The organism is Nocardia sp. FBN12, from assembly GCF_050320175.1.
GTDB lineage: Bacteria > Actinomycetota > Actinomycetes > Mycobacteriales > Mycobacteriaceae > Nocardia.
The window spans coordinates 2,838,491-3,295,171 of sequence record NZ_CP190048.1 but is presented as its reverse complement, the minus strand read 5'-3'; the positions used below and the strand labels follow the sequence as shown (position 1 = coordinate 3,295,171).

Below are 456,681 nucleotides of genomic sequence, written 5' to 3'. Positions count from 1 at the left end.
GTGCCGACGATCAGCGCGGTCGTGCCGGCGACCCGTTCGGACTCCCGGTGCTGCCACTCGTGTCGCAGCTGCAACCGGATCGAGCCGGGCAGATCCTTGGCGAACGAGATGATCTGTCCGAGAACGTATTCGGCGATGGCGGAGTCGAAGACGTTGCGGGTGTTGGTGACCACGACATCGGAGGCCCGCAGCTCGGGGAACATCACCGCATCCACGCCGACGCCGCCCATGTGCAGCCAGCGCAAGCGATCGGCGCTGTGCCACGCACCGGGCACCGCGCGGGTCTGGAAGTCGTACACGAACAGCACTTCGGCGCCGCGTAGCGCGGCGGCGAGCCCGTCGGCCTCGGTATAGCGCACCTCGGCGCGCTCGGCTACGGGGGCCATGAGGTCCGATTCGGGCACACTGTCACGATGTAAGACGGTGACAATCGGCCCGTTTTCCACATTGACACCGTAAATTCAGATCGTATGATTGTCAACAATCCGATCGTGTTCGGAGGTCTGCCCGGCTGAGCGCGAGAGGGGCCGCAGTGGAGTTCAGCTTCCCGGACATCGACGGGCCGGTAGCCCAACGAGGCATCGGCGTGATCGCGCCGTTCGACCTCGCCCTCGAACGGGAACTGTGGCGGTGGGCGCCCCTCGAGGTGAGTTTGCACCTGGCCCGCACCCCCTATGAACCGGTGCCGGTATCCCTGGCCATGGCCGAACTGGTGTCCAACCCGCTGCATCTCACGGCGGCCACCCACGACGTGCTCCATGTGGAACCGGAAGTCGTTGCCTACCTGTGTACTTCGGGCAGCTTCATCAACGGGCTGGCCTACGAACGGTCGCTGCGGGAAACGATCTGCCTGGCCGGTGCGCCGGACGCGGTGACCACCTCCGGTGCCCTGGTGGAGGCGATCAAGCATCTCAACATCACCCGCATGTCGGTGATCACCCCCTACGACGAGATCCTCACCGGCAAACTGCACGACTTCCTCGACGAAGCGGGCTGCGCCACGATCAAGTCCGATCATCTCGGGCTGGGTGGCGGCATCTGGAAGGTCAACTACCGCACCATCGCCGAACGGATACTCGGCGCCGACGATCCCCGGTCGGAAGCGATCTTCGTCAGCTGTACGAACCTGCCGACCTACGACGTGATCGAGCCGCTCGAACAGGCACTCGGCAAACCCGTCCTCACCGCCAACCAGCTGACCATGTGGGCCTGCCTCGGCCGAATGAAGCTGCCCATGATGGGCCCAGGGAAATGGCTCGTCAATGTCTTCTGAACGAATGTGGACGCGACATTCTGCCCAGGGAAATGGCTCGTCAATGTCTTCTGACGCGACAACTTCTTCTGAACGGAGCGAGATGCACATGCCGACAATCGGATTCATCTACCCCGACCATGCCGCCGAGGACGACTACCCACGCGCGGCCGCCCTGCTGAATGCCGCGTTGCCGGTTGCCCATATCTACGGCACCGACCTGCACGCGATCGCCGAACTGCTCGACCTGGGCAGCCCGGAGAAGCTGAGCCACGGTGCGTCGCTGTTGGCACCCGAGAAGCCCGACGTAGTGGTGTGGGCATGCACCTCGGGCAGTTTCGTCTATGGCCCCGAGGGCGCTCGCGGCCAGGTCGAGAGCCTCGCCGAGGCGGCCGGTGTGCCCGCCTCCAGCACGAGCTTCGCGTTCGTCGAAGCGGCGCGGGCACTCGGTGTGCGGCGGGTGGCCGTGGTCGCGAGCTATCCCGAGGAGGTGGCGCGATTGTTCGTCGACTTCCTCGCTGACGCGGGCATCGACGTGGTGTCGATGTCGAGCGCGGGCATCGACACCGCCGCCGAGGTCGGCACCCTCACACCCGAGCAGGTCCTGACCCTGGCCGTCGCCAACGACCACCCCGACGCTCAGGCGCTGCTCATCCCCGATACCGCCATGCATACTCTCGAGGTGCTCCCGAAACTCGAGGCCGCGCTCGGCAAGCCGGTGCTCACGGCGAACCAGGTGACCATCTGGGAAGGTCTGCGGTTGGCCGGGGTGACCGCGGTCGCGCCGGAACTCGGCGCGTTGTTCGCGGAAGGGGGTCGCCATGTCGATCATTGATTTCGAACCCGTCAACCAGCAGTCGACCGCGGAGATGATCGCCGACCGGCTGCGCGAGGCGATCATGCGCGGTGCGCTCGCACCCGGTGCCCAACTCGGTGAAGCCGATCTGGCAACCAGTTTCGGTGTCTCCCGCGGACCCGTGCGCGAGGCCATGCAACGCCTGGTCCAGGAGGGCCTGCTGTTCAGCATCCGCAACCGCGGCATCTTCGTCATCGAACTCACCACCGACGACGTCATCGACATCTACCGCGCCCGCGCCGCCCTGGAAGGCGGCGCGCTCGACCTGATCCTCGACGGCCGCCGCGAGATCGCCTACGCCGCCCTGCAACCCAGCGTCACCGCCCTGCGAATCACCGCCGAAGCGGGCGACGCCCCCGGTGTCTCCGACGCCGACCAGGCCTTCCACGAGGCCCTGGTCACCGCCGCCGACAGCCCCCGCCTCGTCCGCGCCGCCCGCACCCTCCTCATCGAAACCCGCATGTGCCTCGGCGCGCTGCAGACCACCTACCCGGACTTGCGCGAACAAGCCCGCGAACATGTCGAACTCCACGAAGCGATCGGCACCGGCTCCCCGGAACGTGCGCGTGCCCTGCTCAGGGAACACATGGACGACGCGGTGCGGCGCCTGCGCGACCGCTAGCCGCCGTCGATCACGTCAACGGCACCGTCTTCCACCAGTCGAGCAACTGGGCCATGGACGGATCGTTGGTCGCGCCGAGGCCGTAGGAGTACATGATGAATTTGTCGCGGCGAGGGTCGTTCGGGAAGACCGTCGCGATGCGGGGGGCGTCGGTGGGCGTCGAACCCCATTTGTAATTCGTGTAGGCCGTGTCGCCGTTGATGTCGACGTCTCTGGCCGCGCCCGCGAAGGTGTCGGTTACCTGCTTCGCCTCGGCGGCGGATGCGTAGCGGAAGATTCTGACGTCGGGCCACCGGGTGAGACTCGCGGGAATCATGTAGCTGTTGGCGTACCCGCATTCCCACATCGCGGTGGGCTTGCCGAGCTGCGGGTCCGGTTGGGAACCGACAAAGAACCAGTGGATCGTGCTCCTTTCGTTGAAAACGTCGCCACTGCAGGTTGCTTCGCCGAATCCTGGTCCCGAACCCCATGTCTGCCCGGCCGGTATCTCGGTGGTGGGGAGCATGTGCGCGAATGCCTGGCGCGCCTCGTCCAGATCGCGCTGCGGCGGAGTGCGATTCGTGGTCAGGACCCAGACGCCGATACTCGCGGCCACCACCACGACGAGGCCGACGCAGAGCCCGATGATCCAGCCCGCGTTCGAGCGGCGTCGCGGTGCGGGGCGGTAAGGGTACGCGCCGTGCGGTGCCGGCGAATACGGACGGGGCGCGGGCGAGTTGTGCTGTACCGGAGCGGGATACGGCTGCGCGGGGCTCGGCGGCGGGGCCGCGGCTGGTCGCTGTCGCGGGGCGATCCCGCTCAGCGCGAGCCGTGCCGCGTCAGCGAAGTCCGCGCAGGACGCGAATCGGTCGGCCGGTCGTTTCGCCATCGCGCGGGCCAGGACCGCGTCCAGTGCGGCGGGCAGGCCGGGGCGAGCGACAGACACCGCGGGCGGCTGTTGTTGCAGGTGGCCCTGGATCACGGCCGCCGGATGGACCGATTCGAACGGCGCTGTCCCCGCGAGCAAGAGGTACAGGGTGCAGGCCAGTGAGTACTGGTCGGCGCGGCCGTCCATCTGCGCCCCCGTCAACTGCTCGGGCGAGGCGTAGGCGAGGGTCGCGGTGAAGGTCCCCGTTCGGGTGAGGCGATTCGCCGCGTCGTCGACGACCCGCGCGATGCCGAAATCGGTGAGATACACCCGTTGCTGGCCGTCGGACGCCTTCGCCAGCAGGATGTTGGCCGGTTTCACGTCGCGATGCAGGACGCCTTTGTGATGGGCGAAGTCGAGGGCTTTGGCGGTCTCACCGACGATGTAGACGGCCCGTTCGGGCGGCAACGTCAGCGGGTCGACGGTGGCCGCGTCCACCCCATCGATGTACTGCATGGAAATCCAGAGTCGGCCCTCATCGGCACCACGGTCGAACACGGTGACGATATTGGGATGCTCCAACTGCGCGACCAGATCGGCTTCCCGCTCGAACCGGGCACGTAACTCGTTGTCGGAGAACAACTCCTCGTTCAGCAATTTCAGCGCGAGCAACCGGGGCAGTCGCGGATGTTTGGCCAGGTACACCGCACCCATGCCGCCATGACCCACCCGCCGCTCGATCGTGTATCCGGCGAAAACCGCACCGTCGCGCACCCGCTGCCCCTCCCTCACATCCGATCGCCAGCGTTTCGATGCTAGTTCAGACCCGCGGCCGGGTCATCGGCGAAGTCCGGTGGGGACCGGCAGGGCAGAATGGGCCGGGTAAGGACACCCCGACTCCCCGCAGGAGCTCTCGTGGACAGCGCCCAGCGAGTACGCGCACAGGCATTCGTCGATCTGCACCGCGAAGGGTGCTTCCTGCTGCCGAATGCCTGGGACGCGGGGAGCGCGCGGATTCTGGAGTCGGTGGGATTTCCGGCGATCGCGACCACCAGCGCCGGGGTCGCCTTCTCCTTCGGCCGCCCCGATCACGACTTCTTCACCGAGCACGGTGCGCACGGTCGGGTGGATCGGCCGACGATGATGCGGCGGATCCACGAGATCACCGGCGCCGTGCGGGTGCCGGTCAGCGCCGACCTCGAGGAGGGGTACGGACCGGACGCCCAGGAGGTGGCGACCACCATCTCGCTGGCGCTCGAGGCCGGTGCCGCGGGCGGCAATATCGAGGACTTCACCGGCGATCGGAGCACCCCGCTGTTCGACGAGGTGCATGCCGTGGATCGGGTACGGGCGGCGCGCGCGGCGGTGGCTGCCAGCGGTGAGCCGTTCGTCCTCGTCGGCCGAACCGACGCGTTGCTGGTCGACGCGGGACTCGACGCGGCGATTCGCCGCGGCAACTCCTACCTCGCCGCCGGTGCGGACTGCGTCTTCGTCCCCGGCGCTGCCGACGCCAGCACGATCGCCACCCTGGTCGACGCCCTGGACGGACCACTCAATGTCGTCATGGGACTGACCGGCGCGTTGTCGATGGCCGAACTCGCCGACCTCGGCGTCCGCCGGGTCACGGTGGGCGGCAGTATCGCCCGCTCGCTCTATCGCCACCTCCTTGACGCGGCTCACGAGCTCGCCGAGCACGGCACCTTCACCTACGGCGACACCCAACTCAGCCAATCGGCCCTCAACGACCACTTCACCGACCGCACCTGATAGGCGCAGGCGCGCTGGACAATTGATCACCAGGGATGTCCCGCGAGCCGATCCACGTGAGTGCCTGTTGATCTCGGTCAGGACGTAGGTCTGGCGCCTCGGAGGTCGAGGAGCATGCCCAGGTAGCCCAGTTCCTGGCTTTGTGATTGGGCCATCGCGCGGGCGGCCTGTTTGACGGGTCCCGAGGTGAGGAGGGTGTCGGCGGCGCGGGCCATCGTGATTCCGCCCGCGTGATGGCGATACATCAGTTGCAGGAAAAGGGTTTCGGCGTCGGACCCGCGAGCCGAGGCGAGGGTGTCGAGGTCGGCGGTGGTGGCCATGCCCGGCATCGTGGTCGGTGCGGTGGTCGAGTGGTGGTGGGTGCCCGCCATCCAGGTCATCGGGACGGTCGCGGTGGGGGCGGCGCCGGCCAATTGGGTCCAGCCGAGCAGGGTGCCGATCTCGACCCGCTGGGTGTCGGCGATCTGGTCGGCCAGTCTGCGCACGGTGGGGTCGGCGGCCGGGTCGAGGCGCTCGGTGAGGATCAGCGCCTGCTGATGGTGGGCGGTCATGTCCTGGACGAATCCGAGCTCTGTCGCCGTGAGAATTGTTGGGGGAGAGGATGTTTCAGTGATGAACAGCGGTCGCAGTGCCGCGCCGAGCGCGAGGAGGAACACGGCGGCAGCACCCGCGAAAGCCAGGCGGATCACCCGGTTCATGCTCACGACCCGACCGTGGACTGCTGATTCGCGGGCGGTGTGTACACCTCGTTGTCGAGCTGCAGCACCATGAACCCGTTGTCGGAGCAGGTGACATACAGCTGGTCGCCACGCCACTCCGGTGGCGACAGGCACCAGTCCGTGGACAGGTCACCGAACGCGACATCGCCTGCCCGGGAGGTCAGCACCTGTGCCGGATCGAACAGCCCTTCGGCCATCGACCGCAGTGCCGCCGGTGCGCTCATCACCGGAATGCCGATGATCGAGGCAAGGGCGTGTGGCGAGTTCCAGATCTCGAGGTTGTGGCCAGTGCGGGCGGGCGGGTTGAAATAGGCGATCTCGCGGATGTCGCCGGGGTCGCGGACGTCGAACACCCGGATACCGGAGGAGATCCACCCGCAGGCCAGTGCGGTCGGATTGTCGGGACGGTCGGCAGTGCAGTAGTGCGATTCGTAGGAGAACGCCGAACCGCCCATGGCGGAACCGACACCGGCGTCGATGTTCTGGGGCAGGTTGATCTCGAGTTTGATCTTCGCGGTGATCCGGGGCGCGCTGTCGTCGGACACGTCGATGAGTTTCACCCCACCGGAACCGCCCTCGTCGACGGTGAACAGGTGCGGCACACCGTCATAGGTCACGGGCACGCTGTGCTGGGTGGCCCAGCCGTCGGTCCAGAACGTCCGGCCCAGGTGCGGCACGTGCGGATTCGGGTCGCGCCGTTGCACCGCGCTCACGTCGAGCACGGTGAATCCGCCCAGTGCGGAGATGTAGAGCCGGTTTCCGTCCGGACTCACCCCGAGCCCGTGCGCCTCGATCCCCGTCAACCCCTGCCAGATCACCCGGGGATTCGCCGGATCGGTGAGATCGACCGCGCTGAGAAAGCCGGGCACCAGGCCCGATGCCCAATACGTGCGACCGTCGGGGGAGAAGCCACCCTCGTGCGTGGTGATCGGCAGTGGCATCAGCAGATTCGAGCCGGTACCCGGATTGAGCAGGCGCGGATGCGCGCAATCGGAGATGTCGTACACCGACAGGTAGCCGGCGCCGATGCCCACCGGCACGCCCGTCCCGACGAGCAGTTTGCGAGTCGTGTTGACCTTCAATGTCTCCCAGGTCCCGGCCAGCATGGCGGGCTCGGCGAGCGTCGCGGTGAGCCGCGGATTCGCCGGATCGGAGACATCGAGGACCTGCACGCCCTGGTGCTCGCTGAGCATGTTCCCGGGGAAGAAGGTGCCCATATAGGCGCAGTGCTCGAAACTGGTGGAGGTGATGCCTGCCCCGCGCCCGGCATAACCGCCGATCATCGACATATTGCAGCGATAGCCCTGGGTACTGCGTCCGCTGTCTCGGTCACCCGCGGGCACATCGCCCTGCAATCCGGATTCCGGCAGCGATCCGGGCCCACAATCGGCGCGCGGCACCGCCGTTCGGCCCACGTCGAGGAATTCCTGCACCGTGCCGGTCAGGTCGGCGCCGAAATCCGCGGACGCACCCGACGGCAGGCCGATCGCCACCAACGCGGTGATCGCGGCCAGCGCCACGTACCGGACAAGCGAATGTCGTCGGGGTGGTGTGCTGGCTATTTCCCCTGGCCGGACCGTGGGTGCGGCAGTCGACGGTGTACCGGTGTGCGGACGTGATGGCATTTGTTGCCCCCCGATCAATGATGCGGAGAACCCAACTGGCTCAGACAGTTGTGTCCTGTCACGAATACTAAGCCGCACGAATGGTTGCCGTGGGGCGTTTCGGGGAACAGGGTGTTGGGCGGTGCTCGCGCTTACGGCGGGTCACCGTCCATACGCTGTACGGTTGCTCTGCACGACAAGCGCGTCTGTAAAGGCGGGGAGTTTCCGCGATCGGAGAGGACTCGGATCCATGTCGAACGATGTCGTAGGAAGTTCCGGCACCGCACCGCCGCCCGGCGGAGTGGTAGCCGGTGGGTCGCCGGGTAGACCCCGGCTGGATCTACTCATCTTCTGCGCCACCGCGATCGGTGCACTCGCCTTCGTCGCCTGGGGTGTGCTCGACGACGAGGGCCTTGCCTCCGCGGCGAGCACGGCTCAGAAATGGGTCATCACCAACACCGGCTGGCTGTTCGTGCTCACCGCGACAGCGTTCGTGGTGTTCGTGATCTGGCTGGCGATCAGCCGCTACGGCCGGATCCCGCTGGGCGCCGACGACGAGAAACCCGAATTCCGCACCGTGTCGTGGATCGCGATGATGTTCAGCGCGGGCATGGGCATCGGCCTGATGTTCTGGGGTGTGGCGGAACCGTTGTCGCACTTCGTGAACCCGCCGCCGCACACCGCCGAACCCGGCTCACCGGCCGCGGGTGAGATCGCCATGGCCACCACCTTGTTCCACTGGACCCTGCACCCGTGGGCGATCTACGCCGTCGCGGGCCTGGCCATCGCTTACGGCACGTTCCGAAAAGGCCGCTCACAGTTGATCTCCGCGGTGTTCCGGCCGCTGCTCGGCCACCACGCCGACGGCATCGGCGGTCGGGTCATCGACATGATGGCGATCTTCGCGACCCTGTTCGGCTCGGCCGCCTCCCTCGGCCTCGGTGCCCTGCAGATCGGCGCGGGCATGGAGTTCAACGGGTGGATCGACAGCATCGGCAAGGTCGGTCTGGTCGCGATCATCTCGGGGCTGTGCGTGGCCTTCGTGCTGTCGGCGGTCTCCGGCGTCGCGCGTGGCATCCAGTGGCTGTCCAACATCAATATGGTGCTGGCCCTTGCCATCGCGGCGTTCGTGTTCATCGCGGGCCCGACGCTGTTCATCCTGAACATGCTGCCGACCTCGCTCGGCGACTACATCGAGAACCTGCCCACCATGGCCTCGCGCACCGGCGCCGGTGACGAGGCGATGAAGGCGTGGCTGTCGAGCTGGACGATCTTCTACTGGGCCTGGTGGATCTCGTGGACGCCGTTCGTCGGCATGTTCATCGCGCGGATCAGCCGTGGCCGCACCATCCGCCAGTTCGTCACCGGCGTGTTGCTGGTGCCGAGCGTGGTGAGCCTGCTGTGGTTCGCGATCTTCGGCGGCGCGGGCATCTTCGAGCAGACCAAGGACGGTGACCTCACCGAAGCCGACGGCACGGTCGACTCCAACTTCGCGCTGTTCCACCTGCTCGACCAGTACCCGATCACCTCGGTTACCACGGTGGTCGTGATGATCCTCGTCGCCATCTTCTTCGTCTCCGGTGCCGACGCGGCCTCCATCGTGATGGGCACGCTGTCCGAGCGTGGCAGCATCGAACCGTCGAAATGGGTTGTCATCTTCTGGGGTGCGGCCACCGGCGCCGTCGCCGCGATCATGCTGGCGATCGCCGATTCCGACAATCTCGGCGGTGCGCTGACCGGCCTGCAAGCCTTGACCACCGTCGTGTCGCTCCCGTTCCTGGTGGTGATGGTGGCCATGTGTGTGTCGTTGTACAAGGACCTGAGCGACGACCCGCTGATCGTGCGAATGGACCGCGGCGTCGAACTGGTCGAGATCGCCGTCGACAAGGGCACCGAACTGCACGACGGTGATTTCGCCCTCGTCACCGAGGCGTCGGTGGAGGAGCCGGAAGGTCTGACTCTCGACAAGGACGAGCCCCGAGCGACGGATCGGAGCTAGCCGATAGCGTCGAATCCGGCCTGCGCCGAGGACAACTCGGCGCAGGCCAGCCGCAGGCGAGCGCGCAGTGCGTCAGCGGATTCGGCGATGGCTGCCTGGGCGCGAACGTAATCGGCTCGGCCGGTGGGGGTTTCGATGCGGACCGGTTCGTAGCCGAAATCGGACAGGTCGTAGGGACTGGCTCGCATATCGAGTTCGCGTGCGGTGCAGGCGAGTTCGAAGCAGTCGAGGAGTAGATCCGAGGAGATCAGTGGGGCGAGTTTGAATCCCCACTTGTACAAATCCATGTTGGCATGCAGGCAACCCGGCTGTTCGCGCTCCACTTGGTCTGCGCGGGCGAGCGGTTCGGCGTTGCGGCCCACCGCCTCCGGCGTGAAGAAGCGGAACGCATCGAAGTGCGTGCAGCGCAACGACATCGACTCCACGACCGCGTCGGTGCCCGCGTGGCCCAGACGCAGCGGAACCTGCTGGTGCCGCACCTCGTCGGTGCGATAGACCATCGCCCACTCGTGCAGTCCGAAACACGACAACTGCGCCGGACGCCGCGCGGTGGCGGTGAGCAGCCGGGAGACGAACGCGATCGTGTCGCGTCGCTTCGACAGATACGCCGGGTCGGCGGTGAACACGCCCCGCTCCCGAGCAAGCTCGTAGTACCCGCGCGCACCGCGGTATTCGCCCGCGTCGCGCAATCCGATCCCGAAGCCCGGATGCCAGCGGCGCAACTGCGAAGGCTTGTTGCCGTAGTAGGTGAACAAGAAATCCACGACCGGATGGGTGGTCCCCGCCGCCCGCCGCTCCAGATACGGCCCGACCAGGCGGTCGAGCCGCTGCCGGTGTGCCTGCGCACGAGCCTGCCACTCGAGCACTGGTAACACCGGTGGGTCGAGGGGCGGGGTCAGGTCGTCGTGCACGTTCACCTGGCCATTCTCCCGCACCGGTCCACGGCGACGGATCCGCCCCGAACCCGCCCTCGGGTCGACACGTGGCCCGCTGTGGGGCTACTCGAGTGAACCGGCGCTGTCCGGATCGGCATCGGATGCAGGACGACAGTGGCTGTGTACAGGCATCGCAAGCGCGCGAGGAGAAGGCTGCCGGTTGACCCCGCCGGATTTCTAGAACACGTTATAGTTTGACTGGAACATGTGACAGTCGGGCGGCGATGTGGTCGGCCTTTGCTCGAGAGGTGGAACAAGTGCGGACCTGGGACGATGCAGCCGATGTCGTGGTCGTCGGATACGGCGGCGCGGGGGTGGCCGCGGCGCTGGCCGCGCGGGAATCCGGCGCCGAGGTCTTGGCCGTCGACCGGTATCTGGGTGGCGGTGCCACGGCGCTGTCGGGTGGCATCGTGTACGCGGGCGGCGGCACGTGGGTGCAACGTGCGGCCGGCATCGACGACGATGTCGACAACATGCTCGCGTATCTGCAGGCCGAGGTCGGTGACGCCGTGAGCGCCTCGACGCTGCGCCGATTCTGCGAAGGATCCGCGGCGATGATCGACTGGCTGACCGAGCACGGCGTGCCCTTCCAGGCGTCGGTGTGTCCGTACAAGACGTCGTACCCCACCGACGACTACTACTTGTACTTCTCGGGCAGCGAAATGTCGGGCCGCTATCGGGAACTCGCGAAGCCACGCCAGCGTGGCCACCGCGTCCACGGTCCCGGCGTCTCCGGCAAGGCACTGTTCGGGCCGCTGGCCGAGTCGGCGGCCCGGCGTGGCGTTCGCGTCCGCACCGGTACCAGGGTGACGCGGCTCGTTGTCGAGGACGGGCGGGTGACCGGCGTCGAGGCGGTCACGATCGACAACGCGCCCGTGGCGGTGCGCCGCCGATTCGCCGCGCTCGCTCGCCTCTCGGCGAAACCCGGTGTGTATCACCCTGGTCTGCGCCGGGCGATGGAAACGCTGCTGGCCCGGATCGAGCACAAACACGGACTGCCGGTCCGGATCCAGGCCAGATCCGGAGTCGTGCTCACCACGGGTGGGTTCATCGCGAACGGGGAGATGGTCGCTCGGCACGCCCCCGCCTATCCGTGGTCGCAAGGACTGCCACTGGGGAGCGCTGGTGACGACGGCAGCGGCATCACCATGGCCCTCGACATCGGTGCGGCCAGCGGCAACATGGACGCGATGTCGACGTGGCGCTTCATCGCCCCGCCCAGCGCCCTGTTCGGAGCGATCGCGGTGAATGCCTCGGGCCGGCGCATGATCGACGAGTCCCGCTACGGCGCGGCGCTGGGCGCGGCCATCGCGGCCAGCCCAGGCCACCGCGCATGGCTGCTCGTGGACGCGGAGCTCGAGGCCGAAGCCCGTCGGCAGATCGGCACCCAGTCGGTGTGGTTCCAGCGAATGCAGACCGAGCGCCTGCTGCGGATCGGGCGAGTGGGCGGCGACACCGTCGAAGAGGTCGCCGCGCGCGCCGGGATCGACGGGTCCGCGCTGCGGGAAACCGTGGACGCGCACAACCGAGCTGTCGAACACAACCGTCCCGATCCGCTGGGTAAACCCGACGACATCCGTCGACCTCTTCGCACCGGACCCTTCGCCCTGCTCGACATCTCGTTCAAGGCGCGGCTCACCTATCCCATGCCGATGCTCACCCTCGGTGGTCTGCTGGTGGACGAGGACACCGGCGCTGTGCGCGCCGAGAACGGGGGAGTCGTGGCGGGACTCTTCGCCGCCGGGCGTGCGGCGGTCGGCGTCTGCGCGAATTCCTACGTCAGCGGGCTGTCGCTGGCCGACTGCGTCTTCTCCGGACGGCGAGCGGGCACGCACAGCGCGCAGCCGCTGCTGCGCAGGTGAGCACCCCGTCGACATCCTGATCCACGGCCTCGGGACCCTTGATCGCTTACCCGGCGAACAGTAGTCGAGCCCCGCGGCGGCACATCGTGGATCCAGCTCAGCTCTCGCGCCCGAATTCCTCGCGGTAGTGCTCGGACAAGGCAGGGTAGTAGTCGTCGAAGCTCACGGTGGCTGGGTCGCGGTCGTCTTCGGCGGCGACCAGACGGTCGAGGTAGTAGTCCCAGCCCGGTCCGACGTTCTCCGCCATGGTGGGGTCGGGCACGTTCTGGGCGAACGTCAGCGTGGTGATGCCGCCTTCCTCGGTGAGGTCGAGGCGCAGCTGCCAGTGTTCGGGGTTCTCCCCGTCGTAGGGCATGGAGGTGGTGACCCGCAGCCGGTACGGGGCGTCGCATTCGTCGATCCGGAATCGCTCGGCGGGCATCTCATCCTCGAAGAGCATCTGGAACTTCACCTCGCCGGACGACGGGTCACCGGTCCAGGTGCCGAGCCAGCGCGCGAGTCGCTGCGGGTCGGTGACGGCGGCCCAGACGTCGGAGATCGGTGCGCGAAAGGTTCGGGTCCATTCGCAGTAGATGCCGTCGGTGCGGTCGCGGCGGTGTCCGCTCGCGGTGGGGGTGCTCATGCGGTCTGCTCCTTGTCGCTGTTTGTGCTCGGCGTGGCTCGGCGTTCCCGGGTGGTGCGGCGGACCTCGAGGTCGAGACCGTCGAGCGCGTGCTCCGGAATCGGCAGCCGGGTCGGCTGCAGCTGTTCCAGATAGTCGTGCAACGGTGCCAGGCCCGCGCGGGCCAGGCGATAGTGGCGTTCGCGGCCGTGCGATTCGGCGCGGACAAGGCCGGCGTCGGTGAGTATCCGGAGATGCTTGCTGATCGCCGGCCTGCTGATGGGGTATTCCGCGGCGAGATCGACGACCCTGGCTGGTGCGTCGGCAAGGCGGCAGAGCAGGTCGCGGCGCACGGGGTCGGCCAATGCCTCGAATACGTCCACTCCTTAATTGGTAAGCTATCGGTTACCAATCGTCAAGGGTGAATCGCCGGGGACGGCCTACGCGATATTCAGGACAGCAGAGGCAGGACGATGTCGTCGACGATCTCGGTGATCGTCGTGTCGGGCAGGGGAGTGCCCTCGGTCAGGAACCGGAACATGACCAGTTCGGGTCCGAGGGTCGCGGCAGGCGAGTGCACGGCGTCGGCGCGGATCTCGCCTGCGGCGGCCGCGGCGCGCAGCAGTGCGCGCATGTCGACCGCGCGCGGGTCGAAGATCGATTCGTGCAGTGCCGTCATCAGCGCGGGTCGGCGGTGGGTCTCGCTGAGGACGGCACGGAGGATGCCACCGAACGGGCCTGCGAGCCCGGCCGCCATGCCGCGCAGGAGCGCCAACAGATCGTCGCGGAGGTTTCCGGTATATGTCGGCCCCGCGCGCAGCGGAAACCCGTGGCGCACAGCGTCGAGCACCATGTCGTCCTTGGTTTTCCAGCGTCGGTACAGGGGTGCTTTGCCGCAACCGGCTCTGGCTGCCACGCTCTCCATCGTCAGGTTGCCGTAGCTCACGTCGGCGAGCTCACCGAGCACGGCGGAATGAATGGCACGCAGCAGATCCTCACCCCGGCGCCGGGTGCGTACTGGCTGTGCGGAATCCATTCCGACCAGCGTAGCGGTGCTGGGTGCTGTCAGGCGTCGACCACCAGCAACGGTCCTCGGGACCGAGATACGCACGGGTGGAAGATGTCCGCGCAGTCCTCGGCGACGTCTGTGCGGTGGTCGGGATGCCCGGCTTCGACTCGCAGCACACAACTGCCACACAGCCCGTTCTCGCACGACCCCGGCGCGGTGGGCAGAGCTGTTCGAAGGGCTTCGAGGGCGCTGACCTCGGCGGGAACGCGGACGACGCGGTGGGCTCGCGCCAGGTACAGGTCGAAGGCCGCGTTGGGTGCGTCGTCTCGTGGGGCGGGTGCGAAACGTTCGAAATGTAGTGTGGGACCGGCATATTCCGACATGGCGCGGATCAGGGTGTCGGGCCCGCAGCAGTAGACGGCGGTTCCGCCGGGTTGCTCGGCGAGCAGGGCGGGTAGGTCGGGACGTGGTGTGGTCGCCGAGGGCAGCACCGTGACCCGCTCGCCATAGGCGCGCTCGAGGTCGGCGGCGAACGGCATATCGTCGCGCGATCGGCCGCGGTAGATCAACCGCCACGGTCGGCCGTCGGCGGCCAGGCGCGCGATCATCGGGAGGAACGGCGTGATCCCGATGCCGCCGGCGACGAACACGTACGCGGGCGCTTCGACCAGCGGGAAGTTGTTGCGCGGGCGGCTGATTCGCACGGTGTCACCGACTGTCAGTGCGTGGATCTCTCGCGAGGCGCCGCGTCCGCCGTCTTCGCGCAGCACGGCGATGTCGTAGCCGGTCCGGTCGGTGGGGTCGCCGCACAGTGAGTACTGCCTGGTCTTTCCGGAGGGCAGGGTGAGGTCGAGGTGTGCGCCCGGTTCCCATGGGTTCGCGTCACCGGCGATGCGCAATGCCGCGACGGCAGGGGTGAGCATGATGACCCGTTCGATCGTGCCTGTCGAGGTGTGTTCGTCGCGGAGGCGAGGCGTGGTCGTCTTCCGCGCTCGCCACAACCGGCTGACGAGCGCGATGACCAGCGTCGACAACGACACCACCGGCGTCGGATCACCCACCGCGACACCGAAACCCAGATCGACCAGCGGCGCGAGGACACCGAGCGCGTACAGCCAGGTCGGTGCCGCCACCGGACGTGTGCGAGCCCGTTCACCCCACGGCGTCCGTCCCCACGGCTTGGCGACCGACAGCCACACCTGAAAGGCCAGCACCGCGGCCATCACGCCACCGGTGATCCCCAGCGCGACCGCGGAACCGTCGACGCCCTTTTCGGCCGCCGCCACGGACTCGTGCATCGCCGAGGACAGAATGAAAATGCCGACATACAGCTGTCCGATGGTGAGAACGAATTTCACGCACACCCACCAGTGGTGGAAGTACCCCCACGCGGTGACCGCAGCCAGGATCAGGCCGGTGAAAGCAGCCGTATTGGCCGAATACACCAGCACGGTCTGATCGAGCAGTTCCGCCGCGGCCGCAGTGCCCGTTTTTCGCTCGCCCGGTGCCGAAATGGCACTGACCAGCAGGAGTACGGACAAGGCGGCCGCTTGGCTGAGCCAGCTGACCGCCGAGATCACATGCAGCCACACGAGCAGATGGCGAAGACCTCGCGACATGAACTCCCCTTAAGATACGGAATCGTATCTTAAGTATCGGATGGCGGGCGGCCGTTCACATCCGGGCAAACCCTGATTCGGCGTGGTTTCGTTCGGCCGACGCAGAGGGGCCGGCCTCAGCGGCGGGGAAGTGGAAGCGGGCCAGCACGTTTGATCCACTCGGCGACGACCTCGGTGTGCGCCCGATTCACCCCGGGTAGCGCCCCGATGCCGTCGGCGAGGTAGTTGTGCAGGGCCTCGGCGTCAGTGAGTTCGAGGATGGCCAGCACGGTGCTCGTGCCACTCGTGGTGGCGGCGAAGGCCACCTCGGCATGTGTACCGAGGGCGTCGGCGACGTACCGAAGGGACTCGGGACGAACATCGAGCCGGCAGATGACGTCGATGCTGCGGCCGTACAGTTTCGGATCGACTTCGACTTCGAACATCAGGACGCCGTGCGCGGTGAGCTCGGTGATCCGGCGGCGCACAGTCGATTCGGCGATCCCTGACGCTCTGGCGAGCCGCGCGACGCTCATCCGGCCGTCGGTGGCCAGCAGTGTCAGCAGGCGCTTGTCCTCGGCGGTGTGCGACGGGACGGGCCGAGGCTGCGCGAGGTCGGGATGATCGTGCTGGAGCAGAGCGCGCTGTTCCTCGGGGGTGAGGGCTTGGAGCCGGCCGGGCCACCCGCCGACACCTGCGACGGGTGCGAGCAGCCGCTGGGCGGTGACATCCCCGACCTGCGGCATCTGCCGGAGCTGGGCAAGCGCGTGGCAGTCGGCGGCTGTCGTCCGCAGAATGCAGAAAAGTCCGCCGGTACCGGCCAGCGAGGCGATCCAGGATGTGTCCGCGCGGGCGGCCAGCGCGCGGGCAACCGTGCCGGCCGAGCCCGGCGACGGGGTGAGGTCGATGATCCAGTCCGCCTGGTCCGGCCCGTCGTGGCGGGTGATACCCACGATGCGCAGGATCAGCTGAGAACGCAGGCGGTGATAGCGGCGGGACACACTGCGCTCCGACATGCCGAGTACCGCGCCGATCCGGGCGAACGAGGCGCGAGATTCGAGCTGCAGCGCATGCAGCACGCGCCGGTCATCGGCGTCCAAGCTGACTGGTTCCACCACAATCCGCCACTCTAGTGTCAGTATCCGCCGGGACGTGGTCGTGTGAACGACGATCTTCCGCACGCGAAGCACAGTGAGTTCGTGGCCCGCCGACGGGTCGCCCGGCTCGCCGGACCGCATGATTTCCGAGGAGAAGATTCCGTGCTGACAGTTCTGCCCATCCGATACGTTGCCGACGTGGCGGCCTCGCGCCGCTTCTACGAAGGTCTGGGACTCACCTATCGCGCCGACGGTGGCGTCGCGGTCTGGGCACAGCTCGACGCGCCTGCCGGGGCGGTCGGTGTCCACGACGCCGCTGTGTCGAAGGGGCGCGCGCCCGGGGCGGTCGAGCTCGGCTTCTCCACCGACGAGCCGCTCGAGGACGTAGCCGCCCGCCTTGCGGCGGGCGGCTACGACTACACGCTCGTCGCGGAGGACTTCGGCCGCAGCATCCGGGTGACCGATCCCGACGGTGTTGTCGTCCAGATCCAGGAGATCGATCCCGAGACGGTTCGCCGCTCGCAGGCTCGACTCTGAACCGGACCGCCTGCGGCCGGGGTCCGGTGTGGAGCGAGGAATTCAGTCGGCGATGCGGTGGGTCCCGTCTCGGACGGTGCCGACGAACTCTTCGATGAGGTCCTCCAGGGCGACCACGCCGACGGTGTTGCCTCGGCTGTCGACGACGCGGCCCAGGTGGCTGCTGGTGCGGCGGAGACGAGCCAGTGCCTCGTAGAGCGGAGTTCCGGTGCTCACGGTGGGCAAGGGGCGGATGTCGGTGCGGGGGATGACGGTGTCGGGACCCGCGTTGTCGTCGGCTACCTCGTCGAGGACGTCCTTGATGTGCAGGTAACCGACCAGGGAGCCGTCCGACGCGGCCACCGGGTAGCGGGAGAAGCCCGTTTCGGAGACCGCCGCTTCGACCTCGCCGAGGGTGGTGCCGTTGCCGATCAGCGGTACCGATCTGGCTTTGGCCAACGGGACCATGACGTCGCCGACGACCTGGTCGGAGGTGCCGAGGGCCTGGGTGAGCCTGCGGTGTTCCTCTTCGTCGAGGAGGCCCTCGGAGCGGGATTCGCCGATCATCTCGGCCAGTTCCACGGTCGACACGGTGGCGTCGAGTTCGTCCTTCGGCTCGATCCGCATCATCCGCAGTGTCATGTTCGCGGCGAGGTTGTACAGCGCGATCAGCGGCCGGGCGATCCGCAACCACAGCAGGTGGATCGGCACCAGCAGCAGCGCCGAGCGTTCCGGACCCGCGAGCGCGATGTTCTTCGGCACCATCTCGCCGAGCAGGATATGCAGGATCACCACGATGGTGAGCGCGAGCGCGAAACCGACGGGATGCAGGAGCTGATCCGGCAGGCCGAGCAGTTCGAACGGACGCTCGATCAGGTGCGCGATCGCGGGCTCGCCGACGCGGCCGAGCAGGATCGAGCAGATGGTGATGCCGAGCTGGGCCGCGGCCAGCATGATCGACAGGTTCTCGCCCGCCTCGATCACTGTTTGCGCCTTCTTCTTCCCTTGTGCGACAAGGGCTTCGAGGCGGTCGCGGCGGGCGGAGATGAGCGCGAACTCGGCGGCGACGAAGAACGCGTTGCCTGCCAGGAGCGCGACGGTCAGGAAGAGTCCGAACAGGTCACCCATGGTTGTGCTCCCGTTCCGCCAGGTTCGCCGCGTCGACCGGGATCAGCCGCACCCGGTCGATGCGCCGTCCGTCCATTCGTTCCACCCGGGCGATCCAGCCGCCACCGGAACCGCGGGATTCGGGCAGCACCACGTCGTCGGCGGTCACCGGGATGCGGCCGAGCTGGGCCAGTACCAGCCCGCCGAGGGTTTCGTATTCACCTTCCGGCGCGTCGTAGCCGGTCGCGCGCGACACCTCGTCGATGCGCATCAGACCCGAGCAGTCCCAGCCGTCGGAGACCCGGCGGACATCGCGTTCCTCCTCGTCGTGCTCGTCGCGCACGTCGCCGAGGATCTCCTCGATCAGGTCTTCCATGGTCACCATGCCCGCGGTGCCGCCGTATTCGTCGACGACCAGCGCCACCTGCATGCCGTCGGCGCGCACCCGCTCCAGGACTTCGTCGCCGTCCAGGCTGGCGGGCACGATCGGCACCGCGACGGCCAGCTCGCTCAACCGGATCTGCTTGCGCAGCTCGCCCGGATGGGTGAACGCCTGCTTGACGTGCACCACGCCGAGCGTGTTGTCGAGGTCGCCGTCGACCACCGGGAACCGGGAGTAGCCGGTGCGGGCGGCGGCGGCGATGAGGTCGGCGATGGTGTCGTGGCGGTCGAGCGATTCGACCTTCACGCGCGGGGTCATCAGGTCCTCGGCGCTGCGCTCACCGAATTCGAGCGAGCGGTCCATCACCTGCGCGGTGCGTTGATCCATCGCGCCACGCTGGGCGGAGGTGCGCACGAGCGAACCGAGCTCCTGGGGCGAGCGGGCCGAACGCAATTCCTCGGCGGGCTCGATGCCGAACCTGCGGACCACCTGGTTGGCGGAGCCGTTGAGGAAGCGGATGAGCCACTTGAACAGGGCGGAGAACCCGATCATCGGACCAGCGGTGAGCCGGGCGACCTTCATCGGCTCGGCGATCGCGATGTTCTTCGGCACCAGTTCGCCGTAGATCATCGACAGCGAGGTCGCGATGATCAAGGCCAGTGCCAATGCCACAGCGTGCGAAGCTGTTTCGCTCAAGCCGAGGCCGCTCAGCAGCGGATCGAGCAATCTGGCCAGGACGGGTTCGGCGATGTAGCCGGTGATCAGTGTGGTGATCGTGATGCCGAGCTGGGCGCCGGAGAGCTGGAACGACAGGGTGTGATGGGCCTGTTTCACCAGCCGTGACCGGGTGTCACCTTCGCGGGCGGCCGCTTCGACGGTGCTGCGTTCCAGTGCGGTGAGGGAGAACTCGGCGGCGACGAACAGCGCCGTTCCGAGGGTGAGTGCGACGAAGCCGAGCAGGCTGAGCACGGTCAGAACGATGGACATTCTCAGCACCGCCCGAGCGGTGCCGGCGGGAAAGGTCGAACGGACGCTGCGAAAAGGAGGACGCCGGGTTTGTCACCCGGCTCCGTAGAGGAGCCCTCCTGTGTGGCGCCCTTGGACGCGGGTGACAACTGGATCCTTTCGAGGCGGGAGTCGAGCAGGTGCCGTGATCGGCAACTCCATAGTAATCGGTGCCCACCCATGATGTGTCAGCGGCGCGGGGCCGGACACGACAACGGCGGTCGATCGAAGGTTCGATCGACCGCCGTGTGCGCGGTTCACCAGCCGCTGGGCAGCGGCCTTCCCTCGGCGAAGCCCGCGGCGGACTGCACGCCGAGCACGGCCTTGTCGTGGAATTCCGGCAGCGAGCGGGCCCCGGCGTAGGTGCAGGAGCTGCGCACGCCGGAGCAGATGTGGTCGATGAGGTCCTCGACGCCGGGACGCTCGGGGTCCAGACGCATCCGCGAGCTGGAGATGCCCTCTTCGAACAGTGCCTTGCGGGCGCGGTCGAAGCTGCTGTCGGCGGCGGTGCGGGCGGCGACGGCGCGCTTGGAGGCCATGCCGAAGCTTTCCTTGTACTTGTTGCCGTCGCGGTCGATGCGCAGGTCGCCCGGGGATTCGTAGGTGCCCGCGAACCAGGAACCGATCATCACGTTCGACGCACCGGCGGCCAGCGCGAGGGCGACGTCGCGGGGGTGCCGAACGCCACCGTCAGCCCACACGTGCACGCCGAGTTCCTTTGCCGCGGCGGCACATTCGGCCACGGCGGAGAACTGCGGGCGACCGACACCGGTCATCATGCGGGTGGTGCACATGGCGCCGGGGCCGACACCGACCTTGATGATGGTCGCGCCGGCTTCGGCCAGATCGCGAGTGCCTTCGGTGGAGACCACGTTGCCCGCGACCAGGGGCAGGCCGAGGCCCAGATCGGCGACGGTGCGCAAGGATTCGAGCATTTTGGTCTGGTGGCCGTGCGCGGTGTCGAGGACGAGCACGTCGGCGCCCGCCTCGGCGAGTGCCTTCGCCTTGGCGGCCACGTCACCGTTGATGCCGACGGCGGCCGCGACGCGCAGCTTGTTGTTCGCGTCGACGGCGGGGGTGTAGATGCCCGCGCGGACGGTGCCGGTGCGGGTCATCACGCCGGCCAGGGTGCCGTCGGAGTTGGTGAGCACCGCGAGCTGGGCGTGCGCCTCGGCGAGGCGGTCGAAGATGTCGCGCGGGGACGCCTCGACAGGCACCTGGACGAAATCGGTGAACGCGACCTCGCGCAGGCGCGCGAACCGGTCGACATCGGCGCAGGCGGCCTCGGTGACCACCCCGACGGGCTTGCCGCCCTCGACGACCACGACGGCACCGTGCGCGCGCTTGTGCATCAGCGCCATCGCGTCGGACACCGAACGATCGGGGTCGAGGGTGACGGGGGTGTCGGCGGTGAGCGAGCGGCTCTTGACGAACGCGATGGTGTCGGCGGCCGCCGGGATCGGCAGGTCCTGGGGGAGCACCACGAGGCCGCCGCGCCGGGCGACGGTCTCGGCCATCCGCTTGCCCGCGACAGCGGTCATGTTCGCGACCACGAGGGGGATGGTGGTGCCGGACCCATCGACGCTGGCCAGGTCCACATCGAACCGGGACGCTACCTCGGTCCGGTTCGGGACCAGGAACAGGTCGTCGTAGGTCAGGTCATACGGCGGCTGGGGTCCCGGAAGAAATCGCACTTGATTGATAGTAGCCCTGTGAGCACCGCGGTGTGCAATCCTCGCGACGTTTCAGCGCGCGGGTTCGTCGGCGACCGCTCTGGTGCGGCACAGCGCGACCGTCGCCGCGCACATCACCACCACGCAGGCGCCGACCACGATCAAGCCGACGCCGTCGGTGCGTAGGTGCTCGTCGAGGGCGGTGAGGCCGAGGAACGCGGCGGCCAGTGGTTCGGCGATGGTCGCGGCGGGCAGCGAGGCCGACAACGGTCCGGCCTGGAACGCGCGCTGTTGCAGGTACACGCCGAGCAGTCCCGCGGCCAGCAGCGTCCAGGTCTGCCACCCGCCGAGCACCGCGCCGATCCCGTCGCCGAACAGGGTGACCACGCGATCGGTAAGTGCCGCGGCCGTTCCGAACAGGGCGCCACCGGCGAGGCCGAGGGCGAGCGCCTGCCCCGATCGGCTGGCGATCAGCAGTCCGGTGACGGTCGCGGCCACGACGACGGCGAGCAGAATCGCCAAGGGCATCAACCACTCTCGGAACGGCGCCGTGTCCTCACCCGCGGTCGGATCACCCACGATCAGGAACAGCGCGAGCGCCCCGACGAGAATCAGCGCGATCGTGGCGGCGCGGGCGGTGATCCGCTGCCCGTTGAGTCGCGCGGACAGCGGGAGCGCGAAGACCAAGGCGCTCACCAGAATCGGTTGCACCACCAGTACCGCGCCGAAGGCCAGCGCGACGACCTGCATCGCGTAACCACCGGCGTCGCCGACGACGCCGGACCACCAGCGTGGGCTGCGGAGCAGGCCGCCCAGCAGCGACTTGCCTTCCGGTACCGCCGCGGCCGCCCGTTGCTGCGCTACGGCGCCCAGCGCGATCAACATGGCCGCGATGAGCGCGAAAACGACGGTGGCGATCTCATGGTTCGTCACGGGCTCAGTGTGCGGGATCCGGCCCTTGCCTGCGCTGATCTACGAGCGGAAAGTCGCCGTGTTCCAACTCTGGGAAACAGACGCGTGGCCGAACCGTAATCGGTTCGGCCACGCGATAATTCAGTTTGCCGTGCGGTTGCGGTGCGCGGCGGGAGCGGCCGGACGCGCGGCGCGACGACGAGAATTCGTCGGCGTGTCGCCCGTGCGGGCGTGTCCACCGGAGCGCGTGCGCGGCTCGTGTGCCGGACGCTCGCGGCGCGGTGCGCCACCGCGGCCCGCCTCGGCGGCAGGCGCGCCACCGGTGCGTGGACGACGGGTCCGCCCGCCGCCGTTCGCCGACCTGGTCGGCTGCGCGGGGGCGACCGGCGCGGCCAGTGCGATCCCACTGGGCTTGCGGGCGCCGGTGATCTCCACCAGGTTCCGGTCGCCGGGGCGCACGTCGACACCGTCGGTCCGCACGCCCGCCTTGCGGGTCATCGCGGCGACGTCCTTGCGCTCCTCGTCGGTGACGAGGGTGACCACGACACCGTCCTCCCCGGCGCGCGCGGTGCGGCCCGCACGGTGCAGGTAGGCCTTGTGCTCGGCGGGCGGGTCGAAGTGCACGACCAGCGAGACACCGTCGATGTGGATGCCACGCGCGGCGACGTCGGTGGTGACCAGCACCGGCACCGACCCGTCGGCGAAGGCCGCCAGGGTACGGACCCGGTTGTTCTGGGCCTTGCCGCCGTGCAGCGAGCCCGCGTCGACACCGGCGCCGCGCAGCTGCTTGGCCAGGCGGTCGGCGCCGTGCTTGGTGCGCACGAACATGATGGTCAGGCCCTCACGCGCCGCGATCTCGGTGGCCACGGTGCGCTTGATGTTCTTGTCGCGCACGTAGAGCAGGTGGTGGGTCATGGTGCTGACCGAAGCCTCGGCGGGCGCGGTCGAGTGGGTCACCGGGTTGTGCATGTAGCGCTTGACCAGCTTGTCGACATCACCGTCGAGGGTGGCCGAGAACAGCAGGCGCTGACCCTGCTTCGGGGTGCGGTCGAGCAGGCGGGTGACCTGGGGCAGGAAGCCCATGTCGGCCATGTGGTCGGCCTCGTCGAGCGCGGTGATCGTCACATCCGACAGGTCGGCGTTGCGCTGCTTGATCAGGTCGTCGAGGCGGCCAGGGGTCGCGATGAGCAGGTCGACACCGCGTGCGAGGCGATCTGCCTGGCGCTTGATCGGCGCACCGCCGACGACGGAGGCGACGCGCAGGCCCAGCGAGCGGGCGGCCTCTTCGAGGGCCTTCTCGATCTGGGTGGCGAGTTCGCGGGTCGGTACCAGCACGAGGCCGCGCGGGCGGCCCGGCTTGGACTGCGAACCCTGGGCCAGGCGGGTCAGCATCGGCAGGCCGAAGGCCAGGGTCTTGCCCGAGCCGGTCGGGCCGCGACCGAGCACGTCACGCCCGGAGAGGGCGTCGCCGATGGTGGCGGCCTGGATGGGGAAGGGCTTGTCGATACCCGCGTTGCGCAGGGTCTGCACCAGTTCGACGGGTAGGCCGAGTTCGGCGAAGGTCGGTTCGGTGGGCAGGGCAGAGTTGGTCAAGGTGGCCTTTCGTTGGGCTGCGAATCGCGCCGAACGATGATCGGCGCCGATTACCCGAATACGCGCTTCGGCGTGAGCGGGGTGCGGCCCAGCAGGAAGGACCGGTCTCCCAGGATAGGCGTGTTCGGCCTCGGTTGGGTAAACAGGCTGGTCAGGTAAGTGGTTGTGGCAAGGTCTGTTCCGCCGCGAAACAGGGAGCGGCGCGAGCGCCGCCGCGCTGGGAACGCTCGCGGCGTACGGCGGGGGATCGCCAGGTCAGCCGTGGAAGAGCCGGCTGAGTTCCTGCAGCCATGGCACCGCGACAGCGAGCGTCGGTACGACCAGAATCGCGGCCGAGCCGAGGTAGGCGGCGGTGGCGACTCTCACGTCTCCGGTGCGGCCTGCGAGCCGTTGGATCCGGATCAGCGTGCTCGGACCGCCCGCGGCGAGCGCGCCCTGCGGTGCGGTGGACTTGGCGCAGGCGATCAGGGCGCGGGCGAGCGGTTTGGGCCCGGTGACCTTCACCGCGGAGTCGTCGGCGAGCAGTTCGATCAGCAGTTTCACCTGGCCGAGCGCGGCCTTGCTGCGGACCACCCGGGGAAAGGCCTCGTGCACGGCGGTGAAGGCCTCGAGGACCAGGTCGTGGCGGGCGCGCAGGTGCGAGCGCTCGTGGCTCACGATGGCGGTGACCTCGGAGTCGTCGAGGCTGGTCAGGGTGCCTTCGCTGATCACGACCCGCTGACGAAGGCCGGGCAGGCAGTAGGCGATGGGTTCGGTGGCGGCCAGCACGCGGATATCGGCGGCGCGACGTACCGGGCCACTCTGATCGAGCAGGTCGACCAGCATGCGATGGCGGGAGCGGCGGCGCCGGGTGTGGACACCGACGCGCACGATCGAGAACATCAGGCGGGCGCCGACCATCAAGGTGAGCGCGAAGACCAGCACATACAGCGTCCACAGCGGCAGACCGAGCGCGTCGATCTCCTTGGTGGGCGAGGTGGTCGGCCTACCGTCGGGGCCGGGGACCAGCAGCAGACTGGCGATGGCCAGTCCGGATCCGAAGGCGCTGAGCACGGCGGCCAGGGCGATCGCCTGCCACAACACCAGCGCCGCGCGCGGGCTGCGGTGCACCCAGGTAGCGCGACTGAGCAGCGCTGGTACCGGCCCTGCGAGAAGCAAGGCGAGACCAGCAAAGACTGCCGCGGTTGCGTTCATCGACTCTGCTCACTGCGTTGTGGGGCCAGGGGCGCTCACCCCATTGTGAGAGCCGCCAGGGAGTCTAGCCGCTGTTTTCGTCGGATTCGAGCTTGGCGAGCGCCTCGCGCAGGGCATCCGCCTCGTCCTTGCCGACCTGTTCGACGAAGTGCACCAGCGCCGCGGCGCGACTACCTGCGGCGTCGGCCTGTTGCAAGGCGTCGACCATCAGGCTCGCGACCAATTCGTCGCGGCTGTGCACCGGTGCGTATCGATGCGCGCGATCGTCGCGTCGCTGGACCACCAGATCCTTTTTCGCCAGTCGCTGGAGCACCGTCATCACCGTGGTGTACGCGAGCTCGCGCCGCGCGGCCAGTGCTTCGTGGACCTGCCGCACCGTGAGTGGCTCATCGGCCGACCACAACTGGTCCATGACCGCTTTTTCGAGTTCGCCGAGACCTGCCATCCCACCGATTTTACGGCCTCAACGACAAACATGCGTACTACAGTTTGTCGTAACGGGGTGTTTGCTGTGTGTCATTCGTCATAGTCGGCCGCGCCGTGCACGTGTCTGGTCCCGATCGGGACGATCATCGGCCGTCCCGAGACCGGATCGGTGAGCACGGTGGCTTCGAGACCGAACACCTGCGCGAGCAGTTTCGCGGTGACGATGTCGGCCGGTTTACCGCGCGCGACGATCTTGCCGTCGCGCATGACGACGAGCTCGTCGCTGTAGCGGATCGCGAGATTGAGATCGTGCAGCACCATCACCACCGTGCGCCCGAACTCGGCGTGCAGGCGGTCGACAAGGTCGAGCACTTCGAGGGAATGCGCGAGGTCGAGGTAGGTGGTCGGCTCGTCGAGGAGCAGGATGTCGGTGCCCTGGGCCAGGGCCATGGAGATCCAGGCCCGCTGTCGTTGGCCGCCGGAGAGTTCGTCGAGGGTGCGGTCGGCCAGGTCGGCGATGCCGGTCTGGGCCAGCGCGGCGGCGACCTCGGTCTCGTCGTCGGTCGACCACTGCCGCAACCAGGACTGATGCGGATGGCGTCCGCGCGCGACCAGGTCGGCGACGGTGAGCCCCTCGGGGGCGACGGGTGTCTGCGGCAGCATGCCGATCACCCTGGCTACGTCCTTGGTCTTCATCGATGAGATGGCCTTGCCGTCGAGGACGACCTGTCCCTCGCGCGGGCGAAGCAGCCTGCCCAGTGACTTCAGCAGCGTCGACTTACCACAGCCGTTGGGGCCGATGACCGTGGTGACCACGCCGGGAGAGATGTCGAGTGTGAGCTCGTCGACGATCACCCGGTCGCCGTAGCCGAGGGAAACGGTATCGGCGGCGAGGCGGTGGACGGGGCTGGTCATGAGAGCGTGGCCTTCCGATTCATGCGGACGAGCAGGTAGAGCAGGAACGGTCCACCGAGCGCCGCGGTGACGATACCGACCGGCAGATCGACGGGCAGCAGCGTGCGCGAGATGATGTCGGCGCCCGCGACCAGGGCGGCACCGGTCAGGGTCGAGGCGATCAGAGGTTCGCCGGGCGTGCGCAGTGCCATCCGCGCGATCTGCGGCGCGGCCAGTGCGACGAACCCGACCGGCCCGACGGCCGAGGTCGCCACCGACGCCGCCACCACGGACGCCCCGATGAGCAGCGCCTGCTGGGACTGGATCCGCACGCCGAGCACCCGGGTCGATTCCTCGCCGAGGCGCAAGGTGGCCAGCGTCCGCGCGGACACCAGCGACACGACGGTCACCACCGACAGGGCGATCACGGCGGGCACGACCCGGGACATGTCGGCCGCGTTGAGCGATCCGTTCAGCCAGACCTGGGCGCGCGCGGCGTCGGTGAGGCTGGCGCGGGTGAGCAGCCAGCTGATCACCGACATCAGCACCGCGTTCACGCCGATGCCGATGAGAACGAGCCGGAACCCGGTCACACCGCGTTCGCCGCCGCGCCCGCGTCCCCAGGCCAGGAGATAGATGACAACAGCGGTGAGCAGGCCGCCGGTCAGCGCGGCGAGAGGTGCTCCGACGGTCGCGATCAGCCCGGTCGTCGCGCCACCGCTGCCGACCAGCACCGCGACCGCGCCCACACTCGCGCCGGTGGTGATGCCGAGAACGTCCGGCCCGGCGAGGGGGTTGTGCAGGATCGACTGCATCAGCGCACCGGAAAGTCCGAGCGCGGCGCCGACGACCACCGCTGTGAGCGCGCGAGGCAATCGCGATTCGATGATGATGAAGCGTTGTGAGCGGGAACCGCCGCCGCCGAGCACATCGAGCACGCGCCCGAGCGGGATATGGGTGTCGCCGACGGCGATATCGAGGCAGAACAGCAGAAACACCGCGACTGCCAGGGCCAGGACGACGCCGAGCATCACCGGACGCAGCACCAGCGACACCGGCCCGACCCGCAGCGCGGGACGCACCTTCCGCAGCGCGGCGTCTGCTTGCTCAGCGCCCACGGAATCGGCGTCCAGGACAGCCTTGTTCGTGTCGGCCGAATGATGGTCGAGCCGATCGCTGCCCACCGGAGGGGTACCTGCTTCCCCGGCGCCCGCCCGAACTGTGTGGTCGGCGTCCGCTCGATTCGCACCTGCCTGCTCGGAGCCTGCCGATTCGGCCGGTGTGTTCGGCTGAATCTTGCTCACAGCGACACCAACTTCTTGCGACGCACCAGCGCGATGAAGAACGGCGCACCGACGGCGGCCAGCATCACGCCGACCTGCAGTTCTCCCGGTGGCGCGATCACCCGCCCGGCGACATCGGCCACCAGCAGCAGTAACCCACCCAGCAACGCCGAGTAGGGGATCAGCCACCGATTGTCCGGCCCGGTGATCACCCGCGCGATATGCGGCACCACCAGCCCGAGGAACGCGATCGGCCCGACCGCCGCGGTGGCGGCACCGCTGAGCAGCACTACCGCGACCAACCCGAACGCGCGCGCCCGCCCGACGTCGACACCGAGGCCGCGCGCCACATCGTCACCGAGGCTCAGCAGATTCAGCCCCGGCGCCGCCGCGACCGCCATCGCCATCCCGAGCACGAGGAATGGCAGCACCTGCCAGAACACCCCGGCTTCGCGACCGTTCACGGTGCCGACCACCCAGAACCGGTAGGTGTCGAGCGCCGCGTTGTCGAGCACGATGACCGCGTTCGTCATCGCCTGCAGAAACGCGGTGACGGCCGCGCCGGCCAGGACCAGGCTCAACGGGCTCGCCTTACCTCCGCCGATCGAGGACACCCCGAACACGATCATCCCCGCGATCGCGGACCCGGCGAAGGCGAACCAGATGTACTGCGCGGGCGCGGTGAACCCGAACGCGAAGATGCTCAGCGCTGCCAGAAACCCCGCGCCGGCATTGAGTCCTAACAATCCGGCATCAGCGAGCGGATTCCGGGTATACCCCTGGATGAGCGCGCCCGCGACGCCCAACGCCATCCCGGCGACCAGGGCCAATGCGGTGCGCGGCAGACGAAGCTCACGCACGATTTCCTCGGCGGTGGAGCGGGCCGGGCATCGGAACGGGCCGCCGTCGCAGCCGAGGGCGTGTGTGACGGCGTCGAACACCGTGGTGGGTGCGAGCGAGCGGGTGCCGACGGCAATGCTGGCCACCACCGCCACGGTGAGCAGGACAACGAGCAGAAGAAGCCCGGTCAGACGACGACGTCTGACGGTGCCAGGGTGGATCACGGCGACGAACTTCTCCTGCCTCGAAACCGGACACGACTTGTGAAGTCTGGTAAGCCTAACCTATGTTCCGAGACATCATCGTCACGGGAACCAACCGTTCGAGGAGGTTCGATGTCCGAGCCCGTCACCACCGCCATGTCCCGCACCACCGCCGCGTTCGATCGCGCCTGTGCCCGGTTGCAATCGCTGCAACCCGAGCATCCGCGCGTGTATGCCGTCGCGGCGATGAGCGGACAGGGCAAACGGCGATGGTGGCATGTCCCGAACGGGCTCTCCGAGGGTCGCGTCGAGCTGATGTACCGGCGCCACGCCGCGGAGATGATCAACGACGAGATCGCCGCCGAAGTGGTCGCCACCGCGCTCATCCACGCCGTCGCGGGCCGGGTCACCGCGCTGTTCGTCATGGATGCCCAGGCCTGGGATCCCGGTCGCGACAACCTGTGGATCCACCACGACAACGACGGCGGTATCGACTGGGCGGGGCTGTCGGACACCACGATTCGGGTCGTCGACTGTGATCCCGAACCCGGCGCGGTCGCCTTCCCCTGCGAAGCCGCCATGGCGGTCTGGCTCGCTCAACGCTGCGCCTCCTCGCTGATCCCGTTGCAGTCGGTGCTCACCCGCTGCTCCGGCCTGCCCGCCCGCCGGTTCTGGACCCTCGTCGGCGAATCCATCATCGGCGCGGCGACTTACGTCCCCGACCTGGCCCGTGCGGATGTGTCCGCGGGCGCCCGCCGCGGCCAGCTCCTGCTCGGCGCCTTCGAGGAACGCGGCCTTCCGGTGCGCCGCAGCAGCTGCTTGCAGCGCTAGTGGGGGGCGTGCAGGGCGGCGGCGAGCTCGTGGAACGACGCGAGGATCAGCTTGTCGTAATGCTCGGGGTCGGGCATCATCTCCGCGTTCGTGGTGATCGCGATGACGATCTCGTCACCCTGCGAGGTGATCAGGTGGCGTAGGCCGTCGCCGTCCAGAATGGGGAGCGCGCCGACCGCTCGCGTGACCGGGCGCCCGCAGAATTCGAGGGCGTCGGTCACCGGCGGGACATTGCTGATCGTGGTGTTGCACAGCGGGACCGTCGGGGACGCGTCGAAGCGGCGCTGCGCCCTTGCCCACCCCGCGGCGCGCAGGAGCAGCGCGGGCGCGGTTTCCACGCGCAGCTCGGTGCGCTGCACGACCGGGTCCCGCGTTCGTTTCTTGGCCGCGCCCGCGGAGTCCTGGATGGCGTGCAAACGGGCGATCGGGTCGGCGATGTCGGTGTGCAGGTCGACGACCATCTGGGTGAGCTTGTTCGCCGAGTCCCAGTCGGCGATGCCGCGCATCGACATCGGCACCATCGCGGCCAGCGAGCCGTCGGGCGTCTCGTCGTGCTCGGCGAGGTAGGTGGCCAGCGCGCCCGCGATCGTCGTCAACATCAGGTCGTTGATCGTGACCCGGTGCGGTGCGGCGTTCTTGGCCGCCAGTACTTCCCGCATCGGAATGGGTGTGAGGTGAAAGGTCAACGCCGAGTTGATGTCTCGGTTGAAACGGGTCGCCGGACGCTCGGGGAGTGGTTCGCGCACCGCACCGGTCTCGACGAGTGCCCGCAGTTGCTCCCGCGCGACCCGGAAGCGGCGCAGTCCGGCTACGAACCGCATCGGGCGATATCCGAGCGCGGCGATCGTGCGCACGGCGGTCGAGAGCGGCCGGGCCGGCTCGAGCCGCACCGGCGGTGCGGGTTCGGTGCCGAACAGCAGCCGTTCCAGCTCTCGGGTCGCGATACCGTCGCCGACACTGTGGTGGAACTTGACCACCACCAGCGTCGTTTCGCCGGGCATCGCGGGCACACCGTCCACGCGATCGAGGATGTGGATCTCCCACGGCGGTCGCGTGAGATCCATACGCGCGGAAGCGAGTTCGGCTATCCGGGTGCGAGCGTCATCCCAGTTGCCCGGCCGCTCGAAGCTCACGTGCGCGTCGACCGACAGCGTCGGGTCGGGTACCCAGTACGGCAGATCCGCGTCCAGCCGCACCCTTCGCAGCCGTCGATGGAACAGCGCCGCGTGCCCGATCCGGCTGTGTGCCCACGCCAGCGTCTGTTCCGCGTCGAGCGGTGCGGCCCGCGTCGAGTCGGCGAAGTACACCGCCACGATATGGGACAGGTGCCGGTCGGTCTCGTCGTAGACGAAGACCGCGTCCCGGGGACTCAGCTGCCGGGTGCCCACCCGGAGTTCGGTGCTCATATGCCCAGGGCTGTCGCCATCATCGGCCATGAGGCGTGCAGGTCGTCTTCCCAGTAGCCCCAGGAGTGGGTGCCGGTCGGGCGGATGTTGTAGGTGATATTCGTCCGGCCGAGTTCCCTGGTGCGCTGCGCCAAATTCGCCGTGCAGTACGCCGTCGCCGCTTCGATGCCACCGCCGACGAGCATTTGATTCGTGAGAATCGACGTCGGATTCTTGCCATTGATGTGCACGCGCGGATTCGACAGAGTGTCGTGCGGTCCCGGCAATCCGGTGCCCGCGGAAATGTAGATGGGAATATTCGGCAAACGATGGGCTTGCACATACGGATCGTGCTCGCGCCAGGCGGCGTCGCTCTCGGGACCCCACATGTTCTCGGTGTTCCCGCCGCCCATCCGCACGACCAGGGAGACGAAGGCGCGGCCGATCGGATCGCTGGTCATCGCGCAGCCGCTGTACGCCGAGACGCTGCGGTACAGGTCAGGCGCCTGGATCGCGAGATCGAGCACCGACGTCCCCGCCATCGAGATGCCGGCCAGGGCGTTGACGCCGTTCGTGTCGAAGGCCGCGTCGATCACCGGCGGCAGCTCCTGGGTGAGGAACGTCGTCCACTTGTTGTTGCCGTTGTTCTCGAGGTTCTTCGCCAGGCCCGGGTCCGGTCGCTGCCAGTCGGTGTAGTAGCTGAACGCGCCTTCCATCGGGATGACGACGTTGACATGCTTGTCGCCGAAGAATCCACCCGCATCGGTCTGACCTGGCCAGTTGGCCGAATCCTCGCCGCCGCCCGCGCCGTTCAGCAGATACAGCGTCGGTGCCGGGGTCGAGGTGTCGACCGGCCGGAGCACCCGCAGCGCGATCGTGCGATCCATGGCGGGGGAGTACACGCTGATGTCGGCGACCTGGCCGGCGTGCGTCTGACTCACCAGCCGTGCGCCGGGCGCGGCCGATGCCTGCGCGCCGTCGACGAAGACCGGCGTCGAGGCCACGGCGAGGGCGCAGACGGCCGACATGATGGCGCGGAGCATTTGGTTGTTCATGGTGTCGCGAGCCTGCTGACTTCTCGGGCGGAAACGGGGGCCTGCCACCTGTGGCCGACCCCCGAACCGCGCTGAACTACGTTCGCTGGGATTACTTACCCGGGGTGGGCGTGCCACCGCTGGCGCTGATCAGCGCCTGGACGAAGGGCAGGGCCGCGTTGCTCAGGCTGCCCGCGCCGGTCTGCATCAGTTCGTAAAGGGAACCCATGTGAAACTCCTGGTAGTGAGGTGGATCGGATTACGGGAAGAAGGCTTCTACCGAACCCAGGAAGGCGGCGAGCAGGCCGTCGCCTTCGGCCGCGGAACCCAGTCCGGCGATCGCGGCCATCATGATCTCGGTCAGTGAACCCATGTGTGAATCTCCTTGCTTGGTGGTGGAACAAACTGCGTGCTGGCGGCTAGCCGGTGTAGGGTCCGCCGCTCGCGCTGATCAGTGCGTCGACGAAGGGCAGCGCGCCATTGCCGAGACTGGCCATGCCGGTCGAGAACAATTCGTAAAAGGATCCCACGTGTAACTCCTGAAGATGAGGTGATCGGGCTACGAGAAGAACGCTTCCAGCGAGCCCAGGAAAGTCCCGAGCAGGAGGTCGCCCGAGTTCGCGGACGCCATTCCTTCCAGGACGCCCAGCAGCAGCTCATCGAATGAGCCCATGATGTCTCTCCTTGCGCTGTTGTCTAGCCCCCGGAACTGGGGTGGCCCCCACGGTCCGGGTGGTCATCACGATCGGTAGCTGATGTGATGCCGGTAACGTAGCGCCGCTGCAGATGTGTGGCAAGCCGATGTTTCACTCACGGTGAATCGTTCATTTTTTTCTTTCCCGATGGAAGCTGTTCGGCGATTGCCGCAGCGCGTCCGGGGACTACGTGTGACCTGTAGTTACTGCGACTGTCTGGCACAGTAAGCGACCGTTTCGCTGCGAACGCGCACGTTCATCGTGAGTGCGTCAAGGGGGATTGATATCGGCGATGAGTAGGCTGATCTGCGGTGAATTCGAAGAGTGGGTGAGGAGACCGGCATCGCCGGCCCGGCGATCCCCTGGCGGAGAAGGTGTCGATGGCTGTGGCTGAAGTGGGTCCTGCCGTTGCGGATGCCTGTTGCCGGACCGTTTGCCGGGACCTGAGATTCCCGGTGAGTGAGACGATATCGGCATTCCTCTTTTTTCCGGCTCGCGATTGTGTCCTATTATGCATAGACGCTATCAAAATGCGGCGTTGACACCACTCGGCCAGGTCGGTAGGAATGGATCGGGGGTGGACCGTGAACGGCCCACCCCCGACGGCATTGCCGCGTATTACTTACCCGGCGTCGGCGTACCGCCGCTGACCGAGATCAGTGCCTGAATGAAAGGCAGGACGGCTTCGCTCAGGCTGCCTGCGCCGGTCTGCATCAATTCGTAGAGTGATCCCATTGTGCGTTCTCCTCGGGTGCTGAAATGAATAGCGAACTCGTCCTCGAGTTCAGCAGTGTTCGTCGGGTGACGCGGTTTACGGGAAGAAGGCTTCGACCGAGCCGAGGAATACGGCGAGAAGGCCGTCGCCCTCGACCATGGAACCCAGTCCCGCAATTGCGGCCATCATTATCTCCGTCAGCGAACCCATGGTGAATCTCCTTGCATGATCGGTAAGCATCCCGCCGGAAAATGGGGATATCGTCGGCCGGGATGTGGATCACAATCAGATCTCTGTTGTGATGTGGGTAACGTAGCTCCGCGAATTTTCTCCGGCAAGGAAATCGCCCGATTCGCGTAATTCGGCTCAGGATCCTTCCCGGTGGAAATGGTCGTCGGTATTGGTACCTGTCACGAAGGATCGCGCCGTGACCTGTACAGATGTCCAGTCACGTCAGATCGGCGGTGAACGGTGGCGTTCACCGCCGTTTCTGTCAATCCCCCTGGAGCGGGCCGCGCCAGATCCGGGCCGGAATTCCGCTGACCAGATCCTGGCGCCGCAACACCTGGATGCGCCACGGATCGAGGCGAAGTACCTGGAAGGCGGGGTCTTGCGGCCCCTGCCAGAACTGCCGGGGGTCATAGCCCGCGCCGGGCGGACTGCCGTGCCGGTACAGGTCCCACACGTGTGCCCGCTCGCCGGGGTCGTCGGTCCATTCGGCCACCGTGTCGACGGCGACGGTGTTCTGCGCCGGGCTCCAATAGGAAAATGTCACGTGCGGATTTCCCGCGATATGGGCGGCTTTCACCGGCGTGCGATAGGTGCCGAGCCAGCCGACCGGGCGGTCGGGCTCGGTTTCCCAGACCGGAATCAAGACGCGCGACCGCGGTCGGCCCTCGGCGTCGACCGTGGTCATGGTCGCGTAGTTGACGGTGCCGACGATGGCGTCGAAGTCGGCTTTGATATCGGCGAAAGTGTGGACCTGGGCGCGGCCGCGGGTACTCATTTCCGCTCCTCGACGCGTTCGAGCACGACGACCGGAATCGGCTGCGCGGCCAGTCGTGCGTAGTGGCGGTAGACGGGTGCTTGCGCGAGCATCGACTGCCAGAGCCGTTGATACTCCTGGCCTTCGGCGACGCGCGCTCGCACCCGGAACCGATCTGCTCTGACCTGGACCTCCGCCTCTGGTGTGGCAAGCAGATTCCGGTACCACTGCGGGAGCTCGGCACGGCCCGGCACCGAACCGGAGGCCACCAGGACGAGGCGGTCGCCGTCGTCGCCGAAGAACAGTCCGGTGCGCCTGCGCACGCCGGTGCGGCGGCCGACGGTGGTGAGAACGAGGTTGGTGGTGCCGCCTTCGAGGAAGCCGTCACGCCCGTCGGTGGCGAGGTAACGGCGGACGTGGTCGGTCACCGAGGGATCGGGGCTGTCGGTCACGGTGGGAGTCATGGATTCACCCTGCGCCTGCGGCCTTCGGGTGAACTCAGGGTCGACTCGAGGTATCCGGCGCGGGTGCGGCGACCGGCGCATGCCGGCCGCACTCGTGAGTCGGCTCGGTGCGGTGGTGCGGCTCTGTGTTGCCCGCTGGACTCAGGGTCGACTCGGAGTTCGGGCGGAGTGCAGAGTGTGGGGGTCGGTGGCCCGGCCGGTGTCGAGTTCGGTGGCGAATTGGCCGGCGCCGATATCGGCGATGATGCGCGCCCCGATGCGGTTGACGTCGCCGCGCTCGGCGTCGGGCAGCGGGGCGCCGGTGGACCGGCGGAGTGCGTCGGCGGCGCCGAGCAGCTGGGCCGCGTGCGTGGAATGCCCGGCGAGCGAACGGGCTCCGGCCAGGCCTTCCAGCGCGAGCGCGTGGGCGCGGGGATCGCCGGTGCGCAGCGCGGAGTCCAGCCCGCGCAGGTGCTGTTGTTCGGCGTCGTCGGCGTCAGCCGCCAGCTCCGCGGTGAACCCGAGTTCGGCGAGGATCAGGGCGGCGCCGAAATGCGATCCGGCCCGCAGGTGCCAGTCCAGCCAGGCGCTGAGATGTTCGCGGGCCGCGCGAAGGTGGCCGCGGCGCCGCGCGACCAACCCGAGCCCGAGCACCGCGGACTCCTCGCCCACGAGGTGACCCTGCTCGACCGCGACCCGACGGGCTCGTTCGTGCAGGTCGGCGCTGCGTTCGAGTTCGCCGCGCAGCAACGCGATCCGGCCGAGGGAAGTGAGCCGCTCACCGACCTCGGTCCACAGTCCGAGTTCCTCGGCGGTCGCCAGCGCGGTCCGGTGGTGGTCACGGGCCGCGTCGAGGTCGCCGGTCACCTCGGCGTGGCTGCCGAGCAGGAATCCCGCGATACCCTGCCCCCAGCGATCGCCCACCCGCGTGAACAGGTCCATGCTGCGCCCCGCGTGTTCACCCAACCCGGCCAGATCGCCGCGGGAGAACGCCTCGCGGGCCAGCGATACCGAGGCCGCCGCGACGCCCCAGTCGTCGCCGGCGAAGGCGGTTCGCAGGTCGGCCGCGCTGTCCATCCCCCGCTGCGCGGCGAATCCGGTGTGCACGTGCGCGAGATACCACCGGGCGCGCAACTCCGCCGGTAGGCGGTGTTCGACAGCCTGCGATCGGTCGGCCGTGCCCACTGACCCGGTGTGTTCGGCGGTGGTATCGCCCCCGTTCCCCGGCGCCGACTGGTCGCTGGCCGGTGTGTCGTTGGTGCGGCCCGCGCCGAGCTCGAGGGCGCGCCGCCACAGCAGGGCGACCCGGCGTTCGGCGGGATCGGTCCCGCCCGGCACGGCCAGTGCGATGCCGAGGGATCGAATGCCCTCGGCCAACCGGCCGCGCATCACCCAGTACCAGGCGAGCGCGTTGACCAAGCGCAGCGCTTCGCCGGATCGTTCTGTCGCGCAGGCGGTTTCGAGTGCCCGGCGCAGGTCCGCCGACTCGGCGTCGAGCCTGGCCAGCCAGCGTCGCTGGTCAGCGGTGCGCAGGTGCTGGTCGGCGCGTTCGGCGAAGGCGACGTAGTAGTCGAGATGCCGCCGCCGAGTGGCGGATTCCTCGCCGCTCTCCCGCAACCGGTCGATACCGTAGGCGGCGACCGATTTCAGCAGGCGGTAGCGCGGTCGGGAATCGGCGCCGGGCGTGATGACGAGGGAACGGTCGACCAAGCGGGCCAGCACCTCCGCCACATCGACACCCTCGACGTCACCGCCCGCGCACACCGCCTTGGCCGACTCCAGGGTGCCGCCGTCGGCCTGCGCCGAAAGACGCCGCAGTACCGAACGTTCGGCCTCGTCGAGGAGCTCCCAGCTCCAATCGATCACCGCGCGCAGGGTGCGCTGACGGTCCGGCGCATCGCGATACCCCGACGACAGCAGGGTGAAACGGTCCTCGATCCGCTCGGCGACCGCATGGACACCGAGTGCGCGCACCCGCGTCGCCGCCAGCTCGAGGGCCAGCGGCAGGCCGTCGAGATGGGTGACGATAGCGGCGACGGCGTCGGCATTGTCATCGGTGACCGCGAAGCCGGGCGCGCTCGAGCGGGCGCGCTCGACGAAAAGCTGTGCGGCAGGCGAGGTCTCCACGTCACTCGACCGGGCAGTGCCGTCATGCGGATGTTCCTGCGCCCGCGTAGCCGTCGCGGAGCGGATCTCGGGCCCGCCACGCTGCGCCGCGTTACTGTCGGACGCCTCGGCGACCCGTGAGGTTCGCGTGGTGGGCAGGGGCAACGGGGCCACCGGCCAGATGTGTTCGCCCGCGATGTTCAGCGGTACCTGGCTGGTGACCAGCACGCGCAGTTCCGGCGCGGCGGCCAGCAGTCGCGACACGATCGCGGCGGCCGCGTCGACGACGTGCTCACCGTTGTCCAGCACGAGCAGCACCTGTTTGGCGCGCACCGCGTCGGCGAGACGGTTGAGCTGAGTGCCGTTGCCGCGCACCGGGAACGGGCTCGAACCCGCGGAATCGTCGCGGATATCGAAGGCTGCCGCCACCACCTCGGTGAGTGTCGTCAGCGCGCTGTCCGGTTCGGCGTCGAGGCACAGGCCGGCGAGCTCGACGAACAAGACGCCGTCGCGCGCCGAGTCGGCCGCGGCGGTGGCCAAGGCGAGACGGGTCTTGCCGACCCCACCGGGTCCGGTGAGGGTCACCAGTCGTTCGGCCCGGATCAGCGCGTCGATCGCGGCGAGATCGTCGTCGCGCCCGATCAGCGAGGTCACCGGCACTGGCAGCGTGGGGCGCGGGGTCACGGAGGCGCTGGGCGCGGTCCGAACCGGCGCGCCCAGCGCCGGATCCTGTTCCAGCACAGCACGATGCAGGCCGGCGAGCTCGGGACTCGGGTCGAGGCCGAGCTCCTCGGCCAGGTGCTCGCGCAGTCGCCGATAGGAATCCAGGGCCTCCCCGTGTCGTCCCGATCGGTACAGCGCCAGCATGTGGGCGGCCCGCAGACGTTCACGCAGTGGGTGGAGTTCGGTGAGCTCACCGAGCTCGTCGGCGACCCGGTCGTGTTCGCCGAGGGCGATCCGGGCCTGCGCGAGTTCCTCGACCGCGGTGAGCCGCTGTTCCGCGAGCCGAAGTACCGGGATCCGCGCGAAGTCGTGATCGGTGAGATCGGCCAAGACCTCGCCGCGCCACAATGCGAGCGCTTCCGCGAGAAGTGTTGCGCGCGTGGCGGTGTCGTCGGTGGCGCGCGCCCGCTGGAGCAACAGCTGGAACACCTGGGAGTCGACGGCACCCGCGGCGACGTCGAGGAGATAGCCGGGGGAGCGCGATACCAGCAACTCCCGCCCGCCCGCTTCGGCGTCGCCGAGGACCCGCCGCAATTGCGAGGCCCTGGTCTGCAAGGAGCCGGCCGGGTTGGCGGGCAACGCCGTGCCCCACAGGTCCTCGACCAGTCGATCGGCGGGCACGATCCGGCCGGGTTCCACCAACAGCGCGCCGAGCAGTACCCGCACCTTGAGCTCTGGAACCCGGACGGGCTGACCGTCGTCGGTCCAGACCGCCAGCGGACCGAGCACTCCGAAACGCATGTCACCCACCCTAAACGGGGGTCGACGATGCGAGGTGGCCCGCACCGCGGTGCGCGGCTCGAGGTCGTCTGGAGTCGACCCGAAGGGTTCCCGAAGTGCGGCTCGGCACTGTTGCTCGCAAGTTCGAACCTGAGAAGGGAAACTCCTGATGTCCGAGTTCACCGATACCCCCGAGCGGGCTGGCACCCGCCAATGGCTGGGTCTGGCGGTCCTGCTGCTGCCGACGGTCCTGCTGTTCCTGACCATGACCGTGCTGTTCCTCGCCACCCCCTATATCGCGGCCGACCTGTCGCCCAGCAGCGGCCAGCTGTTGTGGATCAACGACATCTACGGATTCGTGATGGCCGGGTTCCTCGTCACCATGGGCACCCTCGGTGACCGGCTCGGCCGCCGCAGGCTGTTGCTGGCGGGTGCGGTGCTGTTCGGCATCGCCTCGATCGTCGCCGCGTTCGCACCGGGCCCCGAACTGCTGATCGCGGCTCGCGCGGTGATGGGCCTCGGTGCGTCGGCCGTCATGCCCGCCACGCTGTCGCTGATCACGACCATGTTCCGCGACGACCGGCAGCGCGCCACCGCCATCGGACTCTGGGCCGCGTCGGTCTCGGCGGGTGTGGCGCTCGGGCCGCTGCTCGGCGGTCTGATGCTCGCGTCGCTGTGGTGGGGTGCGTCGATGCTCATCGGTGTGCCGGTCATGGTGCTGGTCGTGCTCGCGGTGCCGGTGCTGATCCCCGAATACCGTGCACCGCTCGCGGGTCGGCTCGATCCGATCAGCGTCGCGCTGTCGCTGGCCGCGCTGCTGCCGTTCGTCTACGGCGTGAAGAAGCTGGCCGAGTCCGGGATCGCCGCCGAATCGGTGCTCACATTGCTCGCCGGTGTGCTGTTCGCGGTGGTCTTCGTCCGCAGGCAGCTGCGCCTGGCGGATCCGCTGCTCGATGTGCGACTGTTCGCCAACCGGACGTTCAGCGGTTCGCTCGGTGTGTACATGCTCGCCGCCATCGCCCTCGGCGGGGTGTATCTGCTGTTCACCCAGTACCTGCAGTTGGTCGCGGCCCAGTCGCCGCTGGCGGCCGGGCTGTGGATCCTGCCCGCCGCCCTCGGTCTGGTCATCGTCTCCACCGTCACCCCCGCCCTCGCTCGCCGCATTCGCCCCGCCTACCTCATCGCGGCCGGTCTGACCGTCTCCGCAATCGGCTATCTGGTCCTCACCCAGGTCGCAAGCGAAGCCGGGCTGCCCCTGCTGATCGTCGGTTTCTACATCCTCTACCCGGGCATCGCCCCGGCGATGGCACTGATCCCGGGTCTGGTCATCGGGGCCGCACCGGCGGAGAAGGCGGGCGCGGCCTCGGCCGTGAACAGCACCGCCAGCGACCTCGGCGTGGCATCGGGAGTCGCCCTGCTCGGCAGCGTGGGCGCCGCGATCTACCGCGCCGACATGTCCGACGCCGAGGGTGCCGCCGCGGAAACCCTGCCGGGAGCACTGAGTTCGGCGCAATCGCTGCCCGCCGATCTCGCCGACTCGGTCATCGCCGCCGCTCGTGAAGCCTTCACCAACGGCCTGAACGCCGCCGCGTTGACCGCTGCTGTGCTCTCGGCCGCGGGTGCGGTGCTGGCGGTGGCATTGCTGCGACGAATTCCGGCCGGTGCGACTTCCGTGCCGGAAATCGATGAGGCAAAGGAGGTTTCGGCGGCGGATGGTGGCGCCGGGCGAACCACCGTCGCCGTCTGATCGCCGCGGGATCCCCGTCGAACACTGCGATCCGTGGCACCTCACCGGTGCTACGGATCGCTGTACTGCGTTGTCGGTCGGCGGCGATGACCGCAGCGTGCCGACGGAGTCAGTCGCTGTTCCCGTCGGCTCGCTCGGCGGGGGAGCGGCGACCGGTCACGATCATCAGTAGTGCCGCCGCGGTGCCGGTGATCGGCGTGCCGTTGCCCGCGGCCCACGCGGTGTCGGTGGCAGTGAGCGCGTATCCCACCAGCCGATCTTGGGCGTGGAAGGGCGCGCCCATCGTCCACACGCGGTCCAGTGCGAGTCGCGCCGGCGTCGAGGGCATGACCCGGTCGATACCGAGTGGAACGGCAATGTCCTGGCCGTGGACCAACAGGTCCATCAGGCGGTCGATCGGTGTGGTGCCCACCGGGATGGCTCTGGAGTCGATGGTGGCGCGGAGCTCGGCGAGCAACGCGGCGGTCGGGGTGCGGTCGGCGTGCCGAACCGCGGTGTCGTGGATGAGCCGGTCGGTATTGCCGCGAGCGCGGATCAGATTCACCAGCAGCGAGACGATCGTGACGCGGGTGGCCAGCACCAGGTGTGCCGCCACATCCCTGACCCGCCACCCCTCGCACAGCGACGCGGTGTCCCACGCCGATTCGGGCAGCTCGCGCAGTAATTCGACCAGCGTGGAGCGCTCCTCGGCTACCGCCTCCCAGATCGTGTCGTTCATCGTGTCCAGTTCGGCCATCGTTGGAACCTCCGTCGCGTGGGTGTCCTCGGTACCGTAGGAGTTCCACCGAGGTGGAGGTGCCAGCGAAAGTGACTCACATCACCTACTTGACGATCGGCGAGCTCGCTGCCCGGACCGGCGTCGCGGTGCGCACGGTCCGGTTCTACTGCGATGCGGGCCTTCTCGACGCTGCCCGCACGCCTACCGGCCACCGGGTGTTCGAACCCGGCGCGGTCGATCGACTCCTGCTGCTGCGCCGGTTGCGTTCCTTCGGCATCGGGCTGCCCGCGATCGAGGACGTACTGGACGGCACCCGGTCGATCGCCGAGGTGATCGCCGCCGAACGGATCGCCCTCGACGACGAGCTCGACGCACTGCACCGGCGCCGGGCACTCCTGCGAGCGGTCGAATCAGCCGCCCCCGACGCACACGCCGAACAGCTGGATCTGCTTGCCGCCGTGGTCGATCCGCGAGCTGCCCGCGACGTGCTCGTAACTTTCTGGCGCCGCCAACTCGCCCCACTGCCGACCTCGGCCATCGACGGCTTCCTCAGCATGAACGTCCCCGAGCTCACGGCCGACGCCCGCCCAGAACACCTCATCGCCTACGCGGAACTGATCGGCGCGGTGTCGAACCCGGATATCGCCACCGCCATGTACGACACCATTCGCCACCGCAGCACCCCCGGCATCCGCGACGAACGCCGTCTCCTGTTCGACGTGGCCGACGCCTGCGTAGCGGTAGCACCCCTCGTGGCCGCGAACACCGCACCCCGACCCGGCGTGGAACTCGACCACTACGTCGACGTCCACGCCACCGCCCGAGCCCGTCGTGACACTGCGACCTTCCGCCGCCAACTCCTCACCGACGCCGCGGGCGCGGACCACCGGGTCCGCCGATACTGGCACCTCACAACAACTCTCACCGGCGAACGCGCGACCTCCGGCGCCACCCAGCTCTGGCTCTTCGACGCCCTGTCCTCCTCGGTTCGGCCAGGCGTCGGCGGTGGGGTGCGGAAGTAGGGCCGGAACACGGAAAGGGAGGCCGTTCGTGGCCTCCCTTTCCGGTGTTCAGAACTCAGGGAACAACTTCGACGATGTCGCCCGGTTCCAGCCATTCGTAGTGCGCCTTGGCGCCTTCCGGGGTCAACCGGATGCACCCGTGGGACTGCTCCTCGGTGGGTCCGATGTGGTACGCGATATCACCGTTGAAGAAGATCGCGTATTCCATGGGGGCGTTGTGCAGAGTGCTCCAGTGGAACGGCTTCTTGAACGCCACCTTGAAGACCCCGGGCGGCGTTTCGTAGCCGGGCCGGCCGTGTGACATGGGGCTCGGCCCGAAAGTGACCTTCCCGCCGTCCATCAACCACGCGTTATTGGTCGACAACTGCAGGCACGCACGAGCTTTCTCGCTGCACGGGGCCACCACGGGCTCCGGCGGCGGGGCGGGAATGATGGCGGGCACGCCGGGCACATCGGGCCCGCCTGGCCACAGTGGTTCGGCCTGTACGGGCGCTGCGACCGCGGACCCGACCACCGCCGCGCACATCGCCGCCTGCACAGCCCATCGGGGGATACGACTACTACTCACGAAATCTTGCCTCTCTCGCCGCGCCCACCCCTGGTCGTCGTACGCCCAGAACATGAGCTATCACCATCGACACAAGCCTCGGAACATAGAGGTATCAGCGATCATGGAGTATTGCGATCGTGTTGAGCAAGCCCGGGGGCGCACTATCGGCGCGTCACGCCGCGGAGCGCCCGCTTGACTACTTAGGTAAGCCTGACCTACTCTGAACTCGGCGTACGGATGAGCCGGTGGTCCCGAGGGCTGCGGTCGACTCCGCCATCCTGCCGCGGCGGGCTCCGTTTTCGAGACGGAGTCCGCCGCTACGTCTTACCGGCTGCGGCGCAGCGTTTCGGATGGTGTAAACCGGACGGTATGAGCAACCCGTCGTTCTCGCTGGTCGATCTCACTCCCGAGTTGATGAACAAGGCCAGCGTCGGTACCTTCACCGATTTCATCGGCCTTCGCTACACCGAGGTCACCCCCGATCGGGTGCGCGGCGAATGGGACGTCCACCCCCAGTTGTTCCAGCCCGCAGGCATCCAGAACGGCGGCGTGTTCTGCACCGTCATCGAAACGCTGGCCAGCGTCGGTGGCGGTGTCTGGTTCGGTGACCGCGGCCAGGTCGTCGGCGTCAACAACAACACCGACTTCCTCCGCGCGGTCCGCGATGGACTCCTCACCGCCGAGGCCACCCCCATCCACCGCGGCCGCAGCCAGCAACTCTGGGTCGTCGTCATCACCGACGCGGAAGGTCGCACCGTCGCCCGCGGCCAGGTCCGCCTGCAGAACCTCGCCGCCTGACACCGTCGATCAGCGCGGGCCGCGGCCCGCGGCGACGCTGCCTGCCACATGGCGCACCTCGCGGTGCGAGATCAGCCATTCGCCCTCGTGCCGCTCGAACTCGTCCTCGACCAGGCCGATCACGGTCCAGTCGGCGGGTTTACCCACATCGGTGGTCGAAAACCAGTGCCAGACAGTGGCATACGCGGTGAGCAGTGGGCGGTCGCCGGTCCATTCGATCGTGGCCTGCCCGATCACGTGGGCCACCAGGGCGCGCTGGGATTTCGGCACCCGGCTCATGTGGTTCGTGAACGATTCGCGGCCGTGGAAGAGCACTGGCGGACCGGGCATGATGCGGTATTCGATCAGTGCGTCGGGGGTGAAGCACTCGGAGAAGCGTTCGCTCTCCTGGGTGTCGGCGATCCGGAAGAACTTGTAGAAGGTCTTGAAGATCGCGCGCTCGGCTTCGATCGTGGCGAGCAGGGTGTCGAGTGATCCGGTCACAGCGGGTCCTTTGTGCGTGCGGGTCAGGGGATTTCGTAGGCGCGCAGGAAAGTGTCGACAGCGGTGGCGGCGACGGTGCGCATCTCGGCGGTGGAGACCTTGCGGGTGCCGAGTCGGGTGCGGCCCTCCATCGGCCCGGTGATCAGGACCAGGAACTGTTCCGCCGCGGTTGCCGGGTCCGACATGCGCAGGCGTCAATCGACGGTGGTGACCCGCCAGCCGCCACGGCCGAGCACGTCGACGACCAGCGCGCCGATGTTCCACGCGTCGTCCTCACCTCGGTGGTGGGTGCCTTCCAGGGGGATATCGGCGAGCTGAAGCGCCCGGTCCATGCCCAACCGTCGCCGCAGGTCGTAGGACTCGGCGAACACCTGTTTGGCATTGGTGTGCTCGGGCCCGAACGGATACTCCACGCCGGTTGCCGCGCACTGCGTACGGAACTGCTTGCGGTCGTAGTCGCCCCAACTCGCCCATGGCCGCTCGCCCGCCGCGAACTCGCGCACCAGCAGGCGGCACGCTTCGCCGAACTCGACGCCCTCGTCGTCGACCTGCGCCTGCGTGAGTGTGGTGAGCTCGGTGCAGAACTCACTGATCGTCGACCGCTCCGGCCGCACGATGATCCCGTGCTTGCTCACCCTGGTCCGGGCGGCGAGGTCGACAACAGTGATGCCGATCTCGATGATCTCGCTGGTCTGCCCGGCAGGCGGATCACCGGCCCAGCAGGTGGCTTCCACATCGACCACGTTGAGCAGGCCGGTCCATTCGTTCATGGGTCTGACGGTACGGGTCGGGTGACAGTGGAGCGCTCGTTAACATCTCGTTAATCGCTGCGGAGTCGTCCCCGGTCGTGCTTTCTGGCGGTCTCCGCGCGGACGTGGGACGTGCCAGAATGTCGCTCACCGAACACGACCCGCCGAGGAGAGAACCAATGCGCCTGTCGCCGCACGAGCAGGAACGGTTGCTGCTGAGTTATGCGGCCGAGCTGGCGCGCCGGAGGCAGGCGCGGGGGTTGAAGCTGAACCATCCCGAGTCGATCGCGGTGATCACCGATCATGTGCTCGAGGGTGCGCGGGACGGGCGGACCGTGGCGGAGCTGATGTCGTCGGGACGGTCGGTGCTCACCCGCGACGATGTGATGGACGGGGTGCCGGAGATGATCCACGACGTGCAGGTCGAGGCGACGTTTCCCGATGGGACCAAGCTCGTCACCGTGCACCACCCGATCGGATAGGCGAGACCCATGATTCCCGGCGAATATCTCTGTGCCGAGGGCACGATCGAACTGAACGCCGGCGCGGTGCGCGTCGAGCTGGATGTCGTCAACACCGGTGACCGCCCGGTTCAGGTGGGCAGCCATGTGCATTTCCCGCAGTCCAACGCCGCGCTGGAGTTCGACCGTGATGCCGCCCACGGGCACCGGCTCGATATCCCGGCCGGCACCGCGGTTCGTTTCGAACCCGGTCTGCCGCAGCGGATTTCGCTGGTCCCGCTCGGTGGCACCCGTGAGGTCCACGGCATCAGCATGCACCCGCCGGGGCAGCTGGATACCGGCAATTCACCGCGACGTCCGGGAGAGAATCGATGACCGAACTGAGCCGCGCCCGCTACGCCGAACTGTTCGGGCCGACCACCGGCGACCGCATTCGCCTGGCCGACACCGACCTGCTGATCGAGATCACCGAAGACCGCAGCGGCGGACCGGGACTCGCCGGTGAGGAAGCGGTGTTCGGCGGCGGCAAGGTGCTGCGCGAGTCGATGGGGCAGTCGCGCGCCACCCGCGCCGACGGCGCCCCCGACACCGTCATCACCGGTGTGGTCATCATCGACCACTGGGGCATCATCAAGGCCGACGTCGGTATCCGCGACGGCCGCATCTGCGGCATCGGCAAGGCAGGCAACCCCGACACGATGTCGGGGGTGCACCGGGACCTGGTGGTCGGCCCGTCGACCGAGATCATCGCGGGCAACGGCCGCATTCTCACCGCGGGCGCGATCGACTGCCACGTCCACTTCATCTGCCCGCAGCTGATGGACGAGGCGCTCGGCGGCGGCATCACCACCCTCATCGGCGGCGGCACCGGCCCCGCCGAGGGGTCCAAGGCCACCACCGTCACACCGGGCTCCTGGCATCTGGCGCGGATGCTGGAATCCCTCGACCACTGGCCGATGAACATCGTGCTGCTCGGCAAGGGCAACACGGTCAGCCAGGAATCGATGTGGGAGCAATTGCGCGGCGGCGCATCGGGTTTCAAGCTGCACGAGGACTGGGGCTCCACCCCGGCCGCGATCGATGCCTGTCTCACCGTCGCCGACGCGGCGGGCGTGCAGGTGGCCCTGCATTCGGACACACTGAACGAGGCCGGTTTCGTCGAGGACACCCTCGCCGCCATCGCGGGTCGCGGCATCCACGCGTATCACACCGAGGGTGCGGGCGGCGGCCACGCGCCCGACATCATCACTGTCGCTTCCCATCTCAACGTCTTGCCCAGTTCCACCAACCCCACCCGGCCGCACACCGTCAACACCCTCGACGAGCACCTCGACATGCTGATGGTGTGCCACCACCTGAGCCCGTCGATCCCCGAGGACCTCGCCTTCGCCGAATCGCGGATCCGACCCTCCACCATCGCGGCCGAAGATCTGCTGCACGACCTCGGCGCGATCTCCATGATCGGCTCGGACTCCCAGGCGATGGGCCGCATCGGTGAAGTGGTGATGCGCACCTGGCAGACCGCCCACGTGATGAAACGCCGCCGCGGTGCCCTGCCCGGCGACGGCGCGGCCGACAACGCCCGCGTGCAGCGCTACATCGCCAAATACACGATCTGCCCGGCGGTTTCGCACGGACTCGACGACGAGATCGGTTCGATCGAAGTCGGCAAACTCGCCGACCTGGTGCTGTGGGAGCCGGCGTTCTTCGGCGTCCGCCCGCACGCGGTTCTCAAGGGCGGCATGATCGCCTGGGCCGCGATGGGCGACGCCAACGCCTCCATCCCCACGCCGCAGCCCGTGCTCCCGCGCCCCATGTTCGGCGCCGCGGCTCCCGCCGCCGCCGCCACCTCCTTGCACTTCGTCTCCGAACAGGCCATCGACGACGGTCTCGCGAACCGCTTGAACGTGCGCCGAAAGCTGGTGCCGGTCAAGAACGCTCGCCGCGTCACCAAGGCCGACATGCCCCACAACGACGCCATGCCCCGCATCGAAGTGGACCCCGACACCTTCACCGTCCGCATCGACGGCGAGGTCTGGGCGGAAGAACCGGCGACCGAACTCCCGATGGCACAGCGCTACTTCCTGTTCTGACCCGCCGCACCCGGCGGTGTGGGAGGCCATGATGCACGCCGCCGGGTGAGCAAGGGGTAGCCGCGCGTTCGCTGCGACCGTGCGCGGGCTGATGAACGCCGTCGCGTCCGCCTCGATTAGGCTCGTCGCGATCCGAGCGGGGCGGGTTCCGGCACGCCTTCCGCCGCAGCGCGCCGGGTACCCGGCGGGAGGGGAACACAGCATGGACGACCTGAACAACGCCGCCGCGGAGCTCTCGCGCTGGGCGGCGGACCTGGAGCAGAAAGCGCAGCGCTACCAGGAGCTGCACACCAACATGGCCGCGGTGAGCGTCACCGCCACCTCGGCCGACGGCCGGATCAGCGTCACGGTGGACGCGAACGGCTCGACCACCGCGATCACCCTGACCGCCGCGGTGCGCGGCATGGATCCCACTGTCGTGGCGACCGAGCTCATGGCCTGCACGCACCGGGCCAAGGCGCGCTTGCGTGACCAGGTCACCGGCTTGGTCCATGACACGGTCGGCACCGACGACGCCGGGGAAGCCATCGTCGACCAGTACCGCGACCGGTTCCCCGACCTCGTCCCGCCCGCGTCGGCACCCGTCCCGCCGCCGGCGCGGCTCGCCGCCCCCGCGACACCGTGGCAGGCCGAACCCGGCGTTCCCGCGACCCGCAAACCCGACCGTGACCGGGTTGTCGCTCCCGCGGAGCCGTCCGACGAAGACATGTTCTACCAGCGCAAATCCTGGTTGCAGTAGTCACCGCACCAACCCGGCACACATTCGAGGGAACCGAACGGGGCCGGGGCGCGTCCAACTAGATCGAGAGCTGCGGACTCGACCGAGTTCGCCGGAGGAGGGATTTCGGGTGACCAGTCTGGTGAATGTGGATCTGGATGCGATCAGGTCGCAGGCCTGCTCGGTGGATGTCGTGTCCAGCGGGGTGGGGAAGGCGCTCGAAGCGGCGAACTACCTCGCGCACGCCGACGACGGGTACGGCCTGCTCATCAAGCCGTACGCGGTGAGCACCCTCAACTCGCTCCACGACGAGATCACCGCGACACTGGCCCAGCTCGACACCCTGGCCGCGGCGATGCCGGGCAAGCTGCGCACCGCCGCCGACACTTTCGAATTGTGTGACACCACCCGTGCGGGCGATCTCACAGGCAAGGCCGCCGAGATCGAAAGGAACGTCTGATCATGGCCGACGGACCCAACGCGGCGGGCGAGTTCCTCAACGAGCACACGGTCTTCCCCGGCGCGGTGAGCACTTTCGACGACGCCGAAGCGCCGCAGAACGACCTGCTCCAGGACGGCGTCGACTACCGGGACACCTACTACCAGGAAAGCAATTTCCTGTTCAGCAATGTGGGCGTCCCGAAGGGTGGGGACGAGCCCGACGCCGGAATCATGAAAGGCACCCTCCAGGGCGACACCTGGGAGAACGGCCTCGGCCTCTACAACGCGATGACCGGCGACGGATCGATCATGACCAAGGTCGGTGCCATCTCCACAGCGGCTGGTACCGCGGGTGATTGGGCGTCGGCGGGGTCGATGTTCGCCAAGGCGATCAAGGGCACCTCGACGCTGGCGAAGTTCGATCCGTTCAACTTCATCGGTGCGCAGCTGATGAGCTGGATGCTCGAACACGTCGAACCGGTGCGCAAATCGCTGGAATCGATCACCGGAAGCCCGGATATGGTTCAGGCGTACTCGGATTCGTGGACGGAGATCGCCGAGCATCTGACGGAGACGGCGCAACAGTGGGCAGCCGCACTCGACAGCGGCATCGGTGAATGGGCAGGCGCCGCCGCCGAGGCCTACGTGGCCACCGCGACAGATCTGACGGGCAAGATCGCGGAAAAGGCCGCCGTCGCCGAAGTGCTGGCGGAGTGCAACACGTCGATGAAGGGCATCGTGGAGACGGTGCGCGAGATCGTTGTCGAGATCCTCAGCAACCTCGCGGGCATGCTCGCCGAGATGACCGCCCTGCTGATCGTCTCCGCGGGTACGGCCACTCCGGCGCTCATCGCCCGGGCGCTGTTCGACATCTCGCTGGCCACGATGACGGTCTCGCAGATGCTGGTGAAACTGTCGCAGGCGTTGATCGACACGAAGGCACTGGCCCAGAGCGCGGTGAAGATCATCCAGGGCGTCACCGAGGTCGAGACCGCGAAGTAGCGGCTCGGCTCGACGCGCGAGCCGGTGCTCGGTGGCAGACTGCGACTATGACGACCAACGATTGGGCCGATGTCGACAATTACCTCGTCACCACCCTCGTGGGCGAGGAAGGGGTGCCCGCACTCACCGCCAACGCCGACGCGGGGCTGCCCGCCATCGACGTCTCCCCGCCGCAGGGCAAACTGCTGAACCTGCTGGCCCGCACCGCGAAAGCGCGCCGGGTACTCGAGATCGGCACTCTCGGTGGCTACAGCACCGAGTGGCTGGCGCGCGCGGTCGGCGACGGCGGCCTCGTCGTCACCCTCGAATTCGAAGCCCGTCACGCCAGGGTCGCCCGGGAGAATCTGGACCGTGCGGGGGTGGGGGAGCGGGTCGAGATCCTCGTCGGCGCGGCCCTTGACACCCTGCCCGGTGTCGCCGAGGACCTGACCGAACCGTTCGACCTGGTCTTCATCGACGCCGACAAGGTGAACAACTCCAACTACGTACAGTGGGCGCTGCGCCTGACCCACCCCGGTTCGGTGATCATCGTCGACAATGTGGTGCGCGCGGGCGCGGTGGCCGACGAGCAGACCGAGGACCCGAACGCTAGAGCCAGCCGCGACCTGATCGAACTGCTCGCCGCCGAACCGAGCCTCGACGCCACCGTCATCCAGACCGTCGGCGCCAAAGGCTGGGACGGATTCGCCTACGCGGTGGTGAACGGTCCGAATTCCTGATCTTCACCGCCCGGCAACGCGGATGGCGGTTGCCGGGCGCCGGGGATTCATCCCGGGGCTATTCGCTGCGGCTAGCGTGGGAGTGTTCGACTTCAGGGAGCCGCCATCATGGAATTCCGCCATCTCGTCTCGTTCGTCACGCTCGCCGAGGAGCTGCATTTCGGACGCGCGGCACAGCGCCTGCACCTGACCCAGCCGAGCCTGAGTGCCCAGTTGCAGAAGCTGGAGAAGTCCCTCGACGTGCAGCTGGTCGCGCGTAACTCGCACGAGGTGCGCCTGACACCGGCGGGCCGGGAGTTCGAACTCCAGGCCCGCCAGATCATCGCCCAGCTGGACCGGGCGGCGGAGGCTGCGAAGGCGACCGCCGCCGGTCGCGCGGGCAGCCTGAACATCGGCTACAACCTGCCCGCCAGCAAGCACATCCTGCCCGACGCGCTGGCCCAGCTGACCGACCGCCACCCCGGCATCTCGGTGTCACTGTGGGAGAAGCGCACCGGGCCGCAGCTGGCCGCCTTGGCCGACGGATCCCTCGACCTGGCCATGGTCTACGGCCACCCCAGTACCGCCGATTTCCGGTATCGCCGTCTGCTGCACCGGATTCCGCTGGTCGCGGTGGTCGGCAGGCAGCACCGCTGGGCCCACCGTTCGCACGTGCCGTTCGCCGAACTGCGCGATCAGGACTGCGTGCTGTTCGCCCGCGATCAGTGCCCGGCGATGTACGACACGATCCTGCGCTCGGCCGCGCAGACACGAATCTCGTTGAACATCACCCAGATCGCCGACGACCCGGGCGCCACCGCCCACATTGTCTCGATGCGCCCACTGGTCGGGTTCGCCTCGCTACCGCGGGCGGTGTCGGCGGGGATGGGGTCCTCCGACACCGACCCGGTGGCAGTGAAGCTGGTCGATCCGGTCCCGACCCTGGATCTGCACGTGGTGTGGCGGGCCGACGAACAGAATCCGGCGGTGGCGATGTTTCTCGATTGCCTCGCGTCCTCGGCACCTGCCCTGGCCGACGACCCGCTGTTGACGGCCTGAAGTCGTCGTTCATTTCAGTCCCGACCGCACGAACGCGTTGACGATGTGGCGCTGCAGCACCAGGTACAGCAGCAGCACCGGCAAGCAGGCCAGCCCGGCCAGCGCCATCATCGGCCCCCACTGATCGCCCTCGGTGCCCATGAAACTGCGCAGCCCGAGCTGGAGAACCGCATTGGACTGGCGCAGAACCACTGCGGGCCAGAAGTACTCGTTCCACGCGTTGATGAACAGCAGGATGCCGAGCGCGGCAAGGGCGGGCCGCAGGTTCGGCACCACCACGGTCCACAGGATCGACCACGACGAGCGTCCGTCGATCTTCGCGGCCGCGATGAGCTCTTTGGGGAACGCCGACATGTGCTGGCGCAACAGCAGCACCGCCAGCGCCGAGCACAGCGTGGGCAGCACGACGCCGATCAGGGTGTTGATCAGGCCGAGCTCGTTGAGCAGGATGTAATTGGGCAGCATCGTCACCTGGAACGGCACCAGCCACACCCCGACGAACGCCAGATACAGCAGCCGCTGCAGCGGGAAGGTGTAGATGGCGAACGCGTAGGAGGCCAGCAACGCGATGAGTAGCTGCCCGGCCGCCGAGAGCACCGCGACGAAGAACGTATTCGCGATCAGACCAGCGATGTCGACCTTCTGCGCCGCGTCGAGGTAATTGGCCGTCGACAGCGGCCACGGGATCGGCGAGAGCGAGGTGACGTCCTCGGGTCTGCGCAACGACGTCGCGAACAGCCAGTAGATCGGGAACACGCACACCAGCGCCGTGGCCGCGAGCAGCAGATGGCTGCCCACCCCACGCAGTCGTTCAATCATCATGGACGGCAACCTTTTCCGAGATCCAGACCAGCAGCGCGGCCACCAGGCCGAAGCCGACGAACAGCAGCACGCCCGCCGCGGCGCTCAGACCGGCGTCGAAACTGTGGAAGGCGTAGTCCCAGAGCAGGTAGTAGATATTGGTGGTCGCCTGCGCGGGACCGCCCTGGGTCATCGAGTCGATGAGCGGGAAAGTCAGGGTGGGACTGAGCAATACGGTCGTGAGGACCAGGAACAACACCGTGGGCGAGAGCAGTGGCAGCGTGATCCAGCGCCGGATCTGACCGGCGGAAGCACCGTCGACCCTGGCCGCTTCGTCGTAATCGCCGCTGATTCCGGCCAGGCCAGCCCACACCACGAGGACCGCGAAGCCGATCAGGTGCCAGGCGGTGATCGCGATGATCACCGCCTGCGCGGTCTCGGTCTCGTACACCCAGTTGCGGTCGGAGCCGCTCACCTGGGCGAGGAAACCGGTGCCCGGATGCAGCAGCCAGCGCCACACCGCGGCTGCCGCGACCGGCGCGACGAGGAACGGCGCGAACACCAGCGCCTGATAGATCGTGCGCGCCCGCCCGGTGACCCGCCTGCTCGCCATCGCGATCGCGACCGGCAGCACCACCGTGAACGGCAACAGGCCGAGAATCAGTGTCCCGGTGCGACCGAGCGCGCCCCAGAACGCCGGAAGATCGACCAGCCGTTCGTAATTCGCGGTGCCGACCGGTGTCATCGGCGCGGTCGGCAGCAGGTTCCACGAGTACGTCGACAGCTGCAAGGCCTGCACCAGCGGTTGATAGGTCCACACGACCAGCAGGAATAGGGCCGGACTCAGGTAGAGGTACGGCGCGACGAACCGCGCCACCCGGCGGCGGGTGAAGCGCAGGCGCACCGGCTTCGCCGCGACTGGCGGTATCGGCGCGGCCGGTGCATCGATGACGAACATCTACTTCACCGCCGCCCGGGCGGCGACGATCGCGGCGATCTGCTCGAGCATCTCCGACTCCGGCCGGTCGTAGACGGGGTGAGCCGGTGCGGCGTCGATCGCGGTGGCCAGCACCGTCGACTCGAGCACGTCGATGCGGCTGTAGCCGAAGCCGGCGAACCCGCGGTGCCTGCCCGCCGGCGCCATCGCGTCCACCCGGTAGGCCATCGCGGGCCCGATCCACACCGGAATCCCGGCCAGGGCCGCCGCGCCGGTGAGGTGGTTGTGCCCGCAGAGGATCATCCGGACATCGGTGCCCGCCACGACCTCGGCCAGCTGTTCGGCGTCCTTCAACCTGAGGAAGTCGAGGGTGGCGAGTGGGGAACGCAGCGGCGGGTGGTGCACCACCAGCAGGGTGCCGCGCGGGGCGGGGGTGCGCAGTTCCTCGGCCAGCCAGGCCAGTTGCTCCGGCTCGAGCCTGCCGTCGTGCTGGTGCGGAGTCGTGCTGTCCAGCACGATGATGCGCAACCCCGCGACATCGACACGGTGGTCGTGCGGCAGATCCGGGTCCACCGTGTCGCGGCCGAGCAGTTCGATGCCGAAGGCCGTGCGTTCGTCGTGATTGCCCATCGCGTAGACGATTTCGGCGCCGAGGTCGGCCGCGACGGGCTCGACGGCGGCCCGCAAGCGCCGGTACGCCTCGGGTGAACCGTTGTCGCTGAGGTCACCGGAGAAGATCAGCACGTCGACGCGCTGCCCGAATTCCCGCAGTCGTTCGAGCACCGCGGTCAGATTGGCGGCGGTGTCGACGCCGTGGAGCAATTCGCCCTCCGGCCGCAGGTGGGTGTCGGTGATCTGGACGATCGTCAGTTCGCTCATGATTTCGGCATCAGTTCGGTGCCCGCGGCGCGGGCGGCGGTGAGCGTGGACTGCGGGTCGGCGCCTTGGAACACGACGGCTTCGACGGCGTCCATCATGCCGTCACGCATCTGCAGATAGTTGTTGCCCGGCATGGACACCCACGGCTCCATGTTCGCCAGCTGCGCGACATTCGGGCGCAGCAGCGGGTTCTGGTCGGCCCAGTCCTTCAGGCCGCCCGCTTCCTCGAGCAGGCCGGTCCGCAGCGGCAGGTAGCCGATGTTCTGCGCGATCTTCTTGTAGGAGTCCTCGCTGGTGAGGTGCTTGATCAGTTCCCAGGCGGCGCGCTGCTTGGCGGGATCGTTGGACAGGATGTGCAGGCCCGCACCGGAATTCGTCGGGATGGCCGGCTTGCTGCCGAAGCCGGGCATCGGCGCCGACCGCAGGTCCCACTTGCCCTTGGAGCCGGTGGTGAAAACGCTTTGCAGCGCACTGGTTTCGAGCATCATGCCGATCTCGCCACGGCCGAACGCCTCGTAGCCCTGCTTCTGGTTGAGCTTGGGCATGCTGCCGTTGGTCACCAGGTTCTGCGCCATCTTGGTGACCTCGACGGCGGGCGCGTCGGCGTAGGTGAGGGAGTTGCGGTCTTCGGAGATCACGCGGCCGCCGTTGGAGCGCACCAGAGACTGGAAGCACCAGTCCTTGGCGGTCTTGGTCAGGCAGTCGATGTAGACGCCGCCCTTGCCGGTGCGGTCGGCGATCGTCTTCGCGGCGGTGGTGACCTCGTCCCAGGTGGTCGGCGGCTTGGCGGGATCGAGTCCGGCCTCGGTGAACAGCGAGGCGTTCAGATACAGGACGGGCGTGGAGAAGACGAACGGAACGCCGTAGGTGTGCCCGTCCCAGTCGTCGAGGGTGCGGGCGCGCGGGGCGTAGGCGTGCCGGGCGCCGTCGAAGTTCTGCTGCACCGCCGGTGCGCCGACCAGCTGATCGAGGGGCTTGGCCTTGAGCTGATGGATGGTGAAGTCCAGGTCGGAGAAACCGAGCTGGGCGACATCGGGCGGGGAACCCGCCACCATCTGATTCTGGATGCTGGAGACGGTGTCGGTGGCCGGGTTGGGGCTGTTGCCCTGCGGCTTCTGCGCGGTGACCTTGATATTGGGGTGCTTGGCGCTGAAGTCGGCGATCAGGGCGTTGAAGGTGTCGGTCCAGGCGCCTGCCACGCCGTAGCTGTAGGACTCGAAGACGATCGAAACCTGTTGGTCGGCAGTGAGTTCGGGGATCTGCGCCGTAGTCGTGCTGTCGGTGGACCCGGTGGTGCCGAGGCCGCAGCCGGTGAGCGCCATGGCGGTGGTGAGCGCCACGCCCAGTGCGGGCAGTGTGCGTTTCATGGTGGTTCTCCTCATCGGGGTGTGCCGAAATCAGGGGACGGAAACCGCGGCCGCATCAACGACGGGGGCCGAATTTCGCTGGGGTGCTTGCCAGGTCAGGCGCAGACCCGTGTCGGGGTCGAACAGGTGGATGTCGGCGGGGTCGACGCGGCAGGCGATGTCCTCGCCCACCGCGACACCGGCGGGTCGGGCCGCGCGCACACAGAGACCGGACTCGAGGTGCACGAGTTCTTCGCTGCCGAGGTTCTCGACCATCCGCACCCGGCCGCGGACATCGGTCGAGGTGTCGTCGATGCGCAGGCGTTCGGGGCGGATTCCGGCGACGACAGCGGTGGCGTCGCCGGAATCCTCGGCGATGTCCAGCGCGGCGTCGATGCCGTCGGCCATCACCTTCAGGTGGCCGTCGCCCGAGGTGACGACGGCGGGAAACAGGTTCATCGGAGGCGAGCCGAGAAAGCCGGCGACGAAGGTCGAGTGCGGGCGGTCGTAGAGTTCCTCCGGGGTCCCGCACTGTTCGACGCGGCCCTCGTTGAGCAGCGCGATGCGGGTGGCCATCGTCATCGCCTCGACCTGATCGTGGGTGACGTAGAGGAACGTCGCGCCGAGCCGCTGGTGCAGCGAGATCAGTTCCGCGCGGGTCGCACTGCGCAGTTTCGCGTCGAGGTTCGACAGTGGTTCGTCCATCAGGAACGCGCCGGGATCGCGAACCATGGCCCGCGCCAACGCGACTCGCTGGCGCTGCCCGCCGGACAGCGCGACCGGTCGCCGCTGCAGCAGTGCCGAGATCTCCAGGGTCGCCGACACCTCGGCCACTCGCTGCGCGATCTCCGCCCGCGGCCGACGCCGGGCCCGCAACGGAAACCCGATGTTCTTGGCCACCGACAGATGCGGATACAGCGCGTAGCTCTGGAACACCATCGCCAGATCCCGCCGCTGCGGCGCCGCATCCGTCACATCGACGCCGCCCACCAGAATCCGTCCCGCACTCGGCTCCTCCAACCCGGCGATCATGCGCAGCAGCGTGGACTTGCCACACCCGCTCGGCCCGAGCAACACCATGAACTCACCATCGGCGATGTCGAGACTCACCTCGCGCACCGCGTACTCGGCATCGAACTTCTTCGACACCGCTTCGATCTGCAGTCGTGCCATGCCCCCAGTGTCGAGCCGGCCACGGCCTATCCGCCGTTGCGATAGTGAACGTCGATCGGTCCAATCATCTCGGCCCTACTGGGCCGCACATGCACCGTCGGCAGTGGCTGATCGAACCGCCGCAGGCGTTGTTCGCAGGCTGTCGGGCCCTGCGGCGTGCGCCGACTGAGGCTCGGCCGACCCGCCGGGCGCCGATCTCCTTCGGGTGTAGGTCAGCGTGCTCCCCGTCGTCGCGGAGTTACGTGACTCAGCCGACGTACTCGGCCGATTCGAGGAAACCGTGCAGGAGGGCGGTGACGACCTGTGGCTGTTCGAGGGAACTCGTGTGGCCGCACGCCGGGATCGTGTGGAGCTGGGCGTGGGGGATGAGCGAGGCGAGGTGGCGAGCGTGCGGGAGCGGGGTGGCCGCGTCGTCGGCGCCGACGACGACCTGAGTGGGCACGGTGACCGACCGCAGTTCGTCGTCGACCGCCGCACGTCCGGTGACACCGTGGACGGCGTCGCGCATGCCGACGCGATCGACCCGCGCCAGGCGACGCGACCACTCGCGGACCGTCTCCGCCCCGGTATCGGAAGCCAGGAACGCCGGGCCGAACAGGTGCGTGGCCACCCGGCCCGCGATGGGGCGAATGCCGAACCAGCGCAGCGCCCACGCGAGACGGTGGTACTCGCCGATCTTGGTGGGATCTTCGGCTCGCGCACTGGTGTCGAGCAGGGTGAGCGACCGCAGCAGGTCGCCGTGCCTGGCACCGAGTCGTTGACCGACGAACCCGCCCATGGACAGGCCGACCCAGTGCACGGGGCCGACATCGAGAGCGCGGATCACCCCGACCGCGTCGGCGGTGAGGGTGTCCATGTCGTAGCCGCCGGCGGTGGGCGGGGTATCGCCCTGACCGCGCCAGTCGAGGGTGACGCAGCGGTAATCGCGTTGCAGGGATTCGAGCTGGGCCCGAAACATCCAGCCGCCGAACAACAATCCGTGACCGAAGACCACAGTGGCCGCATCGGGTTTGCCCGCGGGGGTGCCGGTGTCGGTGCAGGCGATCGGAACGCCGTCTACATGGATGATCGGCATGGCTTGTTCCCGGGGGTCAGGATGCCGAGAGGCGAACATTGCGCATCGTCACCAGTGCTGTGGCGCACAGGGTTTCGTCGTCGTCCTCCACCGAGAACACGTCGGCGGCGGCGATCGTGAGCAGCGAACCGGGCTTGATCACCCGGCCGCGGGCGACCACCGTCGCGCCCTTGGCGGGGGCCAGGATCTTGACGGTGTAATCGATGGTCATGTTCACCCAGCCCGGGGGCAGCAGCGTGCCCGCGGCCGAACCGGCGGCGAAATCGGCGAGCGAGCCGAGGACTCCGCCCTGGAAATAGCCGTCGTGCTGGGTGAGTTCGCGGCGGTGCGGTTGCACGATCTCGACATCGCCGGGCTCGACCCGAGTGAAATGGAACCCCAGGTGGGCGGCGGCGGGCATGGACAGCACCGCCGCGGGAACCAGTTGGGCGAAGTCGGGATTGGGGGCCTGTGCGGTCATCGGCTCAGTCCTCTGCTCGGCAGCGGTGGAGGCGTCGCTGCTCCTCCTGCGGCGAATCCTGCCCGCCGGCGCCGCGCGTGACTACCCCGAACGCGGAAATTTCGCTTGCTGTTCGGGGTCTGGAAAGAAGCTGGGCTGGGCGCCGCGAGGTGCCGACGCCCGGCCGGGAGCTCAGCGGGTTCCGGCGTGCAGGACCACTTTGCCGTTGCGGCCGGGAGTTTCGGACACCACAGCGGCCTCGGCGGCCTGCGCCAGCGGCAGATCGGCCTGGACGTCGAGTCGAACGGTGCCGGCGGCGGCGAGGGTGACCAGTTCGGTGATCAATCGGAGGTAATCGGCGCGGTCGATCTCGGAACTGCGCTGCTGGCCCCAGAACCCCTTCACCACAGCCTGTTTGAAGATCACGGCGCCCGTGTCGATGATCAGCGGTTTGCCCGACAGCGCGCCGAAGGAGATCAGTTCACCGCGCGGGGCGAGCAAGGCCATCAGCTCGCCCGCCGCGGGCCCGCTGACCTGGTCGACGGCGCGCACGATCGGCTCGCCGCCGGTGCTGTCGGCGCCCTGGGCGAGCCAGCCCACCGATTCGGTGTCGAGGACGGGACCGTACCCGAGTTCTTCGAGCGCCCGCACCGAGGACTGGCCGCGGACCAGGCTGAGTACCCGCACACCGCGTTCCTTCGCGAACAGGTTGAGCAGGCGACCGACCGCGCCGTTGGCGGCATTCACCACGATCCACTGACCCGCGTGCACCCGCATATCGTCGAGCAGCATCAGGGCGCTCAGCGGCATGGCGAGCAACTGGCACGCGGTCTCGTCGGAGACGGAATCCGGCATCGGTACCGCTTGCTCGGCTCGGGCGACGAAGGAGTCCGCCCAGGCCCCGCGCACGCCGGCGATCGCCACCCGCTGTCCGACCTGGAGTGCGTCGACACCGGGACCGACCGCGTCGACGACACCGGCGGCCTCGGTCCCCGGGATCGCGGGCAGCGGCGGCCGATAGCCGTACACACCGCGGATGATCGCCAGATCGTGGTTGTGGATCGGCGACAGCGACGTCGCGATTCGTACCTCACCGGGCCCCGGTTCGGGGGTGGGCACCTGCTGCGCGGTGAGCACGTCCTTCGGCTCGCCGAATTCGTCGATGACAACTGCCTGCATGTCCGCCTCCGTGGTGGTTGCGAGTGACTGCCGAGCGTGATCGTGCTCCATTGTGGCACCGTGGCGGTCACCGGTCGCTCAGGTGGCCGCTCGCCCGTCGACGGCCCACGGTGCGGCGTGCGTGTCAATACGCCGCAGGAGTGACTGAGGGTAGCTCCGTCGGGGCGCAGGAAGTAGCTCCCACGAGGGACGAATGTGACTGTCGGCGTGCGTACGCTCAGTACATGGCAGACGCACTCGGAACACGTTCGGCCGCAGTGCGATCCGGATCGCGAATCGCCGAGGTCGATATCCTGCGCGGGTTCGCCCTGTTCGGGATTCTGATCACCAATGTGATCGTGGCGACCTCGCTGTGGTCGGTCGTCGGCACGCGCGATCACCCGGTGCTGCGCTTCGACGGCACCGTCGACCTGGTGGTGCGTGCCACGGTCGACGCGTTGTTCACCGGGCGCTTCTACCTGCTGTTCGCGTTCCTGTTCGGGTACTCGTTCACCCTGCAGATCGCGGCGGCGCAGCGAGCCGGGGTGTCGCCGACGCGACGACTGCTGCGACGGTGTGCCGCGCTGATGGCAATCGGGCTCGTGCACGTCTACCTGCTGTGGATCGGCGACATCCTCACCCTCTACGCGTTCCTGTGCCTGATTCTCATCGCCCTGCGCAAGCTGCGGCCGCGTACCGCGGTGATCACCGCGATCGTGCTGTACACGATCTGGTCGGCGTGGAGTTTCCTGCCGGGCTACAGCGGGGTCCTCGTCTTCGGGGAGTTCGTCGATCTGCCCGCCGTGTCGGCCGACTACACCGGCGGTTTCGCCTCGACATTCGCCGCCCAGACCGCCCTCGCGCCGGTCTTCCTCCTGCTGATCTGGTTCGCCCAGGGGGTACCGAGCCTGGCCATGTTCCTGATCGGGATGGCGGCGGGCAAACGAAACCTGTTCGCCGACCCAGATCTTCTGCGCCGCTGGTCATCGCGTGCGCTGGTGCTCGGCTTCGGTCTCGGACTACCGATCTCGGCAATGACCTTCGCCGAGTCGATGAAGTGGTGGCATGCGCCCTCGGTGGTCCACGGTCTGCAGACTCTGGTGAACCCGGCCATGACGTTCGCCTACGTCGCCGCGATCCTGCTGGCCGCGCAATCCGTCCGCCTCGGCCGCGCCACCGCCTTGCTCGCCCCCGCGGGCCGCATGGCCGCCACCAACTACATCGGCCAGTCGATCGTTCTGATGCTCGTCTACTCCGGCTACGGCCTCGCTCTCGCCGATACCGTCCCGCCGCTCGCCGTCATCGCGATCGCCCTGCTCACCTTCGCCGCCCAACTCGCGCTCAGCGCCTGGTGGTTGCGTGGTCACCGCTACGGCCCGGTGGAGTGGTTGCTCCGCGCGGCGACGTACCTGACCATCCCGGCCTGGCGGCGGCCGGCCGAAGAGCGCAGGCCGTCCGGCGCATAACGTGCCGATTCCGCGTGGTGCCGGAGCGTTCCGGCCTGGTGCTAGCCGGCCTGTCGGTCCGGCGGGCGGTGGAATTCGGCTCGCCAGCGGTGCAGCCCGGAAGAGTCGGGGCGGGGAAGGACTTCTACGCGGATCTGGGTCAGGTCGGGGGTGGTGAAGGAGTCGATATCGGCGCGGGTGAGGGGCCAGGGTGGGCCGGTGGTGGCGGGGGTTCGGCTGATGTCGGCGATGACGAGCAGGGTTGCGTCGGGGGCCAGGAGATTTCGGATATTGGTGATGGCGGCGGTGCGGACGTCCGGGGGGAGGGATTGGACGGTGATCGACTCGATGACCACGTCGAAGGCCCCGAGCCAGGACGATGGCGGATTCAGGAGATCGGCGACCTTGTAGGTGACGGGCGACTGCGGAAAACGGGCACGGGCGCCGCGGATCGCGGTGGGCGATACATCGAAGGCGGTGGTCCGGATACCTTGGGAGGCGACGAATTCGGCGTCCGTGCCGTAGCCGCAACCGATCACCATGCCCCGCGTTCCCTGGGGTAGGGAGGCCGATCGGAGCCAGTCCACCAGCAGGGGATTGGGAACATCGCGATCCCAGGGAACCACCGAGGTCCCCGCTGCGGCCTCGGCATAGAGCGGTTCGAACCACCCGGTCGGATCGTTCGCGGCCAGTGCCTGAGCGGCGAGGCGACGATCGGCGGGCGGCTGCGCGTCGGTCATGAGCCCAGTCTTCACCACCGACCCGCGCCGTGTCGCCCGATATTGGGCGACTCGCCCAGCCGTCAGGAATCTGGTCGATTGATCACCAGGCGCTGAGGGCGGAGTCAGCCCGCGAATGTCGACCATCAGGGCCTGATGATCTCGAGCGAACTAGGCGACCAGCACGACTTTGCCTGTGGTGGCACGGGATTCGAGGGCACGGGTGGGCGGTGGCGGCTTCGGCGACCGCGAGTTCGGCATAGCCACCCGGCGCGGTGCCGAGGTCAACGCCGATTCGGTGGAGCCTGGTCGAAACAGTAGGTGGACCCCGGGGCCTATCGCTTGGTCGCCGTCGGTCGAGGTGCGGAATCCACGGTTCGGCGGGCGGCCCGCGCGGCGAATCCGTCGCACAGTGCCTCGAGGCCGAGGAACAGGAGATCCTCGGAGGTGAGGTCGCTGACGCCCGCGCCTTCGAGGTCGGCCAGCGCCGGGGGGACGGGGAAGGAGGGCTTGCCCTCGAGGAGATCGCGCAGCCCGTTCGTGTCGTCGGTGGCGGTGCGCTTCTCGGCCAGCAACGCACCGCCGACCACCGGCAAGCTGGCGCCGGAGATGTAGTTCCAGACCGAGAAACCCATCGTGGTGGCCTCGCGGGCCGTCACGCCGAGTTCGCGCAGACCCTCGACCAGCCAGGCCAGGCTCGTCAGACCCTGCGGGCCGAAGCTGTAGCGGGGAACCGCGAAGGTGAGCAGCACCCAGGGATGCTGCTGGTAGAGCTGCCAATCGATCTCCGCGGCGATGCGCACCCGGTCGCGCCAGGTCCACCCCTGACCGGCTGGATCGGGGTAGGGGTGCCGGGCGGCGATCTCGTCGGTCATGATCGCGATGAGCTCGTCCTTGTTCGCCACGTGCCGATACAGCGACATGGTGCCCACATCGAGGCGGTCGGCGATGCGACGCATCGACACCGCGTCGAGTCCGTCGGCGTCCGCGAGGGTGATCGCGGCGTCGACGATCGCGGTGCGGGTGAGCTTCGTCTCGGTCATCCCATGACTCGCTTTCGTAACACAACCTTCATGCGTACACTGTACCCAGTCTCTGCGTACGGTGTACGCGAACCTCGGAAGGATGTCGGAATGACGAAGCTGGAACCGGCGGTGCCCACCGCAGTCGCCGGTGGACGCCGCGCATGGCTCGGACTGGGCGTGCTGCTGCTGCCGGTGCTCTTGGTGTCGATGGACATCTCAGTGCTCTTCCTTGCCATGCCGACGCTGACGGCCGACCTGGATCCCACTGCCTCGCAACAACTCTGGATCCTCGATATCTACGGGTTCATGCTGGCGGGCCTGCTCATCACCATGGGCAATCTCGGCGACCGGATCGGTCGACGCAACATCCTGCTCGTCGGCGCCGCCATCTTCGGCATCGCGTCGGTGCTCGCCGCGTTCGCGCCCAGCGCGCCGATCCTCATCGCGGCCCGCGTCCTGATGGGCATCGGCGGCGCGACGCTGCTGCCGTCGAGCCTGGCGCTGATCTCGACCCTGTTCCCCGACGCCCGGCAGCGGGCCACTGCGATCGGCATCTGGACCGCGTTCTTCGCCGGTGGTTCGGCAGTCGGGCCGATCATCGGCGGCTTCCTGCTGCACCACTTCTGGTGGGGCTCGGTGTTCCTGATCAATATCCCGGTGCTGGCGATTCTGCTGATCTTCGGGCCGATGCTGCTGCCCGAACATCGCTCCGCTGCCCTCGGCCCGATCGATCTGCCCAGCGTCGCGCTCTCGATCGGCGGCATCCTGCCGTTGATCTACGGCATCAAACACATCGCGGCCGAAGGGCTGGACGCGGTGTCGCTGGTGATCGCCATGATCGGCGTCGTGCTGCTCGTGCTGTTCGTGCGCAGGCAACGTCATCTGACGGAACCGCTGCTCGACCTGTCGCTGTTCACCCGGCCGCTGTTCCGGGTGGCGATCGGGGCGAGCATGGCCGGGATGATGTCGCTTGCCGCGCTGAGCTACCTGACCAGCATCTACCTGCAATCGGTCACCGGCCGTGACCCGCTGGCCGCCGCGCTGCTCGGCATTCCGATGGCGGTCGCGGTGTTCGTCTGCTCGATGAGCGGCGCGCGACTCGGGCTGCGATTGGGTGTGCGGGCGACGTTCACGCTCGCGCTGATGCTGTCGGCCATCGGCAATCTGATGCTGCTCGGTGTGGGTGTCGACGGCGGCCTCGGCTGGTACGTGGCCGGCTCGGTGATCGCCGGTGTCGGGTACGGCTTCTCGTTCACCCTGGTGTCCGACGTCGCGGTGTCGGCGGTGCCCGTCGAGCGGGCGGGCTCGGCGGTCGGGATCTCCGAAACCAGTTTCGAACTCGGCAACGCGCTCGGCCTCGCCCTGCTCGGCTCGGTGGCCGCGCTGGTGTTCCGCTCCGGCGGCAACTTCGGCGAGACCCTTGGCGACACCCTGCTGCAGTCCGCAGGCGACGACGCCTTGATCCATGCGGCCCGCGAGTCCTTCGTCAGCGGTATGCATCTCGCGACCACGGTCGGCGCGCTGCTGCTGATCGCGATGGCGGCCCTGGCTTGGCGTTCGGCTCGCACCAGCCCCTGAGCGACGTCCGCCGGGTGTGCGCTACGCCACCCGGCGGGCTGGCCGCGGATCGACGCCGACTGGAGCTGATCGAGAACGCCCTGCCCACGGTGGCTTGCGGACCGTCGGCCGTGTGCGACCGTCCGGCGACGTGATGGCCGCCACGGTCTGCGATGGTGGTCGCCCTCACCGGGCGGACGTCCAGGTCGGTTGCATAGGATCGTCGGATGCGAAACGAGGGTGCGACGGGACTGGCGACATTGCTCGCCCTGGCCGACTCGCGCCTGCCCATCGGTGGGCACGTGCATTCCGGTGGCGTCGAGGAAGCGGTGTCGTCGGGATTGCTGCGCGACAACGCCAGCGTCGAGGTGTATCTGCGGCGCCGGGTCGCCACCTCAGGACTGGTGACCGCGTCCCTCGCCGCCGCGGTGTGCGGCGCGACGCTGACTCCCGAACGCGCCGAACTCGAAACCGATGCCAGGACACCGTCACCCGCGGCGCGGACGGCTTCGCGTGCGCAAGGCCGTGGTCTGCTGCGGCTGGCCAAACAGCTGTGGCCGCACCATGATTGGGCTCCGGCGGGGGCGCGTCCCCATCTGTCTACGGTGTTCGGCATGGTCGGTGCCGCCAGTGGCGTGAGCACGGAACAGCTGGCGGGTGTCGTCGTCTATACGACACTCACCGGCGCCGCCACCGCCGCGCAGCGACTGCTCGCCCTCGATCCCGCCGCCATCGCCGCGAGCACCATGCGCCTCGCGCCGCTGTGCGATCGGATCGCCGCCGAGGCCGCTACCGGATTTGCCGCGTTGTCCGATCCGCTGCAGGACGCGCTCGCCGAACGTCACCTCCACCGCGACATGCCGTTGTTCGCGTCCTGACCCGAAGATCCTGAGAAGAAGGAGCCCCCATGCCGCCCCATCTGATCGATGGCGAACCGCACGACCACAGCCACGACCGGCCCAAGCGCGACCGCGCCGCGGGCGAGGCGCTGCGCATCGGCATCGGTGGTCCAGTCGGCTCCGGCAAGACCGCGCTGGTCGCCGCCCTGTGCAGGCAACTGCGCGACGAGCTGTCCCTCGCGGTGCTGACCAACGACATCTACACCACCGAGGACGCGGACTTCCTGCGCCGCCACGCGGTCCTGCCCGACGAGCGGATCACCGCCGTGCAGACCGGTGGTTGCCCGCACACCGCCATCCGCGACGACATCACCGCCAACCTCGACGCCATCGATGACCTCGTCGCGGCCAACCCGCCGCTGGATCTGATCCTGGTGGAATCCGGGGGCGACAACCTCACGGCCACGTTCTCCTCGGGCCTGATCGACGTGCAGATCTTCGTCGTCGACGTGGCAGGCGGCGACAAGGTGCCGCGCAAGGGCGGCCCCGGCGTCACGTTCTCCGACCTGCTCGTGGTGAACAAGACCGACCTGGCCCCGCTGGTCGGCGCCGATCTGGGCGTGATGGAGCGCGACGCCGCCAAGGTCCGCGACGGCCGTCCCACCGCACTGGTCTCGCTGACCGACGACCCGGCGGCCACCCCGGTCCTGGCCTGGGTGCGCGAGCAGCTGCGGGTCGTCGCCGAACAGGACGCGGCCACCGGCGTTGCGCACTGAACTGAGCATCGTCGCCGCACCGGGCAGACTGCCCCGCATCGACGCGGTCGGCGGCCTGGCCGGGCGCCACACCGGCATCGATACCGTGCACCTGATCGGCACCGCGGCGACCCCGCTCGGTGGGGACGAACTCGATATCACCATCGTCGTCCACCCCGGCGCGCGGCTGGTGGTGCGTTCGGTGGCGGCCACGATCGCCCTGCCGGGTGCGGCCACGCTGTTGTCGAACGCGCACTGGCGCTTCGAGATCGGCGAAGGTGGCGAACTGGATTTCGATCCGGAACCCACGATCGTGGCGGGTGGCGCACACCATCACACCGTGACCACGGTGCGGGTGGCACCAGATGCGCGGCTGCGGTTGCGTGAGCGGGTGCAACTCGGACGAAGCGGCGAGGACGGTGGCGGGTGGCGTGGTGACCTGCTCGCCGACCTCGGCGAGGTTCCACTGCTCCGGCACCGGCTGCAGCTCGGAGCGGATTCGCCGACCGACGATCGGCTCACGACTCCGCGTGCGCTCGACAGCGAACTGGTCTATCCGGACGACCGTCCGGCCTGGTCGGGCAGCGTCGACGAGGTTCGGCTGCCGCTGGCCGCGGGTGGCTCGCTCGCCACCCGAACGAGTAGCCGACTCCGCGCGCTCGCGATTGCCCACGGATAACTGAGGAAATGGCGGTGGGAGCCGGGCGAGGAAAGCCCGACTCCCACCGCGGGGAATTCGATCAAGCGTTGACGAGCTCGGCTGCCGGATCAGCGGCCTCGGGCACCATCCCACGAGGCGGCGCGAGGAAAGCATCCGCCGCGCCGACCGCCGCGCCGATCCCGGCGCCGACGACCGTGATGGGGATCGACACAGCCATGTACGCGGCCATGCCACCCAGGATCGGGCCCGCGACCAAGCCGATCGGCACGAACGGGATACCGGCGACGAGCCCGGCCACGGCACCGCCCGTGCTGGCCATCATGGCGAACGGGATCGCCACGGTGGAACCGACCGCGGCGCCTCTGGCCGCCGAACCGAGTGTCTCGGAGGCGATCCGGTCCGAACGGCTGCGCTCGAGCCCGACCGAGTCGAGGAACGTCGCCAGGTTGGCCTCGGTAGTGGCCGCGGCGTCGTTGATCTGGATCGAGGTGTCGACCGGCACGAAGTCCGGCACCGGAACCTGCTGGTCACCGAAGCGGAACTGCCCCGGCGGGGGCAGGATCGGCGGCACCGGCGCGACCGCGGTCGGCGCGTGCAGCGGTCCCACCGGAGACAGGTAATCCGTTTCCGGCCCCGTCCGCGACCACTGCAGCGAGCTGCGGGTGTTCGCGGGCATCGGCTGGCCCACATACGGAGTGGCGTTGGGCGCCACCGCGTCGAACTCCGGTCCGGTCTGGTGTTCGGGCTGGGTCACCGCCGCCTGCGCGGGATCGGCATTCGCGGTGCCCGTGCCGATCAGGGCCATGACCAGGGGGACCGCTCCGGCTGCGACGACCGAACCTACCTTCTGTCGCTGCAGGTTCGGCGCCCTGTGTTTCCCCGTCGCCATAGATCACCTTTCATCCTGGGGATTGGTCACACATATGACCTCCGACATTCGGACCGGTGCGCGACTCGGATGGGTCCGAAACGACGGCAACCCGCAATACCGGTGTGCGGAAAGGTGATCGGAACGACGAAGGCCGGGTGGTTCGACGGAACCACCCGGCCTCACGTGTCTGTGTCAGCCGATCTTGCGCTGCCCCGCGGTGCCCGCCGGCGCGCCCACGTCGGCCGCGAGTTCCCTGGCTTCGGCCTGATCGGCGTTGACCTCCTCGATCGCGAGCCGCGCGAAGATCCACTGCTCGGTCGCCGCCATCTGACCGCGATTACGGCCGAGGAAGGACACGAACCAGCCGATCACCGTCACGATGCGGCTGCGGTAACCGACGAGGTAGTACAGGTGCAGTGCCAGCCAGGCGAGCCAGGCCAGGAACCCGCTGAACTCGAGCTTGCCGATCTGGCACACCGCGTCGAACCGCGAGATCGTGGCCATCGAGCCCTTGTTGAAGTATTTGAACGGCGCGCGCTGGTCGGGGGTCTGACCGCGCAGCCCGGCCTTGATCGCCTTGGCCGCGTAGGTCGAACCCTGGATGGCGCCCTGGGCCTGACCCGGCACACCCGGCACCGACATCAGGTCGCCGACCACGAACACATTCGGATGACCCTTGACGGTCAGGTCGGGCTCCACGATCACGCGCCCCGCCCGATCGACCTCGGTGCCCTCGGACCGCTCGGCGATCATCTTGCCCAGTGGGCTGGCCTGCACGCCCGCCGACCACACCTTGCACACGGCTTCGATCCGGCGGGTGGTGCCGTCGGCGTCCTTGACGATGACGCCGTGCGCGTCGACATCGGTCACCATCGCGTTGAGCTGGATCTCCACGCCCATCTTCTCCAGCCGCTTGGCCGCCTTGGCACCCAGTTTGGGTCCCATCGGGCCGAGTACCGCGCCCGCGCCTTCCAGCAGGATGACGCGCGCGTCGCGGGGATCGATGGTGCGGAAGGTGCCATCCAGGGTGCGGTCGGCGAGTTCGGCGATCTGACCGGCCAGCTCCACCCCGGTCGGGCCGGCGCCGACGACGATGAACGTCATGAGCCGGTCGCGCTCTTCCTGGGTGGTCGCCAGCTCCGCCTGTTCGAAGGAGCCGAGGATGCGCGCGCGCAATTCGAGGGCGTCGTCGATGGTCTTCATGCCGGGCGCGTAGGTGGCGAAGTGGTCGTTGCCGAAATAGGACTGCTGGGCGCCGGTGGCGACGATCAGGCTGTCGTAGTCGGTCTCGGTGTCGCGGTTGAGTAGTCGCGAGGTGACCTTCTTGTTCGCCAGGTCTACATCGACCACGTCGCCGAGCAGCACCTGCGCGTTCTTCTGCTTCCGCAGCACCAGGCGCGTGGCCGGGGCGATCTCGCCGGTCGAGAGGATGCCCGTGGCGACTTGGTAGAGCAGCGGCTGGAACAGGTGGGTCGACGTCTTGGAGATGAGCGTGACGTCGACATCGGCTCTGCGCAGATGCCGGGTACCGAACAAACCGCCGAACCCGGAACCGATCACCACTACGTGGTGCCGCTTCCCGACAGACTCAGTGCTCATCGTCGCGCTCCTCGACAGACTGGGGTGGGCCCCGCGGTGGTGGTGGTGACAGGGTTAACCGTAGTCGGCTCCGGTGGTGACGTCGCAACAAGAACCCGATCGCGGCGTGTGATGCGGTGTCTCATCGAACGACAAGATCGACAATACGCCGCAGCGCAGGCTCAGCGACCTGCGAGAAGTAGCTGGGCGACCCGGGTGTCGGTTTCGGCACCTTCGGTGTAGCCGCCCGCGCCGCCGAGCGCGTTCATGATCGACAGCGTGTACCGCTCGTCGGCCCCCGCGACGCCGACCGAGTTCACCACCCAGCCGTCTGCTTCGGCCGACCAGCCGTTTTTCAGACCCGGCCGCATCGACGAACCCGCGCCCCACACACCCCAGTGCTGGTTGGAGTCGACCGAGCGCATCCGGTCGAGCAGGTAGCCGAGATCGTCGGGGTGCATGGTGTCGAGGATGGTGTTCATCAGCCGGTCCAGATCGGCGGCGGTGCATTTCTGGAACGACCAGTCCGGGAACAGCGCGCTCGTGGTGGGCTGCGGGATCAGACTGACCATGCCGTAGGCGCGGAACGCGTTGTTGTAGGCCATCCGGTCGAAGCCGATGTACTTGTGCCACAGCACGTCGGTGGCGTGATCATTGGAGGTGGCCAGCATCGCTTCGATATTGAAGCGGTCGTCGGGGGACAGCGCGATGGCGCCGACGCGGGCCCGGTTGAGCAGGTCGGCGGCGATGGCCAGCTTGATCGTGGACGCGGTCCAGACCTGGTTCTCGGCGTGCTCGTTGGCATAGATGCCGCCGGTCTTGCGATCACGCACCACGTAGCCGAGGACACCGGGGCGGCCGGCGAGATAGGCGTCGACCTTGGCGATCCGGGAGCTCATGTCGGCGTCGAAACCGGGCACCGAGACCTGGGTCAACGCGGGCGGCGCGGCATGGGCCGGACCGTTGAGAACAGGGACGCCCGGAGTGAGGGCGGCCGCGGCGGCGAGCAGGCAGGCAGTAGCTGCGACTCGGGAAACGACACGGGTGGAGGGGGAACGGTCACGCACGATGGACCACATTCGCACACCGAACGCCGCAATGCACTAATTCGCCGTAAATCCGGCACCGCGCGACAGCGCTGTGTGACGCCGGATTGTTCTCGCGCAGGGTTGTTGCGGCGCAGCCGAATTGCGCTCAGTGATGCGCGGCGTGCGGGGTGGCGATGGTGCAGCCGTTGAGACGATGGCAGTGCTCGAACGCTTCGCCGTGCCGGTCCAGCGGCCACGAATGCAGCACCTGATCAGGCCCGTAGCGCCGGGAATTGATCAGCTCCCAGCGCGCGCCTGCTCGGCGGACGACGAAGCCGCCACCGGGAACCAGGGGAAACACCTGCGCGATCATGAAACGAAACCAGCCTTTCGCCCGCGGCCGTACTGTCCCACCCGAATCGCAACGATCCCACGCCCGGCGTCGAGGGTGCCGCAGGCGTGGCCGGGACGCGTTGCGGTGTGGCGTATTTCACTAGCCCGGTCCAGTGGTGACGGCGGGGCCGCGCGATTGCGGGTCGGTCGCTGAGCGTATAAACAACGGATGCCGTTGCACCTCCATCGCGCCGAACGCGCCGACGCGCTGGCCGACGGACTCGGGCGTTTGCTGGGGCACATACCCGCCGATCCGTTCGTCACGGAAGTGGTCGCGGTTCCGGCCAAAGGGGTGGAGCGCTGGTTGGCGCAGCGGTTGTCCGGCGTGCTGGGGGTCGTGGGCGCCGGGGCCGGGGTGGCCGAGGATCTAGGCGACGACAGTGCCGCACCTTCTCGTTCCGGCGTGGCGGGGATCGGTCGTGGGCCGGTCGGCGACGGGGTAGCCGCGAATATCGCGTTCCCGGCGCCCGCCGCGCTGGTGGCCGACGTGTTGGCCGGTGCGAGCGGGGTCGCGCCCGCTGACGATCCGTGGACCGGTCAACGACTGGTGTGGACGCTGCTGCGGGTGATCGACGAGATCGCCGACCAGCCGTGGGCAGCCGTCCTGGCGCGGCATCTCGGTCTCCCCGGCACGGACCACCGCCTCGGCAGGCGCTACTCCACGGCCGCCCACCTCGCCGCGCTCTTCGACTCCTACGCCGCGCAACGTCCGCGAGTACTGCTCGATTGGGCAGCGGGTGCGGACACCGACGGTGCCGGTGGACCGGTGCCCGACGACCTCGCGTGGCAACCGCGGTTGTGGCGCGCGCTGCGCACCGCCGTGGATGCCCCGAGTCCCGCCGAACGACTCGCCGACGCCTGCGCCCACCTCCGCGCCGAACCCGCCTCGATAGACCTGCCCGACCGGCTCTCCCTGTTCGGCCTCACCCGCCTGCCCGCCGACCAGTTGGCCGTCATCACCGCTCTCGCCGCGCACCGCGACGTCCACCTCTGGTTGGCGCACCCGAGCCCGGCGATGTGGGCCGTGCTCGGTGATGCTCTGGTGGCCGCCGACGTCGAGGCGACCAGCGACGCGTCGGCACTCGCCGGCACGAAGCGGAGCGACGCCGTCAGTGCCGATGGCCAGGCGAACGAAGCGGCCGTTCGTCCACGCGCGGACGATCACACCGCGGATCAGGTTTCGCACCCGCTGCTCTCGGGGCTCGCCCGCGATGTGCGGGAGTTGGAACTGCGCCTGAACCCGGTGTTGGACAGCGACATTCACCTCGCCGGCGAGCCCGCCGCGAACACCCTGCTCGGCGCACTACAGGCCGCCGTCCGTGCGGACCGTGTCCCCGAGATCGGTGCGGCGCCGGACGGAACTGTCGAAGTGCACGCGTGTCACGGCCCGGCGCGGCAGGTGGAGGTACTGCGGGATCTGCTGTTGACCACGTTCGCGGCGGATCCCACGCTCGAGCCGCGCGACGTGCTGATCATGTGCCCGGACGTGGAGGCGTTCGCGCCGCTGGTGCGGGCGGCGTTCGGCCAGCGCGGGTCGGGGGTGGATCTGCCGACCGAGGGCGAACACCCGGCGCATCAGTTGCGGGTGCGGCTCGCCGATCGCGGGCGGGCGGTGACCAACCCGATGCTCGCGGTGGTGATCGAGCTACTCGAACTGGCCGACGGTCGCGTCACGGTGACGCAGGTGCTCGACCTGGCGGCGAGCGAAACAGTGCGCCGCCGTTGCGGTTTCGACGACGACGACATCGAACGACTGCGCGAGTGGGCGGCCGAGTCCGGCGCGCGATGGGGGATCGGGCAGCGGCAACGTGAGGCGTTCGGGCTCGCCGATTTCGCGCAGAACACCCTCAACGCCGCGGTGGACCGCATCCTGCTCGGCGTCACCGCCGACGAATCGGGCGACGACTGGCTCGATCTGGCGTTACCCCTCGACGATGTCGACTCCAACGACGTCGACCTCGCGGGCCGCTTCGCCGAGTTCATCGACCGGCTCGCGGTCTGCCTGCGCGACCTGCGTGGCCCGCGACCCGCCGCCGACTGGACCACCGTGCTGCTGCGGGCCGTCGACCTGCTCACCGACGTGCCCGCCGCGCAGTCGTGGATCCGCACCGAAGCGCGCCGCGAGATCGTCGCCGCCACCGAGCACGCGGGTGCGACCCCGTTGCGGCTGGCCGACGTGTCGGTCCTGCTGACCAGTCGGCTGGCGGGCGGCCCCGGCCGCGCGAACTTCCGCACCGGCGAGCTCACCGTGTGCACCCTCGTGCCGATGCGTTCGGTGCCCCACCGTGTGGTGGTGCTGCTAGGCCTCGACGACGACGTCTTCCCCCGTCCCGGCAGCGTCGACGGCGACGATCTGCTGGCTCGCCACCCGCTGGTCGGCGAACGCGATGCGCGCAGCGAGGATCGTCAACTCCTGCTCGATGCCGTCATGGCGGCCGGTGACCGGCTGCTGGTCCTGCACACCGGCGCCGACCCGGTCACCGGCGCCGCCCGCCCGCCCGCCGTCCCGGTCGCCGAGCTGCTCGACGTGCTCGCCACCCATGTCGGACCCGCCGCCATGGCCGCCGTCCATCTGCGTCACCCGCTGCAGGCCTTCGACCGCCGCAACTTCGCCCCCGAGAACCCACGCAGCTTCGACACGGTCGCCCTGGCCGGTGCGCGCGCCGCCGCCCGCCCGTCCCGGCCGCGCCCCCCGCTGCTCTGCGCGCCGCTGCCGCCCGTTCCTGTCGCGGATATCGCACTGGCCGAACTGATCTCGTTCGCCGAACACCCGGTGCGCGCGTTCCTGTGGCAGCGACTCGGCCTGCGGGTACCGGAGGAATCCGAGGACATCGCCGATCAGCTCCCGATCGAACTCGACGGTCTGGCGAAGTGGGATCTCGGCGAGCGAATGCTGAGCGCCCGTCTCACCGGCGCCGACCCCGCGGGCTTGCGCGCCGCCGAGTGGCGTCGAGGCACGTTGCCCCCCTTCGGTTTCGGGACCAAGGTGCTCGACGAGGTGGAAGGCACGGTCGACACCCTGGTCCGCACCGCGCTACCCGACTACGAGGCGCCCCCGCGCGCCGTCGACATCGCCGTCGACCTCGGCAACGGCCGCACCCTCGCGGGCACCGTGCCCGAGGTTCGTGGTGAGACGCTGGTGCGCACGACATATTCCCGGCTCGCGCCCAAACACCGTCTCGCGTCCTGGGTCTCGCTGCTCGCCCTCGCCGCCACCGAAGACCGCTCGTGGCAGGCGATCAGTACCGGACGCGGTCAGTTCCGCAGCCGGCCGGTGGCCAGATCGGTGATCACGGCACCCGAAGCGCCCGCCGCACTGGCGATCCTGCGTGACCTGGTCCGGCTGCGCGACGAAGGGCTGTGCGAACCACTGCCCTGCGCGCCCGCCGCCACCGCCGCCTACGCCGAGCGGCGCTTCCGCGGTGACAGCGTCGCCGACGCGCTGCTCGCCGCCGAACACGCCTTCGACGGCGGCCCCAACGGCCCCGACAAGTTCGGCGACCACACCGACCGCTACCTGCGCTATGTGTGGGGTCGCGCCCCCCGATTCGACTGCCTCGCAGGCGAATCGAACCGACCGGGCGAGCCGGAGACCACCCACTTCGGTGCCCTCGCCCGCCGCTGGTGGGCGCCGCTACTCGCCGCCGAAAGCCAGGGACAGCCGTGACCGGGACCGTCTCGGCGCCGACCGCCTTCGATGCCACCGGCCCGCTGCCGCAGGGCACCACGGTGCTCGAGGCCAGCGCGGGCACCGGCAAAACGCACGCGATCGTCGGGCTCGCGGTGCGCTACGTCGCCGAGGCGGGCATCGCGATCACCGAATTGCTGCTGGTCACCTTCAGCCGCGCCGCCACCCAGGAACTGCGCGAGCGCACCAGGGACCGTTTCGTCACGGTGGCGACCGCGCTCGCCGAGCCCGATGCCGCGCGCCACCATCAGGACGAACTCGTCCGGGCGATGGCCGACACCGATCCCGCGACCGTGCGCCTGCGCAGGGGCCGATTGCTCACCGCCCTGGCTGATTTCGACGCGGGGACCATCGCCACCACCCACTCGTTCTGTCAGCGGATGCTCGACGAACTCGGGTTGGCCGGCGAACACGATCCGGGCGCCCGGCTGGTCGAATCGGTGGACGAGCTCGTCGCCACCGTCGCCGACGATCTGTATCTGGCCCGCTACGCCCGCGATCGCGCCCCGTTCACCGTGCGCGATGCGCACACCCTGGCGCTGGCGGCGGTCCACGACCGGCACGCCGAGCTCGCGCCGCGCACCGAGGGCGCCGCGGGCGAGCGAGTCGCTTTCGCGAGCGCCGTGCGCGCGGAGACCGAACGTCGTAAGCGCCGTGCGGGACTGCGTGATTTCGACGATCTGCTGGTTCTGCTGCACGACGTGCTGGCCGACCCGGAACACGGACCGAGGGCCTGCGCCCGGATCCGGCAGCGATACCGGGTCGCGCTGGTCGACGAGTTCCAGGACACCGATCCGCTGCAGTGGGACATCCTGCGCCGGGCGTTCCATCAGCACGCCACCCTCGTGCTGGTCGGTGACCCGAAACAGGCCATCTACGCCTTCCGCGGTGCCGAAGTGCTCAGTTATCTCGATGCCGTGGCTCTGGCGGATCGACGCAGCGAGCTTACCCGCAACTGGCGCAGCGACGCCGGGTTGCTGCGCGCCGTCGACCACCTCTGTGGCGGTGCGGAATTGGGTCACCCCGAGATCAGCGTCTACCCGGTCACGCCGACGCGGCCCGCGACCAGTCTGCACGGCGACCCGGACGTGATCAGTCCGCTGCGCCTGCGGGTGCTGCCGCGGACGGGGGCCGGTCCGCGCAATCGGTCGGGGTTCCCGTCGGTGGGCAGACAGCGGGCCAAGGTGGCCGACGACCTGGCCGCCGATATCGTCACCCTGCTCGAATCCGGCACCAGCATCGACGCCAAACCCCTACGTGGCGGGGATCATTCGCTGCGCGAGGTCGGCGACGGCCGGGCGCGCAGGCCGATCGGACCCGGCGACATCGCGGTGCTGGTGCGCACTCGCTCCCAGATCGATGTGGTGCGAACGGCTTTGGACCGCGTCGGGGTCGCCTCCGTGCTGGCCGGTGGTACCAGCGTCTTCGCGACCGTCGCCGCCACCGACTGGCTGTGGGTGTTGCGGGCACTGGAACAACCGCATCGTGGAGACCGGGTGCGGCTGGCCGCGTGCACACCGATCCTGGGCGTGAGCGCTGCCGAGATCGACTCCGGTGGCGCGGATCTCGTCGGCCGGGTCTCCACCCAGTTGCGCGACGCCGCGCGGTTGTTCGCGCGCGCCGGATTCGCCGCCGTGTTCGACAAGCTCGCCACCGAGACCGACCTCGCACCGCGCCTGCTCGCGGTGGACAACGGCGAACGCGAACTCACCGACCTGCGCCACATCGCGCAGCTGCTCGACGAAGTCGCGCTCGCCGAGGGTTTGGGTCTGACCGCGCTCACCCGCTGGCTCGCCGACCGTGTGCGCGAGCCAGAGGCGGGCAGCGTCAGCGGACGAAGCCGCAGGCTCGACCGGGACGCGGCGGCGGTGCAGATCGCCACCGTGCACGCCAGCAAGGGCCTCGAATTCCCGATCGTCTACCTGCCTTTCACCTGGGACAGCGCCAAGAATCCGTATCCCGCGACGCTGCTGTTCCACGACGACAACGGCACCAGGGTCCTCGATATCGGCGGCAAGGAGGCCCCCGGTTACGGTGAGCGCCAATTGCGGTGTGAGGCCGAGGAATCGGGGGAGGAGCTGCGTCTGCTCTACGTGGCGCTGACCCGGGCGATGTGCCAGGCCGTCGTGTGGTGGGCGCCCGCGGTGACGACCGGTGCCGCGCCGCTGCACCGGATGATGCTGGGCAGGCGGCCGGGTTCGGCGCAGGTACCGCGCCGCGCGGAGATTCCCGCTGATACCGCTGCGGCACAACGGATCGCCGAATGGGCGGCCGCCGCTGCGGAGGTGATCTCGGTGACGATGGTCGACCGTCCCGAGGACGTGGCGCCCCGGCGGGTGCGCACCGAGTTGCCGACCGGCGAGCTGGCGGCCGCGGGGTTCAGCCGCGCGCTCGACCAGCTGTGGCGGCGCACGTCCTACTCGGCGCTCACCGCGGGCGCGCACGACGCCCCCGGAGTGAGTGACTCCGAACCCGAGGACGGCCCGGGCCCGGACGACGAGCCGACCGAGGCGCCGCTCGACGCGCTGACCGGCAGCACTGCCGCGCCGTCATTGATGAATGACCTACCCTATGGCGCCGAGTTCGGCACGCTGGTCCACGGCGTGCTCGAAACGGTCGACACCTCGGTGCCCGACCTGGCAGCCGAGGTCCATCAACGGTGTGTCGAAGCGGTCGAGCACACGATGGCCGAGCTCGATGTCGACGTGCTCGCCACCGCCCTGCTCGAAGTGCTGCGCACCCCCGCCGATTTCGGCTCCCTGGCTGCTGTCGCGACGCGTGACCGGCTCAACGAACTGGAATTCGAGCTGCCGCTCGGCGGTGGTGACACCCCCGGTCCGCGCGCGGCCGGGATGCACGCCGTCGCCGCGCTGCTGCGCACCTACCTGCCCGCCGACGACGATCTGGCCGGATACGCCGATCATGTTGCCGCACTGCCCGATACGGTGCTGCGCGGGTATCTCACCGGCAGCATCGACGCGGTCCTGCGGGTAGCCGACGAGACGGGCGAGCTCCGCTATCTGATCGTCGACTACAAGACCAACCGGCTCGGCACCGGCGACCTCACCGTCGAGCACTACCGTCGCGAACACATGGTCGCGGAGATGATCCGCTCGCACTATCCGTTGCAAGCGCTGCTGTATGCCGTTGCGCTGCACCGTTATCTGCGCTGGCGGCTGCCCGGCTACGACCCGGCTCGCCATCTCGGTGGTGCCCGGTACCTGTTCGTCCGAGGCATGATCGGGGCGTCGACACCACCGGGCCACGGCGTGTTCGATTGGCACCCGTCCGCGGAACTCGTTGTCGCGCTGTCCGACCTGCTCGCGGGGCAGCGATGAAGGCCGGAGCAGGTGATCGCCGGGCGGCGCCCCGGCGACCGGTGTCGACCGTCGAGAGGCACCGATCATGACGTCCATTCAGGTGGCGCAGCGGGGGACCGGGCTGCTGCGGGTGTTCAACGAGGCGGGCGTGCTGTCGGCGGCGGATGTGCATGTCGCGGTGCGGCTGGGTCGGATGGGGCGCGAGGACAGCGAGGAGGTGCTGTTCGCGGCGGCACTGGCGGTGCGCGCGGTGCGCTCGGGATCGGTGTGTCTCGAGCTGGCCCGAATGCGCGAGATCGGCATCGATGCCGACGAAACTCGTGACAGCGCACTGGGAATCGACCCGGCGACGCTGCCGTGGCCGGACACCGATCGGGTGCTGATCGGACTGCGTCGAAGCCCGCTGATCTGTGGTGGGCAGTCCGGTCCGCTGCGCCCGTTGCGGATCGTCGAAGCCGATGCCGAGGGCGGCGCGCTGCTCTACCTCGACCGGTACTACCAGCAGGAACAGATCCTGCGGCGGGTACTCACCGAACGCAGTACCGACCATCCCGTCATCGATACCGACCTTGTTCGCGTGCAGCTGGATCGGCTCTTCGCCGACCCGCTCGGTGACGGCCCCGACCGGCAACGCCTGGCCGCCGCGCTCGCCGCGACGCACTGGACGACCGTTGTCGCGGGTGGACCCGGCACGGGCAAAACCCACACCATTGCCCGCATCCTGGCCCTGCTCACCGCCCACCGCAGCGCCTCGCCGAAGCTGCCCGCCCTGCGGATCGCCCTCGCCGCGCCCACCGGCAAAGCGGCCGCGCGCCTGCAGGAAGCTGTGCGCGAACAAGCCGCCGTGCTGGGCCTCCCCGAACTCGCTGCCTCGACCCTGCACCGCCTTCTCGGCTGGCAACGTGGCCGCACCACCCGATTCCGGCACCACGAACACAACCGGCTGCCCTACGACGTCGTCGTGGTCGACGAGACCTCGATGGTGTCGCTGACGATGATGAGCCACCTCTTCTCCGCCCTGCGCCCCGACACCCGCCTGGTCCTCGTCGGCGACCCCGACCAGCTCGCCTCGGTCGACGCCGGTGCGGTGCTCGCCGACCTCGTCGCAGGCCCGGTGAGCGGCGCGCCCAATCCCGCACTTCGCGAGGTGCTCGATCTCGATGGGTTGCGGGCGAGCCTGTCGCACGCTCCGGGCGCTGAGATACCGGGCGACAACGGTGGCGCCGGCGAATCGGGCGGTGGCCCCCGGGACATTCCCGGCGGCGACTCGCTGGGCTCGGTACCCGGCGTAGCTGCGATTCCAGGGACGTCGGAAGGATCGCCGGTGAATCCGGGAGCGGCGCAGGCACTCACGGCTCTCGAGCAGCGGCGGTTGCAGGGCGGGATCGTCCGTTTGACCAGGGGGCGGCGATTCGGCGGACACATCGCCGACCTGGCGGTCGCCGTTCGCGCGGGCGATGCCGATGCGGCGCTGGCGATTCTGCGCGCGGGCGGCGACGACGTGTCGTTGTGCGGACCCGACGACATCCGTGCTGTGCGGGCGGACGTGACCACCGCCGCTCTCGCCGTCACCGCCGCCGCTGAGGGCGGTGACGCCATCGGCGCACTGACCGCCTTGGAATCACACCGCCTGCTGTGCGCCCACCGCCAGGGTCCCTTCGGTGTCGAGCGCTGGGACCGGATGGCAGCCGAGTGGGCCGCGGCCGGTGGCGCGGGACCCGAAGGGCCGCAATCGGTCTGGTACCCCGGCCAGCCGCTGCTGGTCACCGCCAACGACCACGAAGCCCGTATCTACAACGGTGACACCGGTGTCATCATCCGCCGCCCCGACGGCTCACTGCGCGCCGCACTCCAGCGCGGCAGCGAGCCCTACCTGGTCCACCCCACCCAATTCCCCGCTGTGGTCACGGTTTTCGCCATGACCATCCACCGTAGTCAGGGCAGCCAGTACGACACCGTCTCGGTCGTGCTCCCCGAACCCGAATCCACCCTGCTCACCAGGGAACTCCTCTACACCGCCATCACCCGAGCTCGCACTCACGTTCGCATCATCGGCACGGAGGACTCCATCCGCGCCGCCATCGGACGCCGCGTCCTGCGGGCCAGCGGATTGTCCAGAACCGTTGCGCCACAGGAGTAGTGAGGTGTGCCGCAGTTGTTCGGGATCATCGAGAAGAGCGATCACCGGATCTTCGGCGGTCGAGCGAGCCGCGCTGACGCGGTCGCCCGTGGTGAGCGACCGCGTTCGCGAGGTCAGCGAGCTGAGCTGCGTGACCAGTTCCAGGACCACCAGTGGTCCTCGTCCAAGTCGGTGCGGACGGCGTCTTCGATCTCAGCGCGGAGGTACGAATCACCCAGGCCGTCGAGGGCGGGCAGGATGTCGGGGGAGAGGCTGCTCAGGTAGCCGGCGTCGAGGCGCTTGCTGGCGTGCCAACGGTCGATATTGCGTTCGGCGACAAGGTGTTCCGGGTTGATCACGGCGAGGGCGATGAGGGTGGCTAGAGCCGTTCCGATCGCGGCACGCGGCACCCAGGTCCACCGTAGTCGTGCGATGGCGATCAGCACGAGGACGTAGACGAGGCCGACCCAGAGCTCACACATCGTCACCAGCAGTCGCAGCACCGTGAACCCGTAAGCCTGCTGGTAGGTCCACATCCGGCCGAGCGCCGAACACACGATCACCAGCGCCAGCACGCTCACCGCGCTGAGCAGGATGCGCAGCGACTGGCGATCGGCCGCGGTTTCTTGCACTGACCAGTGCAGTACCGCCAGGATCACGGCCAGTGTCAGAATGCTCACCGCGGACAACTGCCAGAACCCGCTGCGCGCGTACTCGGCATAGGTCAGACCCGCGGTGCGCTGCACGTAATCGTCGCCACCGAACAGTGCGACGAACTGCGCGCCGACGAACACCGCGAACAGCACGGTCAACGCCGCGACCGGCAACATCCACTCACTGCGCGACCACAGCCGCACCGGCCGAACCGAATCCGCCGCACGGGAAGGCGGCCCCGCGAGCAGATACAGCGCCCCCAGCACACCCGCCGTGACGATCACGAACAAGAAGGTCCACTGCCACGCCGCCGGGCCGTCGACGGTCGGAACAAGCCCGTTCAACAGCCCCGCGAAGGTCGCGTCCGCCCCGCCGAGCAGCGGCACGAACACCACCAGCAACGCCGCCGTCGCCGCGACCGAAACCCCGTAGCGCCGCACACTGGAAGTCCCCGCCGACCGCGACTCCCGCAACCCCGAGAACGCCCACGGCACCGCCCCGAACGACGCGAACGGTACCGCGAACATGTCGTGCGCGATGCCACGCACGCTCCGCCGCCCCAGCACCGCCAACGAACCCGCGACACACGCCGCGATCACACACAGTACGAACAGCCAGCCCGCCGCTCGAACCGTCCCGACCCCGAGCAGCAACATCGCCGCTGCCGCCCACCAGACCCGGTCACGGATCGAAACAGCGGGGGAGGCAACCTCCTTCGGCGGCGTTGCGAGGATGTCGGCCGATGCGCGGGCGGGTGGGGTGGTAGCACCGGATATCGCGGAGCGTTCGGACGTACGCTCACCGGACACCGAATCATCAGCCGCTTCGACATCGAGTGGTTGTCCCGCCGCTCCCGAACGGGCATCGGCGGAGCCGGCCTCGGTCGCTGTCGCTGCGTTCGAAGACGCGTTCTCGCGGGCTGGTTCGGTGTCAGCCGTGCGGCCCGCCTCGGAACTGCCGGTGACGGCCTCGTCGGCGTTCGGCGCTGCGAGCTTGTCAGGCACCGAATGTGACAGTGGTTCAGCGGATTTCGCGTCGGAGGAGGTCGGCGCTGTTGTGGGCCGAGCGGTCGCGGGTGCGGTTCCGGTCGTCGGCGCGGATTCTGGTGCGCCCTGCTCACGCGTGCTGAGGGACCGGGCGCGGTAGTCGACCACGCAGAGGGCGCCGGTGATGGCGGTGCCCGCGAGGAGCCAGCCGATACCGGGACGGTCGATCGGGATCACCGTGGCGCCGACGATGCCGGCCAGGGCGGCGGCGGGGAGCACGCCGGGTGGGCGAGCTACGTGCTGCCAGCGCTTGGGTACCGGCGGCAGGGGAGGTGGCATCACAGGTAATGGCATGGAACGCCCGGACAGCGGGGAACCCGCCGACGGCGCCGTCGGCCATGCCGCCGCCTGCCAGCCCGCCGTCCCCGGCCGAACAGCGCTGCTCTCACGACTCGCGGCGAGCAATGTCGCGAACGGCACCGAGCCATCGGAGTTCGGTGCGGCGGGTGGGGTTTCCGGGCCCTCGGCTGACTCCGAGGTCTTCGTGAGTACTGCCGTCGAGGCACCGCCGCCCACCTTGGGGTCACTCGCGGCGCCGGAGTCGGGCGCGATGTTCGCGGCCGCCTCGCTCGCCGGGCCGGAAGCCGCGGTCTCGCCACTCGTGACAGGATCGCCCGTGGCGGCACCCGGCGAAGCGGTCGCGGTCGTGTCGGCACTGGGCGAAGCGGTCGCGGTTGTGTCGCCACTGGGCCCGGCGGCGGTTTTCTCAGTCTGATCAGCGCCGTGATCAGCCGCTGGTGCCTCGGGTATCGGCTTGTCGGACATGGGGTTTCCCCTCCTGGAGATGTGCGAATGCGTCCCGGCACCGAAGCGCCGGGCGGGTGAACGGGATGTAGGTGTCAGTCCGTGGGGAGGACGACGCGGATGCGGGAGCCGGGGTCGGCGACGGCGATGGTGCCGCCGTGCAGGTCGATCACCCAGCGGGCGATGGCCAGGCCGAGGCCGGTGCCGCCGCCGTCGGTGCGACCGCCGCGGGTGAAGCGGTCGAAGACGGTGGCGCGCTCGGCTTCCGGGATGCCGGGGCCGTCGTCCTGGATCTCGAGCACGGTGCCCTCGGGGCGGGTCGAGGCCGAGACCCGGACCTCGCCGCCGGACGGACCGTGCCTGGCGGCATTGTCGAGGAGGTTGAACAGCACCTGATGCAGGCGGGCCCGGTCGGCGAACACGATCGCGTCGGCGGGTTCGATGGCGGTCGTGAACCGGACGCCACGGCCGAGCGCGGCGGTCATCACCTCGGCTTCGGCGATCACCGCCGCCAAAAGCGGTGCCAGCGGCAGGCTTTCGCGATCCAGGGTGAACGCGCCCGCTTCGATGCTGGACAGATCAAGGAGTTCGGAGACGAGCAGGCCGAGGCGCTCGGTCTGGGCCAGCGCGGTGCGCAGCGTCGCCGGGTCGGGTTCGCTCACGCCGTCGACCAGGTTCTCCAGGACGGCGTGCAGCGCGGTCACCGGCGTGCGCAGCTCATGGGAGACATTGGCGATGAGGTCGCGACGTTGCCGATCGGCGGCGGCCAGGTCGGCGGCCATCTGGTTGAACGCGGTCGCCAGCTGACCCACTTCGTCACGCGAGGAGGCCCGTACCCGAAAGCGGTAGTCGCCCTGAGCCATTCGCCGGGCGGCCGAGGTCATCTCGCGTAGTGGCCGGGTGATGCCGTGTGCGAGGAACTGCGAGGTGAGCAGCGCGATCCCGATCGCGGCCACGGTGGTGCGCGGCGGCAGCCAGCCGATTTTCAGCCGGAAGTACCCGAACGCGACTCCGCCCGAACACAACATCAACACGGCCAGCTTGAGCTTGATCGAGCGCAGCCGATCCAGCGGCCGCGGCAGCACCTCCGCGATCCGGTCCATCAACGCGGCGGCGCGCTCAGGCGCCGTCATCGCGCGTCCAAGGCATACCCGACACCGTGTACGGTGCGGATGAGATCGGCACCGAGCTTGCGCCGCAACGCTTTCACATGCGAATCCACCGCGCGCGTCCCGGCCGCATCGGACCAGTCCCAGATGTCCTCCAGGAGCCGCTCCCTGGCCAGCACCGCTCGCGGACGCTGCGCGAACCGGGTCAGCAAGTCGAATTCCAGCGGGGTCAGGCGTGCTTCGGTGTCACCGCGCCACACCCGCCGCTCGGCGAGATCTATCCGCAGATCGCCGACGACGATGCTGTTGTCGCCGCGCTCGGTGGCCCGATCCACCCGCCGCAACAGGGCGTGCACCCTGGCGGCCAGCACCCGCATCGAGAACGGTTTGGTGAGATAGTCGTCGGCGCCGACCCCGAGACCGACGAGCTGGTCGGTCTCGTCGGTGCGCGCGGTGAGCATGAGGACGGGCACCGGACGCTCGGCTTGAATCCGGCGGCACACCTCCAGGCCGTCGAACCCCGGCAACATCACGTCGAGAACCACCAGATCGGGTTCTCCCGCCAGAGCCGCCGCCACCGCCGCGGGGCCGTCGTGTGCCAGGTCGACGGTGAACCCCTCGGCCCGCAACCTGGCGGCCACGGACTCCGCGATCGTCACCTCGTCATCGACCACCAGGATCCGGCGTGCCGCCGGTCCTGTCCCGCCCCCACTGTTTTCCATGGTGCGACCCTAGCGAGCGGGTGTGGAGGGTTGCGTCGCCAAATGTGGAGATTCTGTGTGGAGTACACTCGCGCCGTGCACAAGTGCTTCCGTTCCACGCCGCCCCCCGCCTCCTGAGCGAGGTGCCCCGCCGCGCTTGAACCGCGCGCGTACCGGCCGAACAGGCCGCTCGTCGACTTGTGTCCACTCCAGCACCTCGCTTCTCGCGACCCCCTCACCTTCTGTCGCAGGAGCGCACACCCATGTCTGTTTCGCTGTCGGCCCGCGCGGGCACAGCTGATCTCGTCATCGCCGGAATCCTCTGGGGGACCGGCGGCATACTCGGCACCCTCGTCCAACGATCGACCCACCTGTCCCCGGTGGCAGTCGCCGCCGTACGCCTGGCCGTCGGCGGGTTGCTGCTGGTGGGACTGTGTGTTCTCACCCGAAGGGCGATCCCGCGGGGCGCACCCGCGTGGCACCGCATCGGCGTGGTCGCCGTGCTGGCGCCGGTGTTCCAAGGCTGCTATTTCGGCGCGGTCGCCCTGTCCTCGGTGAGCCTGGCGACGCTGATCACCATCGGCATGTCCCCGGTCGTCGTCGCGGTGATCGAACACCTCACCGGCCGGCGAACACTCGATCGCACCCGCGCCCGCGGCATCGCCTTCGCGCTGACCGGGCTCGCGCTGCTCGTCGGTACACCGGGCGCGAGCGGGTCGGCGGTTCTGCTCGGCGCAGCCATGGCACTGGGCGCGGCGACCGCCTTCGCCGTGCTCACGGTGATCGTCGCGGTCCCGGTCCCCGGTCTCGATCCCGTCACCAGCACCGGTCTCGGTTTCACCGCGGGCGCGATTCTGCTCGCCGTCCCGGCAGCCCTCACCACCACCGCGATCCACACCACCGCGAACGGTGTGCTGGGCGTTCTCGCCCTCGGGCTGTTCCCCACGGCGATCGCCTACACGCTCTATTTCCGTGGTCTCACCGAGGCGGGCGCGGGCACCGGAGCACTGCTGGCCCTGCTCGAACCGCTCACCGGCACCCTGCTGGCAGTGCTGTTCCTGGACGAGCGACTCGGCGTCGCGGGCTCGGCCGGTGCGGTGCTGCTCTCGATCGCGCTGCTCACGGCAGGTCGGACCGCCGCCGAACCCGAGGAGCTACGGGTCGGGGAACAGGCCGGGTAGTTCCATCGCGTAGGCGAGATCGTCGCGAGTGCCGAGGGTGACGAGCAGGACGCGAATCATGGTCACCCTGGCCTCCGACGCCAGCGCCGGATCGGGATCGCTGCCCGGCTCGCTGTCGGCGGTGAGCCGGTAGACGACGTACTCGCACACGTGCAGCGCCGCGTCCAGATCGAGGGGCGCGGGCACCGGGCGCCCGAGTTCGCCGAACGTCTTGCGCACCAGATCGCGGATGTCGTCGAGCGCGCGTTCGCGGTAGGCCGAGACAACCGAGCGGGGATCGTGCAGTTCGGCGAACAGCGGCCGCAGCATCGGACCGTGCCCGCGCGCCCAGTCGACATACGCGTCGATCAGCCGGATGCCCAGCTGGACCGGTTCCTCGGTGCCCATGAGCGCGTCGCGGATCCCGCCGACCAGGCCGTCGTTCGACGCGTCGAGCACCGCGTGCAGCGGCTCGGACGCATTGCCGAAATAGCGGTAGAAAGTGGGTCTGGCCAGCCCGGCCTCTTCGATGATCTGGGCCACGCTCATCCCGCGCGATCCGTTGCGCGCGAATACCGCGGCGGTCGCCAAGACGATCCGGGCGCGGACCTCCTCGGCCTGCTCCTGGGTCTGCGGCGGGCGCCCACGACGCACCGCGGCGGAATCCTCGGTCATCGCACCTCCCTCACCGTCACTGTTCGCGCACTGAAAGCTTGACACGAACCAGGGCGCTGGCATTAATCTAACACTAGTGTTCAGTAAATAACCTGAACGTGCGCGACCAGATCCGCGTGACCCATCTGTTGAGGAGAAGGGCCGACAATGACGACAGCCCCCGAGCTGACCGCCGAACCCACCGCGCTGCCCACCGCGCTGGTCAAGCCCCTGTTCGAACGCGGTGTCGCCGGTGGCGCGCCGTCGGTCGAGGTCTTCGCCCCGGCCACCGGGCACAAGATCGGCGACCTGCCGCAGTCCTCGGTCGACGACATCGAGCGCGCGTTCGCCGTGGCCCGGCACGCGCAGCGCGACTGGGCCAAGGTGCCGGTGAAGCAGCGCGCCGAGATCGTGCGCCGCTTCCACGACATCGTGCTCGCCGAGCAGGACACCATCCTCGACATCGTGCAGACCGAGACCGGCAAGTCCCGGCCGCACGCCTTCGACGAGATCGCCGACGTCGCGCTGAACGCGCGCTACTACGCCACCGTCGCGCCCAAACTGCTCGCCGACCGGAAGCCGCGCGGCGTGCTGCCGGTGCTCACCTCGGTCGAGGTGCACCACCGGCCCAAGGGCGTCGTCGCGGTCATCTCGCCGTGGAACTACCCCCTCGCGCTGGCCGCCTCCGACGCGCTGCCCGCCCTGATCGCGGGCAACGCGGTCATCGCGCGCCCGGACAACCAGACCGCGCTCACCGCACTGTGGGCCATCGACGCCGCCGAGCGGGCCGGGCTGCCGCGCGGTCTGTGGCAGGCGGTGCTCGGCCGCGGTCGCGAAATCGGTGGTGACGTGATCGCGCGCGCCGACTACGTCGACTACACCGGTTCCAGCGCGACCGGCCGGACCATCGCCCAGCAGGCCGGTGAGCGCCTGATCGGGTACTCGCTCGAGCTCGGCGGCAAGAACCCGCTGCTCGTACTGGCCGACGCCGATGTCTCCAAGGCCGCCAAACTGGCTGTGCGCGCGTGCTTCTCGTCGGCCGGTCAGCTGTGCGAGTCGATGGAACGAATCTACGTCGACGCCTCGGTCTACGACCAGTTCGTCGCGGAGTTCGTCGGCAATGTCAAGAACATGTCGCTCGGCGGCGAGCTCGACTACAGCCGCGACATGGGTTCGCTGACCTTCCCGCGCCAGCTCGAGACCGTCTCCGCGCACGTCGACGATGCCGTCGCCAAGGGGGCCAAGGTGCTCGCCGGTGGCCGCGCCCGTCCCGATCTCGGCCCGTACTTCTACGAGCCCACCGTGCTCGCGGATGTGGCGCCCGGCATGACGGTCTACCGCGAGGAGACCTTCGGCCCGGTCGTCTCGGTGTACAAGGTCGACTCCGACGACGCCGCCGTCGAGGCCGCAAACGACACCGCCTACGGCCTCAACGCCAGCGTGTGGAGCCGGGATGTGAACCGCGGCAAGGAGATCGCCGCCCGGATCAACGCCGGTTCAGTCAACGTGAACGAGGGCTTCAGTGCTGCCTGGGGCAGCGTCGACGCGCCGTCGGGTGGTCTCGGCATCTCCGGGCAGGGCCGTCGCCACGGTCCCGAAGGGCTGCTGAAGTACATCGACACCCAGACCATCGCGGTCCAGCGGTTGCTGCCGATCGCGCCGCTGCCCGGCATGTCCGAGCAGATGTGGGCCAAGACGATGACGCTGGTTTTCGGTGTCATGAAGACGCTGCGCCAGAAATAGACGCGCCAGAAATAGACGCGCCAGAAGTAGCGGAACACGAGCAGGGGTAGGTAGCGCACATGAAGTTGGAAACGGTCGCTGGCAAGCGGGTGCTGATCACTGGCGCCGCTATGGGTCTGGGCAAGCTGTTCGCGGAGAAGGCTGTCGCCGAGGGCGCCGACGCGGTGGTGCTGTGGGACATCAACGAGCTGGCGCTGCGCGAGACCGCCGCGCAGCTGACCGCCGCGGGCGGCAAGGTGCATCACTACGTGGTGGACGTGTCGTCGCAGGATTCGATCCGCGAGGCGGGCGAGGCGGTGCGCAAGGAGGTCGGCGGCATCGACATCCTCGTCAACAACGCGGGCATCGTGCGCGGCAACACCTACTTCTGGGAAACCGAGAACCGCGCCGACATCGACAAGACGATGGCGATCAACTCGCTGGCGCCGATGTACGTCACCCTGGAGTTCCTGCCCGGCATGGTCGCCGGTGCCGGCCAGGCGCGTGTGCTCAACATCGCGTCCTCGGCCGGTCTGGTCGCCAACCCGCGCATGGCCGTGTACGCGGGGTCGAAGTGGGCGGCGCTCGGCTGGTCGGACTCGGTGCGCCTCGAGCTCGAGCAGGCGGGCCACGACCACGTGAAGGTCACCACGGTCTGCCCGACCTACATCAACACCGGCATGTTCGACGGCGCGAAGGGCATTCTGTTCACCCCGATGCTCGAGCAGCACGATGTCGTCGACACCTCGTGGTCGGAGATGAAGCAGGGCGGCGCGCTGGTGGTGATGCCGTGGACCTCGCGGATGAACCGCGCACTGACCGGCCTGCTGCCGATCAAGGTTCGCGACCTGTACCTGAACGCGGTGGGCGTGTACCACTCGATGGATCAGTTCACCGGACGCAAGTAGGCCCGGCCTGCACCCGCGAGGACGACGTCGTCGCGGGTGCACGACATTCGGCGGCTCCGCCGCGCATTCAGGGTGACTCGATTGCCCTGGTTCCGAGGACGACGGTGGCATAGCGCTCCTCGGAATGCTCCACCCGCGCAGTGAGCCCGAACTCGGCGAGCACCGCGCACGCGGTGCCGACCTGGCCGGTCCCGGTCTCCACCAGGACCGTGCCGCCCGGCGACAGCCATTCGGCCGCGCCCTCGGCCACCCGGCGGAACACGTCGAGACCGTCCGCGCCACCGTCGACGGCGACGAGGGGTTCGTGTTCGCGTGCTTCGCGCGGTAGATCCGCGACTCGGGCGCTCGGCACATAGGGGGTGTTCGCGAGCAGCACGTCGATGCGCCCGCGTAGGTCGAGGGGGAGCGCGCCGAACAGATCGCCGCTGAAGACCGGTGCGTTCAGCGCGGCTAGGTTCTCCCGCGCGCACTCGACCGCGATAGGGTCGATATCGGCGGCGACCAGTTCGACATCGCACCCGAGGACGCGCAGTTCGGTCGTCGCCGTGAGCCCGAGCGCCCCACTGCCGCAACACAGGTCGACCACGCACGCCCGTACCGTCCCGGGAGCGACGCCGGCCACCGCCTGTTCCACCAGAAACGCGGTCCGTTGTCGCGGGACGAACACCCCGGGCCGCACCCCCACCCGGACACCGCGGAACTCGACCCAGCCGAGCAGGTATTCCAGCGGCGTCCCCGAAACCCGCTGCGCGACCAGCTCGCTGAGGCGGTCGGCGTCCTCAGCAGCGGCCTCGAGCAGCAGCGCTGCCTCGTCCTCGGCGAACACGCAGCCCGCGCGTCGCAACGTGGTGACCACCGCAGCGGTTTCGGTAACGCTCATGGGCCGATTGTGCCCGGCCGGGCAACCGAATTATCTCGCCGCGTCCACCCTGGCGGGGTCACCTGCGACCACGTCAGCGCGAAGTATCGAGCTCGAACGTCCGGGTCGCGTCGAGGTAGATCCCGCGCTGGGCACTGCGCGCGGGTGGGGGCAACTGCGAAACCAGCTGTTCGAGCGAGGTCATCGCCCCGACCACTGCGGTGCCCGCCACGATGAAGTCGGCGACCGCGCGCCGGATGTGGTTCGGCGAGGTCACCACCACCGCGCTGGTCGCACCGAGATCGCGGAGCAGTCGCGTGCTGAACAGCGCGTTCTGCACCGTCGAGCCTGCCCGATCCTCGACATGGATCCGATCGCCCGGCAGCCCTCGCGCGACCAGCCAGCGCCGCATCGCCTCGGCCTCGGAGATCCCGTTCTGCGGATTGCCGCCGGTCACGATCACCGGGGAGAAGGGTGCGGCGATCGCCTGCAACCACGCCGCGGTGAGACGATTCTCCAGCTCGGGGCGCAGCGCGCCGTCGGGCAACAGGCCGTAGCCGAGGACCACGATGCCGGTCTGCGGACCGACCAGCGCGGGCAGTGGGTTGGGCAGGGTGGCGGCGGCCGCGGTCACCGCGTGCAGCACGTGGTTGGTGCCGGCCGCTTTGCCGGGGTCGATCCCGCCGAGCCGGGTCAGGGCGTCGCCGACCGCAGCCGGGTCGCCCGCGTAGTGCGACCAGATCGCCTGCAGCGCGAGCGCATCGGCGTCGTGCGGGTCGGCGGCGATGAGGGCCCGCAGGTCGGCCCGTCCCGCGGCGTCGTCACCGTCGGTGAAATGCCGCTGCGCCGAGTTGTAGAGCGCCGCCACATCCGCTTCGGCGGCGGCTGGGCCGACGGTGGTGCCGGTCAGCGCGGCGGTCGCCAGGACGGCGGCGGCCAGGTGTTTCCAGTGCCTCGAGATCTTCACGACAGTCGCAACCCTTCCCGCGAACGGTTCGGTACGTGCTGGCAGAGCAGAGCTGCCGACACCCTACGACCGCGTATTCGGGCCGCGGTGGACCTCGACCACCTTGCGCGCGTCGCGGCCCGGCGACAGGCCGTCGGGCCCGCGGCGGATAAGGTGACTCACCGTGGATACCGCTTCGCTGACCGGCAAGGAACTCGCCGCCGCCATCAACGCCGACTCGAAACAGCGCGCGGCCGCGCTCACCGCCGCGGGCACCGCGCCGACGCTGGCGCTGATCGTCGCCAACGACGACCCGGCCAGCGCCTGGTACGTGAACTCGCTGCGCAAGGCCGCCGAACGACTCGGAATCGCCTGCGAGCGCATCGATCTCGGTGCCGACGCGAGCGCCGAGACGATCCGCGCCGAACTGAGCGCGCGCAGCGCCGACGCGGCCACCGACGCGATCATGCTGCAGACTCCGCTGCCCGCGGGCGTGAACCTCGACGACGTGAGTTCCGCGATCGCCGCGACCAAGGACGTCGACGGCGTCAGCCCGCTCTCGCTCGGTTTGCTCGCCTCCGGCCTTGACGGTTTCGTTCCCGCCACTTCCGAAGCCGTCGTCGAGTTGCTCAAGCATCACGGCATCGCGCTGCAGGGCCGCCTCGTCACGGTGGTCGGGCGCTCCAATGTCGTCGGCAAGCCACTCGCCCAGCTGCTGCTCGCCGAGAACGCGACCGTCACCGTGGCGCACTCGCGCACCGCGGACCTGGCCGCGGTCACGACCCCGGCCGATATCGTGGTCGCCGCGGCGGGCCGGATCGGTCTGGTCACCGGCAAGCACATCGGTGACGGCGCCGTGGTGATCGACGTCGGTACCAATGAGGCCGCGGACGGTGGGATCGTGGGCGATGTGGACGCGGCATCGGTCATCGGCAAGGCGGCGGCGCTGAGCCCCGTCCCCGGCGGTGTCGGCCCGGTGACTACCGCGTTGCTCATGCGCCACGTGGTCGTCGCGGCCGAAAAAGCCCGCGCCTGAGCGCGTTTCGCGATCTGACACCCTCGTTCGGGTCTAGCGCGGCGCCGCCCCGAACGAGGTGATCAGCGTCTTGTTGCCGATCTGCGCCGTCCCCACCAGCTGCGGTGTGTAGGTGCTCGGCGCCGAATCCGGCCGGAACGCGGTGATTTTGACCAGGTACTGACCGGCGAAGGCGCCCGGCGTGATCTCCACGCAGTGTGTGGTTCCCACCGGCGTGGAGTCGATCCCGGCCTGGATGGCGGCCGCGGAGGGCGCGGCGGCGTCGGACGCCACGAGGGTCCGTGCCTGATCACCGGATCGCGCAACGTAATACGCGTGCTGGAAGGCCAGGATCGCCGCGATGCCGGACTCGGTGCCGCCTGCCCCGTTGCCCCGCGCCATGGTGCCGATCTGTTCGGTCGGGCACGCGGCCGTCACCGGACTCGCCGAACTCGGCACGAGCGGAGTGCTCGCGGACGTGGATGCCGGGTCGGGCCCGCGCAATTGGACATAGGTGCCGCCGAGCAGGACGGCACCGGCCACCGAGGCGACCAGCGGTGCGACCCACCGGGGCACACGCCGTCGCTTCGAACGGTCGATCATCCGCGCGAAGACTTCGTCGTCACCGTTGTAGTCGGGTGCGGGGCGCGAAGGTTCGCTCTCCGCATCGCGCGCGTCAGGTGTGGAGTGTGCCGAAAAGGCGTCCGCGGAACGATGATCGGGCGCGGGGCGCGGCGGGAAGGTGTCTGCGCCGCGGAAGTCCGGCGTGGGGCGCGATGACGAGGTGTCCGCACCACGGTCCTCGGGTGCGGGCCGCGAACGCTGGGTGTCGAAGCTGGGCCGGGGGTGCTCGAGAGTCGCCCAGGTGGGGGGTGGGGAGGTGATGATCGGCAGTTGATCGGTGTCGGGCCCGTTGTCCTCGATCGAGAACGCGGTGTCCGGAACGCGGTGGCGCGCACCGGGATCGAATTTCCCGCCGACCACGGGCAGTCGATCGGTGGCGTAGGGATCGGCCGCCTCCGCCCGCTCGGCCGCACGAATTACGGCTGCCGAAACGACCGGAATACCGGCGGGCGTCGTCGGTCCGCCTTCGATGCGATGCCGGGCGCCGCTGTCCGGCTGCTCGTTCAGCCGTCGTGGCCGTGGCGCGGCGAGGTCGCGGGACCGCCGAATCGGGGTGACAGCCGCGAGCGGAGCACCGGCCGATCCCGGGTCGTGCTGTCGAGCCCCGATCGGTCTGTGCGCTTCCGGTCGATCCATCGCCCCACCTTCATCAGGCTCGTCGCCGTCAGGGTATGTCCCGCAACGATTTCGTTACGGGCACGATACTGCCCTGACGGCGCGTTCGCCGAATGCCACGAGGGAAAATGTTTACCAGTGGACGTAGACCTGATCGCCGATGCCGACATTCTCGTAGTACCAGGCGGCGTCGTCGGGTGCGAGGTTGATGCAGCCGTGGCTGACATTGGCGTTGCCCTGCGAGTCCACCGACCACGGTGCCGAGTGCACCATCACGCCACCCCAGGTCAGGCGCACGGCGTATTCACCGTCGATGATGTAGCCCTCCGGATCCTCGAGCGGGATGCCGATGGTCCGCGAATCGAACACCACCGAGCGATCCTTCTCCAGGACGCTGAAGGTGCCGGTGGGCGTTTCGAAACCGGGCTTGCCCATCGAGGCGGGCATCACGCGCGTCTGTCCGTTCGCGGTCACCGTGAACGTGTGGTTCGACAGGTCCGCGTCGGCGTAGGTGCCGCCGCCGTACTGGGTGCGCTGGTCGCCGATCAGGTCGGCGGACGCGGCTCCCGACCAGGACGCGGCCAGTAATGCCGCCATGATCGCGACGAACAGGAAACGAAATGCGCTTCTCATAAACGCCACCCCTTCACTCACTCGTAGGCGGAAACCAAGTCTAGGCCGCCATGATCAACTCGACCTATCGAAGTGGTAACGGCCGACGGGTCAGACGGTGTGTCGGCTTGCGTTCGCGCAGGTGAGGCCCGGATGAAACGTTCTCAGTTCGAGACCGGCGCCACCGCGCGACCCGGCTGCGGCAGCGGGGAGATCGTGCTCACCGCGGACCGCTGACTCAGCTGCGAACGGCGTGCAGCACGTCGCCGTGCAGGGCGTCGGCGCGGGCCGCGATGGTGTCAACGCGGAGCAGCGCGGCCGCGAACGGGTCGCCCAGTTCGGCGGGCAGCGAGCCCACGTTGATCTCGATATTGAGCTGCGAGCTCATCGCCGCGGCCCTGGCGGCATCGGCGGCGGCGCCGATGTCGGTGACCACGTTCGGATTGCCGATCGGCAGCAGTTCGGCGGCCAGCGAGAGGATTTCGTCGGCCTCGTCGACCACGGCGGCGGGCACGCGGGCGGCCTCGACCAGTGCCGCGTTGATCGCCGCGGTGCGGGCGGCGATCTCGGCGTCGGTGTCCTTCGGCAGCTTGTAGGCCGCACCCACGGCGGTGAACGCGGCCGCGTCGGCGTCGGCGAGGTCGAGTGCCCTGGCCAGCGCGGCGTCGGCGGCCACGATGATCTGATCGATCACCGGGCGGTTCTGCGCGTCCTTGGCGCGCGTGGTGTAGCGCGCCACCATCGCCACCAGCGCGGCGGCCTGCGCGGCGTGCAGCGCGGCGACGGCGCCACCACCGGGTGCGGGCACCTTCGCGGCCAGCTCCGACAGATAGTGCTCCAAGGTCACCGAACCGAAGGAGGGGGCGATCTGCTGCGGCGAAACGGTGGGCTGCGACACGACGGGGAGGCCTTTCGATGTGGCGAGAAGTGCGTGGAATCTTCCCCTCAACGCTACCGCGTGCCCGGCCGCGCACCCCGCGCGACCAGCACCTGTGCCGACGGACCGACCGGTCGGGGTGTGCGCTGTGCCCGAGGCTATGTTGAGAGCATGCGGATCGGATTGAGCATCAACTACACGGACGGTTTCAAGGAGACGGCGGCCGAGGTCGCCGACCTGGAACGCGCCGGCCTCGACATCGTCTTCGTGCCGGAGGCGTACTCGTTCGACGCGGTGAGCGCGCTGGGCTTCCTGGCCGCCCGCACCGAGCGGGTGCAGCTGGCCTCGGGCATCCTGCAGCTCTACACCCGGACCCCCAGCCTCACCGCGATGACCGCCGCCGGCCTGGACTACGTCTCCGACGGCCGCTTCATCCTCGGCATCGGCGCCTCGGGCCCGCAGGTGATCGAGGGCTTCCACGGCGTCCCCTACGACGCCCCGATCGGTCGCACCCGCGAACTCCTCGAGATCTGCCGCAAGGTGTGGCGCCGCGAGAAGCTCAACTACCAGGGCAAGTACTACCAGATCCCGCTGCCCGCCGAGCGCGGCACGGGTCTCGGCAAAGAACTCAAGCTGATCAATCATCCTGTCCGCGAACACATTCCGGTGCTCCTGGCCGCCCTCGGCCCGAAGAACGTCGAGCTGGCCGCCGAGGTCGCCAACGGCTGGCAGCCGATCTTCTTCCTGCCCGAGAAGGCCAACGATGTGTGGGGCGACGCGCTCGCCGCGGGCAAGGCCAAGCGCGACCCGGCGCTGGGCGAGCTCGACATCTTCGCCGGTCCGGCGCTCGCGATCGGCGAGAACGTCACCGGGCTGCTCGAGTTCGTGAAGCCGCACCTGGCGCTCTACATCGGCGGCATGGGTGCCAAGGGCAAGAACTTCTATCACACCCTCGCCACCAAGTACGGCTACGGCGAGGCCGCCGACCGGATCCAGGAGCTCTACCTGGCCGGTGAGAAGCAGGCCGCGGCCAAGGCCGTGCCCGACGAGCTGGTGCGCGACGTCTCGCTGATCGGCCCGGAGAGCTTCGTCAAGGAGCGGCTCGTCGCGATGGCCGAGGCGGGTGTCACCACGCTCAACGTCACGCCGATCGCGGAGAACGCCGCCGGTCGCGTGAAGCTGATCGAGCAGCTGCGCTCGCTCTGCTGACACCCACCGACGACAAACGCGCCGCCTGCCGGAGTTTCCCGGTCGGCGGCGCGTTCTGCTATGTCAGGACGCGAACGACGCCAACGCGGCGTCGAGGGTGGTGTGCATGGCGAACACCTGGTCCAGGCTCGTCATCTTCAGCTGACGACTGGTGGCGGGTCCGTCGGCGACGACCGCGATCGAGGTGGTCTCGCCTGCCCGCTGATGCGCGGCGACGAGCGTCGCCATGCCCGCCGACGCCAGGAACCCGACCGCGGTCAGGTCGATCACCAGCGCCGCCGGTTTCTCGGCCAGGATCGTCTCGATGGTGGCATCGAGCGCGGGTGCGGTCGCCAGGTCGACCTCGCCGGTCACCGTCAGCACCGTGACGCCGTCGTGCACCGCCGTCGTGGTGGTCATCGTGTCCGTGAGTGGATACGCGTCTCCGGAAGAGTTGGTCACTGTTCAACAACACACAACTTTGCCCGAATACGCAAGCCACAGCGGTGCTCGCCACCGGATCGCCATGGTAGGCGTCGGTGGCGAAGGTCCTAGATCTGCTCGCCGCCGAGGCCGGACAGGCGACCGTGGCGTGCTTCGGAGGCGGCGTTGAGCCCGATGATCTCCACCGTCTTGCCCTTGCTCGCGTACTCGGTGGTGATGGCGTCGAGCGCGGCGACGGTGGAGGCGTCCCAGATGTGGCTGTCGGACAGGTCGATCACGATGTTCGCCGGATCGTCGACGTAGTCGAACCGAGGTGATCATGTGAGGTCGGTGTTTCGGCTGGTATGGCCGGGTGCGCAGGGTAGGGGCTGGTGTTATTCCGATCTGGTCGTACTGTGAGGGCGTGAACATCGATGTGACGCCTTTACCGGGAATCGGCGTGTGCAAGGACTTTCCGCTGGCGGAGGCGCGCCGCCGGATCGGCGTGATCGAACACCGCGACGGCTCCGTCGAGCTGGTCGTCTCGCGAGCGGGCGACTACGACTCGACCACCTCGATTCCCTTGTCCGACACCGAGATCGGTGTGCTGGCCGGATTACTCGGGGCGCCGCAGGTGGTGCAGAAGACGCGCGAGACCCACAGTGCGGGCGAGCTGTCGACCAGGCAGTTCGCGATCGACCGCGGCAGCCCCTTCGACGGCCGCCCGTTGCGCGACACCGAGATGCGCACGCGCACCAAGGCCTCGGTCGTCGCGGTGGTCCGCGCGGGTGAGGTAACGCCTTCGCCGGGAACGGATTTCACCTTCATTCCCGGTGACCTGGTTGTCGTGGTCGGCACCGACGAGGGGCTGGACGCGGCCGGACGGCTGCTCGACGCGGGCTGACAAATCCATGCGGTTGGTAAAGGGCAGGTAAGGTATCCCTAGCTGAGGTTAGGTGATCCCATGAATGTAGAAGTGACATCCCTGCCGGGAATCGGTGTCCGCAAAGAGTTTTCACTGTCGAAGGTGGACCGCCGGATCGGCATCGTCGACCACCGCGACGGCGAGACCGACCTGATCTTCACCAAGGTCGGCGACCCGGATTCGACCGTCCAGATTCCCCTGTCCGCGGTCGAGGCCCGCACGCTGGCGAGCCTGCTCGGCGCACCGCAGTTGGTCGCGCAACTGCGCGAGGAACACCGCGAACTCGATGGGGTGAGCACGCGGTCGATGCTGGTACCGCCGAACTCGCCGTACGCGTCACGCCGCCTGGGTGACACCGAGCTGCGGACCAAGACCCGCGCCTCGATCGTGGCGGTGCTGCGTGCGGGTCAAGTCCTGGCCTCACCGGGACCGGAGTTCGTGTTCGCCGGCGGCGACATGGTCGTCGTGGTCGGCACGAATGCCGGACTCGACGCCGCCGCTTCGATCCTCACCGACGGCTGAGCCGGTGCAGATCAGTGGAACCGCGCTGGCATTGATCCAGCTGGGGGCTGTGTTCTTCGGGTTGGGTGTGCTCGGGCGGATCGCGGCCCGCATCGGCCTCTCGCCCATCCCGCTCTACCTGCTCGGGGGGTTGGTCTTCGGCACGGGCGGGCTGATCGAGCTGCACGAGGTCGAGGACTTCATCCACATCGCCAGCGAGATCGGCGTCGTGCTGCTGCTGTTGCTGCTCGGTTTGGAGTACACCGCCGGTGAATTGGTCACCGGTATGCGCAAATCGTGGCCCGCGGGTCTGCTCGACCTGGTGCTCAACGCGACGCCCGGCGTCATCGTGGCGCTCATGCTCGGACTCGGGCCGACGGGCGCGATCGCGATGGCGGGCGTCACCTACATCTCGTCCTCCGGCATCGTCGCCAAGGTGCTCAACGACCTGGGCCGGCTCGGTAACCGGGAGACGCCGACGATCCTGTCGATCCTGGTGTTCGAGGACCTGGCGATGGCGGTGTATCTGCCGGTGCTCACCGCGGTGCTGGCCGGTGTCGGTTTCGTGGCGGGGATGACCACGGTCGGGATCGCGCTGGTCGCGGTGACCCTGGTGCTCGTCGTCGCCCTGCGCTACGGCAAATACGTCTCGGCGATCGTGGCGAGCGAGGATCGCGAGATCTTTCTGCTCAAACTGCTCGGGTCGGCCCTGCTGGTGGCCGGTATCGCCTCGGCGGTGCAGGTGTCGGCGGCGGTCGGGGCGTTCCTGCTCGGCATCGCGATCTCCGACTCCACCGCCCACGACGCCACCAAGATCCTCGAACCGCTGCGCGATCTGTTCGCGGCGATGTTCTTCGTGCTGTTCGGGTTGAGTACCGATCCGACGACCATCCCGCCGGTCCTCGGCTGGGCGGTCCTGCTGGCCGTGGTCACCACCCTCACCAAGATCGCCACGGGCTGGTGGGCGGCCAAACGCGCGGGCGCGTCCCAACTGGGCCGGGCCCGCGCCGGTACGGCCCTGATCGCGCGCGGTGAGTTCTCGATCGTCATCGCGGGCCTCGCGGTGGCCGCGGGTGCGGTGCCCGACGAATTCGCCGCCCTCGCCACCACGTACGTGCTCCTGATGGCGATCATCGGCCCGATCGGCGCCCGCATCGTGGAACCGGTCATGCGCCTGGTGGTCGGTCGCAAGCAGCGTGTGCAGGTCGATCCGCACGCTGAATGACACCCCGCGCCGAATGCCCCTGCTCGAAGCGGGGGCATTCGGGGGTTCTCACGGCTCGATCAATCCGGCGCGAATGGCGTATCTGGTCAGGTCGAGCCGATCGCGCAGACCGAGTTTCTGCAGGATATTGGCGCGATGCCGGTCGACGGTCTTCGCGCTGATCACCAGCTCGGCGGCGATCTCGCGCGCCGAATACCCCTCCGCGATCAGTTTGAGCACCTCCTCCTCGCGCGGGGTGAGGATCGTTTCCGGCAGTGCGGAGCCCTGCCGGGCGAGCTGCAGGTAGTCGCGTACGAGCGCGGTGACCGCGCCCGGGTAGAGGAAGGATTCACCGCGCATCGTGGCCCGGCACGCCTCGATGAGGTCGCGATCAGCCACCGACTTCAGCACGTAGCCCGAAGCGCCCGCCTTCAGCGACTCGAAGAAGTACTGCTCGTTGTCGTACATCGACAGCATCAGGATGCGGACCGGATGGTTGTTCCTGGTGATCTCGCGGGCGGCCTGGATGCCGGTCATCCGGGGCATGGCGATGTCGAGGATCACCAGGTCGATGCTGTCGTCGGCGAGGGCGGTGACCGCGTCGAGTCCGTTGGCCGCTTCGGCGACCACGAGCAGGTCAGGTTCGTTGTCCAGGATCATCCGCAACCCGCTGCGTACCAGGGCGTGGTCGTCGGCCAGCAGGATCCGGGTCGGGGCGCTCATGCGATGTCCGTTCGGCACGGTCGGAGGGTGGATGTGATCGGGCGCTCGCTCATGCCGGTACCTCCGCGCGCGTACGTACCGGGATGATCAGCTCGACCGCGGTGCCGCCCGACCGCGGTGAGGTGATCGTCAGCGCGGCGTCGATCAGGGTGGCTCGCTCGCGCATCCCGCGAATGCCTGCGCCGTCTTCGACCACGCCGCCGCACCCGTTGTCGGTGACGCGCAGGATGACGGTGTCCGCGCGGGGGGTGATCTGCAGGGTCACCTCGTCGGCGCGCGCGTGCCGTAAGACGTTGGTCAGGCTCTCCTGGGCGACTCGATAACAGACGAGTTCGATGTCGGGGTCGAGCCGGCTGATCGCGGGATCGACCTCTCGGCGCACGGAAATGCCTGCGGTACGGGCGAACTCGTGGCACAGCGCGTTGATCGCACTGTGCAGGCCGAGCTCCTCGAGGACATCGGGCCGCAGCCGCGCGGCAATCCCGCGGACCTCGTCGAGGCAGCCGCGCACGGTCTCCTGCGCCGCTTCGACTTCTTCGCGCAGGTCGGTGGGCGCCCGGTCGACGACCCGTTTGAGCCGCAACAGCGCCACGGTCAGACTCTGCCCGATCTCGTCGTGCAGTTCACGGGCGATGCGCCGCCGCTCACCCTCCTGGGCGGCCAGCGCGGTCCCACCGGCGACCGAACGCTCGGCCTCCAGGCGGTCGAGCATCGCGTTGAAGGTCTCGATCAGGTGATGGAAGTCCCCGCTCGCACCGCGCTCGAGCCGGACCGCGCGCCGGGGCGGGTCGACGCGGCGCATGGAGGCGACCAGCTCGTCGAGCGGAGCCAGCGAGGTACGCAGCGCCACCGCGTTCGCCGTCAGGATCACCGCGAGCCCGATCACCAGCACCGGCACCTCGGTCAGGCGCAACCGCGCCGACACCGTGGCCGGCGAGAGGGCCAGGATCAGCGTGCCGAGGGTGAAGATCACGCCATTGAGCAAGCAGATCCGCCAGAACAACGCCGTCACCGGCGTCCGGATTCGCTGCGCACGTCCTGCTCGCAGCGCTGCGAGACGGTTCATGACACCAGCATGCTGACGGCCGCGCGTTCTGTCCATGGGGTCGCGCACCCATCCCGCACCCGCTGACCGCAGCGAACCGGCGACCGAAATGGGTGTCACGGCCGATAGTGCCCGCCACCTGCGCGAACCAGACTCGGATCAGACGCTTTCGACGATCCAGGAAGGACCGCCGGCCATGGATATCGACCGGACGACGATCCCGGGAGCCGGTGTGCTGCACAGCTTCCACACCAACCACGGCATCCGATTCGCCCTGCTGACGGCATCGACGGGCGAGCGACGCCTGCTCGCCTACGCGGGGGGCAGCGACGAACCCACGGTCGACATCGAACTGGAGCCCGACGAAGCCGACCAGGTCGCCGAGCTGATGCATTCGCGGCCGTTCGGCGACCGGCTCGCCCGCCTCGAACAACGCCTGGACCTGCTGACCGGACGGAAGGCACATCCATGAGCACCGTCGAATCCCCCCGGAGCCAAGCCATGCGTGCACGCGATATCGCGATGAACCTGCCGACCGTCCGCACCAGCGACCCTGTCGCCCGCGCGGTCCGGCTGATGGTCGTGAACCGGTTGCCCGGTCTGATCGTCGTCGACGAGCTGGACCGGCCGGTGGCGGTCCTGCCGGGCACCCAGGTGCTGCGCCTGGCGATTCCCGCCTCCTACCACGACGACCCGACGCTGGTCCGCACGATCGACGAGGTGCACGCCGACCTGTTCTGGCAGGAACCCGGCAGTCTGACCGTCGGCGACTGTCTGCCCGACGGCGCGAGCAAGCCGGTCACCGTCGCCCCCGACGCGACCCTGCTCGAAATCGCGATCCTGATGGCGCGCAAGCACAGTCCGCTCATCGCCGTGGTCGACCGCTCGCGCACGTTGCGCGGCGCGATCACCCTGGAACGGTTGCTGACGAGCCTCGCTGTCGTCGGCCCCGGCGACTGAACCGCACGCCGCGCATGGCCGCAGCGCTTGCCGTCATCATCTTCGTTGTCGCCTTCTTCTTCATCGCCACGGAGAAAGCCGACAAGGTCAAAACCGTCCTGATCGCCGCGGGGGCGATGGCCGTGCTCGGCTTGATTCCCGGCGACGAAGTGTTCTATTCCGCCCACGAGGGCATCGACTGGAACGTCATCTTCCTGCTGCTCGGGATGATGATCATCGTCGGTGTCATCAAGCAGACCGGCCTGTTCGACTATCTGGCGATCTGGTCGGCCAAGCGCTCGCGGGGCAATCCGTATCGCCTGATGGTGATGCTGATGTTGATCACCGCGGTCGCGTCACCGTTTCTCGACAACGTCACGATCATCATGCTGGTCGCCCCGGTGACACTGGTGGTGTGCCGGCGCCTCGGCATCGCCGCGCAACCGTTCCTGATCGCCGAGGTGCTGGCGTCCAATATCGGTGGTGCGGCGACACTGATCGGTGATCCGCCCAACATCATCATCGCCAGCCGGGCGGGGTTGAGCTTCAACGACTTCCTCGTGCACATGGCGCCGATCGTGGTGATCACCTTCGTGCTGTTCGTCGCGCTGACCCGGGTGCTGTTCCGCTCGGCGCTGCGCACCGATCCCACCTCGGTCGACGCGGTGATGGCGCTGCAGGAACGGCGCGCGATCCGCGATCCGCGACTGCTCGTGCGCTCGATGGTGGTGCTGACCGGGGTGGTCGCCGGCTTCTGCCTGCACAGCGTGCTGCATGTCGCGCCGTCGGTGATCGCGCTGGTCGGCGCGGGCGTCATGGTGCTGGTCTCCGGCCTCGACATCGGCGACGTTCTGCAGGAGGTGGAGTGGCCGACACTGGTGTTCTTCATGGGCCTGTTCGTGATGGTCGCGGGCCTGGTGCACACCGGGGTGATCGCCGCGATCGGCGACGCGGCGATCGGCTGGGTGGGCGACAACTACTTCCTGGCCGCGACCGCGCTGGTGTTCGGTTCGGCGATCCTCGGCGCGTTCGTCGACAACATCCCCTACACCGCGACCATGGCGCCGGTGGTCGAGGACATCGTCGCGGGCGCCCCCGATCCGGCTACCGGGCAATCACTGTGGTGGGCATTCGCCCTGGGCGCCGACTTCGGTGGCAACGGTACGGCGGTGGCGGCCAGCGCCAATGTGGTCGCCCTCGGGATCGCCGCCCGCGCGGGGCAGCGGATCACCTTCTGGCAGTTCACCAAGTACGGCATGCTGGTCACGATGCTCAGCAGCTTCATCGCCTGGATCTATGTCTGGATCCGCTACTTCTGAGTCCGCGACGATTCGCACCCGACGTGCCGGGTGACGATCCGGTGGAGCAGCCGGGCGGCGGTGCGGGCGGTGCGGTTGTCGATGTCGAGCCGCGGATTCAGTTCGGCGACATCGACAACCGCGAGTGTGCCGCTTGCGGTGACCCGGTCGCAGACGGACTGGATCGTGGACAGCGGAACACCGTATGCCGCAGGGGCACTCACACCGGGGGCCACCGACGCGGGCAGGACGTCGAGGTCGATGGTCAGATACAGCAGGTCGATGCCGGACAGGAAGTCGTCGATGAACGTGGCGACCCGGGTCGGCTCGCAGTCGTCGTCGAGCAGGTAGCGCACGCCGAATCGGTCCGCGGTGTCGAACAGGATGCGGGTGTTGCTGGGCTGGCTGATCCCGATCACCGCGTACCGGACGTCGCCATCGGTCTCGAGGATCTGCCGGAACGGGGTGCCGGAACTGGGCACGGGATCGGGACGTAGGTCGAAATGCGCGTCGAGATTGAGGATTCCGATGATGCTGCCCTTGGTGCGGCGGGCGGAACCGGCCAGCCCGAGGTAGGTGCCGTAGGCGATTTCGTGGCCGCCGCCGAGAACCACCGGGAAAGCGCCGTCGTCCAGTAATGCGGTGACCGTCTCGCCCAGTCGCCGCTGACCGTCCTCCAGCCGGTCGTCGGTGACGGCGATCGTGCCCGCGTCGAAGGCGCGCAGTGGCGTGGCGAGCGCCATCGGTGCGAGCGCGCCACGCAGCGCGTCCGGTCCTGCCGCCGCTCCTGGACGGCCCTTGTTCCGGCGCACTCCTTCCTCACAGGCGAAACCGACGAAAACACATGCTCCGGGGTCGTTGCCCGGTGCGTAGGGCGTGACGGCCTGATGCCAGCGCAGATGCTCAGGCGTGGTGCCGTCGACACGACCGGTCCAGGCGGATTCGGAAGTCACCGCACCACACCTCGATTCGGAACGACCAGCACTCCTTCGCGCCACACCTGGCTGACCAGGGCAACGCCGGGCCGATAGGCGAGATGCAGGTGCGAGGGGGCGTCCAGTGCGATGACATCTGCCCGGGAACCAGGGGAGAGGGTGCCGATATCGGTGCGCCGCAATGCCTTCGCGCCGCCCGCGGTCGCCGCCCAGACCGCTTCGTCGGGCGTCATGTGCATCTCCCGGACGGCCAGGGCGATACAGAACGGCAAGCTCGTCGTGTAGCTGGTGCCCGGATTGCAGTCCGCGCCGAGCGCGACCGTGACGCCCGCGTCGAGCAGCGCTCTGGCCTCGGGATAGCTGTTGCGCGTACAGAAGTCGGCGCCCGGCAGCAGCGTGGCCACCGTGTCGCTGCCCGCGAGCGCGTCGATATCGGCGCGATTCACGTGCGAGACATGATCGACCGACGCGGCCCCGAGCTCGACGGCGAGCTGAACTCCCGGTCCCTGATGTAGCTGATTGCCGTGCACCCGCGGCACCAGCCCGTGCGCGATTCCGGCCCGCAGCACCGCATGCGCCTGATCGCGGTCGAACGCACCCTGCTCGCAGAACACATCGATCCACCGGGCATACGGCGCACACCGCGGAATCATCTCCTCGCAGACCATCGTGACGTATTCGTCTGCGCGCCCGGCATATTCGGGTGGCGGTACGTGTGCGGCGAGCAGTGTGACCTCGTCGGTGAAGCGTGCGGCGATCTGGACGCTGCGCAGTTCGTCCGCCACGGTCTGCCCGTAGCCGCTCTTGCATTCGACGGTGGTACTGCCCGCGCGCAGCGACTCGTTCAGCAGCCCTTGCACATTCGCCGCGAGCCGCTCGTCGCTCGCCGCGCGTGTCGCCTCGATGGTGGTACGGATGCCACCCGCCGCGTAGGGCCGCCCCGCCATCCTGGCCGCGAACTCCTCGGCGCGATCGCCCGCGAAGACCAGGTGGGAATGCGACTCGACGAATCCCGGCAGCACCGCGCGCCCGCCGAGGTCGAAGCCGGTGTCGGCAGCGGGTGCGTCGGCGCTGTCGCCGACCCACGCCACTCGCCCGTCATCGAGGACGAGCGAGGCCGCGTGCCGGAGCCCCAACGGGCCGTCGCCCAGCGCCGGGTCGTTGGTGACGAGGGTGCCGATATTGCTCAGCACGGTGGTGGGCACGGGGGAGTCCTCCTAGCTGCGGGTGTCGAGCATGGTGGTGTGCGCTGGATAGATCATCTGTGCAGGCGGATTGCTGATGCGTCGCGCGACCGGGAAATAGATCGCGCCGGTGAACACGATGCCCACGATCCACGAGATATCCGCGCCGCCGAGCAGACCCGTGATCGGACCGGTGTAGAGCTTCTGCGCGAGGAACGGCACCTGGGCTATCACGCCGAGCCCGTAGCAGAGCAGCGCCGCCACGTTCCACGCACCGTAGCGGCCGTGCGGATCGTAGAGCGCGGGCAGGTCGACGCGTTCCTTCGAGACCAGGTAGTAGTCGATCAGATTGATCGCGCTCCACGGCGTGAACACCATGAGCAACACCAGCACGAAGTTCTTGAAGTTGTTCAGGAAGTCCGCGCTCGCCGCGAGCGCGATCACCATCGAGACCCCGACGAAGCCGACGATGTAGAGCGAGCGGGCCCGCGTGGAGATCTGCGAGCGCCCGTCGAACGCGGTGACGGTGGTCAGGATGGACATGAATCCGCCGTAGGCATTGAGGCAGTTGACGGTCAGCTTGCCGACCACGATCACCAGATAGACCCCGAACGCGAGTGCCGCGGGCCCGGCGAGCTTGCCGAGAAATCCGACCTGGTCGGCGAGGAACGCCTTGCCCGCGACGGCCGCCACCAGCGCGCCGAGCGTCATCGACCATTGCGAACCGAGCACGCTGCCGAGGAACGTCGACCAGAAGGTGGTGCGCTCACTGGTGCTGCGGGGCAGATAGCGGGAGTAGTCGGCGACATAGGGACCGAAGGTGAGCTGCCAGCCCGCGCTGAGCGAGATCGCCAGCAGGAAGGTCACCGCGTCGAAACCCTTCACGCCGATGAAGTCGCCGACCGGGTACTGGGTGAACAACCGGACCGTCAGATACGTGAAGCCGACGATGCCGACCACCGTCGCCACCCGGCCGACCACATGGATCAGGCGATAGCCCGTGATCGCGACGAACGCGGTGAGCGCCCCGAACACCACGATCCCGATCACCGGATTGTCGACATGGAGCATGTTGTTCACCGCCTGCCCGGCGAGCACGGTGCCGGTAGCAGCGAACCCGAGATACATCAGGATCACCAGCACCAGCGGGATCACCGCTCCCTTGACGCCGAACTGCGCGCGGCTCGAGATCATCTGCGGCAATCCCATCCGCGGTCCCTGCGCGGAATGCAGTGCCATCACCGTGCCGCCGAAGACGTTGCCGAGCAGCAGGCCGATGATGGCCCACATCGCGTCGGCGCCGAACACCACCGCCAGTGCGCCGTCGACCACTGCCGTGATCTGCATATTCGCCCCGAACCACAGGGTGAACTGGCTCCTGGGTGTGCCGTGGCGTTCGTCGTCGGGGACGACGTCGATGGTTCGGCGTTCGGGGGAGAGGAGATCGTCTGGTGTGCCGGTGCGTGTCAATTGCGGCCTGTCTTTCTGCGGTGACGCCGTAGAGCGCGGACCCGGCGGATGTGCGCCAGGTCACGTACGATAGGTATAGACCTGTATAGACAAGAACGTCAAGAGTGGACCGCAGTGAAGGGAGAAGCATCGTGAGCATCGACTCGGATCGGTCCGGACCGGTCGTCGTCGGCACGGGTTCGGTCTCGCCGCAGGATGTGGTGCGGGTGGCCAGGGACGGTGCCGGCGTCGTGGTGTCGGACGAGGCGGTCGCCGCCATCGGGGCCAGCCGTGCGCGGATCGAGGCGCTGGCCGCGGACCCGAGGCCGGTGTACGGCGTGTCGACCGGTTTCGGTGCGCTGGCCGTCCGTCACATCCCACTGGAGTCGCGTAAGCAGTTGCAGTGGAGTCTGATTCGTTCGCACGCGGCCGGGTCCGGCGCCGAAGTGGAGCGCGAGGTGGTGCGCGCGCTGATGTTGCTTCGCCTGTCCACCCTGGCCACCGGCCGGACCGGGGTGCGCCCGGTGGTCGCGCAGACCTATGCCGCGCTGCTGTCGGCGGGAATCACCCCCGTGGTCTACGAGTACGGCAGCCTCGGCTGTTCCGGTGATCTCGCGCCACTGGCGCACGTCGCGCTGGCGGTGATCGGTGAGGGGATGGTGCGAAATACGCACGGCGACTTCATGTCTGCGGCCGAGGCCATGGCCGCCGCCGGCATCGCCCCGGTCGAGCTCGCGGAGAAGGAAGGCCTCGCGCTGATCAACGGTACCGACGGCATGCTCGGCATGCTGGTGCTCGCCTGCCACGACCTGCGCGCCCTGCTGCGCCTGGCCGATGTGACCGCGTCGATGAGCGTGGAGGGTCTGCTCGGCACCGACAAGGTGTTCGCCGCCGACCTACAGGCGCTGCGCCCGCAACCGGGCCAGGCGATCGCGGCCGCGAATATGATTCGCGTGCTCGCGGATTCGCCGATCGTCGCCAGCCACGCGACCCCGGACTGCACCGTCGTCCAGGACGCCTACTCGTTGCGCTGCGCACCCCAGGTCGCCGGCGCCGCCCGCGACACCCTCGACCACGCCGAACGCATCGCGGGCTACGAATTGGCCAGTGCCGTGGACAATCCCGTCGTCACCGTCGACGGTCGCGTCGAATCCAACGGCAACTTCCACGGCGCCCCCGTCGCCTATGTCCTCGACTTCCTCGCCGTCGTGATCGCCGACGTCGCCTCGATGAGCGAACGCCGCACCGACCGCTTCCTCGACAAGGCCCGCAACCACGGCCTGCCGCCGTTCCTGGCCGACGATCCCGGTGTCGACAGCGGCCACATGATCGCCCAGTACACCCAGGCCGCCATCGTCTCCGACCTCAAACGCCTGGCCGCGCCCGCCTCGGTCGACTCGATCCCGTCCTCGGCGATGCAGGAGGACCACGTCTCGATGGGCTGGTCCGCCGCCCGCAAACTCCGCCGCGCCCTCGACGGCCTGACCCGAGTCCTGGCCATCGAGGCGCTCACGGCTGCCCGCGGCCTCGACCTGCGTGCACCGCTGACCCCGGCGCCCGCCACCGCGGCCGTCGTCGCGGCCCTGCGTACCGAGATCCCCGGCCCTGGCCCCGACCGCCACCTCGCTCCGGAAATCGAAGCAGCGGTCCGGCTGGCGGCAACCGGCGCCCTGCTGGCCGCCGCCGAGTCGGCGACCGGCCCGCTCGGCTGATCTGCGCGCCGCGGCGGCTACGCCCGCAACTGCTGTGCGGGTTCGTCCGCGGTGAGCCCACGCAGCGATTCCGGTAGCGGGGTCTGATGCAGGACGCCGAGGCGCTGGGTGGCGCGGGTGAGGGCGACGTAGAGTTCGGCGGCACCGCGCGGTCCGTCGGCCAGAATTCGCTGCGGATCCACGACGAGCACCGCGTCGAACTCGAGGCCCTTCGTCTCCGACGCGGGCACCGTGCCGGCGACGCCCGGCGGCCCGATCACGATGCTCGTCCCCGCGCGGCCCGCCTCGTCCCGGACGAATTCCTCGATCGCGCAGGGCAATTCGTCGGCAGCGACTCGGCGCGACCAGGGCGCGACACCGCAGGAGCGGACCGAATCCGGCGGACGTACGTCGGGCGCGAACTCGGCGAGCACGTCGGCGGCCACAGCCATGATCTCCGCCGGGGTCCGGTAGTTCACGGTCAGGGAACGGTAGATCCAGCGGCTCTGGACATAGGGCTCCATCATCGTGGCCCACGAGGTCGCGCCTGCTGCCGACCGGCGTTGCGCCAGATCGCCGACGATCGTGAAGGAGCGGCTCGGGCAGCGGCGCATCAGCACGCGCCAATCCATCTCCGACAGTTCCTGGGCCTCGTCGACCACCACGTGACCGTAGGTCCAGTCCCGGTCTGCCGCAGCACGTTCGGCGAGTTCGCGGGTGTCGCGCTCGAGGAAGCGTTCGGCCAGGTCCTCGCCGTAGAGCATGTCCTGGGCGAGGAGGTGGTCCTCGTCGTCCATCAGGTCTTCGCGGCTGATCAGCGTGTCGAGCACACCGGCCGCGTACTCGGCCTCGGCTTTGCGTTCGCGCTCGGCGGAGTCGTCGGCGGCCTTGTCACGGCCGAGCAGGTCGACCAGTTCGTCGAGCAGCGGCACGTCCGACACCGTCCACGCGCCACCGTCGGCCCGCCACAGCGCCGCGTCCGCGCCCGCCGCCCGCAACCGATCGTGCGACGAATACAGCTGGGACAGCACGGTTTCCGGTTGCAGGATCGGCCAGCACTGATCGAGCGCCGCGGTGAACTCGGCAGTGTCGGCGAGCTCGCGGACCAGGTCGGCGCGCAGTTGCTCCCAGGCCTCGGTGTCGTCGCGAGTCAGCCAGCCCTCACCGATCCGGGCGATCGCGCGTTCGGTGAGCACGTAGGTGACGATCTCGGCGAACACCGCGCGCGCCTCGTTGTGCGGCCGCCCGCTCTCGCGCGCTTCCTGCCTGGCCCACTCCGCGGTCGCGGCGTCGATGCGCACCGTCACATCGGTCAGCGCGATGGTCAGCGGCACCTCGGGCAGGCGCTGACGGTCCGCGATCGTCGCGGCGAGGACGTCCAGAATTCGCAGCGAACCCTTCAGCCGGGCCGCCTCCGGTGCGTCCTGCGCGATCGCGCGCAGACCGGGCACGAGGTCGGCGGTGGTGGCGAACACGACGTTCGTCTCGCCGAGCGAGGGCAGCACATGGGCGATGTGGTTCAGGAAGGCCGGGTTGGGCCCGACCACCAGCACGCCCTGGCGCTCCATCCGCCGGCGCTGGGTGTAGAGCAGGTACGCCACGCGGTGCAGCGCCACCACGGTCTTGCCGGTGCCGGGGCCGCCCTCGATCACGGTCACGCCGGGGTGCTCGAGACGGATGATCTCGTCCTGTTCGGCCTGGATCGTCGCGACGATATCGCGCATCCCGTCCCCGCGCGGCGCGTCGACGGCGGCGAGCAGCGCGGCGTCCGCCCCACCCTCGCTCCCATCGGGGCGGCCGAGCACCTCATCGGTGAAATCGACCACCTGCCGTCCCCTGGTGTGGAACTGGCGCCGCCTGCGCATGCCCTCCGGGTTCGCCGCGGTGGCGACATAGAATGCGCGCGCCGCGGGCGCCCGCCAGTCCAGGAGCAGCTGTTCCAGGTCGTTCGACTCGTCGAACAGCCCGATCCGGCCGATGTAGGACCGCTCACCCGAGGCGGAGTCGAGGCGGCCGAAACACAGCCCGTTGTCGGCCACGTCGAGGCGCTGCACTTGTTTGCCCAGCGCCCGCACCTCGTTGTCGCGCTCCATCGGGGAGTCGCCCTTGGACCGCAGGGCGGCGCCGTAGCGGCCCTTCACCCGTGCCCGCTCGGCATCGAGGCGCGAGTACAACCCGGCGACATAGCTTTGCTCGGACCGGCGTTCCTCTTCGTACCCGTGCGCTGACATAGGCCCCTAACTGTACTTTTTCCGGTGCGACCGGATGATTGTGCAGCAACCCCTGGGCCTTGCCGCAAGTCCCCACCTGCGCTATATATTGAAAGTGAAGAGAGGTGTTGTCAGCCTTCTCGCATCGGGATACGCACGCCGCGCTCGCGCGCCACCTCGGCCGCACGCTCGTAACCCGCGTCGACATGCCGCATCACCCCGGTGCCCGGATCATTGGTCAGCACCCGCTCCAGCTTCTGCGCGGCCAGCGCGGTCCCGTCGGCGATACACACCTGACCCGCGTGGATCGAACGACCCATCCCGACCCCGCCACCGTGATGGATCGACACCCAGCTCGCCCCGGACGCGGTGTTGAGCAGTGCGTTGAGCAGCGGCCAATCGGCGATCGCGTCGGAACCGTCGGCCATCGCCTCGGTTTCCCGGTAGGGCGAGGCCACCGAGCCGGAGTCGAGGTGGTCGCGGCCGATGGCCAGGGGAGCCGACAGCTCGCCCGAGGCGACCATCTCGTTGAACTTCAGGCCCGCACGGTGACGTTCGCCGTAACCGAGCCAGCAGATCCGCGCGGGCAGCCCTTCGAATTTCACCTTCTCGCCCGCCATGGTGATCCAGCGGCGCAGGTGGTCGTTGTCCGGGAACAGCTCCAGGATCGCGCGGTCGGTCGCGGCGATGTCGGCCGGATCGCCCGAGAGCGCGGCCCAGCGGAACGGGCCGAGGCCCTCTTCGAAGAGCGGGCGGATGTAGGCGGGCACGAAGCCGGGAAACGCGAAAGCCCGGTCGTAGCCGCCCTTTCGGGCCTCGTCGCGGATCGAGTTCCCGTAGTCGAACACCTCGGCGCCCGCATCCATGAATCCGACCATCGCCTCGACATGCGCGGCCATCGACGCCTGTGCCTCGGTGGTGAACCAGACCGGGTCCTTCTCGGCGAGGCTGTGCCAGTCCTCGAGCGCGACCCCGATCGGCAAGTAGGACAGCGGATCATGGGCCGAGGTCTGGTCGGTGACGATATCCATCGGCGCGCCCATGGCCAGCAGTTCGGGGAACACCTCGGCCGCGTTGCCGACAAGGCCGATCGAGAGCGGCCTGCGCTCGTCCCGCGCGGCGATGGCGAGATCCAGTGCCTGCCGCAAGGTTTCGGCTTTCGTATCGAGGTATCCGTGGGCGATCCGCCGATCGATGCGTGCCGGGTCGCAGTCCACACACAGCGCGACGCCGTCGTTCATCGTCACCGCGAGAGGTTGCGCGCCACCCATCCCGCCGACCCCCGCGGTGAGCGTGATGGTGCCCGCGAGGGTGCCACCGAAACGCTTGCGCGCCACCGCGCCGAAGGTTTCATAGGTGCCCTGCAGAATGCCCTGGCTGCCGATGTAGATCCACGACCCGGCCGTCATCTGCCCGTACATCATCAGCCCCAACTGCTCGAGCTTGCGGAACTCGGCCCAGTTGGCCCAGTCGCCGACGAGATTCGAATTCGCCAGCAACACCCGCGGCGCCCACTCGTTGGTGCGGAACACCCCCACCGGCTTGCCCGACTGCACCAGCAGCGTCTCGTCCGAGGCGAGGGTCTCCAGCGTGCGCACGATCGCGTCGAACGCCGCCCAGCTGCGCACCGCGCGCCCGGTTCCGCCGTAGACGACCAGGTCATCGGGGCGTTCGGCGACCTCGGGATCGAGATTGTTCATCAGCATCCGCAGCGCGCCCTCCTGTTGCCAACCGAGGGTGTGCAGCTCGGTGCCGCGCGGAGCGGACACAGGACGAGGGCCGGAGGCAGGCGGTGTCGCGTCGTTCATGCGACCAGTATAGTCCTGTATATACAAGTGACGTGGACGTTCGGGCGCAACGTATTCTCTGGGCGAGGCGAGGAGATATTCGGTGGTGGCGATCGAGATAATCGATGCGGAGCTGGCCGCGCTGTACGGCGAGCTGGGCAGCGAGTTCGCGGCGTACGAGCGGGTCAAGCAGCTGATCATGGCGCAGATCAAGGCCGGACGGTGGACCGTGGGGGAGCAGATACCGTCCGAGAACCAGTTCGTCGCCGCGCTCGGCCTGTCCCGGATGACGATCAACCGCGCGCTGCGTGATCTCACCGCCGACGGCGCGCTCACCCGGGTGATGGGTGTCGGCACGTTCGTCGCGGCGAGCAAGGCCACCTCGCCGCTGTTCGAGGTCCGCAACATCGCCGACGAGATCACCGGCCGTGGGCACCGTCATCGCACCGAGGTGGTGTTCGTGCGGTCCGAGGTACCGGGCGATCAGGAACTCGCGAATGCGATGGGCCCCAAGGTGTTCCACTCGCTGCTGGTGCACTTCGAGGACGGTGTGCCGATCCAGCTCGAGGACCGCTATGTCAACCCGGCGCAGGCCCCCGACTATCTTGCCCAGGACTTCACCGCCGTCACCCCGAACATCTACCTCAGTGAGGTCGCCCCGTTGCTGCGCGGCGAGCATGTCGTCGAGGCGGTGCGGGCGGCGCGCGAAGAGTGCGTGTTGCTCGGCATCGACGCCGACGAGCCGTGCCTGCTGATCCGGCGCCGCACCTGGTCGTCGGGCGGGCTGGTCAGCGTGGCACGGCTCGTGCATCCCGGTTCGCGAAATCGCTTGGAGGGCAGCTTCGGTAGTGAACCGAGCTGATGCGTGGTGACATCTGATCAGGGAGATAGCCGGATATTTCGTCGACGAGAAACCCGCGTTTTTCGAGTATGTTCCCGATGGGTTCCGGCTCTCTCGGTCAGTGCGTGAGCGACGTCTGCAATCGTTATCCGATCTGAATAAAAAGGATAAGCAGCAAATTGTTAGCTAACCGAAAAACATGTGGTGAGCTGGGCATATAGATAAAAGCCGAGTTCGGTTCAATTGTGAGTTATCACTTTTTCGTGACGAAGTGCGCAGGAGGCCGGACCGGGGCTGTACGTTTGGACTCGAGGGTTTCGCTGGGTTCCATTCAGGTAACGGAGAGGGCGGAAATGGCTACAGTCACGCAGCCGTCGGGGCCGCACACAATCGTCTCTCGGCGAGAATTCTCCGCAGCGAAAACAGCGATGACGCCGCCGACCCTGGTGACGCTCGGACTGATCCTGCTGATTCCCGTGCTGATCACCGCGGGGCCGATCCTCGCCTCGGCGCTGATCGCTCGATCGCAGGGTGTCGGCTGGTCCGCCGCGATCGTTTTCGGGGTGATCGGAATCCTCGTCGGCATGTCCGTCACGGCCTCGGCGTGGGCATTCCGCCTGGCCTGGCGTCGCGGTAGCGCCACCGCGCAGGACCCGTTCGGTTCTTCTCTCGTGCGGTAGGAGGTCGACAATGCAGACGTACCGACCGGCGGCGAAACCGCCCATCGAACCACCCCCGGCCGCTGTCGACGAATGTCGTCGCCTGCGCATCGTCGCCAGTATCGAGGCGCCGCACCTGTGGGACTCGACCGCGGCCCGGCTGCTCGCCTGCGCGCGCCGACGCTGGCAGGACCGTCCTGATATCGCCGACCACCCGGCCTTGCGTCGCTGGTCACAGATCCAGGATTCCCAGCTGCGTCCCGAACAGCCTTGCCTGCGTACACTTTTCGCTGCCTTCGCCTCGGGCTCGTTGATCGGCGGTGATCCCTGCGCCGACCTGGCTGCCGCGATCATGCTCCTGTCGAGCTGCCCCGCCGAAGCGGTGCTGCAGGCCGATCCGCGCAACGACCAGCACACCGTGCGCTTCACGGTGTACGCCTACCGTGAGGACGACCTCCCCCTGGCCGAGGACTTGATCACGACCGCCGTTCACTCGTGCGGCACCCTGCTGGCGCGCCGCTGCACGACTATCGCCCCGGCGGTCCGTTCCACTCCGCTCGTCGACCACCCCGTGCCGGATCTGCTGGTTCTCGGCAGTACCGCCGCCCGCTGACCTCGCTCGTCACCGCTGTCGCGGGACGACCCGTCAGAACGAATTCTGCCGCGAGCTGACCGTCGGCGGACGTGAGGAGGCGCGCAGCGGGTTCGCGGTGGGGAAGGTGATCGAGGGCAGCGTCACCCACATGCGAACCCGGGTGCCGTTCTCGTCGTGGTCGAAGGTGAGGTCCTCGGTGAGCACCCGCATCATCTCGACACCGCGACCGCGATAGCCGGGATCGGTCGGGGTGGGGATCCAGTGGCCGTTGTCGGCGATCTCGAGGACCACCCGGTCGCCGTCGCAGCGGGCCGTGAGGCTGACGCGGCCCGCTTCGGCGTCGCGGTAGGCGTGTTCGACGCTGTTGCTGCAGGCCTCGTTGGCCGCGGCGACGAGGTCGGCGGCCAGGTCGTGCGGGACCGCGGCGGTGGCGAACCAGCGGTACAGGCCGCGACGTACGCCGGCCAATTCCGCTGCGGCAGCGGGGAAGTCGAGACACAACGGCTCGGGAGGCTGACGGTAGACGACCATGGCGACGTCGTCGTCATAACCCGCGGGTGGGCACAGTCGCGACAGCACCGCGTCGGCCACATCGCGGGGGAGTGCGGCGCCGGTTTCGCTCAGTACTTCGGCGATCTTGACGAAGCCCTCGGCGATGTCGTACCCGCGCTGCTCGACGAGCCCGTCGGTGAACAGCACCAGGGTCGCGCCCGGCGGCACCGCCGTGGTGGCCTCGGGCCTGCGCGGCGTGTCGAAGGTGGCGAGCGGGACCGCGCGGCCGCCCTCGAGAATCCGGCCCGGACCGCCGGGCGGTGCGAGGACCGGCGGCATGTGGCCGGCATTGGAGTACCGCACCATCCCGCGCTCGGGATCGAGCACGGCCGCGCACACCGTCGTACACATGGCGCCCGGGATCCGCGAGGCCACGGCGTCGAGTTCGGCGAGCAACTGCGCCGGTCCGGCCCCACGTAGCAGCAAAGCCCTTGCCGCGGTCCGCAATTGGCCCATCACCACCGCCGCGGACAGGCCGCGCCCGACGCAGTCGCCGACGACGACGCCGATGGTGCCGTCGCGCAACGGCACCACGTCGTACCAGTCGCCGCCGATCTCGAGCGGTGGCAAGGCGGGTTCGTAGTGCACCGAGAACCGCGGCGGCAGTTCGATCGGTCCGAGCATCGCCCGCTGCAGAGTCAGCGAAGTGGCGCGTGCCTGATCGAAGTTGCGTGCGCGCTGCAGTGCGACGCTGAGATGGCCGACGAGCAACGAGTACAGCGCCCAATCGGCCGCACTGACCGCGCGCGGTGCGCCGAAGCGCACCCACAGCGCCGCGTCACCGGTCTCGCCGAGCGGCGCCACGACCGCGTCGACGCCGCCTTCGTCGCCGGTGATTGCCGAGAGCCCGCGGGCGGTCTGCCTGCGCGAGCGGTCGAGCAGCGCCTGGGTGTCGTCGTCGAGCACGACCGGGCCGTCGGCGCGTGGCCCGCTCTGGCGCATCGGCGCGGCGGTGAATTGTGGTGCGGTGCCGGTGGTTTCGGGCTCCTGTTCGGTACTCGACGGCGTCGCGCCGCAGGAGTAGACGTCGGGTCGCCCGGTCCGGCTCGGCCAGATCGCGACCAGGGCGGTCGCGGCACCCATCGTCCGGCGCAGTTCGTCGAGTCCGACCGCGAGGACTTCCACCATGCTCGTCGCCGCGCCGACGGCGGTCGCCAGGCGCGAGGCGGCCTGGTCGCGGGCCTGTGCGTCGTGTTCGGCGGTCACATCGCGCACGGTGCCGACGAAGATCCGTTCGTCGTTCTCCTGCTTCACCAGCGAGCTCGCGCTCACCGCCAGCCAGCGTTCCCGGCCGTCACGATGACGTACCGGCATCACGAATCGCGCTGCCTCCGTGCCGATCTGGGGGTACCCGGAGCGATCGGACAGTGCCCACGGATGCGGTAGCCGAAACGGCACCTCGGTGGCGCCGTAGCCGGTGAGTACCCCGAACGCCGAGTTCACCTCGACGATGGTGCCGTGGTCGTCGGCGACGAAGAAACCGTCCTGCAACGATTCCACCAGCGCGGTACGAAAGGCGTCGCGACCTTCGAGATCCTCTGCGCGGGAACGCTGTTGCTCGTACCGGCGGGTGCCGTCGAGATAACCACGGGTGGCGATATCGAGGGCCGCCATCGTCTGTAGCAGGAATTCCAGGGCGATTTCGGCGCGGCGTGGGTCGTCCCGGATCTCGGGGTCCTCGGCGACGGCCCGGAAGTGGTTCTCGGTGAGGTCGAGCAGGCTGATGTCCTCGACGAGGGCCCGCCGACCGAGGTCGTAGCCCTCGGAGAGCCCGGCCTGGCCTGGCGCGGCGACATGGCGGCGCATAGCCGCCGAATAGTCGTCCAGAAATGCGACCAGGACAGCGCTCATCGGCAACCTCTCATCGGCCAGGTCTGGGGGAACGGGCCGCGGTGTCGCGGCCTCATGGGCAGGGCCCACGGAAACGCGCCGCGAGTACCAGTGCGTCGTCGGTGTCCTTCGCGTCGCGTGCGAGCAGGTCGCCCGCGATCGCGGTGGCGGGTTTGGCCAGGTCGAGCGATTCGGGGCCGACCGCGACGATGCCGTCGGTCGCCATCAGCAGCAGATCGCCGGGGCGGATCGGCAGCGTCTGCGGCTGCAGGTGCGAGGGCAGCCGGTAGCCGACGATGCCGCCGGTGAGCAGCATCGTGGCCCGCAGTTCCGGACCGGCCGGGCCGAGGGTGAGCAGTCGCGAATCGACATTGCCCACGCCGAGCCATTGCAACGTCTCGCCCGGCTCGATCAAGGCCAAAGACACTGCGGCGCCGCGAGTTTCGACCATCGCGCGATGACAGAGCACCATCAGCACATCCAGCGGTTCGCCACAGTTCTCGGTGAGGATGGTCGTGGCGCGATCGGCCGCCTCGGCCGCGGGCGCACCGTGGCCGAGCCCGTCGAGCACCGCGAACAGCACGCCGGCGCCGGTGTCGAGCACGAGCGCGCGGTCACCGGAGACGTTCTGGCCGGGCAGTGCCCGGCCGGCCGTCGACCACTCCATGCGCCCGATGATCCCGTCCTCATGCAACGTCGGGTACCCACTTCCACATCTCGATCAACGTCCCGCGGCCCGGGGCCGAATCGATGGTGAGGCGGTCCATCAGTCTGCGTGCGCCGGGCAGGCCGAGTCCGAGTCCGCGGCCGGTGGAATAGCCGTCTTCCAGCGCGCGGGGAATGTCGCGGATGCCGGGGCCCTGGTCCTCGGCTTGGATGACGAGCGCGCGGCGACCCTCGCGCAAGTCGATGAGCAGCCTGATCTCGCCGCTGCCCGCGTAGCTGGTGATGTTGCGGGCGATTTCGGAGATGGCGGTGGAGATCATGGTGCGATCGGTGAGGGTGAAACCGAGATCACCGGCCAATTCGCTGCCGGCTTGCCGGGCGGTGACGATGTCCTCGGACACCTTGACCGCGATCGCCACCTGCTCAGCGGCCACTGTCGCGACCGTCTCGTCGCCGCGGGTGCCGATTCAGCCAGGAGAGGCCTTCCTCGAGATCCAGCGCGGTGTGCATGTCTTCGAATGTCAGGCCCAGTTGCACCATGGCGAAGGCGACTTCGGGTTGCAGCCCGACGATGACGGTTTCCGCGCCGCGCAACTGGGTCATGTGCGCGATGGTGCGCAACGAGCGCGCGGCGAAGGAATCCATGACGTCGATGGCGGTGACGTCGACGATGATGCCGGTCGCGCGATAGCGACTGACCTGCTTCATCAGGTCGTCCTGCAACCGCTCGGTGTCGGCGTCGGTCAGGGCCGACTGTACCGAGGCGATCAGGTACGTGCCCTGCTTGAGAATAGGTACCGGCATGGTGGCTTGGTCAGCGCCCGTCCCGCTCGCTCAAGCGCTCGGTCACTCGGGAGACCTCGTACCCGAGTAGGCGCTCAGCTTCTTCGATGCCGCCCTGCAGGTCGCCGACCGCGTTCATCTTGGACAGGTCAAGGCCGATGGTCACCAGGGTCAGCGCGATCTCCGAGGACAGGCCGGTGATGATCACGCTGGCGCCCATCAGACCGGACGCGTCGACGGTCTGCACGAGGTGGTTGGCCACCACGGAGTCGATCGCGGGCACACCGGTGATGTCGATGACGACCACCTTGGCGCGATTGGCGCGGATGGCGCGCAGCAGCTGCTCGGTGAGCTGGCGGGCGCGCTGGGAGTCGAGCACACCGATGATCGGCAGGATGAGCAGCTGCTCGCGGACCTGCAGCACCGGGGTGGACAGCTCGCGGATGGCCTCTTGCTGGCGGCTGATGACGCGCTCGCGCTCCTGCACGAACGACACGGCCACGGTGTTGGCGATGCGGTTGGCGGCCGGTTCGTAGGCGTCGAGCACGCGGTTGAGCAGCTCGAAGTTGGACTGGTATTTCTCGAAGAGGCTGCGGGCGAGCACGTCGCGCAGCAGCAGCACGATGCCGATGACCTCGTCTGTCTCGACGCCTCGCGGAATGATGCGCTCGGACAGGTCGCGGGCGTAGGCCTGCAGTGCTTCGACGCTACCGGTGACCAGCACCTCGACGTAGTTGTCGTACATCGACGTCGCCTCGGAGAAGATTTCCTCCGGGGTCATGGCGGTCAGCAGCTCGGCCTCGGTGATACGCCGTGCCCACTCTTCCCGCAGCCCGGTGCGGTTCTGCCGCAGGTGCTCGACCAGCTGCGGGAGCAGATTGTCGAGCGGCTGCGCTGGCAGCGAATCCGCCGAAAGACTCGTGGACACCTCGGACATGGAAACCCCTGCCCCTTTCGACGACGGATGTTCTCGGTGCGCACAGTGCGCGTTGAGCCTGAGAATACTCATACCCCCTTTGCCGTGCTGCCCAAACGTGGCGCTGTCGGCTATTCCGGAGCGAACCCGCGCTCCAGTGCCCGTAGTGCCTGGTCCAGATAGACGGTCAGATCGGTGTCACCGCGCTCGAGCCAGGCGTCGAACGCGGCGCGCGCGGCGGCCAGGGTGGTGCGTCCGATGGCCAGCGGAACGAGGTCGCCCGCGCTCGCGCCGAGGCGGCTCGCGGCGAACTCACCGACGGCGTGTTCCCACGCGTCGTAGTGCGCTCCCGCGCCCGCCGAGAGTGCGGGAACGCCGGAGACCAGTCGCATTCTGGTGCGCAATTCCGGAATGTCCTCGGCGCGATATCTGTTGGCCGCCACCACGATTCGGCGAACTGCCGCCATCATCGGCTCGTCGGCGGGAACCGCGGCGAACGCGGCGCGCAGGTCGTCGACCTCGTTGTCGAACTGGTGCCACAGCACCTCGGCCTTGGTGGGGAAGTAGCGGAAGAAGGTCCGCTCGCTGACGCCGGCTTCGGCGGCGATGCGCTCCACGGTGACGTCGTCGAACCCGTGCTCGGCGAACAGTTTCATCGCGATCACCTCGAGTTGGCGACGCGTGGTGCGCGGCGGACGCCCGCGGTGCCCCGGTTGCTTCGGAGTCGACATCGGTGCGCGCGAAGGCGGGGCGGACATGGATACAGGATAGAGAGGGGCGCTCGACCTGCACGAGCTATTGATTATGTCAGTGACTGACGTTAATGTTGGCGCCATGTTCGTGGCGCACCTCACATCGCCCGAGGCAGGTGTGCGCGCCGCCGCGGGAGTGATCCTGGTCATCCCGCTCGGCGCGACCGAGCAGCACGGCCCGCATCTGCCGCTGTCGACCGACAGCGACATCGCGTCGGCGGTCTGCCTGCGGGCCGCGGCCGAGCGCTCCGACGTGCTCATCGCGCCTGCCGTTCCCTACGGGGCCAGCGGCGAGCACGCGGGGTTCGCGGGCACCTTGTCGATCGGCCAGGCCGCGCTGGAGTTCCTCGTCGTCGAACTGTGCCGCTCCGCCACGGACACCTTCTCGCGGATCGTGCTGGTGAACGGGCACGGCGGCAATATGGAAGCGCTGCGCCGCGCGGTGGCGTTGCTGCGGTCGGAGTCGCGTGATGTGCGGCTGTTCTCGCCCGGCTACGGCGGCGACCCGCACGCCGGGCGCACCGAAACCTCGATCCAGCTCGCGCTGAGCCCCGACCTGGTGCGCACCGAACTGGCCGAACCAGGGGATCGGCGCCCGCTCACCGAACTGCTGCCGCTGCTGCGCGCGGGCGGTGTGCGGGCCGCGAGCCCCAACGGAATCCTCGGCGATCCCACCGGATCGAACGCCGACGAAGGCGCCGATCTGCTCGGGATCGCCACGATCGCATTACTGGAAGACCTGCGCCGATGGTGGCCGCAGGATCATGAGGAAGGACCCCGATGAATCCCTGGTTCGAGACCGTTGCCGAGGCGCAGCGGCGCGCCCGCAAGCGCCTGCCGAAGTCGGTGTACGGCGCGCTGATCGCCGGTTCGGAACGCGGACAGACCATCGAAGACAACCAGGCCGCGTTCACCGAACTCGGTTTCGCCCCGCACTGCGCGGGCCCGATCGGCGAGCGCGACCAGTCGACCACGGTGCTCGGTCGGCAGGTCTCCATGCCGGTGCTGATCTCGCCGACCGGCGTGCAGGCGGTGCACCCCGACGGTGAGGTCGCCGTCGCTCGCGCCGCGGCGGCGCGCGGAATCGCCATGGGGCTCAGCTCTTTCGCGAGCAAGCCCGTCGAGGATGTCCTCGCCGCCAACCCGGCGACCCTGTTCCAGCTGTACTGGTGCGGCAACAAGGACCAGATCCTCGAGCGGATGGCCAGGGCGAAGAAGGCCGGGGCGGTGGGCCTGATCCTCACGCTGGACTGGTCGTTCTCGCACGGTCGCGACTGGGGTAGCCCGGTGATCCCGGAATCGCTGAACCTGCGCACGATGATGAAGTTCGCGCCGCAGACCCTCGCGCGCCCGCGCTGGCTCGCGACCTACCTGCGCTCGGGCAGCATTCCCGACCTCACCGCGCCCAATATGGCGGTCGGCGGCGGCGCGGCGCCCGGGTTCTTCGGCGCCTACGGCGAATGGATGCAGACCCCCGCACCGGACTGGGACGATGTCGCCTGGATCTGCGCGCAGTGGGACGGCCCGGTGCTGCTCAAGGGTGTGATGCGCGTCGACGACGCTCTGCGCGCCGTCGACGCGGGCGTTGCCGGCATCTCGGTGTCCAACCACGGCGGCAACAATCTCGACGGCACTCCCGCCGCCATCCGCGCACTGCCGGTGCTCGCCGACGCGGTCGGTGACCAGATCGAGGTGCTCCTCGACGGTGGCATCCGGCGCGGCAGTGATGTCGTGAAGGCCGTGGCGCTCGGTGCGCGTGCAGTGCTGATCGGGCGCGCCTCCCTGTGGGGTCTGGCGGCCAACGGTCAGGCCGGTGTCGAGAATGTTCTCGACATCCTGCGCGGCGGCATCGATTCCGCGCTACTGGGTCTGCGCAAGACCTCGATCACCGACCTGACCCGCGACGACATCATCGTTCCGGCCGGCTTCGAACGCGCGCTGGGCGTCGATTCGGTCCAAAAGAATTCCGGCAACCGGGATTTCGCGACCAACGGAACAGTCGCCAGCGGCGCCGCGGCTGGATAGTATCGGCGGTTGATCGTCACCGTCCGAGGGGGAATTTCGTGAGTGCGGTTTCGGATATCGAAGGTTCGCGTAGCCGAATCATGATGTCGCGCAGTGTGTCCTATACGTTGCCTGCCGTGGTGGCGGTGGCACTGGTCTCGGCCGGGTGTGGCACCGCCACCCCGAAACCGGCACCGCGCGCGGCGTCGACCACCCTGACGACCACCTCGAAGCCCCCGACGACGACATCGCGGGCGACCACGACCACCTCGGCCGCCGCGAAGCCGGCGTCGGTCGCTGTCTGCGTGGACAAGACCACCGACGTTCGCGTGGCCGACGACCGGTGCGACACTTCCGATTCCAGGTATTCGCGCTTCTGGTACCAGCACACCGACACGTTCGTGTACCCGGCGATCGGTGTCGCCGTGGCCCTCGCCGCGGGCAGTTTCCTGCGCCCGACCAGCGGCGATGTCTTCGATCGCGGCGCTCCGGACAAGGGTGGCACGGTCAGCCGCGGCGGGCTGGGCAAGGCGCGCCCGGATTCCTCCGGTGGCAGTTCGGGTTCATAGGACGAGCCCGCCCGGCACATCCGCGCCGGGCGGGCCCGCACCTCGCACCTGGTCGAGCCGGCGATGCCGCTGTGGAACTGACGAACTCGGCGAAAGCCGAAGTTTCGGCAACCTTCAACCGAATGCGCACGCCGACCGGCCCAGCACGAACGGCCGAAGTTCTATTCGCTTGCGGCACTGCGGTGATGGTCGACGAGGGTGTCGTAGATCTCCGCGAGCGCGGCGAGCTGGTCGCGATCGAGGACATCGATCATGTGCCTGCGCACACTGCGCACATGCGCGGGTGCGGCCGTGGTGAGCAGTTGGCCGCCGGTCGTGGTCAGCCTGGCCACGGTGCGGCGCTGGTCGTGCGGCATCGTCTCGCGCGAGACGAGGCCGCGTTTCTGCATGCGGGTGATCTGGTGCGAGAGCCTGCTCTGCGACCATTCGAGCGCACCGGCCAGATCGGCGAAGGTGAGCCGCTGACCTGGTGCGTCGGCCAGGTGGACCAGGACGGAATATTCGATATAGCTCAGGTTGGCTGCCCGGCCGGCATCGCGCCCGATCGCCGCGGCGATCAGGTCGCGGGTCCGGACATAGCCCAGCCAGGCACGCATTTCGACATCATCGAGCCACTGTGGATCGGTCACGATCGAGCTCCAGATTCTGAAGGTGCAGGCTTCGGATTGAACGGTGCATCCCCGCCACCGCCCGGAGAATGGGTAGCACCGTTTGTGTTGAACGTGCAACCTCGACAATCCTTGAGCTAGCTGTTTCCTGGCACTACCGGGAAGGTAGGGTTGCCTAACAAGAGGCTCAGTGTGCAGGAGTCGTAGGCTGCGGATTGCTTTGTGACCAGCCCTGCCTGGTGCTCCGCAGTGTTGCGGTGCCCGCCCTGCCCGAAGGAGTGCGATCCGTGACCGCGCCGGAGTTCCGCTATTCCGATCTGCTGCCGATCGGCGCCGACGAGACGCCCTACCGCCTGCTCACCAGCGAGGGGGTCAGCACCTTCGAGCACAACGGGCGCACCTTCTTGCAGGTCGATCCCGAGGCGCTGCGGCTGCTGACCGAGACGGCGATCCACGACATCAGCCACTATCTGCGCCCCGCGCACCTGCGGCAGTTGCGCAAGATCATCGACGACCCCGAGTCCTCGGGCAACGACCGCTTCGTCGCGCTCGACCTGCTCAAGAACCTCAACATCTCCGCGGGCGGTGTCCTGCCGATGTGCCAGGACACCGGCACCGCGATCGTGATGGGCAAGAAGAGCGAGGGCGTGCTCACCGGTGTCGACGACGCCGAATGGCTCAGCCGTGGCATCTTCGACGCCTACACCAAGCTGAACCTGCGCTACTCCCAGCTCGCCCCGATCACCATGTGGGACGAGAAGAACACCGGCACCAACCTGCCCGCCCAGATCGAGCTGTACTCGACCGAGGGCGACGCCGACAACCCGGTGTACAAGTTCCTGTTCATGGCCAAGGGCGGCGGTTCGGCCAACAAGTCGTTCCTGTACCAGGAGACCAAGGCCGTCCTGAACCCCGAGCGCATGCTCGAGTTCCTCGACGAGAAGATCCGCTCGCTGGGCACCGCGGCCTGCCCGCCGTACCACCTCGCGGTGGTCATCGGTGGCACCAGCGCCGAATTCGCCTTGAAGACAGCGAAATACGCCTCGGCGCACTACCTGGACAACCTGCCCACCGAGGGCTCGATCACCGGCCACGCGTTCCGTGACGTCGAGCTCGAAGAAGAGGTCTTCCAGCTCACCCGTGAGTTCGGCATCGGCGCGCAGTTCGGCGGCAAGTACTTCTGCCACGACGTGCGCGTGGTCCGCCTGCCCCGGCACGGCGCGTCCTGCCCCGTCGCGATCGCCGTCTCCTGCTCGGCCGACCGCCAGGCACTGGCCAAGATCACCAAGGACGGCATCTTCCTGGAGCAGCTGGAAACCGAACCGGCCCAGTACCTTCCGGAGCAGACCGCCGACATCCTCGGTGGCGATGTCGTCAAGATCGATCTCAATCGCCCGATGGACGAGATCCGCGCCGAACTGTCGAAATACCCGGTGAAGACCCGTCTTTCGCTGACCGGCCCGTTGGTCGTGGCCCGCGACATCGCCCACGCCAAGATCAAGGAACGCCTCGACGCGGGCGAACCCATGCCGCAATACCTGCGCGATATGGCCGTCTACTACGCCGGTCCGGCGAAGACCCCCGAGGGTTACGCCTCGGGCTCGTTCGGCCCCACCACCGCCGGTCGCATGGACTCCTATGTCGACCAGTTCCAAGCCGCGGGCGGCTCGATGGTCATGCTCGCCAAGGGCAACCGCTCGGCCCAGGTCACCAAGGCCTGCGACGAACACGGCGGCTTCTACCTCGGCTCCATCGGCGGCCCCGCGGCGCGCCTGGCGCTGGACTGCATCAAGAACGTCGAGGTCCTCGAATACCCCGAACTCGGGATGGAAGCCGTCTGGAAGATCGACGTCGAAGACTTCCCCGCCTTCATCGTCGTCGACGACAAGGGCAACGACTTCTTCGCCGAAACCTCCAAGCCGATCGCCTTGCGCGTGCGCACCCGTTCCAAGGAACGCGTGTAGTCATCCGCTCCGATACCCCGGTGTCCGCGTCGGCGGGTGCCGGGGTTTTCGGCTGTTTCGCCGGCCCGGCGGCGACTGCCACCCCGGTGTAATGTGACGCACGACATACGGCGTACAGGGCCTGGCAGGGGTGCGGATTGGCGAGCGGTGGAGTTCCCAGAGGGCGGGCGACGCGCAGCGCGAAGCTGGGGCAGTTCGCTGCCGGTCAGGCTATGCGGGAAGTCGGGCGGCGGCTGTCGATGATAGGGCGCACCGACGAGGCGCGAGAGGTTCTCGCCGAGCGGTCGGCGATGATGAAGGCACAGCAGATCGTCGCGGTGCTGGGAAGTATGAAGGGCTCGGCGATGAAGCTCGGGCAGATGGGATCGGTGCTCGATCTCGACTTCGTTCCCGAAGCGCATCGAGAGCAGTTCCGTGCCCAGCTCGCGGCCCTGCAGGACCGGGCGCCCGCGATGCCGTTCTCGATGATGCGGCAGGTGATCGAGGACGACCTCGGTCCCTTGTCGCGGACCTTCGCCGAGTTCGGCGAGACATCGATCGCGGCGGCGTCGATCGGCCAGGTACACCGGGCACGACTGCACGACGGGCGCGTCGTCGCGGTCAAGGTGAAGTATCCCGGGGTGGATCGTGCCGTCCACGCCGATATCAGCAATCTCGAGTTCCTCGGCAAGATGGCGAGCACGGTGTTGCCGAGCATGGCCGATACGAGCGTGCTGGAGGAAGTCGCCAGCAATCTGCGCAGCGAACTCGACTACGAGCGCGAGGCTCAGACCCAGCATCGGGTCGCGCAGCGCTATCGCGGCCATCCCTTCATCATCGTGCCCGACAGCATCGAGGAATTCTGCACCCACAATGTGCTGGTCACCGAATTCGTTGCGGGGAAACCCTTTTCGCATATCCAGACGCTGCCCGCTGCCGAGCGTGACCGGCTCGGCGAGCTGATCTACCGCTTCTATATCGCGGGCCTGTTCGCCGACAACGAGTTCTGCGGTGACCCGCATCCGGGCAATGTGCTGCTGGCCGACGACGGCAAACTCGCCTTCGTCGACTTCGGTCTCTACAAGGAGATGGACCCGGCGCACGTCGAATTCGAACGTGACGTCCTGCGCGCAGCCGCGGAGGGGCGGGGTGAGGATCTGTTCGCGGCGTGGGTGGGGCGCGGGATCATCGACCCCGATTCCGCGGTCACCGTGGAGGAGAGTCTGGCCTACGTCTGGGCTGCCACAGGCTGGCATCTGCTCGACGAGGAAGTCACCATCACCCCCCAATTGGCCACCGGCGCACTACTTCTCGCCGTCGACCCGCGCGCGTCCGACTTCCAGGGCATGCACAAACAGCTGCTGCCGCCCGAGCACGTGTTCTCCCGCCGCGCCGACCTTTTCACCTTCGCGACCCTCGGTCAGCTGCGCGTTACCGCCAACTGGCATCAACTCGCCCGCGAATGGCTCTACGGCGAACCCCCGCAGACCGAAACCGGCCGGGTGATCGAGCAGTGGCGCCGCGGTCTGGGTGATCAGACCGGTCGATAGAATCCGCCTATGAATACTGTGCTCGGCCGCGTGGCCGACCGGATCCTGGTGACGATGGCCGCCGCCGCGACCGCGACCACCCTCGGCATCGGAACCGCTCACCCCGACCCGCGCGAACAGTTCCAATCGGCCGCGGGCACCGAAGGCCTCGACCCAGCCCTCGCCGCCGCCTACACCCTCGCCGAGCAACAGGCCCACGCCGAGGATGTGCCGTTGTCCGTCACATCCGGTCACCGCACGTACGAGCAGCAGGAATGGCTCTGGCAAGACGGCCTCGCCACCTACGGCAGCCCCGACGAAGCCCGCCGCTGGGTCCTCCCGCCCGAAGAATCCACCCACGTCTCGGGCCACGCCGTCGACGTCGGCCCGCAGGAGGGCGCGCAGTGGCTCGAGGCCAACGGCAATCGGTGGGGGCTCTGCCGGACCTTCGACAATGAGTGGTGGCACTTCGAGCTGGTCACCGCACCCGGCGCGCCGTGTCCGCCCCGGGTGCCGGACGCGAGTCAGCGCTAGCGCTGAATCCGGTCTCGGGGTCGCCAGTGCCGTGGCAGTGCACCCGCGTGCACTGCCACGCGCAAGTTCAGCGCAGCTCGGCGAAGAATGTCCGGATGTCGGCGACGTGTGCGGCCGGTTCCTCCATGGCGACGAAATGGTTGCCCGGGTTTTCCGACGGCCAGTGGGTGATCTTGTTGCCGTGATCGGCGATCTTGCGCATGAGTGGTGACCCGCCACCGTAGACGCCGGTCGGCACCAGGTTCTGGTCGGTGGGCCAGCCGAAACCGCCGCCCGCGCGCAGTCCGTCGTACATCGGCCAGGACGAGGTGCCGGTGGTCTGGGTGAACCAGTACAGGGCGATATTGGTCAGCAGATGGTCGCGGTCGATCACGTCCTCGGCGCGATCGGCCATGTAGGCGAACTCCTGGAACTTCTGCATCATCCACGCCAGCAGTGCCACCGGTGAATCGTTCCAGCCGAGCGCGAAGGTCTGCGGCGCCGCCCGCAACAGGGCGTGGTGGTCGACGCCGCCGGTCATCCACTGCTGCATTTCCGCCCACTGCGCGCGGTCCTCGGCCGACATCGCGGGGACGTCAGCCTCGGTCGGCATACCGATCCCGCCGTCGAGATGCACCCCGATCACGTGTTCCGGTGCGGCCAGCGCCATCTCCGGCGCGACGTAGGCGCCGAGGTCGCCACCCTGGGTGCCGTAGCGGTCATACCCGAGACGATCCATGAGGGTGGTCCACATCCGCGCGACTCGTGCCGTGGTCATGCCGGTTTCGGCGGGTGCTGCCGAGAAGGTGAATCCGGGGACGGACGGGATCACCACGTCGAAGGCGAGGGCGGGGTCGAGCCCGTGGGCGCGTGGGTCGGTGAGCGGGCCGATGGTGCGGGTGAATTCGACGAACGAGTTGGGCCAGCCGTGGGTGAGCAGCAGCGGCACCGCGTCGGGCTCGGGGGAGCGGACGTGCACGAAATGCACATCGAGGCCGTCGATCTCGGTGATGAACTGGGGGAATTCGTTGAGCTCCGATTCCCTTGCGCGCCAATCGAAATCGTTCGCCCAGTACTGCGCCAGCTCGCGCAGATACGCGGTGGGGACACCGCGTTCCCAACCCTCGCCCGGGAGTGGGGCCGCCCAGCGCACCCTGGTCAGGCGGTCGTGCAGGTCGTCGAGGTCGGCCTGGGGGATGTCGATGCGGAACGGGCGAATGGTGGTCATCGGGACTCCTCGTTGTCGGTGTGATTCCGACGCTATCTCCCATCTAGGACAGTTCCGGTCCTACATGTCCGGGAGAATCGAGAACATGACCGATACCGCCGCCCGACTGCTCCGTTTGCTCTCGCTGCTGCAGATGCCACGTGAGTGGCCGGGTAGCGAACTGGCCGACCGGCTCGGCGTCACCGACCGAACCGTGCGACGCGACATCGACCGGCTGCGTGACCTGGGTTATCCGGTGGTCGCCGCGATGGGTGCGGCCGGCGGCTACCGGCTCACCGCAGGCTCGGCGCTACCACCACTGATCCTCGACGCGGACGAGGCGGTAGCCGTCGCGGTCGGGCTGAGAGTCGCCGCGGGACAGGCAGTTGCGGGCATCGAGGACGCCTCGGTGCGGGCCATGACCAAACTCGAGCAAGTCCTCCCCGCGACACTGCGCAGACGGGTGCGCGTGGTCGGTTCGGCGCTCACAGTCCGCGCAGGTGACGGCCCCACCGTCGACCCGGAGGTCCTCACCACCCTCGCCGCCGCCGTCACCAACCGAGAACGCCTCCGCTTCACCTACCGCGACGCCACCGGCACCGAATCCCGACGCCACACCGAACCCGCAGGCGTCGCGGCCGCAGGCCGCCGCTGGTACCTCGTCGCCTACGACCTCGACCGCGACGCCTGGCGCACCTACCGCGCCGACCGCATCGAAACCCCCCACCCCACCGGCGCCCGCATCATCGCCCGCGATCTCCCCGCCGCCGACCCGGCCGACTACGTCGCAGGCCGCCGAACCGACTGGGCCACACCTGAATACCACGTCGACGTCACCATCGAAGCACCGCACGGCCGCATCGCAGGCCGCCTCGGCGAAGAACCGGATACCCTGCGCCCCGACACCGACACCACCTGCCGCCTGACCGCCACCCGCGACGACGACCCCACCTGGCTCGCCGTACAACTGACGGGACTGGGTGTGGCTTTCCGCGTCCACGATTCGCCGGAATTGACCGCACAGCTCCGCGTCCTCGCGGCCCGCCTCCAGCACGCATCGGCCGATTGACCAGCCACGATCGCACTCCTCCTGAACGAGCCGTTCGGTGGGCGCGGCCGAGCACACGATCGCTGCTCGGCTCGAGATCCGCTGGAGCTGCTCGCCGAGACCTGCGGGATCCCCGAGCAAGCTCGATCCGGCACCTCGTAGGCGGACCGTGCGCCTACGAGGCGGTTCCCGACCGGAACGACCTGCGTCCGATCGCGCGAGTCATTCCGCTACGGCGTTAAGACGCAAGCGTGCTGGTCAGGGGTGGGCGGCGACGGCTTCGACCTCGAACAGCACATCGGGGGTGGCCAGGCTCGCGACGCCGACGAGAGTCTGGGTAGGTGGTGTCGTACCCCAATTCGCCTGTACCGCACCGGCGATCGGGCCGAGCTTGCTGACATCGTGGTTCACCACGTAGGTCCTGAGCTGGACGACATGGGCGAGGGTGAGGCCGTGGGCGGCGAGGGCGGTGGCGATGTTGCGGAAGGTTTGGTTCACCTGCTCGGTGAAGTCGGGGGAGACGACCGCGCCGTCCGGGCGCGAGCCGTACTGTCCTGAGACCAGCACCAATTCCGTACCTGCGGGGACGACGGCGGTGTGGCTGTAGCCCAAGGGGGTCGGGTCGTGCAGCCCGTCGGGATTGACGAGGGTGTGGGGCGCGTGATCGGTGTTTGTCATACCGATGAACCTGCCAGGAATACACGACATCTTGTGTCGTGTATTCCTGGCATAGTTTTCGTATGCGAGCTGACCGGCTGGTCTCACTGGTGCTGCTGTTGCGGCGGCACGGGCAGCTGTCCGCGGATACCCTCGCGCGCGAGCTGGAGGTGTCGACCCGGACCGTGCTGCGCGACATCGAGGCGCTGTCCACGGCGGGCGTTCCCGTGTACGCCGAACGCGGTAGGCACGGTGGGTTCGCGTTGTTGCCGGGGTTCCGGACCGAGCTCACCGGGCTGAATCACGATGAGGCGCTGGCGCTGTTGATCGCCGGATCACGGCGTGGCGCACAGGCATTCGGGCTCGGATCGGCCCTAGCGTCGGCCATGCTCAAGGTGGTGGACGCGCTGCCCGAAAGTTATCGGGAAACCGCGAGCGACGCGGCCGCGCGATTGCTCATCGATCCCGCGACCGATCTGCTGTCGCGTCGCCTGGACGCCGAGGAATTGTCCGACACGATCGTTGCCGAGGTCCGGCGCGCGGTGCTCGCCGGGCACAAGCTGCGCATCCACTACGCGGCCGTCGACCAGCGCCCTGAATGGCGCACGGTGGACCCGATCGGTCTGGTCACCGTCCGCGGCCAGGGCTACTTGCTCGCCACGCGATCCGGCGCGGACCGAACCTACCGACTGTCGCGGGTCGTGGCCGCCGAGGAGCTCTCCGAGCCTGCCCAGCGACCCGACCGGGTCGACCTGGACCAGGCCTGGCAGGAACGCAGCGCCCGGTTTCGGGCAGGCGGCGACCTGGTCACCGTGCAGGTTCTGGTCGACCCGGCGCGACGGGAGATGTTGGTCGGCACCGCGCTGGCTGTCCACAGCGAAGAATCGGACGCCGGCCGACTGCGGCTGGAGGTCACCTTCCAGGATCCGAGACACGCCGAATGGGCGATATGGCAGCTCGCCACCGACGCGGAGGTGCTGGACCCGCCGTGGTTGCGGACCTCCCTGCGCAACCGCGCCGCCGCGCTCGTTACCTGCTATGACCCCTCGTCTGCCAGGTGACTGTCGACCGGTCGTGCGACGGGTCACCCGCAGACCGGAGGGTCAGCCCACCGGTGCCGGTTCGCCGGGCATGCCCTCCAGCGTCAATCCGCCCTCGATGGTGTTGGGAACGCGGCGGCGGTTGGGGGAACTCAGCGCTGTCGTGAGGTCGCCGCCGTCGTGTTCGGCGAGGAGTTCGCCGCTGTCCCAGACGAGAAGTGTTGCGCTGACGGTGTTCTCGGCGGTGGAGTGGGCCAGGTCGTAGTGGGCGCAGCCGGGCACGTGGGGGTAGGTGATCCAGAGGTCGTAGCCGGTCATGAACAGGTCGAGGTCGAATTGCACACTCAGGCTGAGCAATTCGCTGCGGCCGTTGTCGTCGACGCCGGCAAAGGCTTCGTCGAGAGCGAGTAGGCGTGGCGCCTGAGGATCGGCGGAGTCGAGCATCACGTGGGCGGCGGCGAAGAGGGGCAGGTGCAGGGAGACGGATTGTTCGCCGCCGGAGAGGGCGCTGTGCCGGGCGACGGTGAGTTTGTCCTCGGTGCCGTCGCCCGAGATGAGGGTGAAGGAGAAGACCCGCCACGTGCGGTAATCGAGGGTGGCGGCGAGGATTTCGGGGTAGGACCGCTCCGGGTGGGCGGTGCGGGCGGCGCGGATCTCGGCCGCGAAGTGGGCGCGCACCGAGCCGAGGTCTTCCGGGCTCAGTGCGGTGGTGTCGCGGTCGAGCAGCTTGCACATCGAGCGGGCGGACTCCGACAGGCCGTCGGCGAGGATCCAGTGCACGCCGATGGTGTTGCCCGACGACATCCGCCGCTGCTTCATCTCCGCGCCCATGCGGGAGATGAGTTCGCGAGCGTCGGTGGTGCGTTCGTGGATCTGCTGCGCCAGGCCGGTCAGCAAGGCGTCTTCGAGGATGCGGCGTTCGGCGTCGGTGAGCAGCAGCTCCTGGTCGCGACGGGCGGCGTCGATGCGGGCGGCGAAGTCAGCGAGGGCTGCCTGGCCGTTCTCGTCGTGGACGGCGACGACGGTGAGACCGTCGGCGGCGTCCCAGTTCAGGCGATAGTCGCGGCCCGAGGCGGTGAGAGCGGCGTCGAACTCCTGCAGTGCGCTGGTGACCGCGGACCGCGTGGATTTGCGGCCCGCCTCGGTGGCACGCACCTGGCTGGTGGCGGTGTCGAGGTCGGCGAACAGGGCGCCCACCTCGTCGGGCAGCACCACCGGATCGGTTTCCGGGCCCGCGGCGACGATGCGGTATTGCAGTTGCTCCGGGGTGGACCACGCGGCATCGCTACTGGGCCACCGGTGTTCGATCGAGGCGCCGAGCAAACTCAGCAGGTCGGGCCGGGCGTAGGGGGCCAGCGAACGGACCTCGGCGAGTACCTCGGTGAGCGCGGTGGCGAGGGCTTCGTTGGCGGTGCGATAGGCGGCCTCGGCATCGCCGACCGCTTCGATCGCGGCATTGGCGGCCTTGCGGGCAGCCCGCTGTTCGGCCTTGGCCGCCTCGATGGCGCCGCGAGCCAGGTCCAGGTCACGGTCGATGTCGGCGGCACTGGCGCCCAACGCTTCTCGTAGCGTTTCGAGTTTGCGCTGCTGTTCGGTGAAGCCAAGCCGGGCAGCCTCGGCCTCTTCGGCGAACGCCTCGGCGAGTGCGCGCGCTTCGTCGTGCCGGTCCGCGCCCTCGCGCTCACGTTCGCGCTCCCGCTCGTGTTCGGCGCGCAGGCGCAACAGGCCTGTACCGGTGTTCTCGAAATGCCGGATCGCGGCGGCCAGCGCGTCGAGTTCGCGCGCCTCGCGGGGGGTTCGGTGTGCCTGGGCTGCGGCGCGAACCTTCTTGTCCAGTGCGGCGACCTCGGCGACGGCCTGGTCCAGTTCGCGTTCGGCCTGGGACGCCGCTTCCACCCGCGAGCGCATCAGGCCCGCGGTCTCGGCCACGGCACGCAAGGCGGAGACCACCGCCGACGGGCGCGGTAGCGCCTTGGCGGCGGCCGACAATGCGGCCAATTCCGCGGTGGCGGAAGCATCTTCGGCCCGCGCGGTCTCGTGCTCGGCAGTGGCGGCCTCGATCGAGGCTTCGATCTCGGCGAGCCGGGACTCGCGCCTACGGGCTCGCGCGGTGGTCCCGATGAACTCGGCTTCGGACTTGTGATGGTGGCCGACGAGGACGCCCTGCCGGAAGCATCCGGCGAGGCCGACGACGACCCGTGGCGCGTCGGTGGTGGTGAGGGCGGTGAGCGTGGCGCCGGAGAATGACCGCGCCGCGCCGAGAGCTGCCGCCTCGGCGTCGAGTCCTGTGGGCCGCGGCTGTGCGGAGACATCGTGCAGGGCGATAGAGGCGAGCACGGCGCTCACGGTCTCGGTGGGCACCGTGAGGTCGGTCGAATCCTCCTCGACGACAAGGACATCGGCGAGAGTAGGGCCGGGCGGGCGCTGGTCTACCGGTAAGGGCAGCAGGAAGTGGTCGGAGTCGATGTCGGCGGGCAGGGTCGGGCCGCAGATCCAGCTGTCGAGTAGACCGCTGGACTGGAGTGCCGCTTCGATACCGGCCGCGTCCCGTGGGGACACCGCGTCGGCGAAGCGCACCAGCTGCCACAGTGGCGCACCCGGAAGTCCCTCGCGGACACCGGTTCTGGCGGGATGCGCGGGGGGAGCATCGTCGCGCTGGGCGGCGATCTGCTGACGCTCGGCGACCAGGGCGTCGCGGCGCGCGGCAGCGGCAGTGGTGCGGGAGCGCGCCTCTTGGCGGCGGGTGCGGATCTGCTCCTGCAGCGGCTCGCACCGCTCGGCCAAGACCTCGGAGGCGGACGGAATGTCTTCCACACCCGCACCGGCCATCGCGGCGTCGAGCGCCGCGAACAAGCCGACGGCGGTGCCCACCGGCTCGGCGACCGCGGCGAAAACCTCGGTGTTCGCGGTCCACCAGGTGCGCAGGGCGGCGGCGGATTCACTGCGGGCCAAGGCGACCGCGGCTTCGGCGTGCGCGACTTCCGCGGCGGCCGAGTCACGCAGTTCGATCGCGCGCTCGGCGAGGCGTTCGGAGCGGGTGCGTTCAGCGGCGGCGGTTTCCCACTTGCCCAGTGCTTTTCGGACGGCTCGGACGTCGGCGTCCCGTTCCTCCGCGTGGCCGCGGACCGCCGCGGTGAACTGGTCGCCGCGGCCCTCGGCGCTCGGCTGGGTCCATTCGATGCCCGCTTCTTCGGCGGCGGCGCGCACGGCGTCTTCGCCGCGAAGGAGGCCGGCGGCAGCGGTGCGCACCGCTTCGGTGGCGCGGGTGGCTTCTTCGGCGCGGCGCTGCAGCGTGTGCGCTGCTTCGGCGGCCTTGTCGCGGTGGGCGGCGGCGGAGGTTTCGAGGCGGCGCACGGCGTCGGCGAGGTCGTCGAGTTGCTGTTTGCCCTCGTAGGCGCTGGAGCGCTGGAGGTTCTCGCGGTCGGCGATGGCCTGTTCGTAGGCGTGGTCGGCGTTTTCGGCCCTGGTCTCGGCCTCGGTGCGGTCGGTGTCGCGGCGGGTGCGCAGGGCGGTCGCGGCGAAGAGCGCGGTCGAGGCGTTGGTGACGGCGTCGAGGCGGGTGCGAAGTTGGTCGACGTCGGTTTTCGCTTGTACCGCAAGGTATTTGCGGTAGACGTCGACGAACCGCCGGGTGGCGGTGTCGGCCTGGATGAGACCGTCGAGGGTCCGCCCGACCTCCTCCATATCGCTGAACGAGCGGGCCGCGTCGAGGATCAACTGCTCGTCGAGGGGGCGCAGGCCGTCGGTGAGTGCCTGCGAAAGTCCGCGCGGATCGAGGTTTTTGGCGAGCTGGGGTCGGCGCAGGGTGAGGATCAGGTTGATCAGCTGGTCGTAGCGTTGCACGCCGAGCCCGAACATGCGCGCGTCGATCGCGGCGCGGTACTCGACGGGGCGGTCGACGATCGCGTCGCTGCCGATCTGCTCGGCCAGTTGCTTGCGGGTGAGCGGGCGATCATCGGGTCCGATCAGGGAGAAGTCGACCCCGGCGCGGCCGTCGGCGACGAAGTACCACCGGGTCACCTTGTCCGAGGAGCGGGTGGCGCGCATACCGATACCGACGGTGACGGTCACGGGATCGTCCCAGTCCCCGCGCGCGAACTCCATCCACACATACGAGTAGGCCGATTCCTGCTTGCGGTACAGCAGATTCGACTTCATCGTGCGTTCTTCACCGGCGAACGGATTCAGCCTGCGCGGTTCGATCCGCCCGTCCAGGACGAACGGGAACAGCACCTCCAGCGCCTTGGTCTTGCCGGAACCGTTGGGTCCGCGCAGCACCAGGCGACCGTCGGCGAAACTGAACTCCTGGTCGCGGTAGTCCCACAGGTTGACGATGCCCGCACGGGTCGGGACGAACCGCACTCCGCCGTGAATGAGCGCCATGCTCAGACCCCTGCCTCTCCGGTGCTGCCGTCGGTATCGGCGGCGGTGACGAACAATTCCTCGGTCTTGCGCACACGCACGGTGACCACCGCGCCCCGATACCTGGCCAGCGCGGGCAAGACCAGCACGCCGTCCTCGACCGGGCGGATCAGTCGCAGCTTGGTGAGCAGCGCGAGCACCTCGGTGGTGAGCCCGCCGACATCGGCCTGCCATTGCGCGGCGAAGGTCGCGCCGTAGCGGTCGGTGAGCGCGGTGACGGTCGTGCGCACCCAGGCGTCGTCGAGAAACGGGTAGCTGACCGGCTCGGCGTCCGCGCTGTCGTCGGTGAAATCGGGTGCTGGAGTATCGGTGTCGATGTCCTCGGCGAGTGGGGCGAAAACGCCCGCCGTGGGGATGGACGCATCGAGATGCTCGAGCAGTGTGTGATCGGGGGCGAGCGCACCGGGTCGCTGCGGGATCGGGTTGTCGATGTCGAGCACCGCATCGGCGATCTCGCCGATCAGCAGCAGGGCCACCTGGGCCAGCGTTCCGGTGCCGGGGAAGCGGGTGTCGGACAGCCGACCCGAGCTGTCGATCAGCGCCACCCCTTCGGCCCGGCGTTCGGCGCGCAAGCCGGTGCAGTATTCGACCTCGCCGACCAGACGGTCCTGGCCGAGCAGCGCACCCTCGGCTGCCGACAGTTCGTCGAGGTAGACGACCGGGCGCTCGACCAGTGCCCGGCGGACCCGGCGGGCCTGATCGGCCGATGCCTGGTCGGTGTCCTCGGCCAGCAACCCGCGCACGCTGTGCAGATGCTGCAGTGCCCGCGGGGGCCGGAACAGGGCGAACACCACCGGCCGGTCGATGTCGTAGAGCGCCTCGCCCGCCTCCGGGTCGCTGGCCCAGCCGCCCGCGTCACCGTCGGCCAACGTCAGCGCACCCCGCGCACCCAGCCAGCCGATGGCATCCACGAAGGCGTCGCGATCGGCGGCCCGCTCGGTCGACAGGTCCAGGCCCTCGATCCGGCTCGCGTAATCGGCGACGTGCTCGGCCAATTCGGACAGGGTGATCTGGTCGCCGGCCCGGCCGAGCGCGGCGAGCGCCAGCGACAGATAGGCGTAGCGGCGGCGGTCGAAGACCCGATCGTTGACACTGCGGGCGGGCCGCGCGTCATCGAGCCGGTCGTGCACCGGGTAGAGCCGGGCCGTGGTCTCGGTGACTTCGAGCCGGTAGCCGAACAGTTCGGCCAGGTCCTCGCGCAATTCCGTCGCCCACCGGCGGATCAGCGGCAACGCGATCCGGTCGGGGTAGACGCGGGTGACCAGGTGATTGGCCAGCATCACCCGCGCCGCCCGCTGGTAGCTGTCGAGCGCCAGCGCATCGATCCGTTGTCGCTTCACAGGTTCGTCCCTCGCGTCGCGCGGTGGGTGCGGGCATCGAGCGAGTCGATGCGCGGGCAAGCCCGGCGTGACCGCCGCGGTGTCATCGCACGACCCCCCGTCGAGCCGATTCGCGCACTTCGAGGCGGCGGTTGTTCAGGTGGAGGAGGCCCGCGGCGGTCCGGATCACTGTCGACCCGTCGCACGGACGTACCGTCAAGGTCACGCCGTTGTCGGAACCTGTTGTGCCGTCGACCTTTCCGCTCACCGGAACCCAGGCGGTCGAGGCCGCGTCGAGCAGGCGCAGCAACACCTCGGTCTCGCGCTGGTCCAGCTCCCGCTCGTGCACATTGCCCTTCGACAACGACGCGGCGGCCGCGGCGCGTTCGCGCTGCGCCGCCAGTTGGGCCTCGCGCAGCCGCCGCACGCCCGCGTCGTTGCGCGAGATCCGGGCGGGGGCGCCCGCGGTGGGTGCGCGCCCGGTCTCGGCGAGTGTGCGGGAAATTTCCAAAGGTGTTGCGTCCCACCAGGATCGGCTGGCCGGGATCAGCTCCGCATCGGGATGTTCGAGCGACAGATGGCGCGGCTTGCCCAGTCCGAACACCGCATCGTAGAGCGCGTGCGCGCTGCCCGCGGTGGGCGTGGCGACGAACCATTCGGCCAGGTGCCGCAACGCCGATTCCCGGCTGACACCACCGCGACGGGTCTCGGTGACCCGCCGCAACAGCGACAGCACCGCCGCGATCGCGCTCATCGTCGCCTCGCGCAGTCGATCGGCCTCACACGTTTCCGGCGATTCGCTGCCCGCCGCGACGAACCAGGTGCGCAACCCGGCCCAGCGCGCACGCCAATCCGCTTCGCGTTCAGCGAAACTCAGCAACACCCGCTCGTCGCACCCGGCCGCGCGGCCGATCAACTGTTCGACCCCGGTCTCCTCGACCTCGCCGATCGCCGCGGCCAGCCGCGGCGCGAATCGGGCCAGATCCATGCTGAACTCCCGCATGTGCGCGAGCAACGCGTCCTTGTGCGCGAGAAACGATTCCGGCGTGATCTCGGTGGTGCGCACCAGATCGCCCAGCGACAGGTAGAAATGCGCGGCCCGCGCGGCCATGTCGGTGAGCGCGGCGTCGAGCCTGCGCAAGGTGGTGTAGACCCGTTCGGCGTCGCCGTCGCGGTTGGCGGCGGAGAGGGTGCGCAGGTCGGCGAGCAGTTCGGGCAGCACCAGCCGCGACAGGGACGCGTCCTCCATCCGGGCCGCGAGCACCCCGGCCACCGCCCGGTAGGCCTGGAAGCCCGCCTGCGCGAACTGGTAGACGTAGTGCCGATTGCGGTACTCGGCCAGGGTGGCCGCCCGGGTGCCGTCGTAACTGCGTTCCAGCACACCCCAGCGATGCAGCTGTTCGAGCAGCGGACCGATCTCGACCGCGGGCAGTGGAACACCCGCGGCCGCCTCGATCCGGCCGCCCGACTCGGCTTTCGAAATCCACTCCGCGACGTCGTCGGCGTGCAACAACACCACGTAGGCGGCGCGAGCGCTGTCGAAGGCGCGCAGCACCCGCAGGTAGTCGGCGCGCTTCTCGGCGGTCGCGAAGGAGAACAACCGCAGACGCTCGTCCCACAGGGCGGGGACGGCGCTGGGCAGCCCGTCGGCGGAGTCGGTCACCGTAGACAGGTTAGTGGTGGCCTCCGGGTGCGACGCCGGACCCGTCCCCGATCGGCGTGGCACCGCCGCGCGAGCTCACCCCACATTGAGCGATCGCAGCTGCTCGAGGAACGATTGGGTGCGCTGATCTCCTGGGTACCGTTCGATGATCTCCCTGGCCGCCTCGCCCGCGATCCACGCCAGTGACGGCAACGACTTGCGGCCCGCCGAGAACGCCGCGACACCCTCCTCGACCGCGCGCTCGAGATCGCGATCGCGCACGGCGACGACGGCCAGGGTCAGCCGCGCCTCCGAGACCCGCATGGGATTGCGGACCGAACCGTCCGGTCGGGTCGAATCGCTGATCACCTGCTGGGCGTAGCGCTCGGCCAGTCGATCCTGGCCCGCCACCCGGCAGCAGTCCATCGCGTAGAAGTCGAATTTCGTGGCATCGACGACGAAGTGGTTGTCCAGATCGGCCGGATGACCCATCCGCGACAGGATCGCCCTGCCCTCGTCGAGCGCGGTCTGCACATTGCGGCGATCACCCAGCCGGGCCCAGCCCTTGGCGCGCTGCGCCGCCAACTGCACCCCCACACTCGACGACGTGGTACCCGCCATCGCCTTCTCCGAGACATCGATCGCGCCACGGAAGTTGCCCTGGGTCAACGCGAACCACGCCGACATCTCCGCGGCCCACCCGACGATCTCGGCATTGCCCGCCTCGCGGCCCAGCGAATCGGCGGCTCGGCGGGTGGCCTCGGCGCCACCGCGGCGGCCCAGATCGTAGTCGACGCAACCGACCAGCAACGCGACCCAGCCTGCCAGAACGAGGATTTCGCGATGCTGGCTCAGCGTCAGTCTGCCGTCGAGCAGAGAGGTGATCCGGCGCAGCCACGCGGTCCCCTCGGTGTGCAGTGCGTAGGGGTCGGCGTAGGCGTATTCGCAGCACAGCCTTTCGGCGGTGATCCGCACCGCGTCCAGGGTGGCGCTGTTGACGTCGGACATTCTGAGTCGTCCGATGAACTCCAGAGTGTCCATACCGGTTGCCGATAACAGCTCGTCATCCCGGTTGGGACGGGACTTCGGGAAGAACGCGGCGGGGACGGTGTCGAACGCGGCCGCGATGATCGGCGCGTAGAACTCGTCAGGTCGCGATTCCCCGGATTCCCAGCGGCGCCAGTTGCGCAGCAAGGTACTGTCCGTCGGCAGGTTGTGGGAGGACTTGGCACGCATCGCGCGAACGGCATCGCTTTGCGACCACCCCCTCGCGTCACGTTCCGAGCGCATCCGAACAGCCCAGACGGGTCGATCATCAGTTGCGGTCACGGCGGTAGTATTCCACCAGTTAACGTTCGGCGTCCCGGATAGGGCATGTAGATGTCATCGGATTGACATCTGCTGCCGGGGGCCACGAATGTTCATGATGTAAGCAGGTACTCGGCTCGATAACCGGATGCCGGCTTTGCAGGAGAGCTTGCAGGGCAACGCAGTACCCCCGCGTGGCGCACCGCGTGACGCGGGGGGATCGGTACACGACAGGTCCGACAACAGAACAGCGATCCCAATCCAACGGAGGTTCGGGTGGAAGCGTTGATCTATGGATACTTGCGGGACGATCTGGCCGATGGCCAGAGCGACCAATTGGAGGATGCGCTACGCAGCCTCGCACGGACCGCGGGCATGTGTTTCGCCGCGACGTTCCACGAAGCACCCGCGGGTGACGGTGCGGCGTTCGCCGAACTCACCCAGGAATTGAAGCGCGCCGACGCCCACCACGTGGTGGTGCCGTCGCTCGATCACCTTGCCGGCCAAACGATTCCGCGTGACCTGCTGATCGCGAAGCTGGCGCACGAGGCGGCCGCCCAGGTGCTGACCCTGGAGCGTTGACCATGGGATCCGATGCAGGCACCGATCCGCCATCTCGGTAGCGGCCGCCCCAGCGGCCGGACAGGCCATCGGCGCGAGCGTGCTGGTCGCCGAATGCCCAGCTATGACAAGGCCTTTCAGCTCACGCCAGCAGCACGGCGCTGACGATCAGCCGCTGCCAGACTGCCGTCGCCTTCGCTCCGGCCCCGCCGTGAACGAAGTACCAACAGGCCAGCGGTGACAACGCGCGTACCCGCGCGGGATCTTCGGTCTAGAGGCCGAAGCTGCCCGGTCCGCGCCTGCGCAGATACTTCTCGAACTCCGCCGCGATGGCGTCGCCGTCGATCTTGGACATGGTCTCGTTGAGGTCGATCGCCGCGTCGCCGCGCTCTTCCAGGGAGCGCACGTACTCGCTGATCTCCTCGTCGCCGAGGGTCATCTCGTTGACCGCGGCCTCCCACTCCTCGGCCTGCTTCGGCAGCTCACCGAGCGGAACCTCGATGTCGAGGACGTCTTCGACCCGGTGCAACAGCGCGATCGTCGCCTTGGGGTTCGGCGGCTGCGACACGTAGTGCGGGACGGCGGCCCAGAACGACACCGCGGGCACACCAGCCTTGACGCACTGGTCCTGCAGCACGCCGGTGATCCCGGTCGGGCCCTCGTACCTGGTCTGTTCCAGGTTGAACCGCTCGGCCGCCTCGGGACTGTAGGCCGAACCGGTCACCGGCACCGGACGGGTGTGCGGGGTATCGGCCAGCAGCGCGCCGAGGATCACGACCGTCTCCACGCCGAGTTGCTCGATGAATTCGAGCAGGTCGTCGCAGAAGCTGCGCCATTTCATATTCGGTTCGATGCCACGAAGCAGCACCACATCGCGGTCGCTGCCGGGCGGGGAACACACCGACAGCATCGTCGAGGGCCACTGGATTTCCCTGGTCACCCCGTCGACCTGACGGACGGTCGGCCGGTTCACCTGGTAGTCGTAGTATTCCTCGGAATCGAGTTCGGCCAGCGGCTCGGCATCCCAGATCAACTCCAGATGTTCGATGGCGCCACTGGCGGCATCGCCGGCGTCGTTCCAGCCCTCGAAGGCGGCAACCATGACGGGATTGCGCAACGTCGGCAGTTCCGTCTCGGGGGTCTCACTGGCATCCACCCGGTCAGCCTAGTGTCTTGTGCGAATTGTTTTGCGGTGACCGACGGTGTTGCGTGTTTCGCCCGCGGACAGTGGTCCACGCCACTTGATTCACCCACAGTGGTCTTGTTCGTCGGAGGCGCCCTCTAGTCTTGAATCATGTCTGCGTCCTTGCCCACCGGGTTCGATACCACGCTCCTCGACACGCTCCGGCGGCGTGTCGTCATCGGCGACGGCGCGATGGGCACGATGTTGCAGGCCGCGGATCTGTCGCTCGACGACTTCCGCGGCCTCGAGGGTTGCAACGAGATCCTCAACGACACCCGCCCTGATGTGCTGGCCGAGATCCACCGCGCCTACTTCGCCGCGGGCGCGGATGCGGTGGAGACCAACACCTTCGGCTGCAACCTGCCCAACCTCGCCGACTACGACATCCAGGACCGCATCCGCGATCTGTCCGAGCGTGGCACCCGCATCGCCCGCGATGTCGCCGACGAGATGGGTCCCTCGGCGGATGGCACCCCGCGCTATGTGCTGGGCTCGATGGGCCCCGGAACCAAGCTGCCGACCCTGGGCCACGCCCCGTTCGTCTCGCTGCGTGATGCCTACACCGAAGCCGCGCTCGGCATGCTCGACGGTGGTGCCGATGCCATTCTCATCGAGACCTGCCAGGACCTGCTGCAGGTCAAGGCCGCGATCACCGGTAGCCGCCGGGCGATGATCGCCGCCGGTCGCCGGATCCCGATCATCACCCACGTGACCGTGGAGACCACCGGCACGATGCTGGTCGGCAGTGAGATCGGTGCGGCGCTGACCGCGCTGGAACCGCTCGGCATCGACATGATCGGGCTGAACTGCGCGACCGGTCCGGCGGAGATGAGCGAGCACCTGCGGCACCTGTCGCGGCACGCGAACATCCCGGTGTCGGTGATGCCGAACGCGGGTCTGCCGGTGCTCGGTGCCAACGGCGCGGAGTACCCGCTCACCCCCGAAGAGCTCGCTGTCGCGATGAGCGGGTTCGTCTCCGAGTTCGGGCTCTCGCTGGTCGGTGGCTGCTGTGGCACCACCCCGGAGCACATTCGGCAGGTCGCCGAGGCGGTGCGCGAGGTCGAGAAGACCCTGCCCGCGATCGCCGATCGTCGTCATCCCGAGCACGAACCTGCTGTGTCGAGCATGTACACCGCTGTCCCGTTCGAGCAGGACGCGTCGATCATGATGATCGGTGAGCGCACGAATGCCAACGGCTCCAAGGCTTTCCGTGACGCGATGCTGGCCGCGGACTGGCAGCGCTGCCTCGAGATCGCCAAGGACCAGACCCGCGACGGCGCGCACATGCTCGACCTGTGTGTCGACTACGTGGGCCGCGACGGTGCCGAGGACATGAACGAGCTGGCCTCGCGGCTGGCGACCGCCTCGACGTTGCCGATCATGCTCGACTCCACCGAGGTGCCGGTGTTGCAGGCAGGTCTGCAGCATCTGGGTGGCCGGTGCGCGGTGAACTCGGTGAACTACGAGGACGGCGCGGGCCCGGATTCGCGGTTCCAGCAGATCATGCGGCTGGTCTCCGAGCACGGTGCCGCGGTCGTCGCGTTGACCATCGACGAGGAAGGCCAGGCGCGCACGGCCGATCACAAGGTCGCGATCGCCGAGCGCCTGATCGACGACATCACCGGCAACTGGGGCCTGGCGGAGTCCGACATCATCATCGACACCCTGACCTTCACCCTGGGCACCGGGCAGGAGGAGTCGCGCAAGGACGGCGAGGAGACGATCAAGGCCATCCGCGAGCTCAAGCGCCGCCGCCCGCAGGTGCAGACCACTCTTGGGTTGTCGAATATCTCTTTCGGTCTGAATCCGGCCGCCCGGCAGGTGCTGAACTCGGTGTTCATGCACGAATGTGTCCAGGCGGGGTTGGATTCGGCGATCGTGCACGCGTCGAAGATCCTGCCGATGAGCCGGATCCCCGACGAACACCAGCAGGTCGCCCTCGATCTGATCTATGACCGCCGCACCGAGGACTACGACCCGCTGCAGAAGCTGATGGCGTTGTTCGAGGGTGTCTCGACGGCGTCGTCGAAGGCCTCACGCGCGGAGGAAATGGCGCTGCTGCCGTTGTTCGAACGCCTGGAACGGCGCATCGTCGACGGTGAGCGCAACGGTCTCGGCGACGATCTCGACGAGGCGATGCAGACGGTGCCGCCGCTGCAGATCATCAACGAGACCCTGCTCTCGGGCATGAAGACCGTCGGTGAGCTGTTCGGTTCGGGGCAGATGCAGCTGCCGTTCGTGTTGCAGTCGGCCGAGGTGATGAAAACCGCTGTCGCGCACCTGGAACCGCACATGGAGGCCACCGACGACGCGGGCAAGGGGCGGATCGTGCTGGCCACGGTGAAGGGCGATGTACACGACATCGGCAAGAACCTGGTCGACATCATCTTGTCCAACAACGGCTACGAGGTGGTCAACCTCGGCATCAAGCAGCCGATCGCGACCATCCTCGACGCCGCGCAGGACAAGAAGGCCGACGTGATCGGCATGTCCGGGCTGTTGGTGAAGTCGACGGTGGTGATGAAGGAGAACCTCGGCGAACTCAACACCAAGGGTGTGGCCGAGCAGTTCCCGGTGCTGCTCGGTGGCGCCGCGCTGACTCGTTCCTACGTGGAGAACGACCTGACCGAGGTCTACGACGGCGAGGTCTATTACGCCCGCGACGCGTTCGAGGGCCTGCGGTTGATGGACGAGATCATGACCGTCAAGCGTGGCGGTGGCCTCGACCCGGACAGCCCGGAGGCGATCGCGGCGAAGGAGAAGGCCGCCGAGCGTAAGGCGCGCCATGAGCGGTCCAAGCGGATCGCGGCCGAGCGCAAGGCCACCGAGGCGCCGATCGTGGTGCCCGAGCGCTCCGATGTCGCCGCGGATCTGCCGGTGCCGACGCCGCCGTTCTGGGGCACGCGGGTGATCAAGGGTCTGCCTTTGGCGGAGTACTCGGGGCTGCTCGACGAGCGGGCGCTGTTCCTCGGCCAGTGGGGTCTGCGCGGGCAGCGCAAGGGTGAAGGCCCGACCTATGAGGATCTGGTGGAGACCGAGGGCAGGCCGCGGTTGCGGGCCTGGCTCGATCGCCTGGCCACCGAGGGTGTGCTCCAGCACGCGGCGCTGGTCTACGGGTACTTCCCCGCCGTGTCGGAAGGTGACGAGGTCATCGTGTTGACCGAGCCGAATCCTGATGCACCGCAGCGGTATCGGTTCACGTTCCCGCGTCAGCAGCGTGATCGGTTCCTGTGCATCTCGGACTTCATTCGTTCGCGTGAGCGGGCTCGCGAGACCGGGCAGGTCGATGTGTTGCCGTTCCAGTTGGTGACGATGGGACAGCCGATCGCCGACTTCGCGAACGCGTTGTTCGCCGCCGACAACTATCGCGATTACCTCGAGGTGCACGGTATCGGTGTGCAGCTCACCGAGGCGCTGGCCGAGTACTGGCATCGCCGGGTGCGTGAAGAACTGACCGTCGACGGCAAGTCCGTCGCCGCCGAGGATCCCGCTGATGTGCAGGATTACTTCAAGCTCGGTTACCGGGGTGCGCGGTATTCCTTCGGTTACGGGGCCTGCCCGGATCTGGAAGATCGCGCCAAGTTGGTCGACCTGCTCGACGCGGGCCGGGTCGGGGTGACGTTGTCGGAGGAACTGCAGTTGCACCCGGAGCAGTCCACGGACGCGTTCGTGCTGCTGCATCCGGAGGCGAAATACTTCAACGCCTGACAAACTGAGCACTGCAACGCACGCGTCGGCAGATCGGATCGGTCCCGCGGACCGGTCCGATCGTCGTTGTGGTGTCTGTGAGTCTGGTCACGATGCGGTGCGGCGGCCTGGGCCGCGCTGTCCCGCAACAAGATCGAAGTAGTTCAGCACGTAGGATTTTCGAAAGTTTCATCCCGCTGTGGCGCGGAGGGCGAGACGACTCAGCGGTAAGCAGGAGGGGCACAAAAATATGACATCGGATCGGTTGATCGCAGGACGCTATCGACTCACCGACCCGATCGGCACGGGCGCGATGGGAGTCGTGTGGCGTGCCACCGACGTCCGGCTGCGACGCACCGTCGCCGTGAAACAGGTGCTGCTCGCGCCGGGACTCACGGGAACGCAAGCGCTCGAAGGCAAGCTACGCGCCATGCGGGAAGGCCGGATCGCCGCGCGCCTGCACCATCCCAACGCCATCACCGTCTTCGACGTCGCCGAAGAGGACGGCCAGCCCTGGCTGGTCATGGAATACATGAACGCGCCGAGCCTGGCGGTGAAGCTGGCGGGCGGGGTGACCCTGCCGCCGCTCGATGTGGCCGGGATCGGCGCACAGGCCGCCGCCGCGTTGTCGGCCGCCCACGACGCCGGGATCATGCACCGCGACGTGAAACCGGCCAACTTGCTCGTCGGCGACGACGGCACGGTCAAACTCACCGACTTCGGCATCTCGCACGCGACCGGCGACGTCACCGTCACCGCCACCGGGTTCCTGGCGGGCACCCCCGCGTACCTGGCGCCCGAGATCGCGCGCGGCGACAACCCGAAACCCGCGGCCGACGTGTTCGCCCTCGGCTCCACGCTCTACGCCGCCTCCGAAGGCGCGCCGCCCTTCGGTGAGGGCGACAACCCGCTCGCGGTGCTGCACGCTGTCGCGCGTGGTGTGGTGCCCGAACCGAAGAACGCGGGCCCGCTCGCCCCGGTGCTGATGTGGCTGCTGACCGCGTCCGCCGATGACCGGCCGACGATGGCGCAGGCGCGCGTCGCGCTGGAAGATGTCGCGGCGGGCCGGGTTCCGGCGCTGCCCGCCACGGCGACGAAGATGCTGCCGATCGGCGAAGCGGACACGACCATGATCGCCCGGCCCGAGTCGGCCTCGAACGGGGGAGCGGCGGCGAAATCCGGCGCGGCCGCACTGTTCGGCAGTGGCTGGGCCATGGCGAAGGCCGCCCGATCGGTGATCTCGGGTCGAAACTCGACAGGCGAGACCACGGGCACATCGCCGGCCTCTGGCGCGCAGACAGCATCCGCCGAGGCCGGTCAGGCGGCTTCCGGCGGTCGCGGTCAGGCGGCTTCGGGCGGGGTCGGACAGGCAGCCTCGGGCGATGCCACGTCGGCGTCTTCCGGTGGGCACGGCTCGAAGCCTCCCCGCGGTGTCGGCCCGGCGGCGGGCGTCGGTCCGGGGGCGTCGGCCGGGACCGGGCATGCGGCGAGTGGTGCGGTCGGCCAAGCAGCGGCGGGCGATCCCGGACTTGTGCGGCCGCGTGATGCCGCCGGATCGAACTCGGCCGGTGTCGAACGTGCCGGTGCCGAGGCGGACGCCCGCGCCCGCGCCGCGGTTGCTCCGGCGCCGGGATCTGGCCTGCATCCCGCGTTCGCTGCCTCGCCGTCACGTACCGACCGGCTGAACAACAACCGCGCGGTGCTACTCCTCGCGGCCGCGGTCGCTGCCTTCACCGTGATGCTCGTGGTGCTGGTCGTGACCCGCGACCGGGGCGGCGAGGCCGATCAGCAAGCCCAGATCCCCGCCTCGCCGGTCACCGTCACGACCATGGTCGACGGCAAGGTGAGCACCGTCGTGATCGTGCCCGAACAGGAGACGATCACCGTGCCTGCCCCGCCCGCGGCCGTCCCCGGCGGCGCGACCACCACCGGCGCGACGCCGACCAGCACCTCGGCCGTGCCCACCCCCACTACCGCGAAACCGACCGGCACGACCGTCACCACCACGCCGGTCGGCCCGCCGACCCCGGACCGGATCAATCAGTTCATCGCCGGGTACTACGGCATGCTGCCCGGCAACATCGGCGGTGCGTGGGCCCAGCTCGCGCCCGGCTACCAGGCGCAGACCGGCGGATTCGGGCAGTACTCGTCGTTCTGGTCGTCGGTGCGGGCGGTGACTGTCGGCTCGATCACCCCCAGCGGCCAGAACCGCGCGGTCGTCACCCTCACCTACCAGCTCACGAATGGCACCGTGACCTCGGAGAATCGCTGGATCCAGGTCTCCGGCGACGCGGGCAACCTGCAGATCGCCGGCTCGGGCGTCTGAGGCGCACCCGCTACCCTGAACGGGTCCGGCGACCGCCGGTCACCGACGCGATATGTGACGAGAACGAGGCGAGTAACAGGTGAGCGCGCGACCGGCCGCGGTGCTGTGGGACATGGACGGCACGCTCCTGGACTCGGAGAAGCTGTGGGACATAGCGGTTCGTGAACTGGCCCGCGAACACGGCCGCGAGCTGACCGACGAGGTCCGCCACGCCCTGATCGGCGCCTCCGGCCCGAACGCCCTGCGCATGCTCTTCGACGGCATCGGCGTGGTGCCGACGCCGGAGACGATCGCCGAGGCGGGGGAGTTCCTCGAACGCCGGGTCACCGAGTTGATGCTCGGCCCGATCCCGTGGCGACCCGGCGCCAAGGACGCCCTCGCGATGGTGCGCGAGGCGGGCCTGCGGTGCGCGCTGGTGACCAACACCAAGCGCTCGCTCACCGAATACGGCCTCGACACCCTGGGCCGCGACTTCTTCGACACGTCCGTCTGCGGTGACGAAGTGCCGCACGGCAAGCCCGATCCGGCCATCTACCGCCGCGCCGCCGAACTGCTCGGGGTCGACCCGAGTGCGTGTGTCGCGATCGAGGATTCGCCGACCGGCTCCCTCGCCGCGCAGGGTGCGGGCTGCGGTCTGATTGTGATCCCGTGCGAGATCGCGGTTCCCGAGGCGCCTGGGCGGGTATTCCGGGAGTCGTTGATCGGATTGTCGATCGACGATCTGCGGGCCGCACTCGACGCGCGCATCTGAATCTTTCGGCGGCCGTGCGTGATAGGGCGCAATAGCCTACCGTGATTGTATCGAAACACAGGTTGAATCTACGAAAACTGTTGCCACACAGTTGATTTCGCACGATTGTGATCTGCCCGGGATATGCCCGATTTGTCGAAACCACGAGCGCGCGCCCGAATATTCCCGCAAACTGGGTACATGACGGGCACGCGGGGGCTTGACGAAATCGTCGATATCGCACGGTATCCACTCACCGATCTCGGTGGTTCCGGCAGGCAGGCGGCGATCGAGGCCGCCCGCGCCGAACTGGCCGAGGACGGCTGCACGGTCCTGCGCGAGTTCATCCGGCCGCAGCTGCTGGAGACGCTGCGCGTGGAGGGTGAGGCGATCGCGCCGCACGCCCACTACGAGGTGGAGCGGGTCAACGCCTACAACATCCCCCTTGATGCCGACCTGCCCGCCGGCCATCCGGCTCGGATCGTGCTCGACCGCGGCAACGCTTTCGTGGCCCGCGACCGCATCCCCGCCGAGGCGCTGATCCACCGCCTCTACACCGACCCGGTGTTCCAGCGTTTCGTCGCCGACTGCTTCGAACTCGACGATCTGCACGAATTCGCCGACCCGCTGGCGGGTTTGTGCCTGAACGTGGTCGAGCCGGGGATGTCGCACCCGTGGCACTTCGACACCAACGAGTTCACTGTGAGCATGCTCACCCGCAAGCCCGAAGCCGGCGGCGTGTTCGAGTACTGCCCCAATATCCGCGACCCACACGCCGAGCACCTCGACGATGTGCGCGACGTGCTCACCGGTGACGGCACCCGGTTCATCCGCGCGCTGGAACTGCGCCCCGGCGATCTGCAGCTGTTCAAGGGCCGCTTCTCCCTGCATCGCGTCACCGAGGTAGCCGGTGCGGGACAACGACATTCGGCGATTTTCGCCTACACGGACCGTCCAGGGGTGATCGGCACGGTCGAACGCACCAGGCAGTTGTTCGGCCGTGTCCTGCCCGACCACGTGGCCGCCTCGGCCGACGCCGTCCGAGGTGACCGACTGCTCGACTGAGAGGAACCGCCCATGTCCGTTCCGTTGCACACCACCGGCAAAGCATCCTTCGACGACATCTACGAAAGTCCGGATCCACGCGCGTATTTCGAGCGGATGAACGATCTGGACTACCGGATCCCGGAACTGGCAAAGCCGCACTTCGCCGAGCAGCTGCGTCAGCTGCGGGCCGCACGGCCGGGCCGGATTCCTACGGTTCTCGACCTCGGCTGCTCCTACGGGGTGAACGCGGCCCTGCTGCGCAGCGACACCACCGTCGACGAATTGGCCCGGCACTACCGCGATCACGGCGACACCGACAAGGTCGGGCTGATCGCCGCGGACCGGGAGCGGTTGCGCGGCGACCTCATGCCCGACGTACGCTTCATCGGGATGGACGCCGCACGCCCGGCGCTGACCTACGCCCACGCCGCCGGATTCCTGCACGACTACGTGCACGCCGACCTCGAGGCCACCGAGCCCACCGAGGCGCAGCGCCGTGTGCTCGCCTCCGCCGATCTGGTGATCTCCACCGGATGCGTCGGCTACATCACCGAGAAAACCCTGTCCAGGGTCGCCCAGGCAGACCCGCGCAAGCGACCGTGGATGGCGCATTTCGTGTTACGGATGTTCGATTTCGGTCCCATCGCCGAGGAACTGGCCGCGCTCGGCTATCGCAGCGAGCAGCGTCCCGGTATGTTCCAGCAGCGGAGGTTCGCCTCGGCGCAGGAACGCGAACAGGTGCTGGATGCGTTGGCGGCCAAGGGAATCGACACCACCGACCACGAAGCAGAAGGCTGGCTCTACGCCAACCTGTTCCTGTCCCGCCCGCATCCCATCGAGACCTGAGGACTTGGATTGAACCAACCCACGTTCGCCGCCGAAGACACGCTGCCCCGGGTACCGCTGCCGAGTCTGGACGACAGCTGCGCGCGGTTCCTGCAATGGTGTCAGCCACTGCTCGGCGCCGAGGACTACGCCACCACCGAGGGCGCGGTAGCCGAGCTGCTGCGCCCCGGTGGGGCGGGGCGCGCCCTGCACGCCGCGCTCGCCGAGTACGACGCCACCCCCGGCGTCGGCAGCTGGCTCGACGAATTCTGGCCGTCGCGGTATCTGGGCCGTCGGGACCGGATCGCGTTGAACGCCAACTTCGTGTTCCTGTTCCGTGACGACACCCCGCTCGCCGCGTCGACGCCGGCCGGGCAGGCCGAGCGGGCCGCCGCGATCATCGAGGCGGCAGTCGATTACAAGCTGGCACTGGACGCGGAGAAGATCCCGCCGGTGACCCAGCGCGGGCAGGCACTGTCGATGTGGCAGAACGAGTACCTGTTCTCCGAGACCCGGATTCCGGGCGAGATCCAGGACAGCGTCCGCAAGCCCTACAGCCCGGAATGGCCGGGGCCCTCGGATGCCCGCCACATCGCGGTCTTCTACCGCGGCAACATCTTCCGGATGGATGTCATCGGACCCGACGGCGCGCCGTACGCGTTCGACGACGTGGTCGACGGGCTGCGCGCGGTGATCAAGGGCGGCACCAAGCCCGCCGCGACCGACACCTCGGTGGGGCATCTCACCACGAAAGCCCGTGCGGCCTGGGCTCGCAGCCGCGAGGTACTGCGCACCGAGCCCGCCAATGTCGTGGCCTTCGACGCGGTGGAGACGGCACTGTTCTCGGTGTGTCTCGAGGACTTCGCGCCCCGCGACGAACTGCACGCCTGCGATCAGCTGCTCCACGGTGACAGCGGCAACCGCTACTTCGACAAGTCGGTGTCGTTCATCGTCTTCGCCGACGGTCAGGCAGGCATCAATATCGAGCACTGTGGGCTCGACGGCACCACCGTGCTGTCGTTCGTCGACGCGCTGCTCGAGCGGACCGCCCAGGACCACGCGGCAACCAACGGGGCGCAATCGCAGGGGTTGCCCTCGGTGGAGCCGATCGAGTTCGTGCTCGATTCGGCCGCCCGCGCCGACATCGCCGCGGCGGGCGCCGACTTCGCCCGCTTCGCCGCCGATACGGCCACCTCGCTGGTGTCGTTCGACGACTTCGGCACCGGCGAGGCCAAGAAGCTGGGCATCTCACCCGATGCCTTCGCGCAGCTCAGCTACCAGCTCGCCCACCGGCGCAGCAAGGGGCTGACCGGCGCGACCTACGAATCCATCGCCACCCGGCAGTACCGCAACGGCCGCACCGAGGCCATGCGGGTGGTGACCCCGGAGATGGTGGCGTTCGTCGACGCGATGCTCTCGCCGGATGCCGATCAGGCGACCAAACTGGCCGCCGCGCGCACCGCGGCGTCCGCCCATGTCGCCCGGGCGAAGGAATGCCAGGCCGGGCAGGCGCCCGAGCAGCACCTGTGGGAGCTGGAGTGGATCCAGCGTCGGCGCGGCGTTCAGCTCGGCGTCGCTGATGAGCGGATCGCGCTGTTCGACAGCCCCGGCTGGACGGTCATGCGCGACGACTACCTGTCGACCAGCTCGGCCCCGTCGAAGTACATCCGCTACTTCGGTTTCGGCTCGACCAGCCCGCGCTGCATCGGCATCGCCTACGTGCTGCTCCCGGATCGCTGGAACATCTACCTGGCCACCCCGAAATCGGTGTCCGACCAGATGTACGCCTTCGCCGACCACCTGCGCACAGCCGTAGCCGACCTGCGCGAACTGCTCACCGAACCGGCATGATCGTTTCCCGGCGTGCCGCATCGCGCGGTACGCCGGGAAAACCGCTGGGTCGGGTGTGAAACAATCTCTACTCGTGAAGAACTTCGAATCCCTGTTCGCCGAGCTGACCGAGCGTGCCCAGACCCGCCCCGAGGGCTCTGGCACCGTGGCCGCGCTGGACGCAGGCGTTCATTTCCAGGGCAAGAAGGTCCTGGAGGAGGCAGGCGAGATCTGGCTGGCCGCCGAGCACGAGAGCGATGAAGCGCTCGCCGAGGAGATCTCCCAGCTGCTGTACTGGGTCCAGGTGATGATGCTGGGTCGTGGGCTGAAGCTCGAGGACGTGTACCGACATCTGTGACGGCTGATCCGTCCCGATCGACACGTTCCACTTCCCCCGAAAGGACCCCAATCCCATGTTGCGCGTCGCAGTTCCCAACAAGGGCTCGCTGTCGGAAGCCGCCGTCTCGTTCCTGAGCGAAGCCGGTTACCGCAAACGCACCGACTCCCGCGAGCTGACCGTCCTCGACCTCGCGAATCAGGTCGAGTTCTTCTTCTTGCGTCCCAAGGACATCGCCATCTACGTCGGCTCCGGTGAGCTCGACCTCGGCATCACCGGCCGCGACCTGGCCCTCGATTCCGGTTCCCCGGTCAGCGAGCGCCTCTCACTCGGCTTCGGCCGCTCCAGCTTCCGCTACGCGGCCCCCGCCGGCGAGGACTGGAAGGTCGAGGATCTGGCGGGCAAGCGCATCGCCACCTCCTACCCGAACCTGGTCCGCGCCGACCTCGCCCGCTTCGGCATCGAAGCCGAGGTGATCCGCCTCGACGGCGCGGTCGAGATCTCGATCCAGCTCGGTGTCGCCGACGCGATCGCCGACGTGGTCGGCTCCGGCCGGACCCTGCGCCAGCACAACCTGATCGCGTTCGGCGAGTCCCTGTGCGACTCCGAAGGCGTGCTCATCGAACGCACCGGTTCCGATCGCGACGACCGCGCCCGCAACCAGCTCATCAACCGCATCCAGGGCGTCGTCTTCGCCCAGCAGTACCTGATGCTCGACTACGACTGCCCCAAGTCGCTCTTCGACCAAGCCGTCGCCATCACCCCCGGCCTCGAGTCGCCGACCGTGTCGCCCCTCACCGACCCCGATTGGGTCGCCGTGCGTGCGCTCGTCCCGCGCAAGCAGGGCAACGAACTGATGGACCAACTGGCCGACCTCGGCGCCAAGGCCATCCTCGCCACCGACATCCGCTCCTGCCGAGCCTTCTGAGCCGTTCCGTTCGAAGCCCCTCACCTTGTCTTCCGGGTGGGGGCGTAACGATCCGCGCCCTAGCCTCGGTCTGTTCTGATCAATGTCCCCGTCGGCGAGCCGGCGAATGCTTCGCGTTTGGTGGCGGGGATCGGAACTTCCCGCAATATTCCATCGAACATCATCCAGAGGCCGAAGCAATCGTCGTCCTCGTCGTGGATCAGAACTTGCACCGAGGATGGGTCCGGCCATTCGATCTGTTCGAGATGCGCAAGCAGGCCTGACCAATTGTGTCGATAGAATTGAATCACCCACATATAGCATTCCTCCGAGCCGGCGCCTTCGCCGGAGAACTTCGAATCGTCGATCGGAGTGAAGCGTTGGTGCCATTCGCGATTCGGGTCCGGCTCGGTCAGTGGCCGCATGACCTCCTCGGCGTCGCGTGCGAGCACGATAACTTCCGCAAACCTACTCACCGGGTGTCCTCCATGTTCAGCGCTGCGAGATCTGGTCCGGAACGGTTCATCGTCATTGCCAGCCCGGACCACTGTCAAATCCGGTGGCGGGGTTGATTACTCGTACCCTCGGTTCGTCAGCCACTGCTTCCGCGACCAGGCGTGCTTGCTCATCGTTCTTGGCTACGAATATAGCTCGTTCGGTTTGATATTTACGCCCCTCGGCGAGCTTGTTCATAAGAGTTCGCCGAATATTGTCGGCATTCATTCCCGACGATTCGGTGGCATCTATCGAACGGACCTCGGTAATGTGTCCATTGCGCCAAGTTACCTCGACCATATCAGCGGTAGTGCCCGTCACGGTGCCGTTGATATGTCCTTTCTCCATCAAGCGATTGAGGTCGTCTTGGAAAAAGACCTGCGATCCATTTCCGGTGCGAGGGTCGTAGGCTCGGCCCGTGCGAGCCAGCTCGTCGTTCAAGAAATCCCGCGCGGCCGCGGATGCGGCGTTGTCGGGAGTGTCGGACAGCACATGTGGCACTCCGTTCTGGTCCATGATCGTTCGACGCCCGTCGATGATTTCGTCCTGTAGTGGCTCTCGAAGTCCTTCTGGCGACTCGTCACCCGTCCCCGTTCGGCCGGCGCCCGACGAGGTGTTGGGATCGGGGACCGTTTCCGGGGCAACGGGGAGTTGGCCGGTATCGACGGTCGGCTGCGCCGGTGTGGGGTCGGGCGGGGTGACGGAGTGCGGGTCGGGGGTGCGGTCGCCGTCGGGATCGGGCGTTGGGTCTTTGCACTCGTCCGGGATCAGGCCGAGGGGGTCGCGCCAGGTTCGGGGGTTGTGGGGGTAGGTGTGGGGGTTGGGTGCGGGGGTGAGGCCGAGCGGGTCCCGGGTGAGGTAGCGGGCGGTGTGGGGGTTGTAGACGCGGTGGAGGTTGTCGTGCAGGTCGGATTCGGGGTCGTGGAATTGGCCGGGGAAGCGCAGCGGGGTGCTGGTCGTGCCGTGCCAGGTGGTGTGGCCCCAGAGGGTTGTGGTGGCGGTCGCGGTGGGTTCGGCGGTGGTGGGGTCGATGAGTTCGGTGGGTGTGCCGACGAGGTCGGTGATGATCGCGCAGAACTCGGCGGAGGTCGGTCGGTCGATCGACTGGGTGAGAGGGGTATGGGTGCCGGGTTGGTAGTCCCAGCGGGTTGTTGTTGTCGCCGTGGTGCTTTCGATCAGGCGGGTGTCGTCCCAGGTGAAGTCGATGCGTTCGAGGACGGTGCCGTCGTCGGTCAGGTGTTGTTTGGTGGTGCGGCGGCCGAGGGCGTCGTAGGTGTAGTGCCACCACTGGCGGTCGGGGGTGTAGACGTCGATGAGCTGGTCGAAGCTGTTGTAGCGGTAATGCCAGGTGTGTTCGCCTGCGGTCTTGCGGATGAGGCGGCCCGCGCGGTCGTAGTCGTAGCGGCTGCGGGTGTCGTGGATCAGCAGGTTGTCGCGATACGTACGGAGGGTGGGCGGGGCCGCGGATTGCGCTCCCGCGGTGATGTTGCCGAGCGGGTCGTAGCTGTAGCGCTCGGCCGGATGGTCGTTGTGCGCGACGGTTGTGATCCGGCCTCTGGTATCGAGTGCGTAGTCGCGGTGCAGGGCGGGGGCATTCGGGCGGGCGGTGGTGTGCGAAGTGAGGTATCCGTCTGCGCGGTACAGGAATTCGTCGCGGCGCACCCGGCGTGGGGCCGGGCGCGCGGGTCGGTCGAGGTCGAGCGACACGAGGCGGGCGGGGAACGCGGTCACCTCCTGTCCGAGGAGCTGTCCGAGCGCGGTGACCTGGCGGTTGACCGCGATCTCGCCGGTGCGCCAGCACGTGAGGTGACCGGCGAGGTCGTATTCGAAGGTGACGTCGTGAGTGCCGATGCCGATGCGGTCGACCCGGCCCGCCAGGTCGTGATGCCAGCTGGTTTCCGCACCGGTCGGGCTGGTGCGGCCGATGCGGCGGCCGTGCTGGTCGTAGGTGAACCGCATCGGCGGCCGGGCATCGACCTGCTCGGACTCGAGCAGGCCGGTGGGGCCGTAGGTGTATTCGACGGTGTGGCCCCGCGCCGCACCGTTTCCGGTGCGTGCGGTGCGGATTCGACCCGCCTGGTCGTAGGTGTATCGGATCAGGTCACCGTCGTCGGTGACCATCTCGGTGCGCCTGCCCAGAATGTCGTACCGGTGCCTGCGGGTGACCCCGGTCGCCGGGGTGACGGTGGCGATCCGTCCTGCCGAGTCCCAGGTGTAGGTGGTAGTCGCTGCGCCGTAATCGGTTTCGGCGATCAGGCGTCCCGCCGTGTCGTACGCGTAGGTCCAGGTCTGGCCGAGCGGATTGCGGACGGCGGTGAGGCGCCGTTCGGTGTCCCATCCGTAGCGGGTGATCGATCCGTCCGAGTCGGTGCGTGATTCGAGCAGATCGAACGCGCCGTAGGAGTATTCGGTGACCCCACCCGCGGGATCGGTGTGGGCGACGAGGTTGCCTTCGCCGTCATAGGCCCACGATTCGTGGCGACCGTCGGGTTCTGTTCTGCGAAGCAGGTTTCCGGCCGGTGACCATTGGTACAGGGTGACCGCACCGGCGGGATCGACCGTGCGCACGGGACGCCCCGCGGCATCGCGTTCGATGCGCGTGGTCGCGCCGAGCGGATCGACCAGGGCGATCGGCAACCCGGCGGCGTCGACGTCGACGGTGGTTCGTACGCCCTCGGCCAGGACGCTTGCCAGCGCCCCGGATCGGTGAAAAGTGAACTCGGTGCGAGATCCGGAGGGGTCGATGGCGGCGGTCAGGTCGCCGTTGTCGGACCATTCACGCCGGTGCACCGCACCGTCTGCCGTGGTGATCGTGGTCGGCCGGTTCCGCCAGGTGTACTCGTAGTCGATCGAGACACCGTCGGGCCGAGTGATTTCCACCGGATCACCCGCGCCGTTGTAGCGGTAGGTGGTGATGGTGGCCGGGTCGGGGCCGGTGACGGTCAGAGGTTTGCGTTCGGCGTTGTAGTCGGTATGGAAATGGCCACCATCGGGGGTCACGAGGTCGCGCAACTGCAGATCGCGATCGAAACCGTGGCTCGTGACCGCGCCGATGGAGTCGGTGACGGCGGTCAGCCTGCCCGCGCCGCCGGGAAACTCCACATAGTCGAAGTCGCAGTTGAGTATTCCCGCACTGCCGCGCTGGTGGATCACGCGACCGGACTCGTCGTAGGTGTTCACCATCCGATTGCCGTTCGAGTCGGTCCACGAGGTCATCCGGTGCTCGGCGTCGTAGGTGTAGCATGTCGTCGCCGTGACGGCGTTGGTCACCGCCATCAATTGACCGGCGGCATAGTCGAATTCGCGCAGCGGGATCGTCGTTTCGCCGAGCTCGGGATCATCGCTGATCAGGGCGAGACCAGTGATCCGGCCGTGTGCGGTTTCGACCCGGACCCGGTAACCGCCGGAGTGTGAGACCTCGACCGGAACGCCGTCGGCGTCGTAGTGGAACCGAATGCGGTTGTGGTGCCGGTCGGTGATCGCCGACACCGCGTAGTTTCCGAGCATGACCTCGAGGCCATCGAGAACCGGTTCGGGTGCGAAATGCCAGATCAGTTCCCGCCGTTGATCCCACACGCGGTAGCCGCCGGCATCGGTGCGGGTCAACGACCAGCCCTGGCCGTCGGTCAGCGGCCGGACCGGCTCTCCTGCCTCGGCGTGCGGGTAGGCCAGCATGATGCCGTCTTCGCCGATGAAGGTGACACCTTCGTCCGAGGCGACAACCCGGGCATCCAGCGTTCCCGACCACGAAGGGCCGAACCACCGGCCGAAGCGGTAATTCGAATGATGGGACCGCCGCAGCACCAGCGGTAGAACCCCGGCCAGCTCCACATCGGTTTCGGGGAGCAGGAATTCCCCGGTGCTGATGTCGACCGGGTCGGTGGAGCAGGTCTTCTGGTCCGGCGTCCGATCGTGTTCGGCGCCGGATTTACGTGCCTCGTCGTGTGCGTCGCGGTCGCCGTCGGCGCGGTCTTGCGCGGTGGGGGTATCGCGATCGTTGTCGGTGTCTCGGTCGCGCTCGGTGGGGGAGTCGTGATCGGGGTCGGTGTCGCGGTGTGGCGTTCGGTCGGTGGGAGTGTTCGAATCCCGGTTCGGTGTGCGGTCGGTGGGTGTGGCCGGATCGCGTTCGGGCGTGCGATCTTTCGGCGCTGGTTCATGGTCTGGGGAGCGTCTGTCGGTGCGATCGCGGGGTTTGTCCGGGTCGTGGTCCGGTCCTCGGCCGTGGGAATCGGGGTGTGGGCGGGCAGGGGCTTCGGCATCCGCGCGGGCCGGCGTGTGTCCTGGCGTCGACCTGGTCGGCGAGTCCGGGTGGGGTCCGGCGGTAAGTGGCGAGTGTCCGTTCGCGCGCACGGCCGGGTCGGGCGCCGCGCCGGCGCGTGGCGAGTCCGGGGATTTCCGCGGTCCTGTGCCTGGATCGTGGTGTGGCCGTTGTGGTATCGAATCGCCGCGGGGTGATTGCGGCGGGTGGGACGGCGTGGCCCCGGGATGGGTCCGCGCTGGCTGTGCGTCGGGGGTCGGTCGGTGTGCGGGGCTGTTGTCGGGATTGGTGCTGTGACCGGGTTGCCAGCCTGCGACAGGTGTGGTGGGGCTCGAGGTCTGTGGCGTCGGATCCGGGTGCCCGGTCGGTCGGGTGTCGACGTCGGCCGGGGCGTCGTTCGTGTGCGGCGTTCGGTCCCCGGTGAGGTTCAGCCGGGTTTCCGGCGCCGAGCTGTCCTCGCGCGGTGTGCGGTCGGGATCGCGGTGTTGCGTCGGGTCAGTGTCCTGATCCGTGTGCGGCGTGGTGTCGGAATCCGCCTGCGAGCGGGGCGAGTCCCCGTGCGGAGTCGCTGGTGAATCCGGGTTCGTCTGGTGCGTCGACGCCGGATCGGTGCGTTGGGTTGGTGTGTGGTCGGTCTGCTGGGCTGGCGTCGGGTCGGTGCGTTGGGTTGGTGTGTGATCGGTCTGCTGGGTGGGCGTTGGGTCGGTCTGCTGGGTGGGCGTTGGGTCGGTGCGTTGGGTTGGGGTGCGATCGGTTTGCTGGTCGAGGGTCGGGTCGGTGCGTTGGGTCGGTGTGTGGTCGGTCTGCTGAGCCGGTGTTTGATCTGCGCGTTGGTTGGGCGTCGAGTCAGTGGTTGATGTGGCTGCCGCTTCCGGACGCGGTTCCGGCCGGCTCGTTGGTGGGTCGGCATCGGGGGTGCGGTCCGGTGTCGGCGTGGGCTCGGACTGTCGGGTGGGTTCGGGATCGGGTGTGCTGCTGGGGGTTTCGGTGGGGGTCGACGGCTCGTCGCGCTCCGTGCGCGCCGGCGGCTCGGAGTGCCGCGGCTCAGTGTGGTCCGATGTCGGCGAGTATGCGTCGCCGGTGTCCTCGGTTCGCTGGGTCGGTGCTTCTCGTTGCGGTGCACCCTCGATCGGGCGTCCTTCCGGGGCGGGCCCTCGATCGGAATCCGGAAGGCCGGCGCCTTGTCGTTCGCCGGTCTGCCCCGTCGGGTCGTTATGCCTGGTCGGGGCGCCTTCGCCGGTTGGGTTCTGACGGTGCGAGCTCGGGTTGTGCGGGCTCGGACCGGAACCGCCGTCGGGAAGTCTTCTGCCCGCGTCGGTGACCTTCTTCAATGCACTGATGGCGACTTTCGCGCTACCCCCACCACCGGTGGCGGCGGTGAGCAGCGCATCGCCGGTGAGCGCACCGACGAACTCGAACGGGTTTGCCCTGGCATCCTTCAGGATCGCGTCGACGGTCGCGCCGGGATCCGCCACGGCGACAACGAGTCCGGTACCGAGATTGGACAGCCCTTCGACGTAATCAGCCGGGTGGGTGATGTTGTAGATATCGGTCGGATTCACCTGGCGCACGAACTGCACGAGCCCGGTCAGGCTGGTCAGCAACCCGGCGGAGAAATTCAGCGCTCCGTGCTCGAGTACGCCACCGAGATCGGAGATATTGGCGATCCACCGTTCGCTGAAAGGGGGTTCCTTCGGCGCCTTCTCGGTAGCCGCGGCCAGCGCACCGTCGGCGATCGACGCCCCGTTGTCACGTTGAATCCGGGCGCCCCGCAGGATCTCTCGCGCTTCGTTGCGCAGGGATGTCCAGGTGTCGACCAGCGGATTCTGTGCTTGCTGCTCGCCGGTCAGCGAGTTCCACCAGTTCTTCTGCCGGACTTCCTCGGCGTGGGCGGCCTTCCATCGTTCGATGGCAGTGCCCGCCTTGTCCTGTGCGGTCTTGACCTCGTTCTGCCACGCCTCCAGGGCGCCCGCCGCCGCCGTCATGGCATCGCCGCCGTCGAACCAGAGTTTCGGCTGTTTGTCATAGACCTCGTTGAACGCGTCCGCGCCCTTGCCGGTCCATGCGGCCGCGTCGATCTTCTGCAACGCCTGACCGGTCGACTCGATCGCCGCGGCCATCTTCTTCAATGTCTCGGCGGTGGAACCGATTTCGGACGGCTCACCCAGGATCAGCTCCTTGGGGTCCTCGGTCTGGCCGAGTTCTTCCTCTTCGACATCGCCGCCGGTCGCGGCGGCGATATTGTCGCCCAGGTCGTCGAGTGCGTCGTCGACACTGTCCAGCCCGACATACCCGGCCGCGTCACCGACCATGTCCAGGCCGTCATCGATGACCTGCCCGGCACCCTCGACGAGATCCTCGACACCGTCCTCGATCGCGCTTCCGACTTTGTCGATGAAGTCGCCGATTCCCACGGACTACTGCCCCCCTTGCCCCTGTTTCATGATCTCGCCCGCCCGCTGGGCGGCACCGGTGTTCCAACCCGGCGTTTCACCGCTGACGAGACCGCTCACCGGGCTCACATTCGCCAGCGCTTGCGGACCGACCGCCTCGACGACCTTCATATTGGTCTGAATGGTCTGGTTGGCGTCCTGAAACGACTTCATGCTGTAGTCCGCGTTGCGGATGTGATTGAAGGAGTTGTCGGCGAAGGTATCGCCCCAGGAACGCTGGGTGATCTCCTCGTCGGACAGATGCGGATTGCCGGCCATGTGCGTCCACATCTTCTTGAGCGTGCCGTTGGCCTTGGCATCCATTTCGTCATAACGACCTGCGGCCAAACCGAGAGTCCGCGCGATCGAGTTTCCTCCTTGGACCAGCGCGCGCACGCCCCAGGACCACCGTTCGGTGAACTCCTCGAAAGTCTTCTGCACCGTGTGTTTGCCGGCCTCCAGGGTCGAGAGTGTGAGCAGCGCGAAGCCCCGGCCCATATTGCCTGTCTCGCCGATTCCCAACTCCGACAGTTGACCGATGGTGTCCTCGATGCCCTTCGCGGCTTGCTGCAGGACCGACGGATCGACCTCGAGTTTCGTCATCGCGCTCCCCTCCCGAAATCAGTTGAATTACCCGGCGACGTCCGGTGGAAACGCCATCGGTGCCGAACCCACGATGTCGATCGTGATTCCGGCGGGTTCGGCGCGGGACTCGACGTATTCCTGCAGTCGCCAGCCGAACAGCCAGTGGTGGCGGTACTCGCGGTTCGCGTCAACGCCGCCGTCCTGTAGCTGACCGCGAGTCGCCATGAATCGGGCGTACTCCTCGATGCTGGTGAAGGTGCACAACCAGTCGACGCCACCCACCTGCGAGAAGAAGACATGATCATCGGCTGTCAACGGAACGAGGAGCGCGGCCTGCCGGAACGCGGCACGCAAGGCCGTCGGCTGCCCGAATCCCGCATAGAACGCAGCGATCTCAGCGCGGAGGCGCTCGCGGCCGTCGCCGTCGGACATCGAATCAGCCTCCCCGCTGTGCCGCACTCGCTTTCACCCTCGCCCGGCATTCTACTGGCACGTTTCCGCACTCGGAAAGCAGAGGAAGTCGGGGCAGATGTGTTTACGCCGCGGAGAGACTTTCGAGCGCCTCACGCACGAAGCACAGGGGGCAGTGCGGGTCGAACGGTGCCGTCGGCATGCCGACGATGATGGGCTGGGCGCCGGTCGGCGCTGTCGCCGAGGCGACGGCCGGACAGATTCCCATCGCGAGCGCGATACCGGCGGCGGCGACGGTCCTGGACAGGCTGCGGTTCATCATGTCTCCTCGCCGTGCGGATTAGCTGGTGGTACTCGACCCGCATACTACGGAGGATGCGGTGCTCCAGGGAGACCCGGAACATCGGGGGCCTGCGCCGTCACCGTGCGTGCCGGGTCGACACCGGCGCTCGGCCTTGCGCCGCGAGTAGGCTGGACGGCAGATTTCTCCGGACAATCCATGATCGGGGCGAACATGTCGAACAAGGACGAGCACGAGGAAAAGATCGAGAAGGAGCAGGTCGAGCGCGAAGAGGAGCGGCGCCGGCTGGAAGCGGAAGAGGAACGCCGCCTGCGGTAGTTCCCGCGCGGCACCCCGGCCGCGACCGCGACGATTGATTCAGGGTGAGTGCAATCGGTGTACTCGCGCGGTCCCGTTGCTACCTTGCGTTTCCCGAGAGGAACGCAAGGAGTCGTCGTGTCGCAGATACAGCCCGAGCCGCGGCCGGGTAGCGCATTCAGCTGGAACGAAGACTGGCTGGCCACTGTCGTCGGGCTCGTCCTGATCGGACTGGTTCTGGTCGGGGCGATTCCCGATTGGCTGGTGCCGTGATGGCCGAATCGAAAACCACGACGGAAACCGCGGCGCTGCAGGCGAATTCGCGGCCGACGGCGACCGACATCGTGGCGGGCATTCTGGTCGTGCTCGCGCTCGGGGCACTGACGCGGTTCTTCGACACCCAGGTGCCGCAGTGGGTAGCCGGCACTCCGTTGAAACGGGTGGCGAAGTCGGTCGAGTACCCGGTATATGCCATCGCGATCGGGCTCGCCGGCAATGTGGTGTTGGGCAGACTCGGTCTGCGGGAACGACTTTCGGCCGGGTTTCGGACCGAGTTCTTCATCAAGACCGGGGTGGTGCTGCTCGGTGCTTCGATCAATCTGAAGATCTTGGTGACGGCCGCCGCGCCGTCGATCGTGCAGGCGCTGGCGTTGATCACCATCGTTTTCGGGTTCACCTGGTGGTTCGGTGGGGTGCTCGGGCTCGATGACAAGCTGCGGGCGCTGCTGTCGTCGGCGGTGTCGATCTGTGGGGTGAGCGCGGCTATCGCGGCGGCGGGGGCGGTGCAGGCGCGGCGGGAACAGATCGCCTATGTCGCGTCGCTGGTGATCATCTTCGCGTTGCCGTCGATCTTCCTGTTGCCTTGGCTCGCTGATGTTTTCGGGCTCTCCGATGCGGTGGCCGGCGCGTGGATCGGGGGCAATATCGACACCACCGCCGCGGTGGCGGCCGCGGGTGCGCTGGCGGGGGAGGAGTCGCTGCAGATCGCCACGATCGTCAAGACCACGCAGAACGCGCTGATCGGGCTCGTCGCGATCGCGCTCACCGCGTGGTTCGCGTTCCGGGTGGATCGGACCGAGGGCGCCGCGCGGCCGAGCATCGGCGAATTCTGGTCCAGGTTCCCGAAATTCGTCCTCGGTTTCATCGTGGCGTCGATCATCGGCACGCTCTATCTGCAGTCGGTGGACAAGAAGACCGGCGCCGCGCACATCGCGGTCATCAACGACTTGCGCACCTGGTTCCTGATCCTGGCCTTCGTCTCCATCGGTCTGGAGTTCTCGCTGCGTGGCCTGCGGGAAGCGGGGTGGCGGCCGATCGTGGTCTTCGGTTCGGCGGTAGTCGTCAATCTGGCTGTCGGCCTCGGTCTCTCGGTACTGCTGTTCCGCGACTTCGCGGTCTGAGTGCCCGCCGCGAGCAGCCTCAGGAATCGGCCCGGCTGCTCGCGGTCGCCTCAGCCTTGATCCGGTCGAACTGCTCGCCCATCCGCGCGGCCAGGGCCGTCGCGGCCGACAGCGGGCGGACCATCACCATCAATTCGTCGATCTTTCCGTCCTCGTCGAGGTGGACGAAATCGCACCCGGTGAGGTGCTTGCCGTCCACGGTGGCCTCGAACACGAGGGCGTGATCGCGTCCCTCGCCGATCTCACGCACGTAGTGGAAGTCCTCGAACACGCGGAGTACCGCACGCAAGATGGCCGCGGTGATGGCCTTGCCGGGATAGGGCTGGAAGGCGACCGGGCTGGTGAAGACCACATTCTCGGCCAGCAGTGCCTCGATGGCCACAACGTCGCGTGCTTCGACCGCCGCGCGGAAAGGATGCATCTGTCAGCTCACCTCATATTCAACGAGTTGCATAGGGTGTTCGCAGCTTAACCGGACTCCCTCGAATCGATGTGCCGATGCGAGCAGTTCAGCGGTCACACGTCTTCGGGGAGGCGTTCTGTCACCAGATCGGCAGGGACTGGGGCTTGCACGGGCCAGCCCGGGTAGGGCGGTGGCGTGCCGCCGTATTCGGGGCACAGGGGTTTGAAATCGCAGAATTTGCACATCGAGTTGCGGGTCGGCGGGAAGTCACCGGTTCTGCCCGCGTCGGTGATGGCTTGCCAGAGTGCGGTGAGAATGCGCTGGAAGCGGTCCAATTCCTCGCGGTCGGGGGTGTAGGTGAGGATGTTCTTGTCGGCCAGATAGATCAGGCGCAGCTGGGCCGGGACGATGTCGCGGGTCCGCAGGATCATCAGGGCATAGAACTTGAGCTGGAACAGGGCGCGCGCTTCGTGCAGGGGGCCCGGCGAGCGACCGGTCTTGTAGTCGACAACGCGCAGTAAGCCGTTGGGCGCCAAATCGATTCGGTCGACGAAACCGCGCAGCGGAATATCACCGTCGAGGTCGACCTCGACCCGTTCCTCCAGCGCGTGTGGCTCGAACCGCCGCGGGTCCTCGAGCTCGTAGTAGCTCGCGACCAGCTTTCGCACCTCGTCGAACAGTGCCTGCGGCCCGTCGGCGGCGACGAGTTCGTCCACCCCGTCGCGCTCGGCCCGCACCCGCTCCCACGCTGCGGGCACCAACTCCGCCGCGCGCTCGGGCTGACGCTCGGCCGCGGGCAACACGAACAGGTCTTCCAGCACCGCGTGCACCACGGTCCCACGCACCGCGGCCCGCGACGGCGGTTCCGGCACCCGATCGATCGCCCGCAACCGGTACTTCAACGGGCACTGCTTGAAATCGCTTGCCCGCGAGGGCGACAACGCCGGACGCGACCGATGTACCGGCGCGTCGGCGGTGTCATCGGGCAGAGGCACGGACAAGGGCGCTGACATATTTCGCAGGTTAACCGCAACCACCGACACGATAGCGCGAGACGGGACCGGTCACGGTGGCCGCGCTCGCTGACCGAGCCAGACCGGGCGTTGGCTGCGGTGAAACAGCTGACCCGTCGAGCGCGGGAATCGCCGCGCCTGGCAGGCTGATGGGTCCACTCGAAGAAGGAGATTCATGACGGCCAGACGAACCGGTCCATTCGCTATCGGGGACCGCGTGCAGCTGACCGACGGTAAGGGACGCCTGTTCACGGTGGTGCTGGAAGAGGGTAAGGAATTCCATACCCATCGCGGCGGCATCAAGCACGACGACCTCATCGGCAAGGACGAGGGCACCGTGGCGAAGTCGGTCAACGGCACCCCGTATCTGGCCCTTCGGCCGTTGCTCACCGACTACGTGCTGTCGATGCCACGCGGTGCGGCTGTCATCTATCCCAAGGACGCCGCCCAGATCGTGCACGAGGGCGATGTGTTCCCTGGTGCGCGCGTGCTGGAAGCCGGCGCCGGATCGGGCGCGCTGACCTGCTCGCTGCTGCGTGCCGTCGGGCCCGAGGGCGAAGTGATCTCGTACGAGATCCGCGACGACCACGCCGAGCACGCCGTCCGCAATGTGGAGACGTTCTTCGGTGAACGTCCGCCGAACTGGTCGATCACGATCGCCGATGTGGCCGCCTACGAGGGCGAGCCGGTCGACCGTGTGGTGCTCGACATGCTCGCGCCGTGGGACGCGTTGCCCGCGGTGTCGAAGGCCTTGGTTCCGGGTGGTGTGCTGGTGGTTTACGTCGCCACCGTCACCCAGCTGTCCAAGGTGGTCGAGGCGCTGCGCGAGCAGGAATGCTGGACCGAACCGCGTTCGTGGGAGTCGATGGTGCGTGGCTGGCACGTCGTCGGTCTTGCGGTGCGGCCTGAGCACCGGATGCAGGGCCACACCGCGTTCCTGGTGAGCGCGCGGCGCCTGGCCGAGGGCACCGTCACGCCCAAGCCGCAGCGGCGTCCGTCCAAGGGCTGACGTTACGCGCGGGTGAGCAGGCGGGCGGCGAGCAACGCTGCCGCGCCGCCTGCGAACCACGCCCGACCGTCCGGGGTGAGTCCCCAGCGGGTGGCTTGCAGGATCGCGAGCCCGGCCGCGATCACGGCGAGTACGACGGCGGCCGACCTGACCCCGCGCACCGCGGCCACCGGGCCGTCCCACCAGCGCAGCGGAGTGTTCTCCAGGCCGCGCAACGTCAGGAACAGCACACCGGTCAGCGCGGCGGTGGCGGCGAGCTGCACCGCGGTGAGCAGCCAGAATCCAGGCTCGGCGGGTGTCGTGCGGTCGAGTCCGGCCAGATGGCTGAGCACGAGCACGGTGAGCAGCGCGGGCATGTGCCACAGGTACAGCGTCATGGCGCCGGTGTTGCCGATGACCGTCAACCACCAGACCCGCGGGCGGGTGGCGAGCCTGCGCAGCCGGGGCGCCACGGCGACGGCCGCGCAGCACAGCATCACCGCGTGCCCGGCCAGCAGCAGCGACGGCGGCGCCAGATTCGACAGTCGCTGACCAGGCACGGTGACCAGGCTCGCCTCGTACGGTCCGACCAGCACGAGCGCCACATCGATGACCAGCACCGCGCAGGCGAGTACCGCGGCGGTTCGCCGGGACAGCAGTTCGCGCAGATAGCCGATTCCGAGCGCCGCGGGCACCAGCCAGCCGATGAAATTCAGATAGCCGAGCTCAGCGGGGCCGCCTGTGAGCCGCACCGCGTCGACGACCGCGATGACGCTCACGATCACCGCCACCACGACGAACAGCCGGCGACCACTGGTGACGAGCGCCGCCAGCACCGGCACACACGCCAGCACCGCCAGATACATCCCGAGAAACCACAGCAGCTGCACACTCGTCACCGCGAGCGGACGATGCCAGCCCGGCGCGAGCACGAGATCGGCCACCACCAGCAGCACCGCCGAGGCCGCCACGAAGTAGCCGAGCGGTCGCACCAGCCGCTGGGTACGCCGGAAAAGCCAAGCGCCCCATGACGTCCCGGGCCTGACGCCGCGCGCCCCGGCGGCCACCCCGGCGAAGAAGAACAGTGGAAGCACCTGCAGCACCCAGGTGAGCGGCTGCAATATCGGCAGGTCAGCGAGCACATTGCCGAAATGCACCTCGGTGCCGGACGCTGTCACGGTCAGCATCAGGCAGTGCCCCGCGACGACGATCACCAGCGACGCGATACGCAGCAGATCCAGGAACCGGTCACGATCGGCCGGAGTGCTCGCGGACACCACCGCGACGCTGGGAACAACACTCATGGCACAGACGATCGCAGAATTCGCCGCACACTCCCAGCGCGGAACTACCCGGTCGCCGGGGGGGACTACTCGAGTGTGCGGATGCGATCGGGAGTGCCGAATCGACCACCGCCCGCGGCGCAACGGTGGTCGAGGAGGTACAGCGGTGATCTTGGTGGGCTCCGTGCCCCGCAGAGCGGCTCTCCGGCTCCGGCGGTACTCGCGGACCGTTCAGACGAGGCCGATCCGTCAGGCGGGCGTGCAGGGAGCTTGCGCGAAGCCGAGCAACAGGCAGCCGCTCGTGTTCGACATCTTCCAGCTGCCACCATCCTGCTCCCAGGTCATCGGGAACGACGGGGCCGTGCCGTGCGGGGAGGTGATCGTCACATCGGCGGTGGCGGTGTTACCGCTGGTGGCGACGTTGTCGACCGCGAAAGTCAGGGTGTAGCCGGCGAGCATGCCGTTCATCTGGTCGATGTTGGACTTGTGCGCGTCGCCGCCGACGATCAGTTTCGCCTTGTCGTCGGTGGATACGCCGGGATCGGCGAACTCGATCAGCGTCGCCTTCAGGGAATCGGCGGTGGGGGCCGCGGTGTTGTCACCGGAAGGAGTCGGAGTTCCCGAAACGCTGGACGGAGCGGCCGAGATGCTGGTACTGCTCGTGGTGGCATTCGTCGAGGAATCGTCGGAACCGCAACCGGTCAGTCCGACGGTGACGGCGAGCGCCGCGGCGGCGGTGGCGACGGTGACACGGATCGTGCGGGGAGGAAGGTGCATGCTCAGCAAACCTTTCGACTCGGTGGGCGAGTGCCCCGTACGGGGTGTTAGGGGAGCCTAACAGGTGTGATTATGTGGTTGATGTCGTACCGACCGTACAAGATGTGATCACGACGAAACCATGTCGGAAAGCGAGAACGGACCGCGCCCGGTAGCGTTGATAGACCGGGACTGGGAGGAGCAGCATCATGAGCCCCAACGAGAATTCGGATTCGGCGGCCTGGCGAGAGCTCGAGGCGGTACGCGCCGAGTCGGCTGCTCTTCGCAGGCAACTCGCCGATTCGCCGGATCGCGCACGCGAATTGGAAGCCAGGATCGATTCGCTGACCATCCGCAACGGCAAGTTGATGGACACGCTCAAAGAAGCGCGCCAGCAGCTGATCGCGTTGCGCGAGGAAGTCGATCGCCTCGGCCAGCCGCCGAGCGGCTACGGCATCGTCATCCACGCCTACGAGGATCAGACGGTCGACGTCTTCACCTCCGGTCGCAAGATGCGCCTCACCTGCTCGCCCAATATCGACGCCGACGCACTGGAATACGGCCAGACCGTTCGCCTCAACGAGGCACTCACCGTCGTCGAGGCCGGAAATTTCGACGCCATCGGCGAAATCGGCACGCTGCGTGAGATTCTCGACGACGGCAGGCGCGCGCTCGTGGTCGGCCACGCCGACGAAGAGCGCGTGGTGTGGCTGTCCGGCCCGCTGTCCAAGATCGCCGAATACGACGATATGGCAGACCCCGATCAGCCGATTCGCAAACTGCGCCCCGGTGATTCGCTGCTGGTGGACTCCAAAGCGGGCTTCGCGTTCGAGCGGGTCCCCAAGGCCGAGGTCGAAGACCTTGTGCTGGAAGAGGTTCCCGACGTCGACTACACCGACATCGGTGGTCTCGGCCGACAGATCGAGCAGATCCGCGACGCCGTGGAACTGCCGTTCCTGCACAAGGATCTGTTCCGCGAGTACGCGCTTCGCCCGCCCAAGGGTGTGCTGCTCTACGGTCCGCCCGGGTGCGGTAAGACGCTGATCGCCAAGGCGGTGGCCAACTCCCTCGCCAAGAAGATCGCCGAATCCCGTGGTCAGGATGCCAAGGAAGCCAAGTCGTTCTTCCTCAACATCAAGGGCCCCGAGCTGCTCAACAAGTTCGTCGGCGAGACCGAGCGCCACATCCGGATCATCTTCCAGCGGGCGCGTGAGAAGGCCTCCGAGGGCACGCCGGTGATCGTGTTCTTCGACGAGATGGACTCGATCTTCCGCACCCGTGGCTCCGGTGTCTCCTCCGATGTGGAGACCACCGTTGTGCCGCAGCTGCTTTCGGAGATCGACGGTGTGGAAGGGCTCGAGAACGTCATCGTGATCGGTGCGTCCAATCGCGAGGACATGATCGATCCCGCGATCCTGCGGCCCGGTCGTCTCGATGTGAAGATCAAGATCGAGCGGCCCGACGCGGAGTCGGCGCAGGACATCTTCTCGAAGTACCTCACCGAGACGCTGCCGCTGCACGAGAGCGATCTGCGCGAGTTCGACGGCGACAAGCAGGCGTGCGTCGAGGCGATGATCGAGAAGGTCGTCGAGCGGATGTACGCCGAGAGCGACGACAACCGTTTCCTCGAGGTCACCTACGCCAACGGTGACAAGGAAGTCCTGTACTTCAAGGACTTCAACTCCGGCGCGATGATCCAGAACATCGTCGACCGGGCGAAGAAGTACGCGATCAAGTCGGTGCTCGACACGGGTAACCCGGGTCTGCGGATCCAGCACCTGTTCGACTCGATCGTCGACGAGTTCGCCGAGAACGAGGACCTGCCCAACACCACCAATCCCGATGACTGGGCCAGGATCTCGGGCAAGAAGGGCGAGCGGATCGTCTACATCCGTACGCTCGTCACTGGCAAGAACGCCTCGGCCAGCCGGGCGATCGACACCGAGTCCAACACCGGTCAGTACCTGTAGTCGCCAGTTGCGGAGGCCGCGTCCCGATGGGGCGCGGCCTTCGTGCTTCTGTTCACTTTTTCACCGAAAACGCTGCGCGGAACCAAGTGAATAGGGCACGCTTCACTTGTTCGTTTCACCTGATGAGGACCAACGAGGAGCGTTGACATGGCCGGTTCCGCCGCGGAATTGCTGACCGAGATCATCCTGCAGACCATCCAGAACCTGTTCAGCTCGATCAGCGCAGGCTGACCCCCAGTCGTACGACGAGGGCCGCGTCTCCCAGCCGGGAGACGCGGCCCTCGGTCGTTGATCAGCCATGTGCGGTGGTCACAGCGTTGAAGACGACGTCCGCTACGGGGGTGCCGTCGGCGCCGCCGCCTGCCACGCCCGCGTTCGCGACGTTGGTCAGCGCGTCCATGCCCTCGGTGATGGTGCCGAAGGGGGTGTAGTTCGGGGGCAGCTGGGTGTCGCGGTAGACCAGGAAGAACTGGCTGCCGTTGGTGCCGGGGCCCGCGTTGGCCATCGCGACCGTGCCCGCCGGGTAGACCGCGCCCGCGAGGTTCTCGTCGCTGAACTTGTAGCCGGGGCCGCCCATCCCGGTGGCGGTCGGGTCGCCGCACTGGAGTACGAAGATGCCCTGCGTGGTGAGCCGGTGGCAGCGGGTGTGGTCGAAGTAGCCCTCGCCTGCCAGGAACGCGAACGAGTTCACCGTGCGCGGGGCCGCCGCGGCGTCGAGCGCGATCGAGACTGTGCCGCAGGTCGTTTCGAGGGTGGCGGTGTGGCTCGCGGAGGTGTCGATGGTGAGCGCGGGCTCGGTGGGCCACTGCTTGCCGTTGGGCTGACCCGCCACGGCCGGTGCACAGCCGGGGATCACGGCCTGGTGCTTCGGCGCGGTCTGCGCGGCGGGTGCCAGCGCGACCAGGGCGGCCGCGGCGATGCCGACGCCGACGAGCGCGCGAATGAAGGGACGGTCCTGCGAAATGCTGGTCACCTTGGCGGGATCTCCTCGAAAACGGGTGCTACCGGACGATGTACCGCGCATCCTGCCAGCCGCACCCGTCCTCGTGGGGAGAGACCACCGGATCCGGTCGGCTGGTCGTGTGATCGACACAGAACCACGGCCGTTCGAGCCGGTCTGCGGCGGGAGAACGGTGGCGTGATCGGACGCGTCTAGGGCAGGCGAAGCCGCCAGAGTGTGGTGGTCTCCGCCGTACGGGCAGCCGCGAGTGGGTCGTCACGGTCGGTGGCGCGTGGGTGGCGCGGGCGAGTGGTGAGGGTGTCGACAACCCGTAGTCCCGCCTTGTCCACGAGGTTCGGGATGTGGTCGGCAGGGCGCATGCCGAGCAGTTCGGCCAGGTCTGAGAGGACCAGCCAACCCTCGCCGCCGGGGGTGAGGTGGGCGCCGAGGTCGCGAATGAACTCGGTGAGCATCGACTGATCCTGGTCGTAGACACCACGTTCCAGATCCGAGGTGGGGACGCCTGGCAGCCAGGGTGGGTTGCACACCACGAGATCGGCGCGGCCCGGCGGGTAGAGCGTCGGCCCTGCCACGGTGATCACCTTCGCGTAACCGAGGCGCCGGGCATTGTCCGCGGCGCAGCGCAGTGCTCGCGGGTTGATGTCGGTGGCGACGACTTCAGCGACACCGCGCTTGGCGAGCAGCGCGGCCAGCACGCCGGTGCCGGTGCCGAGATCGAAGGCCGAACGCACCTCGGGACCAAGGGGCGCCTCGGCGACGAGATCCACGTATTCGCTTCGGGTGGGCGAGAATACGCCGTACGTCGGATAGACCCGGGCGCCGAGCGCGGGCACCTCGACGCCCTGTTCCTGCCAGCGGTAGGCGCTCAGGACGCCGAGCAGTTCGGTGAACGCGACCACCCGTGGCCTGTCCGCCGGCCCATAGGCCGCCTCGCAGGCCGCCCGGACATCGGGTGCGCGACGCAGATCGAGGTCGTTGTTCGCGTCGAGTTCGACCAGCACACTGCCGAGAATGCCTGCGCGCGTGCGCCTCTTCGTCCGCTCGTATTCATAGAGAGCGCCGAGACCACGGGCCGCGCGTGGCTGCGCGGTCCGCACCCGGTCGGCTCGGCGGCCCAGCGCGGACAGCAGTTGACGGCCGTTGTTGTAGTCGCCCCGCCACAGCAGCGCTTCGCCTGCCTTGATCCGGCGGAAGGCGTGATCGGCCGAGAGGCTGTCGTCGGCGGTGGTGAGCCTCGCCGGTGCGGGCGCGCCGTTCTCCGAATGCCAGACCGCGGATCGCGCGGTGGTGTCTTCGGTCCAGGCGATGGTGGACACGGCTGCTCCCGGTGGTCGGCGGTGCTGATGGCGGTCGCTACGGCGAGACGGCGGTGTCGCCGCTGCCTGTCCGAGAGGGGTGAGCTTCGATTCTGCCGCATCGGCCGAGGTCGGCGTCGTCCGGGTCGTCGCAGCTCGGCACAGTCGTGCAGCCCGGATCGGGAGGTGCCGCGTGGCCCGGATCGGGAGGTGCTGTGCAGCCCGGATCGGCAGGCGCCGTGCGGCCCGGATCGGGAGGTGCTGTGTGGCCCGGATCGGGAGGTGCTGTGTGGCCCGGATCGGGAGGTGCTGTGTGGCCGGGATCGGCAGGCGCCGTGCGGCCCGGACTGTCGGGGGCGGGTGTCAGGTCCGGCGAATGCGTCGGTAGGTGGGGGTGGCGGTCGTGGCGGCGGCGAGTTCCGCGGCGAGCCAAGGCAGGTCCGTGGTGGCGTCGAGCGCGCCCAGGGTGAGGCGTAGGTGGTCGCGGGGTGGGTTCGGGCTCACCTCGAACGGTCCGCCCGGAGCGGCCTTGATGCCCGCGGCGGCGAGGCTGATCATGGCGGCGTTCTCGTCGTCGACGGGCAGCCACAGGTTGATGCCGTCGCCGGTGGCGAGGGTGACCCCGTGGACCGCGAGCGCGCGGCGCAACGCCATGGCGCGGCGACGGTATTCCAGGCGCGCACCCGCGACGGTGGCGCACGCGTCGCCGTCGCGCAGCATGGTCAGCAGGACCCGCTGCAACAGCCGACTCGACCAGCCGGGGCCGAGCATGCGGCGTTCGACCACCGGGTCGAGCAACGACGCCGGACCACCCGCGACGGCCAATCGCAGGTCGGCGCCGTGGGACTTGGAGTAGGAGCGGATGTAGACGCCGCGGTCGGGGAAGCGGGCAGCGAGGGATCGCAGCGGGGTGGTGGCGATGCCGGCGGAATGGTCGTCCTCGACGATCAGCGCGGGATGCGCGTCGAGCACGGCGGCCAGCTCGCGGACCCTGGTCGCGGTGAGCGAGGCACCGGTCGGGTTGTTCGCGCGCGGCTGCAGGATGACCGCCCGGGGCGCGGGCCCGTCGAATGCCCGTGCGAATTCCGCTGGGCGGAAACCGGATTCGTCAAGGGATACTGGTATCGCGCGGGCGCCGAGCCGCGCCAGCAGGTCGAGGAACGGCGGAAAACAAGGGTCCTCGACGATCACTGGGTCGCCGAACCGCACATGCGCGGCGAGCAGTCGATCGACCGCGTCCAGCGCGCCGTCGAGGACCGTGAGTCGCTCACTCGGCCAAGGCCAGTCGGCCCGCAGGATGTCGGCGAGCGCGGGCAGCACCGCCTCGCCGAGGTAGTGCGCCGACAGGTCGCCCGGCGCGGTGTCGCGGGAGAGTGCGTGCAGCGCGGCGGCCAGATCGGGAAGCAGTGAGGGATCCGGGGTGCCGCGGGACAGATCGATGCGAAAAGCGTTGTCGGAGTGGGAGTGCAGGCGCTGGTATCGGCCGACCGGCGCTTCCGGCAACGCACCGACGAAGGTGCCGGCCCGCCCGCGCGCGGTGATCGCACCCGTCGCGGCCAGCGCCCGCCATGCCTGGCTGACGGTCGCGGGGGAGACCCGGAGTTCGCGGGCCACCTCACGCACGGTGGGCAGCCGGGTGCCGGGAGCCAGTGCGCCCGAGCGGATTCGACGTCCGATGGCGGCGGCGATGCCGGCTGCGGTTCGTTCGTCGAGGTCCCCGGCGAAGTCCGCGGGCAGTGCGGTCGGCGAGGCTTCGGTCATGGACCCATTCTGCGGGGTTGTCCGCGGCCGATCCGGGGGGCGCCGCCAAGGTTTACGGCACCGAAACTGTTTCCGCACTCTTGTAACACAACGGAATCAGTTGTAGGTGCAGTATAACAAAGCATGGGAATCGTTAGAGCGGCGCTCGTTCAGACCACCTGGACCGGCGACAAAGAATCAATGATCAAGGTTCACGAGGACTACGCACGGGAGGCGGCGGCGCAGGGCGCGCAGGTGATCTGCTTCCAGGAGTTGTTCTACGGCCCGTATTTCTGCCAGCTACAGGACACCAAGTTCTACGAGTACGCCGAATCGGTGCCGGGCCCGACGACCGAGCGGTTCGCCGCGCTGGCCGCCGAGCTGAACATGGTGATCGTGTTGCCGGTGTACGAGCGTGAGATGGACGGCCTGCTCTACAACACGGCGGCGGTGATCGACGCCGATGGCTCCTACCTGGGTAAATACCGCAAACACCATATCCCGCAGGTGGCCGGATTCTGGGAAAAGTTCTACTTCCGGCCGGGCAATCTGGGCTGGCCGGTATTCGACACCGCGGTCGGCAAGGTGGGTATCTACATCTGTTACGACCGCCATTTCCCGGAGGGCTGGCGGGCGCTCGGATTGGCCGGTGCGGAAATCGTGTTCAATCCCTCGGCGACGTCGAGGGGGCTTTCCAGTTATCTGTGGAAACTCGAGCAGCCGGCCTCGGCGGTGGCCAACGAGTATTACGTCGGCGCGATCAACCGGGTCGGCATCGAAAGCGAATACGGCGACGACGACTTCTACGGCACGAGCTATTTCGTCGACCCCGAGGGGAAATTCGTCGGGGAGGTCGCGTCCGATACGTCGCCGGAATTGGTTGTTCGTGATCTTGATATGGAGCTGATCAAGATCGTTCGTGAGCGGTGGGCGTTCTATCGCGACCGTCGTCCGGACGCCTACGGATCGTTGGTGAACCCCTGATGCGCACCTTCATCCACGGCGGGACGGTGGTGAGCGCCACCGGGTCCCAGCTGCTCGACGTGTTGATCTCCGACGAGACGATTGTCGCTGTGCTGCAACCGGGTTCGACCGCACTCGGCACCGATCTGGCCGCCGACGCCGACCGGGTGATCGACGCGACCGGCAAGTACGTGATCCCCGGCGGTGTCGACGGGCACACGCACATGCAGTTGCCGTTCGGCGGCACCGAGGCCAGTGACACCTTCGAAACCGGCACCAGGGCCGCGGCCTGGGGCGGCACCACCACGATCGTCGACTTCGCCGTGCAGAAACCGGGCCAGCGGGTGCAGGACACCCTCGCCGAATGGCACGGCAAGGCGGCCGGGCAGTGCGCGATCGACTACGGATTCCACCAGATCATCGGCGACGTCAACGACGAATCGCTGAAGGGGATGAGCGAACTCGTCAGTGAAGGCGTTACGAGCTTCAAACTGTTCATGGCCTACCCGGGCGTCTTCTACTCCGATGACGGCCAGATCCTGCGCGCGATGCAGTCCGCGGGTGACCTGGGCGCGCTGATGATGATGCACGCGGAGAACGGCATCGCGATCGACGTCCTCGTCGAACAGGCCATCGCACGCGGCGACACCTCGCCCTATTTCCACGGCACCAGCCGTCCGTGGCAGATGGAGGAGGAGGCCACCCATCGCGCGATCATGTTGGCGCAGTTGACCGGTGCGCCGCTGTATGTGGTGCACGTATCGGCCAAGCAGGCGATGGAACAGATCGCGACGGCGCGGGGCAACGGGCAGAACGTCTTCGCCGAGACCTGCCCGCAGTACCTGTACCTCTCGCTCGAAGAACAGTTGGGCGCACCGGGTTTCGAAGGTGCCAAGTGGGTCTGCTCCACGCCGTTGCGTTCGCGCGCCGAGGGCCATCAGGACGAGCTGTGGCGTTTCATCCGCACCCGTGATGTCACCGCGGTGAGCACCGACCACTGCCCGTTCTGCATGAAGGACCAGAAGGAGCTGGGCATCGGCGATTTCAGCAAGATCCCCAACGGGATCGGCGGTGTCGAGCACCGGATGGATCTGCTGTTCCAGGGCGTCAAGGACGGGCGGATCTCCCTCGAACGCTGGGTGGAGGTGTGCTGCACCACCCCGGCGCGGATGTTCGGCATGTATCCGCGCAAGGGCGTGATCAGCCCAGGTGCCGATGCCGATGTCGTGATCTACGACCCCAACGGGCACACCAGCATCGGGCTCGGTAAGGCCCACCACATGAACATGGATCACTCCGCGTGGGAGGGCTTCGAGATCGACGGTCACGTCGACACGGTGCTGTCGCGCGGCACGGTGATCGTCGACGACGGCGCTTATCACGGTCGCGCCGGGCACGGCCGGTTCATTCGGCGCGGCCTCTCGCAGAACCTTCTGTAGAACCCCGATTCTCGAACGGAGAGTGCCCATGGACATCGGTGTGGTCCTGCAGTGCACACCACCCGCCTCGCGGGTGATCGAACTGGCCAGAGTGGCCGAGACCCATGGGTTCTCGCATGTATGGACCTTCGACTCGCACCTGCTCTGGCAGGAGCCCTATGTGATCTACAGCCAGATCCTGGCTGCCACCCGCAAGGTGATCGTCGGGCCCATGGTCACCAACCCGGCCACCCGGGACCAGACGGTGACCGCGTCCACCTTCGCCACGCTCAACGAGATGTTCGGCAACCGCACGGTGTGCGGCATCGGCCGCGGCGACTCGGCGATCCGCACCCTCGGCGGCAAGCCGACCACCCTGGCCACCCTGCGCGAATCGGTCGAGGTGATCAGGGAACTCGGCAACGGCCGTAGCGCCCTCGTCGGTGACACCGAGGTGCGTTTCCCCTGGGCCGCGGACTCGCGGCTCGAGGTGTGGGTGGCCGGGTACGGGCCGAAGGCGCTCGAGCTCACCGGGCAGGTCGCCGACGGGTTCATCCTGCAGCTCGCCGACCCCGACATCACCGCGTGGACCATCGCGAAGGTGCGTGCGGCGGCCGCGGCGGCGGGGCGTGATCCGCTGTCGGTGCAGATCTGTGTCGCCGCGCCCGCCTACGTCACCGATGGATCGGCCGACGCGCTGGAACACGCCCGCGATCAGTGTCGGTGGTTCGGCGGCATGGTCGGTAACCACGTGGCCGACATCGTCGCGAAATATGGTGCGGGCGGCGATGTTCCGGCGGCTCTCACCGACTACATCGCGGGCAGGCAGGGCTACGACTACAACCAGCACGGGCGCGCGGGCAATACGCACGCCGATTTCGTGCCCGATGAGATCGTCGACCGGTTCTGCCTGATCGGGACACCCGACGAACACCTCGCCCGCCTGTGGGAGCTCGAAGAACTCGGCGTCGACCAGTTCGCGGTGTATCTGCAGCACGATGCCAAGACGGCCACCCTCGAGGCGTACGGCGAGCAGATCCTGCCGCGATTGCATCAGCCGGTCACCGCTACCCAGGAAGTAGATCACTCGTGACCACGGCGACCATCGATCCGGCCACTGCGGTGGTCCCACCGAAGCTTCGAGCGGCCACCGCGGCCCGCACCCGGGTGTTGCGGGCGGCCTACGCGGTGGGCGCGTTCGTGCTCGTCGCGGTGATCTGGGAGCTGGTGAAGGTACTGGTGCCCGCCGACGGTGTCAGCATCGGCGGCACCCGGGTTCTCCCGCGAACCAGCGATGGCGCGCTCCCGCATGTCTGGGCGGTGTTCACCGTGCTCGGTGAGCCGGACGGCAAGGGCACTGTCGGTGAAACACTCTTGCGCACCGGGATGTTCACGCTCGGCCTGTCGTTGCTCGCGCTGGTACTCGGCGCCGTGGTCGGTGTGGCGCTGGCGGTGGCGATGCAGCGGTTCGGCTGGCTGGAACGCGGGCTGCTGCCGTACGTGGTGCTCTCGCAAACGGTGCCGCTGATCGCGCTCGCACCGCTGGTGGCGGCGTGGGGCGGCAAGCTGTCCATCGGCGGTGAGCCGTGGCGGCCGTGGATGAGCATCGTCGTGATCGCGGCCTACCTCGCCTTCTTTCCCATCGCCATCGGGATGTTGCGCGGCCTGCAGGCACCGTCGGCGGCCTCGGTCGAATTGATGCGCAGCTGTTCGGCCGGTTGGTGGGCGACGGTGACGCGCTTGCGTTTTCCCGCTTCGGTCCCGTCGCTGATCCCCGCGCTGCGCTTGGCTGCCGCCGCCGCGGTGATCGGCGCGGTCGTCGCCGAGATCTCCACCGGCACCGCGGGCGGGATCGGACGACAGATCATCGTGTTCTCCCAGCAGGCCACCGGCGACGCGGCCCGGCTCTACGCCGCCGTCCTGGCCGCCGCGCTACTCGGCCTCGTCCTCACCGCGCTGGTCGGCCTGGTGGAGCTGGCGCTACGCCGGTACAGCCACCCGCCGGGCACCGGCGCGTCGAGCGAGGGCTGATGACCGCCGCCGAAACACTCTCCATCACAACGTTTCAGGAAGAAGTACCCATGACCACCACAGTCACCGAACCCGGCAGTCCGGTGTCGCCGGCCGCGGTCGAGCTGAGCCACCTCGGCAAGATCTTCGCCGCCGGTGCGGTGACGGCGCTCTCCGACGTCTCCCTCACCGTCGCGGCCGGCGAATTCGTCTCCCTCATCGGGCCTTCCGGTTGCGGTAAGTCGACCCTGCTGCGGATCATCGCCGACCTCGAGACGCCGAGCAGCGGTTCCGTCACCGTGCACGGCAAGCCCGCGCGGCAGGCCAGGATCGATCAGGACTACGGCATCGCGTTCCAGCAAGCCGGTCTGCTCGAATGGCGCACTGTCGCAGCCAATGTCGAACTGCCGCTCGAACTGCACAAGGTGCCGAGAGCACAGCGCGCAGCGCGCAGCGCCGAACTGCTCGCGATGGCCGGGCTCAGCGAATTCGCCGACCGGTACCCGGCCGAACTGTCCGGCGGCATGCAACAACGCGTCGCCATCGCCCGCGCGCTGGCCCGCCGACCGTCGCTGCTGCTGATGGACGAACCGTTCGGTGCGCTCGACGAGATGACCAGGGAACGCATGCAGGGCGAGTTGCTGCGGATCGCGGGGGAGACCGGCGCGGCCGTCGTGTTCGTCACCCACTCGATTCCCGAAGCGGTGTACCTGTCGGACCGGGTGGTGGTGCTCTCCGCGCGACCCGGCCGGATCAGCGGCATCGTGCCGACCGGCGGCTGGGATCGCACGACGGGCACCGATGTCCGGGCCTCCGCCGAGTTCTTCGCCGCGGTCGCCGCGGTCCGCGCGGCGCTGCGCGGCGAGCACGACGACGCCGCGGTAGCCGGACGGGATCTGCGATGAGGACCTGGTTGCCACCCTTACTGGTCGGTGTCGTCGTGCTCGCGCTGTGGCAGGTACTCACCGTGGTCGCCGGCGTGCCCTCGTTCCTGTTACCCGCGCCCAGTGCGATCGCCGCCCAGTTCGGCGAGAACGCGGGCCGGATCCTGGACGCCTCCCTCGCCACCGGCGCGAACGCGCTGATCGGGTTCGTCGCCGGGACAGTGCTCGGCCTGGCCGCCGCCGTGCTGGCGGTGCGTTTCGGGCTGATCGACGGGCTGCTCACCCCGCTGGCCGCGGCGGCCGCGGCGGTGCCGATCGTGGCGCTGGCACCGCTGCTGAACTCGATGTACTCGACCACCACGGAGACACCGCGACGGCTCGTCGTCACCATCGTCGTGTTCTTCCCGGTCTTCGTGAGCACCGCGCGCGGGTTGCGTCAGGTGCCCAAGGTGCAGGCCGACCTGATGACGTCCTATGCCGCGTCGGGCTGGCAGATCACCCGCACCGTCCGCCTGCCCGCCGCGCTGCCGCACCTGTTCACCGGCCTGCGGATCGCGGCACCCGGCGCGGTCATCGCCGCCATCATCGCCGAGTACTTCGGCGGCCTGCAGAACGGACTGGGCAGCCGGATCACCTCCGCCGCGGCCAATACCGCCTATCCGCGGGCCTGGGCTTACGTCGTCGGCGCGATGTGCGTCGGCCTCGTGTTCCTGGCCGCCGTGCTGCTCCTCGAACAACTCACCCGCCGACCCCGAACCCCACTGCTGTCCACGATCCGATGAGGGAGATCCATCCATGAGCAAGACCGCACTCCGGTTGGGTAGCGCGGTGGCTGCGGCCGCCGTGGCCGCCGCCGCGCTGACCGGCTGTAGTACCACCGAATCCGAGACGACCGCCGACGGCCTCACCAAGGTGACCTTGCAACTGCAATGGTTCAAGCAGGGGCAATTCGCGGGCTATCTGGCCGCCGTGGACCAGGGCTTCTACAAAGAACAGGGCTTGTCGGTCGAGATCCTCGACGGCGGCACCGACATCGTGCCGCAGACGGTGCTCGCCCAGGGACAGGCCGACTACGCGGTCGCCTGGGTGCCCAAGGCCCTCGCCTCGCGCGAGGCGGGCGCCGGGATCACCGAGATCGCGCAGATCTTCCAGAAATCGGGTACCAAGCAGGTCTCGTTCAAAGCCGACAATATCGCCGGTCCCGCCGCGCTGCGCGGCAAGACCGTCGGAAACTGGGGCTACGGCAACGAATTCGAGCTCTTCGCCGGCATGACCAAGGCGGGCATCGATCCGGCCAAGGACGTGACACTGGTCCAGCAGCAGTTCGACATGAACGCCTTCCTGGCCAAGGACATCGCCGCCGCCCAGGCCATGTCCTACAACGAGTACGCCCAGCTGCTCGAAACCAAGAACCCGGCCACCGGAAAGCTGTACACCGCAGATGATTTCAGCACTATCGACTGGAACGACGAAGGTGTGGCCATGCTCCAGGACGCGCTGTGGGCCAACACCGAGAAGCTGAAGGACAGCGAGTATCAGGACCAGACGGTCAAGTTCCTCGTCGCCTCGCTGCAGGGTTGGGCGTTCTGCCGGGACAATCTCGACAAATGCCGCGACATCACCGTCGCCGCGGGCGCCACTCTCGGTGCGGGACACCAGCAGTGGCAGATCAACGAAGTGAACAAGCTGATCTGGCCCGCACCCGCGGGCATCGGCACCATCGACAAGACCGCATGGGATCGCACGGTCTCGATCGCCAGGAACACCAAGAACGCCGAGGGCGCGACGGTTCTCACCAAGGACCCCGGCTCCGACGCCTATACCACCGAGTACGTGACCAAGGCTCTCGACCAGCTGAAGGCCGCGGGCGTGGACGTGACGGGCGCGAGCTACCAGCCCGCGCAGGTCACCCCGACCGAGGGCGGTAAGTAGCAGGTCCCAGCCACGGCGGCCTATCGGAGTTGCTGATGGGCCGCCGCGGGAGTGCTCAACGCGGGGTGAGTCCGATGACCACACCGCCCTGCTGCCACGTCTGGTAGATGTCGGCCTTGGACGGCTCGCCGTCGGGGAGGTAGCCGATGCCGTTGAACTTCGCGTTCTGCTTGTTGTCGCGTGCGATCACCGCGAACAGCTCGATGACGTCTTTTTCCTCCGTGTACACGGTCGCGGCGAAGGTTTCGGGGGCGCCACCGCGCGAGATGCTGAGCTCCGCACCGCCCTGCAGGTTCTTCACCCACGGTCGCAGCGCGGTGCCGATCAGCAAGGTGTCCTCGTACACGGTGTAGGCCACCGGAACGTCGTAGACGGCGCCGGATTTGCGGCCGACGACGTGCAGCGTGGCCAGGCGTTTGCCGACGATACCGGACAGGACCGGCACCTTCAGCAGACCGCGGATGAGGGTGTTGAGCTTGTCCTGGAACGGGCGGATCGGCTCGGGGCCGGTGGTCGTCGGTGTGCCGTAAGGGTTTTCCTGGGATGCGGTATCGCTCATGGGTCAAGTATCGCGACGGGCTACTCGGCCCCGCAGCGCACGTGATTTACGCTGCGAAGATGACATCTGGGCAGACCGAGATCTGGCACAACCCGCGCTGCACGAAAAGCCGCAATGCCACCGCACACCTCGATGCGGCCGGGGTGGAGTACACCGTGCGTCGTTACCTCGACGATCCGCCGACCGTCGAGGAACTGCGGGCGGTGCTGATGCGGTTGGGGGCGCAGCCGTGGGACATCACCCGCACCGGCGAGCAGATCGCCAAGGACCTCGGCATGGCGGAATGGGGCCGCACCGACGCTGATCGGGAGCGGTGGCTGAGTGCTTTGGCCGAGAATCCGAAGCTGATCCAGCGGCCGATCGTGCTCACCGCCGACGGCGGCGCGGTGGTGGCCCGCGACGAGGAGTCGCTGCGCGCGCTCGACTGATCTTCGCGATGGCAACGCTGATTCAGCGGGAGCGCTCGCCGTCGCCGGCGAGCAGGCCGTCGAGGACGGCCCGTGTGTCGGGAACGAAGGGCCACGCCGGATCACGCAGGCGCGCACGCAGTTCGGCATCGGTCCACCACCAGCCGTCCGCGATCTCGGACGGCTGGTGGACGATCGGACCGTCGCAGCGGTACTCGTACCCGAACAGGTGACAGCGCAGCGCGCGGCCCGCCCAGTCGCCGTCCCAGGATGCGGTGGCGCGCAACGGAAGTACGGTGCCGACGGGGACGGTGATGCCGAGTTCCTCCCGGAGTTCGCGGATCGCGGTGTCGGACGGGTTCTCGCCCGCGTCGACCACACCGCCCGCGAGGCAGTCGTGCATGCCGGCGAAAACGAGTTTGGTGTCGGTACGCCGATGGACGTAGACGCGGGTTCCGTCCGTCGATCGCACGAGGACGCCCGCGCTCGCGTGCCACAGGCCCTCGCGGTAGACGGTGCCCCGATCGGCCTCGCCGATCACCAGCCCCTCGGCGTTGTAGACGGCGAGCAGTTCGTCCTCCGGATTCGCTGACACCGCCCGAGGGTAACCGCCGCGAGAGGTGAAAGGTGGCGGTGACCGGCCGCGAGTGCGCACAAGGCCGGCCAGGCCGGAGTCCGCCGGCCGATCATCGCTTGCGGCGCTGTGGTTTCACCCCCGGTCGCGGTGCGGTGGCGCGGGCCGCGGTCGTGACCAACGCCTTTTCCGCGGCGGTTTCGGCGTCGATGGTGCGGCGGATCAGGTACTGCTGGCCGCAGGTCCAGAGCGCATTGGTGGCGAAGTACGTGAGCACGACAACGGGCAGGATCGCACCGCCGATCAGCGCGCCCGCCGGGAACACCCACAGCGACAGGTTTCGCATGATCGTGGCGGTGCTGTTGTCGCCGGCCGGCGGGGTGAGCCGAGCTGTGACGTGCGTGGCGATGGCGGCGATCAGCACGAGCGGGACGGCGAGGACGGCAACCGCGACGAACACCTCGCCCGCGCCGGACAGCGTCGCCGACAGTGGCGCGCCGAACAATCTGGCGTCGAGGAACGCGCGGACCTCGGGTGCGCCGAACAGGTAGTTCGCGGTGGCGCTGTTCACCTCGACCGGCAGTGGGCTGTCCGTCGAGGCGAACGGACCGACCGCGTAGGTGCCGGTTCGATCGAACGAGCGCAGCACGTGGAACAGGCCGAGGAAGACCAGCCCCTGTGCGATCAGCGGAACGAAACCGGCGAACATGCTGACGCCGTGCTCGCGATGCAGCAGCCGGATCTTCTCGGCCTGGGCGCGCGGATCGTCGCGATGGGTGCGACGGATGGTATCCATCTGCGGTTGCAGTGCACGCAGGACTTTCTGGGATCTGGCTTGTCGCAGAGCGGTGCGCACGAGCAGCGCGCGGACGGTGACGACCAGCGCGATGACGGCGAGTAGCCATGCGAGACCGCTGGCCGGGCCGAGTGGAACGGCGAAGAGTTGGTGCCAGCACCACAGCACCGCGGACACGGGGTAATAGATGACATCGAGCATGGCGGGACGACCTGTCCGTGCAGCGCGCGCGAACGCGCGAAAGGGGGAGTGGGATCACGAAATCCGACAGGCGGCGCCGACGGGGCGGCAGCTGTCAGTGGTGATCGATCCCCGGAGCTCGTGGACGTGGTCGACCGGCGGCATTCGGATTGCTCTGTCGCAGAAAGGAACCGCGCAATCGGCGCTGCGCCGACCGGGGTGGACCGGCACACGCGACCCGAACGGGCAGCTGGCCGCGGCCGGTGACCGCGACCAGCGCACACACCATCGCGGCGGCGACAGCGCCGAACGCGAGCATGCGCGTGGCCTCGCTACCTGGCATGGCGATGAGCACGAAGGCGGGCAGCACGCACGCGAGAACCGCGTACGCCATCACCATCGCCCGTGCCTGCATGTCACCGAGCATACCGGTGCTCGCCGCCGTACCTGCGTGTCGAAGGAACGGATCGGGTAGTATGCGAACATCCCAGGGGGCACACCGCGCACTAAGTGTTACCGCAAGTAACACTTATGTTGATGGAACGCGGTGTCACGGTCAATTCTGACGCGCGTATCGTTGGCGCTGTGACTGCACCATCCGCGCATGCCGATCAGACCGCAGGTGACGGCCGCGCCACCCGCTGGCACGGCCACAAAGAGCGCCGTCGTGCGGAGATGATCGATGCCGCCATCGAGGTGATCGAGGAACACGGTCTCGAGATCTCGGTGCAGCTGATCGCCGAACATCTGGCCCTGCCGCGACCGGTGGTCTACCGCCATGTCGGTGGCCGGGCTGAACTCGACGCACTGGCGCGTCAGCGGATCCTGGAACTGCTGCTCGCGGAGTTGCTGCCCGCGTTGCAGCCTGACGGCACGCTCAAGGACGCCGTGCGCGGCGCCATCGGTACCTACCTCGGCTGGATCGAGCGTCACCCGAACCTGCACCGTTTCCTCGGTGACGCCGCACCCCAGGGCGCACCGAGCCTGAGCGGCGCCGGACGCGCGGTCAGTGGCCAGCTGGCCGACATCTTCGCGGCCAGCTTGGCCCGCTTCGGCATCGAACCCGCGCGAGGCAGGCCGATGGCCTTCGGCATCGTCGGTCTCGTCGATGGTGTGGTGGCGAGTTGGCGTGCGGAGCCGGAGTCGGTGCTCACCACCGAGCAGGTGCAGGGCATTCTGACCGAGTCGGTGCTGTCGCTGTTCGAGGGCAATGCCCGCAGTCTCGGTGTTCCGCTGCAACGGGATTCGCTCATCGCCGACCTGCTCATCGCGCCGGATGCGGCCCCACCGCCCGGCGAGCGGCTGCGCTGATCCTCAGCCCGTCGGGGCCAGCAGGCGGTAGGTGCGCTGCCACAGCCATTCCACCGGCCCGCGCTCGAAGCGGCGCAGCCACAGGTGGGCGAACCCGACGATCAGGGCGACGACCAAGAGGTAGATCCCGATCGTGAACGGCACCCGCGCGGTGTCGGGCACCCGCGCCGCCCACCCGAATCCCCAGCCGTAGCACAGGATTCCGGCGATCAGGTTCTGCAGGATGTAGCAGCTGAGCGCGGTCCGCCCGACCTCGCTCAGGCGCGCGCCCGCGAATCCCACCGTCGGCCTGCGCAGGTAGAACTGCGCGACCACGGCCAGAATGCCGAGCGCGACGAACGGCGCGGTGCCGTAGCGGGTGAACAGCACCAGATCGCCGCCGCCGAACACCCCGACCGTGAAGTCCAGCGGCGCGGCCACACCGAAGCCGATCACCATGAGCCGTCGGCGAATTCGCGCGCCCTCTGCCCGGAACACACCCGCCCGGTACAGGTGGGCGCCCACCAGGAACAGTGCCACCGACATCGGGAAGACGAAGATCGCCTCGACGCGGAACGCGATGGCGTTGTCGATCCGGAACAGCACCAGATCCCAGAACGATCCGTCCGCATAGGGATTCGGGTCGAGGTCGGTGGTGGTGGCACGCCCACCCTCGGGCTCGTAGGCCAGCGCGGCGGCGATGAGAGTCAGGAGAGTCACGTGCACGGCCGTCGCCGCGATCACCCAACGGCGTTGTGCGCGTTCGCTGGTCGCGAGCAGATACGCGACGACCAGTCCGGTGCACGCGTAGCCCATCAGCACATCGAACTCGGCCACGAGCAGGAAGTTCACCAGCCCGTCCAGGACCAGCAAGCCGGCCCGGATCGGATACTTGCCCGGCCAGCGCCTGCCACCGCGGCGAGCCGAATCCTGCTGGATGGCCAGGCCGATCCCGAACATCACGGTGAGCAAACCGAGGAACTTGCCCTGCGCGAGCTGCTGGAGCACCCGCTCGGTCCACTCCCAGCCGGTCCCGGCCGAGGCACTGAGATTATCGAGGTACCCGATCAGCCCGGCCGGGTCGGTGAAGATCCAGACATTGGTGCCCAGCGTGCCCAGAATCGCGATGCCGCGCAGTACATCCAGCGCGATCAGCCGACCGTGGCGGTTCGCGACGTCGCTGGCGATCTGCTGAGTGGATTCGCTCATGATCCGAGTATCGCGATCAGCCCGGCCGAGCGGATCGCCCGCGAGGACCACTCCGAGGTCCGTCCGAAGGGGGACCTCGGGGGCCGACGGCGCTCAGCCGCGGTGTGCCAGCACCTCTTCCGCCAGGGTGAGCGCCTCCGGCAGGTCGATGTGGTCGTCGGCGAAGGCGCCGAGGTGCCCGCCGCTCGGCAGCACGACGGCGCGGGCGCCGAGACCGCGGACCAGGAGCTCGACATGCTCCATCGGGCCGGCGGCGTTGACCGGGTCGTCGATCGCCGACAGCAGCCGGAACTCGCCCGCGGCGGCGCGGATGCGTGACCAGTCGAAGGGGCCGTCGAAGAACTCGGCGAGGATGTCGTAGCCGACCTCGTGCGCCGACGCCGACACCAGTACCGCACCGGCGAAGGGCGTGCCCTCGTACTGCTCGTGCATGCGCAGCACGTTGCGCTACCGAAACGCTCCGTAGCGTTTGAATTGACGATAGCAGCGAACTAGAGTGGTCGAAAAGTCGACGCGGAGGTGACATGGGTAACACCGCGGGTGCGCGGACCGGTGGACGGGTACGAAGCGACGCGGCGCGCGCCGATGTGCTGCGGGCCAGCGCCGAGATCCTGGAAGAGCACGGCTACGGCCGGATGACGATCGAGGGCGTCGCGGCGCGCTCGGGCGTCGCCAAGAGCACCATCTACCGCTGGTGGCGGTCGCGCGCCGAACTGGCCATGGACGCCTACGGCGACGCGGTCGCCCGGCGGATGCCCGAGCCCGACACCGGCGCGGTCGAGGCCGACCTGGTCGAATTCGTCACCGAGCTCTATCGCGTCACCGAATTCCCTGTTCGCGCACAGGCTTTGCGCGGAATGATGGCCGAGGCACAGCTCGATCCGGAGTTCGCGCGGCATTTCCGGGAATGGATCGAATCCCGGCGGGCTGTGGTCGTGGCCATGCTCGCGCGCGGGATCGAACGCGGTGAGCTCGCCCCGGACATCGACCTGGCTCGGGCGGCGGACCACCTGTTCGGCCTGTTCTGGTACCGGCTGTTGATGGAACACACTGCGGTGCGGCCTGATCAGGCCGGCGGCGACATCACACAGCTGCTGACCGGTCTGCGCCCGCGCGCCTGAACTGAGCCCGCTGGGCCGAGATGCCGGTATGTGTCCGGCGCGTCGCCTAGGCTCGACAGCATGCAGCGCATCATCGGAATCGAGGTCGAATACGGCATCTCGACCCCCACGGAGCCGACGGCCAACCCGATCCTCACCTCCACGCAGGCCGTTCTCGCCTACGCCGCCGCCGCGGGATTGCCGCGGGCCAAGCGGACCAGGTGGGACTACGAGGTGGAATCCCCGCTGCGTGACGCGCGTGGTTTCGACCTGAGCCGGATGAGCGGGCCCGCCCCGGTGATCGACGCCGACGAGGTCGGCGCGGCCAATATGATCCTCACCAACGGCGCCCGGCTCTACGTCGACCACGCCCACCCCGAGTACTCCGCGCCCGAGGTCGTCGACCCGCTCGACGCGGTCATCTGGGACAAAGCGGGCGAACGGGTGATGGAGGCTGCCGCCCGGCACGCATCGAGCGTGCCCGGCGCGCCCCGGCTACAGCTGTACAAGAACAATGTCGACGGCAAGGGCGCCTCCTACGGCACCCACGAGAACTATCTGATGAGCCGTGACACCCCGTTCAGCCACATCATCGCGGGGCTCACCCCGTTCTTCGTCTCGCGGCAGGTGATCTGTGGCGCGGGCCGGGTGGGCATCGGTCAGTCGGGTGATCATGCAGGCTTCCAGCTGTCCCAGCGTGCCGACTACATCGAGGTCGAGGTCGGCCTCGAGACCACACTCAAGCGCGGCATCATCAACACCCGCGACGAGCCGCACGCCGACGCCGACAAGTACCGGCGACTGCACGTGATCATCGGCGACGCCAACCTCGCCGAGATGTCGACCTACCTCAAGGTCGGCACCACCGCGCTCGTGCTCGACATGATCGAGGGCGGCGAGGACCTCTCGGAGTTCCAGCTCGCCCGGCCGGTCACCGCCGTGCACCAGATCAGCCACGACCCCACGCTGCGCGCCACTGTCGCACTCGTGGACGGTCGCGAGCTGACCGGGCTTGCGCTGCAACGGCTTTACCACGAGCGGGCCGCCAAGTTCGTCCACCGCCAAGGCAACGACGACCCGCGCGTGCTCGACATCCTCGACAACTGGGCGATGGTTCTCGACCTGCTGGAGCGCGACCCGATGGACGCCGCGCACCTGCTCGACTGGCCCGCCAAACTGCGCCTGCTCGAGGGCATGCGCAGCCGTGAGGGCCTGGGCTGGGCCGCGCCCAAACTGCACCTGATGGATCTGCAGTACTCCGATGTGCGCCTGGACAAGGGCCTCTACAACCGCCTGGTGGCGCGTGGGTCGATGAAGCGGCTCGTCACCGAGCAGCAGGTGCTCGACGCGATGACCAACCCGCCCACCGACACCCGCGCCTACTTCCGCGGCGAATGCCTGCGCCGCTTCGGCGCCGATATCGCCGCCGCCAGTTGGGATTCGGTGATCTTCGATCTCGGTGGCGATTCACTGGTCCGGATCCCGACGCTGGAACCGCGCCGGGGCACGAAAGCGCACGTCGGCAAGCTGCTCGACGCCTCGCGCACGGCCGCGGAACTGGTCGAACAGCTCACCCACTGAGGCGAGGGGAGGGGTCGACTGCGCGACAATCCGATCGCTATCGACCACCTTGTCGGATCCGCTCGGTAGGGTTGTGGGACACACACGATCATCGTGATGAGGAAGAGGAGGTCGGCTGCCATGGCACAAGAGCAGACCAAGCGCGCCGGGGGTGGCGACGAGGACGATGGCCCCGAGGGCGTAGACGCGGCAGGGCAGGAACGCCGCGAGAAGCTCGCGGAGGAAACCGACGACTTGCTCGATGAGATCGATGACGTGCTCGAAGAGAACGCCGAAGACTTCGTGCGGGCATATGTGCAGAAGGGCGGCCAGTGACCTCAGGTGACCCCTTGCGCCTCCATGCGGGGCGGGCTCTCTCCTCGTTCACCGAACATCTGCGCATGCACGCACCGGACCTGTTGCCGGGCAACAGGTCCGGTGCCTCGGAGCTGACCGTGGCAGCGGACTTCGCGCCGCACGGCACGACCATCGTCGCGGTCAGCTACCGCGGCGGCGTGCTGATCGCGGGCGACCGGCGCGCCACCCAGGGCAATCTCGTAGCGTCCCGGGACATGGAGAAGGTGTACATCACCGATTCCTTCTCCGCGGCGGGCATCGCGGGCACCGCCGGGCTGGCGGTCGAGATGGTGCGACTGTTCGCAGTGGAACTGGAGTACTACGAGAAGATCGAAGGCGTATCGCTGACCTTCGACGGCAAGGCCAACAAGTTGTCGAAGATGGTGCGCGACAACCTGCCGGCGGCGATGCAGGGACTCGCTGTCATCCCGCTGCTCGTCGGTTTCGACGACCAGGTCACCGATCCCGACAAAGCCGGCCGGATCGTGTCCTACGACGTCGTCGGCTCCCGCAGTGAGGAACGGTTCGGCTACACCTCGGTCGGTTCCGGCTCGACCTTCGCCAAATCCTCGCTCAAGAAGCTCTACCGTCACGGCCTCGACCGGGACCGGGCCCTGCGGATCGCGGTCGAATCGCTGGTGGACGCCGCCGACGACGACACCGCCACCGGCGGGCCCGACGCACTGCGCGGGATCTTCCCGACGGTGGTGCTGATCGACGCCGACGGTGCGGTGGAGGTGTCCGAGGAGCAGCTCGGTTCGATCACCGCGGCGATCGCCGCCGACCGCGAGGCCGCACAGAACGGGGGTGCAGGCGCATGACCTTGCCTTACTACGCGTCCGCCGAGCAGATCATGCGCGACAAGACCGAGCTCGCCCGCAAGGGCATCGGTCGAGGTCGCAGCGTGGTGGTCCTGGTGTACGACAAAGGTGTGCTGTTCGTCGCCGAGAACCCCTCGGCGACCCTGCACAAGATCAGCGAGCTCTACGACCGCATCGGGTTCGCCGCGGTCGGCAAGTACAACGAGTTCGAGGCACTGCGCCGTGGTGGCATTCTGCAGGCCGACCTCAAGGGTTACCAGTACGACCGGCGCGATGTCACCGGCCGGGGGCTGGCCAACCTGTACGCGCAGAGTCTGGGTTCGATCTTCACCGATCAGCTCAAGCCCTACGAGGTGGAACTGTGTGTCGCCGAAGTGGGCTATCCGGAACAGTCGCCGACCTCGGTGCTGTACCGGATCACCTTCGACGGGTCCATCGTCGACGAACGTGAGTACGTCGTCATGGGCGGCACCACCGAGCCGATCCTGACCCAGCTCAAGGCCGCCTACAAGCCGGGTCTGTCCCTGGACGACGCGCTGAAGGTGGCGATCGGCGCACTGCTGGCCGGTCAGCCCGAGGCCGACAAGGACAAGCGTTCGCTCGGTGAGTCCTCGCTCGAGGTGGCCACGCTCGAGCAGGAGCGCCCGCGCCGGGCGTTCCGCAGGCTGCAGGGCCCCGCCCTGGAGTCGGCGCTCGCCGCGTCGACGCCGAAGCCGGTGAAAGAGGCGAAGCTGCCCGAACCCGACGACGACGCGGGGAAATAACCCACCGTCACGATCATGATCGGGCCTGCGAATCACACCGGTTCGCAGGCCCGATCTCGTCGTGTGCGCGGCGGTCGTTCGCTGTCCGAATCGTTGTGAACACGTATGCGAATGGGATGTCAGGAGCGCCGCGCGGGCACTGGTCATGGCTGTAGTGTCGATAGTGTGCAGCGACGAATCATGGGGATCGAGACCGAGTTCGGTGTGACATGCACCTTCCACGGTCACCGTCGGCTGTCCCCCGACGAGGTAGCCCGGTACTTGTTCCGCCGGGTCGTGTCCTGGGGCCGTAGCTCCAATGTCTTCCTTCGCAACGGTGCCAGGTTGTACCTCGACGTCGGATCGCATCCCGAGTACGCCACCGCCGAATGCGACAGCCTGGTGCAGTTGGTCACCCACGACCGGGCCGGCGAGCGGGTACTGGAAGACCTGCTCATAGACGCCGAACAGCGCCTCGCCGAAGAAGGTATCGGCGGCGACATCTACCTGTTCAAGAACAACACCGACTCCGCGGGCAACTCCTACGGCTGCCACGAGAACTTCCTCGTGGTCCGGGCGGGCGAGTTCTCCCGGATCTCGGATGTGCTGCTCCCGTTCCTGGTCACCCGCCAGCTCATCTGTGGCGCGGGCAAGGTCCTGCAGACACCGAAGGCGGCCACGTTCTGCCTGTCGCAGCGCGCCGAGCACATCTGGGAGGGCGTCTCCTCGGCGACCACCCGGTCGCGCCCGATCATCAACACCCGCGACGAGCCGCATGCCGACGCCGAGAAGTACCGGCGCCTGCACGTGATCGTCGGCGACTCCAACATGGCCGAACCGACCACCATGCTCAAGGTCGGTACCGCGTCGCTGGTGCTGGAGATGATCGAGGCGGGGGTGTCGTTCCGCGATTTCGCGCTCGACAATCCGATACGGGCCATTCGCGAGGTCAGCCACGATCTCACCGGTCGTCGTCCGGTGCGCCTTGCCGGCGGACGACAGGCCAGCGCCCTGGAGATCCAGCGCGAGTACTACGCCCGCGCGGTCGAGCACCTGCGCAACCGCGACCGCGATCCGCAGGTCGACGCGGTGGTGGACCTGTGGGGTCGCACGCTCGACGCGGTCGAGGCGCAGGACTTCGCCAAGGTCGACACTGAGATCGACTGGGTGATCAAGCGCAAGCTGTTCCAGCGCTACCAGGATCGCTACAGCATGGAGATGTCGGATCCCAAGATCGCCCAGCTGGATCTGGCCTACCACGACATCAAGCGCGGTCGCGGCGTCTTCGATCTGCTGCAGCGCAAGGGTCTGGCCAAGCGGATCACCGAGGACGACGCTGTCGACGCCGCGGTGGACACTCCGCCGCAGACGACGCGCGCCAAGCTGCGGGGTGATTTCATCACCGCAGCGCAGGAGGCCGGCCGTGATTTCACCGTCGACTGGGTGCATCTCAAGCTCAACGATCAGGCGCAGCGAACCGTGCTGTGCAAGGATCCGTTCCGGTCGGTTGACGAACGCGTCGATCGGTTGATCGCCTCGATGTAGGCGAACCCCTCAGACGGGGGGACCAACGACGGAACCGGTGGCGCATGGGAGCGATTGCGTAGGCGCCACCGGTTCCGTCGTGTGTAGGGCGGCTCAGTCCGCGGTGACGACCGTCGCGTAGGTGGCGGTCAGTCCGGCGATGAACGACGTGAGCGCCAATTCGAAGCTGTCGTCGTCGATTTCGTCGGCGATCGCGCGGAGTAGGTGTGCCTGGTTCAGGTGCGGGTAGCGGTCCCGGTAGACCTGGACATCGTCGGCGAAGCCGCCGGCGAAGGAGCCCACTGTCGAACCCATGACCAGATAGCGGGTGGCGGCGCCGATCATGGTGGCGTAGCGCGGTGGCCAGCCTGCGCCGACCAGACCGCCGTGGACGGCGTCGGCGGCGCGCAGGTTCTCGGCTCGGCGGCCGGGGCCTGTTGCCAGGTACGGCACGAAATTCGGGTGGGTGGCCAGTGCGGTGCGATAGCTGCGTGCCCAGGCCGCGAGGCCGAGGTCCCAGCTCATGGTGTCGAAGGCCGAGGTGTCGACCAGGCGCATGATGCCGGTGGCGATGTCGTCGAACAACTCGTCCTTGTTCGGGTAGTGGCCGTAGAGCGAGGCGGCCTGTACGCCCAGTTCAGCGCCCAGTTTGCGCATGGAGACCTCGGCGAGCCCGTCGCGGTCGATCAGGACCAGCGCGGCATCGCGAATGCGTTCGCGGCTCAACAGCGGTACGCGCGGCCTGGCCATGCGGTCCTCCATCTCTCATCGGGAATCGAACGGTATCACCGATGCCGAAAATGACCCTTGATTAACCAAACGGCGTTAGGATACGGTGCGGAAGTAAACCTAACAGCGTTCGGTTCAGGAGTGTTCTCGTGGATTTCCAGCTCACCCCCGCGCAGTCCGACCTGCGCGAACTCGCCCGCACGTGGGTGGAAAAGGAAGTCGTGCCGTATGCCGCGCAGTGGGATCGCGACGAATCGGTGGATCCCGCGATCGTCGGCAAACTCGGCGCGCTCGGCTTCCTCGGCATCGGGATCGCCGAGGAATACGGCGGGTCCGGCGGCGACACGATGGACTACTGCCTGCTCCTGGAAGAGCTCGGTCGCGGCGACAGCGCGGTGCGCGGCATCGTGTCGGTCTCGCTCGGCCTGTTCGGCAAGTCGATCGCCGCGTACGGCACCGAGGAGCAGAAGCTGCGGTTCCTGCCGGGGATCTGCGCGGGGGAGCGGCTCGGGTGTTTCGCGCTGACCGAGCCGGGCACCGGTTCCGACGCCGCCAACCTGGACACCCGCGCGACCCGCGACGGGGCGGACTGGGTCGTCTCCGGCACCAAGATCTTCATCACCAACGGCACCTGGGCCGATACCGCGCTGGTGTTCGCGCGGACCGGAGGGCCGGGGCCGAAGGGTGTCACCGCGTTCCTGGTGCCAACGGACACACCGGGTTTCGCGCGCACCGAGGTCAAGGGCAAGCTCGGTTTGCGCGGCCAGGCCACCGCCGAGCTCGTCCTCGACGGTGTTCGGGTGCCCGACTCGTCGCGGCTGGGCGAAGAGGGTCAGGGGTTCCGGATCGCGATGTCGGCGTTGGACAAAGGTCGCATCGGTGTCGCGGCCGGGTGCGTCGGCGTCGCCCGCGCCTGCCTCGAGGCCGCGGTGCGCTACGCCGGTGAACGCGAACAGTTCGGCAAGCCGATCGCCGGCTACCAGCTGGTCCAGGAGCTGCTGTCCGATATCGCAGTCGAGACCGAGGCCGCCCGCCTGCTCGCGTGGCGCGCGGCCGATCTCGCCGATCGAGGGGAAGCCTTCGGCACGGCCGCGTCGATGGCGAAGCTGTTCGCCTCCGAGGCCGCGGTGAAGGCCGCCAACAACGCGATCCAGGTGTTCGGCGGCTACGGCTACATCGACGAATATCCCGTCGCCAAGTACCTGCGCGATGCCCGCGTGCTGACCCTCTACGAGGGCACCACCCAGATCCAGAAACTGCTCATCGGGCGCGCCCTCACCGGCGTGAACGCCATTGTCTGACACAGGAGTACGACCCATGATCCACAGAACAGCCTTCGTCACCGGGGCTGCCCGCGGTATCGGCGCGGCGACCGCGGCCCGCCTGGCCGACGACGGATTCGCCGTGGCCGTCGTCGACCTCGACGCCGACGCCGCGGTGCTGGCCGCCGGGAAGATCAACGCGGCAGGCGGCACCGCGATCGGCCTCGGTTGCGATGTCGCTGACGAATCGCAGGTCGCCGATGCGGTAGCGCGCACCGTGGCCGCCTTCGGCTCCCTGGACGTGCTCGTGAACAACGCGGGCGTGCTGCGCGACAACCTGCTGTTCAAGATGTCGGTCGAGGACTGGGACACCGTGATGGCGGTGCACCTGCGCGGTGCGTTCCTGTGTTGCAAGGCGGCGCAGAAGCACATGGTGGACAACGGCGGCGGCGCCATCGTCAACACGTCGAGCGTCTCGGCGCTCGGCAATCGTGGCCAGGCCAACTACGCGGCGGCCAAGGCAGGCATCCAGGGCCTGACCCGCACCCTCGCGATGGAACTCGGCCCGTTCGGGATTCGCGTCAACGCCGTCGCGCCCGGCTTCATCGCCACCGAGATGACCGCGGCCACCGCGGCGCGCATGGGGGTGAGCGCCGAGGAGTTGCAGGCCAAGACCGCGCAGATCACCCCGCTGCGACGCGTCGGCGTGCCTGCCGATATCGCGAACGTGGTCGCGTTCCTGGCTTCCGGCAACGCCGGATTCGTCACCGGACAGACCGTGTACGTCGACGGCGGACGCCGTCTCTAGCTTTCGGAGAACATCATGCAGAGAACAGTTTTCAACGACGAGCACGAAGCCTTCCGCAAAACCGCGCGCGCGTTCATCGAATCACAGGTCTCGCCGGTCTATGACCAGTGGTACGAGGCGGGCATCGTGCCGCGCGAGTTCTACCGCAAGCTGGCCGATCTGGGCGTGTTCGGGATCGAGGTGCCAGAGGAATACGGTGGCGCCGGCATCGAATCGTTCAAGTTCCAGGCGATCCTGCTCGAGGAAACCACCCGTGCCGGTGTGTCTTTCGGCGGTTCGGGCGTACACGTCGGCCTGTGTCTGCCGTATCTGAAGAACCTCGCGACCGACGAGCAGAAGCAGCGGTGGCTGCCGGGGTTCGTCTCGGGCGAGATCATGTTCGCGATCGCGATGACCGAGCCGGGCACGGGTTCCGATCTGGCCGGAATGCGCACCACCGCACAGCTGTCCGAGGACGGCACGCACTACGTGCTCAACGGCTCGAAGACCTTCATCACCGGTGGTGTGCACGCCGATCGGGTGATCGTCTGCGCGCGGACCGCCCCGCCGTCGGAAACCGATCGCAGACACGGGATCTCGTTGCTCGTCGTCGACACGAAGTCGCCGGGATACTCGGTGGGCCGTAAGTTGGACAAGCTCGGTCTCAAGGTGTCCGACACCGCCGAACTGTCGTTCACCGATGTGCGTGTTCCGGTGTCGGACCTGCTGGGCGAGGCGAACAAGGGCTTCAGCTACCTCGGCCAGAATCTTCCGCAGGAACGGCTCTCGATCGCGCTCGGCGCCTACGCGCAGGCCAAGGCGGCGATCCGGTTCACCCTCGAATACACCAGGGGCCGTAACGTTTTCGGTCAGCCGGTCGCGCAGTTCCAGAACACCAAGTTCGAACTGGCCGCGTGCCAGGCCGAGGTCGACGCCGCCGAGGCGGTCGTCGACCGGGCGCTGGAGGCCCTCGATCGCGAGGAGCTCACCGCGGCCGACGCGGCCTCGGCCAAACTGTTCTGCTCCGAGGTGGCCTCGCGGGTGATCGACCGCTGTCTGCAGTTGCACGGCGGCTACGGCTACATCAACGAGTACCCGGTGGCCCGCCTGTACGCCGACAACCGGGTGAACCGGATCTACGGCGGCACCAGCGAGGTAATGAAGATGATCATCGCGAAGGACATGGGCTTGTGAACGCCACACTCTCGCTGGCGAGCATTCTCGCCGAACCCGCCCGCCGCAGGCCGAACCACCTCGCGCTGATCGAAGGTGACACGCGCATCACCTTCGCCGATCTGTGGCGCCAGGCCCGCGAGCAAGCGGGCGCGCTGATCGCGCGTGGGGTGAAACCCGGTGACCGGGTGGGGCTGCTGTGCCCGAACACCGCGGACTTCCCCCGCGCGTACTTCGCCGTTCTGGCCGCCGGCGCGACGGTGGTGCCCGTGCATCTGCTGCTCACCGCGCCGGAAATGGAGTACGTGCTGCGCGACAGTGGCGCCTCGCTGCTGATCTGTCATCCGATGGTCGCGGCGGCGGGCACCGAAGCCGCGACGAGTGCGGGCATCGAGGTGGTGACGCCCGAAGAGCTTGTCGGCGAGGCGATCTCGAACTTCGTCTCCCGTAGTCCGCTCGATACCGCGGTCGTCTTCTATACCAGCGGCACCACCGGTACACCCAAGGGCGCCGAGCTCAGCCATCTCAATATGGTGATGTGCGCGACGGTGAACACGTTCGACGCCAACGAGATCCACCGCGACGACATCGCGCTCGGCGCGCTGCCGCTGTTCCATGTGTTCGGGCAGACGGTGTCGATGAACTCGCACTGGCGGGTCGGCGGCACGCTGGTGCTGATGCCGAGATTCGACGCGGCCGCGGCTGTTTCACTGATGGCGGCCGAGCGGGTCAACCTGTTCCACGGGGTGCCGACCATGTATCTGTCGCTGATCGAGGCGGCGGCAGCGGCACCGGAACTGCCCGAGTTGAAGCTGTGCATCAGCGGTGGTGCCGCGTTGCCCGTCGCCGTGCTCGAGGAGTTCGAGCGGATTTTCCATGCGCCGGTGCTCGAGGGGTACGGACTCTCGGAGACCTCGCCGACCGCAGCCGTGAACCAGCCGGTCTTCGGCACCGAGGCGGGCACCGTCGGCCACCCGGTGTGGGGTGTCGACGTGGAGATCGCCGATCCCGCGATCGCCGACCGCATCGAACTGCTGCCGATCGGCGAGGTCGGAGAGGTGGTGGTGCGCGGACACAATGTGTTCAGCGGCTACACCGGCAGGCCGGAGGCGACCGCCGCCGCCGTGATCGACGGCTGGTTCCGGACCGGCGACCTCGGCACCCGCGACGAAACCGGTCGGGTGCGTATCGTCGACCGGATCAAGGAGATGATCCTGCGCGGCGGATTCAATGTGTATCCCACCGAGGTCGAAGCGGCCCTGATCCGGCACCCGCGGATCGCGCAGGTCGCGGTGATCGGCGTGCCCGACCCGCATTACGGTGAGGAGATCGTGGCGGTCGTCGTGCCGGAGGGCGCGGTGACCGAGCAGGAAGTGATCGACTTCGCCAAGCAGCAGGTCGCGAAGTACAAGTACCCGCGCCGGGTCGAATTCGTCACCGAGCTACCCCTTGGCCCCACCCACAAAGTGCTCAAGCGCGAACTGCGCCAACGTTTCAGAGGAGCGGCATGACCACGGACTTCGCTGATTTCGATGCCCTGCGTGCCGCGGTCGGCACCGAACTCGCCCCCAGCGACTGGGTCACCATCGACCAACGCCGTATCGACCTGTTCGCCGAAGCCACCGGCGACCACCAGTGGATCCACGTCGACGCCGACCGCGCCGCCGCGGGTCCTTACGGCACCACCATCGCCCACGGCTTCCTCACCCTGTCCCTGATCGTGCCCATGACCCAGCAGATCATGAGCGTGAGCGCGGCGAAGGCAGGCATCAACTACGGCCTCGACCGAGTCCGCTTCCTCACCCCCGTCCCGGTCGACAGCCGCATCCGCGCCCACCTCACCCTCACCGAGGTCACCGAAGTCCCCGGCGGCGTCCAGATCCACCGCCATGTCATCGTCGAACTCGAGAACGCGCCCCGCCCCGCCTGTGTAGCCGACTCCATCGCCCGCTGCCTGCTGTGAGGTCCCGCTGTGGCGAGCGCGTCGTGTGCTCGCCACAATCGGGACCCGTGGCCTAGCGGAGTTCGCCGCTGAGGACCCAGATGTGGCCGAACGGGTCGACGACCCTGCCTTGCCGCTTGCCGTAGGGACGGTTGTCGACAGGGATCACGAGCTCGGCACCGTGCTGCACCATCCGGTGTGCTGTCGCGTCGGGGTCGGCCACGGTGAGCACGAGCAGGACAGGCGAACCGCCGACCGACCCAGGATCGGTCCACCCCCACTCCTCGACACTCTGAGCCACGGCGAAGACGACGGAGCCGAGCGTGAGTTCGGCGTGGTTCACCACTCCGGCGTCATCGGCGACTCGAAGACTCACCTCGGCTTCGAGCGTTCGGGTGTAGAAGGACATCGCGGCGTCCGCATCGGCGACCAGCAGCTTGGGGACCAGTTGGCTGTTCATCCACCCATGGTCGCGCGGCCGGTGGCTCTCACCCTTGTAGTTTTCGGCCCTCTTCACCGAGCCACGCGGTCGGCGTGGTGTTCATGAGGTCGCGGAACTCGTGCACGAGATGGCTCTGGTCGTGATAGCCCGACTCGGCGGCCACCTGGGTCCAGGAGGCCACGCCCGCGCCCGCACGCCCCACCGCGGCCGCCAAGCGGGCCACGCGGGAGGCGAACTTCGGCGTGATCCCCAACGATCCCCGCATCACCGCGCGCAATCGCCGCGGGCTCAGGTGCACCGCCTGTGCCAGATCGTCGACCGACACCAGCCCGTCACCGGCTCTGATCAGCTCCAGCGCGGCGAGGGCGTCGCCGGCCATCCGGTCGCGATCGGCCCGGTGCAGCTGGTCGAGCAACCGGATTCGCAGGACCTCCGCGCGGTCATCGGCAGGACGGTTCGCCAGCTCCTCGCGCAGCGAGTTCACCCACGGCAGGATGGCGTCAGCGGCGACCCCGCCCGCGTCCACCTCGCTCAGCGGCACCCCGGTCAGCCGGTGCCACGCCGATGGCGACAACTCGGCGTACACGGTCGGCTGCCGCGGCAGCAGCGTCGTTGCCGGAGTAGCGATTCCGGGCCGCATGAACCCGGCCACCATCGCGGGGGCGGTCCGGGTGTGTCCGTGGTAGCCGACCTCGAGCGGCGCCCCGAGGCTGACGATCAGCCGAGCGGACAGCGTGGGAACCGCACGATGGAGGCGAGCTGGTCCCCGATGCTCGCTGACCGCCACCACACCGATGCCCGCGGCACGACTTGCCTGGTGTAGTTCCACCTTCGCATTCTCACATCCCTCGGGCCTGGTGCAACTGTGCGCCGACGCGCGGCGCAGTGGACGCGACCATTACCCTCTATCGGGTGGCGATATCCAAGGTCGAGCGGCTGATGAATCTGGTCATCGCGCTGCTGTCGACCAGGCAGTTCCTGAGTGCGGAACGCATTCGCACCAGTGTGGCCGGTTACGAGGACTCCGTGACCGACGACGCGTTCAGCCGGATGTTCGAGCGCGACAAGAACGAATTGCGCGATCTGGGCATCCCTCTCGAAGTCGGTCCGGTGGGGCGGTTCTCGACACTCGAGGGGTACCGGATCAACCGCGACGCCTACGAGTTGCCCGATATCGACCTGTCGAGCGAGGAGGCCGCGGCGGTCGCGGTCGCGGTCCAGATGTGGGCCTCACCGGAGCTGGCGGGCGCGGCCGAGGGCGCGCTGTTGAAACTGCGCGCGGCCGGGGTCACCGTCGAGACCGACAACGTCGGGGTGTCGGTGCCCGCCGTGCCCGCCCGAACCCGCGGATCGGAGCCGGTACTGCGGGAACTGCTGGCCGCGATCGACGCGGGGCAGGCGGTGCGGTTCGGCCATCACAGTGCCGTCACCGATCCGTTCGTGACCCGCGACGTCGAACCGTGGGGTGTGGTGACCAGGCATGGGCGCTGGTACCTCGTCGGGCACGACCGCGAACGCGACGCCGTTCGCACGTTCCGGCTGTCGCGGATCGGTGGTCAGGTGCGGCCGTACGGTCCGGTCGACGCGGTCCACAAGCCCGCGCACACCGACCTGCGCGCGATCGTCGACCGGGTCACCGGCGACGCTCCGGTCACCGGGTCGGCCACCGTGTGGGTGGCGAAGGGGCGCGGTCGCGAATTGCGCCGCATCGGCACCGAAGTCGACACCCGCGACCTGGGCGGACGCCCCGGCTCGGTGCTCGAGGTGCCGGTCCGATCCAAGGACTGGGTAGCCCGGCTGATCACCGGTCTCGGCCCCGATGTCCTCGTCCTGGAACCACCGGAACTGCGCGCCGACGTGATGAACCGGCTACGGTCGGTACTCGACCACACGGAGGTCACGTCGTGAGTTCGCGTCTGTCCCTACGCCTTTCGCGCCTGCTGAACATGGTGCCGTACCTACTTGCGCATCCGGGCATCAGCGCGGCCGAGGCCGCCGCCGAACTTGGTGTCACCACCAAACAGCTGATGAGCGACCTCAACCAGCTGTGGATGTGCGGATTACCCGGTTACGGTCCCGGCGATCTGATCGACCTGTCGTTCTCCGAGGAGAGCATCGAGGTCACCTTCTCGGCCGGGATCGAACGGCCGCTGCGGCTGACCTCCACCGAGGCCACCGCCCTGCTGGTCGCCCTGCGCTCGATCGTGGAGATGCCGGGCATGGTCGACCCCACCGCCGCGCACGCCGCCATCGCCAAGATCGAATCGGCGATCGCCAGCACCGACGCCGCCGTCACCGGCAAACCGGTCGAGGTTCCGGTCGAGAAGCCGGTGGTCGCGACCGTGCGCGCCGCGCTCGCCGACGCGCGGGCGCTGCGCCTGGTCTATTACTCGGCCAGCCGCGACGAGGTGTCCGAACGCATCGTCGACCCGATTCGCGTGGTGCTGGTCGACAACAACAGCTACCTGCAGGCCTGGTGCAGGCAGGCCGAAGGCGTTCGCCTGTTCCGGTTCGACCGGATCGAGGACGCCACCGAACTCGACGAACCGGCCCACCCACCGAGCCACGCCGCCAACGACGCGGCCGCGCTCGACCTGTTCCAGGACGACCCCGACGTACCGCTGGCCCGGCTGCGGATCCGCGCCGACTACGCGTGGGTGCTCGACCAGTACCCGATGCACCGCATCGAATCGCGCGCTGACGGCAGCATCGAGGCGGGCATGCGCTTCGCCTCGCCGGACTGGATGGCCCGGCTGCTGCTCGGCTTCGGCACCGGTGTCACCGTGCTCGGACCACCGGAATTGGTGTCGGCGGTGCGCATCCGCGCCGACGCCGCCCTGGCCGCCTACGCGGCGGCCGGACTGGTGGGGGAGACCGAACCCGCGTGAGTCAGCGAGTACTGGTCCTCGGCGCGGGCAGCGTCGGGGTCTTCATCGGCGGTCATCTGGCCGCGGCGGGCATGGAAGTGATCTTCGTCGGCCGTCAGCGGATCCTCGACGACATCGCCGAACACGGCCTGCGCCTGACCGATCTGGACGGCGGTTCGACCGAGGTCCCACCCGACCGGTTCGGCCTCGCGCTCGAACCCGACGAACCCGAACTGGCCGACCTGGTCCTGGTGACCGTGAAATCGGCCGACACCGCCGCCGCGGTCCGCGCCGTTGCCGGTCGATTACGCCCCGGCACGCCGGTCGTGAGCCTGCAGAACGGCATCGGCAACGCGAGCCTGATCCGCGAGATCCTGCCGACCAGCATCGCGCTGGCCGGGATGGTGATGTTCAACGTGGTGCATCGCGGTCGCGGGTGTTTCCACCGTGCCAGCGACGGCGTGCTCGCGATCCAGGACGATCAGGTCGTCGACCGCTTCGCCGACCACTTTCGCGCGGCGGGCCTGCCACTGCGCCGCCATCGTGACCTGCGTCCGGTGCAGTGGGCCAAACTGCTGCTCAACCTGAACAACCCGATCAACGCACTGTCCGGCAGGCCGCTGCGCGAAGAACTCGCCGAGCGCGACTATCGCCGTTGCCTCGCGTTGGCTCAGTCCGAAGCCCTCGCCGTGATGAACACTGCGCGAATTCGGCCCGCCCAGCTCACCCCCGTTCCACCCGAGTTGATGGTGCATTTGCTGCGCGTTCCCGACGCGGTCTTCCGGCGGGTGTTCGGCCGGGTGCTCGCCATCGATCCGATCGCCCGTTCGTCGATGGCCGACGATCTCGCGCTCGGCCGTCGCACCGAAATCGCGTGGTTGTGTGGGGAAATCGTGCGCCTCGGCGAGATGGTGGGGCACCCGGCACCGGTCAACCGGCGGCTGACGGAGCTGATCAGGATCGCCGAATCCGGCGACACCGCGCGGTTCACCGGAAGCCGGTTGCTCGCCGAGCTGAGCGGGGCGGCGGCCGCTGTCGCGGATTGAACGCGTGGCGAACACCGCGGCGGCTGAGCGTTCACCGCGGTCCGAACCCGGGTAGCATCGGTAATCACCACAGTCTTTGGAGGTATCTGATAATGGGCACGTTCAGCTGGACGCACCTGCTGATCATCGCGTTGCTGTTCGTTCTGCTCTTCGGCGCGAAGCGGCTTCCCGACGCGGCACGCGGTCTCGGCCGCTCGCTGCGCATCTTCAAGAGCGAGGTCGGACAGATGCAGGCGGAGTCGTCGGCATCCGACGCACCGGCGGCCACCCCGGCCACCCCCGCACCGCAGCAGCAGTTGTCCGCGTCGGCGACGCAGGCGCAGACCCCGGTCGTCGAACCGCAGCAGGGCCACAAAACCCTCTGACCTCGGCCATCACCCCGGGGCGGTAGCGACCGCTCCGGGGCGAAGTGCTGTCTCGTCAAAAGTTGTCGCCGAGCATCCGCCGAACCGAGGGTTAGAGGCCACCACCCACCATGCGCATCCCGTTCGATCCCCGGCGCGCCAAGCGCAGGACGAATCCCGACGGCACCATGTCGTTGGTCGAGCACCTGCAGGAACTGCGCACCCGGCTGCTGCTGGCGCTGGCCGCGATCGCGGTCACCACGCTGATCGGCTTCTTCTGGTACGCGCATACGCTCTTCGGTCTCGAGAGCCTCGGTGAGCTCTTGCGTGGCCCCTACTGCGCGCTGCCCGAATCGGCGCGGGCCAGCCTGAGCCCCGACGGCGCCTGCCGGTTGCTCGCGACCGGGCCTTTCGACCAGTTCATGCTCCGGTTGAAGGTCGGTCTCACCGCTGGAGTCGTGATCGCGACGCCGTTCTGGCTCTATCAGCTGTGGGCGTTCATCACCCCGGGGCTGTACGCGAAGGAACGCAAGCTCGCGGTCGGCTTCGTGGTGACGGGCTCGGTGCTCTTCGTGACCGGCGCCGTCCTGGCCTATGTGGTGGTCTCGCACGCGTTGTCGTTCCTGATGACCATCGGCGACAACGTTCAGATCACCGCCCTCAGCGGTAATCAGTACTTCGGTTTCATCATCCAGTTGCTGATCATCTTCGGCGTCAGTTTCGAGACCCCGTTGATCATCATCGGGCTGAACCTGGTCGGCGTGCTGCCCTACACCAAGCTCAAGGCGTGGCGGCGCGGGATGATCTTCGGCCTGTTCGTCTTCGCCGCGATCGTCACCCCGCAGGACCCGTTCTCGATGCTGGCGCTGGCGATCGCGCTGACTGTGCTGTTCGAGTTCGCGGTGCAGTTCGCGCGGTTCAGCGACGCGCGCAAGGCTCGCCGGGAGGCGAAGGAGGGCTGGGGCGCCCTCGACGACGAAGAAGCCTCACCGCTGGAGAATCCGGCGCCGGTGACGCCCACCGATCCGGTGGCCGAGCCGGAGAAAACCGCGCGCCCGGTGTCGGACTACTCCGATACCCTCTGAAGGGTGACCGACACCCCGGGGCTGCCCAGCGAACTCGCGAAATTCGCCGGCGAGATCTCCTTCGATCTCGACCCCTTCCAGAGCACCGCGTGCGCGGCGTTGGAAGACGGGCACAGTGTGCTCGTGTGCGCCCCCACCGGCGCGGGCAAGACGATCGTCGGCGAGTTCGCCGTGCACATGGCGTTGGCCTCGGGCGGAAAGTGCTTCTACACCACGCCGATCAAGGCGCTGTCGAACCAGAAGTTCGCCGATCTCACCGCCCGCTACGGCCGCGACAGCGTCGGCCTGCTCACCGGTGACCAGTCGATCAATCCCGGCGCGCCGGTGGTCGTGATGACCACCGAGGTACTGCGCAACATGCTCTACGCGTCCTCGGATTCGCTGCACGGGCTGTCCTATGTCGTGATGGACGAGGTGCACTACCTGGCCGACCGGTTCCGCGGCGCGGTGTGGGAGGAAGTGATCCTGCACCTGTCGCCGGATGTGCGGCTGGTCAGCCTGTCGGCGACGGTGTCCAATGCCGAGGAATTCGGCGCCTGGATGGAAACCGTGCGCGGCGACACCGCGGTGGTGGTCGACGAGACCAGGCCGGTGCCGCTGTGGCAGCACGTGATGGTCGGCAGGCGGATGTTCGATCTGTTCGACACCAAGTCCAGTGATCGCAAGGTCGTCGTCGACGAGGACCTTGTCCGGTTCATCCGGCAGCGCGAGAGTGCCGACCGGATGCACGGCTACGGCGGTCCGCGCGGACGCGGTGGTCGCGGCGGCAACTTCCGTCCGCTCCCGCGGCCGGACGTCCTCGCGCGCCTCGACGAGGAAAACCTGCTCCCCGCGATCACGTTCATCTTCAGCCGTGCCGGCTGTGACGGCGCGCTGGCGCAGTGCCGGCGTGCCCGGCTCGATCTGAGTCGTCCCGGCGAGGCCGAGCAGATCGACGAGATCATCGAGAAGCACACCGGTGACCTGCCCAAGGGCGACCTCGAGGTGCTCGGCTACTGGGAATGGCGCGAGGCGTTGCAGCGGGGGCTGGCCTCCCATCACGCCGGCATGCTGCCCGCGTTCCGCCACACCGTCGAGGAACTGTTCGTCAAGGGGCTGGTGCGCGCGGTGTTCGCCACCGAAACCCTGGCGCTCGGGATCAACATGCCCGCCCGCACGGTGGTGCTGGAGCGGCTGGTGAAGTTCAACGGGGAAACCCACGCCGAGCTCACCCCTGGCGAATACACCCAGCTCACCGGCCGTGCGGGCAGGCGCGGGATCGACGTCGAAGGTCACGCGGTGGTGCTGTGGCAGCCCGAGGTCGACACCAGCGCGGTGGCGGGCCTCGCCTCCACCCGCACCTATCCGCTGCGCAGTTCGTTCCGGCCCGGCTACAACATGTCGATCAACCTGATCGACCGGATGGGTGCCCAGGAAGCCAGGACGCTGCTCGAGCGGTCGTTCGCCCAGTTCCAGGCCGACCGGTCGGTCGTGGGGCTCGTGCGTGGCATCGAACGCAACGAGGGCGCGCTGCGCAAGCTGGAGAGTCAGCTCGGCGGCGTCGACGGCGATTTCATGGAGTACCTGTCGCTGCGAGACCGAATCAAGCAGCGCGAGCGCGATATTCAGCAGCAGGGCCGGGCCGACCGGCGGGGCGCCGCGGTGAAGGCGCTGATCGGGTTGCGTCGTGGCGACGTGGTGTCCATCCCCGTGGGCAAACGTTCCGGGCTCGCGGTGATCCTCGAACCCGACCAGACGCCCGGCGATCCGCGTCCACTGGTCTTGACCGAAGACCACTGGGCCGGCCGGGTGTCCGCGGCCGATTTCCCGGAACCCGCCGAAGCGCTCGGGCGGATGGATCTGCCGCGCCGGGTCGATCACCGGGCCGCGCGCATCCGGCGCGACCTGGCCTCGGCGTTGCGCGGCACCGGAATCTCGGCTCCGCGCCGGGGTAAGCGCAACGACCGTGTTCGCGGTGGTGAGGATCGGCAACTCTCGACATTGCGGCGCAGTCTGCGGTCCCATCCCGCGCACGATCGTCCCGATCGGGAGCAACTGAGCCGCACCGGCGAGCGGTACGCGCGGCTAGCCCGCGAGACCGAGACGATGCGCCAGAAGGTTGCCGCGACCACGAATTCGCTGGCACGCACCTTCGATCGGATCGTCGGACTGCTCGAGGAACGCGGATTCGTCGCCAACGGCGAGGTCACCGCCGACGGCAGGCGCCTGGCCCGGATCTATGCCGAGAGCGACCTCGTGGTCGCCGAGGCGCTGCGTCAGGGTCTGTGGCGCGGACTCGGCCCGGCCGAGCTCGCCGCGGTGGTATCGACGCTGGTCTACGAGTCGCGGCAGGAAGCCGGCCTGCTGACACCGGCGGGGCCGACCGATCCGATCCGCCGGGCGATCGCGGCCACCATCGACGTGTGGTCGCAACTGCGCTCCGACGAGTCGCGGCACAAACTCCCGCCCACCCGCGAACCCGATCTGGGGTTCGTCACCGGGGCGTACAAATGGGCGCGCGGTGACGCGTTGGCCGAGGCGTTGCTGGCCAGTGGCGACCAGGGCACGACGATGTCGGCGGGCGATTTCGTGCGGTGGTGCAGGCAGGTGATCGACCTGCTCGATCAGATCCACAACACCGCCGACGACCCCGAGATCGCCTCGACGGCGGCCAAGGCGGTACGGGCGGTGCGGCGGGGTGTCGTCGCAGTGGACGCCGCGTAGTCGAGGCGTCTGTGATTTGATTTCTTCGCGTACCGACCGTGAGGCGGATGTCGTGCGAATGCGGCAGGCCCGGCGCGGGGGGCTACCGTATGGACTAATGATGCGAGTGGAGGCGAGTGGATGAGCGGCCCTTACGGACCGAACAACCCCGGGGAGGGGAACAACGATCCCACCCAGCACTGGGGGGGCCAGCAAGGGGCCGGTGGCGCCGGTCCCACCCAGCACTGGGGTGGCGCGCAGCAGCCGCCACAACAGGGCGCCCAGCCCACCCAGCAGTGGAATGATCCGAACGCGCAGCAGCCGCAGTGGGGACAACAGCCGCAGCAGCCGCAGCAGCCGTGGGGTCAGCAGCCGCAGCAGGGTGGTGTGCCGCCCCAGCAGCCGACCGGCCCGCAGCAGCAGTGGGGTCAGACCCAGCCGCCGCCGCAGGACTGGAACAACCAGGCCGCCAACGCGCAGCAGCAGTGGGGCCAGCAGCCCGCACCGCAACAGCAGTGGGGTCAGCAGCCCGCACCGCAGCAGCAGTGGGGTCAGCAGCCGCAGCAGTCCTCCGGTGGCAAGAGCAAGGGTCTGATGATCGGGCTCATCGCCGCGGGCGTGCTCGTGATCGCCGCGGTCATCGGACTTGCCGTTGTCCTGTTGTCCTCGGACGAACTCGACAACGCGGCTGTGCAGGACGGTGTCTCGCGCGTGCTGAAGGACTCCTACGGGATCGCCGACGTCTCCGATGTCAGCTGCCCCTCCGGTCAGGCCGTCGAGGTCGAGGCGACCTTCACGTGCGACCTGAAGGTCAGCGGTGAGGCGAAGAAGGTCACCGTCAAGATCACCAAGGACGATGGCACCTACGAGGTCGGCCGCCCCAACTAGGCGCGCGCACTACGTTTTCCGGGCCGTCCGCGAAGTATGCGGGCGGCCCGGTGTCGTTCCTGTCCTAGGCCGCACGCCGACCCGGGTGCGGTCGACGGCACGCGTCCCGGCGGTTTCAGCTTCGCGCACACCGATATCCGGCATCGCGAGAACGGGACGGCGCCGACGGGCGTTCGGCCCTGTCAGCCGCTGTGGGCGGCGGTCAGTGCGGTGACCAGGCGGGTGATCGGACTTTCGGCGTTGTAGGCAGTGGCCAGCGCGAGCAGCCGGTCGGGATCGGCTGGGGTGGCGGGCAGGATGTCCGGGCGGGACAGGATCACCTCGGCGTCGCGGACCACTCGCACCACCGGCGCGGCGACCTTCAGATAGTCCTGCGCGGCATCGAGTTTCGCGCGCACACCCTTGGCGATATCGGAACCCGGATCGGCGACGGCGGCCATGAGCGCGTCGAGCGAACCGAACTTCGTGATCAGCTGGGCGGCGGACTTGTCGCCGATGCCCGCCACCCCGGGCAGCCCGTCGGAGGCATCGCCGCGCAGCGTCGCCATGTCGGCGTAGGCCGGGCCCGCGTTCTGTTCTGGCACACCGTATTTCGCCGAGAGCTCCGCGGGGCCGAACAGTTCGGCCTTGGCGAGGCCGCGTCCGACGTAGAGCACACGGACCGGTGGGGCGGGCTCGTCGCGCACCAGTTGCAGCAGGTCGCGGTCGCCGCTGACGACGACCACCGGGTCGGTGCGTTCCCGGCTCGCGAGGGTGCCGAGCACATCGTCGGCCTCGAGGCCCGCCGCGCCGCCGGTGGCGATGCCCGCCGCCGCCAGGACCTCGAGGATCATCTCGACCTGCGGGGTGAGCGTGTCGGGTACCTCCTCGGCCCCTGGCGCCGCGCTGGTGCTGGTGTCGAGCCGGTGCGCCTTGTACGAGGGGACGAGAGCCACCCGGAACGGGGGCCGCCAATCGAGATCGAGCCCGACGACGAGTCTGCTCGGGCGATGTTTGGTGACCAGCGAGGCCACCATGTCGGTGAATCCGCGCAGCGCGTTCACCGAGCGGCCGTCCGCGCCCCTGAGTTTGTCGGGGATGGCGTAATAGGCGCGGAACCAGAGGCTGGCGCCGTCGAGGATCAACAGGGGCCCACGGGTGCTCTCGTCAGCGGTCACCCGGTGATTGTGCCCCGAAGCACCGACACCGCGCCCGCGGCCGTGCCGGTCGGCCCCCGGTGGGCCGGTTCTCGCGAGCGGTCCTGCTGGGGCCACCGATCCGGCGGGGGGCGGCGTGGGGCGGGTAACGTCGGACGCTATGAGCGCGCACACGAATGCCAGGTTTGCGGCGACGGTCTACGGTCAGCGGCTGGAGCGGGCGGTCGAGTCGATGCGCGCGGCGCATCTCGACGCCCTGCTGATCACGCCGGGCCCCGATCTGCGCTACCTGATCGGTTCGGCTGCCGCCTCCTTCGAACGGCTCACCTGCTTGGTGATTCCGGCCGACGGAGCGACACCGTCGGTGGTCATTCCGAAACTCGAGTTGGCCGCCCTCGATGACTCCGCGGCGGGTGAACTGGGCCTGCAGGTGCTCGACTGGGTAGACGGCATCGATCCGTACCAATTGGTCCGCTCGATACTCCACGCCGGATCCCGCATCGCGGTCGCCGACGACATGCCCGCACTACACCTGGTCCCGCTCGCTGAATCGACGACCGGTCTGCCCGCCTCGGCGACACCGGTGCTGCGAAAGTCGCGAATGATCAAGGACGAGGCCGAGATCGATGCGCTTCGCCGCGCGGGAGCGGCGATCGACCGCGTGCACGCGCGGATGGGTGAATTCCTGCGCGCGGGCCGCACGGAGGCCGAGGTGGCCGCCGAGATCACCGCCGCGATCATCGAGGAGGGCCATACCGAGGCGGCGTTCGTCATCGTCGGCAGTGGTCCCAACGGTGCCATTCCGCACCACGAGATGTCCGATCGCGTCGTCGAACAGGGCGACGTGGTCGTCATCGATATCGGTGGGCCGGTCGAGCCCGGTTACTACTCCGACTCGACCCGCACCTACGTGCTCGGCACCCCGAGTCCGGAGATCGTCGAACAGATGGCAGTCCTCGAGGCCGCCCAGGCCGCGGCGGTCGCGGCGGTGCGGCCAGGGGTGACGGCGGAGTCCATCGACGCCGCCGCGCGCACCGTGCTCGCCGACTCGGGTCTCGGCGACGCGTTCATCCACCGCACCGGTCACGGCATCGGCCTGTCGGTGCACGAGGAGCCCTACATCGTGGGCGGCAACGACCTGGTCCTCGAAGCGGGCATGGCGTTCAGCATCGAACCGGGAATCTACTTCCGCGGCGAATGGGGCGCGCGGATCGAGGACATCGTGGTCGTCACCGAGAACGGTGTGGAGTCGATGAATAACCGGCCGCACGGCCTGACGGTGCTGTAATCGGTTCGCGCGCGGGCGATTCCAGGATCGCCGGGCAGCGCGTCCACTTCGGATCGGTTGTCGAAGGTTCGGGCGCGGGCTATTTCAAGGTGCGGGACGACAGCACCCGGCTCACCTGGATCGCGACGACGACACGTGTCGGGTTCTCACGAGGCACCCGGTAGCGCTCGGTGTAGCGGCGCACCGCCTCGGCCACGTCGGCGCTGTCGGCGAGGACCGTCGCCGGTCCTTCGAGCGTGAGCCAGCGCGCCCCGTCGACCTGGCTCACCGCCGCGTGGCCACCGCGTCCGGCATTGCGCGCCTTCACCGACGCGCCATCGGTGATCACGCGCGCGATTCCGCTCTCGGGATCCCAGGTGAAGCCCACCGCGACCACGTGCGGGGTGCCGTCGGCGCGCAGCGTGGTGAGCGTGGCCAGGTGCCGCTCGGTGACGAACTCGAGAGCGGCGTGGGACAGCTGTGCGGTGGCGGTCGGCATTCCGCAAACGCTAGTCGGGTCGGTGGGCGGCCGAGTCCGCGGGTTTCCGGTGACGGGCCGCTCTCGGCCGAAAAGACGCCGGGAATGCGGTAGCGGCCGGAACCGGGCCCATCGGCGGGATGACAGACTGACGCTATGGGAAAGCAGCAGAACGACGGGCCGGTGCTGGTCCTGGGTGGGCGCAGTGAGATCGGCCTGGAGGTGGCGCGCAGGCTGGCACCCGGACGGGTGGTGATCCTGGCCGCCCGCCGGGCCGACGCGTTGGCCGCCGAGATCGAGCAGGTACGCGCGGCAGGCGCGATCGCGGTGCACACGGTGGAATTCGACGCCGACGAGACCGCCACCCACGCGCCCCTGCTGGACAAGCTCGCCGCCGAGCACGGTGGCATCGGCACCGCGGTGCTCGCCTTCGGTGTTCTCGGCGATCAGGATCGCGCCGAACACGATCCGGCGCACGCGGTCGCCGTTGTGCACACCGACTATGTCGCCCAGGTCAGTGTCCTCACGACGCTGGCCACCTTGATGCGCGCGCAGGAGTCCGGCCAGATCGTCGTGTTCAGCTCCATCGCGGGCGTGCGCGTGCGCCGGGCCAACTATGTCTACGGTTCGGCCAAAGCGGGCCTCGACGGCTTCGCCAGCGGCCTCGGCGACGCCTTGCACGGCACCGGTGTCCAGTTGCTGCTGGTGCGATCGGGCTTCGTGATCGGCCGCATGACCACCGGCATGGACCCGGCCCCCATGTCCAGCACCCCCGACCAGGTCGCCGACGCGGTGGCCCGCGCCCTTGCCAAGGGCGCCACCCGAGTCGCCATTCCCGGCCGTCTGGCCCTGGCCTTCTTCGTGATGCGCCTGCTCCCGCAATCTGTCTGGCGCCGGATGCCACGGTGATCGAACCAGGCGACGGGGTGCCCACCGAAGGCGTCCGGGCGTCGGATCCGGCTGTGACCGGTGATGTCGCTGGACCGGACCGGGCGACGGGATCTGCCGCGAGCGGTGATGCCGCTGGACAAGGCCGAGTCGCGGGGGTGGCCGTGACGGGAGGCCCGGTGATCGGCGCAGCGGACTGGGCAGGCCATCCGATCGTGGTGGCCGGAATCGGGGCCGACGGTTGGTCCGGGCTGGGCGAGAACGTCCGCCGAGCCCTCGGTGACTGTGCCGTGGTGTTCGGATCCTCCCGCCAACTGGCGCTGCTCCCGCCGAGCGAGATCGAACGCGTGCCGTGGCCGACACCGCTGCTGCCCGCGCTGCCGGAGTTGTTCGCGCGCAACGCCGATCGGCGGATCGGCGTGCTCGCCAGCGGCGACCCCATGTTCTACGGCATCGGCGTTACGCTGGCCCGCCGGTTCGGCCCGGCGGCGCTGCGGGTGTTCCCGCAGCCCTCGTCGGCATCGCTGGCGTGCGCCCGGCTCGGCTGGCCGCTGGCCGAAACTCCGGTGGTGAGCGTGGTTGCCCGGCCATTGCCCACTGTCCTGCCCGAATTGTCGGAAGGTCGTCGTCTGCTCGTCCTCAGCGAAGACGAGAAGACGCCCACCCGGATCGCGGAATTGCTGCGCGACAACGGGTTCAGCGCCTCGACACTGACCGTACTCGAACAACTCGGCGGCCCCGCCGAGCAGCGGCACACCGGCCTCGCCGCCACCTGGGACCACTCGCCCGGCGACCCGCTCAACATCGTCGCCATCGACTGTCGCGCCGACCCGGGCACCCGCCGCGACACCCGCCTGCCCGGCCTGGACGACGCGGCCTTCGCCGGCGACGGACAGCTCACCAAATCCGAGGTTCGCGCCCTCACCGTCACCGCTCTCGCCCCGGCACCGGGGGAAATGCTGTGGGATATCGGCGGCGGCTCGGGAAGTATCGCCATCGAATGGTGCCGCACCCATCCACTGTGCCGCGCCGTTACGTTCGAACGGCTGCCCGCCCGCCGCGAACAAATCGCGACCAATATCAATGCACTTGGCGTGCCGGGAATAACGATCCGTGGCGAAGTAAGCTCAGAGTTAGCCGAGGAAACGATCCCGGCACCCGATGCCGTATTCCTCGGCGGCGGCCTCACGCAGGACGGCATGTTCGAGCGATGCTGGCAGCGTCTGCGGCCCGGCGGTCGCCTCGTCGCCAACGCGGTCACCGTGGAATCGGAAGCGCTGCTGCTCGACTGGTCTGCCGAGTTCGGTGGAACCCTCCGGAAATTCCAGATCTATCGAGGTGAACCCCTCGGCGGGTTCACGGCCTGGCGGCCGCACCTGCCGATCGCCCAGTGGATTGTCCGAAAACCCGCTGGTCGGCAGAGCTCGGACCCGTAGTTTCGATCACGAGCAGATCACGCGCAGATCACGGTGAATCCGTTCCCGCAGGGCATGCGCACCGAAAAAATTTCGGACCGAACGTGTAGAACCATCGACTCGGGGGTAGGGTCGTTGCCGTTCCGGGTAATCCCCCCGGTTCGATTTCCACGATGGGGAGCTGCATGAAGTACTCGAAGTTCGATGCCGGTGCCGATGATTTCGGAGGGCTGTCCTGAGAGTTTTGATCCTCGGTGGCACCGGTGAAGCCAGGGAGTTGGCGCGCAGGGCGTCCGGCGAGCGTGGACTCGACATCGTGTCCTCCCTTGCCGGTCGGGTCGCCAATCCGCGGTTGCCGGTCGGTGCGGTCCGCGTGGGTGGGTTCGGTGGCGTCGAGGGCCTCCGAACCTGGCTCCGTGAGAACGCGATCGACGCTGTCGTGGATGCGACCCACCCGTTCGCCGCGCAGGTGAGCGCGCACGCGGCCACGGCCGCGGCCGACCTGGACATCCCCGCGCTGCATCTGCGCCGTCCGGAGTGGGTGCAGCGGCGCGGTGACCTGTGGACCCGGGTGCCCGATCTCGCCGCGGCCGCCGCGGCGCTGAGCGCGCGCGACAAACAAGTGTTGCTGACCATCGGCCGACAAGGGGTCGGCGCGTTCATCGGCTGCACCGGGCACTGTTTTGTCATCCGCTCGATCGACGCGCCCGAGGTTCCGCTGCCGCCGCGCTCCAAACTGTTGCTGGCGCGTGGGCCCTTCACCTTCGATGAGGAGCTGGTGCTGATGTCGCGGCATCGCATCGATGTGCTGGTCACCAAGAACAGTGGCGGCGAGCAGACCGAGGCGAAGATCTTCGCGGCCCGCACGGCGGGCCTGCCGGTGATCATGATCGACCGGCCGCCGCTGCCCGCGGGCGCGGTGACCGTCGCCGAGGTCGGCGACGCTGTCGAGTGGCTGCACGAGTCCGCGTCGCACCGGGTGCGCTGAGCCCGGTCGGTGTCAGTCGGGCCGTGGGCGGCCGAAGTCCGCGGGTGGGGGGTTCGTCGGCGTGAAGATCGTCGGCAGCTGATCGAACCAGTGCAGGACCGCGCGCTCGTAGGCGATACCGAATTCGAGGGTGGCGCGCTGGTTCGGCGCCAGGGCGGTCTCGTCTTCGTCGAGGTAGCGATCGAGCCGATCCTGATGAATGTTCTTGTTGGCGGCGATGATCCGATCACGGTGTGCCGGATCCAGGTGCTCGCCGAAAGACAGGGTGAGCAGCAGCGGCACCCGGATGGTCTCGGCGCCCGGGTCGCGCCCGATCCACTCGGCGAAGGCCTCGCGTCCGATCTCGGTGATCCGGTACGGCGTGCGCTCCCTGGCGCCGCGTTCGCCCTTGGTGACCAGGCCCGCGGCGTCCATCGTGGACAGTTCGCGATAGACCTGGCTCTGCGTGATCGTCCAGAAGTCGCCGATGCGTTGCTGGGCCTGTGTGGCGAGATCCCAGCCCGACTTCGGGCCCTCGTGCAGGAACCCGAGTAGCGAGGCCGCGGTGGAGTTCAGCGGGCGGCGTCGAGTCGCGGTGTCGGTCAACGGTCAACTCCCTTCGAACTACATTCCTAAGTGGAATGTTACGCCTGGGTGCCCGGTCCACCAAGGTGCTGCCTGTCGCGGCGTGTTCGCCGGACCGGGTGCGGCGGTGGTGTTCGCGCGCTGAGCACCACCGCCGCGGTGTTCGACCCGTCGGATTCAGGCCATCGCGAGGTTCACGATGGCGCCGTCGGTGAGTTCGTAGGACGCCAGCGTCCGGGAGTCCTCGAGCTTGACCTCGCTCTCGGTGATGAGCTGCTGCTCAGCCGCCGGAACGCCGGTCTGCTCCTGGATGAGGATCTTCAGATCCTCGACCGTGGCCGTGGCGTCGATGCTGATCGGGATGGGTTCGCTGTCCAAGCCGTTGACCATCACCGTGATGCTGGTGGCGTTCTCGGCGAGGGGTGCGCCCGGCAGGCCTGGTAGGCCGGGCAAGCCGGGTGCCGCAGGTGCTGCCGGTGCGGCGGGTGCCGCGGGTGCGCCTTCCAGCACAGGCGCGCCCGGTGCCTCCGGTGCCGCGGGCGCCGGGGGCGGGGGTGGGGCCGGTTGGGCCGACGCGGTGACCGGCATGATCCCGGCGACGGGAACCGTCATGGCGGCGGCGATCAGACCGACCGTCACGCCGCGCCGTAATCGGGTGCCGAGAGTGTGCCGTGCGTGGTGCTGAACTCTCATCGTGGTGAATCCTTTCATCGTCCTCGTGGGACGCGTTGGGGAATCGAACCAGGAAACGAGCTGTCACGCTGTGGTGCTTGCGGGCATGCCCGCGGAACCAGTGTGCCACTGCCCGCGAGCATCGCCGGGGTTGCCGACCGCGCGGGTCGTGCCGCGGGCCTGCTCGCGGGGGGTCACGCCAGGTTTCCGGCTCGACCGGCACCGGACACGCCGGTCGAACGCCGCCGTGGTTCGACCGCGCCGGGCCCGCCGGCCGACCGCCTCGGACCTACGACGTTCCGTACCGGCGAGAGGTGAAGACTCGGGTGCCGTCGGGGGTGTCGAAGGCGGTGGTGGTCGAGGAGCCGATGATCAGTAGGGTGCGCATGTCGACCTCGTCCGGATCGAGCTCGCCCAGGGTGATCACCCGGACCGTTTCGGTCGGGCCGCCGACATCGCGGCCGAGCACCACCGGCGTCTGCGGCGGACGGTGCTCGAGCAGTACGTCGCGCATGGCGCCGACCTGCCAGCGGCGTTGAGACGAGGCCGGGTTGTAGATCGCGATGGCCATATCGGCCGCCGCGACCGCCGAAAGGCGTTGTGCGACAACATCCCACGGCTTGAGCCGGTCCGACAGCGAGATCATCGCGTAGTCGTGTCCCAGCGGCGCGCCGACCCGGCTCGCCACCGCGTTGGCCGCGGTCAGACCCGGCAGCACCCGCACCGGAACATCCTTGAACTGCGGTTCGGCCGACACTTCGAGAACGGCCGCGGCCATGGCGAATACGCCCGGATCGCCGGAGGAGATCACGGCGACGCGAGCGCCCCGCTTGGCCAGATCCAGCGCCATCGCGGCTCGCTCGGATTCGACCTTGTTGTCGCTGGCGTGCCGTCGCTGGCCCGCCCGCTCGGGGACACGGTTGATGTAGGTGGTGTAGCCGACGAGATCGGTCGCCTCGGCGAGTGCGGCGGTGACCTGCGGTGTGGTCCAGTCGGTGTCCCCGGGGCCGAGCCCGACAACCACGACTTCGCCTGTGGCGTCCGGTAGTTCGGCATCGGCGACCGGTACGCGGCGGCCATCGGTCGCCGGAGCGGACTGATCGCGGTCGGCCGTGCGGCGAGCGGGGATCGGTGTGGTCGGCGTCGGTCCCGGGACCAGGGTGATCGAGAAGTACGGCACGTCCGCCTCGTCGACATCGGCGGCGGCGAGTACCCGCTGACGGGTGCTGCTCGCCCGTTCGACGTAGTAGGCGTCGCCCAGTCGACCGGAGTCCGACAGTGCCTGGCGCACACCGGGGAACGTGCGCCCCAGCTTCATGATCGCGGCCGCGTCGGTCTCGCGTAGTCGCGCGGTCAGTTCGTCGACGGGCATGGTGCCCGGCAGCACGGTCAGCACCTGCTCACCCTCGACGAGCGGAGTCCCCAGCGCCGCCGACGCCGCACTGACCGAGGTGATGCCGGGCACGATCTCGGCGTCGAATCGATCGGCCAGCCGCCGGTGCATGTGCATATAGGAGGAGTAGAACAGCGGATCACCGGCGGCGAGCAGCGCGACGGTGCGCCCCGCGGCCAGGTGTGTCGCCAGCCGTGCGGCGGCCTGCTCGTAGAACTCGTCGATCGCGCCCTGATACCCACCGGGATGATCGGTGGTCTCGACGGTCACCGGGTAGACGAGGTGCTCCTCGATCTGCCCCGCGCGCAGGTACGGCTCGGCGATGGCGCGCGAGATGCTGCGCCCGTGCTTGGCGCTGTGGAACGCGACCACATCGGCCTCGGCGATGAGCCGCGCGGCCTTCACCGTCACCAGTTCCGGGTCGCCGGGACCCAGGCCGATACCCCACAGTTTGCCGGTGCTGATCTCACTCACTCCTGTTCGCTCGCAATCGCATTCAGTGCCGAGGCGGTGATCGCGCTGCCGCCGCGCCTGCCGCGGACGGTCAAATACTCGATGCCGCCGAAGTCGGCCAGCGCCTGCTTGGATTCCGCGGCGCCGATGAATCCGACCGGGATGCCGATGATCGCGGCGGGTCGCGGCGCACCGGCGTCGAGCATGTCGAGCAGGTGGAACAGCGCGGTCGGCGCGTTGCCGATGGCCACCACCGCACCGTCGAGTTGGTCGCGCAGCAGTTCCAGCGCCGCCACCGAGCGGGTGTTGCCCAGTCGCGCGGCGAGTTCGGGCACGCGCGGGTCGGTGAGGTTGCACAGCACCGCGTTGTCGGCCGGCAGGCGCTTGCGGGTTACGCCGGAGGCGACCATGTTGGCATCGCAGATGATCGGCTTGCCCGCGTGCAGCGCGGCGCGCGCGGCGGTGACCACGCCGGGGGAGTAGGCGATGTCGGGGGCCAGGTCGACCTGGCCGCAGCCGTGGATCATGCGGACCGCCACCCGCTCGACATCGGCGGGGAAACCGGCGAGGTCGGCTTCGGCGCGGATCGTCGCGAACGAGCGCCGATAGATCTCGGCCCCGTCGGTGAGGTAGCTGGCACGCACGTCGGACATGCGGACAACCCTAGAACCTGGGTCTGACGTGGTGTCGCGCGGCTCAGGTGCGGGGGCGTTCGAGAATGCGCGACATCACCAGCGAACTGCGGGTGCGCCCGACGCGCGCGTTCTCCCTGATCCGTTCGACCGTCACCTCGATCTCGGCCATATCGGTGGCCATCACGTGCACCAGCGCGTCGGCCTCGCCCGCGATCGTCCACACGCCGACGACCTGTGGAATCGGTTCGAGCGTGCGGCGTAGCTCGGCCGGGGAGATGTTGTCGCGGTAGTAGACCTCGACATAGGCCTCGGTCGTCCAGCCCAGCGCGGCCGGGTTGACCTGCGCGGTGAACCCGGTGATCTGCCCGCTCGCGACCATCTTGTCCACGCGTCGTTTCACGGCGGGCGCGGACAGGCCGACCACCGAACCGATCTCCTGGAACGAGGCGCGGGCATGGACGAGCAGCTCCGCGAGAATGCGCCGATCGATGGTGTCCACGTCGTTCCCCTTCCCTCTTACGCAATGAACCTCCATTCTGGCACCAAAATGCACAACGAATCGGTGTTCCCCGTGCAATGGAACGGCAATTACGGTCGTGGAAACCGTCCGCGCCGCCACCAGGAGTCCTGATGACCGCCGCCAGCCCGCTTCGCACCTCCGCGCCCGTGCCGCGTGTATCAGCGCCCGCGCCTCATGGACCAGCGCCCGCGCGGACCGCCTCACCGCGCCGCTACGTGCTGTGCCGTCCCGACCATTTCGAGGTCACCTACGCGATCAACCCGTGGATGGATCCGGCCGCCCCGGTCGACCGGGCCCGCGCGCTGGCGCAGTGGGAGACCCTGCGCGCGACACTGGAAGCGCACGGGCACACTGTGGAAACGGTGCCCGGCGAGCCAGGTCTGCCGGACATGGTCTTCGCCGCCAACAGCGGCATCGTGATCGGCGGACACGCGCTCTCGGCCCGCTTCGCCCACCCCGAACGCGCCGCGGAGGGCCCGGCCTTCCATCAGTGGTTCGCGGCCAGGGAACTGCGCGAACTGGCGGCCGCGTGCGAAACCAACGAGGGGGAGGGCGATTTCGCGTTCGCCGGGCAGCGGATCCTGGCGGGTGTCGGATTCCGCTGTTCGCTGGCCGCGCACGCGGAGGTCGAGCGGTATTTCGAGGTGCCGGTGGTGTCGCTCGAACTGGTCGACCCGCGCTTCTATCACCTCGATACCGCGCTGATGGTCCTCGACGACACCGCCATCGCCTACTACCCGGCCGCGTTCAGCCCCGCCGCCCGCGACATCCTGACCGCGCTCTACCCGGACGCGATCCTCGCCGACGACAACGACGCGCTCTGCTTCGGCTTGAACGGGCTCAGCGACGGCGCGCACGTCTTCCTCGACCCCGGCGCCACCGAGCTCATCGGGCGCCTGCGCGAGCGCGGATTCGTCCCGGTTCCGGTCGACCTGTCCGAACTGCGCACGGGCGGCGGCGGCGTGAAGTGCTGTGTGCTCGAGCTGCACACCCGTCGCGACACGACCGCGAGCTAGCCGAACCGGATCGCCACCGCCCACATACTGGGCCGATGGCACACCCGGTCAGTGGTGCGATCGCGACCGTCGCAGGCGGGTTGGGCCTGGTCGCCGCCCACCCGTCGGGTTATCTGCCTGCCGGGCTCGGCTGGGTGCTCGGTGGTGGTGCCGCCGCGTTCTTCCTGGTGTGTGGGCTCGGCGGGGTGCGCGGCGAGGGGGCGCGTTGGTTGTTGCGGTGGCCGCTACCGTGCCTGGTTGTCGCGCTCGGGCTCGGCTGGGCGGCACCGCATATCGGCCGGGTGTGGTTGGTGCTCGGGGTGATGGTCACCCTCGCGGCGGCGGTGGTCGCGGAGACAACGCGCCCGCCGCGACCCGCCGCGTGAATCACTCGTACTCGGTGCCGCCGTCGCGCAGCAGGTACGCGTCGGAGACGATCTTGCCGATGGCACGACCACCGAGGACCGGCGAGTGTCGTTCGGCGGCCGCGCGCACGACGAGGCCCTCCCGGATATTGGTGCCTGCGCCGGTGACGGTTTCGGTGCCTTCGGCCAGCTTCAGCAGCAACTCCGCGTCGTAGGGGCCCTCGTAGAGCACCGGCACCCGGGGCACCGCGATGCCGAGTTCGGCGAACAGTGCACCGATCTCGTGATGGTCGAGCCAGCGAACCGCTTCGCCGGTCCGCTCGATCGCGACATCGAACAGGCCGAAGCCGAGCGACTCGTCGTGCGCGGCCGACGCGCCGTAGTGCAGGTCCTGCACGCCGGCGCCGTACACCTCACCGAACATGCCGACCCGGTCCGCGTGAAGCGCGGTGGCGAGCGTGCGAGCGGCCTCGTCGAGCCCGTTGGCGCGAATGGCACGCCAGTACAGGTTTCCGTCGGTCGCGGTCAAAGCCAGCGACCGACCACCAACACCTTTGGACGACACCAGGATTCGGTCATCGGCACGCACGTGGGTGAGCAGGCAGGCGGTGCCGTGGATCTTCTCCGTGGCCACCACCGGCTCCCCGTCGACGAAGATGCCGGGAAATCGCTTGATGTTCTCGACATCGACCCACCGCAGCAGCTCCGGCGCCGACTCGACCTGCCCCGACATCGAAACCGGCACCGGCGGAACCCATTTCACGACCCCGAGCGACTCGGCGAAGTCGGTACGCTCGACCGCGGCCACCGCGAGATCCACCCCGCCCAGCGCGGCCGGAGTGCACACGATGCCCTGCGACACCTCGCCGCGCAGTCGCACCGCCTTCACCCGATTACGCAGCGAGCCCGCCAGTTTCCCGGTCAGCCCCAGCTCGGCGATCAGCTCCTCGGGCAGCACCGACTGTTCCGGAATGTAGACCGCGTGATCCCCGGTCGTGAACTGACCTTTGGCGACCACCGCTCGATACAGCCCGACCTGGGCCAGCTCGAGCCGATCGGCATTCGGATGCGCGACAACGACGAGCCGCTCGGCCGTCACCTGCAGTGTGGACATGGGAACCCCCTCGTGATGAGAAGGCAAGGGTACGAAACGAACCCGGAATCGTCGATCGAGTTTCGCCCGGCCGCCCGCGGTCAGGGCGTGATCGTCGCGTGGTCGGTCTCGACGCGATAGCCGTGATCGGTGGCGACGACATCGGCCACAGGTCCGCGCGGGCGACCGCAGCGGCGATCGCACCCCGACCAGTGCTGGCGACCCGCCACGGTGACGGCGTCGGCCGCGACGAGTTCGACCTCCGCGGGCACCTGAGGTGCGAAGGCCTCGGTCACGGTGGCGTTCTCGGGATCGGCTGGTGGCGTGGCGTTCTCGGTCGGCTGCTTGAGCTCTCCCGCGGCGCCGGTCGCCGCGGGAAGAACGCGATCGGATTCGATGGCGGCAGCCAGGTCGGCGCGGACGTCGGTGTGCGATTTCGCGCAGCCAGGGCGGCCGGCGCAGGCGCTGACCTGCAGCCACGGGGAACTCACGTCGAAGATCAGACCCATCGGCGCGAGCACGCGCACCACGGTTTCGGCGGGTCCCTCGGCGAGATCGGTGATCACCAGGCTGCGCCACGGGGTGACGAAGACGGGCCGCTCGACTGCGGCCAGGAATTCGGCCGTCCTGGCCGACAGGGTGCCCAGCGGCACGCCGGCGCCGAGCGTGACGAGTCCGTTCTCCTGGTCGAGCCAGCCGATCGGAACAGCGTGTGTCGCACCGAGTTCGAGAGGTTCGCCGGCCGGCGAGCGGTCCAGTGTCTCGACCACCGATTCGACCCCGCCGGGGATCTCGTGCAGCCGCCACTGCCCCGACTCGCCGGTTCCCCGCAGATCGAGAAAGCCGCGCGCCGCGTCGAGCATCACGTCGACCGCTTCGCTCGCGGTGACCCGAATCCCGGTGTCGGCGCCCGCGAGCAGGAGCGCGAACTCGTCGCCGCCCACCGCGTGAATGCCGATGTCACCGTGCAGGGTGCTCACATCGCCGCGTCCGTCGTCGAGGGTGAACAGCACACGTCCCGGCAGATCCGCCAGCAGCGGATCGTCGCGCAATCCGGCATCGAGGTCCACCGCGAGCCCGTGCACGTCGGCGAACCCGCCGACCCGCCCGGACAGCGGCGAGGCCACGATATTGCGGACCCGTTCATGGGTCTCGCTGGGCAACAGCCCGGCCGCACCCAATCGCAGCGCGAGTTCGGAGGCGTCACGTATCTGCCTGAGCTGTATATTTCCGCGCGAGGTCAGTTCGAGGTTGCCGTTGCCCAGATCACGCGCCGCATCGGCCAGCGTCTGCAACTGTGCCGACTCCAGCCGCCCGCCGGGCACGCGAATCCGTGCCAACGGCCCATCAGCAGCCTGATGCAGCCGCAGCACCCCTGGGCAAGAATCGGGAGCACTCCTGGTCATGATGCTCCAGCCTACGACCCACCCGCACCGCCCCGAACCGCAGCGTGATCGGCCGGTCCGCCGCGCGCAGTGGCGAGTGCGGTGTTCGGTGCTCGTCCACCGTGCTCGGTCGATCAGCCGCGAGGCCCGGCCGATGTGACGAGGCCGACTCGCGTGACGGGGCGGTTCGCGGGTAGTCGCTTAGGGTGAGTGGCGGTTCCTTCGCCAGCCGAGTACTGACAGGAGAGTCGCCGCATGTTGCGTGAATTCGTGGACAAGCGTGTTGTTCCCGCACTCGACAGGGTCGCGCAGGCGCAGGCGCCGGTGGTGAATCGCTACGTCGACTGGTTGGGCCGCAGGCACCCGGAGGACGCGCCGGTGGAGATCGTGCAGCGGCTCTCGCGCCAGTACCTGGTGGTTGTCACCGCCAGCGGCGTCACGGTGGGGCTCACCGCCGCGGTGCCGGGGGTGGGCACGCTGATCGGGCTGGCCGCGACCGGGGTGGACACCCTCGTGTTCCTCGAGGCGTCGTCGGTGCTGTCCGTCGGTGCCGCCGCGGCGTACGGTCTCGAGCCCGACGATTCCCGGCAAGCGCATCTGGTGTCGAAGGTCGTGCTCGGCGATGCGGGCACGAAGGTGCTCGACGAGACCGCGGGCCACAAGACGGGCCAGTGGCTCTCGGTCGTCACCGACCGCATCCCCGGTCTGGCGAGCATGCCCGACTCCCCGGCCAAGCGCTTCATTGTGAACTACCTGGTCAAACGCGGTCTGCTGCTGTTCGGCACCCTCATCCCCGCGGGGATCGGCGCGGTGATCGGTGGCGTCGGCAACAACGCCCTCGGCCAACTGGTGATCGCCAACGTGTACCGCAATCTCGGCACCGGTTCCCCGGAGATGGTCGCGGCGGGCACCGAGCGATCGACGACTTGACCTTCGACCAGCTCGAACCCCGATGATGAACCGGTGCCCGACACCGAGCTGATCACCATCGGAGCGTTCGCCCGCGCCTGCGGCCTGAGCGCCAGCGCCCTGCGCTTCTACGCCGACGCGGGCGTCCTGACCCCGGCCCTCATCGACGAGGACACCGGCTACCGCTACTACGCCCCCGAACAATCCACCCCGGCCCGCCTGCTGCGCCACCTGCGCGCCGTCGGCATGCCGCTGCCCGCGGTTGCCACCGTCCTCGCCGAACCCGACCCCACCCGCGCGATCACCCTGCTCGACCACCACCTCGCCGACCTCGACCGCCATCAGGAGGAGGTTCGCGCCGCCGCCGCGGCCGCACGCGCGGTTCTCGCCACGCACGGACCGCAGGAGACGCCGGCCGCGTTACCCGGCGAATTGTGGGTCAGCGGCCCGGCGCTCGCGGCTGCCGTCGACCAGATCGCGACCGCTACCGTCGCCCATCCCGAACTACGGGTGCTCGATACCGTCCTGTTCGAGGTCGACGGGCAGCAGCTGATCCTCACCGCGACGGACCGCTACCGGCTGGCCACCCGCACGGTGCGCCCGATGCTCACCTGCATCGCGGACTGGGTTGCCACGGTCGACGCCGACGACCTCCGCTCGGCGGTGTCCTGGCTGCGCCGCCGATATTCGGTGGCCCTCCGACCGGCACCATCGGGCATCGAGTTCACCACGGCCACTGCGGGTTCCGGTGTCGACGGGCCGACCGCCGCGAACGGTGAATCCGTCTTCTGCCGACGTTCGGCCGATGACTTCCCCGATTACCGGGCAATGCTGGCGGCGCTACCCGCGGTTCGCACCAGAGTCGTCCTCGCCCGGGCCACCCTGCTCGACGCGGTGGAAACCCTCGGTTCGGCGACGGTGACGCTGCACGCGAACCCCGATGACACGGTGTCCGTCACCGCGTCCGACGGACGCGCCACGACGATCCCGGCACGCATCACCGGTCCGGCCGTCACGATCCATTTCGCCGTCACCACGCTCTACCCCGCCATCGCCACTGCCGTCGGTCCCGACGTGATGCTCGATCTCATCGCCCCCGATCAGCCCGCCCTGATCCGCTCCGCCGACGACGGCGACCTGTCGACCCTGGCAATGCCGTGCAAACCCGACCCCACCGAGGAGACCGTCCGATGACCACCGCCGATCCGATCATGACCCGAATCACCCAGGGCGTCACCGACTTCCGCACCGGCGACCCCGATCGCGCCCGCAGCGCCCTGCTCGAGGTCTGGCGCGACATCGGCCCCGCCGGTGACCCGCTACACCGCTGCGCCCTTGCCCACTACGTGGCCGACACCTGCGACGACCCCGCCGAGGCCCTCGTCTGGGACGTCCGCGCTCTCGATGCCGCCGACGCCCTCACCGACACCCGTTTGCACGATTACCACGCGGGCATCCAGGTAGCCGGCTTCTACCCCTCCCTGCACCTGAACCTCGCTGACAACTTCCGCCGCCTCGGCGCGTTCCCGGCCGCCACCCGCCACCTCGATGCCGCCCGGGAATGCCTCCACACCCTCGGCGACGACGACTACGGCGACACCATCCGCCGCGCCCTCACCGAAGTCGCCACCGCCGTCACGACCGAGGACACCACCGCGCGACCCACCCATTGACGACAGCAGCTGTTCACATCGAGCCGCCCGATCGCTGAGCACCGCGGCGCAGATCAAGATCACCAGGCAACGCTGCAGGACGGCCCCTCGGACCAGGCCCGCACCGTTGTCTGCTGATCAATTGTCCAGCGTCGGGCACGGGCTGGAAAGTTGCGGGCCGGACGGGCCCAGTAGCATCGTCTTGCTCGGCGGGCGTCGAGGAAACCGGTGGAAATCCGGTGCGGTCGCGCCACTGTGAACAGCCAGACCCTCTCCGGCGAGCACCGCAACCCCCGATGGGCGCGTAACCCGAGGAAGGTCTCACCCTGTGATCCTGCTGCTGTCCACCTCCGACACCGATCTCCTGAGCGCCCGCGCGAGCGGCGCCGAGTACCGCTGGGGCAATCCCGCGCGGCTGCTCGTGGAGGATCTGCCGGGCCTGCTCGACGGCGCTGATCTGGTGATCGTGCGGATCCTCGGCGGCAAGCGCGCCTGGGAGGAGGGCCTCGACGCCATTCGGGCGAGCGGGGTGCCGATGGTGGCGCTGGGTGGCGAGATCGCGCCCGACGCCGAGCTGATGGAGTGCTCGACGGTGCCGGTCGGTGTCGCGGCCGACGCGCACAACTACCTCGCCGCCGGCGGCGCGGAGAACCTGCTGCAGCTGCACAACTTCCTGTCCGACACGGTGTTGCTGACCGGTCACGGTTTCGAACCGCCCGCCCAGCTGCCGACCTGGGGCGAGCTCGATCGGTCTCCGCGAATCCTGGAGCCGCACGCTCCGACCGTCGCGGTCGTCTACTACCGCGCCCAGCACCTCGCGGGCAACACCGCCTACATCGAGGCGCTGTGCAAGGCGATCGAGGCCAAGGGCGCGCGACCGCTTCCGGTCTACGCGGCCTCGCTGCGCACCGCCGAACCCGAACTTCTCACCCTGCTCGGCCGCGCCGACGCCCTCGTGGTGACCGTGCTGGCGGCCGGCGGCAGCAAGCCCGCCACCGCCTCGGCCGGTGGTGACGACGAAGCCTGGGACGTGGCCGCGCTCGCCGCGCTGGACGTGCCGATCCTGCAGGGACTGTGCCTGACCAGCGGTCGCGCGCAGTGGGAGGCCAACGACGACGGCCTGTCACCCCTTGATGTCGCGACACAGGTCGCGGTGCCCGAGTTCGACGGTCGCATCATCACGGTGCCGTTCTCCTTCAAGGAGTTCGACGCCGACGGCCTGTCCGCGTATGTCCCCGATTCCGAACGCTGTGCCCGCGTGGCGGGGATCGCCGTGCGACACGCCCGCCTGCGCCACATTCCGGCTGGGGACAAGCGGATCGCGATCATGCTCTCGGCGTATCCGACCAAGCACGCCCGCATCGGCAACGCCGTCGGCCTCGACACCCCCGCCAGCGCGATCCGCCTGCTCACCGAATTGCGCGCCGCCGGTTACGATCTCGGCGACATCGACGAGATCCCCGGCCTGGTGGAACGCGACGGTGACGCGCTGATCCACGCGCTGATCGCCGCGGGCGGTCAGGATCCGGAGTGGTTGAGCGCGGAACAGCTGGAGGGCAACCCGATTCGGATCGGCGCCACCACCTACACCCGCTGGTTCGAGTCCTTGCCCGCGGACCTGCGCGAGGCCGTCGTGGAGTCGTGGGGTCCGCCGCCGGGCGAACTGTATGTCGACCGGTCGGCCGACCCCAAGGGTGAAATCGTCATCGCGGCACTGCGTTTCGGCAATGTGGTGCTGATGGTGCAGCCGCCTCGCGGGTTCGGCGAGAACCCCGTCGCGATCTACCACGATCCGGATCTGCCGCCGAGTCACCACTACCTCGCCGCGTACCGCTGGTTGTCCTCGCCGGACGGTTTCGGTGCCGACGCGATGGTGCACCTGGGTAAGCACGGCAACCTCGAATGGCTGCCCGGCAAGACCCTCGGCATGTCCGCGTCCTGCGGTACCGACGCGGCACTGGGCGATCTGCCGCTGATCTACCCGTTCCTGGTCAACGATCCCGGCGAGGGCACCCAGGCCAAACGCCGCGCCCACGCCACCCTGGTCGATCACCTGATCCCGCCGATGGCGCGCGCCGAAACCTACGGCGACATCTCCCGTTTGGAGCAGTTGCTCGACGAGCATGCCAACATCTCCGCCTTGGACCCGGCCAAACTACCCGCCATCCGCCAGCAGATCTGGACCCTGATGCGCGCGGCCAAGATGGACCACGACCTCGGTCTCGCCGAACGCCCCGAAGAGGACGTCTTCGACGACATGCTCCTGCACGTCGACGGCTGGCTGTGCGAGATCAAGGACGTCCAGATCCGCGACGGTCTGCACATCCTCGGCCAGGCACCCGAGGGCGACACCGAACTCGACCTGGTGCTGGCCATGCTGCGCGCCCGCCAGCTGTGGGGCGGCGAACAGAACGTGGTGGGCCTGCGAGAAGCATTGGGGCTCAGCGAGGCCGGCGACGAATCCCGCGAACGTGTGGACGTGGTGGAAAGCCGTGCCCGCGAACTGCTCGGCGCCTTGCAGGCGACGGACTGGTCGGTGGCGGCGGTCGACGCGCTGGTCGACGACTACGCCACCGCGATTCTCGCTGGGGGAGTGGATGATTCGTCCACGCCCGGGATCGCGGAGGTGCCGGACGCCGCCGCGGCGCCCAGGGCCGCCACGTCCGCGGCGGGCAGTGTCGCGGTGAGTGGGCGTCTGGAAGCGGTGCGGACCGTCTTGCGGTTCGCCGCCACCGAAGTCGTGCCGCGCCTGCGCGAAACCAGCATCGAGATCGCCCGCGTCCTGCACGCCCTCAACGGTGGCTTCATCCCCGCCGGTCCCAGCGGCTCACCCCTGCGCGGCCTGATCAACGTGCTGCCCACCGGCCGTAACTTCTACTCCGTCGACCCCAAGGCCGTGCCCTCGCGACTGGCCTGGGAGACCGGCCAGGCGATGGCGGAATCGCTGCTCGCCCGCTACCTGGCCGACCACGGCGCGTACCCGAAGTCGGTCGGCCTTTCGGTGTGGGGCACCTCGGCCATGCGTACCTCCGGCGACGACATCGCGGAAGTCTTCGCCCTGCTGGGTGTTCGGCCGGTCTGGGACGAAGCGAGCCGCCGCGTCACCGACCTCGAGGTGATCTCCCTCGACGAACTCGCCCGGCCGCGCATCGACGTCACGGTCCGCATCTCGGGCTTCTTCCGCGACGCCTTCCCGCACGTGCTGGCACTCCTGGACGACGCGGTCCGGCTCGTCGCCGACCTCGACGAACCCGCCGAATCGAATTACGTTCGCGCACACGCACAGTCGGATCTCGCCGACCACGGCGACACCCGCCGCGCCACCACCCGCATCTTCGGTTCCAAGCCCGGCACCTACGGCGCGGGCTTGCTGCAGCTCATCGACTCCAAGAGCTGGCGCACCGACGACGACCTCGCGCAGGTCTACACCACCTGGGGTGGCTACGCCTACGGCCGTGACCTCGACGGCGCCCCCGCCGCCGACGACATGCGCACCGCCTACAAACGCATCGCGGTCGCCGCCAAGAACACCGACACCCGCGAACACGACATCGCCGACTCCGACGACTACTTCCAGTACCACGGCGGCATGGTGGCCACCGTCCGCGCGCTGACCGGCAAGAACCCCGAGGCCTACATCGGCGACTCCACCCGTCCCGATGCTGTGCGCACCCGCACGCTCTCGGAGGAGACCGCCCGCGTCTTCCGTGCCAGGGTGGTGAACCCGCGCTGGCTCGAGGCGATGCGCCGCCACGGGTACAAGGGCGCCTTCGAGATGGCCGCCACCGTCGACTACCTGTTCGGCTACGACGCCACCACCAATGTCGTCGCGGACTGGATGTACGAAAAGCTCTCCGAGAGCTACGTTTTCGACGATGTGAACCGCAAGTTCATGGAGCAGTCCAACCCGTGGGCGCTGCACGGCATCGCCGAACGCCTCCTGGAAGCCGCCGAGCGCAAGCTGTGGGAGCACCCCGAGCAGGAAACGCTGGACAAGCTGCGCCAGGTCTATCTGGAAACCGAGGGTGAGCTGGAATGACCCCGCTTGCCGCAAAACTGCAACACGTTCTAGTCTGAGGCATAGTGTGCCGCGGCGATCCCGCCCGGCGCGCGCAGCGGAAAGGGTCACGATGAGCACCTCCCCTGGCTATTTCACGCACGCGGACGGCGTCTACACGCCGACGCGGTACTCGCAGAGCCTGTGGTCGCCCAACACGCTGTCCGGTCCGCCGGTATGTGGATTAATGGCGCGCGAGGTGCAGGCGAGCTACTGCACGGACGGGTTCGCCCCGGCGCGATTGACCGTCGACCTGCACCGGTCCGTGCCCGCCGTGCCGCTGACGATCGCCAGCGAACTGGTGCGCGACGGCAACCGGGTGCGGTCGGTGGCGATCGTCGTGCGTGCCGACGGTGAGATCGTCGCCCGGGGCAGCGCGCTGCTGCTGAAGCGCTCGACCCAGCCCCCGGGCGAGGTGTGGCGCCTCGACCGGGACCGCCCGCTGCCGCCCCCGAGCGTGCTGGCCACCATCGACGAGACGATGCATCTGTTCAGCAGTGACGGGCAGGGGTGGTCGATGAATATGACCGAACACCAGAACGACGCCCGCAAACGCAAGTGGGTACGCAATATCCCGGTCGTCGCGGGGGAGGAGTCGTCCCCGTTCTGCTACGCCGCGATGACCGGCGAGCAGACCAGCCTGGTCACCAACTGGGGCACCGAGGGCATCGGTTTCATCAACACCGATGTGTCGATCACGTTCTCGCGCATGCCCGTCGGCGTCGAGATGGGTCTCGAGGCGGAAAGCCATCTCAGCGACGACGGGATCGCGGCGGGCGCCGCGGTGCTCTACGACGAGCAGGGCGCGTTCGGCATCTGCACGACCACCGCGCTGGCCAACGAACGCAGGCAGATCCGCGGCGACGTCATCGACGAACTGTCGGAGTCGTTCGTGGTCAGGCAGCCGCAAACCCGGTGAATGCCATCGCGACTCCTGGTGTGCCGGATGAGCAGGGAACGAGTCGTTATGTGGAGATCAGGGTCACGATGAGTTCGTCCGCGATCGACTCCGCCTTCACCATGCCCGTGCCCAGGTAGAGGGTTGCCGCGCGGGGGCGGCCGTCGGCCAGCGGCACCACCGAGACCGCGTCGACGCGGCGGCCCGCGAGCTCGTCGTAGGGCGCCTCGTCGGTGACGTCGAAGGCGGTGTACTTGCCGGAGTTGGCGACGTATTCGATGTTCACGGGGTCGACCAGCGGTTCGAAGGGATCACGCCACGGCGATCCGCCGATGCGCAGTTCCGCGCCGTCGACACCGGCGTCGAAAAGCAGGGTCGAACCATCGCGGAAGGTGAATTCGATCGGGCCCTCGGTGCGGTCGATCTCGTCGCCGAGGACATAGAACATCCGGCGGACGGCGACGATGGTCCCGTCGACCGCGGCATTGAGCGCGGTGCGGCTGTGCTCATCGGTGTCGGACATAGGTTTTCCTCTGCAGCGGTCGATGCCGGGCGGATGAAACATCATGTCGTCGCGGGCCCACCGCACGCAACTCCGCCCGGCGTGTTCGTCCCGCGCGCACCCCGGCGCCTGCCGCTCGTAGAGTGGAGCCCATGGTGGACGACGACACCACCGACGCGGTGGCACGCGCGGCCGAGCTGTTGAGCGGGCGCCGCACGGTGGTGATCTCCGGCGCGGGACTGAGCACCGACAGTGGCATTCCCGACTATCGTGGTCCCGATTCGCCGTCACGCACGCCGATGACCTACCAGCAATTCGTCGGCGACCCGGTGTTCCGGCAGCGGTATTGGGCACGCAATCACATCGGCTGGCGGCGAATGGATGCCGCTCGGCCCAACCCCGGTCATCGCGCCGTCGCGCGGCTAGAGCGAGCGGGGGTGGTGTCGGGAGTGATCACCCAGAATGTGGATCTGCTGCACATGAAGGCGGGTGCGCGCCGGGTGATCGATCTGCACGGAACTTACGCGCGCGTGCGGTGTCTGCACTGCGCGAATCTCATCTCCCGAATGACACTCGCCCACCATCTCGAAGCCGCCAATCCCGGGTTCGCGGAAAGTCTCTCAGCGAGCGCCACCGGTATCGAAGTGGCGCCGGACGCGGACGCGGTGGTGACCGATACCGACCGATTCCGGATGGTCGACTGCATGGCGTGCGGCGGAATGCTCAAACCCGACATCGTGTATTTCGGCGAGAATGTGCCGCCCGACCGGGTCGAAGCCGCTTTCGACCTGGTCGACAATGCGCAGGCGCTGCTGGTGGCGGGTTCCTCGGTGACGGTGATGTCGGGCCTGCGCTTCGTGCGCAGAGCCGCGAAAAACGGTGTGCCAGTGGTGATCGTGAATCGCGGACGCACCCGCGGCGACGAACTCGCCACGCTCCGAATCGAGGCGGGCTGCTCGGAAACTCTGTGCGCGCTGGCCGAACTCGCCAGCTGAATTCACCGCTGCCGAACTGACAGTTCCGAGTGCCGCCGCCTATCGTTTCCCAATGAAATGATCGGTAACTTGATCCCTCGATGACGGGGGCGAATCCGACGTGGGTAAGCTCTGCGCTCAGTGCATGAAGAGTTCCACCCGCGGCGCAAAGTTTTCCTCGCAGCGGGGTTGTCGGCCCTCGTGTGGGCCGAATGATCGACCCCCACTTGCCAGCCGATCAGAACCAGGGCTTTTCCATGACCGATACCGTCGCTGCCGAATCACGCCTCACGCACCGCCAGACACTCACCATCCTGTCCGGCCTGCTACTCGGGGTGTTCCTCGCCGCGCTCGACCAGAACATCGTCAGCGTCGCGATCGTCCGGATCGCGAACAGTCTCGACGGCTTCGACGAACAGGCATGGGCGACAACGGCATACCTGATCACCGCCACCGTCACCACGCCGCTGTACGGCAAACTCGCCGACATCTACGGGCGCAAGCCGTTCTATCTGCTGGCGATCGCCCTGTTCGTGATCGGCTCGGCGGCCTGCTGCTTCGCGACCACCATGTACCAGCTGGCCGGGTTCCGCGCGTTCCAGGGTTTGGGCGCGGGTGGGTTGATGTCGCTGGCGTTCACCATCGTCGGTGACATCGTGCCCGCGCGCGAACGGGTCCGCTACCAGGGGTATTTCCTCATGGTGTTCGGCATCGCGACGGTGCTCGGGCCGGTGGTCGGCGGTTTCCTGTCCGATTACGAGAGCCTCGGCGGCATCGAGGGCTGGCGCTGGGTGTTCCTGGTGAACGTGCCGGTGGGCATCCTGGCGTTCCTGGTGGTCGCGAAGGTGCTGAACGTGGCGCACACGCGTCAACGCAGCCGGATCGACTGGTTCGGCGCGGTCACGCTGATCGTCGGTGTGGTGCCGCTGCTGATCGTGGCCGAGCAGGGGCGGATCTGGGGCTGGACCGAACCGAAATCGCTGCTCTGCTACGGGATCGGCGCGGGTGGTCTGCTGCTGTTCGTGCTGGTCGAGTTCCTGATGAAGGACTCGGCGCTGATCCCGCTGCGGCTGTTCCGCAGCTCCACCTTCAGCATCGCGATCCTCGGCGGGTTCCTTGTCGGTGTCGCGATGTTCGGGGCGATCACGATGGTGCCGCAGTATCTGCAGGTCGTGCGTGGTTTCTCGCCGACCGAGGCGGGGCTGCTGATGTTGCCGCTCGTCCTCGGGATCATGGTGGGCGCGCAGATCTCCGGGCTGATCACGAAAGCCACCGGACGCTACAAAGTGCTACCGGTGCTCGGTGCGCTGATCCTCGCGATCGGGTGCGCGCTGTTCGCGCGGATCAGCTACAACGGTCCGCTCTGGCAGCCGCTGGCCTACAGCGCGATCATGGGATTCGGCCTCGGTGGCTGCATGCAGACCCTGATCATCGCCGCGCAGAACGCGGTCGGGCGCACCGAGATGGGGGTGTCGACCGCGGCGGCGACGTTCTTCCGTCAGCTCGGCGGGACGCTCGGTGTCGCGGTGTTCCTCACCGTGCTGTTCGACCGGCTGCCCGGTTCGATTCTGCAAGCCTTCGGTGGAAGCCTGCCGCCCGGTTTCGACGGCGCGCGACTCGAGGGCATGCTGAGCGATACCAGCGGCATCGCCACCCTGCCCGACGAGTTGCGGATCCCGATCCTCGAGGGCTTCACCGACTCGATGCACACCGTGTTCCTGCTCGCCGCCGACCTCGCCGTGGTGGCCTGCCTGGTGCTGGTGTTCATGAAAGAGGTTCCGCTGCAGGAGGATCCGGCCCCCGAGGAATCCGAGGATGCCACGCTGCTGCGCGATGTGAGCCTGCACGACGCGCACGAGATGGCGGGCAAGTTGCGGCCCGCCGCGACCGGGCGGGTGATCGCGGGGCTGTTGCGACGCGACGACGAGCGTCCGGTGCCCGCCGCCACGCTGACCCTGATCGACCAGCACGGGCATCAGGTGGCCCGCGGCAACGGCGATGCCGACGGCGCGTATGTGATCGAGGCGCCGCGGCCCGGCAACTATGTGCTCATCGCCGCCGCGGCCGGCCATCAGCCCGAGGCGGTGAGCGTGTCGATCGGCGAGCGCGCCCAGCACGTCGACCTGATGCTGACCGGCGCGGGCGAACTCACCGGCATCGTGCGCTCGGCGCGGCGCGGCGAACCGCTGTGGGGTGCCACCGTCACGCTGACCGATCCCGAGGGCGAGGTGGTGGGCGCGGCGATCACCGGCGAGGACGGCACGTATGTGTGTCGCGATGTCGTGAGCGGTACCTACACGCTGGTCGCGGTGGCCGACCACATGCGCCCGTCGGCGGTCACGCTGACCGTGCCGGAGACGGGCTCGCTGAATCGCGATCTCGACCTCGAACCGATGGCTATTCTCCTCGGCTCGGCCTGGGTGGACGGCGACCGTCCCGTCGCCGACGTGCAGATCACCGTCCTGGACTCGGGCGGCGATCCGGCGGCGACGGCACGCACCGACGAGCAGGGCAAATACCTGGTTCCCGACCTGCCGGAAGGGGAGTACACGGTGGTCGCGCGTGGCTATCCGCCTGTCGCGAGTCAGGTTTCGGTGACTCGCGGCGAGATCACCCACGATGTCACACTGGGATACGAGAACGAGGAGTCGATGAACCGTCGCTGACCCCGCCGCCCCGCAGTACAGTGAGTAGGCGGCCGAGCCGCTTCGCGGGGGTGCCACGCTGGAAGGCCCGCCACGGGAATATCGACGGAAGGGCCCGTCATGACCACCGTTGTAATGACCGGCGGCAGTTCGGGATTCGGTGCGATCGCCGCCCGGCGACTAGCCGGACGGGACAGTACGCGGCTGCTCATCGGCACCCGCGCAGCTGCTGCTGACACGCTCGCGCTCGACCTCGGTCGACTGGATTCGGTGCGCGATTTCGCCACAACTGTGCGCGAATCCCTCGGGGATCAGCGAATCGACGCCCTCGTGCTGAACGCCGGCGTGATCCGGCCCGATGCCGACGGTCGCACCACCGACGGCTACGAGACGACCTTCGCGGTGAATCATCTCGCGCACTATCTGTTGATCCGGCTGCTGCTGCCCGCGCTGGCCGACGGCGCGCGGGTCGTGCTCACCACCAGTGGCACCTACGACCCGGCGACCGGTGCCGGGCTGGCGACACCCCGACATGCCGATGCCGACCTGCTCGCCCACCCGGACCGCGATCCCGGTCGCGAGTCGAATCCGGCACGGGCGGGTCAGCACGCGTACACGGCGTCGAAGTTGTGTGCCGTCTCGACGGCATGCGCGTTGCGCGAGCTGGTGGTCGCGCGCGAACGCGGCATCATCGCCATCGCCTACGACCCGGGACAGGTGTTCGGTACCGGCTTGGCACGCGAGCTGGCCGCACCGTTGCGGCTGGCCTGGTCGGTCTTCGGGACACCGGCCGGTGCCCCGCTGCGCTGGTTCCAGCCGACGATGAACACACCGGACGCCGCGGGAACTGCCCTGGCGCGCTTGGCCTGTGACGCCGCGGCACCCGGCGGGGGAGCCGCGGCACCCGTTCTCGTCGCACTGCGCCGCGGCCGCCTCACCGATCCAGAGCTGTCGGAACTCGCCCGGCGAGACGACCTCCGGTGGCGACTCTGGAACGACAGCGCACGGCTGGTCGGCCTGGACGGTGCGACGGCGGACGACATCGGGCGGTGAGGACGGTGGACGAACAGATCGCGCTGGTGATCGGCGCGGGCGATCAGGCGGACTCGGCGACCTGCTCGTCGCGGTAGGTCTCGGCCAGCTCGGCCAGGGGGATCGCGAGGGCCTCGGCGAGGCCGACGACCGTGCCGAAGGCCGGTGAGGGCAGCCGGCCCGACTCGATCTTGCGCAGCGTCTCGGGGGAGATGCCTGCGCGCAGGGCGACCTCGGTGAGGTCGCGATCGCCGCGTGCCGTGCGCAGGCGGCGGCCGAGGCGGCGGCCTGCTTCGACCTGCGCGGGACTGAGCGGGAGACGGACCATGCGACCGATGGTATGCCGTCGCGAACCTGTTGGCCAAGGTGCGGCGCCGTCAAGCTGAGATCGGATCTCCGTTTTCGCCGCACCGGGGCGATGGCGGTGGTAGGTGTCAGGGGAAGAACATCGAGGTTCGAAAGGTATGGGTATGACACGACGGTTCGAGGGCAAGGTTGTTTTCGTCACGGGAGCGGCGCGCGGGCAGGGCAGGGCGGAGGCGGTGCGTTTCGCCGAAGAGGGCGCGAACGTGATCGCGATCGACGCCTGCGCGGAGTTCGCCAGCACGAGCTACGCGGGTGCGACGGAGGCGGATCTGGCCGAGACCGTGCAGCTGGTCGAGGCGGCGGGCGGCAAGATCGTCGCGAGCAAGGCCGACGTGCGCGATTTCGAGGCGCTCTCGGCGGCGCTGGCAGCGGGGATCGAACAGCTCGGCAGGCTCGATGTGGTCGTGGCCAACGCGGGAATCTGTTCGGCGGCGATGTCGTGGGAGATCACCGCCGAGCAGTGGCGCGAGACCATCGACGTGAATCTCACCGGTGTGTGGCACACCGCGAAAGCCGCTGTGCCGCATCTGATCGCGCAGGGTGACGGCGGTGCGATGGTGTTCACCAGTTCGGTGGCGGGGCTCAAGGGTATTCCGTTCACCGGCCACTATGTCGCGACCAAACACGCGATCACGGGCCTGGCCAAGACGATGGCCAACGAGCTCGGCGCCCACCGGATCAGGGTGAACACCGTCCATCCGGCGGGCGTGGCGACCGGCATGCAGATCAACGAGATGGGTCCGCTGTTCGAGGAGTACGGGGCCACCCTCGCGCCCATCTTCATGAACGCGCTGCCCAGCCACATCTGCCAGCCGGAGGAGATCGCGGCGACCGTGGCGTGGCTGTGCTCGGACGAGGCGGGCCAGATCACCGGCGCGCAGATCCCCGTGGACATGGGCAACCTGAACCGCTGACATTGGTATTTTTATACCGGCGCGGCTAGTGTCGGTATGAAAATACCAATTGGAGGCGTGATGGTGGAGTTGAAATCACCCGCGGAGATCGAGCGCATGCGGGTGACCGGCCGGTTCGTCGCCGACGTGCTGGCCGGGGTGCGCGACCGCGCGGCGGTCGGGGTGAACCTGCTCAAGCTGGAAGCGTATGTGCGGGAACGGATTCGCGAGCGTGGCGCGGTGTCGTGTTATTGGGACTACTCGCCGTCGTTCGGGCGCGGCCCGTTCCGCAATACGGTGTGTTTGGCGGTGAACGATGCTGTGCTGCACGGGCTTCCGCATGACTATGTGCTGTGTGATGGGGATCTGCTGACGGCGGACCTGGCCGTGTCGATCGACGGCTGGGTCGCCGACTCGGCGATCTCGTTCGTCGTCGGCACCGCGGCGCCCGCGGATGCGCGACTGGTGCGGGCCACCGAGGAGGCGCTGGCCGCCGGGATCGCGGCCGCGCAGCCGGACAACCGCATCGGTGACATCTCCGCGGCGATCGCGAATGTCGCACGCGGATACGGGTATCCGGTCAATACCGAGTTCGGTGGGCACGGGCTCGGGCGGACCATGCACGAGGATCCGCACATCGCCAACGACGGCCGTGCCGGTCGCGGGTTCCGGTTGCGGCCCGGTCTCACGGTGGCGATCGAACCCTGGTTCGCGGCGACCACCGCGAAGGTCTACACCGATGCCGACGGCTGGACCATCCGCTCCGCCGACGGCTCCCGCTGCGCGCACAGCGAGCACACGATCGCGATTACCGCGGACGGACCGAGCATCCTCACCTCGCGAGACTGATCGGTACTTTGCGGTGCTTGCGAATTCTGTGTTGCCGCACGCCGATTCGTATTCCGCCGATCGTGGGTAATGTGACATAGCCATGCCGCATCATGGGAGGTACGGGCTGATTTCGGGGTAGGTCGGATCAGCAAGTCGGAGGGACAACCCATGATGTTCAAGCAGTTGCTGGCTGCCTGCGTGCTCACTGTCGCGGCGACCGGCATCACCGCCGCCACCGCCAACGGCGCCCCGCTCACCGGGCCCTCGGTGGCGGGTGTCGACGGCGCCGTGGCTTATACGGCCGCGGTCGCGCGCGACGGTTCGCAGGCGTCCGTCGAACTCACGGCGGGCATGTTCGAGCTCACGCCCGAGGAGGGCGTCGCCGTTCTCGCACCCAACGGTCAGCGCATCGGCCTCATCCCGACAACCGTGCAGACGGTAGCCGGCCCCGCCATCACCGTGGTCCCGCGACTGGACGCCGCGGCCACCACCCTCACTCTCACTCCCGTCGGCGCCCCGATCGCGAACCCCGCGGCGTTGCAGCACATCGACCAGACGGGCAATATCGTCGCCGGCATCGCCATCGGTTGTGTGATCGGCGCCCTCATCGGCCTGATCTTCCTGTTCGTCAGCGCCATCCCCGGTTGTGTCATCGGGGCGGTGATCGGCGGCATCATCGGCTCGAACCAGTAGTCCGATCCGTGGTGGTCGGCGCTGAAAAGCGCCCACCACCACGGTGGCTTCCGGTTCTCGCGTTATCCGGGCCGGCGATCGGCGAACGCGCCGTTGGCAAGGACCGGCACGGTGGAATCCGAATCGAGTTCGATCGCGATGGCCACATCCTCGGCGAAACCGATCGCGGCGAGTTCACGCCCGGACGCGCAGTCCGCGACCAGCGCTCCCACGTCGGCTGTTCCATCGAACGCTGTTGCCGCAATTGCTGCTTCGGGCGACGGCGTAGCGAGACCGCGATCGATCAGCGCGGCGGCGAGCGCACCGGCACCGAGCCAGTCCTCGAGCGCCGGCCGCACGATATCGGTGCCCGGCCAGTGCTCGCCCGCGGCAATGATCGCGATCGGGCGATCGGGAGTGCCCCAGCGCTGGGCGAGAAGCCAATCGGCAACGGCGCTGACATTGCGCAGACAGGCAGCGACAACCGGCGTTCCCTCGACAGCTGCCGCGATCGTGGATCCGTTGGGTGATGGCAGCACGAGGCGTTCGGTGAACGGCGCGCGCCGGATCGCCGCCGGCGACAACGACCACGGCCCGCCCTCGCGTCGTCCGACAGCCAACTCGGCGGCCTTCGCCGCGGCGAAGGCCCGCGCCGAATCATCCCGCCACCGATACGGAAACACCGCGGTACCCGCAGCGGTAGCCACCGACACTGACGTCGTGAACGACAACACATCGATCACCACCAGACATCCAGCGCCAGGCCCGAGCGCCGCCGCCCCGGCTCGCCCCCACTCCACCCGGATCCCGAACCCGTCCTGCCGCGCCCACTGCGGTCTCGATCGCACACCGACCTCCCCAATAGCCGAATCCGTCAGTCCACCACAGGGATCCACCGCACGCCACCTCTCCGGTCGCCTCCAGCAGGTGCACCAGTCGTCCCCGCCGAGCCGGTTCCGAGGGGGCGGCAACCGTGAGTGCTGTTGCCAGGCAACGGGTCAGGCGCCGTCGGGTGGTGCGTTCGGGCATGGCCGGGGCCTGGCGGCCGAGAGGTTGCGTGGCCGATTCAGTCGGTCGTGGTGAGCAGGGCGGTGAGTTGGTCGGAGGCGTCGGCGGCGAGCGCTGTGCGCTCCTCGGGGGTCAGTTCGACGGTGGCGAGTTCGGATTTCCAGTGGGCGAGGCGGTCGGGGTTCTCGGCGGCGAGGGCGAGTTCGGCGAGGGCGGCGTAGGCGCGGGCTCGGTCGAGAGTGGTCGCGGTGGCGCCGAAGCGGTGCAGCCCGGCTTCCAGGGCGCGGGTCGCCGCGCGGTCGTCGTTCTTGAAATCACGCAGGATGCGAGCGTTGTCGAGGACGCGGGCCAGGCCTTCCAGTTCGCGGGAGCCGCCGTACTCGAGTTCCATCGGCTCGTCGCGCTGGATCACGAGGACGGTGTTGCCGACCGGATCGACGAGCGAGAAACGGGACTGGCCGGGGCGGAATCGGGTGATCCGTGGACGGCCCTTGCTCGGAATCTTGCCGTAGTGGGCGCGCAGGGCGGCGGTGTACTCGGCGTGGCGTGCGGCGACGTCGTCGACCATCACCAGCGCGCCCGCGTGTTCCGCCGGAAGTTCGACGCCCGGCGGCGCGGGTGCGAAATGCAGCGCACAGCCATGGTGCTCGATCGCGCCGTACACGTAGGGGCGGGTTTGCTCATGGGTGACGGTGTAGCCGAGCGCTCGGTAGAACTCGAGCGTGCTCGGCAGGTCGCCGCTCCACAGCAGGGGCACCGCGGTATCGGTCACAGTCGGCCTTTCGTCGGAGAGTCGATTCGCCTCGAGGTTACGAAGAGTTTCGAGAAAGCGCCCATACCTCTTTCGGCCACTCGGCCAAGGTTCGCCGCGCCCACTAGGCTGTGCGCATGACGAACCGCCTCGGCGAACTGGCGACCGCGAATTACGTACTGCTCACCACATTCCGCAAGGACGGCACTCCCGTGGGTACGCCCGTCTGGGCGGTGGCGCGCGAGGACAAGCTGTTCGTCTGGACGGTCACCGACAGCTGGAAGGTCAAGCGGGTCCGGCGCAACCCCGAGGTGACGGTGCAACCCTGCACCGTGCGCGGGGATGCACACGGTGCCATCGTGACCGGCACCGCACGGCTGCTCGACGCGGCCGAGACCGACGAACTCCGGTCGGCGCTGCGCAAGAAGTACTGGCTGACCGGGCCACTTGTGATCCTCGGCAGCAATCTGCGCCGGGGCAAGGCCGGCACGATCGGTATCGAGATCACGCCTGCCTGATGTGTGCCGATCCGATATGCAGAACCGCTGGTATCGGATACTGTGAGTCTTCGGCAGCACTTCCGAAGGGACTCACATGGCCGTGAAACGCAACCGAGCCGTCGTCGTCGCGGGCGCACGGACACCGTTCGTGCGCGCGTTCACCGACTTCACCCGCCTCGACAGCATCGCCCTGGCCGGCGCGGCCGTCCGCGGGCTGATCGAGCGGACCGGGATCGCACCCGGCGAGATCCAGTCCATTGTCTGGGGCGGGGTGGTCCTGCCGAGTCACGCGCCCAATATCGCGCGGGAGATCGCCCTCGATCTGAACCTGGACTTCGGGTGCGAGGGGTACACCGTCACCCGCGCGTGCGCGTCCGGTCTGCAGGCGGTGACCTCGGCGGCCGCGGCGATCGAACGCGGCGAGTACGACATCATGATCGCCGGTGGCAGCGATTCCACCAGCAATGCCGAGATCAAGCTGCCGCAGAAGGTCGTGCACGCGGTCGCGCCGGTCGCCCTCGGCAAGCCGAAGGCGATGGACTACCTCGACGTCGTCCGCCAGCTCGCGCCGTTCACCGACATCTTGCCGCGCCAGCCCAAGATCGCCGAGCGCACCACCGGCGAGGTGATGGGGGAGTCCGCGGAGAAGATGGCGCGGATCAACGGCATCTCCCGCGCTGATCAGGATGCTTTCGCCGCCCGCTCGCATCAGCGCGCCGCGGCCGCGATCGCCTCGGGACGCTTCGACGACGAGGTCGTGCCGGTCACGACGCCGTCGGGCAAGCTGATCGACGTCGACGGGCTCGTCCGGGCGAACACGAGCATCGAGAAACTCGCCACCCTGAAGCCGGTGTTCGAGAAGAACGGCACCGTCACCGCGGGCAATGCCAGCCCGCTCACCGACGGCGCGTCGGCGGTGTTGCTGATGAGCGAGGAGAAGGCGCGCGCCCTCGGATTCACCCCGCAGGCTGCCTTCCGCTCGTGGAGTTTCGTCAGCGTCGACCCCGCCGACCAGGTCCTCATCGGCCCGGCGATCTCGATGCCGCGCGCCCTCGACAAGGCGGGCATGACGCTGGCCGACATCGACCTCGTCGATATCCACGAAGCCTTCGCCGCCCAGACTCTCTCGGTGCTGCGGATGCTGGAGAGTACCGACTGGGCCAAGGCGCGCCTCGACCGCGACGAGCCGGTCGGCACCGTCGACATCGACAAGCTGAACGTGCACGGCGGCTCGATCTCGCTGGGCCACCCGTTCGGCGCCACCGGTGCCCGCATGGTCACCACCATGGCCGCTGAACTGGCCCGTACCGGGAAAGAGACGGCGCTGCTGGGGATCTGCGCGGCAGGCGGTATCGGCGCGTCTGCGGTACTCGAACGCGTCTAGCACAGCTCAGCCGGGCGCACCGCGGCGGGGACGGTGCGCCCGGAGGTCCACGGGGCGTCCGTCGGGGTCGACGGCCGTCATCGTCCACTGCGTGGGCAGGGTCTCGATCGGGCCGACCGGCAAGCCCGCGTCCGCGAGGTGCTCGCGAACCGCACGCAGTTGCTCCAGCGTGCCGACGCGCAGACCCCATCCCGCGCGTGCGAGGGGATCGCGATCGGTGAGCGGCGGGGTGGTGGTCTCCACGAGCATCAGGTGATCGGCGCCGCCGACGTCGACAACCGCGATCCGTGGATCGGCTGGGGTGGCAGCCCGCTCGAAAGCCAGTGTCGCGCCGAGGAATTCGGTGTAATACCGCACGAGCTGATCGAGATCTGTGGTGCTCAACGTCAGGTGGTTGATTCCGAGAAGGTCTGGCATGGTCGTTCCAGCCTAGCGGTGTAGCGCGGCGGAATATCGGCTCAGCGCTGCGGCGGCGTCGAGCATCGCGCGGCCCTGGGTGGTGATTCTCGCCTGCCAGTCGGCGAGGGCGCGCGCCAGCGCCTCGGTGCTGCCTGCGGCGCGGATCTGGCCGATGACGGTGGCGATGTGGTCGAGACGGTAGTGGCCTCGGCGCAGGATGTGGGTCAGTTCGGCGTCGCGGAGGTCGGCGGGGCCGTAGTGGCGGTAGCCGGTGGCGGGGTCGCGGGTGGGGGTGAGGATGCCCGCTGCTTCCCAGGCACGCAAGGTGGCGGGGGTGACTCGGAGGTGGTGGGCGAGCTCGCCGATGGTTCTGGTCTCCGCTGAAAAGGTGGTGTCAGAAGGTGATTCGGTGATCAGGTGGTCGACGGCCCGGCGCACCGAGGTCAGGGTTTCACGGTCTCGCAGGAGTTGGCTGTGCCCACGGTCGATGATCGTGAGGGCCTTGTCGAGATCGTCCTCGTGGAGGGCGCGCATGATCTGACCCGCGGTGGCGTGGCCGTAGGCGGTGATCAGGGTGAGGTAGGTGCGCAGCGCGCTCGCGTGCAGGTCGGTGTAGATCCGGTAGCCGGTGGGAGTGCGCTCGGCCGGTGGCAGGCAGCCGTCCTGTTCGTAGTTGCGGACTGCCTGGGTCGAGATCGCGTGCTCGCGGGCCAGGTCCGATGGTCGAAGGGTTCTCACTGGTTTGAGACTTTACGACACTTTCAGCCGAATAGCTCCTGATCAAGTCTCCACCGTTCTGTCAACGATACGATTGATAGACATGAGTCAGAAAATCAGCGACTTCGTCCCTTCGTCCTGTGAGCTGCTTGCGCTCGGGGAGCCGACGCACAAAGAACCCGGTTTCGCGTCGATCCGCAATGAACTGTTCGTCGAGTTGGTGGCGAGTGGGTTCCGGTCGATCGCTCTCGAAACGGATCGAGTGGCCGCGCTCGCCGTGGACGAGTTCGTTCGAGGCGGCAACGGCGACCTCGACGAGGTGCTGCGGACAGGCTTCTCCCACGATTTCGGCGAACTCACCGGCAACCGGGAACTGGTCGCGTGGCTGCGCGACCACAACGCAGGTCGGGCGACCGAGGATCAGGTCGGCTTCTACGGATTCGACGCCGCGATGGAAACGATGAGCGCTCCCAGCCCGCGCACCTACCTCGAATTCGCCCGCGACTACCTGGAACTCGACTTCGACATCGCCGGTCCGGCCGGCGGCGACGAGCGATGGAGCCGCAGCGAAGCAGTCCTGGACGCGAAGGTGTCGCCCGGTGCCACCGCCGAGGCCGAGCAGTTGCGGGTGATGGCCGACGACATGCTCACCCTCCTCTATACCCGCGCGCCGGAGCGGATCGCGGCCACCTCACTCGCCGAGTGGCGAAGGACGGCAATCCATCTCACTGCCGGCATCGGCCTGCTGCGCTATCACCGGCAGGCCGCGGCTCCGACCGAGGACGGCGTGCGATGGAACAGCCTGGCCGCCGCCCGTGACGCGCTCATGGCCCAGAACCTCCTTGATATCCGGTCGGTCGAGGCGCGCCGTGGGCCGACGCTGGTGTACTCGCACAACCTGCATCTGCGCCGCAACACCAGCATCATGCAGATGGGGCCGATGGAACTCGTCTGGTCCGGCGCGGGAGCGATCGTGGGATCGCTGCTGGGGGAGCAGTACGGGGTGATCCTCGGCAGTTTGGGCCGCAGCGACGGCCTCGAACTCGCCGAACCCCAGCCGGGCACCTACGAGCACACGCTGCACAAGCGCATCGACACGTGGGGTTTGATCCCGGCGGCAGAACTCGGACCAGGACATACCCGCACCGATGTGACCCAGGAACAGGGGTACTTCCCGCTGGATGCGGACACCGTGGCCACGGCGGACACGATCCTGCACCTCGACGTTGGTCGCGCGCGGGCATCGGTCAGGTAGCCGAGTCGCGCTGTGCCGAGCGCACCAATTCCTCCAGGTAGGCAGCCACACCGTCCTCGTCGTTGGTCGGTAGGACCTGGTCGGCGAGGGCGATGACCTCGGGGACCGCGTTGGCAGGCACCAGCGCGGTACCCGCCCACGTCAGCATCGCGACATCGTTGAGCGCGTCCCCCGCGGCCGCGACCTCCGACAGGTCGATGCCGTCGAGCGCGCACAACCGTTCCAGCGCACTGGCTTTCGACACACCTTCGGCGGCCATCTCCATATAGGCCGCACCGGAATGCGTCAGCTCCACCCCGGTGATCCCGACCGCCACCGCCGTCCGGTACAGCTCCGCGCCGGGCAACTCGGGATGACGGGCAACGATCTTCACCATCGCTTCGAGTCCGGTCGGCAAGGTCTCCGACAACGCCATCTCATGTGGATGGCGATGATGATCGCTGAACTTGCACAGCGCGGCATAGGCAGGCTCGGCGACGAACCGGGTAGCGCCGACATTGGCGAACACAACGCCGGGAATCAGCGCGCGGATCTGTGACATCACCACACCCGCCGCATCCTCGTCGATCGACACGGTGTCGATGATCTCAGGCGTCCCGTCGGCGAGGTCGAGCAGCACAGCACCATTGGCGCACACCGCCTTACCCCGGAAACCGCACGACTGCGCCAACTCGTGCACCGAATGCCGAGCACGCGCCGTCGCCCACACCACCTCGATCCCCGCCGCCTGCGCGCCGGCCATGGCTTCGGCGGTCCGCGGCGAGACGGTGCGATCGGAACGCAGCAAGGTGCCGTCGAGGTCGGTGGCGAACATCCGGATTCGAGTCACCCGATCATGCTGTCACGCGCCACGTCGACGACCACGTCGGGATGAGGCGGGCCGACGGGACTAATCGGCGTCTACCCAGACGGTCGACCGTTGTGGGCCAACCCCCGCTAGGTCGCCTGGCTGACCGAGGACATGTGGAAATCCGGGATGCGGAGTGGGGGCATGGCGGTGCGGGTGAACCAGTCCTTCCATTCGCGGGGCAGGGTGATCTCGGTGGCTCCCGCTTCCGATACTCGGCGTAGCAGGTCGAGGGGGCTTTCGTTGAAGCGGAAGTTGTTGACCGCGCCGGTGACCTGGCCGTTTTCGACGAGGTAGACGCCGTCGCGGGTGAGGCCGGTGAGCAGGAGGGTGGCGGGGTCGACCTCGCGGATGTACCAGAGGCAGGTGAGGAGCAGGCCGCGTTCGGTGCGGGCGATCATGTCGTCGAGGGTGGCGTCGCCGCCGCCGGTGAGTAGCAGGTTCTCGCCGGGAATGGTGGCGGGTGCGCAGAATTCGGCGGCCGTCGCGCGCGGGTAGACCAGCGATTCGATGACGCCGTTGCCGATCCAGTCGACGCGTCGCGCGGACAAGCCGTTGTCGAACACCGACAGTGATTCCGATGACGACGCAGTCGCGACGAACGGCCGGTATTCGAGACCGCTCGCGTTCGGGTCGGAGTACAGGGTGAGCGGAATGTCGCTGAGCCGCTCACCGATTCGCGTGCCACCGGCGCGGGAGAAGGCGGTGTGGCCTTCGTGGGCGCCACGGCCTTCCATGCTCCAGGCCAGGTAGATCATCAGATCGGCGACCGACGACGGCGGCAGGAGGGTTTCGTAGCGGCCCGCGGGGAGATCGACGCGGCGCTTGGACCAGTCGAGGCGCCGTGACAGCTCGGCGAGCAGGCCCGGGGTGTCGACGTCGGTGAAGTCGGCGGTGCCGACCCCCACCCACGCGCTGGCCAGATCCTTGCCCTCGCCGCGTTTACCGTTGATTTCCACCGAACCGGTCGGCTGGCTGAACCGGCGACGGATACCGGTCGAGGTGCCGAGCCAGGTGGTGTGCACCTGGTGGTGGGCGAATCCGTAGAGGCGGTCGGTGCCGTCGAAGCCGGTCGAGAGGTCACGCGCCAATCCGGCGAAGACCTCGATCTCGGTGGCACCGGGCGCCTGGTCCCAGGTGGCGGTGTCGTCGTCGGTGGGCTCCAGGAGCGGCATCGCGTCGCGCGCCGGGGCGGCCGTGCGAGCGGCTTCCTCGCTGGCCCGCACCACGGCATCGATCTCGGTGGGGTCCACACTGGTGGAGCTGATGGAGCCCACCCGTGCGGTGGTGGGGCCGTCGCGGAACACCGAGATCACCGCCCACTCCCGCGAAACAGACGAACCATTGGTGGTCATCGAATTACCGGCCCACCGCAGCGACGCGTCGTGCGCGTCGGTGACGATCACGATCGCCTCGTCGGCTTTCGACGCCGCCAGCGCACGCTCGACCACCGCGCCCGCCGGGAACAGACCCTCGCTCACTGACCGCCCTCCGTCCGGGTATTGAGAATGTTGACCCCGCGCACCAGGACCGACGGGCAGCCGTGGCTCACCGCCGCCACCTGACCGGGCTGCGCTTTGCCGCAGTTGAACGCGCCGCCGAGCTGCCAGGTGCTCGGTCCGCCGACCGCTTCCATCGACCCCCAGAAATCGGTGGTCGTGGCCTGGTAGGCGACGTCGCGCAGTTGCCCGTCCAGCTCGCCGTCGCGAATTCGGAAGAACCGCTGTCCGGTGAACTGGAAGTTGTAGCGCTGCATGTCGATCGACCAGGACTTGTCGCCGACGATGTAGATGCCGTCCTGCACCCGGGAGATCAGGTCGGCGGTGCTGGTGTCTCGTTCAGGGTCGGGCTGCAACGACACGTTCGCCATCCGCTGGATCGGAACGTGGTGTGGCGAATCGGCATACGAGCAACCGTTGGAGCGGTCGAGCCCGAGACGTGGGGCGAACACGCGGTCGAGCTGGTAGCCGACGAGCACGCCGTCGCGCACCAGATCCCACTGCTGGCCCGCCACACCCTCGTCGTCGTAACCGACGGTGCTCAAGCCGTTGACCTGGGTGCGGTCACCGGTGACGTGCATGATCGGCGTGCCGTACCGCAAGGTCCCGAGCTGATCGGGCGTCGCGAACGAGGTACCGGCGTAAGCGGATTCGTAGCCGATCGCCCGGTCGTATTCGGTGGCGTGACCGATGGATTCGTGGATCGTGAGCCACAGGTTCGTCGGGTCGATCACCAGGTCGGTGGGGCCGGCGACGACGCTGGGCGCCTTCACCTTCTCGGCCAGCCAGCCGGGGATTCGCGCGAGTTCGCCGGTCCAGTCCCATGTTCCGTCGGCACCGGTGACGTACTCCCAGCCCCGGCCCGCGGGTGCGGCGAGGGTGCGCATCGTCTCGAAGACGCCCGACGCGGAGTCGACGGTGACGGCCTCCAACTGGGGATGCAGACGCACCCGCTGCTGGGTGATCGACGAACCCGCGGTGTCGGCGTAGAAGGACTGTTCCTTGACCTGCAAGACCGAGGCGGTCACGTGGTCGACACCATCGGCCGCCGTAAGGCGTTCCGAATAGTCCTGCAGCAGCGCCACTTTGTCGGCGGTCGGCACCGCGAACGGGTCGAGATCGTAGGCCGAGACCCACGAGACGTTGTCGTAGCGTGGCTCATCGGCGAGTTCGACGCGCTCCCGATTCAGCGAGCGCAATGCGCGGGCCACCTTCACCGCGCGCCGCGCCACCTCGGCGGCGGTCGCGGGCGTGAGCGCGGCGTGCGAGGCGAAACCCCAGGTGCCGTCGACGATCACCCGCACCGCCAGCCCCAGCTCGGTCGCATCGGTGACCGCTTCGACGCGCCCGTCGCGCAACCGGATCGACTGGGTCACCAGACGTTGCACGCGCAGATCGGCATGGTCGGCGCCGGCCGCGCGGGCCGCCGACAGCGCGGCCTCGGCCAGTGCGCCGAGCCCGAGCCCGCGGAACTCCTCGTCCACATCTCTGGAAGTCGTGGTATCCCTCACCGGACCTACGCTAACCGGTGCCACCGACACCTGTGCGCCGGAACCGCATCGACCGGCGTCATGTCGGATCGATGCACCGGCTGCCGACCTGCAGCTCGTGTCATGACACCGGGTGCGATCGCGCGCGAAAAGCCGGTTGCGACAGTCGTTACCGTGACGCGCGGACTCCGCCTCCTCCCGCGAGCGGTGCCGGAAATGCCGTAGGGTGCCCGCCGTGCCGCCATCTGCCCTGCGCGATCGAAAAAGGGAACGAACCCGACGTGCGATCCTCGTGGCCGCCGTCGAATTGTTCGAGGCCAGAGGGTACGAGGAAACGACCGTTGCCGACATCGCGGCCGCGGCCGAGGTCGGCACCCGGACCTTCTTCAACTACTTCGCGAGCAAAGAGGAACTGCTCTTCCCCGAGCCCGACGAACGGGTGCGCGCGGCCGTCGCCGCCATCGCCACGCGTCGGCCCGGCGAGCGCCCGGTGGAGGTGTTGCTGCGCGCCTTACGCGCCGCGGGTGACAACCCCGGCGAACGCCTCGTCGACGATGTGGGCTCGCGGGTGGCGGCATTGCGGGCGCGGGTCTCGCGGACGGTCCCCTCGGTGAGCGGTCGCGCCGCGCACGCGCAATTGGTCGCGCAGCGCGAGATCGCGCACCAGTTGCACATCGCGTTCCCGCACGAACTCGACGAGGTCGGCGCCGCCGCGCTGGTCGGTGCCGTGGTCGGCGCGGTATCGGGCGCGCTGACGGTGCTGTTCCAGCAGCCCCAGCACGGCATCGACGACGGTGAGCGCCTGCATCGCAAGATCCACGAGACCACCTCGCGGGTCCTGCAGCCGTGGCTCGCCGCCTCCGCGCCCGCCGAACCGGTGCGCTAACCGAACTGCTGCCAGCCCAACCGGATCACCATCACGACCACCACGACCAGCAACACGATCCGCACGAAACCGGCGCCCTTGGCCAGCGCCATCCGTGAACCGACCAGTGCGCCGAGCACATTGGCCACCGCCATGCCGGCGCCGAGGCCCCACAGGATGTGACCGGTCGAGCCGAGAAACAGCAACGCGCCCACATTCGAGCCGCAGTTGATCACCTTCGCCATCGCCGCCGCCCGGACGAACTCGGTCCCGAGCAGCGTCGCGAAGGTGATGATCAGGAAGGTACCGGTGCCCGGGCCGAGCAGTCCGTCGTAGAGGCCGATCAGGCCGGAGGCGAGGCCGATCACCAGGATCACCTTGCGTCGCGTCGGGGGATGGGTGGCCATCGTGAGGCCGACCGAGGGCCGCAAGGTCACGAACACCGCCACCCCGACAAGCACCACCATGACCAGAGGAATGAACAGGTCGCGGTCGATCAGCGAGACCGCTGCCGCACCGCAGGCGGCCGTGATCGCGGCGATCACCGCACCGGGCAGCAGCACCTTCCACTGCATCGGCACCCTGCGCGCGAAGGTCGCCACCGCGGTCGCGGTGCCTGCCAGCGCGGCGAGTTTGTTGGTACCGAGGGCGGTCTGCGGCGCGATGCCGGGGACGACGAGGAACAGCGTCGGCAGAATGATCAGTCCGCCGCCGCCGACCACGGCGTCGACCCAGCCCGCTGCCGCCGCGGCCACCAGCAGGACCGTCCAGTCTCCGATTTGCACACGACCAGGCAATCAAGATCACGGCCGGAAAGCCAGCCGGGGCTACGCTGGGCCGGTGCGCCGGTTCAGCCTGTGGCTACGCGGACGACCCATCGTCGCCGACTCGATTCTCGCGGGATTGCTCCTGTTCCTCGATGCCCTCGGCGTGGGCGACGAGCGCAACAAGGTCGTGTACCTGATCTTCTCGGTGATTCTGCCGTTGCCGCTGATCCTGCGGCGGGTGTACCCGCGGACGGTGGCGGCGGCGCTGCTGGTGTTGTCCTTGCTGAACACCCTGATCGGCTACCTGGTCGACGATCTGACGGCCGACCACGTCGCGCTGATCGGGCTCGGGGTGATGCTCTACACGCTTGTCGCCTATGTCGGCCGACGTGAGGGGCTCATCTTCCTGGCCTTCCTCGCGGTCGACATGGCGGCGTCGGTCGTGCTGCTCGACCTGCCGCGGGGCGGCGACCTGGCGATGGCGGGACTCATCTACGCGCTGTGCTGGACGCTGGCCGAGTTCAACGGTGCCAGGCATGCCTACGACTCCGAGGTCGCGGCCCGGCTCGCGGTCGCCGACTACGACAAGGAACGCCGCGCGCACGACGCGGTCGCCGCCGAACGCACCCGCATCGCCCGCGAACTCCACGACGTGGTCGCACATGCGGTGAGCGTCATCATCGTGCAGGCCGACGGGGCCAAATACGCCCTGCGCGAGGACCCGGAAACCGCTGAACGCGCGCTCGCCACCATCGCCGGGACCGGGCGCGACGCCCTGCGTGAACTGCGCCGCACCGTCGCCCTGCTGCGCACCGAGCACGCACCGGAACTGCTGCCGCAACACGGGAGCGCGGGTATCGCGAAGCTGGCTCAGATGATGCGTGAGGCCGGTCTGGCCGTTGATCTCGAGTTGACCGGTGAGCTCGACGACATCGCCCCCGAGGTGAGCCTCGGCGTGCATCGCATCGTGCAGGAGTCGCTCACCAATACCCTGCGCCACGCGGGGGCGGAGCCGAAGGCGGTGGTCCGGGTGCACCGGCGCGAGGAAGACATCCTCGTCGAAGTCACCGACAGCGGTGGCGTTCCGGCCAAGGTGAGCGCGGGTGCCGAGATCCCCGGCACGGGAATGGGCCTGGTCGGGATGCGCGAACGGGTCGCGGTTCTCGGCGGCACACTGCACGCGGGCAGGCTCGACGACGGGCGCTGGCAGGTGCGGGCCGACCTTCCGCTGCGCACCGAAACGGATTGATCCGCCCACTATGGTGGGGCAATGCCGATCAGCGTGCTCGTGGTGGACGATCAGGAACTCATGCGAATGGGCCTGAAGATGGTGCTCGGCGCGCACCCCGACATCGATGTGATCGGCGAAGCGGGCAACGGTGACGAGGCGGTGCGGCGCGCGAGTGAACTGCGTCCCGATGTGGTGCTGATGGACGTGCGGATGCCGGTCGTCGACGGGGTCACCGCCACCTCGCGGATCGTCGCCGCGGGCGAGGGCGTGCGGGTGCTCGTGATGACCACCTTCGACCTCGACGAGCACGCCCTCGGTGCGCTGCGTGCCGGTGCGAGCGGATTCCTGCTCAAGGACACCCCGCCCGAGGATCTCATCTCGGCCATCCGCAGCGTGGCCGCCGGTGACGCGGTGGTCTCGCCCAAGGTCACCAAGCGCCTGCTCGACCGGCTCGTCGCCGAGGACCCGACCAGCCTGCGCGACCCGAAGATTCTCGATGTCCTCACCGCGCGCGAACGCGAAGTGCTCGAACAGATCGCGGTCGGTCGCTCCAACGCCGAGATCGCCACGGCGCTGTTCCTGTCGGAGGCGACCGTGAAAACACACGTCGGCCGGGTACTCACCAAACTCGGCTTGCGCGACCGGGTACAGGCGGTGGTGCTGGCCTACGAAACCGGGCTCGTGCGGCCCGGTGCCTGAACCTGCCTGCCCGCTCGGGAGAAAAATCGGGCGCTCGTGCGTTGAGGGGATAGATCGTCCGAAAGGATCGCCATGACCGCCCTGCTGTTCGTCCTCTACCTCGTCGTCGAGATCGCCGCCCTCGTCGGTCTCGCTCAGTTGATCGGCGTCGGCTGGGCGCTGCTCGTGCTCGTCGCGGTGTCGGGCGTGGGATTGGTGCTGCTCGGACGGCAGGGCAGGCGGGTGTTCGACCGATTCCGGCGGGCCTCGCGCGGTGAGGTGACCGCCGAGAGCGCGGTCGCCGACGGGGTGATCGTGGCCACCGGATCGGTGCTGCTGTTCGTGCCCGGCCTGGTGACCGGAGTCGTCGGCCTGCTCGCGCTGTTCCCGCCGACCAGGGCGTTGCTGCGACCGGCGCTGGAGAAGCTGGGCACCCGGCGGTTCGGTCCGCTGCCCTCGTTCGCGCCCTCGCCGTATCGCGGGATGGTCGTCGACGCCGACGGTGACGTGGTCGACGGCACCGTGGTCGGTCAGTGGTACGACGACGGTCACACCAGCGGTCCGCGCGCACTCGGCCCCGCCTGATTCGAGACGGCCTGAACCGACACGCCCCCCGTTCGGCGGGGAGGGTCTACAGTACCCGCATGGCCACCGAGCAGATCACCATTACGGTGAGCGAGGAACTGGCCGACGCGGTGCGCAGAGCGAGCGCCGCTGCCGGACAGTCGATGTCGGACTTCACCACCGCCGCATGGCGATTGGAATTGATCGCCGTGGAGGCGGGCGGGCATTGCCCCGCCGGGTTCGGCGACGCCGAAGTGCGCGCCGCGCTGTGCCTGCCGACCTGACACCCTCGCGGCCGAGCTGACGCGAGCTCATCGGCCTCCCGCGCGGTGCCGGCGGCCGGATCCGCGTCGTCACCGCCGAGCTGACACTGTCCCTGCCGAGGTGACGATCCGTCGATACGGCAGACTGGGACACCGTGAGTACCCAGTTGCTGATCGGTGGCCGTTTCTACAGTTCCAGCTCCCCGGACGCGACCGCGATGGCGGTCACCGACGGCACCGTGGTGTGGCTGGGTGCCGAGGCGCCCGGGCGCGCGATGCATCCCGACGCGGAGATCATCGACCTCGACGGCGCGTTCGTAGCGCCCGCGTTCGTCGACCCACACGTGCACGTCACCGCGCTGGGACTCCAACTGACCGGGCTCGACGTGAGCGGTGCCGGATCCCTGTCCGACCTGCTCGCCACCGTGCGCGCGCACGCCGCGAACCAGCCGGACGGGGTGATCATCGGCGAGGGCTGGGACGACACCGCCTGGCCCGAACAGCGGCCGCCGACGGTCGCCGAACTCGACGAGGCCGCCGGTGCGGGCAGGCTCGTCTACCTGGCGCGCGTCGACGCGCATTCGGCCGTCGCCTCCTCGGCGCTGCTCGACGTGGCCGGTGAACTCGGGGACGGATATCGGCGTGGCGAACTGTTGCGCGCCGACGCCCATCACCGGGTGCGCACGGTCGCGCTCGCGGAACTCACTCGCGCCCAACGTGATTCGGCCCGCGCGGCCGCACTGGACGCGGCGGCCGCACACGGCATCGTCGCCGTGCACGAATGTGCCGGTCCCGATATCTCCGGTCGCGACGACATCCGCGAACTACTCGCTTTCGAACACGGCGTTGCCGTGCGCGCGTACTGGGGTCAGGCTGTGCGCACCGCTGACGAAGCGCGCGCGCTGATCGACGAGCTCGGCGTCCATGCGCTCGGTGGCGATCTGTTCGTCGACGGCTCACTCGGCTCGCACACCGCGCTGCTGCGCGAGCCCTACGCCGACGCGGCGGGCTGCGGCAAGAGCTTCCTCGACGAAGACACCGTCACCGCGCACATCCGCGCCTGCACCGAGGCGGGGATCCAGGCGGGCTTCCACGCCATCGGCGACGCCGCGATGGATACCGTGGTCGCCGGATTCGCCCGTGTCGCAAGCGAACTCGGTGGACCGGCGATCGCCGCACGCGGGCACCGGGTCGAACACGCGGAGATGACCGACGCCGCCGCGATCGCGCAGCTCGCCGCGCTCGGCGTGATCGTGTCCGTGCAGCCCGGCTTCGACGCCGCCTGGGGCGGGCCCGACGGGATGTACGCGACCCGACTCGGCGCCGAGCGCGCCGCGGGCCTCAACCCGTTCGCGGCGATGGCGGCGGCGGGCATCTCGCTCGCCATCGGCTCCGACGCGCCGGTGACCGTCATGAACCCGTGGGAACAGGTGCGCGCGGCCGTGCATCACCGCACTCCCGGCCACGGCCTGTCCCCGCGCGCCGCGTTCGCCGCCGCCACCCGGGGCGCCTGGCGCGCGGGCGGGGTCCGTGACGGGATGGCGGGCACACTGGTCCCCGGCGCCCCCGCTTCCTACGCCGTCTGGGACGCGGGCGATCTCGTCGTCGCCGCGGCCGCCGACACCGTGCAGCGCTGGTCCACCGACCCCCGCTCGCGGGTCCCCGGCCTCCCGCGCCTCGACCCTGGAGCGACCCTCCCGACCTGTCTGCGCACCGTGCACAACGGCACCACGATCTACACCGCCTGACCTCACCGGCCGCACCGCGCAAGCAACGAATCACGGAGCAACACACCATGATCGACCCCGCGACGGGCGACCGTCCCGACTCCGCAGCCGCCGACGCGGACGACCCGGCACCTGCCGCCGGTGCGCCTGCACTCGCCGCCGGATCACGTCCGGTGCCCGCCGATCCGGACTCCATCGGGACCAAGCTGATGATGCTGCGGATGCTCGCCGCTACCGCGGGTGGGCTACTGCTCTTCGGCAGCTTCCCGCCGCGCCCGTTCTGGTTCCTCGCGCCGGTGGCTGTCGCGCTGCTCACCGTCGCGGTGCGCGGACCGGGCAAGCCGCGCGGTGGGTTCGGGTACGGAATGCTCGGCGGGCTGGCGTTTTTCGTGCCGCTGCTGCCGTGGACGGGGATCTATGTGGGACCGGTGCCGTGGCTGGCGCTCTCGACGGTCTGCGCGGTGTACTTCGGGCTCTGGGGTGTGCTCGCTCGATGGTTGAGCGCGCTGCCGGGTTGGCCGGTGTGGCTCGCGCTGGCGTGGACCGCCACCGAATGGCTCAGATCGAGCTTCCCGTTCGGTGGATTCCCTTGGGGGCGTGTCGCTTTCGGTCAGGCCGATGGCTGGTACCTGCCGCTGGCGGCCTATGGTGGGGCGCCGCTGGTCGGTTTCGCGGTAGCCCTCACCGGCACCGGTCTCGCCGCGCTCGCACTGCGCGTCGTCGCCTGGGCGCGCACCCCAGCGCCGCGCGCGAACACCCGCGCCGTGCGCACCGGATTTGCCACCGCCGTAGTGGCCGTGGCTATCATGCTACTGGCCGGAGTGATCCTGCGGCCGACGCTGCCCGCCCCGGATGCAGGCACCCGGACGATCACGGTGGCCGCCATCCAGGGCAGTGTGCCGCGGCTCGGGCTCGACTTCAACGCCCAGCGCCGCGCCGTGCTGGACAACCACGTCCGGCGCACCGAGGAGTTGGCCGACGCCGTCACCCGCGGCCAGGCCGCGCGGCCCGACATCGTGATCTGGCCCGAGAACTCCTCCGATATCGACCCACTGCGCAATGCCGACGCCGCCGCCGAGATCACCGAAGCCTCGGTGAAGATCGGCGCCCCGATCCTGGTCGGCGCAGTCCTGGTGAACGGTGACCGCACGACCACCAACTCGGTGATCGTGTGGAACGGCGCAGCGGGCCCGGGGGAGCGACATGACAAGAAGATCATCCAGCCGTTCGGCGAATACCTGCCGATGCGCGGTTTCTTCCGCCTGTTCTCTTCCTATGCCGACCGCGCGGGGTATTTCGTGCCGGGAAATGGTGACGGAACGGTCACGGCCGCCGGCGTGCCGATCGGTGTGGCGACCTGTTACGAGGTCGCTTTCGATCGGGCATTTCGGGACTCTCTCGCCGCCGGCGCCCAATTGCTGACGGTGCCGACCAACAACGCCACGTTCGGCGAGAGCGAGATGACATATCAGCAACTCGCTATGTCGCGGGTGCGGGCGGTCGAGCACGGGCGCGCGCTGGTGGTCGCAGCAACCACGGGCGTCAGCGGGATCATCACCGCAGACGGCGTGCTCAGACAGAGTACCGAGCAGGTTGTCCCCGCCGCGTTGGTGGCCCAGCTACCGTTGCGCGACACGACGACAATCGCAACTCGAATCGGTGGGTGGCCCGAACTCGCGTCCGTTATCCTGACCGCGATCGGTGTCGGATTGCTATTACTTCGACGCCGCCGCGCGAATCCGACGCAGCCGGTGCGAAGTTCGGACAATTCTGAATAAGCGGTTTGTTTCAACCGGGGGGAAGCGGCACGAAGTTGCTGCTTCAGGGGTGTAATTCGTTGAGCTCGAAATAAATTCACATCGGTAGCCATCCGGCCGCCGTAGTACTCCGAATCATGGGCGTGGAAAAGCCACGCCCTGGGCCGTCGTGTGCCCGGGCGCTGCTCGGGGAGTTGTGACACAAGGCAGAAACGGAGTGCTTGATGAGTTCTTTGGCCACCGACCACGTCAGCTCTAGCGTCACCGACGAGGATCCGGGCCAACCGTTCGCCCTCTCGCCCGGTCAGACAGCACTGTGGTACGCGCAACGGATTCGGCCCGACATTCCACTCACCATCGCTCATTACGTCGAACTGCACGGCGATCTCGACGTCGGCCGGTTGCTCTACGCGGTGGAGCGGTACGGCGCGGAATCCCAGGTGGGACACGTCCGCCTACTCGAGATCGACGGCGTCCCCCACCAGCGGGTCGACCCCACCTGGCGGCCCGGCTGGGCCCGGATCGACCTCCGCGGCGAAGCCGACCCGCGGGCCGCCGCGCTGGCCTGGATGAACACGCACGCCAGCACTCCGATCGACATGGAGCACGAGCCGCTCACCATCAACGTCGTGTTGCGGATCGGTGACCTGGAATGGTTCTGGTACGAACGCGGACACCACATCGTTATCGACGGTTACGGTGCGATGAACGCCCTCGCCCGCACCGCCGAGATCTACACCGCCGTCGGCGAGCAGCGCGAACCGTCCGTCTCCCGGGCCGCCGCGCTCGTCGACCTCTACGCCGACGAGTCCCGCTACCGTGAGTCCAGCCGGTTCCGCGCCGACCGCGAGTACTGGACGGAACAGCTCGCCGGAGTGGGCGAACCGATGACCCTGTCGTCGGTCACCGCCGCGGGCGACAGCCACGACGCGGGCCGCCACCGCGCCACCGCGGTGCTCGACACCGACCTCGACACCCTGCTCACCGACGCGATCGCCACGCACGGCTCGGCCAATTCCGCGCTGATCGTCGCCGCGCTCGCCGCCTACGTCCGTTCGGTCACCGGCGACCCGGATGTCGTACTGAGCCTGCCGGTTTCGGCCCGTACCACCGTCGCGCTGCGCCGGTCGGCGGGCGTGGTGTCGAACGTCGTGCCGCTGCGCGTCCGTTTCGACGAGCACACCACCGTCGCCGACGTCGTGCGCCAGACCGAACTGCAGATCACCGGCGCCCTGCGGCACCAGCGCTACCGCTCCGACGACATCCGTCGCGACTGCGGGTACTCCCGTGACGCGCGCGGCTTCTTCGGGCCGATGGTCAACATCATGCTGTTCCACGACGAGCTGAAGTTCGACGACATCGCCGGTCAGCTGCACGTTCTCGCCACCGGACCCGTCGAAGACCTCTCGATCAACATCTACAACAGCGACGGCGGCCGCATCCAGCTCGACTTCGAAGCCAACCCGAAGCTCTACGGCGAGACCGAGAACGCCGCCCATCACTCCCGCTACCTCGACTTCCTCGCGCGCTTCCTGGCCGCCGAGCCGACCACCCCCACCTACGCGCTCACCGCGATCACCGAGGCCGAGAACGAGCGGGTGTTGCGGGAGTGGAACGCCACCGAGATGCCGATGCAGGCCGCGACACTGGTCTCGCTGTTCGAGGATCAGGTGCACCGCAGCCCGCACGCCATCGGTCTCGAATTCGGTGACCACACACTCGGTTACACCGAACTCGGTGACCGGGTGAACCAGCTCGCGCGCGAGCTCATCGCGCGCGGCGCGGGCCCGGAGACCACCGTCGGCGTGTGCCTGCACCGCAGCATCGACCTGGTCGTCGGGATCTACGCGGTGCTCGCGACCGGTGCCGCCTACCTGCCGATCGACCCCGAACACCCCGTCGACCGCATGGAAGCGGTAGTGACACAGGCACATCCGGTGTGTGTGCTCACCGCGGACCGCGACGGCGTCCGGCTGCCCGTGGGCACGGCCCGGATCGATCTGGACACCCTCGACGTCAGCGGGAACGACGTCGCGCCGATCACCGATGCCGACCGGCGCGCGCCGCTGCGGCCCGATCACCTCGCCTACGTCATCTTCACCTCCGGCTCCACCGGTAAGCCCAAGGGCGTCGGCGTCACCCATGCCGCGATCGTGAACCGGCTGCGCTGGATGCAGGCCGAATACCCCCTTGACCACACCGACGCGGTCCTGCAGAAGACCCCGGCCACCTTCGACGTGTCGGTGTGGGAGTTCTTCTGGGCGTTGCAGGTCGGTGCGCGCCTGGTGGTCGCCGCTCCCGAAGGGCATCGTGACCCGGCGTACCTTGCCCGGATCATCACCGAAAGGGCTATCACCGCAGCGCATTTCGTGCCCTCGATGCTGTCGCTGTTCGTCACCGACCCGCGGGTGCGCGGCGGGGCGGGACTGCGCCGGGTGTTCTGCAGTGGTGAGGCGCTGCCCGGCGCCACCGTCGCCGATTTCCATGCCGCGCTGCACGGGCCCGACGGCGGACCGGAACTGCACAATTTGTACGGGCCCACCGAGGCCGCGGTCGACGTCACCTACTGGCCGTGCCCGGCCGACGCCACCACGGTGCCGATCGGTTCGCCGGTGTGGAACACCCAGACCTACGTGCTCGACCCGCATCTGCGACCGGTGCCGCCCGGCGTCGTCGGCGAGCTGTACCTGGCAGGCGCCCAGCTGGCCCGCGGCTACCTGGGTCGCCCCGACCTGAGCGCCGACCGGTTCGTCGCCAGCCCCTTCACCCCGGGGCAGCGGATGTACCGCACCGGCGACCTGGCGCGCTGGCAGATCGCCGGTGGTGTGCTGGAGTACCTGGGCCGCACCGACTTCCAGGTCAAGATCCGCGGGCTGCGCATCGAGCTGGGCGAGATCGAATCCGCGCTGCTCGCCCAGGACGACATCGCGCGCGCGGTCTGTGTGGCCCGCACCGGCCGCACCGGCGACGACGAACTCGTCGCCTACGTGGTCGCCGCGCCGGGCACCTCGGCCCCCGACCCCGCCGCCCTGCTCGCGGCGCTACGCCGCGGCCTGCCGTCCTACATGGTGCCCTCGGCGCTGGTCGTGCTCGACGAACTGCCGTTGAGCGCCAACGGCAAGGTCGACCGTAAAGCGCTGCCCGCGCCGGAGGTGGGCGTGCGGGTCACCACCGGCGCCGCCGCGCCGCAGACCGAACTGGAATGCGCGCTCGCGGAGATCTTCACCGAGGTGCTCGCCCTGGACGGCACCGCGATCGGTGTCGAGGACAGCTTCTTCGACCTCGGGGGCAACTCCCTGATCGCCGCGCGCGCGGTGGCACGGATCAACACCACCCTCGACGCGAACGTGACCATCAGGGAGATGTTCGAGTCGCCCACGATCGCCGCGCTGGCCGGATACATCAGCACCCACCGGTCCGAAACGTCGACGCCGAAACTGGTTCCCGCGCGCAGGCCCGAACGGGTGCCGTTGTCGCTGGCCCAGCAGCGGCTGTGGATCCTCAACCGGTTCGCCGAACACGCCGCGGCCTACAACATGCCCCTGGCCCTGCGGCTCACCGGGCACCTCGACCTCGACGCGCTGCGCGCGGGCCTGCGCGACGTCCTCGAGCGCCACGAGAGCCTGCGCACCAGTTTCCCGGAAGGCCCCGACGGCCCGTACCAGCTCATCCACCCGGCGGCCGGGATCGAACCCGAACTCGCGCCGATCGACGTGGCCGCCGCCGAGATCACCGCGCTGGCCGCGCAGGTGGCGGGGCGCGGTTTCGATCTGAGGACCGAGACACCACTGCGGGTCGCGCTGTACCGGGTCGGCGCCGACGAGCACCTGCTGCTCGTGGTGCTGCACCACATCAGCGGTGACGGCTGGTCGGTCGCCCCGCTGGCCAGGGACCTGATGGTCGCGGTGTCGGCGCGCGCGGGCGGTGCCGCACCGCAGTGGGCGGCCCTGCCGGTGCAGTACGCCGATTTCGCGATGTGGCAGCGAGAACTGCTCGGTGAGGAAACCGACCCCGAGGCGCCCATCGCGCGCCAGCTCGGGCACTGGCGCGGCACTCTGGCCGGGCTACCCGATCAGCTCGACCTGCCGCTCGACCGACCACGGCCATCGCAGCGTGGCACCGGTGGGGACACCGTCGAATTCGTCATCGACGCCGAAACCCGGCGTGCGGCAGCCGAACTCGCGACCGGTCGCGGGGTGAGCATGTTCATGGTGCTGCACGCGGCGCTGGCCACCCTGCTGGCCCGGGTGTGCGCGAGTACCGACGTCACCATCGGCACGCCCATCGCGGGCCGCTCCGATCCGGCCCTCGACGAGCTGGTCGGCATGTTCGTCAACACCCTGGTGTTGCGCACCGACGTCGACCTCGCCGCCGGGTTCGACCGCATGCTCGATCTGGTGCGGGAGACCGACCTCGACGCTTTCGCCAACCCCGATGTGCCGTTCGAACGGCTCGTGGAACTGGTCAACCCCGATCGCTCGACCAGTCGGCACCCGCTGTTCCAGGTGATGCTGTCCTACGACCGCACTCCCGAACTGCGCGTCGAATTGCCCGGTGTCACCGCCGAACTGGTGCCGATCGAGATCGGCGTCGCCAAGTTCGACCTGCAGCTCGAGGTCCGCGACAACCACGACGACGGACCGTTGCACGCCGAATTCGGTTTCGCCACCGACGTTTTCGATCGCGCCACGGTGGAGGCCATGGCCCGGCGGTTCACCACCCTGCTGGCCGCCGCCGTCGCCGCACCCGCCACCGCGATCGGCGACCTCGAGGTGCTCGACAGGCGCGAGATCGCCCGGCTGGTACCCGTGGCCGGTGCGCCGGCCGAACCGGCGGGCACCCTGGCCCGGCTGCTCAGCGACACCGCGCAGCACCTGCCCGACTCGGTGGCGGTGCGCTACCTCGGCTTCGACACCACCTACCGGGAACTCGACGAACGCTCGAACCGGTTGGCGCGCAGCCTCATCGCGCACGGTGCCGCGCCCGAAACGGTCGTCGCGGTCGCGCTGCCGCGCAGTCTCGAGTCGATCATCGCCATCTGGGCGGTCGCCAAGACCGGCGCCGCGTACGTGCCCATCGACCCCGCCTACCCGGCCGAGCGCATCGCGCACATGATCGGTGACTCCCGCGCCATGCTCGGGCTCACCCTGCCCGAACACCTCGCCGCGCTGCCCACTGCCACCGGGAAGCACCGGTCGGCACCGGAGTGGATGGTCTTCGGCACGGCCGATTTCGAAGCCGACTGCGCGATCCGGTCGGCCACTCCGCTCTCCGACGCCGACCGGCGCAATCCCATGCGAGCCGGTCAGCCCGCGTATCTCATCTACACCTCCGGCTCGACCGGCACTCCCAAGGCCGTCGTGGTGACCCATGCGGGCATCGCCTCGCTGGCCAGCGAACAGACCCAGCTGTTCAAGGTGACCGACCACGCGCGCACCATGCACTTCTCCTCGCCCAGCTTCGACGCCTCGGTGCTCGAACTGCTGCTCGGGTTCGCCGCGGGCGCCACGATCGTCGTCGCCCCTGCCGATCTCTACGGCGGTGCGGAGCTGGCCGGTTTCCTGCGCTCGGAACGCATCACCCACGCGTTCATCACCCCGGCCGCGCTGGCCACGGTGCCCGCGGGTGACTTCCCGGTGCTCAACACGGTCATCGTCGGGGGCGAGGCGTGCTCGGACGAACTGGTCGACGCCTGGGCCACCAGATACCGGATGCACAACATGTACGGGCCGTCGGAGGCCACCGTCGCGGTCACCGCGAGCGCGGCCATGGTGCCGGGGGCGCCGGTGCCGCTCGGCGGGCCCGTGCGCGGCATGCGGCTGTTCGTCCTCGACGGCCGGATGAACCCGGTGCCGCCGGGGACACCGGGCGAGCTGTACGTCTCGGGGCCTGGTCTGGCCCGCGGGTACCTCGGCAAGCTGGCCCTCACCGCGCAGCGGTTCGTCGCCAACCCGCACGGCCGGGTGGGCGAAAGGATGTACCGCACAGGCGATCTCGTGGTCGCCGAGATGACGGGCCGCCTGCGTTTCCTCGGCCGCGCCGACGACCAGATCAAGATCCGTGGTTTCCGCATCGAACTGCGCGAAATCGATCATGTGCTGCGCGAGCACCCGGGCGTGCGGTCCGCGCTGACTGTCGTCCATGTCGACGAGCAGGGGCAGCAGCGGCTCGCCTCCTATGTCACCGCCGACGCCCCGATCGACCCGGCCGCCGTGCTCGACACCGCCCGCGCCACGCTGCCCGGCTACATGGTGCCCGCCGCGCTTGCGGTGCTCGACGCGATGCCGGTCACCCCGGCGGGCAAACTGGACCGAAAGGCCCTGCCCGCACCGGAATTCGTGGTCACCGGCGGTTCGCGCGCGCCGCGCACGCACCTCGAGATGCGGGTGGCCGCGGTGTTCACCGAGATCCTCGGCCGCCCGATTCCGGGGGCGGAGGACAGCTTCTTCGACATCGGCGGCAACTCGCTGCTGGCCACCCGGCTCGCCGCCGCGCTGCACGCGGACTTCGAGGTGGACCTGCCCGTCCGGCAGATCTTCGAGGCGCCGACCGTGGCGGGCATCGCCCGGCTGATCACGGAAGCGCCCCGGACGCAACGGGTGGCGCTGGCGGTACACACCCCGCGCCCGGGACGCATACCACTGTCGTTGCCGCAGCAACGGCTGTGGTTCCTGAACCGATTGTCTCCCGAATCGAGCGCCTACAACATCGCATTCGTCTTGCGAATCGGCGGAGATCTGGACATCGCCGCGCTGCGCGGCGCGCTCGCCGACCTGGTGGAGCGTCACGAGGTCCTGCGCACGGTCTTCCCCGAAGATCTCTCCGGCGCCCAGCAGGTGATCCTGCCACTCGCGCAGGCGATGCCGGCGATCGAGGTCGTCGACACCGCACCGGACCGGGCACACGCGACACTGACCGCACTGGCCCGCACGGGATTCGACCTCACCCGGCAGACGCCGTTGCGAGTGTCGTTGCTGCGCACCGCATCCGGCGAACACCTGCTCGGTGTCGTGGTGCACCACATCGCCGCCGACGGCTGGTCGCTCGGGCCACTGACGCGTGACCTGGCACTGGCGTACGTCGCCCGGACCGGCGGCGTGGCAGCCGAACGCGCGCCGTTGCCGGTGCAGTACGCCGACTTCAGCCTGTGGCAGCGGGCGGTCCTCGGCACCGAGGACGATCCGGACAGCATCACCGCCACCCAGCTCGCGTTCTGGCGCGAAACCCTGTCCGAACTGCCCGATGAGCTGCCGCTGCCGTTCGACCGGCCCCGCCCCGTCGAACCCACCGGCACAGCGGGCACCGTGACCTGCCAGGTCTCGGCACCGCTGCAGCAGGCGCTGGACGAGCTCGCGAGCGCCACCGGTGTCAGCCTGTTCATGGTCGTGCGCTCGGCGCTGTCGGTGCTGCTGCGCAGCGTGACCGGCGGACGCGATATCCCGATCGGGACCCCGGTCGCCGGACGCACCGACATCCAGCTCGACGATCTCGTCGGCATGTTCGTCAACACCCTGGTCCTGCGCTCCGATGTCGACCCAGGTCGCAGCTTCACCGAATTGCTGCACGCCGACCGCGACGCCGAGCTGGCGGCTCTCGCCCACGCCGATGTGCCGTTCGAGCGGGTTGTCGACGCGCTCGGCCGGGAGAGCAGGGCGAGCAACCGGCACCCGCTGTTCCAGGTCGCGCTCAGCATGCAGGACGAGCGCACACCCGAACTGGAACTGCCCGGGCTGCGGCTGTCCGCCGAAGAGCTCGATATCGAGCTGGCCAAATTCGATCTGGAACTGCGGGTGGCGCCCGCCGACGAGAACGGGCTGCGGTTCGACTTCGTCTACGCCACCGAGCTGTTCGACGCCGCCACCATCGACACGCTCGCCTACCGGTTCGTGCAGATTCTCAGCCAGGTGACCGCCGACCCACAGCGACTGGTGTGCGATATCGATCCGCTCACGGTGTTCGAACATCGCGACCGGGTGCCCGCACAGGGGCCTGCCGCGGTCACGCCGGTCATCCTGGCCGACATCCTCGAGGGTGCCGCGGCGCAGTATCCGCACCGACCGGCGCTGCGCTGGTTCGCCGACGGCAGCGTCGCCGGTGCGGTGGGCGAGCTCGACTACGCCGAGGTCGCCACCCGGGCGCACCGGCTCGGCCGGGCACTGATCGCCCGTGGCATCGGGACCGGTGACCGGGTGGCCGTCGGCCTTACCCGTTCCCTGGACTGCGCCCTCGCCATCTTCGGCGTCGCGGCGAGCGGTGCCGCGTTCGTGCCGGTCGACCCGCGCTATCCGGCCGACCGGGTGCGGCATATGCTCACCGACTCCGGCGCCCGCGCGGTCCTCACCGCCCGCGCGGACGCAGACGCTTTGCGCGAAGCCGCGGGGCCGATCGACACCCAGTGGTTGCTGATGGACGGCGACGAGCTGAACGTCGAGCTGGCAGACTACGAGGGCTCGCGGATCACCGACGCCGAGCGCATCCGTCCGGTGCGCACCGCCGACCTGGCCTATCAGATCTACACGTCCGGCTCCACCGGTCTGCCCAAGGGTGTGACGGTCACGCACGGCGGTCTCACCAGCCTCGCGCTCGACCTGCGCGAACGCATGGGTCTCGACCGGTTCTCCCGGACGTTCTTCTTCTCCACGCCCAGTTTCGACGTCTCCGTCCTCGACATGCTCCTGGCCGTCTACTCGGGCGCCGAGATGGTGATCGGCCCGATCGACATCTACGGCGGCGACGAACTCGGCGCGCTGCTGGAACACGAGCAGATCACCCACACCTTCCTGACGCCCGCGGTGCTCGGCTCGATCGACGCCACTCGCTGGCCGCTGCCGATGCTGCGTGGTCTGATGGCCGGTGGTGAGGCGGTGCCACCGGACCTGGTGGCGAACTGGGCGCCGGGCCGGCGGTTCGTGAACGCCTACGGGCCCACCGAGTTCACCGTCATCGCCGCGATGTCGGAGCTGCGCGTGGGTGCCCCGGTGGCCATCGGAACGCCGGTTCGCGGTTCACGGGCGCTGGTGCTCGACGAGCGGCTGCGGCCGGTCGTCACCGGCGTACCGGGCGAGCTCTACATCGGTGGCGCGGGCATCGCGCAGGGCTATCACGAGCGCTACGGTCTGACCGCGGGACGATTCATCGCCGACCCGTTCGGCCCCGCGGGCAGCCGGATGTATCGCACCGGCGACGTCGTGCGCTGGACCGCTGGCGGGGAGATCGACTACCTCGGCCGCAGCGACCACCAGGTCAAGGTGCGCGGGTTCCGGATCGAACTCGGCGAGATCAGCGCCGTCCTCGGCAGTCATCCCGAGGTTCGCTTCGCCCACACCGAGGTCCGGCGGATCGCGGGTGACGATCGGATCGTCGCCTGGATCCAGCTCGACGAGGGCACCGACCCGGCGGAGGTCGCGGCGGTGAAACGGCACGCGATGGCCCGGCTGGCCGGGCACATGGTGCCCGCGTCGCTGAACGTGATCGATCGAGTGCCACTCACGCCGGTCGGCAAGCTCGACCGCACCGCGTTGCCGGAACCGGAATTCACCGCCACCGCGGGCCGGGCGCCGGAGACCGAAGCCGAGCGGACCGTCGCGCGGGTGTTCGAGGATCTGGTCGGGGCGAGCGAGGTCTGCGCCACCGACAGCTTCTTCGACATCGGCGGCAACTCGCTGCTGGCCACCCAGTTGGTGGCCCGCCTGGCCGCGGCCAGCAATGTGCGCCTCGAGGTGCGCACGGTCTTCGCGACACCGACGGTCGCCGAACTCGCCGCGCTCATCGAATCCGGACCGTCCGGCGACGAGGACCGGCCGGATCTGGTGCCCCAGCGGCGACCGGAGCGGATCCCGTTGTCCGCGGCGCAGCGCCGGCTGTGGTTCCTCAACCGGTTCAACGCGGGCGCCGACGGCGACGGTCAGTCGGCGGGGGCCTACAACATCCCCGTCGTGTTGCGACTGCACGGCACCATCGATCTCGATGCGCTCATCGCGGCTTTGCATACGGTGCAACGTCGACACGAGACGCTGCGGACGGTGTTCCCGGAAACCGCGGGGGAGCCCGAGCAGATGGTGCTCGACCCGGCGATCGCCGCCGTGACGCTGTTCCACGCGACGGCCGCCGCACACGAGGTCGACACCGCCGTAACCCGTTTCGCCACCCCGGGGTTCGACCTGTCGGCCGCGGTGCCGATGCGGGCGGCGCTGATCAGCGTCGACCAGACCGGGCAGTCGGCACCGGCCAAGGCCAAGTTCGCCGTCGCGCGGTCGACCGAGCATGTGCTGGTGCTGGTCGTGCACCACATCGCGATGGACGGCTGGTCGCTCGAGCCGCTCGCCGCCGAAGTGGCCGCCGCCTACCGTGGCATCCAGACCGGTGAGCCGTTCGGCGAACAGATCCCGGCGGTCCAGTACGCCGACTACACCCTGTGGCAGCAGGAACTGCTCGGCACCGAGGACGATCCGGACTCGCTGATCAGCAAGCAGCTCGAGCACTGGCAGTCCGCGCTCGACGGGCTGCCCGAATTGCTCACTGTGCCCGCCGACCGGGCGCGTCCGCCGGTGCCCTCCTATCAGGGCGGCACCGTCGACTGCGCGGTCGACGCGGCCACCCACCGGGCGCTGCGCGGCATCGCCACCGCGAACAACGTCAGCATGTTCATGGTGCTGCACGCGGCGCTCGCGGTGCTGCTGCACCGGGTCACCGGGACCGGGGACATCGCCGTGGGCACGGCCAGTGCGGGCCGCGGACATCCGGCGCTCGACGCGATGATCGGCATGTTCGTCAACACCCTGGTGCTGCGCACCGAAGTAGCCGACGAGCGCGCGTTCATCGACCTGCTGCGGACCGTCCGCGACAGCGACCTCGACGCCTTCGCCAATGCCGACCTGCCCTTCGAACGGCTCGTCGAGGTGGTCAACCCGGCGCGCTCCCAGTCCCATCACCCGCTGTTCCAGGTGATGCTGTCGGTCCGCAACACCCCGGTGCGGATGCTGGAACTGCCCGGCCTGCGGATCGAGGCCGTCGACGCCGACGCCGGAATCGCCAAGTTCGACCTGCAGTTCACCTTCACCGAAACCCAGACCGCCGACCGGGTCGGCGACGGTATCAGTCTGTCGGTGAACTACGCGGCCGACCTGTTCGACGAGGTCACCGCGCGCAGGCTCGGCGATCGCCTGGTTCGGCTGCTCACCGCTGTGGCCGCCGACCCGAATACCGCGGTGGGCGACCTGGCGCTGCTCGACGCGGTCGAGTGGACGGCGCTGGCGCCGGTGCACGGCACCCGCGCCGAACCGCCGGTCACCTTGGCCGCGGTGTTCGGCGCCGCCGTCGCCCGCTCCCGTGACGGGGTCGCGTTGTGCGCCGGGGACACAGTGGTCACCTACGACGCCCTCGATCGCTGGACGAACCGCCTCGCTCGCGTCCTCATCGGTCAGGGCATCGGGCCCGAAAGTCTGGTGGCCCTCGGTGTTCCGCGCTCGGTGGAATCGGTGGCGACCATGCTGGCCGTCGCCAAGGCCGGTGCCGCGTTCGTGCCCGTCGACCCGAACTACCCGCCGCAGCGGATCAGTCACATGCTCACCGACTCCGCCGCGGCACTGGGTCTGACGCTGCTCGAGCACCGCGATCGGCTGCCCGCCGACACCCGCTGGCTGGTCCTGGACGACCCGCAGACCAGGGCCACCGTGCTCGGCACCGACGATTCGCCGATCACCGACGCGGACCGGATCCGCCCACTGCGCCTGCACAATCCGGCGTACGTGATCTACACGTCGGGCTCCACCGGCACCCCGAAGGGCGTCGTCGTCACCCATGGTGGCCTGTCGAACTTCGCCGGCGAGACCGCCGACCGCTTCGACGTGCGGCCGGGTAGCCGGGTGCTGCACTTCGCGACCCCGAGCTTCGACGCCGCCATGCTCGACATCCTCTTCGCGCTCGGTGGCGCGGCGACGCTGGTGATCGCTCCGGCCGGCGTGGTCGGCGGCGAGGACCTGCGACAGCTGTTCATCCGGGAACGGATCACCCACGCGTTCATCACCACCGCCGCGCTCGGCACCGTCGACCCGACCGGTGTGCACTCCCTCGCCCACGTGCTCACCGGCGGTGAAGCGCTACCGCCGGAACTGCTCGCCCGCTGGGCGCCGGGCCGCAATTTCTACAACGTGTACGGCCCCACCGAGACGACCATTGTCACGCTGATGCCACAGCCGATGAGCCCGCAGGGCACGATCACCATCGGCGGGCCGATCCGTGGAGTCGCGGCCAGCGTGCTCGACCGGCGACTGCATCCGACACCCATCGGTGTCACCGGTGAACTGCAGCTGGCAGGCTCGGCGCTGGCCCGCGGCTACCTCAACCGGCCGGGGCTCACCGCCCAGCGGTTCGTGGCCGATCCCTACGGCGCGCCGGGCGAACGGATGTATCGCACGGGCGACCTGGTGCGCTGGCGGGACGGCGCGAAGTCGGCGCTGGACGTGGAGTACGTCGGCCGTACCGACCATCAGGTGAAGGTCCGCGGTTTCCGGATCGAACTCGGCGAGATCGACGTCGCGTTCGCCCGGCACGCCGAGGTCGAGCTCGCGCTCACCATCGGCCACACCACGCAGGCCGGCGTCACCGCCCTGGTCTCGTACGTGAAGGCGCGCAACGGAACCGCGCCGAGCGTGCCCGAACTGCTCGAGCACGTCGCCGGGCACGTGCCGAATTACATGGTCCCGCAGGCGATCATGCTGCTCGACGAGGTCCCGCTGAGTCCGGTCGGCAAGCTCGATCGGGCCCGGCTGCCCGAGCCGGTGTTCACCGCGTCCGGTGGCTACCGCGCGCCGGTGACCGCCGCCGAGATGGCGCTGTGCGCGGTGTTCACCGAGGTGCTCGGGGTCGAACGGGTCGGCGTGGACGACGGGTTCTTCGAACTCGGCGGCAACTCCCTGCTGGCCACCAAAGTCGTTGCGGCACTGCGCGAGCAGGGCTACGACATGCCCGTGCAGATGATGTTCGGCGATGCCACGCCCGCGGCCATCGCGGCCAAGCTCGACGACATCGACCCGGACGCGGTGATCGAGGCGGCCACCAGCCCGGTGCTGGCCATCCGCCCGTCCACCAGCCCGCACGACACCCCGCTGTTCTGCGTGCACCCGGCGATCGGTCTGGCCTGGTGCTACGCGGGACTGCTCGCGCACCTGGCCCCCCAGCGACCGGTGTACGGCCTGCAGGCGCCGCACGTGTCCGGCGACGACGGCTTCACCTCGATCCCCGAAGCCGCCGGACACTATGTGGCCCATATCAAGTCGATCCAGCCGCACGGCCCCTATCACCTGCTCGGCTGGTCGCTCGGCGGCCTGATCGCCCAGGAGATCGCGGTCCAGCTGCAGGACGCGGGCGAAGATGTCGCGTTACTCGCGATGATGGACAGCTATCAGCTCGGCGACCGCTGGCTCGACACCTCGATGCCCAGCGTCGCCGACATCCTCGGCGAGTTCGGCGCCGACCTGGTCGACGGCGCACCGTTGCCCGCCGACCTCGACCTGAACGAAGCGGCGGATCTGCTGCGGGCCAAGGCGGGCCCGTTCGCCGCGCTGTCGGTGGACCACCTGCAACGCCTCTACACCGGCTACGCCGACGGCACCGTCATGGCCAACCGGTTCCGGCCGCGCTCCTTCGACGGCGATCTCGTGTTCTTCACCGCCGCGGCGGACGAGATCAATGCCGCCGATCCGAACCGGTCTGCCGAAGCCTGGCAGCCGTTCGTCACCGGCAACATCCACAACCACGACCTGCCCTGCAGGCACGCGGCGATGACCACCCCGGAATCGCTGGCGGCGATCGGCCCTGTGCTGCATCGCCACCTCGATGCCGTCCCGGAGATCACCGTGTGCGGCAGCGGCCAGAAGGAGATGCGTCCGTGAGTCTCGCGGTAGAAGTGCGCGGCCTTGCCAAGAGTTACGGCAAGGTACGCGTGCTGAAAGAGATCGACCTGGAGATACCGGCAGGCACCGTGCTCGGCCTGCTCGGGCCCAACGGCGCGGGCAAGACCACGACCGTGCGGATCGTCACCACGCTGTTGCGGCCCGACGCGGGCTCGGTGCGGGTCGCCGGCATCGATGTGCTGGCCGACCCGGCCACCGCGCGCACCAGGATCGGGTTGTCCGGTCAGTACGCAGCGGTCGACGCGAACCTGACCGGCTACGAGAACCTGCGCATGGTGGCGCGCCTGTACGGCATGGGCCGCAAGCAGTCGGTGGCGCGCGTGGAGGAACTGCTCACCGCGTTCGGCCTCGACCACGCGGCGGGCAGGCGGGCGGGCACCTACTCCGGTGGCATGGCACGTCGCCTCGACCTGGCCGGTGCGCTGGTGGCGCGACCGCCGGTGGTGGTGCTCGACGAGCCGACCACGGGCCTCGACCCGCGCGGGCGCCTCGACATGTGGGGGGTGATCGGTGATCTCGTCGACGACGGCACCACCGTCCTGCTCACCACCCAGTACCTCGAAGAGGCCGACCTGCTCGCCGACCGGATCACCGTCATCGACAAGGGCACGGTCATCGCCCGTGGTTCGGCCGACGAACTCAAGACCTCCATCGGCGGTGACCGGCTCACCGTCACCCTCGCCGCCGGGCAGAGCCCGATGTCCGCGGTCTCGGTCCTGCAGCAGGTCGGCGTCGGCGAACCGATCCACGAGCCGGGCAGCGACGAAGTGTCGGTGGTGGTCGGCAACGGGTCGCGCACGATGGTCGAAGCGCTGCGCCGCCTCGACGACGCCGGAGTCTGCGTCCTGGACGCGAACGTCGTGCGCCCGACCCTCGACGACGTGTTCCTGTCCCTCACCGGCACCCCGGCCGAGCCGATGCCCGAACCCGAAACCGACGATGTGCAAGAGGAGATCCTGTCGTGAGTGCCCCCGACGTCGCGAGGGACGAGTACGAAACCCGCGACCTGCCCATCCAGCCGGCAACCCCGCGGCCATCGGCCCCCGAGGATTCGGCACCGAAGGCCCGATTCGTGCGCGACAGCGCGATCGTCGCCTATCGCAACCTGCTGACCATCCTGCGGGTGCCGACGCTGCTGGTCACGGCCACCATCCAGCCGCTGATGTTCGTGTTCCTGTTCGCCTACATCTTCGGTGCCTCACTCGGCGGCGATCAGTACCGGGAGTTCCTCCTCGCCGGCATCTTCACCCAGACCGTGGCGTTCAACGCCGCGTTCACCACCGTCGGCCTGGCCGGTGACCTGCAGAAGGGCATCATCGACCGAATGCGCACGCTGCCGATGTCGAGGCTGGCGGTGCTGATGGGGCGCACGCTCTCGGACCTGGTCGTCAATATCGTGAGCCTGGGCGTGATGTCGATCTGCGGATACATCGTCGGCTGGCGCATCCACGGCAGCTTCGGCGACGCCGTGATCGCCTTCGCCATCATCTTGCTGTTCGCGTTCGCGATGTCGTGGGTCGGCGCCCTGACCGGTCTGGTCTCCCCGACGGTGGAAGTGGCGCAGAGCGCGGGCCTGATCTGGCTGTTCCCGCTGACGTTCATCTCCTCGGCGTTCATCTCCGCCGAAACCCTGCCAGGGCCCCTGCGCGCCATCGCCGAATGGAATCCGATCACCGCTGTCTCGGCAGCGGGCCGCAAGCTCTTCGAGAACGACTCACCGCCCAGCTTCGTCCCCGCGACGGGCTGGGCCGCGGAGAACTGCATCCTCTACGCGATCATCTGCTCGCTGGTCATCCTCGCCATCGCGATGCCGGCGGCCCTCCTGCAGTACCGCAAGGTCGCCAGCCACTGAATTGTCGGCGGCTGGTGCCGCGGTTCTCGGCGCTGAACTCCGCCTCTTCCCTCCCTACGGGTACTCCTTCGTCGCACCCTCCGGTCAGTCCATCGGCGGAGGCGCGCCGAGAACAACGAGAACGCCGAAGGCCGCCTTCCCGAATCGGGTAGGCGGCCTTCGGCGTCGTGCGTTCACATTCCCTATCCGCGGCGGCGGGTCTTCAGGAGGTCGAGTCGCTCCTTGAGCAGCTCTTCGAGCTCCTCCTTGCTGCGACGTTCCAGCAGCATGTCCCAGTGGGTGCGCGGCGGCTTGACCTTCTTGGTCTCCACGGAGGTGCCCTCCATGAGCTGCCCCTCCTGGCCGTTACGGCACAACCAGGTGGGCGGGATCTCCGCGTCATCGGCGAACGGGACGTCGAATTCCTCACCGTTGTCGGTGCGGTAGCGGGCGATCCGGCGCGGGGCCAGGTCGTGGTCGCGATCGGTCTCGTAGCTCACCGCTCCGAGCCGGCTGCCCCGGAGTACGCGATCTGCCATGTGTGCTCCTGTAATTTCGGCGGCTGGTGCCGCAACTCGTACTACCTCAACGCACGGGAAGTCTGAACTGTTCCATTGTAGTCGCCCGGCCACATCAGCCGAGCGACCCCCGAATCGGCGCCGTCAGTAGCTCGGTATCGAGAGGATGCCCGCTCAGCGAGACCTGAACCGGCGAATTGTTTCGCGGGCCGATAGGGTTTCGGATCATGTCGCGCAGTCGCCTGCTGTCCTGCCTGTGGTGCGGGCGGGAGATCGTGGATTCGGAGTCGGGGCGGCGTCGCCGTTATTGCCGACAGTCGTGCCGTCAACGTGCCTATGAGCACCGCAGCAGTCTCAAGGGGACCGGGATTCCCGAGGACGCTGTCGTGCTGACCGCGCAGGAGGCCGCCGATCTTGCCGATCGGTGGTTCGCGGCGCGGTGTGCGGCCGAGGACGTGGCGACAGCGGTGGGCGAGGGTGCCTCACCAGGGGAGCTCGCGGAGTTGAGTGCCACCTTGGTGCAGTTGGCCAGGGAAGCCGAACGTCTTCGCTGAACGCGGGAGTCGACGCTAAATCGCCGCGGACTCTCTGGCCCGCAGGTACACGGCCGCCACACCCCCGGCGACGAATACCGCCAGCGCGGTCGCGGCACCGGCGGTCGCGAGGTCGGGGTCGGTCAGTGCCTGGCCGCGGAGGGCCTGCCAGACCACGAGGGTGAGTAGGCCGAAGTAGCCTGCGGCAGCGACCACGAGCAGGGCTGTGCGGATGGTTTCGGTCCGCAGCCAGGAGTAACGCCGCGCGAGGGCGACCAGGGCGACGGTGAGCAGCAGCAGCACCTGGATACCGTGCAGGCCGACGAAATGGGGGATGCGCAAGTCGCCACCGGTGGTGCTCCAGTGGGTGATCGGCATGCCCGCGGCACTGTCACGTGCTGTATCACCGGGCCGCACCGTGTGCCCGGCGACCAGCCCCACCACGGTGCCGTCGGACTGGCGGACGAGTTGCGGCCCGGTGAACCCCATCAGATAGCCGAGCGCCATCCCGGTCACCGCCAGCCACAGGCCGGCCTTCAACGCGATCCTGGTCGGCCGGTCCGCCAGCTTCTGCCACGAAATGATCACCGCCAGTACGAGATTCGCGATGAACAAACCGGGCACGCCGGAGGTGAACACCAGCTGCCCGATCTCGTTGACCGGGTCGGGGGAGTCGTTGAAATGGCTGAACGTCCCGCGTGCCGCCTGTAGCGCGATGAACCCGACATCGGCGACACCGGTGACCGCGAAGACGGTGCCGAGCCACCAGGTGGCTCGCCGCCCGCGATGGGGCAGCCGCAGAATCCAGGCCAGGGTCACGCCGTAGAGGGCGAAGGCGAGGCCGAACTTGGCCGGCTTGAGCCACACGGACTCGCCGAGCAGCAGCCGATCGTCGACCACCATCCCGACCATAGACACCAGGACCAGTGCGGCCATGAGCGCCGAATTCAGCAGCAGTGGGCCGTGCCAGGGGGTGCGGTCGGTGGCATCGTTCGCGGTGCGGAACCCGATCCGGGACAGGGTGTGGGTGAGGTCGATCGTCGCCATGGATCGAAGGTAGAAATCCGGTGCGCCACATCACGTCCCGCTGCGGAACGGTTCGTCTCCGATACCGGGGTACGGGTCGGCCTACCCTGGTTCTAGGGGTTTTCTCAGATCCCCATCCGCCAGATCGCGGCATCGACCGCACGGGGCGAGACGAGCGCGAGTGCCTGCAGCACCCGGGTGTAGGTCGGGTACAACTCGACCGGGCGGGTCCGGATCGCGGTGATGATCCAGTCGGCGGCACCCTCGGACGACAGCGCGGGCGCGTCGTCGTATTTGCCGGTGGGCGCGATCATCTCGGTGCGCACCAGCGGGTACCCGACGGTGGTGACGTGCACGCCGCGCCGCCTGGTCTCCGCGCCGAGACTGCGACCGAACGCGCCGAGCGCCGCCTTCGACGCGTGATAGGCGGTGAACAGCGGCATCGACCCGGCGGCCACACCCCACGTCGCGACATTCACGATGTGTCCGGTACCGGCGTCGAGCATCGATGGCAGCAGGCCCATCGTGAGCCGCGTCGCCCCGAAGTAGTTCAGCGCCATGGTTCGCTCGTAATCGTGGAACCGATCGGTGGCGTCGGCAGCACCCCGGCGGATCGACCGGCCCGCGTTGTTCACCAGCACGTCGATGGTCCCGAACTGCTCGAGCAGGGCCTTCGACAGTGCGTCGTTCTGCTCGGCGTCGGCCAGGTCGCAGGTGATCATCTCGGCGTCCCCGCCTTCGGCGCGCACCGCGTCACGCACCGCGGCCAGCGGCTCGGCATTCCTGGCCACGAGAACCACCCGTGCGCCTTCCCGGGCGAGTGCGTGCGCCGCGGCCTTGCCGACTCCCGACGAGGCGCCCGTCAACACCACGGTCTTTCCCGCGATCTCGTGCTGTTCGTCACGAACCAATCGCGCGAGCAAGCGGGGCAGCGTGGGCGGGTTGAGCAGCACCGATTGTGCGACCTGGGCGAACACGGGGACTCCTGTCGAGTCGAACAGCGGGGACGAGCACTAATTTACTCAATAGTAAATTACAAAATAGTCAATTGGGTGTCAACGGGCACGGGGGTCGATGGTTGGATGGACCGGTGAGCACAGCCGGTACCAAGGGCGTCCCGCGTCCCGAGCGCGAACAGCAGATCCTCGACGCGGCCGTCGCCGAGATCGGCCGCGTCGGTTACGCGGGGCTCTCGCTCGCCGATGTCGCGCACCGCGCGGGGGTGTCCAAGCCGCTGGTCTACACCTACTTCCAGTCCAAAGACGGGCTCTACATCGCCTGCGTGGACCGCGCGGCCGCCCTGCTCTTCGACGCGATCGAATCCGCCATCGCCGGCGCGGATGGTCTCGGCAAGGCAGCACGCACCCTCGACGCGATCTTCGCCGCCCTGGAACCTCGCCCCCACGACTGGACCGTGCTGTTCGACCGCTCCCACCCCGACGACGGCCCCGCCGCCGACGCTGTCCGGGCGGCCCGCCGCCGCATCGCCGCGCAAGCCGCCCGCGGTGTCGCCGACGCCATCAGCGCCGTCGAACTCACCGACCCGACGGATGTCTCCGCGCTGACCGATGTCTGGATGGGCGCGGTGACCTCCCTGGTGCTGTGGTGGTTGCGTCACCCCGACCAGAGCGGCGCTCAGATGACTGCCCGCACCCACCGCCTCGTCGGCGCTCTCCTGGCCGCCCCACGCTGACCGAGACCCGCACCCCGACTGCTGTCGAGGTGCGGATTCGCCTGTCCGGCAATAGCTTACGAGACTGGTTCGGTGGTCGAGCCGACAGCCGGCAGCAATTGCGCGAGCAGTGGGGCCCACTCGTGGCGGCGTTCGGGGAAGCAGCGGTCCAGCAGGTCTCGCATGATCGACGGTGCGATGGACGCGCCGGGGGAGGCGCCGAGCAGGCCGGCGATGGTGCCCTCGGCGCCGGTCACCAATTCGGTGCCGAATTCGAGTACGCCACCGCGCTGGGGGTCGGGTTTGACCAGTTGGGCGCGTTGTCCGGCTTGGATCAGGGTCCAGTCGGCGGGGTCGGCGGTGGGGTAGAAGCGTTGGAGTTGGGCGAACTTGCGGCGCGGGGAGGCCAGGAGTTCGGTGATCAGGTAGCGGACCAAGCCGAGATTCTGGAGGCCGACCGCAACCAGCGGGATGATGTTGTGCGGGCGCAGGGTGGTGAACAGGTCGGTGAGTTTGCCGTGGCGCAGCAGGCGGGTGCTGAAGGTGGCGTAGGGGCCGAACAGCAGGGCGCCCGTGCCGTCGACCTCGCGCCGATCCAGATGGGGGACCGACATCGGTGGGGCGCCGAGGGCGGCTTGGCTGTAGACCTTGGCGTGGTGCTCGGCGACGACATCGGGGTTGTCGGTGCGCAGGAATTGCGCGCCCAGTGGGAACACCGCGTACCCGCGCACTTCGGGCAGGCCTGCCCGCTGGAGCAGCCGCAGCGCGTAGCCGCCCGCGCCGACGAACACGAACCGCGTGCGCACGACGAATCGCCGCCCGCTGTCGAGATCGCGTCCGCGCACGGTCCAGAGCCCGTCCTTGCCACGCGCGAGCCCGGTGATCTCGCGATGCATCCGCACCGCGTTGCCCGCGCCCCGCATCGTCGACAGCAATGACCTGGTCAGCGCGCCGAAGTCGACATCGGTGCCCGCGGTGTGCCGGGTGGCCGCCATCGCCTCGCTGTCGGCCCGGCCGCGCACGAGCAGCGGCGCCCACTGTGCGATCACCGCACGGTCCTCGGTGTATTCCATCTCGGCGAAGGCAGGCAGTTCCCGCAGCGTCGCGTACCGCTGCCGCAGGTAGGCGATATCGTGCTCGCCGAACACCACGGTGACGTGCGGTGCCGGGGTGAGGAAGTCAGCGGGCTCCAGTTCGCCACGATGTGCGAGCGCGGACCAGAACCCGCGCGAGAGCGCGAACTGATCGGCGATACCCGCGGCCTTGGTGCCGTCGCCGGGGTCGGGCATGTAGTTGAGCTCGCACATTCCCGAGTGCCCGGTGCCCGCGTTGTTCCAGGGATGGCTGCTCTCGGCCGCCGGTTCGCCGAGCCGCTCGAACAGCGCGATCGACCAGTCCGGCGCGAGCGTGCTCAGCAGCGCGCCGAGGGTGGCGGACATGATGCCGCCGCCGATCAGCACCGCGTCGAGAATGTCTTCGCCACTGCCGGTTTCGGGCCTGGTGGGTGTGGTGTCGTTCATGTCGAACCTCCCGTGAGCTGTGTACCGCTATCGTCCCGCCGGGAGCAGTCATCCGTCCAACACGGAATCGCCGAAGATATGATCCGGATATGGATGATTCCGCCGACGTGGGAGCGCAGGCGGTCGCTCCGCTGCTGGCAGCCTTCGTCACGGCCGCCGAAGAAGGTCACGTCACGCGGGCGGCGGAGCGGCTCGGGGTGCCGCAGTCCTCGCTCAGCCGCCGCATCAAGACGATGGAGCACCTACTCGGGGTGGTCCTGTTCCAGCCGGTCGGACGCGGGGTCGCCCTCACCCCGCAGGGTCGCGATCTCTACGCGCGCACGCGCGAGCTGGTGCGCGGCCTCGACGACGCCATCGCGCGGGTTCGCGCCGACGCCGATCCGGAGAGCGGGCTGGTCCGTTTCGGGTTCCCGCTCACGCTGGGCCCGGTCAGCATCCCCACGCTGCTCGCGCAGTTCCACACCCGCGCGCCACGGATCCGGCTGCACCTGGTGCAGGCACATGGCGAGGCGCTGGCCGAACAGGTACGCGACGGCCGGCTCGACCTGGCGGTGATGATTCCGCCGCCCGGCGACCTGCCCGCGGTGGACCTCGGCCGACAGCGCATCGATCTGCACGTCGCGAAAACCCACCGGCTGGCCGGACGCACCCGCATCGACCTCGCCGACCTCGCCGGCGAGGCGTTCATCGCGAACCCGCCCGCCTACCAGCTCCGCACACTGCTCGATACCTGGTGTGCCGCAGCGGGTTTCACCCCCCGGGTGGTCTTCGAGATCACCGAGTTCGAAACCTTGCGAGCACTGGTCGCGCTGGGACAGGGCGTCGCGCTGCTGCCCGCCGCCGAAGTCGCGAACCCCGATCTGGTGGTGATACCCATCGATGGCGAACGCGACCGCGAGGTCGGCCTGGTCTCGGGAGACCATGACTCGACGCTCGCGGTCGCGCGGCTTCGGGAATTTCTGATCGCGCGCCGGGCGGCGATCAGTGGGTGAGCGGGGGTATCAGTCCTGGGCGACGCCGGCATCGACGCCACGCGCGGCGAGCCACGGGTGCGGGTCGATCGGGGCGCCGTACAGCGAGCCGTCCGGTACGTGCACCTCGTAGTGCAGGTGGGGGCCGGTGGAGTTGCCACGGTTACCGACGGTGGCGATGGTGTCACCGGCGTTCACGTGCTGGCCGGGGGCGACCAGAATGTCGTTGACGTGGCCGAACACGCCGATGGTGCCGTCATCCTGCTGGACGCGGACCCACAGACCGAAGCCGGAGGCCGGCCCGGTCTCGATCACGGTACCGTCGGTGACGGCGAAAACGGGCGCGCCGATCGGGTCGCCGAAGTCGATGCCGTTGTGCGCGGTGCCCCAGCGGGCGCCGTAGTAGGAGGTCAGTCGGCCGTTGACCGGTCGGACGGTCTGCGGGCGCGGCGGCGGCGGGGGAGCGATGAACGGCAGCTGCGGCAGTTCCAGCGCCACCGCTTCGCGGTGCTCCTCCCACGGGATCGGGGCGGACACGGGGGCCTGGCCCTGCGGGCCCTGGGCCTCGGCGGGAGTGTACGCGGTGAAGCGGTACGGCGACTGGCCGCTGTTGATGGCCTCGGTGGCGTCCGCGGCGATCGTGGAAGTGGGAACAGGGCTCTCGGGCGCACTGAAAGTGGCGACGGAGGTACCCACGAGTGCGGACAAAGCCACCGCACCCGCGACAACGCCTCCCCAACGGCCTGCGAAGGCGTCGGAGACTCGAGCAGATAACGGGTTGGTCACGAACATGGTTATGAACGTAGCTAAACCGTAACCTTCGGCGCGAATGATGTGGTTGCGATCACGAACCGCTATAACGCCAGTTGATCTATAACAATACCCTAACGAATATCAGCATCCGGGGACTCACCGGGTGAAATGTCGCCGTGCAAGATCGTTGCCGAAACTCCGCTTCCCGGGGACACTGATTCAGTGGACGCTAACGGAGTCCGAGCTATCACAGCGTTATCCGACCCCACCCGGCGCGCGATCTTCGAATCGTTGCCGCAGGGTCCACGCTCGGTAGCCGACCTCGCCGCCGCCACCGGTATCACCAGCTCAGCCGCGTCGCAGCACCTGCGCGTCCTGCGGGAAGCCCATCTCGTGCGCATGCGCCGCGACGGGAACAGGCACCTCTACTCCCTCGACCCCCGCGGCCTCAACGACGCCCGCGACTACCTCGACAAATACTGGCCCAGCGCCCTGGCCGCCCATGCCGCCGCCCTGCGGGAGGCGACCGATGCCGACCCGGCTCAACCCACCCGGCGATAGCGCGAGCGACCCGACTCGGCCCAGGCCTGCTTGTCCAGCTGCATGTCCACCGCCGCGATCACCTCGGGTACCCCGATCCGCAGCAGGCCGGGGTCGGTCGACAGCCCGTCCGGATCGCCGACCTGTCCTGCCCACAGCACCGCGTGCCTGCCGAGCAGGTGCGCGGGCGGCCCGCCACGGCGCGGTGGGGTCGGGCCGAAGAGCAGCACCGTGCGGGTGCCGAACGCCGTAGCCAGATGCGCGACACCGGTATCGCCGCTGATCACGAGCGCGGCCTCGGCGACCGTGGCCGCGAGATCGGTGAGGTTCTGCCGACCCGCGAGGACCCGGTCGTCGGGCAGGCCCGCCTGTGCGGCCACCTGCCGGGCGATGTCGTGTTCGAACGGGTCGCCGGTGAGCACCACGTCGCGGCCGAGCACCAGCAGGTGCCGCACCACCGCGGCGAACCGTTCCGGCGGCCACCGGCGCGCGGGCGCGCCCGCACCGATGTGGACGACGACGCAATCGCGGCGGCTGATCGAGGCCACCGGCGGCACCAACCCGAGGTTGCGCCGATCCGCGTCGATGCCCTCACCTTCGAGCAGCCGGCACCACCGGTCGACCACATGCGCTTCGGGATCCCAGCGCGGACCGGCGAGCTTGGGCAGGGCGGGCGTGCGATGACCGATGATCCGCGCGGCCCCGGTATCGGCCAGTGCCCGCGCGCTGGCGCCGTCGGGGCCGTGCAGGTTCACCGCCAATTCGGGCGCGGGTCCATCCCAGATCAAGGCGGCCGGATCGGCGATGGCGACGAGTTCGTCGACCGAGGAGATCAGGTCGACGATCTGCTCCAGCCGATGTGGCGCCGCCAGGACGATCCGGCTCTGCGGTTCGGCCCGGCGCAGGGCACGCAGAGCCGGGACCGCGGAGAGAAGCTCACCGAGGCCCCGAGCTTGCAGCACGAGTACAACCGACACATTCTTCATCTACCCGGGACTGTCGCCGACCAAACTTTCGCGAGGGCAACGATGTGACGAGCCGCATTCGTGCCCGCCGACCGCGCGCGCCTCGGGCGCGACACGATGACGGGCCCAGCTAATGCCCGGAAAACCAGAGCGAGCGGGCATAACATCTCGTCATGACGACAAATACCGTGCTAGGGAGCCCGTTTACGGCTCTTGCCAAGAAAACCTGGCAAACAGTTCTGGTCACCGGCCTGCTCGCGGTGGTCCTCGGCATCATCGTGCTCGTGTGGCCCGGTCCGTCACTGTTCGTGGCGGGCATTCTGTTCGGCATCTACATGGTTGTCAGCGGCATCTTCCAGCTGATCGCCGCCTTCACCCATCTGCCGAGCACCAGCTTCCGGGTGCTGTCCTTCATCAGTGGTGTGCTGTCGCTCATCATCGGTGTGTTCTGCTTCCGCGACGACCTCGCCTCGATTGTGTTGCTGGGGTTGTGGATCGGTATCAGCTGGCTGTTCCGTGGCATCGCGGTGCTGTTCGCCGCGATCGCGGAGCCGAGCGTGCCCGGCCGCGGCTGGCAGATCTTCTACGGCGTCATCAGCGCGCTGGCCGGTGTCATCCTGATCGTGTGGCCGATCAGCTCCATCGCCACGCTGGTCTTGGTGGTCGGCATCTTCCTGATCATCATCGGCGTCATGGAGATCATCACCGCCTTCGGCATCCGCAAGGACTCGCACCTACTGGACGAGCAGCTGGGCTGAATCCTCCCCACGGAAAGTTCGTCTGATCCGGCCGGTGCCTTCGGGCACCGGCCGCTGTCGTCTGAACTACGCTTCGAACCCATGGAATTCGTTTACGACCTGGTGGTCGTCACCCACCTGCTCGGCATGGCCGCGGTGGTCGGTGGCTATGTCGCGTCGCGTCCGGTGGTGTCGGAGCTGATGGTGTGGGGCGCTCGCGCGCAGCTGATCACCGGGGTGATCCTGGCCGGGCTGGCCTCGGGAGTCGACTCGCTCGACAAGGATCCGGATACGACGAAACTGGCGGTGAAGCTGGTCATCTCGGTCGCGGTGGCCGCGTTCGCCGAAATGGGCAGAGGCGATGCCAAGCGGGGCAAGCAGATCGACTGGATGACCGACGCCGCGGGCGGACTCGCGATCGTGAACGTCGGAGTCGCGGTCCTGTGGACGTGACCGGCGTGCGATTTCTGGGCATCCACCACGCCGCGATCATCGCCACCGACTACGCCCGCTCGAAGCGTTTCTATACCGAAACCCTCGGCGGCACCGTGCTCGACGAGAACTACCGTGCCGATCGCGATTCGTGGAAGCTCGACATCGCGCTGGCCGACGGGATCCGGATCGAGCTGTTCTCGTTCCCCGACCCGCCCGCACGCCCGAGCAGGCCGGAGGCGGCAGGCTTGCGGCACTTGGCGCTGGCCGTCACCGATGTGGCTGCCACGCTCGCGCAACTGCGAGCACGGGGTGTCCGGACCGAGGAACTGCGCACCGATGAGCACACCGGCAAGCAGATGGCCTTCTTCTTCGATCCGGACGACCTGCCGCTCGAGCTGTACGAGGCGTGATCAGTGCGTCGCGCGCGCCCGCCGCGCGAGTTCGACTGTCGCCGCGCGCAATTCGCTGATCTCCTGCAGCGGTGCGGCGTAACCGACTCGGGTGAGTGCCACGCCGCGCGGTGATTCCACCCGCAGATCGAGGCCGTAGCGGTCGGCCTTCTCGCAGGTGGCGGCGATGGCGTCGGGAAAGCCGCCCAGCTGCTGGGCCATCGCCAGCAGTGCTTCGGCGTGGTCGGCGTTGAGGTGCGCGACACCGGGTGCTGCGTGCGCGACGATCGGGTCCGGCTGTGCGGCAAGGTATTCGGCGGCCGAGGCCGAATCCATCCGGCCGTAGCCGCCGACCCAGCGCACCCGTTCGATCCGCAGCACCCACAGGGTGAAGTCGCTGTAGTCGATGTAGTACTTGGCCGCCGGGATCGCGGTGAGGTGTGCCGCGCGGGCCGCTTCGGCCTCGGCGCCGGTCGGCTGCTCCACGTGTCCGGCGAGGGTGATCCGGGTGCCGGCGAGCGGATCGGCCGGAATGTCGGGCGTGACGATCGCGATGCTGGCGCGTGGATCGGCGGCCAGGTTGCGGCCGTGTTCGGCCAGGCGCGACACGCTCAGCACCGGTGCGCCGTCGAGCAATCCGTAGGTGATGAACGATGCCCACGGTGCGCCGTCGGCGGTGAGGCTGGCCAGGGTGCCGGTATTGGTGCCCGCCGCAATCGTTCTGGCTTCTTCGGCCGGCGAGGGGCGGGCCTCGTTGGCCAGAGGAGCGGTCGGCAGCGGAATGGCAGGTGCGTCGCCCGGGTCGCCGTGGTCGAGAGTCATGGCCACAGCGTATCCACCGGACGCGAACGGCGGGGCATGCTCGCCAACCAGCTGTGCAGCGCCTCGTAGACCGCGTCGTGATTGAGCAGGCTGAAATGGTTCGCCGCGGGGATGTGCAAGCCGTTGACCGCGTCGAAGTCGAGACGTCTGGTGCGTCCGCGACCCGAGCCGCTGCCCGCGAGGACCATGCCGTCGCCGATGATCACGCCGAGTGGATGCTTCGGGCTGTGGGTGATGGTCGTGGTGACGAAGTAGTGATCGACGCCGGGGAGCAGCGGTACTTCCTTGATCGCCCGCGCGCGCAGGGTGTCCACGTCGAGGTCGCGCCAGTCGTCGTCGACCAGCGACCCTTGACGCAGGTCCCTGATGCCCGCGCTGCGCCTGCGCAACAGGGTGCTCAGCGGCCGGGTCTCGGGCAGCAGCTCGAGTGCGGCCGACGCGTAGTGCACGAACTGCTCGAGCGGTGCACCCAGGTGCGGGGAGCCCAGGCACACCACCTGCCGCACCGCGCGCACCCACGCCTGGCCCGACTCCTCGGCCTGATGACAGGCGCTGCGCATGACCAGCCCGCCCATCGAATGCCCGATCAGGCAGATCTCGTGGACCGGCATCGGCCAGCTCTCGACCAGGCGCGTGAGCAAGGCGTTGAGCTGGGCGGCGTTCTCGGAGATGTGCAGGCCGGAATTGAAGCGGACGTAGATCGGGGTGTAGCCGAGATCGTCTTCCAGGCGCTCGCCGTAGGTGGGGCGCCCGCCGAGGCGCCAGGCGTGTTCGGTCTCCACGAGTCCGTGCAGGAGCACGACCAGCCGGGTGGTCGGTACCGGGACGTGGGCGGCGAACTCCTCGGGTGGGACGGGGACGCCGTCGACGCGAAAAGTCATGGGGGAGGACAGGATCGGCTTCTCGTCTGCCAGCGTGTCACCGATCAGACCCTGGATCGCGGCCAAGATGCCCGCGCCCCACACGGTGCGCGAGGGCGCGGTGACGCCGGGCAGCTGGACCGCGCTCGCCACTTCGCCGACCACGAATCCGGTGCCGCTGACGGCCGCGTACACGCCATCGGTGATGGCGTCGTGCACGGTCTTCACCGGAGCGGCGGCGGGTCCGACGCCCAGCCGAATCGCCGCGAACACCCGGTCGGAGATGGCGCGGTGCATCGCTGCGATCCCCTCGACCGCGCCGGCGAACTCGTCACCGGCCAGGCGTGTGAGTGCCTGTACTTCGGCCTGGGGTTGGGGGAGCTGCTCCGTCACGTGGTTGAGAGTACAACTGTGCACCGAATGTCGCTGTGTCCGGGGCGCGTTCTGTGACCAGCGACGATGCCCGGCCTTTCGGGCTGTGGTGCACACGAATCGCATCGAGATACAGAGATATGCGCATCAAAATATGTGTTTGCCACGACTATGCGGAAAGACCGGCTACGCCGGCCTGGCAGGGGAGGGGCCGGTCGGGTTCGGGACGGCGGTCGCGTGCACCGCCGTCCCGGTGATCACGGCCGGTGCATGATCGCGTACCAGAGCGCACCCATCGTGCCGAGGACGAAAAGCGGGGAGAGAAACCAGGTTTCGACCCGATTGCCGGTGCGTTCGATCAGCGGAACCCGCGTGCGCAACGGGAACGGCCACAACAGCCGGCAGCCCCGATCGGTGAGGCAGTCGCCCAGCAGATGCGCCAGACACCCCAGCCCGACGCAGATCGGCAGCCACACCGGTCGATCGACGATCCAATGATCGACGGCGAAAGTTCCCGCCGATGCCAGCACAACCACCGTGCCGTACGTCCGCACGCTCTTCCCCGGTGGGCACAGGTGCAGCGACCGCACCGCCAGCGCGAGCAGGAAGAACACCAGGCTCAAGGTGAACGGCCGCCCAAGGTAGTGCTCGCCCGCCCAGGTGGCCGCGATCGCCGCGACGACGAACAGCAGCGAATGTGTTCCGTGCCGGTGCCCGCCCGACACCCAGGAGATCAAGCGGCACAGGTGATGTGACACCGGCCCGAGCACGTGGGAAATGGTGCCGCTCGGATGATCGGCGTCCGGCAACAGCGCCGCGCCCGCGGTGAGGAACGTACCGATGATGAGTTCGGCGATGCCGAATTTCGTTGTCTCGCTGTCGAACAGAGGGAAAGCGGCAACCGTGAGTGGTAACGCTGCGGCAGTACCGGCCCAGGCCAGCGCCCCACTCGTCGCATGTGAATGTCCTAGCACCCCGCAACGTTAGAGTAAGTCACTACTTTGGCGCATATGCCGTGGACAGCGCTGGAATGCGGGGCGCGCCTGGATCGTTGGGCCAGGGGGAGCTACCAACGAGAGGACCACGATGAACGCTTTCAACGACCAGGTGATCGCCGAGTTCCGTGCCAACGGAGGTCGCGTCGGCGGCATGTTCGAAGGCAACGACGCCATGGTGATCATCACCACGACCGGCGCGAAGTCCGGGCGCGCGATTACCAATCCGCTGGTGTATCTGCCCGACGGCGATCGGATCGTGCTGATCGCCTCCAACGGCGGCGCCGACAAGCATCCCGCCTGGTATTTCAACTTGGTCGCCGACCCGGAGCTCACCCTCGAGGTGGGATCCGAAACCTACCGGGGCAAGGCGGAACTCGTCGCCGATCCCGAGCGGACCGCCCTCTACGACCGGATGGTCGAGCGACTGCCGGGCTTCGCCGAGTATCGCGACAACACCAGTCGCGAGATCCCCGTGTTCGCGGTGTACCGCACGAATTAGGCGTACCTCCGGCCCTGCGCGGCGACGCAACACTGCGTGTCCGCGTCTATTTCTCGCTGCCTCGAGCGGAATGGTTGCCGAGGCGGGTGAGCTGCTGGTTCGATCGGCCGGTGACCGAAACCATCGACGTGCCACGCATCGTCCACGCCTCCCGCGAGATCGCGGCGAGCCCCGCCGTGATCTTCGACCTGATCGCCGATCCCGCGCAGCAGCCGCGCTGGGACGGTAACGACAATCTCGCGCAGGCGAACACGGGCCAGCGGGTGCGCGCGGTCGGCGACGTGTTCACCACGACGCTGACCAACGGTGCCGACCGCGACAACCACATCGTCGAGTTCGAGGAGGGCCGTCGCATCGCGTGGAATCCGTCCGAGCGTGACAAGACCCCGCCCGGCCACCTGTGGCGCTGGGAGCTGGAGCCGATCGACGACACCCACACTCGGGTGACCCATACCTACGACTGGACCGCACTGCACGACGAGCTGCGTCAGGTGCGGGCCAGGGCGACGACCGCCGACAAGCTGCAGGCGTCGGTGGACCGGCTGGCCGAGCTCGCCGAGTCCTGATCGACAGCGAAACACCCTGCGGCTCATGGTGCGCCGCAGGGTGTTTCGTGGTGAGGATCAGACCAGGTCGAAGCGGTCCAGGTTGCTCACCTTGGTCCACGCGGCGACGAAGTCGTGCACGAACTTCTCCTTCGCGTCGTCGGTGGCGTAGACCTCGGCGACGGCCCGCAGCTGCGAGTTGGAGCCGAACACGAGGTCGACCCGGCTACCGGTCCAGGTCACCGCGCCGGAGGCGCGATCGCGGCCCTCGTAGACCCCGTCGTCGGTCGCCGACGGAGTCCACTCGGTACCCATGTCGAGGAGGTTGACGAAGAAGTCGTTCGTCAGCGCACCCGGGGTCTCGGTGAACACACCGAGCGGCGCGGACTGGTAGTTCGCGCCGAGCACCCGCAGACCACCGATCAGCACGGTCATCTCCGGTGCGCTGAGCGTGAGCAGGTTCGCCTTGTCGATGAGCAGGAATTCCGCGGGGATCTGCGCGTCCTTGGACACGTAGTTGCGGAAGCCGTCGGCCGCGGTCTCGAGCGCGTCGAACGACTCGATGTCGGTCTGCTCCTGGGTCGCGTCGGTGCGGCCCGGCGTGAACGGCACCGTCACCGGGAAACCGGCGGCCTGAGCGGCCTGTTCGACACCGACCGCGCCGCCGAGGACGACCAGGTCGGCGAACGACACCTGCGCACCGCCCGCGGCGTTGAAGGTGTCCTGGATGCCTTCGTAGACGCGCACCACCTGGGCGAGCTCGTCGGGCTGGTTGACCGCCCAGCCCGCTTGCGGCTGCAGCCGGATCCGGCCACCGTTGGCGCCGCCGCGCTTGTCGCTGCCGCGGAACGACGAGGCCGCCGCCCACGCCGTCGACACCAGCTGGGCGATGGTCAGCCCCGAGGCCTGGATCTGGCCCTTGAGCGTGGCGATCTCGCCTTCCCCGATGACCGGCCCGGTCTGGGCGGGAACCGGGTCCTGCCACAGCAGTTCCTCGGACGGGACCAGCGGGCCGAGGTAGCGGACGACCGGTCCCATATCGCGGTGGGTGAGCTTGTACCAGGCGCGGGCGAACGCGTCGGCGAACTCCGCGGGGTTGTCCAGCCAGCGGCGGGTGATCGGCCCGTAGATCGGGTCGAACCGCAGCGACAGGTCGGTGGTGAGCATGGTCGGCGCGACCTTCTTGCCCTCGATGAACGCGTCGGGCACGGTGTCGGCGCCCGCGCCGTCCTTCGGGATCCACTGGTGCGCGCCCGCCGGGCTCTTGCTGAGCTCCCATTCGTACCCGTAGAGGGTTTCGAGGAAGTTGTTGTCCCAGGTGATGGGGGTGCTGTTCCAGATGCCTTCCAGGCCACTGGTGATGGCGTGCTCGCCGACGCCGGTGCCGAAGCTGCTCTTCCAGCCCAGCCCTTGCTGCTCCAGTGGCGCCGCTTCCGGTTCGACACCGACCAGCTCGGCGTCGCCCGCGCCGTGGGTCTTGCCGAAGGTGTGGCCGCCCGCGATGAGCGCGGCGGTCTCCTCGTCGTTCATCGCCATCCGCGCGAAGGTCTCGCGGATGTCGGTGGCGGCGGCGATCGGGTCCGGATTGCCGTTGGGGCCTTCGGGATTGACGTAGATCAGGCCCATCTGCACCGCGGCCAGCGGCCGGTCGAGGTTGCGTTCACCGGTGTAGCGTTCGTCGCCGAGCCAGGTGCGCTCCGGGCCCCAGTACACGTCCTCCTCTGGCTCCCACTGGTCGACGCGGCCGCCACCGAAGCCGAAGGTCTCGAAGCCCATCGACTCGAGCGCGACATTGCCGGTGTAGACGATGAGGTCGGCCCACGACAGCTTGCGGCCGTACTTCTTCTTCACCGGCCACAGCAGACGGCGCGCCTTGTCGAGGCTGGCGTTGTCGGGCCAGCTGTTGAGCGGCGCGAACCGCTGCATCCCAGCGCCTGCGCCGCCGCGGCCGTCGCCGACGCGGTAGGTGCCCGCGGAATGCCAGGCCATCCGGATGAAGAACGGGCCGTAGTGGCCGAAGTCGGCGGGCCACCAGGGCTGCGAGGTCGTCATGACCTGCTCGATATCGGCCTTCACCGCGGCCAGGTCGAGGGTGGCGAATTCGGCCGCGTAGTCGAAATCCTCGCCCATCGGGTTCGCGACGGCCGGATTCTTCTGCAGCAGTGTGAGATCGAGCTGATTGGGCCACCAGTCACGGTTGCTGCCACGCGCGTCGGTGGACGCGAGGGGGCGGTGCATGACGGGGCAGCCACTGTCACCGGGTTCCGTGTTGGCTTCCGCGATAGGTGGGTGTTCCTCGGGCACGGTGAATCCTTTCAGGAGAGTGAAGGTGCTGACGTGCAGTCGGGGCAGCGGCCCCAGTAGATGACCTCGGCCTCGTCGACGACGAAACCGCGATCGTCCAGGGGAGTCAGACAGGGCGCGTCGCCGACAGCGCATTCGACATCGACGATCACCCCACAGGATCGGCACACCAGGTGATGATGGTTGTCACCGACGCGGGTCTCATAACGCGCGACGGTGCCCATCGGCTGGATTCGCCGGAGCAGTCCGGCGCTGGTGAGGGCCCGCAGTACGTCGTAGACGGCCTGCTGGCTGACGGCCCCGAGGGTGGCTCTGACTCGGCTCAGGATGGTGTCCGTGTCGGCGTGCGGATGCTGGTGCACTGCGGTGAGCACCGCCAGGCGTGGCGCGGTGACGCGCAGTGAGGCTGCGCGCAGCATCTGTTCGTAGGCCGGTTGGGTGGACACATTCCAGATTATGACTCATTCCAGATAACTGGGGAAGGGTTTTCGCGAAGTTTTCGTGGTGACATATCGGGCGAATCACGCGATACTGGCGGGGAAGACCGGCTCGGGGAGCTCGGTCCATGAACTCGGGGTGGGAACGATGTCGAATCGTCAGTGGTATGCCGTGTCCGCGATCGCGGCGGCCCTTCTGGTCGGGGGCTGCGAGTCGGGGCAGTCGGTCGAATCCGCGCCGACGAGCAGCGCGGCGACGACGAGCACGACGGTGCGCGCCACCACGCCGCCGGCCCCGCTGCTGAACCGGCGTGGTGACAACGGTGCGGTGGTCCAGCAGGACGGGCTGGTCGGCGCGGGCAAGCTCGATATCGTCAACGGCAACAGCGACGACTTCGCGGTGGTGGTGACCAATGGCGATCCCAAGAAACCGCAGGCCACGATCTACGTGCAGGGCAACTCCAACGCCACGCTCAACGGGATCGACGGCACCTACTACGTCTATCTGAAGACCGGAAAGGACTGGGACGAGGCGACGCTGGCCTTCACCCGCGAGCGTGAATTCCAGAAGTTCGACGACCCGTTCGACGGTGACTCCGACTGGGAGATCACGCTGCAGCCCTCGATCGGTGGCAACGCCAGCACCAGCGACGTACCCTCCTTCTGACCGCGGCGAAAGGCCACAGAACTGTGAACTGTGCCAAGGAATGCCCGGTCCGCCTGCGCGTCGACTAGCCTGCCGGGTGTCCGTTCCCCGAACGAAGGTGATTCATAGTGACTTCCGTAGTCGATGACCTTGCTGTCGATGCCCCCGATACAGCGTCGAAGGTAGGGCACTACTACCGGGTCGAGGGCGTCTACGAGGTCGGCCGCGAGAAGATCCGCGAGTACGCGCGCGCCGTGCAGGACTTCCATCCCGCGCACTGGGAGGACGAGGCCGCCGCCGCGCTCGGCTACTCGGGCCTGGTCGCGCCTCTGACGTTCGTCTCGATTCCGGCTATGGCTGCCAACAAGCTGCTGTTCGAATCGGTCGTCGTCGGCTACGACATGTTCGTGCAGACCGAGCAGGTCTTCGAACAGCACAAGCCGATCGTGGCCGGTGACCGTCTCGTGGTCGACGTCGAGCTGTCCTCGGTGCGCACGATCGCGGGCAAGGACCTGATCACCGTCACCAACACGTTCGTCGACGAGCTCGGCGAGACCGTGCACATCATGCACACCACGGTCGTCGGCATCACCGGCGACGACGGCGTCTCGCCCGAGATCACCGCCGCGGTGGAGAACATCATGCTCCACGGGGTCAGCATCTTCAGCGCCGAGAAGAGCGCGGCCGTGGAGACGACCCTGCGTCCCGAGGGCGAGGTGCCGCTGTCTGTCGAGGGCGCCGCGCGTGTCCCGAACACCGCGCTGTCGTTCGACGAGCTGACCGTCGGCGCCGAACTGCCGCTGCGCGATGCCCGCGTCTCGCGCGGCGACCTCGTCAACTACGCCGGTGTGTCCGGCGACAACAACCCCATCCACTGGGACGAGAAGATCGCCGAGCTGGCCGGTCTGCCCGACATCATCGCCCACGGCATGCTCACGATGGGCCTTGGCGCGGGCTTCGTGTCCACCTGGTCCGGCGACCCCGGCGCCGTCACCCGCTACGGCGTGCGCCTGTCGAGCCCCACGATCGTCAGCCGGGAGGGCGGCGAGGTCGAGTTCACCGGCCGCGTGAAGTCCCTCGATCCCGAGACCCGTTCGGCGGTGATCGCGATCACCGCCAAGTCCGGCGGCCGCAAGATCTTCGGCCTCGCCACCGCGAACCTGCGCTTCCGCTGAACCCGGCGCGGTGGACCCGAACCAGTGATCGGGTTCACCGCGGCGCGGCGGCGACCTCGGATGGCGTTGTGGCGTGCGGGGTTTCGGCCTCGACCGGGCTCACCCGCACCCACGTGTTGTTGACCGCCGAGGTGCCGGAGAGCGGGTCGGTGCGGGCCGGGTCGTGCAGCAGGTTGACATTGGCGCCCGGTAGCGCCGCCGCGACGGACCAGCCGACTCCGGGTTCGCGATGCCCCCAGCCGTGCGGGATCGCCACCACCCCGGCACGGATATCGCCGCTGATCTCCACCGGAACCACGATCGAACCGACGGGGGATTCGACCGTCGCCGGATCACCGTCGGTGAGACCGCGGGCGGCGGCGTCGTCGGGGTGGATGAGCACGGTGCAGCGGTCGCGGCCCTTCACCATCGACGGGATGTTGTGCAGCCAGGAGTTGTTGCTGCGCAGGTGACGCCGGCCGATCAGCTGCAGGTCGTAGCCGGGCTCGGCCGCCGCGGTCGCGTCGTCGAGAACCGTGCGTACCGCCGCCAGGAAATCCGGGGGAGCCAAGTGTGTCCTGCGGTCGCTGGTGCCGATCAGTTCGGGCAGCCGTGGCCGCAACGGGCCGAGGTCGACACCGCCCGCCGCGTCCCGAATCTTTTTCAGCGTCAACCCGTTTCGTCCGCGACGCAGGACTCCGTAGGGGCCTGTCGCGACGGCGGCCGCGGTGAGCCGCAGGGGGCTGAACTGTTCGAACGCGGCGTTGAGCGCGCGTCCGGTGACCCGTCGTACCGGCAGCGGGACCATCTCGGTCACCAGCTTTGCCAGGATCTGCCAGTCCTCCAGCCCGTCGGCCGGTGGATCGAATACCTTGGCGTCGTAGCGGGCGTTGTTGCGCACGCTGAAGATCGGGAACAGCAGGCTCAGTTCCTCGCGTTCCAGTGCCGAGACCGGCGGCAGGATGAAGTCGGCGTGCCGCGTCGTCTCGGTGACGTACATGTCGACGGCCACGTAGAAATCCAGGGATTCCAGCGCGGCATCGAGCTTGTCGGCCTGCGGGGTCGAGAGCACCGGATTGCCCGCGTAGGTGATCATCGCTTTGATCTGGCCCGGTCCTTCGGTGCGGATCTCCTCGGCGAGGACCGCGACCGGCAGTTCGCTGCGGAACGACTTGTGCGCGCCGGAGCGGTCGGTCCACGCGCCGTGTCCCATCGGCAGGTATTTCGCGTACCGGGCGGCGTCGACGACGGGGGTCGCGAACATCTGGCCGCCCGCGCGATCGAGGTTTCCGGTGACCGCGTTGATCGTGTTGACCAGCCAGTGGGTTAGTGTGCCTGTCACCTGCTGGCACACCCCGATTCGCGCGTAGATCACCGCCGACGGCGCCGCCGCGTGGTCACGCGCCAGCCGCCGGATGGTCTCGGCGTCGACCCCTGCCAGTGACGCCATGCGTTCGGCGGTGGTGTCGGCGACCAGTACGGCGAGCTCGTCCCAACCGGTGCACAGTGCGCGCACCGCCTGTTCGTCGCACAGTTCTTCGGTGACAAGCACATGCAGCATTCCGAGCAGCAGGTAGACATCGCCGCCGGGACGTACCGCCACGTGTTCGTCTGCCAGCCGGGCCGTTTCGGTGCGGCGCGGGTCGATCACGACGACGGTGCCGCCCCGGGCACGGACGTCTTTGATGCGCGTTTTCGCGCCGGGCATGGTGGTGATCGATCCGTTGGACACCGCGGGGTTGGCGCCGAGCACCACCAGCCGGTCGGTGCGGTCGATGTCGGTGATCGGCATCAGCACATTCGAACCGAACATCCGCCACGCGACGAATTCCTGCGGGAACTGATCGATCGAGGACGCGGAGAAGAAATTGCGGGTCAGCAGGACGGCCCGTAACAGGCCGCCGTACATCACCGAGGAGCTGTGCGCGGCCGGGTTGCCGATGTACATCCCGATGGCGCTGGGACCGTGCGCGGCTCGCACCGCGCGCAGACGCTGCCCGATCTCGCGGAACGCCTCGTCCCAGCCGACCGGCTGGAAGGTGTCGCCGACGCGGCGCATCGGTGTCCGCAGCCGGTCCGGATCGTGGTGCAGACCGCCCATGGCTGTCGCCTTGGGGCAGATGTAGCCCTTCGACAGCACGTCATCCGCATTTCCTTCGATGCGGGTGACCCGCGAATCCTCGACCGTGACCAGAATTCCGCAGTGTGCCTCGCACAGGGTGCACTGCCGGGCAATTGTCGTGCTGTCCACAGCTTTTCCTACTCTCCGCTGAAACCGCTCATGCCACGGTAACGCGACCGGGGCCTCGGCAGATCCGTCTACGGTCGGATTTCGGCGGCGTCTGGTGTCCGGGCGTAATATCGTTCGCGATACGAAGGGCCTTCATTTTCCGCTCAGATGAGGAGCAGATTTCGATGCGTTCCACAGTTCGTCTCGGCCTTGCGGCCGCCGCGGTGACGGTCGCCGGGATCGCGGGGCAGGCCACCGCCGTCGCTCAGCCCACCTACTACGACCCGATCATCACCCCGTGCAGCCACCTGTTCCGCACCGCGCTCGAGCCGCAACGCCCCGGCACCGATGTGTACTGGAGCCCGTTCGGCACGTCGAACATCGTCTGCTACGACGACGGCACCGGGATGGAGAACTATTACCAGCGAGACCCGTGGGGTCGCTGGCACGACATGAACGAACTGACCCCTGGTCACTTCTTCTACGTGATCTTCGATTCGCCGGTCCCGGATCAGGCGACCTGGGGCTGAGCGGACGGTTCGGGTGGGCTCAGCCGCGTAGACCCCTGAGGGCGGTCTCGACCACGCGATCGGCGAATTCGGTGGTCAGCGTGCCCGTGCGCAGTAGCCATCGGTCCAGCAGCGGGCCCCAGATCATCGCGATGGCCACGTCGAGGTCGATGTCGTCGGCGAGCTGGCCCGCGGCCTGCGCGGCTTGCAGTCTGCGGCGTTTGAGCGCGTCCATCGGCGCCTGGAGGCGTTCGGCGTAGGTGGCGGCCAGGGTGGTGTCGTTCAAGATCGCGCTGGTCAGGCCGCGTAAGGGGAGATCGAAGCGGGGGTCGGCGAGTTCGGCGACGGTGGCGCGGAGAACGAGTTTCAGGTCGGCTTCCAGATCGCCGGTATCAGGTAGGCCGGGTGCCTCGCCGGCACCGGACTCACTGAGCATCAGAAAGGCATCGAGCAGGACCGCGCCCTTGGAGGGCCACCATCGGTAGACCGTCTGCTTGCCGACGCCTGCTCTGGCGGCGATCGCCTCGATGGTCAGCTTGTCGAAGCCGACCTCGCCCGCCAGCTCGAAAGCGGCGGACAGGATCGCGCGCCGGGATCCTTCGTTGCGGCGGGTCGCGTCCGCCGACGGTCTCGGCGCGGGATTCACCTGCTGGCTCATGCCGACATGATAGCAATCAAAAGAGACGAGACGTTGCGTCTTGACACCGCCGTGAGCCGGTGGCATCCTCGATTCATCAGGCGAGACGCAACGTCTTGTCTAGCGAAGGAGGAACTCCATGACCACCGCCGGTACCACCGCATCCCGTGTCTGGTTCATCACCGGAGCGAGCCGCGGTCTCGGCCGTGCCTTCGCCGAAGCCGCACTGGCGGTAGGGGATCGGGTCGCCGTCGCGGCCCGCACCCGATCCGCGCTCGACGAACTCGCCGCGGCCCACCCGGGCAAGGTGCTGCCACTGACCCTCGACGTCACCGATCGTGGCGCGGTGCAGGAGGCAGTCGATGCCGCCGTCGCCCACTTCGGCCGCCTCGACATCGTGATCAACAACGCGGGCACCCTCTCGATGGGCATGATCGAGGAATTCACCGAGGCCGAGGCCCGTGCCCAGATGGAGGTCAACTTCTTCGGCGCGCTGTGGGTGAGCCAGGCGGTACTCCCGCACCTGCGCGTCCAACGGTCCGGGCACATCGTGCAGGTGTCGAGCATCGGCGGACTCGCCGGGTTCCCGCTGTCGGGGATGTACGCGGCGAGCAAGTTCGCGCTGGAGGGAATGAGTGAGGCACTGGCACTGGAAGCCGGGGAATTCGGTGTCTCGGTGAGCATTCTGCAGCCGGGCGGTTACTGGACCGACCTGTACTCGGCCATGGCGAACACCACGCCGATCGAGGCCTACGCCCCGCTGCGCGCCCAGCTAGAGGCGCAGTGGGCCGAGGGATCGGTCGACAGCGAACCCGCCCTCGCGGCCGAGGCACTGCTCACGCTCGTCAACTCCGACGAGCCGCCGCTGCGGCTGCTGCTCGGAAACATGGTGTACGACTTGGCCTTCCACCTCACCCGCGCCAAGACAGCGACCTGGTCGGCCTGGGAGAAGACCAGCCGAGCCGCGGAACGGGCAATCCCCGCTCCGGGCTCGGTGTAGTCGCTCAGGTCGTGACGGGGGTCCGTGCGGCGCGATCGATCAGGTACTCGACCAGGTGGGTGAGTACCGCCTTGGCCGAGGGCCGGTCGCGTGCGTCGCACAGGATCACCGGCGTGTTCGGATCCAGATCCAGCGCGTCACGCACCTCGTCGACGGTGTAGCGCGGCGCACCGTCGAAGCAGTTCACCGCGATCAGGAACGGCAAGCCGCGCCGCTCGAAGAAGTCCACTGCCGCAAAGGAATTGCTCAACCGCCGGGTGTCGGCCAGCACGATCGCGCCGAGCGCGCCACGGCACAGCTCGTCCCACAGGAACCAGAAGCGGTCCTGGCCAGGGGTGCCGAACAGGTACAGCACCAGATCCCGGTCGATGGTGATGCGGCCGAAATCCAGCGCGACGGTGGTCGTGTGCTTCTGCTCGACCCCCGACAGATCGTCGACACCGGTACTGACCTCGGTGATCAGCTCTTCGGTCCGCAGCGGCGCGATCTCACTGATCGCGCCGACCATGGTGGTCTTGCCGACGCCGAAGCCGCCGGCGATGAGAATCTTGACCGAGGCGGCGAGGTGCTGGCCGCCTGCGGCTGTCGGGTCATAGTTTTCGGATGCCATCCAGAACCGCTCGCAATATGTTGAGGTCACCGGCACCGGCCTCGGCCGCTACCGGAGCCCGGAAGATGAGGTGGCCCTCGGCGATGAGATCACCGACGAGGATTTTGGTCACCGCCAGAGGCAGTTTGAGCACGGCCGAGACCTCGGCCACCGACTGCGGACGCTTGCACAGTTGTGCGATCGTCGTGTACTCGGGTTCCGGCTTACGCAGGGTGGGGGCGGGATGAACCGCCACCACCACCGTGAGCATGTCCAGATCGTGCGCCGCGCCCATGGTGCGTCCGCGGGTCACCGCGTACGGCCGGACGAGAGGTCCGGCCGCGTCGTCGAACCACGGATCGCCGAGTCGAGTCATTGTCGAAACTTTCTATAGCTGCGCATGCCCGTGCCGCGGCTCCGTCGACAGATAGCTGCCGACCCGCTGCACGGTGAGATTCATTTCGTAGGCGACCATGCCGAGATTGGCCGACTCGTTGGCTTGCAGTGCCAGGCAGGCATTGTCGCCTGCCGAGGTGACGAAGAGCACCGCTCGATCGAGTTCGATCACCGCCTGGCGCACGCCGCCGCCGTCGAACCGGCTGCCCGCGCTGCGCGCGAGACCGTAGAGGGTCGAGGACATGGCGGCGAAGTGTTCGGCGTCTTCACGCTTCATCTGCGAGGAGCGTCCGAGCAGCAGTCCGTCGGTGGACAGCACGACCGCGTAGCGGACCCCTGCCAGCCGGTCGACGAGATCGTCGAGTAGCCAGTTGAGATCACCGGGGGAAGAGTTCACCTCAGCCTTCCTGTTCGTCCTGATTCGAAGGGGTCTGTTGTTTGCGACCCTGGCGGGTGCCGTTCTCGATCGCGGACATGATGTCGCGCGCCTGTTCGGGGGAGCGGGGACGCTCCGGTGCGCTCGGCGTCTCGGCGGCGGGCTCGGCGAGCTCGGGCGCCAGATTCGTCTGCCTGCTGCGCCGCGGCAGCGCGGGGCGTTCGTCGGAAGCGGTGTCGTAGCGCGGGGGTGCCACGGCGGGCATTTCCGGTGCCGGTGCCATCGGACGCGGTGTCGGCGGATCGGCGACCAGTGTCGCGACCGGTGCCGGTGCCGATTCGAGGGCGGCGATCGGTCCGGATTCCTGCGGCGCGGGCAGGCCACGGCGCAGCGGGCCCGTCATCGTGGGTGGCGTGCCCGCCAGGTCGGCCTCGCCCGCCAGCAACTGCTGCGGGATCAGCACGATCGCCCGGATACCGCCGTAATCGGATTCGCTCAGCCGCACCGACACACCGTGCGCGAGGGCCAGCCGGGCCACCACGAACAGGCCGAGGCGCGAGTCCGAGGACAGCGTGCCGACACCGAAGTCCGGCGGATCGGCCAGCATGGTGTTGTAGCGGTCCAGGTCGTCGGCGCTCATGCCCATGCCCTGGTCGGTGATCTCGACGACCACACCCTTGCCGACGACATTGCCGCCCGCCTCGACCCGTGACTGCGGTGGGGAGAACGCGGTGGCGTTGTCGACCAGTTCGGCGAGCAGGTGCACGAGGTCGGCCACGACGGTGCCGACGACACTGACCTCGGGCAGTTTGGTGACCCGCACGCGGGCGTAGTCGAGTGTTTCACCGATGGCGCTGCGCACCACGTCCATCACCGGCACCGGCTGCCGCCACTGCCGCCCCGGGCGACCGCCGCCGAGAATGATCAGGTTCTCGGCGTTGCGGCGTTCGCGGGTGGCCAGGTGGTCGAGCCGGAACAGGGTCTCGAGCAGCGCCGGATCCTCTTGGCGCCGTTCGGCTTCGTCGAGGATCTCGAGCTGGCGGTGCACCACGATCTGGCTGCGGTGGGCGATGTTGAGGAACACCGCGCGCACACCTTCGCGCGTGCGGGCCTCGTCGACCGCGGCACCGATCGCCGCGGCCGCGGCGTGCTCGAAGGCCTTGGCGACCTGACCGATCTCGTCGCGCCCGAAGTCGAGGGTCGGCGTGGTCTCGGCAGGGTCGACCTCGCCACCGTCGCGCAGGGTGCGCATGGTGGCGGGCAGCTGCTCGTCGGCGAGTTGCAGTGTCGCGGTACGCAGGCGGCGCAGCCGGCGGATGATCCGATTGGCCAGGACCACCGCGACGAGGAAGACGAGCACACTCAGCGCGAGCACGCCGCCACCGGCCAGCGCGGCGTTCGTCTCGGCCTTGCGCGCGGAGTCCTCGGCGAGCTTCTGCACGTGGTCGTTGTAGGTGGTGTAGGAGTCGAGCAGGCTCCGGTTGACCTCGGCCGCGGCGTTCTGCCATTCGGGAATCGCCATCGGCAGTGCGGCGGGGGTGGGGGTCTTGCTGGTCGAGGTGCTCGCCTGGGCGGCCGCCGACACCGCGAAACGCTGCACGAGAGCCGATTCCATGGCGCTGAGCTGTTGCCAGTGCCCGGTGGCCGTCAAAGCGACGACGGCACTGCGCTCGGGTTCGTCGAGGCCGGCGGCCAGGTTGGCGATTTCGCCGTGGTAGAGGCCGGTCTGGTTGGTGAACTCGTCGAGCGGGATGGTCGAGGCGCCGTCGGAGGCCACCATCGCGGCGGCGACCGCGTTGCTGCGTGACATCGCCTCGGCGGCACCGAGCAAGCGCAGTCCCTCGGACACACCGGAAGCGACGATCGCGTCGGGCGCCGCGCGCTCGGCGACCTTGGTGCCCTGGATGATCACGTTGAGCAGCGAGTTGTAGAACAGGTAGGCGTCCGCGATCGGCAGCATCCGGGCATCGGAGCCCTTGCGGACGCCGTCCAGATGCGTGCCGAGCGTGGCGAAGCCGGCCTTGTCGTCGCCGATATTGGAGTCATCGATCGCGCGCAGGTTCTCACCCGCGGCGATCAGCCCGCGAAAGGCGCCGTCCATGCGCGTGCGCGCGGCGGCGAGCGCGAGCGAGGCGGTCTCGTCGCCTGCGATGTGGGCCAGGGTGAGGTGGCGCTCGGATTGGACCGCCTCGATCAGCTCACGGGCCGGTACGGCGGCATCCTGCAACTGCACGGCCCACGACTTGGCCTTGTTGCTCTGCTCGACCAGGTAGCCCGCCGTACCGACGCCGACCACCACCAGAGTCAAACTCGGGATGAGAGCAATCGCCAGAATCCGGGTGCGCACACCGAGTCTCGCTAAGAACATCGCCATAACGTAACGGAATCGTTGCACTGTTGTCGTGTCTGTCTCGCTGAGCGAGACGCGATTTGGTTTGCGCGGGAACACATTTGCTATATGGGGCGGACACGAAAAAACGGCGAGCTCACCCCGCCGGCTGAGCCTCGATGGCCCAGTCGGCGGGGGCTCGCCGCGACCTGGCAGCGCCGGGAAAGATGCTGCCAGGTCAGGTTTTCGGCGGCGCCGCTACAGCGTGCGGTCGGCGCCCGTTCGTGGTGGCGGTGCGGCCGCCAGTGCCGCGTTCTCCGCCTCGGTCAGCTGTCTGGCGCGCAAGACGAAGCGCTGGCCGTGACCGGCTTCGAGGGAGTCCTCGGCGGCCTCGCCGCGCGCCACATCGACGGTGAAGTGGGTATCCTTCCAGCATTCGAATTGCTCGGCGCTGATCCAGAATTCGGTGTGCCAGCTCAGGCGCCCGAGCAGGACGTCGGCTTTCTCGATCGGGAACTGCTTGGTCGACAGGCACACCGGCGCGCTGTCGTCGTCACAGCAGTCGCCCGTCTGGCGGAACAGCACCGGTCCGTTGTCTTCGATGACGCGGCGTAGCAGGTTCTGGGCGCGCTCGGTGATCTCGACACGGTGGATTCGATTCTGCATCAGAACATCCCGAGTTTCGTCGTCGAATAACTGACCAGCAGGTTCTTGGTCTGCTGGTAGTGCCCGAGCATCATCGCGTGGTTCTCCCGGCCGAATCCGGACTTCTTGTAGCCGCCGAACGCGGCGTGGGCGGGGTAGGCGTGGTAGCAGTTGGTCCAGACCCGGCCCGCCTTGATGCCGCGGCCCAGTCGGTGGGCGGTGAACATGTCGCGGGTCCACACGCCCGCACCGAGACCGTAGAGGGTGTCGTTGGCGATGCGGATCGCTTCGTCGACGGTATCGAAGCGGGTGACCGCGACGACCGGGCCGAAGATCTCCTCCTGGAAGATCCGCATCGTATTCTCACCTGCGAAGACAGTGGGTTCGATGTAGTACCCACCCGGTAGACCGTCGACCTTGCGTGCTTCCCCTCCAGTGAGCACGCGGGCGCCTTCGGCTCTGCCGATGTCGAAATAGGACAGAATCTTCTCGTACTGGTCGTTGCCGGCCTGCGCGCCGATCATCGTCTCGGTGTCGAGTGGATGACCGGACACGATGGCCTCGGTGCGGGCGATGGCGCGGGCGAGGAATTCGTCGTAGATCGACGAGTGGATCAGCGCCCGCGACGGGCACGTACACACCTCGCCCTGGTTCAGGGCGAACATGACGAACCCCTCGACGCACTTGTCGAGGTAGTCGTCGTCGGCGGCCAACACATCGGGCATGAAGATGTTGGGGCTCTTGCCGCCGAGTTCGAGGGTGACCGGGATGATGTTGTCGCTGGCGTACTGCATGATCAGCCGCCCCGTGGTGGTCTCGCCGGTGAAGGCGATCTTGGCCACGCGCGGGCTCTGCGCCAGCGGCTTGCCCGCCTCGACGCCGAATCCGTTGACCACGTTGAGAACTCCGTCGGGCAGCAGGTCCGCGATGAGTTCGACGACGAGCAGCAGCGAGGCCGGCGTCTGCTCGGCCGGTTTGATGACCACACAGTTGCCCGCCGCCAGCGCGGGCGCGAGTTTCCACGCGGCCATCAGGATCGGGAAGTTCCACGGAATGATCTGCCCGACCACCCCGAGCGGTTCGTGGAAGTGGTAGGCGACGGTGTCGGCGTCGATCTGCGAGAGCGAACCTTCTTGGGCGCGCAGCACTCCCGCGAAGTAGCGGAAGTGGTCGATGGCCAGTGGCAGGTCCGCCGCCAGGGTTTCGCGGACCGGTTTGCCGTTGTCCCAGGTCTCGGCCACGGCCAGTGGTTCGAGGCTGTTCTCGATCCGGTCGGCGATCTTGAGCAGGATGTCGGAGCGCTCGGCGACCGAGGTCGCGGCCCAGCGTTCGGTGGCGCGGTGCGCGGCCTCCAGGGCCATGTCGATATCGGCGGCGGTGGAGCGGGCCACGGCGCAGAAGGTCTCACCGTCGACCGGTGAGGTGTTGTCGAAATAACGGCCTTCGACAGGGGGCGCCCAGTCACCTCCGATGAAGTTGTCGTATCGGGCGGCATAGCTGACTATGCCGGTATCCGATCCGGGTTTGCCGTAGATCATTCGCCTCGCTCCTCGCGACCTGTGCGTCGTGCTGCACACTATTGTCGGCGAAGGTTGGTACGAGGTTGGTGACGGCGTTTGTGCAGGTCAGCCCTGGCGCGCGGTGAAAAGCCGGGCGGTAACGACAGCGCGGCGAACATCGTCGCGCGGCAGTAGCCGCAGGGCGTGCTCGTGCACGGCGACATCGCCGGGGCACCGCTGCCCGAACGCCACCGCGTGTTCGGGCCGATCGCTGCCGAGCACCGCGTTGCGGATACCGACGTCGAGGTGAGCGCGCCATTGTTCGACGCCGGGCAGATCCGAACCGGGCAGCAGCGGCCCGCGATACAGCCACAGCGCCGAGGTGAGGTCGCCGCCCTCGATGGCGGCCAGCAAATCCACCGCATCGCAGGACACCGCACCGGTGAGCATGTAGCGCCGGTTCGCGATCTCGCCGCGGGTGGCTCGGCGCAGGTGGGACACATCGGCTTTGAGTGTGTTCAGCGAGACCGACCGCTCGCCGTAGACCGCGGCGTGCAGCTGTTCGGGGGTGTAGCCGTCGGGTTCGAGCGCGAGCAGTGCCAGGATCTCGAGTTGCCGTGGCGGCAGTGGCACCGGGCGGCCGTCGCGCAAAAGCCTTGCCGCGCCGAGGCATTCGAGCCGAACACCCGGTGCCGGGGTCGGTGCCTCGGCGCGCAGCATCGTCTCCACGGCGGTGACCAGCGCGCGCACCGAGGTCATCACCATCGGATGCGAGCGTTCCCAGGTGGAGGAAAGGTCGAGCACGCCGACCGTCCGGCCGTCGGGTCCGTGGATGGGCGCGGAGTAGCAGACCCAGCCGTGCAGCGCGGCGACGAGATGCTCGGCGGAGAACACGGTGACGGCCCTGTCGTCGTGCAGGGCCAGCGATAAACCGTTGGTGCCCATGTGGCTTTCGTCCCAGACACCGCCGGGAGCGAAGTTCACCGCTTCCCCCTGGCGGCGCAGCGTGCGATCGCCCGCGGTCCACAGGATGGTGCCCGATTCGTCACTGACGACAGCGAGATAGCCCGATTCCTCGGCCATTCCGCGCAGCTGGCCCGCGAGTTCGGTGACAGGTCTGCGCAGCGGGGATTCCGTCCAGCGGTCGCTGATGTCGTTGAAGCCGGGAGCGACTTCGGTGGCGGGGTCGACGGTGTGCAGAGAGCGCTGCCAGGATTGGGCGACGTCGTCGCGCACGGCCCCGGTATCGCGGGGCAGGGTCAGAGGGCGCGACGGTGCGGCGAGGCGGTTCCACTGCTTCTCGAGCTCGACCCGGTAGTCCGAGAGGTGTTCGGGCCGGTGCGGTCCGGCGATCAGGTCGTCCTGGGCGCCTGGTCGAGCACGTCCGAGTCCTTCGCGCGGACGAGCCCTCCTTGGTTCCTCGTCCACGTTCACTCCCTGCTTGTCGGTGACGCACCGTTCCGGCGACGAGAACGGGTGTGGCGCTTACTGTTTATCAGTTTCGCCACCGCCATGGGAACGTTTACGGCGAGGACTGCCAGGTCACCGGTCTCGCGACTGTCGCGTCGCCTTGACGCCCACGATTACTTGTTCAGGAAGATCCCGGCGATGTCGGCGTTCTTGATCGGGGTGTCGACATTGCGCTGGGTCGCGCACAGCAGGTCGACCTGCACGATCATCGAGTCGACCACGGTGCCCATCGGCTCGTTGTCGTTGCCGGTCTGCTGCTTGATCGCCTTGGTGATGGTGATCCGCTTGGTGTTCGCGTCCTGGTTGACGTAGTCGCGGCAGGTCGTGTCGCCGCCCTGGTTGAGTGCCCGCTCGACCTCGGTGCACCCGGTGGCCAGTGCCGCCAGCACCGCGACGCCCACCGCGACGGCGCCGGTTCGGGTGTTGGCAGCCATGTTTCCTCCTGGAATGGTCCGTGTACGCGCAGCCGCGCGTCGGTGCCAGCTTATGTGGTGGCGCTCAAGCGCGATGGATCCGCAGGGGAACCCGCAGTTCGGCGGGGGTGAGGGAGCCGTGGTGGCCGATCATCAGCGATTGCAGCGGTTCGGCGCCGGACCGGATGACACCGCCGTCGCCGCTCGCGATCACGACCAGGTCGCCGATGCGTGCGGCGGCGTCGCGGGTGACGGCAGGCCCGAACCAGCCTGCTTCGATCGCCTCCTCGCGGGTGCGCACCAGGAACCCGTCCCCGAGAACGCCGCGCCAGGTGTCGGCGACGGCGGCACTGTCGTCGGTGTAGACGTGACGGGCGCGTGGTTCGCCACCGAGTGCGACGACATTGTCGGACAGATACGGGTGGGTGTCGAAATCGATGCGCTCGACGAGTTCGACCATGCCGTGATCGGCGGTGACGACGAGCGCCGAGCGGGCGGGCAGCCGCGCCGCGATCTCGGCGGCGATCCGGTCGACGTTGGCCAGCTCGAACCGCCACGACCGGCTGGCGGGCCCACGGGCGTGGCCGGTGGTGTCGAGTTCCGAATGATAGGTGTAGACAAGGGTTTTCGGGGCCGAGGTGAGAGCGGTCAACACGCCGTCGACCAGATCGCCCACCGAATAGGCCGTGCGGAATCCGCCGCCCCGCCAGCCGGCCAGGGTCAGGCCGGAGCCGTCCTGGTAGCTCGGCGCGACCTGCACCGCCGCGATGCCCGCGTCGGTGGCGCGTTCGAAGATGGTGCGGTGCGGCTGGATTCGGTCGGGTGGGAGCGCGGTGCGCGCGTCGACCTTCGGGCCGTCACCCATGAGTTGCCACCTGAGCGAATTGAACAGGCGTTCTTCGCCGGGCAGGCGCATGCAGTAGCCGACGATGCCGTGCTCGCCCGAGGGCAGGCCGGTGCCGAGGGTGGTCAGGCTCGTCGCCGTGGTGCTCGGGAAACCGGCGTCGATGCTCACCTCCGGCAGGCTCGTCAGGAACGGCGCCACAGCGGATTCGGCCGCCAGGGCTTGCGCACCGAGTCCGTCCACGAGCAGCACGCAGACCCGGTCGACGTCGAGGTCGAGACCGAGTCGGTCGGTGTCGCCCGGTACGCCGAGGCAGGTCAGGATCGAGGGAAGTAGATCGGCGAGTGATGCTGTGCCGTAACGCGGGGTGAGCAGAAGATCGTCGGTCACGCCTGTCCTGTTTCGAATCGGCTGATCAGCCCGTCGCGCAGGACGAACCGCCAGGTGGTACGCATCGAACCCCACCGGCTGTTGGTGTAGTCGGCGGTGATTTCGAGGCCGTCGTCGGCGTCGACCGTGTCGACGACGAGATGCCCGTTGCTACTGAAGATCTCGGCCTCGGTCCACTGCGTGAGATTGCGTTCGACACCATCATCGGACATGGTCGCGTCCTCGGTGAGCACACCGTAGAACTGGTCGGTGTCCTGCGCGTTGAGCGCGTCGACGAACGCCTCGACCACGGGATCGAGTTTCGCGGTGCCAGACATCGGGCCTCCTGCTCGAAACGGCTACGCAACGGCTAACACGGTGGTACCCACTGTAGGTGAGTGCACCCGCCGCGTCGTCGGAATATCCGGCGGCGCGTCAGGTGGTCGATGCCCCCGGCGTGATCAGCGTGGTGAATGTGCGCATGATCGTGTCGACGAGCTCGGGCGCGTGGGTGCCCATCTGCTCGCTGCGTTTCTCGAGATGGCCGTCGAGCCACAGCGATGCCAGCCCGTGCGCCAGCCCCCACCAGGCGACGGCGAGGGTTTCGGCGCCCTCGGCGGGCAGGGCACCCTCGGCGACACATTGGGCGAGCGTGTCGACCAAGACGTTGAAGGCGGCGTCGCCTGCGGCGCTGGCATCAGGATGTTTGTCGGGTTGGGACAGCTCGGGCCGGAACATGAGCCGGAACTGGGCCGGGTGCTCGCGGGAGAACCGCACGTAGGCATCGCCGAGTTCGGTCAGTGCCGCGAGGGGGTCGGTCGTTGTCGCTCTGGCGGTGACCATGTAGGTGGCCAGCTGCTGGAAGCCGTCGATCGACAGCGCCGAGAGCAGTGCGGCCCGGTCGGCGAAATGGTGGTAGGGCGCGCCGCTGCTGACTCCGGCCTCCCTGGCGACGCGGCGCAGGCTCACCGCGGCCAGACCCTCGCTCTCGATCAGGCGCAGGCAGGCGTCCATCAGCGTGGCGCGCAGGTCGCCGTGGTGGTAACTGGTGCGCTTCACCCTGAAGAGCGTAGGCGAGACCCGTGCCGAAATTGGCACTGGACAGCAAATCTATGCAGTGTTTAGATTAATTGAGCACCGCTTAGATAGGAGACACCATGACCACTCGGGTCCTCGTCACCGGCGCGACAGGTTTCGTCGCCGGCCACTGCATCGCCGAACTCCTCGACCACGGTTACGCCGTCCGCGCCACGGTGCGCGACCTCGCCGCGCACACCACACGCGCCCACCTCACCGAACTCGCCCGCCGCACCGGTGGTGAGCTGGAATTCGTCGCGGCATCCCTCGACGACGACGCGGGCTGGGCGGCGGCGGTCGCCGACTGCGACACCGTGCTGCACGTCGCGTCACCGTTTCCCGCCACGCCGCCCGAGCACGAGCGAGAGCTCATCGAACCCGCGGTCGGCGGCACCCTGCGCGTCCTGCGCGCCGCCGCGGCCGCCGGTGTGCGCCGGGTCGTGCTCACCTCCTCGGTCGCCGCCGTCGCCTACGGCCATGACGTGGACGCGGTGCGCACCGAGGACGACTGGTCGGTGGTCGACCGCATCCCCGCGTATCAGAAGAGCAAGACCCTCGCCGAACGGGCAGCCTGGGATTTCATCGAGAACTCGCCCACCACAACCGAACTCGTGGTGGTCAACCCCGGCATGATCCTCGGCCCGCTGCTCGAAGCCCGGACCAGCACCTCCCACGAACCGGTCCGCCGCCTGCTGGCCCGCGACGTGCCCGGTTCGGTGAACACCGGCTGGACTCCTGTCGACGTGCGCGACCTCGCCGTCGCGCATCGGCTGGCGATGGAAGTGCCCGCGGCCGCGGGCAATCGGTACATCTGCGCCGCCGAGCCGCTCTGGATGGGCGAGCTCGCCCAGCGACTCGCGCGCGACTACAACCCGCAGGGCTTCCGTGTCCCGACCCGCGTCCTGCCGAACCTGCTGATCCGCCTCGTCGCCGTCTTCGACAAAGGTGTGCGGCTGACCGTGCCGGTCCTCGGCCGCACCGAACACGTCAGCGCCGACAAGGCCCGCCGCGAACTCGGCTGGACCATGCGCCCGATCGAGGACACCATCCGCGACACCGCCGACAGCCTGATCGCGTTCGGCATCGTCACCGCTCCCGGCCGCCGCGCGACGTCATCGCGCGCCGCTGTCGGAACGCGCTGAGCGGGCGGGGAATACGATGTTGATCACCGCGCTCGTTCTCACTCTCATCGGCGTCGTCCGCCGGAAACTGCGTGGTACCGCCGCTGCTGAGACCACCGGGCGTGCCGTGCCCGGGCTCCGGCTCGAGCGGTTCAGCGACGCGGTGCGGCGGGCGGCGACCCGGCTGATCCGCGAACCGCTTCCGGCGCTGTCGGCAGCGGTCGCCGTACTCGGGCTCGCCGTTGTCGGCACGCACCTCGCGTGTTCGGGCCAGGTCTGACGTCAACGCCATTCTTGGCGTTGCAGATCCAGGATCACCGGGTGCATCAACGTCGACACCTCGGGGTCGACTGCCCGGCGGTCGGGTGGGAAGACGGTGGCCGCGGCGAGGGTGTTCTCGTCCAGGGACCGCAGGGGACCAGGGCCGTGCAGGGACGGGTTCGGGGACGTGGTGGCCGACGCCAGCACGAAGCCCCAGTCACCGAAACTGGGGACGTCCACGTGGTACGGGGTGGTGTGCAGGCCCGCGGAACGCAGGGTGGCGTCGATGGTCCAGAAGGAGCGCGGAGCGAAGAAGGGTGAGCCCGATTGGACGACCATGCGAGCCCCGGGGGCAAGGACATTCGCGGTCATCGCGTAGAACTCCTGCGAGTACAGCTTGGCCACCGAGGTCTGGTCGGGGTCGGGCAGGTCGACGATCACCGCATCGAAAAGGCCTGGCGCGCTGCGTAACCAGGTGAACGCGTCGGCGTTGACCACGGTGACCCTCGGGTCGTCGAAGGCGTGCTGGTTGAGGTCGGTCAGGCGGTCGTCGGTGCGGGCGAGGTCGACCATCGCCGGGTCGAGTTCGACCAACGTCACGCTGGCGATATCGGGATAGCGCAGGATCTCGCGCAGCGCGAGGCCGTCACCGCCGCCGAGCACCAGCACCTCACGGTGCGGGCCGGACAGGACCGGATGCACCAGCGCCTCGTGGTACCGGTACTCATCGACCGAGGAGAACTGGAGTCCGCCGTTGAGATACAGCCGGGTATCGGTCGTGCCGAACGGGGAGAACGATTCGGTGAGCACGATCTGCTGATAGGGCGTGCGGGTCTGCCACACGATCGGGTGGGCGAACAGGGCCTGCTGCGCGGTCGCCTCGAAACGATCGGCGTAGAGGTAACTGCCGGTGAGGCCACCGGCCACCGCGACGGTGGCGGCGATCAGGGTGTGGCGGGCACCGCGGGTCATCCTGTCGCGAAAGAAGAAGAACGCCAACGCGAGTCCGGCGATCGCGTTCACGACCCCGACCACGAGGCTGCCGCGGATCTGCCCGAACACCGGCAGCAGCAGGAACGGAAACGCCAAGCCGCCCAGCAGCGCGCCCACGTAGTCGGCCGCGAACAGATCGGCGACCGCGCTGCTGGCTTCCTGCTCGCGGATGTCCTGGAGCAACTCCATCAGCAACGGAATCTCCGCGCCGACGAGCATCCCGATCACCGCCGCCGCCAGCACCAGCGTGCCCGTATAGATGTTGAGCCACGCGTAACTGGCGTACAGCGCCGCCACCGAGAGCCCGCCCACCACGGCCAAAGCCAACTCCACCGCCACGAAAGCGGCAGCGGCATGGGGTCGCAACGGTTTCGCCACCAGCGCGCCGACACCCATCGAACACACCATCACACTCAGCGTGATCGAGGCCTGGGCGGCGGTGTCACCGATCAGATAGCTGCCGAGGGTGACCAGCGACAGCTCGTACACCAAACCGCATGCCGCGCAGACGAACACGGTCGCCAGCAGCGCCGCCCTGGCCAGGCGGTGCCGGGGCATCAGGTCAGGCCCGCGGCCACCACCAGCGCGACCGCCACATGCGCCGACGCCGTGACCCACACCGCCGGATGCGGTTCGGCGTCGGCGACGACGGCCCTGAAGTCACCGGGGGTGAGCGCGTCGAGCAGCACGAACGCCACCGCCATCGCGGCCAGCCCGATCACCCCGTAGATCGCGCTGGACAGCAGTGCCTCGGCGATCTTGCCCTCGGAGGTCCAGATGGCCACGGCCACGATGATCCCGACCCCGAACAGGTTCGAGGCCAACAGGATGGCGGCGTTGCGGTTGCGTTCGATCCAGATCTGGGCGCGCAGGTCGCCCGGGGTGAGCAGGTCGACGACGCCGAAACCGACGGCCATCAACACGATTCCCACCGCGGAATAGGCGAGCGCGGCGCCCGCGTCCGCCGCCAGGTCGGCGAGCATGAGTGTCCTCCTGTGCTGTGCGGGCGAGACGCCCGAATGAACTACTTGCCGCCGTTGTCGCTGCCGCCGCCGCGGTAGTCGCCCGCCGCCGAGCCGCTGGTCCAGCCGTAACCGCTGATGTGCGCGTGATGGCGGCGGTTGCCGTTCGAATAGCTGTCGAGCAGGACCATCGAGCCGCCCGCGTGGGGGGTCACCGCGATGAAATCCCTGGTGGGGAACCGCAGGTAGTGGTTGTCGCCGGTGTTGCGGCGGTCCTTGGGGTCGGTCGCCTTCGCGATCGCCGCGGCGACGACCGCCGGTGCGCCTGCCGCGAGGTAGGCGACGCCGTCGTTGGCCTGATCGAGTTGTTTCGCCCGCTGGTAGTTCTCGGAGACGAATTCCCGCGGATCGTCGTCGCGCGTGACAACGACAACGACCAGCACCGCCACGATCACCGCGACCACCGCGACCACGCCCGCGATGATCCACCTGGTGCGATTCATCGACTCGACCCCCCGAACCCGGTGCGCCACACAACTGTCCGTGATGCGTTGATGTCTGACCCTCCCCATCGAAAAATCCCGCCGGACTGTATCACTCCGGTCGGCGCACCCCCACATCGATTCGGACAATACGGATCAGTCCTGGGGCGGTGATCAGTCGCGGGCCGGTGCGCTGACCCTCAGCGGGGTCGATGCCAGCGCAGGGTGTATCGCCACATCAAGCGGCGCCGGATCTCCGCGCCGGGGAGGTGTTCGGCCGCTGCCGTCCGGATTTCGGTCATCGTCTCCTGTGGATCCCGAAGGGCCACGGCCGGGCCGCCGAAGGACCGCCGCCGCCACTGGTCGATTCCCCAGATCGCGGGCAGGAGCGGGAGGTAGTGAAAGTCGCTGACCGGGTGCATCTTCCAGAGGCCGACCACCGCGAGGGTGCCGCCGGGGGCGACGAGGTGACGCAGGGCGGTGATGCCGTCACGAACGGGCACATGGTGCAGCGTGGCGACCGCAGTGACCACGTCGAAGGTTTGATCGAGCTCGCGGAAGTCGGCGTGCTCGAGGTGGACGTTGGGTGCGGCGGGCGCGCCGGCGATCACCCGCTCGTCGATGTCGACGCCGAGCACCGCATCGCACCTGGTCGCCAGTTTGCGGGCGAGTAACCCGTCACCGCAGCCGATATCCAATGCCGTACGGGCAGTGTCGGGTACCTGATCGAGTACCCAGGGGTGGTAGTGCACGTTGTGGTTCCAGTAGGGGTCGGTCGGCATGACCCGTCAACGTGCCGGGGCACTGATGGGTTCCGGACTGGCCTTCCCGGTCGACCACAGGTCGCCGGCGAGCCTGTCGCCGACCGCTTCCGGCCCTGGCGATCGTTGTCCGAACCTGCCTCGAACTGCGCTGATTCACGTGGAACCCCCGCTGCACTCGATGCCGAAAACGGTTGGGGGAATGCGGTGCGGCGAGGCACAGTGTGCGTCATGGCATTTCGGGCCTACCGGTCGGTAATCGGAAAATCGGCAGGTCACGCCTCCAGTGAAAGCTGTTGAGCCACCGCGCCACCCGGCAAACGGCAGCGGACGCATCGGTGCAGAGACTGCCATTCGGGGGTGCGAACTCACCGCGGGCGCGGGCGGGAGCCTGGCCACGCCCGCGGGATCAGCTGCTGGCGGCCGCGGTGAACGGCGCGACCGTTGGCACCGCCACCGGTCGTGACGGATGGGCCCACACGCCCTTGCGCTCCAGAATCGGCAACACACCCTCGCCGAACCAGTACGCCTCCTCCAGGTGCGGATACCCGGAGAGGATGAAGTGATCGATCCCGATCGCGGCGTATTCGAGCAGTCGATCGGCGACCTCGGCGTGTGAACCCACCAGCGCCGTCCCGGCGCCACCACGGACCAGTCCGACGCCCGCCCACAGATTCGGGGCGATCTCGAGACCGTCGGTCCGGCCGTTGTGCAGTCGGGCCATCCGGCGCTGCCCCTCGGAATCGCTCTTGGCCAGGTTCGCCTGCACCCGTTCGATCTCACCGGGGGAGATGCCGTCGAGGAGCCGGTCGGCCTCGGTCCAGGCCTCGGCGGCGGTATCGCGGCTGATCACGTGGATGCGCAGACCGAAGGACACGGTGCGGCCCTCGATCGCGGCCAGTCCGCGGATCCAGTCCAGCTTCTTCGCGACGGCGTCCACCGGTTCACCCCAGGTGAGGTACGTGTCGGCATAGCGGGCGGCGATCGGCCCGGCCGGACCCGACGATCCACCGAAGAACACCGGCGGAATCGGGTCGGGCCGGGCGCTGAGGACGGCGTCTTTCACCCGCAGGTGCTCGCCGGTGAAGCTGAACGGTTCGGTCCGCGACCACAGCTCGCGCACGATGTGCAGGAACTCACCGGTGCGCGCGTAGCGCTCGGTCTTGTCGAGGAAGTCGCCGTAGGCCTCCTGCTCGCGCTGCTCGCCGCCGGTGACGACATTGAGCAGCAGGCGCCCGGCGGAATGGCGCTGGAAGGTCGCCGCCATCTGCGCGGCCAGGGTGGGGCTGGTCAGGCCGGGACGCAACGCGACCAGGAACTTCAGCGTCTCGCTGGTCTGCACCAGCATCGCGGTGGTCAGCCACGCGTCCTCGCACCAGGCGCCGGTCGGCGTCAGTACGCCCTCGAAGCCGATGTCCTCGGCGGCGGCCGTGAGCTGGTTGAGGTAGCGCAGCGTCGCCGGACGATCACCGGACATGAAGCTGCCGTGTCCGCCCGCCATCAGCCCGCGTGAATCGCCGTAGGTGGGCAGGAACCAGTGAAACGACAGGCGCTGATCGGTCATCCCTCGATGCTGACCGGTGCGCTCGCCCTCGTCACGGATTCCGATCACCGTGCGCGCAACTCCCGACACGCCACGGCGCCCAGCGCCTAACTAGACGTAACTACGCGAAACACGTAACCTCGATGGAGGCTCGGGCGACGATGCCCGGGTCGGCGACCCTACGAAACGAGTTTCCTCAATGACGCGGCATGTCGACGTACTGATCATCGGCGCTGGCCTGTCCGGAATCGGCACGGCCTGTCACCTCACTCGCGAGCAGACCGGACGCACCTACGCGATCCTCGAGCGCCGCGAGAACATCGGCGGTACCTGGGACCTGTTCAAGTACCCCGGCATCCGCTCGGACTCGGACATGCTCACCTTCGGTTTCGGCTTCCGTCCCTGGATCGGCACCAAGGTGCTCGCCGACGGTGCCAGCATCCGTCAGTACGTCGAGGACACCGCCAAGGAATACGGCGTCACCGACCACATCACCTTCGGCCGTAAGGTCGTCACCGCCGATTTCGATCGTGGCGCCGCACTGTGGACGGTGACGGCCGAAATCGAGGCCACCGGCGAGACCGAGACCTGGACCGCGAACTTCGTCGTCGGCGCCAGCGGCTACTACAACTACGACAAGGGCTACCAGCCCGAATTCCCCGGTCAGGACGATTTCAAGGGCCAGATCGTGCACCCGCAGCACTGGCCCGAGGATCTGGACTACGCAGGCAAGAAGGTCGTCGTCATCGGTTCCGGTGCCACCGCGATCACGCTGATCCCGTCGATGGCCGACACCGCGGCGCACGTCACCATGCTGCAGCGTTCGCCCACCTGGATCCAGGCACTGCCGTCCGACGACCCGGTCGCGATCGGTTTCAAGAAGTCCCGCGTGCCCGACGCCATCGCCTACAAGATCGGCCGTGCCCGCAACATCGCCCTGCAGCGCGCCAGCTTCCAGCTCTCGCGCACCAACCCCGAGCTGGCCAAGAAGCTGATGCTGGCGCAGGTGCGCCTGCAGCTCGGCAAGAAGGTGGACCTGCGCCACTTCACCCCCAGCTACAACCCGTGGGATCAGCGCCTGTGCGTGGTCCCCAACGGTGACCTGTTCAAGGTGCTCAAGAGCGGCAAGGCCGACATCGTCACCGACCGGATCGCGAAGTTCACCGAGAAGGGCATCCTGACCGAGTCGGGTCAGGAGCTCGAGGCCGACATCATCGTCACCGCCACCGGCCTGAACGTGCAGATGCTCGGCGGCATCACGATGACCATCGACGGCGCCCCGGTGAAGTTCAACGAGACGGTCGCCTACAAGAGCGTGCTGTACTCCGATATCCCGAACTTCCTGATGATCATCGGCTACACCAACGCCTCCTGGACCCTCAAGGCCGACCTCGCCGCCGCGTACCTGTGCCGCGTACTCAACATCATGCGCGACCGCGGCTACACCACCTTCGAGGTGCACGCCAATCCCGAGGACATCGCCGACGAGTCGCTGATGGGTGGTGCCCTCACCTCGGGCTACATCCAGCGCGGCAACGACGCCATGCCCCGCCAGGGCGCCCGTGGCGCCTGGAAACTGGTCAACAACTACTACCGGGACCGCACCCTGATGCACAAGGCCCCGATCGAGGACGGCGTGCTGCAGTTCAGCAAGACCGGCACCGCCGTCGAACCCGGCGCGAAGGTCGTCGGCGCGTAGTCACCGAACCCCGTCGAGGCCCGTCACAGTGAACTGTGGCGGGCCTCGTCCGCTGTCGGTGCGAAGCCGGTTTCCTTCACCTGGGCGAACTTTCAGCTCCTGACGTACTATCGCGATCGAAGACACCGCCCGGGGAGATGAAGGAGGACGGTGTGGGATCTCGCCTACCGGCGACCATCCGTGACGCGGGGACGTGGCTGCGGCGATTCGCCGCGACGACACCAGGCGCGATCGGGGTGGTCCTCATCGTGACCACGGTGGCCTGTGTGGTCGCCGGACTGACTGCGGGACAACAGCTCGACGCCAAGATCGTGCGCACCGAACAGGTCCTCGACCGGACCGAGCCCCTGGCATTCGCGGCGCAGAGTCTGTACGTGTCACTCTCGGCCGCCGACGCGGGCGCGGCGACCGCCTTCCTGTCCGGCGGCATCGAATCACCGCAGGTACGAGACAGTTACGAGCAGGCGCTCGCCGAAGCCGCCGCCGCGCTCGCGGAAGCGACCGCCGGTGCCGCCGACGCGCAGACCAGGGCGATCGTGGCCCGCATCGCCGCCGACCTGCCGACCTACACGGGCTTGGTCGAGACCGCGCGCGCCAACAATCGGCAGGGCTTCCCGGTCGGTTCGGCGTATTTGCGGCAAGCCTCGGATCTGATGCAGACCTCCCTGCTGCCCAATGCCGAACAGCTGAGCAAGGCCCGCTTCACCGCCGTGCGCGAAGACCAGCAGCGCATCGGCGCGCTGCCGTGGACGAGCATCGTGGCGCTGCTGCTGGTCCTGGTCGCGTGTTCGATCGGCTCGGTGGTACTGCTGCGGCGGACCAACCGCCTGGTGAACACCGGCATGGCCTTCGCGTTCGGTGCCGCCCTGGTGGCCCTGCTGTGGACCGTGGGCGCCACCATGACCGCCGCGCAACTGCTCGACACCGGTCGCTCCGGTGCCGGGGCGCGGGTGGAGAACCTGGCAGGCGCCCGCATCCTCGCCCAGCAGGCCCGCACCGACGAAACCCTGGCCCTGATCACCCGCGGCGACATCACCGCCACGGAGAAGTCCTTCCAGACGCACAGCGACGACCTGGGTGGGCGCCTCACCGCCGCCGGTGGCGGTGACTCCGATGCCGAACGCGCGCTGACGAATTGGCGCGCGGGCCACAACGCCCAGCGCACCGCCTACGAGAAGGCCGACTATCCCGGCGCGGTCACCCAGGCGATCGGCACCGGCCCCGAGAGCTCGGCCACCAGCTTCGCCCGCCTCGATCAGGAACTGCGCGACGACCTCGCCCAGGCCCGCGACGATCTCCGTGACGGCGTCGCGGCCGCCGGAAACTCGTTGATCCTGAGCCCCTTCGGCACACTGATCCTGCTGCTGGCCGCGGCCGGCGCGGTGATCAGCGGACTCTGGCCACGCATGAAGGAGTTCTTGTGAGACGCCCCCTGCTCCTGGTGCTCGCCGCGGCCGTCCTGGTGGTCGCCGGCTGCGGTGACGCACCCGAACCGTCGACCATTCCCGCCACGGCCGTCGCCCCGCCGCTGCCCGGCGCGGAAGCGATCACCTCGGCACCGACCGCCGAAGGCACCGGATCCTGCGATACCGAAGCGACACTGGCGCCGACGACCCAGCCGCGACCGGGTGCGATGCCGGCCGGATCGGCGATGGCCGCGATCGTCGCCAACGGCAGGCTGCGGGTGGGTGTCGACCAGAACACCTACATGTTCGGGTTCCGCAATCCGACGACAGGCAGGCTCGAAGGTTTCGATATCGACCTCGCGAGGGAGATCGCGCGCGACCTGTTCGGTGACCCGGACAAGATCGAACTGCGTTCTGTCACCGCCGCCGACCGGATCCCGCTGCTGCAGGACAAGAAGGTCGACATGATCGTGCGGACCTTCTCGGCGACCTGCGAACGTCGGCGCGAAGTCGACTTCTCCAGCGTGTATTACCGCGCCGCGCAACGCATCGCGGCACCACACGGCTCGGGCATCAGCAGCGGGGCCGGGCTCGCGGGCAAGCGGGTGTGCGTGGCGAAGGGCACGACCGCGGCCGCACCACTGTTCTCCTTGCCGACGCCCCCGACCGTGCTCGGCGTGACCAACTGGACCGACTGCCTGGTCGCACTCCAGCAGGGCACCGTCGACGCGATCAGCGGTGACGAGCCCATCCTGGCGGGTCTGGTCGCCCAGGACCACAACCTCGAGGTCGTGGGCGACCCGATCGGCGCGGGCGCGTACGCGGTCGGCGTGCCGCGCGGCAGCGACGAACTGGTGCGTTTCGTCAACGGCGTACTCGACCGCGCCCGCACCGACGGCACCTGGCAGCGGATCTACGGCCGGCATCTGTCGACCCTCGGCGCTTCACCGGGTCCGCCGGTACCCCGGTACGTCGGATGACCTGGCCGATGCTCGGCGTGCTCGAGATCGATCGTGAACTGGCCAGCCGCACAGCCGAATTGGCCAAAGTGACCACGACACTGCTGGAACTCGACCGCCACCCCGGCCTCGCGCTGGTCCGCCGCTATCCGCCGACGGGAGAGACCGCGCGTCGCTGGGTGCCGGTGGAGAAGGCGCTGGGCGAACTCTGGGAGGACCTGGGGCGGGTGCGGGCGATCCTCGGCGAAGCCGAGACGGTGCGGGCCGGGCGCGGCAAGGTCGACGAGCGCGCCCGCGGGCGGCTCACCGAGCTGCTGCGTGGCCGCCCGCACGAGGTGGCGAGGATCCCGATCCCCTTGGCGCAGCGCGGCCTGACCGGCCCGAGCGAGACCGTCGTGACCGTCGGTATCGCCGATTGCCTGGACCGGATGCGGGCCGCGTTCGCCTTCGTCGCCCCGTTCGCCGACGAGGTCGCGGCGGTCGACGCGCGGGTGCTCGGCGCGCTCGCCCCGCTGCAACAACGCGTCGAACAGGCACGGGGCGCGCTGGACGCGGCCGCCGAACCACTGGCCACCCTCCTGCGTCGTGCGGGTACCGACCCGCTCGGTTTCGGACCGGGCGAGATCGACACCACCCTCGCCTCGCTCACCGCGCTGGTCGACACCGAATCCGCCCGCCACAGTGACCACCTCGCCGTTGCCGCCGACCTACCCGGCGCCGTCGCCACCTTGCGCGCGCAGCTGACCACGCTCGGCGAACTCCAACAGCACGCCGACGACACCGCCACCCAGGCCGAGCACAAGGTCGCGACCGGCGAGCTCCCCGACGGCGGCGAACCGGCCACCAGGCTGCGCGCCGAACTCGAGACCCTCGGTGATTCTCCCGGCCGCGCGACCGTCGAACACCTCCTGGCATTGCGGGTGCGCACTGCCGAGGCGACCGAAAAGGCCACGCGGCGAGACGAATTGGCGCGCGGGCTGCTCGATCGTCGCGCCGAACTACGCGGCAGACTCACGGCCTACCGCGCCAAGGCCTCTCGGCTCGGGGTGAGCGAGGACCGCGACGTGCTCGCCGCCGACCGGATCGCGGCCGGTCTGCTCACCCGCACACCATGCGATCTGGCCGCGGTCACCCGGGCGGTCGCGGACTATCGTTCGATCATCGGGGAGAAAGCGGGGCGGACAGCATGACATGTAATGAACCGGGGTGCGGCGGCACGATCGAAGATGGTTACTGCGCGCTGTGCGGTACCGCCCCCGTCGCGAGCGCGCCACCGGCACCGGCCCGCCCCGCGGGTAACGGCCGGTCCGGGCGCACGACAGCGCAACCACGCGGCGGAAACCGTCAGGCCCCACCGGCGCCACTGCCGGTTCCGGGTGCCTGTGGCGAACCCGATTGCGGCGGTACGATCGTTGACGGTTACTGCGATACCTGCGGTACCGCTCCGGCCTCGGTGACGGGCCCGACGCACAGTCCGTCCGCGTCGACGGTCAGCGCCAGCGGACGCACCTCGAGCCGTTCGGTGCGAACCCGGTCGGGCTCGGCACGTTCGGCCGCGCGCGGCAGGCTCGGCGCCGGACTCGTCGAGGTGCCACCGGTCCCGCGCGTCGACCCGGCCACCGCGGTGCTCACCGATCCGCAGGTCCCCGAATCCGATCGTTTCTGCGGCAAGTGCGACAAGCCCGTCGGCCGCGGGCAAGCGGGCGTTCCCGGCCGCACCTCGGGGTTCTGCCCGCACTGTGGCACCCGCTATTCGTTCGTGCCCCGCTTGCGGGCGGGCGATCTCGTCGGCGGCCAATACGAGGTGGCGGGCGCCCTGGCCCACGGTGGTCTCGGCTGGATCTACCTGGCTACCGACCGCGCCGTCAACAAGCGCTGGGTGGTGCTCAAGGGCCTCATCGACACCGGCGACGCCGACGCGTTGGCCGCGGCGTTGGCCGAGCGCCGGTTCCTGGCCGAGGTCGACCACCCGAACATCGTCAAGATCCACAACTTCACCGAACACGCCGACGCCGACGGTGAGCCCGTGGGCTACATCGTCATGGCCTACGTCGGCGGCACCTCGCTCAAGCAGATCCTGCGCGCCTACCGCGCCGAAACCCAGCGCTATCTGCCGCCTGCCCAGGCGATCGCGTACGTGCTGGAAATGCTGCCCGCCCTCGGCTATCTGCACGCGCGTGGCTGGGCCTACTGCGATTTCAAGCCCGACAATGTGATGCAGACCGAGGAACGCCTCGAGCTGATCGACCTCGGTGCCGTCATCGCGATGGACGACCGCACCAGTCCCATCTACGGCACGCTCGGCTACCAGGCACCCGAGATCGCCGAAACCGGTCCCACCGTGGCCACCGAGATCTACACCGCGGGCCGCACGCTCGCCGTGCTGATGATGCGCGTGCCCTCGGTCGACGGCAAACTCGGCCCGATACCCGGTCCCGACACCGAACCGCTACTGGCCGAACACGATTCGCTGTACCGATTCCTGCAGCGGTCCACCGACCCCGACCCACTGGCTCGCTTCGCCTCGATGAGCGAGATGGCCGACCAGCTCACCGGCGTCCTGCGCGAGGTGCTCGCCACCGGCGACGGCATTCCACGCCCCGGCATGTCGAGCCAGTTCGGCCCCGCCCGCGCGGTCTTCGGGATCGACAGCGCCACACCGGAACCCGCCGCCCTCATCACGGGCCTGCCCGCGCCGCTGGTCGACCCGGGCGACAGCGGCGCGGCGCTGCTGGCCACCACCGACGCCGCGACCCCCGCCGAGCTCGAGCAGGCGCTCACCGCGGGCTTGCGTGCGGTGGTCACCGGATCGGGCGAGTCGGTCGAGATCCCGCTGCGGCTGGTCCGCGCCGAACTCGAAGCGGGCGATGCACCGGCGGCACTGAACCGTCTCGCGGCCTTGGACGCCGAACTCGAATTCGATTGGCGCCCCGTCTGGTATCGCGCCCAGGCCGCCCTGCTGACCGGTGACTATGCGTCGGCCGCCGCGGATTTCGAGTCCGTCTACGCCGCGCTGCCCGGTGAACCCGCCCCCAAACTCGCGCTGGCGGCCGCACTGGAACTCGGTGCCGAGGCCGCCCGCGCGGAGAACCCCGACACCGGTGCCCGCCAACTCGGCCGCGCGCCTGCCCTCTACGAAGTGGTGTGGCGCACCGACCACACCTACCTGTCCGCCGCCTTCGGCGCCGCGCGCCTGCGCCGCACCACCGGCGACCGCACGGGCGCGGTGACGATTCTCGACCAAGTCGACCGCACCTCCTCGATGTTCACCGAGGCGCGGGTCTCCGCCGTCGAAACCCTACTGGCGCACCGTGATCCGGCCGATCTGGACGAAGCACTGCTGAGACAGACCGGCGAGCGCGTCGACCAACTGCGCCTCGACTCGCGCAAACGCACCGCGCAGGTGCGCATGTTCGTGCTCGAGGCGGCGCTGAACTGGATCCGGGCGGGACAGCGGCCGAGCGCACCAGGCAAGCTGTTGGACGTGGAATTCACCGAGCAGGGCGTGCGGACAGGATTGGAACGATGCTTGCGGACACTGGCGCGCGAGGCCGACGACATGTGGACCCGATTCGTCCTGGTGGACCAGGCGAACTCCGTGCGACCGAGGACCACCCTGTGACCGCGCCGGGCTGTGCCGACTGCGCGGGCTCGGCACGATCGGGACACCGCTTCTGCGAAGGCTGCGGTCGCGAACTCGGGGTGCGCAAAGTCGCACTGCCCGTGCACGATCCGGTCTCGGTGCCGCAGTGCTCGACCTGCGGCGAACGGCGTTACGAGGGCGGCTTCTGCGTCAAGTGTGGCAGCCCGAAGCCCGTCCCTGACCGGTTCGAGGAAGACCTCGGCGCCGTCTACGTCCTCACCGATCGCGGCATCAGCCACTCGCGCAACGAGGACGCGGTCGCGGCGGCGGTGCGCGAGGGCGACGGGATCCGGGTGATCGTGGTCAGCGACGGTGTCTCCACCTCCCAGGATCCCCAGGCCGCCTCCGGCAATGCCGCCCGCACCGGGGTCGATGCCGCACTGGCCGCGCTGGCCGAGGGCCGAGCGGACTCCGACGCCGCGATGGCGGGCCTGGCAGCGGCGACCGCGGCGGTGCGCGGCATGTCGCGCACTCCCGAATACGCGCCGTCGTGCACCTACGTCTCCGCGATCGTGCGTGAGTCGACTCTCGGCACCGACATCACCGTCGCCAATGTCGGTGACAGCAGGGCCTTCTGGCTCGCGGCGGGCGATCCCACCAAGTCACGCCGGCTCAGCATCGACGACTCGTGGGCCCAGGCCCTCGTCGACGCGGGCGCCCTCGACGAGACCGCCGCCATGAACGACCCCCGTGCGCACACCCTGCTGCGCTGGCTCGGCGCCGACGGTGGCGAAGCCCCGTGGTCGGCCAACTGCCTGCAACGCATGCTCGTCACCGAACCTGGCACCCTGCTGCTGTGCACCGACGGCCTGTGGAACTACCTGCCGGAGGCGATCGCGCTCGCCGGTTTCACCGTCGAGACCTCACCGCAGGCCGCCGCTCGCGCGCTCGCCGACTTCGCCCTGAACAGCGGGGGCAGTGACAACATCACGGTCGCACTGGCTCCGGTGCCCGTCGCCGTATCGCCAGAACCAGGAGTGTCATGAGTTCCCCTGAGACAGCCGGTATCTCGATCGCCGTCGACCAGAACGAGTTCCTCGCCGAAGGCGCGAGCGTGGTGGACGCGGTGCTGACCGTGACCACCGGCCCCGAACTCGCCGTCGTCGCGACACCACCGCCGCGGCTCGAGATCCTGATCATCGACTGCTCCGGTTCGATGGGCAACAAGCGCAAATTCGAGAACGCGCGCAACGCCACCCGCACCGCACTGGACGAGATCCCCGACGGCACCGCGTTCGCCATCATCGAGGGCACCGAATCGGCCCGGATGATCTACCCGACCGACAACGTCATGTCCGCGCCCGCCGACCGCGCGCACCGCAGCTCGGCCCGCCGGGCCCTGGACCGCCTGCGGCCCGACGGCGGCACCGCGATGGGGTCGTGGCTGGCGCTGGCCCGCCAGGTCGCCGCCGCGCACCCCGGCGCGCAGGCGCACGCGATCCTGCTCACCGATGGCAAGAACGAACACGAGACCCCGCAGGAGCTCGCGACCGAACTCGACCGCGCCGAAGGGCTTTTCGTCTGCGACTGCCGTGGTGTCGGCGACGACTGGGTCGCCGAGGAGCTGCGCAAGATCGCCTCGAAACTGTCCGGTGACGCGAACATCGTCGCCGATCCGAAGGACTTGGCAGCCGACTTCGCCGCGATGATGCGCTCGTCGGCCGCCCGCGTGATCCCGGAACTGACCCTGAAGGTCTGGACCCCCGCCGGTGCGCGGGTGCGGATGGTCAAGCAGGTCTCACCGGTGCTCGAGGACCTGACCGCGCGCCGGACCGACGCGGGCGCGCAGGTGGGGGAGTACCCGCTGTCGTCGTGGGCCGCCGAGGAACGCGAATACCACGTGCAGATCGAACTGGAACCGGCTGCGCCGGGCCGCGAGAAGCTGGCCGCGCGACTGAGTGTGCTGGCCGGTGAGGAGGTCCTCGGCCAAGGGCTCGTGCGTGCGGTCTGGACCACCGATTCGACGCTGTCGACCCGCATCAGCACCCGCGTCGCCCACTACACCGGCCAGGTCGAACTGGCACAGGCCGTCCAGGAAGGTCTGGCGGCCCGCCGCAACGGCGACGTCACCACCGCGACCGCGAAACTGCGGCGCGCGGTGGAGCTGGCCGCCGCCTCCGGCCACGAATCCACCGCCAAACTGCTGCGCGGTGTGGTCGAGGTCGAGCACGACGGCACCGTGAAGCTGCGTGGCCAGGTCGCCGCGGCCGACGAACTCGCCCTCGACATCCGCTCGACCAAGACCGCCAGGGTGCGGCCGGAGGGCGGCTGACATGCCGATGTGCGCGGACGGACACCAGTCGCAGTCGACGGACTACTGCGATGTGTGCGGCTCGGCACTCGGCGGTGCACCGGTGCCCGACCAGGCGGCCCTGCGACTGTGCCCCCACTGCCAAGCCCCGACCAGTGGGCGCTTCTGCGAGGGCTGCGGCCACGATTCGGCCCTACCGCCGCCCACCGCCGCGTCGCGAGTCGGCGACCGGTCCGACTCGGCCGCGTCCGGTGCCGGTGCGTGGCCGGACCCGGCCGATCCGACGAGCGCCGGTGCGTCGCCTGACCTGTCGCAGGGCGGTGCGCGACGCGACCCGTCCTCGTCGGGTGCGCGGCCCGACCTGTCGCAGCGGGGCCCGCGACCGGATCCAGCTGATCCGTCGCTCACGGGCGCGCGGCCCGGCGGCACGTTCGATCCGACCGTGATCGCGGCGGGCGCGATCCCGGACAGTGGCCGGACCAGGACGTGGGTCGCGCGGATCTTCGCCGACCGCGACTTCTACGTTCGCGTGCAAGCGCGCAAGGGACCCGACGCCGAACGCGTCGAATTCCCGGACTTCTATCCCGAACGCCGAATCATCTTGCGCGGCAATCAGTTCCTGATCGGAAAAAGATCGGCCTCGCAGGGGATCGTGCCCGAGATCGACCTCGGCATCGCCCCCGTGGACATCGGTGTCTCGCGCGCCCATGCGATGATCCAGGTCGATCAGGGTGGCGCACTCACCATCACCGACCTCGGTTCCACCAACGGAACCAGCCTGGACGGCGCCGAGAAGCCGATCCCTCCGCAGCAGGCGGTCGCGCTGCGCGAAGGCAGCCGCATCCACGTCGGCGGCTGGACCACCATCGCGATCACCACGGAACCGTAGACGCAGCTGTTCACCAAACGTAGGGTCGGGACCATGACGAAGTTCGACGGGAAGACCTGCCTGATCACCGGCGCCGCCAGCGGCCTCGGCCGCGCCACCGCCTTCGCGGCCGCCGCCAAAGGAGCGTCGCTCGTCCTGACCGACATCACCGCCGACGCCCTCGCCACCACCGCCGAGGAATTGCGCGCGGCAGGCGCCACGGTGCATCTCGCGCACGCGGCCGACGTCAGCGACCATTCCGCGGTGGTCGGCCTCGCCGCCCACACCTTCGAAGCCGTCAGCAACGTCGACATCGTCATGAACGTGGCGGGCATCGCCACCTGGGGCACCGTCGACAAGCTCACCCACCAGCAGTGGCGCCGCACGGTCGACATCAACCTGATGGGCCCGATCCACGTCATCGAGGAGTTCATCACCCCGATGATCGCCGCGGGCCGCGGCGGCCACCTGGTGAACGTGTCCTCGGCGGCCGGCATCTTCGGCCTGCCGTGGCACGCCCCCTACAGCGCCACCAAGTTCGGCCTGCGCGGCGTCTCCGAGGTGCTGCGCTTCGACCTACGCCGCCACAAGATCGGCGTCAGCCTGGTCTGCCCCGGCGCCATGGCCACCCCGATGGCCGACACCATCGACATCGCGGGCGTCGACCGCGACAACGCCGCCCTCCAGAAGGCCATCGGCCTGTTCATGCGCCACGCCGTCACCCCCGACCAGGCCGCCACGGCCGTGATCAAGGGCGTCGAACGCAACCGCTACTGGGTCTACACCTCCCGCGACATCCAGTTCGCCCACTGGGGCCAGCGCTACTTCCCCTACGCCTACACGCTGGCCATGCGCGGCCTGAACTCCGCGATGACCAACTACGCCACCAAGAACGAGCTGGTCCGCTGACGAGTGCGTCCACGATTCCGGGATCGCGGTGTGCCGCCGGTGATGGCGGGTCTCATCTAGACTTGGCGAGACCGGCCAACGCCGATTCGCAGGTCGGCCCCCGAGCGGAAGGAGCGCTTCAGTGAGCACCGCGATTCCGCAGTGGATGTACCCGCCGCGCGACAGCGGCTGGGAAGCTGATGACCTCGATCTGTTGCCGCCCGATGCCCCTCGCCACACCGAGCTGCTCGATGGAGCGCTGATCTTCAACATGTCCCCTCAGCGGAGTTGGCACGACCGGGTAATCCGCAGGCTCACTGCCGCGTTGGAGCTAGTTGTGCCCGCCGAGCGGACTGTTGAAGCGCAGATGACCATCAAGTTGAACAACCGGAGCCGACCGGAGCCGGACATCATCGCCGCCCGCGTCCCGTACTCCCCAGACCGCACACGCTTCCTGCCCGAGGAAGTCGATCTGGTGGTCGAGATCGTCTCGGCAGAGTCCGAAGACCGGGATCGGCGCTACAAGCCCCGCCTCTACGCCGAAGCAGGTTTACGGCATTTTTGGCGCATCGAGGACGAATCGGGCCTGCCAGTCGTGCACACCTACGAACTCGATGACACAACCGGTGTCTATGTGGCTACGGGAGTGCACCGCGACCGGCTGACTACCACGGTCCCGGTCACTCTCGACATCCAACTGGCCGACCTCACACGCTGAGCCGTGTGACGTTGTTGGACGGCATTCCATCGGTGGCTTCAGATCGAGCTCGATAACCGCATCCGACAACGCCTTTACGGCGGGCTTACGGGAGATTCGAGTGGTGACCTTGCGGATGAGGCGGCCGGCAGGGTCGTAGTTGTCATGGTGGTGACGAGCCTCATCCAGCCCCCGCGAGCCGGGGGGAGGGGTGGAGGTTGAGGGTGGTGACGGCTTCTCGGACGTCGGCGGGCCACAGCCACAGGCGGTAGATCGGGTCGATGGTGAAATAGTCTTCCGGGCCGACTAGTTCGCGGGTGCGCATATCGACGCAATAGCGTTCGCGCCAGCCCCGGGGATCGGCCACGGGGCGGTTGTCGACGATGATCGACTTGGCGATGCTGTGCAGGCGCTCCACGCTGCGGTATTCGTAGGCGGGCATGGTGTGTGGGTCGGCCCAGATGCCGCGGCCCGCCGCGACCGCATCGGCGGCGGCGTGCAGCAGCATGGGCAGGTCGGTTTCGCCGGGGATCGAGGGGAAGAGCACGAACGGTGCGGCCCAGCCCGCGCGGATCATGTCCAGGTTGAAGGTGGAGCGTTGTTCCGGGGGCAGGGTGGCCAGCTCGGTCCGTGTCAGGGAGGGCGCGATATAGGCGAGTAGGCGTGCGTTGCCGTCGAACGGCGTGTCGGCGATTCGCACGAACAGGCTGCGTTGTCTGCCGTTGGGCAGTGTCAGCCGCTGGGCCGCATTGTCTTTCGCGAAATCGGCGGCAGCGGTGCCCTGGGTGAACTGCAGGGTGCCCGCGTTGCCCGCGGCGAGTCGGGGAAGCAGGAACGCGGCCAGGTCGGGGGAGATCGGCACCTGCGCAGGCCGGTCGGTGATCCATTCGGCCAGCTCCAGGAATTTCGCGTCGATGCGGGCGGCGCCCTCGGCGGAACCGGCGGTGATCTCGGGAGTATCGATCGACAGCATGCGCACCGGCATGCGGATGCTGGGTGTGTCGCCGTCGTGGATGTCGATCAGGCGCTTGGTGTCCAGGGCCGCCAGGGAAGTTCCTCGCGGGGTCCAGAAGATCTCTACGGGGTCGATCATCGTCGTGCCTTTCTCGCGGGCTCGACTGCACCGTAGGGGCGCCGACGTGGCGCGTACGCGAGTAGTGGGCTACGCGATTCGCACCCGGATGCGCCGGGTGCGCGGGTCGCGTAGTCCGTTACTCGCGCCTGCCGCCCGGACCCGGCGCGACCATCGGGACACCCGCTCGGCCCGGAACACCGGTTCGCCGACGGGCTTTCGTCCCCTCGACCCGACCGGAAGGTGCACGACCATGACCAGCGCAGACATCCCCACACCACCGCTCACCCTGGACGAACTCGCCACCCGCCTCGACGAACCCGCCACGGCGGCGCCGAGTGACGAGGCGGTCGCCGCCGCGTCGGCGGAGAGCGTCACCATCGCCGCCACCGAGCTCGACCTCACCACCCTGGTCGAACCGGTCGACGGCGGACTGCGGTTGCGGCTGCCACCCGGCATCCACACCGGCCTGCCCGGCCGCACCGCATACCAGGTCACCGACGCCGACGATGTCGGGACGGCAGGCGGCCCGCGATCCACCGACGGATACCGGCCCGCCACCAGCGCCCTGGTGTACCAGCCGAAGACGACCATGGAATTCGCTCCGCGCCAGCGCATCCGGCGGGTCGACGGGAGCGAGGTGCAGCCCTTCTACGGCGTCTTCCCGCCCGAGGACCGCCAGACCTACTATCCCAGCACCTATCCGTGGGGCTGTGTCGGGAAGATCTTCACCAAGACCGATTTCGCGTCGCCGAGCTGGTCGTGGCGGGGATCGGGCGTGCTGGTCGGGCCCCGGCACGTACTCACCGCGGGCCATGTGTGCCCGTGGGACACGGCCACCCAGTGGGGCATGCTGTTCGTCCCGTCCTACTGGGACGGTGCACCGCTGGCCGGCGCTGCCATGACCTCCTGGGTCTCCGACTTCCGCGGGTGGAACCCGGGGGTCGCGGCCAGGGACATGTGCGTGCTGCGGCTCTACGAACCGCTGGGGAACACGCTCGGCTGGATGGGTTCGAAGGTGTACAGCCCGGCCTGGCAGGGTGGCGCCTACTGGACGCTCACCGGCTATCCGGGGGCCATCGCGAGTGGGGAGCGGCCGGCCTACCAGAACTCGATCGCCGTCATCGACGACGATCCCGACGGCGACGCCGCCGAAGTGGAGCATCTGGGCGACGCGTCACCGGGTGAGTCCGGCGGCCCGCTGTTCGGCTGGTGGGACAACATCCCCTACACCATCGGCACACTCAGCGGCGGCAACATCATCACCGCGCCCAACGGCACCGTCCTCGAGGACAACAACATCAACGCCGGCGGCGCCGCGATGGTGAACCTCATCGACTGGGCCCGCACGAATTGGCCCTGAATCCGGTTCCGGCCTGCGCGTCCACGGTCGCGCAGGCCGGAACACCCCGCGGTGTTCGGGTAGCCCGGTACTCGCGCCCGGCGAACACCGCGCTGAAAACCTGGTGATCCACCAGTGCATCCCACTCCTGAGAGGTGACATCATGCCCAGACCATTCGCCGGTGAGGAATTCTCCTTCACCGAACCCGATGGCGCCGAGATCCGGCTCCGCGGCTGGGGCAACCAGTTCGAGGCCGTGTTCGAAACCCCCGATGGGTACACCGTCGTCGAAGACCCCGCCACGGGCTACCAGCACTACGCGACGCTGTCCGAGGACGGCACCGACCTGGTCGCGACCGAGGCAAGGCCGGGCGAGCAGGACCCGCGATCCCTCGGTCTCACACCGCATCTGCGCAGACCCGCCGAGACCGCGAAACAGGCGGCGCGCGACGCCTACTCCGATGGTGGGGTGCCGCCCCGCTGGGTGGAACGACGTGCGCTGGCCCAGGCACGCCGGGCGGCCGAGGGCGAAGCGGCACCCGAGCTCGCGCCCGCGACGGGCGACTGTCTCGGGCTGTGCGTGCTCGTCGAATTCCCCGACGTCCCTGGCACGATCAGCCGCGGCGAGGTCGACGACTTCTGTAACAAGCCGGGCTACACCGGGTTCGGGAACAACGGTTCGGTGTCCGACTACTTCCGGTCGGTATCGGATGGGCGACTGCGCTACCGCAACACGGTGACTGCCTACTACCGGACCCAGCACCCCCGCGCCTACTACACCGATCCGTCCGTGCCGTTCGGCACCCGCGCCCAGCAGCTCATCCACGAGGCGCTGAACTCGCTCGCCGCCGGCGGCTTCGACTTCTCGGCGCTGACCGCCGACAGTGCGGGAAACATCCTCGCGCTCAACGTGTTCTACGCCGGGAACCGGGTCAACCAGTGGTCCAAGGGACTGTGGCCCCACCAGTGGACGCTGCAGACGACCTTCCCGGCGGGCCCGGGCAGGCGGTTCGCCGACTACCAGATCACCGATATCGGCGACGAACTCACCCTCGGCACGTTCTGCCACGAGAACGGGCACATGGTCTGCGATTTCCCGGATCTCTACGACTACGGCAACGAGGGCAACGGGATCGGGCACTACTGCCTGATGTGCTTCGGCGGGCCGGACAAGAACCCCACCCAGGTGGGCGCCTACCTGAAGAATGTCGCGGGCTGGGCCTCCGCGCTGAGCAACGCGACCCCGGGCACGTCCGTCGCGCTGAAGGCCGGGCGCAACGAATTCCTCGTCCACCGGAGGAACCCTACGGAGTACTTCATCGTGGAGAACCGGGCCCGCGCAGGCCACGACGCGGGACTGCCGGACGAGGGTGTCGCGATCTGGCACGTCGACGAACTCGGTAACAACAGCAACGAGCAGATGACCCCGGCCCTGCACTACGAGTGCTCACTCGAGCAGGCCGACAACCGGTTCGACCTGGAGAATCGGGTCAACGGCGGCGACACCGGCGATCTCTACGCCGGGCCCGGCGCGGAATTCGGCACCGCGACCGCGCCGGGCAGCCGGTGGTGGGACGGCAGCTCCTCCGGCTTCGAGGTCACCGTGACCTCACCGGTCGGCGCGAGCATGACCGTCACGGTGAACGGGCAGACTGATCCATCGATCCGGGCCGCGGAACAGGCGTCACCACAGGATGTCTCGATCGGATGACCGGTGCGCGGGTGACGGTGCGGGCCGGGGAAGCCCGCACCGTCACCCCAGCACGATCGCGAGAAACCCCGAGACATAGGCGAGCGCGAACAGCGGGGGAATCCACTGCTCGATGTCCGAGAGCGGCAGGTAGCGGGAACGATCGACGCCCTCGCCGAGCGCCCACCACTCCGCACGCCAGAACGGTGACGCGGGCAGCCGCTCCTCCAAAGCGCCGACCACCCGGTACTTGGCGCAGTTGAGCAGCCGATAGCTGCGCACCAGCCAGAACCACGCGCCGCACTGCAACAGCACCGCCACCAGCGGGATCACCAGCCACCAGGTACCTTCGGCCGAGGACCTGGTGGCCAGCGCGCCCGCGAGGGCGAAGATCGCGGTGTTCAGCGTGAGGAAGAACGAATTGGCCAGGCCGCGACGGGCACTGACCCGGTCGGCCATCTCGACACAGAGCCGGTACTGCTCGAGGACCGCGCTGTCGTAGGTCGTGGTCGCGGCGCGGGCCGGATCGGGATCGTTCCAGAGCCGCTCGCGCAGTGGCGACCGGTCGCCGGTGGGATGCATGGTCGTTCTCCTATCCACCGGGGCCGGGCAGATCCCGGCACAGCCGGATGTAGCCGATATCGGGGGACACCCAGTCGGACCACTCGGCCTCGGTCATGTTCTCGCCGAGCTTCGAGCACAAGGTGCCGGTCCACGCCGCGGGCCCCGGCCACACCCAGATGCCGCTGTCCGTGCCGTCGCGGCTCGCCCAGTCCGCCCGGATCTCGCGACTATCGGGACCGATCTGGAACCTCAGGATCATTCCGTCCGGTCCCGGCATCGGTTCGCCGACCGGGTCACCGGTCACGGCATCCCAGAGGTGGACGGTGCCATCGAGGCCGCCCGCGACGATATAGCGGCCGTCGGGGGTGAACGCGAGCGCGTCGAACATCAGCGTCTTACCACCCGGCTTGGCCATCGGCGCACCGATCACCGTGCCGGACACCGTGTCCCAGCGTTGCAGGGTGAGGCCGGTCGCCGTGACGAAGGAGCGTTCGTCCGGGCTCACGGCGAAGGCGTTGACCACGCCGGAGAGGTTGGTGTGATGGATCCCGCGACCGGTCGCGGGATCCCAGCCACGGACACCGTCGACGCTCACCGACAGCAGCCGCTGTTCACCGGTGAAGATCAGCCGGGTGACATCGTAGGCGTGGCCCGCGATCGGTCCGGCGACAGTGGTTCCGGCATCGACATCCCAGAGCCACAGCGCATGGGTGTCGTCGGCTGCTGCCAGGTGACGGCCGTCCCGATCCAGTGCCAGGGTGGTGATCGCCGCGGCCGGTCCGCTCCGCGGCGGTCCCAGCATCCGGCCGGTGTCGACCTCACGAACGACGACGGTCCGGTCTTCGCCGCCGGCGGCGATCCGGCGGCCGTCCTCGCTGAACACCAGATCGGTGACCGCGCTGCCGAAGCCGGTGTGCGACTCGCCGACGGGGTGCCCCGAAGCCGTGTCCCAGATCCTGACCGAGCCGTCCTGCCGCCCGAACGCGGCCCGGTGACCATCGGGGCTGAATGCGTAGGCGGTGATCGCTCGGTCCTGTGCCAGTCTGAGCGGGCCGGTGCGCGAACCGGATTCGAGGTCGACGATCCACGGTTCCAGCTCCCCGGATGCCGGGTCGGCCAGCACCTGCACGGTGCGGTTGCCGATCGGCTCCGAGAGCACGTGCCCCGCGGGGGTGGCGGCGGCCGGTGGCAGCCAGCGGTGCCCGGGGGAGTTGCCCGCGTCGGCATTCCAGACGCGCAGGGTGCCGTCTGCCGCGCTCGATGCGATGCGTGGCCGGGCCGGATCCGGGCTGAAGGCGGCATCGGTGAGGTATCCGGTGTGGCCGATCAGCGGTTGCCCCGCGGGCGCGCCGGTCGCGGCATCCCACACCCGGATGGAATCGTTACCGGCGGTGAGGAACCGCTGGGAGTCGGGGGCGAAATCGACCGCCGCGACGTAGCCTTCGTGCGCGGTCATCGGATCACCCACGGGCAGGCCGGTATTCGCGTCCCACAGCACGATCGGCGCGTTCAGGTCGGGTCCGCCGCCCGATGCGATGCGCAGTCCGTCGGGGCTGTACGCGACGCTGCGTACGGGCGCGGTGTGGCGGCGCAGGGGCTCCCCGACCGTGTCGCCGGCCCGGACATCCCACCGCCGGACCGTGGCGTCGGCGCCGCCGGAGACCAGGCGGCCGTCGGGGCCGAAAGCCAGGGCGTGGACCTCGCCCTCGTGCCCGGTCAGCACCATCGGAGACGTACGGGACCCGGTGTCCCACACGCGGATCGAGCCGTCGTGCCCGGCACCTGCCACCCAGCGGCCGTCGCGGCTGATGGCCGTCACGCCGAGCGGCTCCGTGACGCCGGGAAACGGTTCGCCGACGGGCGCGCCGGTTTCGGCGTCGAGGAAGCGCAGGTCGGCTCCGGAGACCAGGACGCGGCGCCCGTCCGGGTCGTAGGCGACGGTCATGCTGCCGGCGACGAGCGGTGCCGTGGCAACCGGTCTACCCGTATCGCCGTCCCAGGTGCGCAGTTCGGCACCCGCGGTGATGATGCGTCGGCCGTCCGGGTGCACGGCCAACGCCATGACCGGCCGGGACCTTTCGGTTTCCTGCCGCAGCGCCTCAGCGGTGATTTCGGCGGGCATGGCCCAGGGCAGCCCGGTCCGGATGATCTTCTCGGTGGCGCTCAGATCGTTGAGCGCGCGGATCTCGGCAGCCGGATCACGCGACGGTGACAGCTGCCGGGACGCCAGCGCCTGGTTGATCGCCCGGAGATCGTCGCGCGGCCGGGCCCCGGCGAACATGGCGTCGGCATCCGAACCCAGACGCAGGCCGATCGCCTGATTACGCTGGTGGATGGCCTCATTGCGCTGCTGCACGGCGTCGCGTCGCTGGAGCACCGCCACCCCCGCCGCGGCGAGTGCCAGGATCGTGAGTACGACCAGCGCCGCGACGGCGCCGCGCCGCAGCCGGCGGAACCGGCGCAGCTCGCGCGCGTCCTCGCTCGCCAGTTCGTATTTCGGCTTCCCGTGGATGGGCGCGGCCAGATCGGTGACCTTCTCCCGGAACAGCGGCGCCGCGGGATCCCACGGCGCGTCGCCGCCGACATCGACACCGAACGGTTCGGTGGGCAGCGCACCGCGCACGGTGAGCGCGGGCAGCGCCACCTCGGCGCAGGCGGGATCGATGCGCCCGCCGTGTTCGTCCCAGCCGAGTCGGCCACCGGTGACCACGAGCATCAGATTGCGGGGACCCCGGGTCGCCAGCCAGTAAGCGACCTCCCGGTCGACCCACTTCGAGGTGACCGATCGCGTCGAGAGCACCACGATCAGGTACCGGGACCGGTCCATCGCGTCGGTGACCATGCCCCACAGGTCCGGGCTCGCGGTCAGGTCGGTGGCGTCACGGAAGACCCGCAGTGCCGCCAACCGCCCGATCCGCCGCCCGATCCGGTGCAGGCCCTTCTGGATGCCGGCCGCGATCGCGCGATCGGCATGCGAATAGGAGAGGAAGGCGTCGTAGTCGAAGGTTTGGGCGCCCATGGTGAGTCACCTCGTTCTCGCCGCTGTCGCCGTGAGTCTTCCTGGACCGGCACGGCTGGTCACGCGTAGTCGGCTACGCGCATCCGGGGCCACCGCGCCGCCTATCCTCGAGATATGGACGAGCCGTCGCGCTGGGTCCGGGGATTCGTCGTCTTCCCCCCGGATGCCCCGCGTCGTCCGGCGCGGCTGCGGATCGAACTGCGCGATGTCACCTTCGCCGACGGACCGGCACCGCTGCTCGCCGAGCTGAGTACCGATGTGCCGATCGGGCCGGGTGCGCGATACCCGTTCGAACTGCACGCCCCGGCCGGACCCGCGCGGTCGGCGCAGGCGCTGGCCTGCCATGTCGATCTGACCGGGGACGGGATCCTGCGCGCCGGTGACCTGGTCTCGACCATGGCGATTCCCGTGCCGCCGCAGGGCACAGTGGCGAATCTGATCATCCCGGTCACCGTCGTGCCGGAGCCACTGAACACGTAGTCGGCTACCCGTGTCCGGCTGGGCCGCCCGGCCCACACTGAGGTGGACGCGACCGGCCCACGGTCGCCCCGGCACAGAAGGTGCGGCTGATGATCATCCACAACCCCGTCCCGGCGGCACACACCGCCGTCGAGGACACCGGCGAATTCCGGTCCGGCTTCGAAGCGGGCACCGCCGCCGTGCCCAGCGTCACCCACGGCACGCGGTACCTGCGCTACGCCGCGGTCGACGGCATGGCCGTCTTCGAAGGCGACATCGTCCTTGGCACCCTCGCGGCGATCCAGGCGCCGCACCGGGCGGAGGGCGTGGTCATCACCGGCGCGGAATTCCGCTGGCCCGATGGCGTGGTGCCGTTCGAGGTCGACCCGGCACTGCCCGACCCGCAACGGGTGGCCGCCGCGGTCGCCCACTGGAACGGGCGCACCCACCTGCGGTTCGTGCCGCGCACCGCCGGGGATACCGACTTCCTCCGGTTCATCCCGAGTACCGCGAGCCGGTCGCCGGTGGGCAGGCACGGCGGCATGCAGACCATCGAACTCACCGCCACCGCGCCCATCGGGACCGTGGTGCACGAGATAGGACACGCGATCGGGCTGTGGCACGAGCAGAGCCGCGAGGACCGCGGCGATTTCATCGACGTGCGACTGGTCAACGTCGACCCCGCGACCCGGCACAACTTCGCCCAGCACATCACCGACGGCGACGACATCGGCGACTACGACTTCGGCTCGATCATGCATTACCCCGCGACGGCCTTCAGTATCAACGGACAGGCCACCATCGTCCCGAGGGTCGTGCTGCCGCCCGGGGTCAGCATGGGACAGCGCGTCGAGCTCTCGGCGGGCGACATCGCCGCCGCCCACGCCATCTACCCCGACCCGGCCGGCGGCTGAATGGCGCGGCCGAAGACGAGTAATCGACTACTCGTGTCCGTCCCACGGGCCGCGGCGCACGCTGAGATCCCAGCGACCCCGACCCGGACAGGTGATCGACATGACCAGCGAGACGAGCACTGCCGCATGGCGGGAACAGGTGTCGGCCGCCGCCCAGCGCTACGCCGACAGCGCCGCCCAGCGCTGCCGCATCGAGCAGCGGCGCCGAACGGCCGAGTCCGATGTCGTGGACAGCGAGGAACAGATCGTCGCCCGCGCGGATCGATTGTTCGCCAACGGCGAGGTGCCCCCGGAGGTAGTGACCGACCTCGCTGCCGGCGAACCCGTCGGCCGGATCACGGCGCTCGAACGGGTGATCGGTCAGGTCAACGATCTCCAGGCGGCGAACTTCCTCGGCCGCGGCGGCCGCGCGGCGGCCACGGTCGCGCGGATCTCCCTGGCCGACAACGGCCGGGAGGTCCCGATCGGGACCGGCTCACTGGTCTCCCCACAGCTGCTGCTCACCAATCACCACGTCCTGCCGACCGCGCAGAGCGCCGCGCGGGTGATCGTCGAGTTCCGCGCCGAGACCGATCTCGACAGCACACCGACCCCGCCGGTCCGGGTGCGCCCGGTTCCGCAGGACTTCTTCGTCACCCACGAGAAACTCGACTACACGCTCGTGCGGCTCGGTCCCGTACCCGGCGACGGTGCGCCCGGCGTGACCTTCGGCTGGAATCCGCTGATCGCCGAGCAGGGCAAGATCGTCATCGGGGAAGCCATGAACGTCATCGGCCACCCGATGGGCAGGCTCAAGGAGATCTCGATCCGCGACAACCGGCTCGACCTCCAGCTCGACGACTTCCTGAACTACTCCTCCGACACCGAACCGGGCAGTTCGGGCTCCCCGGTGTTCAACGACCAGTGGGAAATCGTCGCCCTGCACCACTGCGGCGTGTCCGCGCAGGACACCGAGGGCAACACCCTGCGCCTCGACGGCAGGCGCTGGCAGCCCGGCGACGGCGACGACGCCGTGCAGTGGATCGCCAACGAAGGGGTGCGGGTGAGCGCGATCCTGCGCGACCTGCGCTCGCGTCGCTACGATCCCGCGCAGAAGGCCCTGCTAGACGAACTCGGCGAACAGGCCGGATTGGATGTGGTCGGACCACAGCAGGACATCGGGGTCGTTTCGCAGCCGGAGCCGATCGTCGGGCGGCCGGAACCGGTTGTTGGGCAGGCGGATCCGGTTGTCGTGCCACCGGAACCGGCTGTCGTGCGGCCCGAACCGGCTGTCGTGCGGCCGGAACCTGTCGTGCCACCGCAACCGGCTGTCGCGCAGGAGGAATCGGTCCCGCGCCTGCGCGGTCTGCGCGGTAACACGACGGCGTTCGGCGGACGCCGGAGCCTGCTGTTCCTGCACGGCCGCGGCCAGCAGGGCCGCGACCCCGGCGACCTGCGCCGCGTGTGGACCGCCGGTTTGAACAAGGGCCTCACCCTGGCGGACCTGGCGGCCATCGATGCCGCCGACGCGTACTTCCCCTACTACGGCGACCGGCTCGCCACGAGCCTCGAGCACCGGGAGTCCACGGGGGCAACGGATTCCGCGCTCTACGAGAGTCTGGTGACCGAGGCCGCCGAAGCAGCGGGTATGCCGTCCGCAGGGGCCGAGACCGACGCCGTCCCCGAGGAAGGGCTGCGCGGTATCGGGTCCGGCCTGCTCGGCCGGGTGCACGACCAGCTCGGCTGGCTGGCCGCGCGCAGCGGTCTGGACACCTTCCTCATCAGCGCCATCTTCAGTGACGTCGCGGCCTATCTCGGCAACGACGAGGTCCGCAAAGGCGTCCTCGAGACAGTCCTGGCCGATACGCCGGCCACCGGTGAACTGATCCTGGTCGCACACAGTCTCGGGACGGTGGTGGCACTGGATCTGCTGACCGAGCTGCCGCGCGAACTCGATGTGCGACTGCTGGTGACAGCGGGCAGCCCGCTGGGACTGGACGCCGTCTACCGCAAGCTGCTCACCGGCGGCGCGACCCGCCCCGAACGAGTCGGCAACTGGCTCAACACCTTCTACGCGGGCGATCCCGTCGCTATCGGCTGCCCCCTGCGGCCGGTGTGGGGCGCCGGTGTGCACGACGCCGCGGTCGAGAACTCGAAGGAACACGCGCACGACATCGACGAGTACCTCGCCCACCCGGTGGTCGCCGCCACCATCGGCCGCGCGGTGCGCGCCTGAGCGCATCGTTCGCGCCGTCCACGGGCCGGTTCCGGATTCGCGTAGCGCCCTACGCGTTCGGAACCGGCCGTCGCGAGGGATCCTGAACAGGAAGGATTTCGGCGAAAGGTACAACGATGTACGACGCGGATCCGGAGGACGCGGTCCTGGCCGCGAGCTCCGACACCAGAGAAGAAATGGACGAGCCGCCGGCGGTACACCGGCACGGCGGCCACGGTCACCGGGCCTACGCATCGGCCCGGCGCACACAGAAGATCCTCTGCACCCACGGCACCGGCGCCTGGGTGTTCGGTTTCCCCGGCCCAACGGTGCGCGCGGGGACCAGGATTTCGGTGCGCCTGGCCGAGATCGGCCCTGACGGTGTTCCCCTGCCCGACAGCGACACGGTGCGTGTACTCGCGGTGGTCCCGCACAGCGACGGCACCACCACAGTGCGGTATCACGTTGGCGCGGAACACAATCTGCGCGTGCTGTTCGACTTCGCCATCGTCACCTGAGCGGTGCCGCCCCGGCGGCACCGGCGGCGCCCCGCGGCACCGGTAGCCGTCGCAGGCCAGCTGTGCGCGCAGCATGTGCGAGGTCCGGTCGGTGCTGTCGCCGGGCGGAGACCGCGGTTTCGCAGCGCGTCGAGGCACCGCTGCTGCATGTCCTGTTCGACTTCCTCATCGTCACGTGCGCGGCACCGGCGGCGCCGTCAGCCGTCGCCGGCCAGCAGTGCGCGCAAAATATGCGAGGTCCGGTCGGTGACGGTCGCCGTGGGCAGATCGCGATCCCGCAGCGCGTCGAGGCACCGCTGCTGCAACTCCTGCGCCCGGCTGCACAGCGCCCAGGTCGGCTCGCCGGACACCGGCACGACACGCGCCGCGACCTCGAGCAGATCGCAGCCCGCACCGGTCCAGCGTTCGGCGGTGACCTCGGTACCGGCGAGCCGGATCCCGGTCCAGCGAGTACTCACCACGGGCCCCACCGCCCGCAGGTGGTCCACCGCCACACCGGGCGGGGTGCAGCTCACCAGGAACTGACGCTGAGCGGGGGAGAGAATCTCGGTGACATCGCCGCCCGCGTCGACCGCGGCCCGGATCGCACCGGCCGGACGGTGGCTGACCGCGGAGGCGGCGAGCTCACGGCGCATCCCGCGCCAGGCGCCCTCGATCCGGAATTCCAGGTCACCGTCGACGAACGGCGCCGCCCACCGCCCGGCCAGCCGGGGCGGCGAGCAGGGCAGCAGGTCGACCGCGAGATCGTCACCGGGACCGCTGCGCAGCCGGATGGTGATCCCGCTCGACATCAACGCCATCGGGTCCGGCGCGCCCGGGGCGGGGGCGGCGAACCAGAGTTCGTGTGCCGTCGCGGCGGCGGTCGTGCCGGTGAGCAGGGTCAGCGCGGTGCCGGGATCGCCACCGATACCGAACCCGATCTCGATCGGAGTAGTCATCCTTGCCCCTTCCGCGCCTATGCCACCACCGCTGGACGGCACTCGCATACAGCTTGGCTCGAGCGTCCAGGAACGGGCACGCGTAATTCGCTACTCGATCGCCGGACCTGCCGTCGCCCACACCTGCTCCCGGCGGCCCGCGCGGGCGAGCCGAGTAGTGCACTACTCGCGACAGCGCCGGTGCCGTGGCCGACACTGGCCAGTGGTCCGATTCCTGCCGCCACCAGGAGGTTCCCGATGGTCACGCCCCGGCAGAAGCGCCTGGTCCCGTTCGCGGCCCACCCGGTCCGCTTGCTCGCTCACCTCGCCGAGGTGGTCGACCGGCGGCTCGGCTGGTCACGGTTGCCGACCCCGCTCGGCCTGGTGGTGCTGATAGGCCTGCGCAGTCGGCTGCGGGCGCACAACCTCATCGACACCGGCGGCCACCCCGACCGGCCACTGCCCCCGGACACCGACGGCACCCACCGCGCGGCCCGCACCGTCGACGGCACCTACAACGACCTCGACGTGCCGCGCACCGGCTCGGTCGGCTGCCGGTTCGGCCGCAACGCCCCGATCGCGGCGACCTTCCCCGAGACCGGGGACAAGCTCATGGAACCCAACCCCCGCCTGGTCAGCGCCACCCTGCTGCGCCGCGACCGGTTCCGGCCCGCGAGCACCCTGAACCTGCTGGCCGCCGCCTGGATCCAGTTCGAGGTGCACGACTGGTTCAGCCACGCCCGCGACGACACCGCCCCGTTCACCGTCACCCTCGGCGATCACGACGACTGGCCGGAACCGCCCATGACCATACCGAGCACCCCGACGGTGCCCGCCCCGGAACCCGGCGACCCGCCGACCTTCACGACCACCAGCTCTCACTGGTGGGATGCCTCCCAGATCTACGGCAGCACAGTCGAATTCGCGAAAGCGCTGCGATCGGGCAAGGACGGCGAACTCCTCGTCGACGAACTCGGCCTGCCTCCGCTCGACGCGGCCCGGCTGCTCGCGCTCGACGACACCGCCGTCAACGCCTGGGTCGGCCTTGCCCTGCTGCACTCGCTGTTCCTGCGCGAACACAACGCCATCTGCCGCCGCCTGGCCCAGCGCTACCCCGACCTGACCGACCAGCAGCTCTACGACACCGCCCGGCTGGTCAACTCGGCACTGGTCGCCAAGATCCACACCATCGACTGGACCCCCGCGATCATCGCCCACCCGACCACGGTCGCGGCCATGCGCGCCAACTGGTTCGGTGTACTCGGTGAACGCCTCACCCGCCGCTTCGGGCGGCTGTCGGGCAGCGAAGTCCTGTGCGGCATACCGGGTTCCGCGGTCGACGACCTCGGCGTGCCCTACTCGCTGACCGAGGAGTTCGTCGCCGTCTACCGCATGCACCCGCTGATCCCCGACGACCTGACCGTGCGCGACCTGGCTGACGACCGGGTACTGGCCACCCACCCCTTCCCGGATCTCGGGGTGGAGTCCATCCGCGACCGGCTGACCGAAACCCCGATGGACACCCTGTTCTACTCCTTCGGCCGTGCCCATCCCGGCGCACTGACCCTGCACAACTACCCAGAGCACCTGCGCCATCTGACGCGCCCCGGCCGCCCGATGCTCGATCTCGCCACCGTCGACATCCTGCGGGTGCGCGAGCGGGGCGTCCCGCGCTACAACGAGTTCCGCAGGCAACTGCGGCTACCACCGGTGACCTCCTTCGACCGGATGACCGACGATCCGGCCTGGGCGCGGGAACTGGCGCAGGTGTACGGCGATGTCGACAACGTCGACCTGATGGTCGGGCTCTACGCCGAGCCGAAGCTGCCCGGATTCGGGTTCAGCGACACCGCGTTCCGCGTCTTCGTGCTGATGGCCTCACGGCGGTTGTCCGCGGATCGCTTCTTCACCACCGACTTCCGGCCCGAGATCTACACCGAGGCGGGCATGGCGTGGGTGGCCGACAACTCGATGCGCAGCGTCCTGCTGCGGCATTTCCCCACGCTCGCACCGGCTCTGGACGGAGTCGGTAACCCGTTCGCACCGTGGCGCTCAACGCGGCACACCGAGGAAAGGGCAGCACGATGACCGACGTGGCCGCGCCGCGCACCAACCCGGACTATCTGCGCTACCGACCGGACGTGGAGCACCCGCGCCCCGACGAGGACGCCGACATCGACCGGATCATCGCCGTGCTGCGCAGCAACAACCAGCGCGCCTACCGCCGCAACAAGCGCGGCATGCGCGACGCGCACGCCAAGAGCCACGGCATCCTGCGCGGCGAGCTGACCGTGCACGCGGATCTGCCTGCGGAACTGGCACAGGGCATGTTCGCCACACCGCGCAGCTACCCGGTCATCGCCCGCCTGTCGAGCACCTCGGGGGCCATTCGCAGCGACCAGTTGCGCGGCGTGCGCGGTCTCGGCATCAAAGTGCTCGGCGTCCAGGGGCCGCGGGCCATGCCCGGCGACACCGCCACCACCCAGGACTTCATCATGGTCACCCACCGGGAGTTCCTGTTCGCCGACGCCCACGCCTACCTCACCCGCGGCATGCCGACCGCCTGGACCCTGGCCCGGCTCCCCGACCATGTCCTGCGCGCGGGCAGCGACCTGCTCGCCGGGGTGGACCGGCACCTGCTGCGGCGGATCGGGCTGCGGGTCCCACCGAACCTCGGCGTCTTCATCGCACCCAACACCCACATCCTCGGCGAGACCTTCTACACCTCCGCGCCGCTGCGCTACGGCGATTACATCGCCAAACTGCTGTTCACCCCGGTCTCCCCGGAGGCCGTCGCCCTGCACGGACAACCGGTCGGCGACGGCATCAACGTCCACCGCGAATCGGTGATCGACTTCTTCGCCGAGCACAGCGCCACCTACGAACTGCGTGCCCAGCTGTGCACGAACACACAGACCATGCCGATCGAGGACGCCACCGTCGCCTGGCCCGAGCGCGAGTCCCCCCACTGCACCGTGGCCACCCTGCGATTCGGCACCCAGGACCCGTACACGCCCGCACGCCGCGCATACGGCGACGAGGTCCTGTCGTTCAACTCCTGGCGCGGACTGGCGGCGCACCGGCCACTGGGTTCGATCAACCGGCTCAAGTTGCGGGTCTATGAGGCGTCGAGCAACTACCGCCATCACGTCGACAACGCACCACGGATCGAGCCACGAGACGCAGCAGAGTTACCGCCGTGACCAGCTCATATGCCACACAGGCACCTGCTAACGATCGTTGTGGGGTCGCGGGCCGGGAACTAGACTTCACCGGTATGGGCGGTATGTGGCAGCTACTCGATCGCCCCACCGAACACGAGGCCGTGCGGTCGGCGCTGACCGACGGACACGGCGGTGCGGTGCTGGTCGGCGCGGCCGGTGTCGGCAAGACCACCCTGGCCCGGGCTGTCACCGCGACCCTCGCCGAGCCCGTGCGCTGGGTCGCCTGTACCGAGTCCTCCCAGGCGATCCCGCTGGGCGCCTTCGCACCGTGGATCGCGCCCTCGGCCTCACGCGACCCGCTGGCGCTGCTGCATTCGGCGAGAGAGAATCTCCTGGCCCAGCCGGGCACGATCGTCGGCGTCGACGACGCCCACCTGCTCGACCGGCTCTCGGCCACCCTGCTGCACCAGATCGCGCTCGACCGGGGCGCACGCATCATGGCCACCGTGCGCTGCGGGGAAGTGGTGCCGGACGCGGTCACCTCACTGTGGAAGGACGGCTTCCTCGACCGGATCGAGTTGTCGCCGTTCACGAAACAGCAGTGCACCACGCTCGTGGAGAGCGTCCTCGGCGGCACCCTGGAAGGGCTCAGCGCCGACGTGCTGTGGGAGTCCTCCGGCGGCAACCCGCTGTTCCTGCGGAACATGGTCGAGGGCGCTGTCGAGGCGGGCACGCTCACCGACGTCAACGGGGTCTGGCAGCTGCGCGGCCCGACCGCGGTCCCCGCGGGCCTGGCCGACCTGCTCGACGAACGCCTCACCCGTGCCCGGCGCGACGTGCTCGACGCGCTCGAGACCCTGGCCGTGTACGAGCCTCTCGATATCGACATCCTCACCGAGTTGGCCGGCGCCGAAGCGGTGGACGCCGCCGAACACACCGGCCTGATCCGGGTGTGCCGCGACGGCGGCGCCGTCGCGGTGCGATTCAGTCACCCGCTGCTGGGCGATGTGGTGCGCCGCCGGATCGGGACCGCCGGGGCACGGGTGCGGCGGGCCCGGCTCGTCGACGTCCTGCGCGAGCGCGACCTCAGCACCCCCGCGCACCGGATCCGGCTGGCCCGGCTGTGCGTCGACAGCGATCAGCCGATCGACACCGGGCTGCTGATCAGCGCCGCCAAAGACGCTGTCTCACTGTCGAATCTGCCGCTGGGTGAACGGCTCGCGCGCGCGGCCCGCGAGCGGGGCGGGGGACTGCGCGCGGCGGAACTGCAATCGCGGGCGCTGCTGTGGCAGGGCAGGCCGCAGGACGCCGACGAGATCCTGGCCCGGTTCGACCCCGACCGGCTCGACCAGCTCCAGCTCGTCCAGTGGGGAGTGCTGCGCGCGAGCCTGCGGTTCTGGCTGCTTGGCGACGTCGACCGGAGCCGCGAGCTGATCGACCTGCTCACCGCGCGCGTGGATCACCCCGCCCTGCGGGTCACCGTCGACGCGGTGGGAGCGGCGATGGCCGTGCACGAGAACCGCATCGCCGAGGGAGTCGCCGTCGCCGAGCAGGTGCTCGCCGACCCCGTGGCGCCGAGGCAGGCGGTCGACTTCGCCGCGTTCGCACTCGGGCTTGCCCTGCCGGTCGCCGGTCGCGGCGCGGACTTCGCCCCCATCGCCGCGCTCATCCGCTCCGAGCAGAAGTCCACCGACGGCATCATCCGGGTCATGGTCCGCTACGGGGATGTGCTGGCGCTGACCATGATCGGCGATCTCGACCAGGCCGACCGGCGCGCCGACGAATACCGCGACTTCTCCTCGGCCGGCCAGTTCGTCGGCTGGGCGATCGCCCGCATCGCGGCCGGCGTCGTGGCCACCTACCGGGGCCGGTTCCGGGACGCGATCGCGGCATTCGACCAGGCACTCGCCGCCCTCGACGCCGAGAACTCCCTGCCGTGGAAACTGCCGGCGCGATTACTGCTGGCCCGCTGCTGTGCCGCGATGGGGGAGGTCGAGCACGCCGAGCGGGTACTCGGTGAGGCCGAGGAACACCACGGGCCGCACACGCTGCTGCACGAGCCCCAGCGCCTGATCGCCCAGGCCTGGCTCGCCGCCGCCCAGCACCGGGTCCACTGCGCGATCGACCTGGCCCGCCGGGCCGCCGATCTGGCCCACCGGTCCGGCCAGTTCGCACTGGAAGCCGAAGCGCTGCACCACGCCGCGCGATTCGGCGACCGGCGCGTGGCCACCCGGCTCGCCGCCCTGGCCGGTCATGTCCAGGGCCCGGTGGCCGGCCTCTACGCGCGCCACGCGGCCGCGGTGGCCGCCGCGGACCCGGCCGGCCTGAGCGCGGTCAGCGCCGAATTCGAGACCGCGGGCCTGCTCCTGTCGGCCGCCGATGCCGCCGCCCAGGCCGTGCCCGTCCACGATCGCGCGAGCAACCGCAGGCAGGGCGCCGCCGCCGCGGCCCAGGCCCTCGCCCTCGCCGCCCGCTGCGACAACGCGACCACCCCCGCCATCCTCGGCGCCGCCCGCCCCCTGCCGATCACCGAACGCGAACGCGAGATCGCCGCCCTCATCGCCCGCGGCCTGTCCAATCGCGCCATCGCCGAACGCCTCTGCGTCTCGGTCCGCACCGTCGAGGGCCACATCTACCGCGCCTGCATCAAACTCGACGCCGGCGACCGAGAACAGCTCGCGAAACTGATCTGAGGTCGCGGGGGAGTCGCAGTCCCTCCCCGCGGTGCCGCGCGCGAGGCATCGCGGTGCTCAACCAGTGACTCAGGCCCTCGTGAGGGCGCGCCGATCGCCCGCTCTCACCACTGCGAGACAGAACCTAGACGAGATCGCTCGGGTCCGTATTGGCCCCGCACAGGATCACGCACACCCGTTCGCCGGGTTCGGGGCGGTAGACAGGGCCCGAGCCGGTGTCGAGCAGTGCCGCCAGCGCGGTGGCGGCGCCGTTCTCGACGACGATCCGGTGCCGGTCCCATAGCTGTTGCCTGGCCGCCCGGATCGCCTCGTCGGGCACGAGCAGCGACCGCACACTCGGATGCTGGGCGGCGGCCAACGCCATCGCGGACACATTCGGCGCACCGAGGGAATCGGCGGCGATCGAGTCGACGGTGACATCCACCGGGCGGCCTGCTTCCAGCGCGGCGTTCAGCGATCGACAGCCCTGTGGTTCGACGGCTACGGTGCGAATCCCGAAATTCTGTGCGGCGACCGCGGTTCCGGTGAACAAACCACCGCCGCCGACGGCGACGAGCACCGTGTCGAGATCGGGCAGCTGCGCCTGGATCTCGCGCATGAGCGTGCCTGCGCCCGCGGCGACGAGCGTATTGTCATAGGCATGGGCGGCCAGCGCACCACTGGTCTCGGCGAATTCCCGGCAGGCGGCCAACGCCTGCTTATATTCCGGACCGATCAGTCGCACCTGCGCGCCGTATTCACGAAGTCGACCAATTTTGACCGCAGGCGCGGTCTCGGGCAGAAACACCGTCGCGGGCACCCCCGCCTCCCGTGCCGCCCACGCGCACGCCAACCCGGCATTGCCGCCCGAGGCGATCGTCACACCCGCGTCCGGCAACGTTTCCGCGGCCGCGTGCGCACGCACGAAATTCTGCGCACCTCGCGCCTTGAAAGTACCGGTGAACTGCAAGAACTCCAGTGCGAACCACAGCGGGTCCGGCCCAGCTCCGGCCGGTGCGAGGGTGATCGGGCGAACCAGTCCGTCGATCCGCGCCGCGGCGGCTTCGATGTCAGCGAAAGTCGGGGTCACCCCTCGACTATGCCACCGGTCAGGTCCCGTCGATCCGCCTGTTGAGCGGGCGAATTGTTACGACGGGTTTACGCCCGCACCAGTCTGGGTACATAACAGATCGGTAACAAGCTCGAAGGCGGGTAGTCGTGTCGGTCTGGGGACGCGAAAACCCCCAGTGCACCGGCGCACGCCCGGCGTGTCAGCAAAGGATGTGCACACACATGAGCGCGAACCTGATGATCGTGGACGACGATGTCCAGATGCGGGGGAACCTGCGTCGTGCGATGGAGGACGAAGGGTATGCCGTCGCCGAGGCGGGCGTCCCTTCCGACGCCCTCGATCGGCTGCGTAACGACGGGCCACCCGATCTGATGATCGTCGACCTGATGCGCGGCGAAGCCGACGGCTTCGACTGCATCAGGGAGATCCGTCGTGACCACGACGTGCCGATCATCGTGATCAGCACCCGTTACGACACCCACGACGTGGTCGCGGCCCTGGAGGCGGGGGCCGACGACTTCGTGAGCAAGCCGTTCGAAATCAAAGAGATCACCGCCCGGATGCGCGCGCTCCGCCGTCGCGCCCGCATCACCGCCGATCGCGACACCACCCCCGAGGCGGTGCTCGACGCCGATCCACACACTCCGCTGGTGCTCGCGGCCGACGCGGGCGCGGTGCGACGAGGCGCCGAGGAGATCCATCTCACGGTCACCGAATTCCGGTTGCTGTGTGAGCTGGCCGAGACGCCTGGCCGGGTGCTGAGCCGTTCCGTACTGCTCGAAAGGGTATGGGACCAGGGCTTTTTCGGCGACGAGCGAATCGTCGACGTCCACGTGCGCCGACTGCGCACCAAGATCGAACGCGACCCTTCCGACCCGCGCATCGTGGTTACCGTGCGTGGTCTCGGGTATCGCCTCGATGTGCAGTCGTAGTAAACGATTCGTCATACAACCGCAAAGAGCTCGACACAAAGACCGCAAAGTCTGCTGGGCACGTTAGATATATGACAACGTCCACCATGTCCAACGAGCCGGCCGCCACGGCGGCCACTGGTTCGGAACCGAGATTGCGTCATCCACGGCTGGGCGACGGTGCTCAGCTGTGGCGGATCGCCCGCGACTCGCAGGTACTCGACGTCAATTCCAGCTACGCGTACCTGCTGTGGTGTCGCGATTTCACCGCGACCTCGCTGGTTGCCGAGCTCGACGGTGAGCCCGTCGGATTCGTCATCGGATATGTGCGCCCGGAAGCTCCGGACACGCTGTTCGTCTGGCAGATCGCCGTCGACGCGCAATGCCGTGGGCGCGGCCTGGCCGCCAGGATCCTGCACGCACTGCTCGATTCCGTAGCACCCGCGGGCATCACCACGTTGGAAACCACGATCTCACCCGGAAACACCGCCTCACACGCGCTGTTCTCCGCGGTGGCCCGGGAACGCGGTGCCGATTTGCGCACCGAGGACCTGTTCGAAGAAAACGATTTCCCCGATTCACACGAGGCAGAGCTGCTGTATGTGATTTCACCGGCTCAGCGCCAGGAGGAACGACGATGATCACGACCACCGACACCAGCATTTTCGAGGCCATGGAATCGAATGTGCGCGGATACTGCCGTGACTGGCCGGCCATCTTCAACACCGCCGAAGGCGCATGGTTGCGCGACGAGCAGGGCCGCGAATACCTCGATTTCTTCGCAGGCGCCGGCGCGCTGAACTACGGACACAACAACCCGATTCTGAAGAAGGCGCTGCTGGACTACATCGGCAGCAACGGCATCACCCACGGTCTGGACATGTCGACCGTGGCCAAACGCGAGCTACTCGAGACCATCCGCGACAATCTGCTCTCGCCGCGTGGCCTCGACTACAAGGTGCAGTTCCCTGGGCCGACCGGCGCGAACGCCGTCGAAGCCGCGCTCAAGCTGGCCCGCAAGGTCACCGGGCGCAAGACCATCCTGAGCTTCACCAACGCCTTCCACGGCATGACCCTGGGCGCGCTGTCGGTCACCGGCAACGCCGCCAAGCGGGCAGGTGCCGGCGTGCCGCTCGAGCACTCCACCCCGATGCCCTACGACGGCTACTTCGACAACACCATCGAGGACTTCGGCTGGATGCAGCGCGTCCTCGACGACAGTTCCTCGGGTTTCGATCGCCCCGCCGCGGTGATCGTGGAGACCGTGCAGGGTGAGGGCGGCGTCAACCTGGCCCGCGCCGAATGGCTGCGCCACCTGGCCGGACTGTGCGCCGCGCGTGACATCCTGCTCATCGTCGACGACGTGCAGATGGGTTGCGGCCGCACCGGGCCGTTCTTCTCCTTCGAGATCGCCGGCATCACCCCCGATATCGTCACGCTGTCCAAGTCGATCGGTGGCTACGGCCTGCCGATGGCGCTGGTGCTGCTCAAGCCCGAGCACGACCAGTGGGCGCCCGGCGAGCACAACGGCACTTTCCGTGGCAACAACCCCGCCTTCGTCACCGCCACCGCCGCCCTGCGCGAGTACTGGTCCGACGACAAGCTCGCCCAGCGCACCGCCGAGAACGGCGCCTACGTGGGCCGCACGCTGAGCGCTGTCGCCGAACGCCACGCCGGAGTGTCCACCCGTGGTCGCGGCATGGTGCACGGCATCGTCTTCGACGACCCGTCGCAGGCGGGCAAGGTCTGCCGCACCGCGTTCGAGCAGGGTCTGCTGGTGGAGACCTCGGGTTCGATGGACGAGGTCGTGAAGCTGTTGCCGCCGTTGACCCTCGGTAGCGACGAGCTCGATCAGGGCCTGTCGGTGCTGGTCTCCTCGATCGACACCGTGTGTGGCGGTGCCGCATGATCGTGCGCACCACCGCGGAGATCACCGGCACCGAACGCGATGTGGCAGGGCCGGGTTGGCGCAGCAAGCGCATCGTGCTCGGCGGTGACAAGGTCGGGTTCTCCTTCCACGAGACCACGATCGAGGCGGGCACCGTCCACGAGTTCCACTACCAGAATCACGTCGAGGCGGTGTGGCTGGTCGCGGGCGAGGGCAGCCTGCTCGATCTCGACAACAAGACGACATACGAGTTGGGTCCCGGCTCGATGTACCTGCTCGACGGCCATGAACGTCATCAGGTCACCGCGCGCACCCAGCTGCGGATGTTGTGTGTTTTCAATCCGCCGGTCACCGGCCGCGAGGTACACGATGAGAACGGGGTGTATCCGCTGATTATCGAGGAGGATGGCGCCAGTGTCTGATCAGCTCGACCGCTACCCGACCCGGCTCGCCGAGCCGGCCCCACATCTGGAACGCACCGATCCGACGGTGTGGGGGCAGGTCACCTCGCCGGAGTTGTCAGGGTTCGACGCGAACGGTTTCGCGACGATTCCCGACCTGCTCACCCCGGACGAGGTGGCCGCGTTCGGCGCCGAGATCGGGCACTTGGCGGCCGACCCTGTGCTCTACGGCGACGAGCGGGTGATCGTGGAACCGGTTGCGGGGCAGGTGCGCTCGGTGTTCCAGGTGCATCAGCTCAGCAAGCCGATCGCCGAGTTGGTTGCGGAATCGCGGATCGTCGGGCTCGCCGAGCAGATCCTCGGGTCGCCGGTGTATCTGCATCAGACCCGGGTGAACTACATGCCCGGTTTCGGTGGTAGTGGTTTCGGCTGGCATTCCGATTTCGAGACATGGCACGCCGAGGACGGCATGCCCGCTCCGCGCGCGGTGAGTCTGTCGATCGCGTTGACCGACAACTACCCGTTCAACGGCAGTCTGATGGTGATGCCCGGCTCGCACCGCACCTTCGTGCCGTGCCTGGGCGAAACGCCCACCGGGCACTATCGGGAGTCGTTGCGCGAGCAGCGCATCGGGATTCCGACGGCGGATGACATCACGTTCCTCGCCGCCCGCTACGGCATCACGCAGTTCACCGGGCAGGCCGGTTCGGCGTTGCTGTTCGACTCCAACCTGATGCACGGATCGTCGAACAACATCACCCCGTTCCCCCGCTCGAACATCTTCCTGGTGTTCAACAGCGTGGACAACGCCTTGGTCGAGCCTTTCTCGGCCCCCCAGCGCCGTCCGCAACACATCGCCGCCCGCGATTTCACCCCACTGCGGGAAGCTGTGCCGGAAACCGTCGGCGCGCTGGCGGAGCAGGCGCCCTAGGGTAGTTCGGACAATGCGGTGAGAGAGGCCGCCGCTCGCGGATCGTCGCGGGCGGCGGCCTTCCACCACTGCTCGGCGGCGGCCCGCTCGCCCTGCTGTAGGAGGAGGGCGCCGAGGTCGTAGGCGGCGCCGCTGTGGCCTGCCTCGGCGGCCTGGGTCCAGAGGGCGCGCGCCGAATCGTGTTCGCCGCGTTCGTGCATGGCGGTGCCGAGATCGTGCAGGGCGCCGCCGACACCTTGGCTGGCCGACCGTGGGGGAGGCGGTGCGATCGAGACCTCGGGCGGGGGATCGGCGGGCGCGGGTGGGCCGACCGGCCTGATCGGAACCGTGGAGATGATCGGTCTGAGGGGACGCGTCGGTTCGGCCGGGCCCGTCGTCAGCTCGACGACCAGCTCGTTGAAATCGGGCGTACCGGGGCCGGTGCTGCACCACAGGGTCGACGCCCCATCGGGGAGCAGGTCGACGACCATCCCGTAATTGCCGGTCCAGGACTGATGTGTGCCCGACCCGGCCACCCAGACGGGCGTGAGGGTGAACAGCGCGTCTGGCGCGTCCGCGGTCACCGAGATGTCGATGCCCTCGGCCAGCGCCTCGTACCAGATGTCAACGCCCGCCAGCGATCTCCCGTTCAGATTCACGTGCCCGTCGTGAACGGACAGCCCTAGCCCCAGGCCCGTCACGTCCGCTGGTGCCATCACCGACAGCGCGCGCAGATGTACCGCCGTGGTCCCGGTGGGCAATGCCTCGGTGTACATCGGATACACCGCCGCACCACACCATTCGATCGGCTCGGCGCCGTGGTAGCGCTGATCGAGCGGCACCGGTTCGCCAGGGCGTTGCGCGCCGGGATCATTCATCGGTGGCACCCACACTTTCCGCTGTCGAACCCCCTCGCGGCGCCAGACGGTCCGCGGTTGCGCGCTACACCGTACTCGCGTCTACGCGGTGCCGTGGCCGATTTACGACAAGACCGACAGCCGAATGCGGCAACGCCCCGGCGAATTCGCCGACCTGGCCGGATCGGTGTGTCCGGATGTCAGGCAACGGGATTCGCCGGGGCGTAACCCGACCGATCGGGCGTGGCATCAGCGATCAGACAGCGACCGACTCGCCGAGCTCCTCTTCGACGGCGGCGGGCGCGACCGGTGTCGGAGCGTGGCGTGCTTCGTACCGACCCGCCACCACGACGAGCACCAGACCGACCGCCAACCAGGCGAACAGGCCGAGCAGGCGGGAGCCGAAGCCGGCGCCACCGTCGAAGTAGAGCAGGTCCCGCAGTCCTTCGACGAAATCGGCGCCGTTCCAGAACGAGTGCAGCGCGCCGAAGAAGCCGTTCTGGAGTTCCGGTCCGTAGACGCCGCCGGAGGTGGTGAAGTTCAGCATCACGAACAGGGTGATCAGCGCCAGGGTGGTCCAGCGCTTCAGGAAGGTGTGCAGTCCGATGCCGATCAGGATGATGCCGCAGGTGTAGAGCCAGGCGATACCGAACACACTCGCGAAGTCGCTGTCGATGACGCCGAACACCGGGCCCGCCACGGCAACGCCGATGAGGCTCACGATCAGCGCGGTCACCACCCCGATCGCTGCCCGTACCCGCATCCGCAACATCGCGCCCGCCGCGCCGATCACCGCGACGCTGCCGTACGCGCCGACGCTCAACGCGACCAGCAGGAAGAAGATGCCCTGGCCCGTCGGGTCGCCACCGGCCTTGGTCGTCACATCCGTGACCACCAGCGGCACCCCCTGATGATCCGACACCGACCGGAATGCCACCTCCGCGGCCATCGCGCTCGTATCGGAGTTCGCCGTGGCGACGAGCAGTTCCGGTTCAGCGGTGTCGGGCACGTAGGCGCCGATGAGCGCGCGGTTCTGTAGCGCGGTGATGGCCGCTTCGCGGTCGGGCACGGTGATCATGTCGAGGCCCGCGCCGCCCTTGTCCTTCATCGTCTGCGCCAGGACCATCGACTGCGGGGAGTCGCCGACGACGGCGAGCGTCAGATTGTTCGGCTCCGGCTGGTGGAACGCGCCGAGATAGGCGAAGGCCATCCCGAGACACATCAGCAGTGGAGTCAGCAGATGTCCGGCGATGTGCCGGAACTGTGCGCGAGTCATCGAGGGAAATCTCCAAACAGTTGGTAAATGCAACTATGTATGGTTGTATAGTACAACTATGAACGCGCGCGACACAAGAACCCTGGCTGTGGACACCATCCAGCGGGAACTCACCGCCTTCGCCCGTCGCGCCAGGGGCCGCGCCGCCGAACTGCACCCCGAGCTGAGCCTGGTCGCCTACAGCATTCTCGACCTGATCCTCGAGCGCGAGGGGTGCCTGGCCACCGACCTCGCCGAACAGTTCCTGCTCGACAAGTCGACCGTCAGCAGGCAGGTCGGTGCGCTGGAAAAGCTCGGCTATCTCGAACGCGCGGTCGACCCCGGCAATCGGCGCAATCACGTCCTGCACGCGACCTCCGCGGGCCGAACTGTCGCCCGCGAGGCCGAACGTCGCCGCAGGGACGCCTTCCAGGCCCGTTTCGCCGACTGGACCGACGAGGACGTCGCGGCGATGGCCGGTTACCTGACCCGCTACAACCGGGGCGACTGATCAGCATCCACCTGGCTATTGCGCGCGTCACTCCCGCCGGTGGGCGGTGCCCCGACGAGGCACGCGAGTCGGTATAGTCGCCGCGGATGAGTAGTGACACCACCCACCCCGAGCAAGAGCGTTCCCCACGCCCGATCAATCGAGCATGGTGGCTGGTGCCGGTGTTGCTCACCGTTGTTTCGGTCGTCTGCGTCAGGACGCCGATCTGGCCCTTCGAACGCTATTCCGGCGGGTTCATCGATCTGCAGGTCTATCGCCTCGGGATCGAGGCCATGCGCGACGGCGCCGACATGTACGGCCAGCTGCCCAAGACCTCGATCGGCATCGGCCTGCCGTTCATCTACCCGCCGTTCGCGGCCATCGCGCTGGCACCGTTCGCGCTGCTGCCGTGGGGTACGGCGAAGATCCTCTACGTCGTGGTCTCGATCGCCGCGGTCGCCTGGACCCTTTACCTGGTCGCGCGTCGCTACCATCCGGACCGAAAGCAGGCTGCCCTGCTGGTCACCGCCTGCGCGATCCCGCTCGCGATGCTGCTGGAACCGGTCCGCGCGACCATCGACTTCGGCCAGGTCAACCTCCTGTTGATGGTGCTGGTCGCCACCGACTGCCTGCTCCCGAAAACCCGCTACCCCCGCGGCATGCTGATCGGTCTGGCCGCCGCCATCAAGCTCACGCCCGCCGCGTTCGTGCTGTACTTCCTGGTCCGCAAGGACTACAAGGCCGCCGCGACCGCCGCGGCCACCGGCGCGATCGCGACCGTGGCCTCGTTCGCGATCCTGCCCAAGGAGTCGACCAACTACTGGTTCGGCGGGCTGGGAAATGTCTCGGGTCTGAGCGGCTCGGCTTTCCACACCAACCAGTCGATCCAAGCCGTCATGGCACGCCTGCACATCACCGGCCTGCCCTTCGACGCGCTGTGGCTCGTACTGGGCGCGCTGCTGCTGGTCCTCGTCGTCGCCGCGATGCGCAAGGCCGCCGACGCTCCCGCGATCGCCCTGTCTCTCAACGCGGTCTTCACGCTGTTGCTGTCACCGATCTCGTGGTCGCACCACTGGGTCTGGATCGCCCCCGCGTTGCTCGCGATGGTCTGCCACGCCCGCACCCTGCCCCTCAGCAGTGCCAGGGGCTGGTACGCCACGGCCGTCGTTGTCGCCGCGGTCTTCGTGATCGCGCCGCACAGTTTCCTGCCCGATGGTGAACATCGCGAGACCTCATGGACTTGGGATCAGCACATCATCGGCGACACGTATGTGTGGTTGGCCGTCGCGCTCGTGGTGCTGTTCCTGGTGACCGGTCGACGGTCCGCACCGGCAGCGGAGGCGCCCGCGGCGGTCGAGGAGCACGCGCGCGTCGCTTGAGCGCTCTGCGCGACGACAGCGGCCCCGATCCGAGGATCGGGGCCGCTGTCGGTTTCGGTCAGACGGTGACGGATGCTTCGCGTTGGAGTTCCAACGCGATGTCGATGAGCTGGTCTTCCTGGCCGCCGACAAGCTTGCGTTTGCCTGCGCGGACGAGCATCTCGGCGGCGGAGACGTTGTAGCGTTCGGCTTGGCGTTCGGCGTGCTTGAGGAAGCTGGAGTACACGCCCGCGTAGCCCATCATCAGTGATTGGCGGTCGAGCAGGCATTCCTGCGGCATGGCCGGGCGGACGACGTCTTCGGCCGCGTCAGCGATCGCGAAGAAGTCGACGCCGGTTTTGATGGCGAGTTTGTCGGCGACCCCGACGAATGCCTCGACCGGGGTGTTGCCCGCACCGGCACCGAAGCGGCGGGTGGACCCGTCGATCTGAGTGGCGCCCGCACGGACGGCGTAGACGGAGTTCGCGACGGCGAGGCCGAGGTTCTCGTGGCCGTGGAACCCGACTTGGGCGTCGGTGCCGAGTTCGGCGACGACGGCGGCGACCCGATCGGAAACCTGTTCCAGGACAAGCGCGCCCGCCGAGTCGACGATGTAGACGCATTGGCAACCGGCGTCGGCCATGATCCGTGCCTGCTTGGCGAGTGCCTCGGGGGGCTGGGTGTGCGACATCATCAGGAACCCGACGGTTTCGAGGCCGAGGTCGCGGGCGTAGCCGAAGTGCTGGATCGAGACGTCGGCTTCGGTGCAGTGGGTGGCGATGCGGCAGATCGAGGCGCCGTTGTCCTGGGAGATCTTGATGTCTTCTTTGACGCCGACGCCGGGCAGCATCAGGAAGGCGATCTTGGCGTTGCGCGCTGTCTGGGCGGCGATCGTGATCAGTTCCTGTTCCGGGGTTTTGGAGAATCCGTAGTTGAACGAGGAACCACCGAGACCGTCACCGTGGGTGACTTCGATGACGGGGACGCCGGCACCGTCGAGGGCGGCGACGATGTCGCGGACTTCGGTGGCGCTGAATTGGTGGCGTTTGTGGTGGGAGCCGTCACGCAGGGAGGTGTCGGTGATCCGGATGTCGAGTTCAGCAGAGAATGGCATGGTCGAGTCTCCTTACGCCCGGCTCGGCTGCGGCGGACGCAGGGCCTCGGGGGTGATGGTGTCGAGGGCTGATGAATCGGTCATGATCACACCCGCGTCGACAGGATCTGATCGGCCATGACCTCACCGACACGGGTCGCCGCGGCGGTCATGATGTCGAGGTTGCCCGCGTAGGGCGGCAGGAAATCGCCCGCGCCTTCGACCTCGACGAAGATCGACACCTTCGCCAAGCCGCCGGATACCAGCGACGGTTCGTCGAACTGCGGATCGTTGAGCAGCCGGTAGCCGGGCACGTACTCCTGAATGGACTTCTCCATCCGGAAGATGCTCTCGGAGATGGCGTCTCGATCAGCGTCCTCGGGGATGGCGCAGAAGATGGTGTCGCGCATGATCATCGGCGGCTCGGCCGGGTTGAGGATGATGATGGCCTTGCCCCGCTGCGCGCCGCCGATGGTCTCGACACCCTTGGAGGTAGTCTTGGTGAACTCGTCGATGTTCGCGCGGGTACCCGGGCCGGCCGACACGGAGGACACCGAGGCCACGATCTCGGCGTAAGACACCGGGACAACCCGCGAGACCGCGTTGACCATCGGAATCGTGGCCTGACCACCGCAGGTGATCATGTTGACGTTCGCCGCGTCCCGCAGCGAATCCAGGTTAACCGCGGGGATCACGGCCGGGCCGACCGCGGCCGGGGTGAGGTCGACGGCGCGGATGCCGGCGGCCTCGTATTTCGGCGCGTACGCGCGGTGCACGTAGGCGGAGGTGGCCTCGAACAGCAGATCCGGCTTCTCGTCGAGGGCGAGCAGCCAGTCCGCGCCCTCGGCGGAGGTTTCCAAGCCGAGCCCGCGGGCACGCTTCAACCCTTCGCTGTCGGGGTCGATGCCGATCATCCAGCGGGGCTCGATGGATTCCGAGCGCAGGAGTTTGTAGAGCAGGTCGGTGCTGATGTTGCCGGATCCGACGATCGCGGCGGTGACGGAACCGTTGGACACGGTTGGCCTCCTTGGGGGATGGCGGCCGGGCAGGCCGGGGTGAGATCGGCTCAGGTGAACGACAGGCGGACGGAGCCGAGTCCGGTGAAATCGGCCAGGAACTCGTCGCCCGCCCTGGCGTCGATGGCGCGGGTGCAGGAACCGGGCAACACGATGTCGCCCGCCTTCAACCGCACGCCGAAGCTCGCGACTTTGCGAGCCAGCCAGGCGACGGCGATCACCGGATCGCCGAGGACCGCGTCGCTGCGGCCTTCGGCGATGACCTCACCGTTGCGGGTGAGCACGGCGTCGATCGCGGTGATGTCGATGTCGCCCGGGGCGACACGCTCCTTGCCGAGCACGAAACCGGCCGACGAAGCGTTGTCGGAGATGGTGTCGGCCAGTCCGATCTTCCACTCGGTGATCCGCGAATCGATCAGTTCGATCGACGGTGCGTAGGCGACAGTCGCGGCGAGTACGTCGGCCTCGGTGCAGTCCGCACCGGGCAGATCGGCGCCGAGGATGAACCCGACCTCGACCTCCACCCGGGGAAGGAGGAACTTCGAGGTGTCGACGGGGACGTCTTCGAAGACCTCCATGTCGGCGAGCAGGTGACCGTAGTCGGGCTCATCGACTCCCATCATCTGCTGCATCGCCTTCGACGACAGCCCCACTTTGTGCCCGACGACCTTCCCGCCGTCGTCCAGCCTGCGCCGGATATTGAGTAGCTGGACCTCGTACGCGTCCACCACATCGATGCCCGGATACCGGTCGGCGATGGGGGACACGGCCACCCGATCCAGTTCCGCTCGCGCCAGTTCGGCCGCGAGCGCGGTGCGCATGCCCGTTGTCAGCATCCTGGCTCCCTGTTCTCGTCTGGTCTTTGCCACTTCATGCTGGTGGTCGGCACCGCGCACCGGGCAGGCACCTCCCGCTGGATGGACAGGAAATTCTTCAGGTCCGGCGGGGCATCGCCGCGCACGCGGCCACCAGCACGACCGTCATGACCGCGATGGAGACGAAGACGAGATGCACTGCGGCCGAGAGTGATTGCGGTGTCGGCGCACCCACCCCATCGAGGCGCGCATTGACGATCGCGCCGAACACGGCCACCCCCACCGCGCTGCCGAGCGACCGCGCGAACATGGTGGCCGAGGTGACGACACCGCGTTCGGCCCACCGCGCGCTCGTCTGGGCCGCGATGAGCGTCGGTGTCGCCACCAGGCCCATGCCCGCACCCACCACGAAACACGACGCGGCGACTTGCCACAGCGGCGAGTTCTCGTCGAGGAGCAGCGTGGTCGCCGCGCCGATCGCCGCGACGCTACTGCCGAGCACGGCACACGTGCGAAAGCCGAAGCGCAAGTACACCTTTCCCGCTCTGGCGGCGGCCAGCGGCCAGCCGAGTGTGAGCGCACCGGTGACCAGCCCCGCGACCAGCGCGCTTGACCCGAGCACACCCTGATTGAACATCGGCACATACGTGGTGAACCCGAACAGCAGCGCCCCGCCCAGCATGGCGGCGACACTGCTGGCGATCACCACCCGCCGGGTGAACACCCACAGCGGCAGAATCGGTTGCGTTGCCCGCGCTTCGACGACCACGAACAGCATCAGAGACAGCGCGGCACCGCCGAAGAGCGCGACGCCGGTCGGCGACCCCCACGCCCAGGCCCGGCCGCCCTCGAGCAGCCCGAGCACCAGCGCACCCGCGCCGAGCGTGAGCAGCACCGACCCGGCGTAGTCGACACTGCGGTGGCGCCGGGACACCGACTCGTGGAAATTGCGCACCAGCATCCACGCGGCGAGCGCGGCCAGCGGCAGGTTGACCAGGAAGATCCACCGCCAGCCGAGGTAGTCGGCACAGATGCCGCCGAGCAGCGGGCCGGTCACCGACGCCACCGCCCAGACACCGGCCAGATAACCCTGGATGGTGGCACGCTCGGCCAGCGTGTACAGGTCACTCGCGATCACCATGGTCGTCGGCTGGATGGCGCCTGCGCCGATGCCCTGGATCGCGCGGAACACGATCAGGGCGAGCATGCTGCTCGCCAGCCCACACAGCAGCGAGCCGAGCGCGAACACCGCGATCCCGAACAGCATCACCGGCTTGCGGCCGAACGTGTCGGCTAGCGCGCCGTAGATCGGCACGGTGACAGCCTGCGCGAGCAGATAGCTCGTGAACAGCCACGGGAACAACATGAAATCGCCGAGGCTGTCGGTGATCGACAGCACCGCGGTCGCCAGGATCGTCGAATCGAGCGCGACGAGTCCGGTGGCCAGCATCAGCGAGGCGAGCACCGGCCCACGGTCCGAGCCGAAGCCGACGTCGGATCGTGCGGTATCGGTTGCCACAGAACACCTCTCGTTCAGAAGCGGATACGAACCTGATCGGTGCGCGGACGGGCCTGGCAGGCCAGGGTGTAACCGGCGTCGATGTCGTCCTGATCGAGGATCGCCGAGTTGATCATGGTGACCTCGCCGTCGACGACGGTGCACGCGCACGAGCCGCATTCGCCTTCGCGGCAGGAGTACGGGACGTCGAGTCCGTCGGCGAGCATGACGTCGACGAGGGTGCGCGAGCGCGGCCAGCTCAGCGCGTGCACGGTCCCGTCGAGTTCCACCTCCACCTGCGCCGCGTCCTCGGTATCGGCGGGGTCGAGCGGCTCGGGCTCGGCGAAGGGGTCACCGGACAGCGAGACGAACACCTCGGTGGTGACGCGCTCGCGCGGCCAGCCCGCGCCGGCCAGCGCCCCGGTCACCGCCGACATGAACGGTCCCGGCCCGCACACGAACGACTCGAAGGACGGATACGGTGCGGCGAACTCGGCCAGCTGGGCCGCGGTGGGCAGGCCCTGGAGCGATTCGAGCCAGTGCGCCACGGTGATCCGGCCCGGATACCGCGCGACGAGATCGCGGAGGGCATCGGCGAAGATGACCGACTGCTGATCGCGATTGGCGTAGAACAGCACCACCCGGCCCGTGCCGTGTGCCAGGGCGGAACGCAGGATCGACATCACCGGTGTGATGCCGCTGCCCGCCGCCCACAACAGCAGATCGGTGTCGAGGGAAGCCGGGGTGAAAGTGCCCTGCGGCGGCAGTACGTCGACGGTGTCACCGACGGCGATGTTGTCGCACAACCAGTTCGAGCCGTAGCCGCCCGCGGTGCGCTTGACCGTGACCTGCGGCGGTTCACCCGTGAACGGCGAACTCGCCAGCGAATAGCAGCGGGCCACCGGTTGGGCCCGCTCGCTCGGGATACGCAGCGTGAGGAACTGGCCCGGCCGGTAGGCGAAGCGGTCGGCGAGCTCTTCGGGCACGTCGAACACCAGCGACCGCGCGTCGGCCGTCTCCTCGATCACCGCCGATACGCGCAGCGTCACCACCCGCGAGCCACGCGGAACGTCGACAGTCGCCCTCGTCACTGGTGTCCTCCTCGATCACAGAACTGGTCTTGCGGAGCAACCGTCGCAGGCGCGGCGACGCTGCGCAGCCATGGTTCCCGGTGGTCGGGACATCGCCGTGCACTGCCCACTGACCGGGAAGACCAGGGCAGACGCGGTGGGCGATGACCCTAGCGTCGGGCCGATGAACCGCATGCAACACACCGTCGCGCTGGTGACCGGTGCGGCCGGGGGAATGGGCCGCGCCCATTGCCGTCGGCTGGCCGAGGAAGGCGCCGACATCATCGCACTCGACATCGAGGCAGCCGCGGCCGAATTGGCCGAGACGGCAAAGGAAGTCGAATCAACAGGTCGTCAGTGCGTCACCGGCTTCGCCGACGTGCGCGATCAGGCGTCCCTGGACGTGGCGGTCGCCGACGGCGTCGCCGCGTTCGGCCGCCTCGACGTGATCGTGGCCAACGCCGGCATCTACACCGACCTCGGTCTGTCCTGGGAACTGACCGACCAGGCGTGGCAACGCACCATCGACATCAACCTCACCGGCATGTGGCATACCGTGCGCGCGGCTGTTCCGGCGCTGAGCGACGGCGGCTCGGTCGTGATCGTGAGCTCCACCAACGGCATCATCGGCGCGGCCGCCGCCGCGCACTACTCGGCGAGCAAGCACGCCGTGGTCGGACTCGCCCGCACTCTGGCCAACGAACTCGGCCCGCGGGGGATCCGGGTGAACACGGTGCATCCCGGCTCGGTCGCCACGCCGATGATCTTCAACGACGCGGTGTACGCGAAACTGCGTCCCGACCTGCCGAATCCGACTCGGGAGGACGCGGCGGAGGTGCTGGCTCGCCGCACCATTCTCCCGGTTCCGTGGGTGGATCCGGTCGACGTCAGCAACGCCGTGCTCTTCCTCGCATCCGACGAGTCCCGTTTCGTGACGGGAATCCAACTCGTGGTGGATGCCGGACTTACTCAGAAGGTGTGACATGGGACGGGTTTCGGGCAAGATCGCGCTGATCACCGGCGCGGCGCGTGGTATCGGGCGCGCACAGGCCATCCGGCTGGCCGAGGAAGGCGCCGACATCGTCGCCGTCGATATCTGCGGACCGGTCGAGACGGTGGTGTCGCCGGGTGCGACGCCGCAGGACCTCGCCGAGACCGTGCGCGCGGTCGAGGCGACCGGCGCGCGGATCGTCGCCGCCACCGTCGACGTTCGCGACGGTGGCGCACTGCGGGCCGCGGTCGACGCGGGCGTCGCGGAGCTGGGCGGGCTCGACATCGTGTGCGCCACCGCCGGAATCAGTTCCAGCGGTGCGGCATTGGAACTGACCGAACAGCAGTGGCAGACGATGATCGACGTCAACCTCACGGGCGTGTGGCAGACGTGCAAAGCCGCCACCCCGCACCTGATCGCGCGCGGGGGCGGCGCGATGATCCTGACCAGCTCGATCGCGGGACTGCGCGGTCTGGTCGGCGTCGCGCACTACACCGCCGCCAAGCACGGGGTGGTCGGCCTGATGCGATCGCTGGCGAAAGAGCTTGCCCCGCATCATGTCCGGGTGAACTCGGTGCATCCGACCAATGTCGACACTCCGATGATCCAGAACGACATGGTGCGCAAGGTGTTCCGGCCCGACCGGGAGAATCCCACCCGCGAGGAGTTCGCCGAAGCCGCCGTGTCGATGAACATGCTGCCGATCCCGTGGGTCGATCCGGTCGACATCGCCAATGCCGCCCTGTTCCTCGGCTCGGACGAGGGCCGCTTCATCACCGCGGTGACGTTGCCCATCGACGCGGGCAGTACTCAGCGCTAGCCGCGGAAAACAGAAAATGCGCGGGCCGCCGGATGGCAGCCCGCGCACTTTCTTGTCTCAGCTCGCGGCGTCCTTGCGGGTGAGGAAGGCCAGTACCGCCGACTCGAATTCGTTCTTGCGTTCGATCATCGCCCAGTGCCCGCAGTTCGGGAACACGTGCAGTTCGGCGCGCGGAATCGTGCGCATCGGGATCAGTGCCATATCGAGGGGGCTCACCCGATCGTCACGTCCCCAGGTGATCAGCGTTGGCGCGGCCACCTTGTGCAGCATCGCCCACGGCGGCGGCGCGTCGGAGGCCTCCATCGCCTTGATCATCATCGCGAACGCGGCCTTGCTGTACATCCGGCGGGCACTGTCGAGGGTCGCGGGATCGGTGGCCTGGGTCCAGCGCTCCTCGATCAGTTCCTCGGTGACCATCGCCGGGTCGTACACCATCGAGTGCAGCCACTGGATCAGCCGCTCACGGGTGGGTTCCTCGGTGAACTCCTGCAGCAGCTTGATGCCCTCGCCGGGGCCGGGGCTGAACAGGTTGCGGCCGATGCCGCCGATCGTCACCAGCTTGCCGACCCGCTCCGGGTGGGCGATGGCGTAGTTGAGCGCCACCCCGCCACCCATCGAGTTGCCGATGATATCGACGCTGTCCAGGCCGAGCGCGTCGACGAAACGGACCACCGAATCCAGCGCGGTGATCATCGGATGTCCGCCGAAGTCGTCACTCACCCCGAAACCGGGGAACTCCAGGACAAGACAGCGGAATCGTTCCGCGAACACGGCGAGGTTGCCGCGGAAGTTGCGCCACCCGGTGACGCCGGGCCCCGATCCGTGCAGGAGCAGCAGCGGCGGTCCCTCGCCTGCCTCGTGGTAACGCAGAACGCCTGCGTCGGTGGTGATCTCGCGCAGCGTGCCCTCGTAGCTCAGGTCGGTCATGCGTGCGTCCCACCGTCGATGCGGATCTCGGTGCCGGTGATGAACGCACCGTCCTCGGAGACGAGCATGGCGATCACGCCCGCCACCGCGGCCGGGTCGCCCATGCCCGCGCCGCCGGATTCGAGGTCGGTCGGCAGGATCGGCGACAGCTTGCCGAACAGCGCCCAGTTGGCGTCGGAGGGCACGTATCCACCGGTGGCTTCGGTGATTCCGGACTTGATGCTGCCGGGCGCGACGCAGACCGCGCGCAGACCCTGGCCGCCGTACTCGAGCGCGATGGCGTGGGTGAAGGACTGGATGCCGCCCTTGCTCGCCGCGTAGGCCGCCATGTACGGGTGCGCGAACGCGGCCGAGGTGGAGCTGAAGTTCACCACGGTCGCGCGCGGGTTGGCCAGCAGCGTGGGCAGCGCCTCGCGAACCACCAGGAAGGTGCCGGTGAGGTTCACCCGGATGATCAGGTCCCACAGGTCGAGTGGGGTCTGATCGGTGTGCGAGGCACGCAGGATGCCTGCCGCGTTCACCAGTGAATCCAGGCCGCCGAGGGTCTCGATCGAGGATCGGACGCCTTGGATCACCGACTGTTCGTCGCCGATATCGATGGTGAGGGTGGTGAGCCGATCGGCGGTGCCGCGCTCGGCGGCCTGCGCGCTGGTCGCGGCGAGGCCCTCGGCCGACACGTCGGCGGCGACCACGCGGGCACCCTCGTCGAGCAGTCGCAGGGCGGTGGCCTGGCCGATGCCCGAGGCAGCGCCGGTGACCAGCGTCCGGTGGTTGTCGAGTCTGTTCATGGTTGTACTCCTGGTCTCGAGTGTCAGCCGAGCCGGCCGGGAACCGGTTCGTGGCGGAGCTGATCGGTCGCCAATACGCCCGCGCGGACTGCGTTCTCGACGGAATCACGCAGGGCGGGGCAGGTGGGGATCCAGTTGCTGTGCTCACCGAGTGCCGCGCGCCGAGCGAACTCGGGGCACGCGGACTCGGCGTTGTCGAGCCACTGGATGCTGGTGTGGCTCGGACTGAACTTCTCGGCGAGCACCTTGTTGCCGCAGGTGGCGCATTCGACGGGTTGCACGGCCGTTACCGCTCGCCTGCGGCGTGGCGCGCGCCGATGTACCCGAACACCATGGCCGGACCGATCGTCGCGCCGGCGCCGGCGTAGTCGTTGCCCATCACCGCGGCGGAGGTGTTGCCCGCGGCGTAGAGGCCGGGGATGGCGGAACCGTCCGCGCGCAGCACCTGGGCGTCGGCGTTGTAGACCAAGCCGCCCTTGGTGCCGAGGTCGCCGATCCGTACCCGCAGCGCGTAGTACGGGCCCTTGTCCAGCACATCGAGCGCGGGGGTGGCCAGGGTCGGATCGCCGTAGTAGTTGTCGTAGGCGCTGACGCCGCGACCGAAGTCCGCGTCGTGGCCGTCGCGGGCGAAACCGTTGAAGCGTCCGACGGTGTCGCGCAGCGCGTCGACGGGCACGCCGATCGCGGTGGCGAGTCCCTCGATGTCGGGCGCGGTCTGCATCAGGCCGGTCGTCAGCCAGGACGCCGGGAACTTCTGGCCGGGCACGATGCCACCGATGGGGTAGCGGCTCTTGGCCTTCGCGTCGAAGACCAGCCAGGCCGGATCGTGGCTGCCCTCGAGCTGGGCATGCACGAAGGTCACATACGGCGACGCCTCGTTGGTGAAGCGATTGCCGGTGCTGTCGACGATGATCGAGCGCGGGATCGACCGCTCCGACACCAGCACCTGGTTGATGCCTTCGGGGCGCTGGAACGACGGCATCCACCACGCGTCGTCCATGAGATCGACTGCCGCGCCGATCTTCTCACCCGCGATGATGCCGTCGCCGGTGTTGTCCGTCGACGCGGCGCTGAAGTTGTCGCGCCCACCCTCGGGCAGGTAGTCCTTGCGCATGGCCTGGTTGTATTCGAAACCACCGGTGGCCAGCAGCACACCGTCGCGCGCCTTGATCAGGATCTCGCGGCCGTCGCGTTCGGCGAGCACGCCGAGCACCGCGCCCGAGTCGTCGGTGATCAGCGAACGCAGCGGGGTGTCGAGCCACAGCGGCACCCCGGCATCGCGCACGGCCAGTCGCAGCCGGGCGATCAGTGCGCGGCCGAGGGTGTCCATGTGCCTGCGCATCATGATCGCCTTGACCGCCCGCAGGCCGGTCAGCAGCGCGGTCCAGCGTGCCTTCCAGGTGCGGGTCACCATGTTGAGCTGGACGAAGTCCTTCGAGGTGATGAACAGTCCGGGCGGTGTCGCCAGCGCGGCGGGACGCAGCAGATCCTCGTCCGGGCCGAGCTGTTTGAGATCGACCGGCAGCGGCTCGATGGACCGGCCCGCGGGCCGGCCGCCGGGCGCTTCGGGGTGGTAGTCGGAGTAGCCGGTGCACCACTGGAAACGCAGGTGCGGGCTGGTCTCGAGGAAGGCGAGCATCTTCGGGCCCTCGTCGATGAACGCGTCGAGGTTCGCCGACGGCACGCGGTCGCCGACGACCGCGTCGAGGTAGGCGCGCACATCGGCGCGGGAATCGCCGAGTCCCGCACGGAGCAACGTCGGATTGTTGGGCACCCAGACGCCGCCGCCCGAGAGCGCGGTGCTGCCGCCGTAGACGGAGGCCTTCTCGATGATCAGGGTGTCGAGGCCGCGGTCGGCGGCGGCGAGCGCGGCGGTCAACCCGCCCGCGCCGGTGCCGACCACGAGGAAGCCGACTTCGTGATCCCAGTGTTGTTCGGTCGCAGTCATTTTCGCCTCGCTCAGCCGACGACCATGTCGTCCTGGGACCAGAACGCGCGCATGCTCACGATGCGGGCGTCCTCGTCGAAGGTCATGACATCGATCGGATCGAGGGTGAAGGTCTGCTCACCGAACTTGGTGACCACCCGGAAGCTGAACGCGGCGCTGTCGCCCGAGACGCGGACCGAGAACAGTTCGGTCGAACGCTCCAGCGGCTCGATGTTGTCGTAGAACTTCTTGATCGCGGCGTGGCCGACGTGCGGTTCGCTGCCGACCGGGTCCTCCACCGTCGCGTCCTCGCGGTAGAGGGCGACGACGTCGGCGGCCGTACCGGTGCCGACGGCCTCCACATATTTGCGCACCGTCGCGCGAATGTCGTCCGCTGAAGCCATCGTGTCGCTCCTGAAAAAGTTGAAGGGGGTGAATATGTGAACAGAACCACATTCGGTGGCCCGAGTGACCGGCCCCTCCCGTCCAGCGGGAGGGACCGGGGTGGTCATTCGCCGAGGATGTGCCGCACGGCGAGGTGGCTGAACAGCATCGACGCGCCGATCGGGTTGCCGCCGCCGGGGTAGACCTCGCCGCTCACGGCGGCCATGGTGTTGCCCGCGGCGTAGAGGCCGGGGATCGGTTCGCCGTCGCGGCCGAGCACACGCGCGGCGCTGTCGGTGCGCAGGCCGCCCTTGGTGCCCAGGTCGGAGATGCCGAACGCCGCCGCGTGGTACGGGCCCTTCTCGATGGTCACCAGCGGCGGTTCGCCGTTGGAGAAGGCCCGGTCGTAGGCCTCGTCGCCACGTCCGAAATCGGAGTCGACGCCGGTGGCGACCATCCCGTTGAACCGCTCGACGGTGGCCTCCAGGTTCGCCGCGGGCACGCCGATCTTCTCGGCCAGCTCGGCGAGGGTGTCGGCGGTGTGCCACAGACCCGCGTCGACGTATTTCTCGGTCTCGACCATGGAGACGTTGGTGGCCTTGATCGGCGGCACCTCGCCTTCGGAGTCGTCGTAGATCATCCAGAACGGCAGGGTGAGCCCGCGGTCGTTCATCTGCCGGATCACGTCGCGGCCGAGCCGGTCGTAGGGGGCTGACTCGTTGACGAAGCGCTTGCCCTCCTGGTCGACGAAGATGCCGCCGGTGAACCAGAGCGCGAACGCCGAACGCCCGTCGGGATGGGTCAGTCCCGGCGACCACCACGCCTGATCCATCAGATCGGTGTCGGCGCCCGCCGCGATGCCCGCCTCGTGCGCCTTGCCCTGATTTCCCCAGGGCCCCATCGTGTCTCGCGCCTCGCCCGGCACGCCGTAGTGCTTGCGCAGCGCGTCGTTCTGCTCGAATCCACCCGCCGCGAGGATCACCCCGCGCCGCGCGCGGATCGCGACCCTGGCGCCGTCGCGTTCGACGATCGCGCCGGTCACCACGCCGTCCTCGACCACCAGTTGCACCAGCGGCGAGTTCAGGTGCAGCTGCGCGTGCGGATAGCTCGAGATCGCGCGCAGCATCCGGCCGATCAGCGCCTGCCCGCCGATCAGCAGGTCCTGCGGGGGAGCGCCGAGCCGGTCGGTGTCGAGCGTTCCGCGCAGTGATTCGCGCAGCGGGCCCATCTCGGCCGCCGGGAGCGGCGTCGGCATGATGTGGCGCTGACCGTCGAGCCGGGCCTTGGGCGCCTTACCGAAGTAGTCCGGCCACGGCAGCACCATGAACGCGAAATGATCGTCGGCTTCGAGGTATTCGATGAGATCGCGACCCCGTCGGACATAGGTCTGCTGCAGCTCGTCCGGGGTGCGGTCACCGACCACGGCCCTGTAGTAGGTGAGCGCGTCGTCGATCGTGTCGTCGGTGCCCTCGCGCTCCAGCACCGGGTTGCAGGGGAACCACACCCCGCCGCCGCCCGAATAGGCCGTCGTGCCGCCGAACTTGTCGGTCGCCTCGACCACCGCGACGCTGAGGCCCTCGCGGGCAGCGGTGTAGGCGCCGGCCAAGCCGCCACCCGATCCCGCGACCAGCACATCGACCTCTTCGTTCCAGTCCACCACTGTTTCCTCCTGATACCACCTCGAATTGCGCTCGACGGTAGGCCCGGCGCCGATGCCTGTGAGGTGGGTCTCCCGATCACCGGGAGGGCGAATGTGCCGGTCAGCGGGAAGGGGGCCTGCTCGAACGCGGTGCGTGTCCTTAGCGTCGCCCGCTGAGAAACCGGTCTCCATCGAAAGGTAGGCACTGTGAACCCCGAGACCCCATCGGCACCAGCGAAAGGCCCGGCCGACGTCGACGTGGTCGTCGTCGGTGCGGGCATCGCCGGCCTCTACGCGCTGCACCGCTTCCGCGGCAGCGGTCTCAGCGTGCGGGTGTTCGAAGCCGGCGACGGTGTGGGCGGCGTCTGGTACTGGAACCGCTACCCGGGCGCGCGCTGCGATGTCGAGAGCGTCGACTACTCGTACTCCTTCGACGACGCGCTGCAACAGGAGTGGAACTGGAGCGAGAAGTACGCCACCCAGCCCGAGATCCTGGCCTACCTCGAGCACGTCGCCGATCGCTACGACCTGCGCCGCGACATCGAATTCGACACGCGCGTCACCGACATCGTGCTCGACGAGCAGACCCTGCGCTGGCAGGTCGACACCTACACCGGCCGCGCGGTCTCGGCGAGGTTCGTCGTGCTGGCCACCGGGCCGCTGTCGAACGCGAACACCCCGGCCATCGACGGACTCGATACCTTCGCGGGGCAGATCCTGCACACCTCGCACTGGCCGCACGAGGGGGTCGATCTCGCCGGTCAGCGAGTCGGCGTGATCGGTACCGGATCCTCCGGCATCCAGACGATCCCGTGTGTGGCCGAACAGGCCGAGCGGTTGCACGTATTCCAGCGCACCGCCAATTACAGTGTGCCCGCGGGCAATACACCGCTGACCGAGCAGGACCGGGCGGCGCAGAAGGCGAACTATCCCGAGCGCAGGCGGCTGTCGATGGCCAGCGGCGGCGGTTCGCCCCACCAGGCGCATCCGGAATCGGCGGTCGAGGTGAGCGAGCAGGAGAGGCGCGAGGCCTACGAGAAGCGCTGGGCGCTGGGCGGTGTGCTGTTCAGCAAGACCTTCCCCGACCAGCTCACCACGCTCGCCGCCAACGACACCGCCCGGGAATTCTGGGAGGAGAAGGTGCGCTCCGTCATCGAGGACCCTGCCGTCGCCGATCTGCTCGTCCCGCACGATCACCCCATCGGCACCAAGCGGATCTGCACCGACACGAACTACTACCAGACCTTCAACCGCGACAATGTGAACCTGGTCGACCTCAAGTCGACTCCGATCACCCGGATCGACGCCGCGGGCGTGCACACCACCGACACGCACTACCCCCTCGACACCCTCGTGCTCGCCACCGGATTCGACGCGATGACCGGATCGGTGTCGCGGATGAACATCGTCGGCCGCGGCGGCGAGACACTCAACCAGGCGTGGCGCGAAGGGCCGAAAACCTATCTGGGACTGGGGATGGCGGGCTTCCCGAACCTGTTCAACCTCACCGGTCCCGGCAGTCCGTCGGTGCTGGCCAACATGGTTTTGCACTCGGAACTGCACGTCGACTGGGTGGCCGAGGCCATCGGCTTCCTCGACAGCAGGGGAGCGGTGGCGATCGAAGCGCGCCAGGACGCGGTGGCGGAGTGGGTGCGCGAGTGCGTCGACCGGGCCGCGGGAACGCTGATGACACAGGCGAATTCGTGGTATCTGGGCGCGAACATCGAGGGCAGGCCACGGGTGTTCATGCCCTTCGTCGGCGGCTTCGGTGTCTACGGCCAGATCATCGCCGAGGTCGCGGCCGCCGGGTACAAGGGCTTCGACGTCATCGAGGCGTGACAGACGACGACGGGGTGGTCCACAATGGACCACCCCGTCGTTCGTGTCAGGCCGCGAAGCCGCCGAACCCGCCCTTGTAGAACAGCAGCGGCTGGGCGCCCTCGGTCGCCCGCAGGTCACCGATGCGGGCGAGCACCACGGTGTGGTCGCCCGCATCGTGCTCTAGCTCCACCGTCACCTCGATCTGGGCCAGCGCCCCGGCCAGCGCCGGTGCGCCGTTGCCCGCCCTTTCCCACTCGATACCGGCGAACTTGTCGGCCCCGCTCACCGCGAACTGACGGCACAGCGCGCTCTGCTCCTGGGCCAGGATGTTGATGCACAGGGAACCCGCCTCGCGCAGCAGCGGCCAGCTGGTCGAACTCTTGGCCGGGCAGAACGACACGTACGGCGGGTCGAGTGACACCGACACCACCGACTGACAGGTGAAGCCGAGCGGTCGCGTCCCATCGTGGGCGGCGATCACCGCGACGCCGGTCGCGAAGTGCCCGAGCACTCTGCGCAGGTCGGCGGGAGCCGGGATACCTGCGTCGACGACGACGTTGTCCGCGTTCATAGTTGTCCTTCCGAACGGAATCCGATGCTTCCCAGAATCCGGGAAGATCGGGGAGCGGCTCAAGACCGCCTCCCGGTCAGTGGTTGCCGAAGGGGGAATTCCGTTAAGGCCGGTTGCTAGCATTCAGCCATGGCTAACCCTGACCCCGACTCCGGCGTGCCCAACCTGCCGCCGACCAGCTGGGCGGTGCTCGCCATGCTCTCGTACGAGGAGGAGATCTCCGGCTACGACCTGAAGAAGTGGGCGGACTGGAGCCTGCGCTACGTCTACTGGACGCCCTCCTACAGCCAGATTTACGCCGAGCTGAAGAAGCTCGAGCAGCACGGCTTCGCGAGCTCGCGGCTCGATCCGGACAACACCATGCGCGCCCGGCGGCTTTACCAGATCACCGCCGAGGGCCGGGCTGCGGTGACGACGTGGTGGAACAAGGCCCCCGTGGATCCGTCGGTGCTCAAACACCATGTGCTGCTGCGGGTCATGTTCGGCCACCTCGGTTCCCCGGATCGGCTCAAGCAGATCCTGCACGACCACATCGCCGACGTCGACAAGCTCGCGCAACGCGCCGCCATAGATGCCGAAGCCGCGAAATCCGAACCGGGCTGGGCCTACTCGCAGCTCGTGCTGCAATGGGCGCAGCGCCACTACGCGACCGAACGCGACCTCGCCCAGCAGCTGATCGACGACATCGACAACGCGGCCACCGTGCTGGCCGGTGCCGAACACGACGACCGCTCCGACTACCCCCATCCGACGCCGGGGCGCTGGCGCGAGATCGAACAGCGGGTGCGCGAGGAGGAAGCGGGTCCGCCGGACTAGTTCTGCCGGTGTGCGTGAATCTGCGCGTGCGCCTCTTCGAGGGAGGATCCCGCCAGGAGCGCGGTGACTCCGCTCGTGAAGTGGGGGCATTCGACGATGTCGGTATGCGGGCAGACCATGCCATGGGCGATGGCGTCGCGTGCTGCCGATGCCTGAGCGATCCGCTCATCCAACTCGGCGAGCTTGCGCTGGTACAGATCTCGCCACCCGGCCTCAGCCAGCGCACGAGAGGCGAAGAACGCCTTGATCTCTCGCAACGTGAAGCCGACGTTCTGTAGCGCCAGGACCACACCGACCAGGCCGACCGTCGGGGGCGGATACCGCCGCTGGCCCGCGACCCGGGCCGGTGGCGCGAGCAGGCCCAGCTCCTCCCAATAACGCAGCGCGGAAGTGGCGACACCGGTGCGGCTCGCCAGCTCGCCGATCGTCAGCTGGTCACTCATTTGACTTCGAGCGTACTTGAAGCCGTTGACTGGCGAGCATGGAAACAACAGCTGTCAAGCAGCACGCGATCACCTACTTGGTGCGTCAAGCCCGTCGTCCTCGGGGCGTGGTCGGCTGGATGGCCGGGTGGGTGTTCGATCTTCGCCCCTCCAATCGGCAGCGCAACAAATGGGCAGTGTCACTGCTGGATGTGCGGCCCACCGACCGGGTACTCGAGCTCGGGTTCGGTCCCGGCGTCGCGATCGCCGAGTTCGCCGAGCGGGCCACCCACGGCCAGGTCTTCGGCATCGACCATTCCCGGGCCATGGTCCGGCATGCCGCCCGCCGCAACGCCGTCGCGATCCGGGCCGGCCGCGTGCATCTCACGCAGGCGTCGGTGGCGCAGTTGCCGAGTTTCGGCGCTCCGCTCGATGCCGTACTCGCCGTCAACTCCGTGGGGTTCTGGCCCGACCCCGTGGAGCGGCTTCGCGAGCTGCGCCGCGTGCTCCGCCCCGAAGGACGCATCGCGCTCGTCAGCCAGCCCCGCACCCCCGGCGCCACCCGTGACACGACGGTCCGCGCGGCCCGAGAGCTCGAGGACCTGCTCACCCGAGCCGGTTTCACGGGTCTGCGAGTCGAAACACTCGACTTCGAACCGCCCGTCGCTTGTGTGCTCGCCATCAATCCGGGCGGCACGACCGCGTAGCTGCCCCGACCGCGACGGGTGCGTGGCTGAAGCCGTGGGGCACCGAATGACGCTTGCATTGCGCTGGTATCAGCCTGCTCAGCTACCGGCCGGAGCGGACGTTCTACGCCGGATCGAGCACGTCGCGCACCATCGCCCAGATGTGGGTACGCGCGGTGGTGGTGGCGGACAGGGACGGGATGCTGAGGAATCCGTGGAACAGTCCGTTGTAGCGGCGATGCCGGACCTCGACACCGTCACCCGCCAGGCGCTGGGCGTAGGCATCCCCGGCCGAACACGGCGGGTCCAGTTCGGCGGTGATCACCACCGCGGGCGGTAGACCGGCGAGCGAGGCCGCTCTGGTCGGCACCAGACGCGGATCGTCGGTGCCGTGCGGGGCGTAGTTCTGCCAGTACCACCGCATGGCGCTGGTCGTGTTGTAGTGGCCGGTCCCGAATTTCCGGTAGGACTCGGTGTCGAAGTCGTCGTCGATCACCGGATAGATCAGGATCTGTGCGGCGACTTCCGGACCACCGGCATCCCTCGCCGCGATGGCCACGGTGGCCGCGAGATTGCCGCCCGCGCTGTCGCCGGCCAGCGCGATCCTCGACACGTCGCCGCCATAGGCGCCTGCGTTCTCCGCGGCCCACCGCAGCGCCGCGAACATGTCGTCATGGGCCGCGGGCCCGGCGTGCTCGGGCGCGAGCCGATAGTCGACCGACACCACCACCGCACCGACACCCGCCGCCATCGAACGGCAGAACTCGTCGTGGCTGTCGAGGTCGCAGAAGACGAAACCACCACCGTGCGCGAACACGATCACCGGCAGTGACTCGCCGTCGTGGTGCGGGCGGAACACGCGCAGCGGCAGCGGGCCGCCCGGCCCGTCGATGGTGATGTCGCGCGCCTGTCGCATCTCGGGAAGTCGTTGCAGCGGGGCGCGTCTGGCGCGGATCGCGGCACGCACGTCGGCCGCCGCCATCGTGGCGACATCGGGGAATCCGGCATCGAGCGTAGCGAGCATCGCCGCGACTTCCGGATCAGGAACCGCACCCGGCCCGGTGGTCGGGAAAGTTCGCACAGTCACTGGTCCTCCTGATTGTCGGCGACGGAATCAGACGTCGTCGGCCTCACCGTAGGGCCGGTGTCCCACGATCGGCACCGCGTTCTCCCACTGGGCGGAAACACCAGGTCGATGCCCGCCGGTGAGCCCAAGGTCGGTGGATGACCACCCCGGACGAGCGGACTACGGGTGGCCCGCGCGCGGGCCGCCCTGCCTCGAACCACTGTGGGTACCCGACTCACCCGGTCGGGTCGGTTGACCGGCTGTCGTTCAATGCGGTTGCGTTACATGTTGTTCGGATCCGCGGTTCCCGGTCGTGGCGATGTGATGGGCGGCGAGATAGGCGAAGACGATGGCGGGTCCGATGGTGGCGCCGGGCCCGGCATAGGTGTGGCCCATGACAGGCGTAGCGGTGTTGCCGGCAGCGTAGAGGCCTTCGACGACGGTGTGGTCGGCACGCAGGACTCGGCTGTGCGTGTCGGTGACCAGGCCGCCTTTCGTGCCGAGGTCGCCGGGCACAATGCGGGCGGCGTAGTAGGGACCTGTGGCCAAGGCTCCGAGATTGGGATTGGGGTGTTGACGGGGGTCACCGTAGTAGCGGTCGTAGGCGCTCTCGCCTCGACCGAAGTCCTCGTCGACGCCGGTGCGTGCGAAGGTGTTGAACCGGGTCACCGTTGCAGTGAATTGCTCGGTAGGGACGCCGATCTTGTCGGCGAGTTCGCTGATGGTGGCGGCGCGGGTGAGCACGCCGGCGTCGAACCACCGCCGGGGCAGGGGCTGGCGTGGCGGGAGGCCGCCGAACAGGTAGCGGTTGCGGTAGCGCTGGTCGAAGACCAGCCACGCGGGCAGGTTCTCCGCAGGACCGTCGCCCTGTCCGTTTTCGCCGCCGTACATGCGGTGTACGGCATCGACATAGGGCAATGATTCGTTCATGAACCGCTCGCCGCGGTCGTTGACGATGAGGCTGCCGGGCAGATTTCGTTCGGCCAGACAGAACCACGGTTGACGAGGTAGCGGGATCGATGGCCCCCACCAGGCGTCATTCATGAAACCGGTCGCCGCGCCCACCGCGGCACCGGCCGCGATTCCATCCCCGGTGTTGGCGGCGGCGCCGACAGTCCAGTCCGAGCCGATGGGTGCGCGCTGATGCTGTTGACGGACAGCGGGATTGCGTTCGAAGCCGCCGCACGCCAGGATCACCCCGGCTCGCGCGGTGATGCGGTGTTCGTCGCCGCCACGGCGCACGATCGCGCCGGTGACTCGGTCACCGGTACGGATCAACTCGAGGAGCGGGGTGTCGAGCAGTAGCGGGACCCCGGCATCGAGCATCCCTTTGCGCAACATGGCACTCAACGCCTGCCCGCGAGCGAGCAGATGGCGGCCCCGGATACGGGCGGTGAGCCAACGGGTGGCGATTCGGATCGCGGACCAGGGCGCACGAGCATTGCGCACACCGAGGTGGATCTGACGGAATTCGGCCTGGGTCAGCACGAAGTTGCGGGGGGCCTTGGAGTAATCGGGTTCGAGAGTGGCCAACTCCGCACCCAGCACTGTGGCGTCGAAGGGGACAGGTTCGACGGAGCGGCCGTGGCCGCGCCCACCTTCGGTCTCGGGGTAGTAGTCGCTGTATCCGGGCACCCACCGCATCCTCAACGGGCTGTGGGCAGTGAGGAAGTCGAACACCGCCGGCCCGTTGTCGATGTAGGTGTCGATCTTGTCCTGGTCGACCACCGGGCCGATGATGGTGGTGAGGTAGGTGCGCGCGGCCTCGAGGTCGTCATCGGGCGCGTCCCGGCGCAGCACGGAATTGCCTGGAATCCAGACTCCGCCTCCGGACCGGGCGGTCGACCCGCCCCAGCGGGTGGCCTTTTCGGCCACGAGCACCGAAAGCCCGTGGTGGGCAGCGGCGATCGCGGCGGTCATCCCGGCGGCGCCGGAACCGATTACCAGCACGTCCACGGTGTCGGTATCGCTATGTTCTTGTTGCATCGCTGGTGAATTCCTGTCTGTGAAACATGATGGGAGGCAGGGCGATCACGCTTGCGCGCGACGCCATCGGCGGTCCTGGACCGCGGCGAGAGCGGCTTCCATGCACACCGGCAGCGAGGCCGCCGGGTCTTGGGCACGTAGCCATCGCAGGAGGCCGAATTCCGCGGCCGCGAGCATCAGATGCACCAACAGCCCCGGCGTGGGATCGGTCTCGGGATCGCGCGACATCCGGTGGGCGACAAGCTCGACCAGGCGGACCCGATGATCGGGCGGGACCAAAGCGACCCGCTCCAGCAGATGCGGTGCGGTCATGAACGCCGCCCGCCACTGCTCGAGCTCCTCGACCGCCAACGACGTCGAGCGCGCCAGGATCGCCCCCGCCAACGCGACATCGGCCGGCTCGGTTCCTGGGCGGGTTTCCAGCAAACCGGCGATACCGCTCCCGCCCTCCCGCACCGGTTCCAGGAGCAGATCCTCCTTGTTCCGCACATGCCGGAAATATGTACTCGGCGAAACCCCGGCCGCCGTCGCGATCTGCTCGGTGGTCACCACCTCGAATCCCGATCGTGCGAACAACGCGTAGGCCGCCCGCTGAATCTCGTCGCGAACCCGACGACGCTGCCGATCACGCAGTGACACTGCGCACCACCCTTCGAGAACTGTGCGGCGAACGATCCGCCGCGTCCATGGTGAAAGTATCACCCGATATGACAGAGACTATCAAGATGGCTGTGAATGTCATATAGTTGGCGACGATCGTGAAACCGCGTTCTCCCACTGGGCGGAAACACCAGGTCGATGCCCGGTCGGCGGCTACCTACGGTCGGTGGATGGAAGCCACGAAGGTCTACGTGATCGACACCGTAGTGACGAAGCCAGGGCGAGCCAGGGAATTCGTCGACGCCTATCTGCGCGACTACGCGCCGGGCGCGCGCGAACGCGGCATGACCCTCGAAAGGATCGTGGTGAGTCCGCCCGTGTGGTTTCCGGACGAGTCGAACACGGTCATCGCCAGTTGGGTGCTCGACGGCGCGCCGGGGTGGTGGGCGATGACCTGGAAGGGGCGTCCTGACGAGTCGGTGCGGCAGTGGTGGGCTTCGGCGGCGGAGCTGATCGTGGAACGGACTCGCTCGACCGGTGCGCTCGCTGCCGATATCGAAAGGCTCGGCAATGTTTGACGTGACTCGGCTGGTTCATCTCTCACCCGACACCGATGACACGGCGCGCGACCGGTTGATGGCCCGGCTGCGTGGAATCGCCGCCCCGGCAGCGCGTCGCGTGCTGGTCGAGCCGACCTTGCCGGGCGTGCGCAACGGTGGTGACGTCCTGGTGCACTTGCGTTTCGACCGTTCCGCCGACTGGACGGGGCCAGTGGCCGAGATCGACGCGCTGCTGAGCGAGAACCCGGTCGCCCATGTCGACGGCGCCGAATACCAGGGCGGCACAGCCGGTATCGCCGAGCCGGACGCTACCGGGTCGGTGTACCGGGTACTGCTGCTACGAGTCGCGCCGGACACACCGCGCGCGACGGTCGAGCGCTTCGAAGCCGACCTGCTGCGGATGCCCGACTACCTGCCTGGCATCCGGTCCTGGCAGTTGAGCCGGGTCACGCGCGGCACCGGACTCTCGCCATGGACGCACGTCTGGGAACAGGAGTTCACCGACCTCGACGCGCTCACCGGCCCCTATCTGATGCATCCCGTGCACTGGGCGCACGTCGACCGCTGGTTCGATCCCGAATGCCCTGACGTGATCGTCCGCGACCGCGTCTGTCACAGCTTCTGCGTGAACAGTCCGGTCTGATCGCACTGATCGTCCGCGAACCGCTGAACCGGACGGTCTGAGACCTCGCGCCGGTCGCCGCCCGCGTTCGGACGGCGACCGGGCGACGCGTGATCACGCCGTACGCGGCCCACGCTGGTCCGCGTACGGACGCGAAGCCCCGAGCGGACGCGGATGCTGCTGCAACGTCGGATGCACCCGCACCCGCCCGTCGTCGACGTGGCGCCAGATATTGAGCGCGGTGGTGCGGATCGGCGCGCTGAGACGGTGATCGAACAGCATCCGATCCACCGGCCCGCACACCGATACCGCCGCCACCGCGGCCTCGCCGAGATCGCCGATGGGCGCGGCGATGCAGCCGAAGCCGGGCAGCGATTCCTCGCGTTCGACGGCGATCCCGTGCGCGCGCACCTTGTCCAGTTCGGTGTCGAGCTGGGCCTTGCTGGTGATCGAGTAGCGGGTCCGCGCACCGGCCTGGCCTGCGAGGGCCTCGGCGACGCGGCGCTCGTCGGAGTAGGCCAGGATCGCCTTGCCGACCGCGGTACAGGCCGCCGGCCGCCTGCCACCGACGCGGGTGGGCACCACGGCCGACAGTTCACCGCCGACCTTGTCGAGGTAGACGACGTCGGGCCCGTCCAGCACCGCCAGGTGCACGACGAACCCGGTGACCCGGTGCAGCTCGTGCAGGAACGGCATCGCCGCGCGGTGCAGCCGGTCCTGATGCACCGCCAGCGAGCCGAGTTCCATCAGGCGGATGCCCAGCTCGTAGTCGCGCCCCTCGCGACGTAGCCAGCGCAATTGCACCAGCCGGTCCAGCATGCGATGCGCCGAGGACCGGGGTAGGCCGGTGCGCCGGACGATCTGGGCGAGGGTGAGCCTGCCCGGGCCGTCGAAGGCGTCGAGCAGCAGGGACGCGCGATCGAGGATCGCGCTCGGGGTGGTGGCCTCGGCCTGGATGACCATGAGCTCTCCATTCGGATCTACGAGCTGATGCCCACTCGCATATTTCGATTAGGCATATACCTATTCATACCATCCGTTGTGGTCGTTGTCACATGATTCGTCGGTTTCGTCTGAAAACGACGACAGCCCCCGGTCCGAGCGGGGTGCTCGGACCGGGGGCCGTCGTGGGCTGTGGGCGGACTACATCGCCGCGAGCGGCTCGCTACCGGACCAGTCGTGGCCCCAGTAGCTGTCGGCGGTGATCTCCTCGGCGCTGTAGTAGGTCTCGTCGACCCGCATGCCTTCGGTGCCGAACTCGATGTCCCAGCCGCCGGGCGCGCGGACGTAGAACGACACCATCTTGTCGTTGGTGTGCCTGCCCAGCGTCGAGGACACCGAGAAGCCGTCCTTGGTCACCCGGTCCAGGGCCTGACCGACCGCGTCGAGCGAGTCGACCTCCACCATGATGTGCACCAGGCCGGGCGCGCCGCCGTGCGGAGCCGGGCACAGTGCCAGGCTGTGGTGGCGCTCGTTGACACCGAGGAACCGCACCCGCATCGGGCCGAACTCCGGCGGCGCCGGAATGCGGAAGGCGCCGCGCGGCAGGAATCCGAGCACGTCGGTGTAGAAGCCGAACGCGCCGTTGGGGTCCATGGTCGGCAGCACGACATGGCCGAGGCCCTGTGCGCCCGTGACGAACTTCGCGCCGAACGGGGTCACCACGGGACTGTGATCGAGGACCGCGCCGTGGAAGATCTCGAGGGTGGCGCCGGTCGGATCCTGGAAGGTGATGACCTCCTCGACCCGGCGCGCGTCGGCCTCTTCGACCGACAGCGGTTTCACCGCGATCCCGGCGGCCGTGACGGCTTCCTGCACGCGGACGAGCGCCGCGTGGTCGCGAACTTCCCAGCCGATCGTCACGATGGCGTCGCTGTCACCCGGCACGATCGTGATTCGCGCCGCGCGCTCGTCCATCCGCAGGTACAGCGCGTCCTCGTCGGGCCCGCTGCCCTGGGCGAAGCCGAGCACCTCGAACGCGAACTTGCGCCAGCGGTCCATGTCGGCGGTCTGGATCTTGACGTAGCCGAGGCCTTTGATGTCTGTCATTTCCGTTGTCCTTCTTGGTATTCGGGTCAGATCATCGAGCGCAGAGTGGCCGCGGGCTCGAGACCGAGGGAGCTGACGGCCGAGGCGTGGTACACCGTGCTCGGCACATGGATGGCGTGCGCGAGGCCGACGTGCGCGTCGCGCCAGTAGCGCTGCAGCGGCTTGTCGAGCCGCATGGCATTGCCGCCGGAGCGGGCGAAGATCTCGTCCACGGCCGAGACCGCGCGCCAGGCGGCGCGGACCTGGGTGCGCCGGACCGCGGCCCGCTCGGCGAAGCTGATCTCCTTGCCCGCGTCGACGGCGTCGAAGATCTTGTCGGCGTTGGCGAGCAGTTCCTGGCGCGCGGCGTTGATGTCGGCGGCGGCCTCGCCGATGGCGAACAGCACGTACGGATCGTCCTTGACCGCGGTGCCCTGCGCGCCGACCCGATCGCGCTGGTAGTCCAGGTGCGCGGCCAGCGCGCCCTCGGCGATGCCGACCACCGCGGAGCTGATGCCCAGCGGGAACATCGTCGACCACGGCATCTTGTACAGCGTCTCGGTGACCCCGTATTCCTTCTGCGCGGTGCCGTCGATGACGTGGTCGCCGTTCATCACCCGGTAGTCGGGCACGAACGCGTCCTTGACGATGATGTCCTTGGACCCGGTGCCCTTGAGACCGACCACATTCCAGGAGTCCTCGACGATCTGGTAGTCCTGGCGCGGCAGGATCATGTGCAGCATCGTCGGCGGCATGGCTATCTTGCCCTCGGTATCACTGAGCATGGCGCCGAGGAAGATCCAGTCACAGTGGTCGGTGCCGGAGCTGAACTGCCAGCGGCCGTTGAAGATGTAGCCGCCGTCGACCGGACGGGCGATGCCGGTCGGCGCGTAGGGCGAGGCCATCCAGGTGTCGTGGTCGTCGGCCCACACCTCGTCCTGCACCTTCGGATCGGCGAAGGCCAGCTGCCACGGGTGCACGCCGACGATGCCGGCGATCCAGCCGCTGGCCGGGTCGAGCGCGGCGGTGGCCATCACTGTCTCGGCGAACTCGCGCGGGTGCGCCTCGTAGCCGCTGTACTTCTTCGGCTGCAGCAGGCGGATCGGGCCCGCCGTCTTGAGCAGCTGCGCCGTGGCGTCGGGGAGCTGCCCGAGACGCTCGGCCTCGGTGGCCTGATCGCGCAGCTTGTCCGCGATCGCGGCGATGTTGTCGAGAACTCTGGTCATCTTCGGTGATGCTTTCTGTTCGGAGTGGTCGGGGGTCAGGACATGGTGTTGATGACGGCGCCGCGGGCGATGTTGTCGGCCACCTCGGCCTCCCAGCTCGTCACCGCGCGTTCGGTATCGATCTCGAACTCGAACCGCTTGGTCATGTCCTCGGTGACGTCATCGACGTCGACATAGAACTGCTTGTACCAACGGCGCAGCTGGTACACCGGGCCGTCCTCCTCCGACAACAACGGATTGTCGATGGGCGCCTTGTTCTTCCAGATCTCGACGTCCTGCTCGAAGCCGTACTCGACGCCCTGCGCGAACTGCGCCGCCATCGCGTTGGCGTCCTCGTCGGACATGCCCTGCGGCTTCTTGACCATCGCGCCGTACTGCAGCACGAACGAGTTCTCGTCGACCGGGTAGTGGCAGTTGACGAGCACGGTCTCGATTGTCATCCCGTTGGATTCGCTCCACAGCCAATCGAGCATGTACGACGGACCGAAATACGACGCGTCCGAGCGCAAGGCGGAATCCGGGTCGTCGTAGCTGGTGCCGACGGTGACATCGTGGCGCGGGGTCGACCGCATGTACTGGGTGGCGACGTGGCCCTCGAAGACGTTCTTGAAGTACCGCGGGAAGGAGAAGTGCACGTAGAAGAAGTGCGCCATGTCGACGACATTGTCGACGATCTCACGGCAGTGCGAGCCCTCGATCAGAATCGAATTCCAGGTCAGGTCGGTCCATTCCGGGGTGCCGTAGCCCTCGATCTCGGGAATGGTCACCTCGTCGGTGGGCTTGGAGCCCTGCGGATCGTGCCAGACATAGAGCTGGCCGTTGCGCTCGAGCGTCGGCCAGGTGCGGGTCTTGGCGAGCGGGGGCACCCGGCGCGCGTACGGAATGGCCGTGCACTTGCCGTTACCGCCCCAGCGCCAGTCGTGGAACGGGCAGGCGATCGAATCGCCCTTGATGGTGCCGCGGGCGAGATTGCCGCCCATATGACGGCAGTAGCCGTCGAGCACGTGTAGCGCGCCGTCGGATTCGGACTGGAACACCACGAGCATGGTGCCGAAAGCCTTCACCTCGTGCGGTTGGCCGTCGCGGAACGACGAGAGCAGGCCGAGGCAGTGCCAGCCGCGGGCGAACCGAGTCGGCGCCGCGGCGGCCTCGATCTGCCGGTAGTCGGCGGTGGTGTCCTGCGATCGGCCGTTCGGCGAGTTCTCCGGCATCGAAACCTCCATGTTCGGACGGAGTGGGGATGAGCTGCGCCGATGGTCGCGCCGCGCGGGGGTCCTCGGGGCGTGGTGTTCCCGGTCAGCGGACATGTTTTCGTGGCGGTCGGCCGGTGTCCCGATGACCGGGAGAGGAACCGATCACAACCCGCGGGCCGTCCTACCGTGACGGCATCGGTTTTCGACGAGCAGGAGTGAATCATGGGTAACGTCGCGGTGGTACTGGACACCGATGCCATCCGGCTGTTCGCGCAAGCGGCCCGCTCCGACAATCCGGCCTACCGGCTCGCCGACCGGCCCGTCGTGCCCCCGACCTTCCTGCCCGCCGACGGATCCGGAGTGGGGGAGCGGGTCGAGACCGATCACCGGTTCTTCGGTCCGCCGCCGCGCGCCGGTGACCAGCTGACCGCGATCCGCGCGGGCGCCCCCGGCCAGCCCGCTGTCGCCGCCGCGGAATCGCTGACCCGCTACTTCGACCGCACCGGCGGCCTCGTCGCCGAGTCGTGGGCGGCGGCGGAAACCCTTGCGGGCGATCAGGTTTCGCCACAGGCCGCGGCCCTGCTGGCGACCTACGCGACCGACTGGCTCGGCGCCGAGTCGATCCGCCGTTTCCGCACCAGGTCGGTGCGGCCGCTGCCACCCGGCGACGTCATGTCCTGCTCGGGCCAGATCATCCAGAGTTATGTGCAGGACGGCGAATCGCGCGTCGATGTCACCCTGGCCGGCGCCGACGCGTCGGGCAACGTGGTCGTCCGCGCGTGGGCTACCTTCACCGTGACTGTCGACTGATCCAGGAGGTCACCGCCAGATGCGGGGAATCAACCACATCGTGCTGTTCGTCGCGGACCTGGCACGCAGTGTCGCGTTCTACGAGGAGGTGCTCGGGTTCGAGCGGCTGTCCGAGGGTTTCCCCGGCGGCGCGTTCCTCCGGCACCCCGGTTCCGTCAACGATCACGACCTCGGCCTGTTCCAGGCCAGGATGCCGGCGGCGCCCGCCGGGGCGGTCGGCATGTACCACGTCGCGTGGGAAGTCGAAACGCTGTCCGAACTGGCCGCCGTACGCGACCGCTTGACGGAATCCAAGGCACTGACCGGCGCCAACGACCACGGCTCGACCAAGGCCCTCTACGCCCGCGACCCCGACGGCCTCGAGTTCGAGGTGTGCTGGCTCGTCCCCGATGCCCACGTCGAAGACGCCCTCGCCCCCGGCACCGCCATGACCGCACCCCTCGACCTCCCCGCCGAGATCGCCCGCTACGGCGCGTCCACTCCCGGCGGCCCCCGTACCGACCCGCGACTGTGGGCCCGCGTCGCGGCACGCCGTGCCGCGGACAGCTGACCGGGTCCGTCCTACGTCGCCGACTTCGCGCCGATGATCGGTGGGACCGCCCGGTTCTCGGACTGCAGGAGCTGCCCGGCGATGAGGTCGGTGAGATGTTCTCTGGTGGTGTCGAACTCGCCGCGCATCCAGGCGGCGACCAGTTCCAGGACCCCGCTGACCACGCTGTAGGCGATCATGTCGGCGTCGAGTGGGGCGGCGGGTTCGGCAACGAGTTCGCGGCCGACCGCCGACATGGCGCGGGCGATCGCGTGCTGGGTGGTCAGGCGCGCGCCCTGGAGTGCCTCGGTGCTGTGGGCGTTGAGGAGCAGGGCAGGGCGGCGGGGGTCGGCGAGCAGGAAGCCGAGTGACGCGTCGGCCGCCGCGCGCACCTGACTGTGCAGATCCGGGTCGGCGTTGTGGGTGGCGGTGACCACCGCGGCGATGCCGAGGGCGGTGTGCTCCTCGACCAGCGCGGTGAGCAGGGCGTCGCGGTCGGTGAACTGTTCGTAGAAGTAGCGGTCGTTGAGCCGGGCCCGCACGCAGACAGCCCGTTTGGTGACGGCGGGCGCCCCACCCTCGGCGAGCAGCTCGAGCGCGGCGTCGAACAGCGCGCCACGGCGGCGGGATCGGCGTTCGTCCGCCGCCACGCCACCGTAGACGCGCGAGGGCGCCGCGTCATCGGAGTCGTCGTGCATGGCCGCCCTTCCCCTTCGTCGCGAGTCAGCGTAGTCCACCGGCACTCTTGACCAGCCGTCAGTTCTGGTGCACTCTGACACCAGACTAGTTTGTGGTGCCGTCCTGCACCAGAACCAGTGGCTGAACAAAGGAGTTCACCGATGACCTGTCCTGTGCCACACCAGGAATTCCGCTCGGTCGACGTCACCTCGGCGTCCTCGGGCGAAGCCCCGGCCGCATCGCTCACTCGCGCGTCACGCGATCGCGAATCGCGCCGCGCCGTCGCACGATTCGAGAGCGTCGGCGGCTCGGTCCTGTTCGGTTTGTTCGGCGTCGCCCTGTTCGACCAGCCGATGCTGCCCCCGGTCTCGGCCGCGCTAGAGGCCACCGGACGTTCGCGGTATCAACCGTGGGCGCGGGCCGTGCGCACGGCGGCGGCGGATCAGCTGATCTACCACGGCGAAGACGCTGACCGGGACGCCGAGTCGCAGCGCCTGATGCTCCTGCACCGCGACGTCAAAGGCGTCGGCCCAGACGGCGAACGCTATTCGGCGCTCAACCCCCACGCCTGGAACTGGATCCTCTACTCCACCTTCTTCGTCCAGCGCGGCGCCTACCTGGCACTGACCGGCGACACCCCGTCACCGGCCACCGACCAGGCCATCTGGGATCACTATCGCGGCAAGACCCGCGGCCTGCACCTGCCCGGCAACTCGCAACCGATCGCGAACTACGCGGAACTGACCGCCCACTACGACCGCATGATCACCGAACTGCGCGCCACCCCGGCACTGGAAGCGGCCACCACCGCCGTCCGGCGCGCCCCGCGCCCGGACTTCCTGCCCGCTGTCGCCGCCCCACTCTGGTGGCTGAGCGCGCCCGCCCTCGGCCAGGTCGCGATGATCCTCGGCTGCGGCATCATGCACCCCGACGTGCGCGCCAAGATGCCGATCACCTGGACCGCGCGCCACGACCGCCGATTCCGAGTCCTCACCACCGTCTTCCGCGTCGCTTACACCCGGCTCCCCGCCGCGGTCACCGACTCACCGATGGCCCGCAACCGACGCAAATACGAACGCCTGGTCGGCCGATACCGCGAGGTCGGCCTCACCTCGTTCGCACCGGAGCCCACAGCGGCTCGATCCCGGCGGCGCGTGCGCGCCTGACGAGCGGCGGATTCACCCGTTCCGGGTGAGGCTGTCGCCGGCGTTCGCTGGTTACCTCAAACTCGCCGACCGCCCGGACGAGCGGTCCGACGCGAGGAGCGTGCGTGAACTCGTATCCGCCGATCGACGAGCACGGCATCGTCGGCGACCTGCAGACAGCGGCGCTGGTGTCGGCCGAGGGCACGATCGACTGGTGGTGCGCGCCCCGCTTCGACGCGCCGAGCGTGTTCGCCTCGCTGCTCGACAGCGAGAAGGGCGGACACTGTTCGCTCGCCGTCGAACCCACCACCAGCGCGGTGACCATCCGGCAGCTGTACCTGCCGGATACCGCCATCCTGCTGACGCGCTTCTCCGGGCCCGACGGTGTCGGCGAGGTCGCCGACTTCATGGAACCGATCCGCGGCACCGAACCCGCCGACCGGCACCGGCTGGTGCGGGTCGCGCGGGTGGTGCGCGGAAGTTTGACGTTCACCCTCGCGTGCCGCCCCCGGTTCGACTACGCCCGTGCCACGCACACCCTCGATCTGTTCGACGAACGAACCGCCGTCTTCCGTTCTCCCACCGCCGATCTGCACCTGCAGTCCACCGACGCGATCGAGCTGATCGGCGACGGTGTGGACATCACCGCGCGATTCACGTTGTCCGCCGGTGAACGAGCCGCCGTCGTACTGACCACCGCGCCCGCCGACGCGGCTGTCTCGCCGCCGCCCGCGTGGGAATCGATCGCCCACGAATTCGACCGGTGCCGCTTGTTCTGGCAGACCTGGTTGCGCTCGTCCACCTATCGCGGACGCTGGCGCGACATGGTCAACCGCTCCGCGATCACCCTCAAGCTGCTCACCTACGCCCCGAGTGGCGCCCCGATCGCCGCGGCCACCATGGGTCTGCCCGAACAGATCGGTGGCGAACGCAACTGGGACTATCGCTACACCTGGATCCGCGATGCGTCGCTGTCGGTGCGGGCGCTCACCGATCTGGGTTTCACCGAGGAGGCCTATGCCTTCCGGGTCTGGTTGCGCGACCGGGTCGACGCGGGCGCCACCGCCTCCGGCGAGCCCTTGCAGATCATGTACCGGGTCGACGGTGACCCCGAGCTGGCGGAAGTGACCCTGACTCATCTCGAGGGTTACCGGGGTTCGGCGCCGGTGCGGCTCGGCAACGGAGCCGCCGACCAGATCCAGCTCGACATCTACGGCGAGGCCGCCGACGCATTGGCGCAGGCATCCGGAACGGCCGCCATCGCGGGCTGGCGGACGTTCACCGGCCTCATCGATTGGCTCGCCGACAACTGGGACCGCCCCGACGAGGGCATCTGGGAAACCCGCGGCGGTCGTCAGGAATTCACCTACAGCCGATTGATGACCTGGGTGGCCTTCGACCGCAGCATCCGGATGGCGACCGAGCACGCCAGGCCCGCCGACCTGGCCCGCTGGACCGCCGAACGCGACGCGGTCTTCCGTCAGATCATCGACCGGGGCTGGAGCGAGAAGCGCCGAGCGTTCGTCCAGCACTACGCCACCGAGGTCCTCGACGCCTCGCTGCTGCTCATGCCGCGGATGGGATTCCTGTCCCCGCACGACCCGATGTGGCTGAGCACCCTCGACGCGATGGACAAGGAACTGGTCAGCGACAGCCTGGTATATCGATACGACCCCGAAGCCTCACCTGACGGCCTGCGCGGCACCGAGGGCACCTTCAACCTGTGCAGCTTCCACTACGTCGAAGCATTGGCCCGAACGGGCCGTGTCCAACAGGCCCGCTACGCCTTCGACAAGATGCTCACCTACGCCAACCACGTCGGGTTGTTCGCCGAGGAAATAGGCCCCTCCGGCGAACAGCTGGGCAACTTCCCCCAAGCCTTCACCCACCTGGCCCTGATCGCCGCGGCCATCGCCCTCGACGAAGAACTCGACCGCGCCGAATCCCAACCCCCACCGCACTGATCCACTACGCCCCGCCCACGGCTAAGAACCGTAGAGTTATAGTTGCATCATGCAACACCAGGCGGGTGGATGGTCGCCCGAGCTCGTCGCGGTCCACGATGCGCTCACCCAGATCGTCCGGGAGATCATCGCGGGGCGCCCCGTAGCGGAAGGGATTCCTTCGTTCGCGCAGCGGTCGGCGTTGTCGTACATCGAGCGGAATCCGGGCTGTCGTGCCACGGAGCTCGCCGATGCGTTCGGTGTGCATCGCTCGACGGTGTCGCGGCAGTTGCGGACCTGTATCGACGCAGGCTGGGTGCAGCCGGGTGCGGGTTCCCTGCGTGCCGGGTATCCACTGACCTTGACCGCTGCGGGCCGCCGGGCGCACGCGGCCGCGATCGAGCAGGACCTCACCCTGCTCGCTGAGCGCACGAACGACTGGACCGCCCGCGATGTCGCCGAGTTCGCGGATGCGCTGCGGCGATTCCAGCACCCCGACCAGACTCTTGGAGGCGAGCATGCGTGAGTTCACCGCGCCTGCCACATTCACCATTGCCGAGGACGAGACCATCGTCGGCTCGGTCTACGCCCAGGCCGACCAGTTCCCGGAGCGGGTGCTGTTCTCCCGTCCTGCTGGGCAACAGTGGCTCGACGTCACCGCCGAGCAGTTCGCGCACCTGGTGTCCGGGGTCGCGAAAGGCCTGATCGCCAACGGGATTCAGCCCGGCGACCGGGTCGTGCTGCTGTCGGCGACCCGATTCGAGTGGACGTTGCTCGACTTCGCGATCTGGGCCGCGGGCGCGGTCACCGTCCCGGTCTACGATTCGTCCTCGGCCGAGCAGCTGCGCTGGATCCTCGAGGATTCCGGTGCGGCGCTCGCGATCGTGGAGACGGCTCGGCACAAGGACCTGCTCGCGGGTGCACCGGACACGCTGCGACGGACGGTGGTCATCGATGACGATGCCGAAGCCACGCTGATCGCCGACGGCGCTGACCTTCCCGCCGACCGCCTGCGAGAACGGCTCGACGGCCTGCGCGCGGACGCCCTCGCCTCGCTGGTGTACACCTCCGGCACCACCGGCCGTCCCAAAGGCTGCATGCTCACCCACCGCAACTTCCTCTCCGAAGTGCGGGGCATCCTGACCGCCAGCATCGGCGAAGTGGCCCATCCCGGGCAGCGGATGCTGACCTTCCTTCCGCTCGCGCATGTGCTGGCCAGAGCGGTGTCGCTGGCTGCCTTCGAGTCCGGGATGACGCAGGCGCACTGGGCGGACTTCACGACGATCACCGGCCAGTTCACGCGATTCCGCCCGCACACGATCCTCGGCGTACCGCGCGTGTTCGAGAAGGTGCGTGACGGTGCGGAGAAGAAGGCGCGCGAGAGCGGCAAGATCACCGCAGCGGTCTTCCGGTTCGCCGAACAGACCGCGGTCCGGTGGAGTGAGATGCTCGATCACACCGGCGGATTCGCGCAGCGGCCGTCACTGCTCCTGCGCGCGCGGTACGCGCTGTGTGACCGGCTCGTGTACACCCCGCTGCGCGCAGCGCTCGGCGGTGACTGCGAGTTCGTCATCTCCGGCGGCGGAGCGCTGACGCCGCGGCTCGGGCACTTCTTCCGTGGCGTCGGCGTCCCGGTCTACGAAGGCTACGGCCTGACCGAATCCACCGCGGCGCACTGCGTCAACGTGCCGGGGTCGGTGAAAATCGGTTCGGTCGGACAACCGTTGGGCGGCAACGCCGTTCGCATCGCCGACGACGGCGAGATCGAACTGGCCGGCGGTGTGGTGTTCGCCGGGTACTGGCGTAGTGCGAACGCTACCGCCGGTGCGATGCGCGACGGGTGGTTGCGCACGGGCGACCTCGGCGAACTCGACCAGGACGGCTTCCTGTCGATCACCGGCCGCAAGAAGGACCTCCTCGTCACCGCGGGCGGCAAGAACGTCTCACCCGGCCCGATGGAAGATCGCATCCGATCGCACGCGCTGATCTCGCAAGCCGTCGTCGTCGGCGACGGACGCCCGTTCATCACCGCGCTGATCACCGTCGATCCGGCGACCTTCGCGGCATGGAAGACGGCGATCAGCCGCCCGGCCGACACCACGATCGCCGACCTGCGCACGGATCCGGCCCTGCTGGCCGAGGTGCAGCAGGCGATCGACGACGCCAACAGCACCGTCTCCCATGCCGAATCCATCAAGAAGTTCACCATCCTCGACCGCGACCTCACCGAGGAGTCCGGTGAGCTCACCGCCACCCTCAAGGTGAAGCGGCACGTGGTCGCCGAGCGATTCGCCGACGAAATCGACACGATGTACCGACGCTGATCGCCCCCAGGGATTTCGGCCTGCGCGACGACGAGCGCGGGCGTGCGGCCGAAAGCGCGGTCAGCTCCGGAAATCCTCGAAGTCGAAGCCCGGCGCGACTACGCAGCTGACCAGCACCTCCGCGCCACCGCACGGACGGGCGGCCTGCCAGACGCCCGCCGGGACGAGTTGCTGCACGCGGTGGCCCGATTCGATGGCGGGGCCGAGGATCACGGTCTCGGTCGTCGCGGGTGTGTCGCCGTCGCCGCCCAGCGCGAGTTCCAGCGGTCCGCCTCGATGCCACATCCAGAGCTCGTCGGAGCGCACCACATGCCAGATCGACTGTTCGTGCTCGGGCAGAAGGAACAGGATGCCGGTCGCGGCGGCGCGGGTGCCCGGGTAGTCGGTGGGGACGAAAGTATGGGAACTGCGCCAGGTTTCACGAAACCAGCCCCCTTCGGGATGCGGGAGCAGGTCGAGGGTTTCCGCGGTCGTCGGCCGGTGCAGAAGCTCGGTATGGTGGCCCGCCGGGCCGCGCCTGGCCCACCGGACCTCGCCGACGGGAAGGTGCCCGGACGCCGCCCGCGGGGTGAGGACGAGAATCTGTGCGGTGTCGGGCAGCGCATCGGCGACCAGGAGCGCGGACTCGTCATCGGCCGCCCAGGTGGTCCGGTCGTCGTCGACGGGCAACTGACCACCTGCCGACTGCCAGGCGTCGAGTGTGGTGACCAGTCGGGGCTCGGTGTCGATCGCTTCGGGGGCAAGAGGTTCCATGACATCGAGTGTTCACGAAGATCGCGGAATCCACCCGGCCCCCGTCGACCTCAGAGTTGCGATTGCACCTGCGCGGCGATGAGTTCCAGGTGATCGAGATCGGCGAGATCGAGGATCTGCAGGTAGATCCGGCTCGCGCCGATCTCGCGGTAGCGAGCGATCTTGTCGACGACCTCGGCGGGCGATCCGGCCAGACCGTTGTCCTTCAGTTCGTCGACCTCGCGGCCGATCGCGGCGGCCCGGCGCGCCACCTCGGCGTCGGTGCGCCCGACACAGGCGACCAGCGCGTTGGAGTACACCATTTCGTCGGTGCGCCCGGCCGCGCGTACCGCGGCGCGTACCCGGTCGAACTGGGCGGCGCTGTCGGCGATCGAGGCGAACGGCATGTTGAACTCGGTGGCGTAGCGGGCCGCCAGGCGCGGCGTGCGGACCTTGCCGGTGCCGCCGATGATCACCGGCACCGGATCCTGCACCGGCTTGGGCAGGGCGGGGGAGTCGGTGAGCTGATAGTGGGCGCCGTCGAAGCTGAACGTCGCCCCCGGCTTGGTCTCCCACAGCCCGGTGACGATGGCCAGTTGCTCCTCGAGCAGGCTGAACTTGTTGTCCGGGAACGGGATTCCGTAGGCGGCGTGTTCGGCGGCGAACCAGCCGCTGCCCAGACCGAGTTCGACCCGCCCGTTCGACATCTGATCCACCTGGGCGACCTGGATGGCCAGGGGCCCCGGCAGCCGAAAGGTCGCGGCGGTGACCAGGGTGCCGAGGCGGAGGCGGGAGGTGTCCCTGGCCAGCCCGGCCAGGGTGATCCAGGCGTCGGTCGGGCCGGGCAGTCCCGAGGCATCGCCCATGGCCAGGTAGTGGTCGGAACGGAAGAACGCGTCGAAGTCGAGTTCCTCGGCGGCGCGCGCCACCGACAGCAACGTGTCGTAGTCGGCGCCCTGCTGGGGCTCGGTGAAGATGCGGAGGTCCATGCACTTCATCGTGCCCCATGCGAACCAGGCGCGCCGGTCTCCGGCTGTCAGCCGCCCGTGCGACAACTCACCGATGCCCATCGCGGCGTCGCCGTGTGGGACGAGTACGACGACGCGTCCCATCACCGAACCGCCCCAGCTCATCGGCACGCTGACACATCGAGCAATCGAATCAGGCTATCGCACACACAGTTTCGCGCGTCCCATCCAGACGATCCGGGGCGGCGGTGTCACCGCGCGTTCATGGTGCGGGGAATCGGGCTGTCGCCCCAGCGTCTTCCCCCGTGCGCAGGTGGCGTGGCAGGACCGAGGTGGTCCGCACAACAGTTTCGGGCGCGAAGGTCGACTCGACATGACGGATGAGATCGTCCGGGGCGGCGGGCGAGGCGGCGTAGCCGAGGTAGCCGTCGGGGCGGACGATGTAGGCCGCGCCTGCGGCGCAGTGATATCGCCGGGCGAAGTCGCCGTCGCCGTCGCGGATGACCGGCAGGACCGTCGGGTCGACGGTGGCCCCCGGGCTCGCGACGAGGTAGGCGTCGAGGTGGTCGTAGGTCAGTTTCCGAAGCAGGTCGACGTGGCGTTCGATCCCGGCGAGAGCGGCTGCGTCGCCGGTGTTGCCGACGTACCAGAGCAGCGTGTGATCAGGGCCGGCGAGCAGCGGGAAGAGCCGGAAAGGCGACGTCACACCGTCGCGGCTCAGCCCGATCGCGTCCGGGGCGCGGCTGCCCGCGGTGGGAGACGGTGCGCCGGTGGGGGATTCGGTGACGATGGGGCTGTCGCGATAGTCGATCAGGAGCTGCGCCTCCCGGAGCAGAAGGCGTTCGGGGTCCGGTTCGTCGGCGCCGATCCCCTCGCGAGCGTCGCGGACGGTGCGGCTGACCACCTCCTCGCCGATCGGCCTGCGTTCGGCGTCGTAACTGGCCAGCAACGACGGCGCGGCCACCCCCGCGACGGCCAGCGCGAGCTTCCACGCGAGATTCCAGGCGTCCTGGATGCCGGTGTTCATGCCCTGCGCGCCCGTGGGCGGGTGGATGTGGGCGGCGTCGCCCGCGACGAAAACCCTTCCCCGACTGTAGGAATCGACGATGCGATGGCTGATCCGGAAGACCGAGGACCAGCGCAGACGAGAGGCCGTCACGGGTTCGGGCGCCAGCCGGTCGAGCACCGCCTGGATATCGGCCAACCGCGGGCCGGGCCCGGTGCCGAGTCCGTGCTCGACCTTGTCGCCGCCGTCGGCGGGGTCGGTCTGGAGTTGTGGGGGAAGCCGCATCGACACCCGGTAGCGGTGGTGACCGGGCAGCGGGACGCACACCAGCACGTCGTCGGCGCCGCCGTTCGTCTGGTGCGTCGACCGCACGGTGTAGCCGTGCGGCTGTGACCAGTCCAGTTCGACGTCGCCGAGCATGTACTGCTCGGTGAAGGCCGCGCCCTCGAACGTCAGGCCCAGCGCCTTGCGGACAGTGCTGTGCGCGCCGTCGCAGCCGACCAGATACCGTGCCCGCACCGTGCGCTCACCCTCGGGTCCGGCGAGCACGGCATCGACGCCGTCCTCGTCCTGGGTGAACCCGACGAGCCGGACCCCGCGTTCGACACGCGTGCCCAGCGACGCCAGGTGCCTGCGCAGGATCCGCTCGGTCTCGTACTGGGGGAGTCCGAGAAACCCGAACGGAATCTCCGGTGGCAACGCCAGATCCATTCGGCCTGCCTCGGCACCGTTGACGTACCCGAGCTGACCGCGCAACCGGATCCCGGCGTCGAGTACCTCGCGCAGGATGCCCATCGCCTCGAACAGTTCCAGCGTGCGGGGCTGGATGCCGACCGCTTTCGCGTACTGCGGCGGATCGGATTGCGCGTCGATGATCCGGCACCGCACACCGCGCCGGACCACCTCGACAGCGGCCGCCGAGCCCACCGGACCTGCGCCGACGATCAGAACATCGGTATCGAACATGCGACATCACCTCACACTGGAAGCCCCCGCCTCATGTTGTCCGCTGATCGTACGCCTGACGCCGACCAGCGGAATCCCCCGAATCAACGGGTCGAGGGGCATGGGTAGGTGGCGAAGCCCCGGATCGGCGATAGCTGTGACGCGCGGATGGTCAGCCGACGGCGGTCACGCGGCGGGCGAGCGGAAGGTCGATCGTTCGAACTCGCGGTGGCGCACCGCGTGGACGAACGCGGTGTATTCGAGGTGGTCGAAGAACAGCCTGGCGGTGCCGACCGAGGCTCTGCATTCCGGCGTGGCGCTGAATTCGTAGAGGCCGTCGGATCTTTGCTGGATTGTCAGCGCGCCGCGCAGGCGCGCACCTGCTCGTATCGCGTCTTGGACGGCCTCGAACTGGTAGTGGTCGAGGGTCAGGCATTGGTCGGGCGGGACGGGTTGTGCCGCGGTGTCGACCGGGCCGGCGAGTTTGTCGTCCCAGAGCAGGGTGCGGTGGTTGTCGCGGTAGACCATCACGCACGCCTGCTGTGGGGAACTGGCCGCCGCTTTACGGAAATGGGCAGCGGTCGGTGTCGGCGACGACATGGCGGATCCTTTCGAACAGCGCTGTCGGCGGGTGCCGGCAGCGCTGTCACACGCTAGGGGAGACTGCCGATAGCGGCGAAATTGCAGGGGCGGGCGTAGTCGTCGTGGTCGATCGGCTCGTCCAGGCGCCAATCGGTGGCGTAGGTGATGCCGGGGTCGGTGATGGTCCACCCGTCGAAGAAGGTCTGGAACTGCGCACGGGTACGCAGGGTGACCGGTGTGCTGGCATCGGTGAACACCGCGGCACCGGCGGCGACCTGTGCTTTTATCTCCGGCCCCGCGTCCTCGAGGGACACATGCGTCATCGCGATGTGGCTACCGGGTGCGAGAGCATCGCGCAGTTGCGCGAGGATCTTGCCGGGTTCGCTGGCGTCGGTGATCCATGGCAGCACCGAAACCAGCAGCAGCCCAACGGGTTCGGTGAAGTCGATCAGGCGTCGGGTGTCGGGGTGGGCGAGGATGCGCGCGGGCTCGCGCAGATCGGCGTCGACCATCGTGGCGCTGTCGGTGACGCCTTGTTCGCGCAGCAGATCGCGGGCGCGGTTGATCGCTTCTTCGTCGTTGTCGACATACACGACGCGGGAGTCGGGCGCCACCTCGTGCGTGTTGCCGCCGGTCGGCAGGCCGGATCCGATATCGAGGAACTGGCGAATTCCGGTGTCGGCCATGTAGCGAACGGCGCGGCCGAGAAACCGGCGATTGTGCTGGGCCCACCTCGGATAGAAGGGGATATCGGCGTAGAGCCGCTGAATGAACGGCAGATCCGATTCGAAGATCACCTCGCCGGTGATCATGTGGTGATAGATGCGGGCGGAGCTGGGTTTGTTGGTGTCGATCGGACGGGGCTCGAAGTCACTGTCGGACATCGTGTTTCCTCTACGGTTGAGGTGGGGGTCTATTGCTGGATGGTCGGTCGGCTGCGGAGGCCGCGGACGAGGTGTTCCATGAACTTGCGGGAGTCGTGTGGGCTCAACGCGGTCATCGTCAGGCGGTTGAAGATCTTGTCGCGGATCCCGACCGCGGGTTTGTCGTCGATGTAGCGGATCTCACCCTGGGTTTCGACGACGGCCATCTCGAGATCGCCCGCGGCTCCAGGGGAGGGCACGCGAACCAGGATGTAGCGGTCCTCCATGCCCGCGCCGGGGGCTTGGTGGGTGAAGGGCATGACCTGGATCTGGATGTTGGGGCGGGTGGACAGCTCGAGCAGATGGGTGAGCTGGGCGAGCATCACCGCGTCTCCGCCGTAGGTGCGGCGCAGGCAGGACTCGGACAGGATCGCGTGGAACTCGGGTGCTCCCCGCGCGAGCAGGATTCGCTGACGTGCGATTCGGGCTCGGACGTAGTCGTCGACGGTGACCGCGTCGGGATCGTCGGGGTCGGGTTCGAGGGGTTCGTGTAGCGCGCGGATGTAGCTCTCGTGCTGGAGCAGACCGGGAACGATCTCGGCGGCGGTCTCGCGGAGTCGATCCGCGACCGCCTCGAGGTCGACGAGCAGGCGTAGCTCCTCGATGTAGGCGCGGCGGTAGCTGGAGTTCCAGAATCCGCGGCGGTGGCTGTCCTCGCGGAGATCGAGCAGGATCGCGATGTAGTCCTCGTCGGCGACGCCGAGCTGTCTGACCAGCTCGTCGAGTGCCTGGGCGCTCAGATTGCCGGTGCCGCCGATCACCGCCGCGATGCGCGACTGGCTGACCCCGATCAGCTTTCCCGCGTCGGCCTGGGTAGTGCGAGACCGGCGCAGCAGCGCATCGATCTCTCGACCTAGCAGCACTTTTCGTGCGGTTCGTGCCATGGATCCCACCGTATCGGGCTGCGGGGCGGCGGATGCTGCCTGTTTCGCAATCCTGATTATCAGGTTAGATTATCAACCACGATTATTTGGCGAACAAGTCGGAGGGTGTGTCCGAACTGCGACATACCTTGCGGCGCAAGAAGAGTGGGGCCCACTCATGGACGTCACCGACTCCGACGCCCTGCGCGGCCTTCCCGATGCCGGGGCCGCGAACAGCTGGGGACAGCGACTTCGGACCTATCGCCGCGCTCGATTAGGGCTCAGCCGTGGAGATTTCGCCGAGTTGATCAACGATCGAGCTCGCCGGGACCGCGTCAACGTCGCGTGTTCGGAACGCCACATCGCACGCTGGGAACTCGGTGAGGTCCGCAGGCCGAGCAAGTCCTACCGTGCCTTGCTGGCCGCGCTCGGCGCACCGGTGCCTGAGATCGAATCGGCCCCTGACCTGAAGGCCGGGTTCGCCGGCGACGTGGTGTCACGCTCTCCAGGGTTCCCCACTGCCGGTACCCGTCGCGGCGCGGATGCGACCCTGCTGGAGGCGCTGGCGACCGCGGTCGTCGGTTCCGCCGACATCCTGACGCCGTGGTTGCCATCCCTGGACGTTTCCGGGATAGCCTGCGACACAGGGCAACTCGATCTCGAGGCGGTGCGAAGCACAACTGCGGGATTACGTCAACGCGATCAGCGACACGGTGGCGGCTCGATCGCCCGCACGGCCGTCGACCTCCTGAGATCGACCACCGCGCTGCTGGCCGGATACCGCGGACACACGACGCTCGCGCACGCACTTCTGGTCGCCACCGCCGACCTGGCCCGGCTGATCGGCTGGGCCTACCACGACATCGGTGATCAGCATCGCGCCCGCCAATACGCGACGATGGCCTTGGTTTCCGCGCGGCGAGCGGGCGCGGACAGTCTGGTCGCGTCGACGCTCTACGTCCTGGGGCGGATCAGCTTGATCGAACGCGACCCACGCGCCGCGCTGCGCATGTTCCAACTCGGGCAGCTACCGGCCCAAGACGCAACCGGCAGTGGGGAATCCGCGCGCCTGTACGCCAATGAGGCCTGGGCGCACGCCATGATGGGCGACGAGGGCCGGATGCGGACCGCGCTCGCCCGCGCCGAAGACGAGACCACCAGGGTCGCCGACACCGTCGACCCGTGGACCCGGGTGTTCTTCACCCCCGGCGAGTTCACCGGAATGCAATCGGTGATCTACAACGAGTACGCCCTGACCACCCGCGGACAGACCGCCGAGCACTACACGGCCCGCGCCGTCGACGCCGCTCGCGCTTCGCTGGCCGCGTCGACACCCCGGCGACCGGCCCGCAGCGTGCTGTTCGACAACATCACGATCGCCACCGGCGCTTTCCGGCTCGGTCAGATCGACGACGCGGTCTCGTTTGCGACGGCTTCCCTGGAAATGACCGGCCAGGTCGACAGCGGACGAGTAGGCGACCGGCTGGGACAGCTGGTGCACGCCGCGACCCTCGCGTCCTCGCGATCCGACGTTCGCGACATCTGCCAGGGAATCCGGAGTGCGGTCCGTACCGCACGCAACACTGCGCGTCCGATGACCGAACACCGCCTCGCGACCGCGTAGCAACAGCGAACGCGACCTGACGATGTCGTTCCCGCACCGCGATATTTATGACATGCCCTGTCGAATGTCATTGTCGCGGAGATTGTTCGGCGCTGTAATCGGTGCATGACTACGACGATGCCGAGACGTGGCCATCGGGCAATGGGCGGACGCCCGTGAGCAAGGTATGTGTAGCAGTGACGCACGCAGGCGGCTTCGCCGCGAAGGCTGACAGCCGCGCTGTGGAGGACACGCGCGTACGGACGGTGGAGGGATTGCTGGAGGCCCGTCAGTTACTGCTCGCCGTTGCCGGGAATCTGCAGGGTGGTTCCCCGTTGATCGGATGGGCACGCGAGCTGGCGGATCTGCACGCGACCCTGTTCACCGCATCGGTGTCGACCACCCGTCGACCCGCCGACTTCGACGCCACCGCCACCGCTGGCCGGATCCACGCGCTCATCGGCCTGATCGACGAGTGGTCGGCCTGCCACCTTCCTCGCCCCACCTCGGGCCGCCGCCACACCCATTCCCTCGGCGAGGTGATCAGCCACGTGGCAGACACCTACACCCACGTGCAGTGGACGCTGCGCCACACCAAGGGCGCCGAACACCAGCACCACGCCGCGCTGCGCTTCGCGCAAGTCCAGGAAGGCTATGCCGATCTGGTCGAGGAGATTCGAGCCTTGCGCGTCGCACTACCGCTGGGCCGGGGCAACCAGCTCGCCCCATAACGCGACGCTTTCAGGCGCGCGTTGTTCCAGCGGCGCTGCTACGGGCAGTGAGGTATTCGCGGACGGCGTCGACGGCGCGGACCGCGCTCTCGGCGGCGGCCTCCATCGTCGAGGGCATGCCGGTGTCGGTCACGTCGTCCCCGTTTCTCGACGAGGGTCACCCGGTGACCGGCTTCGGCGAGCCAGACCGCCGTGGCCAAGCCGGCCAGGCCTGCGCCCGCGACCAGGATGTGCGCGGATTCCTGCTGCCCCAACGGGACCTCCGGACATTCCGCCCCGCGGGCCACGATCACGGCCTCGTCAGCGCGGCGTATCGGGCGAGGTGGTAGTCGGTGGATCCGAATTCGTGCTCGATCGCGGTGAGTCGCTTGAAATAGTGGCCGATAGCGAGTTCCTCGGTCATTCCCATGGCGCCGTGCAGTTGTACCGAGCTCTGGCCGATGAATCGAGCGGCACGGCTGACGGTGACCTTGGCCGCCGATATCGCCCGCGCCCGGTCGGCCGGTGCCGCGTTCACCGAGCGAATCGCCAAATACACTGCGGCGATTGACTGTTCGAGCTCCATGTACATATCGACCATGCGGTGCTGCAACACTTGGAAGCTTCCGATCGGCTGCCCGAATTGCCGACGTTGCTTGGCGTATTCGACGGTATCCGCCAAGACCTTTCGCATACACCCGACCGCTTCCGCGGCGATGGCCGCGATAGCGTCAGCCACGGTCGCCTCGATCGACGGCCATGCGTTGCCCGCCGTGCCGAGCAATGCGGCGGCGGGCAATCGGAATGCGGTGAAGGTGATATCGGAACCGACCCGATCGTCGATCGTCCGGTAGGAGTTGATTTCCACTCCGGCGGGCGGATTCTTCGCATCGAATTCGGTGAGGAACAACGAGATACCGGATTCGTCGCGCCGATCTCCCGAAGTGCGCGCGCTGATTATCAGGTGAGTCGCCAACGGCGCGCTGGTCACGACGGTTTTGCTGCCGTCGATCACCCACGAATCACCCTCGCGGCGCGCGGTCGTCGAAAGATCGTGCAGGGTGTGACCCGATGTCGGCTCCACGGCGGCGAATGCGGTGCGCGCCGTACCGGCCACGATCTGCCGTAGCAGTGCCTCGGCCGCCGCGCCACCGGCGCGTTTGAGCAGGCCGGCCCCGACGATGACGGTGTCGACATACGGTTCGACAACGAGCGAGTGCCCGAGTTCCTCGGCGATGATCATCATCTCGATCGGTCCACCGCCCATACCGCCGACATCCTCGGGCAAGGTCGCACCGAGAATCCCCAACTCCTCGGCGAAACCGCGCCACACAGCGGGCTGCCACCCCGCCTCGGACTTGACCGCACGACGACTCTTCTCCAGGTCGTAACGGGCACCGAGGAATCCGGCCACCGCCTCGCGGAGGAGTTCCTGTTCTGTGGTGAAGGTGAAGTCCATCAGAGCCCCAATGCTGCCTTGGCAAGAATATTTCGCTGAATCTCGTTGCTGCCCGCGTAGATCGAGCCCGCCCGGTCATTGAAGTAGCGCAGTGGTGCGACGGCCTGCCATTCCTCGCCGCTGCGGTAACCATCAGCCGGTGGGTGGAATTCGGCGATCGGCCCGCCAGGTTTCGTAGCATGCGGTTGATAGACCCGACCGCGCGGACCTGCTGCCTCGAGCGCCAATTCGGTGATCTTCTGACTCAATTCGGTGGCCAGGATCTTGAGCATCGAAGAGGCGGGTCCGGGGTTCTTGCCCTGCGCCAGCACCGAAAGTGTTCGGTACTCGAGGATCTCGAGTACTTCGGTGCGAATACGCGCCTCGGCCAGCTTCGCCGCGAAGGCGGCGTCCTCGATCAGCGGATTGCCGTCCGGGCCGGTCTGCCCGGCTGCCGCGGTAGCGACTTGCTGGGCCATGACCTGCAACATCGGCGACAGTGCGCCACCTCGTTCGTGGACGAGCAGATATTTCGCCACGGTCCAGCCGTCGTCGATCTGGCCGAGCACATTACTTTTCGGCACCCGGACGTTGTCGAAGAAGACCTGGTTCTGTACCTGCTCGCCGGAGGTCATCACCAGTGGGCGGATCTCGATCCCCGGCGACGTCATATCGATGAGCAGGAAAGTGATGCCCTGCTGCTTCTTACCGGCGCGCGAGGTACGGACCAAGCAGAAGATCCAATTCGCCGCCGTCGCATGGGTGGTCCAGATCTTGCTGCCGGTGCACACGAAATCGTCACCGTCGTCGACGGCCGCCATAGTCAGCGATGCCAGATCCGACCCGGCTTCAGGCTCCGAATATCCCTGGCAGAAGAACACCTCACCGGTGAGGATCCGCGGCAGGTAGTACGCCTGCTGTTCAGCCGTCCCGAACGCGGTGATCGCGGGCGCGACCATTCTGATGCCCATCGGCGACAGCGCGGGCGCACCGGCCTGCGTCAACTCCCGGCCGAAGATGTAATGCTGGGTCAGACTCCAGTCGCAGCCGCCGTGGGCGACCGGCCACTCTGGTGCCGCCCAGCCGCGCTCGTGCAGAATGCGCTGCCACTTCATGCTGGCATCGTGATCCGGATACACGCTTGTCGCCAAGTGCCCGGCGCGCCGGAGTTCGGGTGTCAGCTTCTCGTCGAGGAAAGCGCGAACCTCGTCTCTGAAGGCTAGATCGGCCGCTGACCAGTCGTAATCCATCAGCCCTCCCGGAGGGATGTGCGTCGATGCATCCGCGGGAACCTACGGGCGCTTGAGACACAAGGTACTTCTGTCTCAGCAGGGGATCAACAGGCAGTACATGGAATCGCGGGTAACATATGTGGCCGAGGGTGAGGGTGTGCTGCCGCGGAACGTTGCTCCTTCGACGGCGATGGGATGTCGGGCGGGCGATCAACCCCGCTCGGTGGTGGTACCGCAGGGTGGTAAGCCGAACTCTGGTCGAACTGTCACATTCGGGGTGTCATCAGCCGTGAATACGGTGTCGTGGCACCGATGAGTCGTAGAGTTCACGAACCTGAACCGTATAGCGGCAGCCCGAGTCGACCACCCGCGCGATTGTTCTGCGGGCGACGTGGATTCGCTTGTATCGCTGGACCACGGTTCGACAATGATTGACAGCCACCGGTGGATAGTCGGTCCAACCGCAGGGGAACACATGACGTCGAGCAGTCCACCGCCCAATGATCCCGCCGCGGGCACCGAGCGCGGTCAACATCGCGGCGCCGATGCCGTGTCGCCGCGCGGCGGGCTCGGATTCGGTGGGGCAGTGGGCGCGTTGATCCTGGTGTGGCTGTCGCTGACGCCCTCACTGTTGCCCCGCGGGCCGCTGTTCCAAGGCGTCGTCACCGGCGCGGCCGCGGCCATCGGCTACGGACTCGGTCTCGCGGCCGCCGCACTGCTCGGGTGGGTGCTGCAACGGCGGCTGGGCCCCGCACCGGCGATTCTGCGCTGGGGGTTGGTAGTTGTCGCCGCTGTCGGCTCGGTCGCGGTGCTGGCCTGGTACGCCGAGTGGCAGAGCGAACTGCGCACGCTCATGGGGGTGGGCGGTCTGCCGTGGCACGCCTACCCGATCATCGTGGCCATCGCCGCGGTGGTCTTCCTGGTATTGCTCGTGCTGGCGCGGCTGTGCGCGGCGATGTCGCGTGGCGTCGGTGGTCTGCTCGGGCGTGTGCTGCCGCGCCGGGTCGCGGCCTTGCTCGGCGGTGTCGTCGTGGCCGTTGTCGCGATCGCCGCACTCAACGGAGTGGTGGCCGAGGTGGCCATGTCGGTACTCAACACGACATTCGAAGCCGTCAACGACGAGAACTCCGCCGATACACCAGAACCCGTCGTCCCAGAGCGATCCGGTGGTCCCGGATCGTTGGTGAGCTGGGACTCCCACGGCAGACAGGGCCGGATCTTTGTTGCCAACGGTCCCACCGCCGCCGATCTGACCGCGTTCAACGGCACACCGGCGCGTGAGCCGATCCGCGTGTACACCGGTCTGAACTCCGCCGAGGACATCCGGGCCGAGGCCGATCTCGCGGTGGCCGAGCTGCGGCGAGCCGGCGGCTTCGACCGCGCGGTTCTCGGCGTGGCAACCACCACCGGCACCGGATGGATCAACGAGTCAACCGCAGGCGCACTGGAATATCTGGCCAACGGCGACAGCGCGCTGGTGAGCATGCAGTACTCGTTTCTGCCGAGTTGGTTGTCCTTCGTCGTCGACCAGGAACGCGCCCGCCAGGCCGGTCAAGCGCTGTTCGAAGCGGTGCACGCCGCATGGGACACCCTGCCCGCCGATCAACGGCCGAAGCTGGTCGTCTTCGGTGAGAGCCTCGGCTCCTTCGGCGGTGAGGCCGCGTTCTCCAGCGTTCAGGACATGGCGGCCCGCACCGACGGCGCCCTGTTCGTCGGTCCCACCGCCACCAATCCGGTGTGGCGCGACGCCACCGCGCGCCGCGACCCCGGGTCGCCGCAATGGCTGCCGATCTACCGCGACGGACACACGGTCCGATTCATCGCGGACGCTCCCGATCTGGCTCGGCCCGGCACACCGTGGACCGGCTCGCGAGTGGTCTACCTACAGCACGCGTCCGATCCGATCACCTGGTGGACACCACAACTGCTCTTCCAGAAACCGGACTGGCTCGACGAGCAGCGCGGGCCCGACGTGCTGAGCAGCACCCGCTGGATCCCGGTCGTGACCTTCCTCCAGGTTTCGGCCGACATGGCCGTATCGATCGATGTTCCAGACGGACACGGACATGCCTTCCGCGCCGACATCGCCGACGCCTGGGCGGCCATCCTGTCGCCGGCCGACTGGACCGGGTCCGATACGGAGCGCCTGCGCGCCGTTCTGCGGGGCGAGTAGCCGTACTCTGTTGAGTGCCTGCATATTTGGCGACCGTAGCCCGTAGGATGGAGCCTGATGGACCACACGGACCCTTTCCCCCGCCCTATTCCAGTCACGGTGCCGAAGGTGCTAGTGGGCTTAGGTTCGGCGTTGGTTGTCGCCGCCGCGATCGCATCCTTCACCTTCACCGCCACCCTCGCGCGGGTGGCCGGAGTTCCTGAGCATCTGACCTGGTTGTGGCCGGTGGTGGTCGGTCTCACGGTCGCGCTGGTCGCCTGCACCTTCATCACGTTGGTGGGTATACGCGACGAGAAGGCCACCTCCCTGGTGCGGGTCTACGAGTTGTTGCTGGTCGCCGCCGTGCTGTCCAGTATCTGTGGAAACCTGTTGTCCATCTCCCGCGATCCGATCGAGATGGGAACGCTCGGTACCGCGATCGTGGTGTCGGTTCCCCCGGTCTGTCTGATGATCTGCGTGGGGAACTACCTGCTGCTCACGGCGGTCGTTCCCGTCCGAATCGTGGCCGCGATCCGCGAGGACGACTGGCGACTGAGAGTCCTCGGCATACCCAACGCGCCGTTGCCGCCGAAATATTCGAACCTCCCCGACCAGGACAGTGCCTCCTGGTGGGACCAGCACCGAAGTGAGGCAAGGACTCCACCGGCGACACCGAGGACCCGGACATAGGAAACCGGTTGACACAACAGCGAATTCGGCTTTAGCCGGTGCCGACACGACTGCGGCGCCGGCATCAACCCAGCTGTTCGCGGACGAATGCCGCTGCTCGGTCACGGTTGTCGTTGACGAAGTACGCGAAGTGACCGTAGCTCGCCGCGTTCGCGAACCCGGCGGCCGGATCGCCGCCTTGGCAGACACGGTCACCGGCATTGCAGTAGTCGTGCAGGCGGTCGGCGAATTCGGTGAGCGCGCCGAGGCGAAGTGGACCTGTGCCGGACAGGGCGGGATCGAAGCTGCCCCGGTTGTAGGGTTCTGCGCCGTTGAACAACGGGCTGCCGAACAGGACGATGGCGTCGATTCGCGCGGCCGCCCGCGCTGTCAACGCGTCTCGCGCGTCGAGGGAGTTGCCGATAACGCGCGCACCTTGCGAGTAGCCGAGCAGGACGAGCCGCTGGTCGGGGCACGTGGCGGCGATCTCGTTCAGCAACGTGGTGAGATTCGCTACCCCGCGCACCGCACTGTCCGGGTTCATCGAGGCCGGATACTCGAGCTCGGTCACCGTGGTGCGGCGCCCGGATTCCTGGGCGATCCGCCCGCCGAGCGGGGTGAGCAGCAGGCTGCCTGACTGCGGTTCGAGGGTGCCTCGGACAGTGACGACCCGGACCTCCGCGCAGCCGCCGGGGACCGAGTCGGCGGACGCGGCGGGGAGGGCGGGTAGTGCCAGTGCCGCAGCGGCTATTGCGGTCGAATGCACCAGGATTCGAAATCGTCCACGCATTCGGCCACTGTATTGCACCCGGGGGTGGCGAGGACGATGTTGCCGCTGTCGGGTAGCGGCGCCGAGGCCTGAGCGACAGGCCCCTGGTCCCCTCATCGTTCGTCGTGCAGGCGGCGGAAGCGGCTGTCGTGAAAGACCAGGGGCCCGGCCTCGGTTCCGACCGCGACGCGAGTGAGGTGAACGAGCACTACCAGGTGATCCCCGGCGGGGACGCTGGCCGACGGTGTCGCTTCCAGCCATGCGCAGGCCCCGCCGACCAGGAGGGCACCGTCGGTCCCCGCCACCATCGTCAGGTCTCGGAAGCGGTCGCCGTGTTTGGTTCCCAGAGATCGGGCGGCGCTCGTCTGGTCGACGCTGAGCAGGCTCAACCCCAGGCTGGTCGCCCTGCTCAGCGGCGGCCAGGTGCGCGAGGTTCGTTGGACGCAGAAGGAGACGATGGGCGGCGTCAAGGAGACGGGGACAAAGGTGCTGACCGCCATCCCGTGTGCCGTGCCGCCCACCTCTGCGCATATCGCGACGACGGGGCTGGGGAAGGTGGCGAATGCCTGTCGTAGCGAGGGCGGTTCGGTCGGGATCTCGGTGAAACCGTGCGCAGCGGCGGAAAGGGTCATGCCCGATCAGCTCCGGGCAGCGATCGCGTCATGGTGCGGGTCGATGGCGGTGGCGCGGGCGAGGGTGGCCTGCGCCATCTTGATGTGCGCGGCGTCGACGAGGACCCCGTCGACGCCGACGGCACCGCGTCCGTTGGCTTCGGCTTCGCGGTACGCGGCGATATTGCGTTGCGCGAGTGCGATTTCCTCGGGGGTGGGGGAGTAGACAGTGTTGGCGATCGGCACCTGGTTCGGGTGGATCGCCCACTTGCCGGTGTAGCCGAGCAGCGAGGAGCGTCGCGCGTCGCGTTCGTAGCCGGCGAGGTTGCCGTAGTCGGGGAAGGGGGCGTCGATGGCGTCGACGCCGGCGATGCGAGCCGCGACGAGCACCTTGTTGCGGGCGTAGTGCCAGAAGTCACCGGGATAGTCACCGAGCGGTTCGAAGTTGGTGTCCACCCTGGCCCCCTGGGACAGCGAGAAGTCGCCGACACCGAAGATGAGCGCGTCGACCCGCGAGCTGGCGACGGCGATCGCTTCGGCGTTGGCCAGTCCCTCCACTTCCTCGATCAGCACTTCGAGGCGAATACGGTGGGTCAGGCCGAGTTTCGCCTCGAGCTGGGTCAGCAGCACATCGACCCACCACACATCCCGCGCGGTGCAGGCCTTGGGGACCACGATCGTGTGCAGATGTGAACCGGCGCGCGAGACCACCTCGATGATGTCGTCGTGGCACCAGCGGGTGTCGAGACCGTTGATCCGGATCGCGGGCACGGTATCGCCCCAGTCCATCGTGGTCAGCGCGGTGATCGCCTTCTCCCGCGCCTGCTCTTTGAGTGCTTCGGGGGTCGCGTCCTCGAGATCGAGGAACACCAGATCTGCGCCGCTGGCAAGGGCTTTGGCGAACATGTGGTCGTTGCAGGCGGGCAGCGCGAGCTCGGAGCGCCGGATCAGCAGGGTCATCGTCGAATCCTTCGGTGTCGGAAGTTCACAGCACGCCGCGGCTGTGCAGGTCATCGATGTCGTTGTCGCTCAGGCCGAGCAGTTGTCCGTAGACCTCCGCGTTGTGCTCGCCGAGGCGGGGGCCGAGGTGGGACACGCGGCCCTGCGCCTGGGAGAAACGCGGTACCGGTGCTTGCACCGTCATCGTGCCCAGTTCGTCGTCGGCGACCGGGACGAACACCTCGCGGTGGCGCAGCTGCTCGTCCTCGAGCAGGTCGGTGATGTCGTAGACGGGGGCCGCGGCGACCTGCTCGGCGTCGAACACCGCCATCGCCTCCGCGAGGGTCTGTTTCGACACCCACGCCGCGACAACGTCGTCGACCTCGGCAGCCCGCGCCAGCCGACGTTGCGGATCGGAGAACTCGGTATCGGAGATCAGGTCGTCGCGTCCGATCGCGCGGAAGACGCGCAGCGCCAGCGCGGGGGAGCTGCCCGACATGGCCAGCCACTTGCCGTCGGCGGTGCGATAGGTGTTGCGGGGCGCGGAGATGTCCCAGCGGTTGCCCGCTCGCTGCGCGACGATGCCGAGCTGGTCGTAGCTGAGCAGCGTCTGTTCCAGCAGTCGCGTGAGCGGATCGACCAGGTTGATATCGATCAACTGTCCCGGGCCGCCGTGCACATCGCGGTGGTAGAGCGCCATCAGCACGGCGTAGGCGGCATTGAGGGAAGCGACACCGTCGGCCAGCATGAACGGCGGCAGCGTCGGGGGACCGTGCGCCTCACCGGTGATGTGGGCGAATCCGCTCATCGCCTCACCCAGCGTGCCGAAACCGGGGCGCTCGCTCTTGGGGCCGGTCAGCCCGAAGCCGGTGATGTGCAACATCACCAGCTGCTCGTTGACCGCGCGCAGGCGCGGGTAGTCGAGGCCCCATTTCCGTAGCGTCTGTGGCCTGGTGTTGGTCACCACGACATCCGCTGTCGCCGCGAGCCGGCGCAGTAGCTCCTGGCCCTCGGTGACGCGCAGATCCAGGGTGACGGAACGCTTGTTGCGCGACACCGACTTCCACATCAGGCCCACCTCGTCGCGCTGCGCGCCCCAGGTGCGGATCGGATCACCACCGTTGGGCTGCTCGATCTTGATCACCTCGGCGCCGAACTCGCCGAGATAGGTGGCCGCCAGCGGCGCCGCCGCGAGCGTGGCGAAATCGAGCACCCGCACACCGTCGAGCATGGCTCGGCTCATGTCACACCACGGTGCCTGTGTGCGCGGTGCCGCGGACCGGAGACGGCCGGGACAAACCCAGGTGCTCGCGCAGGGTCGTGCCCTCGTAGGCGGTGCGGAACAGTCCGCGCTGCTGCAGCCGCGGCACCACCATCCGGACGACGTCCTCGAAGGAGCCGGGCATGTGGGTGGCGGCGAGAACGAATCCGTCGCAGGCGTCGCCGTGGAACCATTCGGCCATCTGGTCGGCGACCTGGTCGCCGGTGCCGACGAACCGTGGACCCTGCAGCAGGGTGGCTCGGTGGCCCGCCAGGTCCCGTACTGTGACGTTTCCGCCGATGTGGGTACGCAGGTTCTGGACCAGACCGCGGATGCCCGACACCGAGGCGATCAGCTCGTCGGTGACCGGATCGTCGAGATCGTGCTGTGCGAAGTCGTAGTTCATCAATTCCGAGAGCAACGTCAGCGAGGCCATCGGATGCACCAGGTCCTCGAGCAGCATCGCCTCCCGCTCCTTGGCGTGCTGCTCGGATTCCCCGACGACCGCGTAGGCCATCGGGCAGATGCGGACCGAGGCGGGATCGCGGCCCGCGTCGGAGATGCGGGCCTTCTGGTCGGCGTAGTGATTGCGGGCCACTTCCAGGCCGGGGTCGCCGGTGAAGATCAATTCCGCCCAGCGCGAGGCGAATTCGCGGCCACGGCCGGAGGAGCCCGCCTGAATGATCACCGGTCTGCCCTGTGGTGTCCGCGGTACCGTCAGCGGTCCGCGGGCGGAGAAGAAGCGACCCGAGTGGCGCAGTTCGTGCACCTTGTCGGGATCGGCGAAGATGCCTGCGGCGCGGTCGTGCAGGATGGCGTCGTCGTCCCAGGTGTCCCAGAGGCCGCTGACCACATCGAGGAATTCGTCGGCTCGGTCGTAGCGTTCGTCGTGGCCGAGGTGGGCGTCCATCCCGAAGTTCTGCGCCTCGCTGTCGTTGACCGAGGTCACCACATTCCAGGCGGCCCGGCCTGCGGACAGGTGATCGAGGGTGGCGAACGTGCGCGCGACGTGGAACGGCGCGTAGTACGTCGTGGAGTAGGTCGCGCCGAGGCCGATGCGTGAGGTGCTCTGCGCGAGGACGCCGAGGACCACCCCCAAGTCCAGCTTCACCGGGCGTGCGCCATGGCGCACCGCCTCGGCGACGGAGCCGCCGTAGATGCCGGGCATCGCCAGACGGTCGTCGAAGAACATCAGGTCGAAGCAGCCCTCCTCCAGTTGCCGCCCGACTTTCGCGTAGTACGACGCGTCGAGATACCCGTGCTCGGTGGCCGGGTGCCGCCAGGAACCCGAGTAGACCGAGGTGTTGCCCGCCTGCATGAATGCGACCAACGTCATTCGGTCGCCGTTCCTCATCGCCATAATTGGAATCTAGCATCTGACATATCAGATTTCAAACCTGGTACCTCTAGCCTGCTAAACTGCGCCGATGGCAACCAACTCGGTCGACGTCGCAGGCACTGTTCGCGAACGGGCGGCACGTGAACTGCGCGATCGCATCCTGACTGGGGCGTTGCCCGCGGGTGCGCGCATCGATCTGGACGCGATCACCGACGAGTTCGCCACCAGCCGCACGCCCGTGCGTGAGGCATTGCTCGAGCTCTCCTACGAAGGCTTGGTCCGGGTCGCGCCACGCAGTGGGATCACGGTGATCGGGATCAGCCCCGCCGACATCATGGACAGCTTCACCATCCTCGGGGTCCTCACCGGGCAGGCTGCCGCCTGGGCCGCGCAGCGGGCCAGCACGCCTGAGCTGCAGCGGCTGCGCGAGCTCGCCGCCGAGGTCGCCTCGCGATCCGGTGACGACTCCATCGGTGAGGCCAACTGGCGGTTGCATCAGGAAGTCCACCGGGCCGCGCACTCACCACGGCTGCTGACCCAGATCAAACAGGCGGTCCGGGTGGTTCCGTCGAATTTCCTGCGGCTGTTTCCCGACCACGAGCAGCACTCGCTCGACGATCACGACCAGCTGATCGACGCACTGGCCGAGCGTGACGCGCCGCGGGCCCGCGAGATCGCCGAGCGGCACGTGCTCGACGCGGGCCGCTCGCTCACCCAGTGGCTGGAACGCAACGCGACCCCGCGGCTACCGCCTGCGTGACAGGTTCACCTCGCGCCCGGCTGCCGCCAGCGACCTGGCGTTGCAGCGGAAACCTTCGGTCAGCGGGACGGGTCGGGGTGTGGCGTCGGTCGCGGCCAGCGCGCGTGCCTTGAACGCGTGCGCCGCGGCGCTGAGGCGATGGTCCATGCCCTCGACCCGGCACTCGAACTCCGTGGGCAGCGGGTCACCCCACACCACGACTTCGATCAGATCGTTCTCGAGGCAGTTGAGGACGCCGTCACGGACTCGGCTGTCGGACAGCAGGAGATCGGGTGCGACCGCCAGGGCGTCGGGCCAGGTGTGGTGGACAGGGACCGCGAGCGGGCCTTCGAGTTCGAGCACGGTCGCGCCGAGGATGTGCAGGGGCGCCAGACCGGTGACGTCGGTGAGGACGACATTCACGTCCCATCCGGCCATGGAGCGGTCGAACAACCAGCCGCCCGCGTGCTCGACGACCTCGCGTGCGTTGGTCGCCAGGACTGCCAGCCGGTACCGCAACGGGTGTTGATGTGCGTAGGTCCACCAGTTGGTGACCAGACCAGCGTCCTGGGCAACATTCACGAGGTGTCCATTCCGAGAGATCGAAGCGCTATCCGCAGTCCTACTACAACTGCGTCTGATGCGCGGCGAAGTTGCCGAAGCTTTGCGACCAGGGGGCGGCGGCGAGACACCGGCCTGATCAGGGCCGATTTCTGTTCTCGCATGCGAGAATTAGATTACCGCAAATTAGAATGAAACTCTTGACCGCTGGTCCGGTCCGGTGCTAAGCAGGTCGAGCACTGGTAGGCACGAAGGCCTCGACGCTTGAAGGGGATGCGCGATGACGCTGCAAACTATTCTGGACGAAATCCGTGAACGACCCGGAAAAGGCGAGGTCATACCGATCATCGATCCCGTGACCGAAGAGCAGATCACCGAGTTCACCGACTGCGGACCCGAGGCTGTCGACGAGGCGGTTGCCCGGGCGAGGGCCGCGTTCGATTCGGGTGTCTGGCAGGGTCTGCCCGGGCGCGAACGGGCCAAGATCATGTGGCGGATCGCCGACCTCATGGACGCGCACACGGATGAACTCGCCGAGCTGGACTCGCTCAATACGGGAATGCCACTCGCGCAGGCGAAGATGATCATTCCGACCTGCGCCGAGTTCTTCCGCTACTACGCGGGGTGGTGTACCAAACTCAACGGCTCGGCGTACGAGGTGCAGATGACCGGCGGCGTCTCCGGCGCCTACGCCGACCTGCACGCCTACACGCTCAAGGAGCCGTATGGCGTGGTCGGCCTGATCTTCCCGTGGAACGGGCCGGTGTTCAACGCCTGCGCCAAGCTGGCCCCGGCACTCGCGGCCGGGTGCAGCAGTGTGGTCAAGCCCGCCGAGGAGACACCGCTGTCGGCGGTGCTGCTGGCGCGGCTGATCGCCGAGGCGGGCGTGCCGGAGGGCGTGGTGAACTTGCTGACCGGCTACGGACACACCGCGGGCGCCGCGATCACCGCGCACCCGGACGTGGACAAGGTGGCGTTCACCGGTTCCACCGAGGTCGGCAAGCAGATCGTGGCCGCGTCGGCGGGCAACCTCAAGAAGGTGATGCTCGAACTGGGCGGCAAGTCACCGGTGCTGATCTTCGACGACGCCGACCTCGATATGGCGGTGATGATGGCGTCGATGGGGATCTTCATTCACTCCGGGCAGGGCTGCGTCTGCGGCTCCCGGATCTTCGTGCAGCGGGGGGTGTACGAGCGGGTCGTGGAAGGTATCGCGACCGTGGCGAACAACCTGAAGCTGGGTGGGCCGAAGGAAGAGGGCACCATGATCGGCCCGCTGATCAGTGCCAAACAGCTGACCCGGGTGATGGGCTACCTCGACGAGGGCCGGTCCGACGGTGCCGAGGTCGTCACCGGCGGGCACCGCCTCGACCGCAGTGGCTACTTCGTCCACCCGACGGTGCTCACCAATGTGGACCCCGCGACCAGCAGGCTCTACCGGGAGGAGATCTTCGGCCCGGTCGTGACCGTCCTGCCGTTCGACGACGAGGACGAGGCGATCGCGCTGGCCAATGACACCTCCTACGGCCTGGCCGCCACCGTGTGGACGACCAACCTCAGCCGCGGGCACCGGCTCGCGAAGCGGTTGCAGGCCGGGACGGTGTCGCTGAACTGCCAGTTGGTGTTCGACCACGGGGTGCCCTTCGGCGGCTACAAGCAGTCCGGCTGGGGCCACGAGTTCGGGCGCGAAGGCGTCGAGGCGTACATGAAGTCGAAGTCGGTCTGGGCTCAGCTCTGAGTCATCCGGGATCAGCGGCGGACGGGTTGGTCATCCGGTCCGCCGCTGTCTGTCGGGCGAGGTGTACTCGCGACGAGCGGTGGCAGGGAGCTCAGCGAACCGCGAGATCGGTTCCCCGCGCCGCGGCGGTCAGGTCGTCGCGGGTGGTGAATTTGACCCGCGGGCGACCGGTGGAATCGCCGACCGCCTGCTCGGCGGTGTCGATGGCCTTCCAGCCGTCCCGGTCCACCATCTGCGGCTGCCGCGACAGGACCAACTCGCGCAGCGCTTCTCGGTCCGCGTGCGGCGTGGCCAGTTCGCCCTGCAGGAAGTCGGCGATCAGATGTTGCACTGTCTGTTCCGCATCCACTCGATTCGACCCGATCACCCCGCGTGCGCCGCGCTTGATCCAGCCGCTGACGTAGACCCCGGTCAACGGCGCGCCGGCGCTATCGATCACCCGCCCTTCGTGGTTCGGGACGACTCCTCGGCGTTCGTCGAACGGCAGTTCCGGGATCGGCGCACCCCGGTAGCCGACCGACCGCAGTACCAGGCCCGCGGCGATTTCGCCCGTGCGCTCGGTAGCCTCCGCGCTGACCCGACCCGCTGAGTCGGTGAGTACGTTGTGCGCGAATCGCAGGCCGGTGACGCGCCGCTCCCCGAGTACCTGGGTCGGCGAGACGAGGTACCGGAAGACGATCCGTTTGTTGCCCGGTCGCCGTGGTGCCGTGGCGTATTCCTGCGCGAGCGTGTATTTCAGCCGAACCGACGGCTCGAGGGCCGGATCCGCGAGTACGGCGCTGCCGATCTGGTCGAGTTCGATGTCCGCGGACTCCACGACCACGTCCACGCCGTCGAGGTGCGCGAGGGCGAGGAACTCCGGTGAGGTGTACGCCGCCTGGAGCGGCCCGCGCCGGCCCAGTACCACTACTTCGCGAATCCTGCTGTCGCGCAGGGCATTCAGCGCGTGTTCGGCGATATCGGTGCGGGCCAGTTCGGCCGGATCCATCGTGAGCACGCGAGCGACGTCGAGTGCCACGTTGCCGTTGCCGACGATGACGGCGCGCTCGCCGGACAGATCGAAGTCCCGGTCGGCGAAATCGGGGTGCCCGTTGTACCAGGCCACGAACTCCGTCGCCGAATGACTGCCCGGCAGATCCTCGCCGGGAAGGTCCATGCGCCGGTCGGTCGAGGCGCCCGCCGCGTAGATCACCGCGTGGTGATGGCGCAGGAGTTCGTCGTGGGTGAGGTGGTTGCCGATCTCGACATTGAGGTAGTACTGCAGAGTGTCGCGGCGGAACGCGGTCTCGAACATCGATGTCACCGACTTGGTCCCCGCGTGATCCGGTGCCACGCCCGCACGCACCAGACCCCACGGCGTCGGCAGCCGGTCGAACAGTTCTACCTGGGTGTCACCGCGGCGCAGTAACGCGTCCGCCGCGTAGCACGCCGCCGGACCCGCGCCGACGATCGCCACCCGCAAGGTGCCGAGTTCCTTCGGGATGCGCGGCGTCACGACCGGCGGGGTGAACTCCGGCTCGAGCGGATGGCGCACGAAATAGTCGGCGTTGATCTCGCTGTAGCGCTGCAGCGAGGCGCTGAGATCCTCGATGGAGAACACCGCGCCCACCGGGCAGGCGTCGACGCACGCGCCGCAGTCGATGCAGGTCTCGGGATCGATGTGCAGCATCTCGGCGGTCGCGAACTCCGGCTGACCGGGTGTCGGCCGGATGCAGTCGACCGGGCATTCGGCGATGCAGCTGGCGTCGTTGCAGCATCGCTGCGTGATGACGTAGGCCATGGCGGGCAGTCCTTGTCGCGGAGGGTGAGTGGGGCAGGGGGCGGGTCAGTCCAGGAAGAGGTCACGGGTCGGGTTGTCGCCACCGCCGTACCGGGAGAGGTCGTCGATCCCGGCGAACCTCGAGACGGCGTCGGCGTCGAGGAAGCAGTTGCCGGTCACCGTGCGGGCCGGCTGGGCCGTGATCGCGACCGCCGCGTCGGCCATGATCCGGGGGCTGCGCGCGGTCGCGAGCTGGTTGTCGCCGTCGAGCAGGGCCGCGACGGCGGAGGTGGCGATGTAGGTCTGCGGCCACAGACAGTTGAATCCGATTCCGGCGCCGGCGAATTCGGCCGCCCAGCCCTGACTGAGCAAGGTCATCCCGTATTTGGACTGGGTGTAGGCCGGATGGGCGCCGAGCCAGCGGAAGTCGAGGTTGATCGGTGGCGAGATGGTGAGCACCTGCGGGTTGGGGGAGTCGCGCAGGTGCGGCACGCACGCCGCGGTGAGCAGGAAGGTGCCGCGAATGTTGATGTCCTGCATCAGGTCGAAGCGTTTGGCACCGAGTTTCTCGGTGGGGTCGGTGGCGATGGCGCCTGCGTTGTTGACGCACACATCGATCCCGCCGAACCGCTCGATCGCGATCGCCACGGCCCGCGCGACGTCGTCCTCCTCGCGTACGTCGCCGACGGCCGCGGCGGCCCGGCCACCTGCGGCCTCGACCGCGGCGGCGACGGTATGCACCGTGCCGGGGAGCCGCGGATGTGGTGCGGACGTCTTGGCCAGCAGGACGACATTGGCGCCCTGCTCGGCGGCGGCTACGGCGATCGCCGCGCCGATACCCCGGCTGGCTCCGGAAATGAGGACGGTGCGATCGCGCAGCGAGTGGTCGTGGTCGGGCATGGTGCTCCTCGCGTGCCGCCGGGCGGCAATCAGTCATTCTCTTCAGATGGTATTGGTGTTCTCATTCTACGCAAGTAGCATATCCGCATCCGACTTCGAACTACTTGGAGGAACCGTGCGCATCGGCGTGATGATCGGCCCGGAGAAGGGCGACTCGGGGCGCAAGCTCGAACGGATGCTGCGCGATATCGCGTGGGCGGAGTCGGCAGGGCTCGACACGGCCTGGATTCCGCAGGTGCCCAACGACTTCGACGCCCTGATCACCGTCACGGCGATGGGACTGGCCACCACCCGGATCGAACTGGGTACCGCCGTGGTCCCGCTGCAGGCTCAGCACCCGATCGCGCTGGCGCGACAGGCGCTGTCGGCGCACGCGGCGGCAGGGGGCAGGCTCGCCCTCGGCGTCGGGCCGTCGCACCACTGGATCATCCGCGACATGCTCGGTCTGCCGTACGAGAAGCCGGCGGCCTACACGCGCGACTATCTCGAGGTGCTGGCCGCCGGACTCGCGGGCACCGGCTCGGTGGACGTGGAGAACGGCACCTTCACGGTGCACAATCCGCTCGATCTCGGTCCGGTAGCGCCGGTTCCGGTCCTGGTCGCCGCGCTGGGTCCGGTGATGCTGCGCATCGCCGGGGAGCGGGCCGACGGCACCGTGCTCTGGATGGCGGACGAACGCGCCGTCGCCGAGCATGTGGTGCCGAAGATCAACAAGGCCGCCGCCGACGCGGGCAGAGCCGCGCCGCGCGTGGTCGTCGGGTTGCCGGTGTGTCTGTGCACGGCCGGGCAGGTGGACGAGGCGCGAGCGCGGGCGAACCGAATTCTCGGCGAGGCGGAGGTCTCGCCCAACTATCAGCGGCTGCTCGATCAAGGCGACGCGCGCACCATCGGCGATCTGTGTATCGCGGGAAACGAGGAGGCCATCGCGGCCGGACTCCGCCGGTATGCCGATGCCGGTGCCACCGACATCTCGGTGCGTTTGCTTCCGATCGGCGACGATCGGGACGCGCTGGTCGCCTCCAAGCGGCGAACCAGGGAGATGATCGCCGACCTGGCGGGTCGGCTGCGCTGACGGCCGCACCCCGGCGGGGCGCGGCCGCTGGGTTCACTCGTACTCGACGACGGCGCCGTCGGAGTCCGGAACAGCCTGGCAGGTCAGCACATAGCCGTCGGCGACCTCGTCGTCGGTCAAGGCGTTGTTGTTGCGCATGGTCGCGTGGCCCGAGCTCATTTTCGCCATGCAGGTCGCGCAATTTCCCTGCTCGCAGGAGAACGGCGGCGCGAGGCCACCGCGTCTGGCGCTCTCCAGTAGCGTCTCACCGGCCTTGCGCGGGACCGACTTCTTCTTGCCGTTCAGGATCACCGTGACGGTGCCGCCGGAATCCGCCCCCGGTTCGACGGCGTTCGCTGATTTCGATGCGGCCGCCGGGTCGACGGGTGTGCCGAACCGCTCGCTGAAGACGAGGCCGGGGCCGGGAAGTGACTGTTCCACCAGGTCCATGAATGCCTCGGGGCCGCAGATGTAGTGGTCGCCGTGCGCATCGGCGCCGACGAACGCGGTGACGGCCGCGCGGTCGAGAAACCCGCGCTCGCTGTCGAGATGCCGGACCACCTCGAGCCGGTCCGGATGGCGGGCGAGCAGATCGCTGAACGCGTCGTCGAACAGCACGGACGCTGGGTCGCGGTCCGCGCACAGCAGCCGGACCCGCCGGGTGGTTCCCGCCAGCGCCGCTTTGGTGAGTGACAGGATCGGCGTGATGCCGCTGCCGCCGCTGAAGCCGAGCAGCGGAACATCGGTGTCGCGCAGGCAGAACCGGCCCGCGGCTCTGGACAGCTCCACCTCGTCGCCCGCGGTGAGGGTGTCGAGCATCCAGTTGGACACGGCACCGCCGGGTACGCGCTTGACCGTGGTCATGATCTCGCCGTCGGTCTCCGGTGCGCTCGACATCGAGTAGGACCGCAAGCGCACGGTGCCGCCCACGGTGACCCGGAAGGTGCAGAACTGCCCGGCCCGGTAGTCCAGTGGCCCGTCATGCGGGTCGAGCACGAATGTCCGCGCGTCCGCGCTCTCGGTCACGACCCTGGTCACTGTCGCGCGCAGAAATGACGAGAGTGTCGCCATGGTCCACCTCTTCCTGGTATTAAGATTCTATCGAAATGAGAATAGTATTCTCTCTCATGAGACGGGAACCTTCCAAGATGTCCGACGCTGTGCCGAGCGCGCTCGTATTCGAGGGACGGGCCTACACCGGAGTCGAGCTCGACGAGCTGGCGGCCGGGTTGGCCGACGAGCTGACAGGACGCGGCGTCCGGGCGGGCGAGCGGGTGGCGCTCATGTCGTCCAACCGGCCCGAATTCGTGGTGGCTGTCCTGGCGGTATGGCGCCTCGGCGCCTGCGTCGTCCTGATCAGCCCCGCCTGGAAGCGGGACGAGGTCGCGCACGCGCTCGCCGTCACCAGTGCGGTTCACGCACTCGGTGACTGCGCCGTGCTCGGCGAGCTGCTACCGATGCGGTACCTGGGCGACCCCATCGAACCCGCCGAAGTCACCGCGGTCCGATCGGATCCGGCATCGGATGCGGTGCTCGTGTTCAGCTCCGGCACCACGGGGATGCCGAAGGCGGTGCGGCACACCCACGATTCGGTGGCAGTGGCCGTACGGCAATGGACCGAGGTGCTCGGCCTGTCCGGCACCGATCGAATCCAGGTGGCCACCCCGCCCTCGCACATCCTCGGCCTGCTCAACATTCTCACCGCGCTGCGGGCGGGGGCCTGGATGCGGCTGCACCGGCGCTTCGACCTGAACGCGATGCTGGCCTGTATCCAGGACGACCGCATCACCATCGAGATGGCCGTCGCGCCGATCGCGATCGCCCTCGCCGCGCACCCCGATCTCGAACGCTACGACCTGAGTTCGCTGCGCTACATCATGTGGGGCGCCACCCCGGTGACGGCGAGTGTCGCCGAAACGGTGACCGCGCGCAGCGGAGTGCGGTGGCTGCCCGCCTACGGTGCCAGCGAACTGCCGGTCATCGCGTGCAATCCGCTCGACGGAGCGCGGCTGGACTCGGTCGGCAAGGCAGCGCCCGGAGTCCGCCTCCGGGTGGTCGACCTCGAGACCGGAAAACCGGTGGGGCCGGGGGAGACCGGGGAGATCCAGTGCCGGTCGCGGTCGCTGATGGCGGGCTATCTGCCCGCCGAGGCGACCACGGAGGCATTCGACGGCGCGTGGTACCGGACCGGCGATGTCGGGCACGTCGATGCCGACGGCTGGGTACGGATCACCGACCGGGCCAAGGAGATGATCAAGGTGCGCGGTTTCCAGGTCGCACCCGCCGAGATCGAGGCGGTTCTGCACGGGCACCCCAAGGTCGTCGACTGCGCGGTGTTCGGAACCCCCGACCCACGAGACGGTGAAGCCGTGGTGGCCGCGGTCGCCGTGCTCGACGGCGTCACCGCCGACGAGCTCAGCACGCTGGTCGGCGAACGGCTGGCTTCCTACAAGCGGCCCCGTCGCATCGTGTTCGTACCCGAGATCCCGCGCCTGCCTTCGGGCAAGGTGCTCCGACGAGTCCTCGAGGAGCGTCATGGACGTCCGACTGACCAGTGAGCAGCGCCAGCTGCGTGAGGCCGCCGCGCGGCTGGCCGACGAGCTCGGTCCGAGCTCGGTCGCCGAGCTCGACAATGCGAGCAGGATCGCCCGGCTCGAGAAGGCAGTGGAAACCGCGGGGTGGCGCAACCTGCGGTCCGACGGTGCCTCCGGGGTCGAAATAGCGCTCGTCACAGAGGAATTCGCGCGCGGTCTGGTCGACGTCGCCTTCCTGGGGCCGGTCTTGGCCGACGATCTGCGTGGGGGCGTCGACGGTCGATGGACTCTCGGTGTCGGCACCCGCGCGGTCGACGCCGCAGACCGTGATCGGGCATTGCTGCTCGACGACAGGCAGCTGTTCGGCCGCGGGGTCGGGAAAGCGTTGCCCGGTGCCGATCTCACCAGGCGCACCGCCGAACTCACCGGCCCACCGGAATTGCTCGGCGAGCTGTCGCCGCACCAGCTGATCCACTGGCAGGCGCTGGCAGTCACCACGACGACCGCGGATCTGCTCGGCGCGGCGCGCGGAACACAGCGGCTGGCGGTGGACTACGCCAAACTGCGCGAGCAATACGGTCACGCCATCGGCTCGTATCAAGCGGTGGCGCATCTGCTGGCCGAGGGCCAGGCGCTGATCGAGGGCGCGATCAGCGTCTTGCGCTACGCCGCATGGGCCGTCGACGAATTGCCGCCCGCCGAGGCGTTGCGCGCGGCGCGGGTCGCCAAGGTCTACACCAGTCGCGCCGCTTCGACGGTGTGCGAGACCTCGATTCAGGTACACGGCGGCATCGGCAACACCTGGGAGTGCCTGGCCCATGTGTACTTGCGCCGGGTGCTGACCTCGACCGAACTGTTCGCCACCCGTCTGGAGGAAATCGACTGTGGACTATCGTGATTCGCCCGAAGAGGCCGCGTTCCGTGCTCGGCTGCGGGAGTGGCTGGCCGGGAGTGCCGCGTCGTTTCCCTCCGCCGGTGACGAGTACTGGGCCAAGGCGGGTGACTGGCACCGGGCACTGTACGGCGCGGGCTTCTTCGGACTCTCCTGGCCGAAGAAATTCGGCGGTCACGCGCTGGCGCCGGTGTACGACGTCATCCTGGACGAGGAACTGACCGCAGCCGGTGCGCCGCAACGGCCCAGTCTCGGGTATCTGGTGCACGGCCTCGGCGCGCACGCGAGTCCTGAACTGCAGCAACGTTTTCTGCCCGGCATGATCGACGGTTCACAGCGCTGGTGCCAGGGTTTCAGTGAGCCGGACGCGGGTTCGGACCTGGCCTCGCTGCGCACGACGGCGACCCGCGACGGCGACGACTACGTCCTGCACGGGCACAAGGTCTGGACCAGCTACTCCGATGTCGCCGATTGGTGTCTGCTGCTCGCGCGCACTGATCCGGACGCACCTCGGCACAAGGGCATTTCGGGATTCATCGTCTCGATGCATCAGCAAGGGGTTCAGCAGCAGCCGTTGCGGATGATCAGCGGCGTCACCCGCGAGTTCGGGCAGGTGCGGTTCGACGGTGCGCGGGTGCCTGCCGACCGGATGGTCGGCGCACCCGGCGACGGGTGGAAGCTCGCCATGACAGTGGTCGGGCACGAACGTGAACCCGCCACACTGGGTTTCGCGGCCCGCTACGCGAAGACGGTACGACAGCTCGAGTCCAGGGTGAGCGGACCGGTGCCCGGCGAACTCGCTTGGGCCGCAGTGCAATCGGAGATGCTCCGGCTGCACGTTCGGCGCCGGCTCTCCGAGCAGCTCGACGGTCTCGTGCACGGTCCGGACGGTTCACTCGACAAGCTGCTGATGACCTGGGTCGAGCAATCCGTCGGCCACGCGGCACTCGCGGTCGCGGGCACCGACGACGACGAGATGTTCGGCAGCTACCTCTACAGCCGCGCCCAGAGCGTCATGGGCGGAACGTCGCAGATCCAGAAGAACATCATCGCCACGCGCATCCTCGACCTAGGAGCCTGACATGTACGACCTGCCCACCGAGATCAGCGTCGAGGCCGACGGCCCGTTGCGGATCATCACGCTCAACCGGCCCGACGCGCTCAACGCTGTCAACGACGCGCTGCACTCGGGCCTGGCGGCACTCTGGCCACAGCTCACCGCCGACCGCGCGGCACGGGCCGCGGTGCTCACCGGCGCGGGCAAGGCGTTCTCCGCCGGCGGAGACTTCGCCTATCTCGCCGAACTGTCCCGCGATTGCGAGCTGCGCGCCAAGACCATCGCGCACGGCCGCGAGATCGTGCTCGGGATGGTTCGCTGCCGGGTGCCGGTGATCGCCGCGGTGAACGGCCCCGCGGTCGGGCTCGGCTGCAGTCTGGTGGCGCTGAGCGACATCGCCTACATCGCCGAGGACGCCTACCTCAAAGACCCGCACGTGCAGGTCGGCCTGGTCGCCGCGGACGGTGGTCCGCTCACCTGGCCGCTGCACACCAGTCTGATGCTGGCCAAGGAATATGCCTTGACCGGAGCGAAGATTCCCGCTGAACGGGCTCGCGAGATGGGTTTGGTGAACCACGTGGTGGCCGACCCGCTGACCGAGGCGCTGGCTTGCGCGAAACGTGTTCTGGAACTGCCGAGGCAGGCCGTGGAGAGCACCAAGCGACTGCTGAACCTGCATCTCGAGCGTGCCGTGCTCGCCACGCTCGACTACGCGAACGCGGCCGAGGACATCTCGTTCCAGACGGCGGATTTCCGCACGATCATCGACCGCCTCACCGCCGGGAAGTAGCGCGCAGCGGTGCACCGGAGGGCTGGGACAGCTCCGGTTCCCTCCGGTGCGGCGCCGGTTCGACGCGTCATCGGCCTACTTCGGCGGAAACCGCAGCGCACCGTCGAGGCGGATGACTTCGCCGTTGAGATAGTCGTTCTCGACAATGGCGGTCGCCAGCTGGGCGTACTCGTCGGAGCGCCCCATCCGCTTGGGGAACGGCACCTGCGGGCCCCAATAGCCTTCGAGCTTGTCGGCGGACTTGCCGTACGCGGGAGTGTTGACGGTGCCGGGGGCGATGGTGACCACCCGGATACCCAGTGGCGAGAGGTCGCGGGCGGCGACCAGCGTCATGGCGGCGACGCCACCCTTCGCGGCGGCGTAGGGCAGCTGGCCGATCTGGCCTTCGTAGGCCGCGATGGAGGCAGTGTTCACGATCACCCCGCGGGCGCCTTCGGCCAGCGGTTCGGTCGTGGCCATCGCTTCGGCGGACAGGCGCAGCACGTTGAACACCGCGGTCAGGTAGTACTCGATGGTGGTGCGGAAGCCCGCCAGCTCGAGCGCCGAGCCGTCCTTGCCGATCAGTCGGCCGCCGGTCGCGGGGCCACCGTGGGTGTCGACCGCGATGCGCAGCGGACCGAGCGATTGCGCTTGCGCGACCGCCGCGCGCACTGAATCCTCCTGCGTGGCATCGGTATGGACGTAGCGGATGCCGAGCTCGTCGACCAACTCCTTGCCCTTGTCGTCGGCGACGTCGGCGACGACCACTTTCGCGCCCGCGGCATGTAGTCGCCGCACGGTCGCCTCACCGAGGCCGCCGGTGCCGCCGACCACGAGCGCGGAACTTCCACTGATCTGCATGTAGCGATCCCTCCTTGTGAATAACAATCTCAGTAGGAGAGAATACTATTCTCATACCGAGCAGTCAGCCCTTTACCGGCAATCCATCAGGAGGCCTCCATGCCCGAAGCTGTCATCGTCTCCGCGCTGCGGACGCCCATCGGCACGGCCCGAAAGGGGACACTGCGCGACACCACCGCGTTCGACCTCGCCCACCACGTCGTCGGTGCGGTGGCCAAGGATCTCGACGCCGACCGAATCGACGACGTGATCCTCGGGGAAGGTCGCTACGGCGGTGGCGTGCTCGCGCGGCACGCGGCCGTCACCGCGGGGCTGACGGCAGCGCCGGGTCTGGCGCAGAACCGGCACTGCGCGGCGGGAATGTCGGCCGTGCAGACGGCGGCGGCGAGTATCAGGGCCGGGATGGACGAATTGGTGATCGCCGGTGGCGTGAACAGCGAATCGACTGCTCCGCGCGCGCGATTCAGGGTCGGACCCGACGAGTGGATCGACCCGTGGGTCTCGCCGAGTCACCCGGATCGCCCGGATGCCCCGGCCATGGACATGTCCATCACGGTCGGCTGGAACACCGCGGTGCGGGCCGGGCTCACCCGTGACGACATGGACCAGTGGGCCCTTCGCTCCCATCGCCATGCGATCGCCGCTATCGACGCGGGCCTTTTCAAGGACGAGATCGTCGCCGTCGAGACGCCGCACGGAGTCTTCGACACCGATGAGCATCCGCGCCGCGACACCAGCCTGGAGCGGCTGGCATCACTGAAAGTGCTGCACCCGGAAATAGCCGGCTTCTCGATCACCGCGGGCAACGCGTCGGGGGCCAACGACGGTGCGGCCGCACTGGCGATCGCCTCCGAACGGCTCGGTCTGCCCGCGCTCGCCTATATCCGGGGGTGGGCATCGGTCGGCGTCGACCCCGCGTTCACCGGGCTGGCGTCGATCGAGGCGATCACGAAGGCGGTTCGCCGGGCCGGGATCTCGCTGGCGTCGGTTCGGCTGCTCGAGATCAACGAGGCGTTCGCCTCGGTGCCGCTCGCGGCGATCCGGGCACTCGACCTGGATCCGGAGACTGTGAACTACAGCGGCAGCGGGTGCTCGCTCGGCCATCCGGTGGCGGCGACCGGAGCCAGGATGATCGTCACCCTGGTCCACGAATTGCGCCGTCGCGGTGGTGGATTCGGTATCGCCGCGATGTGTGCCGGCGGCGGCATGGGATCGGCGACGGTGATCGAGGTGCCTGCGGGCTGAGCATGTAGCCGATGCTGCGACAGCGAACGCCCGGCGGACCGGTTCACCGACCCGCCGGGCGTTCGCGGACTCAGGAGCGGGCGAACCCGTGGGCGCAGAAGTTCCAGACTTCGGCGGCCGTGATCGGATACTGGGTCTCCTCGTCGACCGCGCCGGTGGACTGGGCGGTGAACATGACAGTCTGCATCACCATGGCCGCGGCTCGCCGGGTGTTCATGTCGGGACCGATCTCGTCTGCTTCCTTGGCGAGTTCCATCAATTCGGTGAACAGGGCCAAAACCGGCGCGTGCGCGACTTTGACGTGCCCCGGGTGCGAAACCAGCAGCTGCGGCGCGAAGTCGGTGAACAGCGGTCGTTGCGCGGCCGGATCCGGCCGGCACAACTCGAACAGCAATTCGACGGTGACCTGGAGCTTGTCCATCGGATCGGTCTGCCCGTCGGCGGCAGCGCGCAACTGTTCCGACGTGCGCGCCAGCGCGTCTTCGAACAGGGCGAGCAGCAGTTCGTGTTTGCCGTCGAACTGCAGATAGAAGCTGCGCAGCGACTGGCGGGACCGGTCGACGACCTCCTGCACGGTGAAGTCGGTACTGCCCTTCTCCGTGATGATGGCCTGGGCGGCATCGAGGAAGCGTTGCACCCGCTCCTCGGCACGCAGCGTCGCGGTACGGAGCGACCGTTCGACCGCGCGCTGCTTCCAGGCGGGTTTCTCGCTCGGGCTGGTCACGGGCGCCTCGATCCCCGGACATGCGAAGAGAACATGGATGCACTGTACCGGAGAACGTCGTTTAACTGTGTAGCCATGCGCCGGATGGCGCGGCAGTCACGAGACTGTTACTTCCTTTGAGTGAGAATGGTATTCTCGTCGGACTGCACCCCCGCCCGGCTAGGAGCATCGATTTGTACATCCGTTACGAAGTCGCAGACCGCATCGCAACCATCACCCTGGACCGGCCCGAGGCCGCCAACGCGCAGAACGGTGAACTGCTCGACGAGCTCGACGCTGCGTGGGTTCGCGCGGCCGAGTCCGACGATGTCGCGGTGATCGTGCTCCGGGCCGAGGGCAAGCATTTTTCCGCTGGTCACGATCTGAACGACAAGTCGTGGCCGGATCCGCGCTCGATCACCGTCGAGCGGATATACAGCCTGGAGTCGCGGCGGTACCTCGAGTATTCGCTGCGGTGGCGCAATATCCCGAAGCCGTCGATCGCCGCCGTACAGGGTCGGTGTATCGCGGGAGGGTTGTTGTTGTGCTGGCCGTGCGATCTGATCGTCGCCGCCGAGGACGCCCTCTTCTCCGATCCGGTGGTGCTGATGGGCATCGGTGGCGTCGAATATCACGGCCACACCTGGGAACTCGGCGCTCGCAAGGCCAAGGAGATCCTGTTCACCGGCCGCCCGGTGACCGCGGAGGAAGCACAGCAGGTCGGCATGGTGAACGCGGTCGTCCCGCGCGCCGAACTCGACGAACACACCCGGCAGCTGGCCACCCGGATCGCGGGCATGCCCGCGTTCGGTCTGCGGCAGGCCAAGCGCGCGGTCAACCAGACCCTGGATGTGCAGGGCTTCTACGCCGCCATCCAGTCGGTCTTCGACATCCATCAGACGGGACACGGAAACGCGTTGAGCGTCAACGGATATCCGATCCTGATCGACATGGACGAAATGAAAGCCAACATCAAGTGAGACAAGGAAGTTTCATGCGCACCTCTCTGTTCCGTACCGCCGCGCTCTGTTGCGGTCTGGTTGTCGCCACGGCGCTCACCGGCTGTGGTTCCGACGACGAGGCCGCGGCCCCGGCCACCACCTCGGCCGCCGCGACCACCGCCGCCGCCGCGGGCGCCGCCGATGCGGCAACCACCCAGGCGATTACCAAGGCCTACACGACCTTCTTCAACGGCAAGGCGCCGACGAACGACCGTGTCGCGCTGGTCGAGGAGGGTGACAGCTTCCGATCGATCTTCGACGGCCAGGCTCAGAACCCTCGGGCGCAGGGCACATCCGTCACTGTGAGCGCGGTGAAACTCACCGGCGCCACCACCGCCGACGTCACCTACAGCCTCCTGATGGGCGGCAATCCGGTGCTGCCGGATCAGACCGGGCAGGCCGTCAAGGACGGCCAGGACTGGAAGGTCGCCAAAGCCACATTCTGCGCACTACAGGCAATCCAGGGTGAAACTCCATCGACCTGCTGAACCCGACTGTCGGCGGCCCGGTCCCGTACCCCGGTACCGGGCCGTGCCGTGTCACCGAACAGGCCTGCGGTTGCGGTGACGTGAGTGCCACCCGGCCGCGCGCTCACAGGTGCGCGATGCGGATCGCGGTACCCGACCGCCGGATCGTCGCACCGGCCAGCTGGGTGAGTTCCCTTGTGCTGCCGAGCAATCCGTCGAGAATCAGCACGCGCCGCAGGTGTCGATGCATAGCGTGCTCGGCGGTGAAACCGATGCCGCCGAGCACCTGCTGGCAGTGCCGCGCGGCGGTGAGCCCCGCCCGTCCGGCGGCCGCCTTGGCCAGTAGCGCGGCCGTGGCGTGGTGTGCGGCGCGGGTGGGGTCGAGCGCGACCTCGTCGGCGATGATCAGTGCCGCCTCGGCGCCGTCGAGGGCCACCAGGGTCTCGGCGAGGCGATGCCGGACCGCCTGGAACGAGGCGAGTGGGCGGCCGAACTGGGCCCGCTCGAGCGCGTGTGTGCGGGCCAGGGCGAGCATGGCGTGCCCGGTGCCGAGCAGCCACCAGGCCAGTACCCGCCTGCCCTCGGCGAGCGGGTACGCGGCAGGGGTGATCCCCGCGGATGCGCGGTATAGGGGGAGGTCGGGGTCGACCGAATCGCCCTGCGGTGGAAGGGAATCCGTAGTCGAACCGGTTCGTTCCCATCGGACCCAGCGTCCACCCGCGAAGGGGAGTACGGACGCGTCCGCGCCGGCATGGTCCAGCACCGTCGGCGCGCCTGTTCCGGCGCGCTCGATCACGTCGAGCACCAGCGGGGAGTCTGTTCTGGCGCGCTCGCGCACGGCGAGGACTGGCGGCGCGTCTGCGCTGGCGCGCTCGAGTACGTCGAGCAGGAGCGGCGCGTGCGCGCCTGTTTCACCGAGTAGCCGGAACAGCACCGGACCGGTGAGTTCTGGTGCTGCCGCGAGTATCTCGGGCCAGCCGAGCTCGGTTAACGCGGTGTCGAGTGCGTGGCCGGTGCGCTCGGACATGGCGCGGCGGACCTCAGCGGTGAGTAGGGCGCGCTCACTCGCATCGAGGCCGGAATGTTCGGGCACGGCTAGTCCTTTCCGAGATCGAGGAGCCTGCGGGCGATGATGTTGCGCTGGATCTCGGCGGTGCCGCCGTAGATCGTCGCCGCCCTCGAATAGAGGAACTCGGTGCGCCACGGACCGTCGTCGAGTTCGACCGCGCCCGGCAGCAGATCGCGCGCGAGGTCGAACAGCTCCTGTTCGGCGCCGGCCAGGAGGACCTTGTCGATCGAGGTCTCCGCTCCGAGCTGGTCGCCATCGGCAAGTCGGCGCTGGGTGCCCAGCGAACGGCAGCGGACGGTGTGCAGCGCGAGATAGGCGGCGCCGAGTGCGGCTTCGTCGTGGTCGTCGGCCTGCGCGATCACCTGATCGAGCCGGGTGAGCAGGTAGGCGATCCGGTGCCAGAAGCAGGTGGACCGCTCGTGCGGCAGCAGATCCATCGCGATCTGCCAGCCGTCGCCGGGGGCGCCGAGCATCCGGTCGCCGGGGACCACCACATCGTCGAAGAACACCTCGGCGAACTCGTCGACGCCGTGCATGGTTCGCAAGGGCCGCACCGTGATTCCCGGGGTGTCCATGTCGACGAAGAACGCCGTGATGCCGCCGTGGCCCGGCCCGGTCCGGGTGAGCAGCACACAGCGGGCCGCGTACTGCGCGAGACTGGTCCACACCTTCTGGCCCGATATCACCCAATCCTGTTCGCGTGGTGTCGCTTTCGTGCTCAGCGAGGCGAGGTCGCTGCCCGAGCCCGGCTCGGAGAAGCCCTGACACCACTGCTCCCGGCCGGACAGCAGCAACGGCACCATCTGCGCGGCCAGTGCGGGCGGCGCGTACGAGATCATCGTCGGCGCGAGGACTTCGATCATCGACCAGATGCCCGGCTCGGCGAGGTCGCGGGTGGCGATCTCCTCGCCGAGCACGGCACGCAGCGCGGCGGGGCCGCCGAGCCCGCCGATCTCGGCGGGCCAGCCGTAGCGCATCCAGTCCGCGTCGAAGAGCGCGCGCCGGACCCGCAGCAGTTGTGCCACTTGGCCGTCGAGCGAGTGGTCCGGCGCCGGGGTCAGATCGTTGGCGTCGAGCCAGGCCTGCAGGCTGGTGCGGAAATCTGAGATGCCGTGCAGCACAGGTGGTGTCGCGGGCGAGCCGGTGCCCACTGTCATGCCTTGGAACGCTCGAACGCGTGCGGGATCCCCGAATCGTGCTCGCCGTTGCGGCGAATGAACGTCATCCGCCGGGTCCGGAGCCGCCATCCTTGTTCGCCGCGAACGAGCGTGTCGGTGTAGTAGCCGATCCGCATGTCGTGCGTGCTGTGCTCGATGAAGCACAGGGGCTGCGTGCCGGTCGCGGTGTCGCCGTCGATATCCAGCGCCGGTGTGCCGGTGAGGAAGAGCCCCTTCGGCGCGGCTGCGACGAGTTCGGGGAACAGGTCGAGGGTGTAGGTGTCGCCGAAGGCGCTGTAGGTGCCGTCGGGGGTGAACACCGCGATCACACCGTCGATGTCGCCTTTGGTGATGGTCACCGCGTAGCGGGCGAGTACCTGCTGGATCTCGAGCAGGTCGTCACTTCGTGACATGGATCTTTCCGCCTTTCATCACGAACTGCACGTTCTGGGTGTGGGTGATGTCGTCCACGGGGTCGCCGGGGACGCCGATGATGTCGGCGAGCTGCCCCGCGGCGAGCCGTCCGCGGTCGGTGACGCCGATCAGTTCCGCGCCGCGCACGGTAGCCGCGCGCAGCACGTCGAGGGGTGTCATGCCGCGCTCGACCAGTGCGACCAGCTCATCGGCGTTGCGGCCGTGCGGAATCGCGGGCGCGTCGGTGCCGACGGCGATCTTGACCCCGGCTCGGTAGGCGGCCAGTACCGAGGTACGCGCCTTGGGAAACATCTCGGCCGCTTTGGCCTGCAACGCCGGATCGGCCTTGGAGACATCCATCGCGTCCGCCAAACGGGTGGTCGGCACGAGCCAGGTGCCGTGCTCGACCATCAGCGCGATGGCCTCGTCGTCGATGAGGAAGCCGTGCTCGATGCAGTCGATGCCGGCCGCCACCGCGTGCTTGACCGCGTCGGCGCCGTGGGTGTGCGCGGCCACCCGCAGCCCACGGCGATGCGCCTCGTCCACGATCGCACGGAGTTCCTCGTCGGAATAGTGTTGTGCGCCAGGTGCTCCGGTGAGCGACATGACCCCGCCCGAGACGCAGATCTTGATCAGTTGCGCGCCGTGCTTGATCTGGTAGCGCACCGCTTTGCGGACCTCGTCGACGCCGTTGGCGATCCCTTCCTCGATCGTCAGGTGCAGCACGTCCGGGGCGAAGGCGGCGAACATGGTCGGGTCGAGGTGGCCGCCGGTCGGGGTGATCGCGTGACCGGCGGGCACGATGCGTGGACCGTCGATCCAGCCCGCGTCGATGGCTTTGCCCAGCGCGACATCGAGCAGGTAACCACCCGTTTTGACGAAAAGGCCGAGGTTGCGCACGGTGGTGAACCCGGCCCGCAGCGTGCGCCGGGCATTGCCCACCGCGCGCAACACCCGCAGTGCCGGATCGTCGGTGACGCTGGAAGCCAGTCCGGTCTCCCCGCGTCCACCCATCAGCAGGTTGACTTCCATGTCCATCAGGCCGGGCAGCAGGACGAGGTCGCCGAGATCGACGACCTCGCCCTCGGTGGCACCGCCGACACCGACGATCCGGTCGCCGTCGATCCGCACGATGCCGGGCCGGATGATCTCGCCGGTGTCGACATCGAGCAGGCCGGCCGCTCGCAGGGTATGCGTTGCCACTGCCTCAGACCACCGGTTCGCGCACGATGTCGAGGTAGGCGGCACCGGCATCGGGGACGCGCGGCTGCTTCCAGACCTCGATCGGGAACGACACCATCACCAGCGACTGGAGCAGGTGGAACAGGTGGCGTGCCTCGTCGGGCAGGTCGTGCCAGTCGTGCTTGTCGATGAAGTCGAGCGCGGTCTGCAGGCGGGGGAAGAGCGTGTCGTAGAGATCCTGCATCTCGTCCATGGTCGAGGCGAGGCGCTTGGCGTAGCGCTCCGGTTCGGTGGCCAGGATCCAGTCCGAGAAGCGCGCCAGGTCGGCGAATTCGGTAGGAAGCGTGGGTGATTCAGTCGGCGCGGTCATTGCGGTACTCCTCGACGATCTTCTGGGTGGTCTTGTGCAGGTGGCGAAGCAGGATCTCCTGATCGTTGAGCGGGAAGTCGGTGACCTCCCTGGTGGCGATCATGGTCTGGGTGGCCTCGAGGGTGTTCGCGTCCTGCAGCGCGTACTCCTTGAACGTCACCGCGGCGAGTTCCTGCGCGAGCCGTTCGCGGGCGTTCTTCGCGGGCACGAAATACAGGCTCGCCTCGAAGATGTGCCGGTTCACCGCGGTCGGCCAGTAGTGGTAGGTGAGGTACCAGCCGGGTGCCCAGAACAGCAGCGAGAAGTTGGGGAAGAACTCGAATTCGTCGATGCCCCACGCCTTGTGGCGCGCCGGGTTGAGGCCCTCGGGCAGCGGTTCCAGCCCCTCGATGTCGGGCCGGTCCCACGGCCCGAACAGGCCGCTGCGCAGTTCGCGTTCGATCGGCTTCACCACCGACGGGTCCTTCGGCGGCGCCATTCCGCCCCAGGACGAGATCATCGAGTGCGGCGCGGCGATCTCGTAGTGCAGCGCCTCGTAGCCGTACCCGGCCAGCTTGTCGGCCTCGTCCTTGACCGCCTGCTTCTGATGCAGCACCGGTGCGTGATAGAACTCGGCGAAGGCGTCGACGAACAGTTTCCAGTTGGCGCCGATCTCGGCCTTGTAGCTGTAGACCTCGGTCATCTGCTCGAACGGGTAGCCCTCGAGGCCCTTGGCCAGCGGGCCGAGGTACTCGTCGAGTGGGCGCGCGTTCTCGTCGAGGTTGACGAAGATGAAGCCCTGCCAGACCTCGCAGCGCACGTTCTTGAGGCCGAACTTCTGCTTGTCCAGGTCGAAGAACTCACCTTCCTGCTGCACGAAGGTCAGTTCGCCGTCGAGGCCGTAGCGCCACGCGTGGTACTTGCAGGTGAACTGCCTGCAGGTGCCCGAGGTCTCCTCGTTGGGGAAGTCGTCCCAGACCAGCTTGTTGCCGCGATGACGGCAGATGTTGTGGAACGCCCGGATCGTCTGATCGGCGCCGCGCACGATGATCAGCGAGGTACCGACGCAGGCGAGTTCCTTGGTGAAGTAGTTGCCCACCTTGGGCAAGCGGTTCACCCGGCCGACATTGAGCCAGCTCTTGCGGAAGATCGCCTGGCGCTCGTCCTCGTAGAAGGCGGGGTCGATCGAGTCCGTGTAGTCCACCGGGGCGGTGCCCAGCTCGGGATAGTTCTGCGTCCAGCTCCCTGCCGCTGGTTTCGTGAAGTGTGCCAAGGGATTCCCTTTGCTCGGTCCGATGGTTGAGAGAATAGCATTCTCAAAAACTGACTACCACATTTCCATGCCGTTGACGTGCTGTCAACGCGGGGGTCGATCGCTGGTCGCCGCGGCGGTCGGCGCGGATGGCCACCGTCTCGTTAGATCCATGTTCTCTCAAAACTGCATATTGATTATCCGTTGCTGAGAAGATAGTTTCCGTTGCATCGGGTGGGCGGCAGGAGTCGATCGGCGTGCCGCCGCTCATAGAGGAGGAAAAACCGTGAAACCACAGCGAACAGTTGTCGCTCTGATGGCCCTCGCGCTTCTGGTGGCGGGCTGTGGCAGAGACAGCGGGGCACGCGAGGACGGATCCGGCGGCACCACGGCGGTCGTCGCCGGCGACTTCGGGACATTGACCGATGTCTGCAAGCCGGGCACACCCGGGGGCGCCCCGTCGCAGGGCGTCACGGCGACCGAGATCGAGGTCGGCGTCTTCTCCGATATCGGTTTCACGAAGAATCCCGACTTCGTCGACGCCGCCAAGGTTTTCACGTCCTGGTGCAACGCGGCAGGCGGCATCAACGGCCGCAAGATCGTCACCAACCTGCGTGATACCAAACTGATGGAGGTCCGCCAGCGCATGCTGGAGGCCTGTCGTGAGGACTTCGTCCTGGTCGGCGGCAGCGCCGCACTCGACGGTCTCGGGGTCAAGGACCGGCTGCAGTGCCTGTTGCCCGAGTTCCCCGCGCAGGTCTCGCAAACCGCCAACACCGGTTCGGATCTGCAACGGGGATCGGGCTCGGCGATGTCGGAGAACGTCAATCCCTACACCGGATTCCAGGATTGGCTCATCAACGAGGCCTATCCGGACTCCAAGAGCGCGATCGGCATGATCAACGGGGATTCGCCGATCACCAAGGTGATGGGGGAGAAGCTCACCGAATCGCTCACCGCCGCCGGGGCGAGGATCGCCTACAACGACCTGTACCCGATCTCGGGGGTAGCGGACTGGACTCCCTACGCCCAGGCCGTCAAGGCGGCCGGAGTGAAGGGCCTCATCTTCTACGGTGACTTCCGCTACCTGGCGAAGCTGCAGGACGTGCTCACCAGCATGAACTACAAGCTGGACTGGATCGACGCCAATTCCAACGCCTACAACCAGGTCTTCCTCGACGCGGCCAAGGGCTCGTTGGGTTTCCAGAACAACGTGCTCGACATGAGCGGCACCGCACCGCTGGCCGCGGCCGATCAGGTTCCCGCCGTGAAGAAGGTGAAGGACCTCTTCGAGCAGTACTCACCCGGCAGCGGCATCACGTTCCAGGTGTTGCGGGCGTTCCAGTCCTGGCTGTTGTTCGCGAAGGCCGCCACCGGCTGCGGTGACGAGCTGACCCGGGCCTGTGTCTACCAGGCCGCGAGCAAGGAGACCTCGTGGACCGCGGGAGGGCTGCAAGCGCCGGTGGATCTGTCCAAGTCGATGGCCGAACAGCCACGCTGCTTCAACGTCCAGCAGGCCAGGCCCGGCGGCTGGGAGTCCGCGCAGTTCGCCCCGAACACGGGAGGGCTGTTCCGGTGTGGCTTCACCCCGTACTCCTATCGCGGTGACTTCGGTGCGCCGATGACTCTGGCCGATGTCGGCAAGAGCATCAACGATCTGAAGTGACGGAGTACGCCCACTGATGGAGCAATTCCTCGCTTTCGGAATCGTCGGCCTGAGCACCGCCGCGATCTATGCCGTGATCGGCAGCGGTCTGGTGCTCACCTACACCACGACAGGTGTGTTCAACTTCGCCCACGGGGCGGCGGGCATGGTCTCGGCCTTCGTCTACTGGCAGCTGTCGGTGGGCTGGGGCTGGCCGGTACCGCTCGCGCTGGCGGCGGTGCTGCTGGTCTTCGCCCCGGCCTTCGGGCTGTTCTTCGGCCGAACCCTCGCCCCGACACAGGGTTTGGGTGACGCCGAGAAACTCGTCATGACCATCGCGTTGCTCAGCGGGCTGATCGTGCTGGCCCGCTGGGTCTGGAATCCGAACGAATCGCGGTCCCTGCCGCGGTTCTTCCCGGAGCAGCCCTCGATCGACCTGGGCGTGGTGACGCTGACCTGGCATCAGGCGCTCACCATCGCGGTCGCGATAGCGGTGGCGATCGCCCTGCGAATCCTGTTGTACCGCACCAGAACCGGTGTCGAAATGCGGGCCACTGTCGATGACCGTGCCCTGGTCGGGCTGACCGGTGCGGACCCGCAGCGGGCCAACCGGATCGCCTGGATTCTCGGCATCGAACTGGCCGCGATCGGCGGCATCCTGATCGCGCCGATGGTCACCCTCGACGCGGCGCAACTGTCGCTGCTGATCGTGAGTGCCTACACCGCGGCCATTTTCGGCAGGTTGCGCAATCTGCCGATGGTGTTCGTCGGTGCGGTGGTGGTCGGTCTGCTGGAGAGTTACCTGACCGGATATCTGCCGCAGAACGAGTACCTGCCGGGGTTGCGGCTCGCGGCGCCCGCGCTGCTGCTGTTCGTCGCGCTGCTGTTGTTCCCGCACGGCCGCTTGCGTGGGCGCGATCGAAAGGTGGGCGCGGTGCCGTTGCCCACCCTCGGCGGCTCGGCGGCCTTCGCGGCGGTGATCGTGACGCTGGGATTGATGTTGGCCACGATGCTGAGCGAGCCGGATCTGATCACCTACGGCGCCATGTTCGCCTGGGGTGTCATCGCGCTGTCGTATGTGCCGCTACTCGGGTTCGCGGGGCAGATCTCCCTGTGCCAGCTCGGGTTGGCCGGCATCGGCGCGGTGGCCTACGGGCATCTGGGACCGGACGGGCAGTGGTGGGCGTTGTTCGCCGCCATGGGGATCGCCGGGCTCGTCGGTGCGGTGATCGCGATTCCGGCACTGCGCTTGTCGGGTGTCTACATGGCGCTGGCCACCGCGGCGTTCGCGGTCGTCCTCGACCGCTGGATCTTCACGCTGCCCGCCTTCGAGATCCTCGGTGTGCGGATCGCGCTGTTCGATCAGGGCTCGGTGTCGATCGTCGGACCGGACCTGTTCGGGCTGAAGGTGGAGACCACCGCCGGGATCACCGTGTTCGCCGCGATGTGCCTTGCGGTGGCGGGCATCGGTGTCGCGCTGTTGCGGCGCAGCCGATTCGGCAGGCGACTGATCGCGCTGCGCGACAGTGAGGCCGCCTACGCCACCCTCGGCGGCAGCCTGCTGCTGGCGCGGGTGACGGTGTTCGCGCTGTCTGCGGCCATCGCCGGCCTCGGCGGCGCGCTCTACGGCATGCAGGTGCAGGCCGTGGCGCCGGACCAGTTCAACCTGGTGGCGGGGCTGCCGATCTTCCTGATCGTCACGATCGCCGGGCTCGGCGCGATCGGGGCCGGCATGTTCACCGGCCTGGTGTTCGCCGGACCGCTGAACGTGATCCCGGTGCTGTGGCCAGGCCTGCTGAACCTGTCGCAGGTGCTGCCCTCGTTGGGCGGCATCCTGTTCGGCGGTGGCGTACTGAAGGACGGCGCGATCGCCCCGATGCGCCGGGAGTGGCTGCCCATGCTGCGCGACCGGGTGGTCGCGCCGCTGCTGGTGGCCGCCGTCCTCGCGCTGTGGGGATTGCGGCTGCTCGAGGCGATCGACGGCTGGGGCTTCACCGCCGGTGTCGTCGTCGCGACCGTGGCGGCGCGGATCTGGAGTTCGGCCCGCCACCGGCCCGCCGCCGATCCGTCGGTGGTGCCGGTCGAGTGGTGGGGCATCCGGCGGCCATGGACCGCCGACGACGAGGAGGTGCTCGACCGTGCCGTCACTACTGCAAGTTGACGAGGTGACCGTCGTATTCGGCGGAAACCGCGCACTGGACGCGGCCACCCTGCGCGCCGAGGCCGGGACGATCACCGGCTTGATCGGGCCCAACGGCGCGGGGAAGAGCACGCTGTTCGACGTGATCTGCGGCCTGCGCACGCCGGTGCACGGGCGAGTGGCGCTGGGCGGTCGCGATGTCACCCGGCTCGGGCCCGCCCGCCGGGCCAGGCACGGGCTGGCGCGCACGTTCCAGCGGCTCGAACTGTTCGGTCGGCTCAGCGTGCGCGACAATCTGCTCGTCGCCGCCGAACTCGGCCCGGACCGCCGCAAGGCCGGTCGGATCGTCGACGACATCATCGACCGGTTCGGCCTCGCGTCGGTGGCCGATGCCTGCGCCGACGAATTGCCCACCGGCACCGGACGTCTGGTGGAGGTCGGCCGGGCGATCGCGGCCCGCCCGAGTGTGATTCTGCTCGACGAACCCGCGGCGGGGCAGGATCACACCGAAACCGAGCGCTTCGGGGCACTGCTGCGCGCGCTCGCCGAGGAGGGCACCGCGGTGCTGCTGGTGGAACACGACATGGGTCTGGTGATGAACGTCTGTGACGAGGTCTATGTGCTCGACCTGGGCCGGGTGATCGCGTCCGGCCCGCCCGCTGCCATCCGCTCGGACGAGGCTGTCCTCGCTGCCTATCTGGGGGACCTGTGACCACGTTGCACCCGGCGTCGACCGAAACATCCAGTGCGGCAGCGCTGTTGGCGCTGCGCGGCGTCCGGGCCGCCTATGGCGCCATCACCGTGTTGCACGGCGTCGACCTCGCGGTCCCGGCGGGTCAGGTGGTCGCGCTGCTCGGGCCGAACGGCGCGGGCAAGACCACGGCACTGAACGTGGTGGCCGGCACCCATCCGCCGACGGCGGGCGCGCTGGAGCTGGCCGGGCGCGATGTCACCGGGGCCGCGGCCCGCGATCTGGCGGCTGCCGGCGTCTGCCTGATTCCGGAAGGCCGCGGTGTGTTCCCGAATCTCACCGTGCGCGAGAACCTCTGGATGATGACCTGCACCGGCCGAACCCGCGCCGAGATCGAAGAGCTCGCCTTCGACCGGTTCCCGATCCTGCACACCCGCGCGGGCCAGGTCGCGGGCACCATGTCCGGCGGCGAGCAGCAGATGCTCGCGCTGGCCAGGGGACTGGCCACCGACCCGGCGGTGCTGCTGCTCGACGAACTGTCCATGGGGCTGGCCCCGCTCGTGGTCGAGCGGCTCTACGCGCAGGTCGCCGAGATCGCCCGCCAGGGTGTCGCGGTGCTGGTCGTCGAGCAATTCGCCGCGGCCGTGCTCGACATCGCCGATCACGCCGCCGTGCTGGTGCGCGGACGGGTGATGCGGCAAGGCCCACCCGACAGCGAACTCCGCGACGAATTGGCTGCCCTCTATCTAGGAAGTGACCCATCATGACCGAATCCCGTGCGGACCGTTTCGCCCGCGACCTGCGAGAACTGAAGATCCCCGACCCTTCGGCCGGCCGCTCCGGGCTGTGGCTGCGCACCGGTGTCGTGCTCATGGTGGCCGGGCCGGTGCTGGCCGCACTGGCCTACCTGATGTCGCACGGCAGCACCGATCCGCTGGCGCAGCGCGACGCCATCGTCCTTGCGTTGGGCGGCGTGGCCGCCGCGGTCACCGGTTCCGCGGTGTTCCTGCGCTTTTCACTGACCAACTTCCTGCGGTTCTGGCTGGCCCGGCAGTCCTACGAGCTGGACGGTTTCGCCGAACGGGCAGTGCGGGAACCGGTCCCGTCCGGATCAGCCGACTGAGGGGACCGAGACAATGCCCGAAGGCATGCACTTCGACCTGTCCGAGGATCAGGAGCTCATCCGCTCCACCGTCGCGCAGCTGTGCCGCAAGTTCGACGACCAGTATTGGCTGGAGCACGACCGCGACCACGAATTCCCCACCGAGTTCTACCGGGCGATCGCGAGCGGCGGCTGGCTCGGCATCACCATTCCCACCGAATACGGCGGGCACGGCCTCGGCATCACCGAGGCCACCCTGCTGGCCGAGGAGGTGTCGCGCTCCGGCGGCGGGATGAACGCCGCGAGCTCGATCCACATGTCCATCTTCGGGATGCAGCCGGTGGTGGTGCACGGCTCCGACGACCTCAAGCGGCGCACCCTGCCACGGGTAGCCGCCGGGGACCTGCATGTGTGCTTCGGCGTCACCGAACCCGGTGCGGGACTGGATACTTCGCGTATCACCACCTCGGCCCGCCGCGACGGTGACCACTATGTGGTGAACGGACGCAAGGTCTGGATCTCGAAGGCGCTCGAGTCGGAGAAGATCCTGCTGCTGACCCGGACCACGCCCTACGACGAGGTCGAGAAGAAGACCGACGGGATGACCCTGTTCCTGACCGACCTCGATCGCGACCACGTCGACATCCGCCCGATCGCGAAGATGGGCCGCAACGCGGTGAGTTCGAACGAGCTGTTCATCGACGATCTGCGGGTGCCGGTCGAGGACCGGGTCGGCGAGGAAGGGCAGGGTTTCCGCTATCTGCTGGACGGCCTCAACCCCGAGCGCATGCTGATCGCGGCCGAAGCGCTGGGCCTGGGCCGAGTCGCGCTGGATCGGGCGGTGCGCTACGCCAAGGAACGGGTCGTCTTCGACCGGCCGATCGGCAGCAACCAGGGCGTCCAGTTCCCGCTGGCGGACTCGCTCGCCCGGCTCGACGCGGCGGAATTGGTGTTGCGTAAGGCCACCTGGCGCTACGACAACGGCAAATCCTGTGGGCGCGAGGCGAATACAGCCAAGTATCTGTGCGCCGACGCAGGCTTCACCGCGGCTGACCGTGCCCTGCAGACCCACGGTGGGATGGGGTACGCGGAGGAGTACCACGTCGCCCGGTACTTCCGGGAGTCGCGGGTGATGCGGATCGCGCCCGTCAGTCAGGAAATGATCTTGAGCTTTCTGGGCACCCACGCCCTTGGCCTACCGAGGAGCTACTGATGGTGTCGCAGACGATGTTCGACCTCACCGGGCGTTCCGCGCTGGTGACCGGGGCGGCGGGCGGCATCGGCGCCGCTGTCGCCCAGGCGCTCGCCATGGCCGGTGCCGCGGTGCTGGTGACCGACCTGGACGGTGTGGCGGCGGGCGCTGTCACGGAGAAGATCACCGGAAACGGCGGCACCGCAGCCAGTTTCGCCTTCGATGTGACCGATCCCGACGCGGCGGGCCAGGCCGCCGAGCGAGCGGCCGCGCTCGCCGGCGGGGCGCTGCACATCCTGGTCAACAACGCCGGGGTGACCGCACCGGCGATGCTGAACAAGACCACCGCGGAGTCGGTGCGTTCGCTGTTCGACATCCACGCGCTCGGGGCCATCCAGTGCGTCCAGGCAGCGCTGACGTACCTGCCCACCGACGGTACCGGCCGAATCATCAACGTCACCTCGGCCGCGGGCATCGTCGGGACACTCGGCCAGGTGAACTACTCGGCAGCCAAGGCGGCGGTCATCGGCATCACCAAGTCGATGGCGAAGGAACTGGCGCGCAAGCAGATCCTGGTGAACGCGGTGGCCCCACTGGCCGCCACTACGATGACCGAGGCCATCCGCACCGACGAGCGGTTCGCACCGCAGATGCTGGACCGAATCCTGTTGCGCCGCTGGGCTGAACCCGACGAGGTGGCGGGCGCGTTCGTCTTCCTGGCCTCCGATGCCGCGTCCTTCATCACCGGGCAGGTGCTGCCGGTGGACGGCGGCACGGTGATCTGATGGCACCCCTCGACCCACCCGCGGCCGCGCCGCTGGCCGGGATCACCGTGATCGCGCTGGAGCAGGCGGTCTCGGCACCGATGTGCACACGCGTGCTGGCCGATTTCGGTGCGCGGGTGATCAAGGTCGAGCACCCGGCGGGCGGCGATTTCGCCCGGCACTACGACGATGTGGTGCTCGGGCAGGCCGCCCACTTCGTCTGGGTGAACCGAGGTAAGGAATCGATCGCCCTCGATCTGAAAACCACTGCCGGACTGGATATCCTGCACCGATTGCTGAGCCGGGCCGATGTGCTGGTGAGCAATCTCGCCCCCGGAGCCACCGCCCGCCTCGGCTTGTCCCCGGCGGCGCTGGCCGAGCGCTACCCCTCGCTCGTCGCGATGGAGATCGACGGCTTCGGTCGGGACGGGCCCCTGTCGCACAAACGTGCCTACGACCTCCTCGTCCAGGCCGAAGCCGGAGTCTGTGCGGTGACAGGCACTGCCGGGCAACCGGCGAAACCCGGTCCGCCGGTGGCGGATGTGACCACGGGGCTCTACGCCGCGCTCGCGATCACGATGGGTCTGTACCGCCGTGACGCCGGTGCGTCAGCGGACCCGCGCCCACGCAACGCGGAGGCACGGAACGGCGCGGACATGGCTATCAGCCTGTTCGACACCATGGCCGAGATGATGGGCTACCACCTCACCTACGCCCGCCACGCCGGGGTGGACCAGATACCGCTCGGCATGAGCTCACCCGCGGTCGCCCCCTACGGCGCCTACCCGACCGCCGACGGCCACACCGTCGTGCTCGGCACCACCAACGACCGCGAATGGCAACGCCTGGCCACGACCGTCCTGCAACGCCCTGATCTCGCCGCCGACACGAGGTTTCGCACCAACTCCGGCCGCACCGCCCACCGCGCCGAACTCGACGCGGCGATCACCGCATGGTGCGCGGGCCACGAGCTGGTGGAGATCCAGCAGATCGCCGACAGCGCCGGCATCGGCAACGCTCGCTACAACCGGCCCAGCGAGGTTCTGGCCCACCCGCAGCTCGAGCAGCGAGGCCGCTGGCGCGACATCGACACCCCCGCCGGCCCCATCCCGTCACTCCTCCCGCCCGCAGTGGTCACCGGCTATGCGCCACCGATGGGACCGGTACCCGACCTGGGCGCCGATACCGACCGACTCCTCAGTGAAATAGGCTGCACCGCAACGGAAATAGAGCGGTTACGGGCAACCGCTGTGATCGGCGAGCAGGTCCGCACCGAGGTCGGAACATGACCGGCGCCGGAGTCACCTCCGCGACAACCATCGCGCGATGGGTCGCACAGTCCGCCGGTCCGTGCCGCCGCCGGGTTGGTCCACGCCGCACTCGTCCGCTCAGCCACGATCGGTGCCACCTGTGTGGACGGCAGCTCGCCGGGACTGGCCGTGCCGCGCGCGTTGGGCGGCCCCGACCGCAGCCCATGCCCGATCCCACTTCTCCCGCAACCGATTCCGGCTACCGCTACGCCATTACACGCATCGCGACCGAACTGTCAGGTGACCGCTGCCCCGCGGTAGGAGCCGGGTCATGATCGGTGACGACGTCGCGGACCAGGTGCTGCTGGTCGCCGACCGCGACGGTGTGCGCACACTGACCCTGAATCGTCCGCATCGGCGCAATGCCATCGACGCGGAACTCTTCGCAGCCCTGGCCGATGCGCTGCGAGTGGTCGCGACCGATCGCAGCGTACGCGCACTGGTGCTCACCGGAGCGGGCAGCGCGTTCTGTTCCGGGGCCGATATCTCGGTGCCCGACAACGCGCACCCGATCTATCGCATGCGCCCGCTCAGCGAGGTGGCGACGCTGCTGCACGAGCTGCCACTGCCGACGGTTGCCAAGGTGGCCGGGCCCGCGATCGGGGCGGGGTGGAATCTGGCGCTGGGGTGCGATCTGGTGGTCGCGACCCCGGAATCGACCTTCGCGCAGGTGTTCACGGCCAGGGGCCTCACGCTCGATCTGGGCGGGTCCTGGCTGCTGCCCCGGCTCGTCGGTCTTCAGCAGGCCAAACGGCTGACCCTGCTCGCCGAGACGATCGCCGCCGCCGAAGCGCACGAGCTGGGTCTGGTCACCTGGGTGCGCTCCGCCGACGAGATCGACGCGTTCACCGGCGAGCTCGCCGCCCGGCTGGCCGCGGGCCCACCGGTGGCGCTGGCGCAGACCAAGGCGCTGCTGCACGAGGGCGCCGACTCCACCTTGCGCCAGGCCCTCGCCGCCGAGGCCCGCGCGCAAGGGCTGAACTTCGCCACCGCCGACGCGCCGGAAGCGTTCGCCGCGTTCGCCGAACGGCGCGCGCCACAGTTCACCGGGCGGTGGACGGTGCATCGTCCACCGATCCGTCCCACGAGTTCCGAGAACGGGAGATAGCCATGCCCGAGGTAGTCATCGCCGCCGCGGTCCGAACCGCGGTCGGCAAACGCAACGGCGGTCTGGCCGGTGTTCACCCGGCGGACCTGTCCGCGCTGGTCCTGTCCGCCCTGGCCGAGCGCACCGGCATAGACCCGGTCGTCGTCGACGATGTGGTGTGGGGCTGCGTGTCCCAGGTGGGCGACCAGTCGAGCAATATCGGCCGGTACGCGGTGCTGGCCGCGGGCTGGCCGGAGAGCGTGCCGGGCACGACCGTGAACCGCGCCTGCGGTTCCAGCCAGCAGGCCGTCGACTTCGCCGCCCAGGCCGTGTTGTCGGGAATGGCCGACGTCATGGTCGCGGGCGGAGTCGAAGTGATGAGCCGGGTGCCGCTCGGCGCGGCCAAAGCCGGTGGCGCACCCTATGGTCCGCGCGCGCTGGCCCGCTACGACGGTTTCTCCTTCAACCAGGGACTCTCGGCCGAACTCATCGCCGGCAAGTGGAGCCTGGACCGGACCCGACTGGACGAATTCGCCGTGCGCTCGCACGAGCTGGCCGCCGCCGCGCAGGACGCGGGCGCGTTCACCGCGCAGATCGTGCCGGTGACCACCGCCGACGGTGTCGTCGACACCGACGAGGGTGTTCGGCGGGGGAGCAGTACGGAAAAGCTGGCGAAGCTGAAGCCCGCCTTCCGCGACGACGGCGTCATCCACGCGGGCAACTCCTCCCAGATCTCCGACGGCGCCGCCGCGCTCCTGCTCACCACCACGGACAAGGCTCGTGAACTCGGTCTGACCCCGCTGGCGCGCTACCGCGCCGGGGCGGTCGCCGGATCGGACCCGGTCCTCATGCTGACCGGCCCGATCCCGGCCACCGAGAAGGTGTTGCGCAAAGCCGGGCTCACCCTGCCGGAGATCGGGGTGTACGAGGTGAACGAGGCCTTCGCGCCGGTGCCGCTGGCCTGGCTGGCCGAGACCGGTGCCGACCCGGCCCGGCTCAACCCGCTGGGCGGGGCGATCGCGCTCGGGCATCCGCTGGGCGGTTCGGGCGCGGTCCTGCTCACCCGCATGCTGCATCACATGCGCGACAACGGGATTCGCTACGGCCTGCAAACCATGTGCGAGGGCGGCGGCACCGCCAACGCCACCATCGTCGAGCTGGTCTGAGGGGATCACATGCGCCGGGAACTGTTCACCCCCGATCACGAGGCCTTTCGCGAACTGGTCCGAGGTTTCGTCGAGAAACGCATCGCCCCGAACTACGCGGACTGGGAACGCGCGGGCCGGATGCCGCGCGAGATCTTCACCGAGATGGGCGAACTCGGGCTGCTCGGCATCGCGCTGCCCGAGGAATTCGGCGGCGCGGGCCTGCGCGACTACCGTTACAACGTGGTCCTGCAGGAGGAGGCCGCCCGCGCCCTGGTGACGATGGGCACGGTCCGCACCCAGCTCGACGTCATCCTGCCGTATTTCCTCGAGTACGCCGATGCCGCGCAACGCGAGCGCTGGTTCGCTGGTCTGGCGGCCGGGTCGCTGCTCACCGCCGTGGCCATGACCGAGCCGGGCACCGGCTCCGACCTGGCCGGAATGCGCACCAGTGCCGTGCGCGACGGCGACCATTACATCCTCAACGGCGCGAAGACCTTCATCACCGGTGGCCTGCTCGCCGATCTGGTGATCGTCGTGGCCCGCACGGCAACCGACCCGGAGAACCGCAGGGCCGGCCTCACATTGCTGGTCGTCGAAGACGGGATGCCCGGCTTCGAACGTGGCCGGGAGCTGGAGAAGATGGGCTGCAAGGTGCAGGACACGATGGAGCTGTCGTTCACCGACGTTCGGGTGCCGGTGGCGAACAGGCTGGGCGAGGAGGGCGCGGCGTTCGGCTATCTCGGGCACAACCTGCCGCAGGAGCGGCTCACCGTCGCAGTCGGCTCGGTGGCCCAGGCCCGCGCGGCGATCGCCGCCACCGTCGAATACACCAGGGAGCGTAAGGCTTTCGGTACACCGGTGGCCTCGTTCCAGAACACCAAGTTCGAGCTGGCGGCGCTGTCCACCGAAGTCGAGGCCGCGCAGACGATGATCGACCGGGCCGTCGCGGATCTGCTGGACGGCGTGCTCTCCGGCGCCGATGCCGCCCGGGTGAAACTGTTCTGCACCGAGGTGCAGGCCCGCACCGTCGACCGCTGCCTGCAACTGTTCGGCGGCTACGGCTACATGATGGAATACCCGATCGCCCGGCTCTTCACCGATGCGCGGGTGGCCCGGATCTACGCCGGGACCAGCGAGGTGATGAAGATGATCGTCGCCAGGGACCTCGGCCTGTCCTGACAGCACGCGAAAAGCGCCGGATCTCAACGATTCCGGCGCTTTTCGCGTTCGCTCACTCCGCGGGCGCGTACCCGAGGATGCCCTTGATCTCGAGGTAGTCGTCGAAACCGAACGCTCCCCACTCGCGGCCGTTGCCGCTCTTGCGGAAACCGCCGAACGGACTGTGGAAGTCGAACCCGTCGTTGATCGAGACATACCCGGCCCGGATGCGATGTGCCACCGCCCGTGCCTGGTCGAGGTCGGCGCCCGCGACATTGCCCGCCAGCCCGTACTCGGTGTCGTTGGCGATCTCCACCGCGTGATCGACGCTGTCGTAGGCCAGGATCGTCAACACGGGGCCGAAGATCTCCTCGCGCGCGATCGTCATGTCGTTGGTGACATTCGCGAACACGGTCGGCTTGACGTAGAAGCCCTTCGCCAGACCGTCCGGGCGGCCGGTGCCACCCACCACCAGGGTCGCCCCCTCGTCGATGCCACGCTGGATGAGACCCTGCACCTTCTCGAACTGCGCCTTCGACACCACCGGGCCGAGCGTGACCTCGGTATTGGGATCGCCGACGGTGAGCTGCTCGGCGGCCGATTTCGCCGCCGCGATCGCCTCGTCCATGCGGGCGCGTGGCACGAGCATCCGGGTCAGCGCGCTACAGGTCTGGCCGGAGTTCATCATCAGCGGGCCGATGCCCGCCGCGACGTTCGCCGCGAACTGCGCGTCGTCGAGCACGATATTGGGGCTCTTGCCGCCGAGTTCCTGGGTGACCCGTTTGACGCTGGGTGCGGCATTGCGAGCTACCTCGATCCCGGCGCGGGTAGACCCGGTGAACGAGATGACATCGACGTCCGGGTGTGCGGCCAGGGGAGCGCCCACGCCGGGGCCGTCGCCGTGGATCAGGTTGAACACGCCGGCGGGCACCCCGGCGACGTCGAGCACCTCGGCGAAGATCTGCGCGCTGAACGGCGACTGCTCCGACGGTTTGAGCACGACGGTGCACCCGGCGGCCAACGCGGGGAACACCTTCACCGCGATCAGGCTCAGCGGCCAGTTCCACGGGGTGATCAGCCCCGCGACGCCGATCGGCTCGCGGGCGATCAGCGTAGCCCCGCGCTGCTCGGTGAACGCGTAGTCGCGCAACACCTCGATCGCCGTATCGAGATGTCCGGCAACCAGATTCAGCTGGAACCCGTTGGCCAGTGCCGCCGGGGCACCCATCTCGGCGGTCAGCGCCGCCGCGATGTCGCCGCGGCGGCGCTCGAACTCGACACCGATCGCGGCCAGCAGCTCGAGGCGTTCGCTGACCGAACTCCGCGACCAGCTCGCGAACGCGCCACGCGCGGCGGCCACCGCCCGGTCGACATCGGCCACGGTCCCCGCCGCGACGGTGCCGTAGACCTCCTCGGTAGCCGGGTCGACAACGTCGAAAGTCGTGGTGCCGGCGGGCTCTATCCACTTGCCGCCGATATAGAACGTGGAGATGGCAGGCATGATTATTGGGTTCCTTCCGCGTACCAGGTGCGGAACTCGTCGTAGGAGGGCATCTCCTCGGAGTTCGCCTTCGGGTCGACCGCTACGTGGATCACACCCGGCTTGCCGCTGGCGTAGGCCCGCTTGATCGCCGGTGCGATGTCCTCTTCACGGTCGACGTATTCGCCGTAACAGCCGAAGCCCTCCGCGACCTTGTCGAGCCGGGTCTCGGTGCTCCAGTGCACCCCGGTCTCGAGCGACCCCTGCCCGAAGGTGCGTTTGTAGACGCCGACCTCGAGCCCCCACGCGTAGTCGACGGCCACTACCGAGACCAGCGGAAGATTCAGTCGCACAGCGGTTTCCAGCTCGGCGATCTGGAACTGGAACGAGGAGTCGCCGGAGATCAGCATCACCGGGCGGTTGCGGCCCTCGGCCACCGAGGCGCCGACCGCGTAGGGCAGACCGGTGCCGAGGTGGCCGAAGTTCTGGTTCCAGATCACGTCGTGCGGCTTGGCCTGGGAGTAGGTCCAGCCGAAGATCGTGGTGGCGCCGCCGTCGCGCACCATGATGCCGTCGGCGGGAAAAGCCTTGGTGGCCTCCACGATCAGCCGCGCCGGATGCACCGGCGTGCGCCCGGACGGTGCGGTCTCGGCGAGTTCGGCCAGTCGCGCGGCGTCCTGCTCGATCCAGCCCGCCAGTTCCGGGGTGGCCGTGCGAGGGGTGTCGCGCAGCGCCGCCACCAGTTGCGGCACGATCGCGCGCAGGTCGCCGACCAGCGGCACGTCGATCGGCCGGTTGACTCCGATCGCGGCCGGATCCTGTTCGATCAGAATCCATTTCCGGTCGGCCTCGCCCGCGACCCAGTGCCGTCCGCGCCCGTAGTGCACGGGTTCACCCAGCTCGGTGCCGATCGCCAGGCACAGATCCGACCCCACCACGGCCTCGACCGCCGCCGGTGAGAAGCCGTACGGGAAGGTGCGGTCCTCGAGGCCCTTGATGTAGGAGGTACCGCCGGAGGTCTGGATCACCGGAACCGCAAGCAGCTCGGCCAGTTCCCGCACCGCCGCCCCGGCGCGCGAGGTGTGCACGCCGTGCCCGACCAGCAGGATCGGCTGCTTCGCCGCACGCAACAGCTCGACCGCCTCGGCGACCTTGTCCGCGCCCGCGGTCTGGCCCACCAGGCGATAGCTCGCCGGTGGCAGCGGCGCGGGCACATCGAGCTCTTCCTGGATGACGTGTGAGGGGTATTCGATATAGACGGGGCCGGGGGTTCCGCTGAGCGCCTTGCGCAGGCCCTCGCGGATGATCTCGTCGGTCTGATCGGCGTATTCGATACTCGCGCTGTACTTCACCGAGTTCTCGAACAGCGCGGCCTGTTTGACGAATTGGATCCGGCCTCGGCGGACCCGCTGCTCGGTGATCCTGGCGCGCTGACCGCCGAGGAAGATCACCGGCGAATGCTCCACCATCGCGCACATCATCGCGCCGGCGAGATTGGCGACGCCGGGCCCGAGCGTGCCGATGCAGACCGCGGCCGTGCCGGTCATCCGGGAGACCGCCTCGGCCATGAAACCGGCCGACTCCTCGTGGTGGGGTGCGATGACGTTCCAGCCGCGTTCCTCCGCGAGATGGAACATGTGCACGAAGTTCGGATCGGGGATACCGAAAATCGTGTTGATGCCTTCGGCTTCGAACAGCTGAAGGATTCGTTCGTAGACCTTGACCGACATGCCGGTTAGCCTTTCGTGACTAGCGCGAAACTCTTCCTGAGGTGTTCTGTGTGACCGGCCGGAACCGGCGGCAGGATCCACGAATTCGCGGTGTCACGGATCGCGTCGATCTGCTCGCCGACCTGCTCGATCGTCCACGAGGGCTGATGGACCCCCGGGGTTTCGGCGATATAGGCCCGGCCAACCCGCCCCGCGACGGCCACCAGCATCTCGCCGGTGATCGAACAGGATTCGTGGGCGAGCCAGCCGACCGCCGGGGCGGTGAGGTCGGGTCCCATCGGCGGATAGGCGGAGGTGTCGAGACCGTCCGCCAGCCGGGTCACCGCGGCGGGCACGATGACGTTGCTCGTGATGCCCGATTCCGCGCCCTCGAGCGCGACGACATTGGACAGCCCGATCATGCCCGCCTTGGCCACCGCGTAATTGGCGACGCCCTTGTTGCCGTAGAGGCCGCCGATCGAGGACGTGAGGACGACGCGGCCGTACCCGGCGTCGGCCATGACCGGAAACGCCGGGCGCACCACGTGAAAGGCTCCGCGCAGGTGCACGTCGAGTACCGATTCGAAATCGTCGTAGCTCAGCTCGCGCAGGGAGCCGTAGCGGACATTGCCCGCGTTGTGCACGAGGATGTCGAGGCGCCCGAAGTTCGTCAGCGCGACGTCGACGATCGCCTGTCCGCCTTCGGGCGTGGCGACCGATTCGCCGCACGCGACGGCTTCGCCGCCCACCGCCCGGATCTCGGCCACCACCTCGGCGGCGGGATCGCCCTCGACGGTGTCGCCGCGCACGCTGCTGCCCAGATCGTTGACCACCACCTTGGCACCCCGCGCGGCCAGCAGCAGCGCGTAGGCGCGGCCGAGACCGCGCCCCGCGCCGGTGATCACCGCGACGCGACCGTCGAAGCGCAAGCTCATCTGCTCAGCTCCAGACCCGGCAGATCGCCGCCGTCGCGCCAGGCTCGCAAGAGGTCACCGAAGGCGTAGAAGCCGGGCCAGTACGGTTCGCCGAGGTGCGAGCGGATCTGCTGCTCGCCCTCGTTGTTGTAGTAGCCGGGTGTGCACTCGCGCTGGAAAGTGCTGTTGTCGACGGCGGTTTCGCGGACCGTGCGCACCCAGTCTCGCGTGGCCTCGACCGTCGGCTCGACCGTGGTGGCGTCGGTGTCGACGGCCTGTTTCAGGATGTAGGCGATGTGCTCGGCCTGCTGGTCGAACATGTCGGTGGTGCTGGCGGTGACCCCGCCCTGGAGGAACCCGGTGAAGAACAGATTCGGGAAGCCAGGGGTGGTGAGGCCGTGCAGGGTTCGGTAGCCCTCACCCCAGTGCTCGTAGAGCGAGAGGCCGTCGCGGCCGGCGAACGGCGCGATGCCGAAGCGGCGGTCCAGATCGGTGGTGATCTCGAAGCCACTGGCGAAGATGATGCAGTCGACCTCGTGCTCGACGCCGTCGGCGACGATCCCGGTGGCCGTGATGCGTTCCACGCCTTTGGTCTTCGCGACGTCGACCAGGGTCACGTTGGGGCGGTTGAAGGTGGGCAGGTACTGGTCGTTGAAACACGGCCGCTTGCACAGGAATCGGTAGTACGGCTTGAGCGCGGCCGCGGTGGCCGGATCGGTGACGATCTCGTCGACACGCGCACGCACGCGCTCCATCGCCTTGTAGTCCTCGATCTCGCGCAACTCCATGAACTTCTCCGGCGTGAGCGACGCCCAGCCGCCGGTGGCGCTCAGGTGCGCCTCGAGGTTGCGGCTGACCTCGGTCCAGCCGTCGCAGATCAGATCGGCCTGGCCGGGCGTGAATGCCTCGAACGCGGCGGTATGGAAGTTGCGTTTGCGCTCGCGGGTCCAGCCCGGCTGCACTGAGGCGGCCCATTCCGGATCGGTCGGCACGTCACCGCGCTCGTAGACATAGGAAGGCGTGCGCTGGAAGACGTAGAGGTGCTCGGCGGTCTCGGCCAGGTGCGGCACGATCTGGATGCCGCTGGCGCCGGTGCCGATCACCGCGACCTTCTTGCCCGCCAGCTTGGTCAGCCCGCCCTGCATCGTGCCGCCGGTGTACTCGTAATCCCAGCGCGCGCTGTGGAAGGTGTGACCGGTGAACTCCGAGATCCCGGGGATACCCGGCATTTTGGGCTTGTTGAACGGGCCCTGCGCCATGATCACGAAGCGGGCACGCAGGTCGTCGCCACGGTTGGTGCCGATCTGCCAGCGGTCGAGCTCATCGTCCCAGCGCAGCGACTTCACCAGCGTGCTGAAGATCGACCGCTCGTAGAGGTTGTAGTGCTTGCCGATGCGCTGCGCGTGTTCGAAACACTCGTCACCGCGCGCGTACTTCTCGGTCGGCATGTAGCCGGTTTCCTCGAGCAGCGGCAGGTAGGCGTAGCTGTCGGTGTCGCACTGGATGCCGGGGTACCGGTTCCAGTACCACGCGCCACCGAAATCGCCTGCTAGCTCGATGATCCGGAAGTCGGTGACCCCGGCCTCAGTGAGCCGGGCGGCGGCGAGCAGGCCCGCCCAGCCGCCGCCGAGGATCGCGATGCCGATCTCGGCGGTGATGGGTTCTCGCGGCACCACCGCCGTATACGGGTCACCCTCGTAGAATTCGGTGAATTCGTCATCGGTCACCAGGTACTGGTCCTGGCCCTCGGTCCGCACGCGCTTGTCGCGTTCGGTGAGATAGCGGGCCCGGAGTGCCTCGACATCGACGTCGGGGGTCTGCGTGGGTGCGCAGTCGCTCATGCGGATTTCCTTGCTGGGATGGATGATTCAGGTGAGATCACGAGGCGCGCCGGTGTCCATGTACCGCGCGAGGTTGTGGTGCAGGTTCACCACGCTGCGCTCGCGATAGGGGTTGGGTTTCGGGCCGGAGAAGCCCCGCGATTTCATGCCCTGCTGGACGGCGGCCATATTGTCGAAGTCCTGCGGCAGCACGGTGCGCCACCCGGGGTCACCGACCGGGGTGTACTCCCATTCGGTCTGCGGCTCTTGCCCTTCCGGGAACAGCTCGAAGACGGCGGCCTCGAAAATGCACTTGTCCGGATCGGTGCCGTAGGGGCGGAACCGGTAGCAGAGCATGTTGTTGACCGCGTGCCCGATCTGGAAGTTCGGGAAGATCTGCCAGGCGGTGCCGCTCTTGGCGACGACGTCGGGCTCGACCTTGGGCCAGTCGACGCCGCGCGCCTGGTCCTGCGCCCTGGCCGTTTCGAGCCAGTAGCGCAGCACCTGGTCGGACGGGGTGCCCTCGGGCAGCTCGTCGACGAGCCGGTTGGCCACGTCCACCAGCGTGCGCGTGGTGTTGGTATTGGCGTTCTCCCAGGTGAAATTCTGCAACTGGGCGGTGGAGACCCGTGCGTCGGCACCGCCGCCCACCCGCAGCTTGGCCTGGTTCTCCTCCATGCCCTTCGGCGCGTCGTAGCCGATGTTGCTGTGCTTGCCCTGCGCGCGGGCCCAGCCGAGGAACGAGCCGAAATTCGAGAACTCCGGGTGGGTGTAGGGGACGTGGTAGGTCTCCATGAACGCCTCGAAGGCGACCTTCCAATTGCAGTCGAAGGTCAGCCATTTGCGCCACCGGTAGCGCATCTTCTCCAGCTCGAAATGTTCGAGCAGGCCCGCGGCGGGCTCGAGATAGTCGCGCAGCGGCTCGCATTCGGGGTCCATATTGATCCAGACCCAGCCGCCCCAGGTGTCGATCTGTACCTTGGCGAGTCCGTCGTTGCGCTCGGTGAGACCGCACGTCCAGTCGTCGCGTTCGGCGACGAAGGTGTTGCGGCCGTCGAGGTCGTAGCGCCAGCCGTGGAAGCTGCAGGTGAACTGGCGGGTCTGCCCGCGTCCGTCGTGCGCGCCAGGGGGAGTGTCCACCAGGCGGCGACCCCGGTGCGCGCACACATTGTGATAGGCGCGCAGGGTGTCGGGTGCGGTGCGGACCACGATGATCGAGTCGGCGGCGATCTCGTAGGTCAGGTAGTCGCCGACCCGTGCGATCTCCTCCACCCGGCAGACCTGCTGCCACACCCTGGCCCAGAGGAGGTCGCCCTCGGCCTTGGCGTACTCCGGGGAAATGTAGGCCTCGACGCCGATCGTCATCGGGGTCGACAGCGGATCCGCGGCGGGATCGCCGGTGGTCTCGGCGGTTTCGGTCATGACATCCTCCTGGAGGAAACCGTGGGTTCGTCAGCGGGTGATGGCGGCGCGGAAGTCCTCGTTCTCGAGGAACAGCGAGGTGTGGTCACCGCCGAGATGGGTCCAGCGCAGGTTCAGGCCGCCGTCCACGAGCAGCGTCTGGCCGGTGATGTAGGTGGAAAGGTCGGAGAGCAGGAACAGGATCGGGCCCGCCTGCTCGTGGGGCTGCCCGCGCCTGCCCATCGTGATGGCCCGGCGATCGCGATCGGGGTCCTCGCCGACGTAGGCACGGGAGGCCGGTGTCTCGGTGACGCCGGGCGCCACCGCGTTGACCCGGATTCCGTCCTGCGCGAGTTCCACCGCGAGCGTCCTGGTCGCGGCGACCAGTGCGGCCTTGGCGGTGCCGTAGGCGAGGTGGAACGGTGCGGTATTCATGCCACTGATCGAGGAGATCGAGACGATGGAACCGGGCAGATCGCGCGCGCGCAACTCCCGGGCGACCGCCTGGCTCATGAAGAACATCGTGTCGAGGTTGCGCGCGAACAGGTCGTGCCAGTCGGATCGGGTGATCCGGACGGCGGGCATCCATTGCGACGGATCCGCGCCACCGGCCACGTTCACGAGCCCGTGCAGAGTGCCGGGAACCGCGGCGACCCGGTCGAGCACGGTCGCGATTCCTTCGTCGGTGCCCGCGTCGGCGGCGACCGGGATCACCGGGAGCCCCTCGGCGACGAGGGGCGCGATGTGGGTATCCAGGTTCTCGGTCGACCTGCTCACCGCGATGACGGTCGCGCCCGCGCGGGCCACCATCGCGGTGACGGCGGTACCGATGCCGCCGCCACCCGCACCGGACACGATGACGATGCGCCCGTCGAGTCCCAGACCGTCGTAGGCCATATCCGTTGTCACGCTTCCTGATTCAAGGTGAGGATGCTGCCCTCGGCGTCGGCGGAGAGGTAGAGGGTGCCGTCCGGGCTCGCGGTGATGCCCGCGAAGGGGCCCATCGGGCCGGAGAACGGCGGGGTGCCGAGCAGCGGCTTGGCGACCACCCCGTCGGGCACGCCGACCGGCAGCCCCGCGGCGAGCGTCCGGCGCGCTTTGGTCTCCAAGTCGACAACGATGACGGCCTTCAGACCGACGTCGACGACGAACAGTTGCGTGCCACGGACCAAGATGCCGTGCGGTGTATCCAGGTCGTCGACCACGATGTCGACGTTGCCGTCCTTGATCGAAACGACGCGTCCCGCACCGGATTCGGAGACCAGGACGGATTCGTCCGGCCCGAACGCCACGCCCAGTGGGCCCGCGAGCCCGGTCGCGATGGCCTCGGCCCGGCCGCCGTGCAACGACATCACCCGGCCCGCGCCGAACTCGGCGACGACGATGACGTGATCGGCGGTGGCGGCGATGCCGTAGAGCTGGTCGTAGCCCTGCGCCACGATCTCGGTGCTCGGCTCGGGACCCAGCCGGTAGTAGGCGATCTCGCCCGACGACGTCGAGACGAGGAACTCGCCGGGGCCGACCGAGGTGGCACCGCGCACGTACCCGGGCGTGTTCACACTGAACAGCGAGGCGACCGGTTCGAGCTCGCCTGCGCGCAGGACATAGAAGTACGTGCCGTCGGCGACGTAGAGGTTGCCGTCGTGACCGAAGGTGAGATCGAGCGGCCACATCAGCCCGCCCGCCAGGATCGGTGCCGTCGCGCCGTCGCCGAGGATCTCGGTGATCGCACCGGTGAAGCTCGACACGAACAGCCGATTCCCCACGAACGTGCAATTGTCCAGTCCGGGAGCGAGATTCGCCAGTACCTGCCGGTCGCCGGTGCGTGGATCGATGCGGAGCACCTCGCCGGTGCCCACCTGGGTGGACACGAGGAAGCCCGCGGCGTCGAACTTGACCGAGTCGGGGACGCCGAGGTCGCCGGCGACACGTTCGGGCTCGCCACCGTTCGGGTCGACGCGCCAGATGTCGTTGGTGCCCATGACGGGGTAGTAGAGGAGTCCGTCGGGGCCGAATTCCATCGCGTTGGGCATCGGGAGGTTGTCGACCAGTACGCGCGGCGCACTGCCGTCGAGCGGTAGTTCCATGAGCCGCCCGCCGATCCGGCACTCGTTGACGAACAGCCGGCCCGCGTGGAAGGTGATGCCGTTGGCCCCGGGCAGGTCGTCGCGCAGGACCCGGGTGGTGCCGTCGGGGTGCCGCACGCTGACGCGGGCGTCCATGTACTCGGTGGCGATGAGATTGCCGTCGGTGTCGAAGACGAGATCGTCGGGGGCGACGATGTCACCACCCTTGGCACTGATGGTCTCGAGCCTGCCGCTGTCGACGTCGAGCGCGCTGATCTGGCTGCCCGCCACCTGCGCCACATAGATGCGGTCGTCGGCGCCGGTGCGCAGGCCGTTGGCGCCGAAGAGCCGGCTCGGCGGTGTGAGTCGTTGCACGCGCCAGCCTTCGGCGACGGTGAACGGTGTATCGCTGCTGTAGCGCGCCCCTCGGGTCACTACGGGGCCCTCCCATACGGTCGGATCAGATGTGTTGCGGGCCACAGTACGGCAATCCTCATAAGGATTGCAATATCGGATTTCAGTCCCGAATGCGCTGCTCAGGAGGATATGTGCTGAGATGACCCCGGTGGGTTGCGCGCTGGGGCGCGCTGACCTGGACCGACGCCGACATGCGGCCCCATATTCACAAGAACAACGTATGCGAAATCGTGAGAATCAGATTATCGGACGGCCGGAAGAGGGCGTGCGAATATCGGCGAATCGCCTGATGTGGGTGAGGGGTGGCTCAGGGTCGAGTGTTCGACCGTGGCCGCGCGCCCTGCTTGGACGCGGTGATCATGTCGGAGTCGAACCGCTCTAGCACCAGGCTCTGGGTGGCCGCGAGATGGCTGCGGTAGAGCCGCTCGGCCTCGGCGGCACGGCCGGCCTCGATCTCGCCCGCGATGCGCCGATGGGTGCGCACGGCCGCGTCCGCCTCGTCGTGCGAGGGGTACTCGCCCTGCTGGGTGAGTTCGAGCGCCCAGGCCTCCTCCTGCGAGGACCACAGCGTGACCAGTGCGCTGACCATGTTGCGCACCGTGAGATTGGGCGTGTGGGCCACGATCAGATCGTGGAATTCGCGGGCGGTGTGGGTGAATTCGACGCCGTTACCGAGCAGCTGTGCCGACTTCTCGACGTTCGCGAGCAGGGCGGGTACCACCGTGGTGGCGCGGTCGGCGCGACCGGCGCACGCGGCCGCGCACAAGGGTTCGAGCATCCGCAGTCCGGCGGCCAGATCGCCGAGCGTCACCCGGGCGCCCTGCAGGGCGAGGCCGAGATGGTAGGCCGCCGAGGTCTCGTCGGGCCGGTGCACTTCGGCACCGCCGACATTGCCGCGGCGGACGGTGACCAGGCCCTCGGTCTCGAGAATGCGCAGTGCCTCACGGATCGACGGGTAGCTGACGCCGAAATCCTGGACCAGCTGGTCCTGTGTCGGCAGCCGGTAGTCGGCGTCCCCGGTGAGAATGCGGGTACGCAGTTCGTCGGCGACCGTTTCGGCGATGCGGCGTTGCGGGACCCTGGTGCGGCGTGTCCCTGTCGTGCGGCCCGCCCTGCTCCCCGAGTCGTTCGCATCCGCCATGGCGGGCAGTCTAGTCGGGGCGTCGGTGACCCCACAAATATTGCTATCCTTATGAGGATTGGATACCGTGCGTGGCATGGACTTCACCATGGGTGATGCGGCCGCCGGTCTCCGCGGTGAGCTCCGCGAGTTGATCGCCGCACAGGTTCCCGACGGCTTCCTCGGCGCGTTCACCGACGAGCCCGCCGACCTCGCGACCGCCCAGCGGTTCTGCGGTGTGCTCGCCGATCGCGGGTTGCTCTGCGCGGCATGGCCGCAGCGCTACGGCGGGCGTGGCAGTTCGGTGTGGGAACAGACCGTGGTCCGCGAGGAGATGTGGGCCCATCACGAACCACGCGGGGCCCAGTACATGGGCGTCAACTGGGTGGGCCCGGCCATCATGCGGCACGGCACCGCCGAACAGCAGCGCGAGCATCTGCCGCCGATCTCGGGCGGTGAAGTGATCTGGTGCCAAGGGTTTTCCGAGCCGGACGCGGGCTCGGACCTGGCTTCGCTGCGCACCTCGGCACGCCGCGTCGGCGACGGCTGGCGCATCAGTGGCCAGAAGATCTGGACCTCCTACGCCACCATGGCGCAGTGGTGTTTCCTGCTGGCCCGCACCTCCGACGGAGACCGTAAACAGCAGGGGCTCACGGTGTTTCTGCTGCCGATGTCGGCGCCGGGCATCGAGGTGCGCCCGATTCGTTCCATGCTCGGCCCGCACCACCTCAACGAGGTGTTCTTCGACGACGTGCCCGCCGTGGCAGCCGATGTGCTCGGCCGGGTGGACGAGGGCTGGGCGGTGGTGCAGGAGGTGCTTGCCTTCGAACGGGTCGGCATCGCGCGCTACGCCCGCTGCGAACGGCTGTTGCACCTGGCACCGACGGTGATCGGTGCGCGCTGGAACGACATGCCGGCAGCGCTGCGCGGCCGGTGGGCACGCATGCTCATGCGGGCGCGCCGGGCCCGGCTGCTGGCCTACCAGGTGCTGGCTACCCAGAGCACGGGCTCCGTCGCACCCGGTGACGCCGCCGCTTACCGCATCGCGGTCACCCGCCTGGATCAGGAGAGCGCGGCTCTACTGTCCGAACTCGCCACGCATCTGCCCGACGAACAGGGCGCGCGGCGACAGTTCCGCCGGGCGGTCGACGATCACTGGCGGTACGCCAACGCGGCGACCGTGGCCTCGGGCAGTATCGAGATGCAGCAGATCCTGCTGGCGCGCGCATTGCTGTTCAGCACCCGACGAGCTGGGGTTCCGGCGTGAGTCCGGCCGTACCGCCGCCGAGGGAAGGGTCGAGTGCTCGTGTGGGCGCGACCGCACTGCCGTCGGAGGAAGAGCAGAGCCCTCGCGTGGGTGCGGCCGTTCCGCCGCTGCGGGGAGAGCGGGGTCGTCGCGTGGGTGTGGCGGCACCGCCGCTGGATGGAGAGTGGGGTTCTCGCATGGGTATGGCAATGGTGCCGCAAGAGGGAGACCGGGGTTCGCGTGTGATGGTGGCGGCACAGCCGCCGCGGGGAGAGGGTCCGATGAACCTCGAATTAGCTGATGAGGCAAGAGAATTCGGTGCGCAGACGCTGCGTGCGTTGGGCGCCGCGGGTGGTGACGAGCTCGTTCGCGCCGCGGAGACCGAACCAGCGGAGCGGAGCGCACTGGTCGACCCGGTGCTGTCGCGACTCGGTGCGTGGGAGCTGGCGCCGCGGCGCGATCCGGTGGAGCTGGAGGCGGCCGCGGCGTTGTGCCGCAGTGCGGGCTATTGGGCCACCCCTTATCCGGTGGCGGAGCGGCTCGCCCGGCCGGACGGCGCCGACGCTGTCTTCGTAGTGGCGGGGCCGCAACCCGCTGCTGCGATCGGTGGCCTCACGCTGCGGATCATGGCGATCGATCCTGATGGGCGGCGTGGTGCGGTCACCGCGTTGCCCGCAAGGGGGACGGCACGCGAGACGGCGTTCGTCACCCCGATCGCGGTGCGGCCGATGGACGCCGACGGTATCGACGACCTGGCTCTGGCTGTGGCACTGCCGTGTTGGACGTTGCTCGGCATGCTGGACCGGGCGCTCGCCTTGGCCGGTGACCACGTGCTGGTGCGCGAGCAGTTCGGCAGGCGGCTGGCGGAATTCCAGTCCGTGCAGTTCCAGCTGACCGACGCCGAAGTGGAGCGCAAGGGAGTGGAGATGCTCGCGCGCTACGCGCTGTGGAGCATCCAGACCGGGCAGCCCGATGCCGTGGCCGACGCGCTCGCGCTGCGACTCGCCGCGCTGGAAGCCGCCGAGATCGTCTTCCGTGTCGCGCATCAGGTGCACGGCGCGCTCGGTTTCTGTGACGAATCCCCGCTGTCGTGGCTGTCGCGGCACAGCCTGCCGCTGCGCCGATTGCCGTTGGGAATCACCGGCACCGAGGACCTGCTCACCCGCCGGGTCGGCACCCGCGGGCTGGCCGGGCCGTTCTCCGACCCGCAGGGAGCGTGAACCGGTGACCGACACACTGCCACCCGGACTCACCGTGACCGCGGACGGCCCCGTGCGCACGGTATTGATCGACCGCCCTGACGAACTCAACGCGGTGAATGCCGACCTCCATCGCGGGCTCGCCCAGGTCTGGCGCCTGCTGGCCGCCGACACCGAGGCCAGGGTGGTCATCCTGACCGGGGCGGGCCGGGCCTTCAGCGCAGGCGGCGACCTCGCGTGGATCACCTCCTTCCTCGACGATCCGGCGGCCAGGGACGAGAGCATCCGCGAAGGCGCGGAGATCATCGAGGAGCTGCTGCGCTTCCCGCTGCCCGTCATCGCCGCGGTGAACGGCGCGGCGGTCGGGCTCGGCGCGAGCATCGCGGTGCTCTGCGATGTGGTGCTGATGTCGGAGTCGGCGTATCTGGCCGATCCGCATGTCGCGGTCGGGCTGGTGGCCGGCGACGGTGGCGCCGCCTTCTGGCCGTTGCTCACCCCGATTCTGCGCACCCGCGAATTCCTCTACACCGGTGACCGGATCGACGCCGCCACCGCGGTTTCGGTGGGCCTGGCCAGCCGGACGACGCCCCCGGACGCCCTGCTGGACGAGGCGCACGCGCTCGCGCGCCGACTGGCAGCTCAGCCGGTCGAGGCGATACGCGGCACCAAACGGGTGGTGAACATGTACCTCACGCAGGCACTGGCCGGTCCGCTGCAAGCCGGATTCGCCGCCGAGGTGGTGTCGATGCAGACCGACGAACACCGCGAGCGCCTGCGCGGGCTGCGGCGGCACGCACGATGACGCGCACCGGAACGCAACCCCACGCGTGGCCCGAGGATCTCGAGGAGTTCGGCGAGCACGTCCGCCGGTGGTGCGCGCAGCACATTCCCGCGCAGTGGCGCCAGACGCAGACCGGTGCCTCCGACGCGGAATTCGCTCGGTTCCAACAGGATTGGTTCCAGCGCTTGCGTGCGGCGGGGTTCGCGGTGCCGCACTGGCCCGCCGAATACGGCGGTGGCATGCCGGTGTCACACCAGATCGTGCTGTACCAGGAACTGGCCGCGCACGACGCGCCGCGCCTGGTGCTCGCGTTCGTCGCCATCCATCACGCGGCCGCGACGCTGCTGGCGGCAGGCACGGCCGAACAGCGGGCGCGGCATCTGCCCGCCATTCTCGACGGCGAGATCTGGGTGCAGGGCTTCTCCGAGCCCGACGCGGGCTCGGACCTGGCCGCGTTGCGCACCACGGCCCGCCGCGACGGTGACGACTGGGTGATCACCGGGCAGAAGGTGTGGGCCAGCGGCGCGCAGTACGCGCACTGGTGCTTGCTGCTCGCGCGCTCCGACCCTTCCGCTCCTGCCCGCCAAGGGATTTCGTACTTCCTGGTCGATATGCGCAGCCCCGGCATCGAGGTGCGGCCGATTCGGCAGGCCACCGGTGAATCGCATTTCTGCGAGATCTTCCTGGACCGGGTGCGGGTCCCGGCCAGCGCGATGATCGGTGCGGAGAACGGCGGGTGGCAGGTGGCCCAGCGCACCCTCGGCGCCGAGCGCGGGCTGACCATGCTCGAACTGGCCGAACGACTCGGCAACGCCGGCTTCCGCTGGCTGGTCGCGGATGCCGCGCGGATCGGGCACGGCGGGCGGGCGCTGGATGATCCGGTGGTCGCCGATCGTCTCGCCGAGCTGGAGATCGAGCTCACCGGACTGCGCGCGATGTGCCGCGACCTGGTGCATCGGCACGAAACGAACACGGTCGGCCCGGCCGACGCCTCCATCGTCAAACTGTTCTACAGCGAACTGCTGCAACGCATGACCGATTTCGGCGCCGAACTGGGCGGGGTCGGCGCGCACACGGTGGTGCGCAAGCCGATGTCCGGCGGCTGGGAGTCCGGCGCCTGGGTGCTGGACTTCGTCGGTTCCTGGGAATGGACCATTCCCGGCGGTACCAGCGAGATCCAGCGGACCATCATCGCCGAGCGCGGCCTCGGGCTGCCTCGGGAACCAGCAGCGGGGCAACGATGAACGACGAATTCACCGAGTTTCACGACGAATTACGCACTCTCGCAAGGGAAGTGCTGAAAAAGGTGGGAACCGACCCGGTGCCGTGGGCTACCGTCACTCGCGCCGGGTGGCCCGGCTTGGCCGCGCCGGTCGAATTCGACGGCGCGGGAGCTACGTTCGCCGAAGTGGCGGTGCTGCTCGATGAAGTGGGGCGCGCCGCGGCCGCTACCGCGCTGCCCACGGTGCTGGCGCTGTCGGTGCCCGCGCTGGTCGATGTGACAGCGGATACTCTGCGCGACAACGTATTACGCCAGACGATCGCCGGGCTCGCGCTCCCCGTGCTGGTACTCGACGCGAGCAGTGACGCCGATCCGGCGTTCGTACTCGAATCCGCGTCGGGCGAACCTCGGTTGAGCGGCTCGGCGGAGTTCGTGCTCGATGCGACCGCGGCCGACCTGCTGCTCGTTCCCGTGCGGGAGAACGCGGGGAACTGGCGGCTCGTCGCCGTGGCGCCCGGTACTCCCGGCCTGACGATCACTCCGGTACCGCTCGTCGATGCCACCCGATCGGCGGCGACAGTGATCGCCGACCGAGCCGCGGTGCGGGCCGTGTGGGGTTTCCGAGGAACACCGGCGGATTTACGCGCGCGAGCCGCCGTGGCGATCGCGTGCGACTCCCTCGGCTCGGCCGATGCCATGCTGGCGGCGACGGTCGAATATGTGCGTGTGCGTGAACAATTCGGCCGGCCGGTCGGCTCGTTTCAAGCGGTCAAACACGCCTGCGCGGACATGCTGGTCCAGGCGACCCTCGCGCGGCACCTGGTGGACGCTGCCGCCCGCGCGATCGTCGACGGCGCGGCGGACGCGGCTGTCGGCGCGGCGATGGCGAAGGCGTACACCACCGGTGCGGCGGTGCGGGTGGCCGGGGCGGCGATGCAATTGCACGGCGGATACGGCTACACCTGGGACAGCGGCGTGCACGTCCACCTCAAGCGCGCGACCCTGAATCGTGCACTCTTCGGCACACCGGCGGCACACCGGAAGACACTGGCTGCCCGCTACGTGTAGTCCCGCTGGATGCGTCGGGCGGTGATGCCGAAGCGCGAGAGGCTCCGACCCCGACTCCGTTGTCGGCGTAGGAACCCCTCGCGCGCACAATCACTGGGCGGTACCGCGGCGACATCGTCGGCGCCGCGGGTGCTGCTCGGTGACTGTGCCGGGCTACTGCGCCAGCCGTGCGGCGGCGAGCTCCCGCAGGTCGGCTGACTTGATCTTGGCGCTACCGGTGAGCGAGAAGTCGTCCTCGGCGAAGAGTAGGACATGACGGGGCACCTTGTAGCTGGCGAGACGTTCACGCAGGAATCCCCGCAGCATCTCGGCGTCGAGGGCGGTGTCCGGTTGTGGCACGACACAGGCCACGACCACCTCACCCAGCGTGTCGTGCGGAACACCGACGGTGCGCCCGATCTTCACCCCGGGACAGCGCGCTAGTTGTTCGTCCACTTCGAGCGGAGAGACATTGGCCCCACCGGTCTTGATGATGTCGGTGAGTCTGCCCGTCCAGTACAGCCGGTCCTCGTCGTCGAGATAGCCGCCGTCGCCGGTGTGGAAATAGCCTTCGGTGTCGAGGGTTTCGTCCAGCGGCGTGCCGAGGTACCCGAGCATGAGCGTGGGTCCTTTGATACAGATCTCACCGCTGTCACCGCGCTCGAGGACCGCCCCGGTGAGCGGGTCGGCGATCTTCACCCGGACCCCCGGCAGCGGAATTCCGCTACTGCCCGCATGCACGTGTTCGGGTGTGCACGCGGGATAACAGGTGGAGATCGTGAACGTCTCGGTGTTGCCGTAGGCGTGCCCGCATTCGGTCCAGTCGGTCTGCACCGTGGGGTGCGTACCGGCCGGAGTGCCGCGATCCACGAACGTCAGGCTGCTCAGATCCGCGTCCGGCCAGTTCGGCGCGGCGGCGAGCTGGGCCCACTGATGTGGCCAGGCCACCGGGAAGGTGACCTGTTCCGATTCGAACAGGGCGACCGCCTCGGCGGCGTCGAACAGACGCTGCAACACCAGAGTTCCGCCCACCGCCAGGGTCGCGCCGAGTGCCTGCCCGAAATTGCCCGACCAGAAGAAGCCGTTGGCCGCCCAGCAGCGCACGGTGTCGTGCGTGTCGAAGGCGAACATTCGCCCGAATCGCCACATCTGCACCGCGACACCGCGATGGGCGCTGCGGATGCCCTTGGGTTTGCTGGTGGTGCCGGAGGAGAAGAAGATCACCGCGGTGTCGCTGGGCTGGACCGACTGCGCGATGGCCGCGATCAGCTCGGCCGGTTCCGCCGTGCCCCGAGCCAGGAAGTCGGCCCACGTCTCGATCGCGGTGCCGGGTGCCGGCTCACCGACCACGGCGAGGTGCCGCAGGAACGGGTAGGTCGTGGACCGGACCCCTGCAAACGGCGAATCAGCCAGTGCCGGTTCCAGTTCGGTGAGCACCGACACGAAATCGGTTCGCGCGACCTGTCGTTCGAACAGCAATACCGAGACATCGGATACCCGCAACAAATGGTCGAGTTCGGCGGAGGTGGAGAAGGTACTCAGTGCGACGGCCACCCCACCTGCCAGGGAGGTACCGAAGACCGCGGCCAGCCACTCCGGCCGGTTCGTCATCAGCACGCCGACGCGGGTGTCCTTGCCGACGCCGCAGGCACGAAGGGCGCGCGCCACCTCGACCGCGCGGTTCCACAGCTCGAGGTAGGTCCAGCTGGTCACACCGGTGCCGTCGTGCGCGCGCAGCGCCTCCCGGTCGCCGTAGCGCTCGGTCACCTCGCGCAGGAAACCGGGCAGGGTGAGGGCCCCGAGTCCGGGTTCGTCCGACAGCGGCGGGCCGACCGCGATCGCCGCGGCGGCGGGCGAATTCAGCATGGCAGCTCGATCTCGGCGGTGCAGGTCACCAGCGTGGCGTTGTCCTGGTTGGTAAGCTTCAGCCGCACCTGAACCAGGGGTACGCCCCATGCCGAATCGGGTTCCTTGCCGATGATCTCGGCGTCGAAGTAGGTGACGTCACCTTCGAACGCCGGACCGCGGAAGTCGGCTTTGGTGTGCCGGACCAGACCGTCGTTGCCCGCCCAATACGCGAGATAGTCGGTGCACCAGGCACCCATCGTCGCGCCGTAGCCATAGGCCCTGGCCATCCCGACCTCACCGGCCTTGTCGGCGTCGATATGGCCACGAGACGGCCCGACGTAGAGGCCGTCGCGCTTGCGCGGGTCGATCCGCGCGCCTTCCTCGTCGAACCCGAATCCGTCGGTCCAGCCGGGATCCTGATTGATCCACGGGTCGTCGATCCCCGCGGGCGCCGTCCAGCCGAAGGTGCCCCAGATGTTGAACAGGAATGCCCGGTACTCGGTGGTGAAACTGGCGATGCTGTGCGGACCGATCACCCGGCGGGGGAGTACATCGCCCACCTTCACTTCGTCGAAACGCGGTGAGGTCCCGTCGCGATTGGACAGGATCCACTCGTGGCGCAGGCGGTCGACATCGACGAGCTCGTCCTGGGTCCACCGCTTCACCGCACCGAGCTGGTTGTCGTACATGCCACGCTTGGTGGCCTCCGCGGCGAGGTATCGGATGGCGGTCGATCGCTCCCTGGCGACGAGCACGCCGTGCTGATTGCGGTGGGTCGTGTCGCCGCGGGAGAACATGGTGGGTCCGGCGAATTTGGTGTCGGCCACCGAGTAGTCGTGGAAACGCCGCTCCTGGAACAAGGTGTCGCCGGGGCGCACCGGCGCGCCGTAGAACCACCACTCCTCGCCACCGAAGATCAGGTGGCTGCCCGGGATGCGCCCGACACACGCCGGCTGCGCGCCGTGCCCGTAATCCAGTGCGACCGCGATGGATTGGGGCGCGACGAGCCCGCCGTAGCGGGAGTTGCCCGCGAACTCGTGATCCCAGTGCAGCGGGTTCGGGTAGTCCATCGCCATCACCCAGCGGCGAATGTCGGAGGTACTACACGGATCCCACAGTTGCCCGCCACCGACCGGCTTGCCGACGCGGTGGTCCACGTCGGTGAGGTCGAGTTCGATATCCGCGGTGCGCTTCTTCGTGGCCACAGGATTCTCCAGTTCAGCGGTTGACGTCGACGACGAGACGGCCACGCACAGTGCCGTCGAAGAATTGGTTCGCGGCGGTGATCGCCTCGCCCAGCGGCACTTCGGTGGCGATGGATTCGAGTGCGGCCGGATCCAGGTCGCGGGCCAGCCGCGCCCACGCCTGCATGCGGCGTGCGGTGGGCGCCTGCACGCTGTCGATGCCGTAGAGGGTGACCCCGCGCAGGATGAACGGGGCGACGGTGCCCGGCAGATCCATGCCATGGGCGAGACCGCACGCCGCGACAGCGCCGCCGTAGCGGGTCTGCGCGATCGCGTTGACCAGCGTGTGGCTGCCCGCGGCCTCGACGACACCCGCCCAGCGCTCTTTCTGCAGTGGTTTTGCGCGCTCGGCGAGTTCGGCTCGGTCGACGATGGTGCTCGCGCCCAGATCCTTCAGATAGCCTGCCTCGGCCGGCTTGCCGGTCGCCGCGACCACGGTGTAGCCGAGCGCGGTGAGCAGGGCGATGGCGACGCTGCCGACCCCGCCGGTCGCGCCGGTCACCAGGATCTCGCCGTCGCCGGGAGTCACGCCGTGGCGCACCAGCGCTTCCACACACAGACTCGCGGTGTAGCCGGCGGTGCCGATCGCCATCGCCTGGCGTGTGGTGAACGCGTCCGGCAGCGGGATCAGCCAATCGCCGCGCAGCCGGGCGCGTTGCGCGAGACCACCCCAATGGGTTTCGCCGACGCCCCAGCCGTTGAGCACCACGGTGTCGCCGGGGGACCAGCTGGGGTGGCTGCTCTCGGCGACCACGCCCGCCAGGTCGATTCCGGGCACCATGGGAAACGAACGGACCACCGGCGATTTTCCGGTGATGGCGAGCGCGTCTTTGTAATTGAGGGTGGAGTACGCGACGTCGACGGTGACATCACCGTCCGGGAGCTCGTTGTCGGACACGCTGGTCAACGAGACCTTCGATTCCGTACCGCTCTTCTCGAGGAGTATTGCCGAGAACATCAGGGAGGGGCCTTCCGCTATGAGGAGAATGTGATTCTCCGATAGGTATAATCATGCTTTCATCGGGTGGGGTCGGTGTCAACCCGCCGCGGGTGTCAGCGAGCCGTCCAGCCGCCGTCGACCACGATGGTTTGGCCGGTCACATAGCGAGCGGCGTCGCCGGCGAGCCAGGTGATGGCGCCGACCAGGTCCTGTGCCGTGCCTTCGCTGGGCAGCGGGGTGTTGCGGCGCAGGTACTCGGCGCCGCGGGGGCTGTCGTAGAGACTGTCGGTGATCTCGCTGCGGAAGAAGCCGGGCGCGACGGTGTTCACCCGGATCGAGTGCCGGGCCCACTGCACCGCGAGTTCGGTGGTGAGCCCGGACAATCCGGCTTTGCTCGCCGCGTACGAAGCCTGGGGGATACCCGGAATGCCGACCCGGCCGCTGATCGAGGAAACGTTGACCACCGAACCGCCCCCGGCGTCGCGCATATGCGGGAACAGCGCCTGGGCCAGCAGGAACGGAGCCACCAGGTTGAGGGCGAGGGTGTGCTGGACGGCGTCGAGTGGTTCGTCCTCGGCGCGCTCGGTGGTGAATCTGTTGCCCGCCGCGTTCACCAGGATCGTCGGCGGGCCGAGCCGTTCGGCGACGGTCGGTGCCACGGTGGCGATCTGCTCGGGATCGGCCAGATCGCAGACCACCGCGAGTCCGTCGACGCGGGTGGCGAGTTCGGTCAGCCGGTCGGTTCGGCGGGCGAGGACCGCGACACGAGCGCCGAGCCCGGCGAGCGCCTCGGCCACCGCGGCGCCGAGTCCCGACGACGCGCCGGTCACCACCGCGACCCGGCCGGTCAGGTCGAACAACCGCAGTGCGGTGTCGGCGCTCATCGCTGCGCCCGCTGCGCGAGTGCGGTGAGCCCGGTGCGCTCGATCTTGCCCATGGCGTTCACCGGCAGCGCATCCACTCTGGTCCAGATCTCGGGCACCTTGTAACCGGCGAGCTCGCGTCGGCACAGTGCCGCGAGTTCGTCGAAATCGATAGTGGTACAGCTTGTTTCGACGAGTGCGGCGACCTTTTGTCCGAGTCGTTCGTCCGGCACGGGGCATACCGCCACCTTGGTGACGTCCGGGTGGATCGCCAGCACCCGCTCCACTTCGAGTGGGTAGACATTCGCACCACCGCGGATGATCACCATCTTCTTCCGGTCCAGCACGGCGAGCTGTCCGGCGGGGTCGACGGTGCCGATGTCGCCGGTAGCCAAGGGGCCCAACGGAAGCGGGTGAATCTCGCCGTCGGACCAGTGGCCGAGCGGCGGTCGCCAGAGTCCCGCCCACGGGCCTTCCCGCGCGGTGGTCAGGCAGAGCTCGCCCAGTGCGCCCGGCGGTAAACGGTCGCCCTCGTCGTCGTAGGCGGCTACGTCGAGGTGGGGGAGCACCAGGCCGCTGCTCCCCGGTGTCCAGGCGGTGCCGGGTGGGTCGATGGCGACCACCGTCGGTGCCTCGGTGAGGCCGTAGGTCGTTCGGGGTACGAGCCCGTGGGTGTCGGCGAAGGTGGTGCGGACCGCGTCCGGGGTGTCACTGCCGCCGCTCCAGATCTCTTGCAAGGACCGGAGATTCGCGTCCGGTCGGC

416 protein-coding genes and 3 pseudogenes (2 of these 419 only partly in view) are annotated in these 456,681 nt (G+C 68.5%); 205 read left to right on the top strand and 214 right to left on the bottom strand.

What is annotated here, in order from left to right; all coding sequences use genetic code 11:
• Positions 1-446: the beginning of a D-2-hydroxyacid dehydrogenase gene (locus tag ACQHI0_RS15870; protein ID WP_427908707.1), read on the bottom strand. 520 nt of this gene lie to the left of the window's left edge; only the first 446 of its 966 coding nucleotides appear in the window; it begins with the start codon at positions 444-446; its stop codon lies off the left edge, out of view.
• An 86-nt stretch (positions 447-532) separates the two neighbouring features.
• Between ACQHI0_RS15870 and ACQHI0_RS15865 the strand changes: the two genes are divergently transcribed.
• From ACQHI0_RS15865 to ACQHI0_RS15855, 3 genes are all read left to right on the top strand, one after another.
• Positions 533-1,273, top strand: a complete 741-nt coding sequence (locus ACQHI0_RS15865; protein ID WP_379325394.1) for a maleate cis-trans isomerase family protein — start codon at positions 533-535, stop codon at positions 1,271-1,273.
• An 82-nt stretch (positions 1,274-1,355) separates the two neighbouring features.
• The gene (locus ACQHI0_RS15860; RefSeq protein ID WP_427908706.1) at positions 1,356-2,087 is read left to right on the top strand and encodes a maleate cis-trans isomerase family protein; all 732 of its coding nucleotides are present in this window, start codon (positions 1,356-1,358) and stop codon (positions 2,085-2,087) included.
• Positions 2,074-2,730, top strand: a complete 657-nt coding sequence (locus ACQHI0_RS15855) for a GntR family transcriptional regulator (RefSeq protein ID WP_427908705.1) — start codon at positions 2,074-2,076, stop codon at positions 2,728-2,730. The genes ACQHI0_RS15860 and ACQHI0_RS15855 overlap by 14 nt, the downstream gene beginning before the upstream one ends.
• 10 nt (positions 2,731-2,740) lie before the next feature.
• Here ACQHI0_RS15855 and ACQHI0_RS15850 read toward each other — a convergent pair whose 3' ends face one another.
• The gene (locus ACQHI0_RS15850; protein WP_427908704.1) at positions 2,741-4,351 is read right to left on the bottom strand and encodes a serine/threonine-protein kinase; all 1,611 of its coding nucleotides are present in this window, start codon (positions 4,349-4,351) and stop codon (positions 2,741-2,743) included.
• Positions 4,352-4,492: 141 nt separating this feature from the next.
• Here ACQHI0_RS15850 and ACQHI0_RS15845 point away from each other — a divergent pair, with 141 nt between their 5' ends.
• Complete coding sequence (locus ACQHI0_RS15845) at positions 4,493-5,344, top strand: isocitrate lyase/PEP mutase family protein (RefSeq protein ID WP_427908703.1); 852 nt, start codon at positions 4,493-4,495, stop codon at positions 5,342-5,344.
• 77 nt (positions 5,345-5,421) lie between these two features.
• Here the strand turns inward: ACQHI0_RS15845 and ACQHI0_RS15840 are convergent, their stop codons facing one another.
• On the bottom strand, positions 5,422-6,042 hold the full coding sequence (locus tag ACQHI0_RS15840) for a DUF305 domain-containing protein (RefSeq protein ID WP_427909178.1): 621 nt from the start codon (positions 6,040-6,042) through the stop codon (positions 5,422-5,424).
• A 2-nt stretch (positions 6,043-6,044) separates the two neighbouring features.
• Positions 6,045-7,688, bottom strand: a complete 1,644-nt coding sequence (locus ACQHI0_RS15835; RefSeq protein ID WP_427908702.1) for an LVIVD repeat-containing protein — start codon at positions 7,686-7,688, stop codon at positions 6,045-6,047.
• Positions 7,689-7,917: 229 nt separating this feature from the next.
• Between ACQHI0_RS15835 and ACQHI0_RS15830 the strand changes: the two genes are divergently transcribed.
• Complete coding sequence (locus tag ACQHI0_RS15830; protein WP_427908701.1) at positions 7,918-9,666, top strand: BCCT family transporter; 1,749 nt, start codon at positions 7,918-7,920, stop codon at positions 9,664-9,666.
• Here ACQHI0_RS15830 and ACQHI0_RS15825 read toward each other — a convergent pair.
• Positions 9,663-10,583, bottom strand: coding sequence for a 3-methyladenine DNA glycosylase (locus ACQHI0_RS15825; RefSeq protein ID WP_427908700.1), 921 nt, complete (start codon positions 10,581-10,583; stop codon positions 9,663-9,665). The genes ACQHI0_RS15830 and ACQHI0_RS15825 overlap by 4 nt on opposite strands.
• 242 nt (positions 10,584-10,825) lie before the next feature.
• Here ACQHI0_RS15825 and ACQHI0_RS15820 point away from each other — a divergent pair, with 242 nt between their 5' ends.
• The gene (locus ACQHI0_RS15820) at positions 10,826-12,463 is read left to right on the top strand and encodes an FAD-binding protein (protein ID WP_427908699.1); all 1,638 of its coding nucleotides are present in this window, start codon (positions 10,826-10,828) and stop codon (positions 12,461-12,463) included.
• A 97-nt stretch (positions 12,464-12,560) separates the two neighbouring features.
• Here the strand turns inward: ACQHI0_RS15820 and ACQHI0_RS15815 are convergent, their stop codons facing one another.
• The 5 genes from ACQHI0_RS15815 to ACQHI0_RS15795 all read right to left on the bottom strand — a co-directional run bounded on the left by ACQHI0_RS15815 (position 12,561) and on the right by ACQHI0_RS15795 (position 16,789).
• Complete coding sequence (locus ACQHI0_RS15815) at positions 12,561-13,085, bottom strand: SRPBCC family protein (RefSeq protein ID WP_427908698.1); 525 nt, start codon at positions 13,083-13,085, stop codon at positions 12,561-12,563.
• Positions 13,082-13,447 (bottom strand): ArsR/SmtB family transcription factor, encoded by a 366-nt coding sequence (locus ACQHI0_RS15810; protein ID WP_427908697.1) that lies wholly within the window; start codon positions 13,445-13,447, stop codon positions 13,082-13,084. The genes ACQHI0_RS15815 and ACQHI0_RS15810 overlap by 4 nt, the downstream gene beginning before the upstream one ends.
• A 68-nt stretch (positions 13,448-13,515) precedes the next feature.
• A complete protein-coding gene (locus ACQHI0_RS15805; protein ID WP_427908696.1) occupies positions 13,516-14,100 on the bottom strand; it encodes a TetR/AcrR family transcriptional regulator in 585 nt (194 codons plus the stop codon).
• A gap of 29 nt (positions 14,101-14,129) precedes the next feature.
• A complete protein-coding gene (locus ACQHI0_RS15800) occupies positions 14,130-15,692 on the bottom strand; it encodes a PDR/VanB family oxidoreductase (RefSeq protein WP_427908695.1) in 1,563 nt (520 codons plus the stop codon).
• Positions 15,693-15,808: 116 nt separating this feature from the next.
• Positions 15,809-16,789, bottom strand: coding sequence for an Lrp/AsnC family transcriptional regulator (locus ACQHI0_RS15795; protein ID WP_427908694.1), 981 nt, complete (start codon positions 16,787-16,789; stop codon positions 15,809-15,811).
• Between the two features lie 141 nt (positions 16,790-16,930).
• On the opposite strand from ACQHI0_RS15795, the gene ACQHI0_RS15790 reads away from it, so the two are divergent.
• Positions 16,931-17,305, top strand: a complete 375-nt coding sequence (locus tag ACQHI0_RS15790; RefSeq protein ID WP_427908693.1) for a VOC family protein — start codon at positions 16,931-16,933, stop codon at positions 17,303-17,305.
• A 42-nt stretch (positions 17,306-17,347) separates the two neighbouring features.
• On the opposite strand, the gene ACQHI0_RS15785 is transcribed toward ACQHI0_RS15790, so the two are convergent.
• The 10 genes from ACQHI0_RS15785 to ACQHI0_RS15740 all read right to left on the bottom strand — a co-directional run bounded on the left by ACQHI0_RS15785 (position 17,348) and on the right by ACQHI0_RS15740 (position 28,817).
• A complete protein-coding gene (locus ACQHI0_RS15785) occupies positions 17,348-18,412 on the bottom strand; it encodes a hemolysin family protein (RefSeq protein ID WP_427908692.1) in 1,065 nt (354 codons plus the stop codon).
• The gene (locus tag ACQHI0_RS15780; RefSeq protein WP_427908691.1) at positions 18,405-19,760 is read right to left on the bottom strand and encodes a hemolysin family protein; all 1,356 of its coding nucleotides are present in this window, start codon (positions 19,758-19,760) and stop codon (positions 18,405-18,407) included. Before ACQHI0_RS15780 ends, ACQHI0_RS15785 begins: the two co-directional genes overlap by 8 nt.
• 275 nt (positions 19,761-20,035) lie before the next feature.
• A complete protein-coding gene (locus ACQHI0_RS15775; protein ID WP_427908690.1) occupies positions 20,036-21,472 on the bottom strand; it encodes a GuaB1 family IMP dehydrogenase-related protein in 1,437 nt (478 codons plus the stop codon).
• Positions 21,473-21,523: 51 nt separating this feature from the next.
• Positions 21,524-22,384 carry a DMT family transporter gene (locus ACQHI0_RS15770; protein ID WP_427908689.1) on the bottom strand — a complete coding sequence of 287 codons (861 nt, stop codon included), beginning with the start codon at positions 22,382-22,384 and terminating at the stop codon, positions 21,524-21,526.
• Positions 22,385-22,504: 120 nt separating this feature from the next.
• The gene (locus tag ACQHI0_RS15765) at positions 22,505-23,956 is read right to left on the bottom strand and encodes a DEAD/DEAH box helicase (RefSeq protein WP_427908688.1); all 1,452 of its coding nucleotides are present in this window, start codon (positions 23,954-23,956) and stop codon (positions 22,505-22,507) included.
• Between the two features lie 255 nt (positions 23,957-24,211).
• A complete protein-coding gene (locus ACQHI0_RS15760) occupies positions 24,212-25,150 on the bottom strand; it encodes a M56 family metallopeptidase (protein WP_266290226.1) in 939 nt (312 codons plus the stop codon).
• A 64-nt stretch (positions 25,151-25,214) separates the two neighbouring features.
• Positions 25,215-25,604, bottom strand: coding sequence for a BlaI/MecI/CopY family transcriptional regulator (locus ACQHI0_RS15755; protein ID WP_279537543.1), 390 nt, complete (start codon positions 25,602-25,604; stop codon positions 25,215-25,217).
• Between the two features lie 62 nt (positions 25,605-25,666).
• Positions 25,667-26,491: an ABC transporter ATP-binding protein gene (locus tag ACQHI0_RS15750; RefSeq protein ID WP_427908687.1), complete on the bottom strand. Its 825-nt coding sequence runs from the start codon at positions 26,489-26,491 to the stop codon at positions 25,667-25,669.
• Complete coding sequence (locus ACQHI0_RS15745) at positions 26,488-27,774, bottom strand: FecCD family ABC transporter permease (protein WP_427908686.1); 1,287 nt, start codon at positions 27,772-27,774, stop codon at positions 26,488-26,490. The genes ACQHI0_RS15750 and ACQHI0_RS15745 overlap by 4 nt, the downstream gene beginning before the upstream one ends.
• Positions 27,771-28,817, bottom strand: coding sequence for a FecCD family ABC transporter permease (locus ACQHI0_RS15740; RefSeq protein WP_427908685.1), 1,047 nt, complete (start codon positions 28,815-28,817; stop codon positions 27,771-27,773). The genes ACQHI0_RS15745 and ACQHI0_RS15740 overlap by 4 nt, the downstream gene beginning before the upstream one ends.
• 111 nt (positions 28,818-28,928) lie before the next feature.
• On the opposite strand from ACQHI0_RS15740, the gene ACQHI0_RS15735 reads away from it, so the two are divergent.
• On the top strand, positions 28,929-29,627 hold the full coding sequence (locus ACQHI0_RS15735; RefSeq protein ID WP_266290216.1) for a hypothetical protein: 699 nt from the start codon (positions 28,929-28,931) through the stop codon (positions 29,625-29,627).
• Here ACQHI0_RS15735 and ACQHI0_RS15730 read toward each other — a convergent pair.
• The 5 genes from ACQHI0_RS15730 to ACQHI0_RS15710 form a co-directional block, all read right to left on the bottom strand.
• On the bottom strand, positions 29,624-31,033 hold the full coding sequence (locus ACQHI0_RS15730; protein WP_427908684.1) for a wax ester/triacylglycerol synthase family O-acyltransferase: 1,410 nt from the start codon (positions 31,031-31,033) through the stop codon (positions 29,624-29,626). The genes ACQHI0_RS15735 and ACQHI0_RS15730 overlap by 4 nt on opposite strands.
• On the bottom strand, positions 31,030-32,067 hold the full coding sequence (locus ACQHI0_RS15725) for an alpha/beta hydrolase (protein ID WP_427908683.1): 1,038 nt from the start codon (positions 32,065-32,067) through the stop codon (positions 31,030-31,032). Before ACQHI0_RS15725 ends, ACQHI0_RS15730 begins: the two co-directional genes overlap by 4 nt.
• A gap of 1,882 nt (positions 32,068-33,949) precedes the next feature.
• Complete coding sequence (locus ACQHI0_RS15720) at positions 33,950-34,462, bottom strand: pyridoxamine 5'-phosphate oxidase family protein (protein WP_427908682.1); 513 nt, start codon at positions 34,460-34,462, stop codon at positions 33,950-33,952.
• Positions 34,459-34,905, bottom strand: a complete 447-nt coding sequence (locus tag ACQHI0_RS15715) for a nitroreductase/quinone reductase family protein (protein WP_427908681.1) — start codon at positions 34,903-34,905, stop codon at positions 34,459-34,461. Before ACQHI0_RS15715 ends, ACQHI0_RS15720 begins: the two co-directional genes overlap by 4 nt.
• A gap of 141 nt (positions 34,906-35,046) precedes the next feature.
• Positions 35,047-38,454 (bottom strand): BTAD domain-containing putative transcriptional regulator, encoded by a 3,408-nt coding sequence (locus tag ACQHI0_RS15710; RefSeq protein WP_427908680.1) that lies wholly within the window; start codon positions 38,452-38,454, stop codon positions 35,047-35,049.
• Between the two features lie 148 nt (positions 38,455-38,602).
• Here ACQHI0_RS15710 and ACQHI0_RS15705 point away from each other — a divergent pair, with 148 nt between their 5' ends.
• A complete protein-coding gene (locus ACQHI0_RS15705) occupies positions 38,603-40,180 on the top strand; it encodes an MFS transporter (RefSeq protein WP_427908679.1) in 1,578 nt (525 codons plus the stop codon).
• A 109-nt stretch (positions 40,181-40,289) separates the two neighbouring features.
• Here ACQHI0_RS15705 and ACQHI0_RS15700 read toward each other — a convergent pair whose 3' ends face one another.
• On the bottom strand, positions 40,290-40,916 hold the full coding sequence (locus ACQHI0_RS15700; protein ID WP_427908678.1) for a maleylpyruvate isomerase family mycothiol-dependent enzyme: 627 nt from the start codon (positions 40,914-40,916) through the stop codon (positions 40,290-40,292).
• Between the two features lie 71 nt (positions 40,917-40,987).
• Here ACQHI0_RS15700 and ACQHI0_RS15695 point away from each other — a divergent pair, with 71 nt between their 5' ends.
• Entirely contained in the window at positions 40,988-41,920 is a 933-nt protein-coding gene (locus ACQHI0_RS15695) for a MerR family transcriptional regulator (RefSeq protein WP_427908677.1), read from the top strand.
• 55 nt (positions 41,921-41,975) lie between these two features.
• On the opposite strand, the gene ACQHI0_RS15690 is transcribed toward ACQHI0_RS15695, so the two are convergent.
• Positions 41,976-42,488, bottom strand: coding sequence for a L,D-transpeptidase (locus tag ACQHI0_RS15690; protein ID WP_427908676.1), 513 nt, complete (start codon positions 42,486-42,488; stop codon positions 41,976-41,978).
• A 351-nt stretch (positions 42,489-42,839) separates the two neighbouring features.
• Here ACQHI0_RS15690 and ACQHI0_RS15685 point away from each other — a divergent pair, with 351 nt between their 5' ends.
• Entirely contained in the window at positions 42,840-43,268 is a 429-nt protein-coding gene (locus ACQHI0_RS15685; protein WP_427908675.1) for a PaaI family thioesterase, read from the top strand.
• A gap of 9 nt (positions 43,269-43,277) precedes the next feature.
• Here the strand turns inward: ACQHI0_RS15685 and ACQHI0_RS15680 are convergent, their stop codons facing one another.
• From ACQHI0_RS15680 to ACQHI0_RS15670, 3 genes are read right to left on the bottom strand one after another with little or no spacing between them, the layout of a single operon-like run.
• Positions 43,278-43,751, bottom strand: coding sequence for a nuclear transport factor 2 family protein (locus tag ACQHI0_RS15680; protein ID WP_427908674.1), 474 nt, complete (start codon positions 43,749-43,751; stop codon positions 43,278-43,280).
• A 23-nt stretch (positions 43,752-43,774) separates the two neighbouring features.
• Positions 43,775-43,936, bottom strand: a complete 162-nt coding sequence (locus ACQHI0_RS15675) for a TetR/AcrR family transcriptional regulator C-terminal domain-containing protein (protein WP_427908673.1) — start codon at positions 43,934-43,936, stop codon at positions 43,775-43,777.
• A 9-nt stretch (positions 43,937-43,945) separates the two neighbouring features.
• Entirely contained in the window at positions 43,946-44,521 is a 576-nt protein-coding gene (locus ACQHI0_RS15670) for an exonuclease domain-containing protein (RefSeq protein WP_427908672.1), read from the bottom strand.
• Positions 44,522-44,679: 158 nt separating this feature from the next.
• On the opposite strand from ACQHI0_RS15670, the gene ACQHI0_RS15665 reads away from it, so the two are divergent.
• The 8 genes from ACQHI0_RS15665 to ACQHI0_RS15630 all read left to right on the top strand — a co-directional run bounded on the left by ACQHI0_RS15665 (position 44,680) and on the right by ACQHI0_RS15630 (position 50,972).
• The gene (locus tag ACQHI0_RS15665; protein WP_427908671.1) at positions 44,680-44,982 is read left to right on the top strand and encodes an urease subunit gamma; all 303 of its coding nucleotides are present in this window, start codon (positions 44,680-44,682) and stop codon (positions 44,980-44,982) included.
• 9 nt (positions 44,983-44,991) lie between these two features.
• Positions 44,992-45,336, top strand: a complete 345-nt coding sequence (locus tag ACQHI0_RS15660; RefSeq protein ID WP_427908670.1) for an urease subunit beta — start codon at positions 44,992-44,994, stop codon at positions 45,334-45,336.
• Entirely contained in the window at positions 45,333-47,054 is a 1,722-nt protein-coding gene (locus ACQHI0_RS15655) for an urease subunit alpha (RefSeq protein WP_266290181.1), read from the top strand. Before ACQHI0_RS15660 ends, ACQHI0_RS15655 begins: the two co-directional genes overlap by 4 nt.
• A gap of 202 nt (positions 47,055-47,256) precedes the next feature.
• The gene (locus ACQHI0_RS15650) at positions 47,257-47,793 is read left to right on the top strand and encodes a YbaB/EbfC family nucleoid-associated protein (RefSeq protein ID WP_427908669.1); all 537 of its coding nucleotides are present in this window, start codon (positions 47,257-47,259) and stop codon (positions 47,791-47,793) included.
• Between the two features lie 109 nt (positions 47,794-47,902).
• Complete coding sequence (locus ACQHI0_RS15645; protein ID WP_427908668.1) at positions 47,903-48,232, top strand: type VII secretion target; 330 nt, start codon at positions 47,903-47,905, stop codon at positions 48,230-48,232.
• A gap of 2 nt (positions 48,233-48,234) precedes the next feature.
• Positions 48,235-49,215: a hypothetical protein gene (locus ACQHI0_RS15640; protein ID WP_427908667.1), complete on the top strand. Its 981-nt coding sequence runs from the start codon at positions 48,235-48,237 to the stop codon at positions 49,213-49,215.
• A gap of 47 nt (positions 49,216-49,262) precedes the next feature.
• Positions 49,263-49,934 carry an O-methyltransferase gene (locus ACQHI0_RS15635; RefSeq protein WP_427908666.1) on the top strand — a complete coding sequence of 224 codons (672 nt, stop codon included), beginning with the start codon at positions 49,263-49,265 and terminating at the stop codon, positions 49,932-49,934.
• 108 nt (positions 49,935-50,042) lie between these two features.
• On the top strand, positions 50,043-50,972 hold the full coding sequence (locus ACQHI0_RS15630; RefSeq protein ID WP_427908665.1) for a LysR family transcriptional regulator: 930 nt from the start codon (positions 50,043-50,045) through the stop codon (positions 50,970-50,972).
• A 9-nt stretch (positions 50,973-50,981) separates the two neighbouring features.
• Here the strand turns inward: ACQHI0_RS15630 and ACQHI0_RS15625 are convergent, their stop codons facing one another.
• The 8 genes from ACQHI0_RS15625 to ACQHI0_RS15590 form a co-directional block, all read right to left on the bottom strand.
• Entirely contained in the window at positions 50,982-51,794 is an 813-nt protein-coding gene (locus ACQHI0_RS15625) for a carbohydrate ABC transporter permease (protein WP_427908664.1), read from the bottom strand.
• Positions 51,784-52,731 (bottom strand): carbohydrate ABC transporter permease, encoded by a 948-nt coding sequence (locus ACQHI0_RS15620; RefSeq protein WP_427908663.1) that lies wholly within the window; start codon positions 52,729-52,731, stop codon positions 51,784-51,786. Before ACQHI0_RS15620 ends, ACQHI0_RS15625 begins: the two co-directional genes overlap by 11 nt.
• Positions 52,732-53,589 carry a metallophosphoesterase gene (locus ACQHI0_RS15615; RefSeq protein ID WP_427908662.1) on the bottom strand — a complete coding sequence of 286 codons (858 nt, stop codon included), beginning with the start codon at positions 53,587-53,589 and terminating at the stop codon, positions 52,732-52,734.
• Positions 53,586-54,956 (bottom strand): ABC transporter substrate-binding protein, encoded by a 1,371-nt coding sequence (locus ACQHI0_RS15610; protein ID WP_427908661.1) that lies wholly within the window; start codon positions 54,954-54,956, stop codon positions 53,586-53,588. Before ACQHI0_RS15610 ends, ACQHI0_RS15615 begins: the two co-directional genes overlap by 4 nt.
• Positions 54,957-54,986: 30 nt before the next feature.
• Positions 54,987-56,108 carry an ABC transporter ATP-binding protein gene (locus ACQHI0_RS15605; RefSeq protein WP_427908660.1) on the bottom strand — a complete coding sequence of 374 codons (1,122 nt, stop codon included), beginning with the start codon at positions 56,106-56,108 and terminating at the stop codon, positions 54,987-54,989.
• Between the two features lie 247 nt (positions 56,109-56,355).
• Positions 56,356-57,183: an alpha/beta fold hydrolase gene (locus ACQHI0_RS15600; RefSeq protein ID WP_427908659.1), complete on the bottom strand. Its 828-nt coding sequence runs from the start codon at positions 57,181-57,183 to the stop codon at positions 56,356-56,358.
• 16 nt (positions 57,184-57,199) lie between these two features.
• Positions 57,200-57,643, bottom strand: coding sequence for a PaaI family thioesterase (locus ACQHI0_RS15595; RefSeq protein WP_427908658.1), 444 nt, complete (start codon positions 57,641-57,643; stop codon positions 57,200-57,202).
• A gap of 171 nt (positions 57,644-57,814) precedes the next feature.
• Positions 57,815-58,801, bottom strand: a complete 987-nt coding sequence (locus ACQHI0_RS15590; RefSeq protein WP_427908657.1) for a zinc-binding dehydrogenase — start codon at positions 58,799-58,801, stop codon at positions 57,815-57,817.
• Between the two features lie 224 nt (positions 58,802-59,025).
• On the opposite strand from ACQHI0_RS15590, the gene ACQHI0_RS15585 reads away from it, so the two are divergent.
• Entirely contained in the window at positions 59,026-60,246 is a 1,221-nt protein-coding gene (locus ACQHI0_RS15585; protein WP_427908656.1) for a DUF418 domain-containing protein, read from the top strand.
• Positions 60,247-60,287: 41 nt separating this feature from the next.
• Here ACQHI0_RS15585 and ACQHI0_RS15580 read toward each other — a convergent pair whose 3' ends face one another.
• Together ACQHI0_RS15580 and ACQHI0_RS15575 are read right to left on the bottom strand one after the other, a co-directional pair.
• On the bottom strand, positions 60,288-60,965 hold the full coding sequence (locus ACQHI0_RS15580; RefSeq protein ID WP_427908655.1) for a class I SAM-dependent methyltransferase: 678 nt from the start codon (positions 60,963-60,965) through the stop codon (positions 60,288-60,290).
• Positions 60,966-61,279: 314 nt separating this feature from the next.
• The gene (locus ACQHI0_RS15575; RefSeq protein WP_427908654.1) at positions 61,280-61,987 is read right to left on the bottom strand and encodes a TetR/AcrR family transcriptional regulator; all 708 of its coding nucleotides are present in this window, start codon (positions 61,985-61,987) and stop codon (positions 61,280-61,282) included.
• A 90-nt stretch (positions 61,988-62,077) separates the two neighbouring features.
• Here ACQHI0_RS15575 and ACQHI0_RS15570 point away from each other — a divergent pair, with 90 nt between their 5' ends.
• From ACQHI0_RS15570 to ACQHI0_RS15555, 4 genes are all read left to right on the top strand, one after another.
• Positions 62,078-63,547, top strand: a complete 1,470-nt coding sequence (locus tag ACQHI0_RS15570; protein WP_427908653.1) for an MFS transporter — start codon at positions 62,078-62,080, stop codon at positions 63,545-63,547.
• A gap of 206 nt (positions 63,548-63,753) precedes the next feature.
• Positions 63,754-64,404, top strand: a complete 651-nt coding sequence (locus ACQHI0_RS15565) for an urease accessory protein UreF (RefSeq protein WP_427908652.1) — start codon at positions 63,754-63,756, stop codon at positions 64,402-64,404.
• A 29-nt stretch (positions 64,405-64,433) separates the two neighbouring features.
• Entirely contained in the window at positions 64,434-65,141 is a 708-nt protein-coding gene (gene ureG, locus ACQHI0_RS15560; protein ID WP_101467244.1) for an urease accessory protein UreG, read from the top strand.
• A complete protein-coding gene (locus ACQHI0_RS15555; RefSeq protein ID WP_427908651.1) occupies positions 65,131-65,799 on the top strand; it encodes an urease accessory protein UreD in 669 nt (222 codons plus the stop codon). Before ureG ends, ACQHI0_RS15555 begins: the two co-directional genes overlap by 11 nt.
• Before the next feature lie 61 nt (positions 65,800-65,860).
• On the opposite strand, the gene ACQHI0_RS15550 is transcribed toward ACQHI0_RS15555, so the two are convergent.
• The 4 genes from ACQHI0_RS15550 to ACQHI0_RS15535 all read right to left on the bottom strand — a co-directional run bounded on the left by ACQHI0_RS15550 (position 65,861) and on the right by ACQHI0_RS15535 (position 69,631).
• On the bottom strand, positions 65,861-66,670 hold the full coding sequence (locus ACQHI0_RS15550; protein WP_427908650.1) for a hypothetical protein: 810 nt from the start codon (positions 66,668-66,670) through the stop codon (positions 65,861-65,863).
• 174 nt (positions 66,671-66,844) lie between these two features.
• Entirely contained in the window at positions 66,845-68,251 is a 1,407-nt protein-coding gene (locus ACQHI0_RS15545) for an NAD(P)/FAD-dependent oxidoreductase (RefSeq protein WP_427908649.1), read from the bottom strand.
• A 161-nt stretch (positions 68,252-68,412) separates the two neighbouring features.
• Positions 68,413-69,309, bottom strand: a complete 897-nt coding sequence (locus ACQHI0_RS15540) for a tat pathway signal sequence (RefSeq protein WP_427908648.1) — start codon at positions 69,307-69,309, stop codon at positions 68,413-68,415.
• Positions 69,310-69,424: 115 nt separating this feature from the next.
• Positions 69,425-69,631: a hypothetical protein gene (locus ACQHI0_RS15535; protein ID WP_427908647.1), complete on the bottom strand. Its 207-nt coding sequence runs from the start codon at positions 69,629-69,631 to the stop codon at positions 69,425-69,427.
• A 189-nt stretch (positions 69,632-69,820) separates the two neighbouring features.
• On the opposite strand from ACQHI0_RS15535, the gene recC reads away from it, so the two are divergent.
• From recC to ACQHI0_RS15520, 3 genes are all read left to right on the top strand, one after another.
• A complete protein-coding gene (gene recC, locus ACQHI0_RS15530) occupies positions 69,821-73,318 on the top strand; it encodes an exodeoxyribonuclease V subunit gamma (protein ID WP_427908646.1) in 3,498 nt (1,165 codons plus the stop codon).
• Positions 73,315-76,677, top strand: coding sequence for a UvrD-helicase domain-containing protein (locus tag ACQHI0_RS15525; RefSeq protein WP_427908645.1), 3,363 nt, complete (start codon positions 73,315-73,317; stop codon positions 76,675-76,677). The genes recC and ACQHI0_RS15525 overlap by 4 nt, the downstream gene beginning before the upstream one ends.
• Before the next feature lie 67 nt (positions 76,678-76,744).
• Positions 76,745-78,799 carry an AAA family ATPase gene (locus tag ACQHI0_RS15520; RefSeq protein ID WP_427908644.1) on the top strand — a complete coding sequence of 685 codons (2,055 nt, stop codon included), beginning with the start codon at positions 76,745-76,747 and terminating at the stop codon, positions 78,797-78,799.
• A gap of 113 nt (positions 78,800-78,912) precedes the next feature.
• On the opposite strand, the gene ACQHI0_RS15515 is transcribed toward ACQHI0_RS15520, so the two are convergent.
• A complete protein-coding gene (locus tag ACQHI0_RS15515) occupies positions 78,913-80,757 on the bottom strand; it encodes a DUF4153 domain-containing protein (RefSeq protein WP_427908643.1) in 1,845 nt (614 codons plus the stop codon).
• A 13-nt stretch (positions 80,758-80,770) separates the two neighbouring features.
• Here ACQHI0_RS15515 and ACQHI0_RS15510 point away from each other — a divergent pair, with 13 nt between their 5' ends.
• Positions 80,771-81,193 carry a hypothetical protein gene (locus tag ACQHI0_RS15510; protein ID WP_427908642.1) on the top strand — a complete coding sequence of 141 codons (423 nt, stop codon included), beginning with the start codon at positions 80,771-80,773 and terminating at the stop codon, positions 81,191-81,193.
• A 124-nt stretch (positions 81,194-81,317) separates the two neighbouring features.
• Here the strand turns inward: ACQHI0_RS15510 and ACQHI0_RS15505 are convergent, their stop codons facing one another.
• Together ACQHI0_RS15505 and ACQHI0_RS15500 are read right to left on the bottom strand one after the other, a co-directional pair.
• Positions 81,318-82,325, bottom strand: coding sequence for a HAMP domain-containing sensor histidine kinase (locus tag ACQHI0_RS15505; RefSeq protein ID WP_427909177.1), 1,008 nt, complete (start codon positions 82,323-82,325; stop codon positions 81,318-81,320).
• Between the two features lie 26 nt (positions 82,326-82,351).
• On the bottom strand, positions 82,352-83,053 hold the full coding sequence (locus tag ACQHI0_RS15500; protein ID WP_427908641.1) for a response regulator: 702 nt from the start codon (positions 83,051-83,053) through the stop codon (positions 82,352-82,354).
• Positions 83,054-83,295: 242 nt separating this feature from the next.
• Between ACQHI0_RS15500 and ACQHI0_RS15495 the strand changes: the two genes are divergently transcribed.
• Positions 83,296-84,213 (top strand): DMT family transporter, encoded by a 918-nt coding sequence (locus ACQHI0_RS15495; protein ID WP_427908640.1) that lies wholly within the window; start codon positions 83,296-83,298, stop codon positions 84,211-84,213.
• On the opposite strand, the gene ACQHI0_RS15490 is transcribed toward ACQHI0_RS15495, so the two are convergent.
• Positions 84,187-84,867 carry a TetR/AcrR family transcriptional regulator gene (locus tag ACQHI0_RS15490; protein WP_427908639.1) on the bottom strand — a complete coding sequence of 227 codons (681 nt, stop codon included), beginning with the start codon at positions 84,865-84,867 and terminating at the stop codon, positions 84,187-84,189. The genes ACQHI0_RS15495 and ACQHI0_RS15490 overlap by 27 nt on opposite strands.
• 147 nt (positions 84,868-85,014) lie before the next feature.
• Between ACQHI0_RS15490 and ACQHI0_RS15485 the strand changes: the two genes are divergently transcribed.
• Positions 85,015-86,589, top strand: coding sequence for a succinic semialdehyde dehydrogenase (locus tag ACQHI0_RS15485; RefSeq protein WP_427908638.1), 1,575 nt, complete (start codon positions 85,015-85,017; stop codon positions 86,587-86,589).
• A 59-nt stretch (positions 86,590-86,648) separates the two neighbouring features.
• Positions 86,649-87,476: an SDR family NAD(P)-dependent oxidoreductase gene (locus tag ACQHI0_RS15480; protein WP_427908637.1), complete on the top strand. Its 828-nt coding sequence runs from the start codon at positions 86,649-86,651 to the stop codon at positions 87,474-87,476.
• Positions 87,477-87,543: 67 nt separating this feature from the next.
• Here the strand turns inward: ACQHI0_RS15480 and ACQHI0_RS15475 are convergent, their stop codons facing one another.
• Positions 87,544-88,356 carry a putative protein N(5)-glutamine methyltransferase gene (locus ACQHI0_RS15475; RefSeq protein WP_427908636.1) on the bottom strand — a complete coding sequence of 271 codons (813 nt, stop codon included), beginning with the start codon at positions 88,354-88,356 and terminating at the stop codon, positions 87,544-87,546.
• Positions 88,357-88,429: 73 nt separating this feature from the next.
• Positions 88,430-89,302 (bottom strand): YdcF family protein, encoded by an 873-nt coding sequence (locus tag ACQHI0_RS15470; RefSeq protein WP_427908635.1) that lies wholly within the window; start codon positions 89,300-89,302, stop codon positions 88,430-88,432.
• A 163-nt stretch (positions 89,303-89,465) separates the two neighbouring features.
• On the opposite strand from ACQHI0_RS15470, the gene ACQHI0_RS15465 reads away from it, so the two are divergent.
• Positions 89,466-90,317: a bifunctional 5,10-methylenetetrahydrofolate dehydrogenase/5,10-methenyltetrahydrofolate cyclohydrolase gene (locus ACQHI0_RS15465; protein ID WP_427908634.1), complete on the top strand. Its 852-nt coding sequence runs from the start codon at positions 89,466-89,468 to the stop codon at positions 90,315-90,317.
• A gap of 33 nt (positions 90,318-90,350) precedes the next feature.
• Here the strand turns inward: ACQHI0_RS15465 and ACQHI0_RS15460 are convergent, their stop codons facing one another.
• The 3 genes and pseudogenes from ACQHI0_RS15460 to ACQHI0_RS15450 form a co-directional block, all read right to left on the bottom strand.
• The gene (locus ACQHI0_RS15460) at positions 90,351-91,556 is read right to left on the bottom strand and encodes a hypothetical protein (RefSeq protein ID WP_427908633.1); all 1,206 of its coding nucleotides are present in this window, start codon (positions 91,554-91,556) and stop codon (positions 90,351-90,353) included.
• A 111-nt stretch (positions 91,557-91,667) separates the two neighbouring features.
• Positions 91,668-92,057: pseudogene (locus ACQHI0_RS15455) on the bottom strand (L,D-transpeptidase); the annotation flags it as partial.
• Between the two features lie 328 nt (positions 92,058-92,385).
• Positions 92,386-93,045: a cyclodeaminase/cyclohydrolase family protein gene (locus tag ACQHI0_RS15450; protein ID WP_427908632.1), complete on the bottom strand. Its 660-nt coding sequence runs from the start codon at positions 93,043-93,045 to the stop codon at positions 92,386-92,388.
• A 150-nt stretch (positions 93,046-93,195) separates the two neighbouring features.
• Between ACQHI0_RS15450 and ACQHI0_RS15445 the strand changes: the two genes are divergently transcribed.
• Positions 93,196-94,233, top strand: coding sequence for an LLM class F420-dependent oxidoreductase (locus ACQHI0_RS15445; protein ID WP_427908631.1), 1,038 nt, complete (start codon positions 93,196-93,198; stop codon positions 94,231-94,233).
• A gap of 63 nt (positions 94,234-94,296) precedes the next feature.
• Here ACQHI0_RS15445 and ACQHI0_RS15440 read toward each other — a convergent pair whose 3' ends face one another.
• Both ACQHI0_RS15440 and ACQHI0_RS15435 read right to left on the bottom strand, forming a co-directional pair.
• Positions 94,297-94,632 (bottom strand): STAS domain-containing protein, encoded by a 336-nt coding sequence (locus tag ACQHI0_RS15440; RefSeq protein WP_427908630.1) that lies wholly within the window; start codon positions 94,630-94,632, stop codon positions 94,297-94,299.
• A gap of 131 nt (positions 94,633-94,763) precedes the next feature.
• A pseudogene (locus ACQHI0_RS15435) lies at positions 94,764-94,967 on the bottom strand (STAS domain-containing protein); the annotation flags it as partial.
• 92 nt (positions 94,968-95,059) lie between these two features.
• Between ACQHI0_RS15435 and ACQHI0_RS15430 the strand changes: the two are divergent.
• The 3 genes from ACQHI0_RS15430 to ACQHI0_RS15420 are packed head-to-tail and all read left to right on the top strand — an operon-like array spanning position 95,060 to position 97,286.
• Positions 95,060-95,539, top strand: a complete 480-nt coding sequence (locus ACQHI0_RS15430; RefSeq protein ID WP_427908629.1) for a cation:proton antiporter regulatory subunit — start codon at positions 95,060-95,062, stop codon at positions 95,537-95,539.
• A 60-nt stretch (positions 95,540-95,599) separates the two neighbouring features.
• The gene (locus ACQHI0_RS15425) at positions 95,600-96,082 is read left to right on the top strand and encodes a cation:proton antiporter regulatory subunit (protein ID WP_427908628.1); all 483 of its coding nucleotides are present in this window, start codon (positions 95,600-95,602) and stop codon (positions 96,080-96,082) included.
• Positions 96,083-96,092: 10 nt separating this feature from the next.
• Positions 96,093-97,286, top strand: a complete 1,194-nt coding sequence (locus tag ACQHI0_RS15420; RefSeq protein WP_427909176.1) for a cation:proton antiporter — start codon at positions 96,093-96,095, stop codon at positions 97,284-97,286.
• Between the two features lie 48 nt (positions 97,287-97,334).
• Here the strand turns inward: ACQHI0_RS15420 and ACQHI0_RS15415 are convergent, their stop codons facing one another.
• Together ACQHI0_RS15415 and ACQHI0_RS15410 are read right to left on the bottom strand one after the other, a co-directional pair.
• Positions 97,335-97,988, bottom strand: a complete 654-nt coding sequence (locus ACQHI0_RS15415) for a response regulator (protein WP_301901138.1) — start codon at positions 97,986-97,988, stop codon at positions 97,335-97,337.
• A gap of 49 nt (positions 97,989-98,037) precedes the next feature.
• Positions 98,038-99,054 (bottom strand): histidine kinase, encoded by a 1,017-nt coding sequence (locus ACQHI0_RS15410; RefSeq protein WP_427908627.1) that lies wholly within the window; start codon positions 99,052-99,054, stop codon positions 98,038-98,040.
• A gap of 175 nt (positions 99,055-99,229) precedes the next feature.
• Here ACQHI0_RS15410 and ACQHI0_RS15405 point away from each other — a divergent pair, with 175 nt between their 5' ends.
• From ACQHI0_RS15405 to ACQHI0_RS15395, 3 genes are read left to right on the top strand one after another with little or no spacing between them, the layout of a single operon-like run.
• Entirely contained in the window at positions 99,230-99,505 is a 276-nt protein-coding gene (locus ACQHI0_RS15405) for a hypothetical protein (protein ID WP_427908626.1), read from the top strand.
• 29 nt (positions 99,506-99,534) lie between these two features.
• Positions 99,535-99,993: a CBS domain-containing protein gene (locus ACQHI0_RS15400; RefSeq protein WP_427908625.1), complete on the top strand. Its 459-nt coding sequence runs from the start codon at positions 99,535-99,537 to the stop codon at positions 99,991-99,993.
• A 14-nt stretch (positions 99,994-100,007) separates the two neighbouring features.
• Complete coding sequence (locus ACQHI0_RS15395; RefSeq protein ID WP_427908624.1) at positions 100,008-101,291, top strand: SLC13 family permease; 1,284 nt, start codon at positions 100,008-100,010, stop codon at positions 101,289-101,291.
• Here the strand turns inward: ACQHI0_RS15395 and hutG are convergent.
• Genes hutG through ACQHI0_RS15380 form a run of 3 tightly spaced genes read right to left on the bottom strand, consistent with a single transcriptional unit; the run spans position 101,282 to position 104,859 of the window.
• On the bottom strand, positions 101,282-102,223 hold the full coding sequence (gene hutG, locus ACQHI0_RS15390; RefSeq protein WP_427908623.1) for a formimidoylglutamase: 942 nt from the start codon (positions 102,221-102,223) through the stop codon (positions 101,282-101,284). The genes ACQHI0_RS15395 and hutG overlap by 10 nt on opposite strands.
• Entirely contained in the window at positions 102,220-103,410 is a 1,191-nt protein-coding gene (hutI, locus tag ACQHI0_RS15385) for an imidazolonepropionase (RefSeq protein ID WP_427908622.1), read from the bottom strand. Before hutI ends, hutG begins: the two co-directional genes overlap by 4 nt.
• A gap of 12 nt (positions 103,411-103,422) precedes the next feature.
• Positions 103,423-104,859 carry a purine-cytosine permease family protein gene (locus tag ACQHI0_RS15380; RefSeq protein WP_427908621.1) on the bottom strand — a complete coding sequence of 479 codons (1,437 nt, stop codon included), beginning with the start codon at positions 104,857-104,859 and terminating at the stop codon, positions 103,423-103,425.
• A gap of 131 nt (positions 104,860-104,990) precedes the next feature.
• Between ACQHI0_RS15380 and hutH the strand changes: the two genes are divergently transcribed.
• Positions 104,991-106,550, top strand: a complete 1,560-nt coding sequence (gene hutH, locus ACQHI0_RS15375) for a histidine ammonia-lyase (RefSeq protein ID WP_427908620.1) — start codon at positions 104,991-104,993, stop codon at positions 106,548-106,550.
• Between the two features lie 17 nt (positions 106,551-106,567).
• On the opposite strand, the gene helR is transcribed toward hutH, so the two are convergent.
• Together helR and hutU are read right to left on the bottom strand one after the other, a co-directional pair.
• On the bottom strand, positions 106,568-108,760 hold the full coding sequence (helR, locus tag ACQHI0_RS15370; protein ID WP_427908619.1) for an RNA polymerase recycling motor ATPase HelR: 2,193 nt from the start codon (positions 108,758-108,760) through the stop codon (positions 106,568-106,570).
• A gap of 110 nt (positions 108,761-108,870) precedes the next feature.
• On the bottom strand, positions 108,871-110,547 hold the full coding sequence (hutU, locus tag ACQHI0_RS15365; RefSeq protein WP_427908618.1) for a urocanate hydratase: 1,677 nt from the start codon (positions 110,545-110,547) through the stop codon (positions 108,871-108,873).
• 85 nt (positions 110,548-110,632) lie between these two features.
• On the opposite strand from hutU, the gene hutC reads away from it, so the two are divergent.
• The 3 genes from hutC to ACQHI0_RS15350 all read left to right on the top strand — a co-directional run bounded on the left by hutC (position 110,633) and on the right by ACQHI0_RS15350 (position 112,639).
• Positions 110,633-111,388, top strand: a complete 756-nt coding sequence (gene hutC, locus ACQHI0_RS15360) for a histidine utilization repressor (RefSeq protein WP_427908617.1) — start codon at positions 110,633-110,635, stop codon at positions 111,386-111,388.
• A gap of 407 nt (positions 111,389-111,795) precedes the next feature.
• Positions 111,796-112,047 carry a hypothetical protein gene (locus tag ACQHI0_RS15355; protein WP_427908616.1) on the top strand — a complete coding sequence of 84 codons (252 nt, stop codon included), beginning with the start codon at positions 111,796-111,798 and terminating at the stop codon, positions 112,045-112,047.
• Positions 112,048-112,057: 10 nt separating this feature from the next.
• A complete protein-coding gene (locus ACQHI0_RS15350) occupies positions 112,058-112,639 on the top strand; it encodes a hypothetical protein (RefSeq protein WP_427908615.1) in 582 nt (193 codons plus the stop codon).
• Between the two features lie 33 nt (positions 112,640-112,672).
• On the opposite strand, the gene ACQHI0_RS15345 is transcribed toward ACQHI0_RS15350, so the two are convergent.
• The 6 genes from ACQHI0_RS15345 to mftR form a co-directional block, all read right to left on the bottom strand.
• Complete coding sequence (locus tag ACQHI0_RS15345) at positions 112,673-115,024, bottom strand: SpoIIE family protein phosphatase (protein WP_427908614.1); 2,352 nt, start codon at positions 115,022-115,024, stop codon at positions 112,673-112,675.
• Positions 115,025-115,076: 52 nt separating this feature from the next.
• Positions 115,077-115,670 (bottom strand): SpoIIE family protein phosphatase, encoded by a 594-nt coding sequence (locus ACQHI0_RS15340; protein WP_427908613.1) that lies wholly within the window; start codon positions 115,668-115,670, stop codon positions 115,077-115,079.
• A gap of 19 nt (positions 115,671-115,689) precedes the next feature.
• Positions 115,690-116,103, bottom strand: a complete 414-nt coding sequence (locus ACQHI0_RS15335) for an ATP-binding protein (protein ID WP_056809992.1) — start codon at positions 116,101-116,103, stop codon at positions 115,690-115,692.
• Positions 116,093-116,473 (bottom strand): STAS domain-containing protein, encoded by a 381-nt coding sequence (locus ACQHI0_RS15330; protein WP_056809990.1) that lies wholly within the window; start codon positions 116,471-116,473, stop codon positions 116,093-116,095. Before ACQHI0_RS15330 ends, ACQHI0_RS15335 begins: the two co-directional genes overlap by 11 nt.
• A gap of 10 nt (positions 116,474-116,483) precedes the next feature.
• Positions 116,484-117,389: an STAS domain-containing protein gene (locus ACQHI0_RS15325; RefSeq protein WP_056809988.1), complete on the bottom strand. Its 906-nt coding sequence runs from the start codon at positions 117,387-117,389 to the stop codon at positions 116,484-116,486.
• 110 nt (positions 117,390-117,499) lie between these two features.
• A complete protein-coding gene (mftR, locus tag ACQHI0_RS15320; RefSeq protein WP_427908612.1) occupies positions 117,500-118,126 on the bottom strand; it encodes a mycofactocin system transcriptional regulator in 627 nt (208 codons plus the stop codon).
• A gap of 76 nt (positions 118,127-118,202) precedes the next feature.
• On the opposite strand from mftR, the gene mftE reads away from it, so the two are divergent.
• Positions 118,203-118,904, top strand: a complete 702-nt coding sequence (gene mftE, locus ACQHI0_RS15315; protein ID WP_427908611.1) for a mycofactocin biosynthesis peptidyl-dipeptidase MftE — start codon at positions 118,203-118,205, stop codon at positions 118,902-118,904.
• Positions 118,901-120,145: a pre-mycofactocin synthase MftD gene (mftD, locus tag ACQHI0_RS15310; protein WP_427908610.1), complete on the top strand. Its 1,245-nt coding sequence runs from the start codon at positions 118,901-118,903 to the stop codon at positions 120,143-120,145. Before mftE ends, mftD begins: the two co-directional genes overlap by 4 nt.
• A 100-nt stretch (positions 120,146-120,245) precedes the next feature.
• Here the strand turns inward: mftD and ACQHI0_RS15305 are convergent, their stop codons facing one another.
• Positions 120,246-120,437 (bottom strand): hypothetical protein, encoded by a 192-nt coding sequence (locus ACQHI0_RS15305; RefSeq protein ID WP_427908609.1) that lies wholly within the window; start codon positions 120,435-120,437, stop codon positions 120,246-120,248.
• Between ACQHI0_RS15305 and ACQHI0_RS15300 the strand changes: the two genes are divergently transcribed.
• On the top strand, positions 120,430-120,693 hold the full coding sequence (locus ACQHI0_RS15300) for a hypothetical protein (RefSeq protein ID WP_427908608.1): 264 nt from the start codon (positions 120,430-120,432) through the stop codon (positions 120,691-120,693). The two genes, ACQHI0_RS15305 and ACQHI0_RS15300, sit on opposite strands and share 8 nt — an antisense overlap.
• 161 nt (positions 120,694-120,854) lie before the next feature.
• Here the strand turns inward: ACQHI0_RS15300 and ACQHI0_RS15295 are convergent, their stop codons facing one another.
• Positions 120,855-121,322 (bottom strand): MarR family winged helix-turn-helix transcriptional regulator, encoded by a 468-nt coding sequence (locus ACQHI0_RS15295; protein WP_427908607.1) that lies wholly within the window; start codon positions 121,320-121,322, stop codon positions 120,855-120,857.
• 266 nt (positions 121,323-121,588) lie between these two features.
• On the opposite strand from ACQHI0_RS15295, the gene ACQHI0_RS15290 reads away from it, so the two are divergent.
• From ACQHI0_RS15290 to ACQHI0_RS15280, 3 genes are all read left to right on the top strand, one after another.
• Positions 121,589-123,265, top strand: a complete 1,677-nt coding sequence (locus tag ACQHI0_RS15290; protein WP_427908606.1) for a fumarate hydratase — start codon at positions 121,589-121,591, stop codon at positions 123,263-123,265.
• A 212-nt stretch (positions 123,266-123,477) separates the two neighbouring features.
• Positions 123,478-124,794 (top strand): ABC1 kinase family protein, encoded by a 1,317-nt coding sequence (locus ACQHI0_RS15285; protein ID WP_427908605.1) that lies wholly within the window; start codon positions 123,478-123,480, stop codon positions 124,792-124,794.
• Positions 124,795-124,803: 9 nt separating this feature from the next.
• A complete protein-coding gene (locus tag ACQHI0_RS15280) occupies positions 124,804-125,307 on the top strand; it encodes a M15 family metallopeptidase (RefSeq protein ID WP_427908604.1) in 504 nt (167 codons plus the stop codon).
• 67 nt (positions 125,308-125,374) lie between these two features.
• On the opposite strand, the gene ACQHI0_RS15275 is transcribed toward ACQHI0_RS15280, so the two are convergent.
• Complete coding sequence (locus ACQHI0_RS15275) at positions 125,375-126,514, bottom strand: epoxide hydrolase (protein ID WP_427908603.1); 1,140 nt, start codon at positions 126,512-126,514, stop codon at positions 125,375-125,377.
• A gap of 85 nt (positions 126,515-126,599) precedes the next feature.
• Here ACQHI0_RS15275 and ACQHI0_RS15270 point away from each other — a divergent pair, with 85 nt between their 5' ends.
• Positions 126,600-127,562 carry a helix-turn-helix transcriptional regulator gene (locus ACQHI0_RS15270; RefSeq protein WP_427908602.1) on the top strand — a complete coding sequence of 321 codons (963 nt, stop codon included), beginning with the start codon at positions 126,600-126,602 and terminating at the stop codon, positions 127,560-127,562.
• Positions 127,563-127,799: 237 nt separating this feature from the next.
• Here ACQHI0_RS15270 and ACQHI0_RS15265 read toward each other — a convergent pair whose 3' ends face one another.
• Positions 127,800-128,219, bottom strand: a complete 420-nt coding sequence (locus tag ACQHI0_RS15265; RefSeq protein ID WP_427908601.1) for a RidA family protein — start codon at positions 128,217-128,219, stop codon at positions 127,800-127,802.
• A 62-nt stretch (positions 128,220-128,281) separates the two neighbouring features.
• On the opposite strand from ACQHI0_RS15265, the gene ACQHI0_RS15260 reads away from it, so the two are divergent.
• Positions 128,282-129,259, top strand: a complete 978-nt coding sequence (locus ACQHI0_RS15260) for a helix-turn-helix transcriptional regulator (protein WP_427908600.1) — start codon at positions 128,282-128,284, stop codon at positions 129,257-129,259.
• 42 nt (positions 129,260-129,301) lie between these two features.
• Here the strand turns inward: ACQHI0_RS15260 and ACQHI0_RS15255 are convergent, their stop codons facing one another.
• From ACQHI0_RS15255 to ACQHI0_RS15240, 4 genes are all read right to left on the bottom strand, one after another.
• Positions 129,302-133,621 (bottom strand): SbcC/MukB-like Walker B domain-containing protein, encoded by a 4,320-nt coding sequence (locus ACQHI0_RS15255; protein WP_427908599.1) that lies wholly within the window; start codon positions 133,619-133,621, stop codon positions 129,302-129,304.
• 2 nt (positions 133,622-133,623) lie between these two features.
• Positions 133,624-135,000, bottom strand: coding sequence for a TIGR02678 family protein (locus ACQHI0_RS15250; protein WP_427908598.1), 1,377 nt, complete (start codon positions 134,998-135,000; stop codon positions 133,624-133,626).
• An 82-nt stretch (positions 135,001-135,082) separates the two neighbouring features.
• Positions 135,083-136,585: a TIGR02677 family protein gene (locus ACQHI0_RS15245; RefSeq protein ID WP_427909175.1), complete on the bottom strand. Its 1,503-nt coding sequence runs from the start codon at positions 136,583-136,585 to the stop codon at positions 135,083-135,085.
• Between the two features lie 132 nt (positions 136,586-136,717).
• Entirely contained in the window at positions 136,718-137,857 is a 1,140-nt protein-coding gene (locus ACQHI0_RS15240; RefSeq protein WP_427908597.1) for an XRE family transcriptional regulator, read from the bottom strand.
• A 348-nt stretch (positions 137,858-138,205) separates the two neighbouring features.
• Between ACQHI0_RS15240 and ACQHI0_RS15235 the strand changes: the two genes are divergently transcribed.
• Complete coding sequence (locus tag ACQHI0_RS15235; protein ID WP_056809962.1) at positions 138,206-138,511, top strand: hypothetical protein; 306 nt, start codon at positions 138,206-138,208, stop codon at positions 138,509-138,511.
• A gap of 250 nt (positions 138,512-138,761) precedes the next feature.
• On the opposite strand, the gene ACQHI0_RS15230 is transcribed toward ACQHI0_RS15235, so the two are convergent.
• Complete coding sequence (locus tag ACQHI0_RS15230) at positions 138,762-139,592, bottom strand: PAC2 family protein (protein ID WP_427909174.1); 831 nt, start codon at positions 139,590-139,592, stop codon at positions 138,762-138,764.
• Between the two features lie 192 nt (positions 139,593-139,784).
• Between ACQHI0_RS15230 and metH the strand changes: the two genes are divergently transcribed.
• From metH to hisG, 8 genes are all read left to right on the top strand, one after another.
• Entirely contained in the window at positions 139,785-143,381 is a 3,597-nt protein-coding gene (metH, locus tag ACQHI0_RS15225) for a methionine synthase (protein ID WP_427908596.1), read from the top strand.
• A gap of 229 nt (positions 143,382-143,610) precedes the next feature.
• Entirely contained in the window at positions 143,611-145,686 is a 2,076-nt protein-coding gene (locus tag ACQHI0_RS15220; RefSeq protein ID WP_427908595.1) for a protein kinase domain-containing protein, read from the top strand.
• A gap of 79 nt (positions 145,687-145,765) precedes the next feature.
• Positions 145,766-146,437, top strand: a complete 672-nt coding sequence (locus ACQHI0_RS15215) for an HAD family hydrolase (protein ID WP_427908594.1) — start codon at positions 145,766-145,768, stop codon at positions 146,435-146,437.
• A gap of 180 nt (positions 146,438-146,617) precedes the next feature.
• On the top strand, positions 146,618-147,481 hold the full coding sequence (locus ACQHI0_RS15210) for a HalD/BesD family halogenase (protein ID WP_427908593.1): 864 nt from the start codon (positions 146,618-146,620) through the stop codon (positions 147,479-147,481).
• 12 nt (positions 147,482-147,493) lie between these two features.
• Positions 147,494-148,309 (top strand): class I SAM-dependent methyltransferase, encoded by an 816-nt coding sequence (locus ACQHI0_RS15205; protein ID WP_427908592.1) that lies wholly within the window; start codon positions 147,494-147,496, stop codon positions 148,307-148,309.
• A gap of 9 nt (positions 148,310-148,318) precedes the next feature.
• Positions 148,319-150,139: a choline/carnitine O-acyltransferase gene (locus ACQHI0_RS15200; protein ID WP_427908591.1), complete on the top strand. Its 1,821-nt coding sequence runs from the start codon at positions 148,319-148,321 to the stop codon at positions 150,137-150,139.
• Positions 150,140-150,212: 73 nt separating this feature from the next.
• Positions 150,213-150,476 carry a phosphoribosyl-ATP diphosphatase gene (locus ACQHI0_RS15195; protein WP_056809947.1) on the top strand — a complete coding sequence of 88 codons (264 nt, stop codon included), beginning with the start codon at positions 150,213-150,215 and terminating at the stop codon, positions 150,474-150,476.
• A 55-nt stretch (positions 150,477-150,531) separates the two neighbouring features.
• Positions 150,532-151,383, top strand: a complete 852-nt coding sequence (gene hisG, locus ACQHI0_RS15190; protein ID WP_427908590.1) for an ATP phosphoribosyltransferase — start codon at positions 150,532-150,534, stop codon at positions 151,381-151,383.
• A gap of 59 nt (positions 151,384-151,442) precedes the next feature.
• Here the strand turns inward: hisG and ACQHI0_RS15185 are convergent, their stop codons facing one another.
• The 5 genes from ACQHI0_RS15185 to ACQHI0_RS15165 all read right to left on the bottom strand — a co-directional run bounded on the left by ACQHI0_RS15185 (position 151,443) and on the right by ACQHI0_RS15165 (position 159,862).
• Positions 151,443-151,814 (bottom strand): hypothetical protein, encoded by a 372-nt coding sequence (locus ACQHI0_RS15185; protein ID WP_427908589.1) that lies wholly within the window; start codon positions 151,812-151,814, stop codon positions 151,443-151,445.
• Positions 151,815-151,890: 76 nt separating this feature from the next.
• The gene (locus ACQHI0_RS15180) at positions 151,891-158,529 is read right to left on the bottom strand and encodes a putative T7SS-secreted protein (protein ID WP_427908588.1); all 6,639 of its coding nucleotides are present in this window, start codon (positions 158,527-158,529) and stop codon (positions 151,891-151,893) included.
• 3 nt (positions 158,530-158,532) lie between these two features.
• Entirely contained in the window at positions 158,533-159,150 is a 618-nt protein-coding gene (locus ACQHI0_RS15175) for a hypothetical protein (RefSeq protein WP_427908587.1), read from the bottom strand.
• Between the two features lie 27 nt (positions 159,151-159,177).
• Complete coding sequence (locus ACQHI0_RS15170; protein ID WP_427908586.1) at positions 159,178-159,564, bottom strand: hypothetical protein; 387 nt, start codon at positions 159,562-159,564, stop codon at positions 159,178-159,180.
• Positions 159,565-159,667: 103 nt separating this feature from the next.
• Complete coding sequence (locus ACQHI0_RS15165) at positions 159,668-159,862, bottom strand: hypothetical protein (RefSeq protein WP_427908585.1); 195 nt, start codon at positions 159,860-159,862, stop codon at positions 159,668-159,670.
• 417 nt (positions 159,863-160,279) lie between these two features.
• On the opposite strand from ACQHI0_RS15165, the gene ACQHI0_RS15160 reads away from it, so the two are divergent.
• Both ACQHI0_RS15160 and ACQHI0_RS15155 read left to right on the top strand, forming a co-directional pair.
• Positions 160,280-160,414 carry a hypothetical protein gene (locus ACQHI0_RS15160; protein ID WP_427908584.1) on the top strand — a complete coding sequence of 45 codons (135 nt, stop codon included), beginning with the start codon at positions 160,280-160,282 and terminating at the stop codon, positions 160,412-160,414.
• Positions 160,414-161,541 carry a YeiH family protein gene (locus ACQHI0_RS15155; RefSeq protein ID WP_427908583.1) on the top strand — a complete coding sequence of 376 codons (1,128 nt, stop codon included), beginning with the start codon at positions 160,414-160,416 and terminating at the stop codon, positions 161,539-161,541. Before ACQHI0_RS15160 ends, ACQHI0_RS15155 begins: the two co-directional genes overlap by 1 nt.
• Positions 161,542-161,560: 19 nt before the next feature.
• Here ACQHI0_RS15155 and ACQHI0_RS15150 read toward each other — a convergent pair whose 3' ends face one another.
• Both ACQHI0_RS15150 and ACQHI0_RS15145 read right to left on the bottom strand, forming a co-directional pair.
• Positions 161,561-161,962: a nuclear transport factor 2 family protein gene (locus ACQHI0_RS15150; protein ID WP_427908582.1), complete on the bottom strand. Its 402-nt coding sequence runs from the start codon at positions 161,960-161,962 to the stop codon at positions 161,561-161,563.
• 95 nt (positions 161,963-162,057) lie between these two features.
• Positions 162,058-162,957, bottom strand: coding sequence for a RecB family exonuclease (locus ACQHI0_RS15145; protein ID WP_427908581.1), 900 nt, complete (start codon positions 162,955-162,957; stop codon positions 162,058-162,060).
• Positions 162,958-163,132: 175 nt separating this feature from the next.
• Here ACQHI0_RS15145 and ACQHI0_RS15140 point away from each other — a divergent pair, with 175 nt between their 5' ends.
• Positions 163,133-163,966, top strand: coding sequence for a tRNA (adenine-N1)-methyltransferase (locus ACQHI0_RS15140; protein WP_427908580.1), 834 nt, complete (start codon positions 163,133-163,135; stop codon positions 163,964-163,966).
• A gap of 2 nt (positions 163,967-163,968) precedes the next feature.
• On the opposite strand, the gene ACQHI0_RS15135 is transcribed toward ACQHI0_RS15140, so the two are convergent.
• Positions 163,969-165,249, bottom strand: a complete 1,281-nt coding sequence (locus ACQHI0_RS15135) for an acyltransferase family protein (RefSeq protein ID WP_427908579.1) — start codon at positions 165,247-165,249, stop codon at positions 163,969-163,971.
• Positions 165,250-165,477: 228 nt separating this feature from the next.
• Entirely contained in the window at positions 165,478-166,005 is a 528-nt protein-coding gene (locus ACQHI0_RS15130; protein ID WP_427908578.1) for a hypothetical protein, read from the bottom strand.
• Between the two features lie 188 nt (positions 166,006-166,193).
• On the opposite strand from ACQHI0_RS15130, the gene arc reads away from it, so the two are divergent.
• Positions 166,194-167,954 carry a proteasome ATPase gene (gene arc, locus ACQHI0_RS15125; RefSeq protein ID WP_427908577.1) on the top strand — a complete coding sequence of 587 codons (1,761 nt, stop codon included), beginning with the start codon at positions 166,194-166,196 and terminating at the stop codon, positions 167,952-167,954.
• A gap of 292 nt (positions 167,955-168,246) precedes the next feature.
• Here arc and ACQHI0_RS15120 read toward each other — a convergent pair whose 3' ends face one another.
• The 3 genes from ACQHI0_RS15120 to ACQHI0_RS15110 all read right to left on the bottom strand — a co-directional run bounded on the left by ACQHI0_RS15120 (position 168,247) and on the right by ACQHI0_RS15110 (position 171,971).
• Positions 168,247-168,927 (bottom strand): peptidylprolyl isomerase, encoded by a 681-nt coding sequence (locus tag ACQHI0_RS15120; protein WP_427908576.1) that lies wholly within the window; start codon positions 168,925-168,927, stop codon positions 168,247-168,249.
• Positions 168,928-169,106: 179 nt separating this feature from the next.
• The gene (locus ACQHI0_RS15115) at positions 169,107-170,231 is read right to left on the bottom strand and encodes a methyltransferase (RefSeq protein ID WP_427908575.1); all 1,125 of its coding nucleotides are present in this window, start codon (positions 170,229-170,231) and stop codon (positions 169,107-169,109) included.
• 342 nt (positions 170,232-170,573) lie between these two features.
• Positions 170,574-171,971, bottom strand: coding sequence for an aminotransferase class I/II-fold pyridoxal phosphate-dependent enzyme (locus ACQHI0_RS15110; RefSeq protein WP_427908574.1), 1,398 nt, complete (start codon positions 171,969-171,971; stop codon positions 170,574-170,576).
• A gap of 123 nt (positions 171,972-172,094) precedes the next feature.
• Here ACQHI0_RS15110 and ACQHI0_RS15105 point away from each other — a divergent pair, with 123 nt between their 5' ends.
• Genes ACQHI0_RS15105 through ACQHI0_RS15075 form a run of 7 tightly spaced genes read left to right on the top strand, consistent with a single transcriptional unit; the run spans position 172,095 to position 179,157 of the window.
• Complete coding sequence (locus ACQHI0_RS15105; RefSeq protein WP_427908573.1) at positions 172,095-172,934, top strand: nitrilase-related carbon-nitrogen hydrolase; 840 nt, start codon at positions 172,095-172,097, stop codon at positions 172,932-172,934.
• On the top strand, positions 172,934-174,352 hold the full coding sequence (gene hydA, locus ACQHI0_RS15100) for a dihydropyrimidinase (protein ID WP_427908572.1): 1,419 nt from the start codon (positions 172,934-172,936) through the stop codon (positions 174,350-174,352). Before ACQHI0_RS15105 ends, hydA begins: the two co-directional genes overlap by 1 nt.
• Before the next feature lie 28 nt (positions 174,353-174,380).
• Entirely contained in the window at positions 174,381-175,424 is a 1,044-nt protein-coding gene (locus tag ACQHI0_RS15095) for a TIGR03842 family LLM class F420-dependent oxidoreductase (RefSeq protein ID WP_427908571.1), read from the top strand.
• On the top strand, positions 175,421-176,362 hold the full coding sequence (locus ACQHI0_RS15090; protein WP_427908570.1) for an ABC transporter permease: 942 nt from the start codon (positions 175,421-175,423) through the stop codon (positions 176,360-176,362). Before ACQHI0_RS15095 ends, ACQHI0_RS15090 begins: the two co-directional genes overlap by 4 nt.
• A gap of 50 nt (positions 176,363-176,412) precedes the next feature.
• Positions 176,413-177,246: an ABC transporter ATP-binding protein gene (locus ACQHI0_RS15085; protein ID WP_427908569.1), complete on the top strand. Its 834-nt coding sequence runs from the start codon at positions 176,413-176,415 to the stop codon at positions 177,244-177,246.
• Entirely contained in the window at positions 177,243-178,007 is a 765-nt protein-coding gene (locus ACQHI0_RS15080; RefSeq protein WP_427908568.1) for an ABC transporter permease, read from the top strand. Before ACQHI0_RS15085 ends, ACQHI0_RS15080 begins: the two co-directional genes overlap by 4 nt.
• A 13-nt stretch (positions 178,008-178,020) precedes the next feature.
• Entirely contained in the window at positions 178,021-179,157 is a 1,137-nt protein-coding gene (locus tag ACQHI0_RS15075; protein WP_427908567.1) for an ABC transporter substrate-binding protein, read from the top strand.
• A 55-nt stretch (positions 179,158-179,212) separates the two neighbouring features.
• Here the strand turns inward: ACQHI0_RS15075 and ACQHI0_RS15070 are convergent, their stop codons facing one another.
• The gene (locus ACQHI0_RS15070; protein WP_427908566.1) at positions 179,213-179,716 is read right to left on the bottom strand and encodes a hypothetical protein; all 504 of its coding nucleotides are present in this window, start codon (positions 179,714-179,716) and stop codon (positions 179,213-179,215) included.
• A gap of 59 nt (positions 179,717-179,775) precedes the next feature.
• On the opposite strand from ACQHI0_RS15070, the gene ACQHI0_RS15065 reads away from it, so the two are divergent.
• Entirely contained in the window at positions 179,776-180,144 is a 369-nt protein-coding gene (locus ACQHI0_RS15065) for an arsenate reductase family protein (RefSeq protein WP_427908565.1), read from the top strand.
• 22 nt (positions 180,145-180,166) lie between these two features.
• Here the strand turns inward: ACQHI0_RS15065 and ACQHI0_RS15060 are convergent, their stop codons facing one another.
• From ACQHI0_RS15060 to ACQHI0_RS15050, 3 genes are all read right to left on the bottom strand, one after another.
• On the bottom strand, positions 180,167-180,718 hold the full coding sequence (locus ACQHI0_RS15060) for an NUDIX hydrolase (protein ID WP_427908564.1): 552 nt from the start codon (positions 180,716-180,718) through the stop codon (positions 180,167-180,169).
• 91 nt (positions 180,719-180,809) lie between these two features.
• Entirely contained in the window at positions 180,810-181,694 is an 885-nt protein-coding gene (gene yidC / locus ACQHI0_RS15055) for a membrane protein insertase YidC (protein ID WP_427908563.1), read from the bottom strand.
• A gap of 94 nt (positions 181,695-181,788) precedes the next feature.
• Positions 181,789-182,088, bottom strand: coding sequence for a DUF6412 domain-containing protein (locus ACQHI0_RS15050; RefSeq protein WP_427908562.1), 300 nt, complete (start codon positions 182,086-182,088; stop codon positions 181,789-181,791).
• A 170-nt stretch (positions 182,089-182,258) separates the two neighbouring features.
• Between ACQHI0_RS15050 and ACQHI0_RS15045 the strand changes: the two genes are divergently transcribed.
• Positions 182,259-182,984 (top strand): TetR/AcrR family transcriptional regulator, encoded by a 726-nt coding sequence (locus tag ACQHI0_RS15045; RefSeq protein ID WP_427908561.1) that lies wholly within the window; start codon positions 182,259-182,261, stop codon positions 182,982-182,984.
• Between the two features lie 3 nt (positions 182,985-182,987).
• Here ACQHI0_RS15045 and ACQHI0_RS15040 read toward each other — a convergent pair whose 3' ends face one another.
• Complete coding sequence (locus ACQHI0_RS15040; protein WP_427908560.1) at positions 182,988-184,172, bottom strand: DUF418 domain-containing protein; 1,185 nt, start codon at positions 184,170-184,172, stop codon at positions 182,988-182,990.
• A gap of 93 nt (positions 184,173-184,265) precedes the next feature.
• Complete coding sequence (locus ACQHI0_RS15035) at positions 184,266-184,604, bottom strand: hypothetical protein (protein ID WP_427908559.1); 339 nt, start codon at positions 184,602-184,604, stop codon at positions 184,266-184,268.
• A gap of 92 nt (positions 184,605-184,696) precedes the next feature.
• On the opposite strand from ACQHI0_RS15035, the gene ACQHI0_RS15030 reads away from it, so the two are divergent.
• The 6 genes from ACQHI0_RS15030 (at position 184,697) to pafA (ending at position 190,298) form a co-directional block, all read left to right on the top strand.
• Positions 184,697-185,293, top strand: coding sequence for a TetR/AcrR family transcriptional regulator (locus tag ACQHI0_RS15030; RefSeq protein ID WP_427908558.1), 597 nt, complete (start codon positions 184,697-184,699; stop codon positions 185,291-185,293).
• 60 nt (positions 185,294-185,353) lie between these two features.
• Positions 185,354-186,853, top strand: coding sequence for a depupylase/deamidase Dop (gene dop / locus ACQHI0_RS15025; protein WP_427908557.1), 1,500 nt, complete (start codon positions 185,354-185,356; stop codon positions 186,851-186,853).
• 120 nt (positions 186,854-186,973) lie between these two features.
• Entirely contained in the window at positions 186,974-187,168 is a 195-nt protein-coding gene (locus ACQHI0_RS15020) for a ubiquitin-like protein Pup (RefSeq protein WP_427908556.1), read from the top strand.
• A complete protein-coding gene (gene prcB / locus ACQHI0_RS15015) occupies positions 187,165-188,010 on the top strand; it encodes a proteasome subunit beta (protein ID WP_427908555.1) in 846 nt (281 codons plus the stop codon). The genes ACQHI0_RS15020 and prcB overlap by 4 nt, the downstream gene beginning before the upstream one ends.
• Positions 188,007-188,774, top strand: coding sequence for a proteasome subunit alpha (prcA, locus tag ACQHI0_RS15010; protein ID WP_427908554.1), 768 nt, complete (start codon positions 188,007-188,009; stop codon positions 188,772-188,774). The genes prcB and prcA overlap by 4 nt, the downstream gene beginning before the upstream one ends.
• A 165-nt stretch (positions 188,775-188,939) precedes the next feature.
• On the top strand, positions 188,940-190,298 hold the full coding sequence (gene pafA / locus ACQHI0_RS15005) for a Pup--protein ligase (RefSeq protein WP_194824832.1): 1,359 nt from the start codon (positions 188,940-188,942) through the stop codon (positions 190,296-190,298).
• Positions 190,299-190,391: 93 nt separating this feature from the next.
• Here the strand turns inward: pafA and ACQHI0_RS15000 are convergent, their stop codons facing one another.
• Positions 190,392-191,027 (bottom strand): TetR/AcrR family transcriptional regulator, encoded by a 636-nt coding sequence (locus tag ACQHI0_RS15000; protein ID WP_427908553.1) that lies wholly within the window; start codon positions 191,025-191,027, stop codon positions 190,392-190,394.
• Positions 191,028-191,155: 128 nt separating this feature from the next.
• On the opposite strand from ACQHI0_RS15000, the gene ACQHI0_RS14995 reads away from it, so the two are divergent.
• From ACQHI0_RS14995 to ACQHI0_RS14975, 5 genes are read left to right on the top strand one after another with little or no spacing between them, the layout of a single operon-like run.
• Positions 191,156-192,307, top strand: a complete 1,152-nt coding sequence (locus ACQHI0_RS14995) for an acyl-CoA dehydrogenase family protein (RefSeq protein WP_427908552.1) — start codon at positions 191,156-191,158, stop codon at positions 192,305-192,307.
• A gap of 16 nt (positions 192,308-192,323) precedes the next feature.
• Positions 192,324-193,076: a 3-oxoacyl-ACP reductase FabG gene (gene fabG / locus ACQHI0_RS14990; RefSeq protein ID WP_427908551.1), complete on the top strand. Its 753-nt coding sequence runs from the start codon at positions 192,324-192,326 to the stop codon at positions 193,074-193,076.
• Positions 193,077-193,091: 15 nt separating this feature from the next.
• A complete protein-coding gene (locus ACQHI0_RS14985) occupies positions 193,092-194,249 on the top strand; it encodes an acyl-CoA dehydrogenase family protein (RefSeq protein ID WP_427908550.1) in 1,158 nt (385 codons plus the stop codon).
• On the top strand, positions 194,246-195,739 hold the full coding sequence (locus ACQHI0_RS14980) for a long-chain-fatty-acid--CoA ligase (RefSeq protein ID WP_427908549.1): 1,494 nt from the start codon (positions 194,246-194,248) through the stop codon (positions 195,737-195,739). The genes ACQHI0_RS14985 and ACQHI0_RS14980 overlap by 4 nt, the downstream gene beginning before the upstream one ends.
• Entirely contained in the window at positions 195,736-196,191 is a 456-nt protein-coding gene (locus ACQHI0_RS14975; RefSeq protein ID WP_427908548.1) for a MaoC family dehydratase, read from the top strand. The genes ACQHI0_RS14980 and ACQHI0_RS14975 overlap by 4 nt, the downstream gene beginning before the upstream one ends.
• Positions 196,192-196,243: 52 nt before the next feature.
• Here ACQHI0_RS14975 and ACQHI0_RS14970 read toward each other — a convergent pair whose 3' ends face one another.
• Both ACQHI0_RS14970 and ACQHI0_RS14965 read right to left on the bottom strand, forming a co-directional pair.
• Entirely contained in the window at positions 196,244-196,630 is a 387-nt protein-coding gene (locus ACQHI0_RS14970; protein WP_427908547.1) for a VOC family protein, read from the bottom strand.
• Between the two features lie 28 nt (positions 196,631-196,658).
• Entirely contained in the window at positions 196,659-197,441 is a 783-nt protein-coding gene (locus ACQHI0_RS14965; RefSeq protein WP_427908546.1) for a helix-turn-helix domain-containing protein, read from the bottom strand.
• Positions 197,442-197,524: 83 nt separating this feature from the next.
• Between ACQHI0_RS14965 and ACQHI0_RS14960 the strand changes: the two genes are divergently transcribed.
• The 7 genes from ACQHI0_RS14960 to ACQHI0_RS14930 all read left to right on the top strand — a co-directional run bounded on the left by ACQHI0_RS14960 (position 197,525) and on the right by ACQHI0_RS14930 (position 205,524).
• A complete protein-coding gene (locus ACQHI0_RS14960; RefSeq protein WP_427908545.1) occupies positions 197,525-198,520 on the top strand; it encodes a helix-turn-helix transcriptional regulator in 996 nt (331 codons plus the stop codon).
• Positions 198,517-199,500, top strand: a complete 984-nt coding sequence (locus ACQHI0_RS14955) for a helix-turn-helix transcriptional regulator (protein WP_427908544.1) — start codon at positions 198,517-198,519, stop codon at positions 199,498-199,500. Before ACQHI0_RS14960 ends, ACQHI0_RS14955 begins: the two co-directional genes overlap by 4 nt.
• Positions 199,497-200,525, top strand: a complete 1,029-nt coding sequence (locus ACQHI0_RS14950) for a 2-dehydropantoate 2-reductase (protein ID WP_427908543.1) — start codon at positions 199,497-199,499, stop codon at positions 200,523-200,525. Before ACQHI0_RS14955 ends, ACQHI0_RS14950 begins: the two co-directional genes overlap by 4 nt.
• 92 nt (positions 200,526-200,617) lie before the next feature.
• Complete coding sequence (gene tatA, locus ACQHI0_RS14945; RefSeq protein WP_427908542.1) at positions 200,618-200,890, top strand: Sec-independent protein translocase subunit TatA; 273 nt, start codon at positions 200,618-200,620, stop codon at positions 200,888-200,890.
• A 110-nt stretch (positions 200,891-201,000) separates the two neighbouring features.
• Positions 201,001-201,954, top strand: a complete 954-nt coding sequence (gene tatC / locus ACQHI0_RS14940) for a twin-arginine translocase subunit TatC (protein WP_427908541.1) — start codon at positions 201,001-201,003, stop codon at positions 201,952-201,954.
• A 3-nt stretch (positions 201,955-201,957) separates the two neighbouring features.
• Positions 201,958-204,657 carry a DEAD/DEAH box helicase gene (locus ACQHI0_RS14935; RefSeq protein WP_427908540.1) on the top strand — a complete coding sequence of 900 codons (2,700 nt, stop codon included), beginning with the start codon at positions 201,958-201,960 and terminating at the stop codon, positions 204,655-204,657.
• A gap of 120 nt (positions 204,658-204,777) precedes the next feature.
• Positions 204,778-205,524, top strand: a complete 747-nt coding sequence (locus ACQHI0_RS14930) for a DUF4333 domain-containing protein (RefSeq protein ID WP_427908539.1) — start codon at positions 204,778-204,780, stop codon at positions 205,522-205,524.
• A gap of 182 nt (positions 205,525-205,706) precedes the next feature.
• On the opposite strand, the gene ACQHI0_RS14925 is transcribed toward ACQHI0_RS14930, so the two are convergent.
• Positions 205,707-206,681, bottom strand: a complete 975-nt coding sequence (locus ACQHI0_RS14925; RefSeq protein WP_427908538.1) for a 5'-3' exonuclease — start codon at positions 206,679-206,681, stop codon at positions 205,707-205,709.
• A gap of 139 nt (positions 206,682-206,820) precedes the next feature.
• Between ACQHI0_RS14925 and ACQHI0_RS14920 the strand changes: the two genes are divergently transcribed.
• On the top strand, positions 206,821-207,948 hold the full coding sequence (locus ACQHI0_RS14920; protein WP_427908537.1) for a M24 family metallopeptidase: 1,128 nt from the start codon (positions 206,821-206,823) through the stop codon (positions 207,946-207,948).
• Positions 207,949-208,027: 79 nt separating this feature from the next.
• On the opposite strand, the gene ACQHI0_RS14915 is transcribed toward ACQHI0_RS14920, so the two are convergent.
• A complete protein-coding gene (locus ACQHI0_RS14915; protein ID WP_427908536.1) occupies positions 208,028-208,426 on the bottom strand; it encodes a PPOX class F420-dependent oxidoreductase in 399 nt (132 codons plus the stop codon).
• A 135-nt stretch (positions 208,427-208,561) separates the two neighbouring features.
• Between ACQHI0_RS14915 and ACQHI0_RS14910 the strand changes: the two genes are divergently transcribed.
• From ACQHI0_RS14910 to ACQHI0_RS14900, 3 genes are all read left to right on the top strand, one after another.
• Positions 208,562-209,314: an SDR family NAD(P)-dependent oxidoreductase gene (locus ACQHI0_RS14910; protein WP_427908535.1), complete on the top strand. Its 753-nt coding sequence runs from the start codon at positions 208,562-208,564 to the stop codon at positions 209,312-209,314.
• Between the two features lie 161 nt (positions 209,315-209,475).
• On the top strand, positions 209,476-210,729 hold the full coding sequence (cbiE, locus tag ACQHI0_RS14905; RefSeq protein ID WP_427909173.1) for a precorrin-6y C5,15-methyltransferase (decarboxylating) subunit CbiE: 1,254 nt from the start codon (positions 209,476-209,478) through the stop codon (positions 210,727-210,729).
• Between the two features lie 214 nt (positions 210,730-210,943).
• Complete coding sequence (locus ACQHI0_RS14900) at positions 210,944-211,696, top strand: cobalt-precorrin-6A reductase (RefSeq protein WP_427909172.1); 753 nt, start codon at positions 210,944-210,946, stop codon at positions 211,694-211,696.
• A 12-nt stretch (positions 211,697-211,708) separates the two neighbouring features.
• On the opposite strand, the gene ACQHI0_RS14895 is transcribed toward ACQHI0_RS14900, so the two are convergent.
• The 5 genes from ACQHI0_RS14895 to ACQHI0_RS14875 form a co-directional block, all read right to left on the bottom strand.
• Positions 211,709-212,281, bottom strand: a complete 573-nt coding sequence (locus ACQHI0_RS14895) for a PadR family transcriptional regulator (RefSeq protein WP_427908534.1) — start codon at positions 212,279-212,281, stop codon at positions 211,709-211,711.
• 156 nt (positions 212,282-212,437) lie between these two features.
• Positions 212,438-212,953 (bottom strand): ubiquitin-like domain-containing protein, encoded by a 516-nt coding sequence (locus ACQHI0_RS14890; protein WP_427908533.1) that lies wholly within the window; start codon positions 212,951-212,953, stop codon positions 212,438-212,440.
• A gap of 268 nt (positions 212,954-213,221) precedes the next feature.
• Positions 213,222-214,790 carry a precorrin-3B C(17)-methyltransferase gene (gene cobJ / locus ACQHI0_RS14885; RefSeq protein ID WP_427909171.1) on the bottom strand — a complete coding sequence of 523 codons (1,569 nt, stop codon included), beginning with the start codon at positions 214,788-214,790 and terminating at the stop codon, positions 213,222-213,224.
• A gap of 5 nt (positions 214,791-214,795) precedes the next feature.
• A complete protein-coding gene (locus ACQHI0_RS14880; protein WP_427908532.1) occupies positions 214,796-215,431 on the bottom strand; it encodes a precorrin-8X methylmutase in 636 nt (211 codons plus the stop codon).
• Between the two features lie 43 nt (positions 215,432-215,474).
• Positions 215,475-215,948, bottom strand: a complete 474-nt coding sequence (locus ACQHI0_RS14875; RefSeq protein ID WP_427908531.1) for an Lrp/AsnC family transcriptional regulator — start codon at positions 215,946-215,948, stop codon at positions 215,475-215,477.
• A gap of 95 nt (positions 215,949-216,043) precedes the next feature.
• Here ACQHI0_RS14875 and ddaH point away from each other — a divergent pair, with 95 nt between their 5' ends.
• Both ddaH and ACQHI0_RS14865 read left to right on the top strand, forming a co-directional pair.
• Positions 216,044-216,949, top strand: coding sequence for a dimethylargininase (gene ddaH / locus ACQHI0_RS14870; RefSeq protein WP_427908530.1), 906 nt, complete (start codon positions 216,044-216,046; stop codon positions 216,947-216,949).
• Positions 216,950-216,984: 35 nt separating this feature from the next.
• Positions 216,985-217,314: a hypothetical protein gene (locus ACQHI0_RS14865; protein WP_427908529.1), complete on the top strand. Its 330-nt coding sequence runs from the start codon at positions 216,985-216,987 to the stop codon at positions 217,312-217,314.
• A 1-nt stretch (position 217,315) separates the two neighbouring features.
• Here ACQHI0_RS14865 and ACQHI0_RS14860 read toward each other — a convergent pair whose 3' ends face one another.
• Entirely contained in the window at positions 217,316-218,407 is a 1,092-nt protein-coding gene (locus ACQHI0_RS14860; RefSeq protein ID WP_427908528.1) for an RNA ligase (ATP), read from the bottom strand.
• Positions 218,408-218,487: 80 nt separating this feature from the next.
• Positions 218,488-219,792: a precorrin-3B synthase gene (gene cobG / locus ACQHI0_RS14855; RefSeq protein WP_427908527.1), complete on the bottom strand. Its 1,305-nt coding sequence runs from the start codon at positions 219,790-219,792 to the stop codon at positions 218,488-218,490.
• Positions 219,793-220,026: 234 nt separating this feature from the next.
• On the opposite strand from cobG, the gene ACQHI0_RS14850 reads away from it, so the two are divergent.
• From ACQHI0_RS14850 to ACQHI0_RS14830, 5 genes are all read left to right on the top strand, one after another.
• Positions 220,027-220,701 (top strand): hypothetical protein, encoded by a 675-nt coding sequence (locus tag ACQHI0_RS14850; protein WP_427908526.1) that lies wholly within the window; start codon positions 220,027-220,029, stop codon positions 220,699-220,701.
• Between the two features lie 33 nt (positions 220,702-220,734).
• Complete coding sequence (locus ACQHI0_RS14845) at positions 220,735-221,874, top strand: MerR family transcriptional regulator (RefSeq protein WP_427908525.1); 1,140 nt, start codon at positions 220,735-220,737, stop codon at positions 221,872-221,874.
• Entirely contained in the window at positions 221,871-222,353 is a 483-nt protein-coding gene (locus tag ACQHI0_RS14840; RefSeq protein ID WP_427908524.1) for a hypothetical protein, read from the top strand. The genes ACQHI0_RS14845 and ACQHI0_RS14840 overlap by 4 nt, the downstream gene beginning before the upstream one ends.
• 307 nt (positions 222,354-222,660) lie before the next feature.
• Positions 222,661-226,371 (top strand): cobaltochelatase subunit CobN, encoded by a 3,711-nt coding sequence (cobN, locus tag ACQHI0_RS14835; protein WP_427908523.1) that lies wholly within the window; start codon positions 222,661-222,663, stop codon positions 226,369-226,371.
• 91 nt (positions 226,372-226,462) lie between these two features.
• Complete coding sequence (locus tag ACQHI0_RS14830; protein ID WP_427908522.1) at positions 226,463-227,308, top strand: acyl-CoA thioesterase domain-containing protein; 846 nt, start codon at positions 226,463-226,465, stop codon at positions 227,306-227,308.
• Between the two features lie 46 nt (positions 227,309-227,354).
• On the opposite strand, the gene ACQHI0_RS14825 is transcribed toward ACQHI0_RS14830, so the two are convergent.
• Positions 227,355-227,810, bottom strand: a complete 456-nt coding sequence (locus ACQHI0_RS14825) for a hypothetical protein (protein ID WP_427908521.1) — start codon at positions 227,808-227,810, stop codon at positions 227,355-227,357.
• A gap of 131 nt (positions 227,811-227,941) precedes the next feature.
• Between ACQHI0_RS14825 and ACQHI0_RS14820 the strand changes: the two genes are divergently transcribed.
• The 3 genes from ACQHI0_RS14820 to ACQHI0_RS14810 all read left to right on the top strand — a co-directional run bounded on the left by ACQHI0_RS14820 (position 227,942) and on the right by ACQHI0_RS14810 (position 232,461).
• On the top strand, positions 227,942-228,784 hold the full coding sequence (locus ACQHI0_RS14820; RefSeq protein ID WP_427908520.1) for an NAD-dependent protein deacetylase: 843 nt from the start codon (positions 227,942-227,944) through the stop codon (positions 228,782-228,784).
• Between the two features lie 236 nt (positions 228,785-229,020).
• Positions 229,021-231,429 (top strand): MFS transporter, encoded by a 2,409-nt coding sequence (locus ACQHI0_RS14815; RefSeq protein WP_427908519.1) that lies wholly within the window; start codon positions 229,021-229,023, stop codon positions 231,427-231,429.
• A gap of 99 nt (positions 231,430-231,528) precedes the next feature.
• Positions 231,529-232,461, top strand: a complete 933-nt coding sequence (locus ACQHI0_RS14810) for an SDR family NAD(P)-dependent oxidoreductase (protein ID WP_427908518.1) — start codon at positions 231,529-231,531, stop codon at positions 232,459-232,461.
• A gap of 43 nt (positions 232,462-232,504) precedes the next feature.
• Here the strand turns inward: ACQHI0_RS14810 and ACQHI0_RS14805 are convergent, their stop codons facing one another.
• Positions 232,505-232,768 carry a helix-turn-helix domain-containing protein gene (locus ACQHI0_RS14805; RefSeq protein WP_427908517.1) on the bottom strand — a complete coding sequence of 88 codons (264 nt, stop codon included), beginning with the start codon at positions 232,766-232,768 and terminating at the stop codon, positions 232,505-232,507.
• 136 nt (positions 232,769-232,904) lie between these two features.
• Here ACQHI0_RS14805 and ACQHI0_RS14800 point away from each other — a divergent pair, with 136 nt between their 5' ends.
• The 3 genes from ACQHI0_RS14800 to ACQHI0_RS14790 all read left to right on the top strand — a co-directional run bounded on the left by ACQHI0_RS14800 (position 232,905) and on the right by ACQHI0_RS14790 (position 235,223).
• Positions 232,905-233,720, top strand: a complete 816-nt coding sequence (locus ACQHI0_RS14800) for a mycofactocin-coupled SDR family oxidoreductase (RefSeq protein WP_427908516.1) — start codon at positions 232,905-232,907, stop codon at positions 233,718-233,720.
• A 60-nt stretch (positions 233,721-233,780) separates the two neighbouring features.
• Positions 233,781-234,548 carry a type I methionyl aminopeptidase gene (gene map, locus ACQHI0_RS14795; protein ID WP_427908515.1) on the top strand — a complete coding sequence of 256 codons (768 nt, stop codon included), beginning with the start codon at positions 233,781-233,783 and terminating at the stop codon, positions 234,546-234,548.
• Between the two features lie 150 nt (positions 234,549-234,698).
• The gene (locus ACQHI0_RS14790) at positions 234,699-235,223 is read left to right on the top strand and encodes a hypothetical protein (RefSeq protein ID WP_427908514.1); all 525 of its coding nucleotides are present in this window, start codon (positions 234,699-234,701) and stop codon (positions 235,221-235,223) included.
• A 62-nt stretch (positions 235,224-235,285) separates the two neighbouring features.
• Here ACQHI0_RS14790 and ACQHI0_RS14785 read toward each other — a convergent pair whose 3' ends face one another.
• Together ACQHI0_RS14785 and ACQHI0_RS14780 are read right to left on the bottom strand one after the other, a co-directional pair.
• A complete protein-coding gene (locus tag ACQHI0_RS14785; protein ID WP_427908513.1) occupies positions 235,286-236,050 on the bottom strand; it encodes a 2-phosphosulfolactate phosphatase in 765 nt (254 codons plus the stop codon).
• A gap of 218 nt (positions 236,051-236,268) precedes the next feature.
• Positions 236,269-236,982, bottom strand: coding sequence for a glyoxalase (locus ACQHI0_RS14780; protein WP_427908512.1), 714 nt, complete (start codon positions 236,980-236,982; stop codon positions 236,269-236,271).
• A 116-nt stretch (positions 236,983-237,098) separates the two neighbouring features.
• Between ACQHI0_RS14780 and ACQHI0_RS14775 the strand changes: the two genes are divergently transcribed.
• Together ACQHI0_RS14775 and ACQHI0_RS14770 are read left to right on the top strand one after the other, a co-directional pair.
• A complete protein-coding gene (locus tag ACQHI0_RS14775) occupies positions 237,099-237,479 on the top strand; it encodes a PPOX class F420-dependent oxidoreductase (RefSeq protein WP_427908511.1) in 381 nt (126 codons plus the stop codon).
• Positions 237,480-237,555: 76 nt separating this feature from the next.
• A complete protein-coding gene (locus ACQHI0_RS14770) occupies positions 237,556-238,845 on the top strand; it encodes an acetyl-CoA C-acyltransferase (RefSeq protein WP_427908510.1) in 1,290 nt (429 codons plus the stop codon).
• A gap of 6 nt (positions 238,846-238,851) precedes the next feature.
• Here the strand turns inward: ACQHI0_RS14770 and ACQHI0_RS14765 are convergent, their stop codons facing one another.
• Positions 238,852-239,262, bottom strand: a complete 411-nt coding sequence (locus ACQHI0_RS14765) for a VOC family protein (RefSeq protein WP_427908509.1) — start codon at positions 239,260-239,262, stop codon at positions 238,852-238,854.
• Positions 239,263-239,274: 12 nt separating this feature from the next.
• Positions 239,275-239,982, bottom strand: a complete 708-nt coding sequence (locus ACQHI0_RS14760; protein ID WP_427908508.1) for a TioE family transcriptional regulator — start codon at positions 239,980-239,982, stop codon at positions 239,275-239,277.
• A gap of 82 nt (positions 239,983-240,064) precedes the next feature.
• On the opposite strand from ACQHI0_RS14760, the gene ACQHI0_RS14755 reads away from it, so the two are divergent.
• The gene (locus ACQHI0_RS14755) at positions 240,065-241,216 is read left to right on the top strand and encodes an erythromycin esterase family protein (RefSeq protein ID WP_427908507.1); all 1,152 of its coding nucleotides are present in this window, start codon (positions 240,065-240,067) and stop codon (positions 241,214-241,216) included.
• On the opposite strand, the gene ACQHI0_RS14750 is transcribed toward ACQHI0_RS14755, so the two are convergent.
• The 3 genes from ACQHI0_RS14750 to ACQHI0_RS14740 form a co-directional block, all read right to left on the bottom strand.
• Positions 241,209-242,045, bottom strand: a complete 837-nt coding sequence (locus tag ACQHI0_RS14750; RefSeq protein ID WP_427908506.1) for an HAD family hydrolase — start codon at positions 242,043-242,045, stop codon at positions 241,209-241,211. The two genes, ACQHI0_RS14755 and ACQHI0_RS14750, sit on opposite strands and share 8 nt — an antisense overlap.
• Before the next feature lie 107 nt (positions 242,046-242,152).
• Positions 242,153-243,532, bottom strand: coding sequence for a metallopeptidase TldD-related protein (locus ACQHI0_RS14745; RefSeq protein WP_427909170.1), 1,380 nt, complete (start codon positions 243,530-243,532; stop codon positions 242,153-242,155).
• Between the two features lie 8 nt (positions 243,533-243,540).
• Positions 243,541-245,073, bottom strand: coding sequence for a TldD/PmbA family protein (locus ACQHI0_RS14740; protein ID WP_427908505.1), 1,533 nt, complete (start codon positions 245,071-245,073; stop codon positions 243,541-243,543).
• Positions 245,074-245,344: 271 nt separating this feature from the next.
• Here ACQHI0_RS14740 and ACQHI0_RS14735 point away from each other — a divergent pair, with 271 nt between their 5' ends.
• On the top strand, positions 245,345-245,938 hold the full coding sequence (locus ACQHI0_RS14735; protein WP_427908504.1) for a helix-turn-helix domain-containing protein: 594 nt from the start codon (positions 245,345-245,347) through the stop codon (positions 245,936-245,938).
• Here ACQHI0_RS14735 and ACQHI0_RS14730 read toward each other — a convergent pair.
• Complete coding sequence (locus tag ACQHI0_RS14730) at positions 245,935-246,702, bottom strand: TSUP family transporter (protein ID WP_427908503.1); 768 nt, start codon at positions 246,700-246,702, stop codon at positions 245,935-245,937. The genes ACQHI0_RS14735 and ACQHI0_RS14730 overlap by 4 nt on opposite strands.
• A 55-nt stretch (positions 246,703-246,757) precedes the next feature.
• Here ACQHI0_RS14730 and ACQHI0_RS14725 point away from each other — a divergent pair, with 55 nt between their 5' ends.
• From ACQHI0_RS14725 to ACQHI0_RS14685, 9 genes are all read left to right on the top strand, one after another.
• Positions 246,758-247,933, top strand: coding sequence for a sensor histidine kinase (locus tag ACQHI0_RS14725; protein ID WP_427908502.1), 1,176 nt, complete (start codon positions 246,758-246,760; stop codon positions 247,931-247,933).
• Between the two features lie 21 nt (positions 247,934-247,954).
• Entirely contained in the window at positions 247,955-248,614 is a 660-nt protein-coding gene (locus tag ACQHI0_RS14720) for a response regulator (protein WP_427908501.1), read from the top strand.
• Between the two features lie 72 nt (positions 248,615-248,686).
• The gene (locus ACQHI0_RS14715) at positions 248,687-249,178 is read left to right on the top strand and encodes an FxsA family protein (RefSeq protein WP_427908500.1); all 492 of its coding nucleotides are present in this window, start codon (positions 248,687-248,689) and stop codon (positions 249,176-249,178) included.
• Between the two features lie 59 nt (positions 249,179-249,237).
• Positions 249,238-249,441, top strand: coding sequence for a hypothetical protein (locus ACQHI0_RS14710; protein ID WP_427908499.1), 204 nt, complete (start codon positions 249,238-249,240; stop codon positions 249,439-249,441).
• Positions 249,442-249,575: 134 nt separating this feature from the next.
• The gene (locus ACQHI0_RS14705; protein ID WP_427908498.1) at positions 249,576-251,168 is read left to right on the top strand and encodes an amidohydrolase; all 1,593 of its coding nucleotides are present in this window, start codon (positions 249,576-249,578) and stop codon (positions 251,166-251,168) included.
• A gap of 188 nt (positions 251,169-251,356) precedes the next feature.
• A complete protein-coding gene (gene lnt, locus ACQHI0_RS14700; RefSeq protein WP_427909169.1) occupies positions 251,357-252,925 on the top strand; it encodes an apolipoprotein N-acyltransferase in 1,569 nt (522 codons plus the stop codon).
• Positions 252,926-253,128: 203 nt separating this feature from the next.
• Entirely contained in the window at positions 253,129-266,796 is a 13,668-nt protein-coding gene (locus ACQHI0_RS14695; RefSeq protein WP_427908497.1) for an amino acid adenylation domain-containing protein, read from the top strand.
• Positions 266,793-267,782, top strand: a complete 990-nt coding sequence (locus ACQHI0_RS14690; protein WP_427908496.1) for an ATP-binding cassette domain-containing protein — start codon at positions 266,793-266,795, stop codon at positions 267,780-267,782. Before ACQHI0_RS14695 ends, ACQHI0_RS14690 begins: the two co-directional genes overlap by 4 nt.
• A 107-nt stretch (positions 267,783-267,889) precedes the next feature.
• Positions 267,890-268,669: an ABC transporter permease gene (locus tag ACQHI0_RS14685; protein ID WP_427909168.1), complete on the top strand. Its 780-nt coding sequence runs from the start codon at positions 267,890-267,892 to the stop codon at positions 268,667-268,669.
• A gap of 182 nt (positions 268,670-268,851) precedes the next feature.
• On the opposite strand, the gene ACQHI0_RS14680 is transcribed toward ACQHI0_RS14685, so the two are convergent.
• Positions 268,852-269,187, bottom strand: a complete 336-nt coding sequence (locus ACQHI0_RS14680) for an RNA polymerase-binding protein RbpA (RefSeq protein WP_067453486.1) — start codon at positions 269,185-269,187, stop codon at positions 268,852-268,854.
• A gap of 206 nt (positions 269,188-269,393) precedes the next feature.
• Here ACQHI0_RS14680 and ACQHI0_RS14675 point away from each other — a divergent pair, with 206 nt between their 5' ends.
• A complete protein-coding gene (locus ACQHI0_RS14675) occupies positions 269,394-269,720 on the top strand; it encodes a hypothetical protein (protein ID WP_266289836.1) in 327 nt (108 codons plus the stop codon).
• A 15-nt stretch (positions 269,721-269,735) separates the two neighbouring features.
• Here the strand turns inward: ACQHI0_RS14675 and ACQHI0_RS14670 are convergent, their stop codons facing one another.
• Positions 269,736-270,746, bottom strand: coding sequence for a hypothetical protein (locus tag ACQHI0_RS14670; RefSeq protein WP_427908495.1), 1,011 nt, complete (start codon positions 270,744-270,746; stop codon positions 269,736-269,738).
• A 104-nt stretch (positions 270,747-270,850) separates the two neighbouring features.
• Complete coding sequence (locus ACQHI0_RS14665) at positions 270,851-271,702, bottom strand: SDR family oxidoreductase (RefSeq protein WP_427908494.1); 852 nt, start codon at positions 271,700-271,702, stop codon at positions 270,851-270,853.
• A 113-nt stretch (positions 271,703-271,815) separates the two neighbouring features.
• Between ACQHI0_RS14665 and ACQHI0_RS14660 the strand changes: the two genes are divergently transcribed.
• Entirely contained in the window at positions 271,816-272,418 is a 603-nt protein-coding gene (locus ACQHI0_RS14660) for a TetR/AcrR family transcriptional regulator (RefSeq protein WP_427908493.1), read from the top strand.
• Positions 272,419-272,474: 56 nt separating this feature from the next.
• Here the strand turns inward: ACQHI0_RS14660 and mqo are convergent, their stop codons facing one another.
• On the bottom strand, positions 272,475-273,917 hold the full coding sequence (mqo, locus tag ACQHI0_RS14655; protein ID WP_427908492.1) for a malate dehydrogenase (quinone): 1,443 nt from the start codon (positions 273,915-273,917) through the stop codon (positions 272,475-272,477).
• A gap of 89 nt (positions 273,918-274,006) precedes the next feature.
• On the opposite strand from mqo, the gene ACQHI0_RS14650 reads away from it, so the two are divergent.
• On the top strand, positions 274,007-274,909 hold the full coding sequence (locus ACQHI0_RS14650; RefSeq protein WP_427908491.1) for a LysR family transcriptional regulator: 903 nt from the start codon (positions 274,007-274,009) through the stop codon (positions 274,907-274,909).
• 9 nt (positions 274,910-274,918) lie between these two features.
• Here the strand turns inward: ACQHI0_RS14650 and ACQHI0_RS14645 are convergent, their stop codons facing one another.
• Positions 274,919-275,680 (bottom strand): M23 family metallopeptidase, encoded by a 762-nt coding sequence (locus tag ACQHI0_RS14645; RefSeq protein WP_427908490.1) that lies wholly within the window; start codon positions 275,678-275,680, stop codon positions 274,919-274,921.
• A 183-nt stretch (positions 275,681-275,863) separates the two neighbouring features.
• On the opposite strand from ACQHI0_RS14645, the gene ACQHI0_RS14640 reads away from it, so the two are divergent.
• Positions 275,864-276,202 carry an ArsR/SmtB family transcription factor gene (locus ACQHI0_RS14640; RefSeq protein ID WP_427908489.1) on the top strand — a complete coding sequence of 113 codons (339 nt, stop codon included), beginning with the start codon at positions 275,864-275,866 and terminating at the stop codon, positions 276,200-276,202.
• Here ACQHI0_RS14640 and ACQHI0_RS14635 read toward each other — a convergent pair.
• On the bottom strand, positions 276,184-277,158 hold the full coding sequence (locus ACQHI0_RS14635) for a glycosyltransferase family 9 protein (protein ID WP_427909167.1): 975 nt from the start codon (positions 277,156-277,158) through the stop codon (positions 276,184-276,186). The two genes, ACQHI0_RS14640 and ACQHI0_RS14635, sit on opposite strands and share 19 nt — an antisense overlap.
• Before the next feature lie 161 nt (positions 277,159-277,319).
• On the opposite strand from ACQHI0_RS14635, the gene ACQHI0_RS14630 reads away from it, so the two are divergent.
• From ACQHI0_RS14630 to gloA2, 3 genes are all read left to right on the top strand, one after another.
• On the top strand, positions 277,320-277,904 hold the full coding sequence (locus ACQHI0_RS14630; protein WP_427908488.1) for an HdeD family acid-resistance protein: 585 nt from the start codon (positions 277,320-277,322) through the stop codon (positions 277,902-277,904).
• A gap of 81 nt (positions 277,905-277,985) precedes the next feature.
• Positions 277,986-278,336 carry a hypothetical protein gene (locus tag ACQHI0_RS14625; protein ID WP_427908487.1) on the top strand — a complete coding sequence of 117 codons (351 nt, stop codon included), beginning with the start codon at positions 277,986-277,988 and terminating at the stop codon, positions 278,334-278,336.
• Complete coding sequence (gene gloA2, locus ACQHI0_RS14620; protein WP_427908486.1) at positions 278,327-278,728, top strand: SMU1112c/YaeR family gloxylase I-like metalloprotein; 402 nt, start codon at positions 278,327-278,329, stop codon at positions 278,726-278,728. Before ACQHI0_RS14625 ends, gloA2 begins: the two co-directional genes overlap by 10 nt.
• Here the strand turns inward: gloA2 and ACQHI0_RS14615 are convergent, their stop codons facing one another.
• From ACQHI0_RS14615 to ACQHI0_RS14605, 3 genes are all read right to left on the bottom strand, one after another.
• Positions 278,729-279,529 carry a HugZ family protein gene (locus tag ACQHI0_RS14615; RefSeq protein ID WP_427908485.1) on the bottom strand — a complete coding sequence of 267 codons (801 nt, stop codon included), beginning with the start codon at positions 279,527-279,529 and terminating at the stop codon, positions 278,729-278,731.
• Positions 279,526-280,782, bottom strand: coding sequence for an esterase/lipase family protein (locus ACQHI0_RS14610; protein WP_427908484.1), 1,257 nt, complete (start codon positions 280,780-280,782; stop codon positions 279,526-279,528). Before ACQHI0_RS14610 ends, ACQHI0_RS14615 begins: the two co-directional genes overlap by 4 nt.
• A gap of 236 nt (positions 280,783-281,018) precedes the next feature.
• Positions 281,019-281,735, bottom strand: coding sequence for a metal-dependent hydrolase (locus ACQHI0_RS14605; protein WP_427908483.1), 717 nt, complete (start codon positions 281,733-281,735; stop codon positions 281,019-281,021).
• A gap of 112 nt (positions 281,736-281,847) precedes the next feature.
• Between ACQHI0_RS14605 and ACQHI0_RS14600 the strand changes: the two genes are divergently transcribed.
• Together ACQHI0_RS14600 and ACQHI0_RS14595 are read left to right on the top strand one after the other, a co-directional pair.
• On the top strand, positions 281,848-282,258 hold the full coding sequence (locus tag ACQHI0_RS14600) for a nitroreductase family deazaflavin-dependent oxidoreductase (RefSeq protein ID WP_427908482.1): 411 nt from the start codon (positions 281,848-281,850) through the stop codon (positions 282,256-282,258).
• Between the two features lie 110 nt (positions 282,259-282,368).
• On the top strand, positions 282,369-282,824 hold the full coding sequence (locus ACQHI0_RS14595) for an SRPBCC family protein (protein ID WP_427908481.1): 456 nt from the start codon (positions 282,369-282,371) through the stop codon (positions 282,822-282,824).
• 57 nt (positions 282,825-282,881) lie between these two features.
• On the opposite strand, the gene katG is transcribed toward ACQHI0_RS14595, so the two are convergent.
• Positions 282,882-285,107, bottom strand: coding sequence for a catalase/peroxidase HPI (katG, locus tag ACQHI0_RS14590; RefSeq protein ID WP_427908480.1), 2,226 nt, complete (start codon positions 285,105-285,107; stop codon positions 282,882-282,884).
• 11 nt (positions 285,108-285,118) lie between these two features.
• Positions 285,119-285,526, bottom strand: coding sequence for a Fur family transcriptional regulator (locus tag ACQHI0_RS14585; RefSeq protein ID WP_427909166.1), 408 nt, complete (start codon positions 285,524-285,526; stop codon positions 285,119-285,121).
• Between the two features lie 166 nt (positions 285,527-285,692).
• On the opposite strand from ACQHI0_RS14585, the gene ACQHI0_RS14580 reads away from it, so the two are divergent.
• Together ACQHI0_RS14580 and ACQHI0_RS14575 are read left to right on the top strand one after the other, a co-directional pair.
• Positions 285,693-286,211 carry a hypothetical protein gene (locus tag ACQHI0_RS14580; RefSeq protein ID WP_427908479.1) on the top strand — a complete coding sequence of 173 codons (519 nt, stop codon included), beginning with the start codon at positions 285,693-285,695 and terminating at the stop codon, positions 286,209-286,211.
• 107 nt (positions 286,212-286,318) lie between these two features.
• Positions 286,319-287,365: a fused (3R)-hydroxyacyl-ACP dehydratase subunits HadA/HadB gene (locus tag ACQHI0_RS14575; protein ID WP_427908478.1), complete on the top strand. Its 1,047-nt coding sequence runs from the start codon at positions 286,319-286,321 to the stop codon at positions 287,363-287,365.
• A 34-nt stretch (positions 287,366-287,399) separates the two neighbouring features.
• Here ACQHI0_RS14575 and ACQHI0_RS14570 read toward each other — a convergent pair whose 3' ends face one another.
• Entirely contained in the window at positions 287,400-289,595 is a 2,196-nt protein-coding gene (locus ACQHI0_RS14570; protein ID WP_427908477.1) for a molybdopterin oxidoreductase family protein, read from the bottom strand.
• A gap of 164 nt (positions 289,596-289,759) precedes the next feature.
• Here ACQHI0_RS14570 and ACQHI0_RS14565 point away from each other — a divergent pair, with 164 nt between their 5' ends.
• Positions 289,760-290,104 (top strand): hypothetical protein, encoded by a 345-nt coding sequence (locus tag ACQHI0_RS14565; RefSeq protein ID WP_427908476.1) that lies wholly within the window; start codon positions 289,760-289,762, stop codon positions 290,102-290,104.
• A 19-nt stretch (positions 290,105-290,123) separates the two neighbouring features.
• Here the strand turns inward: ACQHI0_RS14565 and ACQHI0_RS14560 are convergent, their stop codons facing one another.
• Complete coding sequence (locus ACQHI0_RS14560; protein ID WP_427908475.1) at positions 290,124-290,741, bottom strand: TetR/AcrR family transcriptional regulator; 618 nt, start codon at positions 290,739-290,741, stop codon at positions 290,124-290,126.
• A 118-nt stretch (positions 290,742-290,859) separates the two neighbouring features.
• Between ACQHI0_RS14560 and ACQHI0_RS14555 the strand changes: the two genes are divergently transcribed.
• Positions 290,860-291,720: an SDR family NAD(P)-dependent oxidoreductase gene (locus tag ACQHI0_RS14555; protein ID WP_427908474.1), complete on the top strand. Its 861-nt coding sequence runs from the start codon at positions 290,860-290,862 to the stop codon at positions 291,718-291,720.
• Positions 291,721-291,724: 4 nt separating this feature from the next.
• Here the strand turns inward: ACQHI0_RS14555 and ACQHI0_RS14550 are convergent, their stop codons facing one another.
• The 11 genes from ACQHI0_RS14550 to ACQHI0_RS14500 all read right to left on the bottom strand — a co-directional run bounded on the left by ACQHI0_RS14550 (position 291,725) and on the right by ACQHI0_RS14500 (position 301,709).
• Positions 291,725-292,330 carry a GTP-binding protein gene (locus ACQHI0_RS14550; RefSeq protein WP_427908473.1) on the bottom strand — a complete coding sequence of 202 codons (606 nt, stop codon included), beginning with the start codon at positions 292,328-292,330 and terminating at the stop codon, positions 291,725-291,727.
• Complete coding sequence (locus ACQHI0_RS14545) at positions 292,311-292,685, bottom strand: DUF742 domain-containing protein (RefSeq protein ID WP_266289782.1); 375 nt, start codon at positions 292,683-292,685, stop codon at positions 292,311-292,313. Before ACQHI0_RS14545 ends, ACQHI0_RS14550 begins: the two co-directional genes overlap by 20 nt.
• A 12-nt stretch (positions 292,686-292,697) precedes the next feature.
• A complete protein-coding gene (locus ACQHI0_RS14540; RefSeq protein WP_067453425.1) occupies positions 292,698-293,102 on the bottom strand; it encodes a roadblock/LC7 domain-containing protein in 405 nt (134 codons plus the stop codon).
• A 1-nt stretch (position 293,103) separates the two neighbouring features.
• Complete coding sequence (locus ACQHI0_RS14535) at positions 293,104-295,449, bottom strand: nitrate- and nitrite sensing domain-containing protein (protein WP_427908472.1); 2,346 nt, start codon at positions 295,447-295,449, stop codon at positions 293,104-293,106.
• Between the two features lie 219 nt (positions 295,450-295,668).
• A complete protein-coding gene (locus tag ACQHI0_RS14530) occupies positions 295,669-296,076 on the bottom strand; it encodes a DUF779 domain-containing protein (RefSeq protein WP_427908471.1) in 408 nt (135 codons plus the stop codon).
• Positions 296,076-297,593 carry an acetaldehyde dehydrogenase ExaC gene (gene exaC, locus ACQHI0_RS14525; protein ID WP_427908470.1) on the bottom strand — a complete coding sequence of 506 codons (1,518 nt, stop codon included), beginning with the start codon at positions 297,591-297,593 and terminating at the stop codon, positions 296,076-296,078. The genes ACQHI0_RS14530 and exaC overlap by 1 nt, the downstream gene beginning before the upstream one ends.
• Positions 297,594-297,680: 87 nt before the next feature.
• Positions 297,681-298,982 (bottom strand): transcriptional regulator, encoded by a 1,302-nt coding sequence (locus ACQHI0_RS14520; RefSeq protein WP_427908469.1) that lies wholly within the window; start codon positions 298,980-298,982, stop codon positions 297,681-297,683.
• A 155-nt stretch (positions 298,983-299,137) separates the two neighbouring features.
• Positions 299,138-299,458 (bottom strand): hypothetical protein, encoded by a 321-nt coding sequence (locus ACQHI0_RS14515; protein ID WP_427908468.1) that lies wholly within the window; start codon positions 299,456-299,458, stop codon positions 299,138-299,140.
• 64 nt (positions 299,459-299,522) lie between these two features.
• Positions 299,523-300,671 (bottom strand): alkaline phosphatase family protein, encoded by a 1,149-nt coding sequence (locus tag ACQHI0_RS14510; protein ID WP_427908467.1) that lies wholly within the window; start codon positions 300,669-300,671, stop codon positions 299,523-299,525.
• On the bottom strand, positions 300,668-300,988 hold the full coding sequence (locus ACQHI0_RS14505) for a nuclear transport factor 2 family protein (protein ID WP_427908466.1): 321 nt from the start codon (positions 300,986-300,988) through the stop codon (positions 300,668-300,670). Before ACQHI0_RS14505 ends, ACQHI0_RS14510 begins: the two co-directional genes overlap by 4 nt.
• Positions 300,989-301,085: 97 nt before the next feature.
• The gene (locus tag ACQHI0_RS14500; protein ID WP_427908465.1) at positions 301,086-301,709 is read right to left on the bottom strand and encodes a TetR/AcrR family transcriptional regulator; all 624 of its coding nucleotides are present in this window, start codon (positions 301,707-301,709) and stop codon (positions 301,086-301,088) included.
• A gap of 98 nt (positions 301,710-301,807) precedes the next feature.
• Between ACQHI0_RS14500 and ACQHI0_RS14495 the strand changes: the two genes are divergently transcribed.
• Both ACQHI0_RS14495 and ACQHI0_RS14490 read left to right on the top strand, forming a co-directional pair.
• The gene (locus tag ACQHI0_RS14495; RefSeq protein ID WP_427908464.1) at positions 301,808-302,869 is read left to right on the top strand and encodes an NAD-dependent epimerase/dehydratase family protein; all 1,062 of its coding nucleotides are present in this window, start codon (positions 301,808-301,810) and stop codon (positions 302,867-302,869) included.
• A 16-nt stretch (positions 302,870-302,885) separates the two neighbouring features.
• Positions 302,886-303,128, top strand: a complete 243-nt coding sequence (locus ACQHI0_RS14490) for a hypothetical protein (RefSeq protein ID WP_427908463.1) — start codon at positions 302,886-302,888, stop codon at positions 303,126-303,128.
• Positions 303,129-303,130: 2 nt separating this feature from the next.
• On the opposite strand, the gene ACQHI0_RS14485 is transcribed toward ACQHI0_RS14490, so the two are convergent.
• From ACQHI0_RS14485 to ACQHI0_RS14465, 5 genes are all read right to left on the bottom strand, one after another.
• The gene (locus ACQHI0_RS14485; RefSeq protein WP_427908462.1) at positions 303,131-304,660 is read right to left on the bottom strand and encodes a polyamine aminopropyltransferase; all 1,530 of its coding nucleotides are present in this window, start codon (positions 304,658-304,660) and stop codon (positions 303,131-303,133) included.
• Positions 304,660-305,085, bottom strand: a complete 426-nt coding sequence (locus ACQHI0_RS14480; RefSeq protein WP_378914280.1) for a DUF350 domain-containing protein — start codon at positions 305,083-305,085, stop codon at positions 304,660-304,662. The genes ACQHI0_RS14485 and ACQHI0_RS14480 overlap by 1 nt, the downstream gene beginning before the upstream one ends.
• Before the next feature lie 41 nt (positions 305,086-305,126).
• Positions 305,127-305,567, bottom strand: a complete 441-nt coding sequence (locus ACQHI0_RS14475) for a DUF4247 domain-containing protein (RefSeq protein ID WP_427908461.1) — start codon at positions 305,565-305,567, stop codon at positions 305,127-305,129.
• 179 nt (positions 305,568-305,746) lie between these two features.
• A complete protein-coding gene (locus ACQHI0_RS14470) occupies positions 305,747-306,328 on the bottom strand; it encodes a class I SAM-dependent methyltransferase (RefSeq protein ID WP_427908460.1) in 582 nt (193 codons plus the stop codon).
• 388 nt (positions 306,329-306,716) lie between these two features.
• Positions 306,717-307,871, bottom strand: a complete 1,155-nt coding sequence (locus tag ACQHI0_RS14465) for an LLM class flavin-dependent oxidoreductase (protein WP_427908459.1) — start codon at positions 307,869-307,871, stop codon at positions 306,717-306,719.
• Positions 307,872-308,049: 178 nt separating this feature from the next.
• On the opposite strand from ACQHI0_RS14465, the gene ACQHI0_RS14460 reads away from it, so the two are divergent.
• The 10 genes from ACQHI0_RS14460 (at position 308,050) to ACQHI0_RS14415 (ending at position 320,282) form a co-directional block, all read left to right on the top strand.
• Positions 308,050-309,549 (top strand): flavin-containing monooxygenase, encoded by a 1,500-nt coding sequence (locus ACQHI0_RS14460; RefSeq protein WP_427908458.1) that lies wholly within the window; start codon positions 308,050-308,052, stop codon positions 309,547-309,549.
• Positions 309,550-309,701: 152 nt separating this feature from the next.
• Complete coding sequence (locus ACQHI0_RS14455) at positions 309,702-310,973, top strand: hypothetical protein (protein ID WP_427908457.1); 1,272 nt, start codon at positions 309,702-309,704, stop codon at positions 310,971-310,973.
• A complete protein-coding gene (locus ACQHI0_RS14450; RefSeq protein ID WP_427908456.1) occupies positions 310,970-311,935 on the top strand; it encodes a glutamate ABC transporter substrate-binding protein in 966 nt (321 codons plus the stop codon). The genes ACQHI0_RS14455 and ACQHI0_RS14450 overlap by 4 nt, the downstream gene beginning before the upstream one ends.
• The gene (locus ACQHI0_RS14445; protein ID WP_427908455.1) at positions 311,932-313,104 is read left to right on the top strand and encodes a hypothetical protein; all 1,173 of its coding nucleotides are present in this window, start codon (positions 311,932-311,934) and stop codon (positions 313,102-313,104) included. The genes ACQHI0_RS14450 and ACQHI0_RS14445 overlap by 4 nt, the downstream gene beginning before the upstream one ends.
• Positions 313,105-313,436: 332 nt before the next feature.
• Positions 313,437-315,536 (top strand): tetratricopeptide repeat protein, encoded by a 2,100-nt coding sequence (locus ACQHI0_RS14440; RefSeq protein ID WP_427908454.1) that lies wholly within the window; start codon positions 313,437-313,439, stop codon positions 315,534-315,536.
• Entirely contained in the window at positions 315,533-316,543 is a 1,011-nt protein-coding gene (locus tag ACQHI0_RS14435) for a PP2C family protein-serine/threonine phosphatase (RefSeq protein ID WP_427908453.1), read from the top strand. The genes ACQHI0_RS14440 and ACQHI0_RS14435 overlap by 4 nt, the downstream gene beginning before the upstream one ends.
• Positions 316,540-317,829 (top strand): VWA domain-containing protein, encoded by a 1,290-nt coding sequence (locus ACQHI0_RS14430; protein ID WP_427908452.1) that lies wholly within the window; start codon positions 316,540-316,542, stop codon positions 317,827-317,829. Before ACQHI0_RS14435 ends, ACQHI0_RS14430 begins: the two co-directional genes overlap by 4 nt.
• An 82-nt stretch (positions 317,830-317,911) precedes the next feature.
• Positions 317,912-318,697, top strand: coding sequence for an FHA domain-containing protein (locus ACQHI0_RS14425; RefSeq protein WP_427908451.1), 786 nt, complete (start codon positions 317,912-317,914; stop codon positions 318,695-318,697).
• 33 nt (positions 318,698-318,730) lie between these two features.
• Positions 318,731-319,585, top strand: a complete 855-nt coding sequence (locus tag ACQHI0_RS14420; protein WP_427908450.1) for an SDR family oxidoreductase — start codon at positions 318,731-318,733, stop codon at positions 319,583-319,585.
• Positions 319,586-319,706: 121 nt separating this feature from the next.
• Positions 319,707-320,282 (top strand): Uma2 family endonuclease, encoded by a 576-nt coding sequence (locus ACQHI0_RS14415; RefSeq protein ID WP_427908449.1) that lies wholly within the window; start codon positions 319,707-319,709, stop codon positions 320,280-320,282.
• 160 nt (positions 320,283-320,442) lie between these two features.
• Here the strand turns inward: ACQHI0_RS14415 and ACQHI0_RS14410 are convergent, their stop codons facing one another.
• Complete coding sequence (locus tag ACQHI0_RS14410) at positions 320,443-321,354, bottom strand: hypothetical protein (protein ID WP_427908448.1); 912 nt, start codon at positions 321,352-321,354, stop codon at positions 320,443-320,445.
• 232 nt (positions 321,355-321,586) lie between these two features.
• Between ACQHI0_RS14410 and ACQHI0_RS14405 the strand changes: the two genes are divergently transcribed.
• The gene (locus ACQHI0_RS14405; RefSeq protein WP_427908447.1) at positions 321,587-322,696 is read left to right on the top strand and encodes a trypsin-like serine peptidase; all 1,110 of its coding nucleotides are present in this window, start codon (positions 321,587-321,589) and stop codon (positions 322,694-322,696) included.
• Between the two features lie 142 nt (positions 322,697-322,838).
• Complete coding sequence (locus tag ACQHI0_RS14400; RefSeq protein WP_427908446.1) at positions 322,839-324,386, top strand: M6 family metalloprotease domain-containing protein; 1,548 nt, start codon at positions 322,839-322,841, stop codon at positions 324,384-324,386.
• A gap of 42 nt (positions 324,387-324,428) precedes the next feature.
• On the opposite strand, the gene ACQHI0_RS14395 is transcribed toward ACQHI0_RS14400, so the two are convergent.
• A complete protein-coding gene (locus ACQHI0_RS14395; RefSeq protein ID WP_427908445.1) occupies positions 324,429-324,947 on the bottom strand; it encodes a RipA family octameric membrane protein in 519 nt (172 codons plus the stop codon).
• A gap of 10 nt (positions 324,948-324,957) precedes the next feature.
• The gene (locus ACQHI0_RS14390) at positions 324,958-327,948 is read right to left on the bottom strand and encodes a toll/interleukin-1 receptor domain-containing protein (protein ID WP_427908444.1); all 2,991 of its coding nucleotides are present in this window, start codon (positions 327,946-327,948) and stop codon (positions 324,958-324,960) included.
• Between the two features lie 114 nt (positions 327,949-328,062).
• Here ACQHI0_RS14390 and ACQHI0_RS14385 point away from each other — a divergent pair, with 114 nt between their 5' ends.
• The 4 genes from ACQHI0_RS14385 (at position 328,063) to ACQHI0_RS14370 (ending at position 332,033) form a co-directional block, all read left to right on the top strand.
• A complete protein-coding gene (locus ACQHI0_RS14385) occupies positions 328,063-328,428 on the top strand; it encodes a hypothetical protein (RefSeq protein WP_427908443.1) in 366 nt (121 codons plus the stop codon).
• Between the two features lie 89 nt (positions 328,429-328,517).
• Positions 328,518-329,321, top strand: a complete 804-nt coding sequence (locus ACQHI0_RS14380) for a M12 family metallopeptidase (protein WP_427908442.1) — start codon at positions 328,518-328,520, stop codon at positions 329,319-329,321.
• A 100-nt stretch (positions 329,322-329,421) separates the two neighbouring features.
• On the top strand, positions 329,422-331,536 hold the full coding sequence (locus ACQHI0_RS14375; protein WP_427908441.1) for a trypsin-like peptidase domain-containing protein: 2,115 nt from the start codon (positions 329,422-329,424) through the stop codon (positions 331,534-331,536).
• 116 nt (positions 331,537-331,652) lie between these two features.
• A complete protein-coding gene (locus tag ACQHI0_RS14370) occupies positions 331,653-332,033 on the top strand; it encodes a hypothetical protein (RefSeq protein ID WP_427908440.1) in 381 nt (126 codons plus the stop codon).
• A gap of 197 nt (positions 332,034-332,230) precedes the next feature.
• Here ACQHI0_RS14370 and ACQHI0_RS14365 read toward each other — a convergent pair whose 3' ends face one another.
• Positions 332,231-332,971 (bottom strand): hypothetical protein, encoded by a 741-nt coding sequence (locus tag ACQHI0_RS14365; protein WP_427908439.1) that lies wholly within the window; start codon positions 332,969-332,971, stop codon positions 332,231-332,233.
• Between the two features lie 237 nt (positions 332,972-333,208).
• Here ACQHI0_RS14365 and ACQHI0_RS14360 point away from each other — a divergent pair, with 237 nt between their 5' ends.
• The 3 genes from ACQHI0_RS14360 (at position 333,209) to ACQHI0_RS14350 (ending at position 338,807) form a co-directional block, all read left to right on the top strand.
• Positions 333,209-335,038 carry a peroxidase family protein gene (locus ACQHI0_RS14360; RefSeq protein WP_427908438.1) on the top strand — a complete coding sequence of 610 codons (1,830 nt, stop codon included), beginning with the start codon at positions 333,209-333,211 and terminating at the stop codon, positions 335,036-335,038.
• Positions 335,035-336,153 carry a catalase family protein gene (locus ACQHI0_RS14355; RefSeq protein ID WP_427908437.1) on the top strand — a complete coding sequence of 373 codons (1,119 nt, stop codon included), beginning with the start codon at positions 335,035-335,037 and terminating at the stop codon, positions 336,151-336,153. The genes ACQHI0_RS14360 and ACQHI0_RS14355 overlap by 4 nt, the downstream gene beginning before the upstream one ends.
• Positions 336,154-336,227: 74 nt before the next feature.
• Positions 336,228-338,807 carry a LuxR C-terminal-related transcriptional regulator gene (locus tag ACQHI0_RS14350; RefSeq protein ID WP_427908436.1) on the top strand — a complete coding sequence of 860 codons (2,580 nt, stop codon included), beginning with the start codon at positions 336,228-336,230 and terminating at the stop codon, positions 338,805-338,807.
• A gap of 124 nt (positions 338,808-338,931) precedes the next feature.
• On the opposite strand, the gene ACQHI0_RS14345 is transcribed toward ACQHI0_RS14350, so the two are convergent.
• Positions 338,932-339,876: a threonine/serine dehydratase gene (locus ACQHI0_RS14345; RefSeq protein WP_427908435.1), complete on the bottom strand. Its 945-nt coding sequence runs from the start codon at positions 339,874-339,876 to the stop codon at positions 338,932-338,934.
• 203 nt (positions 339,877-340,079) lie between these two features.
• On the opposite strand from ACQHI0_RS14345, the gene ACQHI0_RS14340 reads away from it, so the two are divergent.
• From ACQHI0_RS14340 to thpD, 5 genes are all read left to right on the top strand, one after another.
• Positions 340,080-340,790 carry a response regulator transcription factor gene (locus ACQHI0_RS14340; RefSeq protein ID WP_427908434.1) on the top strand — a complete coding sequence of 237 codons (711 nt, stop codon included), beginning with the start codon at positions 340,080-340,082 and terminating at the stop codon, positions 340,788-340,790.
• Positions 340,791-340,861: 71 nt separating this feature from the next.
• Positions 340,862-341,410: a diaminobutyrate acetyltransferase gene (gene ectA / locus ACQHI0_RS14335; RefSeq protein ID WP_427908433.1), complete on the top strand. Its 549-nt coding sequence runs from the start codon at positions 340,862-340,864 to the stop codon at positions 341,408-341,410.
• Entirely contained in the window at positions 341,410-342,678 is a 1,269-nt protein-coding gene (gene ectB / locus ACQHI0_RS14330; protein ID WP_427909165.1) for a diaminobutyrate--2-oxoglutarate transaminase, read from the top strand. The genes ectA and ectB overlap by 1 nt, the downstream gene beginning before the upstream one ends.
• Positions 342,675-343,079, top strand: a complete 405-nt coding sequence (locus tag ACQHI0_RS14325; RefSeq protein ID WP_427908432.1) for an ectoine synthase — start codon at positions 342,675-342,677, stop codon at positions 343,077-343,079. Before ectB ends, ACQHI0_RS14325 begins: the two co-directional genes overlap by 4 nt.
• The gene (thpD, locus tag ACQHI0_RS14320) at positions 343,063-343,989 is read left to right on the top strand and encodes an ectoine hydroxylase (protein WP_427908431.1); all 927 of its coding nucleotides are present in this window, start codon (positions 343,063-343,065) and stop codon (positions 343,987-343,989) included. Before ACQHI0_RS14325 ends, thpD begins: the two co-directional genes overlap by 17 nt.
• Here thpD and ACQHI0_RS14315 read toward each other — a convergent pair.
• A complete protein-coding gene (locus tag ACQHI0_RS14315; RefSeq protein WP_427908430.1) occupies positions 343,986-344,846 on the bottom strand; it encodes a hypothetical protein in 861 nt (286 codons plus the stop codon). The two genes, thpD and ACQHI0_RS14315, sit on opposite strands and share 4 nt — an antisense overlap.
• 235 nt (positions 344,847-345,081) lie before the next feature.
• The gene (locus tag ACQHI0_RS14310) at positions 345,082-346,101 is read right to left on the bottom strand and encodes a hypothetical protein (protein WP_427908429.1); all 1,020 of its coding nucleotides are present in this window, start codon (positions 346,099-346,101) and stop codon (positions 345,082-345,084) included.
• Positions 346,102-346,159: 58 nt separating this feature from the next.
• Between ACQHI0_RS14310 and ACQHI0_RS14305 the strand changes: the two genes are divergently transcribed.
• A complete protein-coding gene (locus ACQHI0_RS14305) occupies positions 346,160-346,591 on the top strand; it encodes a MarR family winged helix-turn-helix transcriptional regulator (protein ID WP_427908428.1) in 432 nt (143 codons plus the stop codon).
• 86 nt (positions 346,592-346,677) lie between these two features.
• Positions 346,678-347,949 (top strand): glycosyltransferase 87 family protein, encoded by a 1,272-nt coding sequence (locus tag ACQHI0_RS14300; protein ID WP_427908427.1) that lies wholly within the window; start codon positions 346,678-346,680, stop codon positions 347,947-347,949.
• 58 nt (positions 347,950-348,007) lie between these two features.
• On the opposite strand, the gene dmpG is transcribed toward ACQHI0_RS14300, so the two are convergent.
• From dmpG to ACQHI0_RS14275, 5 genes are all read right to left on the bottom strand, one after another.
• Positions 348,008-349,042: a 4-hydroxy-2-oxovalerate aldolase gene (dmpG, locus tag ACQHI0_RS14295; protein WP_427908426.1), complete on the bottom strand. Its 1,035-nt coding sequence runs from the start codon at positions 349,040-349,042 to the stop codon at positions 348,008-348,010.
• 86 nt (positions 349,043-349,128) lie between these two features.
• Complete coding sequence (locus ACQHI0_RS14290; RefSeq protein WP_427908425.1) at positions 349,129-350,037, bottom strand: acetaldehyde dehydrogenase (acetylating); 909 nt, start codon at positions 350,035-350,037, stop codon at positions 349,129-349,131.
• A gap of 50 nt (positions 350,038-350,087) precedes the next feature.
• Complete coding sequence (locus ACQHI0_RS14285) at positions 350,088-350,873, bottom strand: 2-keto-4-pentenoate hydratase (RefSeq protein WP_427908424.1); 786 nt, start codon at positions 350,871-350,873, stop codon at positions 350,088-350,090.
• 97 nt (positions 350,874-350,970) lie between these two features.
• Positions 350,971-352,371: an MDR family MFS transporter gene (locus ACQHI0_RS14280; RefSeq protein ID WP_427908423.1), complete on the bottom strand. Its 1,401-nt coding sequence runs from the start codon at positions 352,369-352,371 to the stop codon at positions 350,971-350,973.
• 14 nt (positions 352,372-352,385) lie between these two features.
• The gene (locus ACQHI0_RS14275) at positions 352,386-353,441 is read right to left on the bottom strand and encodes a 2Fe-2S iron-sulfur cluster-binding protein (RefSeq protein WP_427908422.1); all 1,056 of its coding nucleotides are present in this window, start codon (positions 353,439-353,441) and stop codon (positions 352,386-352,388) included.
• A 163-nt stretch (positions 353,442-353,604) separates the two neighbouring features.
• Here ACQHI0_RS14275 and ACQHI0_RS14270 point away from each other — a divergent pair, with 163 nt between their 5' ends.
• Entirely contained in the window at positions 353,605-354,402 is a 798-nt protein-coding gene (locus ACQHI0_RS14270; RefSeq protein ID WP_427908421.1) for a mycofactocin-coupled SDR family oxidoreductase, read from the top strand.
• 1 nt (position 354,403) lies between these two features.
• Positions 354,404-355,231, top strand: a complete 828-nt coding sequence (locus ACQHI0_RS14265; protein WP_427908420.1) for a mycofactocin-coupled SDR family oxidoreductase — start codon at positions 354,404-354,406, stop codon at positions 355,229-355,231.
• 57 nt (positions 355,232-355,288) lie between these two features.
• Here the strand turns inward: ACQHI0_RS14265 and ACQHI0_RS14260 are convergent, their stop codons facing one another.
• From ACQHI0_RS14260 to ACQHI0_RS14235, 6 genes are all read right to left on the bottom strand, one after another.
• Entirely contained in the window at positions 355,289-356,158 is an 870-nt protein-coding gene (locus tag ACQHI0_RS14260; protein WP_427908419.1) for an alpha/beta fold hydrolase, read from the bottom strand.
• Entirely contained in the window at positions 356,155-356,946 is a 792-nt protein-coding gene (locus ACQHI0_RS14255; RefSeq protein WP_427908418.1) for an SDR family NAD(P)-dependent oxidoreductase, read from the bottom strand. The genes ACQHI0_RS14260 and ACQHI0_RS14255 overlap by 4 nt, the downstream gene beginning before the upstream one ends.
• A 23-nt stretch (positions 356,947-356,969) precedes the next feature.
• On the bottom strand, positions 356,970-357,227 hold the full coding sequence (locus ACQHI0_RS14250; protein ID WP_427908417.1) for a hypothetical protein: 258 nt from the start codon (positions 357,225-357,227) through the stop codon (positions 356,970-356,972).
• A 5-nt stretch (positions 357,228-357,232) separates the two neighbouring features.
• Complete coding sequence (locus ACQHI0_RS14245) at positions 357,233-358,894, bottom strand: FAD-dependent oxidoreductase (protein WP_427908416.1); 1,662 nt, start codon at positions 358,892-358,894, stop codon at positions 357,233-357,235.
• An 11-nt stretch (positions 358,895-358,905) separates the two neighbouring features.
• Positions 358,906-359,277: a nuclear transport factor 2 family protein gene (locus ACQHI0_RS14240; protein ID WP_427908415.1), complete on the bottom strand. Its 372-nt coding sequence runs from the start codon at positions 359,275-359,277 to the stop codon at positions 358,906-358,908.
• A gap of 104 nt (positions 359,278-359,381) precedes the next feature.
• Positions 359,382-360,917, bottom strand: a complete 1,536-nt coding sequence (locus ACQHI0_RS14235) for an FAD-binding protein (RefSeq protein ID WP_427908414.1) — start codon at positions 360,915-360,917, stop codon at positions 359,382-359,384.
• Positions 360,918-361,103: 186 nt separating this feature from the next.
• Between ACQHI0_RS14235 and ACQHI0_RS14230 the strand changes: the two genes are divergently transcribed.
• A complete protein-coding gene (locus ACQHI0_RS14230) occupies positions 361,104-362,735 on the top strand; it encodes a flavin-containing monooxygenase (RefSeq protein WP_427908413.1) in 1,632 nt (543 codons plus the stop codon).
• 46 nt (positions 362,736-362,781) lie between these two features.
• Here ACQHI0_RS14230 and ACQHI0_RS14225 read toward each other — a convergent pair whose 3' ends face one another.
• Complete coding sequence (locus ACQHI0_RS14225; protein ID WP_427908412.1) at positions 362,782-363,288, bottom strand: flavin reductase family protein; 507 nt, start codon at positions 363,286-363,288, stop codon at positions 362,782-362,784.
• A gap of 129 nt (positions 363,289-363,417) precedes the next feature.
• Between ACQHI0_RS14225 and ACQHI0_RS14220 the strand changes: the two genes are divergently transcribed.
• Positions 363,418-364,104, top strand: coding sequence for a PadR family transcriptional regulator (locus ACQHI0_RS14220; protein ID WP_427908411.1), 687 nt, complete (start codon positions 363,418-363,420; stop codon positions 364,102-364,104).
• Here the strand turns inward: ACQHI0_RS14220 and ACQHI0_RS14215 are convergent.
• Complete coding sequence (locus tag ACQHI0_RS14215; protein WP_427908410.1) at positions 364,101-364,547, bottom strand: MerR family transcriptional regulator; 447 nt, start codon at positions 364,545-364,547, stop codon at positions 364,101-364,103. The genes ACQHI0_RS14220 and ACQHI0_RS14215 overlap by 4 nt on opposite strands.
• A 38-nt stretch (positions 364,548-364,585) precedes the next feature.
• On the opposite strand from ACQHI0_RS14215, the gene ACQHI0_RS14210 reads away from it, so the two are divergent.
• Positions 364,586-365,233, top strand: a complete 648-nt coding sequence (locus tag ACQHI0_RS14210; protein ID WP_427908409.1) for a class I SAM-dependent methyltransferase — start codon at positions 364,586-364,588, stop codon at positions 365,231-365,233.
• Positions 365,234-365,336: 103 nt separating this feature from the next.
• Here ACQHI0_RS14210 and ACQHI0_RS14205 read toward each other — a convergent pair whose 3' ends face one another.
• From ACQHI0_RS14205 to ACQHI0_RS14195, 3 genes are all read right to left on the bottom strand, one after another.
• On the bottom strand, positions 365,337-366,299 hold the full coding sequence (locus ACQHI0_RS14205; protein WP_427908408.1) for an alpha/beta hydrolase: 963 nt from the start codon (positions 366,297-366,299) through the stop codon (positions 365,337-365,339).
• A 246-nt stretch (positions 366,300-366,545) separates the two neighbouring features.
• Positions 366,546-368,264, bottom strand: coding sequence for a 3-oxosteroid 1-dehydrogenase (gene kstD, locus ACQHI0_RS14200; RefSeq protein WP_427908407.1), 1,719 nt, complete (start codon positions 368,262-368,264; stop codon positions 366,546-366,548).
• Positions 368,265-368,309: 45 nt separating this feature from the next.
• A complete protein-coding gene (locus tag ACQHI0_RS14195) occupies positions 368,310-368,903 on the bottom strand; it encodes a TetR/AcrR family transcriptional regulator (protein ID WP_427908406.1) in 594 nt (197 codons plus the stop codon).
• Between the two features lie 191 nt (positions 368,904-369,094).
• Here ACQHI0_RS14195 and ACQHI0_RS14190 point away from each other — a divergent pair, with 191 nt between their 5' ends.
• The gene (locus ACQHI0_RS14190) at positions 369,095-369,442 is read left to right on the top strand and encodes a hypothetical protein (protein WP_427908405.1); all 348 of its coding nucleotides are present in this window, start codon (positions 369,095-369,097) and stop codon (positions 369,440-369,442) included.
• Positions 369,435-370,067 (top strand): Dabb family protein, encoded by a 633-nt coding sequence (locus ACQHI0_RS14185; RefSeq protein WP_427908404.1) that lies wholly within the window; start codon positions 369,435-369,437, stop codon positions 370,065-370,067. The genes ACQHI0_RS14190 and ACQHI0_RS14185 overlap by 8 nt, the downstream gene beginning before the upstream one ends.
• A 93-nt stretch (positions 370,068-370,160) precedes the next feature.
• On the opposite strand, the gene ACQHI0_RS14180 is transcribed toward ACQHI0_RS14185, so the two are convergent.
• The 4 genes from ACQHI0_RS14180 to ACQHI0_RS14165 all read right to left on the bottom strand — a co-directional run bounded on the left by ACQHI0_RS14180 (position 370,161) and on the right by ACQHI0_RS14165 (position 374,511).
• On the bottom strand, positions 370,161-371,009 hold the full coding sequence (locus ACQHI0_RS14180) for an IclR family transcriptional regulator (protein WP_427908403.1): 849 nt from the start codon (positions 371,007-371,009) through the stop codon (positions 370,161-370,163).
• Between the two features lie 180 nt (positions 371,010-371,189).
• Positions 371,190-372,095: a biphenyl-2,3-diol 1,2-dioxygenase gene (gene bphC / locus ACQHI0_RS14175; RefSeq protein WP_266289632.1), complete on the bottom strand. Its 906-nt coding sequence runs from the start codon at positions 372,093-372,095 to the stop codon at positions 371,190-371,192.
• A 26-nt stretch (positions 372,096-372,121) separates the two neighbouring features.
• Entirely contained in the window at positions 372,122-373,300 is a 1,179-nt protein-coding gene (locus ACQHI0_RS14170) for an acyl-CoA dehydrogenase family protein (protein WP_427908402.1), read from the bottom strand.
• A 35-nt stretch (positions 373,301-373,335) separates the two neighbouring features.
• A complete protein-coding gene (locus tag ACQHI0_RS14165; protein WP_427908401.1) occupies positions 373,336-374,511 on the bottom strand; it encodes a Rieske 2Fe-2S domain-containing protein in 1,176 nt (391 codons plus the stop codon).
• 204 nt (positions 374,512-374,715) lie between these two features.
• On the opposite strand from ACQHI0_RS14165, the gene ACQHI0_RS14160 reads away from it, so the two are divergent.
• Positions 374,716-375,303: a hypothetical protein gene (locus tag ACQHI0_RS14160; RefSeq protein ID WP_427908400.1), complete on the top strand. Its 588-nt coding sequence runs from the start codon at positions 374,716-374,718 to the stop codon at positions 375,301-375,303.
• A gap of 19 nt (positions 375,304-375,322) precedes the next feature.
• Positions 375,323-375,853, top strand: coding sequence for a VOC family protein (locus tag ACQHI0_RS14155; RefSeq protein ID WP_427908399.1), 531 nt, complete (start codon positions 375,323-375,325; stop codon positions 375,851-375,853).
• An 11-nt stretch (positions 375,854-375,864) separates the two neighbouring features.
• Here ACQHI0_RS14155 and ACQHI0_RS14150 read toward each other — a convergent pair whose 3' ends face one another.
• A complete protein-coding gene (locus tag ACQHI0_RS14150; RefSeq protein WP_427908398.1) occupies positions 375,865-376,530 on the bottom strand; it encodes a TetR/AcrR family transcriptional regulator in 666 nt (221 codons plus the stop codon).
• A gap of 141 nt (positions 376,531-376,671) precedes the next feature.
• Here ACQHI0_RS14150 and ACQHI0_RS14145 point away from each other — a divergent pair, with 141 nt between their 5' ends.
• From ACQHI0_RS14145 to ACQHI0_RS14130, 4 genes are all read left to right on the top strand, one after another.
• The gene (locus ACQHI0_RS14145; protein ID WP_427908397.1) at positions 376,672-377,676 is read left to right on the top strand and encodes an oxygenase MpaB family protein; all 1,005 of its coding nucleotides are present in this window, start codon (positions 376,672-376,674) and stop codon (positions 377,674-377,676) included.
• A gap of 104 nt (positions 377,677-377,780) precedes the next feature.
• Entirely contained in the window at positions 377,781-379,619 is a 1,839-nt protein-coding gene (locus tag ACQHI0_RS14140; protein ID WP_427908396.1) for a glycoside hydrolase family 15 protein, read from the top strand.
• A gap of 49 nt (positions 379,620-379,668) precedes the next feature.
• Positions 379,669-380,124 (top strand): MarR family winged helix-turn-helix transcriptional regulator, encoded by a 456-nt coding sequence (locus tag ACQHI0_RS14135; RefSeq protein ID WP_427908395.1) that lies wholly within the window; start codon positions 379,669-379,671, stop codon positions 380,122-380,124.
• Entirely contained in the window at positions 380,117-381,922 is a 1,806-nt protein-coding gene (locus ACQHI0_RS14130; RefSeq protein WP_427908394.1) for an AMP-dependent synthetase/ligase, read from the top strand. The genes ACQHI0_RS14135 and ACQHI0_RS14130 overlap by 8 nt, the downstream gene beginning before the upstream one ends.
• A gap of 60 nt (positions 381,923-381,982) precedes the next feature.
• Here ACQHI0_RS14130 and ACQHI0_RS14125 read toward each other — a convergent pair whose 3' ends face one another.
• The 6 genes from ACQHI0_RS14125 to ACQHI0_RS14100 all read right to left on the bottom strand — a co-directional run bounded on the left by ACQHI0_RS14125 (position 381,983) and on the right by ACQHI0_RS14100 (position 387,962).
• Positions 381,983-382,408 (bottom strand): cupin domain-containing protein, encoded by a 426-nt coding sequence (locus ACQHI0_RS14125; RefSeq protein WP_427909164.1) that lies wholly within the window; start codon positions 382,406-382,408, stop codon positions 381,983-381,985.
• 317 nt (positions 382,409-382,725) lie between these two features.
• Positions 382,726-383,643, bottom strand: coding sequence for an LLM class F420-dependent oxidoreductase (locus tag ACQHI0_RS14120; RefSeq protein WP_427909163.1), 918 nt, complete (start codon positions 383,641-383,643; stop codon positions 382,726-382,728).
• Between the two features lie 241 nt (positions 383,644-383,884).
• A complete protein-coding gene (locus tag ACQHI0_RS14115) occupies positions 383,885-385,594 on the bottom strand; it encodes an FAD-dependent monooxygenase (protein ID WP_427908393.1) in 1,710 nt (569 codons plus the stop codon).
• 165 nt (positions 385,595-385,759) lie between these two features.
• Positions 385,760-386,173: a hypothetical protein gene (locus ACQHI0_RS14110; RefSeq protein ID WP_427908392.1), complete on the bottom strand. Its 414-nt coding sequence runs from the start codon at positions 386,171-386,173 to the stop codon at positions 385,760-385,762.
• A gap of 53 nt (positions 386,174-386,226) precedes the next feature.
• A complete protein-coding gene (locus ACQHI0_RS14105; protein WP_427908391.1) occupies positions 386,227-387,039 on the bottom strand; it encodes an SAM-dependent methyltransferase in 813 nt (270 codons plus the stop codon).
• A gap of 29 nt (positions 387,040-387,068) precedes the next feature.
• Positions 387,069-387,962, bottom strand: a complete 894-nt coding sequence (locus ACQHI0_RS14100; protein ID WP_427908390.1) for a helix-turn-helix domain-containing protein — start codon at positions 387,960-387,962, stop codon at positions 387,069-387,071.
• A 157-nt stretch (positions 387,963-388,119) separates the two neighbouring features.
• Here ACQHI0_RS14100 and ACQHI0_RS14095 point away from each other — a divergent pair, with 157 nt between their 5' ends.
• Positions 388,120-389,565: a helix-turn-helix domain-containing protein gene (locus tag ACQHI0_RS14095; protein WP_427908389.1), complete on the top strand. Its 1,446-nt coding sequence runs from the start codon at positions 388,120-388,122 to the stop codon at positions 389,563-389,565.
• A 176-nt stretch (positions 389,566-389,741) separates the two neighbouring features.
• Positions 389,742-390,275, top strand: a complete 534-nt coding sequence (locus ACQHI0_RS14090; protein ID WP_427908388.1) for a hypothetical protein — start codon at positions 389,742-389,744, stop codon at positions 390,273-390,275.
• Positions 390,276-390,285: 10 nt separating this feature from the next.
• Here ACQHI0_RS14090 and ACQHI0_RS14085 read toward each other — a convergent pair whose 3' ends face one another.
• From ACQHI0_RS14085 to ACQHI0_RS14070, 4 genes and pseudogenes are all read right to left on the bottom strand, one after another.
• A complete protein-coding gene (locus tag ACQHI0_RS14085) occupies positions 390,286-390,408 on the bottom strand; it encodes a hypothetical protein (RefSeq protein ID WP_427909401.1) in 123 nt (40 codons plus the stop codon).
• 4 nt (positions 390,409-390,412) lie between these two features.
• A pseudogene (locus tag ACQHI0_RS14080) lies at positions 390,413-390,502 on the bottom strand (FAD-dependent oxidoreductase); the annotation flags it as partial.
• 62 nt (positions 390,503-390,564) lie between these two features.
• Entirely contained in the window at positions 390,565-391,713 is a 1,149-nt protein-coding gene (locus ACQHI0_RS14075; RefSeq protein WP_427908387.1) for an acyl-CoA dehydrogenase family protein, read from the bottom strand.
• Entirely contained in the window at positions 391,713-392,942 is a 1,230-nt protein-coding gene (locus tag ACQHI0_RS14070) for an acyl-CoA dehydrogenase family protein (protein WP_427908386.1), read from the bottom strand. The genes ACQHI0_RS14075 and ACQHI0_RS14070 overlap by 1 nt, the downstream gene beginning before the upstream one ends.
• 457 nt (positions 392,943-393,399) lie before the next feature.
• Between ACQHI0_RS14070 and ACQHI0_RS14065 the strand changes: the two genes are divergently transcribed.
• Both ACQHI0_RS14065 and ACQHI0_RS14060 read left to right on the top strand, forming a co-directional pair.
• A complete protein-coding gene (locus ACQHI0_RS14065) occupies positions 393,400-395,097 on the top strand; it encodes an alpha/beta hydrolase (RefSeq protein ID WP_427908385.1) in 1,698 nt (565 codons plus the stop codon).
• 108 nt (positions 395,098-395,205) lie between these two features.
• The gene (locus tag ACQHI0_RS14060; protein WP_427908384.1) at positions 395,206-395,766 is read left to right on the top strand and encodes a DUF2637 domain-containing protein; all 561 of its coding nucleotides are present in this window, start codon (positions 395,206-395,208) and stop codon (positions 395,764-395,766) included.
• Positions 395,767-395,830: 64 nt separating this feature from the next.
• On the opposite strand, the gene ACQHI0_RS14055 is transcribed toward ACQHI0_RS14060, so the two are convergent.
• The 5 genes from ACQHI0_RS14055 to ACQHI0_RS14035 all read right to left on the bottom strand — a co-directional run bounded on the left by ACQHI0_RS14055 (position 395,831) and on the right by ACQHI0_RS14035 (position 400,679).
• The gene (locus ACQHI0_RS14055) at positions 395,831-396,535 is read right to left on the bottom strand and encodes a cutinase family protein (protein ID WP_427908383.1); all 705 of its coding nucleotides are present in this window, start codon (positions 396,533-396,535) and stop codon (positions 395,831-395,833) included.
• 92 nt (positions 396,536-396,627) lie between these two features.
• Complete coding sequence (locus ACQHI0_RS14050; protein ID WP_427908382.1) at positions 396,628-397,146, bottom strand: flavin reductase family protein; 519 nt, start codon at positions 397,144-397,146, stop codon at positions 396,628-396,630.
• Between the two features lie 6 nt (positions 397,147-397,152).
• Positions 397,153-398,085 carry an HpcH/HpaI aldolase/citrate lyase family protein gene (locus ACQHI0_RS14045; protein WP_427908381.1) on the bottom strand — a complete coding sequence of 311 codons (933 nt, stop codon included), beginning with the start codon at positions 398,083-398,085 and terminating at the stop codon, positions 397,153-397,155.
• Positions 398,086-398,110: 25 nt separating this feature from the next.
• Complete coding sequence (locus ACQHI0_RS14040) at positions 398,111-399,295, bottom strand: CaiB/BaiF CoA transferase family protein (RefSeq protein ID WP_427909162.1); 1,185 nt, start codon at positions 399,293-399,295, stop codon at positions 398,111-398,113.
• Positions 399,296-399,308: 13 nt separating this feature from the next.
• Positions 399,309-400,679, bottom strand: a complete 1,371-nt coding sequence (locus tag ACQHI0_RS14035) for an LLM class flavin-dependent oxidoreductase (RefSeq protein ID WP_427908380.1) — start codon at positions 400,677-400,679, stop codon at positions 399,309-399,311.
• 73 nt (positions 400,680-400,752) lie between these two features.
• On the opposite strand from ACQHI0_RS14035, the gene ACQHI0_RS14030 reads away from it, so the two are divergent.
• Positions 400,753-401,424 carry a GntR family transcriptional regulator gene (locus ACQHI0_RS14030; protein ID WP_427908379.1) on the top strand — a complete coding sequence of 224 codons (672 nt, stop codon included), beginning with the start codon at positions 400,753-400,755 and terminating at the stop codon, positions 401,422-401,424.
• On the opposite strand, the gene ACQHI0_RS14025 is transcribed toward ACQHI0_RS14030, so the two are convergent.
• A complete protein-coding gene (locus ACQHI0_RS14025; protein WP_427908378.1) occupies positions 401,410-401,985 on the bottom strand; it encodes a hypothetical protein in 576 nt (191 codons plus the stop codon). The genes ACQHI0_RS14030 and ACQHI0_RS14025 overlap by 15 nt on opposite strands.
• Before the next feature lie 259 nt (positions 401,986-402,244).
• Between ACQHI0_RS14025 and ACQHI0_RS14020 the strand changes: the two genes are divergently transcribed.
• Complete coding sequence (locus ACQHI0_RS14020) at positions 402,245-403,702, top strand: aldehyde dehydrogenase family protein (protein ID WP_427908377.1); 1,458 nt, start codon at positions 402,245-402,247, stop codon at positions 403,700-403,702.
• Positions 403,703-403,793: 91 nt separating this feature from the next.
• Here the strand turns inward: ACQHI0_RS14020 and ACQHI0_RS14015 are convergent, their stop codons facing one another.
• Both ACQHI0_RS14015 and ACQHI0_RS14010 read right to left on the bottom strand, forming a co-directional pair.
• Positions 403,794-405,482 (bottom strand): FAD-dependent oxidoreductase, encoded by a 1,689-nt coding sequence (locus ACQHI0_RS14015; protein ID WP_427908376.1) that lies wholly within the window; start codon positions 405,480-405,482, stop codon positions 403,794-403,796.
• A gap of 45 nt (positions 405,483-405,527) precedes the next feature.
• Positions 405,528-406,361 (bottom strand): SDR family oxidoreductase, encoded by an 834-nt coding sequence (locus ACQHI0_RS14010; RefSeq protein WP_427908375.1) that lies wholly within the window; start codon positions 406,359-406,361, stop codon positions 405,528-405,530.
• A 115-nt stretch (positions 406,362-406,476) separates the two neighbouring features.
• On the opposite strand from ACQHI0_RS14010, the gene ACQHI0_RS14005 reads away from it, so the two are divergent.
• Positions 406,477-407,433 (top strand): TIGR03564 family F420-dependent LLM class oxidoreductase, encoded by a 957-nt coding sequence (locus ACQHI0_RS14005; protein WP_427908374.1) that lies wholly within the window; start codon positions 406,477-406,479, stop codon positions 407,431-407,433.
• A 33-nt stretch (positions 407,434-407,466) separates the two neighbouring features.
• Here ACQHI0_RS14005 and ACQHI0_RS14000 read toward each other — a convergent pair whose 3' ends face one another.
• A complete protein-coding gene (locus ACQHI0_RS14000; protein WP_427908373.1) occupies positions 407,467-408,483 on the bottom strand; it encodes a 2Fe-2S iron-sulfur cluster-binding protein in 1,017 nt (338 codons plus the stop codon).
• Between the two features lie 56 nt (positions 408,484-408,539).
• On the opposite strand from ACQHI0_RS14000, the gene ACQHI0_RS13995 reads away from it, so the two are divergent.
• From ACQHI0_RS13995 to ACQHI0_RS13980, 4 genes are read left to right on the top strand one after another with little or no spacing between them, the layout of a single operon-like run.
• The gene (locus ACQHI0_RS13995; protein WP_427908372.1) at positions 408,540-409,970 is read left to right on the top strand and encodes a class I adenylate-forming enzyme family protein; all 1,431 of its coding nucleotides are present in this window, start codon (positions 408,540-408,542) and stop codon (positions 409,968-409,970) included.
• On the top strand, positions 409,948-410,844 hold the full coding sequence (locus tag ACQHI0_RS13990; protein ID WP_427908371.1) for an acyl-CoA dehydrogenase family protein: 897 nt from the start codon (positions 409,948-409,950) through the stop codon (positions 410,842-410,844). The genes ACQHI0_RS13995 and ACQHI0_RS13990 overlap by 23 nt, the downstream gene beginning before the upstream one ends.
• Positions 410,831-411,919: an acyl-CoA dehydrogenase family protein gene (locus ACQHI0_RS13985; RefSeq protein WP_427908370.1), complete on the top strand. Its 1,089-nt coding sequence runs from the start codon at positions 410,831-410,833 to the stop codon at positions 411,917-411,919. The genes ACQHI0_RS13990 and ACQHI0_RS13985 overlap by 14 nt, the downstream gene beginning before the upstream one ends.
• A gap of 1 nt (position 411,920) precedes the next feature.
• Positions 411,921-412,685, top strand: coding sequence for an enoyl-CoA hydratase/isomerase family protein (locus tag ACQHI0_RS13980; RefSeq protein ID WP_427908369.1), 765 nt, complete (start codon positions 411,921-411,923; stop codon positions 412,683-412,685).
• A gap of 75 nt (positions 412,686-412,760) precedes the next feature.
• Here the strand turns inward: ACQHI0_RS13980 and ACQHI0_RS13975 are convergent, their stop codons facing one another.
• Positions 412,761-413,525 (bottom strand): SDR family NAD(P)-dependent oxidoreductase, encoded by a 765-nt coding sequence (locus tag ACQHI0_RS13975; RefSeq protein ID WP_427908368.1) that lies wholly within the window; start codon positions 413,523-413,525, stop codon positions 412,761-412,763.
• A 99-nt stretch (positions 413,526-413,624) separates the two neighbouring features.
• On the opposite strand from ACQHI0_RS13975, the gene ACQHI0_RS13970 reads away from it, so the two are divergent.
• On the top strand, positions 413,625-414,770 hold the full coding sequence (locus ACQHI0_RS13970) for a thiolase family protein (RefSeq protein ID WP_427908367.1): 1,146 nt from the start codon (positions 413,625-413,627) through the stop codon (positions 414,768-414,770).
• Positions 414,771-414,840: 70 nt separating this feature from the next.
• On the opposite strand, the gene ACQHI0_RS13965 is transcribed toward ACQHI0_RS13970, so the two are convergent.
• Positions 414,841-415,494: a TetR/AcrR family transcriptional regulator gene (locus ACQHI0_RS13965; protein WP_427908366.1), complete on the bottom strand. Its 654-nt coding sequence runs from the start codon at positions 415,492-415,494 to the stop codon at positions 414,841-414,843.
• 173 nt (positions 415,495-415,667) lie between these two features.
• Between ACQHI0_RS13965 and ACQHI0_RS13960 the strand changes: the two genes are divergently transcribed.
• Together ACQHI0_RS13960 and ACQHI0_RS13955 are read left to right on the top strand one after the other, a co-directional pair.
• A complete protein-coding gene (locus ACQHI0_RS13960) occupies positions 415,668-416,453 on the top strand; it encodes an enoyl-CoA hydratase (RefSeq protein ID WP_427908365.1) in 786 nt (261 codons plus the stop codon).
• A 14-nt stretch (positions 416,454-416,467) separates the two neighbouring features.
• Entirely contained in the window at positions 416,468-416,962 is a 495-nt protein-coding gene (locus tag ACQHI0_RS13955; RefSeq protein ID WP_427908364.1) for a hypothetical protein, read from the top strand.
• A 103-nt stretch (positions 416,963-417,065) separates the two neighbouring features.
• On the opposite strand, the gene ACQHI0_RS13950 is transcribed toward ACQHI0_RS13955, so the two are convergent.
• Genes ACQHI0_RS13950 through ACQHI0_RS13925 form a run of 6 tightly spaced genes read right to left on the bottom strand, consistent with a single transcriptional unit; the run spans position 417,066 to position 422,385 of the window.
• A complete protein-coding gene (locus tag ACQHI0_RS13950) occupies positions 417,066-418,034 on the bottom strand; it encodes an acyl-CoA dehydrogenase family protein (protein WP_427908363.1) in 969 nt (322 codons plus the stop codon).
• Between the two features lie 2 nt (positions 418,035-418,036).
• Positions 418,037-419,167: an acyl-CoA dehydrogenase family protein gene (locus ACQHI0_RS13945; RefSeq protein WP_427908362.1), complete on the bottom strand. Its 1,131-nt coding sequence runs from the start codon at positions 419,165-419,167 to the stop codon at positions 418,037-418,039.
• A complete protein-coding gene (locus ACQHI0_RS13940; protein WP_427908361.1) occupies positions 419,164-419,580 on the bottom strand; it encodes a nuclear transport factor 2 family protein in 417 nt (138 codons plus the stop codon). Before ACQHI0_RS13940 ends, ACQHI0_RS13945 begins: the two co-directional genes overlap by 4 nt.
• Positions 419,567-420,784, bottom strand: coding sequence for an amidohydrolase family protein (locus tag ACQHI0_RS13935; protein WP_427908360.1), 1,218 nt, complete (start codon positions 420,782-420,784; stop codon positions 419,567-419,569). Before ACQHI0_RS13935 ends, ACQHI0_RS13940 begins: the two co-directional genes overlap by 14 nt.
• 4 nt (positions 420,785-420,788) lie before the next feature.
• Positions 420,789-421,133: a hypothetical protein gene (locus ACQHI0_RS13930; RefSeq protein WP_427908359.1), complete on the bottom strand. Its 345-nt coding sequence runs from the start codon at positions 421,131-421,133 to the stop codon at positions 420,789-420,791.
• Complete coding sequence (locus ACQHI0_RS13925; RefSeq protein ID WP_427908358.1) at positions 421,117-422,385, bottom strand: aromatic ring-hydroxylating oxygenase subunit alpha; 1,269 nt, start codon at positions 422,383-422,385, stop codon at positions 421,117-421,119. Before ACQHI0_RS13925 ends, ACQHI0_RS13930 begins: the two co-directional genes overlap by 17 nt.
• Before the next feature lie 265 nt (positions 422,386-422,650).
• Here ACQHI0_RS13925 and ACQHI0_RS13920 point away from each other — a divergent pair, with 265 nt between their 5' ends.
• The 11 genes from ACQHI0_RS13920 to ACQHI0_RS13870 all read left to right on the top strand — a co-directional run bounded on the left by ACQHI0_RS13920 (position 422,651) and on the right by ACQHI0_RS13870 (position 434,622).
• Positions 422,651-424,030 (top strand): ABC transporter substrate-binding protein, encoded by a 1,380-nt coding sequence (locus tag ACQHI0_RS13920; RefSeq protein WP_427908357.1) that lies wholly within the window; start codon positions 422,651-422,653, stop codon positions 424,028-424,030.
• Between the two features lie 16 nt (positions 424,031-424,046).
• Positions 424,047-426,170, top strand: coding sequence for an ABC transporter permease subunit (locus tag ACQHI0_RS13915; RefSeq protein ID WP_427908356.1), 2,124 nt, complete (start codon positions 424,047-424,049; stop codon positions 426,168-426,170).
• The gene (locus ACQHI0_RS13910) at positions 426,148-426,861 is read left to right on the top strand and encodes an ABC transporter ATP-binding protein (protein WP_427908355.1); all 714 of its coding nucleotides are present in this window, start codon (positions 426,148-426,150) and stop codon (positions 426,859-426,861) included. Before ACQHI0_RS13915 ends, ACQHI0_RS13910 begins: the two co-directional genes overlap by 23 nt.
• Positions 426,862-426,866: 5 nt before the next feature.
• Positions 426,867-427,607 carry an ABC transporter ATP-binding protein gene (locus ACQHI0_RS13905; protein ID WP_427909161.1) on the top strand — a complete coding sequence of 247 codons (741 nt, stop codon included), beginning with the start codon at positions 426,867-426,869 and terminating at the stop codon, positions 427,605-427,607.
• Entirely contained in the window at positions 427,604-427,963 is a 360-nt protein-coding gene (locus tag ACQHI0_RS13900) for a hypothetical protein (protein WP_427908354.1), read from the top strand. Before ACQHI0_RS13905 ends, ACQHI0_RS13900 begins: the two co-directional genes overlap by 4 nt.
• Before the next feature lie 25 nt (positions 427,964-427,988).
• Positions 427,989-429,155 (top strand): acyl-CoA dehydrogenase family protein, encoded by a 1,167-nt coding sequence (locus ACQHI0_RS13895; protein ID WP_427909160.1) that lies wholly within the window; start codon positions 427,989-427,991, stop codon positions 429,153-429,155.
• Complete coding sequence (locus ACQHI0_RS13890; RefSeq protein ID WP_427908353.1) at positions 429,155-429,919, top strand: SDR family NAD(P)-dependent oxidoreductase; 765 nt, start codon at positions 429,155-429,157, stop codon at positions 429,917-429,919. Before ACQHI0_RS13895 ends, ACQHI0_RS13890 begins: the two co-directional genes overlap by 1 nt.
• Positions 429,919-431,187, top strand: coding sequence for a CaiB/BaiF CoA transferase family protein (locus ACQHI0_RS13885; protein WP_427908352.1), 1,269 nt, complete (start codon positions 429,919-429,921; stop codon positions 431,185-431,187). The genes ACQHI0_RS13890 and ACQHI0_RS13885 overlap by 1 nt, the downstream gene beginning before the upstream one ends.
• A 292-nt stretch (positions 431,188-431,479) precedes the next feature.
• Positions 431,480-432,316, top strand: coding sequence for an enoyl-CoA hydratase/isomerase family protein (locus tag ACQHI0_RS13880; RefSeq protein ID WP_427908351.1), 837 nt, complete (start codon positions 431,480-431,482; stop codon positions 432,314-432,316).
• A 2-nt stretch (positions 432,317-432,318) separates the two neighbouring features.
• On the top strand, positions 432,319-433,461 hold the full coding sequence (locus tag ACQHI0_RS13875) for a thiolase family protein (protein WP_427908350.1): 1,143 nt from the start codon (positions 432,319-432,321) through the stop codon (positions 433,459-433,461).
• Positions 433,462-433,470: 9 nt separating this feature from the next.
• Complete coding sequence (locus ACQHI0_RS13870) at positions 433,471-434,622, top strand: acyl-CoA dehydrogenase family protein (protein WP_427908349.1); 1,152 nt, start codon at positions 433,471-433,473, stop codon at positions 434,620-434,622.
• Positions 434,623-434,674: 52 nt separating this feature from the next.
• Here the strand turns inward: ACQHI0_RS13870 and ACQHI0_RS13865 are convergent, their stop codons facing one another.
• The 8 genes from ACQHI0_RS13865 to ACQHI0_RS13830 all read right to left on the bottom strand — a co-directional run bounded on the left by ACQHI0_RS13865 (position 434,675) and on the right by ACQHI0_RS13830 (position 445,549).
• Positions 434,675-436,102 (bottom strand): aldehyde dehydrogenase family protein, encoded by a 1,428-nt coding sequence (locus ACQHI0_RS13865; protein ID WP_427908348.1) that lies wholly within the window; start codon positions 436,100-436,102, stop codon positions 434,675-434,677.
• A 2-nt stretch (positions 436,103-436,104) separates the two neighbouring features.
• Positions 436,105-437,811: a thiamine pyrophosphate-binding protein gene (locus ACQHI0_RS13860; RefSeq protein ID WP_427908347.1), complete on the bottom strand. Its 1,707-nt coding sequence runs from the start codon at positions 437,809-437,811 to the stop codon at positions 436,105-436,107.
• Between the two features lie 5 nt (positions 437,812-437,816).
• Entirely contained in the window at positions 437,817-438,725 is a 909-nt protein-coding gene (locus tag ACQHI0_RS13855; RefSeq protein WP_427908346.1) for an SDR family NAD(P)-dependent oxidoreductase, read from the bottom strand.
• Positions 438,722-440,545 carry a flavin-containing monooxygenase gene (locus ACQHI0_RS13850; protein ID WP_427908345.1) on the bottom strand — a complete coding sequence of 608 codons (1,824 nt, stop codon included), beginning with the start codon at positions 440,543-440,545 and terminating at the stop codon, positions 438,722-438,724. The genes ACQHI0_RS13855 and ACQHI0_RS13850 overlap by 4 nt, the downstream gene beginning before the upstream one ends.
• A 27-nt stretch (positions 440,546-440,572) precedes the next feature.
• Complete coding sequence (locus ACQHI0_RS13845; RefSeq protein WP_427908344.1) at positions 440,573-441,946, bottom strand: aromatic ring-hydroxylating oxygenase subunit alpha; 1,374 nt, start codon at positions 441,944-441,946, stop codon at positions 440,573-440,575.
• A gap of 30 nt (positions 441,947-441,976) precedes the next feature.
• On the bottom strand, positions 441,977-442,822 hold the full coding sequence (locus ACQHI0_RS13840; RefSeq protein WP_427909159.1) for an SDR family NAD(P)-dependent oxidoreductase: 846 nt from the start codon (positions 442,820-442,822) through the stop codon (positions 441,977-441,979).
• An 8-nt stretch (positions 442,823-442,830) separates the two neighbouring features.
• Positions 442,831-444,426 (bottom strand): SMP-30/gluconolactonase/LRE family protein, encoded by a 1,596-nt coding sequence (locus ACQHI0_RS13835; RefSeq protein WP_427908343.1) that lies wholly within the window; start codon positions 444,424-444,426, stop codon positions 442,831-442,833.
• A 289-nt stretch (positions 444,427-444,715) separates the two neighbouring features.
• Complete coding sequence (locus ACQHI0_RS13830) at positions 444,716-445,549, bottom strand: FadR/GntR family transcriptional regulator (RefSeq protein ID WP_427908342.1); 834 nt, start codon at positions 445,547-445,549, stop codon at positions 444,716-444,718.
• 76 nt (positions 445,550-445,625) lie between these two features.
• Here ACQHI0_RS13830 and ACQHI0_RS13825 point away from each other — a divergent pair, with 76 nt between their 5' ends.
• From ACQHI0_RS13825 to ACQHI0_RS13805, 5 genes are all read left to right on the top strand, one after another.
• Positions 445,626-446,795, top strand: coding sequence for an acyl-CoA dehydrogenase family protein (locus ACQHI0_RS13825; protein ID WP_427908341.1), 1,170 nt, complete (start codon positions 445,626-445,628; stop codon positions 446,793-446,795).
• Between the two features lie 260 nt (positions 446,796-447,055).
• On the top strand, positions 447,056-447,994 hold the full coding sequence (locus tag ACQHI0_RS13820) for an acyl-CoA dehydrogenase family protein (protein ID WP_427908340.1): 939 nt from the start codon (positions 447,056-447,058) through the stop codon (positions 447,992-447,994).
• A 4-nt stretch (positions 447,995-447,998) separates the two neighbouring features.
• Positions 447,999-448,775, top strand: coding sequence for an enoyl-CoA hydratase/isomerase family protein (locus ACQHI0_RS13815; protein ID WP_427908339.1), 777 nt, complete (start codon positions 447,999-448,001; stop codon positions 448,773-448,775).
• Positions 448,772-449,998, top strand: coding sequence for an acyl-CoA dehydrogenase family protein (locus ACQHI0_RS13810; RefSeq protein ID WP_427908338.1), 1,227 nt, complete (start codon positions 448,772-448,774; stop codon positions 449,996-449,998). The genes ACQHI0_RS13815 and ACQHI0_RS13810 overlap by 4 nt, the downstream gene beginning before the upstream one ends.
• A complete protein-coding gene (locus ACQHI0_RS13805; protein WP_427908337.1) occupies positions 449,995-451,044 on the top strand; it encodes an acyl-CoA dehydrogenase family protein in 1,050 nt (349 codons plus the stop codon). Before ACQHI0_RS13810 ends, ACQHI0_RS13805 begins: the two co-directional genes overlap by 4 nt.
• Before the next feature lie 153 nt (positions 451,045-451,197).
• Here the strand turns inward: ACQHI0_RS13805 and ACQHI0_RS13800 are convergent, their stop codons facing one another.
• From ACQHI0_RS13800 to ACQHI0_RS13780, 5 genes are all read right to left on the bottom strand, one after another.
• Positions 451,198-452,889 (bottom strand): class I adenylate-forming enzyme family protein, encoded by a 1,692-nt coding sequence (locus ACQHI0_RS13800; protein ID WP_427908336.1) that lies wholly within the window; start codon positions 452,887-452,889, stop codon positions 451,198-451,200.
• Positions 452,883-454,076 carry an FAS1-like dehydratase domain-containing protein gene (locus tag ACQHI0_RS13795; RefSeq protein WP_427908335.1) on the bottom strand — a complete coding sequence of 398 codons (1,194 nt, stop codon included), beginning with the start codon at positions 454,074-454,076 and terminating at the stop codon, positions 452,883-452,885. The genes ACQHI0_RS13800 and ACQHI0_RS13795 overlap by 7 nt, the downstream gene beginning before the upstream one ends.
• A 13-nt stretch (positions 454,077-454,089) precedes the next feature.
• Positions 454,090-455,073: an MDR family oxidoreductase gene (locus tag ACQHI0_RS13790; protein ID WP_427908334.1), complete on the bottom strand. Its 984-nt coding sequence runs from the start codon at positions 455,071-455,073 to the stop codon at positions 454,090-454,092.
• 95 nt (positions 455,074-455,168) lie between these two features.
• A complete protein-coding gene (locus ACQHI0_RS13785) occupies positions 455,169-455,939 on the bottom strand; it encodes an SDR family NAD(P)-dependent oxidoreductase (RefSeq protein WP_427908333.1) in 771 nt (256 codons plus the stop codon).
• A protein-coding gene (locus ACQHI0_RS13780; RefSeq protein WP_427908332.1) for a class I adenylate-forming enzyme family protein crosses the window boundary here: on the bottom strand, positions 455,936-456,681 show its 3' end. 775 nt of this gene lie beyond the right edge of the window; the window shows 746 of its 1,521 coding nt (coding positions 776-1,521); its start codon lies off the right edge, out of view; its stop codon occupies positions 455,936-455,938. The genes ACQHI0_RS13785 and ACQHI0_RS13780 overlap by 4 nt, the downstream gene beginning before the upstream one ends.

What these genes read in the sequence shown, in the direction of transcription:
- ACQHI0_RS15860 (WP_427908706.1), top strand. Translation starts at nt 1,356, where the DNA reads ATGCACATGCCGACAATCGGATTCATCTACCCCGACCATGCCGCCGAG.
- ACQHI0_RS15855 (WP_427908705.1), top strand. Translation starts at nt 2,074, where the DNA reads ATGTCGATCATTGATTTCGAACCCGTCAACCAGCAGTCGACCGCGGAG.
- ACQHI0_RS15840 (WP_427909178.1), bottom strand. Translation starts at nt 6,042, where the DNA reads ATGAACCGGGTGATCCGCCTGGCTTTCGCGGGTGCTGCCGCCGTGTTC.
- ACQHI0_RS15835 (WP_427908702.1), bottom strand. Translation starts at nt 7,688, where the DNA reads ATGCCATCACGTCCGCACACCGGTACACCGTCGACTGCCGCACCCACG.
- ACQHI0_RS15830 (WP_427908701.1), top strand. Translation starts at nt 7,918, where the DNA reads ATGTCGAACGATGTCGTAGGAAGTTCCGGCACCGCACCGCCGCCCGGC.
- ACQHI0_RS15820 (WP_427908699.1), top strand. Translation starts at nt 10,826, where the DNA reads ATGTGGTCGGCCTTTGCTCGAGAGGTGGAACAAGTGCGGACCTGGGAC.
- ACQHI0_RS15815 (WP_427908698.1), bottom strand. Translation starts at nt 13,085, where the DNA reads ATGAGCACCCCCACCGCGAGCGGACACCGCCGCGACCGCACCGACGGC.
- ACQHI0_RS15805 (WP_427908696.1), bottom strand. Translation starts at nt 14,100, where the DNA reads ATGGATTCCGCACAGCCAGTACGCACCCGGCGCCGGGGTGAGGATCTG.
- ACQHI0_RS15800 (WP_427908695.1), bottom strand. Translation starts at nt 15,692, where the DNA reads ATGTCGCGAGGTCTTCGCCATCTGCTCGTGTGGCTGCATGTGATCTCG.
- ACQHI0_RS15785 (WP_427908692.1), bottom strand. Translation starts at nt 18,412, where the DNA reads ATGGGTGACCTGTTCGGACTCTTCCTGACCGTCGCGCTCCTGGCAGGC.
- ACQHI0_RS15780 (WP_427908691.1), bottom strand. Translation starts at nt 19,760, where the DNA reads ATGTCCATCGTTCTGACCGTGCTCAGCCTGCTCGGCTTCGTCGCACTC.
- ACQHI0_RS15760 (WP_266290226.1), bottom strand. Translation starts at nt 25,150, where the DNA reads ATGAACGCAACCGCGGCAGTCTTTGCTGGTCTCGCCTTGCTTCTCGCA.
- ACQHI0_RS15750 (WP_427908687.1), bottom strand. Translation starts at nt 26,491, where the DNA reads ATGACCAGCCCCGTCCACCGCCTCGCCGCCGATACCGTTTCCCTCGGC.
- ACQHI0_RS15735 (WP_266290216.1), top strand. Translation starts at nt 28,929, where the DNA reads ATGTCCGAGCCCGTCACCACCGCCATGTCCCGCACCACCGCCGCGTTC.
- ACQHI0_RS15730 (WP_427908684.1), bottom strand. Translation starts at nt 31,033, where the DNA reads ATGAGCACCGAACTCCGGGTGGGCACCCGGCAGCTGAGTCCCCGGGAC.
- ACQHI0_RS15725 (WP_427908683.1), bottom strand. Translation starts at nt 32,067, where the DNA reads ATGAACAACCAAATGCTCCGCGCCATCATGTCGGCCGTCTGCGCCCTC.
- ACQHI0_RS15720 (WP_427908682.1), bottom strand. Translation starts at nt 34,462, where the DNA reads ATGAGTACCCGCGGCCGCGCCCAGGTCCACACTTTCGCCGATATCAAA.
- ACQHI0_RS15715 (WP_427908681.1), bottom strand. Translation starts at nt 34,905, where the DNA reads ATGACTCCCACCGTGACCGACAGCCCCGATCCCTCGGTGACCGACCAC.
- ACQHI0_RS15710 (WP_427908680.1), bottom strand. Translation starts at nt 38,454, where the DNA reads ATGCGTTTCGGAGTGCTCGGTCCGCTGGCGGTCTGGACCGACGACGGT.
- ACQHI0_RS15705 (WP_427908679.1), top strand. Translation starts at nt 38,603, where the DNA reads ATGTCCGAGTTCACCGATACCCCCGAGCGGGCTGGCACCCGCCAATGG.
- ACQHI0_RS15700 (WP_427908678.1), bottom strand. Translation starts at nt 40,916, where the DNA reads ATGGCCGAACTGGACACGATGAACGACACGATCTGGGAGGCGGTAGCC.
- ACQHI0_RS15685 (WP_427908675.1), top strand. Translation starts at nt 42,840, where the DNA reads ATGAGCAACCCGTCGTTCTCGCTGGTCGATCTCACTCCCGAGTTGATG.
- ACQHI0_RS15675 (WP_427908673.1), bottom strand. Translation starts at nt 43,936, where the DNA reads ATGTCGGACCCGGCAACCGCGGCGGAACAGTTCCTGGTCCTGATCACC.
- ACQHI0_RS15670 (WP_427908672.1), bottom strand. Translation starts at nt 44,521, where the DNA reads ATGAACGAATGGACCGGCCTGCTCAACGTGGTCGATGTGGAAGCCACC.
- ACQHI0_RS15665 (WP_427908671.1), top strand. Translation starts at nt 44,680, where the DNA reads ATGCGCCTGTCGCCGCACGAGCAGGAACGGTTGCTGCTGAGTTATGCG.
- ACQHI0_RS15660 (WP_427908670.1), top strand. Translation starts at nt 44,992, where the DNA reads ATGATTCCCGGCGAATATCTCTGTGCCGAGGGCACGATCGAACTGAAC.
- ACQHI0_RS15655 (WP_266290181.1), top strand. Translation starts at nt 45,333, where the DNA reads ATGACCGAACTGAGCCGCGCCCGCTACGCCGAACTGTTCGGGCCGACC.
- ACQHI0_RS15650 (WP_427908669.1), top strand. Translation starts at nt 47,257, where the DNA reads ATGGACGACCTGAACAACGCCGCCGCGGAGCTCTCGCGCTGGGCGGCG.
- ACQHI0_RS15640 (WP_427908667.1), top strand. Translation starts at nt 48,235, where the DNA reads ATGGCCGACGGACCCAACGCGGCGGGCGAGTTCCTCAACGAGCACACG.
- ACQHI0_RS15635 (WP_427908666.1), top strand. Translation starts at nt 49,263, where the DNA reads ATGACGACCAACGATTGGGCCGATGTCGACAATTACCTCGTCACCACC.
- ACQHI0_RS15630 (WP_427908665.1), top strand. Translation starts at nt 50,043, where the DNA reads ATGGAATTCCGCCATCTCGTCTCGTTCGTCACGCTCGCCGAGGAGCTG.
- ACQHI0_RS15625 (WP_427908664.1), bottom strand. Translation starts at nt 51,794, where the DNA reads ATGATGATTGAACGACTGCGTGGGGTGGGCAGCCATCTGCTGCTCGCG.
- ACQHI0_RS15620 (WP_427908663.1), bottom strand. Translation starts at nt 52,731, where the DNA reads ATGTTCGTCATCGATGCACCGGCCGCGCCGATACCGCCAGTCGCGGCG.
- ACQHI0_RS15615 (WP_427908662.1), bottom strand. Translation starts at nt 53,589, where the DNA reads ATGAGCGAACTGACGATCGTCCAGATCACCGACACCCACCTGCGGCCG.
- ACQHI0_RS15610 (WP_427908661.1), bottom strand. Translation starts at nt 54,956, where the DNA reads ATGAAACGCACACTGCCCGCACTGGGCGTGGCGCTCACCACCGCCATG.
- ACQHI0_RS15605 (WP_427908660.1), bottom strand. Translation starts at nt 56,108, where the DNA reads ATGGCACGACTGCAGATCGAAGCGGTGTCGAAGAAGTTCGATGCCGAG.
- ACQHI0_RS15600 (WP_427908659.1), bottom strand. Translation starts at nt 57,183, where the DNA reads ATGCCGATCATCCATGTAGACGGCGTTCCGATCGCCTGCACCGACACC.
- ACQHI0_RS15595 (WP_427908658.1), bottom strand. Translation starts at nt 57,643, where the DNA reads ATGACCGCACAGGCCCCCAATCCCGACTTCGCCCAACTGGTTCCCGCG.
- ACQHI0_RS15590 (WP_427908657.1), bottom strand. Translation starts at nt 58,801, where the DNA reads ATGCAGGCAGTTGTCATCGACGAATTCGGCGAGCCGAAGGACGTGCTC.
- ACQHI0_RS15585 (WP_427908656.1), top strand. Translation starts at nt 59,026, where the DNA reads ATGGCAGACGCACTCGGAACACGTTCGGCCGCAGTGCGATCCGGATCG.
- ACQHI0_RS15580 (WP_427908655.1), bottom strand. Translation starts at nt 60,965, where the DNA reads ATGACCGACGCGCAGCCGCCCGCCGATCGTCGCCTCGCCGCTCAGGCA.
- ACQHI0_RS15575 (WP_427908654.1), bottom strand. Translation starts at nt 61,987, where the DNA reads ATGACCGAGACGAAGCTCACCCGCACCGCGATCGTCGACGCCGCGATC.
- ACQHI0_RS15570 (WP_427908653.1), top strand. Translation starts at nt 62,078, where the DNA reads ATGACGAAGCTGGAACCGGCGGTGCCCACCGCAGTCGCCGGTGGACGC.
- ACQHI0_RS15565 (WP_427908652.1), top strand. Translation starts at nt 63,754, where the DNA reads ATGCGAAACGAGGGTGCGACGGGACTGGCGACATTGCTCGCCCTGGCC.
- ureG (WP_101467244.1), top strand. Translation starts at nt 64,434, where the DNA reads ATGCCGCCCCATCTGATCGATGGCGAACCGCACGACCACAGCCACGAC.
- ACQHI0_RS15550 (WP_427908650.1), bottom strand. Translation starts at nt 66,670, where the DNA reads ATGGCGACGGGGAAACACAGGGCGCCGAACCTGCAGCGACAGAAGGTA.
- ACQHI0_RS15545 (WP_427908649.1), bottom strand. Translation starts at nt 68,251, where the DNA reads ATGAGCACTGAGTCTGTCGGGAAGCGGCACCACGTAGTGGTGATCGGT.
- ACQHI0_RS15540 (WP_427908648.1), bottom strand. Translation starts at nt 69,309, where the DNA reads ATGTGGTCCATCGTGCGTGACCGTTCCCCCTCCACCCGTGTCGTTTCC.
- ACQHI0_RS15535 (WP_427908647.1), bottom strand. Translation starts at nt 69,631, where the DNA reads ATGATCGCGCAGGTGTTTCCCCTGGTTCCCGGTGGCGGCTTCGTCGTC.
- recC (WP_427908646.1), top strand. Translation starts at nt 69,821, where the DNA reads ATGCCGTTGCACCTCCATCGCGCCGAACGCGCCGACGCGCTGGCCGAC.
- ACQHI0_RS15520 (WP_427908644.1), top strand. Translation starts at nt 76,745, where the DNA reads ATGACGTCCATTCAGGTGGCGCAGCGGGGGACCGGGCTGCTGCGGGTG.
- ACQHI0_RS15515 (WP_427908643.1), bottom strand. Translation starts at nt 80,757, where the DNA reads ATGCCACCTCCCCTGCCGCCGGTACCCAAGCGCTGGCAGCACGTAGCT.
- ACQHI0_RS15510 (WP_427908642.1), top strand. Translation starts at nt 80,771, where the DNA reads ATGGAACGCCCGGACAGCGGGGAACCCGCCGACGGCGCCGTCGGCCAT.
- ACQHI0_RS15505 (WP_427909177.1), bottom strand. Translation starts at nt 82,325, where the DNA reads ATGGACCGGATCGCGGAGGTGCTGCCGCGGCCGCTGGATCGGCTGCGC.
- ACQHI0_RS15500 (WP_427908641.1), bottom strand. Translation starts at nt 83,053, where the DNA reads ATGGAAAACAGTGGGGGCGGGACAGGACCGGCGGCACGCCGGATCCTG.
- ACQHI0_RS15495 (WP_427908640.1), top strand. Translation starts at nt 83,296, where the DNA reads ATGTCTGTTTCGCTGTCGGCCCGCGCGGGCACAGCTGATCTCGTCATC.
- ACQHI0_RS15490 (WP_427908639.1), bottom strand. Translation starts at nt 84,867, where the DNA reads ATGACCGAGGATTCCGCCGCGGTGCGTCGTGGGCGCCCGCCGCAGACC.
- ACQHI0_RS15485 (WP_427908638.1), top strand. Translation starts at nt 85,015, where the DNA reads ATGACGACAGCCCCCGAGCTGACCGCCGAACCCACCGCGCTGCCCACC.
- ACQHI0_RS15480 (WP_427908637.1), top strand. Translation starts at nt 86,649, where the DNA reads ATGAAGTTGGAAACGGTCGCTGGCAAGCGGGTGCTGATCACTGGCGCC.
- ACQHI0_RS15475 (WP_427908636.1), bottom strand. Translation starts at nt 88,356, where the DNA reads ATGAGCGTTACCGAAACCGCTGCGGTGGTCACCACGTTGCGACGCGCG.
- ACQHI0_RS15460 (WP_427908633.1), bottom strand. Translation starts at nt 91,556, where the DNA reads ATGGATCGACCGGAAGCGCACAGACCGATCGGGGCTCGACAGCACGAC.
- ACQHI0_RS15445 (WP_427908631.1), top strand. Translation starts at nt 93,196, where the DNA reads ATGCGGATCGGATTGAGCATCAACTACACGGACGGTTTCAAGGAGACG.
- ACQHI0_RS15440 (WP_427908630.1), bottom strand. Translation starts at nt 94,632, where the DNA reads ATGACCACCACGACGGCGGTGCACGACGGCGTCACGGTGCTGACGGTG.
- ACQHI0_RS15425 (WP_427908628.1), top strand. Translation starts at nt 95,600, where the DNA reads ATGAATGTAGAAGTGACATCCCTGCCGGGAATCGGTGTCCGCAAAGAG.
- ACQHI0_RS15415 (WP_301901138.1), bottom strand. Translation starts at nt 97,988, where the DNA reads ATGAGCGCCCCGACCCGGATCCTGCTGGCCGACGACCACGCCCTGGTA.
- ACQHI0_RS15410 (WP_427908627.1), bottom strand. Translation starts at nt 99,054, where the DNA reads ATGAACCGTCTCGCAGCGCTGCGAGCAGGACGTGCGCAGCGAATCCGG.
- ACQHI0_RS15405 (WP_427908626.1), top strand. Translation starts at nt 99,230, where the DNA reads ATGGATATCGACCGGACGACGATCCCGGGAGCCGGTGTGCTGCACAGC.
- ACQHI0_RS15400 (WP_427908625.1), top strand. Translation starts at nt 99,535, where the DNA reads ATGCGTGCACGCGATATCGCGATGAACCTGCCGACCGTCCGCACCAGC.
- ACQHI0_RS15395 (WP_427908624.1), top strand. Translation starts at nt 100,008, where the DNA reads ATGGCCGCAGCGCTTGCCGTCATCATCTTCGTTGTCGCCTTCTTCTTC.
- helR (WP_427908619.1), bottom strand. Translation starts at nt 108,760, where the DNA reads ATGTCAGCGCACGGGTACGAAGAGGAACGCCGGTCCGAGCAAAGCTAT.
- hutU (WP_427908618.1), bottom strand. Translation starts at nt 110,547, where the DNA reads ATGAACGACGCGACACCGCCTGCCTCCGGCCCTCGTCCTGTGTCCGCT.
- ACQHI0_RS15355 (WP_427908616.1), top strand. Translation starts at nt 111,796, where the DNA reads ATGACGCCGCCGACCCTGGTGACGCTCGGACTGATCCTGCTGATTCCC.
- ACQHI0_RS15350 (WP_427908615.1), top strand. Translation starts at nt 112,058, where the DNA reads ATGCAGACGTACCGACCGGCGGCGAAACCGCCCATCGAACCACCCCCG.
- ACQHI0_RS15345 (WP_427908614.1), bottom strand. Translation starts at nt 115,024, where the DNA reads ATGAGCGCTGTCCTGGTCGCATTTCTGGACGACTATTCGGCGGCTATG.
- ACQHI0_RS15340 (WP_427908613.1), bottom strand. Translation starts at nt 115,670, where the DNA reads ATGGAGTGGTCGACGGCCGGCCGGGCACTGCCCGGCCAGAACGTCTCC.
- ACQHI0_RS15330 (WP_056809990.1), bottom strand. Translation starts at nt 116,473, where the DNA reads ATGCCGGTACCTATTCTCAAGCAGGGCACGTACCTGATCGCCTCGGTA.
- ACQHI0_RS15325 (WP_056809988.1), bottom strand. Translation starts at nt 117,389, where the DNA reads ATGTCCGAGGTGTCCACGAGTCTTTCGGCGGATTCGCTGCCAGCGCAG.
- mftR (WP_427908612.1), bottom strand. Translation starts at nt 118,126, where the DNA reads ATGTCCGCCCCGCCTTCGCGCGCACCGATGTCGACTCCGAAGCAACCG.
- mftE (WP_427908611.1), top strand. Translation starts at nt 118,203, where the DNA reads ATGTTCGTGGCGCACCTCACATCGCCCGAGGCAGGTGTGCGCGCCGCC.
- mftD (WP_427908610.1), top strand. Translation starts at nt 118,901, where the DNA reads ATGAATCCCTGGTTCGAGACCGTTGCCGAGGCGCAGCGGCGCGCCCGC.
- ACQHI0_RS15285 (WP_427908605.1), top strand. Translation starts at nt 123,478, where the DNA reads ATGCGGGAAGTCGGGCGGCGGCTGTCGATGATAGGGCGCACCGACGAG.
- ACQHI0_RS15280 (WP_427908604.1), top strand. Translation starts at nt 124,804, where the DNA reads ATGAATACTGTGCTCGGCCGCGTGGCCGACCGGATCCTGGTGACGATG.
- ACQHI0_RS15275 (WP_427908603.1), bottom strand. Translation starts at nt 126,514, where the DNA reads ATGACCACCATTCGCCCGTTCCGCATCGACATCCCCCAGGCCGACCTC.
- ACQHI0_RS15270 (WP_427908602.1), top strand. Translation starts at nt 126,600, where the DNA reads ATGACCGATACCGCCGCCCGACTGCTCCGTTTGCTCTCGCTGCTGCAG.
- ACQHI0_RS15265 (WP_427908601.1), bottom strand. Translation starts at nt 128,219, where the DNA reads ATGACAAACACCGATCACGCGCCCCACACCCTCGTCAATCCCGACGGG.
- ACQHI0_RS15260 (WP_427908600.1), top strand. Translation starts at nt 128,282, where the DNA reads ATGCGAGCTGACCGGCTGGTCTCACTGGTGCTGCTGTTGCGGCGGCAC.
- ACQHI0_RS15255 (WP_427908599.1), bottom strand. Translation starts at nt 133,621, where the DNA reads ATGGCGCTCATTCACGGCGGAGTGCGGTTCGTCCCGACCCGTGCGGGC.
- ACQHI0_RS15240 (WP_427908597.1), bottom strand. Translation starts at nt 137,857, where the DNA reads ATGCGTGCCAAGTCCTCCCACAACCTGCCGACGGACAGTACCTTGCTG.
- ACQHI0_RS15230 (WP_427909174.1), bottom strand. Translation starts at nt 139,592, where the DNA reads ATGGTTGCCGCCTTCGAGGGCTGGAACGACGCCGGCGATGCCGCCAGT.
- metH (WP_427908596.1), top strand. Translation starts at nt 139,785, where the DNA reads ATGTCTGCGTCCTTGCCCACCGGGTTCGATACCACGCTCCTCGACACG.
- ACQHI0_RS15220 (WP_427908595.1), top strand. Translation starts at nt 143,611, where the DNA reads ATGACATCGGATCGGTTGATCGCAGGACGCTATCGACTCACCGACCCG.
- ACQHI0_RS15210 (WP_427908593.1), top strand. Translation starts at nt 146,618, where the DNA reads ATGACGGGCACGCGGGGGCTTGACGAAATCGTCGATATCGCACGGTAT.
- ACQHI0_RS15205 (WP_427908592.1), top strand. Translation starts at nt 147,494, where the DNA reads ATGTCCGTTCCGTTGCACACCACCGGCAAAGCATCCTTCGACGACATC.
- hisG (WP_427908590.1), top strand. Translation starts at nt 150,532, where the DNA reads ATGTTGCGCGTCGCAGTTCCCAACAAGGGCTCGCTGTCGGAAGCCGCC.
- ACQHI0_RS15175 (WP_427908587.1), bottom strand. Translation starts at nt 159,150, where the DNA reads ATGACGAAACTCGAGGTCGATCCGTCGGTCCTGCAGCAAGCCGCGAAG.
- ACQHI0_RS15170 (WP_427908586.1), bottom strand. Translation starts at nt 159,564, where the DNA reads ATGTCCGACGGCGACGGCCGCGAGCGCCTCCGCGCTGAGATCGCTGCG.
- ACQHI0_RS15165 (WP_427908585.1), bottom strand. Translation starts at nt 159,862, where the DNA reads ATGAACCGCAGCCTGTCCAGGACCGTCGCCGCCGCCGGTATCGCGCTC.
- ACQHI0_RS15155 (WP_427908583.1), top strand. Translation starts at nt 160,414, where the DNA reads ATGGCCGAATCGAAAACCACGACGGAAACCGCGGCGCTGCAGGCGAAT.
- ACQHI0_RS15150 (WP_427908582.1), bottom strand. Translation starts at nt 161,962, where the DNA reads ATGCATCCTTTCCGCGCGGCGGTCGAAGCACGCGACGTTGTGGCCATC.
- ACQHI0_RS15145 (WP_427908581.1), bottom strand. Translation starts at nt 162,957, where the DNA reads ATGTCAGCGCCCTTGTCCGTGCCTCTGCCCGATGACACCGCCGACGCG.
- ACQHI0_RS15140 (WP_427908580.1), top strand. Translation starts at nt 163,133, where the DNA reads ATGACGGCCAGACGAACCGGTCCATTCGCTATCGGGGACCGCGTGCAG.
- ACQHI0_RS15135 (WP_427908579.1), bottom strand. Translation starts at nt 165,249, where the DNA reads ATGAGTGTTGTTCCCAGCGTCGCGGTGGTGTCCGCGAGCACTCCGGCC.
- ACQHI0_RS15130 (WP_427908578.1), bottom strand. Translation starts at nt 166,005, where the DNA reads ATGCACCTTCCTCCCCGCACGATCCGTGTCACCGTCGCCACCGCCGCC.
- arc (WP_427908577.1), top strand. Translation starts at nt 166,194, where the DNA reads ATGAGCCCCAACGAGAATTCGGATTCGGCGGCCTGGCGAGAGCTCGAG.
- ACQHI0_RS15110 (WP_427908574.1), bottom strand. Translation starts at nt 171,971, where the DNA reads ATGACCGAAGCCTCGCCGACCGCACTGCCCGCGGACTTCGCCGGGGAC.
- ACQHI0_RS15105 (WP_427908573.1), top strand. Translation starts at nt 172,095, where the DNA reads ATGGGAATCGTTAGAGCGGCGCTCGTTCAGACCACCTGGACCGGCGAC.
- hydA (WP_427908572.1), top strand. Translation starts at nt 172,934, where the DNA reads ATGCGCACCTTCATCCACGGCGGGACGGTGGTGAGCGCCACCGGGTCC.
- ACQHI0_RS15095 (WP_427908571.1), top strand. Translation starts at nt 174,381, where the DNA reads ATGGACATCGGTGTGGTCCTGCAGTGCACACCACCCGCCTCGCGGGTG.
- ACQHI0_RS15085 (WP_427908569.1), top strand. Translation starts at nt 176,413, where the DNA reads ATGACCACCACAGTCACCGAACCCGGCAGTCCGGTGTCGCCGGCCGCG.
- ACQHI0_RS15080 (WP_427908568.1), top strand. Translation starts at nt 177,243, where the DNA reads ATGAGGACCTGGTTGCCACCCTTACTGGTCGGTGTCGTCGTGCTCGCG.
- ACQHI0_RS15075 (WP_427908567.1), top strand. Translation starts at nt 178,021, where the DNA reads ATGAGCAAGACCGCACTCCGGTTGGGTAGCGCGGTGGCTGCGGCCGCC.
- ACQHI0_RS15070 (WP_427908566.1), bottom strand. Translation starts at nt 179,716, where the DNA reads ATGAGCGATACCGCATCCCAGGAAAACCCTTACGGCACACCGACGACC.
- ACQHI0_RS15065 (WP_427908565.1), top strand. Translation starts at nt 179,776, where the DNA reads ATGACATCTGGGCAGACCGAGATCTGGCACAACCCGCGCTGCACGAAA.
- yidC (WP_427908563.1), bottom strand. Translation starts at nt 181,694, where the DNA reads ATGCTCGATGTCATCTATTACCCCGTGTCCGCGGTGCTGTGGTGCTGG.
- ACQHI0_RS15050 (WP_427908562.1), bottom strand. Translation starts at nt 182,088, where the DNA reads ATGCAGGCACGGGCGATGGTGATGGCGTACGCGGTTCTCGCGTGCGTG.
- ACQHI0_RS15040 (WP_427908560.1), bottom strand. Translation starts at nt 184,172, where the DNA reads ATGAGCGAATCCACTCAGCAGATCGCCAGCGACGTCGCGAACCGCCAC.
- ACQHI0_RS15035 (WP_427908559.1), bottom strand. Translation starts at nt 184,604, where the DNA reads ATGCACGAGCAGTACGAGGGCACGCCCTTCGCCGGTGCGGTACTGGTG.
- ACQHI0_RS15030 (WP_427908558.1), top strand. Translation starts at nt 184,697, where the DNA reads ATGGGTAACACCGCGGGTGCGCGGACCGGTGGACGGGTACGAAGCGAC.
- dop (WP_427908557.1), top strand. Translation starts at nt 185,354, where the DNA reads ATGCAGCGCATCATCGGAATCGAGGTCGAATACGGCATCTCGACCCCC.
- ACQHI0_RS15020 (WP_427908556.1), top strand. Translation starts at nt 186,974, where the DNA reads ATGGCACAAGAGCAGACCAAGCGCGCCGGGGGTGGCGACGAGGACGAT.
- prcA (WP_427908554.1), top strand. Translation starts at nt 188,007, where the DNA reads ATGACCTTGCCTTACTACGCGTCCGCCGAGCAGATCATGCGCGACAAG.
- ACQHI0_RS15000 (WP_427908553.1), bottom strand. Translation starts at nt 191,027, where the DNA reads ATGGCCAGGCCGCGCGTACCGCTGTTGAGCCGCGAACGCATTCGCGAT.
- fabG (WP_427908551.1), top strand. Translation starts at nt 192,324, where the DNA reads ATGATCCACAGAACAGCCTTCGTCACCGGGGCTGCCCGCGGTATCGGC.
- ACQHI0_RS14985 (WP_427908550.1), top strand. Translation starts at nt 193,092, where the DNA reads ATGCAGAGAACAGTTTTCAACGACGAGCACGAAGCCTTCCGCAAAACC.
- ACQHI0_RS14975 (WP_427908548.1), top strand. Translation starts at nt 195,736, where the DNA reads ATGACCACGGACTTCGCTGATTTCGATGCCCTGCGTGCCGCGGTCGGC.
- ACQHI0_RS14970 (WP_427908547.1), bottom strand. Translation starts at nt 196,630, where the DNA reads ATGAACAGCCAACTGGTCCCCAAGCTGCTGGTCGCCGATGCGGACGCC.
- tatA (WP_427908542.1), top strand. Translation starts at nt 200,618, where the DNA reads ATGGGCACGTTCAGCTGGACGCACCTGCTGATCATCGCGTTGCTGTTC.
- tatC (WP_427908541.1), top strand. Translation starts at nt 201,001, where the DNA reads ATGCGCATCCCGTTCGATCCCCGGCGCGCCAAGCGCAGGACGAATCCC.
- ACQHI0_RS14930 (WP_427908539.1), top strand. Translation starts at nt 204,778, where the DNA reads ATGAGCGGCCCTTACGGACCGAACAACCCCGGGGAGGGGAACAACGAT.
- ACQHI0_RS14920 (WP_427908537.1), top strand. Translation starts at nt 206,821, where the DNA reads ATGAGCGCGCACACGAATGCCAGGTTTGCGGCGACGGTCTACGGTCAG.
- ACQHI0_RS14915 (WP_427908536.1), bottom strand. Translation starts at nt 208,426, where the DNA reads ATGCCGACCGCCACCGCACAGCTGTCCCACGCCGCTCTCGAGTTCGTC.
- ACQHI0_RS14910 (WP_427908535.1), top strand. Translation starts at nt 208,562, where the DNA reads ATGGGAAAGCAGCAGAACGACGGGCCGGTGCTGGTCCTGGGTGGGCGC.
- ACQHI0_RS14890 (WP_427908533.1), bottom strand. Translation starts at nt 212,953, where the DNA reads ATGAGAGTTCAGCACCACGCACGGCACACTCTCGGCACCCGATTACGG.
- ACQHI0_RS14880 (WP_427908532.1), bottom strand. Translation starts at nt 215,431, where the DNA reads ATGTCCGACGTGCGTGCCAGCTACCTCACCGACGGGGCCGAGATCTAT.
- ACQHI0_RS14875 (WP_427908531.1), bottom strand. Translation starts at nt 215,948, where the DNA reads ATGGAGGTTCATTGCGTAAGAGGGAAGGGGAACGACGTGGACACCATC.
- ddaH (WP_427908530.1), top strand. Translation starts at nt 216,044, where the DNA reads ATGACCGCCGCCAGCCCGCTTCGCACCTCCGCGCCCGTGCCGCGTGTA.
- ACQHI0_RS14865 (WP_427908529.1), top strand. Translation starts at nt 216,985, where the DNA reads ATGGCACACCCGGTCAGTGGTGCGATCGCGACCGTCGCAGGCGGGTTG.
- ACQHI0_RS14860 (WP_427908528.1), bottom strand. Translation starts at nt 218,407, where the DNA reads ATGTCCACACTGCAGGTGACGGCCGAGCGGCTCGTCGTTGTCGCGCAT.
- cobG (WP_427908527.1), bottom strand. Translation starts at nt 219,792, where the DNA reads ATGACCAGGAGTGCTCCCGATTCTTGCCCAGGGGTGCTGCGGCTGCAT.
- ACQHI0_RS14850 (WP_427908526.1), top strand. Translation starts at nt 220,027, where the DNA reads ATGTTGCGTGAATTCGTGGACAAGCGTGTTGTTCCCGCACTCGACAGG.
- ACQHI0_RS14840 (WP_427908524.1), top strand. Translation starts at nt 221,871, where the DNA reads ATGACCACCGCCGATCCGATCATGACCCGAATCACCCAGGGCGTCACC.
- ACQHI0_RS14830 (WP_427908522.1), top strand. Translation starts at nt 226,463, where the DNA reads ATGAGCACCTCCCCTGGCTATTTCACGCACGCGGACGGCGTCTACACG.
- ACQHI0_RS14825 (WP_427908521.1), bottom strand. Translation starts at nt 227,810, where the DNA reads ATGTCCGACACCGATGAGCACAGCCGCACCGCGCTCAATGCCGCGGTC.
- ACQHI0_RS14820 (WP_427908520.1), top strand. Translation starts at nt 227,942, where the DNA reads ATGGTGGACGACGACACCACCGACGCGGTGGCACGCGCGGCCGAGCTG.
- ACQHI0_RS14815 (WP_427908519.1), top strand. Translation starts at nt 229,021, where the DNA reads ATGACCGATACCGTCGCTGCCGAATCACGCCTCACGCACCGCCAGACA.
- ACQHI0_RS14810 (WP_427908518.1), top strand. Translation starts at nt 231,529, where the DNA reads ATGACCACCGTTGTAATGACCGGCGGCAGTTCGGGATTCGGTGCGATC.
- ACQHI0_RS14805 (WP_427908517.1), bottom strand. Translation starts at nt 232,768, where the DNA reads ATGGTCCGTCTCCCGCTCAGTCCCGCGCAGGTCGAAGCAGGCCGCCGC.
- ACQHI0_RS14800 (WP_427908516.1), top strand. Translation starts at nt 232,905, where the DNA reads ATGGGTATGACACGACGGTTCGAGGGCAAGGTTGTTTTCGTCACGGGA.
- map (WP_427908515.1), top strand. Translation starts at nt 233,781, where the DNA reads ATGGTGGAGTTGAAATCACCCGCGGAGATCGAGCGCATGCGGGTGACC.
- ACQHI0_RS14790 (WP_427908514.1), top strand. Translation starts at nt 234,699, where the DNA reads ATGATGTTCAAGCAGTTGCTGGCTGCCTGCGTGCTCACTGTCGCGGCG.
- ACQHI0_RS14775 (WP_427908511.1), top strand. Translation starts at nt 237,099, where the DNA reads ATGACGAACCGCCTCGGCGAACTGGCGACCGCGAATTACGTACTGCTC.
- ACQHI0_RS14770 (WP_427908510.1), top strand. Translation starts at nt 237,556, where the DNA reads ATGGCCGTGAAACGCAACCGAGCCGTCGTCGTCGCGGGCGCACGGACA.
- ACQHI0_RS14765 (WP_427908509.1), bottom strand. Translation starts at nt 239,262, where the DNA reads ATGCCAGACCTTCTCGGAATCAACCACCTGACGTTGAGCACCACAGAT.
- ACQHI0_RS14755 (WP_427908507.1), top strand. Translation starts at nt 240,065, where the DNA reads ATGAGTCAGAAAATCAGCGACTTCGTCCCTTCGTCCTGTGAGCTGCTT.
- ACQHI0_RS14720 (WP_427908501.1), top strand. Translation starts at nt 247,955, where the DNA reads ATGCCGATCAGCGTGCTCGTGGTGGACGATCAGGAACTCATGCGAATG.
- ACQHI0_RS14715 (WP_427908500.1), top strand. Translation starts at nt 248,687, where the DNA reads ATGACCGCCCTGCTGTTCGTCCTCTACCTCGTCGTCGAGATCGCCGCC.
- ACQHI0_RS14710 (WP_427908499.1), top strand. Translation starts at nt 249,238, where the DNA reads ATGGCCACCGAGCAGATCACCATTACGGTGAGCGAGGAACTGGCCGAC.
- lnt (WP_427909169.1), top strand. Translation starts at nt 251,357, where the DNA reads ATGATGCTGCGGATGCTCGCCGCTACCGCGGGTGGGCTACTGCTCTTC.
- ACQHI0_RS14695 (WP_427908497.1), top strand. Translation starts at nt 253,129, where the DNA reads ATGAGTTCTTTGGCCACCGACCACGTCAGCTCTAGCGTCACCGACGAG.
- ACQHI0_RS14680 (WP_067453486.1), bottom strand. Translation starts at nt 269,187, where the DNA reads ATGGCAGATCGCGTACTCCGGGGCAGCCGGCTCGGAGCGGTGAGCTAC.
- ACQHI0_RS14675 (WP_266289836.1), top strand. Translation starts at nt 269,394, where the DNA reads ATGTCGCGCAGTCGCCTGCTGTCCTGCCTGTGGTGCGGGCGGGAGATC.
- ACQHI0_RS14670 (WP_427908495.1), bottom strand. Translation starts at nt 270,746, where the DNA reads ATGGCGACGATCGACCTCACCCACACCCTGTCCCGGATCGGGTTCCGC.
- mqo (WP_427908492.1), bottom strand. Translation starts at nt 273,917, where the DNA reads ATGAACGACACCACACCCACCAGGCCCGAAACCGGCAGTGGCGAAGAC.
- ACQHI0_RS14650 (WP_427908491.1), top strand. Translation starts at nt 274,007, where the DNA reads ATGGATGATTCCGCCGACGTGGGAGCGCAGGCGGTCGCTCCGCTGCTG.
- ACQHI0_RS14645 (WP_427908490.1), bottom strand. Translation starts at nt 275,680, where the DNA reads ATGTTCGTGACCAACCCGTTATCTGCTCGAGTCTCCGACGCCTTCGCA.
- ACQHI0_RS14630 (WP_427908488.1), top strand. Translation starts at nt 277,320, where the DNA reads ATGACGACAAATACCGTGCTAGGGAGCCCGTTTACGGCTCTTGCCAAG.
- ACQHI0_RS14625 (WP_427908487.1), top strand. Translation starts at nt 277,986, where the DNA reads ATGGAATTCGTTTACGACCTGGTGGTCGTCACCCACCTGCTCGGCATG.
- ACQHI0_RS14615 (WP_427908485.1), bottom strand. Translation starts at nt 279,529, where the DNA reads ATGACTCTCGACCACGGCGACCCGGGCGACGCACCTGCCATTCCGCTG.
- ACQHI0_RS14600 (WP_427908482.1), top strand. Translation starts at nt 281,848, where the DNA reads ATGAACGCTTTCAACGACCAGGTGATCGCCGAGTTCCGTGCCAACGGA.
- ACQHI0_RS14585 (WP_427909166.1), bottom strand. Translation starts at nt 285,526, where the DNA reads ATGCTGCGCGCAGCCTCACTGCGCGTCACCGCGCCACGCCTGGCGGTG.
- ACQHI0_RS14580 (WP_427908479.1), top strand. Translation starts at nt 285,693, where the DNA reads ATGTCGAATCGTCAGTGGTATGCCGTGTCCGCGATCGCGGCGGCCCTT.
- ACQHI0_RS14565 (WP_427908476.1), top strand. Translation starts at nt 289,760, where the DNA reads ATGCGTTCCACAGTTCGTCTCGGCCTTGCGGCCGCCGCGGTGACGGTC.
- ACQHI0_RS14560 (WP_427908475.1), bottom strand. Translation starts at nt 290,741, where the DNA reads ATGAGCCAGCAGGTGAATCCCGCGCCGAGACCGTCGGCGGACGCGACC.
- ACQHI0_RS14555 (WP_427908474.1), top strand. Translation starts at nt 290,860, where the DNA reads ATGACCACCGCCGGTACCACCGCATCCCGTGTCTGGTTCATCACCGGA.
- ACQHI0_RS14550 (WP_427908473.1), bottom strand. Translation starts at nt 292,330, where the DNA reads ATGGCATCCGAAAACTATGACCCGACAGCCGCAGGCGGCCAGCACCTC.
- ACQHI0_RS14545 (WP_266289782.1), bottom strand. Translation starts at nt 292,685, where the DNA reads ATGACTCGACTCGGCGATCCGTGGTTCGACGACGCGGCCGGACCTCTC.
- ACQHI0_RS14535 (WP_427908472.1), bottom strand. Translation starts at nt 295,449, where the DNA reads ATGTTCTTAGCGAGACTCGGTGTGCGCACCCGGATTCTGGCGATTGCT.
- ACQHI0_RS14530 (WP_427908471.1), bottom strand. Translation starts at nt 296,076, where the DNA reads ATGCAGAATCGAATCCACCGTGTCGAGATCACCGAGCGCGCCCAGAAC.
- exaC (WP_427908470.1), bottom strand. Translation starts at nt 297,593, where the DNA reads ATGATCTACGGCAAACCCGGATCGGATACCGGCATAGTCAGCTATGCC.
- ACQHI0_RS14515 (WP_427908468.1), bottom strand. Translation starts at nt 299,458, where the DNA reads ATGGCTGCCAACACCCGAACCGGCGCCGTCGCGGTGGGCGTCGCGGTG.
- ACQHI0_RS14505 (WP_427908466.1), bottom strand. Translation starts at nt 300,988, where the DNA reads ATGTCTGGCACCGCGAAACTCGATCCCGTGGTCGAGGCGTTCGTCGAC.
- ACQHI0_RS14495 (WP_427908464.1), top strand. Translation starts at nt 301,808, where the DNA reads ATGACCACTCGGGTCCTCGTCACCGGCGCGACAGGTTTCGTCGCCGGC.
- ACQHI0_RS14490 (WP_427908463.1), top strand. Translation starts at nt 302,886, where the DNA reads ATGTTGATCACCGCGCTCGTTCTCACTCTCATCGGCGTCGTCCGCCGG.
- ACQHI0_RS14485 (WP_427908462.1), bottom strand. Translation starts at nt 304,660, where the DNA reads ATGCCCCGGCACCGCCTGGCCAGGGCGGCGCTGCTGGCGACCGTGTTC.
- ACQHI0_RS14480 (WP_378914280.1), bottom strand. Translation starts at nt 305,085, where the DNA reads ATGCTCGCCGACCTGGCGGCGGACGCGGGCGCCGCGCTCGCCTATTCC.
- ACQHI0_RS14475 (WP_427908461.1), bottom strand. Translation starts at nt 305,567, where the DNA reads ATGAATCGCACCAGGTGGATCATCGCGGGCGTGGTCGCGGTGGTCGCG.
- ACQHI0_RS14470 (WP_427908460.1), bottom strand. Translation starts at nt 306,328, where the DNA reads ATGCCGACCGACCCCTACTGGAACCACAACGTGCACTACCACCCCTGG.
- ACQHI0_RS14465 (WP_427908459.1), bottom strand. Translation starts at nt 307,871, where the DNA reads ATGACCGATCAGCGCCTGTCGTTTCACTGGTTCCTGCCCACCTACGGC.
- ACQHI0_RS14460 (WP_427908458.1), top strand. Translation starts at nt 308,050, where the DNA reads ATGACGCGGCATGTCGACGTACTGATCATCGGCGCTGGCCTGTCCGGA.
- ACQHI0_RS14445 (WP_427908455.1), top strand. Translation starts at nt 311,932, where the DNA reads ATGACCTGGCCGATGCTCGGCGTGCTCGAGATCGATCGTGAACTGGCC.
- ACQHI0_RS14430 (WP_427908452.1), top strand. Translation starts at nt 316,540, where the DNA reads ATGAGTTCCCCTGAGACAGCCGGTATCTCGATCGCCGTCGACCAGAAC.
- ACQHI0_RS14420 (WP_427908450.1), top strand. Translation starts at nt 318,731, where the DNA reads ATGACGAAGTTCGACGGGAAGACCTGCCTGATCACCGGCGCCGCCAGC.
- ACQHI0_RS14410 (WP_427908448.1), bottom strand. Translation starts at nt 321,354, where the DNA reads ATGATCGACCCCGTAGAGATCTTCTGGACCCCGCGAGGAACTTCCCTG.
- ACQHI0_RS14405 (WP_427908447.1), top strand. Translation starts at nt 321,587, where the DNA reads ATGACCAGCGCAGACATCCCCACACCACCGCTCACCCTGGACGAACTC.
- ACQHI0_RS14400 (WP_427908446.1), top strand. Translation starts at nt 322,839, where the DNA reads ATGCCCAGACCATTCGCCGGTGAGGAATTCTCCTTCACCGAACCCGAT.
- ACQHI0_RS14395 (WP_427908445.1), bottom strand. Translation starts at nt 324,947, where the DNA reads ATGCATCCCACCGGCGACCGGTCGCCACTGCGCGAGCGGCTCTGGAAC.
- ACQHI0_RS14390 (WP_427908444.1), bottom strand. Translation starts at nt 327,948, where the DNA reads ATGGGCGCCCAAACCTTCGACTACGACGCCTTCCTCTCCTATTCGCAT.
- ACQHI0_RS14385 (WP_427908443.1), top strand. Translation starts at nt 328,063, where the DNA reads ATGGACGAGCCGTCGCGCTGGGTCCGGGGATTCGTCGTCTTCCCCCCG.
- ACQHI0_RS14380 (WP_427908442.1), top strand. Translation starts at nt 328,518, where the DNA reads ATGATCATCCACAACCCCGTCCCGGCGGCACACACCGCCGTCGAGGAC.
- ACQHI0_RS14375 (WP_427908441.1), top strand. Translation starts at nt 329,422, where the DNA reads ATGACCAGCGAGACGAGCACTGCCGCATGGCGGGAACAGGTGTCGGCC.
- ACQHI0_RS14370 (WP_427908440.1), top strand. Translation starts at nt 331,653, where the DNA reads ATGTACGACGCGGATCCGGAGGACGCGGTCCTGGCCGCGAGCTCCGAC.
- ACQHI0_RS14365 (WP_427908439.1), bottom strand. Translation starts at nt 332,971, where the DNA reads ATGACTACTCCGATCGAGATCGGGTTCGGTATCGGTGGCGATCCCGGC.
- ACQHI0_RS14360 (WP_427908438.1), top strand. Translation starts at nt 333,209, where the DNA reads ATGGTCACGCCCCGGCAGAAGCGCCTGGTCCCGTTCGCGGCCCACCCG.
- ACQHI0_RS14355 (WP_427908437.1), top strand. Translation starts at nt 335,035, where the DNA reads ATGACCGACGTGGCCGCGCCGCGCACCAACCCGGACTATCTGCGCTAC.
- ACQHI0_RS14350 (WP_427908436.1), top strand. Translation starts at nt 336,228, where the DNA reads ATGGGCGGTATGTGGCAGCTACTCGATCGCCCCACCGAACACGAGGCC.
- ACQHI0_RS14340 (WP_427908434.1), top strand. Translation starts at nt 340,080, where the DNA reads ATGAGCGCGAACCTGATGATCGTGGACGACGATGTCCAGATGCGGGGG.
- ectA (WP_427908433.1), top strand. Translation starts at nt 340,862, where the DNA reads ATGACAACGTCCACCATGTCCAACGAGCCGGCCGCCACGGCGGCCACT.
- ACQHI0_RS14325 (WP_427908432.1), top strand. Translation starts at nt 342,675, where the DNA reads ATGATCGTGCGCACCACCGCGGAGATCACCGGCACCGAACGCGATGTG.
- thpD (WP_427908431.1), top strand. Translation starts at nt 343,063, where the DNA reads ATGGCGCCAGTGTCTGATCAGCTCGACCGCTACCCGACCCGGCTCGCC.
- ACQHI0_RS14315 (WP_427908430.1), bottom strand. Translation starts at nt 344,846, where the DNA reads ATGAATGATCCCGGCGCGCAACGCCCTGGCGAACCGGTGCCGCTCGAT.
- ACQHI0_RS14310 (WP_427908429.1), bottom strand. Translation starts at nt 346,101, where the DNA reads ATGACTCGCGCACAGTTCCGGCACATCGCCGGACATCTGCTGACTCCA.
- ACQHI0_RS14305 (WP_427908428.1), top strand. Translation starts at nt 346,160, where the DNA reads ATGAACGCGCGCGACACAAGAACCCTGGCTGTGGACACCATCCAGCGG.
- ACQHI0_RS14300 (WP_427908427.1), top strand. Translation starts at nt 346,678, where the DNA reads ATGAGTAGTGACACCACCCACCCCGAGCAAGAGCGTTCCCCACGCCCG.
- dmpG (WP_427908426.1), bottom strand. Translation starts at nt 349,042, where the DNA reads ATGCCATTCTCTGCTGAACTCGACATCCGGATCACCGACACCTCCCTG.
- ACQHI0_RS14285 (WP_427908424.1), bottom strand. Translation starts at nt 350,873, where the DNA reads ATGCTGACAACGGGCATGCGCACCGCGCTCGCGGCCGAACTGGCGCGA.
- ACQHI0_RS14270 (WP_427908421.1), top strand. Translation starts at nt 353,605, where the DNA reads ATGAACCGCATGCAACACACCGTCGCGCTGGTGACCGGTGCGGCCGGG.
- ACQHI0_RS14265 (WP_427908420.1), top strand. Translation starts at nt 354,404, where the DNA reads ATGGGACGGGTTTCGGGCAAGATCGCGCTGATCACCGGCGCGGCGCGT.
- ACQHI0_RS14260 (WP_427908419.1), bottom strand. Translation starts at nt 356,158, where the DNA reads ATGACCGACCTGAGCTACGAGGGCACGCTGCGCGAGATCACCACCGAC.
- ACQHI0_RS14255 (WP_427908418.1), bottom strand. Translation starts at nt 356,946, where the DNA reads ATGAACAGACTCGACAACCACCGGACGCTGGTCACCGGCGCTGCCTCG.
- ACQHI0_RS14245 (WP_427908416.1), bottom strand. Translation starts at nt 358,894, where the DNA reads ATGACTGCGACCGAACAACACTGGGATCACGAAGTCGGCTTCCTCGTG.
- ACQHI0_RS14240 (WP_427908415.1), bottom strand. Translation starts at nt 359,277, where the DNA reads ATGGCTTCAGCGGACGACATTCGCGCGACGGTGCGCAAATATGTGGAG.
- ACQHI0_RS14225 (WP_427908412.1), bottom strand. Translation starts at nt 363,288, where the DNA reads ATGAACGCGGACAACGTCGTCGTCGACGCAGGTATCCCGGCTCCCGCC.
- ACQHI0_RS14220 (WP_427908411.1), top strand. Translation starts at nt 363,418, where the DNA reads ATGGCTAACCCTGACCCCGACTCCGGCGTGCCCAACCTGCCGCCGACC.
- ACQHI0_RS14215 (WP_427908410.1), bottom strand. Translation starts at nt 364,547, where the DNA reads ATGAGTGACCAGCTGACGATCGGCGAGCTGGCGAGCCGCACCGGTGTC.
- ACQHI0_RS14210 (WP_427908409.1), top strand. Translation starts at nt 364,586, where the DNA reads ATGGAAACAACAGCTGTCAAGCAGCACGCGATCACCTACTTGGTGCGT.
- kstD (WP_427908407.1), bottom strand. Translation starts at nt 368,264, where the DNA reads ATGCAACAAGAACATAGCGATACCGACACCGTGGACGTGCTGGTAATC.
- ACQHI0_RS14190 (WP_427908405.1), top strand. Translation starts at nt 369,095, where the DNA reads ATGGAAGCCACGAAGGTCTACGTGATCGACACCGTAGTGACGAAGCCA.
- ACQHI0_RS14185 (WP_427908404.1), top strand. Translation starts at nt 369,435, where the DNA reads ATGTTTGACGTGACTCGGCTGGTTCATCTCTCACCCGACACCGATGAC.
- ACQHI0_RS14180 (WP_427908403.1), bottom strand. Translation starts at nt 371,009, where the DNA reads ATGGTCATCCAGGCCGAGGCCACCACCCCGAGCGCGATCCTCGATCGC.
- bphC (WP_266289632.1), bottom strand. Translation starts at nt 372,095, where the DNA reads ATGACAGACATCAAAGGCCTCGGCTACGTCAAGATCCAGACCGCCGAC.
- ACQHI0_RS14170 (WP_427908402.1), bottom strand. Translation starts at nt 373,300, where the DNA reads ATGACCAGAGTTCTCGACAACATCGCCGCGATCGCGGACAAGCTGCGC.
- ACQHI0_RS14165 (WP_427908401.1), bottom strand. Translation starts at nt 374,511, where the DNA reads ATGCCGGAGAACTCGCCGAACGGCCGATCGCAGGACACCACCGCCGAC.
- ACQHI0_RS14160 (WP_427908400.1), top strand. Translation starts at nt 374,716, where the DNA reads ATGGGTAACGTCGCGGTGGTACTGGACACCGATGCCATCCGGCTGTTC.
- ACQHI0_RS14155 (WP_427908399.1), top strand. Translation starts at nt 375,323, where the DNA reads ATGCGGGGAATCAACCACATCGTGCTGTTCGTCGCGGACCTGGCACGC.
- ACQHI0_RS14150 (WP_427908398.1), bottom strand. Translation starts at nt 376,530, where the DNA reads ATGCACGACGACTCCGATGACGCGGCGCCCTCGCGCGTCTACGGTGGC.
- ACQHI0_RS14145 (WP_427908397.1), top strand. Translation starts at nt 376,672, where the DNA reads ATGACCTGTCCTGTGCCACACCAGGAATTCCGCTCGGTCGACGTCACC.
- ACQHI0_RS14135 (WP_427908395.1), top strand. Translation starts at nt 379,669, where the DNA reads ATGCAACACCAGGCGGGTGGATGGTCGCCCGAGCTCGTCGCGGTCCAC.
- ACQHI0_RS14130 (WP_427908394.1), top strand. Translation starts at nt 380,117, where the DNA reads ATGCGTGAGTTCACCGCGCCTGCCACATTCACCATTGCCGAGGACGAG.
- ACQHI0_RS14120 (WP_427909163.1), bottom strand. Translation starts at nt 383,643, where the DNA reads ATGGACCTCCGCATCTTCACCGAGCCCCAGCAGGGCGCCGACTACGAC.
- ACQHI0_RS14115 (WP_427908393.1), bottom strand. Translation starts at nt 385,594, where the DNA reads ATGTTCGATACCGATGTTCTGATCGTCGGCGCAGGTCCGGTGGGCTCG.
- ACQHI0_RS14110 (WP_427908392.1), bottom strand. Translation starts at nt 386,173, where the DNA reads ATGTCGTCGCCGACACCGACCGCTGCCCATTTCCGTAAAGCGGCGGCC.
- ACQHI0_RS14105 (WP_427908391.1), bottom strand. Translation starts at nt 387,039, where the DNA reads ATGTCCGACAGTGACTTCGAGCCCCGTCCGATCGACACCAACAAACCC.
- ACQHI0_RS14100 (WP_427908390.1), bottom strand. Translation starts at nt 387,962, where the DNA reads ATGGCACGAACCGCACGAAAAGTGCTGCTAGGTCGAGAGATCGATGCG.
- ACQHI0_RS14095 (WP_427908389.1), top strand. Translation starts at nt 388,120, where the DNA reads ATGGACGTCACCGACTCCGACGCCCTGCGCGGCCTTCCCGATGCCGGG.
- ACQHI0_RS14075 (WP_427908387.1), bottom strand. Translation starts at nt 391,713, where the DNA reads ATGGACTTCACCTTCACCACAGAACAGGAACTCCTCCGCGAGGCGGTG.
- ACQHI0_RS14070 (WP_427908386.1), bottom strand. Translation starts at nt 392,942, where the DNA reads ATGGATTACGACTGGTCAGCGGCCGATCTAGCCTTCAGAGACGAGGTT.
- ACQHI0_RS14065 (WP_427908385.1), top strand. Translation starts at nt 393,400, where the DNA reads ATGACGTCGAGCAGTCCACCGCCCAATGATCCCGCCGCGGGCACCGAG.
- ACQHI0_RS14055 (WP_427908383.1), bottom strand. Translation starts at nt 396,535, where the DNA reads ATGCGTGGACGATTTCGAATCCTGGTGCATTCGACCGCAATAGCCGCT.
- ACQHI0_RS14050 (WP_427908382.1), bottom strand. Translation starts at nt 397,146, where the DNA reads ATGACCCTTTCCGCCGCTGCGCACGGTTTCACCGAGATCCCGACCGAA.
- ACQHI0_RS14045 (WP_427908381.1), bottom strand. Translation starts at nt 398,085, where the DNA reads ATGACCCTGCTGATCCGGCGCTCCGAGCTCGCGCTGCCCGCCTGCAAC.
- ACQHI0_RS14040 (WP_427909162.1), bottom strand. Translation starts at nt 399,295, where the DNA reads ATGCTCGACGGTGTGCGGGTGCTCGATTTCGCCACGCTCGCGGCGGCG.
- ACQHI0_RS14035 (WP_427908380.1), bottom strand. Translation starts at nt 400,679, where the DNA reads ATGAGGAACGGCGACCGAATGACGTTGGTCGCATTCATGCAGGCGGGC.
- ACQHI0_RS14030 (WP_427908379.1), top strand. Translation starts at nt 400,753, where the DNA reads ATGGCAACCAACTCGGTCGACGTCGCAGGCACTGTTCGCGAACGGGCG.
- ACQHI0_RS14020 (WP_427908377.1), top strand. Translation starts at nt 402,245, where the DNA reads ATGACGCTGCAAACTATTCTGGACGAAATCCGTGAACGACCCGGAAAA.
- ACQHI0_RS14015 (WP_427908376.1), bottom strand. Translation starts at nt 405,482, where the DNA reads ATGGCCTACGTCATCACGCAGCGATGCTGCAACGACGCCAGCTGCATC.
- ACQHI0_RS14010 (WP_427908375.1), bottom strand. Translation starts at nt 406,361, where the DNA reads ATGCCCGACCACGACCACTCGCTGCGCGATCGCACCGTCCTCATTTCC.
- ACQHI0_RS14000 (WP_427908373.1), bottom strand. Translation starts at nt 408,483, where the DNA reads ATGGCGACACTCTCGTCATTTCTGCGCGCGACAGTGACCAGGGTCGTG.
- ACQHI0_RS13995 (WP_427908372.1), top strand. Translation starts at nt 408,540, where the DNA reads ATGAGACGGGAACCTTCCAAGATGTCCGACGCTGTGCCGAGCGCGCTC.
- ACQHI0_RS13990 (WP_427908371.1), top strand. Translation starts at nt 409,948, where the DNA reads ATGGACGTCCGACTGACCAGTGAGCAGCGCCAGCTGCGTGAGGCCGCC.
- ACQHI0_RS13980 (WP_427908369.1), top strand. Translation starts at nt 411,921, where the DNA reads ATGTACGACCTGCCCACCGAGATCAGCGTCGAGGCCGACGGCCCGTTG.
- ACQHI0_RS13975 (WP_427908368.1), bottom strand. Translation starts at nt 413,525, where the DNA reads ATGCAGATCAGTGGAAGTTCCGCGCTCGTGGTCGGCGGCACCGGCGGC.
- ACQHI0_RS13970 (WP_427908367.1), top strand. Translation starts at nt 413,625, where the DNA reads ATGCCCGAAGCTGTCATCGTCTCCGCGCTGCGGACGCCCATCGGCACG.
- ACQHI0_RS13955 (WP_427908364.1), top strand. Translation starts at nt 416,468, where the DNA reads ATGCGCACCTCTCTGTTCCGTACCGCCGCGCTCTGTTGCGGTCTGGTT.
- ACQHI0_RS13945 (WP_427908362.1), bottom strand. Translation starts at nt 419,167, where the DNA reads ATGACAGTGGGCACCGGCTCGCCCGCGACACCACCTGTGCTGCACGGC.
- ACQHI0_RS13940 (WP_427908361.1), bottom strand. Translation starts at nt 419,580, where the DNA reads ATGTCACGAAGTGACGACCTGCTCGAGATCCAGCAGGTACTCGCCCGC.
- ACQHI0_RS13930 (WP_427908359.1), bottom strand. Translation starts at nt 421,133, where the DNA reads ATGACCGCGCCGACTGAATCACCCACGCTTCCTACCGAATTCGCCGAC.
- ACQHI0_RS13915 (WP_427908356.1), top strand. Translation starts at nt 424,047, where the DNA reads ATGGAGCAATTCCTCGCTTTCGGAATCGTCGGCCTGAGCACCGCCGCG.
- ACQHI0_RS13900 (WP_427908354.1), top strand. Translation starts at nt 427,604, where the DNA reads ATGACCGAATCCCGTGCGGACCGTTTCGCCCGCGACCTGCGAGAACTG.
- ACQHI0_RS13895 (WP_427909160.1), top strand. Translation starts at nt 427,989, where the DNA reads ATGCACTTCGACCTGTCCGAGGATCAGGAGCTCATCCGCTCCACCGTC.
- ACQHI0_RS13890 (WP_427908353.1), top strand. Translation starts at nt 429,155, where the DNA reads ATGGTGTCGCAGACGATGTTCGACCTCACCGGGCGTTCCGCGCTGGTG.
- ACQHI0_RS13885 (WP_427908352.1), top strand. Translation starts at nt 429,919, where the DNA reads ATGGCACCCCTCGACCCACCCGCGGCCGCGCCGCTGGCCGGGATCACC.
- ACQHI0_RS13880 (WP_427908351.1), top strand. Translation starts at nt 431,480, where the DNA reads ATGATCGGTGACGACGTCGCGGACCAGGTGCTGCTGGTCGCCGACCGC.
- ACQHI0_RS13875 (WP_427908350.1), top strand. Translation starts at nt 432,319, where the DNA reads ATGCCCGAGGTAGTCATCGCCGCCGCGGTCCGAACCGCGGTCGGCAAA.
- ACQHI0_RS13870 (WP_427908349.1), top strand. Translation starts at nt 433,471, where the DNA reads ATGCGCCGGGAACTGTTCACCCCCGATCACGAGGCCTTTCGCGAACTG.
- ACQHI0_RS13865 (WP_427908348.1), bottom strand. Translation starts at nt 436,102, where the DNA reads ATGCCTGCCATCTCCACGTTCTATATCGGCGGCAAGTGGATAGAGCCC.
- ACQHI0_RS13860 (WP_427908347.1), bottom strand. Translation starts at nt 437,811, where the DNA reads ATGTCGGTCAAGGTCTACGAACGAATCCTTCAGCTGTTCGAAGCCGAA.
- ACQHI0_RS13855 (WP_427908346.1), bottom strand. Translation starts at nt 438,725, where the DNA reads ATGAGCTTGCGCTTCGACGGTCGCGTCGCGGTGATCACCGGCGCGGGG.
- ACQHI0_RS13850 (WP_427908345.1), bottom strand. Translation starts at nt 440,545, where the DNA reads ATGAGCGACTGCGCACCCACGCAGACCCCCGACGTCGATGTCGAGGCA.
- ACQHI0_RS13845 (WP_427908344.1), bottom strand. Translation starts at nt 441,946, where the DNA reads ATGACCGAAACCGCCGAGACCACCGGCGATCCCGCCGCGGATCCGCTG.
- ACQHI0_RS13840 (WP_427909159.1), bottom strand. Translation starts at nt 442,822, where the DNA reads ATGGCCTACGACGGTCTGGGACTCGACGGGCGCATCGTCATCGTGTCC.
- ACQHI0_RS13830 (WP_427908342.1), bottom strand. Translation starts at nt 445,549, where the DNA reads ATGGCGGATGCGAACGACTCGGGGAGCAGGGCGGGCCGCACGACAGGG.
- ACQHI0_RS13825 (WP_427908341.1), top strand. Translation starts at nt 445,626, where the DNA reads ATGGACTTCACCATGGGTGATGCGGCCGCCGGTCTCCGCGGTGAGCTC.
- ACQHI0_RS13820 (WP_427908340.1), top strand. Translation starts at nt 447,056, where the DNA reads ATGAACCTCGAATTAGCTGATGAGGCAAGAGAATTCGGTGCGCAGACG.
- ACQHI0_RS13810 (WP_427908338.1), top strand. Translation starts at nt 448,772, where the DNA reads ATGACGCGCACCGGAACGCAACCCCACGCGTGGCCCGAGGATCTCGAG.
- ACQHI0_RS13805 (WP_427908337.1), top strand. Translation starts at nt 449,995, where the DNA reads ATGAACGACGAATTCACCGAGTTTCACGACGAATTACGCACTCTCGCA.
- ACQHI0_RS13800 (WP_427908336.1), bottom strand. Translation starts at nt 452,889, where the DNA reads ATGCTGAATTCGCCCGCCGCCGCGGCGATCGCGGTCGGCCCGCCGCTG.
- ACQHI0_RS13790 (WP_427908334.1), bottom strand. Translation starts at nt 455,073, where the DNA reads ATGTTCTCGGCAATACTCCTCGAGAAGAGCGGTACGGAATCGAAGGTC.
- ACQHI0_RS13785 (WP_427908333.1), bottom strand. Translation starts at nt 455,939, where the DNA reads ATGAGCGCCGACACCGCACTGCGGTTGTTCGACCTGACCGGCCGGGTC.